The organism is Cupriavidus sp. P-10, from assembly GCF_003402535.2.
Taxonomy (GTDB): domain Bacteria; phylum Pseudomonadota; class Gammaproteobacteria; order Burkholderiales; family Burkholderiaceae; genus Cupriavidus.
Map to the genome: position 1 here is coordinate 2,885,711 of NZ_AP025170.1, position 455,985 is coordinate 3,341,695.

The following is a 455,985-nucleotide window of genomic DNA, read 5'->3' on the forward strand; positions in this document are numbered from 1 at the left end:
CAGCACCAGGTTCTGCTCGTGCGCCACGCGCAGTTCGCCGAAGCCGAACTGGTCGGCCAGGTCGGCCACGGTTTCCATCTGCGCGTCGGTGGCGTCGCCCGGGGGCGAGGCCAGGCCCGGCTTGGTCGACAGCGTCACCGCGGCGTAGCCCGGCACCTTGTGGCCGTGCACGCTGCGGCTGACCCAGCGTGCGAACGCCTTGTCTTCGAGCAGGTGATTTTCGTACGAGGCGTCGGTGTCGGCCAGCTTCTCATACGCGGGCGGCGTGAAGTACTGCGCCACGCGGTCGAACTCGACCTGCGTCAGCGTGGCCGGGCCGTCCTTGCTGTGCTGCCATTCTTCCTCGACTTCCTGCGCGAACTTCTCCACGCCGATGGCCTTCACCAGGATCTTGATGCGGGCCTTGTACTTGTTGTCGCGGCGGCCGTAGCGGTTGTACACGCGGATGGCCGATTCGACGTAGGTCAGCATGTGCTGCCACGGCAGGTCGTCCTTGATGATCGAGCCCAGGATCGGCGTGCGGCCCAGGCCGCCACCGGCCAGGATGCGCAGGCGCGTTTCGCCCTCGGCATTCTTGTAGGCGTAGATGCCGATATCGTGCATCTGCACCACGGCGCGGTCGTCTTTCGAGGCCGAGATCGCGATCTTGAACTTGCGCGGCAGGAAAGCGAACTCCGGCTGGAACGTGCTCCACTGGCGCAGCAGTTCGGCCAGCACGCGCGGATCGACCGACTCGTCCGGCGCGACGCCGGCGAAGTGGTCGGTGGTGATGTTGCGCACGCAGTTGCCCGAGGTCTGGATGCCGTGCATCTCGACGCTGGCGAGCTCGGCCAGCACGTCGGGCACGCGCTCCAGCTCCATCCAGTTGTACTGGATGTTCTGGCGGGTCGAGAAGTGGCCATAGCCGCGGTCGTACTCGCGCGCGATATGGGCCAGCTTGCGCAGCTGCGTCGCCGACAACAGGCCGTACGGGATCGCCACGCGCAGCATGTATGCGTGGCGCTGCATGTACAGGCCGTTCTGCAGGCGCAGCGGCAGGAATTCTTCCTCGGTCAGCTCGTCCGACAGGCGGCGACGCACCTGGTCACGGAACTGGGCGACGCGCTCGTTGACGATGCGCTGGTCATATTGGTCGTACTGATACATGGCGGGGTCCGTTCAGTATTCGTTGAATTCAGGAAACGAGCTTGATGGCGACCAGCGTCAGCGTGGTCGCCAGGGCGGCGCGCACCAGCCGCTCGGGCAGCGCCCGCGACAGTTGCGCGCCCAGCCAGATGCCGGGGATCGAACCCACCAGCAGTGCTAGCAGCAAATTCCAGTTGACGGTGCCGAGCCACACGTGGCCCAGACCTGCCAGCGCCGTCAGCGGGACGGCGTAGGCGATATCGGTGCCGGCGACTTCGGCCGGCTTCATATGGGGATACAGCAGCAGGATCAGCGTGGCGCCAACCGCGCCGGCGCCGATCGACGACACCGTCACCAGCACGCCGATCACTGCGCCCACCACGATGGTGGCGATGATTTGGGCACGGCCATGCAGCTGGAAGCGCGGGTTGCGTTCGAGCCAGGCCAGCATCTGCTTGCGGAACAGCAGCGACAATACGGTCAGCAGCACCGACACGCCGATGGTCACGCGGATCGCGTGCAGCCACTGCGCATTGAGTTCACCCGCGCTCTTGAGCACCAGGATGGCCACGACCGCCGCCGGCAGGCTGCCGATGCACAGGCGCCGCACCACCTGCCACTGCACATGGCCGTGGGCGCGGTGCGCGATGGTGCCGAAACCCTTGGTGATCGCAGCGAAAGCCAGGTCGGTGCCGACCGCGGTGGCCGGCGAGAAGCCGAACAGCAGCGTCAGCAGCGGCGTCATCAACGAGCCCCCACCCACGCCGGTCAGACCGACGAGGACGCCTACAAACAGACCGGAAACGGTATAGGCCAGCGACATGGGGGACTCGGTGGGCCCTGGCCCGTGAGGCTCGCATCACAATCCGGGGGCTGCGAGCGGACGCACTGAGGGCAGGACGTTCATTAACAAAGTTCGAGAATCGTAATAAACTGGCCTCATACCTCAAACTAATAAGAAGTTGTTTGTTTATACGACCCGAGTTATATGAACCTCCACCAGTTTCGCTTCGTGCGTGAGGCCGTCCGGCAGAACTACAACCTGACCGAAGCCGCCAAAGCGCTCTACACGTCACAACCTGGCGTGTCCAAGGCCATCATCGAGCTGGAGGAAGAGCTGGGTGTCGATATCTTCACGCGCCACGGCAAGCGGATTCGCAGCCTGACCGAACCGGGGCGGCGCATTCTCACCTCCGTTGAGAAGATCCTGCAGGAGGTCGAGAGCCTGAAGCGGGTCGGCATGGACTATGCCGCACAGGACCAGGGCAACTTCACCATTGCCACCACCCATACGCAGGCACGCTATGCGCTGCCACGGGTGATCGGCGAGTTCACCAAGCGCTACCCCAAGGTCCGGCTGTCGATCCAGCAAGGCAACCCGACGCAGATCGCCGACATGCTGCTGCATGACCAGGCCGATATCGGCATCGCCACGGAAGGCATCACCGACGACAAGAACCTGGTGTCGTTGCCGGGCTATCAGTGGACGCATATGGTGATTACGCCACCCGACCATCCGCTGCTGGACAAGAAGCACCTGGCGCTGGAAGACCTGATGGGCTACCCGCTGATCACCTACGACCCCAACTTTGCGGGCCGGCCCAAGATCGACAAGGCCTTCGAGCTGCGCCACCTGAAGCCGGACATCGTGCTAGAGGCGATCGACGCGGACGTGATCAAGACCTACGTGGAGATCGGCCTGGGCGTGGGCATCGTCGCCGGCGTGGCCTATGATGCCGAGCGCGACCGCAACCTGCGCGGGATTTCCGCCGGCCACCTGTTCGGCAGCAATGTGACGCACCTGGCGGTCAAGCAGGGCGCCTACCTGCGCAGCTTTGTCTACACCTTTATCGAGCTGTTCTCGCCGACACTGAACCGCAAGCTGGTCGAACAGGCCATGTCGGGCGAGCACGAAGCCTACGAACTCTGAGGGCGGCACCCCGCCGCCTCTCTCTATATAAGAAGCAAACCCAACATGCATTGCATTCCCGTCACGCCGCGCCGGCCGGAGGCGCTGTGAGCCAACCCATGAGCCAACCCATGAGCGAAGCCACCAGCGAACTGCCCCGCATCCACTGGACCGAGGACGGCACCGAGCGCAGCGCCGCCTGGCGCTCCGAGGCCGGCAACCCGCCGCCGCGCCGCGTGGTGGTCGCCGATGACACCACCAGCGCCGACACCGCCTACCGTCTCGCCTGCGAAGGCACTGCCCTGCTGTGGCGCGGCGACTTCCAGAACGCGCGCCAGCTGCTCAACGCCCTGGCGCGGCGCACCGAGCGCAAGCCCAAGAAGGCCAGCCGGCCGGGCCAGAAGGCCAAGGGCGCGCCCGGCTCCGCCACCGAGGCCTTCCACCTGCACCGGCTGGCGCAATCGCAGCGCGCCCGCACGCTGGGCATGCTGCTGCTGCCGTTCGAGGCCGACCACAGCGTGCCGCTGCGCCGCGCGCCCGATGTGCGCGAAGCCTGTGAACAGGCCTACGGCCCCGCAGGCGAACCCTATGTGGCGTCGCTGCGCGAGTTGCTGGGCATGATCGGCGCCTACGAATGGCGCAAGAAAGGCGTGGAGATCCCGGCGCTGGAAGACCGCATCCATCCCTGGTACGGCGTGTTCTCGCCGGTGCGGGGCGAGTACGTCGACCTGGTCGCCGCCGAGCCGCTGCCGTCGAAGGCGCTGGCCTTCGACATCGGCACCGGCACCGGCGTGCTGGCCGCGGTGCTGGCCCGGCGCGGCGTGAAGCGCATCGTCGCCACTGACCAGGACCCGCGTGCGCTGGCCTGCGCCCGCGAGAACATCGGCCAGCTCGGCTACGCCGGCCCGGTCGAGATCGTGCAGGCCGACCTGTTCCCGGAAGGCCGGGCGCCACTGGTGGTGTGCAACCCGCCGTGGGTGCCGGCCCGGCCGAGTTCGCCGGTCGAGCGTGCCGTCTATGACCCGGACAGCGCCATGCTGCGCGGCTTCCTCGACGGCCTGGCCGACCACCTGGAGCCCGGCGGCGAAGGCTGGCTGCTGCTGTCCGACCTGGCCGAGCACCTGGGCCTGCGCCCGCGCGCGCAGCTGGAAGGCTGGATCGAGGCCGCCGGGCTCAAGGTGCTGGGCCGCTCCGATATCCGCCCGCGCCATCCGCGCGCCGCCGACCCCACCGATCCGTTGCATGCGGCGCGGTCGGCCGAGGTGACCACGCTCTGGCGGCTGGGCGTGCGCTGACGCGCGTGCCCTTGCAGGCGGAGTTCGGCTATCCTTCCCGTCACAAATAAGACCGGAGGAGACAAGATGCCGAAGTTGCCCCGCGCGTTGCCCCGCGCGTTGCCCCGCCTGCTGCCCACCGCCCTACCCGCAACACTACTCGCCACCCTGCTCTGCGCCAGCGCCGCCGCGCTGGCCGATATCCGCGTTGGCATCGACGTGTCCACCACCGGGCCGGCGGCCTCGATCGGCATCCCCTCCAAGAACACCGTGCTGATGTGGCCGCAGACGCTGGGCGGCCAGAAGGCGCACTACGTGATCCTCGACGACGGCTCCGACCCGGCCGCGGCGGTGCGCAACGTGCGCAAGCTGATTTCCGAGGAAAAGGTCGACGTGATCGTCGGCCCCAATATCACGCCGACCGCACTGGCCGCGCTCGACGCCGTATCCGAGGGCGAGACGCCGATGGTGGCGCTGGCCGCGTCGGCGTCGATCGTCGAGCCGCAGACCGACGCCAAGCGCCGCTGGGCCTTCAAGATGCCGCAGAACGATTCGCACATGGCGACCGTGCTGACGGAGTACATGAGCGACCACGGTATCAAGACAGTCGGCTTCATCGGCTTTGCCGACGCCTATGGCGAAAGCTGGTGGCGCGAGTTCTCGAAGCTGGCCGAGGTGCGCAAGATCAAGGTGGTCGCCAACGAGCGCTTTTCGCGCAACGACACCTCGGTGACCGGCCAGGTGCTCAAACTGATGGCCGCCAACCCCGACGCCGTGCTGATCGCCGGCGCCGGCACGCCCTCGGTGCTGCCGCAGAAGACGCTGGGCGAGCGCGGCTACAAGGGCAAGGTCTACCAGACCCACGGCATCGCCACCTGGGAATTCCTGCGCATGGGTGGCAAGGACGTCGAAGGCACGCTGTTCCCGACCGGGCCGGTCGTGGTGGCGCGCCAGCTGCCCGAGAGCCACCCCGTGCGCAAGGTCGCGCTGGACTTCGTCAACCGCTACGAGGGCAAGTACGGCGCCGACAGCGTGACACAGTTTGCCGGCGACGCCTGGGGCGCGTGGCTGCTGCTGGACGACGCCGCGCGCCGCGCGCTCAAGACCGGCGCCCAGCCCGGCACGCGCGAATTCCGCGCCGCCATGCGCGACGCGCTCGAATCCACCACCAATCTCACCATCCCCAACGGCGTGCTGAACCTGAACGCGAAGGACCACCAGGGCTTCGACCAGCGTTCGCGCGTGATGGGGGTGATCCGCAACGGCAAGTTCGCCTATGCGGGCGACAAGTAGCCATCGCCCGCCGAACCCGGCCTTCTGAAAGGAAGCATCGCATCATGACCACTACTTCCACCCCTTCCGTCACTGTTGCCTTCATCGGCCTGGGCGCCATGGGCTCGCACATGGTCCGCCACCTGCTCGCCGCCGGGCACACCGTGCGCGCCTTCGTACGCCGCCCCGAAGCCGCAGAGGCCGCGCGCGGCCTGGGTGCGGAGCCGTTCTTCACGCCCGCCGAGGCGGCGCGCGGCGCCAGCGTCGTGTTCACCAACGTGACCTCGTCCGAGGACGTGCGCGAAGTCCTGCTGGGCGAGCAAGGCGTGATCCACGGCGCGGCGCCCGGCACGGTGTGCGTCGACCACAGCACGATCTCGCCGGTGGTCACGCGCGACATCGCCGCGGCACTGGCCGCGCGCGGCCTCGAGGCGCTCGACTGCCCGGTGTCGGGCGGCACCACGGCCGCCGCATCCGGCAAGCTGACCATCATGGTCGGCGGCAAGCTCGAGGTGCTGGAACGCGTGCTGCCGCTGCTGGAACTGCTGGGCACGACCATCACGCATATCGGCGACAACGGCGCCGGCCAGGTCGCCAAGCTGTGCAACCAGATCGCGCAGGTGGTCAATATCGAAGGCATCGCCGAGGCCATGCGCTTTGCCTCGGCGCAGAACGTCGATACCGGCCGCGTGCTGCAAGCCATGTCGACGGGCATGGCGGGCAGCCGCATGCTCGACCTGATGGGGCCCAAGATGGTGTCGCGCAACTTCGCCGCAGGCATCGAGGCGCGGCTGCACGACAAGGACTTCGGGCTGGCGCGCGATATCGCCGAGGAGATCGGCCTGGATCTGCCGGCGATGCAGGCCACCTCGGCGCAGCTGCGCACGCTGATGGCCAACGGCTGGGGCAAGGACGATACCTCGTCGCTGCTACGCGTGCTGGAGGGCTGAGCCCGACGCTCAGCTGCCCGTCAGGCGCAGGACGGCGCGCACCAGCGCGCTGTCGGCATCATTGAAGCCATCGAGCACGTTGAAGTGATGGCAGCCCGGCAGCACGAGATCGCTCGCGGCCGGACTGCCGACGTTGGCGGGCCACGCCGCCCGCATCAGCGCATGCTGGCGGTGGTACTCTGCCGCTTCCAGTTCGCCCACCGCGAGCGACAGCGGCGCGGCAGTGGCCGGCGTCATGTAGGCCGGCGAGAGCCTCGCCACGTCGTCGTCCGATAGCCGCAGGTCGCATTGCAGGAACGCGGCGCGGCGCAGCGGCTCCATGTCATACAACCCGCTGACCGACAGCCCGCCCCTGATCAGGTCGGCGGGCAGGTCTTGCGCCAGCTGCGGCCAGCGCGCCGCCATCAGCATTGCCACCAGGTGGCCGCCGACGGAATGCCCGGCGGCGAACAGCCGTTGCCGGTCATGCCCCAGCTCGCCGGATTGCCGGTACAGCCACGCCACGCTGCGCAGCACCTGCCGCACGATCTCAGGCACCGTTACCGACGGCACCAGCGAATAGTTGACCACCGCCACCGACACCCCCTGCGCCGGCAGCACGCTGGCGACGAAACTGTGGTCGCGCTTGTCCAGCGCGCGGTAGTAGCCGCCGTGGACAAACACCAGCAGCGGCGGCGCTGCCCCGCCATCCGCCGACGCCGGGAAATAATCCAGCGTCTCATCCTGCGGATGCCGCGAACCCGCATCGGCATAGCTCAGGTCCGCGATCAAGCCACCGCGCTCGCGCACCTGCGCCGACCACTCGCCCCAGCGCGCCATATGCGCCGGGTTATCTGGAACGTTGGCGCGGTTGTTGTATTCGCGCTCGTAGAAGCCGGGGTCTTGCGAGGGCAGGCTGGCGAGGCTCGCCAGCGAGGCATGGTCGGTCATGGCGGTCGGTGCGTGCGGAGTCTGGACAAGTTGGCGCGGCGTCGGTGGTGCGCGGTGACGGCGATGCTAACCGGCTTCGCCACGCAAAAGTTATCCGGGCCATTACCATGGCCCTCGCGGCCGGTTGTCGGTTGGGGGGAATTGCGGCATAATCGCCGGCTCAGCCCGGCATCGGTTCCGATGCCGTCACACCTGCCCGGGTGGTGAAACAGGTAGACGCAGGGGACTCAAAATCCCCCGCCGCAAGGCGTGTCGGTTCGAGTCCGACCCCGGGCACCAGATTCCCTTCCAAAGCAAGCCCGCATGTGGGGTGGCTCCGGCTCATCCTTAAACCTCGATTTCGTCGAGCTTGTGCGTCTTCAGCCAATCGCGAACCAATATATTGAGCCGCGTTTGCCAGCGCGGCCCGCTCGCCTTCAAAGCCTCAAGTACATCGTCATCGAGCCGCACGGTGGTGGCTGTCTTGGTGGTGCCGCGCGGACGGCCACGCCCCCGCTTGACGATCTTGTCGCCCTTCAGCAAGTCGGCCTGCCTGAAAAATTCGTCGGTTAGCTCCGGTGCGTCATCCGGATCAACCCAGGTGGTGGACGTAGCGCGCTTGCTCCCGCTCATTGGCTTTCCTCATGCTGATAATGCGGCGGGCCTCGCCACGCGTCGTCCACACCAGGACGACCATGCGGCCATCCATCGTTCCGACCGTGATGTAGCGGGGCTCGGGGTAGCTGTCACGGGCATCTTCGCCAGTGAAGTGGGTGCCTGCGAAAACCTCCGCCGCCCGCGCGAAATCGAGCCCGCGCTCGGTCAGAGTCCGGTCTCGCTTGGCGGGATCGAATTCAATGATCACGGCATTTAATTGTACTTACGAATATTCGGAACACAACCTATTTTTTGTACGTACTAAATTATCTCGGCACCACCGGCCTAACGCGTCACTTCGCTTATACCTGCGATTCCTTGCGGGCCAGAGTTTGAAGCTGTGTCGGACGTCGCCCACTGGTGCCGATGCGCCTGGCTTCCTATCCTTGGCATTGCCATCCTGTCACCGGAGCCACCATGAGCCGACTGCACCTTTCCGCCCTAGCCTGCGCCACCCTTCTGGCCGGCTGCGCCGGCGCCAATATGGAAAACCTGACCCAGGCCGGCGGCAGCCTGTTTACCGCGGCCACGCTGTCGGACACCAACGTCAAGACGCTGTCCGACCAGTCGTGCGCGGAAATGGACCAGAAGAACACCATTGCCGCGGCCGACAGCACCTACACCAAGCGGCTCGCGAACGTGATGAGCGGGCTGAGCAATACCGGGCTGCCGCTCAATGCCAAGGTCTACGTGACCAAGGACATCAACGCGTGGGCCATGGCCAATGGCTGCGTGCGCGTCTACAGCGGGCTGATGGACTTCCTCACCGACGACGAGGTGCGCGGCGTGCTCGGCCATGAGATCGGCCATGTGGCGCTGGGCCACACCAAGGCGGCGATGCAGGTGGCCTATACCACCGCGGCTGCGCGCGGCCTGCTGGGATCGACCAGTATCGCTACGCTGACGGCACTGTCGTCGTCCCAGATCGGCGAACTGGCCGAGACCTTCGTCAACGCGCAGTTTTCGCAGCGCCAGGAAACCGCTGCCGACGACTATTCCTTCGACCTGCTGACCAAGAACGGTGCCAACCGGCAGGCGCTGGCCTCCGCGTTCCGCAAGATGTCGCAGCTCGACGGCGGGCAGTCGAGCATGCTCAGCACACACCCCGGTTCACTGGATCGCGCGAAGCATATTGAAGCCCGCCTCGCCGGCGGGCGCTGAACGCGCCGCATCCTGCCGTGCCGCCGCACCCGTTCGGGTGAGGCGGTCTACGCTGCCTCTCCCCTCACGCTTGCCCCCTTCACGGGTATCGGGCAGACACGCGCGCGGAATGTCGACCGCGCTTAATTCAGCGGAGAAAGCTTTCAGTACGCCGGCCCGAAACGGGCGGGGATAATGCCTCACGCTGCATTTGCCGGTCGGTGTGGCATACGCAGTCATTGTCTTTCCCGCCCCGAGGACACGCCGCCGCGCCATGGAAATGCTCTCCGCCCTGCTCGCAGGACAGCCAGAAATCGCACTGTTCCTTGCGCTCGCGGTTGGCCATGCAATCGGTGCGATCCGCTTCGGCCCGTTCCAGCTCGGCGGCATCTGCGGCACGCTCATCGCCGCGCTGGTGATCGGGCAATCCGGCGCGCACCTCGATAACGACGTCAAGAACGTGGCCTTTGCCGTGTTCATCTTCGCGCTGGGCTTCACCGGCGGTCCGCAGTTCTTTGCCAATGTCGGGCGCGAATGGCGCATCGGCCTGCTGTCGCTGGTGGAAGCGTTCGTGCTGCTCGCGCTGCTGGCCATCGCCGTGCCGCTGCTGCGGCTCGACCAGGGCACGGCGGCGGGGTTGCTGGCCGGAGCCGCCACGGAGTCGGCGGTGATCGGCACCGCTTCCGAAGCGATCGCGCGGCTTGGCATCCCGGCCGAGCAGGTGCGCGTGCTGCAGACCAACATCGTCACGGCGTACAGCGTGACCTACCTGTTCGGGCTGGTGTCGATCGTCCTGCTCACCAGCCAGCTCGCGCCGTGGCTGCTGCGCGTGAACCTGCGCGAATCCGCCGCGCAATTGTGGCAGAAGCTCGGCGGCGAGAACGACATGGGCGCGGACCAGCGCAGCGCGTTGCCGCTGCTGGTGGGTCGCCTGCTGCGCGTCGAGCACCTCGCCGGCAAGACCGTCATCGAGGCCGAGCGGACCGTACAGCTTGGCGTCACCATCCGCCGCATCCGCCGCGGCGACAACACCTTCCGCCCGGCGCCCGAGGAAATCCTTCGCGTCGGCGACGTGATCCTGGCCGTGGGCCGCCGCGACGCGATGGTCGACTTCGCGCGCAATGTCGGCACCGAGCTGCCCGACGAACCCGGCATGGACGCCGTGCAGGCCGAGCAGGAAGTGCTGCTCACCCGCAAAGAAGTCGCGGGCCTGTCGCTTGCGCGGCTGCGGCAGGTGGCCGACGTGGGGCTGGCGCGCGGCGTTTACATCCAGCGCATCACGCGCATGGAGCATCGCATTCCAACGCTTGCCAGCACCGTGCTGCGCCGGGGCGACGTGCTGACGCTGAGCGGTCCGCAGGAAGCCGTGCAGCGCGTGGTGCCGGAGCTTGGCTACGTGGTCACGCCGACGGTCAAGACCGACTTTGTGTTCCTTGGCATCGGCGTGCTGCTGGGCATGCTGCTCGGCGGGTTCAGCGTCAAGGTGGGCCAGGCCGACCTGACGCTCGGCACCGGCGGCGGCTGCCTGGTCTCCGGACTGATCTTCGGCTGGCTGCGCGCACGCGCGCCGGTGGTGGGCTCGCTGCCGTCGCCGGCGGCGGAGATCCTCAAGGACTTCGGGCTGGCCACGTTCATTGCCGCGGTGGGCCTCTCGGCTGGCCCGGATGCGGTCAAGCTGGTGCGCGAATACGGCTTGATCCTGCCGGTGGCGGGCATCCTGGTGTCGATCGTGCCCGCGGCGGTTTCGCTGGCGATCGGCCACTGGTGGCTCAAGCTGGAAACCCCGATCCTGCTTGGCGCGGTCGCCGGCCAGCATTGCAGCACGCCGACCATCATGGCGCTCACCAATGCCGCCGGCAACGGCACGCCGGTGATCGGCTACACCATCACCTACGCCATTTCCAACGTGCTGCTGCCGCTGCTGGGCCCCATCGCGGTGGCAATGGCCGGCGCTCTGGCGCGCTAGCCGGACCGATGCCGCCGCGCACATCGATTACCCACCACCACCCCAAGACGATGCAACGCCTCCTCTCCCAATCCGCATCACTCGCTTCAGGAGCCTTCGATGGAATGGTTGCATGACATTTTCCAGAAGTCGCCCGAATCGGCGCTCTTCCTTTCCCTGGCGGTCGGCTACGCCATCGGCAAGCTTACTTTCGGGCGCTTCCAGCTCGGCGGCGTGGCGGGCTCGCTGCTCGCCGCGGTGGTGATCAGCCAGGTCGGCGTCGAGATCGACAATGGCGTCAAGGCCGTGATGTTCGCGGTCTTTATCTATGCGGTCGGCTATGAAAGCGGTCCGCAATTCTTCAACTCGCTGAACCGCAGCTCGCTGCGCGAGATCGCGATGGCGGTCTTCATGGCGTTGTGCGGCCTGGTCACGGTGGTGGTGCTGGCCAAGCTGTTCCATCTCGACAAGGGCCTGGCCGCGGGGCTGGCCGCCGGCGGCATGACGCAGTCGGCAATCATCGGCACGGCGGGCGATGCCATCACCAAGCTGGGCTTGCCCCCCGACCAGGTCAAGACGCTGCAGGCCAACGTGGCGATCGGCTATGCCGTGACCTACGTGTTCGGCTCGCTGGGTGCGATCATTGTCTGCGTGAACATCCTGCCGCGCTTCATGAAGTCGGACCTGAAGACTGACGCCAAGAAGGTCGAGGCGCAGCTGCACGGCGGCCTGCCGCAGTTCGGCCCGGGCCAGCGCGGCGCGCTGCCGCGCCTGGTGGGCCGGCTTTACCGCGTGAACGATGCTACCGGCAAGACCGTCTCGCAACTGGAGATCGGCGGCGAGGACCTGGTGACCGTGGAAAAGGTGCAGCGCGCCGGCAAGCAGCTCGAAGTCACGCAGGACCTCGTGCTGCAGCACGACGACCTGGTACTGCTGGTCGGCCGCCGCGATGCGATCGTGCCGACGGCCGCGCTGATCGGGGCAGAAGTGGCCGACGCCGACGGCATGGGCGCGGTCATGCAGTCGCGCAACGTGGTGTTCACCGCCAAGGGCATGAACAACAAGACCGTGGCGGAGATCGTCGACATGGTGGGGCGCGACATGCGCCATGGCGTCTATATCGAGCGCATCGAGCGCTATGACCACCCGCTGCCGCTGCTGCCCGAACTGAAGCTGCAGCATGGCGACATCATCACGCTGTATGGCACCCCCGCCGACACCAAGCGCGCGGCCGGGATGGCTGGCTACGAGCTGGTGCCCAGCGAGAAGACTGACTTCGTCTACTTCGGCGCCGGCGTGCTGGTAGGCCTGCTGATCGGCCTCCTGGTCTGGCGCGTCGGCTCGATCCCGCTGACGCTGGGCGCGGGCGGCGGCGCGCTGCTGTCGGGCCTGGTGTTCGGCTGGGCGCGTTCCAAGCACAAGATGTTCGGCGCCATGCCGACCGCCGCGTGCCAGCTGCTGAAGGACTTCGGGCTGGCCGCGTTCGTCGCCATCGTCGGCATCAATTCAGGCTTGCAGGCGGTGTCGACGCTGCGCCAGAGCGGGCTGACCATCTTCATCCTGGGCGCGGTGGTGACGCTGCTGCCGCTGTTCCTGACGATGCTGTTCGGCCGCTACGTGCTCAGGTATGACAACGCCGCGCTGCTGGCCGGCGCGCTGTCCGGCTCGCGCAGTGCCAACCCGGCCTTCGGCGGCATCCTCGACAAGGCCGAAAGCCCGGTGCCGACCGTTCCCTTCGCCATCACCTACGCCCTCGCCAACGTGCTGTTGACCCTGCTGGGGCCGCTGGTGGTGGGCCTCGTATAGCCCTTCCCTGCCTTTCACGCTGCGCGGGCCGCCACCTGACATTCCGGCCCGCCGGCCCAACCCGACAAGCGTCTACACAGGAGCAAGCCATGAGCAAACCCGATATCTCCAAGCTGGCCAGCCTTTCCCCGTTCGAGCTGAAGGATGAGCTGATCAAGCTTGCCAGCAGCGATGCGGAACGCCTGATGCTTAATGCGGGCCGCGGCAATCCCAACTTCCTCGCCACCGTGCCGCGCCACGGCTTCTGGCAGCTGGGCCTGTTCGCCATGCGTGAATCGGAGCGTTCGTTTTCTTACATGCCCGAAGGCGTGGGGGGCTTTCCGCGCCGCGATGGCATCGAGGAACGCTTCGACCTGTTCGCGCGCGAATTCGCCGACACCCCGGGCGTGAAGTTCCTGGCCGGTGCGGTGTCGTACGTGCGCGACCAGCTCGGCCTGAATGCCGGCGACTTCCTCTACGAGATGTGCGAAGGCATCCTCGCCTGCAACTACCCGGTGCCGGATCGCATGCTGAAGCTGTCCGAGACCATCGTCGGCCAGTACATCCGCAAGGAGATGATCGGCGACCATCCGTTCATCGGCGAGTTCGACCTGTTCGCGGTCGAGGGCGGCACCGCGGCGATGACGTACCTGTTCAACACTATCCGCGAGAACCACCTGCTCAAGGCCGGCGACACCATCGCGCTGGGCATGCCGATCTTCACGCCGTATATCGAGATCCCCGAACTGAACGACTACCAGCTGGAAGAGCTGTCCGTCGACGCCGATCCCGAATCGCGCTGGCAATATTCGAAGAAGGAACTGGACAAGCTGCGCGACCCCAAGGTCAAGGCCTTCTTCCTGGTCAACCCTAGCAATCCGCCGTCGGTGCGCATGAGCGACGAGAGCCTGGAATACCTGGCCTCGATCATTGAAGAGCGCCCCGACCTGATCATCCTGACCGACGACGTCTACGGCACCTTTGCCGACAACTTCGTCTCGCTGTTCGCGATGTGCCCGAAGAACACCATCCTGGTGTACTCGTTCTCCAAGTACTTCGGCGCGACCGGCTGGCGCCTGGGCGTGATCGCCACGCACCGCGACAATATCTTCGACCTGCAGATCGGCAAGCTGCCGCAGGCGCAGCGCGAGCAGTTGAACAAGCGCTACAGCTCGATCACCACCGAGCCGGAGAAGCTCAAGTTCATCGACCGCCTGGTCGCCGACAGCCGCACCGTGGCGCTGAACCACACGGCTGGCCTGTCCACGCCGCAGCAGGTGCAGATGGTTCTGTTCTCGCTGTTCTCGCTGATGGACACGCCGGACAACTACAAGAACGCGATGAAGCGGCTGATCCGCAGCCGCAAGGCCGCGCTGTACCGCGAGATCGGCATTGCGCCGGAGGGCGATGACCCGAACGCGGTCGACTACTACACGCTGCTCGATATCGAGCAGCTCGGCGGCAAGGCGATCGGGCCGGAGTTCGTCAAATGGGTGATGGAGGCGGTCGAGCCCAACGAGCTGCTGTTCGAGCTGGCCGACGAGGCGGGCGTGGTGTTGCTGCCGGGCCGCGGGTTCGGTACGCGGCATCCGTCTGGCCGGGTGTCACTGGCCAACCTCAATGAAGCTGATTACGCCAAGATCGGCCGCGCGATCCGCAAGCTGTTCGAGGAGTATGTGGAGAAGTACAACGCGGCGACGGGGAGCAAGGCGAACAAGAACGTCGTGAAGAAGTAAGCCTTCGTTGGCGTGCCTGAGAGCCCGGCCCTGAGCCGGGCTCTTTTTTTATGCCTTACGCGCCCCGCCAGTTGTCTTACCGCGATTCGACGAACGCGAGCACCGTGGCCAGCATGCCTTGCAGCGCCGGCTGCAGCCCCGCCGACCGCGCCTCGTCATAGGCGAACGGATATGTCTCGCTCATATACGCACACTGCGACAGCTCAAGCTGCACCGCGTGCACGCCATCCTGCGGCTTGCCGTACTGGCGCGTGATATAGCCGCCCTTGAAACGCCCGTTGAGCACCGCGGTATGGCCGGGCACAGCGCTCGCCAGTTCGAGCAGCTGGTTCGCCAGCCCCGCGTCGCAGCTCTCGCCATTGGCCGTGCCGAGATTGAAATCCGGCAGCTTGCCCTCGAAGAAGCGCGGCAGCGCCGAGCGGATCGAGTGCGCATCCCACAGCGCGACGGTGCCGTGCTCGGCCTTCAGGCGCGCCAGTTCCGCGGCCAGCGCTTCATGATACGGGCGCCAGATCGCGTCGCGGCGCGCGGCGATTTCCGCGTCGTCGGGGCCGTTGCTGCCATCGGCATAAAGCGCCGTCTTGTCGAAGGTGTCGACCGGGCACAGGCCGGTGGTGTCCTGGCCGGGATACAGGTTGGCGTTGTCGGGCGGACGGTTCAGGTCCACCACGTAGCGCGAATGCGTGGCGACCAGCACGGACGCGCCCAGCTCGCGGGCAAAGCCGTACAGGCGTTCCAGGTGCCAGTCGGTGTCGGGCACGGTGCGGGCCTCGGCGGTGAGGCGCTGCGAGACCGAAGCCGGCAGGTGCGTGCCGACGTGCGGCATCGATACGAGCAGCGGGCGCGTGCCGCGATGCAGGGTGAAGGCGGGGGTATCGGTGGAGAAGGACATGTTCTGGTGCAATGCGTTGGGCGGTGCCTGTAATCGTCGCGTATCAGTCGCGAATCAGTCGCGTTTCAGTCGGCCAGCAGGCCGGCGCGGGCGGCGACGAACTGCCGGGCCGCTTCGGCCTGCAGCGCATGCGCGCCATGCTGCACGCGGCTGCGGCCGGCGGTGCGGACATCCGCTAGTGTCTCATGACCGTGGTTGGCGAACACGTGGGTGGCCAGCGCCTGCGCGCCATCAAGGCCGGCCAGCGTCGGATGCGCACCGTCCAGCACCACGAAGTCCGCCTGCTGGCCAGGTTCCAGCCCGGCCACGTCGCGGCCACTGGCGCGTGCGCCGCCTGCCACGGCCTCCAGATAGAGTCGATCGGCCACCTGCAGGTGGGCATCCGAGGCCAGTACGTTGCGCTGCTGCAAGCCCAGCCGCTGGCCGTACTCGAACAGCCGCAGTTCCTCGGCCACGCTGACGCTGGCATGGCTGTCTGAGCCGATGCCCCATGCGCCGTGCTGCGCGAGGTAAGGCGCCGCCTCGAACACGCCGTCGCCGAGGTTCGCTTCGGTGGTCGCACAGATGCCGGCCACGGCGCCGCTGTGCGCGAGGCGGCGGCGTTCATCCCAGTCCATGTGCGTGGCGTGCACCAGGCACCAGCGCGCATCGACATCGACATGATCGAACAGCCATGTCACCGGGCGCGTGCCAGACCAGGCGATGCAGTCGTCGACTTCGCGCTGCTGCTCGGCAATGTGGATATGGACCGGCGCCTGCGCGTCGATCGCCTTCAGCCCCGACAGTGCATGCAGCAGGCTGTGTTCGGGCACCGCGCGCAGCGAATGCGGCGCCAGCCCGAGACGTGCGCCGGCTTGCGCGCACACCGGCGACAGGCGCTCCAGCAGCCGCAGCATGGCGTCGGTGTCATGCAGGAAGCGGCGCTGCTCGGCCAGCGGCGGCTTGCCGCCGAAGCCGGCGGTCTGGTACAGCACCGGCAGCAGCGTCATGCCGATGCCGGTGCGCTGCGCCGCACGCAGCAGCCGCAGCGACATCTCGGCGGCATCGGCGTAGGGCTTGCCGTTGGCGTCGTGGTGGACGTAGTGGAACTCGCACACGCTGGTGTAGCCCGCGCGCAGCATCTCGATGTAGAGCTGCGTGGCGATGGCTTCCAGCGTGTCGGGCGAGATCCGCTGCGCGAAACGGTACATCAGCGTGCGCCAGCTCCAGAACGAATCGGAACTGGCGGGGTTGTCGCCATGCGGGCGGCTGCGGCATTCGGTCAGCCCGGCAAAGCCGCGCTGGAATGCGTGCGAATGCAGGTTGGGCATGCCTGGCAGCACCGGGCCCGCTGCGCGCGGCACGCCGGCACTTGCAGTGGCGCCGGCTTGCACGCTGGTCAGGCGGCCCTGCTCGTCCCACGCGAGCAGCACGTCGCGCGCCCAGCCTTCGGGCAGCAGGGCCCAGTCTGCGAAGAGCTGTGATGCGCTCATGCCGATACGCCTCCCTGCGCCGGATAAACACGCCCTTGCCGCACGACCGCGGCAGCAGGATTGCGGCCGAACCAGTACGCCAGCTCCGCCGGCGAATCGACGCGCCACAGCACGAAGTCGGCCGTGCGCCCCGCTTCCAGCTTGCCGTGGCGATCCGACGCACCCAGCGCGCGCGCCGCATGCTGGGTCACGCCGGCCAGCGCTTCGGGCACCGTCAGGCGGAACAGCGTACAGGCCATATTCATCATCAGCAGCAGCGACGTCACCGGCGAAGTGCCAGGGTTGTGGTCGGTCGAGATCGCCATCGGCACGCCGTATTGGCGCAACAGCGCGATCGGCGGCAGGTTGGTGTCGCGCAGGAAATAGTACGCGCCGGGCAGCAGCACCGCGACCGTGCCGGCTTCGGCCATCGCGGCCACGCCGGCCTCATCGAGATGCTCGAGGTGGTCTGCCGACAGCGCGCGATGGCGTGCGGCCAGCGCCGCGCCGCCGAGGTTGCTGAGCTGCTCGGCGTGCAGCTTGACGCGCACGCCGTGGCGCGCTGCGGCATCGAAGACGCGTTCGGTCTGCGCGATCGAGAAACCGATCGATTCGCAGAAGGCATCGACGGCGTCGACCAGCCCTTCTTCGGCAAGCGCCGGCAGCATAGTGTTGCACACCAGGTCGATGTAGTCGTCGGCGCGGCCAGCGTACTCGGGCGGCAGCGCGTGCGCGCCTAGGAAGGTGGTGTGCACCGACACGCCGAACTGCTCGCCCAGCCGGCGGGCCACGCGCAGCTGCTTGCGCTCGGCTTCGAGGCTGAGGCCGTAGCCCGACTTGATTTCGATGGCGGTCACGCCCTCGGCCAGCAGCGGTTGCAACCGCGTGGCGGCCTGCGCGAACAGCGTGTCTTCGTCGGCGGCGCGGGTGGCGCGCACGGTCGAGACGATGCCGCCGCCGGCGCGCGCGATTTCCTCATAGCCCGCGCCGGCCAGGCGCATGGCGAACTCGTCGGCGCGCTGGCCGCCGTAGACCAGGTGCGTGTGGCAATCGACCAGTCCCGGCGTGATCCATGCGCCGTTGGCGTCGTGGCGCGGCAGGTCGCGGTAAGCCTGCGGCAAGTCGGCCGCGACGCCGAGCCAGGCAATGCGGCCATGCTCGACCACGAGCGCGGCATCGCGGATGGCGCGCACCGGATCGGCATCGGGCAGCAGGTGGCAGTTGTGCCAGACACCATCGGCACTGGCGGCGGTGGCAGCGGTGGCGGTGCCGGGTACGGAAGGCAGCGTCATTGGTCGGACTCCATTTCCAGCGTGACACACAGGCACAGCGCATCGTCGCCGCCCGGTGCAAAAGCTTGCCAGCCAGCGGATTCGCCGGCGGCATACAGCAGGCCCTGCCCCGCTTCCAGCGCGACGGCCGGCTGCGCCTCCTGTGCCAGCCAGGTGCCGGACACGGCAAGCAGGCATACGGTATCGTCACCGGTGCTGACGGCAAACCCGTGGCGGAACGCATCGACGCGCGCGCGGCAGCGGCCGCGCCGCGTCATCACGTTGAAGTCGCGCGTGGCGCCATCGAGCAGCGCCGCCTGCAGGCCGGTGTCACCCGAAAACGCAAACGGTGCGCCCGGCTGGACCAGCCGGTGGCTGAAGCTGCCGTCGTCGGCGCGCAGCATCACGCCGGCACCGTCGAGCAGCACGATCTGGCGGTCGATACCCGGGAATGCCGAGAACGGGCCATCGGCTTCGATATCGGCCACGCTCAGGCGCCAGACAAAGTCATCCATGCCGGCGCCCGGCGGCCACACCGCGATCTCGCGCGTGTTGCCGCCGCCGTTCTTCCAGCGCGTCGGGTCGATGCCCGCGAGCGAGAATTGCTGTGGCATCACGGTGCTCATGCGCGCTTCACCATCGGCAGGTTCAGGCCCTTCTCGTGCGCGCATTCGATGGCGATGTCGTAGCCCGCATCGGCATGGCGCATGACGCCGGTGGCCGGATCGTTCCACAGCACGCGTTCGATGCGCCTGGCAGCGGCGTCGGTGCCGTCGCAGACGATCACCACGCCGGAGTGTTGCGAGAAACCCATGCCCACGCCACCGCCATGGTGCAGGCTGACCCAGGTGGCGCCGCCGGCGGTATTGAGCAGCGCGTTCAGCAACGGCCAGTCGGACACGGCATCGGAGCCGTCGCGCATCGCTTCGGTCTCGCGGTTGGGCGACGCCACCGAGCCGCAGTCCAGGTGGTCGCGGCCGATCACCACCGGCGCCTTCAGCTCGCCCGACCTGACCATCTCGTTGAAGGCCAGGCCAGCGCGATGGCGCTCGTCCAGGCCCACCCAGCAGATGCGCGCAGGCAGGCCCTGGAAGGCGATGCGGTCGTGCGCCATGTCGAGCCAGCGGTGCAGGTGCTTGCCCTCGGGGAACAGCTCCTTCATCTTGGCATCGGTCTTGTAGATGTCCTCGGGATCGCCCGACAGCGCCACCCAGCGGAACGGGCCCTTGCCGCGGCAGAACAGCGGGCGGATATAGGCCGGCACGAAGCCCGGGAAATCGAAGGCATTCTGCACGCCTTCGTCGAACGCGACCTGTCGGATGTTGTTGCCGTAGTCCACCGTCGGCACGCCCATCTTCTGGAAGTCGAGCATGGCCTGCACATGCTTGACGATGGCGGGCCGCGCGGCGGCTTCCACCGACTTGGGATCGCGCTTGCGTGTGTCTTCCCACTGCTCGACGGTCCAGCCTTGCGGCAGGTAGCCGTTGACCAGGTCATGCGCCGAGGTCTGGTCGGTGACGATATGCGGACGCATGCCGCCGGCTTGCGCGCGCTTGGCCAGTTCCGGCACGATGTCCGCGGCGTTGCCGAGCAGGCCGACCGAGATCGCTTCCTTCTTCTGCGTGGCCTCGTCGATCATCGCCAGCGCCTCGTCCAGCGTGGTGGCCTTCTTGTCGAGGTAGCGCGTACGCAGGCGGAAGTCGATGCGCGATTCCTGGCATTCGATCGCCAGCACGCAGGCACCGGCCAGCACACCCGCCAGCGGCTGCGCACCGCCCATGCCGCCGAGGCCCGCGGTCAGGATCCACTTGCCCGACAAATCGCCGTTGTAGTGCTGGCGGCCAGCCTCGACAAAGGTCTCGTAGGTGCCCTGCACGATGCCCTGCGTGCCGATGTAGATCCACGAGCCCGCGGTCATCTGGCCGTACATCATCAGGCCAGCGCGATCGAGCTCGTTGAACTTGTCCCAGGTGGCCCAGTGCGGCACCAGGTTGGAATTGGCGATCAGCACGCGCGGCGCGTCCGGGTGCGTGCGGAACACGCCGACGGGCTTGCCCGACTGCACCAGCAACGATTCGTCCTCGCCCAGGCGGCGCAGGCTGTCGAGGATGGCATCGAAGCATTCCCAGTTGCGCGCAGCCTTGCCGATGCCGCCGTACACCACCAGGTCCTGCGGGCGCTCGGCCACATCGGGATCCAGGTTGTTCTGGATCATGCGGTAGGCGGCTTCGATCAGCCAGTTCTTGCAATGCAGGTGGGTGCCGTGCGGGGCGCGGATTTCACGCTGGCCACGCTGGATGAATTGGTTTTCGTTGGCGTTCATGTCTTTGTTCTCCGTCGAAGGCGCTTGTGGCGCGATCAATTCAGGCTGGTGCCACTTGGTACGTGATTGCAATCGGAAGCGCTGGCCCTCTCCCCCGCCCCTCTCCCGCTCGCGGGAGAGGGGCCGGGAGAGAGGGCAGGCGCATCAACCTGCGTTAGTCGGCAAAATTTCACGAACCGCCTGCGGCCAACCCGCGCCCGCATCGCCCTGCACCACCCACTGCTTCATCGCTTCGATATCCGGCGCGAGGTAGCGGTCGCCCTCCACAAAATCCACCCGGGCACGGATGCGGGCCAATTCCTGCTCCACCAGCGGCGACGACTTCAGCGGCCGATGGAACTCGATGCCCTGCGCCGCAGCCATCGCCTCGATGCCGACCACCACCGCGGTATTGGCCGCCATATCGCCCAGCCGGCGCGCGCCGTAGGTGGCCATCGACACATGGTCTTCCTGGTTGGCCGAAGTCGGCAGGCTGTCCACGCTGGACGGATGGGCCAGCGACTTGTTCTCGGAGGCCAGCGCCGCGGCAGTCACCTGCGCAATCATGAAGCCCGAGTTCAAACCGCCATCGCGCACCAGGAACGGTGGCAGGCCCGACAGTCCGGTATCGAGCAGCAGCGCCAGGCGGCGCTCGGAAATCGCGCCGATCTCCGCGATCGCCAGCGCAATGATGTCGGCGGCGAAGGCCACCGGCTCGGCGTGGAAGTTGCCACCGGAGATCACGTCGCCCTGCTCGGGGAACACCAGCGGGTTGTCCGATGCGGCATTGGCTTCGATCTGCAGGATGCGCGCGGCGTGCTGCAGGTTGTCCAGGCACGCGCCCATCACCTGCGGCTGGCAACGGATCGAGTACGGGTCCTGCACGCGGCCGCAGGCCTTGTGCGAATCGACGATCTCGCTGCCATCCAGCATCGTGCGCACGGCGCCGGCCACGGCTATCTGGCCGGCCTGGCCGCGGGCCTCATGGATGCGCGCGTCGAACGGCTTGACCGAGCCCTTGATGGCTTCCAGCGACAGCGCGCCCGCCACCAGGCCGGCGGCGAAGGTGTCCTCGGCGGCGAACAGGCCGGCCAGCGCCAGCGCGGTCGACACCTGGGTGCCATTGAGCAGCGCCAGGCCTTCCTTCGGGCCCAGTTCGAAAGCCTTCAGGCCAGCATGGGCCAGGCCCTCGGCTGCCGGCAAGCGCTTGCCGTCGACCAGCACGTCGCCCACGCCGATCAGCGTGCATGACATATGCGCCAGCGGCGCAAGGTCGCCCGAGGCGCCAACTGATCCCTTGGCCGGGATGCACGGCGTCACGCCGTGGTTGGCCAGCGCCAGCAGCGCCTCGACCAGTTCCGGGCGAATGCCCGAGCGGCCGCGCGCGAGGCTGACCGCCTTGATGGCAAGGATCAAACGCACGGTGTCCCCGGCCAGGTCCGGGCCGGTACCGACGCTGTGCGACAGCACCAGGTTGCGCTGCAGCTGCGCCAGCTTGTCGTTGGGGATGCGGGTCTGCGCCAGCTTGCCGAAGCCGGTATTGATGCCGTAGACGACGGCGTCGGCGTCGATGATGTCCTGCACGGTGGCCTGCGCCGCGCGCACGCCCGCCCAGGCGGAATCGGCCATGGCCAACCGCACTTCGCCGCGGTAGATGCGGCGCAGATCGGCCAGGGTAACTTGGCCCGGCTGCAAGGTCAGCAGCGGGCGGGAGGCTTGGTCGTGTTGGCTCGCAGTCATTTGTATGTTCCTGTCTATACAGCTTAGGATAAAAATTGAAGCAGTGGCTGACCCTCGCGGTTGGTAACGCGCGACTCAGCCGAAAGCGGGATTGCCGTCGGCGCGGAAGCGGCTGCCGAGGCGGTAGCGGTTGCCCGGATGCAGGCAACGGACGAACGTCACCGGCACACTGTTGGTCCAGGTACGGCGGGTCAGCATCAGGCAGGGCTGCGTCGGCGGCATTTCCAGCTGCGCGGCCTGCTCCGGCGTGGCGGCGATGGCATCGACCACATGCTCTACCTGATCGTAGGGCACGTGGCGCAACAGGTATTCGCCGGGCTGGGTCGCACTGAAGTCCTGGCCGATGAAATCCGGCGCCACGCGCGGGTTCACATAGCGGTCTTCCAGCTGCACCGGCACGCCGTCTTCACGATGCACGCAGACCGAATGGAACACCGACTCGCCGGTATGCAGCTCCAGCGCGGCCGCCACCTCGATCGACGCCGAGACCCGCTCGACCAGGATCACGTCGCAGGCGTAGTCATGCCCGCGCATGCGGATCTCGTCCTGCAGGTTGACCACGGACAGCAGCGTCGACTGCGGCTTGTGCTCGGCCACGAAGGTGCCGACGCCTGCGACACGCACCACCCGGCCCTGCTCCGACAGCTCGCGCAGGGCCCGGTTGACGGTCATGCGCGACACGCCGAAGCGGTTCACCAGTTCCTGCTCCGACGGCACCCGGTCGCCCGGCTGCCACGCGCCGCTCTGGATCTGGCGGGCGATGTACTCCTTCACCTGCTGGTAGAGCGCGGTGGGAGAGGAAGCAGGGGTGGCGGAGCCGACGGCGTGGTTCATGGCGTTTCAGTGCTCGGCCGCGGCAATCGCCTCGGCGCGGATTTCCTCGGTCAGCCGCGCCTTGAGCGCGGAAAACTCCGGGGAGGTCTTGATGGTGTAATGGCGCGGATGCGGGAAGTCGACCGCGATATCGCTCTTGATCCGACCCGGCCTGGCGGAAAACACCGCCACCCGGTTGGCCATGAAAATGGCCTCGTCGATATCATGGGTCACGAATAATACCGTCTTGCGCGCCGCTTCCCATATGCCGAGCAACAACTCCTGCATCAGCACGCGGGTCTGGTTGTCGAGCGCGCCGAAGGGCTCGTCGAGCAGCAGGATCTTGGGATCGTTGGCCAGCGCCCGCGCGATCGCGGTGCGCTGCTGCATGCCGCCCGAGAGCTGCTTGGGGAAATGGTGCTCGAAGCCGCGCAGGCCCACGCGCTGGATAAAGAAGTCGCTGCGCTCCTTCTGGTCGGCCGCGCTCATGCCGCGCTCGCGCAGGCCGAAGCGCACGTTCTGCTCGATCGTCAGCCACGGGAACAGCGTGTACGACTGGAACACCATGCCACGGTCCGCACCCGGAGCGGACACCGGCTGGCCGTCGAGCAGCACGCGGCCGGTGGACGGCGTATCCAGCCCGGCGACGATGCGCAGCAGCGTGGACTTGCCGCAGCCCGACGGACCCAGGATGGTGACGAAGTCGTTGTCGCGCACCTCGAAATCGACCGGCTGCAGCGCCAGCGTCTGCCCGCCACGCGGGTTGGCGAAGGTACGCGAGACCTGCTGGATGGACAGTGCGCTCATTGGATCGAACTCCACGGGAACAGGCGCTGGTTGGCGCGCTTGAAGACAAGGTCGGAGACCAGCCCGATGCAGCCGATCACGATGATGCCGAAGATGATCTGCCCGGTATTGAGCAGCGCCTGGCTGTCGGTGATCATGTGCCCGATACCGGACGACGAGCCGATCAGCTCGGCCACGATCACATAGGTCCAGGCCCAGCCCAGCACCAGCCGCAGGATTTCCGCGATTTCCGGCGCCGCGCCCGGGATCAGCACGCGGCGCACGATGCCGGCGCTGTTGGCGCCCAGCGTGTAGGCCGCCTCCACCAGGTCCTTGCGCGCCCCACCGACGGCCACCGCCACCATCAGCACGATCTGGAAGAACGAGCCGATGAAGATCACAAGCAGCTTCTGCGTCTCGCCGATGCCGGCCCACAGGATCAGCAGCGGGATGAAGGCCGACGCGGGCAGGTAGCGGCAGAACGAGACGAACGGCTCGAAGAACGCCTCGGCAGCCTTGTACGAGCCCATGAAGATGCCCAGCGGCACGGCCAGCACCGCGGCCAGCACGAAGCCGCCGAGCACGCGCCAGACGGTCATGCCGATGTCGCCGATGAAATTGTGCTCCGTGAAAAGGATGAAGCCCTCCTTGGCCATCGTCATCGGATCGGCCAGGAACGTGCGCGGCACGAAGCCGCCCAGCGTCACCGCGGCCCAGATGCCGAAGAACAGCACGAAGAAGGACAGCCCCAGCATCCAGCGCGCATTGGGCGCGACCGGAACCAGCGGCGACAGCCACGGATGGCGCCGCCGCGCGGGCGCTGCGCCGGGCGCGGCGCCCGCCGCCGCGGGGCGGGCCGAAGAACCTACATGGGCTTGCGTCATGACGTCACGCCTCCTTGCGACTGCTCTGCTTACTTGAGGAAACGCGCGTCATACAACGCCGTCACGTCGGGCACCTGGCGGATCACGCCGATGTCCATCAGCACGCCCGCCGCTTCCTTGCTGAAGCTGGCGAGCTCGCCGGCAAAGAACTTCTTGTTGGCCTCCCGGTCCTGCCAGCGCAGGTAGGCGGAAGACTTGGCGAACTGCTCGGCGGTCTGCTTGACCGCGGCGCCCATGATCTCGTTGGACTTCTCCGGCTCCTTGCGGATCATCTCCAGCGCCTCGAAATAGCTGTCGACCAGCGCCTGGGCCGCCTTGGGGTTCTCCTTGAGCCACTTGGGCGCGCAGCCCAGCGTGTCGGTCACCATCGGGTAGTCCAGCGTGGTCGCCAGGATCTTGCCCTTGTCCGGGTTCTGGCGGACGGTGGACAGGTACGGCTCGTAGGTCATGGCGCCGTCGTTCTGGCCGGCCACGAAGGCCTGCGCGGCCGCCTGCGGCGACAGCGTGGTGGTCTTGACGTCCTTGAGCGACATGCCGTTTTTCTTCAGCATCCAGGCCAGGCCGAAATACGGCGCGGTGCCCGGCGCATCGACGCCGATGGTCTTGCCCTTCAGGTCGGCAAAGCTTTTGACATCGCCGCGCACGGCCAGGCCGTCGGCGCCATAGGACTTGTCGAGCTGCACGATCTGGGTGATGGGCACGCCGTTGGCGTTCCAGGCCACATGGGTCTCGACGGTAGTGGCCGCGCACTGGATCGCACCGGAGGCCAGCGCCAGGTGACGGTCCTTCTGCGGGATCATCTTGATGTCGACCTCGACGCCGTTCTTCTTGAAGATGCCTGCCTTGTCGGCCAGCGTCAGCGGCGCGAAGCCGGTCCAGCCGCTCATGCCGAGCGTGACCTTGGTGGTCTGCGCATGGCCGGCGCCGGCCATGGTGACAGCCGCGGCAAATAGCGCGGCCTGCATTGCCTTGCGGCCACGAACCCTGCTTTGAATCCTGCCCTGCATGCGGCTTTCCATCCTCATCGGTACGCTCCTTTGGTGTGTCCGTCGACGGCAGGCCATGCTTGTGGCGTGCTCGTTTTCGGGCATTAAACAATGCCTGTATATACAAGTCAACGTAGGGCTTCCACGGAGGATCTGACAGTCACTTTTCCTTGGGAATCGCCATTTGACAGGGATTCATCAATGACGACGTTGATGCTGCCGCGCACTGTTGGTGCCGGCAGCACCACACCGAGGCATCAGATGTGTTGCTGTATAGACAGGGGTTAGGCGCGCTCGGAGCGAGCAAGGCGCGTGCCAAGGACAGGCGCGGTCAGGCGTCGAAGAAGGAAGCGACGGTGGGATAACGCAGCCGCAGGCGCAGTTCGCGTTTGAGCCGGCGATTGTCAAGCCGGCGCGATTCGCTCATGAAGCTCAGCAGCGTCGGCTCGATCACTTCGCGCGCCTGGCCGCGCGTGATGCGCGGCGGGCGTGGCAGGCCGCGGCGATCGGCTACCAGGTCGAAGTAGTCGGCCATGCGCAGCTCGGTATCGTCGCTGGCGTGGACCACGCGCTGCGGGCGGCCGCGGAACAGCGCGGCGACCATGATGCGGGCCAGGTCGTCGGCGTGGATATGGCTGGTGTAGACGTCGTCCTGCGGCACCAGCGCGGGCGTGCCCCGCTTGAGCCGTGCCACCGGCAGCCGCTCGGCGGCATAGATACCCGGGATGCGCACGATGCTGGTGCGCCAGCCGGCATCGCGGCCAAAGGCGCGCACCGTCCCCTCGGCGGCCACGCGGCGGCGCGCGCGCGCCGTCTGCGGTCGCACCGCATGGACTTCGGACACCCGTGCGCCCTGCCGGTCGCCGTAGACGCCGGAGGTGCTGGCGTAGACAAACGCAGCGCGGGGCGGGGCCTCGTCGGGTAGAATGGCGGGCTTGCCAGGCTGCCGCCAGGCCTTGCGGCGCAAGGCGGCGAGCAAGGCACGTGTGCGCGGATCGCCTTCGCCCTGACCGGGCGGCGGCGCCAGGTCCAGCACCTGCGTGGCCAGCCCCCGCAGCCGCGCCAGCGTTGCCGGCCGGTCCAGGTCCGCCACCAGCGGCACCGCGCCGGCGGCGCGCAGTTCGGCGCGGCGCGCCGGCTGCGACGTGACGGCAAACACGCGCATGCGCGACGACAGGATTCGCAGGCAGCGCGTCCCCACATCCCCGCACCCGACGATCAACAGGCGCGGACGGCCCAGCCGACGGCTGGGGACCGGCAGGACTGGGAGGCGCGAGGGCTGCAGCATCGACTGAATTTGGCTCATAGACCGATTATGGCTTATCAAGTAACCGTCATGCCCAGTGGCCACAAGTTCGAAGTGGCTACGGACGAAACCATCCTCGGCGCAGCCCTGCGCCACAGCATCGGCCTGCCCTACGGCTGCAAGAACGGCGCCTGCGGCTCGTGCAAGGGCCGCGTGCTGGAAGGCACCATCGTGCAGGGCGACCACGCCCCGGCGGCACTGACCGCGCAGGAAAAGACCGAGGGCCGCGCGCTGTTCTGCTGCGCCAACGCCGCCTCGGACATCACCATCGAATGCCGCGAAGTCCACGGCGCAGGCGACATCCCGATCAAGAAGGTGCCGTGCCGCGTGACCTCGCTGGAGCGCCTGGCCGACGACGTGATCGCCATCAAGCTGCAGCTGCCCGCTACCGAGCGCATGCAGTACCTGGCCGGCCAGTACGTGGAATTCCTGCTGCGCGACGGCAAGCGCCGCAGCTATTCGATCGCCACGCCGCCGCACGAGGACGGCCCGATCGAGCTGCATATCCGCCATATGCCGGGCGGCGCCTTCACCGACTACGTGTTCGGCGCCAAGGAAGGCCAGCCGGTCATGAAGGAGCGCGACATCCTGCGCTTCGAAGGGCCGCTGGGCAGCTTCTTCCTGCGCGAGGAATCGGAGGCTCCGATCATCCTGCTGGCTTCCGGCACCGGTTTCGCGCCGATCAAGGCCATCGTCGAGCATGCCGCCTACACCGGCATCACGCGCCCGATGACGCTGTACTGGGGCGGCCGCCGGCCCAAGGACCTGTACATGCACGCGCTCGCCGAGCAATGGGCGCGCGACCTGCCCAACTTCAAGTACGTGCCGGTGGTGTCCGACGCGCTGCCCGAAGACAACTGGGAGGGCCGCACCGGCTTCGTCCACCAGGCCGTGATCGCCGACCACCCCGACATGTCGGGGCACGAGGTCTACGCGTGCGGGGCGCCGGTGATGATCAACGCCGCGCGCGGCGACTTTACCCGTCAGTGCAAGCTGCACGAAGACGCGTTCTTCGCCGACTCGTTCACCTCCGAGGCCGACATGCACCCGGCGGGATCGGCTCCGGCCACTCCGGCGGCCTGACGCCCGCCAGCCGTTCCCTCAGCGCAACAATGCCCGGGCCTGCCAAAATTCGTTTTGACACCCGGGCACATGCGCCTTATATTTGCCCGCATGCATACGACCTTCAACCGACGCCGCAGCTTCCGTACGTCGCTCCCCACTGGGGTGCCGCGCGGCTGACCGTCGACTGCGTCTGTTCAGGTCAACGAGCCACGGGCAACCCCCGTGGCTTTTTGTTTTTCCGCGTTTTACCTGCTTGTCCGTCCATCGTTTAAAGCCGACCCCTGGAGTCCGCCATGGCATTTGCTGAGTTTCCCGTCCAATCCCTGATGTACATCACCAACCGGCCCGAGCTCGTCTTCACCGAGGGCAAGGGCTCCTGGCTGACGGACCACAACGGCAAGCGATACCTGGACTTCGTGCAGGGCTGGGCGGTCAACTGCCTGGGCCATTCCAACCAGGGCATGATCGACGCGCTGGTCGAGCAGTCGAAGAAGATCATCAACCCGAGCCCGGCCTTCTACAACGAGCCGATGCTGCGCCTGGCCAGGCAGCTGACCGACAACAGCTGCTTCGACAAGGTCTTCTTCGCCAACAGCGGCGCCGAGGCCAACGAAGGCGCGATCAAGCTGGCGCGCAAATGGGGCCGCAAGCACAAGAACGGCGCCTACGAGATCATCACCATGGACCACAGCTTCCATGGCCGCACGCTCGCCACCATGAGCGCGTCGGGCAAGGCCGGCTGGGACACCATCTTCGCGCCGCAGGTGCCGGGCTTCCCCAAGGCCGAGCTGAACGACCTGGCCTCGGTGGAGAAGCTGATCACCGACAAGACCGTCGGCATCATGCTGGAGCCGGTGCAGGGCGAAGGCGGCGTGATCCCCGCCACGCGCGAGTTCATGCAGGGCCTGCGCGCGCTGGCCGACAAGCACAAGCTGCTGTTTATCGTCGATGAAGTGCAGGCCGGCTGCGGCCGCTGCGGCACGCTGTTCGCGTACGAGCTGTCGGGCGTCGAGCCGGACATCATGACGCTGGGCAAGGGCATCGGCGGCGGCGTGCCGCTGTCGGCGCTGCTGTGCAAGGCCGAAGTCGCCAGCTTCGAGGCCGGCGACCAGGGCGGCACCTACAACGGCAACCCGCTGATGACCGCGGTCGGCAGCGCCGTGATCGAGCAGCTGACCGCGCCGGGTTTCCTGGACGACGTCAAGGCCAAGGGTGAATACCTGAAGGAACAATTGCTGGCGCTGTCGGCCGAATTCGGCCTGGGCGGCGAGCGCGGCGAAGGCCTGCTGCGCGCGCTGCTGCTGGAAAAGGACATCGGCCCGCAACTGGTGGAAGAAGCCCGCGACATGGCGCCGCAAGGCCTGCTGCTGAACGCGCCGCGCGCCAACCTGCTGCGCTTCATGCCGGCGCTGAACGTCACGCACGAAGAGATCGACCAGATGATCGGCATGCTGCGCACGCTGCTGAAGAAGCTGGCCTGATCGTTCCGCGATCGCCAGACGACAAAAAGCCTCGCTTGCGCGAGGCTTTTTTCTTTGCGGCAACCCATGGACGCCGCAGAGGAGTGAGGGAGAGGGCCAGCACCGCAGAACCCGCGCACACCGGCCAGAGCCGGCCCGCGCGGGGCCCCGCGGCAAGGGGAAAGGCCTTGCGCCTGCGAGCGCCCGCCCTCTCCCTCACCCCTCTTGCGGCAGCGGGGTGTCGGAGGTGAGCGGCGGAGCGCCGCTTACTCGCCCAGGTAGGCGGCCCGCACCTTGGGATCGTCCAGCATCTGGCTGGCATCCCCGCTCATGGTGATCAGGCCGGACTCCATTACGTAGCCGCGGTGCGCGGCCTGCAGCGCCAGGCGCGCGTTCTGCTCGACCAGCAGCACGGTCACGCCCTGCGCCGAGATATCGCGCACGACCTCGAAGATCTTGTCGACCATGATCGGCGACAGGCCCATCGAAGGCTCGTCCAGCAGCAGCACCTTGGGCTGGCTCATCAGCGCGCGCGCCATCGCCAGCATCTGCTGCTCGCCGCCGGACATGGTGCCCGCCAGCTGGTTGGCGCGTTCCTTCAGGCGCGGGAAGATGCCGAACATGCGGTCGACGTCGGCCTTGATGCCAGCCTCGTCGTTGCGCGTGTAGGCGCCCATCTGCAGGTTCTCGGTGATGGTCATGCGCGCGAACACGCCGCGGCCTTCCGGCACCATCGCCAGCCCCTGCTTGAGCAGCGCGTAGCTGGGCACACCCTTGATGGACTTGCCCATGTACTCCACGTCGCCGCCGGCCCAGCCCTGCAGGCCGGTGATGGCCTTCATGGTGGTGGTCTTGCCGGCGCCGTTGGCGCCGATCAGCGTCACCAGTTCGCCGTCCTGGATGTCCAGGTCGATGCCCTTGACGGCCTGGATGCCGCCGTACGCGACCTTCAGGCCGGAGATCTTCAGTACTGTCTGTTTCATTGCTGGCTGTGTCATTGCTTCTGCTCCCGCCATCAGTGCGCCGAGGTGCCGAGGTAGGCCTCGATCACCGCGGGGTTGTTCTGCACCTCGTGCGGCAGGCCCTGGGCAATCACCTTGCCGTAGTCCAGCACCGTCAGGCGGTTGCACAGCCCCATCACCAGCTTCACGTCGTGCTCGATCAGCAGGATGGTCCTGCCGTCGTTCTTGATCTTGTCGAGCAGGCCGCGCAGCTCGACCTTCTCGGTCGCGTTCATGCCCGCGGCCGGCTCGTCCAGCGCCAGCAGCTTGGGCTCGGTCGCCAGCGCACGGGCGATCTCCAGCCGGCGCTGGTGGCCGTACGACAGGTTGCGTGCGGTGAAGTTGGCGTACTTGCCGATGCCGACGTAGTCGAGCAGGTCATGCGCCATGTCCTCGATGCCCTCTTCCTCGCGGCGCACCGAAGGCGGCCGGAAGATCGCGCCGAACACGCCGGCCTTGGTGCGCACGTGGCGCCCCACCATCACGTTCTCCAGCGCGGTCATCTCGCCGAACAGGCGGATGTTCTGGAACGTACGCGCGATACCGGTCTTGGCCACCTCATGCACGGCGGTCGGCTGGTAGGGCTTGCCGCCCAGCACGAACTCGCCCGCATCCGGGGTGTACAGGCCGGTGATCACGTTGAAGAAGGTGGTCTTGCCGGCACCGTTCGGGCCGATCAGGCCATAGATCTCGCCGGTCTTGATCTGCAGGCCCACATCCGACAGTGCCTGCAGGCCGCCGAAACGCTTGTTGACCCCCTGTACCGACAGGAGGAAATCCTTGTTGCTCATGTTGTCCTCCTGGTCAGAAACGGCCCACGTTGCCCGCACGGCGAACCACCGGGCGGTCTTCCTTGCGCGGCGACGGCCAGATGCCTGCCGGGCGGTACAGCATCACGCCAACCAGGGCCAGGCCGAACAGCAGCTGGCGCAGGACCTCCGCGTCCACAACGACGTGGCCGAACAGACCATGCTGGACTGGCTCGGCCACCACGCGCAGCAACTCCTGGAAGCCCACCAGCAGCACGCCGCCCAGGATCACGCCCGGGATATGGCCCATGCCGCCCAGCACCACGATCGCCAGTACGTAGATCGATTCCCAAAGCGTGAACGATTCCGGCGACACGAAGCCCTGGAACGCACCGAACACCGCCCCAGAGGCACCGCCGAAGGACGCGCCCATGGCAAATGCCAGCAGCTTCATGTTGCGGGTGTTGATGCCCATGGCCTTGGCCGCGATTTCATCTTCACGGATGGCGACCCAGGCGCGGCCGATGCGCGAGGTCTGCAGGCGCAGGCACACGAACACGATCACGATGACCAGGAACACCAGCAGGTAGTAGTACATGAACACCGGCGTGAACTTCATCCCGAAAATCTCGTGCGATTTCGAGAAGTCGAAGCCGAAGATATGGACCGGGTCTACCGCCGTGATGCCCTTGGGACCGTTGGTGATGTTGACCGGGCGGTCCAGGTTGTTCATGAAGATCCGGATGATCTCGCCGAAGCCCAGCGTCACGATGGCGAGATAGTCGCCGCGCAGCTTGAGCGTTGGCGCCCCCAGCAATACGCCGAAGGTCGCGGCCACCAGGATCGCCAGCGGCAACACGAACCACATCGACAGGTGAATGCCGGTGGGGAACAGTTGCTGGATCCACTCGAACTGGTTCGCCAGGTGCGGCGAGCCCAGCAGTGCCATCATGTAGGCGCCCACCGCGTAGAACGCGATATAGCCCAGGTCAAGCAGGCCGGCAAAGCCCACCACGATGTTCAGGCCCAGCGCCAGCATGATGTACAGCAGCGCAAAGTCCAGCACGCGGACCCAGTAGTTGCCGCCCAGGGTCTGGACGATAAACGGCGCGCACAGCGCAATCACCAAAAAGCCAATCAGCGCGGCCAGGGTCTTGGTCGGAACCTTGGTCGGGGCCGCGACGGCGGCCGTGGATGGAATCGGGGTATTCATGGATTCGCTCTCCTCAGGCGCGGTCCGCCACGCGTTCGCCCATGATGCCGGACGGACGGAAGACGAGCACAGTGATCAGTACGATGAAAGCGAAGACGTCCTGGTAGTTCGAGCCGAACACACCACCGGTCAGGTCGCCGATATAGCCGGCACCCAGCGCCTCGATCAGGCCCAGCAGCATGCCGCCGACCATCGCGCCGGCAAGGTTGCCGATGCCGCCCAGCACTGCGGCGGTGAACGCCTTCAGGCCCGGGATAAAGCCCATGTAGAAGTGGGCGTTGCCGTAGTTGGTGGCCATCATCACGCCGGCCAGCGCGGCCAGCGTGGCGCCGATCATGAAGGTGGCGGAAATGACGAAGTTCGGGTTCACGCCCATCAGGCCGGCCACCTTCTGGTTCTCGGCGGTGGCGCGCATGGCGCGGCCGAGCTTGGTGCGGTTGACCAGCGCCAGCAGGCCGGACATGACCATCACGGCCAGGCCGATGATGACCATTTCCTTGCCGGTGATGGTGGCTCCGGTACCGCCGATATCGATCGGTTCCGACGGCAGCAGTTGCGGGAAGGTCAGCGGGTTGCGCGACCAGATCAGCATGCCCATCGTCTGCAGGATGATGGACACGCCGATCGCGGTAATCAGCGGGGCCAGCCGTGGCGCATTGCGCAAGGGCCGGTAAGCGATACGCTCAATCGAGTAAGACAGTACTGCACAGACCGGCATCGCAATCAATGTCGCGATCACCAGCGTCAGCCATTCGGGCAAGCCGGGGGCAAACTTCTGCAGACCAAGAATCGCTGACAGGGCGGTCAGCGCGCCGATCATCAGGACATCGCCGTGAGCGAAGTTGATGATCCCCAGAATGCCGTAGACCATGGTGTAGCCCAGTGCAATCAGCGCGTAGATACTGCCGAGCACCAGACCGTTCACGATCTGCTGGATAAAGATATCCATGAAAACTCCTGCTTCAGTCCCTTACCTGACGGCATGGTGTGGATGCCGGGGGGGACAATGATGTGGTGATGGGTAACGTTGCTGAGGTTGGATTGCTGGTAAGCGGCCCGCCATGCTCCATCCAGGGTAAGGATGCTTCTACATTAGGCGAGGCTAAAAAGAACGGCACCGCAAAATACTCACGGTGCCGTTCGGATGGGCCGGTAAGCCCAGATTACATCTTCACGACGTCGAGGACGGACTTCTTCTTGTCCTTGTACTCGTACAGCGTGATGGTGCCTTCCTTCATGTCGCCCTTCTCGTCAAAGGCGATGTTGCCGATCACGCCCTTGTAGTTGGTCTTGGGCATTTCGGCCAGGATGGCAGCCGGTTCGGTCGAGTTGGCGCGCTTCATGGCATCGACGACGACCATCACCGCGTCATACGTGAACGGTGCGTAGATCTGCACCGGCGCGTTGAAGCGAGCCTGGTAACGCTTGTCGAAGTCCGCGCCACTCTCCATCCGCGACAGGGCCAGGCCGGCCTCGGAGCAGATGATGTTGGTCACGGCATCGCCCGCCAGTTCGGCCACCTTGTCGGTACAGACGCCGTCGCCGCCGACGATCTTGGCAGGGATGCCCAGTTCACGGGCCTGCTTGGCGAACGGGCCACCGGTCGCGTCCATGCCGCCGTACATGATGACGTCCGGCTTCTTGCCCTTGATCTTGGTGAGAATGGCCTTGAAGTCGGTGGCCTTGTCGTTGGTGGCTTCACGCGCCACCACGTTCACGCCAGAAGCCTTGGCGGTCTTCTCGAACTCATCGGCCAGGCCCTTGCCGTAGGCAGTGGCGTCGTCGACGATCGCCACGCTCTTGGCATGCAGGGTCTTGGCAGCGTAGTTGGCCAATGCCGGGCCTTGCTGGGCGTCGGTAGCGACCACGCGGTAGGTCGTCTTGAAGCCTTGCTTGGTGTAGTCCGGGTTGGTCGACGACGGCGAAATCTGCACGATGCCGGCATCGCTGTAGATCTTGGAGGCAGGGATCGACACGCCCGAGTTCAGGTGGCCGACCACAGCCGCCACCTTGGCGTCGACCAGCTTCTGCGCCACGGCGGTGCCGGTCTTGGGATCGCCGGCATCGTCTTCGCCGACCAGTTCCAGCTTGATCTTCTTGCCACCGATTTCCAGGCCGGTCTTGTTGACTTCTTCCACGGCCAGGCGGGCGCCGTTTTCGTTGTCCTTGCCAAGGTGCGCGATACCGCCGGTCAGCGGGGCCGCGTGGCCGATCTTGACGACGACCTCGCCACCGCCCGCGGCAGGGGCTGCTGCGGCCGGCGCCGAAGAGGCCGCATCCGCCGGCTTCTCTTCCTTCTTGCCGCAAGCCGCTACCAGCGCCACAGCGGCCGCGATCGGCAGAATCTTGGCAAACGTGATTTGCATGAGTGATCTCCTAGGATTCACAAAAACAGGGATTTGCAACGCCTCCCGGACGTTTCCCTGGACCGCCTTTGTTTAGTTTCAATTTGAAACGCGCGCATTGTATCCCCTTTCTTTGCAGTTGCAATACGCGACGCAACAAGTCGACCGATTTACCCGTCAAATGAGCTAGGGAATTTCCCCAATGCACAGATTGGGGCAATTCCCGCTCACATGGCGGGACCGTCTCACATACTTACAAGAATCGTGCCCGCACCGCCCGCTGGCGGTATTAGGCGCGCGGTGCGCCACCCATAATGGACCCTAATTAATTAGGTATTTCATTTCAAATGCTATGCACCGATCTCTAATGTGCAGAATGTAGCGCCGCACCATAATAGGGAAAACCCCAGTTACGGGGATTACCCCTATTTGTCTGATTTGCCAAACACGCTGGTAATTCGTGCCGCAATAGTGCTGCACCGATAATGTGCATTGGAAGTCATAAGTTCGAATGATGGCGCGCCCGAAGACGCGCAAACAAAAAAGGGCGCCGCATTACGCGGCGCCCTTGCTCATGAGCGTGGGGAGATACGGGCCTGGTGCCCGCTGCCGCTCAGGCGGCGACGCTGGTCGGCATCAGACCCCGCGGCAGGGGGAACGCCATGTTTTCCTCGATGCCCTCCAGGGCACGCACCTGGCGCGCACCGAGCGCGCGCAGGCGGTCGACGATCGACTGCGCCAGCGCCTCGGGCGCCGAGGCACCGGCGGTCAGGCCGATGCGGCGCTTGCCGGCGATCCATTCCGGGCGCACCTGCTCCGGCGCGTCGACCATATAGGCCGGCACACCCAGGCGCTGCGCCAGCTCGCGCAGGCGGTTGGAGTTTGAGCTGTTGGGGCTGCCCACCACAATCACTACCTCGACCTGCGGCGCCATGAACTTGACCGCGTCCTGGCGGTTCTGCGTGGCATAGCAGATGTCCTGCTTCTTCGGCTCGCGGATCTGCGGGAAGCGCGCCTTCAGCGCGGCGACGATCTCGTGGGTCTCGTCCACCGACAACGTGGTCTGGGTTACGTAGGCAAGTCGCGTCGGATCGGCGATCTGCAGCGTGGCGACGTCGGCGACGGTCTCGACCAGCACCATGCCGCCGTTGGCCTGCCCCATGGTCCCTTCCACCTCGGGGTGGCCACGATGGCCGATCATCACGATCTCGCAACCTTCCGCGCGCATCTTGCTGACTTCGACATGCACCTTGGTCACCAGCGGGCAGGTTGCGTCGAACACGTGCAGGCCGCGCGCGGCGGCGTCCTCGCGCACCTCGCGCGACACGCCGTGGGCGCTGAAGATGACGGTGGCGCCGGCGGGCACCTCGTCGAGTTCGCGCACGAACACCGCGCCCTTGCTGCGCAGGTCGGCCACCACGTAGGCGTTGTGCACGATTTCATGGCGCACGTAGATCGGCGCGCCGAAGCGCGCCAGCGCACGCTCGACGATCTCGATGGCGCGATCCACGCCGGCACAGAAGCCGCGCGGCTGGGCCATCAGGATTTCGGCGTCGGGTGCGGTGGTCAGGTCAGGCATGCTGCGTATCTGGACGGGAGTCGGCACGTTGGCGCACTCAGAGGATGCCGATCAGCTGCACGTCGAACAGGATGGTCTGCCCGGCCAGCGGATGGTTGAAGTCGAACAGCGCCGCGGTCTCGCCGATTTCTTTCAGCACGCCCGCGTACTTGCCGCCGCCGGGCGCGTTGAATTCGACCAGGTCGCCCGGGGTGTAGTCTTCCTCGAACGAGCTGTTCTCGCGCAGCGTGGCCAGCGACACCCATTGCAGCAGTTCGGGATTGCGCGGCCCGAACGCGTGCTCCGGGGCGAGCCGGTAAGTCATGCGCTCGCCTTCCGGCATGCCCAGCAGCGCCTGCTCCAGCGTGGGCGCAAGCTGGCCCTGGCCGAGCAGCAGCGTGGCAGGCTTGTCGTCGAAGGTGCTCACGACCTCGGTGCCATTCTCGAGCGAGATGCTGTAGTGCAGGGTCAGGAAAGAGTCGGCCAGGACAGTCTTGCGGCCAGCCGTGCCGCCGTCGGCTTCCGACGCGAAAGTTTGCAAATTCATGGGTGATCAACCTGAGGAGGGTAGGAGCAAGCCATTGCTGGCCCACTCCCCCCTAAGAACCGTACGTGCGGGTTTCCCCGCATACGGCTCAAGCCTTCACAAAAATACCATCAAATCGATGGCACCGGCTTTACAACAGAAAGCCCGTGGTTATGCACTTGGACGTGACAGTTCGGATGCAACAGCACGCGGTTCCTCAGACCATCGGAGCCACCGCGTACGCGGTACTCGATGTGGTGGTCATGCCACCCAGTGTCCTTGGTCATCTTGCACTGACACAGAGCACACAAGCCCCGCTGGGACATGTACAGCTTGATCCACTGCTTTCGGTGCGCCATGCTGTCAAGCAGCCGCTCCTGTCGCAATGTTTCACCATACACCTCCTGCGCCGGATCAAAGGGGTTGTAATCCCCTCTGACCTTCTTGTGCCTTTGGATGGGCGTGCTCGCGAGCGAGTACAACTCAACCCATACCTCACTATCGACATCTTTCACTACTGTGGTGCCAAACACCCAGCTGCGCTGACCGACTGAGCCGAAGTACTTCTTCCGCACCCAATCCGCCTTCTTGCCTGGATGTCGCCGCTTGGCCCACCGCCATAGGGCACGAAATATGTCGTGCCCCAAACGGTTGAGGGCCGCCTTCGCCACTACGGCGCGGTGGTACTGCGCCCAACCTCTTAGCATCGGGTTCAGCAGTCGAATCAGCTCTGACTGCTTCACCGTCTTGTGGGCACTGATGACATCCTTCACCTTGCGGTAGAACGTCTGCACGTTCTTCCTGCTCGGCTTGATGAGCAGTGTTCCGGAGTACTTCCGGAAGTTCCACCCAAGAAAGTCAAAGCCGTCGGCTATGTTGACGATCCGCGTTTTCTCCGTTGATAGCGTCAGCCCTCGTACCGCCAGGAACTGCTCCACCCACGGCTTAACCTCGTTTTGTAGGATCTCTGGCGTAGTGCCCGTGATCACGAAGTCGTCCGCATAGCGCACAACATTCACCTTCAGCTTCCGCGTTTTGGCGACCCCCAGCTTCTTCTCGAAGGAAGCAACCAGTTGTCGTTCCAACCCGTTCAGCGCCACGTTTGCCAGAGTCGGGGAGATGATTCCTCCCTGCGGTGTTCCGGCTTCGGTCGCCTGAAACTGGCCCTGAAATACCACGCCAGCCTTCAGCCACTTGCGGAGGATGACTCTGTCCATCGGGACATTGCGCTCCAGCCAGTCGTGACTGATATGGTCAAAGCAACCTTTGATATCCGCCTCCAGTATCCATTGGGCTGAGTGCCCTCTGGACAGGTTGACGAACAGCTGTGACATGCCATCCGCCGTGGAGCGATTGATCCGGAACCCATAAGAATTCGGATCGCTCGTCCCTTCGGACACCGGCTCCAGCGCCAGCAGGTGCAAAGCCTGCATGGCTCGATCCAACATGGTCGGAATGCCTAGTGGGCGCTCCTTCCCGTTGGCCTTAGGAATAAAGACCCGCCGCAATGGCGATGGCCTGTACCCTCGGCGCTTCAACCGTCCGATGGCTTCCCACCGGACTTCAGGCGAGTCCCACAGTTCGCGATCGACGCCTGCCGTTCGCTTACCTTGGTTCTCCGTCACTCGCTTTACCGCCGATGCCTTGGCGGAAAACGAGCGGGTCAGAGACCGTTGCAAGGCTTTCACCCTGCGCCAGTCCCCTTCCTGTGTTGCCTTCGCAATTCGAATCTGCATTGCCCGGACGTTCCGCTCCACTTGGCGCCAATTGATGGCATCCCAGCGTTGCGGTGCGCCGGAGAGCGCAGATTTATCCTCACGGATAAATGCTTCCATGCTGCTCTCCTATCTTGAGGTCTTCCCCCAAAACGCAGAGACAACATGCCCCCTGAGGGGCATATTGCCCCTCAGGGTAAGAAATTTCGGTTTCAAGCGGGTTAGCCAGTCGTCCTGCGACGAAAGACCAGTTGGAAGTCTGCCCGCTTTCGCGTGAGGTGATGTTTCAACCCCTATCCGAATCATTACAACCCGGCGTTCGCTTTCTCCAACCTCCCATACCCGCACAGCCAACAGCGTTCCTTACGGTTCGCCTGCCTGAGCCGCACTGCGCTCGGGCAGCCATACGGGCTTACCACGTTCCCTGCACGCTACAAGACCGGGTTAGGGTCTGCCTCTTCGCCGATGGTCTAGTGACGACGTGCTCCGAATGTCCAGCGGAGCAACCGACCAAATACCGTTTTGGTTAGTGCCTGTCAGCAGCTTTGGCACCGCAATACTCACGACGTTTATCAGCAGTTCACTTCCGTTACCCATACCAGTCAGCCTAGCTCCTCGACCCCATGGCTGCTCGGAGTCTCTACCAGAAGACCTCACGGTCCTCTGGCACCCTTACGGGGGCTACATTGTCAGGAGAGCTTCATACCCCACCGTTGCCAGTGACGCATGTCTCCCTAGGCTACTGCTAGTCGCATAGCAGGTTCTCTATCAAAGCGCCCTCGCGGACGTGTCTGACCGAACCATAGCGTGCAGAGCTTTCGCTCCGCCTGAACCCTACCTGCCGGTCCGACTGGACCGGAAATGCAAATGCTCCGCCTTGTGGGCAGATGACATTCGCCCACTTGGCGTTTGGTGGCCAACGTGGCCACGTTCAAACTTGATGCCAAACTTCGGCATGTAAAGCCATTGTCCACTCTTAGAAAGTGGACAATGCCACGCCCGAGGGCGTGGTTCGCGCCTTTGGGCGGGCACTGGCTGGTAAGCCAGTACTGCAAGCAACGCTTCTCAGATAACTCTGAAAAGTGAGCAGGCGCTAGCGGCGTAAGCTATGGTGGGCTTCGTTTCACTAGCATGTGGGAGTACTCTCCCAGGGTCGATGCGTCTAACGCGACGCGGACGGACACGAGTGTGCGTGTCGCACGAACAACCCGTATTGTATTCGACTGGCCCATCGCCCGCCGCGCCGGAGCCGTATCCCCCTTCCAGCCCTCCGGGCGGCGGTCCAACCCCGAACGCCCATGACCATTGCCAATTGGCCCGCCTGCGAGCGGCCGCGCGAAAAACTGCTGGAATGCGGCGCCGCCGCCCTCTCCGACGCCGAACTGCTGGCGGTGTTCCTGCGCGTGGGCGCAGCGGGCAAAAGTGCCGTCGACCTCGCCCGCGAACTGTTGCACCGCTTTGGCTCCCTGACCGCCTTGTTCGCGTCCGAGCCGGGTGCATTGGCGGGCATCAAGGGCATGGGCGCAGCCAAATACGCGCAGTTGCAGGCCATTCCCGAGCTGGCGCGGCGTGCCCTGGCAGAATCGCTGCGGCTGCCGACCGGCTTCGACTCGCGCGCCGCGGTGCACAACTACCTGCGCCTGACGCTGGCATCGCTGCCGCATGAAGTCTTTCTGTGCCTGTTCCTCGATCCGCGCAACCGCATGATTGCCAGCGAAGAACTGTTCCGGGGCACGCTGACGCGCACTGCCGTGTATCCGCGCGAGGTCGCGCGCCAGGCACTGATGCATAATGCAGCCGGCGTGATCGTGGCGCACAACCACCCCTCCGGCACGACTGCCCCGAGTCGTAGCGACGTGCACCTGACGCACGAGCTGGCACGGACGCTTCAACTCCTGGATGTGCGCCTGCTCGACCATTTCATCGTTGCCGGGCAGGAAATCCGCTCATTGGCCGACTCCTGTGAATGCCTGCCTGGACTGTGACGCATGCAGCACAGTGCTGAACGGGACACAACACCCGCTTCCGGTGACGCACAGAAGGCATTGATTCACCGAGGGATTCCGGTCTATAATTTACGTTTCACTGAAGTCTCAACCGCTGCAGTCCGGGCCCGCGCGCCTTTTGTTGATCTGTTGCGAACATTGTCCACGAATAGAAGATTTAGGAGTGCTTCATGGCACGCGTCTGTCAAGTGACCGGGAAAGCGCCGATGGTCGGCAACAACGTTTCCCACGCAAACAACAAGACCAAGCGCCGTTTTCTGCCCAACCTGCAGAATCGTCGTTTCTTCGTTGAGTCCGAAAACCGCTGGGTGAGCCTGCGCGTCTCGAACGCCGGCCTGCGCCTGATCGACAAGAAAGGCATCGACTCCGTGCTCGCCGACCTGCGCGCACGTGGCGAAGTCTAATTAGGAGCACATCATGGCAAGCAAGGGCGGCCGCGACAAAATCAAGCTGGAATCGACCGCAGGTACCGGTCACTTCTACACCACGACCAAGAACAAGCGCACCATGCCGGAGAAGATGGAGATCATGAAGTTCGATCCCGTCGCTCGCAAGCACGTCGCTTACAAGGAAACCAAGATCAAGTAATTGATCCGGTATCCCGACGAAAAGCCCCGCCTTTGTGCGGGGCTTTTTGTTGCTCGCTCGTTTTTATTGCGAGCGCTGCGCGCGCGACGTTGGCACCCACAGACGGCAAGAAGCGCGCCGTTCGGCACAGCACTACGGGCACCGCACCCTTCCGGCGCGATCACCGCCCAGCCCGCCCCGGTGTACTGGTGCACGGTATGGCGCGCACGGTGTAGACTTTGCCGTTTCCCCCATCCGCCTGGCGCCCTCCGGCGCTCTCTCCGCACCATGAATTTCGACGTCGCCATCGTCGGCAGCGGTCTGGCCGGCCTTACGGTCGCGCTGCAACTGGCCGACACCCACCGGGTTGTCATCCTCAGCAAGCGCGCCATGACCCAGGGCGCCAGCGACTGGGCGCAGGGCGGCATCGCCGCCGTGCTGGATTCCGGCGACAGCCATGACGAGCATACGCAGGACACGCTCGTTGCCGGTGCGGGACTGTGCGACGAAGAGGCAACGCGCTTCATCGTCGAGCACGGGCGCGAGGCGATCCAGTGGCTGATCGACCGCGGCGTGCCCTTCACGCGCGACGAGCAGGCCGAACTGGGCTTCCACCTGACCCGCGAAGGCGGCCACAGCCGTCGGCGCATCATCCACGCCGCGGACGCCACCGGCCACGCGGTGGTCAGCACGCTGCTGCAGCAGGCCACGCAACACCCCAACATCACCATCCTGGAAGACCATTTCGCGATCGACCTGATCACGTCGCCCAAGATGGGACTGCCGGGCAACCGGTGCTATGGCCTTTACGTGCTCGACGACAACACCGGCGCGGTGCACACCCTCACCGCCACGCATACGGTGCTGGCCGCGGGCGGCGCGGGCAAGGTCTACCTGTACACCACCAACCCTGACACCGCCACCGGCGATGGCATCGCCATGGCGTGGCGCGCGGGCTGCCGGGTGTCGAACATGGAATTCATCCAGTTCCATCCGACCTGCCTGTACCACCCTTACGCCAAGTCGTTCCTGATTTCCGAAGCCGTGCGCGGCGAAGGTGGCCTGCTCAAGCTGCCCGACGGCACCCGTTTCATGCCCGAGCACGACGAGCGCGCCGAGCTGGCGCCGCGCGACGTGGTCGCGCGCGCGATCGACTTCGAGATGAAGAAGCGCGGCCTGGACTGCGTCTACCTGGACATCAGCCACCAGCCCGAAGCCTTCCTGAAGGAACACTTCCCGACGATCTACGCGCGCTGCCTGGAGCTGGGCATCGACATCACGCGCGAGCCGATCCCGGTAGTGCCGGCCGCGCACTATACCTGCGGCGGCGTGGTCACCGACACCGCGGGCCGCACCGATATCGGCAACCTGTACGCAGTGGGCGAATCCGCCTGCACCGGCCTGCACGGCGCCAACCGGCTGGCCTCCAACTCGCTGCTCGAATGCATGGTGATCGGCCGCGCAGCGGCGGAAGACATCGCCCTGAAGGACAAGGCCGGCGCCCCCAAACTCACGCTGCCGGCATGGGACGAGAGCCGCGTGTCCGATGCCGACGAAGAAGTGGTGGTGTCCCACAACTGGGATGAACTGCGCCGCATGATGTGGAACTACGTGGGCATCGTGCGCACCAGCAAGCGGCTGGAACGCGCGCAGCACCGCATCGGCCTGCTGCGCGAGGAAATCGCGGAGTACTACGCCAACTTCCGCGTGACGCGCGACCTGCTGGAGCTGCGCAACCTGGTGGAGGTGGCCTCGCTGATCGTTGACAGCGCGTACTCGCGGCATGAAAGCCGCGGACTGCATTTCAGCCGGGACTATCCGGATGCGCTGCCGAAGGCGCTGCCTACGGTGATGCAACCGCCAGCCGCTCGCAAGCGCTGAGCGCCGTGCAGCAACAAAACAAAAAACGGGGTGCGAGCCTGAGGGCTCCACCCCGTTTTGATCTTGCGCTGGCGATGCGTCAGCCGATGATACGCAGCGAGTAATCCGTCGCGCGCACGTCCTTGGTCAACGCGCCCACCGAGATACGGTCCACGCCAGTCTCGGCAAAGGTGCGGATGGTCTCGGCATTGACGCCACCCGACACTTCCAGCAGTGCCCTGCCCTGGTTGATCTTCACCGCGTCCTGCATCATCGGCACGGTGAAGTTATCAATCAGCACCGACTTCGCGCCGGCTGCCAGGGCTTCTTCCAGCTCAACCAGCGACTCCACCTCGACCTGCACCGACACATCGGTATCGAGCGCCAGCGCCGCCTGCATCGCCGCGGTGATGCAGCCGGCCGCGGCGATATGGTTTTCCTTGATCAGGATGCCGTCGTACAGCGCCAGCCGCTGGTTCTCGCCGCCACCGATGCGCACCGCGTACTTTTGCGCGAGGCGCAGGCCGGGCAACGTCTTGCGCGTATCCAGCACGCGCGCACGGGTGCCGGCGATCAGGTCGGCATAGCGGCGCGTCACGGTGGCCACGCCGGACATCATTTGCAGGAAGTTCAGCGACGGACGTTCGGCGGTCAGCAGCGAGCGCGCCGGGCCGGTGATCTCGCACACCACGGAATCCGGCGCCATCCGCGCGCCTTCTTCCTGCAGCCAGCGCACTTCCAGCGCCGGGTCGACCGCACGCATGCAGGCGTCGAACCACGGCTGTCCGCACAGCACGGCCGGCTCGCGCACGATCACGCGCGCGTGCGCGGACTTGCCCGCCGGCACCAGCAAGCCGGTCAGGTCGCCACTGCCGACATCCTCGGCAATGGCGGCCTGCACATTGGCTTGCAGCGCTTCCTGGAGCGCCGCGCCATAGCGGTCGAAAATCGGATTCACGCTCATGCCGGACCGATCCCCTGGAACAGCGCCTGTTCCTTCGCCAGGTCGGACGACGGACGCACGTTGCGCTTCTGCGCGGCAGCGAAGTCGAGCATCCGGTTGATGCACGTCACCGCCTTGGCGCCGATGACCGGGTCGACGTGGATCTCGTTGCGGCCGGTCTCCAGCACTTCTGCCAGATTGGTCAACGCGTTCATCGCCATCCACGGGCAGTGCGCGCAGCTCTTGCAGGTCGCACTGTTGCCGGCGGTCGGCGCTTCGATGAAATGCTTGCCGGGCGCGGCCATGCGCATCTTGTGCAGGATGCCGTTGTCGGTCGCGACGATAAACTCGGTTGCGTCCAGCTTCTGCGCGGCTTCGATCAGCTGCGAGGTGGAGCCGACCACATCGGCCTGCGACACCACGTTTTCCGGCGATTCCGGATGCACCAGGATCTTGGCGTTGGGGAATTCACGGCGCAGCAGGTCCAGCTCGATGCCCTTGAACTCGTCGTGCACCAGGCACGAGCCCTGCCACAACAGCATGTCGGCACCGGTCTGCTTCTGGATATAGCAGCCCAGGTGCTTGTCGGGTGCCCACAGGATCTTCTTGCCCTGCGCATGCAGGTGCTCGACGATCTTCAGCCCGATACTCGAGGTCACCATCCAGTCCGCGCGCGCTTTCACCGCGGCACTGGTGTTGGCGTACACCACCACGGTGCGATCCGGGTGCGCGTCGCAGAAGGCGGCAAATTCGTCGGCCGGGCAACCCAGGTCGAGCGAGCAGGTCGCATCCAGGTCCGGCATCAGCACGGTCTTCTCCGGGCTCAGGATCTTGGCGGTCTCGCCCATGAAGCGCACGCCGGCCACCACCAGGGTCTTGGCCTCGTGGTCGCGGCCGAAGCGGGCCATTTCAAGGGAGTCGGAGACGCACCCGCCGGTTTCTTCGGCGAGGTCCTGCAGGTCGGCGTCGACGTAGTAGTGCGCCACCAGCACCGCGTTGCGTTCCTTCAGCAAGCGGCGGATACGTTCCTTGAGCGACTGCCGCTCATCGGGCGTCAGCACCGGCGGCACCTTGGCCCAGGCATGGGCCACGCAGCTGCCGCCAGTGGCGTTTTCGGCATCCGCCAGGTTCGGCTTTTCGAACTCGACGGTCTTGATCGATTGTGGGGTCATCTCCTGGTACTCCTGGTACTCCTCTAGACCTCCGCCAACAGGGTGCGGCCGGCCAGAACATGGGGGAGTTTATCTAAAACAAAAGCCCCGCCATGGGCGGGGCTTTGTCAAACCATACGGCGCGGCCGAATTGTATCAGGCGTAGCGGCGCAGGCGCAGCGAGAAATCGTGCAGCGCCTGGATACCGCTGGCCTCGGCGCGGTGGCACCAGGCCTGCAGCTGCTGCAGCAGCTGCTCGCGCGTCAGGTTGGAACGGCCCCAGATGGCGGCCAGTTCACGGCGCATTTCGACGAAGGTCTGCAGCGCCTTGTTCTGCTCGACGATGCTCGCCAGCTGCTCGCGCTGCTGCGCTGCCAGCTTGGTTTCCTCGCGGTGGAACCACTTGCCGGCGGGCTTGAAGCTGCGGTACTCGGCGACACGGCCTTCCTTGAGCTTTTCCAGTTCCTGGCGGAACGCACCCTTGACGGCCTTGGCGTAGCGCGCCATCACGTCATAGCGGTTGGCGATGATGGCTTCCAGCGTGTTGTGGTCGACCGGACGGGCTTCCACCAGGCGCGCCTTGGGCGGGGTCTTCTTGACCTTGGCCAGGCCGACGGCCTGCATCGCGCGGATATAGCCCCAGCCCACGTCGAACTCATACCACTTGATCGAGAATTTGGCCGAAGTCGGATAGGTGTGGTGGTTGTTGTGCAGCTCTTCACCGCCGATGATCAGGCCCCACGGCGACACATTGGTCGACGCGTCTTCGCAATCGTAGTTGCGATAGCCCCACCAGTGGCCCAGGCCATTGATGATGCCGGCGGCATGGATCGGGATCCACAGCATCTGGACCGCCCACACCGACATGCCGATCACGCCGAACAGCGCCAGGTCGATGATCAGCATCAGGCCGACGCCCTGCCAGCCGAAGCGCGAATACACGTTACGCTCGATCCAGTCATTGGGGCAGCCATGGCCGAACTTGGCGATGGTTTCCTTGTTCTTGGCCTCGGCACGGTACAGCTCGGCGCCTTCCAGCAGCACCTTGCGGATGCCGCGGGTCTGCGGGCTGTGCGGATCGTCTTCCGTTTCGCACTTGGCGTGGTGCTTGCGGTGGATGGCAGTCCACTCGCGCGTGACCATGCCGGTGGTCAGCCACAGCCAGAAGCGGAAGAAATGCTGGGCGATCGGGTGCAGGTCCAGCGACCGGTGCGCCATGCAGCGGTGCAAGAAGATGGTGACGCCAGCGATGGTGATATGCGTCACCACCAGGGTGTAGATGACGATCTCCCACCAGGCCCAATTGGCAAGGCCGTTGGCGGCCCAGTCAAGAATAGTGTCGAACAAACTGTTCTCCGTCGGTTAAACAGGGACTTTCCCGTGCAGGCCGGCGGTGCCGGTGCACACAACGCGCAGAAAAAATAGCTGCGAATCTATTGATTGCGATAGCTGTATGGCGCTTGCCTCGGGACCCGAAGTCGTTCCGGGCTCCCTGGCAACGCGAGTCTGGCGCCGGCCGTGGCTGGCGGGACAAGGTACGAACCGCTGCAATCTGGCGGTTGTCTGATGTGGGAGCGGATTGTCTCAACCCGCGACAACCCGGCATTCTACCGGATTGGCGAAGGCGCAAGCATACGCTATTTCCCGGATTTGGACGGGGCGCAACGGTTTTCGTTCCGTGGGTGCCGAACTCGCCGCCCGCTTCAATCCTGCAAGACTTGTGACGCTCAGGTGACAGTCTAGGTGGCGTTGGCAGCTTCCGGCAAGGCACTTGCCTTCGGCGCGCCTGGCCCCGGCATGGGCGCCTCGTGCATCACACGCAGTTCCCGCTGCGGATACGGGATCGAGATGTCATGCTCGCGCAGCGTGCGCCAGATGGCGCGGTTCATCGCGGACTGCACCCCAAGCTTGCCATTTTGCGGATCGGCGACATAGACGGCGACCTCGTACTCGATGCCGCTGTCGGCGAACAACACCAGGAAGGCCGCCGGCTCCGGCTCCTGCAGCACGCGCGGCAGGTCGCGCACGCAGTCGGTCAGCAGCGCGATCACGGTCTCGGGATCGGCGCTGTAGTCGGCCTGGACGCGCGTCGCCACGCGCACATTGGTATTCGAGAACGAATGGTTCTGCACCGACTGCGCCACCAGTTGCTCGTTCGGCACCAGCGTTTCGCCGTCGCCGTTGCGGACCACGGTATAGCGGGTACGGATCTGCGACACGATGCCGGTGTACTTGTCCACCGTAATCTGGTCGCCCAGCTTGACCGAGCGGTCGAGCAGGATGATGAAGCCGGAGATGTAGTTGCTGGCGATCTTCTGCAAACCCAGGCCCAGGCCCACGCCCAGCGCACCGCCGAACACCGACAGCACGGTCAGGTCGATGCCGACCAGCGACAGGCTCAGCAGCAGCGACACCAGCAGCAGCAAGGCCTTGGAGATGCGGGTCAGCACCACCTTGAGGTTGACGTCGAGGTTGGCCGAGCGCATCAGCCGCTCTTCCAGCCAGGAGCCGAACCACATCGCCACCAGCACCGTCAGCAGGATCCAGACCACCGCCATCAGCGTGTCGGCGAGGCTGATCTTCTGCTTGCCGCCGATCGAGAAGCGCACATCCTGCATCCACCCGACCACGTCCGACAGCACGCCCACCACATAGAGCGCCATGCCGACCCACACCAGCGTGGTCAGCACCTTCTCCACCAGCAGCAGCATGCCGTGCAGCTGCCCGCTGCCTGACATGACCCGCCGCAGGATATAGAAGGCGACGTTCAGCGCGGTAATGCCGAACAGCGGCACCAGCGCCAGCCGCAGCACGCTGATGGGGATCAGCGGCTCCAGCGCAAAGCGCGCGATCATCACCAGCACCCACCCTGCCAGCGGGAACATGGCCCGCTCCAGGCTGGCGGCGGCAAAGCGCAGCGAGAAACTGGAGCTGGCGTAGCGCGCCTCGAGCCGGCGCACGACGTAGCGCCCCAGCGGCCACGCCACCGCGAGGCATCCTGCCAGCACCAGCAGTTGCCAGAAAAAGCCCGGGCCGCCGGCATCGCGGATCAGGTCGTCCAGCATCTTGCCGAACATCGAATGGGAGGCCTTCAGCTCGCCGCCCAGGCCGGACAAGGTTTCACCGTTCATCGGGGAGACTCGGGGTTGGACCGCCGGCCCGCTGCATGCACGGGCGGCGGCCGCAGGCGTCAGCTGGTGCGTTCCAGCACCGCGGCGAAGAAGCCGTCGGTCTGGTGCAGATGCGGATACAGCGCGAACATGCCGCTATCCGCGGCCAATGCGGGCACTTCGATCTTCTGGTCGGCCAGCACCTCGCTGGCCGGGACCAGGCGGAAGTTGGGATGCGCGGCGAGGAAATCGCGCACGATGGCTTCGTTTTCGGCTTCGAGCACGGAGCAGGTCGCGTAGACCACGCGGCCGCCGCCCTTGACCAGGCGCGCTGCCGAGTCAAGGATCGCGCTCTGCTTGGCGGTCAGCTCCAGCACCGCTTCCGGCGTCTGGCGCCATTTCAGGTCAGGGTTGCGCCGCAGCGTACCCAGCCCGCTGCACGGCGCATCCACCAGCACCCGGTCGACCTTGCCGGCCAGGCGCTTGATCTTGGCGTCGCGTTCGGAGTCGATCAGGACCGGATGGACATTGGACAGCCCGCTTCGCGCCAGCCGCGGCTTCAGGTTGGCCAGCCGCTTTTCCGACACGTCGAAGGCGTACAAGCGGCCGGTAGAACGCATCGCGGCGCCCAGCGCCAGCGTCTTGCCGCCCGCGCCGGCACAGAAGTCGACCACCATCTCGCCACGCTTCGGTGCCACCAGGTTGCACAGCAGCTGGCTGCCCTCGTCCTGCACCTCGACCAATCCGTTGACGAAGATCGGCAACTGGTTCAGCGCCGGCTTGCCGGCCATGCGGATGCCGGCGGGCGCCATCGGCGTCGGCTCGGCACCCAGGCCGGCGGTCTGCAGCTCGGCCAGCGCCGCGTCGCGGCTGGTCTTCCCGAGGTTGACGCGCAGGTCAAGCGGCGCCGGACGCAGCCAGGCATCGCCCAGCGCAGCGGTAAATTCTTCGCCGTGGCGGCGCACCAACTCGTCGTACAGCCATTCGGGCAGGTTGGTGCGCACGCGCGGAGCCAGGCTGGAGCGCTCGATCGTGGTCAGGCGGTCCAGCCATTCGGCCTCTTCGGGGTGCAGGAAGGGCGACAGAACATCGCGGCCCAGCGTGGCCGCCAGGCCCAGCAGCGCCAGGCGGCGCGAGCTCGCGCCCGTGCCGCTTTCGGCAAATTGCGCGAACTCGACGCGCCGGCGCAGCACCGCATAGATGGCCTCGGCGATGATGCCGCGCTCGCGATGGCCCAGCTTGCTGTTTTCGCGGAAGTAATAGCTCACCACGGCATCGGCCGGGCGCGCGAACAGCATGACCTTGCCAAGCAGGCGGTCGATATGCTGGATATGCGTGGCATGCAGCCCACCGTGCATGCGCGGCGCGCCGTCGCGGCCGGCATTGCCGTTGACGGGCTTGCGGATGGGGCTGCCCTTGCCCTTGCTCTTGCCGCGCGGTGCCGCATGGCCCTCGCTGCGGTTGGGACGGTTTCCTGCCTGGTTGCGGCTCATGCCTGGACTCCTGCCGCCGGGGTATGGGCGGAGATGGCCATCAGCAATTGCGGCTCGGCCGGGTTGATAACGTTGACTACGCCGTCCTGCAACTGCAGGCGGTTTTCGACAAACCAGCGAACGGCGCGGGGATAGATCTCGTGCTCGCAGGCGAGCAGGCGCTCGGCCAGGCTTTCAGGCGTGTCGGACCGCAGCACATCAAGTGCCGCCTGAATCACTATCGGGCCATGGTCGAGTTCCGGAGTGACGAAGTGCACGGTGGCGCCGTGCAGCTTGACGCCGGCGTCCAGCGCCTGCTTGTGGGTGTTCAGCCCGGGGAAGCACGGCAGCAGCGACGGGTGGATATTCAGCAACCGGCCCGCATAGCGGTCGACGAAGCCCGGCGTCAGGATGCGCATGAAGCCGGCCAGCACCACCAGATCGGGGGCGTGGGCATCGATCGCCTCGGCCATCGCGGCGTCAAACGAGGCACGGTCGGGGAACTGGCGATGGTCGACCACGCCGGTGGCAATGCCTTGCTGCTGCGCGAATTGCAGCCCGGCGGCATCGGGCCGGTTCGACAAAACCGCTGCCACGCGGGCGGGCCAGCCGCCCCCCGCGCAGGCACGGACGATGGCTTCCATGTTGGAGCCACGCCCGGAAATCAAGATGACAATTTTTTTCATCGCGCAATTCTACCAAGGCAAGGCACTAAACTCCGGTAAAGCGAACCCATTAGGCGCTTAATTCACCAGATCGGGACAAGCCGCAATGTCTCTAACATGTGACGGTGGGGCCGTATACCCCCGATTGATGGATTGTGACGCATCGCCCCCTCTGCTAGAGTGGGCGCTACGTCCACGCGCCAATCCTGTGCATGGTTTGATCGACACAGTGCTCGCAACGAGCGGGTGACAACAAGGACGAAACGGGAAATTAGACGGGAATTCGCATGTCGAACGCTGCACCGACGTTGTTGGTGGTCGATGATCATCCTATGGCCTTGTCAGGCACCACGGCTTTTCTTGCCGAAGTCATGCCGGATGTTGCGGTACACGCCGCCGGCAGTGCCCGCGAAGCGCTGACGAGCCTGCAGCAGGGGTTGCGCCCCGATATCGTGCTGCTCGATATCTGGCTGAACGACGGCACCGGCTTCGATGCCATGCAGTCGTTCAAGACCGTCATCCCGGGGGCGCGCTTTATCTTCATGTCTGCCGAAGCCACGCCTGAAATCGTCGGCCGCGCCCGCGCGCTGTCGGCATGCGGCTTTGTCGGCAAGCATCTCGATGCCAATGCCTTCACCGCCGCGGTGCGCAAGGTGCTGGCGGGCGATACCTCCTTCCCTACCGATGAAGCGCTGAACGGGCGGGCCCAGTCGTTCGGCCCGGCGCACGGCATTCCCGTCACGCCGGCCGAGCTGGGCCTGACGCCGCGCCAGGGATCCGTGCTGGCACTGGTGCTCGAAGGCCTGCCGAACAAGGTGATCGCGCGCCGGCTCGGGCTGACCGAGAACACGGTCAAGGAGCATGTCTCGGCGATCCTGCAGCGCCTGGGCGTGCGTACCCGCATGCAGGTGATGTCGCGGATGGAGCGTTTCCGGCTGCGCCAGTAAGGCGCCGCTCTGCAATTCTTCCCCGAACCAACCCTTCCCCAGTCTAAGCCGGACGCAGCCAGCGCCGCAGCAACATGCGCAGCGACGCCGGGTCGACCGGCTTGGGCAGCACGAAATACCCCGCCTCTTCCGCCGCCGCCAGCGCGGCCGATTTCAGGTCGCCGGTCAGCAGCGCGCTGCGCGCCTGCGGCTGCGTGTTCTGCCAGCGCTCCAGCAGGTCCAGCCCATTTTCGCTGCCCGGCAGCCGCAGGTCGCAGAAGATAATGTCCGGGCGCAGGCCCTTGGCGAACAGCTTGTCGGCCTCGGCGCCGTGCGCGGCGCAGGCCACCTCGATACCCCACGCTTCCATCAGCGCGATCCACGCCTTGCGGATCTGGCTGTCGTCGTCGACCACCAGCACCGTCCCCTGCAGCCGGTCGGGCTTGGCTTCCTCGGCCTGCGCCATGGCGCGCATCGCGCGCACGCTGGCGACGGTATCGGCCGGCACCGGGGCCAGGGCGAACCAGAACACCGAACCCTTTCCCGGCACCGAGCGCACGCCATAGGTGCCGCGCATCAGCCGCACGCACTCCTTGAAGATCGCCAGGCCAAGGCCGAGGCCCTGCGACGGGTCGCGCTGCGGGTTGTTGACCTGGTAGTACGGCGAGAAGATCTCCGGCAGGTGCTCGGGCGTGACGCCGGCGCCGGTATCCCACACCTCCAGCCGCACGTGCTTGCGGCGCTGGCGCGCGGTCACCAGCACGCCGCCGCGCTGGGTATAGCGCAGCGCGTTCTGCACCAGGTTGAACAGCGCGCGGCGCAGCAGCACCGGCTCGGCCATCGCGTACAGCTCATCGGGCACGCGCGGCGTCAGCATCAGGCCGCTTTCGCGGGCGTCGGCGGCGAACTGGCTCATGACATCGCTGATCAGCGCGCCCAGTTCGCACGGCTCCAGCGTCGGCAGGACCTTGCGGCCTTCCAGCTTGGACAGGTCCAGCAGCGAGCGGAACAGCAAGTCGATGGTCTGCGTGCCGGCCGCCACCTGCTCCACCAGTGGATGCAGCGACGACGACTGGTTGCGCGCGCGCAGCGCCTCCACCAGCATCACCAGCGCATGCACCGGCTGGCGCAGGTCATGGCTGGCGGCGGCAAGGAAACGCGATTTTTCTTCGCTGGCATGCAGGGCGCGCTCCTTTTCTTCCTGGAACTGCTTGGCCAGCCGCCGGCTGTCGCCTTCAAGCTGGATCGCGCGAACCAGCGTGCCCTGCAGGTTGAAGGCATGACGCGACAGCATCAGCGCGTAGATCACCAGCAGGCCCTGTACATAGGCGCCATGGCCGGGGAAGGCAAACTCCGCCATCAGGATGTTGGGCACCAGGATCGGCACGCCGGCGTACACCAGGTTGGACGGCACCGGCGCCTGCGATACCGCGCCACCGGCCAGCACGCCAAGCGTCAGCAGGTACAGCACGCTGGAAAACACCACCGAGCCTGTATACAAATGCAGCAGTGCCGAGCTGCCCCAGGTCACCCCGGTCAGCAGCGCCAGCACGCGCATGTTGTTCCACCACTTGCGCGTATGCGCGGAACGGCTCATCGACGCGCCGTCGCGCTGGTAGCCGAAATGGAACCACAGGCCGCCCGCTGTCAGCAGCAACATGATCGCGCACCAGCCCAGCAGCGCCGCGTGGCTGACCTCGTCCCAGAATCCCAGCGTGGTCAGGGCCGGCAGCAGCACGGAAGCGACGATGGCGGTCAGCGCATTCTTGTGCACGATGGCCATCAGCTTGGCGCGGGTCTCGACATCAAGCTCGCCGCTCGCTTGCGGCAGGATACGGGGGAGAAGCCGGGACAGGAACCGGTTGGGCAGCGCGTTCAAAAGTGGCTGGCTTGAAATGGCGGACTCAGCGGGGCGGTGCAACCAAGAAAGCGGTGAAAAATGGCGTGTCCCGGGCGATTTCAACATATGTGACGCCGGAGTGACACTCAAGTGGTGCATATCATGCCGCCTTTTGCCGCATCGCGCCATGCCGGGCGCGCCGGTTGCGGCACAAAAACAGCAGCTTAGTGCACACGGCGGCGCCGGCAGCAGCAAGCCGATCCATTCGCCTTATAATGTTCGCTTTACCCGAAACATTTCCCGCCGTCCCCGTGAAAGTCTTCCGCGGCCTGCCCAACGCCGAGAGCCGGGCGCCCTGCGCGCTCACCATCGGCAATTTCGACGGTGTGCATCGCGGCCACCAGTCGCTGCTCGCGCGTGCGCGCGCGGCGGCGGACGCGCGCGGCCTGCCGCTGTGCGTGATGACCTTCGAGCCGCATCCGCGCGAGTTCTTCACCCCGGACAAGGCGCCCACCCGCATCGCGCTGCTGCGCGACAAGCTGGAAAGCCTGCGCCGCAATGGCGTGGATCGGGTGGTGGTCGAGCACTTCAACGCCCATTTTGCCGGCCAGTCGCCGCAGGCCTTCGTCGAGAACGTGCTGTGGCATGGCCTGCACACGCGCTGGCTGCTGGTCGGCGACGACTTCCGCTTCGGCGCCAAACGCGCCGGCGACTTCGCCTACCTGCAGGACGCCGGTCGCCGCTACGGCTTCGATGTCGAGCAGATGGGCTCGGTCTCCGAAGGCGGCATCCGCATTTCCAGTTCGGCGGTGCGCCAGGCACTGGCCGATGGCGACCTTGAGCACGCACGGCGCCTGCTGGGCCACGGTTATGCCATCAGCGGCCACGTGATCCATGGCCGCAAGCTGGGCCGTGACCTGGGCTTCCCGACGCTGAACCTGCGCATCTCGCACAAGCGTCCTGCGGTCAATGGCATCTTCGTGGTGCAGGTGCACGGCATTGCCGACCACCCGCTGCCCGGCGTGGCCAGCATCGGCGTGCGCCCGACCATCGAGGACGCCGGCCGTGTGCTGCTGGAAGTCCACCTCTTTGACTTCAACGAAAGCCTGTACGGCAAGCTGGTACGGGTCGAGTTCATGAAGAAGCTGCGCGACGAAGCGCGCTTCGACAACCTGGAAGACCTGACCGCAGCGATCGCCAAGGACAGCGCCGATGCGCGCGGGTTCTTCGGCCTGACCGCGCCGGGAGCAGCTGAAGGCGCCGAGGGCGCCGGTGGCCGCGACTTCGCCACTTCCGCCACCGACCGAATTAGCTAGCGGCCGGTGCCCGCCTGTGTGCGCGGGTCCGGTTCGCCTGCCCTGTCCAGTCTTCCCGCGCGCCCCGCCCTGACGTCGGCCGCGCGCCCAACGAATTGCTTCGAGAATCAAAATGTCCGACGACAAACGCGCCAAGCCCGAGAAAAACAAGTACCCCGTCAACCTGCTCGACACGCCCTTCCCGATGCGTGGCGACCTGCCCAAGCGCGAGCCGCAGTGGGTCAAGCAGTGGCAGGACAAGCAGCTCTACAAGAAGATCCGCGCGGCGCGCAAGGGCGCAAAGAAGTTCGTGCTGCATGACGGCCCGCCGTATGCCAATGGCGATATCCACATCGGCCACGCCGTCAACAAAGTGCTCAAGGACATGATCATCAAGGCGCGCGGCCTGAGCGGGCTTGACGCCGTCTACGTGCCCGGCTGGGACTGCCACGGCATGCCGATCGAGATCCAGATCGAAAAGAAGTTCGGCAAGGGCCTGCCGGTGCAGGAAGTCCAGGCCAAGGCGCGCGCGTATGCCACCGAGCAGATCAAGCGCCAGATGGTGGACTTCGAGCGACTGGGCGTGCTGGGCGACTGGGACCATCCCTACCTGACCATGAACTACAGCAACGAGGCGGACGAACTGCGTGCGCTCGGCAAGATCATGGAAAAGGGCTATGTGTTCCGCGGCCTGAAGCCGGTGAACTGGTGCTTCGACTGCGGCTCGGCGCTGGCCGAGGCGGAAGTCGAGTACAAGGACAAGGTCGACCTGTCGATCGACGTGGGCTTCCCGTTTGCCGAGACCGACAAGCTGGCGCACGCCTTCAAGGTGCCGTTCGACCAGATCAACGCGAAGCCGGGCTGGATCGTGATCTGGACCACCACGCCATGGACCATCCCCAGCAACCAGGCGCTGAACGTGCACCCCGAGGTGGAATACGCACTGGTCGATACGCCGCGCGGCTACCTGGTCCTGGCCACCGAGCGCGTCGAGGAGCAGCTGAAGGTCTACGCGCTGGAAGGCAAGGTCGTCGCCACGGCCACCGGCGCCGCGCTGTCGGAAATCCGCTTCCACCACCCTCTGGCCAAGATGGACGCGGGCTATGACCGCCTTTCGCCGATCTATCTGGGCGACTATGTCACCACCGACACCGGCTCGGGCATCGTGCACTCGGCCCCCGCCTATGGCGTGGAAGACTTCCAGTCGTGCAAGGCGCACGGCATGCCCGACAGCGACATCATCAGCCCGGTGATGGGCAACGGCGTCTACGCCGGTACCCTGCCGCTGTTCGGCGGGCTGTCGATCTGGGATGCCAACCCCAAGATCGTCGACGCGCTGCAGGAATCGGGCAACCTGTTCAATTCGCACAAGTACACCCACAGCTACATGCACTGCTGGCGTCACAAGACGCCGATCATCTACCGCGCCACCTCGCAGTGGTTCGCGGGCATGGACGTGGATCCGGCCGACGAGAACGGCAAGCCCGTCCCGACCCTGCGCGAGACCGCGCTGGCCGGCATCGAGGCGACCGAGTTCTTCCCGTCGTGGGGCAAGCAGCGCCTGCACAACATGATCGCCCACCGGCCGGACTGGACCCTGTCGCGCCAGCGCCAGTGGGGCGTGCCGATGGCGTTCTTCGTGCACAAGGAAACCGGCGCGCTGCATCCGCGCACGCCCGAGTTGCTGGAAGCCATCGCCAAGCGCGTCGAGCAGCAAGGCATCGAGGCCTGGCAGACGCTGGACCCGGCCGAACTGCTGGGCGACGAAGCCAGCCAGTACGAGAAGAACCGCGACACGCTCGACGTCTGGTTCGACTCGGGCACCACGCACTGGTCCGTGATCCGCAGCTCGCACCGTGACGACCTGTACGACCCGGCCGCCGACCAGCCCGAAGGCCGCCTGGCCGACCTGTACCTGGAAGGCTCCGACCAGCACCGCGGCTGGTTCCACTCGTCGCTGCTGACCGCGTCGATGCTGTACGGCAAGCCGCCCTACAAGGCGCTGCTGACGCACGGCTTCACCGTCGACGGCGAGGGCCGCAAGATGTCCAAGTCGGTCGGCAACACCGTGTCGCCGCAGGACATCTCCAACAAGATGGGCGCCGAGATCATCCGCCTGTGGGTGGCCTCGACCGACTACTCGGGCGAGCTGTCGATCTCGGACGAGATCCTCAAGCGCGTGGTGGAGAGCTATCGCCGCATCCGCAACACGCTGCGCTTCCTGCTGTCGAACCTGTCCGACTACGACCACGCCAGGCACGCGCTGCCGCCGTCGGAATGGCTGGAGATCGACCGCTACGCCGTGGCGCTGACCGACCGGCTGCAGAAGGAGGTGCTGTCGCACTACGAAGCGTACGAATTCCACCCGGTGGTGGCCAAGCTGCAGACCTTCTGCTCGGAAGACCTGGGCGGCTTCTACCTGGACGTGCTGAAGGACCGCCTCTACACCGCCGCTGCGGACTCCAAGGCCCGCCGCGGGGCGCAGAACGCGCTGTACCACATCACCCAGGCGATGCTGCACTGGATGGCGCCGTTCCTGTCGTTCACCGCCGAGGAAGCGTGGCAGATCTTCGCCCACGGCACCGAACATACCGACACCATCTTTACCAGCACCTACTACGCGTTGCCCGAAGTGGACGACGGCGCTGACGACCTGCTGCAGAAGTGGCACACGCTGCGCGAAGTGCGCGCCGAAGTCACGAAGCAGCTCGAAGCGGTACGCGTGGAAGGCGAGATCGGCTCGTCGCTGCAGGCCGAGCTGACGATCCAGGCCGGCGGTCCGGTGCTGGAAGCGCTGCGCAGCCTGGGCGACGACCTGCGCTTCGTGCTGCTGACCTCGTCGGCCAAGGTCGCGCCGGCACCGGAAGCCGGCGACCTGCTGGTGACGGTAACGCCGTCGGCGCACGCGAAGTGCGAGCGCTGCTGGCACTACCGCGCCGATGTCGGCCACAACCCGGACCATCCCACCCTCTGCGGCCGCTGCGACAGTAACCTGTTCGGCGCCGGTGAACACAGGAGCCATGCCTGATGGCATCGTCCACGTCCCGTTCCGCTCGCCCGGCCCGCCGCGGCAGCAAGGCCGCCGGCAACACCACGCCGCTGCTGTGGCTGGCGTTTGCGCTGCTGGTGGTGCTGCTTGACCAGTTCTTCAAGATCGTCATCGTGCGCAGCTTCACCTACGGTGAGTCGCGCCCGGTCACCAGCTTCTTCAACCTGGTGCTGGTCTACAACAAGGGCGCGGCGTTCAGCTTCCTGGCAGACGCCGGCGGCTGGCAGCGCTGGTTCTTTACCGGCCTGGGCATCGTGGTCGGGGCGTTCATCGTGTGGCTGCTGTATCGCCATACCGGGCAGCGGCTGTTCTGCTTCGCGGTGTCGCTGATCCTGGGCGGCGCGGTCGGCAACGTGATCGACCGCGTGGTCTACGGTCACGTGGTCGACTTCCTGGATTTCTACGTGGGCAGGTATCACTGGCCGGCCTTCAATGTCGCCGACTGCGCGATCACGGTCGGTGCGGTGCTGCTAATCGTGGATGAGTTGCGGCGGGTACGGCGGCACTAAACGCCGCGACCGCACGCAGGTGACGCCGGGGCCGCGAAAGCGGCCCTGTTGCCATCCTTCGCGAGCGCCGGCAGCAGCCCTCGCGCCGTGCCGGTATCATGCCGGTTTCCACCCTGATCCCCACCCTTCGAGCCCACCATGGATTTGCGCGGCAAGCACATCGTTCTCGGCCTGACCGGCGGCATCGCCTGCTACAAGTCGGCCGAGCTGGTTCGCCTGCTGACCAAGGCCGGCGCCACCGTGCAGGTGGCCATGACCGAGGCGGCAACCCACTTCATTACCCCGGTGACGATGCAGGCGCTGTCCGGCCGCCCGGTGTTCCTGTCGCAGTGGGACGCCCGCATCGACAACAACATGGCGCATATCGACCTCTCGCGCGAGGCCGACGCCATCGTCATCGCCCCGGCTTCCACCGATTTCATGGCGCGCCTGGCCAATGGCCTGTGCGACGACCTGCTGAGCACGCTGTGCATCGCACGCGACTGCCCGCTGCTGGTGGCACCGGCGATGAACCGCCAGATGTGGGCCGCGCCGGCAACCCAGCGCAACGCCGCGCAACTGCGCGCCGACGGCGTGACCATCCTGGGGCCGGGCAGTGGCGACCAGGCCTGTGGCGAAGTCGGCGACGGCCGCATGCTCGAGCCGGAAGAACTACTCGACGACATCATCGCTTTCTTCCAGCCCAAGCCGCTGCAAGGCAGGCGCGTGCTGATCACCGCCGGCCCGACCTTCGAGGCGATCGACCCGGTGCGCGGCATCACCAACCTGTCGTCAGGCAAGATGGGCTTCTCGATCGCGCGCGCGGCGCGCGAGGCCGGCGCCGAGGTCCTGCTGGTGGCCGGACCAACCAGCCTGCCGACGCCGCGCGGCGTGGCGCGCACCGACGTGCGCAGCGCGCAGCAGATGCATGACGCGGTGCTGGCACAGCTGCCCGGCGCCGACGTCTTCGTCGCCGTGGCCGCGGTGGCCGACTGGCGCCCCGCCGAGGTGGCGCAGCAGAAGCTGAAGAAGGCCAACGACACCGACACGCCCACGCTGCAGTTCGTGCAGAACCCCGACATCCTCGCCACCGTGGCGGCGCGCACGGATGCGCCCTACTGTGTCGGCTTTGCCGCCGAGAGCGAGAACCTGGAGCAGTACGGCGAACAGAAGCGCCAGCGCAAGGGCGTGCCGCTGCTGGTCGGCAATATCGGGCACCATACCTTTGGCCTGGACGACAACGAGATCGTGCTGTTCGATGCCGCCGGCATGACACGGCTGCCGCGCGCCGACAAGCTCTCGCTGGCGCGCCAGCTGGTAGCCGCGATCGGCCAGCGGCTGCCGGGCCGCGCGCGGCCCTGAACGCGGAGCCGTCCAATGACCAAGCCACGCCTGCGCCTGTCCGTACTCGACCAGAGCCCCGTCATCGCCGGCCACACCGCGCGCGATGCGCTCGCCGCCACCGTGGAACTGGCGCAGATGGCCGACGCGCTGGGCTACACCCGCTACTGGTGCGCCGAGCACCATGGCCTGCACGGCGTCTGCAATCCCGCGCCCGAAGTGATGCTGGCCCGCATCGGCAGCGTCACGCAGCGCATCCGTCTCGGCTCGGGCGGCGTGATGCTGCCCTATTACAGCCCCTTCAAGGTGGCAGAGCAGTTCCGCATGCTCGAAGGCCTGTTCCCGAACCGGATCGATCTTGGCGTCGGCCGCGCGCCTGGCGGCGACCTGCGCACCGCGCAGGCGGTGGCGATGGGCCAATACGACCGGGGCGCGCAGTTCGAGGAGCAGGTGCGCGACCTGTCGGCGCTACTGCGCGGCGAAGTGCCGCCGGGCCACCTGGCCGAGGGGGTGCTGCTGCAGCCCGAGATCGATACCCGGCCCGAGCTGTGGGTGCTGGGCTCCAGCGACTACGGCGGCGCGCTGGCCGCGCGGCTGGGCCTGCGCTTTGCCTTTGCCCACTTCATCAACGCGCATGCCGGCCACCTGGTGGCACAGCAGTATCGCGAGGATTTCGCGCCCGGCTACGAAGCCAGGCCTTACAGCGCGGCCGCCATCTTCGTGATCTGCGCCGATACCGATGCCGAAGCCGCCGAACTGGAACGCGCCGTCGACCTGCGCCGCCTGCAGATGGCCTATGGCGTCAACGCGCCGATCCCGTCGCTGGCGCAGGCCGCGGAGTTTACGCCTACCGAACGCGATCAGTTCGTGATCGAGCGCGAGCGACCCCGCACCCTGTGCGGCACCCCCGAGCGTGTAGCCGCGCGCATGGAAGCGTTGCGCGAGCAGTTTGCCGCTGACGAACTGGTCGTGCTGAGCGTCACCGCCAGCTACGCCGCGCGGCTGCGCACCTACGAACTGCTGGCACAGGCGTTCGACCTCGGCGGCACGGCCTGAGCCCGTCCGTCCGGTATCATGCGCCGCTGCCACCCAACCCGTTGAACCGAATTCCCCAGGATTGCCCATGACCCAGCCCCTGAACCCCACCGTCGAAATCAAGGTGCTCGATGCCCGCCTGAACGAATGGGGCCTGCCCGCGTACCAGAGCGAAATGGCCGCCGCCATCGACCTGCACGCCTGCGTCGATGAACCGGTGACGATTGCGCCGGGTACCGCCGCGCAACTGGTGCCCGCCGGCATCGCCGTGCATATGGGCAACCCCTATATGGCCGCGACCATCGTGCCGCGCTCGGGCCTGGGCCACAAGAAGGGCCTGGTACTGGGCAACTCGATCGGCGTGATCGATGCCGACTACCAGGGCCAGATCATGGTCAGCGTGTGGAACCGCAACGCGCCGGGCACCGAGCCGATCGTGATCCAGCCAGGCGAGCGCATCGCGCAGATGATGTTCGTGCCGGTGCTGCGACCGGTGTTCACGACGGTCGACGAGTTCAGCGAAGACAGCGAACGCGGTGCGGGTGGCTTCGGCTCGACCGGTGTGCATCACGCCAAGGCCAGCGCCTGATCCCAGCGCCCCGACAAAGTAAAACTGGCGCCCTGCGGCGCCAGTTTGCATTTCAGCCCCGCTGCTCGAACAGCAACGCCACGCCACCCGCCGCCTCGGCCGGCACCAGCGTCTCGCGCGGGCCCAGATCGTGGGTGAGCACCCCGGCCGCACGCCACAGCGCACGCGCCGCAGCCAGGTCGCCGGTGCGCAAGCGAATCGCCGCGTAGCCTGGCACATCGCGCTGCACATAACCCGTTCCGGTCGCCGAGGCCAGCGCCTGCGGCGTGCTGACCACCAGCGTGGCGTCATCCAGCGCCAGGCTGCTGACATGCTCGCTCAGCTGCGTCAGCTCGCCGCCGGTCAGTTCCGCGTAGGCCCGCGCGGCGGCATCGACCAGCGCAGGCGCCACCACCAGGAACATGGTCGCGATGCTGTCGGCGCCGTTGGCGTGCGACATCCATTCCGGCCGCCACAGCAGTTCCGGCGTGCGGTGCTCGCAGACGAAGTAGCGTGCGCCCGGTGCATCGTCGAGTGCCGTCACGCGGAAGGTGGCCGGATGTTCGCTGCCATCGTCCAGCCGCACCGGGCGCGAGAACTCGATGGGATCCGAGGTGTACCAACCCGACCCACGCAGCCGCGCGGCCGTGCCGAAGGCGTCGGCGCTCTTGCACGACATCGCCGCGCAGCCGCCGCCGCGCGCCTGCGCGTCCCAGTAGTACTGGCGGCTTGAGCTGGGCGCGGTCACGTGCAGCAGTTCGACATAGTCGTGACGCAGCATGATGCAGTGGTTCTGCGAACCCAGCGTGTGGTAGCCGCGCGGCGTCAGCGTAAAGCCGAGCCGCTGCCAGGCCTGCACCCCCGCATCGAGGTCGGGACACACCACCACCGCATGGTCGAACATTTCTGCTTGGCTTGCCATCGACATCACCTCAGTCTGTGCGGCGGGCGCCCCTGCGCCCGGCCGCCGTCATTCGAACTGGATATTGGCCTTGCGCGCCACGGCCTGCCACTTGTCATGCTCCTGGCGCACCAGCTTGCCGAGGTCGGCCGGGCTGCCGCCGACGATCTCGAAGCCCTGCGCGGCCAGCGCATCGACCACGCGCGGCTGGCGCAGCGATTCGACCAGCGCATGGTGGATCCGCGTGACCGTTGCCGCGGGCAGGTTCGCGGGTCCGAACACGCCGATCCAGGAATAGGCTTCAAAGCCCTTGAGTCCCTGCTCGGCAACGGTCGGCACCTGCGGCAACTGACGCAGGCGACTGGTGCCGGTCACGCCCAGCACCTTGATGGTGCGGGCCGCCACATGCGCCTGTACCGCGGCATAGCTGCTGAAAAAAAGATCGACCTCATTGGCCAGCACCGCCTGCACGGCCGGGCCGCCGCCCTTGTAAGGCACGTGGAGCATATGCATGCCGGCTTCGGTCGCCAGCGCCTCGGCCGCAAGCTGGTTCAGGCTGCCGATGCCGGACGAGGCAAAGCGCACGCTATCGGGCTTGGCCCTGGCCAACGCCACCAGCTCGCGCACGTTGGAGGCTGGCAACGAGGGATTGGCCGCGATCACCAGCGGGAAGCGCACCAGCTGCGAGATCGGCGTGAAATCGTGGAAGGTGTCGTAGGGCAGCTGCTTGTAGGCAAACGGGTTGATGGCGTGCGTATCGAACGCCATCAGCAGCGTGCTGCCGTCCGGCCTGGCGCGCGCCACGGTGCTGGACGCGATCAGGCCGCCGGCACCCGGCTTGTTGTCGACCACCACGGCCTGCCCCAGCGCCGCCTTCAGCCCCGGCTGCAACTGCCGCGCGACGATATCGACGCTGCCGCCCGGCGGGAATGGCAGCACCAGCGCCAGTGGACGGTTGCCGGCCGGCGCCTCGGCGGCGGCGGCGCGCATCATCGGAACGGGCATGGCGCCCAGCGGCAGGATCTTGAGCAGCAGGCGGCGGCGCCGCGTGCGTTCGGCAGAGGACATCGGGTATTCGAGCGTTGGCGGCCACAAAGCCGGCGGCCGCCGGGACAAAAAAGAAGAGGCGGCACAAGCCGCCCCCTGTATTTTGCCCGATGATCGGCCACGTTGCAGGCAACCCCGGCCAGGCAGCGCCCGGATCGGCACGATCCGGTGCGATTTTCGGCCGGATCGGTTGCCGCTCAGGCCTCGGCGCGCTGCTCTTCCGGCGCCTCGGGCGGTTCCGGCTCGATCTCGGAGAAATCGAGCTTGATCTGGTCCTGCTCGTCCAGGTCGACCACCACCTTGCCGCCGGACACCAGCCTGCCGAACAGCAGCTCGTCGGCCAGCGCCTTGCGGATCATGTCCTGGATCAGGCGCTGCATCGGGCGCGCGCCCATCAGCGGATCGAACCCCTTGTGCGCCAGGAACTTGCGCAGCTTCTCGGTAAAGCTGGCTTCCACCTTCTTCTCGTGCAACTGCTCTTCCAGCTGCATCAGGAACTTGTCGACCACGCGCAGGATGATTTCCTCGTCCAGCGAGCGGAAGCTGATGGTGGAATCCAGCCGGTTGCGGAACTCCGGCGTGAACATGCGCTTGATGTCGGCCATCTCGTCGCCCTGCTCGCGCGAGCTGGTGAAGCCGATGGTGGCGCGGTTCATGGTTTCCGCCCCCGCATTGGTGGTCATGATGATGATCACGTTGCGGAAGTCGGCGCGCCGGCCGTTGTTGTCGGTCAGCGAACCATGGTCCATCACCTGCAACAGGATATTGAAGATATCCGGGTGCGCCTTCTCGATTTCGTCCAGCAGCAGCACGCAGTGCGGCTTCTTGGTGACGGCTTCGGTCAGCAGGCCGCCCTGGTCAAAGCCCACGTAGCCCGGGGGCGCGCCAATGAGCCGGCTCACCGCGTGGCGTTCCATGTACTCGGACATGTCGAAGCGCAGCAGCTCGATGCCCATGATGAAGGCGAGTTGCTTGGCGACCTCGGTCTTGCCCACGCCGGTGGGGCCCGAGAACAGGAACGAGCCGATCGGCTTGTCGGTCTTGCCCAGGCCGGCACGCGACATCTTGATCGCGGATGCCAGCGCCTCGATCGCGGGATCCTGGCCGAACACCACCGACTTCAGGTCGCGTTCCAGCGTCTGCAGCTTGCTGCGGTCGTCCTGGTTCACGCTCTGCGGCGGGATGCGCGCGATGCGCGAGACGATGTCCTCGATCTCGCCCTTGCCGATGGTCTTCTTCTGCTTGGACTTCGGCAGGATGCGCTGCGCCGCGCCGGCCTCGTCGATCACGTCGATCGCCTTGTCCGGCAGGTGGCGGTCGGTGATGAAGCGGGCCGACAGCTCGGCCGCGGCGGTCAGCGCAGAAGCCGCGTACTTGACGCCGTGGTGTTCCTCGAAGCGCGACTTCAGGCCGCGCAGGATCTGCACGGTCTGGTCGACCGAGGGCTCGACCACATCGATCTTCTGGAAGCGCCGCGACAGCGCCGCGTCCTTCTCGAAGATGCCGCGGTACTCCGTGAACGTGGTCGCGCCGATGCACTTGAGCTGGCCCGACGACAGCGCCGGCTTGAGCAGGTTGCTGGCGTCCAGCGTCCCGCCCGATGCGGCGCCCGCGCCGATCAGCGTGTGGATCTCGTCGATGAACAGGATCGCGTTGGGATTGTCCTTGAGCGACTTGAGCACGCCCTTCAGGCGCTGCTCGAAGTCACCGCGGTACTTGGTGCCGGCCAGCAGCGCGCCCATGTCGAGCGAGTAGACGGTGGCCTTTTCCAGGATGTCCGGGACTTCGTTCTTGGTGATGCGCCAGGCCAGGCCCTCCGCAATCGCGGTCTTGCCGACGCCGGCCTCGCCCACCAGCAGCGGGTTGTTCTTGCGCCGGCGGCACAGCACCTGCACCACGCGCTCGACTTCGCTTTCGCGGCCGATCAGCGGGTCGATCTTGCCGGCCTTGGCCAGCGCGTTCAGGTTCTGGGTGTATTGCTCGAGCGGGCTTTCCTTGCCATCGCCGCCTTCGCCTTCACCAGCCGCATCGCCATGCTTGGCAGGCTCGGACTGGTCCTTGCGGATGCCGTGGCTGATGAAGTTGACCACGTCCAGCCGCGTCACGCCCTGCTGCTGCAGGTAGTAGACCGCGTGCGAATCCTTCTCGCCGAAGATGGCGACGAGCACGTTGGCACCTGTCACTTCCTTCTTGCCGTTGGAAGTGGACTGGACGTGCATGATCGCGCGCTGGATCACGCGCTGGAAGCCGAGCGTAGGCTGGGTATCGACTTCGTCGGTCCCCGGCACCACCGGCGTGTTATCGGCGATGAAGTTCTTGAGGCTAGTGCGCAGGTCCTCGATATTGGCCGCGCACGCGCGCAAGACTTCAGCTGCCGTGGGATTGTCGAGCAATGCCAGCAGCAGATGCTCCACGGTTATGAACTCGTGGCGCGCCTGCCGGGCTTCGACAAAAGCCATGTGCAGGCTCACTTCCAATTCTTGCGCAATCATGCTTCCTCCATCACGCACTGCAGGGGGTGCCCCGCCTGCCGCGCGTGCGTTGACACCAGCTCGACCTTTGTCGCCGCGATATCCCTGGTGTAAATACCGCAGACGCCCTTTCCTTCCCGGTGCACGGTCAGCATGATCTGCGTCGCCGTTTCCCGGTCCCTGCTGAAATACTGCTGCAGGATCATCACGACAAACTCCATCGGAGTGTAGTCGTCGTTAAGCAGCACCACCTTGTACATGGCAGGCGGTTTAAGCGCCTGCTCTTTACGCTCCAGGATGGTGCCCGCTTCGCGTTGTGGGACATTCGCAAGCCGTGTAGCCATGGCTTTATTCTAACCCTTACTCGCAACTCTGCAATTTGGGGAAAAGGCGCCGGATTCAAGGGCCGGGTTACCTGTTTCCGGTTATGGAAAAGCGCGGAACCGCACGCCAGAGGCATTGCAATGCACGTGACGGGATCCGGCCGGACTGATCCGGACAATACCCGATGCTTGCCGCCAAGGTACCATCCCGCGCCGTCCGATTCCCACCACACCCTGCCCGCAGTGGGGATTCCGCCAGCTTGACAGTATGTATGTTTGACAGAAGAATCGATCGCACACCCGCCTGAGGCCAGCGAGTCAAAGCAAAAGGCCAATGGGCGGGTGATCCGTGAGCAGGGAGGCCCACGGCCCGGCGGCGGCGAGTCAGCATCGAGACTGGCCGCCAGCGATTGCACCTCGCCGCGCGTCATCGCTGGCCGCACCTCAGGATGCGGCCGGTCATGGCGTCGCAGTGCGTGCGCGGCAGTCCGTATCATCCGGCCGGCATCGGCTTCCCCGCTTTGAAATCTGCTATTTCGTTGGGGGAGTATATGGCAAGCGGTATCGTCAAATGGTTCAATGACGCCAAGGGTTTCGGTTTTATCAAGCCGGACGAGGGCGAAGAAGAACTGTTTGCGCACTTTTCGGCTATCCAGATGTCGGGCTTCAAGACGCTGAAGGAAGGTCAACGCGTCTCGTTCGAGGTGGTCCAGGGCCCCAAGGGCAAGCAAGCCACCAATATCCAGGACGCCGCCTAAGCTGCGCCGCGACCGTATCCCGGCCGACAGAGCCGTGGGACGGTCTACGAGGGTGCGGGGGGAACTCCCCCGGGACGGGATCGGTGCCAGTGCCCGCCCGGCCGTCTCAGGCGGCCGGGCGGGCACTGGCGCATATCAGCTGCACGCACCGCATCCGACGGAAAGCCCGGCCTCGTGCCGGGCTTTCTGCTTTCCCAAGCCGCCGTGGGCTGCCCAGCTCAGGCCCAGCCGTCGATCTTCAGCCCGCTGGCTTGCTCGGCCTCTTCCTTTGTGACCTGACGCACAGTCTGGCCGAATGTCCAGACATGACCTTCCGGGTCCCGCGCCGTGTAGGTGCGGTCGCCATAGAACTCATCCTGCGGCTCGCGCATGATCACGGCCCCGGCGGCGCGCGCCCGCTCGCAGTGCTGGTCAAGCCCATCCTGCAGGTGCACATGCACCGTCTGCGTATTCTTACCGCCGATCGACGCCGGGCTGGCGGTAAAGTCCGCCCACTCGCTGCCGACCATCAGGTAACTATTGCCGAAGCGCATTTCCGAGTGCACCAGCTGGTCCTGCTGGTCGCGGATCACCATCACCCGCTGGAAGCCGAAGGCGCGCTCCAGCCAGTCCAGCGCGGCCAGCGGGTCCTTGTAGAAGATGGCCGCGCCGAAGGCGGTGCGACGGAAAGGATCGTCCATGGCAGTCTCCCCGGGGCCACCGGCCCGTCCATTGCAATCCCTGACGTTCTAGGCAAGCTGGCGCGCGGGCGCAAGAAAAAACCCCGCAGCCGGGACACGGCAGCGGGGTTTTTCAAGCCAGGACGCCCGCAGCAGCGGGAGTCCGCGCTTACATATTGTCGATCATCACCTGGCCAAAGCCGGAGCACGAGACCTGGGTCGCGCCTTCCAGCAGGCGAGCGAAATCGTACGTGACCTTTTTGGACAGGATCGACTTTTCCATCGACGCGATGATCAGGTCCGCGGCCTCGGTCCAGCCCATGTGGCGCAACATCATTTCCGCCGACAGGATTTCCGAGCCCGGGTTGACGTAGTCCTTGCCGGCGTACTTGGGCGCGGTGCCGTGGGTGGCTTCGAACATGGCCACGGAGTCGGACATATTGGCACCCGGGGCAATGCCGATGCCGCCGACCTGTGCCGCCAGGGCGTCCGAAACGTAGTCGCCGTTCAGGTTCAGCGTGGCGATCACCGAGTATTCGGCCGGGCGCAGCAGGATCTGCTGCAGGAAGGCGTCGGCAATGGCGTCCTTGACGACGATGTCCTTGCCGGTCTTCGGGTTCTTGAACTTGCACCACGGGCCGCCATCGACCAGCTCGGCGCCGAATTCCTTCTGCGCCAGCTCGTAGCCCCAGTCACGGAAGCCACCCTCGGTGAACTTCATGATGTTGCCCTTGTGCACCAGCGTCACCGACGGCTTGTCGTTGTCGATGGCGTACTGGATTGCCTTGCGCACCAGGCGCTCGGTGCCCTCGCGGGAAACCGGCTTGACGCCGATGCCCGACGTGGCCGGGAAGCGGATCTTCTTCACGCCCATCTCGTCCTGCAGGAACTTGATGAGTTTTTTCGCCTGCTCGCTTTCCGCCGCCCATTCGATGCCGGCGTAGATGTCTTCCGAGTTCTCGCGGAAGATCACCATGTCGGTCTTCTCCGGCTCTCGCACCGGCGAAGGCACGCCCTTGAAGTAACGCACCGGGCGCAGGCAGACATACAGGTCCAGCTGCTGGCGCAGCGCCACGTTCAGCGAGCGGATGCCGCCGCCCACCGGCGTGGTCAGCGGGCCCTTGATCGAGACCACGTAGTCCTTGAGCACATCCAGGGTTTCGTCCGGCAGCCATACGTCCGGGCCGTAGACCTTGGTCGACTTCTCGCCCGCGTAGATCTCCATCCAGGCGATCTTGCGCTTGTCGCCATAGGCCTTGGCCACCGCAGCGTCAACCACCTTGATCATCACCGGCGTGATATCGACGCCCGTACCGTCGCCTTCGATATAGGGAATGATGGGGTTGTCCGGGACATTCAGCGAAAAATCCTGGTTGACCGTGATCTTTTCGCCGGCCGGAACCTTGATGTGTTGATACATGACGTCTCCAGTACGGAACGGTTTAGACGGCCGCCGGTGCATGGCCGACGGCGAGACTCGGGAGATGGCGCTGGCATTGTAGCGGGCATCGTCGCCCGCCTAGTACTGCATTGCACCACCCTGCCCTACATTCAGGCAAGTCTTGGTCTTATATAAGACACAAGACTGATTTCGTATTATGCAGCAATCTTTCATCATCCGCCAACCGCGGCGCGCGGCTGCGGCATACTTGCGCCCCATGACCCTGATCGCCCTGAACAAGCCGTACGGCACCATGAGCCAGTTCTCGGAACACCCCACGCGTCCCACGCTGGCCGCTTGCGTGGACGTGCCGGGCGTGTACCCTGCCGGCCGGCTCGATGCGGACAGTGAAGGTTTGCTGCTGCTGACTGACGACGGCGCACTCCAGGCGCGCATTGCCGATCCGCGCCACAAGCTGGAAAAGACTTACCTCGCCCAGGTCGAAGGTAGTCCCGATCCGGCCGCGCTGGCGCGGCTGCGCACAGGTGTCGACCTGGGCGACTTCGTCACGCAGCCGGCCCGGGTGCGTGAAATCGAGGAGCCGGCCTGGCTTTGGCCGCGCCACCCGCCGGTGCGCTATCGCGCCGCGATTCCGACGGCGTGGCTGGAGCTGAAGATCCGCGAGGGGAAGAACCGGCAGGTTCGGCGCATGACCGCGGCGGTCGGCTTTCCCACGCTGCGGCTGGTCCGCGTGGGCATCGGGCCGCTCGACCTGCGCACACTGGGCCTCGCACCCGGCGAGTCCTGCCAGGTCGAGCCCGGCGCGCTGGGCTTGCCGACGGCACGCTCGCCGGCGACCCATGTCTCAAAGACCAGACAGGCGAACGACGCCAAGCGACGTTCTCGTTACAAAAGCTAACAAATGGCGCGTCAACGCGCCCTCCAGGGGCCTCGTTCTTGTCGGTGACACGTCCAATCACGCGTCACAACTTCCGACTGTTCTTATCCTTCGAGGTAATCGCCATGAAAAAACTGATCGCTGCTCTGGTTGTCGGCCTGTTCGCCACCGGCGCCTTCGCCCAGGCTTCGGCACCTGCCGACGCTGCAGCGCCCGCGGCCACCAAGGAGGCCCCGAAGGCCGCCAAGAAGAAGACCAGCCACAAGAAGAGCACCCACAAGAAGGCCGCCACGGCTTCGGCCCCGGCCGCACAGTAAGCCGCCGGCGTTCCCTGCCGGCCATGCGCCGGCGGATGAAAGGCAGGCTGCCACCAGGCGCCTGCCTTTGTTGTTTTGGCCGTCGCCAATCCATCGGGGCGGCCCGTGCGCTATGCTTGCGGCTGCCGTCCGCGCCCTTCCCGACCTGAACACCATGTCCTTCCTGTCCAAGACGCCGTTGTCACGCTGCATCCGTACCGCCGCTGTGCTGGCCGCGCTGGCCGCCAGCCAGGCCCAGGCGCAAGCCGCGCTGCCGGTGGTGCCGCTGACCGCAGGCATGTACGCGATCCAGGCCGAGGTCGCCGCCACGCCGGCGGCGCGCGAACAGGGACTGATGTACCGCAAGAGCATGCCTGTCAACGGCGGCATGCTGTTCGTGTTCGAGCAGAAGGCCGGGCACTGCTTCTGGATGCGCAATACCGAGCTGCCGCTGTCGATCGCCTTCCTGGCCGACGACGGGACCATCGTCAATATCGAAGACATGGCGCCGCGCAGCGAGAACAACCACTGCCCGAAGGCGGCGATCCGCTATGCGCTGGAAATGAACCAGGGCTGGTTCGCTCAGAAGGGCATCCGCGCCGGCGCGAAGATCAGCGGGCTGCCGCAGGCGCGCTGAGCGCCGCGGCGGCAAGCGTGGCCGGCATGGGCGCCGGCCTGGATGGAATTCCCCTTGGGATTCCCCCTTGGGATTCCGCTCAGTCGCGGAAGTTGTTGAAGTCCAGCGGCGCTTCGGACACGTCCTTGCGCAGCAGGGCGATCACGTTCTGCAGGTCGTCGCGCTTGGTGCCCGACACGCGCACCGCGTCGCCCTGGATGCTGGCCTGCACCTTGATCTTGCTGTCCTTGATCATGCGCACGATCTTCTTGGCCAGGTCGCCGGTCACACCCTTCTTGATGGTGATGACCTGCTTGACCTTGTCGCCGCTGATCTTGTCGGTCTTGCCATAGTCCAGGAAGCGCACGTCGACATTGCGCTTGGCCATCTTGTTGATCAGCACGTCCTTCACCTGGTCCAGCTTGAAATCGTCGTCGGCAAAGGCGGTCAGTTCGTTTTCCTTGTGCTCGACCCGGGCGTCCGAGCCCTTGAAATCGAAGCGAGTCGAGATTTCCTTGTTGGATTGCTCGACGGCGTTCTTCACCTCGACCATGTTCGCTTCGCACACTACGTCAAACGACGGCATTGCATTCTCCTTGTGATCCATATGCCCGGAAGGCGCCGTTGGCGACGCCTTCCGTATAATTCAGGCCTACCTCGCAGCCAGGGGCCGCAACGCTCACCACCAGCGGCGGCCGCGTCACCTATCCCCTTGCATGGCAGATTTCCACGAATTTTATCCCCTGCGCCGCCACAATACATTCGGATTCGATGCGCGCGCGCGCTTCGCCGTCCATGTGCGCAGCGAAGCCGACCTGACCGAGGCTCTCGCGGACCCGCGCGCCAATGGCCTCCCGCTGGTGGTGCTGGGTGGCGGCAGCAATGTGGTGCTGACGCGCGACCTCGACGCGCTGGTGCTGCTGATGGAGGTTCCGGGCTACCAGGCCGAGGATGCCGATGACGCCTGGCTGGTCACCGCCGGCGCCGGCGAGAACTGGAATGCGCTGGTCAACCGCACCATTGCCGACGGCATGCCTGGGCTGGAAAACCTGGCGCTGATCCCCGGCACCACAGGCGCGGCGCCGATCCAGAATATCGGCGCCTACGGGGTGGAACTGCGCGACCGCTTCGAAGGCGTGCGCGCCTATGACCGCCATGCCGGCGTATTCGTCTGGCTGGACCTGCGCGCATGCGGCTTCGGCTACCGTGACAGCCTGTTCAAGCAGGCCGGCGCCGGCCGCTACATCATTACCTCGGTGACGCTGCGCTTGCCCAAACACTGGCAGCCGGTACTGTCTTACGGCGAACTGGCGCGCGAGCTGGCAGGCAAGCCAGCCCCGGATGCCGCGCCGGATGCCGCCATGGTGCGCGACGCGGTGGTGGCGATCCGCACGCGCAAGCTGCCCGACCCCGCGCAGATCGGCAATGCCGGCAGCTTCTTCAAGAACCCGCTGGTCAGCGCCGAGCAGCGCGATATGTTGCTGCAGGCCAATCCCGACCTGGTCAGCTATCCCCAGCCGGACGGCAGCTACAAGCTAGCCGCCGGCTGGCTGATCGACCGCTGCGGCTTCAAGGGTGTCAGCGACGGCCCGGTGGGCGTCTATGGCAAGCAGGCGCTGGTGCTGGTGCACCACGGCGGCGGCACCGGCGCGATGCTGCTGGCACTGGCCAACCGCATCGCGGATACCGTCGAAGCGCGCTTCGGTGTGCGGATCGAGCCCGAACCGGTGGTACTGTAGGCGGCTGCCTGCCGATGCCGGCGATCAGCCGAAGTGGCAGACGTAGTCCAGCGTCTCCAGCACCTCGATGTCGAAGCTGCTGTTGCCCGGCACGTTGAACTGCTGGCCCGCGCCGTAGGTCTGCCAGTCTTCTGCGCCAGCCAGGCGCACGCGGCAGCTGCCGCCATTGATTTCCATGATTTCCGGGGCGCCGGTGTTGAACGTCAGCGAAGCCGGGAAAATCACGCCCAGCGTCTTGCGGGTGCCGTCCGGGAACAGCACGGTGTGGCTCACGCACTTGCCGTCGAAATACAGGTTGGCTTTCTTGACGACCGATACGTTGTCGAACTGGCTCACTTCCATCTCCTTCACTGTCTTGAAAAGCACGTAAAAAGAGGGGCCATCGCGGCCCCTCCCCTGTTCACTCCGCGCGCGCTCAGTAGCGGCCGCAGAGCAGGAATTCCATCAGCGCCTTCTGCACGTGCAGGCGGTTTTCCGCCTCGTCCCAGACCACGCTCTTGGGGCCGTCGATCACGGCGGCCTCGACTTCCTCGCCGCGGTGCGCCGGCAGGCAGTGCATGAACAGCGCGTCGGGCTCGGCGCGGTCCATCATCGCGGTGGTCACCATCCAGTCCTTGAAGGCACGCTTGCGGGCTTCGTTCTCGGCCTCGAAGCCCATGCTGGTCCAGACGTCGGTGGTGACCAGGCTCGCGCCCTGGCAGGCGGTGAGGGGATCTTCGAAGACCTTGACCAGGCTGGCGGCGGACGCCGGCACCATGGCCGGATCGAGCTGGTATCCCGGCGGCGCCGAGAAATTGAAGGTGAAGCCCAGCCGTTCGGCTGCCTGGATCCAGGTGTAGGCCATGTTGTTGGCATCGCCGATCCACGCCACGGTCTTGCCGCGGATGCTGCCGCGCTGCTCGATGTAGGTGAAGATATCGGCCAGCACCTGGCACGGGTGGTATTCGTTGGTCAGCCCGTTGATCACCGGCACGCGCGAGTGCGCGGCAAAGCGGTCGATGATGTCCTGGCCAAAGGTGCGAATCATGATGATGTCGACCATGCGCGAGATCACCTGCGCCGCATCCTCGATCGGCTCGCCGCGGCCCAGCTGCGAGTCGCGGGTGTTCAGGAACACCGCATGGCCGCCGAGCTGGTGGATGCCAGCTTCGAACGACAGGCGCGTACGCGTGGAATTCTTCTCGAAGATCATGGCCAGCGTGCGGTCATGCAGCGGGTGCCAGGTCTCGTAGTTCTTGAACTTGGCCTTCAGGATCCGCGCGCGGTCCAGCAGGTACTCGTACTCGTCGGGAGTGAAGTCGCTGAACTGGAGGTAATGCTTGATCGGGGTTGGGCTCATAAAACAAAGAAGGCGGCTCGGTGGGGACGCGCCGTCACGAAGTGTTCATGACCTGAGCGCGCCGCGGAGCCGCCTTTCGCGTCGCATACGCAATTTAACTGCAAGAATCATAAGGGATTATTTCTGCTTTGCCCAGCCCGGGACAACCCGTGACAGGCGCCGTGCAAACCGCGTTGACAGGTTCCTGACAGGATTCGGCCCTTATGCGCAAGTCTTATATAAGATATAATACTGGCTGATTCACGCGGGGCCCCGGCATACCCATGCCGCTGCGCGCCGCCGGCATCAAAAGTGCCCCCGCAGACACCGACGCCCCGCCTTCCCGGCCGGAAAAAGCGCGAACCAAACGCGCCCCAGCCGCGTCAAACGGGCGCCCGTTTCCGCGGGTTTAACCGTCGAGTCGTCGCCTCACCCGCAGTGTCCAGCCTCATGAACCCCAACGTTCGCGAATACTTTATCCAAGGCATTACCAAGGAAGGCAAGACCTTCCGCCCGAGCGACTGGGCCGAACGACTGTGCGGCGTGATGGCGCAGTTCCGCCCCGAAGGCGACACCGGCGACCCCCGCCTGACCTATTCCCCTTACGTGCGTCCCATCTTCGCCGGCAACGTCAAATGCGTGGTGGTGGATGTGCGGCTGCGCGACATCGAACCCAAGGCGCTGGATTTCGTGCTGAACTTTGCGCGGGACAACAACCTGCAGTTGGTCGAGGCCTGCTCGCTCGAATGACATCGGCATGAGGCGCCGGAAAAGCTGGCGCCGGAAAAGCAAAAAGCTCGTCGGATGACGAGCTTTTTTGTCTGGCGGAACCTGGGTTCCGCCGCTGCCGGGCCGCCGAGGCGACCCACGCAACAATCAGGCGGCAGCCATGGCCTTGATGGCGGCCGACAGGCGAGACTTGTGACGTGCAGCCTTGTTCTTGTGCACGATCTTCTTGTCGGCGATGCTGTCGATCACAGCTTGCGAGTTCTTGAAGACCTCGGCTGCGGCAGCCTTGTCGCCGGCGTCGATAGCCTTGCGGACGGCCTTGACGGCGGTGCGCAGACGCGAGCGCAGGCTGGAGTTGTGAGCGTTCTGGGCAACGGCCTGGCGGGCGCGCTTGCGAGCTTGTGCGGAATTTGCCATTTCGAAATTATCCTGAATTCAGATGCGTGCCGCGGGGGACACAACAATTAAGTCATATCGAGCGACCCGGGATGCACTGACACACGAATCCGGAACGCAACTGTCCTTGTGAATCGGCGATTATACACAGAGACTGACTCGCCGCGCAAGGCTGCTGGGACTTTGCAGGCGCGTGCGGGGCCTGCGGCGGGCGATCCGTATAATATGCGCCACATCGCGCCGGTGCGCGTGGCGAGCCGGCAACTTTACCGCGTTGCCCACGTCTGATAGGCGTCCTGGGTGCCTCGCCCGGCGCACGCCGCCCGGCGGCACGCGCCCGCACCGATCCACCGTCCCGCTCCGATCCACACCTTGAACCTGCTCAAAGCGCTCGCCACTATCAGCAGCCTGACGATGCTGTCGCGCATCACCGGCCTTGTGCGCGAGATACTGATCGCTCGCGCCTTCGGCGCGTCGGAGATGACCGACGCGTTCAACGTCGCCTTCCGTATCCCCAACCTGCTGCGCCGCATCTTCGGCGAGGGCGCGTTCTCGCAGGCCTTCGTGCCGATCCTGGGTGAATACCACGGCAAGCGTGGCGAGGAGCAGACCAAGGCGCTGATCGACGCGGTCGCCACGGTGATGACCTGGGTGCTGATGGCAGTGTCGCTGCTCGGCGTGATCGGTGCGCCGCTGGTAATGACGGCGGTGGCCACGGGCTTCCGCGGACAGAGCGAGACCTATACCGCCGCGGTTTTCATGACGCGGGTGATGTTCCCGTACATCGGCCTGATTTCGCTGGTGGCGCTGGCCTCGGGCATTCTCAACACCTGGCGCAAGTTTGCCGTGCCGGCGTTCACGCCGGTGCTGCTGAACCTGTGCCTGATCGTGGCCGCCCTGTTCGTCGGCCCGCACATGGACCAGCCGATCTACGCGCAGGCGTGGGGCGTACTGGTCGGCGGCGTGCTGCAGCTGGCGATCCAGGTACCCGCGCTGCGCCGCCTGGGTATGATGCCGCGCCTGGGCTTCAATGTGCGCGCCGCCTGGTCCGATCCCGGCGTGCGCCGCATCCTGCGCCAGATGGGACCGGCGCTGCTGGCGGTATCGGTCGCGCAGGTCAGCCTGATCATCAATACCAATATTGCCTCGCACCTGGCCGCGGGCAGCGTCTCGTACCTGACCTATGCCGACCGCCTGATGGAATTCCCGACCGCGCTGCTGGGCGTGGCGCTGGGCACGATCCTGCTGCCCAGCCTGTCGAAGGCCAGTGCCACGGAAGACCACGCCGAGTACTCCGGCCTGCTCGACTGGGGCCTGCGGCTGACCTTCCTGCTGGCGGTCCCCTGCGCGGTGGGGCTGTTCGTGTTCGGCGCGCCGTTGACCGCGGTGCTGTTCCACTACGGCAAGTTCGATGCGCACGCCGTCGAGATGACGCGCCAGGCGCTGGTGTCGTACGGCACCGGCCTGCTCGGGCTGATCGCCATCAAGATCCTGGCCCCCGGCTTTTATGCGCGACAGGACATCCGCACTCCGGTCAAGATTGCGCTGCTGGTGCTGGTGATCACGCAGGCATGCAACGTCGCGTTCGTGCCGTGGCTCGGCCATGCCGGGCTGGCGCTGTCGATCAGTGCCGGCGCCACCATCAATGCGCTGCTGCTGTTCTTCGGCCTGCGCCGGCGCGGCCTGTACAAGCCGGCGCCGGGCTGGTGGCTGTTCCTGGCACAGTTGGGTACCTCGGTGCTGCTGTTGTCGGGCATGCTGCTGTGGTTTACGCGCAACTTCGACTGGATCGGCCTGGGCGCCACGCCGCTGCTGCGCATCGCGCTGCTCGCGTCGTGCCTGGTACTTGCAGCGGTGGTCTACTTCGGTACACTGTGGCTCATGGGACTGCGCTATTCCGCCTTCAAGCGGCGCGCCGCCTAGGCGTGGTGACCCACGCTACGCGCGGCGCCCCTGGCCGCACCGGGAATCCGATATGACATCCACCAAAGTCCTGGATTACTTCGCCAGCCTCGTGGCCGACGAAAACGGCATCCCGCTGACCGAGACCGCACTCTCCATCGCACAGGATGCCTATCCGGACCTGGACCTGCAGGCTGAGCTGGCCGCACTGGACGTTCTGGCGCTGCGCCTGAAGCGGCGGATCGCTGAAGGCACCCCGGCAATCCAGCGACTGCGCCTGCTGAACCATTTCTTCTATCGCGACCTCGGCTTCGGCCCGAACGCGAACGACTACTACGATCCGGACAACTCGTACCTGAATGTGGTGGTACGGCAGCGGCGCGGCATCCCGATCTCGCTGGCGGTGCTGTTCATGGAACTGGGCCAGCAGATCGGCTTGCCGCTCAAGGGGGTGTCGTTCCCCAATCATTTCCTGCTGCGCATGACCATCCCGGCGGGCGAGGTGATCCTGGACCCGCTGACCGGCGAAACCCTGTCGAAGGAGCAGCTGCAGGAAATGCTGGACCCGTACCTGGAGCGCGAAGGCATCACCGATTCCGGCCAGGTGCCGCTGGGCCTGTTCCTGCGCGCGGCCAGCCATCGCGAGATCATCGCGCGCATGCTGCGCAACCTGAAGGCGATCTACCTCCAGGAGTCACGCTGGCAGCGGCTGCTGGCCGTGCAGAACCGCCTGGTGATCCTGCTGCCGGGTTCGATCGAGGAAGTGCGCGACCGCGGGCTGGCGTATGCCAACCTGGAGTGCTTCCGGCCGGCGCTGGCCGACCTGGAAGCGTATGTGCTGGCGCGCCCCGATGCCGCCGATATCGGCCAGATCCGCGAGCGCATGCCGGCACTGCGCATGATGAGCCGCACCCTCAACTGACGAGGCTGCGTCCGAGACTACAGGCGGTTCAGCGCTCCACGCGCGTGGGCCGGCGGCGATTGCCGCGCACCAGTTTCCACAGCCCGCCCAGCACCAGCGGCACCACCGCGGCGCCGATCCCCGCCAGCACGATCAGGTTCAGGTACTGCTTGATGAACGGCAGGTTGCCGAAGAAGTAGCCGGCAAAGACCAGGCCGACCACCCAGGCGACCGCGCCGAGCACATTGAACAACTGGAAGCGTGCGAAGGTCATCTGCGACACGCCCGCGACGAACGGCGCGAAGGTACGCACGATGGGCACGAAGCGCGCCATCACCAGGGTCTTGCCGCCATGCCGCTCGTAGAAATCATGTGTGCGGCGCAGCGCATCCTGGTCCAGGAAGCGCCACTGGTGGTCGAACACCTTGGGTCCGATCCAGCTGCCCACCCAATAGTTGACGGTATTGCCGGTGATGGCCGCCACCAGCAGCAGGCCCACCAGCGCCCACTCGTTCATGGCGCCGGTCGCGCAGAAGGCGCCGGCGATAAACAGAAGCGAGTCGCCCGGCAGGAACGGCAGGACCACCAGCCCGGTTTCGGCGAACACGATCAGGAACAGGATGGCATAGACCCAGTGGCCATACTGCTCGATGACGGTGCCGAGGTATTTGTCGACATGAACCAGCATGTCGATGAGCTGCAAAGCGAATTCCAAGTCGTTCCCCGTTATGGTTTGGTTGACTGCACAGAAGTCCACGCGGCGCATGCCGCCTTTGCCTGAATCATACAAGAGCCGGCGCGCCCCTCCGCCACTTGTCACGGGCTGGTGGGCGCCGACTCTGCGTGGACGGCCACGTATAATCGCCGGATGCCTGATTCCGCCCGCCAAAGCCCCCTTCGCACTACCCAGCTGCCGCGCCCGATCCGTCCGTTGCCGGACCAGCTCATCAGCCAGATCGCCGCCGGCGAAGTGGTGGAGCGCCCGGCCTCGGTGGTCAAGGAGCTGCTGGAAAACGCGCTGGACGCCGGTGCCTCGCAGCTGGGCATCCGGCTGGAAGAAGGCGGCGTGCGGCGCATCGTCATCACCGACAACGGCTGCGGCATCCCTGCCGCCGAGTTGCCGGTGGCGCTGATGCGCCACGCCACCAGCAAGATTGCGTCGCTCGACGAACTGGAATCGGTACTGACACTGGGTTTCCGCGGCGAGGCGCTGGCCTCGATCGCTTCGGTATCCCAGCTTGCGCTGACCAGCCGCACCGCGGCCGATGCCCATGCCACGCAGGTCAGTGCCGATACCGGCACCGTACAGCCGTCGTCTGGCGGGGTCGGCACCTCGGTTGACGTGCAGCACCTCTACTTCAACACGCCAGCGCGCCGAAAGTTCCTGAAATCGGAACAAACCGAGCTGGGGCATTGCCTGGAGATGGTGCGCCGGGTGGCGCTGGCGCGGCCCGACGTGGCCATCTCGGTCCACCACAACGGCAAGCCGCTGGAGCACTGGAACGCCGGCGACGTCGCCACCCGCACCGCGCAGGTGCTGGGCGGCGACTTCGCGCGGGCGCGGCTGCCGCTGGACGAACAGGCCGATGCGCTGCACGTGTACGGCTTTGCCGGCCTGCCCACCGCGTCGCGCGGGCGGCCCGACCAGCAGTACTTCTTCGTCAACGGGCGCTTCGTGCGCGACAAGCTGCTCAACCACGCGGTGCGCAGCGCCTACCAGGACGTGCTGCACGGCGACCGCTTCCCGTCATACGTGCTGTGCCTGGACCTGCCGCCGGAGATGGTCGACGTCAACGTGCACCCGTCCAAGATCGAAGTGCGCTTCCGCGAATCGCGGGCGGTGCACCAGTTCATCTATCACGCGGTGCAGCGCAGCCTGGCACGCCAGGCCGGCGAGAAGGGCGACAGCCTGCATACCGATGACGACGGCGAGATCCGGCTGCCGGCCGCGGCAGCTTCTGGCGCGCGACCGCCGTTCGGCGGTGGTGGTGGCAGTGGCAGTGGCAGCGGTGGCCAGTGGGTCAATTACTCGGCGGCGCGGCAGACCGAGCTCGGCATCGCACAGCCACGCCAGGCCTACCTCGGCATGGTGCGCGACGCGACCGCGCCAGCGCCGCGTCCTTATGGCGTGGCCGGTGGCGGCTTTTCCGGTGGCGGCTTGCCCCGCGCTTCGGCTCAGCCGCCCGCCTGGCTGGCCGATGCGCAGGCCGCGCGCGCCGACGAGCCGCCCGGCCTGCTCGACCGCCTGCCACAGGCCTCCACCGACGCGGCAGACGCCACTGACGACCACCCGCTTGGCTACGCCATCGCCCAGCTGCACGGCATCTATGTGCTGGCGCAGAATGCGCGCGGACTGGTGCTGGTGGACATGCACGCCGCGCACGAACGGATCCTGTACGAGCAGATCAAGGCCGGCCTGGATGCGCGCGACCTGGCCGTGCAGCCACTGCTGATCCCGGTCACGCTGCCCGCCAGCCCGGTCGAGATCGGCGCGGCAGAGGAGCACCAGGAAACGCTGACGCTGCTCGGCTTCGACATCACGCCGGTATCGCCAACCACGCTGGCAGTGCGCGCCGTGCCCGCGCTGCTGCAACAGGCCGACGCCGAAGCACTGGCGCGCGACGTGCTGCGCGACCTGCACGCCTACGGCGGCTCGCGCGTGCTGGCCGAGCGCCGCAACGAACTGCTGGCCACGCTCGCCTGCCATAGCGCGGTGCGCGCCAACCGCAAGCTCACCATCGAGGAAATGAACGCGCTGCTGCGCCAGATGGAGCAGACCGAGCGCGCCGACCAGTGCAACCACGGCCGCCCGACCTGGGTGCAGCTGACCGTGACCGAGCTGGACCGGCTGTTCCTTCGCGGCCAGTAAGCTGCGCACTCCACCGATTCGCACCGATTTGCACCGACCTGCCGACGATGTCCGCCGTACCTGACGATTCCACCACGCTTCCGCCCGTGGTCTGCCTGCTCGGGCCCACCGCCTCGGGCAAGACCGCCGCCGCGCTGGCGCTGGCGGCCGACGCGCCGGTGGAGATCATCAGCCTGGACTCCGCGCTGGTGTACCGCGAGATGGACATCGGCACGGCCAAACCCACGCCTGAGGAACTGGCCGCTGCGCCGCACCACCTGGTCGACATCATCGACCCGGCCGACAGCTATTCCGCCGCGCAGTTCGTCACCGATGCCGAGCGCCTGATCGGCGAGATCCGCGCGCGCGGCAACGTGCCGCTGATCGTGGGTGGCACCATGCTCTACTACAAGGCGTTGACGCAGGGGCTGAACGACCTGCCGCAGGCCAACCCCGCCGTGCGCGCCGAACTCGACCAGCTTGCCGCGGAACAAGGCTGGCCGGCGCTGCACGCCATGCTGGCGCAAGTCGACCCCGTTACCGCGGCGCGCCTGGCGCCCAACGATGCGCAGCGCATCCAGCGCGCGCTGGAAATCCACCGGCTTTCCGGCCAGCCGATGTCGGCGCTGCTGGCCCGCCAGGCCGAGGGCCGCACCTTTGCCGGCGCCGCCGACCAGCGCTACCGCGTGATCGCGCTCGAGCCCTCGGACCGGCTGGCACTGCATGCGCGCATCGCGCAGCGCTACGACGCCATGCTGGCCAGCGGCTTTCTCGACGAAGTCCGCCGCCTGCGTATGCGTGACGACCTCCATCCGGGGCTGCCGTCGATCCGCTGCGTCGGCTACCGGCAGGTGTGGGAATACCTCGACGGCGAGTGCGACTACGACACCATGCGCGAGCGCGGCATCGCCGCCACGCGCCAGCTGTGCAAGCGCCAGCTGACCTGGCTGCGCAGCACGCCGGAGCGGCTGGTGGTGGACTGCCTGGCGCCAGGCTATGTCGACGAGGTGCGCAAGCTGGCGGAGTTCGGCCGCTGACGGCAATGTGATGCGCAGGCGATAATCGCGGATCCTGCTCTTCCCGATCGCCAGACATGTCCAGACCCGCCTTCACCCTGCGCCCCGCCACCGCTGCCGACAGCGAAACCCTGTTCAACCTGATCTTTGCGCTGGCCGAGTACGAGAAGCTGACGCATATCGTCGAAGCCACCCCGCAAAAGATCCAGGAAGCCCTGTTCGGCGCCACGCCGCACGCCGAGGCAGTGCTGGTCGAAGTGGAAACTGAAGTCGAAACCGGCGGCGCACCCAGGGCGGTCGGCTTCGCCCTCTTCTTCCATAATTTTTCCACCTTCCTCGCCAGGCCCGGCCTGTACCTGGAAGACCTGTACGTCGACCCGGCCTGGCGTGGCCACGGCCTGGGCAAGGCCTTGCTGCAGCACCTGGCCGCGCTGGCGGTCGAGCGCGGTTGCGGCCGTTTCGAGTGGTCGGTGCTGGACTGGAACCAGCCGTCGATCGATTTCTACCAGGCCATGGGCGCCGACGTGCTGCCCGACTGGCGCATTTGCCGCGTGACCGGCGACGCGCTGGCCAAGCTGGGCCAATCGAAGTAAATCCGCCGGCGCGGCAACCGGTCCACCACCGGTGTTATACACTTGACGGCAAGCCGCCATACAATGACGGCACCGAATGTCTTTTTTTCGGACCACCCGCGCCGACCCGCCATGCCACGAACCAAAACCGACCAGCCTGCCGCGCCCGCGCTGGGCAACGCCAATGAAGCCGATGCGGACAACGCGCGCGGTGCATCGGTAGAGGAAATCGCCGACCGCATCCTGACCGCGATCTGGGAACACCGGCTGCCGCCCGGCACCAAGCTGGTCGAGGAAAAACTGGGCGGCGTGTTCGGCGTCAGCCGCACCAAGGTGCGGCTGGCCTTTGGCAAGCTGGCCCACGAGGGTGTGCTGACCGTGCACCCGAACCGCGGCACCTTTGTATCGAGCCCGAGCGTGGCCGAAGCGCGGCAGGTGCTGCATTCGCGCCGCCTGCTCGAACCGGCGCTGGTGCGCGACCTCGCCGGCGCGATCGGTCCGGCGGGGCTGCAGGCGCTGCGCGCGACCACGCGCGAGGAAGCGCAGGCGCGCGACAGCAACGACCGGCGCGCCATCATCCGGCTGTCCGGCGAATTCCATTGCAGGCTGGCGGAACTGACCGGCAACCAGTATCTCGGCAAGTACATGCGCGAGCTGTGCTCGCTGACGTGCCTGATCATCGCGCTGTATGACGCCCCGGGCGTGCCCTCGTGCCCGCATCACGAGCACGACGATATCGTCGATGCGCTGGAAGCCGGCGATGGCGAGCGCGTGGCGCGGCTGATGGACGAGCACCTCGGGCATGTCGAGAGCACGCTGCGGCTGGAATTGCCGGCTGAAGAGAAAGTGGACCTGGAAGCGGTGTTCGCCGCGGTGTAAGGCCGGCGTCATTCCCGCGGCGCGCGGGAATGACGCGGTGGTGACAAGGTGGTGATAGCCCGCTCAGCGGTGCTCGATGCGCGCCGCCAGCGCCTGCGCCAGGCCGATCGTCGGCTTGGCACCCGGACGACGGAACGTTCCCGCCGTGGCCTTGCGCGGCTGCAGCGCAACCAGCGCCTCTGCCTGCTTGACCGCGGCGGCCATCTGGTCGACCACCGGCACCGGGATACGGTCGCGCACGCGCGCGGCAAGGCCCGCCAGCGGTGCGCCGGCCAGGATCACCACATCGGCCTCGTCTTCCACCACGGCGCGGTTGGCCAGCTCCACCAGCACGGCTTCCTTTTCTTCCTGCACGTCCGATACCGAGGCAAAGCTGCCGTCGAGCATGCGGATCCCGGCCAGCCGGCCGCGCAAGCCATGCATGTCCACGCACTCCTCGTACCACGGCCCGAGCGCGCGCGCGAAGGTAACGATCGAGAAGCGCCGGCCCAGCATGCAGGCCGACAGCATGGCCGCCTCGGCCATGCCCACCACCGGCAGGTCAAACAGTTCGCGCGCGCCCATCAGGCCGGGATCGCCAAAGGCGGCGATGATCGCTGCGTCGAATTCCGTGTGGCGCTCCGCCAGCATCTCCAGCGCGATGGCGCCGCCTATCTGCGCCTCGGCGCGCGTGGCGATATAGGGCACGCCACGGCTGGCGGTCAGCGGCACCAGCTCGGTGCCGGGCGCTGCCACCGGCGTGGCCGCGGCCATCAGCCGCGCGGTGATGCCTTCGCTGGTATTGGGATTGAGGACAAGGATTCGCATATCGTTGTTATCCGTGGTTCCGTAGTTTTCCGAAGTTAGCCATTGGCGACGCCGGGCCGCGCCGCGAGCACGCGTTCGGCAAGCCTGGCGGCGGCCAGCACGGTGCGGTCGGCGCCGCGCGGGCCCGCAATCTGCAGGCCCACCGGCAGGCCGTCGCGGCCGCTGCCGCAAGGCACCGAGATGGCCGGGGCCAGCGCATGGTTGAAGAAAGGGGTGAATACCGCATGGGCGCGCGGCTCGACGGCAACGCCGCCGATCCGTTCCGGGCCGAGCCGGTCGTTGCGCCACGCCACGCACGGCGTGGTCGGGCACAGCAGCAGGTCGTAGCGGGTAAAGAATTCCGCCATGGCCAGCGCGATCTGGTGGCTGGCTTCGCGCGCGCGCGCCACGTCGGCGCCGGTCCACGCCAGCCCACGCTCGATCTGGCGCGCGACGTCGGGATCGAACACGTCCGGATCGCGGCGCCAGGCTTCGCCGTAGAGATTGGCCAGCCCGACATGCTGCAGCGGCATCAGCGCTGCCTCGTCGGCGCCCTGCGGCCAGACCGGATCGGCCAGCTCGATGCCCAGGCCGGCAGCCTGCAGCCGCGCCACCGCGTTCGCGCAGGCCTCGGCGACGTCATCGTCGACCGGCGTATCGAAGCCCAGCCGCGGGCTCATAGCGATCCTGAGCGTATGCAGCGGGCGCTCGGCTGCCAGGCTGAAGCCGAGCGTATCGGGATCGCGCGCATCGGCGCCGGCCAATACCTCGAACATCAGCGCCGCATCGCTCACGGTACGCGTGATCGGCGCGATCACCTGGATGCCGTTGAAGGCGTGCGCAAAGCCGACCGCGTCGGGGATCGCGCCGTAGGACGGCTTGAAGCCGACCACGCCGGCGTGCGCGGGCGGGCGCCGGCTGGAGCCGCCGCCATCGGTGCCCAGCGCCAGCGGCGCCATGCCGGCGGCCACTGCCACTGCGCAGCCGCCGGACGACCCGCCAGCGGTCAGCGTGGCGTCGAGCGGATGGTGCGTCAGGCCGTAGACCTTGTTGGTGGTCAGGCCCTTGCAGGCGAATTCCGAAGTATTGCCCATGCCGAGCACGATCGCGCCCGCGCGGCGCAGGCGCTCGACGGCAATCGCATCGGCCGGGGCGATAAAGTCGCGGTACAGCTGCGAGCCCTGCGTGACGCGGCGGCCCTGGCTCCAGATCACGTCCTTGACGATCACCGGCACGCCCGCCAGCAGCGGGCGCTCGCCCTGCGCCAGCCGCGCGCGCAACTGCGCCAGGTCGGCATCGATGAGTTCCTGGCGTTGTTCGAAGACGGCGTTGAGCTGCTCGTTGCGCGCCGCGATGCGGGCCTGGAACGCGGCCACCACCTCGGCGGGATCGAGGCGGCCGGCGGCCACGCGGCCGGCGATGGCGGCGGCGTCCAGGCTGTTGGTCAGTTCCATATCGGCAGTGTCGGTCAAATCATCGGAAATGCCAGGCCGCACCGTCACAGGCTGCCGCCCGAGGTGCGGTAGCGTGGCCGCGCCATCTCCGGCAGCGCGCACGGCAGGAACTCGCCATGGCCGGCCTCGGCGCGCACTTCGCCCTCATGCGCGACGACCTTGCCGCGCACCAGCGTGGTCACCGGCCAACCGGTCACGCGCAGCCCTTCATACGGCGTGTAGTCGACCGCGTGGTGCAGGTCGGTGTTGCGGATCTGCACTTCGCGCTGCGGGTCCCACAGCACCAGGTCGGCGTCGGCGCCGATGGCGATGGTGCCCTTGCGCGGATGCAGGCCGTACAGCTTGGCGGGATTGGTCGAGGTCAGCGCCACAAACTGGTTCACCGAGATGCGCCCGCCGTTGACACCCGCCGAGAACAGCAGCGGCAGGCGGGTTTCCAGGCCCGGGATGCCGTTCGGGATGTACTGGAACGGCACCTCCTTGCCACCGGGCTTCTTGCCCTCGGGGTCTTCGTAGCGGAACGGCGCGTGGTCGGATGAGAAGATCGTGAACAGGCCGTCGGCCAGCCCGTCCCAGATCACCTCCTGGTTGCTGCGGTCGCGCGGCGGCGGGCTGCAGACGCACTTGGCGCCGTGGTAGCCGGGTTGATCCAGGTCCTCGGCGGTCAGGAACAGGTATTGCGGGCAGGTCTCGGCAAAGATCTTCATGCCGCGGTTGCGGGCCCAGCGGATCTGCTCCACCGCTTCCTTGCCGGAGACGTGGACGATCAGGATCGGCACGTCGACCAGCTCGGAGAACGTGATGGCGCGGTGCGTGGCCTCGCGTTCGATCGCCATCGGCCGGGCCAGCGCATGGAAGCGCGGCGCGGTGTTGCCGGCGGCCTCCAGCTTGTCGGTCAGCCACGCGATGCAGTCGGAATTCTCGGCGTGCACCATCACCAGCGCACCTTCCTGGCGCGCCACCGACAGCACCTCGAGGATCTCGCGGTCGTCGAGCTTGAGGTCGTCGTAGGTCATGTAGATCTTGAACGACGAATAACCCTCGCGGATCAGCCCCGGCAACTCGTCCTGCAGCACGGCATGGGTCGGGTCGGCAACGATCAGGTGGAAAGCGTAGTCCACCACCGACTTGCCGCCGGCGCGACGATGGTAGTCGTCCACCGCCGCGCGCAGCGAATGGCCCTTCTCCTGCGCGGCAAACGGGATCACGGTGGTGGTGCCGCCGCATGCGGCCGAGACTGAGCCGGTGCGGAAATCGTCGGCCATCCTGAGGCCCTCCGGCATGGGCTGGTCCAGGTGGCAGTGCGCATCGACGCCGCCGGGCAGCACCAGCTTGCCGCTGGCGTCGATGACCTGCGCGGCTTCGCCCAAGTCCAGGCCGAGCTGCACGATGCGGCCGCCGTTGACGGCGATGTCGCATTGCATGGTGTCGCTGGCGGTCACCACGGTGCCGTTGCGGATGATCAGGTCAAACTGTTTCACGATGTTCGTCACGTAAGGAAATTGGGGGGCGCGCGCGGCGCGCCCGGGGCTGTATTCAGCGGTCTGCGTCGGACAGGTGCATGCGCGCGGTTTCGCGTGCGGCGGCCGCGGCGACTGCGATCAGCGCGCACACCACCGCCAGGTAGATCGCCACCGGCGCCGTGCTGCCGTAGCGGTCGAGCAGGCCCACCGCGATCAGCGGGGCCAGTGCGCCGCCGAACACGCCGGCGAACTGGAAGCCGAGCGAGGCACCGGTGACGCGCACCCGGGTGGCAAACAGCTCGGGGAGGAACGAGGCCAGCGGCGAGAACATGAACGACACCAGCACCATGCCGACGAACGAGGCCAGCATGATCAGGGCCGGGCTGCCGGTCTTGATCATGGCGAAGAAGACAAAGGCCCACACCGCGCCGCCGATGCCGCCGATCATCAGCACCGGGCGGCGCCCGATGCGGTCAGCCAGCAGGCCGGCGACCGGGATGAACAGGATCTGCGCCACCGCGCCCAGCAGCACCGCATTGAGCGCGATGCTCTTGGGCAGGCCCAGCTTGGTCGGCACGAAGTACAGCAGGAACAGCGTGAATACGTAGAAGGCGATATCGCCGCCCAGCCGCGCACCGAACGCGATCAGCAGCTGCTTCTTGTAGTTGCGCAGCACTTCCATGATGGGTGCGCGCGCTTCGGCATGCGATTCCTCCAGCTTCTCGAACATGCCGGATTCCTGCACGTTGGAGCGGATGTAGAGCCCGACGCCGACCAGCAGCGCCGACATCAGGAACGGCACGCGCCAGCCCCAGCTGAGAAACGCTTCTTCCGATACCTGCCACGTCACCAGCGCGAACACGCCGTTGGCCAGCAGCAGGCCGATCGGCGCCGCCAACTGCACCAGGCTGCCGAGGATCCCGCGCCGCTTACCTTCGGGATCGAGCTCGTTGACCATGATCGCCGCCCCGCCCCACTCGCCGCCCAGCGCCAGGCCCTGCACCACGCGCAGCAGCACCAGCAGCAGCGGCGCCAGCGCGCCGGCCGCGGCGTAGGTCGGCAGCAGGCCGATGCCGAAGGTGGCCAGGCCCATCATCAGCAGCGTGATGATCAGGATCGACTTGCGGCCCATCTTGTCGCCGAAGTGGCCGAAGATCGCCGCGCCCAGCGGCCGCGCCACGAACGCCACGCCATAACTGGCGAACGACAGCAGGGTCGCGGTCAGCGGGTCGCTCTGCGGGAAAAACAGCTTCGGGAAGACCAGCGCTGCGGCCGATCCGTAAATGAAGTGGTCGTAGAACTCCAGCGTGGTGCCAGCAAGGCTGGCCCCGGCGACGCGCGCCACTGACTGTTTCTGGGCCGACGCGCCTTTTTCCGCGGCGTCGATGCTGACTGCTTGCATGGTGGTCCTCCAATGGTCCCTGGCCTTGCCCGCTGCGCAACCGTCTCCGGCTGCGCGCTGGGGTGTCTCCGGACGGGGCATGCGTGTGCCTCGCCTTTGCTCAGTACATTAGGCCATAAACCGCCATACAATCAAGCAAAATATTGTTTGTCAGGAATGGTGCATATGCATGCTGGATTTTGGTGCGATGCACGAACGCGGGGATCGGACAGCAGAAGAGCCGGCTCGTCGGTACTGACTGGGGTAAACACCTATGCGTCGCGCTAGGGACAAAAAAAACGGCGCATGCCCGAGGCATGCGCCGTTTTCCGTGTGAAACGCTGGGGTCGCGTCAGACCACGATGGTCTGGGCCTCGCCCTCGGCACGTTCGCGGATCTCACCGATCTGCCACACGGCTTCGCCGGCGGCCTGCAGGTGGCGGATGGCGCGTTCGGCGTCTTCCTTGGCCACGATCACGACCATGCCAATACCGCAGTTGAACACGCGATGCATTTCGTCGTCGGCCACGCGGCCCTGCGCCTGCAGCCACTGGAACAGCGGCGGCAGCGTCCAGGCATCGCGCTGCAGCACGGCGGTCACGTTCTGCGCCAGCACTCGCGGCACGTTCTCGGTCAGGCCGCCGCCGGTGATGTGGGCCATGCCCTTGACTGGCAGGGTCTCGATCAGCGACAGCAGCGGCTTCACGTAGATGCGCGTCGGCGCCATGATCGCGTCCTGCAGGCGCTGGCCGTGGAAGTCGGCATTGAGGTCCGGCTTGGCCACCTCGATGATCTTGCGCACCAGCGAGTAGCCGTTGGAATGCGCACCCGACGAAGCCAGGCCCAGCACCACGTCGCCCGGGGTGATCGTGCTGCCGTCGATGATCTTCTTCTTCTCGACCGCGCCGACGGCAAAGCCGGCCAGGTCGTATTCGCCGTCCGGGTACATGCTCGGCATTTCGGCGGTCTCGCCGCCAATCAGCGCGCAGCCAGCCAGTTCGCAGCCGCGGGCGATGCCCTGGATCACGGTGGCGGCGGTGTCGACGTCCAGCTTGCCGCAGGCGAAGTAGTCCAGGAAGAACAGCGGCTCGGCGCCCTGCACCAGGATGTCGTTGACGCTCATCGCGACCAGGTCCTGGCCGACGGTGTCATGCCGGTTCAGCTGGAATGCCAGCTTGAGCTTGGTGCCCACGCCGTCGGTGCCCGACACCAGCACGGGCTCCTGGTACTTTTTCGACAGTTCGAACAGTGCGCCGAACCCGCCGATGCCGGCCATCACGCCTTCGCGCATGGTGCGCTTGGCAAACGGCTTGATGCGGTCGACCAGCGCGTCGCCCGCATCGATGTCAACACCGGCGTCGCGGTAGGAAAGGCCGGCCTGGCCGTCGGTCGGGGATGCGCTCATGGGAACCTGCTTGTCCTGGAGGAATAAAGGGAGGAACTAAAGTAACGAATACGGCGCTCGCGTAGCCGGGGCTTCTGTCGCAGCTTCCGTCGCTTGGCATCGGAAGGCGGGCGCGAGTCCAGTAGAATCGCAATTTTAACGGATAGAGGCCCCCGGCTTCCAGTTTCCGGCCAACTATGCCGAAAACCCGCCACGCCGCCTCTTGCCCAGATTATTTGATGAACGCCCCGCTGCTGAACCACGAGACCAAACGCATCCTGCTCTGGATCGCCGTGGCCGCCGCGCTGTTCGCCGCGATCATCGCGCTGGCGCCCGTGCTGACGCCATTCCTGTTCGCGTTCATCTTTGCCTATATCCTGAACCCAGGTGTGGACTGGCTGCAACGGCGCCGGGTGCCGCGCGCGATCGGCGTGACGCTGATGATCCTGCTGCTGACGGTGATCTGCGTGATGCTGGTGCTGCTGCTGATCGCGGTGCTCCAGCGCGAGATCCCGCAAGTGCGCGAGCAGTTGCCGATCCTGCTCAAGAAGCTCAATGCCGTGGTGTCGCCGCGCCTGGCGGAGTTCGGCGTGCGCATCCGCTTTGACTTCCCGGGGCTGCGCAACATGCTCTCGGACCGCTTCTCGGCCAGCCCGGAAGACCTGCTGGTGGTGTTGCTGAACTACGTCAAGATGTCGGGTTCGGCGCTGATCGAGGTGGCCGGCATCATCTTTATCGTGCCCATCGTCATGTTCTACCTGATGATGGACTGGCACATGGTGATGCGCCGCATCGAGGGCGTGGTGCCGCGCCGCTGGGTGCCCAAGGTGCGCGAGCTGACCAACGAGACCGATGCCCTGCTGTCGCAATACCTGCGCGGCCAGATCCTGGTGATGGTGATCCTGGCGGCCATCTATTCAATCGGGCTGACCATTGCCGGCTTCGATATCGGCGTGCCGGTCGGGGTGTTCACCGGGCTGGCGGTCTTTATCCCGTATATCGGCTTCGGCGTCGGGCTGGTCATGGCGATCCTGGCGGCGATGCTGCAGTTCGGCAACTGGTACGGCCTGGGCGCGGTGGCGGTGGTGTACGGCTTCGGCCAGTTCATCGAGAGCTTCTACCTGACGCCGCGGCTGGTGGGCGAGCGCATCGGGCTGCACCCGCTGGTGGTGATCTTCGCGCTGCTCGCCTTCGGCCAGTTGTTCGGCTTCTTCGGCGTGCTGCTGGCGCTGCCGACCTGCGCCGTGCTGCTGGTCGGCGCGCGCCAGCTGCGCCGGGTTTACCTGGCCAGCGACCTGTACCGAAAATAACGGTTGCCAATACGGCACCATTGCCCCGACGCCACCCCGCAAGTTAGCCATACGTCATGTCTTCGCGTCCAAACAAGCAACTGTCGCTCGAACTGGGCAGCCCGCCGCCTTCGACCTTCGAGAATTTCGTGGTGGCGTCCAACCGCGAGCCGGTGCAGCGCCTGCACGAACTACCCGCCGCGGTCGCGCAGGAGCGCGCCACCGACCGGCTGGTCTACCTGTGGGGCGAGGTCGGCTGCGGCCGCACCCACCTGCTGCACGCGGTCTGCGAGGCCGCGCCGCAGCATGGCATCCGCTCGCGCTACCTGAGCCCGCACCACCCGTTGTCCGACTTCCTGTTCGACCCCTGGTGCCAGCTCTACACCGTCGACGACGTCGAACTGCTGGACGAAGCGCGCCAGATCGCGGTGTTCTCCCTGTATAACGAGGTGCGCGCCCACGTGCGCACCGCGCTGGTGGTCGCCGGCGGCCTGGCTCCGCGCGCCATGCCGGTACGCGAAGACCTGCGCACCCGCCTGGGCTGGGGCCTGGTGTACCAGGTCGCGCCGCTGTCCGATGACGACAAGAAAGCCGCAGTGCTGCAAGCGGCACGCGAGCGCGGCCTGCAGCTGTCGCCCGAGATCACGCACTGGCTGGTCACGCGCCACTATCGCGACATGCCCAGCCTGATGGCGCTGCTCGACGCACTCGATACTTACTCGCTGGAACGCAAGCGGCCGGTCACGCTGCCGCTGCTGCGCGAGATGTTCGCTGAATTCCGGGATTAGGCGCCGGCAACTTGCCGACCTGTTCCCGGTCCCCCCTCCTGCCTTAAGGTAAAATCGCGCCCCATGAATCTGGCACTCTTTGACCTCGACCACACCCTGATCCCGACCGACAGCGACCACGAATGGGGCCGCTTCCTGGTCCGCCTGGGCATCGTCGACGAGGAAATTTACCGGCAGAAGAACGACGAGTTCTACAACCACTACAAGGCGGGCACGCTGGATATCCAGGCGTTCCTGCGCTTCGCGCTGGGGCCGCTGGCGGCCAACCCGCGCGACAAGCTCGACGCCATGCGCGCGCGCTTCATGCATGAAGTGATCGACCCGGTCATCACGCCGCAGGCGCGCGCGCTGGTCTACAAGCACATCGAGGCCGGCGACCTGTGCGCGGTGGTGACCGCCACCAACAGCTTCGTCACGGCGCCGATCGCCGCCGCCTTCGGCATCAAGCACCTGATCGCGACCGAGCCCGCCACCATCGACGGCAAGCCGGAAAGCCAGTTCACCGGCGAGGTCTTCGGCGTGCCCAGCTTCCGCGAAGGCAAGATCACCCGCGTCGAAGCCTGGCTCAAGGCCCAGGGCGCGACCTGGGACAACTTCGAGACCACCACCTTCTACAGCGACTCGGCCAACGACCTGCCCCTGCTGGAAAAGGTCTCCGAACCGATCGCCACCAACCCGGACGATCGCCTGCGCCACCACGCCGCCGCAGCCGGCTGGCGCATCATGGATCTGTTCTGACGTGATCAAGAAGCTCATCACCCGGCTCCTGGGCAAACCCGGCCCCAAGCAGCGCCGCACCGGCCGCGCCCATACGCCGCGCATCGTCAACGTGGACGAACACCAGATCGACCCCACGCTGCTGTCGCGCAATGCCGTCAAGGTCACTTCCACGCTGCAGCAGGCCGGCTACCAGGCCTTTATCGTCGGTGGCGCCGTGCGCGACCTGCTGCTGGGCATCAAGCCCAAGGATTTCGACGTCGCGACCAACGCCACGCCCGAGCAGGTGCAGTCGCTGTTCCGCCGCTCGCGCATCATCGGCCGCCGCTTCCAGATCGTGCACGTGACCTTCTACGGCGGGCGCGAGCAAGAAATCATCGAGGTCTCGACCTTCCGCGCGCTGGTCGACGCCATCGCCAGCGAAACCCTGCCCGAAGGCCGCCGCCTGAAGCGCGCCGAGCTCGACAGCAAGACCCATGCGATCGACGCCTCGGGCCGCGTGCTGCGCGACAACGTGTGGGGCTCGCAGGCCGAAGACGCGGAACGCCGCGACTTCACCATCAACGCGATGTACTACGACCCGGCCGCGCAGACCGTGCATGACTACCATCACGGCATGGAAGACATCCGCGCGCGCACGCTGCGCATGATCGGCGACCCGGCCACGCGCTACCGCGAAGACCCGGTGCGGATGCTGCGCGTGGTGCGCTTCGCCGCCAAGACCAGCTTCGATATCGACGAGGCCACGCGCCACCCGGTCGCCGGCCTGGCCGAGCTGATCCACAACGTGCCGAGCGCGCGCCTGTTCGACGAGATGCTCAAGCTGCTGATGTCCGGCCACGCCTGGGCCTCGCTGCAGGAGTTGCGCAAGGCGGGCCTGCACAAGGGCCTGCTGCCGCTGCTGGACGTGGCGCTGGAGCAGCCCATGGGCCAGCGCTTCGTGCAGCTGGCGCTGGACAACACGGACCGCCGCGTGCAGGCCGGCAAGCCGGTTTCGCCCGGCTTCCTGTTCGCCGCGCTGCTGTGGCACCACGTGCTGCAGCGCTGGAACCAGCTGCGCGAGGAAGGCGAGCACGCCATCGCCGCGCTCAACAGCGCCATGGATTCGGTGCTGGAAAAGCAGACCGGCCAGCTCGCGATCCAGCGCCGCTTCGTCACCGACATGCGCGATATCTGGGGCATGCAGCCGCGCTTCGAGAAGCGTGTCGGCCGCATGCCGTTCCGCCTGCTGGAGTCGCCGCGCTTCCGCGCCGGCTACGATTTCCTGCATCTGCGCTGCCAGTCCGGCGAGCTGCCGGAAGAGCTGGCAGCCTGGTGGCAGGATTTCCAGAACGCCGAGCCGCATGAGCGCGAAGACCTGATCGACGCCGTGCGCGGTGCGCGGGGCCAGGGTGGCGGCCAGGGGGGCGGCCAGGGCAGTGGCCAGGGTGCGGAAGGCGAAGGCCCGGCGCGCAAGAAGCGCCGCCGACGCAGTCCGCGGAAATCGGATAAAGTTTCTTCCCGGAGCGACTCGGACGCGGGCCAGGCAGCACATGCCGGCCCCGGCCAGCCGGAGGAAACGTAAATGACTCTCGCCTTCATCGGCATCGGCGCAAATCTTGGCGATGCCCGCCAGGCCATCAAGGACGCCATCGTGTGCCTGGCCCAGCAGGTCGGCATCACGGTGCTGGCGCGTTCCTCGCTCTATCGCACCGCGCCTGTCGATGCCGGCGGCGACGACTACTACAACGCGGTGGTCAAGGTGCAGACCTCGTTCACCGCGCCGCAGCTGCTGCGCATCTGCCACCACATCGAGGACCAGTTCGGCCGCGAGCGCCCGTTCCGCAACGCGCCGCGCACGCTCGACCTGGACCTGCTTGTGTTCGGCAACGAACAATACGACGACGAGCACCTGACCGTGCCGCACCCGCGCGTCACCGAGCGCGCCTTCACGCTGGTGCCGCTGGTGGAACTGGACGCCGAGCTGTCGATCCCCGGGCGCGGCCGTGCCGCCGACTTCCTCGCCGACGTGGCGTCCCAGCGCATCGAGAAAGTCTCCACCTGCAAGTGCCTGCGCCTGCAGGCCGAGGGCGGGGCCGGCCGTACCGGCTGAGGCCACCCAGGCCATCCGCGCGAAGCGCCATGCTCGACCACCTGCGCCGCATCGTCGTCGAAGGCCCCGTCGGATCGGGAAAGACCTCGCTGGCCCAGCGCCTGGCGCGCACGCTGCAGGCGCAAGAGTTGCCTGACTGCGCGCGCCGCAGCCCCTTCCTGGAACCGTTCTACCGCGATCCCGCGCGCCACGCGCTGGCGATGCAGCTGTGGTGCCTGACCCAGCGCGCCGTGCAACTGCAGCAATGGCAGGCCGCGCTGCTGGCCGGCCAGCGCATGGTGAGCAATTTCCTGATGGCCAAGGACCGCCTGCACGCCTCGCTGACGCTCGCGCCGGACGAACTGGCGCTGTACGACGCCATTGCCGCGCGCTTCAGCCTGCCGCCACAGCGGGTCGACCTGGTCATCGTGCTGCAGGCCACGCCATCGCTGCTGCGCGAGCGCATCGTGCGCCGCGGCGAGCCGGGCGAGGCCGGTATCGACGAACACTACCTGCAGCGGCTGGCCGACGCCTACGGCGAACTGTTCCACCGCTACGACGAGGCCCCGGTGCTGGTCGTCGATACCGCCCACTTCAATCCGGTGGACAACGAGGACGATTTCCGTACACTACTGTCGCGCATTGAAAGCATGCGCGGCCGCAAGGCCTTTCTCAATCTCGCTGCGCCCTGACAGGCCCCGCCTGCCAGCCACAACACAATAACGACGGCAGCCGTTGCCCTGCGTGGTATCGCGGGTGGTCTAGCGGCACAACCCGCCGTCACCTTCGGGCACTGCCATGAGTTACCTCCTCGACCCCTCCCGCAAGACCATCACGATCCCCAAATTGCAGGCGATGCGCGACGCCGGCGAGAAAATCGCCATGCTGACCGCCTACGACTCCAGCTTCGCGGCGCTGCTCGATTACTGCGGCGTCGAGATGATCCTGGTCGGCGATTCGCTGGGCAATGTGATGCAGGGCCAGCAGACCACGCTGCCGGTCACGCTGGAACAGATGGCCTACCACACCGAATGCGTGGCGCGCGGCAACCAGACCGCCATGCTGGTGACCGACCTGCCGTTCGGCACCTACCCGACGCCGGAGACCGCATTCGCCAGCGCCGTCACGCTGATGAAGGCCGGCGCGCAGATGGTCAAGCTCGAAGGCGGCGACTGGCTCGCGCCCATCGTCAAGTTCCTGGTCGAGCGCAGCATCCCGGTGTGCGCGCATATCGGCCTGACGCCGCAGTCGGTGCATGCACTGGGCGGCTTCAAGGTGCAGGGCAAGACCGACGCGGGCGCCGCGCAGCTCAAGCGCGACGCGCTGGCGCTGCAGGAAGCGGGCGCGCAGGTGGTGCTGATGGAAGCGGTGCCGGCCAAGCTCGCCGGCGAGATCACGCAGCTGCTGAAGGTGCCGACCATCGGCATCGGCGCCGGCGTCGACTGCACCGGCCAGGTGCTGGTGCTGCAGGACATGATCAACGTCTACCCCGGCCGCAAGGCCAAGTTCGTGCGCAACTTCATGGAAGGCCAGACCTCGATCGAAGGCGCCGTGCGTGCCTACGTGGCCGCGGTCAAGGACGGCAGTTTCCCCGCTCCCGAGCACACCTTCTCCGCCTGACCCGGTGGAGATCGCTGCCGCCACCGCCGCCGCATTCCGCCTGCTCGGCAGCGGCGACGCGGGGCTGTGGTTCATCGTCTGGACCTCGCTGGCCATCGCGGTGCTGGGGCTGGCGATCGCCACCGTGCCCGCCATCGCCGCCGCCTGGCTGATCGCCACGCGGCAGTTCCCCGGGCGGCGCGCGGTGGTGGTGGTGGCGCAGGCCTTCCTCTCGTTCCCGACCGTGCTGGTCGGGCTGATCCTTTACCTCTTGCTGACGCGCCAGGGCCCGCTGGGCGGCCTGCACCTGCTGTTCACGCCGTCGGGCATGGTGCTGGGGCAGGCGGTGATCGGCTTCCCGGTGGTGCTGGCGTTTGCGCTGTCGACGCTGCAGGGCGCCGATGTGCGCCTGCGCGAGACCGCGTGGGTGCTGGGCGCCGGGCGCTGGCGCACCTTTTTCACGGTGCTGCGCGAGCTGCGCTTCGGGCTGATGGCTGCGGTGGTGGCGGGCTTCGGCCGCGTGATTGCCGAGGTCGGCTCGGCGCTGATGATCGGCGGCAATATCGAAGGCTCGACCCGCACCATCACCACCGCGATCGCGCTGGAAACCAGCAAGGGCGAATTCGCGCAGGGCATTGCGCTGGGCATCGTGCTGGTGGCGCTGGCGCTGCTGGTCAATATCGGCATGGCGTGGCTGCAGGGTGCGGGAGGGTTCCGGCGATGACAGCCTTATCCCAACCACCGGCATCCGCCTTGCTGACCGTGCGCGGGCTGGCCCGCACCATCGGCCTGCGCCGCCTGTTTGCCATCGACATGCTGGTGATCCCGCGCGCCGCCGCGATCGTGCTGACTGGCATGAATGGCGCCGGCAAGACCACGATGCTGCGCATGCTGGCCGGGCTGGAGCGCGCGCCGGGCGCCACCGTGCAATGGACCGATGCCAACGGCCAGCCCCACAGCGCGCCACTCGATCCGCTGCCGCCAGCGGTGCGCCAGCGCATTGCCTATCTGCACCAGCATCCCTACCTGTTCCGCACCTCGGTCAGGGCGAACATCGCCTACGGCCTGCATGCGCGCCGCCTGCCGCACGACGAGATCGCACGGCGCGTTGGCGAGGCGCTGGGCTGGGCCGGTGTGTCGCACCTGCAGGACACCGCGCCCGAGCACCTGTCGGGCGGCGAGATCCAGCGCGTGGCGCTGGCACGCGCCAAGGTGCTGGAGCCTGAACTGCTGTTGCTCGACGAGCCGACCTCAAGCCTGGACGGCCATGCGCGCGAGCAGGTGATTGCGCTGGTCGGCGATTTGGCCGCGGAAGGCCGCACCGTGATCATGATCTGCCACGACCGCGAGCTGATCAACCTGCCGGGCGTGGTGCGCTGGAAGCTGGGCGACGGCGTGCTGGACACGCATCACCCGTAGTCGTCAGGCAAGCGTTGCCGGCATCGCGCCGCGCAGTGCATTGGCTACCACGACCGCGTCGGCACGCGCCAGCATGGCTCGCGTGATGACGCCCTCCTCCACCGCTTCGCCGGGCGCGCCCAGCGCTGCCCCGCCCTGTTCCAGCACCACCGCGCGCATCACGCCGGGCAGGATGTCGGCCGACAGCGGCGGCGTCAGCCAGCGGCCATCGACGCGGACGAAGACCGAGCTGCGCCCGCCTTCCAGCAGCTCGTCGCGGGTATTGAAGAACAGGCGGTCGAAGCCGCCGGCCCGCTCGGCGGCCTGCCAGCCGGCGTCGAAGACCGCGCGGGCGCTGGTCTTGTGGCGGCGCAGCGGATCGGCATCGGGCAGCGGCTGCGGCGCCAGGTCGACCGTGACCGGCCCGGGCAGCGGCACTACTGCCCCGCTGGCGAAGGCAAGCGTGCCGGCCTTGTCCAGCGCCACCCGCAGGCGCCAGGTGCCGGCGCCAAGCTGCGCGGCCCGCGCGGCCACCTCCGCCTGCGCGGCCCCGGCGTCGAAGGCAAACCCGAACGCACGGGCCGAGGCCCCAAGGCGCGCCAGGTGGCGGTCCGCGTGCAGGCATTCGCCGTCCTGCACGCGCATGGTCTCGAACAGGGTAAAGCCGGGATCGAGCCGCGTCAGGAAGCGCGCCTTCCAGCCGCATTCCGCGAATTCCCCGGCGGCCACGCTGTCGTGGACGATGCCGCCGCCGACGCCCATTTCGCCGGGACGCAACCCGCTGGCCGCTGGCGGCGCCAGCACCAGCGTGCGGATCGCCACGGACAGTGCAAACGGCCCCATGGCGGCACCGGCTTGCGGGGCATCGATCCAGCCGATCGCGCCGGTGTACAGGCCGCGCGGCGTGCCTTCCAGCTCGGCGATGATTTCCATGGTGCGGCGCTTGGGTGCGCCGGTGATCGAGCCGCACGGGAACAGCGCCGCCATCAATGCACCGAAAGCGGTCCCGGCACGCGCCGTGGCAGTGACCGTGGAGGTCATCTGCAGCACCGCGCCGAACGGCTGCACGGCAAAGCGCTCGGGCACCGCCACGCTGCCCGGCTGCGCGATGCGGCCCAGGTCGTTGCGCAGCAGGTCGACGATCATCACGTTCTCGGCGCGGTTCTTGGCATCGGCGGCCAGAGCCGCCGCAGCCTGCGCGTCGCGCTGCGCATCCCCCGAGCGCGGCGCGGTACCCTTCATCGGACGCGTCAGCAGGTGCCCGCCGCCGTCGTGGCGCACGAACAGCTCAGGCGACAGCGACAGCACCCAGCCATCGCCCGGCAGCCGCGCCAGCGTGCCATAGGGCACCGGCTGGGCGGCGCGCAGCGCCGCGTACAGCGCTACCGGGTCGCCAAAGGCCTCAAAACGCAGGCGCTGGGTGTAGTTGACCTGGTAGGTGTCGCCGGCTTCGATCCACCGGTGGATGCGGGCGATGGCGTCGTCGAAGGCTTCGCGCGGGGTGTCGGAGGCGACGCCCATCAGGCCGGCCGGCGCTGGCGTGGCGTTGGCCTGGAGCCAGTCAGCCACGCCAGCGCCGTCGAGGCGGCGCAGTTGGCGGAACCAGAGCAGTCGCAGCGCGCCGTCGTGGTACGGCATCGTACCGCCGGTGTGAACCGGGGCGTCGACCAGCGCGCCGCCGAACTCATAGGGGGCGAACAGCGTGGCGTGCCAGCCCTGGCGCCAGCCGTCGGCAAGCATCGCGTCGAGCCGGGCGGTATCGCTGCCGGCGGACAGCACGTCTTCGCGGAGGAAGCCGGTGTAGAGGCGCGATGCTGACTGCGCCGCCGGGGCGGTGGCGTCATCGAGAAGGACGAAGACCTCTCCTTCCGCTGAGGGCGTGCTCCCCTCTCCCGCGTGCGGGTGAGGGGCCGGGGGAGAGGGCGGGGGCTGGATGCTTGCTACCACGGGAAATCGTCAGGGAAAACGGACTGCCGGCATGGCCGGCATATAGCACTAGGATGCATTATCGCGCGCGGCGGGATGGTGGGCGATGGAGGAGCCCGCCCTTTCCCCGCGGCCCCCTGAGGGACAGCATGCCAAAAACAAAACCGGCCACGCTCGCACGTGGCCGGTCTCATGCCGCCAGGCCAGATCAGCTGAAGAAGCTCTTCACCTTATCCAGCCAGGATTGCTCCTGCGGGCTATGCCGCGAACCGCCCTCGTGCACGGAGCGGTCGAACTGGCGCAGCAGTTCCCTCTGCGCGTCGGTCAGCTTGACCGGCGTCTCCACGTTCACATGCACGTAGAGATCGCCCGGATAGCCCGAACGCACGCCCTTGATGCCCTTGCCGCGCAGGCGGAAGGTCTTGCCCGATTGCGTCGCCTCGGGCACCGGGAAGGTAGCCTTGCCGCTCAGCGTCGGCACTTCCAGGTCGCCGCCCAGCGCCGCGGTGGCGAAGGAGATCGGCATCTGGCAGTGCAGGTCGTCGCCGTCACGCTCGAACATCGGGTGCGGCTTGATGTGGACTTCCACGTACAGGTCGCCCGGCGGCCCGCCATTGATGCCCGGCTCGCCGTTGCCCGACGAGCGGATGCGCATGCCTTCGTCGATGCCCGCCGGGATCTTCACTTCCAGCGTCTTCTGCGACTTCAGCTTGCCCTGGCCGTGGCACTTGGTGCACGGCTTGGGAATGAACTTGCCGCTGCCGTGGCACTTCGGGCAGGTCTGCTGCATGGTGAAGAAGCCCTGCGACACGCGCACCTGGCCGGCGCCGTGGCAGGTCGGGCAGGTCTCGACGCTGGAGCCTGGCTCCGCGCCCTTGCCGTGGCAGTGGTCGCAGTCGTCCCAGTGCGGCACGCGGATCTGCGCCTCGTGGCCGTGCGCGGCCTGCTCCAGGCTGATCTCCATGCTGTAGCGCAGGTCGGCGCCACGATAGGCCTGCGGGCCGCCGCCGCTGCGGCGACCGCCCTGCTGCTGGCCGAAGATGTCGCCAAAGATGTCGCCGAAGGCCTCGGCGAAACCGCCGTAGCCCTGCGCGCCGCCGAAGCCGCCGGCCATGTTGGGGTCGACGCCGGCGTGGCCATACTGGTCATACGCCGCCTTCTTCTCCGGGTCGGAAAGCATCTCGTAGGCCTCTTTGACCTCCTTGAATTTTTCCTCGGCGACCTTGCCGTCCTTGCCCTCCGGATTGCGGTCCGGGTGGTACTTCATCGCGAGCTTGCGATAAGCCTTCTTGATCTCGTCGTCGCTCGCGTTCTTGCCTACCCCGAGCACTTCGTAATAGTCACGTTTTGCCATGGTGGCTCAAACCCTTTTGGCCGGCACGCGCATGCGGCGCGACACCGGCGAATAGCAAAAAAGCCGAGCGAGGCATCCGACGGCGGTTTCCCGCTGGGTCCGATGGCCGCGCCCGGCGTCGGGGCGGGAGCGGTGCCGGCCAGTGCCTGCACCGCCGCCCGCGTGTCCCGATTACTTCTTGTCGTTGACTTCCTTGAATTCGGCGTCCACAACGTTGTCGTCCTGCGGCTGGGCCTGCTGCTGCGCGCCGGCTCCTGCCGCGCCCGCTGCGCCCTGCTCGCCGGCCTTGGCCTGCATGTCGGCGTAGACTTTTTCACCCAGCTTCTGGCTGACTTCGGACAGGGCGTTGACCTTGGCATCGATCTCGGCCTTGTCGCCGCCGCGGGCGGCGTCTTCCAGTTCCTTGATCGCGGCTTCGATCTTTTCCTTCTCGCCGGCTTCCAGCTTGTCACCGTATTCGGTGACTGCCTTCTTGGTCGAGTGGATCAGCGCGTCGGCCTGGTTGCGGGCATCAGCCAGCTCGCGGGCCTTCTTGTCTTCCTCGGCGTTAGCCTCGGCGTCCTTGACCATGCGCTGGATCTCGTCTTCCGACAGGCCCGAGTTCGCCTTGATGGTGATCCGGTTTTCCTTGCCGGTCGCCTTGTCCTTGGCGCCCACGTGCAGGATGCCGTTGGCGTCGATGTCGAACGAGACTTCGATCTGCGGCGTGCCGCGCGCTGCGGGCGGAATGCCTTCCAGGTTGAACTCGCCCAGCAGCTTGTTGCCCGAGGCCATTTCACGCTCGCCCTGGAACACCTTGATGGTCACCGCCGGCTGGTTGTCGTCGGCGGTCGAGAACACCTGCGCATGCTTGGTCGGGATGGTGGTGTTCTTGGTGATCATCTTGGTCATCACGCCACCCAGGGTCTCGATCCCCAGCGACAGCGGCGTCACGTCCAGCAGCAGCACGTCCTTGCGGTCGCCCGACAGCACCGAACCCTGGATCGCGGCACCGACGGCCACGGCTTCGTCCGGGTTCACGTCCTTGCGCGCTTCCTTGCCGAAGAACTCCTTGACCTGTTCCTGCACCTTGGGCATGCGGGTCATGCCGCCGACCAGGATCACGTCGTCGATATCGCTGACCTTGACGCCCGCGTCCTTGATCGCGGTGCGGCACGGCTCGATGGTGCGGGTGATCAGCTCTTCGACCAGCGATTCCAGCTTGGCGCGGGTGATCTTCAGGTTCAAGTGCTTCGGACCCGAGGCATCGGCCGTGATGTACGGCAGGTTGATCTCGGTCTGCTGCGAGCTCGACAGTTCGATCTTGGCCTTTTCAGCGGCTTCCTTCAGGCGCTGCAGCGCGAGCACGTCCTTGGACAGGTCGACGCCCTGGTCCTTCTTGAACTCGCCGATGATGTAGTCGATGATGCGCTGGTCGAAGTCTTCGCCGCCCAGGAAGGTATCGCCGTTGGTCGACAGCACTTCGAACTGCTTCTCGCCGTCAACGTCCGCGATCTCGATGATCGAGATGTCGAAGGTGCCGCCGCCGAGGTCATACACGGCGATCTTGCGGTCACCCTTCTCGTTCTTGTCCAGGCCGAAAGCCAGCGCGGCCGCGGTCGGCTCGTTGATGATGCGCTTGACGTCCAGGCCGGCGATGCGGCCGGCGTCCTTGGTTGCCTGGCGCTGCGAGTCATTGAAGTACGCCGGCACGGTGATCACGGCTTCGGTCACCGGCTCGCCGAGGTAGTCCTCGGCCGTCTTCTTCATCTTGCGCAGCACTTCGGCCGACACCTGCGGCGGGGCCAGCTTCTCGTCCCGCGCCGACACCCATGCGTCGCCGTTGTCGGCCTTGACGATGGAATACGGCATCAGGCCGATGTCCTTCTGGACTTCCTTCTCTTCGAACTTGCGGCCGATCAGGCGCTTGACCGCGTACAGCGTGTTACGCGGGTTGGTAACGGCCTGCCGCTTGGCCGGCGCGCCGACCAGGATTTCGCCGTCTTCCATGTAGGCGATGATCGACGGGGTGGTGCGGGCGCCTTCCGAGTTTTCGATGACCTTGGGGGTGTTGCCCTCCATGATCGCGACGCAGCTATTGGTGGTACCGAGGTCGATACCGATGATCTTACCCATTATTCTCTCCTCTTGAGCCTTCGCTATCCGCGCGGCTGCAATTCAACCTGAGGCCGAAATGTGGCCGTCCGGGGTCTTTTCAAGGGCAGAAGCGGCAAATCCGAGTAATTTTCTCGGATTCTGCGTTTCCTCAAGGGCATTTGCGGCCGGGGCTTGAGCCAAAGCCCTCGGCCGACGACAAAAAATGCAGCCTGATCAACTTCCGGCGAATCAGCTTCCCTGCCGGTCGCGCTGCCACAGCACGTCAGAGCCGCCGCCAGCCCGGTTCAGCACCCGCGCCAGCACGAACATCAGGTCCGACAGCCGGTTCAGGTACTGGCGCGGCGCCTCGTTCAGCGGCTCGGCCGCGCCCAGCGCCACCAGCGCGCGCTCGGCGCGCCGGCACACGGTGCGGCACACGTGGGCCTGCGCCGCGGCGCGGCTGCCGCCGGGCAGGATGAATTCGGCCAGCCGCGGCAGGTTGGCGTTGTAGTCGGCCAGCCAGGTGTCGAGCTGCGCCACCTGCCCGGGCTTGAGCAGGGTGTAGCCGGGGATGGAAAGCTCGCCGCCCAGGTCGAACAGGTCGTGCTGGATATGCAGCAGCGCGGCGCGCACGTCGTCGGGAAGCGTCTCGGTCAGCAGCACGCCGACATGGCAGTTCAGCTCGTCGACGTCGCCGATGGCGGCGATGCGCAGGCTGTCCTTGCCGGTGCGGGTGCCGTCGCCCAGGCCGGTGGTGCCGGCGTCGCCGGTGCGGGTGGCAATCTTGGACAGGCGGTTGCCCATGCCGGTCTCCTCTTGGCTGGTATGCGTGTGGGGGGAAATGGCGCATTATCGCGCCGGAGCGCATGGATCCGCCATGCGTGCGAGGGTCCGCCGCCCCCCTACTTCGGTGCGGGTCCCGCTTGTGCGACTTCCCTGGGCGCCTTGCCTGTGCGGCTATCGGCCAGCCCGGCGCCGGCCAAGGGTGCATGAGCCGCCGCGCGGCGTAGAATGCCGTTATTCGCTCATTCGACAACCGGGTCGCGCCCCGCCTGCCTTTCCGGACCACAGGGCCGGAACGCCAACGCCGGCAACACCGCCGGCAACCTCGCCGCGCCGACCCGCCGGAGACCCGCATGAACCACCCCACGCCGCCCGCCGCGCTCGACCGCCGTCCCCTGCCGCCCGCCTTCAGCGAAGCGCTCGCGGCGCGCTTCGGCGAGCGCTTCACCACGTCGGCCGGCGTGCGCGAGCACCATGGGCGCGATGAATCGCCATTTCCGCCGGCCGCGCCGGACGCGGTCGTGTTCGCCCACAGCACCGACGAAGTCGCCGAGGTGGCGCGCCTGTGCAACCATCACGGCGTACCGCTGATCCCCTACGGCGCCGGCTCGTCCCTGGAAGGCCACCTGCTGGCCGTGGCCGGCGGCGTCAGCCTCGACCTGTCGCAGATGAACCGCGTGCTGGCGGTGCAGCCCGAGGACCTGACCGTGACCGTGCAGCCCGGCGTCACGCGCAAGCAGCTGAACCAGGAAATCAAGGACACCGGCCTGTTCTTCCCGATCGACCCGGGCGCGGATGCATCGCTGGGCGGCATGTGCGCGACGCGCGCCTCCGGGACCAACGCGGTGCGCTACGGCACCATGCGCGAGAACGTGCTGGCGCTGACCGTGGTGACCGCCGACGGCCGCGTGATCCGCACCGGCACGCACGCGCGCAAGTCATCGGCCGGCTACGACCTGACCCGCCTCTTCATCGGCAGCGAAGGCACGCTCGGCATCATCACCGAGGTCACGGTGCGGCTCTACCCGCAGCCGGAAGCGATCTCGGCCGCGGTGTGCGCCTTCCCGAGCATGGGCAGCGCGGTGCAGGCCGTGATCCAGACCATCCAGCTGGGCGTGCCGGTGGCGCGCGTAGAGTTTGTGGATGCGCTGGCGATCCGCGCCATCAACCGCCACGACAACCTGAGGCTGCCGGAGACGCCGCACCTGTTCTTTGAATTCCACGGCACCGAGGCCGGCGTGCGCGAGCAGGCCGAGTCCGTGCAGCAGATCACCGCCGAGCACGGCGGCGAGGGCTTCGAGTGGGCCACGCGCCCCGAAGACCGCAGCCGGCTGTGGAACGCGCGCCATACCGCCTACTTTGCGATGCTGCAGCTCAAGCCCGGCTGCAAGTCGGTCACCACCGACGTGTGCGTGCCGATCTCGCGCCTGGCCGAGTGCGTGACCGAGACCGAGAAGGACCTGAACGCCTCCACCCTGCCCTGCCCGATCGTCGGCCACGTCGGCGACGGCAATTTCCACGTGGCGATCCTGGTCGACCCGGACAAGCCCGAGGAAATGGCCGAGGCCGAGGCCATCAACCAGCGCATCGTCGAACGCGCCCTGGCGATGGGCGGCACCTGCACCGGCGAGCACGGCGTGGGGCTGCACAAGCAGCGCTTCCTGGTGAAGGAGCACGGCGAGGATGCGCTCGACCTGATGCGCGTGATCAAGGATGCGCTCGATCCCAACCATGTCCTCAACCCGGGCAAGATCTTCAGTGCCACGCGCGGCGGCGTGCACTGAACCGGCCTGGCATGGCATCCATGTTCAACCGCGTCCCGCCGCTGCACCTGCTGATCGCCTTCGAGGCTGCTGCGCGCCTGGGCAGCTTCGCGCGCGCGGCCGAGGAGCTGTCGGTCACGCCCAGCGCCGTATCGCACCGCATCAAGAACCTTGAGGAGCTGTGGGGCGAAGACCTGTTCGTGCGCGCCAATGCCGCGCTGCGGCTGACCGCGGCCGGCACGCGCTACCTGCGCAACGTGCAGGACGCGCTCAAGTCGCTGAACGAGCTGGCGCGGCCCGAGTACAACAAGCTGCGCACGCGGCTGCGCGTGGCGATCCCGCCGACCTTCGGGCGCCAGCACCTGGTGCCGCGGCTGCCCGAGTTCGGTGCGCTGTACCCGCATATCGACCTGGAACTGCACCTGGCGATCCCATTCCTTGACGTCAAGGCCGAGGACACCGATGTCGAGATCCGCTACGGCACCGGCCGCTATCCCGACCTGAAGACCACGAAGCTGCTGGTCGAGCCGGTGTTCCCGGCATGCGGGCGCGAATACTACGAGCGCGTCAACGGCCGCGCCATCACCAAACCCGAGCACCTGCACGGCCTGGTGCTGCTGCGCAGCCCGCTGGAGCCGTGGAAGCCGTGGTTCGAGACCGCCGGGCTGGACTGGCCCGAGCCGCAGACCGGGCCCCAGTTCAACGACATCGGCCTGATGCTGGAAGCGATCGCGTCCAACCAGGGCGTGGCGCTGGTGCGCCAGCGCATGGCGCGGCACTGGCTGTCGCTGGGGCAGATGGTGCGGCTGCTCGATATCGAGTCGGTATCGCCGCATGGCTATTACATCGTCGAGCGCGAGCAGGCGCCGCTGAAGCCCGAGGCGCGCTATTTCGTCGACTGGCTGCTGAGCCTGGACTGGTAGGAGACCGCCCGAATGCAGAACCTGGAGATCCGGCTGCTGACCCCCGCCGATGCCGAGGCCTTCCACGCGTTGCGCCTGCAAGGCCTGGCCGAGACGCCGGAAGCCTTTGCCGCCAGCCTGGAAGAAGAACAGGACCTGCCGCCCGACGCCGTGGCGCAGCGCCTTGCGCCGAGCAAAGACAAGGTGGTGTTCGGCGCCTTCGACGGCACCGCGCTCGCCGGCGTGGTTGGCGTGATGCGTGAGCCGCGGCGCAAGCACTGGCACAAGGCGTCGATCTCCGGCATGTACGTGGCGCCGGGCTGGCGCGACCGCAAGCTCGGCCGCGCGCTGATGGAGCGCGCGCTGGAGCAGGCCGCCGCCATGGAGGGCGTGCGCCAGGTGCTCCTGTGCGTCAATGCCGGCAGCGCGGGCGCGGTGCGGCTGTACGAATCGCTCGGCTTCGAGCGCTTCGGGCTGGAGCCGGACGCGTTGTATGTCGCGCCGCACTTCTACGACAAGCTCGACATGGTGCTACGGCTGCCGGCCTCGCCGCGCTGAGGCGGGGCGCCGCCTTTCCTGCACTCGCCGGCCGGTGCTACGCTGAAAGCGGGGCCGGTGCCTGCCTGGCCATGATGAGCATTTTTGATCGGCTTGCCATGCGGAATTCACGTGCCTGGTGGTGCCCGGGGCAAGAGGCCTGCGCTATAGTCAGCCGTCCGTCAGCCGTCCCCACGGCGGGCCGCCCGCCCGGCCCGACCAGAGTCCAGGAGTCGCCATGAATGCCCCGCACGAAGCCCAAACGCTAGCCCCCGCCAGCGCCGGCACGCAGGCCACCGCCGAAGGCCGCCGCAGCGCGCTGCTCGCCGGCCTGGCGCAGATCCTGCCCGATGCCGCGCTGCTGTCGAAGCCCGAGGACACCGTGCCCTACGAGTGCGACGGCCTGGCCGCGTACCGCCAGGTGCCGATGGCCGTGGCGCTGCCCGACACCGAGGAACAGGTCTGCGCCATCCTGCGCCTGTGCCACAAGCTGGGCGTACCGGTGGTGCCGCGAGGCGCCGGCACCAGCCTGTCCGGCGGCGCCATGCCGATCGCCGAGGGCCTGGTGCTGTCGCTGGCCAAGTTCAAGCGCATCCTGTCGGTCGACCCGTATTCGCGCACCGCGGTGGTCCAGCCGGGCGTGCGCAACCTGGCCATCTCCGATGCCGCCGCGTCCCACAACCTTTACTACGCGCCCGATCCCTCGTCGCAGATCGCCTGCACCATCGGCGGCAATGTCAGCGAAAACTCCGGCGGCGTGCATTGCCTGAAGTACGGCCTGACCGTGCACAACGTGCTGCGCGTGCGCGCCGTGACCATGGAAGGCGAGGTGGTGGTGTTCGGCTCGGATGCGCCCGATTCGCCCGGCCTGGACCTGCTGGCGGTACTGATCGGCTCCGAAGGCATGCTGGCCGTGGTCACCGAAGTCACCGTGCGGCTGATCCCCAAGCCGCAGCTGGCGCAGGTGATCATGGCGTGCTTCGACGACGTCGAGAAAGGCGGCAATGCGGTCGCAGACGTGATTGCCGCCGGCATCATCCCCGCCGGGCTGGAGATGATGGACAAGCCCGCCACCGCCGCGGTGGAAGAGTTCGTGCACGCCGGCTATGACCTCGATGCCGCCGCCATCCTGCTGTGCGAATCCGATGGCACGCCCGAAGAAGTGGCGGAAGAAATCGAACGCATGAGCGCGGTGCTGAAGGCGTCGGGCTGCACCCGCATCGTGGTCTCGCAGAACGAAGCCGAGCGCCTGCGCTTCTGGAGCGGCCGCAAGAACGCCTTTCCGGCCGCGGGCCGCATCTCGCCGGACTATTACTGCATGGACGGCACCATCCCGCGCAAGCATATCGGCACGCTGCTGCGGCGCATCGAAGAGATGGAGCGCAAGTACCGCTTGCGCTGCATCAACGTGTTCCATGCCGGCGACGGCAACATGCACCCGCTGATCCTGTTCGATGGCTCGGACCAGGACGAATGGCACCGTGCCGAGCTGTTCGGCTCGGACATCCTGGAAGCGTGCGTCGAGCTGGGCGGCACCGTCACCGGCGAACACGGCGTGGGCGTGGAGAAGCTCAACTCGATGTGCGTGCAGTTCTCGCCCAGCGAACGCGAGGCGTTCTTCGGCGTCAAGGCGGCCTTCGATCCGGCGCGGCTGCTGAACCCGGACAAGGCCATCCCCACGCTGGCGCGCTGCGCGGAATACGGCAAGATGCACGTCAGGAAGGGACTGCTGCCGCATCCGGACCTGCCGCGCTTCTGAAGCCCGCGCCATGGCCAACGAACGCCGACGCCAGCATCAGGAAGCGGTGGTCCGCCAGCGCCTGGGCCAGCCCGAAACCGGCTGGCGCCAGCGCTGGTACACCATCATCTTCGAGGCCGACACCCGCCAGGGGCGCATTTTCGACGTCGCGCTGCTGATCGCCATCGTCGCCAGCGTAATGGTGGTGATGCTCGACAGCCTGCCCGCCGTCCATGACCGGCTCGGCACGCTGTTCACTGTGCTGGAGTGGGGCTTCACGCTGATCTTCACGGCCGAGTACGTGATGCGCGTCCTGGTGGTGCGCAGGCCGTGGCGTTATGTCTTCAGCTTCTACGGGATCATCGACTTCATCTCGATCATGCCGACGTGGCTGGCGTTCTTCGTGCCGGAGCTGCACTTCCTGATCGACGTGCGCCTGCTGCGGCTGCTGCGCGTGTTCCGGATCCTGAAGCTGACAGTGTATTTCGAGGAAGCGGAGATCCTGTACAACGCGCTGATCAACAGCCGGCGCAAGATCTTCGTGTTCCTCGGCGCGGTGTTCATCATCACCGTGATCCTGGGCACGGTGATGTACGTGGTCGAAGGCCCCGAGCACGGTTTCCACAGCATTCCGCTCGCCATGTACTGGGCAGTGGTGACGCTGACCACCACGGGCTTCGGCGACATGGTGCCGAAGACGCCGCTGGGCCAGTTCATCACCTCGCTGACGATCCTGCTGGGCTACGGCATCATCGCCTTCCCCACCGGCATCGTCGGCGCCGAGCTGGCCGCGAGCATCCTGAAGAAGCCGCTGACCACGCGCACCTGTACCCATTGCCTGACCGAGGGCCACGAGCCCGACGCGAAGTACTGCAAGCACTGCGGCAGCTCGCTGCCGGCATACCAGAACGACAGGCCTGAAGTCCCCGGCGGCCGCGACGGCCCGACCGGAACCTGAGCCGCGCCAGAACAACATCCTCCTCACCACCCACGCATATGCAAGCCATCATCGACGCCTTCCGCGACGCCGTCAGGCAAGCCACCGAAACCCGCACGCCGCTGCGGCTGCGCGGTGGCGGCAGCAAGGACTTCTACGGCCAGGCGCCTGAAGGGCAGGTGCTGGACACGCGCGCCTACGCCGGCATCGTCGACTACGACCCGGCCGAGCTGGTGATCACCGCGCGCTGCGGCACGCCGCTGGCGGAAATCGAAGCCGCGCTGGCCGAGAAGCGCCAGGTGCTGGCGTTCGAGCCGCCCCACTTCGCGCTGCCCGGCCAGGCCAGCACCGCGACGCTGGGCGGCGCGGTGGCCGCGGGACTGTCGGGCCCGCGCCGGCAGTCGGTAGGCGCGCTGCGCGACTTCGTGCTGGGCGCGCAGCTGATGGATGGCAGCGGCGAGGTGATGAACTTCGGCGGACAGGTGATGAAGAACGTGGCCGGCTACGATGTGTCGCGGCTGCTGGCGGGCTCGCTGGGTACGCTCGGGCTGGTGCTGGAAGTCTCGATCAAGGTACTGCCCGCGCCGTTCGACGAGGCCACGCTGCGCTTCGAGCTGGCGCAGGCCGATGCGATCCGGCAGCTGAACCAGTGGGGCGGCCAGCCGCTGCCGCTGGCCGCATCGGCCTGGCATGACGGCGTGCTGCACGTGCGCCTGGCAGGCGCCACCGCGGCGGTGCGCGCCGCGTGCGCAAAGCTCGGAGGCGAGCGTGTCGATGCCAGCGTGGCCACCGCGCTGTGGCAGTCGCTGCGCGAACAGACCCACGCCTTCTTCGCGCCGGCGCACGCGGGCCGCGCGCTGTGGCGCCTGGCGGTGCCGCCGGTGGCCGCGCCGCTGGAACTGCCGGGCCAGCAACTGGTGGAATGGGGCGGCGGCCAGCGCTGGTGGCTGCCGGCCGATGGCGCCACCAGGACCGATGCCGAAAGCGTGCGCGCCGTGGCCCAGGCCGCCGGCGGCCACGCCACGCTGTTCCGCAACGGCGACAAGTCGGTGGGCGTGTTCACGCCGCTGGCCTCGCCGCTGGCGGCAATCCACCGGCGCCTGAAAGCGACGTTCGACCCAGCTGGCATCTTCAATCCGCAGCGCATGTATCCCGGACTCTGATCCGGTCCACCCAAGCGTTCCCACGCCCAGGCAAAGACCTCCCCACACCATGCAAACGACCCTGGCCGATTTTCTCCGCGACACGCCCGAAGGCGAGGAAGCCAAATCCATCGTCGGCAAATGCGTGCATTGCGGCTTCTGCACCGCCACGTGCCCGACGTATCAACTGCTCGGCGACGAACTCGACGGGCCGCGCGGGCGCATCTACCTGATGAAGCAGGTGCTGGAAGGCAATGCCATCAGCGAAAGCACGCGCCTGCACCTGGACCGCTGCCTGACCTGCCGCAACTGCGAATCGACCTGCCCGTCGGGCGTGCGCTATGGCCGTCTGGTCGATATCGGCCGCAAGATCGTCGACGACAAGCTCGAAGCCGAAGGTATCCAGCGCCCGGCCGGCCAGCGCATCGCACGCTGGGCGCTGCGCGAGGGGCTGACGCGCCCGAAGCTGTTCAGCACCGCGCTGCGCCTTGGCCAGATGGTGCGGCCGATCCTGCCGGGCGCGCTGCGCAACAAGGTGCCGGCGCTGTCGCAAGCCGCCGAGCCCGGCACCTGGCCCCGCAATGTCCACGCACGCAAGATGTTGTTGCTCGACGGTTGCGTGCAGCCGGCAATGTCGCCCAACATCAATGCCGCGACCGCGCGCGTGTTCGACCGTGTCGGCGTACAACTGGTGATGGCGCGCGAGGCGGGCTGTTGCGGCGCAATCCGCTTCCACACCGGCGACCATGAAGGCGGCCTCGACAATATGCGCCGCAATATCGATGCATGGTGGCCACATATCGAGGCCGGCGCCGAGGCCATCGTGATGACGGCCTCCGGCTGCGGCGCGATGGTCAAGGACTATGGGCACCTGCTGCGCAACGATCCCAAATACGCGGAACGTGCGCGCCGTGTCTCCGCGCTGACGCGCGACCTGTCCGAGATCCTGCCGGACTTCGCCGATGACCTGCGTGCGCTGGCCGGCGCCGTGCCGCGCGACAGCCGGCGCGTGGCCTACCACCCGCCCTGCACACTGCAGCATGGCCAGCAGATCCGCGGCAAGGTGGAGGCGCTCTTGACCGGCCTCGGCGTGGAGGTCAAACTCTGCGCTGACAGCCACCTGTGCTGCGGCTCGGCGGGCACGTATTCAGTGCTGCAGCCGGAACTGGCCTACCGCCTGCGCGACGACAAGCTCGGCAAACTGCAGGCCACGCAGCCCGAAGCCATCGTGTCAGCCAATATCGGCTGCATCACGCACCTGCAGAGCGGTACCGATACGCCGGTGATGCACTGGGTCGAACTGGTCGACCGGATGCTGGGATAACCCCCCCGGCCAGAGCAAGGCCGTGGTTGTCGCCTCTCTCCCGCTTGCGGGAGAGAGGAGGAAATGCGCAACCACGACCGCCCCCATGCTCCAGACCTTTGCCATCCTGCTGGTTTTCCAATCCGTCGGCGAGGTGATCAGCTACGCGCTGCGCCTGCCCGTGCCCGGCCCCGTGCTCGGCATGATCCTGCTGTTCGGCTGGCTCGTCTTCGACGACCGCCTGCTGCCCATTATCCAGGGCACCACCAGCGAACTGCTCAAGCACCTGTCGCTGCTGTTCGTCCCCGCGGGGGTCGGCATCATGGTCCACGCCAACCGCATCGAAGGCGAATGGATGCCGATCCTGGTGGCGCTGGTGATCTCCACCTGGCTCGCCATCGCCACTACCGCGGTGGTCACGCGCATGCTGATGCGCAAGCGCACCGACGCACCTGGCGCCGACGCGAAGGGAGAACAGGCATGATGACCCCACGCCTCAATGAGATCTGGGTCTACCTGGCCGCGAGCCCGCTGGTCGGGCTGACCGCCACGCTGCTCGCCTACGTCTTTGCCTTCCGCATCTACGAGAAGTCGCGCTTCTCGCCGCTGGCCAACCCGGTGATGATCGCGGTGGCGCTGCTGGTCACGGTGCTGACCGTCACCGGCACGCCGTACAAGACCTACTTCGACGGCGCGCAGTTCGTGCACTTCCTGCTCGGCCCCGCGACCGTGGCGCTGGCGGTGCCGCTGTACATGCAGCTGCCCAAGCTGCGCACCCATGTGTTCCCGCTGCTGGCCGGCCTGGTGGCGGGTTCGGTGGTGGCGGTGGTGTCGGCGGTCGGCATCGCCTGGCTGCTGGGTGCCTCGCCCGAGACCGTGCGCTCGCTGGCGCCCAAGTCCGTGACCATCCCGATCGCCATGGGCGTGGCCGAAAAAATCGGCGGCCTGCCGTCGCTGACCGCGGTGCTGGTGATGGCCACCGGCATCATCGGCGCGGTCAGCGCCACCAGCCTGCTGAACCTGCTGCGCATCCGCGACTACAGCGTGCGCGGCTTTGCCACCGGCGTTGCCGCGCATGGCATCGGCACCGCGCGCGCGTTCCAGGTGAACCAGGAAGCCGGCGCCTTCGCGGCACTCGGCATGGGCCTGAACGGCGTGCTGACCGCGATCCTGGTGCCGGTGATGGCAGCCTGGATGCCGCACTGACAGCCTCCTGACAGCACGCTGTCAGCAGCCCCCGCGCATGATGCGAGCTCCTCACTCCCCATCAACCGGAACCAAGGAGCCCGTCATGAGCAACCGTCTGATCAACTGGCTGGAGATCCCCGTCGTCGACATGGGCCGCGCCATCGGCTTTTACGAACAGGTCTTCGACACCAGGCTGCGCCGCGAGACCATGAGCCAGGTCGACATGGCCGTGTTCCCGCACCCCGATCCCGGCGGCGCGCTGGTCGCCGGCGAAGGCTACCGTCCCAGCAACTACTACGGCACGGTGCCCTACCTGCACGCGCCCGAGCTGGACACGCTGCTGGATCGCGCCGCGCGCGCCGGCGGCAAGACCGTGTTCGGCCCGCTGCGCCTGCCGGGCGAGATCGGCCGCATCGCCCATATCACCGACAGCGAAGGCAACCGCATCGGGCTGCACGAGCCTTTTGCCGGGTAAGCAAAGCCGCCACGAATGAGCCGCCGCGCCGACCGCCTCTTCCAGATCGTCCAGGTCCTGCGCGGCCGCCGCCTGACTACGGCGGCACTGCTGGCGCAGCGGCTCGGCGTATCGGAACGCACCGTCTACCGTGATATCCAGGCGCTGTCGCTGTCAGGGGTGCCGGTCGAAGGCGAGGCCGGCATCGGCTATCGGCTGCGCGCCGATTTCGATGTACCGCCGCTGATGTTCAGTGCCATGGAAGTTGAAGCGCTGGTGGCCGGCCTGCGGCTGCTGAAGGCCTGGGGCGGCGGCGCACTCGCGGCCGCGGCCGATCCGGCGCTGGAAAAGCTGGTCGCCGCGTTGCCGCCGCCACGCCGGCTTGCGGCGCAGCAAAGCCGCGTGTTCGCGCCCGAATACGTCAACCAGTCGCACGTGCGCGAGGCCTTCGACGTCGTACACGGCGCGCTGGGAGAGCAGAAGCTGCTGCTGCTCGACTACTGCGACGCGCAGCAGCGCATCACCGAACGCGTGGTGATGCCGCTGGGCCTGTTTTTCTGGGGCAATGCGTGGCTGCTGGCGGCGTGGTGCACCACGCGCTCGGACTACCGCAGCTTCCGCCTCGACCGCTGCCGCGCCATCCGCATGCTGGACGACCATTTCCACGAAACCCCGGACCGCTCGCTCAATGGCTTCCTGCGCGCGGTGCGCGCCAGCGGCGTGTAGGCTCAGGCTGCCGGATCGGACAGCAGCGTCTCGATATCCTTGCGCAGCTCTTCCGGCTTGGTGGTCGGCGCGTAGCGTTCGTACACCGTGCCGTCGCGCCGCACCAGGAACTTGGTGAAATTCCACTTGATGCCCTGCGTGCCCAGCACGCCGCGCTTCTCGGTGGTCAGCCAGCGATACAGCGGATGCGCCTCTTCGCCATTGACGTCGATCTTGCCGAACATCGGGAAGCTCACGCTGAAGCGCGACTCGCAGAACTGGCCGATCTGCTGCGCATCGCCGGGCTCCTGCTTGCCGAACTGGTTGCACGGAAAGCCCAGCACTTCCAGCCCGCGCTCCCGGTATTCGTCATAGAGCTTCTGCATGCCGGCATACTGCGGCGTGAACCCGCATTCACTGGCGGTGTTGACGATCAGCAGCACCTTGCCCTGGAACCGCGACAGCGGCACCGGCTCGCCGGCCAGCGAACTGGCTTCAAACTGGTAGACATTGCTCATGGCTGGCTCCTGCGGAATCCTTGCACGTGGCCGAAGCATACGCCCATGCGCCGCCGCGTGCACGGCGTTCCGCCTCTATATGACGTTCAGGTGCTCGGTGCCTGCGCCGAGGTCGGTGTCCCTGGCGCGCGCGCTGTGCAGCTTGATCATCAGGCGCAGGTCATTGAGCGAATCTGCGTTGCGCAGCGCATCCTCATAGGTGATCTTGCCTTCCTCGTACAGGTCGAACAGCGCCTGGTCGAACGAGATCATGCCCTGCTCGCGCGACTTCTTGATGACTTCCTTCAGCTCGTGGATCTCGCCCTTGAAGATCAGGTCTGCCACCAGCGGCGTGCCGATCATGATTTCCACCGCCGGCACGCGGCCCTTGCGCCCGGCGCGCGGCAGCAGGCGCTGCGACACCATCGCCTTCAGGTTCAGCGACAGGTCGATCAGCAGCTGCTGGCGCTTTTCCTCGGGGAAGAAGTTGACCACGCGGTCGATCGCCTGGTTGGCATTGTTGGCGTGCAGCGTGGCCAGGCACAGGTGGCCGGTTTCGGCGTACTGCATCGCGTATTCCATGGTCTCGCGGTCGCGGATTTCGCCGATCAGGATCACGTCGGGCGCCTGGCGCAGCGTGTTCTTCAGCGCCACGTGCCAGGATTCCGTATCGATGCCGACCTCGCGCTGCGTGACGATGCAGTTCTGGTGCGCGTGCACGTATTCGATCGGATCCTCGATGGTGATGATGTGGCCATAGGACTGCGCATTGCGGTGGTCGAGCATCGCCGCCAGCGTGGTCGACTTGCCCGAGCCGGTCGCGCCGGTCACGATCACCAGCCCGCGCTTGGACATCACGATGTCGTGCAGCGTCGGGGGCAGGTCCAGGTCCGCCACGGACGGAATGCGCGTATTGATGGTCCGCACCACCATGCCGGCCTTGCCCTGCTGGATAAACGCCGACACGCGGAAGCGCCCGGCCTTGGGCGCGGTGATGGCGAAGTTGCATTCGCGGCTGGTATCGAAATCCTGCACCTGCCGCTCGTTCATCACCGAGCGCACCAGGCCCAGCGCCTGTGTCGGGTTCAGCGGCTGCTGCGACACCGGCGTGATCTTGCCGTCCACCTTGATCGCCGGCGGGAAGTCGGAAGTGATGAACAGGTCCGAGCCGCGGTTGCTGACCATCAGCTCCAGCAGGTCGTTGATGTACTTGGCGGCGGATTCGCGATCGAGCATGGCGGTGTCCTGCAGGAGTGCGGCCACCGGTTGCGTGCGGCGGCCTGGAGGCAAGGCGTAGGCGCGGGCGTCAGGGGCCTCGGGGGCCTCGGAGGCCTCAGCCCATGAACGCGTCGGGGTTCTTCGCGATGGCGCGCGCGTCGTTGTAGCTGATGGCGCTGCGCTTGATCAGGTCCGACAGGCACTGGTCTAGCGTCTGCATGCCCAGCCCGCTGCTGGTCTGCATCATCGAGTACATCTGCGCGATCTTGTTCTCGCGGATCAGGTGCCGGATCGCCGGCGTGGCGATCATGATCTCGTGCGCGGCGGTGCGGCCGTTGCCGTCGCGGGTCTTCAGCAGTGTCTGCGAGATCACCGCTTCCAGCGATTCCGACAGCATGGTGCGCACCATGTCCTTCTCTTCCGGCGGGAACACGTCGACCACGCGGTCGATGGTCTTGGCCGCCGAGCTGGTGTGCAGCGTGCCGAAGACCAGGTGGCCGGTCTCGGCTGCGGTCAGCGCCAGGCGGATGGTCTCCAGGTCGCGCAACTCGCCCACCAGGATGACGTCAGGATCTTCACGCAGCGCGGAGCGCAGCGCGTTGGCGAACGAATGCGTGTGCGGCCCCAGCTCGCGCTGGTTGATCAGACTCTTCTTGGAGTTGTGGACGAATTCGATCGGGTCTTCCACCGTCAGGATGTGACCCATGTCGTTTTCATTGCGATGGTCGACCATCGCCGCCAGCGTGGTTGACTTGCCCGAGCCGGTCGGCCCGGTCACCAGCACCAGCCCGCGCGGTTTCATGCACAGGTCGGCGAACACCGCCGGCGCGCGCAGCTCTTCCAGCGTCAGGACCTTGGAGGGAATGGTACGGAACACCGCGGCGGCGCCGCGCTGGGTGTTGTAGGCATTGACCCGGAAGCGCGACAGGCCGGCGATCTCGAACGAGAAGTCGATCTCCAGCCGTTCTTCGTAGATCTTGCGCTGGGTGTCGCTCATGATGTCGTACACCATGGCGTGGACATCCTTGTGCGCCATCGCCGCGACATTGATCCGGCGCATGTCGCCGTGGATCCGGACCATCGGCGGCATGTCCGATGACAGATGAAGATCGGACGCCTTGTTCTTGACGGCGAAAGCCAATAGCTGCGCGATGTCCATCTATAATGACCCCACCCTGAAATAGTTATCAGTACTTTAAGTACTTCTTTTATATGTTCGCCGGATTATGTCTGTGATTGCCGCCAACTTGCAAGCCGTGAACCAGCGCATTGCGGCGGCTGCACAACAGGCTGGCAGGCAACCTGGCGACATCGCCCTGCTGGCCGTTTCCAAGACCGTATCCGCTGACCGCGTACGCGCCGCCGCCGAGGCCGGACAGCTCGCCTTTGGCGAAAATTACGTCCAGGAAGGGGTGGAGAAGATCGCTGTGCTGGCCGATGTGCGCGACCGGTTGCAGTGGCATTTCATCGGTCCGCTGCAAAGCAACAAGACCCGGCTGGTGGCGGAGCATTTCGACTGGGTGCATGCCATCGACCGCCTCAAGATCGCCGAGCGGCTGTCGGCGCAGCGCCCAGCCGGAATGGCGCCGCTGCAGGTCTGCCTGCAGGTCAATATCAGTGGCGAAGCCAGCAAGAGCGGCGTGGCGCCGGCCGAAGTGCCGGCACTGGCGCAGGCTGTGGCCGCGCTGCCCGGCCTGCGGCTACGGGGCCTGATGGCGATTCCCGAACCCGAAGACGATCCCGCCGCGCAACGTCGGCCGTTTGCCGCGATGCGCGCGCTGCTGGGCACCCTGCGCGAAAACGGGCTGGACCTCGACACGCTGTCGATGGGCATGTCGGGCGACATGGAAGCCGCCATCGCCGAGGGCGCCACCATGGTGCGCATCGGCACCGCGATTTTCGGTGCGCGCGGCTGAGCCGGCGCCAATATCAATCCAGACACGGCAGAGACACCCATGCTCGATACCCTAACCTTCGGTTTTCTTGGCGGCGGCAATATGGCCTCGGCGCTGATTGGCGGCCTGATCGCCCGCGGCGTTCCCGCTGGTTCGATTCGCGTGGTCGATCCTTTTCCTGAGGCGCAGCAGCGCCTGGCGCGAGATCTCGGCGTCCATGCCGCGGGGGCGCCGGACGCGGCGTTCGGCGCCAGTGATGTGCTGGTGCTGGCGGTCAAGCCGCAGCAGTTCCGCGAAGCCGCGGCGCAGCTGCTGCCCCACCTGACGGCCGGCGATGGCAACCTGGTGATCAGCGTGGCGGCCGGTATCCGCTTGCAGGACATGCAGCGCTGGCTGGGCGGGCGCAGCCGGGTGGTGCGGGCAATGCCGAATACGCCGGCGCTGGCGGGGATGGGGATGACTGGGCTGGCGGCGCCGGCCGGGTTGTCGTCGGGTGACCGGGATGTCGCCAGCGCGGTGGCGCAGGCGGTCGGCAAGTGTGTGTGGGTCGAGAATGATGCCCAGATCGACGGCGTCACCGCTATTTCGGGCAGCGGGCCGGCTTATGTCTTCTATTTCATCGAGGCGATGCAGCGGGCTGCGACTGAGCTGGGCTTGAGCGCCGAGCAGGGGCGCGAGCTGGCGGTTGAGACTTTCCGCGGTGCTGCGGCGCTGGCTGGGCAGTCTTCGGAGGCGGTTTCGACGCTGCGTGAACGGGTGACTTCAAAGGGCGGCACGACTTATGCCGCGCTGACGGCAATGGAGGCGGCTGGGATTGCTGATGCTTTCGTGCGCGCGATGCATGCTGCCGCGGCTCGGGGGGCGGAGATGGGGGCGGAGTTTGGTAAGGACTAGTGCTCGGGGGCTTTCGCTGCTGATGACATGCTGTCGGCCGTTGAACCGCCTGGTTCCGCCTTCCTGGGCGGGGCGCTGTTGATGACATGCTGTCGGCCGTTGGACCGCCTGGTTCCGCCCTGCTGGGCGGGGCGCTGTTGGTGACATGCTGTCGGACGTTGAACCGCCTGGTTCCGCCCTCCTGGGCGGGGGCGCTGTTGATGACATGCTGTCGGCTGTTGAACCGCTTGGTTCCGCCCTCCTGGGCGGGTCACTTTTTGGCCGAGCGCCAAAAATAACCAAAAAGCGCGTCGCCTGCGGCTGGCTGAGCCAATTTGGCGCTTCCGGTCATATTGGCGATTTTGGTCTCAGTGAGGCGCGGTCGCGATTCCAACCTGCTACGCCAAGTGAGTGAGTGTGGATGCCTGACGAATACCCACTTTTGAACAATCCCCAAGACGGACGTAGGCCGCCTGCTACCTGCGGTATCGCATCATCGCCTACGGCTGCGCTACGCGCGGCTCAGTCTCGCGGGTGAGGTGCCCGGGCAAGAACCCGCATCGCTTCGCTCGCTAGGAGTGGGGGCAATGGCCAGGGCAAGATCGGACACGCTGCCACGTCAGGACCTGCGCGCAACGCAGCCGAAGGCGTCCCACCGATATGGCATGCAGCAGGCGGCCTACGCCCGGCATGGGGATCGTTCAATAACCGGTTAACGCCAGGCACAGGCCCTGAATCACCTGGCGTTAGCAGGTTCGAACGGGCACTCAAGCCAAACGGAAATCACCACCGCCCGAACCACCCACACCGCCAAATTGATAGCCAGCCGCTCAGGCGACGCGCTTTTTGGTTACTTTTTGGCGCTCGGCCAAAAAGTGACCCGCCCAGGAGGGCGGAACCCGGCGGTTCAACGGCCGACAGCATGTCATCAACAGCGAACCGCCCAGCAGGGCGGAACCAGGCGCCTCAACGGCCGACAGCATGTCACCAACAGCACGAGCCGTCAGCCATCCAAAGGAAATCACCCAACCACATAGGCCAAAGCCGTCCCCACAAACACACACGCCCCCAACCAATTGTTATGCCGGAAGGCAGCAAAACACCTCATCCGATCCCGCCCCCGGATAAGTGTGTAGTGATACCCCGCGCAAACACCCGCCGCAGCCAGCCCAACCCAATACGGCCATCCCAACCCCAGCAGCACCCCCGCCCAAGCCATCAGCAGCAAGAACGCCGCATAGCAGATCATGATCGCGACAACGTCAAACCGCCCAAACGTAATCGCCGAAGTCTTCATCCCGATCAGCAAATCATCATCCCGATCCACCATCGCATACGCCGTGTCATAGGCCACCGCCCAGAACACATTGGCCAATAGCATCAGCCAGGCCACCAATGGCACCTGGTCCTGGATCGCGGCAAACGCCATCGGGATACCAAACCCAAACGCAATCCCGAGATAAGCCTGCGGAATCGCAAAGAACCGCTTGAAGAACGGATAAGTCCCCGCCACCACCGCCGCCACAACCGCTAGCCACTTGGTCAGGGCATTAAGCGGCAACACCAGCGCAAACGCCACCAGCGCCAGCACGGCAGCAACAGCCAATGCCTCCCACGCAGCAATCTTGCCTGCGGTCAGCGGCCGTTCCCTGGTCCGCTTCACATGCTTGTCAAAATCCCGATCCGCCCAGTCATTGATCGCGCATCCGGCCGAGCGCATCAGGAACGTCCCCGCCACGAAGATCCAGAACAACCCCCACGACGGCGGCCCGCCGGCAGCCATCCACATTGCCCACAGCGTTGGCCACAGCAGCAGCAGCGTGCCGATCGGCTTGTCGATGCGCACCAGGCGCGCGTAGAGGGAAAGGCGTTCAAGCATGGGAGCGGGAGGCAACGGCGACAGGGACTGCACAGCGGGGATCCGGGAAGGAAGATTCAATGAAAACGCGCCGCAGCCCGGATGGCTGCAGCGCGCAATGCCGGCCGCTGCGTGGCAGCGGCCGGAAGTCGCACAGAGGCGTCAGGCGAGCATCGCGCGCAGCATCCACGCGGTCTTCTCGTGCGTTTGCATGCGCTGGGTCAGCAGGTCGGCCGACGGCTCGTCGCCGGCGGCGTCGATCACAGGGAAGAGCGAGCGCGCGGTGCGCACCACGGCTTCCTGGCCTTCGACCAGCTTGCGGATCATCTCGGTTGCCTCGGGCACGCCCTCTTCTTCGGCGATCGACGACAGGCGGGCGTATTCCTTGTACGTGCCCGGTGCCGGGTAGCCCAGCGCGCGGATGCGCTCGGCGATCGAATCCACGGCCAGCGCCAGTTCGGTGTACTGCGTCTCGAACATCAGATGCAGCGTATTGAACATGGGACCCGTCACGTTCCAGTGGAAGTTATGGGTCTTGAGGTAGAGGGTGTAGGTGTCTGCCAGCAGCTTGGACAGGCCTTCCGCGATCTTCTTGCGGTCCTTGTCGGAAATACCGATGTTCACGCTCATCTCATTCTTCTTTGCCATGGTAGGTACGCTCCGTTCTGGTAAAGCCACGAGGAGCGCCGCCGGAATTTCGGCCTTTGATGCTCCGGTCGGCGCGTTACCCGCATTATTGCATTAGCCGGCGATCCCGGCCAAACCCCGGGCTATCTCGACAAACATCACCGCAGCGCCGATCAGGATCACGGCGACGCCAACTTCCTTGCGCCACAGCTTGTGGCGCAACCGCGCGGCATCGGCGCGCTCGGGCTTGTCATGCCCGTCGTGCCACAGTTGCCGCCACTCGTCGATAAAGAACCGGATCATCGCCATGGTGATTCTCCCGGGCGCGGCAGCTATCGCGGGCCGCCGCGCCAGACTGGTTACTTCTGGTCAAGCGCGCGCTTCACGCCCTTGCCATAGGCCGGGTCGGCCTTGGTGAAGTGCTCGATCTGCTTGCGCACGATCTCTTCCGGCACGCCCTGCATTGCCGCCGCGATATTGGCGAACAACCGCTGGCGCTGGCCTTCGTCAAACAGCCGGAACAGCGCGCCGGGCTGGCTGTAATAGTCCGTGTCGACGCGGTGGTCCCAGCGGTCGGCCGCGCCGTCGAGCGCCAGCGGCGGCTCGATCGCGCGTTCGCTGGCGCCATAGGCGCTCTCGCGGTTCGGCTCGTAGTTCAGCTTGCCGCCCTGGTTGCCGTCCACGCGCATCGCGCCGTCGCGGTGGAAGGTGTTGTGGAACGGGCATTTCGGCGCGTTCACCGGGATCTGGTGGTGGTTGATGCCCAGCCGGTAGCGCTGCGTGTCGCCGTACGAGAACAGGCGCCCCTGCAGCATCTTGTCGGGAGAGAAGCCAATGCCCGGCACGATATTGGCTGGATTCATCGCCACCTGCTCGACCTCGGCAAAATAATTGTCCGGGTTGCGGTTCAGTTCCAGCACGCCCACGTCGATCAGCGGGTAGTCCTGGTGCGGCCAGACCTTGGTCAGGTCGAACGGGTGGATGTGGTACCTGGCCGCATCCGCTTCCGGCATGACCTGCACGCGCAGGTTCCAGCGCGGGAAGTTGCCCTGCTCGATGTTCCCGAACAGGTCGCGCTGCGCGCTCTCGCGGTCGCTCGCCACCACCTTGGCCGCCTCTTCATTGGTCCAGTTGGCAATGCCCTGCTGCGACTTGAAATGGAACTTGACGTAGAAGCGTTCGTTATTGGCGTTGATGAATGAATACGTATGCGAGCCAAAGCCATGGATCTGGCGATAGTTCTGCGGCAGGCCGCGGTCGCTCATCAGGATGGTGACCTGGTGCAGCGATTCAGGATGGCGCGACCAGAAATCCCACACCGCGACCGGATCGCGCAGGTTGGTGCGCGGGTTGCGCTTCTGCGTATGGATAAAGTCAGGGAACTTGAGCGGATCGCGCACGAAGAACACTGGCGTGTTGTTGCCGACCACGTCCCAGTTGCCTTCATCGGTATAGAACTTGACAGAGAAGCCGCGCACGTCGCGCTCGGCATCGGCCGCCCCGCGCTCGCCGGCGACGGTCGAGAAGCGGATGAACAGCGGCGTTTCCTTACCGACTTCGGCAAAGATCGAGGCCTTGGTGTATTTCGTGATGTCGTGCGTGACGCGGAACGTGCCATAGGCGCCGGAGCCTTTGGCGTGCACGCGCCGCTCGGGAATGACTTCACGGTCGAAGTGGGCCAGTTTTTCGAGGAACCAGACATCCTGCAACAGCATCGGGCCGCGCGGGCCGGCGGTCTGCGAGTTCTGGTTGTCGGCAACGGGTGCGCCGGCTGCAGTGGTGAGAGTGTCCTTCTTGCTCATCTATTCCTCTTGTTGTGGGTAGGCTGGAAGAGATCGCCGCGTCAGTTCGCGGCGGCATAGCAGGCAAGGCAATCGAGCAGGCAGCGCTTCATGCGGACAGAAAAGGGGTGCGCTTTGTTATTGCTTGTCGTGGAATGGGCGCTGGTGCTCATGATCGGCTCCTTGCCTGGTTCGATGCAGTTTGCATCGACCAAACCCAGTCTACAAATAAACTATTACATTGAGAATTTAATTATTTATACCTATGTATTAGGTCAAATCTATTCGACTTTTGTCGAGCTTATGCCGGCTAAATGTGACGAACCGAAGACAAGTTCCTGAAAGGCCGTATTGCAGCGGCGGAAAAAAGGCCGCAGCGGAAATCCCCGCTGCGGCCTTGTCTTGTGCCTAGTGGTGACTCAGGCGGCTTCCGCCAGCTCCTTGGCATCGAGCTTGCGCACGCCGGGCAAGTCGCAGGCGGCCACGGCAGTGGCCAGGGCTTCCATCGCCGGCAGGCGGGTGAAGCTCTTGCGCCAGGCCAGCACCACGCGGCGGTCGGGCACCGGGTCGGCAAACGGCACGTACGAAAGCATGTCGCCCTTGGCCTTCAGGTCGGGAACCGAGGTACGCGGCAGCACGGTAATGCCAACCCCGCTGGCCACCATATGGCGAATGGTTTCCAGCGACGAGCCCTCAAACGTCTTCTGGATACCGTCCGCGGCCTGCGAGAAGCGCGACAGCTCCGGGCACACGCCCAGCACGTGGTCGCGGAAACAGTGGCCGCTGCCCAGCAGCAACATGGTCTGCCGCTTCAGCTCGTCCGGGTCGATCGAGCGTGCTTCGGCGAGCTGGTGGCCGCGCGGCACGGCGACCACGAAGGGCTCGTCGTAGAGCGGGCGCACGGTCAGGCCGGAATCGGGGAACGGCTCGGCCATCACCGCGCAATCGATCTCGCCCTGCTTGAGCAGTTCGATAAGCTTGTGCGTGTAGTTCTCCTGCAGCATCAGCGGCATCTGCGGCACGGTCCCGATCATCTGCTTGACCAGCGACGGCAGCAGGTACGGCCCGATGGTGTAGATCACGCCCACGCGCAGCGGCCCGGCCAGCGGGTCCTTGCCCTGCTTGGCGATCTCGCGGATGGCCATGGTCTGTTCGAGCACGCGCTGGGCCTGCGCCACGATCTGTTCGCCAATATTAGTCACCGACACCTCGGAGGTGCCGCGCTCGAAGATCTGCACGTTGAGTTCGTCTTCCAGCTTCTTGATGGCGACCGACAGCGTCGGCTGCGACACGAAGCAGGCTTCGGCGGCCCGGCCGAAATGGCGCTCGCGCGCCACGGCGACGATGTACTTGAGTTCGGTGAGCGTCATGACTTATCAATTCCGGGTAGGCGATAGATTTTACCTTCGATTGCCGGTTCTGTCAGAGCGCCCCTGCGATTCGTGCGGTATGCGTACGATGCCGCACAGGGGAACCGCTGTCAGGCCTTCAGGTAGTGCTCGCGCCCGCCCAGCCAGCGCGACAGATGGGCTTCGACCGCCTCGGGGAACTGCGCCAGCATCAGCTCGGCCGCCTCCTGTGCATACTCGACCAGCCACGCGTCCGTCTCAAGATCGGCAAAACGCAACATGGCTTCGCCTGACTGGCGCGCCCCAAGGAATTCACCCGGGCCGCGGATTTCCAGGTCGCGGCGCGCGATCTCGAAACCGTCGGTGGTCTCGCGCATGGTCGCCAGCCGCTCGCGCGCGGTAGGCGACAGCGGCGCCTGGTACATCAGCAGGCACACCGATTCGGCGCTGCCCCGCCCTACCCGGCCGCGCAGCTGGTGCAATTGCGCCAGGCCGAAGCGCTCGGCATGCTCGATCACCATCAGCGAGGCATTGGGCACGTCCACGCCCACCTCGATCACTGTGGTGGCGACCAGCACCTGCATGCGGTTGGCGCTGAAGTCATCCATCACCGAGGCCTTTTCGGCCGGCGGCAGGCGGCCGTGTACCAGCCCGACGCGCAGGTCGGGCAGCGCGGCGATCAGCGTCTCATAGGTCTCGACCGCGGTCTGCAGCTGCAATGCCTCGCTTTCCTCGATCAGCGGACAAACCCAGTAGACCTGGCGTCCCTCGGCAGCGGCGTGATGGATGCGCGCGATCACTTCGTCGCGCCGCTCGTCGTTGACGAGGCGCGTGACGATCGGCGTGCGGCCCGGCGGCAGTTCGTCGATCACGGATACGTCGAGATCCGCGTAATACGTCATGGCAAGCGTGCGCGGGATCGGCGTGGCCGACATCATCAACTGGTGCGGCACGGTGTCGGGCGCCGGCACATCGGTCGCGCCGGCCTTGCCGCGCAATGCCAGCCGCTGGGCCACGCCAAAGCGGTGCTGTTCGTCGACCACCGACAGGCCGAGCCTGGCGAAGCGCACCGTGTCCTGGATCAGCGCGTGCGTGCCGATCACCAGTTGCGCCTCGCCCGATTCCACGCGCGCCGCGGCCTCGCGCTTCTCGCGCGCCTTCAGGCTGCCGGCCAGCCAGACCACCGGAACGCCGAGCGGCTCCAGCCACGCCGACAGCTTGCGGAAGTGCTGCTCGGCCAGGATTTCGGTCGGCGCCATCAGCGCGGCCTGGTAGCCGGCGTCGATCGCCTGGCACGCCGCCAGCGCGGCAACGATGGTCTTGCCGCTGCCCACGTCGCCCTGCAACAGCCGGTGCATCGGGTGCGGGCGTGCCATGTCGGCGGCGATCTCGGCCACCACGCGTTCCTGCGCACCGGTCAGGCGGAACGGGAGCGCCGCCAGGAAGCGCGTCAGCAGGCCACCTTCACGGGGCGGCATGGTCGGCGCGGTCTTTTCGCGCCGCGCGGCGTGCGCGCGCCGCAGCGAGATCTGCTGCGCCAGCAGTTCGTCGAACTTGATGCGCTGCCAGGCCGGGTGCGAACGGTCGGCCAGCGCTGCTTCGCTTTCTTCAGGAGGCGGCGCATGCAGCAGGCGCAGGCAGTCGGCCAGCGGGCGCAGCTGCAGGCGCGCCAGCGGGCCCTGCAGCACCGGCCGCGGCAGCGTTTCGGGCATCGGCGTGCGCGACAGCGCGCCGCCGATCGCCTTGCGCAGGTAGGCCTGCGCGATGCCGGCGGTGGACGGATACACCGGCGTCAGCCGGTCCGGCAGGGCTTCGCCCTCCACCACCGGGCGCACCGTCGGGTGGACCATCTCGGCGCCGAAGAAGCCGCCGCGGATCTCGCCGCGCACGCGCAACCGCACGCCTTCGGCCATCTGCTTGGTCTGGCTGCCGTAGAAGTTGAGGAAACGCAGCGTCAGCTCGCCGGACTCGTCGGCGATCTTGACCACCAGCTGGCGGCGCGGGCGGAACGTGACTTCGTTGGAGATGACCTCGCCTTCCACCTGCGCCGGCTGGCCGAGCCCCGCGCGGCGGACCGCGTCGGCAATCGGCGCCAGGGTGGTCTCGTCCTCGTAGCGCATCGGCAGGTGCAGCACCAGATCGACCGGGCGGCGCAGGCCGAGCTTGGCGAGGCGGGCTGCCGCGGAGGAAGTGGCGGATGACGTGGCGGAGGAGGTGGCGGATGCCGCGGGCTTGCCCTTGCCCTCCCCGGCCTTGCCGCGCGCGGGTGCGCTCGCCTCCTTGGCGGCATCGGCGGACAGGTCGGTCGTTTCGGTGGCGGTTCCGGGCATCGGCAGCGAAGACTGGTGGCAACGGACGGCTGGCATGGGGCGGGAGCGCAGGCAAATAGCCGTTATCACGCCCGGCCCGGCGGCAAGCACGCCCGTGGCCTTACAATATCGGATTCGCCGATTGTACCCATGCCGGCTGCCACCACGGGCGGCGAGTGCCGCTTTGTGCCTCGCTTTCCGACCCGTCGCAGGCCCCGCGCGCCGTTTCCACGATGTTGACGCTTTCCGATTTCGATTTTCCGCTGCCGCCAGAACTGATCGCCCAGAGCGCGCTGCCTGACCGCAGCGCCAGCCGGCTGCTGGTGGTGGAACGGGTCGCACCCGCCGATACCGCCGATGCGGTGCGCCTGGTCGACCGTGCCTTCAGTGACATCGTCGACTACCTCCGCCCCGAAGACCTGCTGGTCTTCAACGACACGCGCGTGATCAAGGCACGCTTCTTCGGCCACAAGCCCAGCGGCGGCAAGGTCGAGGTGCTGGTCGAGCGCGTGCTGGACGCGCATACCGTGCTGGCCCAGGTACGCGCCTCCAAGACGCCCGCCGAGGGCAGCGCGCTGCACCTGGCCGAAGACGCCTTCGCGGTGACGGTTGGGCCGCGCGTGGACCAGTTCTTCACGCTGCGCTTCCCCGAGCCGGCGCTCGACCTGATCGAGCGCTTTGGCCGCCTGCCGCTGCCGCCTTACATCACGCACGATCCCGACGCCTACGACGAAACCCGCTACCAGACTGTCTACGCGCGCAATCCGGGCGCCGTGGCGGCGCCGACCGCTGGCCTGCATTTCGACGACGCGCTATTCGCCCGCCTCGATGCCGCCGGCGTTCGCCGCGCCTTCCTGACGCTGCACGTGGGTGCCGGCACCTTCCAGCCGGTGCGCACCGAGAACCTGGCCGAGCACAAGATGCACTCGGAGTGGTACGCCGTCTCCGAGGCACTGGCCCAGGCCGTGCGCGAGACCCGCGCCCGCGGGGGCCGCGTGATCGCGGTCGGCACCACGTCGCTGCGCGCACTGGAATCGGCCGCGCAGCCTGACGGCACGCTGGCCGCCGGCAGCGGCGACACCGATATCTTCATCACCCCGGGCTACCGTTTCCGGCTGGTCGATGCCCTGATCACCAACTTCCACCTGCCCAAGTCGACGCTGCTGATGCTGGTGTCGGCGCTGGCCGGCGTGGAAGCCATCCGCGCCACCTACCGCCATGCGGTCGAGCAGCGCTACCGCTTCTTCAGCTACGGCGACGCGATGCTGCTGACGCGCCGGAATGATGCCGATACCGCAGATACCGCGGCCTGAACCCTGACACAAGCCATGCTCAACTTCGAACTCCTCACCACCGACGGCAATGCCCGCCGCGGCCGCGTCACGCTGAACCACGGCGTGGTCGAGACCCCGATCTTCATGCCGGTGGGCACGTATGGCTCGGTCAAGGCGATGTCGCCGCTGGAACTCAAAGAGATCGACGCGCATATCATCCTGGGCAATACCTTCCACCTTTGGCTGCGCCCGGGCCTGGAAGTGGTCAACGCCCATCAGGGCCTGCACAAGTTTATCGGCTGGGATAAGCCAATCCTGACCGATTCCGGCGGTTTCCAGGTATTTTCACTGGGCGATCTACGCAAGATCACCGAGGATGGCGTCACGTTCGCGTCGCCGGTGAATGGTGACAAGCTCTTCCTGTCGCCCGAGATCTCGATGCAGATCCAGCGCACGCTGAACTCGGACATCGTGATGCAGTTCGACGAGTGCACGCCGTACGAGATCGACGGCCGCCCCGCCACGCACGAGGAAGCGGCCAAGTCGATGCGCATGAGCCTGCGCTGGGCCAAGCGCTCGCGCGACGAATTCGAGCGGCTGGCCAATCCCAATGCGCTGTTCGGCATCGTCCAGGGCGGCATGTACGAGGACCTGCGCGACGAATCGCTGGCAGGCCTGTCGGAGCTGGATTTCCACGGCTTTGCCATCGGCGGCCTGTCTGTCGGCGAGCCCAAGGAAGACATGATGCGCGTGCTCGAGCACGTGGCGCCCCGCCTGCCGGCCAACAAGCCGCACTACCTGATGGGCGTGGGCACGCCCGAGGACCTGGTCGCGGGCGTCGCCGCCGGCGTCGACATGTTCGACTGCGTGATGCCGACCCGCAACGCGCGCAACGGCTGGCTGTTTACCCGCTTCGGCGACGTCAAGATCAAGAACGCCGTGCACCGCAACGACCCGCGCCCGCTCGACGAAAGCTGCGCCTGCTACACCTGCCGCAATTTCTCGCGCGCCTACCTGCACCACCTGCACCGGGTCGGCGAGATCCTGGGCGCGCGGCTGAACACGATCCACAACCTGCACTATTACCTGCAGTTGATGCGCGAGGTGCGCGAGTCGATCGAGCAGCACCGCTTTGCCGACTTCCGCCGCCAGTTTGCGTCCGACCGCGCCCGCGGCACGCAGTGAAATCGATGCAGCGGCGCGAACTTTCGCGCCGCCGCCGGTCGAATACCGGGGTTGCCTGCGGACGGCTTGCGTTACCCGGCGCACTGCCCGCCGGCACGTGCCGCGAGTCGCCCTGAAAGCACCCCGAAGAAACCCGCATTCCGCCCTAGAATGCCAAAGGGGGCAAGATGCGAATGGTAGAATGATCGATTACTTGACTGACTTTGTGACGGAGAATCAACGTGCTGATTTCTAACGCATTTGCCCAGACCGCCGGTTCCGGCGGCGCGGCTGGCGGCCTGATGAGCTTCCTGCCCATCATCCTGATGTTTGGTGTGCTGTGGTTCATCATGATCCGCCCCCAAATGAAGCGCCAGAAAGAATCGAAGGCAATGCTCGAAGCACTGGCCAAGAACGACGAAGTCGTCACCGCCGGCGGCATCCTGGGCCGTGTGACCAAGGTCACCGACCAGTACGTCAGCCTGGAAATCGCGGAAGGCACCGAAATCACCGTCCAGAAGAACGCCGTGACCACGGTGCTGCCGAAGGGTTCGCTGAAGGCGCTCTGATCCGCCGATCGCCCCGATCGACTAAGCGACTCCCGCCTTTGTCTTTTCCGGCATGCCCGTTCGCGCATGCCCCGGCAGCCGCCTGATCCAGCCCACCAGAGCCTCCGTGGCTCCGTTGAGTGGCTGCCAGGCGGCTGTTTGCCAAACCGGTTCGGCCCCGCCGACGTGGCGCGCCACGCCTGCGCCGGCCCCGCCAACCGCTGAATGACTGGCCCGAGATGAATCGTTATCCGCTTTGGAAATACCTCGTGATCCTGGTGGCGCTGACCATCGGCATCCTTTACACCTTGCCGAACTTCTTCGGCGAGGCACCCGCCGTGCAGGTGTCCTCGGGCAAGGCCACGGTCAAGGTCGACCTGTCCATGCAGAAGCAGGTCGAAGAGATCCTGGCGCAGAACCAGCTGCAGCCTGATGGCGTGTTCTTTGACATTTCCGGCCAGTCCGGCTCGGTCAAGGCACGCTTCCGCACCACCGACGAGCAGCTCAAGGCCAAGGACGTACTGTCGCGCACGCTCAACCCCGACGCCGCCGACCCCGCCTACGTGGTCGCGCTGAACCTGCTGTCGGGTTCGCCGCGCTGGCTGACCTCGCTGCACGCGCTGCCGATGTACCTGGGCCTGGACCTGCGCGGCGGCGTGCACTTCCTGCTGCAGGTCGACATGAAGGGCGCCGTCGACAAAAAGCTCGACAGCCTGGCCGGCGACGCGCGCACGCTGCTGCGCGACAAGAATATCCGCCATGGCGGCATCGACCGCGACGGCGAGCGCCTGACGGTGCGCTTCAACAACGCCGAAGATGCCAACCGCGCGCGGCCCATCCTGGCCGACAACCTGCGCGAAGTGGCCTTCGCCATGGACGGCAACAATATCGTCGGCACCTTCACCGAAGCCGCCCGCAAGGCGGTTCAGGACGCTGCCGTCAAGCAGAACATCACCACGCTGCACAACCGCGTCAACGAACTGGGCGTGGCCGAGCCGGTGATCCAGCAGCAAGGCGCCGACCGTATCGTGGTGCAGCTGCCGGGCGTGCAGGACACCGCCAAGGCCAAGGACATCATCGGCCGCACCGCCACGCTGGAAGCGCGCCTGGTGGACAACGACGCGCCGCGCAGCCCGCGCCCGGGCGACCCGGTCCCGTTCGGCAGCGAGCTGTTCACGCAAGGCAATGGCGCCCCGGTCGTGCTGAAGAAGCAGGTCATCTTCACCGGCGACCGCATCGAAAGCGCCTCGGCCGGCTTCGACCAGAACCAGCAGCCTTCGGTCAACATCAAGCTCGACGCCCAGGGCGGCCGGGTCCTGCGCGACGTCTCGCGCGAGAACCTGAAGAAGCCGATGGCGATCGTGCTGTTCGAGAAGGGCAAGGGCGAAGTGCTGACGGTGGCGACGATCCAGTCCGAACTGGGTTCGAGCTTCCAGATCACCGGCTCCTACTCCACCGAAGCCGCCAACGACCTGGCCCTGCTGCTGCGCGCCGGCTCGCTGGCCGCGCCGATGGAGATCATCGAAGAGCGCACCATCGGCCCGTCGCTGGGTGCCGACAACATCCAGAAGGGTTTTGACTCGGTCGCCTACGGCTTTGCCGCCATCGCCGTGTTCATGATCCTGTACTACATGCTGTTCGGCGTGTTCTCGGTGGTGGCGCTGGGCGTGAACCTGCTGCTGCTGATCGCGGTGCTGTCGATGCTGCAGGCCACGCTGACGCTGCCGGGCATTGCCGCTATCGCGCTGGTGCTGGGCATGGCCATCGACGCCAACGTGCTGATCAACGAGCGTATCCGCGAGGAGTTGCGCGCCGGGGCATCGCCGCAGATGGCAATCGCGGTCGGCTTCGAGCGCGCCTGGGCCACCATCCTGGACTCGAACGTGACCACGCTGATCGCCGGCCTGGCGCTGCTGGCCTTCGGCTCGGGCCCGGTGCGCGGCTTTGCCGTGGTGCACTGCCTGGGCATCCTGACCTCGATGTTCTCGGCGGTGTTCTTCAACCGCGGCCTGGTCAACCTCTGGTACGGCCGCAAGAAGAAGCTGCAGAGCGTGGCCATCGGCCAGATCTGGAAGCCGGGCAACGCCACTGACACGCCGGTCGCCAAGTAAGCGACCCGCACCGTCGATCAGCAACAACCAGCAGTACTGAACAGGATTCAACATGGAATTCTTCCGCATCCGGCGCGACATTCCGTTCATGAAGCACGCGTTGGTCTTCAACGTGATCTCCTTCGTGACGTTTGCCGCGGCCGTGTTCTTCCTCTGGCAAAAGGGCCTGCACCTGTCGATCGAATTCACCGGCGGCACGGTGATGGAGGTCAGCTACCAGCAGGCGGCCGACCTGGAAAAGATCCGCGGCCAGGTGGGCAAGCTGGGCTATACCGACGTGCAGGTGCAGAACTTCGGCACCTCGCGCGACGTGATGATCCGCCTGCCGCTGCAGAAGGGCCCGGACGGCAAGCCAGTCACCTCGGCCCAGCAGAGCGAGCAGGTGATGGGCGCGCTGCAGGCCGCCTCGCCCGACGTCAAGCTGCAACGGGTCGAGTTCGTCGGCCCGCAGGTGGGCAAGGAGCTGGCCACCGACGGCCTGCTGGCGCTGCTGTGCGTGGTGGCGGGTATCGTGATCTACCTGTCGTTCCGCTTTGAATGGAAGTTCGCGGTGGCGGGCATCATCGCCAACCTGCACGACATCGTCATCATCCTGGGCTTCTTCGCCTACTTCCAGTGGGAGTTCTCGCTGTCGGTGCTGGCGGCGATCCTGGCGGTGCTGGGTTACTCGGTCAACGAATCGGTCGTTATCTTCGACCGGATCCGCGAGGCCTTCCGCAAGTACCGCAAGATGACCACCCACGAGGTCATCGACCACGCGATCACCAGCACCATGTCGCGGACCATCATCACCCACGGCTCGACCGAGATGATGGTGCTGTCGATGTTCTTCTTCGGCGGCCCGACGCTGCACTACTTCGCGCTGGCGCTGACGGTGGGTATCCTGTTCGGTATCTATTCGTCGGTGTTCGTGGCCGCGGCGCTGGCCATGTGGCTGGGCGTGAAGCGCGAGGACCTGGTCAAGGGCGAAAAGAAGGGAGAGTCGACCGACCGGAACGATCCGAACTTCGGGGCGCAGGCCTGACGGTCCGCTGCTACGACAAATAAAATGGCGCCCGGGGCGCCATTTTTATTGGGGCGGATGCAACCGTATCAGGCCTGCTCCGAGAACCGCTCGATCCACGCCGCCAGCCGGTCGGCCGCGAACGTCTCCGTGCGCGGTGCTGCCCGGCACAGGATGGTGTTCCCATCGCGCGCGAACTGCAGCGCGCCGCCGGCCTCGTCCAGCCACAGCAGGCTGGCCAGCCAGGCCGCGTGATGGGGCGACACCGGCGTGCCCACCGGCTGCGCCAGGAACTCGGCCAGCGCAGCCGGCGTGGTCCACACCACGGCATCGCCGTCGCGGCGCACCACGTCGCTGCCCAGCGCGTCGGCAATGACCACGACCGCGTCAGCCGCGCCCTTGCCCGCGTTGGCACTGCGCAGCGCCGCCAGCCGGATGCCCACGGCATGGCCAAAGCTGCCGCTGCGCTCGGACTCGGCGCGCACCAGGTCGGCATAGTCCATGCGCTGCCAGTCCGGGTCGGCGTTTTTGGCGCCGGCCAGGTCGGCCGCCGCCAGGTAGGTTTCGACCGGCTGGAAGCGGCCCGGGCCGATCAGGCTGGCGCACAGCGCATGCAGCATGCCGATCCGGGTGGCCACGGTCTGTGTCTGCAGCACCGCCAGTTTCTCGCGCACCAGCTGGTCGCGCTCCTTGCGCAGGCCCGCCAGCTCCAGCGCCTGCTTCAGTTCCATGCGCAGCGCGGTGATGTCCCACGGCTTCTTGATATAGCGGTGGATCTGGCCCTGGTTGACCGCCTCTACGGTCTGGTCCAGCTCGGAATAGGCCGTGGTCAGTATGCGCACGATATGCGGGTAGCGTTCGCGCGCATAGCGCAGCAGTTCGTTCCCGTATTCGCCGGGCATGCGCTGGTCGGACACCAGCACCGCGAGGCTGTCGGCATGGGCGTCAAGCAGCGCCTTGCCCTCCTCCACCGAGCCGCCGGTCACCACCGGAGCCAGCGCCCCGATGGCGCGCTGGAAATACTTCACGGCGGTTGCTTCGTCATCGACGAACAGAATCGCCGGGGGTGGTGCCTGGGTGGCATTCGGTTCGCTCATCGGTCACTCCTAATCATTCGATTCTTGAAACTTGGAAAGTCCAGCGTCACGGTCGTGCCGGCGCCGGACGCGGATGCGATCCGGATGCCGCCGCCAAAGGACTGCATGACGCGGTTGCAAAAAATCATGCCCAGGCCGCTGCCGCCGGCACCGGCATGGGTGGTCACGGGATCGACCAGCAGGCGCTCCATCACCTCGGGCGGGATGCCGGGGCCGTTGTCGCTGATGTGGATTTCCTGGTGCGGCTGGGCCACCACCACGAAGCGCAGCGCCGGCGACGGCGTGCCGGCGAGCGCGCGCAGCGCGTTGCTCATCACAGACGACAGCACCAGCGCCACGCAGTTGGGCAGCGTCTGCACCGGGAAATCGCCGTGCATCTCGACCTGCACCCACTGGCGCTGGCCGCCGGAGAACGGGTAGGTATCGAGCAGCGACGCCACCAGCGCACCCGCGCTGACTTCGGCGCCGGGCTCGGGCCGCGCCGGCTTGCTGCCGGCACTGTTGCGCACCGACTGCAGGAATGACGACAGCACCGCCAGGCAATATTGCGCGTTGTCGTGCATGGCGCTGGCGGCCTGGCCGATCTCGCCCTGGCGCTGCTCGCTGTATTCGCCCGCGACCCGGCTTTCGATGCCTCGCGCGAAGTTGGCGATGGCCGCCAGCGGCGTGTTCAGCTCGTGCGCCAGGAAGGCCAGGGTCTCGTCGATCGCCATCAGCCGGTGCTGGCGCAGCGCGCGTTCGCGGTGGCGCTCGCCGGCCAGGCGCAGCACTTCGCGCACGTGGGCCACGCTCAGCGGCTTTTCAAGGATGCGGAAAACCTCGCCACTGTTGACCGTCTGCAGCAGCATGTCCTTGTCGGCATACGCCGTCACCAGGATGCGCACGATCTGCGGGTAAAGCTGCGCCACTTCGCGCAGCAGTTCGCCGCCATCGCGGCCGGGCATGCGGAAGTCGGTCACCAGGACGGCGATGCGCTGGCCATCGGTGGCGAGCGTGGCGATCGCCTCGTCGGCACTGGCAGCCAGCAGTACCTCATACTCCGAGCCCACTGCGCGCGCGAAATACTTGCGCGCCATATCCTCGTCGTCGACGTAAAGCAGGGTCGGCCGCGCTTGCTGCACCTCGGTCAGGGCACTCATGACGGCTTACTCCGCGCGCGGCAGGTCGAAGCTGAACGCGGCCCACTGCCCCAGCTCGCTCTCGGCGAAGAGCTGGCCGCCATGGCGCTCGATCACGGCGTAGCTGATCGACAGTCCCAGCCCCAGGCCCTGCCCCACGTCGCGCGTGGTGAAGAAGGGCTCGAACACGCGCGCCAGGTTTTCCTCGGCGATGCCGGGGCCGTTGTCGCGCACCGTGACGTGGAGCCGGCTGTCGGCCCAGCGCACCGTGGTATGGATCGCCGGCGCGGCCGTGCCGGCCTTGCGCATGGCCAGCGCGGCGTTGGAGAAGAGGTTGATCAGCACGCCGATGACCGCGGCCTCGTCGCCCAGCACCAGGGTGTCGCCCGGCAACTCGCGCGTCACCTTGACGCCGCGCAGTTCGTGCGCGGTCAGGCGGATCGACGAATCGAGCGCCTTCTCGAACAGGAACGGCGTGCCCTCCACCTCCGCACCCGGCTTGCGGTAGGCGAAGGTCTTCAGGTCGGACACGATATGCTGGATGCGCTGCATGCCCTGCTTGGCATCGACCAGGCATTCGGTCAGCGATTCGCTCTCCTTGGCCTGCGGCTCTTCCATCGCCACCTCGATCGCCATCAGGCAGAAGTTGACGGGGTTGTTGACCTCATGCAGCAGCCCGGCCGCCAGCGTACCGATCGCGGCCATCTTTTCCTGCTGCAGCATCTGGCCCTTGATGTCGACCAGCTTGCGGTTGATCACTTCCAGCTCGGCGTTCTTCTCGGCCACTTCCGCTTTCAGGCGGAACAGGATGAAACGCGCGCGCTCGTTAAAGAAGGTATAGACCCCGCTGGCCGCCGCCGCGAACAACAGGAACAGCGAGTTGACGATGAAGGTACCCATCGGCTCGATGCCCCCGGCGTGGAACAGGCACGCCAGCACGTACAGCAGGTACGAAAGCAGGCCAAAGACCAGGTTCTGCCACAGCCCGAACGGCAGCGCGATGCCCGAGGCGAAGATCGCCAGGTTCAGGCCGACGTAGTAAGGCGACTGCACCCCTTCGGTCTGCGAGATCATCCACGCGATCATGATCTGCGGCAGCAGCAGCCAGGTCAGCGTCAGCCAGGGCGCGAACCGGCGCCCGATGGCGCTGTACAGCATCACCACCACGCCCGCGATCAGCAGCGACACCACCACGCGCGCCACCGCGAATGCCAGCTGCTGCTGCGGATACTGGCCGTAGTCGAGCCCGACGCCGAGCAGGACCAGCACGATCGCGGTATAGGCGCCGCCGCGGCTGAACGCCAGGCGGAAGTCGGCCAGCTCGGACTGGTAGCCGGCGTAGAGTTGGTTGGTGCTCATGGGGTGGTCCGTCCGGACAGCCTCATTCAATGGTGGCTTCGGCAAAGACGTTGACGCCGGTGGGGTCGACGTAGATGCGGTGCGAATGCGAGTTCTCCGGCAGCAGCTGGGCCATGCCAGCGTCGTCGCGGTAAATCAGGTACCACTCGAGCAGGTGCTCCATGCCAAATTTCTCTGGATTGTTGGCATGCACGTTGGTGACCAGTACCTGGCCGCCCGAACGCGAACGCGAAGCGAAATACGCCAGCAGCCTCGTGCAGACCTTGTCCGACAGGTAATCGAACAGCCCCGCGCAGTAGACCGAGTCAAACTCCCGCGCACTGATATCGTCAGGCGAGATGCGGCGCTTGAGCAGTTCGTGCACCGACTGGTGCACCATTTCCACCGACACCTTGCGCCCGGCACCGGCGGCCGCGCTTTCGATCGAGCTGCGGGTGTAGTCCAGCGTCTCTTCGCTGAAGTCGACCAGCTGGAACGACAGCAGCTCGGGGTTGGGATACTCGCGCACGAAACGCTGGATCTCGAAGGCCGGCCCGCAGCCTACGTTGAGCACGCGGAACGGGCGGCCGGCGGCACGTGCACGCTCCGCCTGGCGCGTCAGGAAGTCGACCAGCAGGTCGATGCGGTTGCGGTGCGCGGTCGCCACCGCCGCCTTCAGGAAGGCGGTATTGACGATCTGGAAGTAGGTGGTCGGGCCCTGCTGCGGATCGCTCAGGATCTGGTTGACCATCTCGTAGTCGCCGGCGTAGCCCAGCGGCTTGGTGAAGGTCCGGTACACGAACGGCGCGCGCAGCAGCAGCGGGTGCAGCGCGGACTGGGCGTAGGTGCGGTGCACCGGCGCGATTTCCGGGTCCACGCGCTCGGCCTCGCCCTCGAGCCAGTCGAGGTAGGTCTTGGTCTTGACCATGATCGGCGTGGCCAGCTCGTAGAACACGTCATCACGCAGCTTGCCGTCTTTCTTCGGCAGCGATTCGGTCAGGTCGACCTGCTCGACCCAGCGCGACACCTCGGACAGGAACGCGCGCATCTCGTTGACCACGATCTGGTAGTCGCGCCGGATATTGAAGCGCGTATCCCAGTCCTGCACGAACAGCTCGGCTTCGCGCGCGACCGACTTGGGCTCGTTGTTCAGGTCGGTCAGCTCGCGCCATTCGTCGATCAGCGTCAGCGATACCACCGCGGTCAGGCCGGTGTTCACCAGACTCATCACCACGGCCTTGCCTTGATAGGCGTTCTTGGCGCCCATGCGGACGCTGAGCTCGCTCAGCACCTCGCTGACCTGCACGATCGAATACGGATTGTAGATTTCCATCACCAGAGACTTTCTCTGGAGATTGATGATCGTGCCCCGCACCTGCTCGCCCTGCGAGTTGCGGAAACTAACTACCGGATCGATTTGCGTTTTGGAATACACGGTATTGCGCCAGGGAAATCCGAGAAACGCTGCGGGCCATACTGCATGGGCGGGACGGCCGGGTACAGCAGGAGGGGCGAGGGGATCGCGCGGAAGGCTACCGGTATCGGGATGTGCAGCGAATGCTCATAAGGATGCGCTATAGCCTGTTTGGCGGGTGGCGGCCTCGCCCTGTGCGGGAGAGCACCGACAAGCCCGGATCGTCTGGAATTGCCGCGGCCCATTGTACTGTGGCAATTGGGCGGCGTACAACAAAGTGCCTTTACCGTCCCCTCTTGAGACGGGGTCGGCTACAGGATACCTAAAACCATGAAAAAAGGCCGGCGATTGCCGGCCTTGTGTCGTTTTATGCGAGCGGCCCATCGCGGGCCAACCCACGGCGCACTTACTCCGCGCGCACGCCTTCCACCTGGATGGCAAGCTTGACCTCAGGCTTGAAGCCCATCTTCACGCCGTAGTCCAGGCCGAAATCGGCGCGGTTGAACTCACCCACGGCATCGGCGCCGCAAGCTTCGCGCTTGAGCATCGGGTGCTGGATGCACTTGAATTCGCGGATTTCCAGCTTGACCGGCTTGGACACGCCACGCAGCGTCAGCACGCCTTCCACTTCGGTCGGCACGTCGCCCTTGAACTTGCTGAACTTGCCCTTGTAGGTCGCCTCGGGGAAGGCTTCCACGTTGAACATGTCCGGGCCCTTGGCGTGCTGGTTCAGCTTGGCATTGCCGAAATCGATCGAAGCCGGATCGATCTTGACCTCGATGGTACCGGCCCTGGCGGCACGGTCCAGCGTGACGGTGCCGCTGGACTTGTCGAACTTGCCGCGCCACGTCGACAGGCCACCCAGGTGGTCGGCCTCGAAGCTCGGGTAGGTATGGGTCGGATCGAGGTTGTACGTCACGGTATTGGCCGAAGCCACGCCGAAGGCGGCGGTTGCGGAAATGGCCGCGACGGCGGCAACGACGGAACGCAGTTTCATGGGATCTCCCGACAAAAGCAGGTTAAACAGGTTAGCGGAACGTTCTTGGTATTAACGTCCTGGTACGTCAGCGGATTGCCGGCCTTACTTCTTGGCCTGCACGATACGGAATTTGATCTGAACGTCGTCGGCCACCACCGATGTGTCCTTCCACTCGCCGTCGCCGATATTGAAGACGGTGCGCTTGATCGGCAGCGCGCCCTCGAATACCTGGCTGGCGCCTTCCTGGCGGTAGGTGGCCGGCACCACCACGTCGACGGTCTTGCCCTTGATGGTCAGCTTGCCGGCGACGTCATACTTGCCCGGCGTGCCGTTCTTGATGCTGGTGGACTGGAACACGGCCTTGGGGTACTTGGCCGCGTCGAACCACTCCTTGCCCTTCACTTCCTTGGTGGTCTCGGCGTCGCCGATCTCGAAGCTGGCGACGTCGATCTCGACCTTGGCCGACGAGGTGGCAAGCTTGGCGGGGTCGAAATCGACCTGAGCGTCGAACTTCCTGAACTTGCCTTCCATTGGCACGCCAATCTGGCGCGCCACGGCGGTCACCGAGCTCTTGGCCGCGTCGACCTGGGCCCAGGCCAGGTTGGCGGCGATGCCGGCGGCTGCCAGCACGGCTGCCACGGTGGCGTTGATGGCCAGCGAGCCGCGGCGGGAATGGCGATTCATCTTCAATGACTCCTGTCAGGTTCGAGTTTCGGCGCACGGCGCCGCGGTACGGAGAAATTCGGCACAGTCAGCGCAGGAACGGCAGCATGCGGCCCAGCGTGCCGTCGCGGTCGACGAACTGGTGCTTCACCGCCGCCGCCGCATGGACAACGACCACGGCGGCCATCAGGTAGTTCAGCCAGACATGCGCAAACTTGAGCACTTCCTTCAGTTCGTCGCTCTTCTCGATCAGCGCCGGCATCTTCCACAGGCCCAGGTAGACCACCGGCACGCCAGCCGCCGAACTGTAGAGATAGCCGCTGATGGGAACGATCACGATCAGCAGGTACAGCAAATGGTGCGCCCCGGCGGCGGCCCTGGCCTGCCAGGCCGGCGTGCCGGGCGCAACCGGCGGCGCCTGGTGCGTGGCGCGCCACAGCACCCGCAGCAGCGCCACGGCGAAGATCGTCACGCCCAGCCACTTGTGCCACGAATAGAGCTTCAGCTTGGTCGGCGTCAGCCCCGGAATGCCGGTCATGTACAGGCCGAGCCCGAACGCGCCGAAGATCGCCAGGGCGATGACCCAGTGCAGCGCGATGGCGGTGGGACCGTAGCCGGCCGGGGCATTGGCGGTAGAACGCATCTGTTTCCTCTCGCCCGCGTCATGGGCATTCACAAATTTGGGGACTCACCCTGGGATTGGATCCGCTGGAGCGCTGAAGATTCTCGCATTATTGCGGCGGGAAGTGCGCTCATGCAGGACAGTCCTTCATTAAGTTATTCAAATGCTTTGAAGCGACATTCTGCCGCAAGCGCCACAACGCCGCAGAGCGGGCTGCCAGTTGGCGCAACCAGGTGCCACCAAAGCAAAAAAGCCATCCTGGCGGATGGCTTTTTCTGGGCTGTGCCGGCGTCTGTGGCCGGCGGATGTGACGTCAGATGCGCTCAGCGAGCGAAACTGCCTTGCCGATGTAGCTGCCCGGCGTCATGTCGAGCAGCAGCTTCTTGGCATCGTCAGGGATGGCCAGGCCGTTGATGAAGGTCTGCAGCGCCTCGCGCGAGATGCCCTTGCCGCGGGTCAGCTCCTTGAGCTGCTCGTACGGGTTGGGCACGCCAAAGCGGCGCATCACGGTCTGCACCGGCTCGGCCAGCACTTCCCAGCAGTTGTCGAGGTCTTCGTCGAGGCGCTCGGGATTGGTTTCCAGCTTGCCCAGGCCGCGCAGGCAGGCCTCGTAGGCCAGCAGGCTGTAGCCGAAGGCCACGCCGATATTGCGCAGCACGGTCGAATCGGTCAGGTCACGCTGCCAGCGCGACACCGGCAGCTTTTCCGACAGGTGACGCAGCACTGCGTTGGCCAGGCCGACATTGCCTTCCGAATTCTCGAAATCGATCGGGTTGACCTTGTGCGGCATGGTCGACGAGCCGATTTCGCCGGCCTTGGTCTTCTGCTTGAAGTAGCCCACCGAGATATAGCCCCAGATGTCGCGGTTCAGGTCGAGCAGGATGGTGTTGGCACGGGCCACCGCGTCGAACAGCTCGGCCATGTAGTCGTGCGGCTCGATCTGGATGGTGTACGGGTTGAAGGTCAGGCCCAGGCGGGTCTCGATCACTTGCTTCGAGAAGGCTTCCCAGTCAAAGGTCGGGTACGCCGACAGGTGCGCGTTGTAGTTGCCCACCGCGCCGTTCATCTTGCCCAGCAGTTCGACTTGCTCGATGCGCTGGATCGCGCGCGCCAGGCGCGCGGCCACGTTGGCCATTTCCTTGCCCAGCGTGGTCGGGCTGGCCGGCTGGCCGTGGGTCCGCGACAGCATCGACTGCGTGGCGTTGAGCTTGGCCAGTTCCACCAGGCGCGCATGCACGCGCTTGAGCGCCGGCACGATGACGCCGTCGCGGGCGCCCTTGAGCATCATGCCGTGCGAGGTGTTGTTGATGTCTTCCGAGGTGCAGGCGAAGTGGATGAACTCGCTGGCAGCTTCCAGCTCGGCATTGCCCTTGACCTGTTCCTTGAGCCAGTACTCGACGGCCTTTACGTCATGGTTGGTGACCGCTTCGATTTCCTTGATGCGGCCGGCATCGGCTTCGGAAAACTTGTCGACCAGGCCCAGCAGCGCGGCTTCGGAGGCGGCGGAGAACTTCGGCATGTCCGGCAGGCCGGTCTGGGCCAGCGCGATCAGCCAGTGCACCTCGACCTTGACGCGGTTGCGCATGAAGGCCGCCTCGGACAGCCATTCGCGCAGCGCGTCGGCCTTGGCGGCGTAGCGGCCATCGATCGGGGAAAGAGCGGTGAGCGGCGAAAGCGAAGAGGTGGTCATGCTGGAAACCGGGGAAAGGAAGGAAATTAGGGGGACGTACGGTGCGCGCCGCGGGGGCTGGCGCGTGTCAGCGTCGGATCGGCGGAAGCATCCGCCGGAAACAGGGGCGAAGCGCCCGATGCGCCGCACCGGCGGGTTCGCCCGCACGCGCGGCACCGGCGTCCGGCGCTGCGCAACGCGGGATTTTACCACCCCTGCCCCGGCTCGGGGGCAGCGGTCAAGTGCGCGCGCGGGCATCGGTGCGCGACCCCGCATTCGTCCGGCACCGCAGGTATACTCGCGCACGCCGTTCCAGTAGCCTGTTATGAAGTGCATCGGGCAGCAGCGCACCCCGGCGCCGCTGCCACGCAGCAGACGATGCACTTCATAACAAGCTCAAGGGGAGAACATGAAGCTGTATGCGTCCCATACCAGTCCCTACGCGCGCAAGGTGCGCGTGGTGATGGCGGAAAAGAAGATCGACTACCAGCTAATTGAAGAGGACGTCTGGTCGCCGGAATCCAAAATCGGCCAGTACAACCCGCTTGGCAAGGTGCCTTGCCTGGTGATGGAAGACGGCGGCGCCATCTTCGATTCGCGCGTGATCGTCGAGTATGTCGACACGCTGACTCCGGTCAGCCGGATGATCCCTCAGGGCGGGCGCGAGCGGCTGGAAGTACGCTGCTGGGAAGCGCTGGCCGACGGCCTGCTCGACGCGGCCCTGCTGGCGCGCCTGGAAGTCACGCAGCGCGAGCCGCAGGAGCGCAGCGAGCGCTGGGTCAAGCGCCAGCTCGGCAAGATCGATGCGGCGCTGGCCGCCATGGCCAACGGCCTGGCCGACCGCCCCTTCTGCACCGGCACGCACTACTCGCTGGCAGATGTCGCGGTGGGCTGTGCGCTGTCCTACCTGGATTTCCGTTTCCCCGACATCGCCTGGCGCGAGCGCCATCCCAACCTGGCAGGCCTGGAAGAAAAACTGTCGAAACGGCAGTCGTTTATCGATACCGCGCCGCCGCGCGGCTGAAGCCCGCCTGCCCCAATGAAAAACACCCGCACGCAGCGGGTGTTTTTCATTCGGCCGACGGCAGCGCTTACTGGATGATGCCGCCACCCAGGCACACGTCGCCGTCATACAGCACCGCCGACTGCCCCGGCGTGACGGCCCACTGCGCCTCGGCAAACCCCAGCTGCAGCGTGTCGCCGTCAGCGGCCTGCACGGTGCAGGCCGCGTCGCTCTGGCGATAGCGGGTCTTGGCCGCCATCGTGGCGCCCGCGGTCGGCGCCTCGCCGGCCACCCACGACAAATCCGACGCGGTCAGCACCGGCGTCAGCAGCCACGGGTGGTCGTGGCCCTGCACCACGTACAGCGTGTTGTTCTCCATATCCTTGCGCGCCACATACCAGGCATCGCCGTTGCCGTCGCGGCTGCCGCCCAGGCCGATGCCCTTGCGCTGGCCAAGCGTGTAGAACGCCAGCCCGATGTGCTCGCCCACGACCTTGCCCTCGGGCGTCTTCATCGGTCCCGGCCTGGTCGGCAGGTAGCGGTTCAGGAAATCGCGGAATGGCCGCTCGCCGATAAAGCAGATGCCGGTCGAATCCTTCTTCTTCGCGTTCGGCAGGCCGATCCCGGCGGCGATCTCGCGCACGCGGGTCTTGGGCATCTCGCCCAGCGGGAACAGCGTGCGCGACAGCTGCGCCTGGTTCAGCCGGTGCAGGAAATAGCTCTGGTCCTTGGTATGGTCGAGCGCCTTGAGCAGCTCGAAGCGCCCTGCCGCGTTCTGGCGCACGCGCGCATAGTGGCCGGTGGCGATAGTCTCGGCACCCAGCGACATGGCGTGGTCGAGGAAGGCCTTGAACTTGATCTCGGCATTGCACAGCACATCCGGGTTGGGCGTGCGTCCGGCCGAGTACTCGCGCAGGAAATCGGCGAAGACGCGGTCCTTGTACTCGGCGGCGAAGTTGACCGCCTCGACGTCGACGCCGATCAGGTCGGCCACCGACACCACGTCCAGCCAGTCCTGGCGCGTGGAACAATACTCGCTGTCGTCATCGTCTTCCCAGTTCTTCATGAACAGGCCGATGACCTCGTAGCCCTGCTGCTTGAGCAGCCATGCGGTGACCGACGAATCGACTCCGCCCGACATGCCGACCACGACGCGCTTTCCGTTCCCCTGGCTGCTCACAACCTGACTCCCACGGACAACACCGACGGGTGCGTGTACAGCGCGTCCAGCGCGAAACGCTTGCCGGCCAGGTAATCGTCGACGCAGGCCATCACCAGCGGCGAGCGGTGGCGTTCCGGGCACGCGCGGATCTCGTCGGCGCCCATCCAGACGGTGCGCACGATGCCGGTGTCGAGCTGGCGGCCCGCGTCGAGCGAGCCCAGGTCGCCGGTAAAGGCAAAGCGCACGTATGTGACATCCGTACCGGTGCGCGAAGACAGCGAGCGGCCCATGTAGCAGCCCAGCAACGCGCGCGGCTCGAAGGTGTGCGCGGTTTCTTCCAGGGTTTCGCGGATGACGGCGCGGATCAGGCTCTCGCCCGGGTCCAGGTGGCCGGCGGGCTGGTTCAGCCGCAGCCCTTCCGCGGTTTCCTCTTCGACCAGCAGGAAGCGTCCGCCGCGCTCGATCACGGCGGCAACGGTCACACTGGCATTCCAATCACGTGACATGATGCTCAATTTTTAGGCAATCCCGCATTCTACCGGTTGCCGGCGCATCGCGCAGCGGCATGCGCTTGCCGGTCGCCGGAGCGCCAACTGTTCGGAACTGTCCGGAAATTCTGTTGCCGCACCGCATCAATAACCGACCGACCGGTCACACCATTGCGCGTCAGATTCCTGTAAGCTGCGAAAAAATTGTGCGCTGCGGCCAAGCCGGTCACGGCGAGCAACGGACCAGACGTCGGTCCGCCCAACCAGATTACGACGCCAGCTAAAGGAGAAATCGACGATGTACATCGGCATCCCGCAGGAGACGCGGGCAGGCGAGACTCGCGTCGCCGCCACCCCCGAGACGATCAAGAAGTACGTCGCCCAGGGCCACAAGGTGGTCGTCCAGGCCGGCGCCGGCGTTCGCGCCAGCCAGCCCGACGGCGCATACGAGGCGGTCGGCGCCACCATTGGCACTGCCGCCGAAGCGCTGGGCGCACAGATGGTACTCAAGGTGCGCGCCCCGGACGACGCGGAACTGGCACAGATGAAGCCGGGGTCCGTGCTGGTGGGCATGCTCAACCCCTTCGATGCCGAGAACAACGCGCGCATGGCGGCGGCCAACGTGACCGCCTTCGCGCTCGAGGCCGCGCCGCGCACCACGCGCGCGCAGAGCATGGACGTGCTCTCGTCGCAGGCCAATATCGCCGGCTACAAGGCCGTGCTGGTGGCCGCGCACCACTACCAGCGCTTCATGCCGATGCTGATGACCGCCGCCGGCACCGTCAAGGCCGCGCGCGTGCTGATCCTCGGCGCCGGCGTGGCCGGCCTGCAGGCGATCGCCACCGCCAAGCGCCTGGGCGCGGTGATCGAAGCGTCCGACGTGCGCCCCGCGGTCAAGGAACAGATCGAATCGCTCGGCGGCAAGTTCCTCGACGTGCCGTTCCTGACCGACGAAGAGCGCGAGATCGCGCAAGGCGTGGGCGGCTATGCGCGCCCGATGCCGCCGGACTGGATGAAGCGCCAGGCCGAGCTGGTGCACCAGCGCGCGATCCAGGCCGACATCGTCATCACCACCGCGCTGATCCCGGGCCGCAAGGCCCCGGTGCTGCTGCAGGAAGCGACCGTGCAGCAGATGAAGCCGGGCTCGGTGGTGGTCGACCTGGCCGCCGCGCAGGGCGGCAACTGCCCGCTGACGGTGGCCGACGAAGTGGTCGAGCGCCACGGGGTCATCCTCATCGGCCATACCAACCTGGCCAGCATGGTGGCGGCCGACGCCTCGGCGCTCTACGCCCGCAACGTGCTGGATTTCCTCAAGCTGGTCGTCGACAAGGATGGCCAGTTCACGCTCAACCTTGAAGACGACATCGTCGCCGCCTGCCTGATGTGCCGTGACGGCCAGGTCGTGCGCGAGGCGGCGTAATACCCGGGGCGCCCCGCGCGCCCGGTAGCTTTCGTCTCCCGCACGCGGGAGAGGGAGCACGCAATTGGTCATTCAGAGCCACTGGCCATTTGGTGCGCCGTAGTCAGCAATAAGAATCCAGTAGAAAACACGCTGCATCCCGGTTTCAAAGCAACGGAGGAGAAGTCGATGGAGATGGTGAACCACACGGTGATCAATTTGATCATCTTCGTGCTGGCGATCTACGTGGGCTACCACGTGGTCTGGACGGTCACGCCGGCCCTGCATACGCCCCTGATGGCGGTAACCAACGCGATCTCGGCCATCATCATCGTTGGCGCGATGCTCGCCGCGGGCCTGACCGAAGGCGCCACGGGCCGCATCATGGGCACGCTGGCGGTGGCATTGGCCGCGGTCAACGTGTTCGGCGGTTTCCTGGTCACCCAGCGCATGCTGGAGATGTTCAAGAAGAAAGAGCCGAAGGCCAAGGCGCCCGAAGCCAAGCAGGCACTGGCCAGGGAGGGCGCGTAATGGCAGCCGGCCTCGTCAGCATGAACCTCGTCACCCTGCTCTACCTGGTGGCTTCGGTCTGTTTCATCCAGGCGCTCAAGGGCCTGTCGCACCCGGCCTCGGCGCGCAAGGGCAATGCCTTCGGCATGATCGGCATGGCGATCGCGGTGGTCACCACGCTGGCCCTGATCATCAAGCTCAAGAATGAATTCCTGGCGGCCGGCACGGCGCAGTCGTCGGTGGGCTCCGGCCTGGCGCTGATCTTCGGCGCGCTGGTGGTGGGCGGCGGCATCGGCGCCTACGTGGCGCGCAAGGTGCAGATGACCAAGATGCCCGAGCTGGTCGCGGCAATGCACTCGCTGATCGGTCTTGCGGCGGTGTTCATCGCCGTGGCCGCGGTGGCCGAGCCGGCCGCGTTCGGCATCACGCCGGCGGGCTCGCACCTGATCCCGCTGGGCAACCGGATCGAGCTGTTCATCGGCTGCTTCGTCGGTGCCATCACCTTCTCCGGTTCGGTGATCGCCTTCGGCAAGCTGGCCGGGCGCTACAAGTTCCGCCTGTTCCAGGGCGCGCCGGTGGTGTTTGCCGGCCAGCACTGGCTGAACCTGCTGCTGGCGGTGGCGATGTTGGGCTTCGGCGTGATCTTCTTCATGTCGCAGGACTGGCTGCCGTTCCTGATCATGCTGGCCATTGCCTTCGTGCTGGGCGTGCTGATCATCATCCCGATCGGCGGTGCCGACATGCCGGTGGTGGTGTCGATGCTGAACTCGTACTCGGGCTGGGCGGCGGCGGGCATCGGCTTCTCGCTGAACAACCCGATGCTGATCATCGCCGGCTCGCTGGTGGGATCGTCCGGTGCCATCCTCTCGTACATCATGTGCAAGGCGATGAACCGCTCGTTCTTCAACGTGATCCTGGGCGGTTTCGGCGGCGCGACGGCGGCGGCGGCAGCGGGCGACCAGCAGCAGCGCCCGGTCAAGTCGGGCTCCGCCGACGATGCCGCCTTCCTGATGGGCAACGCCGAGACCGTGATCATCGTGCCGGGCTACGGCCTGGCCGTGGCGCGCGCCCAGCACGCCCTGAAGGAACTGACCGAGAAGCTGGCCGAAAAGGGCGTGACCGTGAAGTACGCGATCCACCCGGTGGCGGGCCGTATGCCGGGCCACATGAACGTGCTGCTGGCCGAAGCCGAGGTGCCGTACGACCAGGTCTTCGAGATGGAAGACATCAACAGCGAGTTCGGCCAGGCCGACGTGGTGCTGGTGCTGGGCGCCAACGACGTGGTCAACCCGGCGGCCAAGACCGACCCCCAGTCGCCGATCGCCGGCATGCCGATCCTGGAGGCGTACAAGGCCAAGACCATCATCGTCAACAAGCGCTCGATGGCCGCCGGCTATGCCGGCCTGGACAACGAGCTGTTCTACATGGACAAGACCATGATGGTGTTCGGCGACGCCAAGAAGGTGGTCGAGGACATGTTCAAGGCAGTCGACTAAGACGGCCATGCCGGCAGGCGACCGGGCCTTCCCGGCCGCCTGCGGCGCCGTGCCTTGCAAGGCAGCCACGGCGCGCTATACTGGCCTGCGAATGCGCACGCCGGCTTGCCGAATGCGCCGAACCCCTGCCGGCCCCGACGCCAACGCATCATGACCTTCAACCCGCATGACCGGAACCTGTCGGTCTTCCATCACCCGGTCCTGACCGTCCTCGTCGACGACAGCAAATCGTTTATCGACAGCCTGGCGTTCCAGATGGATGCCTCGCGCGCGGTCATCACCTTCACCGACCCGCGTGAAGCGCTGCAATGGATCCGCGAGGCCTATGCCACCCGCTTCCCCGGCTTCCTGCCGGTGCGGGTCACGCATGACGACCTGACCTTCCTGACCGAGCGCCGTACCGTCCAGCTCGATATCGACCGGATCTATCGCCAGATCCACGATATCAACCGCTTCCTGCAGCCGGGCGTGATCGTGGTGGACTACTCGATGCCGCAGATGGACGGGCTGGAGTTCTGCCAGGCGCTGCAGGACCTGCCGTGCAAGACCATCCTGCTGACCGGTACCGCGGACGAAAGCATCGCCGTGCAGGGCTTCAACCACGGGCTGATCGACCGCTACGTCAAGAAGCACGACAGCAATATGGTGGAGCGGCTGGACCAGGAAATCGAAGCCATGCAGCACGCGTACTTCGCTACGCTGTCGCGCACGCTGCGCGAGCTGCTGACGCGGCATTCGTTCTCGTTCCTGTCCGACCCGGCCATGACCGAGCGGGTGCGCCAGCTCACGGCGCGCTACGGCTTTGTCGAGTACTACCTGTACCCCAACCCGGCCGGCATCCTGCTGTTGACTGCGCAAGGCCACGCCACGCTGATGGTGATCGAGACCCGCGCCGGCCTGATGAGCCAGGTGGAATCGGCCGAAGCCTACGACGCCCCCGCCGCGCTGATCGAAGGCCTGCGCGAGGGCCGCCTGATACCGTTCTTCTGGCCGGGCAACGGCATGTACACGCCGGCCTGCATCGACTGGGAACAATACTGCCTGCCGGCCGAGCGCTGTGAAGGCAACGAAGAGTTCTTCTACGCCCTGTTCGACCTGCCGCGCCACCTGCTGCAGGAGCCGGTGGTCAGCCTGCAGGGCTTCCTGGCGGATTTTTCCCGCAACTCCGAATCCTTGACCGGGCGCAAGCGCACCTGAACCCGGCCGGGCCGGCCGGGCCTGCCGGGCCCAGAAAGGCGCTCAGTCCGCCTGCGGCGCCCGGTTGGTGCCGCGCACCATCTCGAACCGGAACAGCCGGCATTCGATATTGCCGTTGTAGAGCGGCGTGCGGCGCGATTCCTTCAGCCGCAGCCGGCGCGGGAAGCCCAGGTCGCCGGTAAAGACCCACGCCTGCCAGCCCGCGAAGTTCTGCTTGAGCGTCGTGGCGAAGGCATTGGCGAACTGGTTGGCGGCCGCCTCTTCCACCTCGTCGCGCGGCATTTCTTCCTCCGGCGAGCGCCGCTGCCCGCGCACCGCAATGCGCTCGCCGTACGGCGGGTTCATCAGCAACAGGCCCGCCTCGTCGTACGGCGGCTGGATGAAACGCGCATCGACCTGCTTGGTGCGCGCCTCCCCCGGCAGGCCAGCACGCTGCCAGTTGGCCTGCGTGATCGCCAGCATGTCGGTCGAGATGTCCGATCCCACTACCTGCAGTTCATCCGCCGAGGCCAGCATGCGCACGCGCTGGGCGTCGTCCTTGAGCTTCTGCCACGCCTTGCGGTCGACGCCCTTGAGCCATTCGAAGGCAAAGCTGCGGCTGCCGCCCGGGGCGATGCCCAGTGCCACCTGGGCGGCCTCGATCAGGAACGTGCCGCTGCCGCACATCGGATCGTAGAACGGCTGGAAGGTCTGCCCCGGCACCCAGCCCGCCAGGCGCAGGATGCCGGCGGCCAGGTTTTCCTTCAGTGGCGCCTCGCCCTTCTCGGTACGCCAGCCGCGCTTGAACAGGGGCTCGCCGGTGGTGTCGAGGTACAGCGTGCAGTCGCGCTCGGTCAGGTGGGCATAAATACGCACATCCGGGCTGACCGTGTCCACGCTCGGGCGCGCGCCGAGCCGATCGCGCATGGCATCGCACACGCCGTCCTTGACGCGCAGCGCGGTGAAATTGAGGCTGCGCAGCGGTGATTTGTGCGAAGTGATATCGACGCGCAGCGACTCGTCCGGCGAGAACCACTGCTCCCAGTGCACGCCGAGCGCCAGGTTGTAGATGTCGTCCTCGTGCCGGTAGCCGCGCGCGGCCACGCGCATCAGCACCCGGCTGGCGATGCGCGAATGCAGGTTGACCGCATAGGCGGCGGCCATTTCGCCGGAGAAATTGACCCCGCCCGGCACCTCCTGGTGCACCGTGAACGGAGCCAGCGCGGCCATGCCCGGCCGGGCGGCGATCTCGCGCAGTTCTTCGGCGAGGGCGCTCTCCAGGCCGCGCGGGCAAGGGGCAAAGAAGGCTTGGGTCATGGGTCAGGTTTCCTGCAAACAAAAACGTCCGCCGTAGCGGACGGGAGATATCCGATAGCTTAGTTCAAGCGGCGGCGAGCGCGCGCTCGAGGAATTCGAGCCGGTCCTGGCCCCAGAAGGGCTGGCCGTCAAAGACATACCATGGCGCACCGAACACGCCGGCCGAGACCGCGTCCTGCGTGTTCTGCGCGTAGGCTGCCTGCACCGACTGGGCCTCGCTGGCCTTGACCAGGCCGGCGCCATCCAGTCCGGTCTCGTCGGCGATCTGCGCGAGCGTGGCGGCATCGGCAATGTTGCGCTGCTGCGCCCACACCGCCGCGCCGATCGCGCCGGTCAGCTGCAGCGCCCGCGCGGTGCCGTGCGCCAGTTGCGCGGCGATGACCAGCTTGCTGGCCGCATCGCCCGATACCGGGAAGAAGGTCGGCTCCGGGTTCAGCGGCAGGTCCAGGAATGCGCTCCAGCGCTTCAACTCAACCATCCGGTAGGCCTGGCGCTGCGGCGGGCGCTGCGCCAGCGGCAGTCCGCCGGAAACGGAGAACACCTTGCCCATGTCGCACGGCTTCAGGTTCACCTGCACGCCGTGGCGCTCGGCGATGGCGGTGAAGCGGGCATGGCCCATGTAGACGAACGGCGACTGCGGCGTCAGGTAGTAATCAACCAGCTTGCTCATCTCGATCTCGCAATTTGTGGAACGGCGCCCGGCTCAGAACGGCTTGACGACCACCAGGATCACCACCGCCAGCAGCACCAGCACCGGCAGTTCGTTGAACCAGCGATAAAACTTGTGCGAGCGCGCATTGCGCCCGCCTTCGAACTTGCGCAGCAGCACGCCGCAGCCATGGTGGTAGCCGATCAGTACCAGCACCAGTGCCAGCTTGGCATGCATCCAGCCCTGCCCGGTGCCGCGGCCGATGCCGTACCCCAGGTACAGCCACAGCCCGAACACCACCGCCGGCACCGCCAGCATGGTCATGAAGCGGAACAGCTTGCGCGCCATCAGCAGCAGGCGCTGGGTGCTGGTGGCGTCGGTCTCCATCGCCAGGTTGACGAAGATGCGCGGCAGGTAGAACAGGCCGGCGAACCACGAAACGACGAAGACGATATGCAGCGCTTTGACCCAGAGCATCGGCGGACAGACGTTGGCTTGCGGTTGTTATTGTTGTTGGCGGGCCGGCTTGAGGTCCGGCCTCAGGTCCGGATCTCGCCGTGGCCGAACACCACGTACTTCAGCGAGGTCAGCCCTTCCAGGCCCACCGGGCCGCGCGCGTGCAGCTTGTCGTTGGAAATGCCGATCTCCGCGCCCAGGCCGTATTCGAAACCGTCGGCGAAGCGGGTCGAGGCGTTGATCATCACGCTTGCCGAATCGACCTCGCGGATAAAGCGCATGCCCGCCGAGTAGTCCTCGGTGATGATCGAATCGGTGTGGTGCGAGCCGTATTCGTTGATATGCGCGATGGCGTCATCCAGGCCGGCGACGGTCTTGATGGCGAGGATCGGGGCCAGGTATTCCAGGCGCCAGTCTTCCTCGGCGGCATCGACCAGGCCGCTGAAGCCAGCGGCTTCCAGCGTGGCGCGGGTAGCCGGGCAGACGCGCAGCTCGACGCCCTTCTCCTGGTAGATGCGGCACAGCGGCGGCAGCGCGGTGGCGGCGATGTCGCGCGACACCAGCAGCGTTTCCATGGTGTTGCACGGCGCGTAGCGCTGGGTCTTGGCGTTGTCGCAGACGCGCACGGCCTTGTCCAGGTCCGCGGCGGCGTCGATGTAGACGTGGCAGATGCCGTCCAGGTGCTTGATCATCGGCACGCGCGCTTCTTCCATCAGGCGCGCGATCAGGCTCTTGCCGCCGCGCGGCACGATCACGTCGACAAATTCGGTCATGGTGATCAGGCGGCCGACCGCGGCGCGGTCGGTCGTCTCGATCACCTGCACGGCCTCGGGCGGCAGGCCGGCGGCGGCCAGGCCTTCGGCCACCAGCGCGGCCAGCGCGGTGTTGGATTCAATGGCTTCGGACCCACCGCGCAAGATGGTGGCGTTGCCCGACTTCAGGCACAGCGCCGCGGCATCGATGGTCACGTTCGGGCGCGACTCATAGATGATGCCGATCACGCCCAGCGGCACGCGCATCTGGCCAACCTGGATGCCGGTCGGGCGGAACTTCATGTTCGAGATCTCGCCGATCGGGTCGGCCAGCGCGCCGATCTGCTCCAGGCCGGCAGCCATGGTGGCGATGGCCTTGTCCGACAGCGTCAGGCGGTCGACGAAGGCGGCGTCCTGGCCGTTGGCGCGGGCACGCTCCACGTCGCGCGCATTGACGGCCTTGAGCTTGTCGGCATCGCGGCGGATGGCGGCGGCAATGGTCAGCAGCGCCTGGTTCTTGGCCGCCGTGGAGGCACGCGTCATCGCGCGCGACGCCGCGCGGGCCTGGCGGCCGACGCGGTCCATGTATTGGTTGAGGTCGAGCTCGTTCATGTCAGTGGCCGGGGGAAGGCCGTCAGTGTGTATGTCCGGGAGCAAACCCGGGGCGCTGCGGGATCAGCGCGCAATCATCAGCGCCAGTTGCTGCAAGCCGTCCCATGGCTCGGCCGGCAGTGGCGCGCCGCCCGGTGGCGGCAGGTCGTACAAGCCCTTGACCTGGCGGTCCAGCCGCGCGGCCAGCGCCAGCGCCGCTTCCAGCCGTGGCAGCTGCAGCCGCTGCGCGGCCTGCGGCACCAGGCGTTCGCGCGGGCCCCAGACGCGCAGTTCACGCATCAGCACACCCGCCGGCTTGCCGGCCGCAAGGCCTTGCCGGACCTTGGATAATACGCGAATTTCCTCGGTCAGCGCCCACAGCACCAGCACCGTGGCCTCGCCCTCGCCGCGCAGCCCTTCAAGCATGCGCACCAGGCGCGGCACGTCGCCCGACAGCATCGCCTCGGACAACTTGAAGACGTCATAGCGGGCCACGTTCAGCACCGCGTCGTGGACCTGGTCGAAGCTCAGCTCGCCCGGCGGGTACAGCAGGCCCAGCTTCTGGATTTCCTGGTGCGCCGCCAGCAGGTTGCCTTCGACCTTGTCGGCGATGAACTGCAGCGCGCGCCGGCCAGCCTCGCCGCCCTCGACGCGCTGCTGCTGCAGCGCCAGCCGCTCGCCGACCCAGGCCGGCAGCCGCGTACGGTCCACCGTGTCGACCTTGATCGACACGCCGGCGCCTTCCAGCGCCTGGAACCACGCCGACTTGGAGGTGGCGAAATCGAGCCGCGGCAGCGTGACGATCAGCACCACGTCGGGCGACGGCTGCGCCGCCACCGCGCGCAGCGCCTCGCCGCCGTCCTTGCCGGGCTTGCCCGAAGGGATGCGCAGCTCAACGATCTTGCGGTCGCCGAACAGCGACATCGACTGCTGCGCCTCGACCAGCTGGCTCCAGTGGAAGCCGCGTTCGGCCACCAGCACCTCGCGCTCGGAGAACCCCGCGTCGCGCGCTGAGGCGCGCAGGCGGTCGACTGCCTCCAGCACCAGCAAGTGCTCGTCGCCATGCACCACGTACAGCGGCGCCAAACCCTTGGCCTTCGCCTGCTTCAGGTGCGCGTCGAGCCCGTCGAGCTTGAGTTGCATGCCGTAACTCTGCCCCGAGCTCAGATGGCCTTGACCGCGGCCAGCCGGCGCATCAGCTGCTGCACGATGTCGCGCTGCATGTCGCGGTACAGCTGCTGCTCTTCGTAGTCCTTGGCCAGCGTGTTGGCTTCGTTGTAGGTCAGGTCGCGCGTCAGCACCAGCTGCGACGGCGCGATCAGTTCCTTGCCGGCGGCATCGCGCAGGCGGAAGGTAAAGCGCTGCGTCAGGCGGTATTCGCGCACCACGCCCTCGGTCGTGATCGACAGGATGGACTTGGTGCGGGTGTCCTGCAGCACGTCCAGCAGCGCGTCAGCCTCTTTCTGGTCGGCCACCACCTGGGTGTCGGAGCCGCCTCGGATGGCGCGGCGCAGGTCCGCGCCCATCAGCGAATTGGGCGGAATCCCGATATAGAGCCGCTTGAACGCGAAGTCCGAATTGCCGCGCATATGGAAGCCGCAGCCGGCCAGCAGGCCCGTTGCGGGCACCGCCAGCATCGCCGCGAGCGCCTTGCGGCGGCCCATGTTCAGTCGCTTCATTCTTGGCGAATCCTCAGTCAGGTTCCGGGCCGCTGACCCGTTACAGCACCACGTTCACCAGGCGGCCCGGCACCACCACGATCTTCTTGGGCGCCTTGCCTTCGGCAAACTTGGCCACGGTCTCGCTGCCGGCGGCAGCCGCCTCGATAGCGGCGCGGTCGGCGCTGGCCGGTACGGTGATGCTGCCGCGCACCTTGCCGTTGATCTGCAGCACCAGTTCGATCTCGCTGCGCACCAGCGCGGCTTCGTCGACCTGCGGCCACGGGGCGTCGAGCAGGTCGCCGGATTCGGCGGCGAAACCCAGTTGGTCCCAGAGGCCATGAGTGATGTGTGGCACCACCGGGTACAGCACGCGCAGCAGGATGCCGAAGCACTCGCGGCGCGCGGCCGGCGAAGCGGTCTTGGCGTCTTCCAGCGCGTTGAGCATCTTCATCGTGGCCGAGACCACGGTGTTGTACTGGATGCGCTGGTAGTCATAGTTGGCCTGCTTGAGCACGCCGTGGATCTCGCGGCGCAGCTCGGCGTCATCGGCCGTGATGGCACTGCCGGCGCCATCGCGCAGCGCGGCGGCGTTGGCGTAGCCGTAGTTCCACACGCGGCGCAGGAAGCGCGAGGCGCCCTCCACGCCCGAGCCGCTCCACTCCAGCTGCTGCTCGGGCGGCGCGGCGAACATCACGAACAGGCGCGCGGTATCGGCGCCGTACTGGTCGATCAGCGCCTGCGGGTCGATGCCGTTGTTCTTGGACTTCGACATCTTCTCGATGCCGCCGATCACCACCGGCTGGCCATCGGCCTTCAGCGTGGCGCCCACCGGGCGGCCGCGCTCGTCGGTCTGCACGTCGACGTCGGCCGGGTTGTACCAGTGCTTCTTGCCCGAGGGGTCTTCACGGTAGAAGGTCTCGTTCAGCACCATGCCCTGCGTCAGCAGGTTGGTGAACGGCTCGTCGAACTTGACCAGGCCCAGGTCGCGCATGACCTTGGTCCAGAAACGCGCGTACAGCAGGTGCAGGATCGCGTGCTCGATGCCGCCGATGTACTGGTCCATCGGCATCCAGTAGTCGTTGCGGGCATCGACCATGGTGGCCGCGTCCGGGCAGGTATAGCGCATGTAGTACCAGCACGAATCGATAAACGTATCCATCGTGTCGGTCTCGCGGCGCGCCGGCTTGCCGCACGACGGGCAGGTGCACTGCAGGAAGCGCGGATCCTTGGCCAGCGGGTTGCCGGTGCCGTCCGGCACCAGGTCTTCGGGCAGCACCACCGGCAGGTCCTTCTCGGGGACCGGCACCACGCCGCAGCTGTCGCAGTGGATCAGCGGGATCGGCGTGCCCCAGTAGCGCTGGCGCGAGATGCCCCAGTCGCGCAGGCGCCAGGTGGTCTTCTTCTCGCCCAGGCCCATCCCGCCCAGGTCGGCGGCGATGGCTTCCACCGCGGCCTGGTAGCCCAGGCCGTCATACTTGCCGCTGTGGATGCAGGTGCCGTTTTCCTTGTCGCCGTACCATTCCTGCCAGGCTTCGGTCGAGTACGGCTGGCCCTTCACGTCGATCACTTGCTTGATCGGCAGGTTGTACTTGTTGGCGAAGGCGAAGTCGCGCTCGTCGTGCGCGGGCACGCCCATCACGGCGCCGTCGCCGTAGGTCATCAGCACGTAGTTGCCGACCCACACGTCGACCTTTTCGCCGGTCAGCGGGTGCACGACCTGCAGGCCGGTCGGCATGCCCTTCTTCTCCATGGTCGCCATGTCGGCTTCCATGACCGAGCCGTGCTTGCATTCGTCGATGAAGGCAGCCAGTTCGGGGTTGTTCAGCGCGGCGTGCGTGGCCAGCGGGTGCTCGGCGGCAACCGCGCAGAAGGTCACGCCCATGATGGTGTCGGCGCGCGTGGTGAAGACGTAGAGCTTGCCGTCGTTGATCGGCTTGCCGTCCTCGCCCGGGATGCCATGGGTGAAGGCAAAGCGCACGCCCACGCTCTTGCCGATCCAGTTCTGCTGCATCACCTTGACGCGCTCGGGCCAGCCCAGGCCGTCGAGGTCGCCCAGCAGCTCCTCCGCATATTCGGTGATGCGCAGGTAGTACATCGGGATCTCGCGCTTTTCCACCACCGCGCCCGAGCGCCAGCCGCGGCCGTCGATGACCTGCTCGTTGGCCAGCACGGTCTGGTCGACCGGGTCCCAGTTGACGGTACCGGTCTTGCGGTAGGCGACGCCCTTTTCCAGCATCTTCAGGAACAGCCACTGGTTCCAGCGGTAATAGTCCGGGCTGCAGGTGGCGACCTCGCGCGACCAGTCGATCGCCAGGCCCATCGACTGCATCTGCTTCTTCATGTAAGCGATGTTGTCGTAGGTCCAGGCGGCCGGCGCCACGCCATTGTTCAGCGCCGCGTTTTCCGCCGGCATGCCGAAGGCGTCCCAGCCCATCGGCATCAGCACGTTGTTGCCGTTCATGCGCAGGTAGCGCGCCATCACGTCATTGATGGTGTAGTTGCGCACGTGGCCCATGTGCAGCTTGCCCGACGGGTACGGCAGCATCGAGCAGGCGTAGAACTTGGGCTTTTCCTTGCCGTCCGGGCCCGCTGCATGCTCCGACACGCGGTAGGCGTCGATGGCTTGCCAGTGCTGCTGGGCGGCTTGTTCTACGGCGGAAGGAAGATATTTGTCTTGCATGGTCGAGACAGCAGTCAGGTGCAACAATCAGGCAGCGTCTGCGCGGCAACTGGCCTGCCGGCATCCGGGAAGAATCGTTGGAAGGTAAGCGGCGGGCGCCTGTCTGGGCGCCCGCCCGGCGTGCAATGCTAAAGCAATCGATTATAACCGTGGCGGCACCCCTGGCCGCCCGGCGCGGCGCTTACTTCAGGCCCAGCACGTCCTGCATGTCGAACAGGCCGTTAGGCTTGTCGGCCAGGAAACGGGCCGAGCGCACGGCACCGTCGGCATACGACTGGCGGCTGGACGACTTGTGGCTGATCTCGATGCGCTCGCCGATGCCGGCGAACATCACGGTATGGTCGCCAACGATATCGCCGCCGCGGATGGTGGCGAAGCCGATCGAATTGGGGTCGCGCTCGCCGGTATGGCCTTCGCGGGCGTAGACGGCGCAGGTCTTCAGGTCGCGGCCGAGCGCATCAGCGATCACTTCGCCCATCTTCAGCGCAGTGCCCGACGGGGCGTCGACCTTGAAGCGGTGGTGGGCCTCGATCACCTCGATGTCATAGCCGGTCGACAGCAGCCTGGCGGCCACTTCCAGCAACTTGAAGGTGGCATTGACGCCAACGCTGAAGTTGGCGGCAAAGACGATGCCGATGGACTTGGCGGCTTCGGCCAGCGCGGCTTTGCCGGCATCGTCGAAGCCGGTGGTGCCGACCACCATCTTGACGCCCAGCTTCTTCGCCGCGGCCAGGTGAGCCAGCGTGCCTTCCGGACGGGTGAAATCGATCAGGCAGTCCGCGCCAGCCAGTCCGGCTTCGAGGTCCGCCGTGATCGCCACGCCGGTATTGCGGCCCAGGAACAGGCCCGCATCCTGGCCCAGCGCCGGCGAGCCCGGCAGATCCAGCGCGCCCGACAGTTTCACGCCCTCGGTGTTCAGCACTTGTTCGATCAGCATGCGGCCCATGCGGCCGGATGCGCCTGCGATGGCGATGTTCATGGTGTCTGGCTCAGTGGAATGTGCGCAATACGCGAAAAGTGAATGGGCCGGTCATGGCTGACCGGCCCGGAACAGATGGCAACCCGCGGACGGCGGCTCAGTTCGATTTGGAGGCGTCGGCGGGCGCGGTGGCCTGTGCCGGGGCTGCGGCCGGCGGCGCTTCGGTCACGGGGGCCGCGGCGGCTGCGGGCGCGGGCGTCGCCGCGGGAGCGGCGGCCGGCTCGGTCGCCTGGCGCGGCACGAAATTTTCCACGGTGGTCTGCGGCTCGGCCTGGGCAGCGGCCGTGCTCGTGCTGCTGGTGGATACCTTGCCCGGGGTCTGGTCCTTCAGCGCCTTCTTCATGCCGTCAATCTCGGCGATCAGTTCGTATTCCGACGGCAGTTCGTCGCCGCCAAACTTGACCAGGCGGTCGCCATCGAAAACGACCGTATAGCGGCGCTGCTGCACCACGGGGGTATTGCCGCGGCGGAACGAGAACACGTAGTCCCAGCGGTTGGCGTGGAACACATCGGTCAGCAGCGGCGTGCCGAGCAGGAACTTGACCTGCTCGCGCGTCATGCCTTCGCGCAGTTGGGAAGCGGCCTCGCGGGACACGAAGTTGCCCTGCACGATATTGATCCGGTACGGCGTGATGGCGTTGGCTACCTTGCGCGAAGTGGAATCGTAGGCCGAGCAGGCGCCGGCCAGCAAAGCCGCGGCCAGCAGGGAGACAACCAGCGTCGGGCGCATGGCGGACGAACGGGTATAACGCATGTATCTCGCTTCCGGGAGGGAAAGGGAAAGTACGGAAAGTACCGCGGAAGTCCGGCGCAGCCAGCGCTGCAAGAGCCGGATAAACCACACGCGCACGGGGCGCCTGCCGCGGCAACCACACGGGGCCGACTGCAAATGCCTGAGGCGCGTTGCCCACATGGGACATGGCACCGCGAGCGACTTTTGCTGTCAAAACCCTTATGATTCAACTATCCAGACATTGTACTCTAGGGAGTCACGCCCATGCCGAGTCCGGCGGACCTCAAGAATATCGGCCTGAAGGCGACGGTGCCCAGGCTGAAGATTCTTGAAATTTTTCAGACCAGCGAACAGCGGCACCTGAGCGCGGAAGACGTCTACCGTATCCTGCTGAACGAGCATATGGATATCGGCCTTGCCACCGTCTACCGCGTGCTGACCCAGTTCGAACAGGCAGGCTTGCTGTCGCGCAACAATTTTGAATCTGGCAAGGCCATTTTCGAACTCAACGAAGGCAAGCACCACGACCACCTGGTGTGCCTCGATTGCGGCCGCGTCGAAGAATTCTTCGATTCCGAAATCGAGCAGCGCCAGCAAAGCATTGCGCGCGAGCGCGGCTTTACCTTGCAGGAACACGCACTGTCGCTCTACGGCAACTGCACTAAAACCAACTGTCCCCACAGACCCAAACGATAAGCCGGCGCACGCACCGCGTAGCGCCTCCGGCAAAACAAAAACCGGCGCCAGGCGCCGGTTTTTTTATGGGCTTGCGCCGGGCTCAGGGCTCGCGCAGCGTTTGCAGGTCTTGCTCGGCAACCACGCGCGACGGGCGCGACGGCGGCAGGCCGACGAACTCGCCCACCACCTGGCGGAACAGGTTGCGCGCCCATACCAGCATCGGATGGGTGTTGCGGCTGCGGTGCCAGAACATGTTCAGGCCGACCGTGGTGTTGAGTTCCGCCGGCAGCGGGAACGCCTTCAGGCCGTAGGTTTCGCAGGCCATGTCCTTGGTCAGCGCATTGACGGTGAAGATCATGTCGGTCTGCGCGGCCATCTCGGCCTGGGCGCGCCACGAATGCACCGTCAGCGTCGCATTGCGCTTGAGGCCGCGCTGCTGCAGCGCGTAGTCGAGCGGGATCAGCGACGGCGCCGGGCGGCCTGCGCCACCCGAATGCGCCATGAAGATATGGCCGCAGTCCAGGTATTGCTCGAGCGTGCAGTGGTTCTTCAGCACCGGGTGGTTCTTGCGCGCGCAAACCCACAGGTTCAGCGATGTCACCATTTCCTCGACGATTTCCGGATGCCGGGTCGGGAACGGCGAGAATGCCACGTCCAGCTCATTGGCGCGCATCGACGACACGTCGGCTTCCCAGGAATGGGATTCGACCAGCTTGATATGCAGGTCCGGCGCCAGCTGCTTGATGCGCAGCACGAAGCGGTTGAACACCGTGTCGCCCAGCTCCGCGGCAAAACCGATGCTCAGCGTGCCAGTGGCCACCGCGGGATCGAAATTATCGGCGTCGCCTTCGTTGATCGACGACCACAGGTCCAGCATGTCGCGGATCTTGGGGCCCAGCTCCAGCGCGCGCGGCGTGGGCGTGAGACCGTGCGGAACGCGGATGAAGAGTGGATCGTCAAAGATCTCGCGCAACCGGCCCAGTGAATGCGACACCGCCGGCGCGGTCATATGCATCTTCTCCGCGACGTAAGTGGCGTTTCGCTTACTCAGCAGCTCGGTGAAGATCACTAGAAGCTTTGTGTCCACGTTCACCATGATCAGGCCCAGGTCAGATTTTTCTTAGCAAAGATGGCCCCACCACTTGCACTGGCTGCACATCAGATTTCAACGGCGTCTCGGTAGTGTAAGAGGAAAAAACAAGCTCGGAAAGCAAATTCGGCATTTTTGGAGCGCCGAGCCCTGTCATATTTCCGCAAAATAGTGCCATTTTTATGAAGTTGATCTCATATACGCTCATTTTCAGTGCGGCGGCAGACCCTCGCGCATCGGCGTATATTGGGTCGCCGTCCCATTTTTGTCATTCTTTTCCTAGGATGCGGATGCGTCCGCCATCATGCCTGACTCCCGAACCGACCATTCCCGCCTTCCTGTCGAACTGCCCAAGGCTTACCGGCTGCTCAACCACGGCCCTACCGTGCTGGTCAGCGCGGCCGCCGGCGGCAAGCGCAACATCATGGCCGCCGCATGGGCCATGCCGCTGGATTTCGCGCCGCCCAAGGTCGCGGTGGTGCTGGACAAGAGCACCTGGACGCGGCGCCTGCTGGAACAAAGCGGTGAATTCGTGCTGCAGGTGCCTACCGTCAGCCAGGTCGACCTGACCGAGGCGCTTGGCTCGAGCTCAGGGCTGGCGCTGCTGGAACAGGAAGGGACCGACAAGTTCGATGCCTACGGGCTGGGCACCTTTGCGGGGAACGTCGTCGGCGCCCCACTGCTGGAAGGCTGCGCGGCCTGGCTCGAGTGCCGGCTGTTGCCGGAACCGGCGACGCAGCAGACCTATGACCTGTTTCTCGGTGAGGTCGTAGCCGCGCATGCGGATTCGCGCGTGTTCAGCAACGGGCGTTGGCATTTCGAAGGCCACGACGCGCTGCGCACCATCCATCATGTCGCCGGCGGCCATTTCCTGGTAGACGGCGCCGCCGTCGACGCGCGGCCGCTGACATCACGCCCGGCTGGCTGAGTGGCCATCGCGCCCAAATAAAAAACGCGCCCGAAGGCGCGTTTTTTTTTACTGCAAGACTGCCGGATTACTTGGCCACCACGCGCGCCATTTCCAGGCACTTGTTCGAGTAGCCCCACTCGTTGTCGTACCAACTCACGACCTTGATGAAGGTACCGTCCAGTGCGATGCCGGCTTCAGCGTCGAAGATCGAGGTGCGTGCATCGCCGCGGAAATCCGTGGCGACAACCTTGTCTTCGGTATAGCCCAGCACGCCCTTCAGCGCGCCCTGGCTCTGGGCCTTCATCTCGGCGCAGATTTCTTCGTACGATGCCGACTTTTCCAGTTCGACGGTCAGGTCGACCACGGACACGTCCGAGGTCGGCACGCGGAACGACATGCCGGTCAGCTTCTTGTTCAGCTGCGGAATCACCACGCCCACGGCCTTGGCAGCGCCGGTCGACGACGGGATGATGTTTTCCAGGATGCCGCGGCCGCCGCGCCAGTCCTTGTTGGACGGGCCGTCAACGGTCTTCTGCGTGGCGGTGGCAGCGTGCACGGTGGTCATCAGGCCGCGCTTGATGCCCCACTTGTCGTTCAGCACCTTGGCCACCGGTGCCAGGCAGTTGGTGGTGCAGCTGGCGTTCGAGACGATCGCTTCGCCCTTGTACGTTTCGTGGTTCACGCCGTACACGAACATCGGGGTGTCGTCCTTGGACGGGGCCGACATGATCACCTTCTTGGCGCCCGCGTCGATGTGCTTCTGTGCGCCTTCCTTGGTCAGGAAGATGCCGGTCGACTCGATCACCACGTCGGCGCCGACTTCGCCCCACTTCAGCTCGGCCGGATCCTTGACGGCGGTCAGGCGGATCTTCTTGCCGTTGACGACCAGGGTGTTGCCGTCGACCGACACTTCGCCGTCAAAGCGGCCGTGCACCGAGTCGTACTTCAGCATGTAGGCGAGGTAGTCGGGCTCGAGCAGGTCGTTGATGGCAACGACTTCGATGTCCTTGAAGTTGGCGGCGGCGGCGCGGAACACCATGCGTCCGATGCGGCCGAAGCCGTTGATGCCGATCTTGATGGTCATGACTGTCTCTCCTGAGGATCGATGAAAACCGGTGGGCGCCGCTGCTGCCGCGCGGCGCACCGCGCGACTCCAGCGCCCGGATGCTTAGATAAGGGTGTCTTTCACCGTACGCACGACGTTGTCGACGGTAAAGCCGAAGTGCTTGAACAGCACGCCGGCCGGCGCCGATTCGCCGAAGGTGTCGATGCCCACTACCGCTTGGACCTGGTACTTCCACCAGAAGTCCGTCACGCCCGCCTCGACCGCCACGCGCGGCACGCCGGCCGGCAGCACGCTGGCCTTGTAGGCGGTGTCCTGCTTGTCGAACACGGTGGTCGCCGGAACCGACACCACGCGCACGTGCACGCCTTCCGCAGCCAGGTGCTCGGCCGCGCCCACGGCCAGGCCTACTTCCGAGCCGGTCGCCAGGATCACGGCATCCGGGTTGCCGGTCTGCGGGTTGACGCCGTCGCGCAGCACGTAGCCGCCACGCGCGATATTGGCGCGGGTGGCGTCGTCGCGTTGCTGGAACGGCAGGTTCTGGCGGCTGAAGATCAGGCAGCTCGGGCCGTTCTCGCGGCGGATCGCCTCGGCCCAGGCCACGGCGGTCTCGGTGGTGTCGGCGGTACGCCAGACGTCCATGTTGGGGATCAGGCGCAGGCTGGCGACGTGCTCGATCGACTGGTGCGTCGGGCCGTCTTCGCCCAGGCCGATCGAATCATGGGTGAACACGAACAGCGAGCGGATCTTCATCAGCGCCGCCATGCGCAGGGCGTTGCGGCTGTAGTCCGAGAAGGTCAGGAAGGTGGCGCCGTAGGGGATGTAGCCACCATGCAGCGTGATGCCGTTCATGATGGCGCTCATGCCGAACTCGCGCACGCCGTAGTTGATGTGGTTGCCCCAGGCATCCACGCGCACCGCCTTGCTGCCGGACCAGTTGGTCAGGTTCGAGCCGGTCAGGTCGGCCGAGCCGCCGAGGAACTCGGGCAGCACCGGGCCGAAGGCCTCGATGGTGTTCTGGCTGGCCTTGCGGGTGGCGATGGTCTCGGACTTTTCCTCGCACTTGGCGATAAAGGCTTCGACGGCGGCATCGAACGAACCAGGCAGCTCGCCCTTCATGCGTCGGGTGAATTCGCCGGCTTCATACGGGTGGCGCTCGGCATAGGCGTCGAACAGTGCGGTCCAGGCCCGCTCCAGGGCCTGGCCGTTGGCCTTGGCGTCCCACGCGCCATAGACGTCGCCCGGCACTTCGAACGGGGCGTGGGCCCAGCCCAGCGCCTCGCGCGTGGCCAGCACTTCGGCGCCGCCCAGCGGGGCGCCGTGCACGTCATGGCCGCCTTCCTTGTTGGGCGCGCCCTTGCCGATCTTGGTGCGGCAGCAGATCAGGGTCGGCTTGTCGCTGGCCTTGGCCTGCGAGATCGCGAGGTCGACGGCGGTGACGTCATGGCCGTCGATGCCGCGGATCACGTTCCAGCCGTAGGCTTCGAAGCGCTTCGGGGTGTCGTCGTTGAACCAGTGCACGACGTCGCCGTCGATCGAGATGCCGTTGTCGTCCCACAGCGCAATCAGCTTGTTCAGCTTGAGCGTGCCGGCCAGCGAGCTGGCCTCGTGCGAGATGCCTTCCATCAGGCAGCCGTCGCCCAGGAAGACATAGGTGTGGTGGTTGACGATATCGAAGCCGGGGCGGTTGAATTCTTCGCCCAGCAGGCGTTCGGCCAGCGCCATGCCGACCGCGTTGGTGATGCCCTGGCCGAGCGGGCCGGTGGTGGTTTCCACGCCGGGGGTGATGCCATATTCCGGGTGGCCGGCGGTTTTGCTGTGCAGCTGGCGGAAGTTCTTCAGCTCTTCAACCGGCAGGTCGTACCCGCTCAGGTGCAGCAGCGCATAGATCAGCATCGAGCCATGGCCATTGGACAGCACGAAGCGGTCGCGGTCGGCCCAGTGCGGGTTGGCCGGGTTGTGCTTCAGGTGCCGGCCCCACAGCGCCACGGCGATATCCGCCATGCCCATCGGCGCACCGGGGTGGCCGGAGTTGGCCTGCTGGACGGCGTCCATGGCAAGCACGCGGATGGCATCGGCCATCAGCTTGGCGGGCTGGGAAGCAAAGGGACTCGTGGCGGGATGGGCTAGGGCGGACATTCGGGCGGTCTTGGACGTGAGCTTGGACGCGGCGGGCGTGAGCCTGTCGGCGGGAAAACCGCAATTTTAGCAGAAGCTAAGGGGTTTTCCGGACTCCCGGACACCGGTGGCGGGCATGCCTCGGGGATCACCCGCGGGCCGGGCGCGGGCCGCTGCACTGCACTTCGACAGCGCCGCGCCACGCGCGTAAGATGCACACTCGCACCGCGCGGCCCCGCTTAGTGACGGACAGCGACTGACCGCGCCGGGTTTCCCGCATGACAGGAGACGATCATGAGCAGACCGGCCAACACCCCCTGGCTCACCCCCTACCTGACCGTCGCCAACGGGCGCGACGCACTGGATTTCTACAGCCGCGCCTTCGGCTTTGCCGCCGGCAATGTGGTCGATGAAAACGGCGTCCCGACCCACGCCGAAATGCACTACCAGGGCGAACTGGTGGTGATGTTCGCACCCGAGGGCGCCTGGGGCAGCACCGCCCGCACGCCCCGCTCGCTGGGCGTGGAGTGCCCGCAAACCTTCTATGTCTACTGCGACGATGTCGACGCGATGCACCAGCGCGCGGTCGATGCCGGCGCCGTCAGCCTGATGGCCCCCGCCGACCAGTTCTGGGGCGACCGCTACTGCATGGTCGAAGATCCGGACGGCTACCGCTGGGGCTTCGGCAAGTCACTGGATCAGGACGGAGGCCAGGCAAGCTGATGGCCCCGCGTTTCTTTGTCGGCGGCGCGGAAGCAATCCTGGCCGCCGAAGCCGATTTCCCCCTGCCCGAACCGGTGGTACGCCACGCCCAGGTGTTGCGCCTGGCGCCCGGCGACGCCATCACGCTGTTCGACGGACGCGGCGGCAGCCACGCCGCCACCCTGCTTGAACTGGGCAAGCGCCATGCCGTGGCGCGCATCGGCGCGCACGACGCGGCCGAGGCCGAGCCGCCCTTCCGTGTCACGCTGGCGCAAGGTCTGGCCGGCGGCGACAAGATGGACTGGCTGATCGAGAAGGCAGTCGAACTCGGCGTTGCCGCGATCCAGCCGCTGCAGGCCAACCGCTCGGTGGTGCGCCTCACCGGCGAACGCGCGCAAAAGCGCCAGGCGCACTGGCAGGCGCTGGTGCAGGCCGCATGCGAACAATGCGGGCGCAATCGCTTGCCGGCAGTGGCCGCGGTCGCTAACTTTGAGACATGGCTGGCGCAGTCCGGCAGCGGCGCCGGGTCACGCCTGCTGGTGTCGCCGCGTGCGGAGCAATCGCTGCCGGTGTACGTGGCTGAGCGCCGCGAGGCATTGCTTGCCGATGGCGTCACGCTGCTGATCGGCCCGGAAGGCGGGCTGTCACCCGATGAGGAACAAGCAGCGCGGCAAGACGGCTTTACCGGCGTGTCGCTCGGCCCGCGCATCCTGCGTACCGAAACCGCCGGGCTGGCCTGCCTGGCGACGCTCAACGCCGTGCTTGGCGGTTTCTGACGGCGGCGGCCATCCGGCCAGCGCCAACCTTGACTGAAGGAGTCGACCATGGGACTACTCGATAGCGTGCTGGGCGGCGTGCTTGGGCAACTGGGCAATACCCGCGGCGAAGACGGCAGCGCCGGCGGCGGCGGGCTCAACCCGAAGCTGATGATGGCGCTCGGGCTGCTGGCGATGTTGGCAATGCGCAACCGTGGCCAGGAAAGCGGCACCGCAGCGCCGGTCGACGATGGGCTGGGCGGCCTTGGCAGCCTCGGCGGCTTGCTGGGTGGCGTGCTCGGCGGCAATGCCAGCGCGCCCGGCGCCACCGGCGGGCTCGACCTGGGTTCCTTGCTGGGTGGTCTGCTTGGCGGCCAGGGCGGCGCCCCGGCCAACAGCCAGGCACTGGGCGCTGCCGCAGGCGGCATCGGCGCGCTGCACCAGATCCTGGCGCAAGCCGGGCTGGGCGAGCAGGTGGATTCGTGGATCGGTACCGGCGCCAACCAGCCGGTTACGCCGTCGGCGCTGAGTGACGCGCTGGGCGGAACCGGTGCGCTGGACACGCTGGCGCAATCGACCGGGATGTCGCAGGACGACGTGGCGGCGCAACTGAGCGAAGGGCTGCCCGAGCTGATCGACCGCCTGACACCGCACGGGCATGTCCCTGCACAAGAACAGCCATGAAAAGGGCCAACGGTGGGTGCACCCAACCGCCCAGCTAACCTAAGCGGGAGGGAGAGCAAACCCGCAGTACGCAGAGCCTTCAAATGCAAAAAGCCCGCATTCGCGGGCTTTTTGCTTGGTCAGGCCGGTCAGGCGAACGAGTAGAACACTCGGAACTGCACCTTGCGCTCGCCCCAGAACTCGGCCGCGTCGCGAAACACGTCCAGTAGCACCTCGCGCGCCTCTTTGTCGAACTTCTGCGCGATCGGCAGGCCTTCCAGCACGATCACGAAACCCGGCTGCGGCCCGGCCTTGTAGATCAGGTCGGTCAGGCAATCCGCCAGCGCATCGAAATTCTTGCCAAAATGCTTGGGGAAGATAAACGACGTTGCGATCGTTTCCAGGATTTCGGCCTTGCTGGCGCAATGCGCGCAGTTGGCATACAGGAAATGCTGGCCGAGATCCGCGGCCGCCTGGGCAAGCTCCGGCACGCGGAAGGCGCGGATTGACTGGACGATGTTCGGACGCACCGTCTTGAACAGGTTCATGGCCCCCTCGCTGGTGCCGTCAGCCCAGCCCTCACCGGCCGGCATGGCTACGGGCGCGTTCGCGGGCGGGAGTTTGTGCGTGAGCTCTTGGCGCTGCGGAATCATCAGCACGTTGTCGTATAGGTTCTGGGCCTGCTGCTGAGCCCGCTGCCAGCCATCTCCGGCGCCGCGCTCCTCGCGGGCGGCAAGGGCGTCGCCCAATCCGAAAATGTCAGTCATCATTTGAGTATCCGTTTGAAGCTGTTGTAGTGGTCTTCCGTGTAGTAACAATCGTTGGCAGCGCGCTGTTCCCCGCCGCATACGATCCGCCTGGCTCCCCGGTTCCGGCTTCTGGCGCTCTTTACCGTGTACTCGCGGTAGTACCCGCGATCTTTTTGCGGCAGGAGGCGTTCGTAGTTGCCGAACCTGGTTCCGTCCTTGTCATACGGGAACGGGCCGCCGGATTCGATGCGCTCCAGGGTCTGCCGTGCTTCGTTGGGCAACTGCTGCACTGCAATGGTTCCCATGCCTTCGGTCTGCGCCTGGCGCGCCAGCGCCGGCTGTGCCAGGGCCAGCACCAGCGCCGCGCCGGTCATCGACCGGGCCAGCATCCGCACTGCCTGCCGCATCAAAGGTACTTGGGAAACCACGTTGCTTGTCTTGTTGAACCGGAAATCGAGCCTGCCGCTGTTTGGGTAGACGATCTGTCCGGGCCACCCTGGCCGGCAACCTCGCGCGCCTTGTCATGCACGCGCCGGATGCCAACCGCACCGGGGCGCTCATGGCGAGCGCCTGTATCAAAGGCGTAAGGTTACGCGCATGCACGCAATTAAGCAATCCCGGCCCCGTCGCAGCGGGAATTCCTCAATTGTTTCAATATGTTAAGCGAATGTGTGCGCATACTAACCATTATCATCCAGTGACAAAAAAGCCGGGCGAACCCGGCTTTTCCGCAACCTTGCAAGGCAGGTTGGCTTAGCGCTTGGCAGCAGCGTCCACCACCACCAGCGAGGTCATGTTGACGATGCGGCGCACCGTTGCCGACGGCGTCAGGATGTGCACCGGCGCCTTCACACCCAGCAGGATCGGGCCGATCGCCACGTTGTTGCCCGCGGCAACCTTGAGCAGGTTGTACGAGATATTGGCGGCGTCGATGTTCGGGCACACCAGCAGGTTGGCTTCGCCCTGCAGCGTGCTGTCCGGCACCAGCTGGTCGCGCAGCTTCTGGTCGAGCGCGCTGTCGCCGTGCATTTCACCGTCGACTTCGAGTTCCGGCGCGCGCTCGCGCAGGATGGCGAGCGTATCGCGCATCTTGCGGGCCGAAGGCGCCTCGGAGGAGCCGAAGTTGGAGTGCGACAGCAGGCCAACCTTGGGCTCGATACCGAAGCGCTTCAGTTCTTCGGCAGCCATCAGCGTGATCTCGGCCAGTTCCTCGGCGGTCGGGTCCACGTTGACGTGGGTGTCGACCAGGAAGATCTGGCGGCCCGGCAGCACCAGGCCGTTCATGGCCGCGTAGACCTTGCCGCTGCCGCCCAGCACCTGGTCGATGTAGCGAAGGTGCGCCGCGGTGGTGCTGACGGTGCCGCAGATCATGCCGTCGGCCTCGCCCTGCTTGACCAGCATGGCGCCGATCAGCGTGGTGCGGCGGCGCAGTTCCAGCTTGGCGTACTGGGGCGTGATGCCCTGGCGCGCCATCATGCGGTAATACGCGTCGGAGTAGTCGCGGAAACGCTCGTCGTGCTCGGGATTGACCACGGTGAAGTCCACGCCGGCGCGCAGGCGCAGGCCGAAACGCTCGATGCGGTGCTGCAGCACGGCCGGGCGGCCGATCAGGATCGGGTTGGCCAGCTTTTCATCGACGATCACCTGCACGGCGCGCAGCACGCGCTCTTCTTCGCCCTCGGCGAAGACGATGCGCTTCTTCTCCATTTCGACCTTGCGCGCAGCGGCGTAGATCGGCTTCATCAGCGTGCCCGAGTGGTACACGAACTGCTGCAGCTGCAGGCGGTAGGCGTCCATGTCTTCGATCGGACGGGCGGCCACGCCGGACTTCATCGCGGCTTCCGCCACGGCCGGCGCCACCTTGACAATCAGGCGCGGATCGAACGGCTTCGGGATCAGGTATTCCGGGCCGAACGACAGGTCCTGGATGCCATAGGCGGTGGCAACGATGTCGCTCTGCTCCTGGCGCGCCAGCTCGGCCAGCGCGTTGGCGGCGGCGATCTCCATCTCGCGCGTGATGGTGGTGGCGCCGCAATCCAGTGCACCACGGAAGATGAACGGGAAGCACAGGACGTTGTTGACCTGGTTCGGGTAGTCGGTACGGCCGGTGGCCATCACGGCGTCCGGGCGCACTTCCTTGACCAGCTCCGGCGCGATTTCCGGGTTCGGGTTGGCCAGTGCCAGCACCAGCGGCTTGTCGGCCATGCGCTGCACCATGTCCTGCTTGAGCACGCCTGCGGCGGACAGGCCCAGGAAAATGTCGGCGCCGTCGATGACTTCGCCCAGCTTGCGCTTGTCGGTCTTCTGCGAGAAACGGGCCTTTTCCGGGTCCATCAGCTCGGTACGGCCTTCATAGACCACGCCGGCCAGGTCGGTCACCCAGATGTTTTCGATCGGCAGGCCGATGTCGACCAGCAGGTCCAGGCAGGCCAGCGCGGCCGCGCCGGCGCCCGAGGCCACCAGCTTGACCTTCTTGATGTCCTTGCCGACCACCTTCAGGCCGTTGATGATGGCCGCGGCCACCACAATGGCGGTGCCGTGCTGATCATCATGGAAGACGGGGATCTTCATCTTCTCGCGCAGCTTGCGCTCGACGTAGAAGCACTCCGGTGCCTTGATGTCTTCCAGGTTGATGCCCCCGAAGGTCGGCTCCAGCGCGGCGATGATCTGGACCAGCTTCTCCGGGTCCTTCTCGTCGACTTCGATATCGAACACGTCGATACCAGCAAACTTCTTGAACAGGCCGGCCTTGCCTTCCATCACCGGCTTGGAGGCCGCGGCGCCGATGTCGCCCAGGCCCAGCACGGCGGTGCCGTTGGTAATCACGGCGACGAGGTTGCCGCGCGCGGTGTAGCGGAACGAGTTGGCCTGATCGACAACGATTTCTTCACAAGCGGCGGCCACGCCCGGCGAGTAGGCCAGGGCCAGGTCGCGCTGGTTCGACAGCGGCTTGGTCGGGGTGACGGAAATCTTGCCGGGGGTCGGAAACTCGTGATACTCGAGCGCCGCTTTGCGCAGCGCCTCACGCTGCTGCTGTTTCAGATCGTCTTGGGACGGGGACTGCTGAGGGCTGGTCATCGGCGCATTTTCCAATCGGTGGAGCCGTCATTGAACGTGGCGGGGACGATCGGCGGACCGGCTCCACGTGTCCGCCCTTCTCTTCCTTTGGAACCCAGCATTTTATATAGTGAAATACTATTTCACAATAAGCCTTTTGCTTGGGGCACCTTTGCGATTCGGTACAATATGCCCCATCCCACGGGGCAATACCAGCAAGCGTAGCGCCGCACGGCCCATGGCTGGTAACTCGCTGCGGTCACGGCTGTCATGCGCGGCAGTATCTTGCTGAAACGATGCCGGCTCCGCAACCTGATGCGCCCTTCCGAGTCCTTCCGTCCCTCCGGTGCCTGCCGGCCGGGCAAACCTCTGTCCACTGCCAGCTCGCCGCGATGTCCGACGCCCAGACCGCTCCGCCCGCCCCGCCCGCCCCGCTTTCCGAGTTCGACCTGATCCGCCGCTATTTCACGCGACCGGTGCATAAAGCCGCACTCGGCGTGGGCGACGACTGCGCCCTGATCGAAGGCCGCCCGGGCCACCACCTCGCCATCAGCACCGACATGCTGGTCAGCGGCCGCCATTTCTTCCCGGACGTTGCGCCGCGCGCGCTCGGCCACAAGGCGCTGGCGGTCAACCTGTCCGACCTTGCCGCGATGGGAGCCGAGCCGCGCGCGTTTACGCTGGCGCTGGCCCTGCCCGAGGCCGACCCCGCATGGCTGGCCGACCTGGCCGACGGCATGCTGGCGCTGGCCGACGCCCACGGCTGCGAACTGGTCGGCGGCGACACCACGCGCGGCCCGCTGACGTTGTCGCTGACGGTCTTTGGCGACGTCCCGCTTCGAACCGCGCTGCGCCGCGACGCGGCACGCCCGGGCGACGATATCTGGATTTCCGGCACGCTTGGCGACGCGCGCCTGGCGCTGGGCGACTGCCGTGGCGAATGGCTGCTGCCAGAGCCCGACTTCACCCGGGTACGCCCGCGCATGGACACGCCGACCCCGCGCGTGGCGCTGGGCATGGCGCTGCGCGGCGTGGCACATGCCGCACTCGATATCTCCGACGGCCTGATTGGCGACCTGGGCCATATCCTGGCCCGCTCGCAGGTCGGCGCGCTCGTCGATGTCGACGCCTTGCCGCGCTCGGCGGTGCTGGCCAGCCAGCCCGAAGCGATCCAGCGCGCATGCACGCTGGCTGGCGGCGACGACTACGAGCTGTGCTTCACCGCGCCGGCCGGCAACCGTGACGCCATCGCCGCGATCAGCGAGCGGCTTGCCCTGCCGCTGACCCGCATCGGCGCGATCACGCCGGAGCCGGGCCTGCGCCTGGTCGACAGTGCCGGCAACCCGACCCGCTACACCGGCGCCAGCTTCGACCACTTCGCCTCCTCCTGACACGGGGGCACAGGCGTGTCATGATGCCGGCATCGGCGCGTGCCGGGCGGGAACGGGAGTCCCGCCTCCGGCAGCAGTAACAGCAGCAAGCCGGCCATAACCATAAGCAGCATCCGCATCACACGAGCCAACCTTGATGTCCACCACCCCCTCCGGAGCCGCCACGCGCGACCCCGCCATGACCCTGGAAGCCGGCCCGACCGTCAAGGTCACGCGCCCGACAGCGCGCTTCATGCTGGCCCATCCAGCCCACCTGATCGCCTTCGGCTTCGGCTCGGGCCTGTCGCCGGTCAGCCCCGGCACGGTCGGCACGCTTTACGCGTGGCTGTCGTTCGTGGTGGTGTCGCTGTGGATCGAGCCGACCACCTGGCTGTGGATCATCGGCGGCGGCTTCCTGGTGGGCCTGTGGGCCTGCGCCAGGACCGCCCGCGACATGGGCGTGCATGACCACGGCAGCATGGTGTGGGACGAAATCATCGCCTTCTGGCTGGTGCTGTCCTTTGTCACGCCGACCGGGTTCTGGGGGCAGTTTGCCGCCTTCCTGTGGTTCCGGCTGTTCGATATCGCCAAGCCGGCTCCGATCGGATACTACGACCGCACGCTCAAGGGCCCCGGCCTGCGCGGCGGGTTCGGCGTGATGTTCGACGACATCTTCGCGGCCTTCTATACCCTGCTGGTGTTCGCACTGTGGCGCTCGTTCTGAGCCCGGCCCATTCCAACAAACCCCTGAATTCATCATGTCAGTCAGCCGCCTGCTCGACCAGCTTGCCGTCCAGTCCGGCGTCGCCCTTGCCGAAAAATCCCTGATGCTGGCCACGGCCGAGTCCTGTACCGGTGGCCTGGTCGCCGCCGCCATCACGGATGTTTCGGGATCGTCCGGCTGGTTCGAGCGCGGCTTCGTCACCTATTCCAACGAAGCCAAGTCCACCATGCTGGGCGTGCCGGTCAAGCTGATCCGCGACCACGGCGCCGTCAGCGAAGAGGTCGCGCGCGCGATGGCGGAAGGGGCGCTGCTGAACAGCCGCGCGCAAGTCTCGCTGGCGATCACCGGCGTGGCCGGCCCCAATGGCGGCACGCCGGAAAAGCCGGTGGGCATGGTGTGCTTCGGCTGGAGCAACCGCATCACTACCCACACCGAGACCCAGCGCTTCCGCGGCGACCGGGGCCAGATCCGGCGCCAGGCGGCGGAGCACGCGATGCGGGGACTGGTGGAATTGCTGCGCAACGAGGCCTGAGGGCGCTGCCGCTTCCTCTGGCGCCTCACGCGCCCAACAAAAAACCGCGCCAGCCCCGCGCGGTTTTTTGTTGCTGCATTGTTGCCGTGATCAGCAGTTCAGCCGTGCCGATACCGGTTGATGGTCTCCCGCGTCTGCAGCGCGACATTCCGCGCCGCCGTCGCGAAATCCTTCTCGCGGCTGGCATACAGGATTGCCCGCGACGAGTTGATCATCATGCCGGTGCCATCCGCGGTCCGCCCCGCCTTCACCGTAGCCTCGATATCGCCGCCCTGTGCGCCGATGCCCGGGATCAGCAGCGGCATGTCGCCGACGATCTGGCGCACGCGCGCGATCTCGTTGGGGAAGGTGGCGCCGACCACCAGGCCCATCTGGCCGGTGGTGTTCCAGCGCTCGCGCGCGGCCTCGGCCACCAGCTGGTACAGCGGCTTGCCCTCGATTTGCAGGAACTGCACGTCGGAGCCGCCGGGGTTGGAAGTGCGGCACAGCACGATCACGCCGCGATCCGGGTAGGCCAGGTACGGCTGCATCGAATCGAAGCCCATGTACGGGCTGACCGTGACCGCGTCGGCCTGGTAGCGCTCGAATGCTTCCAGCGCATAGTGCTCGGCGGTCGAGCCGATATCGCCGCGCTTGGCGTCCAGGATCACCGGGATGCCAGGGTGGGCATCGTGGATGTAGTGGATCAACTGCTCGAGCTGGTCTTCGGCGCGCTGCGAGTGGAAATACGCGATCTGCGGCTTGAACGCGCAAACCAGGTCGGCGGTGGCATCGACGATCTCGCGGCAGAACGAGAAGATGGCGCCGCCTGCGCCGGTCAGGGACAGCGGCAGCTTCTGCGGGTCAGGATCGAGCCCGACGCAGAGAAGGGAGTCGTTGCGCTGCCAGGCGGCAGCAAGCTGCTCGATGAATGTCATGGGTACTCGAAAATATCCTGGTGGCGCCGGCGTCTCTTGGAACCCAAGGCAGGAACACAAGGCAGGAACCCAGGGCAAAGTCCCAGGCCGGCACGGTTGGCCGCAGCGGCGTGAAAACCTTTCATCCCTGCAGCATATGTCGTTTCCGGCAATTTTACCCGCTGCGTGCTATCGTTTTGCGCTTCCTCTCAAAACAAAGAGCGGCATCACGCACAGCCGCCACCCCTCCTGCATGTCTCTCGATCGCCGCGGTATTTTCCTGCTTGTCGTCCTGACCCTCGCCTGGGGCATCAACTGGCCCATCATGAAGGTCGGGGTGGCGCACTTTCCGCCCATGGGCTTCCGCCTGTTGTGCATGGCCGGCGGCGTGATCGCGCTGGGCCTGGCGCTGCGCCTGCGCGGCGATTCGCTGGCAGTGCCGCGGCGCGAATGGGGCACGGTGTTCCGGCTGGCGCTGCCCAACATGGTGGTTTGGCACCTGTTCGCGATCTGCGCCGTGAAGATGCTGTCGTCCGGGCGTGCCGCCATCCTCGGCTACACCATGCCGATCTGGGCCGTGGTGTGGGGGCTGGTCTTCTTCCGCGAGCGCATCAGCGGCTTTGCCTGGGTCGGCATCGGCTGCGCGCTGGCGGGCACCGTGCTGCTGCTTTCAGGCGAGATCGGCGCGCTGACCGGCAGTCCCGCCGGCACGCTGCTGATGCTGCTGGCCGCGGCCGGCTGGGGCTTCGGCACCCAGCTGATGAAGCGCACCCAGACCGACGTGCCGATCGGCGCGATGACCTTCTGGATGCTGCTGGCGACCCTGCCCTTCCTGCTCGCCGGCACGCTGCTGCTGGAGCACGGCTGGCGCATGCCGACCGCCGTCGAATGGGGCGCGATCGCCTACAACGCGGTGGTGGTCTTCGCCTTCTGCCACCTGGTCTGGTTCGGGCTGGCGCGCAGCCTGCCGCCGGTGGTGTCGAGCCTGTCGATCATGTTCATCCCCGTGGTCGGCGTCTTCTCGGGCATGTGGCTGCTGGGCGAGCAGCCGCACTGGCAGGACTACGCCGCCATCGTGCTGATGTTCATGGCCTTGTCTTCGGTGATGCTGGCGCCGCTGTTGTGGCGCCGGCTGCGCGGTACCCTGGGCTGAGGCCGCCGGCCCGGGGGCGGCGCGCGACGGCCGCGCCGGCTTCGCGGAGATTTCACTTAACAAGCGCCCCTTCGTTGGGCTACACTCGCGGCCATCACAATCCCGGAGAAATTACGTGGGCAGTAGCATCGGGTGTTCGAGTTGGCGCAGTCATGCGGCCACTGCGAATGCCATGTCACTGCGGGCTGCGTAACGACGACCCGCCCGGAGCAACCCGGCTCCGCGCTTCGTCGGCCTTGCCCGCAGTCAGAACTGCGGGCGAGTGTCTTTCCGTGCCACCGGCGGCGCCTCCATGCGCGCCCTGCCGTGGCGGATCTTCCCTCTCCCGGCTAGCCAGCCAACCCAGGCAAACGCCATCGTCTTGTCCGCCCTGCCCCGCGCAGCCGCGGGACAGCGCGATCACGCTTGCCCGTGGCCCGGCCTTTCGCGGCTTGCCGCTGGGCCATGACGGGGCATGCGTAATACCTGGGATGCGGCGAGCCGCCTGCGCTTGTCTTCGCGCTTGTCATCGTTTTTCGTCGCAAATCAGCAATAAGGAATCCCGGGGATGATCAACCTGTTCGTCCTGCAGAAAGGCCGGCTTGCCCAGGAGCAAGTCGACGAGCGCAATGAGCTGCTGCAGCACAAGCCGATCTGGATCGATGTCGTCAATCCTGACGACGAAGAGCTGAACTGGATCAAGGAAGCCTACGGCGTCGCCCTTCCCGAACTGGAAGACCTGGGCGACCTGGAGGCGTCGGCGCGCTATTTCGAGGGCGAGGACGAGAATATCCATATCCGCACCGACTTCCTGCTCGACGAGGAAGAGGTCTCGCGCAACGTGCGCGTGGCCTTCGTGCTGACCAAGGACGTGCTGTTCTCCATCCACGACGAAGACCTGCCGGTGTTCCGGCTGGTGCGGCTGCGCGCGCGCATGCGTCCCGGCTCGGTGCGCAACGCCAAGGACGTGCTGATGGACCTCTACGCGACCGATGCGGAATACTCGGCCGACTCGATCGAGGAAGTCTACGAACGCCTGGAAGAAGCCAGCCGCCGCGTGCTGGCCGAGAACGTGACCGATGCCGCCGCGGCCGACGTGCTGGAAACCATCGCCCGCGAGGAAGACTTGAACGGCCGCATCCGCCGCAACGTGATGGACACGCGCCGCGCGGTGTCCTTCCTGATGCGCAGCCAGCTGCTGTCGGCCGAGCAGCAGGACGAGGCGCGCCAGATCCTGCGCGATATCGACTCGATCGAGAACCACACCGCGTTCCTGTTCGACAAGATCAACTTCCTGATGGATGCGACCGTCGGTTTCATCAACATCAACCAGAACAAGATCATCAAACTGTTCTCGGTGGTGTCGGTGGCATTGATGCCGCCCACGCTGATCGCGAGCATCTACGGCATGAACTTCAAGATCATGCCGGAACTGGACTGGGCCGCGGGCTATCCGTGGGCGATCGCGCTGATGGCGGTGTCGGCGGCGATTCCGCTGGTGTATTTCCGCCGCAAGGGCTGGCTGAGCTGAGGCACTGAGGCCCGTCGGGCCTCAGTCCGGCAATGTCGCCGCGCCCATCCGGCGCGCGATGATCCCCGCCTTGGCGCGGAAATTCACCCGCACGTTGGCGCAGTACTCTTTCTTGTCGAAGCACTTGGGCGCCGGCAGCGCCGCCGCCAGCCGCGCGGACTGGCCGACGCTGAGCTTGTCGGCACTGGTGCGGAAGTAGTGCTGCGCCGCGGCCTGCGCGCCGAACACGCCCTCGCCCCACTCCACCGAGTTCAGGTAGATCTCGTAGATGCGCTGCTTGTCGAGCCAGAACTCAAGCATCCACGTGATCGCCAGCTCCTGCCCCTTGCGCAGGTAATGCTGCTCGGACGACAGGAACAGGTTCTTGGCCAGCTGCTGCGTGATGGTCGATGCGCCGCGCACGATGCGGCCGCGCTTCTTGTTGCGCTCCCAGGCATCGAGCATGGCATCGAGCTCGTAGCCGGGATGATTGACGAAGCCGGAATCCTCGCTGGCGATCACCGCGCGCTTGAGGTTGCGCGAGATGCGCTCATACGGCATCCACTCGCGTTCCAGCCCGCAGCTCCACAGGTTGAAACCGCACAGCCGCCAGCGCTCGGCACGCATGAAGGTTGTGCTGGACGGGTTGACGTATTGCCAGCTGGCAATCTGCACGAAGAAATACAACTGCATCGCCAGCACGCCCGCGACCACGCAGCCCAGCAAATAGCCGAGCCAGCGCAGCGGGTTCAGCACCGAGCCGGCGGAGGCAGCGCTGGCCGCGCGGTTGCGATTGGCCACGGCAGGCGACGCCCCGCTCAGCCCTTGCGTTCGGCCTGCAGCGCGTCGCGCAGCTCGGCCAGCACGGGAGCGGTGCGGGGGCGTACGCCGCGCCAGATGTAGAAGGCTTCGGCAGCCTGCTCGACCAGCATGCCCAGGCCGTCGCTGGTGCGCGCGCCGCAGCGCGCGGCGAACTGCAGGAACACGGTCGGCTCGGCGCCGTACATCATGTCGTAGGCCAGCACGCCTTCGCCCAGCAGGAACTCGGGCAGCGGCGGCACTTCGCCGTGCAGGCTGCTCGACGAGGCGTTGATCACGATGTCGCAGGCCTCGTCCTCGGACAGGCCTTCCAGCGCATCGAGACCGCCGCCCCACAGCTCCACGCCGAACTGGTCGGCCGCTTCGACAAACTCTTCCAGCATGTCTGCGGCACGCGACGCGGTACGGTTGGCCACCACGATGCGCGACGGACGCGCTTCGATCAGCGGCAGCATCGCGCCCATGGCCGCGCCGCCCGCGCCCAGCAGCAGCACGCGCTTGCCTTCGACCAGCGTGTCGAGGTTGTCCTGGATATCGCGCACTAGGCCCACGCCGTCGGTGTTGTCGCCATGGATCAGGCCATCCTCGATCCACAGGGTGTTGACCGCGCCGGCGGCTTCGGCACGCTCGGTCAGGCGGTCGGCCAGGTCATAGGCCTCCAGCTTGAACGGCACCGTCACGTTGCAGCCGTAGCCGCCGTCGGCGAAGAACTTGCGCACGGTATCGGCAAACCCGTCCAGCGGTGCTTCAAGGCGGTCGTATTGCACGGCCTCGCCGGTCTGCAGCGCAAAGGCGGCGTGGATCGCGGGAGAGCGGCTGTGCGAGATCGGATTGCCGATCACCACATACTGGTCCGGCGTGTCCTGCTTGGTATCTGGCGTAGTGTCTGGAGTCATCATCAGCGTGCCTGCAGCCGGGTTTCCAGCCCGCTGCGCGAAAACTTGAAGGTGGAAATGACTTCCAGGATGTCCTGGCGCGCCGCCATTTCCGCGGTGAAGGCGCCGAACGGCGCAGCTGCGCGCACGATCGCCACGGCCTGGCGGTCCAGTGCGGGATCGCCCGAGCTCTTGACCACGTCGATGGCATCGATGTTGTAGCCGTCGCGGTTGTAGCCGAGCTTGCCGAGCCGGTTGACGTTGATCACCAGGATCAACTGGCCATACAGCGGCTTGCCGTTGCGTTGCGGGAAGTCAGTGGTGCCGCGCGCCTCGATCTTGCGGCGCAGCCGGTCGTAGTACTGCGCGTAGTCGACCGCCTGCGCGCTGGTGGCGGTCAGCTGGAAACGCTTGGGCCGCTTGGCGTAGTGCTCGAGGTTGCGGCCGATCTCGGCTTCGAGCTTGGCCATCTCGTCGGTTGAGGTGCGCTCGTCCTGGCCGCGCTGGGGATTGTCCTGGCGCTTCTCGCCGGGCTTGAGCGGCTGGCTGCGCACCGCCGGAGCGGGCTCGCGCGCTTGCGTCAGCAGGCGCTGCTGCTCCAGTTCGAGCTGGTCGACGCGGCGCTGCACCTGGCGCACCAGGTCGCCCTCCTGCGTCACGGTCTGCGCCGGCAGCGGCGTGGTGGCGCGCTGCAGGTCGTGGTCGCCGCCACCGTCCAGGTTGGCCTGCGCCAGCGCGGTAGGGTTGCGCGGCTTCTGCGCCGACTTGGCGTTGACCAGCACCACGTCCAGCGGCGAATCGGTGCGCTTGATCTCGAACACCTCGGGCGCTGCCACCCGCACCATCAGCAGCAGGGCATGCACGGCCACGGAAATGGCCAGCGCCTTGGCCAGCGTACTGCTGTTGTGCCACCTGGCGTGCCACCAGTGGCGGGGAGCGGCGAGTGCGGCGTTCACGATGGCGGGAATTTGGCTCGGAAGGTGCGAAGCGACAGGTGGACCAGCATTCCCGGCAAGCCGGGAATGCCGCTAGGCATTGTAAGTGAGCCCCGCCGATTTCCGAAGGCTTCAGCCGGCGGCGGTGCCGCCGGTGTCGCGCTCAGCCGACGGCTGCGCCGGCGCGTCGCCACCGGCGTCTGCGGCGGCCTCGTCCGAGACCCCTGCGGCCTGCTGGGCGGCCTGCTCTGCGGCGTCTTCCGCGGCGGCCTCGGCAGCGGCTTCGGCCGACACTTCAGCGGCTTCTTCGTCGCTTTCCAGCTCTTCTTCAGGCAACACGCCCTCGCCCGCAAAGATCTCCAGCACGCGGCAGGAGACTTCCAGCGTGATCTCGTCGGTCTCGCCGATCTCCAGCAGCACTTGGGTGCCACGCTGCGCCTGCACCAGTTCGGGCACGCGCGTGACCAGCGGGATCTCGGTAAAGCGCACCGCGCCTTCCTTGAGCACCGCGGCGACCAGGCGCTCGCGGTTCTCCTGCTTGAGCCAGCGCAGGCACCAGTAGCGCTCCATGGTCGACTGGTGGTCGGCATAGGCGGCATAAGTGCCTTCGAAGTCAGCCACGGCTGCCAGCAGGTCGGCGTCCTTGGGCTTGAATGGCGCCACCAGCTTGGCGGTCACGCCATGCTGCGCCACCGCCAGGATCTGCCACTGGTTGACCAGGTCGACGTAGCGGCGCAGCGGCGAGGTGCTCCACGCGTACTGGGCTACCCCCAAACCTTCATGCGGTGCCGGGTAGGTCTGCATGCGGGTGCGATGCATGCCCCACGCCTTCTGCGTGCGGTAGATGCCGGGCACGCCGTTGTCCGCCAGCAGCTTGCCCCACGTGCTGTTGGCCAGGATCATCAGCTCGGCCACGATCTTGTCCAGCGGCGACCCACGCTTGCGCTGCTCGATGCGCACGCGCTGGCTGCCGTCGGGCTGGTCGTCGAGGTAGAAGTTGAAGTCGGCGCGGTTGTGCGTCTCCGGGCGCAGGCCGCTGGCCAGGCGCGCCTTCTGGCGCTCGTCGTAGAGGTAGCCGGCGAAATGCCACAGCTGGGTCAGCGCCTCGCGGAACGGGTAGTCGCCGCTGCCGTCGGCGAGCGAGGCTTCGGTGATGACGTCGTCAAGCAGGTTATGGCGCAGGTTGGCGGCAATCGGCACCATCTCGGCGCGGGTCTCGCTGCCGGTGATCAGCCACACCGTCGGGTCCACCGTCACGTACAGCGACAGCGCCGGGCACACCCGGCCTTCCTGCAGCGTATAGCGCTCTACCACCGGGTCAGGCAGCATGGTGATCTTGTCGCCCGGGAAGTACACCGTTGACAGGCGCTGGCGTGCGATCACGTCGAGCGGCTCGCCGCGGCGGATGCCGAGCGCGGGCGCGGCGATATGGATGCCGATGCGCAGCTTGCCGTCGGGCAGCTTCGTCACCGACAGCGCATCGTCGATCTCGGTGGTGGTGACGTCGTCGATCGAGAACGCCTCGACCTCGGCCAGCGGCAGGTCGGCGGACGGCTCGGGCACGTCGGTATCGGGAAAGCCGGTGCCCTTGGGGAAGCACTCGGCGAGGAACTTGGCCTCGTGCAGCGCACGCGCGCTGGCGACGCCGCCGGCGGCCACCATCAGCCGCATCGGCGACATGCCGAGCGCGGTGCAGGCCGCGTCCATGGCCTTGTATTCCAGGCTGTTCTTGTCCGGCTTGAACAGCAGCTGCAGCACCTTGTTGCGGAACGATTCCGGCAGCGTCAGCGCCTTGAGCTGGTCTTCATATTCGGCCTGCACCAATGCCTGCTGGCGCTTGCGCTCGAGCGCGGCCAGCGCGGCCTTGAGCTGGTCCTCGGGCGCGCGCTGGTAGCGGCCACGCCCCTTGCGGCGGAAGTACACCGGGTTGCCGTGCAGCGCCATCGCAAGCGCCGCCTGCTGCACCGCGCCGGGCTCGGCGCCGTAGTACTCGGCGGCCAGCTCGGCGAAGCCGAACTCGGCCTCAGGGGCACATTCCCACAGGAAGTCCAGGTCGATCTCGGAAACCATGTCGCCGGTCTGGCGGACCAGCTCGATTGCCGACGGCTGCGCAAACTGCAGCAGCACGTCGCGCGACTTGACCTTGGTGCGCTTGCCGGCCGGCAGCTCCACCTGGTAAGCCTCGCCCTGCTGGTTCAGCACGGTGCCGGCGCGGATCTCGCCGCCTTCTTCGAACAGCAACTGCATCGATCGGTACTTTCAGAAATGCGCGGAACCGCATCGGGGCGCCAGGGTGGGCGCAACGGCGGATCCTGTGGGAGAAATGGTGCGAACGGCATCGGCCGGCGGCGCGCTGCACGCCGCGCCGCGCCGTGGCCACAAGGCCAGGCCGCAGACCCGGAATGATACCGCACCGCCGCTGCGGACCCCGGCGGGCGCCCCGGCGCGGTGCACGCCGCAGGCGCCGGGGACCGGGCCAGGAACGGTCAGAGCGACATGCCGCCGCTGGCCTCGATGGTTACGCCGTTGACGTAGCTGGCGTCGTCGCTGGCCAGGAAGGCGTAGATGCTGGCGATCTCGGCCGGCTCGGCCAGCCGGCGCAGCCAGCACGACGACTTCATGCCGTCGAGCACCTTGTCGGGCACGGTCTGCAGGATCTCTGTATTGACGAAGCCAGGGCACACGGCATTGACGCGCACGCCCTTGGGGCCGAGCTCGCGCGCCCAGGTCTTGGTGAAGCCGATCACGCCGAACTTGCTGGCGGCGTAGTTGGTCTGGCCGAAGTTGCCGTACAGGCCGACCACGCTCGAAGCGTTCAGGATCACGCCCTTGCCCTGCTCCATCATGATCGTGGCGACTGCCTGGGCGCAGTTGAAGACGCCTTTCAGGTTGACGTCGATCACGGCGTCGAACTGCGCCTCGGTCATCTTGGCCAGGCGCGCGTCCTTGGTGATGCCGGCGTTGTTGATCAGGATGTCGATGCGGCCGTGCGCGGCCAGCACCGCCGCCACCATGGCATCGACTTCCTCGCGGCGGGTCACGTCGACCCGGTACGCCGACACGCCGGTGCCGGTGCCGGCGAGCTGGCCGGCGGCTTCGCGCACGCGCTCTTCGTTGAGGTCGCACAGCACGACGATGGCGCCCTCGGCAGCGAAGCGCTGCGCGGTGGCAAAGCCAATGCCAGCGGCGGCACCGGTGATGATGGCAACCCGACCCTGCAGTTTCATCTTGTTATCTCTTTGATTTCGGTAGTGTGTGAAGCGATGGGGCCGCGGTCTGTGGTGCGCCGGAACATTGGTAGCGCAATCGCCTTGGTCCCCGGGGCTGGCCGTGCCAGCAGGTCTGGCAGGAAGACTTCTGTCACGAGCATCACGCCGTCGCCGCGCCTGAATACCGAGCGGCGCGCCGGCAGCATGGGCAGCGGCGCCATCGCCGGCAGCACGCGCTGCAGCGCCTGGCGCAATGGATGGTGCGGCACCAGCCGCGCGAACTGGAACGGGTCGCGCGTCACTGCCGGATCGATGAACAGCCGCCCGCCCAGCGGACGCGCGCCCAGACCGCGCAGGAACGGCCAGTCGCGCCGCGCGTGGCGCAGGCGCACCACGGTGTGGGCAAAGACGGCGGGAATATCGTCGCAGATCAGCAGCACTTCGCGCGTCAGCGCCGGAACGCGGTCGTGCTGGCCCAGCACCTGCCACTCATCGGCCAGCGGCCGCAATGGGCGCTGCAGCAACTGCGCCACGCGGAAGCGCTCGGACGCGGCCACCAGCCGCGCGGTCAGCGAACCGTCGTCGCCGGTCACCCAGCGCCGCAGGTTGGGCGTGATTGCCGCATCGAAAGCCAGGTGCGAACTCCAGCCGCAGCGGCGCGCGGACTGCGCGCTCATGCCGCGCCTGCGCTTGCAGGCACCTTGCCGCCCGGGCCGTAGCCGCAGAAGGCGAGCACTTCGTCGACGTAGTCGGCAAATTCGCTGATGCCGTGGTCGCTGCCCTCGATCACGCGAATATTCGCGCCGGGACAGGCGGCCACCATTTCACGGTAGTCCAGCACCTCGTCGCCGGTGGCGGCGAGCAGGCAGTAGCGCTCGGGGCGGCTGATGTTTTCCACGCGCAGGTCGAGCAGTTCCTGCAGGTGGCGGCGCTCGACCGTGATCGCGCCACCGCCGTGCCACAGCGGCTGCTCACCCAGATATTGCTCCAGGTCGGTCCACGGATGGATCGCCGGGTTCAGCAGCACAGTCTTGCAGCCATGGCGCTCGCCGAGCCAGCGGGCATAGAACCCGCCCAGCGACGAGCCGACGATGGCAACTTCCTGGTCGCCGCCAGCCTGGGCGGCGCGGATGGCAGCCTCGGCCTGGGCGATCGCCAGCGCCGGCGAAACATTGAGCTCGGGGCAGGCGTAGTAGCGGCCCACGCCCCACTGGCGCATGCGCTCCTGCACCAGCCGGGCCTTGAACGACTGCGGCGAGGAGCGGAATCCGTGCAGGTACAGCAGCATGGCGGTCCCCTGCGGCTCAGGCCGCCGCGGCCAGCGCGGCCAGCAGCTTCTGGTGCACGCCGCCGAAGCCGCCGTTGCTCATCACCAGCACGTGGTCGCCCGGCTGCGCCACGGCGCGCACGGACTGCACCAGCGCGCCCAGGTCCTGGAACGCGGCAGCCTTGTCGCCCAGCGGCGCCAGTGACTCGGCCAGGTCCCAGCCCAGCGCGTCCTTGCCAGGGGGGGCGCCGTAGCCGAACACCAGGTCGGCCTGCTCCAGGCTGGCCGGCAGCTGGGCTTTCATCACGCCCAGCTTCATGGTGTTCGAGCGCGGCTCCAGCACAGCCAGGATGCGGGCACTGCCGACGCGGCGGCGCAGCCCTTCCAGGGTGGTCTGGATCGCGGTCGGGTGGTGGGCGAAGTCGTCGTAGACAGTCACGCCACCTACCTCGCCGCGCACCTCCATGCGGCGCTTGACGTTGGCGAAGCGCGACAGCGAAGCGATCGCCTGCTCCGCCGGCACGCCCACGTGACGTGCCGCGGCGATCGCCGCCAGCGCATTCATGCGGTTGTGCGTGCCCTGCAGGTCCCACACCACGGTGCCGGCCACGGCGTTGCCGAACCAGACGTCGAAGGCATCCTTGCCCGTCTGTGCGGAGTGCGCGGTGTGGGCGGCATCGCTCTCGCGCCAGTCGCCTACGCCGAACTGTTCGACCTCGCTCCAGCAGCCGCGCTCGAGCACGCGCGCCAGGCTTTCCTCGACGCCGTTGACGACCAGCCGGCCCTGCCCCGGCACGGTGCGCACCAGGTGGTGGAACTGCGTCTCGATCGCCGTGAGATCCGGGAAGATGTCGGCGTGATCGTATTCCAGGTTGTTCAGGATCGCGGTGCGCGGGCGGTAATGCACGAACTTGCTGCGCTTGTCGAAGAATGCGGTGTCGTACTCGTCGGCCTCGATCACGAAGAAATCGGATTCGGTCACTCGCGCCGAGATGCCGAAGTTCTGCGGCACGCCGCCTACCAGGAAGCCCGGGTTGTAGCCGGCATCCTCCAGGATCCAGGCCAGCATCGACGTGGTGGTGGTCTTGCCGTGCGTGCCGGCCACCGCCAGCACCCATTTGCGCGCCAGCACGTGCTCGCCCAGCCATTGCGGGCCAGACACATAAGGCAGGTTGCGGTCGAGGATGGCTTCCATCAGCGGATTGCCGCGCGAGACCACGTTGCCGATCACGAACAGATCGGGCTCCAGCGCCAGCTGGGCGGGGTCGAAGCCTTCGATCAGCTCGATGCCCTGCGCTTCCAGCTGGGTGCTCATCGGAGGATAGACATTGGCATCGCAGCCGGTGACGCGATGGCCGGCCTGCTTGGCCAGCACCGCCAGGCCGCCCATGAAGGTGCCGCAGATGCCAAGGATATGAATATGCATGGGTTCCCGGGAAGACATGAAGCCCGCAGGCTTGGGGACTCGGCACCCGGCGCTCGCGCGGCGGCAGCGTGGCCGCATGGTGATGGCAGGCCGGGCAGGAAGCCCTCGATTGTACCCGAGCGCGGGCGGCCTTCGCTGCACCGCGGCGCCCGGCTACGGTCCCGTGCAGCGCCCGGCGCGCGCTCCGGTATCATGGGGTAATGAGCCGACGTACCCCGCCCGACCCCACCCGCCTGCGCGAGGAGATCGCCCAGGCCGCCGCCCGCATGATCGCCGAGGACGGCGCCGACTACGCCACCGCCAAACGCAAGGCCGCGCGCCAGGTGCTGGGCGAGCAGCGCGTGCCCGGCGAGTGGCTGCCCGACAACGACCAGGTCGAGGCCGAAGTCCGCGCCTACCAGGCCCTGTTCCACGCCGACACCCAGCCGCGCGTGCTGGCCCTGATGCGCCGGGTGGCGCTGCTGGCCATGGAGGACCTGGCGCCGTTCCGGCCCTACCTGGTGGGTGCCGTGCTGAACGGCACCGCCACCGAGCACTCGGACATCTACCTGCAGTGCTTCTGCGACAGCGCCAAGGACGCCACGCTGCACCTGCTGAACGCCGGGGTCGACTTCGAAACCAGCGAAAGCCGTCACTTCGGCGGCCGCGCCGATGTCGAGACGCTCAGCTTCCTGTGGAAGGGCCAATGGCCTGACCGGCGCGAAGCGCGCCAGCTGGCCGGCGAGGTGCGCGCGGAACTTGGTGTGCCGGTCGGCATCCATATTGCACTGTATGATGCCATCGACGAACGCGGCGCCGTGCGCGCCGACGCCTCCGGACGGCCGGCCCGCGCGGACCTGCAGGCCGTACGCGCGCTGATCGGCGAAGATGCGGGCACCGGCCCGGCCGGAAGCCCGGCCTGAAACGCCGGCCGGCTAAGCTCGCCTACTAATACTCACCAGTCCAGCTTGCCCATGACTGACACCGTCTCCTCGCCCGTCCGCCGCTCCCGCCTCTGGCTGTGGATCGGCGTTGCCGTCGTCGCCTGCGTCGCGGGTGCCCTTGCCGGCCACTTCGTGTTCTCGCCCAAGCCGGCGAACGACCAGGCGGTGGAGGCGTTCTTCCAGGCGCGGCTGCCAGACCCTGCCGGCACCGAGCTGGACCTGGGCAAGCTGCGCGGCAAGACGCTGGTGGTGAACTTCTGGGCACCGTGGTGCGGCCCCTGCGTGGAAGAAATGCCCGAACTGACCGCGCTGCACGAGGAATACAAGAGCCGGCAAGTCGAGTTTGTCGGCATCGGTATTGATTCGGCCAGCAATATTCAGCAGTTCACCAAGAAGGTACCGGTCGCCTATCCGCTCGCGGTTGCCGGCTTCGCCGGCACGGAGCTGTCGCGCAACTTTGGCAACAGCGCCGGCGGCCTGCCCTATACCGTGGTCATCAACCCGGACGGCAGCGTAAAGTACCGCAAGATGGGCCGCGTTACCGCGGAAGAACTGCGCGCGGTGCTGCCGCGCACCTGAGTAAGTTCTTTCGGTATCTCCGGTCAATTTCGGATTTCTCTCGCGATTTGTTCCGTAATCGTACTTAGCGACCGCGAAAGTGCTGAAAGCGTCGCCGAATGGGGCCCAGCGTCGCCAAGCCTTGTATCCCGCGCTAGACAAATCCCTCTAAGCTACGGTAATCTCCGCGCAATTTCGTTGATCTGGTCGAGCCGCCGTGACTGCAACCCGCTCCATCCGTCGCTCTGCCCGCTACCGCAAGGTGCTGGTCCTGCATGGGCCCAACCTGAACCTGCTGGGCACGCGGGAACCGGAGACCTACGGGTACACCACCCTCGCCGATATCGACGCAGCGCTGGCCGACCAAGCGGCAAAGGCCGGCATTTCCCTGGCTTCGTTCCAGTCCAACCATGAGGGGGCACTGGTCGACCGCATCCACGCCGCGCGCGAGGAAGCCGTCGATTTCATCATCATCAACCCCGCTGCCTACACGCACACCAGCGTGGCCCTGCGTGACGCGCTGGCCGGCGTGGCGATCCCTTTCGTGGAGGTCCACCTGTCCAACGTGCATCGCCGCGAGAGCTTCCGTCACCATTCCTATTTCTCCGACGTGGCTGTCGGGGTGGTCTGTGGGCTGGGATGGCAGGGATACCTGCTGGCACTCGACTATGCGCTTGCCCAGGAACAGCCGCCGCCAGGGAGCCCGGGGCGCTGACCCCTGCCACAATTTTTTGACGAACCTGCGCGCGCCGCCCGGCGGTCCGCGCCCGTTGCGCGTGCTTCGGCACGGCGGGCGCGGCTCTGTGGTGGCCGCCATAACGATTTCTTCCGCCGCAGCCCAGCGGGCAGCGGACCGGACAACCTGATTCAGGAGGATAAGAAGATGGACCTGCGCAAGCTGAAGACGCTCATCGACCTGGTGGCCGAATCCGGCATCTCCGAGCTGGAAGTCACCGAAGGCGACGGCAAGGTACGCATCGTCAAGCAACCGCCGCAAATCGTCGCCGCGCCGATGGCCATGCCCCAGCTGCAGGCACTGCCGGTCGCGCCGGCCGCTGCCCCGGTCGGCACGGCCGCCCCGGCAGCCGACCCGGTTGCGCAGCTGCCCGCCGGCCACATTGTGACCTCGCCGATGGTGGGCACGTTCTACCGTGCGCCGTCGCCGGGTGCCGCCGCGTTCGTCAATGTCGGCGATTCGGTCAAGGAAGGCCAGACCGTCTGCATCATCGAAGCCATGAAGCTGCTCAACGAGATCGAGTGCGACAAGGCCGGCGTCATCAAGGAAATCCTGGTCGAGAACGGCCAGGCGGTGGAATACGGCCAGCCCCTGTTCGTCATCGGCTAAGCCTGAAAGGCATGCCGCGCACAGCGCCGCCAACGGCCGCCCATGCGGCCGCAAGCACAGCACCGGCGCCGCCCTCCAAGGCGTTTCGTGACGCCTGGGACGTTGTGGGCATCGCGGCCCGTTCCGTGCAGTTCCATGCAGTTCCGCGCTTTAGTGCGGCCCGGCGGCCCGCCTGATGGCCGCGCGCCCGATGTGCCGTAGCGGCACGCAGCGGGACCGCTCCCGTTCTCGCAGAGAGAGACCATGTTTGAAAAAATTCTGATCGCGAACCGCGGCGAAATCGCTCTTCGCATCCAGCGCGCCTGCCGCGAACTGGGCATCAAGACGGTGGTGGTGTACTCCGAGGCCGACAAGGAGGCCAAGTATGTGCGCCTGGCCGACGAAGCCGTCTGTATCGGCCCGGCCCCGTCGCCGCAGTCGTACCTGAACATGCCTGCCATCATCTCGGCCGCCGAAGTGACCGACGCGCAGGCCATCCACCCAGGCTACGGCTTCCTGTCGGAGAATTCCGACTTCGCCGAGCGCGTGGAGAAGTCCGGCTTCGTCTTCATCGGCCCGACCGCCGACAGCATCCGCCTGATGGGTGACAAGGTCTCGGCCAAGCAGGCCATGATCAAGGCCGGCGTGCCGTGCGTGCCGGGCTCGGACGGCGCCCTGCCCAGCGACCCGCAGGAGATCCTGGCGACCGCGCGTCGCGTGGGCTACCCGGTGATCATCAAGGCCGCCGGCGGCGGCGGTGGGCGCGGCATGCGCGTGGTGCACACCGAAGCCGCGCTGATCAACGCCGTCAACATGACGCGTGAAGAAGCCGGCCGTGCCTTCGGCAACCCCGAGGTCTACATGGAGAAGTTCCTGGAGAATCCGCGCCACGTGGAGATCCAGATCCTTGCCGACCAGCACAAGCAAGCCATCTGGCTGGGCGAGCGCGACTGCTCGATGCAGCGCCGCCACCAGAAGGTGATCGAGGAAGCCCCGGCGCCGCATATCCCGCGCCGCCTGATCGAGCGCATCGGCGATCGTTGCGCCGAGGCCTGCAAGAAGATGGGCTACCGCGGCGCCGGCACCTTCGAGTTCCTGTACGAGAACAACGAGTTCTACTTCATCGAGATGAACACGCGCGTGCAGGTCGAACACCCGGTCACCGAGATGATCACCGGCATCGACATCGTGCAGGAGCAGATCCGCATCGCCTTCGGCGAGAAGCTGCGTTTCCGCCAGAAGGACGTGCAGTTCCGCGGCCACTCGATCGAATGCCGCGTGAATGCCGAGGACCCGTTCAAGTTCACCCCGTCGCCGGGCCGCATCACCGCCTGGCACATGCCGGGCGGCCCCGGTGTACGCGTGGACTCGCACGCGTATGATGGCTACTTCGTGCCGCCCAACTACGACTCGATGATCGGCAAGATCATCACTTACGGCGCCACGCGCGAGCAGGCCATCGCCCGCATGCGCATCGCGCTGTCCGAAATGGTCGTGGACGGCATCCAGACCAATGTGCCGCTGCACCGAGAGCTGATGATGGACGCCAACTTCGTGGAAGGCGGCACCAGCATCCACTATCTGGAGCATCGGCTGGCGCAGCGCGAGAAGGCCGGCGGGGTCTGAGCGAACGCGCGCCGAACCAACCCGCAGTCAGCAAGGAAGCCCGTGGCATTTCAGGAATGTGTGATCGAAGTGGCGCAGGACCAGGCCGAAGCCTGGTCTGAAGCCCTGTTCGACCTCGGCGCGCTGTCGGTCTCGGTGGAAGACGCCGATGCCGATACGCCCGATGAGCAACCGCTTTTCGGCGAGCCCGGGCTCGAACCCAAGCAACTCGCGTGGAACCGCTCGCGCGTGGTGGCCCTGTTCGGCGACGATGCCGACCCCGCCGTGGTGGTGGCCGCAGCCGCCAACCAGCTTGGCATCGATCCGGTGCCGGCCTACGAACTGCGCGCGGTGGAAGACCAGGACTGGGTGCGCCTGACGCAATCGCAGTTCGAACCGATCCGCATAGGCGAGCGCATCTGGGTGGTGCCGTCGTGGCACGACGCGCCCGAGCCCGATGCGGTGGTGCTGGAACTGGATCCCGGCCTGGCCTTCGGCACCGGCAGCCATCCGACCACGCGGCTGTGCATGCAGTGGCTGGAGCAACACGTGGTGCCGGGCGAAACCGTGCTCGACTATGGCTGCGGCTCCGGCATCCTGGCGATCGTCGCACGCAAGCTCGGTGCAGGCGATACCGTCGGCATCGACATCGATCCCAACGCCGTGGAAGCGTCGCGCTACAACGCCGAGCGCAATCAGGTCGAGGCGTCGTTCGCGCTGCCTGAGTCGGTGTCCGAGGCCACTTATGACCTGGTGGTCGCCAATATCCTGTCCAATCCGCTCAAGCTGATGGCCGCGATGCTCAGCGCCCGCGTGCGCCAGGGCGGCCGGCTGGTGCTGTCCGGCGTGCTGGAGCGCCAGGCGGAAGAAGTTGCCGCCGCCTATGCGCCTTGGCTGCCGCTGACGGTATGGCGCGCCGAGGAAGGCTGGGTGTGCCTGCACGGCACCCGTCCCTGATCTGCGCCGATGGCCGCCGTCAAGCTTGTCACGCGCTGTCCGGCCTGCCGCACCGCCTTCCGGCTGGTCGCCGACCAGCTGCGCCTGCGCCAGGGCCTGGTGCGTTGCGGCCACTGCGAAACGGTGTTCGATGCGCGTGAGCACCTGATCGAGATTCCGTTGCCTGCGGGCAGCATCACGCCGCCGGCGCCCGCCGTAGCGCCGGCAACCACACCGCTTGCAGCCGCGCCAGCGTCCCCGCTGATAGCAGAGCCTTCCGGCCCAGGCGAGACCACCCCGGCACCGCAGCCGACACCGCAGCCGGCACCAACACCCTTCACTCCCACCATCGATCCCGGCTATGACGTGCCGGCGCTGGACGCGCCGACCATGCTCATGACCTCGCCCGAAGACCTGGACGTCCCTGCACCGGCAGAGATGGGCGAAGACGAGATCGAGCGTGCACTGCGCGAGGCCAACGAGGCCGTCGCCCAGCGCGATGCCCGCGAGGCGGAGCGGCAGGTCGATGTCGAGCCCGTGTCACAGCAGGCTGCGGCAGAGGCCGGACCAGAAGCGGAAACTGAGGCGGAAACTGAGGCGGAAGCTGAGGAGAAAGCTGAGGCGGAAGCTGAAGCAGAGCCTGCGGGGGAACCTGCAGCGCAACTTGAAGTGCAGCCCGAGCCCGCGGCCGAACCGGAAGCGCACCGGGAGGCGCAGCCGCCGGAACATGAGCCGGAACGCGAAGCGACGCCCGCCAGTGCAACCACTACGCCTGCGCCACCGCAGCCGGCCACGCCGGAAGCCGCTGCGCCGGCATGGCCCGCGCTGAACCACAACGCACTCGATCATCCCGCGCTCGACGAGTCGGCAGCGATCGGCAAGACCACGGAAGCAGCAACGCCAGCGTCCCAGCCAGCCGCCGTGCCCGCGCCCGCGGCCATCCCGAGCGCCAGCGAATTCCTGCGCGCGGCGTCAGCGGATATCGGCCCGCCACCGCAGGCCCAGCCGCCCAAGGCAGACGCGCCCATCGCCGAGTTGTCGGACAGCGAAGCAGCCGAGCGCACCGACACCCGCGATACCGGCTCCGCCCGCGACGCCGGGCCCGCCCCCGACACCAGCCTGCCCATCAGCACGACCGGCGAAGCCGTCGCACGCGAGCAGACCACGCGCCGCTGGACCCGCACCGAAGCCCCGGCCGGCCCGGTCTTCGCTCCCGACTTCCTGCGCCACACCCGCGAACGCGAAAGCGAGCGTGCCCCAGCGCGCAGCCGCGGGCCGGCCCCGCGCACGCTCTGGTACGTCGCGGCAGCGGTGCTCGCGCTGGGCGCCGCGGTGCAAGCGGTATATCTCGCGCGCAGCCCACTCGCCGGACAGTTCCCGATGCTCCGCCCGGCACTGGAAGCCGCATGCGCGCCGTTCGGCTGCGACGTGCCGCCGTGGCGCGACATCGACGCGCTGCGCATCGAGACCTCGCAGCTGCAGCGGCTCGACGAAGGCGGCGACGCCTACCTGCTCGCCGTCACGCTGCGCAACCTGGGCCGCGCCACCACCGCGCTGCCTGCGATCGAGCTGGTGATGACAGACCTGCAGGACCAACTGCTGCTGCGACGTGTGCTGCAACCGGCGGATTACCTGGACCCTTCGCAAAAGGCCTTCGCCACGGAGGGTCTTCGCGCCGGCATGGAGCTGCCGGTTCGGGTACGATTCCGGACGCAGCAGGCGCCGTCCAACTACCGCGTGCTGATTTTTTATCCCTGAATTCCGCAGCCTGCTGCCGAACCGAATCCGAGTCCGGCGGCAAGCGGCGCCCCCCACCGGGGCATTGGCCGGCCAGGCGCCGGAAACTGAACCGGAAACCATCAGACATCAAGGAGTAGACATGAGCAACGTCACCCTCGGCGGTAACCCGATCGAAGTCGCAGGCAAGTTCCCGCAGGCTGGCGACAAGGCGCCCGCCTTCTCGCTGGTCGGCAAGGACCTGAAGGATGTCACGCTTGCCGACTTCGCCGGCAAGCGCAAGGTGCTGAACATCGTCCCGAGCCTGGACACGCCGGTGTGCCAGGCTTCGACCCGCAAGTTCAATGAAGCCGCCAGCGGCCTCGCCAACACCGTGGTGCTGACCATCTCGGCTGACCTGCCGTTCGCGATGGGCCGCTTCTGCACCACCGAAGGCCTGGCCAACGTGGTAACGCTGTCGACGATGCGCGGTGCCGACTTCAAGGGCAACTACGGCGTGGACATCAAGAGCGGCCCGCTGGCCGGCGTGACCGCGCGCGCGGTGGTGGTGCTCGACGAGAACGACACCGTCAAGTACGCCCAGCTGGTCCCGGAAATCAAGACCGAGCCGGACTACGAAGCCGCCCTGGCCGCGCTGAAGTAATCCGCGCTGCCTGAGGACAGCGGCCGCCCGCGCAACCGGGGCGGCCGTTTTCGCTTCATGCCTGACCGATCAGAATCGTCCCGCAAGGGATCCACACAACTAACGACCTACCACCTGGAGAGAGCATGGCCAGCCTGATCTGCGGCTCCGTCGCCTACGACACCATCATGACGTTCGACGGACGCTTCCGCGAACACATCCTGCCGGACCAGATCCATATGCTGAACGTCTCGTTCCTGGTGCCCGGCATGCGCCGCGAGTTCGGCGGCTGCGCCGGCAACATCGCCTACACGCTGAAAATGCTCGGCGGCGACCCGGTGGTGATGGCCACCGTCGGCACCGATGCCGAGCCCTACCTGGAATACCTGCGCAAGCTGGAGATCCCCACCAGCCACATCCGCGTGCTGCCTGAGACCTTCACGGCGCAGGCCATGATCACCACCGACCTGGACAACAACCAGATCACCGCCTTCCACCCTGGCGCAATGAGCCAGTCGCAGCTGAACAACGTCAAGGACGCACTCGGCGGTGGCAAGGCGCCGGCGCTGGGCATCGTCGCGCCGGACAGCCGCGAAGGCATGCTGCACCACGCGCGCCAGTTCGCCGAGGCCGGTGTTCCGTTCATCTTTGACCTGGGTCAGGCCATGCCGCTGTTCAACGGCGAAGACCTGCGGGAGTTCGTTGAACTCGCCAGTTACGTGACAGTCAACGACTACGAGGCGCAAGTCCTGCTGTCCCGCACCGCATGGACCAGCGCCGAGGTCGCCGCAAAGGTCCGTGCCTTCATCGTCACGCACGGCGAGCGCGGCGCCAGCATCTATGCCGATGGCCAGCAGTACGCGATCCCGGCGGTACAGGCCGAGCGCATCGTGGACCCGACCGGCTGTGGCGACGCCTTCCGAGGCGGCCTGCTCTACGGCATTGAAAACGGTTTAGACTGGGAAACGACCGGCCGCCTGGCATCGCTGATGGGGTCGATCAAGATCGCGCAGCAGGGTCCGCAGAATCACTGGTTGTCGCGCGAAGACATTGGCAACCGGTTCCAGTCTGCATTCGGGTACCGCTACGCCTGACCTGCGGCCAGCGCGTGGCATTCTTCGGGATCTGACATGAACCAAATGCTCCGTGGCGGCGCCGTTGCCGTCATTGTCATCGCCGCCCTGGTCGCAGGATGTGCGACGGAATCCAATTCCAACAGCATCTACAGCACCGGCCAGGCGCAGCGCGAGCAGACCGTGCGCTACGGCGTGGTCGAGGGCGTACGCGAAGTCGCCATCCAGCGCAGCCAGACCGGCGCGGGCACGCTCGCCGGCGGAGCCATCGGCGGTATCGCGGCCGGCAGCACCATCGGCGGCGGCAACGGTGCAGTGGCGGCGGGCATCCTCGGCGCGATACTGGGCGGCATCGCCGGCAGCGCTGCCGAGAACAAGATCAACGAGCGGCGGGGCCTGGAGATCACCGTGCGCCTCGAAAACGGTGAGATGCGCGCAATCACGCAGGAGGCCGACGAAGTCTTTCGTCCGGGCGAGCGTGTGCGCCTGCTGTCCTCGGGCGGCGTCACCCGCGTCACGCACTGAACCGCTGCGCCCGGCCGGGCGCCAGCATGCAGCGCATACAGGCGCCGCACCCGAAAGGGCCGCGGCGCCTTTTTTTTTGATCAGGCACCAATGAAAAGACCCGCCGGGCCCGGGGCCATCGGCGGGTCTGCAAGACTGGCGTCTTGCTGACCGGATACGCGGTATCCGGTCATGCTGGCACGCACTGCGTGCCGTTGTGGTTCCGTACGGAACGCGTAAGGCCCACGCCGTGCGGCGCAGCTTACGGACGGTTGCCCGTCGGGAACGGCCAGGCAGCGGCCGGGTTCAACGCGGTCTTGGCAGCCGAAGCGGGAGCAACGGCAGGAGCAGCGGCAGGCTTCGCGGCAGCCTTCTTGGCAGCCGACTTCTTCGCAGCAGCCTTCTTTGCCGGAGCCTTCTTGGCAGCCGGCTTCTTGGCAGCTGCCTTCTTGGCCGGAGCCTTCTTGGCGGCGACCTTCTTGGTTGCAGCCTTCTTGGCCGGCGCGGCCTTCTTGGCGGCGACCTTCTTCACTGCGGCCTTCTTGGCCGGTGCTGCCTTCTTGGCGGCAACCTTCTTGGTTGCAACCTTCTTGGCGGCGACCTTCTTCACCGCGGCCTTCTTGGCAGGGGCCTTCTTGGCCGCAGCCTTCTTGGCCGGCGCTGCCTTCTTGGCGGCTACCTTCTTCACAGCGGCCTTCTTGGCCGGTGCCTTCTTGGCGGCCGGCGCCTTCTTGGCGGCTACCTTCTTGGCGGCTACCTTCTTGGTTGCGGCCTTCTTGGCCGGAGCGGCCTTCTTGGCGGCCGGCTTGGCGGCCTTCTTAGCCGCCGGCTTTTTCTTTGCAGCAGTTGCCATGGATAACTCCTTCACTAGAGAGTGAATATCGAATGACCTAAGTCTCAGGCGACCCGACCGACCCGAGACGCGATGCTACAGCGCAGCCCCAGTCGAGCGAGCGATTCATCGGCGCGCGGCCCGACTGCGGCTGCACGCTAATGAATTCGGTTGCAGGCGCACCGCCCATGGCGGTGACTTCGCGGCAGTTGCGGATCCGCAAGCGGGACCGGGGCACTTGCCGCGCCCTGGAATATTCGATCGGCCCGCACCGCCCGTTGGGTCGGCGCGCGGCCAGAAAAGAGGAGATATCGGACAGCAGGCCTGCGGTGCGGGCATGGCCTCGCGCACGGCAAGCGGCATTCATTCGGTGGTAGCTGGTCCAACCCGTCCATGGACCAAGGGAGACTGCACGCGTTCTAATAAGCCGGCTCGGCCAGGTCTGCGTCAAAGTTCTCGTGCTCCTCAGCTACAACCTCCATCACTGCATCGAAGCGCGCATCGCGCTCGTCGTTCCAATCTTGCTTCCTGCTTCTCTGCAATGAAGTGAGACTCTTGTCAAGGCGAATCATAATTCGTTTGCACGATGATGTTAAGAAAAAAGTGCAAAAAAACTTGCCTGCATGCAGCGCTCAAACTAGTTCTCTCGCACGTCGTCACGAAGACGTTGCCGATGGCATCGCGATGCATCGCTCGCACACTGGTTCGAAGGCGCGCTTCGCGTGTTCGCGCACGCGTCGCGACTCCCCTTCTCGGCCCACACACGCGCAGCTTTTACACACCCGCACGACACCCGGTTACAACCGCGCAGCGCGCATCGCACGAGCACGCGCGCGCTGCTGCGCGCGTCATCGCGCTTTCCGATAACGCGCATGGACAAAGGCTTTCCGGGCGATGCCCCGATACGCGCGCGCCCTGCGCGTCGTTGCGCGCGCGCGTGAGCGCGCGCCTTGGCAACGCCTGGCGCGCCTCGTCGCCTGCATGCGTTACACGGTCGTCAGCGCGCACGCGTGACGCGCGTCCGGCTGACTGCGACGGCTTGCGTCACCGACGTCGCGCGAGCACGCCGGACAAGCCGCCGAAGAGTGATGCGCGAACGCAACGGTTTGCATCGAAGCAACAGCGCGCGGACCGCAAAGCGTTGCGATTGAGCAAAGCGGCGATGCGCGCGAAGCATCGAGGCAACACTCCGAGCGCATGTCGGACACAGCTGCGCCGACATCATCGCCACCGCTGCGCTCATCCATTCGGATGACATTCTTCACGCACCATCGATCGCTGCGCGCATCGCGCGATGCCGACTGTCCTGCCACGCTGCGCAGCGCTTGCCACTGGCTTGCCGATCGCTTGCCGATCTCGCCGCGAGAGTCCGGCAGTGTGCCGCATGCCCGCTTAGAGGAATGCTTCGGCGACGCGCCCGGCAGCCCGAATTGCTGCAACACAAAAACCCGCAAACGACGGCTGCATGCGGCTTCGCGAGCAGCACGCCAGCCGTGCGCCGGGGCTGTCAGCGAGACCGGCGCGGCATGCCGTGCGATTGCGGCGCGGCGGCTACGACAGTAGATTGGCGTGCGCGCCCGCCGCCCGGACTGCGCTGCTTCGACGCAAGCGGCAGCACCGCGCGGCGCATCGCACCGGCACCTGCCGGTGGCAACGAACCTCAAAGGAGACATCATGCGCAACTCATCCCACCTGGCCGCTGTCCGTTCGCTGGTTCATCCGGCATTGCGTGCCGCGGTGCTCGCCGCCGCCCTGCTCGGCAGCGCCGCCGCGATGGCGCAGGCCACGCCCAGCGGCATGTGGAAGACCATCGACGACAGCACCGGCAAGCCGCGCGGGCTGGTAGAGATCAGCGAGAAGAACGGCGTCTACAGCGGACGCCTGGTGAAGACCTTCGTCGAAGGCGATGGCAAGCCCAGGATCTGCGACAAGTGCACCGATGCGCGCAAGGACCAGCCCCTGATCGGCATGACCATCCTGACCGGCCTGCGCAAGACCGGCGACAACGAGTGGAGCGGCGGCGAGATTCTCGACCCGGAGAACGGCAAGGTCTACAAGAGCAAGCTGTCGCTCGCCGAGGATGGCAACAAGCTCAACGTGCGCGGCTTCATCGGCATCAGCCTGATCGGCCGCACCCAGACCTGGGAACGCGACCACTGACCGGCGGCGGCTCATGTGACTCAGGGTTTCTCCGCGGTCGCCGGCAACGCGCAGCGACGCGGCCGGAAAAAAAAACCGGGCGGTTCTCACCGCCCGGTTTTTTTGTCCTCGATACTGCGCTTTACATCCGGTACCGCAGCGTCGCCATCACGCTGCGCGGGGCACCGGGCATGTTCAGGTTGGGACTGGTGCCGTGCGCCGACACGATGTAGCCCTTGTCGAACAGGTTGTAGACGTTCAGCTGCGCCTCGAACGCGCCGCGGCGGTACCAGGCCATGGCGTCGGCAGTGACGTAGCCGGGCAGGGTCACGGTGTTGAGCGGATCGGCATAACGCGCGCCCACCAGGTTGACGCCGGCGCCCACGCCGAAGCCGTGGCCCAGGTCCTTGGTCACCCAAGCGTTGCCCGAGTGGCGCGGCGTAATGGTGGCACGCTTGCCTTGCAGCGCGGCGGTGGACTTGGTGATGGTGGCATCCAGGTAGGCGTAGCCTGCCAGCATGCGCCAACCACCGCCCAGTTCGGCCGCGCCGGAGAGTTCGATGCCGTCGGTGCGCTGCTCGCCGATCGGCAGCAGTGCCGTGTTGGTGGCGTTGGCCACCTTGATATTGCTGCGCTCCAGTCGGAACACCGAGATCGTGGTGCTGGCCTTGCCGTTCAGCCAGTCATACTTGGCGCCGACTTCGGTGTTGTTGGTGGTCTCCGGCGCCAGGTCGGCGTTGTTGGCCGCCAGCGCAAAGGCCTCGCCCGACGGCTGGAACGACTTGCTCCACGACACGTAGTACGACTGCGTTTTCGACGGCTGCCACACCAGGCCGGCGCGCGGGCTCCAGGCGGTATCGGTGCGCGACAGGTCGCGCTGGCCGGCGATCCGGTTCTTGGTCTCCTGCTGGAAATTGTCGTAGCGCACCCCGATCAGCGCCTTCCACTGCTCGCTGAACTTGATCATGTCCTGGGTATAGAACGCCAGGGTGTCGAAGACGCCCAGGTTCGAGGTCGTCGGGTTGCCCGGCGCCAGGCGCGGCAGAGTCGGCAGCACCGGATTGAACAGGTCGAAAGTGCCCGGGACCGGCTTGGTGTTGTTGACCTGGTCCTTGTTCTGTTGCCCGATCTCCATGCCGTACAGGATCTCGTGCTCCATGCCCAGGAAGGTGGCCTTCTGGATCAGGTCGGTCTGGTTGAACCAGCCATGTTCCTCGCGGCGGACATTGCCGTGGTTCATGGTCAGCGTGCGTGCCGCTTCGTTGACCGCAGCGGTCAGCGTGTTATTGCGGTCCAGCGAGTAGTGGTAGTAGCGCGTGGCGTTGCGGATCGACCAGTTCTCATTGAAGCGATGGTTGATCGTGGCGGTGCCGGAGAACACGCGCGATTGCGAGTAGTCGGCATCGCGCGCGTTGGCCGCGCCGTAGTAGCGCGAGGCCGGCACGTCGACCGGGCGGCCCTGGTAGGCCGGGATGCCGAAGTCGGTGACGCGACGGTCTTCCAGGTAGTCGGCCTGGAACAGCACGGTGGTCTCGGGCGCCACGCGCAGCTCGAGCGACGGCGCAATCGCCTTGCGGTCCAGGAACTGCTGCGAGCGGTAGCTGTTGGCCTTCTCCACGGCGCCGGTGATGCGGAACGCGGCGGCGCCATCGGCGAACACGCGGCCGACGTCGGCCTCGGCGCGGCGATCGGCCCACATGCCGTAGCTCAGCGCGAAATCGGTGACGTCGAGGCCAGGCTTCTTGGTCACGCGGTTGATCAGGCCACCGGCCGAGCCGCGGCCGTACAGCACCGCCGCCGGGCCCTTGACCACTTCGACGCGGTCCACATTGGACAGGTCGCGGAAGTACAGCGCGTCGTCGCGGATGCCATCGACGAACTGGTCGGCGATCGCGGTGAAGCCGCGGATCGAGACCTGGTCGCGCTGGCCGTCGCCGTGCGAGAACGACACGCCCGGCACGTTCTTCAGCGCATCCTGCATCGACGTGGCGTGCTGGTCGCGCATCACCTCCGCGGTGACCACGTTGACGGTCTGCGGAACGTCGCGCAGCGGCGCTTCGGTCTTGGTCGCGCTGACCGCGTTGGGCGGGTTATAGCCGGCGCCCAGCTCGCGGCTGACGTCGGCCTTGACGGTGACCTCGGGCAACTGCGCCGCTGCCGGCGGCGTGGCCTGGGCCCATGCCGCCATCGGTTGCAACACGAAGCTCCCTGCCACTGCGGCGCAGATCGGGTGAAGTTTTATTCTCATTTCCCTGTGATCGACTGTAATAATTTTTAAAAATGCGACGCATTATCGATTACACGGAATGGAGGGGTCAACGAGATTGCGAATTATTCCTATTCACTTCGGTGCAGCGTTGTTTTGCGGTACGCGTTGACCGTGGGCAGTACGCTGGCGTTTGACTTGTGGGCTGACTCAGGCCAACTGCTCTACCAGCGCGTCGCGGGCTTCCGCAATGAACGGCGATTCGCTGCGGCGGGCGGGCAGCAGGAAGAACTCAGCTTCGGGAAGGCGCGGCAACCGGAGCCGAGCGACTGTGCCGCTGTCCAGCGGCGCGACGCCAGGCCCGATCGCCGACGCGTTCAGGCAGGACAACCCCAGTCCGGCTGCGAGCGCGAGATGCAAACCCGCCACGCCCGAGGCCGAGTGCGCGATCTCGAACGGCAGGCGCTTGCGCAGCAGCAGCTGCACCACGAACTGGTGCAGCGAGCAGGTGTCGGGCAGCAGCACCAGCGGTAGCGTGGCGGGCAAGGCGTCGGACTCGCCGGATGCCGCCACCCAGGCCAGCGGTTCGCGCCGCAACACGGTACCCCGCGTGCTCTTGCCCTGCGTGTCGCGGGCGCGCGGAAGGCGCATGCTCAGGCCGATATCGAAGGCATCCATCTCGGCGGCGGCATCAATCGCCGCGCTCTTCATCACCGTCACGTGCAGCCTCAGGTAGGGATAGCGTTCGCGCAGGCGCCGCAACATGCCGGCGATCTCGCCCGGACGGAAGTAGTCGGTGACGGCAAGCCGCAGCTCGCCCTCCAGCGCGTGCCCGCGCAGCTCCTGCAACGCCAGCTCGTTCAGCGCGAGGATGCGGCGCGCGTGCTCCAGCAGCCGCGCACCGGCCGGCGTCGGCACCGCGCCGTGCCGCCCGCGCGACAGCAGCGGCACGCCGGCGCGCTCTTCCAGCTTGCGCAACTGCTCGCTGACCGACGACTGCGACAGGAACAGCCGGGGCGCGGCGGCGGACAGGCTGCCGCTGTCGGCGACGGTGACGAAGGTGCGCAACTGGTCGGTTTCGAATCCACGCATGAGGGGGCTCCGGCAAGGGATGCAAAGGCAGCGAAGGTGCCATTGTTACTTCGGCAGATCCGATGGATCACATCGGATATTCCCGCTTTTCCGATATTACTCCGACTCCTAACATGGCATCACCTGCCCACGAAACAAGGAGTCCGCCATGCCCCACATCGTCCTGCATCTCTCTGGCGAGCCCGACGCCGCCCTCACCCGCCGCAGCGCCGCTGCCATCGCCGACCTGACCGCGAGCGTGCTCGGCAAGAAGCGCGACGTGATTGCCATCACCGTCCACTACGTGCCGCACGACAGCTGGATCATCGCCGGCGTGCCGCTGTCAGAGCAGGGCCGCAATGCCTTCCATCTCGATATCAGCGTCACCGATGAGACCAACACCAAGGCCGAGAAGGCACAGTTCATCCAGGCTGTGTTCGAGACCATGGCGGGCCTGCTCGGCAACCTGCATCCCGTCTCTTATGTGCACGTGATCGATGCCCGCGCGGCGGCGTACGGCTATGGCGGCCGCACGCAGGAGTATCGACACCAGCACGGATGAAGCGCGCGTCGGCTTCAGGCCTGCGCTATCGGCGCTGAAATCGGGCTGTATTTTGTGACCGGACTGGCCTGAAGCAATCGCGCGGCCCGCGGCTTGTACATTTAGTGCGTTGTTAACTAGTGTGGTTGGGTGCCGCCGGCACCCAACCCGGCCACCCTGGAATCCGACGCATGAAACACATCACCCTGCCCGACGGCGAGCGCATCCCCGCGCTCGGCATGGGAACGTGGAACATGGGCGAGACGCCCGCGGCGCGCGCCGAAGAGATCGCCACGCTGAGGCTGGGCCTGGACCTTGGCCTGCGGCTGGTCGATACCGCCGAGATGTACGGCGAGGGCCAGTCCGAGGAAATGACCGGCGAGGCCCTGGCCGGGCGGCGCGATGAAGCCTTCCTGGTCAGCAAGGTCTATCCGTTCAACGCCAGCCGCCGCGGCACCGTGCAGGCGTGCGAGCGCAGCCTGCACCGGCTGCGCACCGACCGCATCGACCTGTATCTGTTGCACTGGCGCGGCGGGGTGCCGCTGGAGGAGACCGTCGCCGCCATGCAAACGCTGCAGCGCGACGGCAAGATCCGCCACTGGGGCGTCAGCAACCTGGACCTGGCGGACCTGCAGGAGTTGTGGGACGCGCCCGGCGGCGAAGGCATGGCCACCAACCAGCTGCTATACAACCTGAGCCGGCGCGGCATCGAATGGGACCTGCTGCCGTGGCTGCGCCAGCGTGGCATCCCGGTGATGGCCTACTCGCCGATCGAGCAGTCACGGCTGCTGGGCAACCCGGGGCTGAAGCGCTTCGCGCGCGACCACGGCATGACCGCGGCGCAGGCGGCGCTGGCCTGGCTGCTGGCGCAGGACGGCGTCATCGCCATTCCCAAGACCGGCCAGCGCGAGCGCCTGCAGGAGAATATCGGCGCGCTGTCGCACCCGCTGTCGGCGGCCCAGCTGGCCGAACTCGACCGCATCTTCCCGCCGCCGGACGGGCCGGGGGCACTGGAGATGCTGTAAGCGCGCCCGCGGCGCGGCGTCAGTTCAGGCGCGACGCGTAGCGTTCGCGCTCGACGTAGCGCACCAGGTAGTTGCGCGCCTTGTCGCGAGTATCGGCAGTGACGCGCGCCGCTGCCTGGCGGGCGCTGCTCTTGCCGTGCGACGACGACATCTGACCGTCCAGGTAAGTGCGGAAAGCGTCGTGCATGGCGTTCAGGTCGGACTGGCATGCGGCCAGCGCCGCATTCGCCACGTCCTTCGACTGGCCCTTGGACGACAGGTTGTCGTCGGCCTTCTCCTTGACGCAGTCCATATATTTGGCGCGCAGCGCCTGCCAGCCGCTGCTGTCGGCGGTGGCGGCAGCGCTGGTGCTGTCGGCGGTGGGGCCGGGCGAGGGCGGGGAAGCGCACGCGGCGAGCAAGGCCAGCGGCAGGGCGGTAAGTAATTTTTTCATGCCTTGATGGTTCGATGCGGCGGTGCCGCATGGATGCGTGGTCGTTTCGGAAGCCGTCAAACTGCCACGAATGCCACGGTGAGGCTACCTCCGTCACAAATGGAAACGACTCGTCACCACGTGATCTTTTGTCCGAGTGCCTCTGGCGCCTATGCTTCAGAGACGACAACAACACCCAAGGAGAAAAGATGAAACGTCGAAACTTCCTGACCGCCGGTGCGGGCCTGGCCCTGGGCAGCCTGGCACTGGGTGCCTGCACCACCACGCCGCCCGACGCGCCGACCGACAAGGCGGCACGGCGGCGCGAGCTCGACTCCGGCACCGAGGCCACGCTGTCGCGCCTGTATGGCTCGGTCAACGGCTCGCGTGAACTTGCCAGCCGCGCCCGCGGCATCCTGGTCTTTCCCAAGACGCTGTCGGCGGGCTTTATCGTCGGCGGCGAATATGGCGACGGCACGCTGCGCTCGGGCGGCGCCACGCGCGGCTATTACCGCCTGGTCTCCGGCTCGGTCGGCTGGCAGATCGGCGCGCAATCCAAGTCCGTGATCCTGATGTTCATGACGCAGGACGCGTACGACAAGTTCGTGCGCAGTGCAGGCTGGACCGCCGGCGTCGATGCCACCGTCGCGCTGGCGACAATTGGCGCCAATGGCGTGCTCGACACCAATACCGCGCAGCAGCCGATCGTCGGTTTCGTGATGACCAACGCCGGGCTGATGGCAGGCCTGAGCCTCGAAGGCAGCAAGATCACCCGGCTCGACCTGTAAGCGTCTGTCGCGGACTTGCGCCGCACGGCAGGACCGCCGTGCGGCAGCAGTTTTCGCGGCCGCGCGCCGCGAAGGGATAGAATTCGTCCCTTTGGCCGAATTCTCATGTGGTTCAAGAACCTGCAGGTCCATCGTTTCTCCGCTCCGTGGACGTCCGGCGCCGACGAGGTCGAAGCCAGCCTGGCAAAGCACGCCTTCTACTCCGGCACCAGCCTCGAAATGCAGACGCAAGGCTGGGCCTCGCCCCGTGACAACGGTCAGCTGGTCCATACCGTTGGCCGCCAGATGCTGCTGACGCTGCGCACCGAGAAAAAGCTGCTGCCGACCACCGTGGTCAACCAGGTCACGCGCGCACGCGCCGCGGAGATCGAGGAACAGCAAGGCTACAAGCCGGGCCGCAAGCAGATGAAGGAACTGAAGGAGCAGGTCACCGAGGAACTGCTGCCGCGCGCCTTCAGCATCAGCCGCGACACGCGCGTGTGGATCGACCCGGACAACGGCTGGCTGGCGATCGATGCCGCCGCCGCGGCCAAGGCCGATGAAGTGCGCGGCATGCTCTTCAAGGCACTGGACCCGCTGCCGCTGGTCAACCTGCATGTCAACCAGTCGCCCGTGGCGGCCATGACCGAATGGCTGGCCGGCGACGCCGCGCCGGGCGGTTTCACCGTCGACCAGGAAATCGAGCTGCAGTCCGGCAGCGAAAGCAAGGCCACGGTGCGCTACGTGCGCCATCCGCTCGATCCCGAAGATCTGCGCCGCCATATTGCCGCCGGCAAGCGCTGCACGCGCCTGGCGATGACCTGGAACGACCGCGTTTCGTTCGTGCTGACCGACGGGCTGGTGGTGAAGAAGGTGGCGCCGCTGGACGTGATCAAGGAACAGGCCGACGGCACCACGCATGACGAAGACGAGCGCTTCGATGCCGATTTCGCCATGATGGCCGGCGAGCTGTCCGGCCTGCTGGGCGACCTGACCGAAGCGCTGGGTGGCGAGCGCAAGAGCTAAGGCAGGCGGGGCGCACGTACTGAAGCAGTCGCGCGCCCTTCCCCGTCATTCCATCCAGTTGACCTTGGGGAAGCGGCCGGCAAACCCGTCCGGCATCGCCACCACCTGCTTGTTCACATAGTCGAAGAAGACAAAGCCCGACTTGGCCATCGCGATCAGGGCGCCGTCGGCCGGCCGCGTGATGCGGAAGATGATGTCGCCGCCGTACTTGTTGAAGTCCATCACGCCGACTTCGAACTGCAGCTGGTCGCGCGCATGCGCCTCGTTGCGGTACATGGTGGCGAGGTCGGTGACGATGATGCCTACGCCTTCCTGCCGCACGTCCTCGCTGCCGAATTCGTACAGGAAGCGCGCCCTCGCCTCGGAGATCATCGAGATCATCGAGTCATTGGCGAGATGGTTGGCCGAGTTGATGTCGGTCACGCGCACGGTGAGGTGCGTGGCGTAGCAGAACTGGTCGGCGGGCAGGTCGAGTTTGAGGCGGGCCATGGCAGAACTTGCAAGGATGGATCGGACGCCACCCGGCCGGGGCCGGCGGCGAGGCGCCCATCATAAGGCAAGCGCGGGTTCGGATTCCTGTGCCGCGGCGCTCAGGGATTGAGCGGCGGCAGCGCGTGGGCCGCGAGGCGCTGCGGATGTGGCGCGGCCGTGGTGGCATGGCGGCGCACGGCTTCGGCCAGCGCCGAGCCGTCCCAGCGCCGCGAGGCGGCGTCCGCAGGGCCGTACAGGCGACGCTCCAGCCCGGCCACGGCGCCGGCCAGTGCCGCATCCCCGCAGGCTTCGGCCCATGCCGCCGGCGCCGTGCCATGTGTGGTCCGTACCCACGCTCCCAGCGCCCGGTAAGCCTCGACCGGGTCGCCGGCCTGGCAGGCCCCCAGCAACGCCTCCAGACGCGCACGGGCGCCTTCGGCGCGTGCCTGCCGGAGCGCGGCCAGCCGCTGCCGCCAGCGGTCCATGACGGGCCGCAGCCGGCGCCATGACACCGCCGCGGCCAGCATCCCGAGCAGCACTACCCCGGCCCACCCCAGCATGCGCCACGGCATGCCGCCCTCGCCCGGCAGCGCGCCGGCGGAAGGACCACCCGGCGCGAGTGCGCCGCCGCCGCGCGCTGCGGCGACCACCACCCTGATCGCCGGCACCTCGGAATGCGCAGGCTGCCGCGTGGCTGCATCGAACCAGTCCACCGTCACCGGCGGCAGCGTGTAGGTGCCGCTGCGCTCAAACACATAGGTGAAGGTATCCACCCGCGTGCCGCCCGGCCCGGTGGCATCGCTGGCACCGCCGGCGTGGTCGGACAGCCGCGGATCGGCGCTGAACAGGCGCACCCCACGCAACGCCGGCACATGCGGCGGGCGGATCATCATGGCCTGCGTCTGCGGCGCGAAAGTGGTTACGGTGCGCACCAGCGCGTCGCCCGCATGCAGGTACACGGCGCCATCCCTGGTGGCATGGTCGAGCGCCTGCGTCACCGTCAGCCGGGCCACGGGCAGCAGCGGCCGGGCAGCCCCGGCGCCCTGCCCCGCAGTGCCAATCGCCCCACCGGCACCGGCGCGGATCCGCGTGGCGGGGAAGGTCACGCTGCCCTGGCGCGGCGCGCCATCTTCGCCTGCATAGGTCAAACGCACGGTAGCCGCCGGCAGCTCGAAATCGCCGTCCTGCTCGGCCGTGAACGCATAGCGCTTGCGGATGCCGGCATAGGTGATGCCGTCGATGGTCTCGGTCGAGTTCTGCGCGCGCTCATCGGGCATGGTGATCACCGCGCCCGGCACCTGCAGCACCGGGAACGCCGGTGCCGACATGAAGAAATTCGGCGCCAGGATCGTCACGTCGATGGCGACCTGCTGGCCCACCAGCACCGGCTGCCTGGCGCCGACTTCAACCCGCACGCGCGGCTCCGCCGCGGCGTGCGCCAACCACGGCAGCAGCAGAGCGCAAAGCAGCAGCCACCTCGCCAGCCGGGCCGTCATGGCTGCCCCTTCGATGCCGGCTGTGCCGGCGGTGCGTGCTGCAGCGCGAACTTGCGTTGCAGCAGGTCGGTCGGCGAGGTCCGGATCGCGCGCATCCACATCTCGGCGTCCTGCGTGCGGCCGACCTGCATGGTCTGTCCGCCCTGCTGGGGCGGCCTGCCGGCGTCGTACTTGATCTCGTCCGGGGGCACGTCCGGCGGCTCCTCCTGATCGTCCGGATCCTTCTCCTTCGCCGGCTTTTGCCGGGCCAGCAGCTTCTCCATCAGCGCCAGGTTGGCGGCCGCCGCCGGCCATTGCGGCTGCCGCTTCAGCGCCTGCCGGTAGCGCGCCGCGGCCTGCGTGTACTGGCCCTGCCGCGCCAGCGCATTGCCCTGGTTGTAGTCCGACTGCGGCGAATCGACCAGCGCGAAGCTCTGCACCGCCTGTGCATACTGGCTGGCGCGGTATTGCGCGATACCGCGCCACATCGGATCGTCGAACAGCACGGCGGCCCGGGCAAAGTCGCCTTGCCCGAAGGCACGCCGGCCTTGCTGGTCATGGGTCAGCCACAGGTCGGCAAAACGCCACGGCCGCGTGCTGTCCGATGGCTGCGCTGGCTGCGCCTGCACGCCTGGCGGCGCCGCCAGCGCCACTGCCACCAGCAGGCTGGCGATCCAGCGCACCGTCCAGCCCTTGCGGAACCACAACGCGGCCAGCACGGCTATCGGCAGCGTCAGCCACCAGCCCTCGTCCTGCCAGCGGGTGCGGTCGGTGGCCTGCATCCGCTCCAGGTGGGCCTGCACATGGCGCTGCACCCAGGCAACGTCGTCGTCGCTGCCCGGCGTGAAGGTGGCGACCGGCACGCCGCTGTCGTCGCCGAAGCGCCTGAGTGCCGCCACATCCAGGCGGGCGAACATGCGTGCGCCGTCCTGCTCGACGAAACCGCCTTCGGCGTTGCGCAGCGGCCCGCCCTGCTCCGTGCCGATGGCAAGCACTACTGGCTGGCTGCGGCCGCTGGCGGCCTGCGCGCGGAAGGCGGCGGAGGCGGCAGGCTCGACCGCATCGGTGATGAACAGGATGGTGCCGGGCACCGGTTCGCGGGCCAGGTCTTTGTCGATGGTGCGCAGCGCCAGCGCCATGTCGCGGCCCGGCACCGGCATGATGCGGGTCTGCAGCGCGTCGACAAAGGTCTGCAGCAGTTCGTTGTCGTCGGTCAGGGGCAGCACCAGGTGCGTCGACCCGGCGTACGCATAGATCGCGGTACGCCCGCCGTCGCGGCGCGCCAGCAGCGCCTTGACCTTGAGCTTCGCGCGCTCCAGCCGCGTCGGCGTGACATCGACCGCATCCATGCTGCGCGACAGGTCGATCGCGATGGCCAGCGGCGCCTTGTCGTCCAGGAACGGCGGCCGTTCCTGGCGCCAGGCCGGGCCCGCCAGCGCGATCGCGCCCAGCGCCAGCAGCAGCGCGGTCAGGTGCACGGGCCGCAGCGCCAGGTGGCGGCGCTCGCCCAGCATCAGCGCATCAAGCAGGTGCGGCGCGATGGCCTGGCGCCAGCGCCGGCGCACGTCGCCGCGGCGGCGCACCAGCCACACCAGCAGCACGGCGGGCAGCAGCACCAGCAGCCAGGCCGGCCGCAGGAAATGAAAATGGACGAGGCTGTCGGCCAGCGGCTGCATCAGCTGGCCTCCCCGGCATTGCCAGTCGGCCCGGCGGCGGCGGCATGGCGCGCGCGCGACAGCCACGCCACGTACGCCAGCATCAGCAGCTGATACCCCAGCACGATCGCCACGGCAGCGCCCAGCGGCCACATGAACAGCTCGCGCCGGGGTCGCCACGACAAGGTCTTGTGCTGGTGCGGGGTGATCCGGTCCAGCGTCGCGTAGATGCCTTCCAGCCCCGCCTGGTCGGCGCCGAAGAAATAGCGCCCGCCGGTCTGCGCGGCAATGCGCTGCAGCACGCCCAGGTCTACCTTCTCCTCGCCGGCGGCATTGGGGTCGCCAATGCCAATGGTATGCACCTTGACACCCCGTTCCCGGGCGATGCCCGCGGCGCGCTCGGGCGGCATGCGGCTGGCGGTGTCGTTGCCATCGGTCAGCACGATCAGCACCTTGTCGGCCGCTTCGCTGTGGTCGAACAGCTTGATGCCGAGGCCAATGGCATCACCCAGCGCGGTGCTCGGCCCGGCCTCGCCCGGCAGCATCCCATCGATCAGCGTCTGCACCAGCCGATGGTCGAGCGTGAACGGCGCCAGCGGATACGGCGCGTCACCGAACACGATCAGGCCGATGCGGTCGCCCGGTCGCTTCGCGACGAAACCGCTGACCACCTGCCGCACCGCCTGCACGCGCGGGATCAGCGTGCCGGACGGATCGCGGAAGTCGCGCGTGTCCATCGACTGCGACAGGTCCAGCGCGATCAGCAGGTCGCGCACCGGCTGCACCTTCTGCAACGGCGCTTCCAGGAACTGCGGCCTGGCCATGGCCGTCACCACCAGCGCCCAGGCCAGCGGCGCCAGCACGCGCTGCAGCCGGTTGCGGCGCGGCACCACGGCGCCCGGGGCAGGCGTCAGCCCGGCCGCGCTGGCGACCTCGCCAAAAAAGGGCAGGCGCACCGAGGCGCTTTCCTCGCGGTACGGCGGCAGCCACCACCACAGCAGCAGCGGCAATGGCAGCAGCACGAAAAGCCAGGGATATTCAAACTGGTACATGATGCCCGGCGATCCAGCGCCGGCACGCGCCGGCAACGGCCTCGACCTGCGTGTCGGGCCACTGCGCCAGCGCCGCATCGCCGCGGTACTCGGCGTCCTGCACCAGCGCGGCCAGCAGTGGCGCTGTGTCCTGCGCACGGCCCGCGTGCGCCTGCAGGAAGGCGGCCCACTCGGCACCGGCGAGGCTGGCCACCTGCGTTCGCGGCCACGCGGCCAGCGCGGTGCGCTTGAGCAGCGCCGCCATCGCCTGCAGTGCCGCGGCACGGCTCACCACGTCTTTGCCGGCGTCGGCGCGCAGGCGAGCCAGCTCGGCCAGCGCCTCGCGCCGGTAGCGGTTGGCCCGATGGCGCCGCCATGCGCGCCATCCGGCCCACGCGAGCGCCGCCAGCAGCACCGCGCCGAGGATCGGCCAACCAATCGTCTGTGGTGCCCATGACGGCGGCGGCGGCATGGCCAGGTCGGCCAACTGGTGCAAGGTGGCAGCGCTGCCGGTATCACCCGGCGCAGTGCTGTGGGTCAGGCTCATGGCGCAGCCCCCGCGCGCTGGCGCACCGGCGCCTGCTGCAACGGCCGGCCCAGCAGCCGGCGCAGCTGCAGCGCCGTGTCCTCGGCCGCCGACAGCGGCAGCAGGGGCACGCCAATCGCATGGTGCCAGTCCAGCAGCTCACGGCCATGGGTATCGGCAAATTCGGCGATGCTGCGCCGCACCGCCGCCTGCCCGAACCCCAGTTCGACCTGTAGTTCGCCATCGCTGACCACCAGCTGCCCGGATGCCGGCAGCTCGCTCAGGAAGGGGTCGTGGACCAGCATGGTCAGCACGTCATTGCGCGCGGCCAGCGACAGCATCAGGTCGCGGGTGCGTGCATCGTGACCGTCGAAGTCGCTGATGACGATGACCAGGCAGTCATGGCTCCCCAGCCGCACGGCGCGGTCCAGCGCCGCGTTGAGCTGGCCGGCGGCGCGCCGCGCGGGTGCGTCGGGGCGCAACGCCTGGTTCAGGGTCGCGATGCCGCCCAGCAGCTGCTGCACCGCCTGGCGGCTGCGGCGCGGCCGGAATTCAGCGATCTGCGTGTCGCCAAACACCACGCCGCCGACGCGGTCGCCCTCGGCCAGCACGCGCCACGCCGCCAGCGCTGCGGCCTCGGCAGCACTGACGGACTTCATCGCGCGCCGGCTGCCAAAGAACATATTGATGCGCTGGTCCACCACCAGCAGCACCGGACGGTCTTTCTCCTCGCTATAGACGCGCACATGCGGCTTGCCGGTGCGCGCGGTCACGCGCCAGTCCATGCTGCGGATATCGTCGCCCGGCAGGTACAGGCGCAGCTCTTCGAAACTTAGCCCGCGCCCGCGCACGCGCGAGGCATGGCGACCGGCCAGAACGCTGTGCACCGGCTGGCGCGGCAGGAAATGGAAGTCGCGCGCGGCCACTTCCAGCGCGGCCAGCGCTGCCGCATCGACGCTGACGCCGGGCGTAGCTTGTGACGACGGCGCCTGTACTTCAGCCGGCGCGGCACGGGCCAGGGCTCGGAATGGCAGTCGCATCGCTGGGATCCTCGCGGCGCTCAGGCCACCGCGACCTGCTGCACAAGGCGGTCGATCGCTGCGTCAGCGCCGATTCCGGCCGCATGCGCCTCATACGACAGGATCAGGCGATGGCGGAAGACATCATGCACCACCGCCTGCACGTCTTCCGGCGTGACAAAGTCACGGCCGTGCAGCCACGCGTGCGCGCGCGCCACCTTGTCCAGCCCGATCGAGCCGCGCGGGCTGACGCCGATCTGGATCCACTCCGCCAGGTCATCGTCCACCGCCTTGGGTGCGCGCGTGGCCTGCACCAGCGCCACCACGTAGCGTGCCACCGCATCGCTGACATGGATGCCGTGGATTTCGGCGCGGGCGTTGAAGATCGACGCCGGTGCAAGCCGGATGGCATGGGCGGCGGCTGAGGCACCCGCGGCACCGCCCTCTTCCTCGCGCGCCAGCCGCACGATGTCGGCCTCGGCATCCGCCTCGGGGTAGCCCACGCTGACATGCATCAGGAAACGGTCCATCTGCGCCTCGGGCAGCGGATAGGTGCCCTCCTGCTCGATCGGGTTCTGCGTGGCCATCACCAGGAACAGCGGCTCAAGCTTGTGCGTGGTGCCGCCGACGGTGACCTGGCGTTCTTCCATGGCCTCAAGCAAGGCCGCCTGCACCTTGGCGGGCGAACGGTTGACCTCGTCGGCCAGCACCAGGTTGGCGAAAACCGGGCCTGGCTGGAAGCGGAACTCACCCTTGCCGCCCTCGGTGAAATACAGCTCCGAACCCGTGATATCCGCGGGCAGCAGGTCCGGCGTGAACTGGATGCGCGACAGCCGCGCGTCGAGGTTGCGCGCCAGCATCTTGATGGCGCGGGTCTTGGCCAGCCCCGGCAGCCCTTCCACCAGCAGGTGGCCATCGGCGAGCAGGCCCAGCAGCAGGCGTTCGATCATGCGCTGCTGCCCGACAATGGATTCGCCCATGCGCTGCTGCAGGGCCAGTACGTCGTCGCGGGCGCTCATGGCACGGTCCTCGGCGCTGCCGGCGCGCCGCGAGTGGCGCCGCCACCGACGAACCAGGCGTAGTAGGGGTTGTCCGGGTCGGCGCGCATCACCTGCGCGATATGGCTGGCCCAGCCTTCGCGGTCGCCGCGGTAGGCGTCGAGCCCGGCGCGGTAGAAGGTATGCAGGATCCGGCGCTCGCGTTGCACGTCTTGCCACAGCGCCTCGTCGGCGCCGGTCAGCGGTGGTTCGCTCTGCAGCGAAAGCAGCTTCGCCAGCGTTTCCGGGAAGGCCTCGCGCCGCACCCAGCCGGCGTATTCGATGCGGGGCCGGTCGTCGGTCACGGCCGGCGCATCGGCGGCGTACCAGTCCAGTCCGGTGCGGTCTGTGACCCAGGTCGCCAGCAGCGCCGCCGGCGAGCGCACGCCCACGGCCTGCAGCGCGGCGGCCACCTCGGGCTGGGCAAAGCCGGCGCGGATGCGGGCCGCGTCCAGCGTCAGCGGCGACAGCGACCCGACCAGCATCATCTCGTGCAGCTCGGTGGTCCACAGCATCGCGTGCGGGAACACGTCGAGGAAGCTGCGCACCAGCATGCGTGTGTCCTCGTCGTTCTGCGTCGGCAGCGGCAGCCATTGCGCGACCAGCCCGCCGGGCTGCAGGCGCGCGGCCGCGAGCCGGTAGAAGTCGGTCGAGTACAGGCTGGCTACGCCCGCGGCGGACGGCGGCGGCGGCTCCAGCGTGATCAGGTCGTAGCGCTGCGGGCTCTGCAGCAGCTCGCGCCTGCCGTCGCGCAGGCGGACCTCCACGCGCCGGTCAGTCGCAACGCCGAAGTTGCCGGTGAACTTCGGCACTGCACGCGCCACCGGCGGCAGCAGCTCCGCCACCACGCGCCGCTCCAGCCCCGGCCAGGCCAGCGTCGCGCCTGCGGTGATGCCCGTGCCCAGCCCGATCACCAGCGTGGCCCTGGGCGTGCCGCCATGCACGATCAGCGGCAGCAGCGCCTGCAGCCGCATATAGCGCAGCGAAGTCATGGTATCGCCCGAATTGGAAACGCCCTGGATGTAGAGGCGCCGGAAGCGGTGGTGGGGCGAACTCTGCTCCACCACCGCCACAGTCGCGCCGCGCCCTTCCTCGTAGAACACCAGTTCGCCACCGCGCGCCCGTGCCAGCAGCGTGGCGAGCCGGTCCGCCGGCGCCAGCGCGGCGGCGATCACCGCCAGCACGCCGAGCATCGGCACGGCCCAGCGCGCCGCCGGCCGGACCCCGCTGCCAAGCGCCACGGCGATCACGCCGACCACGCCGGCGGCCACCGCCAGCATCGCCAGCGTATGCACCAGCCCGATAAAGGGGACCAGCACAAACCCGGCCAGCGCCGAGCCGGCAATGCCGCCCAGCGTATTTAGCGCCACCACGCTGCCCACGCCAGCGCCGACATGGCGGCTGTCGACGCCCACGCGCAACACGAACGGGAAGGCGGCGCCGAGCAGCAGCGTCGGCAAGAACACCACGCATAGCGAAGCCAGCGCAAAGGTGGCGCAGGCGGCGGCGAGCGGACTGGCGGTCTGCGCCTGCACCCATGCCGACAGCACGCCCTGCGCGCGCAGCAGCCATTCGCCCAGCAGCACCACTTCCAGCAGCGCCACCAGCCCGGCACCGGCCACCAGCAACCCGAATGCACCCCAGGGATCGCGAACCCGGTCGGCATACCGCGCGGCGAGCGCACTGCCAATGGCCAGCCCCGCCAGGTAAGTCGCAAGCACGACCGTGAAGGCGAAGCTGCGCGTGCTGATGAACTGCACGATCGCCTGCGACCACACCACTTCATAGCCGAGCGCGATGCCGCCGGCGGCTGCGTACAGCACCAGCGCCAGCCTGCCGTTGACAACGTCTCCCGCGACAGCGACGTCCCTCGGCCTGGCGGCTTGATCCGCTAGTGCAGCCGGCGTGCGCGAGGCCAGCCACCATGCCACCAGCGCAGCGGCACCGTTGAGCGCGCCCGCCACCATCGCGCTGCCCAGCATGCCAAGCAACGGGCCCAGCACGAAGCCCGCCAGCAACGTGCCGACGATGGCGCCCGCGGTATTGGCCGCATACAGGCGCCCGCCCTGCACCCCAACACGCCCCATCACCGGCGCCAGCGCGCGCATCAGCACCGGCAGTGTCCCGCCCATGGCGGCGGCCGGCAGCATCACCAGCACTAGCGGCAGCGCCCAAGCCAGCAAGCCAGCGCGCTGCTCCAGCCACGCGAACGGCGCCGCCGCATGGGCCAGCGCCACCGTCGCGCCGATGCCAAGCACCAGCACCGCCAGCTCCAGCCAGGCATACAAGCGCAGCGCATTGCCGTGGCGGTCCGCGATGCGGCCGAACAGCCAGCCGCCCAGCGCCAGCCCGGCAAAGAAAGCACTGACCGCAGTGGTGACCGCGTGTACGTCCACGCCCACCACCAGCGACAGCTGCCGGATCCAGACGATCTGGTAGATCAGCCCCGCGATGCCAGAGGCAAACAGCAAAACGGCCGCCCAGAGCCAGGTCTGTTCGGCCGCGCCGGATTGCCGCGGCATCGATGCGGCAGGCGTTCCGGTACCGGCGGCATTGTTGCCATGTCGCCGGTTGCCGCCCTGTGCGGCGTGTAGTCTGTCCATGCATTGCACCGGTGGAGCCAGCGCCACGTGGCAAGGGGCGCCGGCTTATCCCAATCCCGGGCGCAAGGCGCCCGGCGCCTACTTCTTCTGTTCGCGCTGCCGGAAGGACTCGTCGATCTTCTTGTCGACCCGCTCGCGCACCTGGTCAATGCTGAAGCTGGCAGGCCGCTGGCTGGGCGGATAGTTGACGAAGGTCTCCAGAAACACCGATGCCTTCATCGTACCGATCTCGGTCAGGTACGCGTTCTTGGTCAGCCAGTCGTTGTACTGGTCAGAGACTATGTCGGCGCGCTCGTACGGATCCATGCGCAGGTTGAAGACCTTCGGCACGCGCAGGCATTTGAACGGATCCTGCCAGACCTGAAAGCCTCCCGGCGACGTCTGCTCGCAGAAGACGATCTTCCAGTCGCCATAGCGCATGGCAACCAGCGCACCGTCATCGTTGAAGTAATAGAACTCGTTGCGCGCGCTCTTGTTGGTCTGCCCGGTCAGCAACGGCAATTGGTTGAAGCCGTCCAGGTGCACCTTGAAGTTCTTGCCGCCGAGCGATGCACCCTTGAGCAGCCGGTCCTTGACGTCGCCGTCACCGGCGGCCGCCATCAGCGTCGGGAACCAGTCCATCCCGGAGAACATCTCGTTGGTCACCGTGCCCGGCCTGACCTTGCCCGGCCACCGGATCATCGCCGGCACGCGGAACGCGCCTTCCCAGTTGGTGTCCTTCTCGCTGCGGAACGGCGTGGTTGCCGCGTCCGGCCAGGACCACTGGTTGGGGCCGTTGTCGGTCGTGTAGATCACGATGGTGTTGTCGGCCACCTTCAGGTCATCGAGCGTCTTGAGCAGCTTGCCGACGTCGCCGTCGTGCTCGATCATGCCGTCGGCATATTCGTTGCCGGGCATGCCGCTCTGCCCTTGCATGGAAGGCCGCACGTGCGTATAGGCGTGCATGCGCGTGGTGTTCATCCACACGAAAAAAGGCTTGCCCGCCTCGACCTGCTTGGTGATGAACTTCTGCGCGGCATCGGTGGTTTCGTCGTCGATGGTCTCCATGCGCTTGGTCGTAAGCGGACCGGTGTCCTCGATCTTGCCGTCGGCGGTGCTGTGCAACACCCCGCGCGGCGAGAAGTTCTTCACGAACGGGTCGTTCTTGTCCTTGGGCCAGTACGGGCGCTGCGGTTCCTCCTCGGCATTCAGGTGGTACAGGTTGCCGTAGAACTCGTCGAAGCCGTGCTTGGTCGGCAGGTATTCGTCGCGGTCGCCAAGGTGGTTCTTGCCGAACTGGCCGGTGGCGTAGCCCAGCGGCTTGAGCGCCTCGGCCAGCGTCACGTCGCGTGCCTGCAGGCCCACGGTTGCGCCCGGCGCGCCTACCTTGGACAAGCCAGTGCGCAAGGGCGTCTGTCCCGTGATAAATGACGAGCGCCCCGCCGTGCAGCTGTTCTCCGCGTAGTAGTCGGTGAACATCATCCCTTCACGCGCGATGCGGTCGATGTTGGGCGTGCGGTAGCCCAACACGCCCATGCTGTAGGCGCTGATATTGGTCTGCCCGACATCGTCGCCGAAGATGACCAGGATATTGGGCTTCTTGTCTGAAGTGCCACCAGTCGCGGCCACCGGTGCCGAGGCGGTGCCGACGGGTGCCGACGCATCCGCAGGGGCCGGCAGGTGCGATTCGGCGGTCGGCTGTGCCGGCGTGGCGGGCGGTGCAGTTGCCGTGGCTGGCGCCTGCGGCGCTGGCTGCTGCGTGGCCGGCGCCTGCTGCGTGGGCTCGTCCGCCTTCTTGCACCCGGCGATGGCGGCGATTGCCACCGCCACCGCCGCCATGGCAAAGCGCGCGCCGCGCCTTGCCGGTGCTGAGTCTCTCATTCGCTGCATTGAAGCCTCCGATCGTCAAAACCAGTGGATTGCCGCCTTACTTCCCGGCGCCCGCCGCCGGATAGATCTGCTGCCAGTCCTGCTTCATGCTGACCACCGTCCAGCCCCTCGCCTGCGCCGCGTCGAGCGCCTTGTCCAGCTTGCCGACCTTGGACTGGCGGTCGTAGGCGAACTCGCGCTCGGCGTCGTCATGGCGCACCAGCACCGCCATGCGCGGGCCGTCGCCGCCGGTGGTGTACTCGAGCATCTGCAGGTCGCCGTCGGAATTGCCGACAGCGAGGATTGGCCGGCGGCCGATATGGCGGTAGATGCCGACCGGCTTGCCGGGGCCGTCATCGATAAAGTCGAGTTTGGGATCGCGCATCAGCATGGGCTTGCCGTCGCGCACCATGTAGCGCACCGCCTGGGACGACCCGATTACCTGCTCGGGCGGGATGCCGTAGATCTGCTGGCTCCACGGCCGCATGAAATCGATGGTGCCGCCGGACACGATGTAGGTCTTGAAGCCGTTTGCGCGCAGGTAGGACAGCAGTTCGAGCTGCGGCTGGTAGACCAGCTCGGTATAGGGCCGGTTGAACTTGGGATGGCGCGCCTTGGACAACCAGTCGCGGATGGTGCGGTCGTACTCGTCCACGCTCATGCCGCTGTTGGCCGTGGCAATCAGCCCGAGCAGCTGCTTCTGGTTTGCCATCAGCGCGTCCATGTCGTTGGCCATCAGCGCCTTGAACGCGGCATTGCTGCGCCATTCCGGATGCTGAGGCGCGGCGGCCCGGACCTGGTCGAGCAGGAAGTAGAACTGGAAGTACAGCGGCTGCTCGCTCCACAGCGTGCCGTCGTTGTCGAACACGGCCACGCGCGCCTCGGGCGGCACGAAGCTGGGCGAGCCCGGGCTTGTCACGTCGGCCACGAACTTGAGCAGCGCCTGACGCGCAGCGCCATCGCGCCACGATGGCAAGGCCTGTTCGGCGGGCCGCGCCGCCTGAGTGGCAGTGGCCTGCGCCGTGGGTGCGGCCGGCGTGGCGGGCGTGGCGGGCGTGGTACACCCGGTAAGCTGCAGGCTGCCGAACGCCAGCGCGGCGCACAGTACGGCAATCGCCTTGCGCGAAGCGCCGGCGCCCGGCGCGGTATTAGCGGGCATGCTCATGATGCTTGCTCCTGTCTCGTGTCGCACCGGCCCGGCATCAGCGTGCCGCCGTCTGCGGCTGTCCGCCCATCGCCACCGGCGTCTCGCGGCGCATCTCGGCCCAGCGGCTGTCGTCCATCACCAGCCGGAAGCCAAGGTGCGACATGCTGTTGAAGGGATCCGTCCCGCGCCGGGCGCTGGGGCGGTAGCTCAAACAGAAGTCTTCGTTGCAGAGAAACGATCCCCCGCGCGTCACGCGCTTGGGGGCGTTGACAGGTACGCCGGGCTCGCTGGGATCCCACGAGGCCAGGGGGCCGACCGGGTTCTCGATCGGCTGCGCCTTGCCGGCTTCGCGCCGGAACTGGTCGGCGCGGTACCAGTCCGCGACCCATTGCCAGGCATTGCCGGTCATGTCGGACAGCCCGTAGCCGTTGGGTGGGAACGTGCCGACCGGGCTGGTGCCCAGCGCGCCGCCAGCCTTCGGGCTGACCACCTGGCTTACTACAGGGAACGGCTGGTTCTGCTGGCCCTGCCAGACGTTGGCCATCTGCTTGCCGGCGGGCGCGAACTGGTCGCCCCATGCGTAGGTGGCCTGCTCCAGCCCGCCACGCGCGGCAAATTCCCATTCCGCCTCGGTGGGCAGGCGCTTGCCCACCCATTTGGCGTAGGCCTGAGCGTCTTCGTACGACACCTGTACCACCGGATGATTGTCCTTGCCTTCGATCGAAGTACCGGGACCGGCCGGATGACGCCAGTCGGCGCCAGGCACGTAGCGCCACCAGCGCGAATAGTCCTGCAGCGGCACCGGACGCGGCGTGCCGACAAAGACCATGCCGCCGGCCACCATCGCGCTGTCGGGCGGACGCGGCGTACCGGGAGGCAGCTGTACCTTCAGGGTTTCCCAGTCCGGCACCCGCTCCGCCGTGGTGACGTAGCCCGTGGTCTCGATGAATCTGCGGAACTCGGCATTGGTGACGTGGTGCTTGTCCATCCAGAAGGCATGCACGCGCACCTTGTGCGCCGGCTTCTCGTTGGCCTGCGCCATCTTGCTGTCGCTGCCCATCAGGAATTCGCCGCCGGGTACATGGACCATGCCAGGCGGGCCGCTCTTGCCGTCGCCTTCCACCACCCCGGGTGCCTTGCCGGAGCGCGACTGCGCGTACCACCAGCTGCCGCCCGCACCCGCCGCGATACCGGCACAGGCGAGCACGGCAACCAGGAATCTGCGGCGTCGCTGCGGCGCCGCAGCAGGCGCAGGCAGCGCTTGCGCCGCGCCGTGCGCCGGGGCCTGAGAGTGCAGCCCGTTGCGCTTGCCGGTTGCCATAGGACGTCCTCCGCCAAAGACAAAAAGGTGCAATCGTGCACCTGCGGGTATCGTCACAGAATGGGTATTGAAAAGGAATTTAGATTTCTCGCCGCGCGAGTTGAAAGATTTCACTGCGGCGATGTCATCAGTGTTTGCTCCTCGGGGTAAATACCGTCCCACTGTCTCGTCCATAGCGCCGATGTGCCGCGCCGGCAGCGGCCCGTACGCTGCCGTTTGCCATGCGCGCGAGGCGCGACAAGACAACCAGGACGTCACAACCAGGAGGAAACACCATGCAAGCTGACCGACGCAAAGCCCTGCAATGGCTGGGTGCCGGCTCCATCGCCGCCACGGCTTCGGCACTTGGCCTTGGCCATGCCCGGGCCCAGTCAGCCCAGTCCGCCATGCCGAACTATCCGTCGAAGCCGGTTCGGCTGGTCGTGCCCTACCCCCCGGGGGGCGCCACCGACGTGCTGGCACGCGCGCTCGGCGATCCGTTGAGCAAGCTGTGGCAACGTCCCGTGATCGTCGAGAACCGCCCGGGCGTCGGCGGCATGATCGGCGCCGACGTGGTGGCCAAGGCGGCGCCGGACGGCTACACCCTGCTGCTGGCGCTGCCCAGCCTGGTGCAGACGCCGTACATGGTGGCCAAGCCCCCGTTCGATCCGTTGCGCGACCTGACCGCCATCGGCCAGCTGTGCACCTCCAGCCTGGTGCTGACGGCCAACAGCGCCATGCCTCGCACGCTGCCCGAGGTGATCAGCCTGGCCAAGGCGCAGCCGAACAAGGTTTCCTACGGCACTTATGGCATCGGCACCGGCGCCCATCTCTATATGCAGGTGTTCACAACCGGTGCCGGGGCCGAGCTGCTGCACGTCCCGTACAAGGGCGAAGCACCGATCGCCACCGACCTGATCGGCGGCCAGATCTCGCTGGGCACGCTGTCGCCGATGACCGTGCGCCAGCACGCGCGCAGCGGCAAGCTGCAACCGCTGGCCGTGACCGGCAACGCGCGCGCGCCGATGCTGCCCGACGTGCCCACCTTCCAGGAACTCGGCTACAAGGGGCTGGACGGCCCGGCCTGGCTGGGCCTGTTCACCACGGCCGGGACGCCGCAACCCATCGTCGAGAAGATTTCCGCGGATGTAGAGACGGTGATGGCTGCGGCCGATATCCGACAACGCATGGCCGACCTCGGGCTGATCGTCAGGACTTCGCGCCCGGCCGCGTTTGCAGCGGTGGCGAAGGCCGACCAGGCTTACTGGGGGAATGTGATCAAGGAGTACAACATCCGGCTGGATTGAGCCGGTACTGCCTCAGACGCCGGAGTCGCGCCACCAGCGTATGAGGGTGCCGACCTGCCATCAATCGTCTTTTTCGTCGCCCGTGGGGAAATGCACGCCGGCGCGCCGGGCCGCCAGCATGATGTGGCGTTCCATGGCGCGCTGGGCCTGTTCCGGCCGGCGCGCGGCGAGGGCTTCGATGATGGCGCTGTGCTCGGTGAAGGTGGCGTTGCGCGCGCCGCGCCGGTAGTACGGCAGGCGCTGGCTCTCGCGCATTACCTCGGCGCTTTCGCGCAGGATCTCGCGAATCACCTGGTTGCCGGATACCGTCACGATCAGCGTATGGAATTCGTAATCGAGTTGCGACGCTTCGTCGTACGCATCGGCTTCGATCGCGCGCTGCATGGTGGCGGCGTTCTGGCGCAGTTCCTCGATTTCATCGGTGGAGATGGCCAACGCTGCAAGGCGAGCCGTCAGGCCTTCCAGCGCAAAGCGCAGCTGATAGATGTCAATCAGCGAATGCGTGGCCGCGAAACGCCAGGGCGGCGTCGCCTGCGCTTCCGCAGTGGGCGATACGGCGGTCACGTACACGCCCTTGCCCGGCCGCGCCATCACCACGCCCATCCCTTGCAGCGTGGAAATGGCTTCGCGCAACGATGCGCGGCTGATGCCGACCTTTGCCGCCAGCTCCCGCTGCGCGGGCAGCAGCGTGCCCACCGGGAAGATGCCGTCGCGCACCCATTGCTGGATGAGGCTGACGGCCTGGTTGGCAACGGAAGAGGAAGATCCGGTCATACGTAACGTGGTGGCAAATCGGCGGCGCGGGAGCGGTTGCCGGGAATTCTAGCCGACAAACCTGCCCCGTCCGCCGCTCGCCACGCGTGCGGCCGCGGCCTTTATTTGTTGACCAGCTTGGCCGGCACGGAATACGTCAGCAGCGCCCCGCAAAGCAGCACCCCGGCCAGCACGAACATGGCTGCGTCGGTGCTCTGCGTCGCATCCTTGATCAGGCCGATCATGAAGGGGCTGAGAAAGCCGGCCAGGTTGGCAAAGGAATTGATCAGCGCGATCCCCGCCGCCGCGCCCACGCCGGACAGGATCGACGTGGGCAGGCTCCAGAACAGCGGCGACGTCGCCAGGCTGCCGCCCGCGGCCAGCGCCAGTGCAGCCAGCGACAGCGCGGTGTTGTGGCTGAACACTGCGCTCAGCACCAGACCCGTGGCGGCGCAGCAGAACGGCACGATCAGGTGCCAGCGGCGCTCGCGCATGCGGTCGGAACTGCGGCTGACCAGGATCATCGATACCACCGCGACGCCGAACGGAATCGCGGTCAGCAGGCCCACGTCGAGCACGCTCTTCACGCCAGTTTGCTTGATCAGCGTCGGCAGCCAGAAAGTCAGGCCGTACTGGCCCATCACCGTGCAGAAGCAGATCAGCGTCATCTTCAGCACGCGCGCGTCAGTCACCAGGGTGCGCAGCGACATATGGGCGGACTTCTGCGCGTTCTCGGCGGCGATATTGCGCGCCAGCAGCGCCTTCTCGTCCTCGGTCAGCCAGCGTGCCGACTGGATGTTGTTGTCGAGATACCAGAGCACCGCCACGCCGACCAGCATCGATGGCACCGCTTCGATCAGGAACATCCACTGCCACCCTCGCAGGCCGTTGACGCCGTGCATGGCCTCCATGACCCAACCGGACAACGGCCCGCCGAAGATGCCGGAAATGGGGATCGCCGCCATGAACAACGCCACCATGCGCGCGCGCCGGTGCGACGGGAACCAGTACGTCAGGTACAGGATCATGCCCGGATAGAAGCCTGCCTCCGCCGCGCCCAGCAGGAAGCGCAGCACGTAGAACTGCGTGGCGGTCTGCACGAACATCATGGCGGCGGAGATCAGGCTCCACAGGATCATGATGCGCGAGATGGTGGCCTTGGCGCCGATGCGGTGCATCAGCAGGTTGCTCGGCACCTCGAAGAAGAAGTAGCCGATGAAGAAGAGCCCCGCGCCCAGGCCATAGACGGCCTCGCTGAACTGCAGGTCAGCCAGCATGTTGAGCTTGGCAAAGCCGACATTTACGCGGTCCAGGTAGGCGACCACGTAGCACAGCATCAGGAACGGCAGCAGCCGCCAGGCCACCTTGCGGTACACCGCGTCCTCGCGGGCCTGCGCGTGGCCCTGCGGCAGGGCGAGCGCATCCGGCCCGGCCTGGGCGGTTTCGGTTGGGGTCATTGAGGGTCTCCTTGATTTATTGGGGTCGGCGTGGGGCACAGGGCTGGCCGGCCGGGATGGCTTCCCACCTAGTCATACCGGTCTGACCAGTGATGGCGGAATGGTAGGGAGCGGAGATATGGCTGTCAAGGCAAGAACGCGTTGGGGAAATCCCTTTGGCTGATTGAAAATTCCGCAAACGCTTCTGTGATGCCTGGCTCGGCAACGACGACGCCAAAAAATTGGGGGCGAAGGGCACAGCCCTTGCGCACGCAGACATCTTTCGCCACAATGCCTCAACTGGTCTGACCAGTCGCGGCACCGTACCGACGAGCCGCCACGCAAGGAGACTCATGCCATCCCAAAGCCCGCCCTCGATCGACCCGCCCGCGTTGGTACGTTTGCGCCCGGAGCCCCTCAGCGCGGATGCGTTCGCGCCGTTCGGCGACGTCATCGCACCGCGCCCCGCCGGAGATCCCGCCGCATTCCCGATCAACGGCGGCATGGTCACGCGCCATCACAACCTCGCCACGGTGGAACTGGGCGGCGGCCGTGCCCTGATCAACCTGTTCGAGGCGCGCCCCTACACCTTCCCGATGGAGATCTCGATGATGGAGCGCCATCCGCGGGGTAGCCAGGCGTTCATCCCGCTGTCGGAGCGTCCTTTTGTAGTCGTGGTGGCGCCGCCCGGCGACGCGCTGGAGCCGTCGTCATTGCGGGCCTTCATCACCAACGGGCGACAAGGCGTGAACTATCGCACCGGGGTGTGGCACCACATGCTGCTGGCGCTTGGGGAGCCGTCGCTCTTTGCCGTGGTGGACCGTGGCGGTGACGGCAACAATTGCGATGAACTGCGGTTGGCGCAGCCACTGCTGCTTGAATTGCCAAGGTCAGCGCAAGACGGCTGACCGGAACTGCGCACCAGCAAGATACGAAGCGCTTCAGATAACGCCCGCTTCCCGCAGTGCGCGCAACTCGTTTGCGTCCAGTCCCAACGTTCCATAGACCAGCGCATTGTGCTCGCCCACGGCCGGACCGCAGCGCGGCGCGGCCGGTGCGTAGCCGGAGAACCGCGGCACCACGCACGGTGCCGGCACTGACCCAAGTTCGGCGTCCGGCAGGCGCACGATCGCCTCGCGCGCCTGCATCTGCGGATCTTCGACAATGTCGGCGATGCTGAACACCTTGCTGAACGGCACCTGGCAAGCCTCAAGCGCCAAAGCCGCGTCCGCGTACGGCCTGGCAGCAAACCAGGCCGCGATCTGCGCGTCGAGCGCGTCGAGATTGCGCACGCGGCCGGCGTTGGTGGCGTAGTCGGCCGCGCGCGCGAGCTGCGGCGCAGCCATCGCCTCTGCCAGGCGGCGGAAGGTGGCATCGGACGAGGCCACCACCGAGACCCAGACGTCATCCGAGGTCCGGTACATATTGGACGGTGCCGCATAGGTAGTTCGATTGCCCGCGCGCTGGCGCACGCGGCCCAGTTGCTCGTACTCCACGGCCAGAGGCTCCAGCAGCCGGAACAGTGCTTCAGTGGCCGCTAGGTCGATCTCGCGGCCGGGCAGGTCCGGCCGCGCGCGCCGCTCCGCCACTGCGGTGGCGATGGCAAAGGCGCCGAACAAGCCAGCGACCATGTCGCCTACCGGGTAGTTCATGTGCATCGGCCCGCTCTCCGGCGAACCTGCCAGGTTGGTGAACCCGCTCATCGCCTCAAAGATCCGCGCAAACCCGGGCCGCTGCGCATAGGGTCCGGTCTGGCCGAAGCCGGTCAGCCGCAATACCACAAGGCCGGGGTTGGCCGCGCGCAGGGTCTCGATATCCAGTCCCCAGCGCGCCAGCGTGCCGGTGCGGAAGTTCTCGACCAGTACATCGAACTGCGGCAGCAGTTTCAGGAATATCTCCTTGCCGCGCGGTGTGCGCACGTCCAGCGAGATGCCGCGCTTGCCGCGGTTGGTCACTTTCCAGTACAGCGCGTGCGCGTCGGTGACGGGCTCGAGCGAGCGCAGCGGATCACTGCCATCGGGCAGTTCCAGCTTGACGACTTCGGCGCCCATGTCGCCGCACAGCGTGGCCGAGAACGGTGCCGCCACCACGGTGGCCATGTCCAGGATGTGCACGCCTGACAGCGGGCCGGCGCCGGCATCGGTGTGGGGGTTGCAAGGCGTTGCCGTCGGGGCGGCGTGGTCGGGTGACGCGTTCGGCATGGGATCTGTCTCTTCGTTTCGGGTTGGGCGCAGGTTGCTGCGATCCAAACTGACAGCCCCGCGCGCCAGGCGCAAGCACGGTTTCGCTGTGCGGAACCGTCGTGCTACAACATTGACGCACCCCCCTTACGGATCCGAGCATGAATGCCAACAGACCGCCGCCAGACATGGAACGCCCTCCACTGCCCGGCCTTGCCAGCGCCGACGAACTCTCTACCGATCGCCAGTTCGCCACCAACCTGGCACGCGGACTGGATGTGCTGCGGGCGTTCACGCCGGGCAGCCCGGTCCTGGGCAATCAGGACATCGTGGCGCGGACCGGACTGCCCAAGGCGACGGTGTCACGCCTGACGTACACGCTCAGCCTGCTTGGCTTCCTGAGCCGGGTGCCGGGCAACCAGAAGTACCGGCTCGGCGCGGGCGTGCTGGCGCTGGCATATCCGATGCTTGCCGGGCTGGCCATCCGCCAGATCGCGCGGCCATATATGGAAGCCATCGCCCGCGAAACCGGGTGCACGGTGAACCTGGGAATGCGCGAGCGGCTGACGGTGGTGTACGTGGACAGCTGCCGTGTCGATCCGGGCAACGTGTACCAGCCCGACATCGGCAGTACGCGGCCCTTGCTGTCCACGTCGATCGGCCGCGCCGTGCTGCTGGCGTGCGGGGCGGAAGAACGCGCCGCGGTGCTGAACCGGCTGCGCGTGGAAGATGCCGAGCGCTTTGCGCGGGAGAAGCCGATGTGGACCGCGGAGCAGGCGCACTTTGCGGCGCATGGCTATTGCCTGAGCCGCGGCGAATGGCGGACGGACATCCATGCGATTGCCGTGCCGATCCGGCAGTCGCTGCATGAAGACCCGTTCGCGCTGAATTGCACCGTCGCCGCCGCGCGCGACCGTGACGACATGCTTGCGCGCACGGTCGCGCAGAAGTTGCGCGAAGGCGTCAGGCAGATCGAGCTGGCGTGCGCGCGTTGAGGTGACGACAAGCGGTGACGACAAGCGATGACGACAAGCGGGTATCGAACGAGACAGTAGCGTTGACGACGCCGCGGCAGTTGTAGCAAGGAGGCACCAAGCGATCCGGCGAGACCGCGGCCTTATCGGGACTATCGGGGACATCCCCCAGACCAGGAGACAAGATGCAACCCACTCAAACAGCGCGCCGGCGCCTGCTGGCCGCCATGTTCGGCTGCGCCGCGCTCGCGCCGGCCGTGGCCTTTGGCGCCGCCGACAGCGCCGACAGGTTCCCCGGCCACCCTATTCGCATCATCGTGCCGTTCTCGGCCGGCGGCGTGGTCGACACCGTCACCCGCGTCACCGCCGAGCGCATGGCCCAGGTGCTGCGCCAGCCTGTCATCGTCGAGAACCGCACCGGCGCGGGCGGCGCCATCGGCACCGACGTCGCCGCCAAGGCCGCACCGGACGGCTATACGCTGCTCGCCGTCAGTCCCAGCCACGTGGTCGGGCCGCTGCTCAACGGCGCGACCGCCTGGAAAGGCGCACGCGACTTTCGCGCGGTTGCCGGCTTTGGCGTGGTGCCCAACGTGATCGTGGTCCCGGCATCGTCGCGCCTGCGCAGCCTGCCCGAATTGCTTGACGCCGCGCGCAGCCAGCCCGGTGTGCTGACCTACGCCAGCGCCGGCGTCGGTACCTCCAACCACCTCTCCGGCGAACTGCTCGCGCAAATGACCGAGGTCAAGCTGACCCATGTGCCATACAAGGGCCAGCCCGAGGCGCTGACGGACGTGCTGGGTGCGCGCGTGTCGATGATGGCGCTGACTGCGGCAATCGCCCGCCAGCAGGTCCAGAGCGGCAAGCTGCGTGCACTCGCCGTGACTTCCGCCAAACGGTCCGCAGCGTTGCCAGACGTTCCGACGGTTGCCGAAGTTGCGCGCCTGCCCGGCTATGAAGTAGGCGCGTGGTTCGGACTGGTCGCGCCTCACGCCACGCCCGATGCCGTCGTGCGCAAGCTGGCCGACGCCGCGGCGCAGGCCGCCAGCGATCCCGCCGTGGTCAGGCGCCTGGCCGACCTAGGCATGGACGTGGCCCCGCAATCCGCACCTGCCTTCGACCGCTATCTGGACAGCGAGTCGCAGAAGTGGACCCGCGTGCTGAAAACCGCCGGCATCACCGGCCAATAGCACCTGTCGCACCTGTCGCACCTGTCGCACCTGTCGCACCTGTCGCACCTGTCGCACCTGTCGTCCACAAGGCAAGACACATCCCGCTCCTTCCCAGACACCTACCCACCTGACGCTCCCATGATCCGCGACGCCGCCCGCATGCAAGCCCTGCTTGCCGACCTCCGCCAGTTCGTCCTCGACACCTGCATCCCGCTCGAATCCGACATCGACCGCGACGACGTCATCCCTGAAACAGTGGTCGACGCCATGCGACAACTCGGATTGTTCGGACACAGCATCCCCGAAGCCTACGGCGGCGCGGGGCTGACGTCCGAAGAACTGACGCTCATCAACATCGAAGTCTCGCAGGCCGCCACCGTCTTCCGAGCGCGCTTCGGTGGCAACACCGGCATCGCTTCCGAGTCGCTGGTCGTTGACGGCACCGAAGCGCAGAAGACGCGCTACCTGCCACGGCTTGCATCGGGCGAGCTGACCGGCTGCTTCGCGCTGACCGAGCCCGAGGCCGGATCCGACGCTACCGCGCTGCAGACGTCGGCCCGGCGCGACGGTGACCATTACGTGCTGAACGGCAGCAAATGCTTCATCACCAACGCACCGATCGCCGACCTGTTCACCGTGTTCGCCCGCACCGACTCCGATACCCCCGGCGCGCACGGCATCAGCGCCTTCCTGATCGAACGCGGCACGCCCGGCATCAGCACCGGCGAGCCGGAACGCAAGATGGGCCAGCACGGTTCCCCGGTGGGCGACGTCTACCTGCATGACTGTCGCGTGCCGGCTACCGCCATTGTCGGCGGCCAGCCTGGCGTCGGCTTCAAGACCGCGATGAAGGCGCTCAACAAGCAGCGCATCAACCTGGCTGGCCTGTGCATCGGCCCCGCTATCCGCCTGGTGGACGAGATGGTGCGCTACGCCAGCCAGCGGCGGCAGTTCGGCAAGCCGATCGCCGATTACCAGCTGGTTCAGCAAATGATTGCCGACAGCAACACCGACATCCACGCCGCGCGGGCGCTGGTACTGGAGACCGCCCGCCGCCGCGACAACGGCGAGGACGTGACCATGGAGGCATCGATGTGCAAGCTGTTCGCTTCTGAAATGTGCGGACGCGTGGCGGATCGCGCGGTGCAGATCTTTGGCGGGAGCGGCTATATGGCGCGTACCGTGGCGGAGCGGTTCTATCGCGACGTGCGGTTGTTCCGCTTGTATGAGGGAACCACGCAGATCCACCAGCTGAACATTGCCAAGCGGACGATGCAGGCGCGGGAGGGGGTGCTGGGACAGTGACTTTGCTTGCGGGCGACGCGCCTGATGGCTGGGTTGGACTCGGCGCTTTAGGTCATTACATGAAACGCACGGATCCGGCCTTCTCGCCCAAGGTGCCTGGCCACGCCAATCTTTCGGACATGATCCGTACCTATCCGGACCTGGTCCTGAACCAATTGAACGGTACGGGCTTCTGGGTCAGCCTGAGGTCGAAGCCTGATGGTCAGGAAGGCTAGACGGCAAACGAGCTGGCATGACAACTACAGGAACAATCTCGCAGGGGTCGCATGAAGACAATTTTCGTTCTGGCATTCATCGTCGCAATTCTTCTGATTGCGCTTCAAATATTGAGGGCAAGAGGCAACGACAGCTCCGCAAAGGGTTTCGCCTTTGCGCGCCGCTCGCCGTTCATGCGTCAAGACGAAATCCAGCTCTACGTGCGCTTGTCCACGGCATTGAAGGACGCCCATGTCTTTCCGCAGGTGGCAATGTCGGCCTTCGTGCAGCATCGTGGCAAGGAACGGGCGGGGAATATGTTCGCCCAAAAGTCAAGCGATACGACTCCAAGGATGTCGATTTCACCGTGGTCTTGCGGGACTATATGTCCGTGCTTGCAACGCCCTCTTCGGCACAAGGCAAGGCACAGGCGGAGAATTCGGGTGGCGTTGCTCGAGCCGGCAAGCTTGAGGCGTGACCCGAATTACCGTTGACCGCCGAAGTCCGGCGACAGCGCGATCATGATTGCCTCGTCTGCCGAATACAGATCAGGAATCACAGCCTTCGTTACCGCGCCCAACGTCGACGCATAGATCCGTTGCGCCACATTGTCCGTCCGCGTCGTGACCATCACGCCTTTGATCCTTGCTCCGCGCTTCTCAAGCTCACGAGCGACCTGTGGCAATGACTGCCCGATAAGCGCGTGCGCAATGCCCCTGCCTCTGTTCTCGGGAAGCACCGCCATTTGTTCCAGCTCGAGGACAACTTCCTCCCGGAAGCCGCTTTCTCAGTCCACTGGATGTAGCCGACGAGCCTCCCGTCTTCAACTGCGACAAAGTAACGGATACGTGGATAGGCGGCAGCGTTGCAGGATATCCAGAGCAGTGATTCCAGTTGCCGCGGAAATGCGGCTTGATGAATCGCTGCGACATGCTCGATATCGCTGGCGACCAAAGGACGGATGGAAGGGACGTGGCTCATAAGGCTTGGGATTGCGCCCTGGATGCACCAACGGCTTTCTCGATGGCTGCATAGGTGACGGTCCGATTGGAAATCGCTGTCGGCCAGCGACATCATGCCACCGCGCATCGCCGGCGTACACCGGCCGAACGGATTCCTGTGCGCAATAATGAAGGTGCCTGCCCCCTACCGAGACCGCCATGTCCGCACCATTGATCCACTCGGCACGCCTCGCGTTGATCCCCTTCTCCGGCGCCGATGCCGACGAAGCTTGGCGTTGCATCACGCCAACCCTGGCCCGCTATATGGAATGGGAACCCTCCCCATCTCCGGCAGCATTCCGCGACGTCTGGCAAGCGTGGCTGCCGGCCATGGACGACGGATCGGATTTTGTCTTTACCATCCGCCGCGCGAGTGACAGCCAATTCCTCGGACTGGCCGGGCTGCATCATGCTGATACCCCCGCGCCGGAATTCGGCATCTGGATCCGGGAAGACGCCCACGGCCACGGCTATGGAATGGAGGCCGTGCTGGCGGTGAAGGACTGGGCGATGGCTGCCCTGCAGCCGTCGCGGTTCATCTATCCGGTGGCGGAAGAGAATTGGGCAAGCCGGCGAATTCCGGAGGCGATGGGCGGCGTGGTAGTGGACAGCCAGCCTGCCCCGAAATATGTGCGGCTGATTTATGAAGTGCCAGTGCGGTAAAGCACACGCACAGCCGGATGCTGCCGAGGCCATGGAAGCCGCTTGATGGCAAACGACAATGGCCCGGTGCGAATCATTATTCGCACCGGGCCAGCCAGCACATTTAGCGCCCCTTCCAGTCCGGCTGGCGCCGGCCTACAAATGCCTCCACCCCTTCCCGGAAGTCTGCGCTCCCGTAGCACAAGCGCACAAGATCATCGGTATCGGCCACCGCCTCCACGGTCTGCCGCCGCAGTGCTTCCTTGACAACCGTTTGCGTAACAGGCGCCAGCGCGGCGAGCCGGTTGCATAGCGCAGCGACCTCGCTCTCCAGCGACTCGACAGCATAGACGCCTTCCAGGAATCCGCACGCCAACGCCGCATCGGCATCCAGGATCTGCGCCAGCAGCAGCATGCGCCGCACCGGTTGCAAGCCCCACGCCGCGCGCAGCTTGGCGAGGTTCAGCGCCGACAGCGTATTGCCGAGCGTCCTGGCAATCGGCACGCCGAACCGGGCCTTCGGCGTCGCCACGCGGAAATCACAGGCGGTCGCGATGGCCAGTCCGCCGCCCACCGCCCAGCCCTCGATGACGGCCACGGTCGGCATCGGCAGCTGTTCGACCAGGCGGATGCCTTCGTCGATGCGCGCTTCGTAGGCCACCCCGTCATCGCCACTCGAGAATTGCCGGAACTGCGCGATGTCAGTGCCCGCGACAAAGGCCTCCCCGCCTTCGCCGCGCAACACCACCACGCGCACGCCCGCGCTGCCATCGGCTGCGAGCGCGCGGCAGTGCGTGGCGAGTTGCTCGTACATCGCCCACGTCATCGCATTGCGCGCGGCCGGGCGGTCGAACGTCAGCGTCGCGACCTGCCCCTGCACCGTGAGTCGGACTTGCCCGTCACTGCCAGCGCCGTCTTCCCGCTGGCTCGACCCGGATTGACCGCCTCCCGGCGGCTGCGCGGCACTCATGCGCCGAACGCGCCGGCCGCGGCCAGCGACTGCTGTTCGTCCTTCGACAGGCCCAGCTCGGCCAGGATCTCTTCCGTATGCTGGCCCAGCAACGGCGGCGGACGGCGTACCTGCTGCGGCGTGCCGCCCATCTTCACCGCGAAGCCGATATTGGGCACCTTGCCCTCGATCGGATGATCGATCTCGATACGCATCTGGCGGTGACGGCCATGCTCGCTGTCGAAGGCCTGCGGATAGGTCAGGATGGGACCAGCCGGGATACCGACTTCGAGCAGCTGTTCAATCCAGTAGTCTGCGGTCTGCATCGCGAAACTCTCTTCCAGCGTGGCAATCAATGGCTGCCGGTTGGCCAGCCGCAGCGCCACGGTGGCAAAGCGCTCATCCGCCAGCAGGTCTTGCCGGTCGAGCGTGTTGCACAACAGCTGCCACAGCTTCTGGTTGGTGGCGCCCATCACAAAGTAGCCGTCGGCGGCCTTCATCGCCTGGTAAGGCGCGCTCATGCGGTTGGCCGTGCCCAGCGGCTCGGGCTCGCGGCCGGTGCCCCAGTACTCGCAGGTGTCCCATACCGAGAACGCCAGCGCGGAATCGAACAGCGAAGCATCGACATACTGCCCCTTCCCTGTCTCCTTGGCACCGATATAGGCCGACAGCATGCCGTAGGTCGCGAACAGCGCGCAGCCGATATCGGCCACCGGCACGCCAGCCTTCACCGGCGCGCCGCCGGGGTAGCCGGTGACGCTCATCACGCCCGACATCGCCTGCGCCATCAGGTCGAAGCCCGGCCGCCCGGCCCACGGCCCGCTCTGGCCGAAGCCCGAGATGCTGCAGTAGACCAGCTTCGGATTGATCTTGGCGAGCGTCTCGTAGTCGATCCCCAGGCGCTTCATCACGCCGGGGCGGTAGTTCTCCACCAGGATGTCAGCCGTTTCCGCCATGCGATAGAGCACCTGCCGGCCGGACTCGGTCTTCAGGTCCAGCGTGACGCTGCGCTTGTTGCGGTTCATGTTGAGGAAGCCCATGCTGTCCGGGCCCTTCATCTTGAACCCCATCGAGCCACGCGTCTGGTCGCCGCCCTGGGGCGGTTCGATCTTGATCACGTCGGCGCCGAGGTCGGCCAGCAACATGCAGGCATAGGGCCCGGCCATGACCTGGCTGACGTCGAGCACGCGCACGCCGGACAGCGGCAGTTTGGTGGCAGGCGCTTGCGCGCGGGAATCGGTGAAATCGGTCATCGGGTGCTTCCTGGGAAATTCGATAATTCAGCGTACGTGGGCGCGACGGCTCTGCGCCATCAGCTCTCGGCCTTCACGCCGGCGTCCTTCACGACCTTGGCCCACTTGGTGGACTCGGACGCGATGAAGGCGCCGAACTGCTGGTTCGTGCCGCCGGAATCCTCGGCGCCAAAGCTCTTGAGCCGCTCGGCCACGTCGGGCATCGCCAGCACGCGGTTGACGTCCGCGTTCATGCGCTGCACCAGCGCCGGCGGCATGCCCTTGGGCCCCACCAGGCCGTACCACGACGCGGCGTCCAGGCCGGGGAAGCCCGACTCCGCCAGCGTCGGCACATTGGGATGGCTGGCCGCGCGCTTGAGCCGCGTCTGCGCGATCGCGATCACCTTGCCCTGCTGGATAAAGGGCGTGGCGGCCGTCATGGTGTCGAACGCATAGTCGATCTGGCCGCCGATCAGGTCCGCCACCAGCGGACCCGAGCCCTTGTACGGGACGTGCACCACATCGATCTTGGCCTGCATCCGGAACATCTCCAGCGCCAGGTGCTGCGCCGAGCCGATGCCGGACGAACCGAAGGAAATCTTCCCGGGCTTCTGCCGGCACAGGGCCACGATGTCCGAAACGGTCCGCACCTTCTGTTCCGGACGGCAGGTGAGCATATTGGGCGTGACGCCCACCATCGAAATCGGGGTGAAATCTGTGCGCGGGTCGTACTTGACGTCCAGCAGCGCCGGGGCGATCGCATGGCTGTTGACGTGCGCCATCAGCAATGTGGTGCCGTCAGCCGGCTGCTTGGCCACATACGCGGCGGCGATCGCGCCGGTCGCGCCGGGCTTGTTTTCCACCAGCACGCTGGTATTCCACATGACCCCGAGCTTCTGCCCGATCACGCGCGCCAGCACGTCAGTGCCGCCACCGGGGGCAAAACCCACCACGATGCGCACCGGCCCATGCACGTCAGCGGCGGCGCGCGCCAGGCCGGGCATCGCCAGTCCGGCCGCTGCGGCCAGGATGAATTGTCTGCGCTGCATTGCGTGTCTCCGTAGTACTAATCGTTATGGAGCCATCATCCGCAATGCGCCCGCCGCGGGCTATCGCTATTTTTGGGATTCTGGTTTCGCGTTTTGCGCAAGCACTTGCAGAACGCTGAGCGCGGCGGAGGAAAGTGCGCCATGGGGCCGGTGGCACAGGACGAATTGGCGTTGCGCCCAGTCTTCCGCAATCGGTAGCCGCACGAAGCGGCTGCCCCCTGCCACCTCGCGCGCAATCGCCTCCGGCATCACGCCGCCGCCCAGGTTCTGGGCCACCAGCGCGGCGATGCTGTCGAAGCCGCCGACGCGCATGCGCATATGCAGCACGCGGCCGGCTTCCTCGGCCAGACGTTCAAGGCCGATGGAAATGGCCGAACTTTCGCCGAGGACGATCAGGTCGCAGTCGAGCACGTCTTCCGAGGTGACCTGCTTGCGTTTGGCCAGCGCATGGCCGCGCGCAACCACCAGCACCAGCTTGTCGGTCCGGTAGGGCTTGGTCGGCAGGTCGACTACGCCGAGGCTGCCTTCGTAGATGCCGATATCCACGGTGCCGCGGCGCAGCGATTGCTGGACTTCCAGGCTGTTCATTTCCTGCAGGTCGATGCGGACGCCGGGGCAGTCGGTGGCACAGCGTTGGATGTCGAAGGGGAGAAACTGGATGACGGCGGATTTGGGGGCGGCTACGCGGACTACGCCGAGATCGCCGCCGATGAAGGAGGCGGCGTCGTCCTGCATGCGCTGGACGGTGTGGGTGATGCCGCGGGCATGGGCTAACAGTGCGCGGCCGGCTTCGGTCAGGGCCATGCCGTGAGGGAGGCGTTCGAACAGGGAGACACCAAGTTGCGATTCCAGTTCGAGGATCCGGCGCGATGCCGCTGCCGCAGCCAGATGCAGGCGCTCCGCCCCTCGGGTAATGCTGCCCTGGTCAGCTACGGCGATGAAGAGTTGGATGGTGGTCAGGTCGAAGTGGAGGCGGGGTGTGCGCAAAGGGGCGGTGGACGTCACGATGGTCGGCGCTCAGGTGAGCGCGTTGCGGGGGCGATGCCGATTCTCCGACTATCGAATGGCGCAGACAATATAAATCTCCCACGTAGCCTCGCAAGCGTCGATGGCAATCAGATCGATGCCCCGCCTGCCCTTACAGCCATAGGGGTCCTGCGGCGCGATGAAAGCGGTTTGCGCAATCCTCGGCAGACACAGTCGCCTCGACCGCGGCGCCCAATTGCGACTTGCCGTTGCCACCATCTTCTGGAATTCGGCCATGACCAAGCTGGCAAACTGGGAGACGGCTGTCGAACTCTTCCGGCAGGAATACCGGGTGCCACTGGTACCGCCGGAACTGGCCGCCTACCTGTCAGTGTCCATCGAACTGGTGGCGCCTGTCCTGCTGGTGCTGGGCCTGGCAACCCGGCCCGTGGCGCTGATACTGCTCGGCATGACGACGGTGATCGAGATATTCGTCTATCCGCAGGCATGGCCCACGCATCTCCAGTGGGCGGCAATGCTGCTGGTCCTGCTGGCGCGCAGCGCGGGCAGGTTCTCGATTGACTGGCTGATTCGGCGGCGTGTCATGGGCTTGTCGGATCGTTGATCGGCGCGGGCCACACTCTCGGGCAACCCGGCTGCCTTTCGGCGGGGATACGCGATGCGCGACGTCAGCCTCGAATCCGTCCTGAGCTGCCCGCAGTGCTCAAAAGTCTGTCAGATGCACATCCATCCCACGGTGCCTGATCTGTGCCGCCGCTGCTGCAGGACTTGCGGCCAGCCTGACTGGCGCACCAACCCGGACAGGGCGCTTGATGCCGGGTGAACCGGCGCGGCCCAGTGCCACGCTCGCGCCGCGCCCGGACGTGCGGTACCAACGGCTTCAGAGCAGTTTGCATGCCTCGTCGAATTCCAGGCGGGGGCTGCGCGGAAACAGTTTGGCAGGGTCGCCATAACCCAGATTGCACAGAAAGTTCGATTTCACATGGCTGTCCGGGAAATATTCGAGCTGGAAGGCATTCTCCTTGGGGTCCGCGGGAAAGAATTCATGATCGACTTTGGTGCTGTCGAAGCCGGACATCGGCCCGCAGTCGAGCCCCAGCGAGCGGGCCGCAATCATAAAGTACGCGCCCTGCAGGGAACTGTTCCGCCTTGCGGTGGTGAGCGCGAGTTCCGGCGTGTCGGTGAACCATGAGCGTGCGTCCGCATGCGGAAACAGCTTCGGCAGGAGTTCGTAGAACTTGATGTCATAGGCGATGATGGCGGTGACAGGCGCGGCCATGGTCTTTTCCACATTGCCCGGCGCCAGCGCAGGCAGCAGGCGCTGCTTGGCCTCGGGGGTACGCAGGAACAGAATGCGTGCGGGACAGCAGTTGGCGCTGGTCGGCCCCCATTTCATCAAGTCATAGAGCTGCCGCAGGGTCTCGTCGCTCACGGGCTTGTTCAGCCACGCGCTGTGCGTGCGAGCCTCCCGAAAGATCAGATCCATGCCTTCTTCACTCAAGCGCTTGTCCACGGTTGTCTCCTTGAAGTGGGATGGAACCACGCGGCTGCCCGACCGGATCGCCGCTTCTGTCCAGCATAGGTAACGCCTCGCGCCGCTGCGATGTCGCGGCGCCGGATGCTGCATAGACCCGAAGGACTTGCGGTAAGCGCCGGCTGGCGCAGGGCTCCGGTGTCTGAGGCGCCACTCCCGGGCAAGACCCGCCGCGATCCGCTCCAGGTGGCGATTGCCGGCCCTGATACGCAGGGCGATACTGGCGAACAGTTGGCGTCCCTGTGCCACGACAGATTGGGGGAGCAAATGGGCGAGAACGCAAAAGCACCAGCCGCCAGCCCCGCGCATGCTGGGAGCGCCGTTCGCGGAACTACCGGGCCAGGTCGTGCTGGTACTGCAAGGCGGTGGCGCACTCGGCGCCTACCAGGTGGGCGTCTATCAGGCCCTGCATGAGGCGGGTCTCGAGCCGGAATGGGTGATCGGCACCTCGATCGGGGCAATCAACGGGGCCATCATCGCCGGCAATCCGCCGGAGCAGCGGCTCTCCCGGCTCAAGCAATTCTGGGACGGCGTTGCCTATCGCGGCGCTGCCGAAGGGAGCGCCGGCTTTCGACAGATCGAGGACTGGCTGCGGGTGCTGTCGGTCACAACCCGGGGCATTCCCTCGTTCTTCACCCCAAGCCCCGATGCGTGGTGGCTCGGCGTACGCGCCACTGTCGGCCTCGGCAGGGCGGCGTTCTACTCGACTTCGCCACTGCGCGCAACCTTGGCGCGGCTGATCGACTTTGACTACCTGAATGCCAGGCAGACAAGGCTGACGGTCGGCACGGTCAGTGTCCGCAGCGGTCGCATGCGCTACTTCACCAACCGCGACACGCCGCTGAATATTGATCACGTGATGGCTTCGGCGGCATTCCCTCCCGGCTTCCCTTCCGTACAGGTCGAGGGCGAACACTGGGACGGCGGCATCTATTCGAACACGCCGCTGGAAGCGATTCTCGATGACCGCCCGCGCCACAGCTCGCTGATCTTCGCCGTGCAGCTTTGGCCCGCCAGCGGCCCGGAGCCCGACTCCATCTGGCAGGTGATGAGCCGGCTGCGGGATATCCAGTATTCCAGCCGGGCGGAATCCCACCTGGAGCGGCAGCGGCAGATCCACCGCCTGCGGCATGTGAGCCGCGAACTGGGCAAGCACATCCCCGAAAGCGAACGCATGCATGCCGACGTGCAGGAACTGCTCGGCTGGGGGTGTGGAACGACCATGCATGTGGTCGAGCTCGACGCGCCGCAACTTGACGGCAATGACATGCACCGCGATATCGACTTCTCCACTTGCGGGATCGAGCGCCGCTGGATGGCCGGATACCAGGACACGCAACGCGCACTGGAGCGTGCCCCATGGCGCGAGCCGCTGGATCCGATCGAGGGGATTGCCGTGCATCGGGTCAGCACGGAGATGCCGGATGGGTGTGGTTGAACAGCATCGCGCCGGCCAGCCCGCAGACGAACGCCGCGAACATCAGGACGTAGCCGAGCGTGGCAGCGCGGCTCGCTGCTGCCGCCGTCTGCGCCGACACGGCCGCAGTGTCCGCTGCGATCAGGCGCGCGGCTTCCTCCAGCAGGCGCGCTGGCTCCCGGTCGCCTGCGGCCGGATCGAAATCTGCCACCTTGAACGCCTCGAAACCGTTTGTACCGTTCTGTATCGCGCCGCGGCGATGACACTTGACCCGACAAACCGGGCAGGCAAGCTTTACAGGCGAGATACACCAGTTTCCTTTAATGCTTTCCAAGGCCAGGCGGCGAGTTGCAACTCCGCCGGACCTCAAACCTACTCATTGCTAAAGGAAATCGATCATGACTACCAACATCACCAAGCGCTTTGTTCTCGCTATCGCCCTGGTTGCCGCTGCCGCCGGTGCACAAGCCGCAGGCCTGTCGCACATCGGCGCACGCGACCCGTTCACCGATGGCGCCCGTTCGGTCAGCGATGCACGTGACCCGTACACAGAAGGTGCCCGTTCGGTGCAGGAGCCGCGCAGCCCGTATGTCGACGGTGCGCGCAATGTGGATCCGTATTACGACGGCGCCCGCTTTGTGGCTGGCCTGGACCAGAAGTGGCCTTCGGACGCGCCTGCTCGCAACGTCGATCCCTATCTTGATGGCGCGCTGGTGTAACGCGCTGCTCATCAGTCGGATCACAATGATGCCCGCCTCCAGCAGTACGGCGGGCATCAAGGTTTTGCCGCAGGCGTGCCCCCGTCGCTACGCGCAGCACAACGTAACGCCTGCTGCGGATCGACGGGTCTCGAATCAACGCCCCTTGCTGGCCCCCCGCGATACCTCGTTCATCAAAAGCAACTCCATCCTCGCAGCATCAAAGCGCGCACACTCCGCCTTGAGCCACGTCGAGAATATGGCCGTGCGCCGATCCTCAGGATTACGAGAAAGCAGCATGTACCGCGCCGGCGCGCGTACGCGCTGGCCGAAGACATTCACCAGCCGTCCGCTCCTGATCTCGTCATAGACCAGCGCCGTACGCCCCATTGCCACCCCCTGGTGGTTCAACGCCGCGCTGATGGCAAGGCTCGACAGATTGAACTGCGGCCCCTCCAGATGCGCAATCCATGCCGGGTGAAACGCTTCAAGCCATGTGCGCCATTCCACGAACTCGGCTGCGCCGACCCATGGTGATGCGTCATGCAGCAACACGACGCCGTCGAGCGAAGCGCCATCAGATAACCCAGGATGCCGGGCGAGGTACTCGGGCGTGGCTACAGGAATCAGGTACTCATCCAGCAAGACGTCAGCGTGCAACTGGCTGTAGCGGACCGGGTCGTAACGCACTGCCACGTCAATGTCTTCCGCGTCCATTGATTGCCTGTCCAGCGACTGGAACTCGGCTTTCAGGCGCACGGACACATCCGGCTGCTCGCGGTGAAAGTCGGTCAGGCGCGGCATCAGCCATTGCAGCGCAAACGACGGCAGGCAATTGACCTGCAAAGGCGCGTTTGGCAGGCCGAGTCGCTGGATCGTCTGCTGGATCTCATGCAGCGCACGTGTCGTCGTCTCGAACAGCGCCTCGCCCTTTGGCGTCAGTTTCAGGTTGCGCGGCTGGCGCACGAAAAGAACGTAGCCGAGACGGTCTTCCAGATGGCGGATCTGCTGGCTCACCGCGCTTTGGGTGAGGCTCAGCGATTCGGCGGCCTTGGTGAAGCTCAGCAGGCGCCCCGCGGCTTCGAAACACCGCAGCGCCCCGAGAACAGAGGAATCGAGCTGCATACGTATTAGCCTGACTAATGCATGCGTTAGAAACGATCGCTATTTTTGCACGACTGCCGCGGCTACGATCACTGTCCATAGAGAAACTCCTTGGAGAAGGACGTGATGGCCTCCACGCCGTTCAACTGCGATCTATTAGCAAGACTTCAATCGAGACAGGCGCTGCTTTGGCTGAATCCGGGGTTGGGGCAACCCCTGCCGGCTTCCGCCCCATCGACGGATCTCATTGCATCGGCCGAGGCGCGTCTTGCGCGCTGTGCGCCGCTCATGGCGACGCTGTTTCCAGAACTGGCGCCAGGTGATGGCCAGGTGGAATCGCAACTGATGCCCGCCACCGCACTTCAAGACGCGATTGCCGGCAACGATGGCGCAGAGGGCGCATGGTTCATCAAGCGTGACGACGAGTTGCCGATTGCCGGCTCCATCAAGGCGCGCGGCGGCTTCCATGAAGTGCTGGCAATAGCCGAATCAATCGCGATCGAACACGGCATCCTCGAACCCGACGGTGATCGCCGTGTGCTGGCGACGGGGGCGGCGCGCGCGCTGTTCTCGCAATACTCGGTGACGGTCGGCAGCACCGGCAACCTAGGCCTGAGCATCGGCGTGATGGCGGCTGCGCTCGGGTTCGATGCGGTTGTGCATATGTCCGCGGACGCCAAGGCGTGGAAGAAGGACCGCCTGCGCAAACGCGGCGTGCGCGTGGTGGAACATGAAGGCGACTACGCGCAAGCCGTGGCAGCGGGCCGAGAGCAGGCGCTGGCGGCGCCACGCTGCCATTTTGTGGATGACGAGCGCTCCGCCATGCTCTTCTTCGGATATGCCGCCGCAGCACGCCACCTGGCGCGCCAACTTGCCGAAGCCGGCCGCCCCGTCGATGCCGCGCATCCGCTCTTCGTCTATCTGCCCTGCGGTGTCGGCGGCGCACCCGGTGGTATCACTTACGGGCTCAAGGCATTGTTCGGCGAACATGTGCACTGCTTCTTCGCCGAGCCCGTGGCCTCGCCGTGCGTACTGGTGCAGTTGGCCTCAGGTGCGCAAACACCCGTATCCGTCTACGACATCGGCCTGGATAACCGGACCGACGCCGATGGCCTCGCCGTCGGCCAGGCGTCCCATCTGGTCAGCCCGTTGATGGCCTCCCAACTCGCCGGCGTGTTCACCGTCCCCGACGATCGACTCTACGTTCAGTTGCTCGCGCTCAAGACGTCGATGGGCGTGGAAGTCGAACCTTCAGCGGCGGCCGGCATCGGAGGCCCGGGCTGGCTGCGTGGCTCACCCGAAGGCCAAGCATATGTGCGGGATCACGGATTGGACATGCGCGACGCCACGCATGTGATCTGGGCCACCGGTGGCTCGCTTGTCCCGCCCGAGGAGCTTCGCCGGTTCCAGGATTACGCCGCAGCGCTGGCCGGACATGCTTCTGGCGCAATGCAACAGGCAGCCTGACCCTCTTGTCGTCGCCCCCAACAATAAAAGGAGACACTTCCATGGACCAGCACGCCATGCTATCGCCCGATGTTCGGGGGCAGACTGAGACTTACGCATTTGAAGACGCCACCTACCGCAAGGTCGCCATGCGCTTCATCCCGTTCCTGATGCTGTGCTACGTCGTCGCGTATCTCGATCGCGTGAATATCGGCATCGCCAAGCTCAACATGCTGGCCGACCTGCAATTCAGCGAGGCAGCTTATGGGCTCGGCGCGGGGCTGTTCTTTATCGGCTACATGCTGTTCGAGGTGCCGAGCAACCTCATCATGCATCGTGTCGGGGCCCGACTCTGGATTGCCCGCATCATGATCTCCTGGGGCTTGCTCTCCGGACTCATGGCATTTGTCGCTACACCGTGGCAGTTCTACACGGTTCGCTTCCTGCTCGGCGTCGCCGAAGCCGGCTTCTACCCAGGCGTGATCCTCTATCTGACGTACTGGTTTCCGAATCGCCGCCGCGCCAAGGTCACGGCCATATTCCAGGCGGGCATTCCAATCGCCGGCTTGCTCGGCAGCCCTTTGTCGGGCTGGATCCTGGAGCGCTTTCACCTGGTCGGTGGTCACGCCGGCTGGCAATGGGTGTTTGTGCTCGAAGCCCTGCCGACGATCCCGCTGGCCATCGGCGTGCTGTGGATCCTGACGGATCGCGTCAAGGACGCCAAATGGCTGACACCCGCGCAACGGCAGTTGATCGAGAACGATATCGCGCAGGATGATCATGGCCGGGAACACATGCCACTGACCGGCATCCTGCGCGACATGCGGATCTGCAAGATCATCCTGATGACGTTTCCCGCGATGATGGCGTTGTACACACTCGGCTTCTACCTGCCCACGCTGATCAAGGATGCAGGGGCGGTCAGTGGCGTGCAGATCGGCCTGCTCAGCGCGATTCCGTATTGCGTGGCCGTGGTGGCCATGGTGCTGGTGGGGCGGAGTTCGGATCGGCATGGAGAGCGTCGCTGGCACCTTGCCGGCATCATGCTGGTGGGCGCTTTCGGGCTCGTGGCAAGCGTTTTCGCGGGGCAGAATCTCGTACTCGCCGTGATCTCGCTGTCGATCGCGGCGGCAGGGATCATCAGCTTCTCGCCGATCATGTGGACCTTGCCGACGGCATTCCTCGGCGGGGCAACGGCAGCGGCGTGCATCGGCGCGATCAACAGCCTGGCGAACCTTGGCGGCTTCGTCAGCCCGTACCTGATCGGCTGGATCCGCGACACATACCACAGCACCGCGCCGGCCATCTTTATCATCGCCGGCGCGCTTGTAGTCAGCGCCCTGATCGCCCTAAGCTTTGATCCAAAGAAGGTCAATCGCTGAGCGCACGCAAAACAATCTTTCCGGAGGCATTCCCGTGACTTCAGACCAATTGCCCGTCCGCCTGGCCGTTGCCGGACTCATCCACGAGACCAACACTTACGCCGCCGAATTCGCGGGCATGACGCCGCTGCGCGCGTTCGAGCAGTATCGGGGCGACGAAATCCTGGCGGCGTTCGACAAATCGAATCATCAGGTGGGCGGCTTTATCGAAGGCGCGCGCAGGACCGGCGCCACGCTCATTCCCACCTATGTCGGGCAGGCGACGCCCTCGGGCACGATCGAAGCCGGCGCGTATGCCGCCATAAAGCAAGACATCCTCGAAGGCATTCGCGCTGCGCTGCCGGTTGATGGCGTGCTGCTGGCCCTGCATGGCGCCGGTGTCGCCGACGGCACTGAAGACGTCGAAGGCGATCTGGCGCTTGCCGTTCGTGCGCTGGTCGGGCCGGGTGTCCCGATTGCCGCGATCTACGATTTGCACGGCAACATGACGGACGCGATGCGCGACGCTTGCGACCTGACGTTGCCGTGCAAGCTGTATCCGCATACCGACTTCCATGACCGGGGCGTCGAAGCCGTCGAGCTGCTGCTTGAGATGATTCGGGGCGGGCTCACACCGGTCACCGCAATGCGACGCCTGCCGATGCTGCCGTACATCGTGACGACACAAGACGGGTTCATCCCGGCGGAAGTCAACGACGTTTGCCGGAAGCTGGCCGCACAGCCCGGCGTCATCGACTGCTCGTGGTTCCACGGTTTCCCCTACGCGGATATCGCGGCCCCCTGCCCGGCGGTCGTGTGCACCACAACCGGAGACGCCGCGCTTGCGCAGCGTTGCGTCGACGAAGTCGCGCAATGGATCTGGTCGCATCGCGAGGCATTCCGTCCGATGTTTCCGACCCCCGCACAGGGCGTCGCCCTTGCCTTGTCGGCGGCAGAGGGGCCCGTCGTTGTCAACGAGTACGCAGACAACCCGGGCGGCGGCACACCCGGAGACGGCACACATCTGCTGCGCGCGTTACTGGACGCCAATCCGCCCGCCGGCACGTGCTGCTTCGCGTCGATCAACGACGCTGCCGTGGTCGCACAAGCACAGCGCGCGGGTGTCGGGGCCACGATCAGGGTCTCACTGGGCGGCAAGCAAGGCCGCTTCCAGGGCGCGCCGATCGAGGCCGATGCCTATGTGAAATGCATCACGGACGGTCGGTTCGTGAATCGCGCCGGCGCGATGTTCGAAGGCCTTCGCTTCGACCTGGGCGCGATGTGTCGCCTGATCATCAATGGTGTCGATGTCATCGTGGCTTCGCGTGCGGAGCAGATCTTTGATGTCGAGCCGTTTGCACTGCATGGGGTGGATGTCACGGGGTACAAGATCGTTGCGATCAAGGGGGCCAACCACTTCCGTGCTGGATATCGGACGGTGGCTAAGCAAATCATTTCTGTCGACAGCGAGGGCTTGAGTACGGCTGCGATTGCGTCGTTTCCGCGTGAAAGGCTCGTCGGGGAATTCTGGCCTTTGTCGGACGAGGTTCAGTTCGATATCGGTGCCGATGTCGCATGAAAGAAGCAGGACGTCATCAACGAGTTGGGCGCCACCCCTGCGCAGCTGCTGCGGCTGCAGCGACGATCCGATGAGCAGGGCCACGCGCATGTGCGGCACGCGCCCGGCCTCCTCCGCCAGCCGACTGCGTAATCCTTCCGTGGATGTTTGACGTCTTGGCGTCCTAGCCGATGGAGCAGGCCATAGCGGTCGCGTATGGCGTGTCCTTATAGGTGATTGCCAGCGACAACGGTCCTGAGTAGCCTATTTCATCGTCAAGTGCTGAACACACTCTCGCAGCGGCCTTACCGCACCCGGACAGCTTGCGGTCATCCTCTCAGGAGCCGCCATGAAAATCAGATCCGCTGGCACACACGTTCGGACTATCAAGATTAGTCGGACACAATTCCCGGTTGTTCCAGGTAAAAGCAATAACTTCACTGGTCTACGGACGATCCCTTGGATTCGATTGCGAGGTGTTTGGTTGGAGCGGGCAGGATTCAGCGTCGGCCAATCCCTGAAGGTTAGAGTTCAGCGTCAGCGCATAGTTATTTGGGTGGGGTAATGTAGACAGTCAAATTGGTGGGCGCCGGCGACGGCCCCTACCCTTAGTCGCCATTTTTGAATCGCCGCGATCGACATCGCTCATACGCCGGGCCGCTACGTCCAGCAAAGAAAGTATCGTTATCGGAGAGGGGCGATGGCGGGATCTATCTTGCCGAAGCGGATCTCGACCCAATCGTCATTATCCTCCTCGTCCGTCTTGATTACCTCAATCGACTCTGGCAGGCGCCCTTCCATAAGATTGCGCAACACAACGGCCTGCAAGTGGTTCGGCTCCTGAGGCAATTTCCGCGCGGCTTCGATATGCTTGGCGCCGTTGTCCTGAAGTGACCGCAGACCCGCGAAGATCTCCGTAAATTCGCGCAGGCCGAGGCGCACTACATTTGATCCAGACATAGAATAGCCCCCGTGATGGCCTAAATCGTAACTATCTTCGCGAGCTCGACGCGCTCCGTTGACGGGCATCATCGCGGGCGTCGGGAAGTGCTTGATCATCTCCTGGAACAGACTAGTCAACTCGGGCTGGACGCCGCAGCCCTCGCGAACAAACAGGCTCGCGTCATTCTGCCGCACCGGCGGTGGGTAGGGTATAACGCCGTGCCGACTTTCATTGACGCTCAGGAGCAGCACGAAATCGACGGAAGAAAATTGCCGGAAGAACTCGGCGACGATCTGTTCGGTCGACACTCTGTCCCAGTTCGCCGATCGACTCGAGAGCGAGACGCAATCTCCGTCGCCGACGATGACTCCAGTGATACCGTCTGCGCCACGGAGCTGCACGGCCTTAGCCTTGAGCGCGCTATAGAGCGGATTCCGATCCTTGATCTTGGGCACATCATAGGTGGCAAAGCCGGCCGAGCTATAGGGCGACTTGGTCGGATCGATGGTGATGTCGAGACCGACATCGTCATCGTCGATCGAAATGCGCAGCGGATACTTCCCAGCGGTCATCTGCTCGCGAAGCTGCGGCACGATCGTCTGACTGACGAACTCCTGCAATTTCCCCCGAGGCGGAAGCAGCAGCACTGTGCGGACTCCGCGCTGCGTGCTCTCGTGCTTGGATCGAACGCGCAAATCGAGCCCCCCAATGGGCAACTTGAGTTTGTTCTTGGCGGCTTCGATCAGTTGACTTAGTTCATCATAGGGGTTGTCCTTGTCAAGACCTTCGTCCGAAGCCGCCGTCACATCGGCGATCATCCGCAGCGTGCCCCGTTTGAACAGGATGTCCGGCCGCCGTTGGGACGCCAGAGCCACCTCATTCTGGAGGTGACCGCATTTCGACAGGCCATGAAGCACTACCAACTCCCACATAGCCGCCACCCGATCCTTGCCGGCCCGGTTGAGACGCTCCGCCAGTTTATCGACCGCTTCACCATCCAGCACCCCGCGAATCTCATCGAGGCGGCGCTGAAGAGCCCGTCTCCGGTAGATCATGTCGACGGTCCCGATCCGAACGCGTAGCGATCGGCCAGTTCCCCCACGATCCGCTCCGCCTCCTGTGGATTTGCGTAGATGACCTGCTGCTCCAGCGGGCGAAGCCGTTGGTCCAGGATGACCCAACGGGATTGCTCCATGGATTGCTGCGTCAGGATCTCGGAGATGGAAGCGATGGCCGCGAGGGGCACAAGCGCGGTGACAAAAGCCCCATTCATGATGTCGCGCGTGCGGCGGTTCTGCAGGAAGTAATCGAGCGCCCATTGGAGCTTGCCGCGCTCGGGTTGCGTCGGATCATAGACGAAGGCCAGGATAGCGCGATTGCGGCGGCCGGCTTCCTCCGCAGCCGCTTCGAGCGATCCGAATGGCCTGTTCTCGCGGAAGATGTCTGCCTCAGGTGGCAGCGCATTGGGGTCGGTGAGCACTGTGCGGAGCCGCGCTGCCAGCCAAGTCAGGACCGCGTTCTGGAAATCATCACCATAGACCGGCTCGGCAAGTTCGGTACGATAGACGGTCTCCCCCGACAAGCGCAGGAGAAGCTCGTCTCCAGCGGGCACGATCTCATAGGTGACCGACAAGAGACGATCGGTGGACCCTGGGAGCGACCAGTACAGCGTGTTTTGACCGCCTTCGCCGGTGACGGCCCAGCCGGTCTGACTAATCGCCAGATTTCCGCCGACGGATTGCCGCACCTGATTGAAGACCTGCTGCACCTTACCGAGTGCGTCACTGAGCTTCGCGATCGTTGCCGTCAAGCGGCGGTTGGCGTTGGTGTCGAGCACTTCGCGGAGCGCGGCCAGGTCCTCGTCCGCTGATGAGCCGGGTGGTTGATCTTGCATCATCCTTTCCATTCGTTCGCGCATTGCTTGCACGCTGGCGAAGCGGTTCACCATGCGGGTGGCAAATGCATCATCGAAGAGAGCGAGGAGCCAAGCCAGTCGGGGTGATGCGCAGTGCTGGAGCTTTACCATCGCGCCCGTTCGCTGGTGCGGTAATCGGCCCTCGCTATCTTCAAGTACATCAGGATGGTCGCCGGTCAGCAAATAGAAGAGGATGCCCGCAGCAAAGCAGATGTCCGACCTGGGATCTTGTTTCGATACGCTGCCGGCCGACAACTCGGGAAGGCGCAGGAACCGGTTGCCGACCTCTTGCCAGTGCTCGGTCTGGAAGTCGATGTCGGCAAGATTGTGATAGCTGATCCCGAAATCGAGCAACCAGACGCGCGCCGAAGTACCGCCCTCGAGGATGATGTTGTCGGGCTTTACGTCGCGATGGACGCACCCCTGCGCATGGCAGGCCTGAAGGATATCGAGAAGGCGCGATGTGATCGTCACCGCCGTCTCGATTGATACCGACGCCTGCGACTCGCGCCACGATCGTAGCGTCGTTCCCACGATAAACTCGGTCACGATGAAAGGTGTGACGCTGTCATCTGCGTGTCGATGCGCGTTGCTCTCTATGAGCCTCGGGATGCGGTCGATGCCGAAGCTGTCATAGGCGGTCGCCTCACGGAAGAAACGAGCCCGACGCTCAGCAACATTCTTCGATTTGATGATCTTGAGAAAGCCGATTTTTCCGTCGGACCGACGTCGCGCGCGATAGGCTTCGCCTTGACCTCCGCCATCGAGCTCCTCAATCTTCTCCCAACGAGTTTTCCACGTTTGGTCATCGACCCACGATGATTGTTTCTCGATCATGCTCTGCCGCTACTTTCAGCTACGTTGGTAACTCGACCGATTCTGATGCATTTCCAAGCCAGTGACCAGTCTCTAGCGGGCTTCGTCTTGTGCTTCAACTCCAGCCTCGGTGAGATCAGATTGGACTTCGAAATTCAGAAATACAGAGCGCCGGGAGATAGCACCCATTCAGGGCAGGAGTAAGTCGCGACTGGTCGATACGCGTTGCTTACCATACCCCCAGATCGAGGGCAACCACGATGACCGTTCGTAAGCAGGTGTGGGACATTCGCCGAGTGCTGCCTTAACGTCCGCAAAGACCGACGGCCCGACGTTGGTCCCCTACGAAAGGATGACTGCTTGCTGAGTCGAACGTGCGTCTCACTGTCCGAACGAAGGGCCGGGAAAAGGTCGCTTGCTGGCCGATTGCAGCCACTTTTTATCTGGGTCGAGGCCATAAAAAATGGGAGCCATCAGCTCCCATTTTGCATCATTAGAAAAACTCAATCCCAGCTCAAAGCCCCGCCCGTCTGATACTCAATAACCCGAGTCTCAAAGAAGTTCCTCTCCTTCTTCAGATCGATCATCTCAGACATCCACGGGAACGGATTCTCCTCATTCGGGAACAGCTGATCCAGCCCAATCTGCTGGCAACGACGATTGCAGATGAACCGCAGATACGACTTGAACATCGGAGCATTCAGACCCAGCACGCCGCGCGGCATGGTGTCCTCCGCATAGCGATACTCCAGATCCACCGCCTTCTTGAACAGCTCCGTGATTTCGGCCTTGAATTCCGCCGTCCAAAGATGCGGATTCTCCAGCTTGATCTGATTAATCAAATCAATCCCAAAATTGCAGTGCAGTGACTCATCCCGCAGGATGTACTGATACTGCTCCGCAGCCCCAGTCATCTTGTTCTGCCGCCCCATCGCCAGGATCTGCGTGAAGCCCACATAGAAGAACAGCCCTTCCATGATGCAGGCAAACACGATCAGCGACTTCAGCAGCTTCTGGTCGTTTTCCGGCGTGCCGGTCTTGAACGACGGGTCGGTCAGCGTGTCGATGAACGGGATCAGGAACTCGTCCTTGTCGCGGATCGACTGCACTTCGTGGTACGCGTTGAAGATCTCGGCTTCGTTCAGGCCCAGCGATTCAACGATGTACTGGTAGGCGTGCGTGTGGATGGCCTCTTCAAAGGCCTGGCGCAGCAGGTACTGGCGGCATTCCGGCGCGGTGATCTGGCGGTAGGTGCCCAGCACGATGTTGTTGGCGGCCAGCGAGTCGGCCGTCACGAAGAAGCCCAGGTTGCGCTTGATGATGCGGCGCTCGTCTTCGGTCAGGCCGTTGGGGTCTTTCCACGTCGCAATATCGCGCGACATGTTGATTTCCTGCGGCATCCAGTGGTTGGCGCAGCCGGCCAGGTACTTTTCCCACGCCCACTTGTACTTGAACGGGACGAGCTGGTTGACGTCGGTCGAGCCGTTGATCACGCGCTTGTCGGCGGCGTTGACGCGGCGGTTGCTTTGCGCGGCGGCGGCGTTGGGATTGTTGCCCAGGATGCCGGCTTGCGTGGCGCTCGACGGCAGCACGCCTTGCTGGTCAGCGGTGGCAGCCGATGCAGCGGGTTGCAGGGCAGGCTGCGGTGCGGCCTGCGGGGTGGCTTGAACATCGTCGTCCCAGCTCAGCATGATGTGGTTCTCCGTGATTCGATTGGGGGCGCGGTGGTCAGAAATGACGGCTCACGTTGTGGTGGCGCCGGCCCTCTCCCCCGGCCCCTCTCCCGCTGGCGGGAGAGGGGTGCAAACCCCGGGGGTGGTTGGTTACTGCGTTAAGTCTCTACTGCCTGATTACTGGCAGGCTTCGCACTCTTCAAACCCAGGGTCACCCGGGCGCATCGTGCAGACCGCGCCTTCGGCTTCCGGCATGGCCGGGGCCGATGCAGCTGCGGCGTCCAGGCCGGAGCCGCTGTCGCTGCCCGACGACACCGCGTTCAGCGAACCGCGCGACACGGTGGACTTCTCCACGTGCGTGGCAGCCATGGTGCGCAGGTAGTACGTGGTCTTCAGGCCGCGCACCCATGCCAGCTTGTAGGTGTCGTCCAGCTTCTTGCCCGACGCGCCGGCCATGTAGATGTTCAGCGACTGGGCCTGGTCGATCCACTTCTGGCGGCGGCTGGCAGCTTCCACCAGCCAGGTCGGCTCGACTTCAAACGCCGTGGCGTAGATGTCGCGCAGGTCTTGCGGGATGCGGTCGATGCGCGACAGGGAGCCGTCGAAGTACTTCAGGTCGGCAACCATCACCTCGTCCCACAGGCCGCGTTCCTTCAGGTCGCGCACCAGGTAGTCGTTGACCACGGTGAACTCGCCCGACAGGTTGGATTTGACGTACAGGTTCTGGAAGGTCGGCTCGATGCAAGCGGACACGCCGATGATGTTCGAAATGGTCGCGGTCGGGGCGATCGCGATGCAGTTCGAGTTGCGCATGCCGTGCTGCTTGATGCGGGCGCGCAGGCTGTCCCAGTCCATGGTGCTGGACATGTCGACTTCCAGGTAGCCGCCGCGCTCTTCGGCCAGCAGCTTGAGCGAGTCCTGCGGCAGGATGCCGCGATCCCACAGCGAGCCGGTGTAGGTCTCGTAGCGGCCACGCTCTTCGGCCAGTTCGGTGGAGGCCTGGTAGGCGTAGTAGCACACGGCTTCCATCGAGGTGTCGGCGAACTTCACCGCGGCGTCGCTGGAGTACGGCGTGCGCAGCACGTGCAGGCAGTCCTGGAAGCCCATGATGCCCATGCCGACCGGACGGTGGCGCAGGTTGGAGTTGCGGGCCTTCTCGACAGCGTAGTAGTTGATGTCGATGACGTTGTCGAGCATGCGCATCGCGGTGCGCACGGTCTTCTGCAGCTTGGCGTGATCCAGCGCGTAGGTGCCGTCGGCCTGCCTGGCCAGGTGGGCGACCAGGTTGACCGAGCCCAGGTTGCAGACGGCGATCTCGCTCTCGTTGGTGTTGAGCGTGATTTCCGTGCACAGGTTGGAGCTGTGGACGACGCCGACGTGCTGCTGCGGGCTGCGGATGTTGCACGGATCCTTGAAGGTGATCCACGGGTGGCCGGTTTCGAACAGCATGCCCAGCATCTTGCGCCACAGTTGCAGCGCCGGAACCTTTTTGAACAGCTTCAGTTCGCCATTGGCAGCCTTGGCTTCATAGCCCAGGTAGGCGCGCTCGAATTCCTTGCCGACCTTGTCGTGCAGGTCCGGGCAGGTGGCGGGCGAGAACAGCGTCCATTCGCCGGCTTCCATCACGCGCTTCATGAACAGGTCCGGGATCCAGTTGGCCGTGTTCATGTCGTGGGTGCGGCGGCGGTCGTCGCCCGTGTTCTTGCGCAGCTCCAGGAATTCTTCGATGTCCAGGTGCCACGTTTCCAGGTAGGCGCAGACGGCGCCCTTGCGCTTGCCGCCCTGGTTCACGGCGACAGCGGTGTCGTTCACTACCTTCAGGAACGGGACCACGCCTTGCGACTTGCCGTTGGTGCCCTTGATGTGCGAGCCGAGTGCGCGCACGTTGGTCCAGTCATTGCCCAGTCCGCCCGCGAACTTGGACAGCAGCGCGTTTTCCTTCAGCGCTTCATAGATGCCTTCCAGGTCGTCCGACACGGTGGTCAGGTAGCACGACGACAGCTGCGAGCGGCGGGTGCCCGAGTTGAACAGGGTCGGCGTGGACGACATGAAGTCGAACGACGACAGCAGCTGGTAGAACTCGATGGCGCGCGCTTCGCGGTCCTTCTCGTTCAGCGCCAGGCCCATGGCCACGCGCATGAAGAAGGCCTGCGGCATTTCGATGCGGGCTTCATCGATATGCAGGAAGTAGCGGTCGTACAGGGTCTGCAGGCCCAGGTAGTTGAACTGGAAGTCGCGGCCGGCGTCCAGCGCGGCGCCCAGGCGGGCCAGGTCATAGGTGGCCAGCTTTTCGTCCAGCAGCTCGGCTTCGATGCCGCGGGCGATGAACTTCGGGAAGTACTCGGCGTAGCGGGCCGACATCTCCGTCTGGGTCACTTCGGCGCCCAGGATTTCCTTGCGGATGGTGTGCAGCAGGATACGGGCGGTGACCTGGCTGTAGGCCGGGTCCTTTTCGATCAAGGTACGCGCGGCCAGGATGGCGGAGTCGTACACCTGCGTCATCGGCACGCCTTCGTACAGGTTCTTCAGCGTTTCCTTCAGGATCGGCTCGGCGCTGACGGAATCGCCAAGGCCGGAGCAGGCGTTGTCGATCAGTGCATGCAGCGCGCCAATGTCCAGCGGCTTGGTCACGCCGGCATCGGTCACGTTGACCGAGAAGCCGCCTTCCTGCACGCGGGCCACGGCCTGGGCGCTGGCGCTGGCACGCTCCTGGGCGCGCTTCTCGCGGTACAGCACGTAGGCACGGGCCACTTCATGCTCGCCCGAGCGCATCAGGGCCAGCTCGACGTGGTCCTGCACGTCTTCGATATGGATGGCGCCACCGCTCGGGCGGCTGCGCACGAGGGCGCGCACCACGCTGTCGGTCAGCTGCTCGACGATCTCGCGCACGCGCGCGCTGGCAGCGCCCTGCCCGCCGTTGACGGCGAGGAAGGCCTTGGTCATGGCGACGTTGATCTTGGACGGCTCGAACGCCACCACGGCGCCATTACGACGGATGATCTTGTGATCCGGGTAGCTGGTGGAAGCGGCGCTGGAGGTCTGCTGTGCGTTCGATGCCTGGCTGGCAGCGCCGGCGGCGGCGCCACCCGTGGTGAGTTCGTTCTGGGCCGTTTGCATGTGAAGTCCTGTTTTTAGCCTGGATATAAGAGACAAAAGAGTCCCTGGCGAAATGCTGCGGAAAGAAGGATCCGTTTCGGTGTGACCGCGCACGGACAAACTGCCTTTGCGAGAACATTTCGCCAGGGACTCTCTGTGATTCGCCAGCCTTGCGGAGGTTTCCGGACGGGTTGCACACACTGTGCAACCGCCACCTCACACTTGGGCCAGCCCCCGGTTTGACTACTAGATATAGTGGGTGCTGCTGAAAACTGGGCTAAGTATAGTGAAACGAATCCGAATGACCAGTCTTGACAACCGCTATTTCGGGGTCGATCCGCGGTCGGGCTGGCGGGTGCGGCAGCGCCACATGCCCGGGAGCCTAGAACACACAAGGGTTTCAGAGAAACCGTTCGCAACTGCACATTTCACAAAAATTTTTTTGATTGTTGCGAGCATGCGATAGCCCCTTACCCGCTTGGGGTATGTGTGCCCAAAAAGGGGCGCACGACCACTGGGAACGACGTTACGAATTCATCACCCTGTGGTATGCCGATAGGGCAACATGCCTGGCGGCACGGCTGCACCGGCGGCGAAGCGGTCCCAGTCGAAATGCGGGCCGGGATCGGTCTTGCGTCCCGGGGCGATGTCGCTGTGGCCGGCGATCGCCCGCACCGGATAGGTTGCCATCAGAGCCGGCACCAGCGCGGCCACGGTGTCGTACTGGGCGGGGGTGAATGGCAGGTCGTCGCAGCCCTCGATCTCGATGCCGATCGAAAAGTCGTTGCAGCGCGTGCGGCCGAAGAAGTCGGACTGGCCGGCATGCCAGGCGCGCTGCGTGCACGGCACGAACTGCACCAGTTCGCCCTGCCGCGTCACCAGGAAGTGCGCGGACACCTGGACCTGGTGGATGGTGGCGAAGAACGGGTGCTTGTCCGGGTCGAGCCGGTTCTGGAAGAACGCCTCGATGTCGCCGCTGCCGAACTGGCCGGGCGGCAGGCTGATGTTGTGCAGCACCACCAGGTCCACCGGCATGCCGGGCGGGCGCTGGTCGAAATTGGGCGATGGCACGCGGCGGGCGGCGGGCACCCAGCCGTCTGCGTCGGGCAGGAAGGCTCGCGAGGGCGCGGGCGGGTTGGGCTGGCTCGGCCTGATCATGGCGTGCCCTCGCCCGCGCCGTCACCGGCGTTCTCTGCCACGCCGCGGTCGGCGGCGTCCATGGCTTCGCGGATGCCCAGCTGCTGGATGCGGTAGCGCAGCTGGCGCAGGTTCAGGCCCAGCAGCGGCGCGGCGGCGGTGCGGTTGAAATTGGTCTGCGCCAGCGCCTGCAGGATCAGTTCGCGCTCCACGGCTTCGAGCCGGGCGGTCAGGTCGATCGGGAAGACGATGCCGCGGCAGGCGCGCTCGGTGGCGTCGCCCGCGGGTTCGGGCTGGGCGGTGGACGGTGCGGCGGCCTGTGGTGCGGCAGCGGGTTCGGCCACCACTGCGGGCGTGGGCGCCGCCGCGGGCGGCATCGGCGCCCACATGCCCGGCGCGCCCCAGGGCGCGTACTGGGTCGCAGGCACCGGGGACGCCATCGTGGGCGCGGGCGCCATCAGCCCGGCGCCGGGCGCGCCGGCATCCAGCGGGCCGAGGTCGGCCACTTCGATCTGATCGCTCTCGGCAAAGGCGTAGGCGCGCTCGAGCAGGTTCTCCAGTTCGCGGACATTGCCCGGGAAGCGGTACGCGGCCAATTGCTCCAGCGCCGCGGGCGCCAGGCGCTTGGGATGCGGGTCGCCGTAGCGCACTGCCAGATGGTCCAGGATGGCGCGCGCCAGCACCGGGATGTCTTCGCCGCGCTCGCGCAGCGTGGGCATGCGCAGCGCCAGCACGTTCAGGCGGTAATACAAGTCCTGGCGGAACTGGCCGGCGGCGACCATTGCGGCCAGGTCCTTGTGGCTGGCGCACATCACGCGCACGTCGACGGCGTCTTCACGGCTGGCGCCGATCTTGCGCACGCGACGCTCCTGCAGCGCGCGCAGCAGCTTGACCTGCATCGCCAGCGGCAGGTCGGCCACCTCGTCGAGCAGCAGCGTGCCGCCGTTGGCGGCGTGAAAGAAGCCGCCGCGCTCGCCGTCGGCGCCGGTGAAGGCGCCTTTGACGTGGCCGAAGAACTCCGACTCCATCAGCGTCTCAGGGATGGCGCCGCAGTTGACCGCGATAAACGGGTGCGAGGCGCGCGCGCTGATTGCGTGGATGGCGCGCGCGGCGCGCTCCTTGCCGCTGCCGGATTCGCCGCTGATGACCACCGGCGCCATGCTGCGCGCCAGCCGCGACAGCGAGCGGCGCACCTCCTGCATGGCGGCGGAGTGGCCGGGCAGCAAGGCCGCGGCACGGTCGGCGGCGGCGTCCGCGCCGGCGCTGCCGCCGGCATCGGCTTCGGTGCTGTCGCGCTGCTGGCGGCCGAGCGCGTTGAGCACCAGGCTGCGCAGCTGCTCCAGCGAGACCGGCTTGGCGATGTAGTCGAAAGCGCCGGCCTTGAGCGCCTCGACGGCGTTGTCGGCGCTGCCGTAGGCGGTGATGACCGCCACCGGGATGCGCTCGGGCGCGGCCGACAGCTGCCGCACGATCTCGATGCCCAGGCCGTCGCCCAGCCGCATGTCGGTCAGCACCAGGCTGTAGCGGCCCTGCTCCAGCTTCTGCCGCGCCTCGGCCAGCGATCCGGCCAGCACCACGTCATGGCCCATGCGCCGGATGGAGATGTCGAGCAACTCGCGCAGGTCGGCCTCGTCGTCGATGACGAGGATGGGATCGGGCGTTCGGGATGGCATGGCGGTGGGTGTGGATGGACGGACGCCGCTCATGCGACGGCCGCGTCGGCGGTCTCGATGCGCAGCGTCAGCACGAAGGCCTTGGCCGGCAGTGTATCGCGCGCGGCCGCTGCCAGCACGCCGGTGCGCTCCACCAGCGCCGGTACCGAAACGGCGCCGTAGCGCACCTGCGCGTCGTTGGCGCCGCACAGCTCGCGCGCCATGAACAGGCCGAGGCCGGTGCCCTGCGCGTTGCTGGTGAAGAAAGGTTCGAACAGGCTGCGCTGGTGCTCGCGCGAGACCTCGGCGCCGTCGTTCCAGACGATCAGCTCGGCGTGGTGCTGGTCCAGCGCGTGCGCCAGCAGCCGGATCGAGCCGGGCAGCCGGCTGCAGTAGCGCCAGGCATTGTCGAGCAGGTTGCCCAGCACCTGTTGCAGCTGTGCGGCGTCGAACACCACTGGCTGGGCCACGTCCACGGTCAGGCGGATGGCGTTGGCATTGACGTCGGCGCGGCCGGCCGGGCGGGTCTCGCCGGCGCGCGGGCGGCGCGAACGCATTTCCAGGCGCCAGCGCTCGACGATCTCGGGCAGCGCCTGCGCCAGGTGCACGGTGCTGCGGCCGGTGCGCGGACGGCGCGACATCTGCAGCACGTCGGACACCACCTGGTCGAGCCGGCGCACGTTGTCGTTGATGATGCGCAGCAGGCGGGCGTCGATATCGACGTCGGCGCCGCCGGTGTTATCTGACCGCTCCGTGGCAACAGGCTCCTGCCGCGCGGAGTCGGCCAGCAGCTCGCTGGCCTGGCTGATGGCCGCCAGCGGGTTGCGGATCTGGTGTGCGATGCTGGCCACCAGGCGGCCCATCGCGGCCAGCTTTTCCTGCTGCACCTGTTCCGCGATGCGTTCCCAGCTTTCAATATGGACCAGCACGGTATCGCGCATCTCGCTGCGCAGCAGGGCTTCGTCTTCCTGCGACCAGGCCATGGCCTCGTTCTGCGCGATCGCCAGGCGCAGGCGGGCGGCGGCCTCGGGCGAGAGCTCGTTCCAGGCGGCGGTATCGAGTTGCGACGGCACCGTGCGCCCGTGCGCCAGCGTCGAGCGCAAACCCGCCAGCCCCGGCAGCACAAAGCGCAGCCGCAGCCGGGTGTGCTGCATGGTGCCGTCGGCCAGCGCGGCGCCGGTCGCCATCGGCAGCAGTTGCAGGATGCGCGGCACGTCGTCATTCCTGCGCAGCCAGTCGCGCAGCATTTCCATCAGCGGCTGCAGGCGCGGGATGCGGCGCAGGTCGAACAGCACGGCATCGCTGCCGCCGCCGCTGCCCTGCTCCGCCGACGCCCCAAGCCGGCGCGAATAGATCCGCTCATGCGCCTGCACGCCCAGCAGCACCACCGCCGCCGGGTTGGCCGCCACCACCGAGCCGTTGGCGCGCACCAGCATCACGCCATCCTGCATGTCATTGACCATCAGCCGGTTGACCAGCTGCTGCATGCGCAATTCCTGCTCGCGCGCCAGCGCCAGCCGCTCCTGCGCGATCTGGCGGTTGGCCAGCATATACATCAGCAGCGCCGCGATCATAAACACCAGGCCGAACAGGCCCGAGCCGAGCAGCCCGGCATCGGCCTGGCGCAGCAGGATGGTGTGCATGAAAGGGCCACCCATCACCACCAGCGCGGAGATCGACGCGGCAAAGAGCGCGAACGGCAGGCTGGTGAGCGCGCCAGCTTGGAGGGCGGGCAGCAGGAAGATCATGGCGAGCCCGTCGGCCTGGCCCTGGCTGGCGGGGTGGCCGATGGCGTGGAAGACCAGCGCCAGCAACGCCAGGTCGGCCAGCACCTGCACGCGCACCCGCAGGTGGAAATGGCGGCGCCACAGCGTGCCGGCGAGCATCGCCAGCGCAATGCCGAGGTAAGGCACGGCGACGGTCATGGCCGCCGCATGCTCGATGCCGGCCAACCCGAAGGACAGATCCGGCAGCAGCGAAGGCGGCAATGACGTGGGGGCAGGTTCGCCGCGCCGCATCAGCGCGTAGCCGAGCAGCAGCAGGCCCACGGCCACGCGGGTCCAGCAGAAATAGCGCAGCAGGCGCCAGTGGAATTCGGGCGGTTCGTCCTGGCGCCACAGGTGGGCCAGGCCGCGCCAGGCGTTCAGCCGCTGCCAGCCTGACAGCGCCGGTTCGGTCATGGACGCGCGCCGCCGTCGTCGGTGTGGCTGGCCTCGTCAGGCAGGTGGCTGCGGCGGCAGTAGTGCAAGCCGCGCCAGGCGATGGCGTCACCCATCGGCAGGTGTACGCCGCACTGGGCGCACTGGACCATCGGTTCGGCGTCGGCGGGCTGGCCGGCATTGGCATTGGCGTTGGCGCGGGCTGCGGCTTCGCTGGCTTGCTGCCGGGCCCGTTGCTGCGCCAGCCGCGCTTCGGCGCGGGCGCGCAGCCACCAGAAGACGCCCAGCACCACGGCCAGCAGGATCAGGATACGTGCCATGGGGTCTCAGAGACGGTGCAGGACCACTTCAATCACAAAGCGGCTGCCGACATAGGCCAGCAGCAGGATGCCGAACGAGGCGATGACCCAGCGCAGCGCCACCTTGCCGCGCCAGCCGCGGAAGATGCGCCCGGCCAGGATGCCGCCGAACATGGCCCACGAGATCAGCGCGAACACGGTCTTGTGGTCCATCCGGAAGGCGCGGCCGAACAGCTCTTCGGAGAACAGCAGGCCCGAGCCGATCGTCAGCGTCAGCAGCACGAAGCCGGCGCCGATCAGGCGGAACAGCAGCTTCTCCAGCGTCAGCAGCGGCGGCAGCAAATCCAGCCAGCGGCCCAGCCACTGGCTGGGTTGCGTGGCCTTGCCATCGGCCGGGCGCGCCGGCGCGTGGCGGAAACCGTGCAGCCGGCGCTCGGCCAGCAGCATCAGGAAGGCATGGAACGCCGCCAGTGTGAACAGCCCGTACGCCACGTTGGCGATGACGAAGTGCAGCTTGAACAGCGGCTGCGCCGCATAGCCCAGGATCTGCGAGCCGGGGAAGGCCAGCGGCATCAGGCTGGCGACCAGCGCGACGGGGATCACGATCAGCCCCAGCCCGGCCAGCGAGAAGAAGAAGCTCTCGATCCAGTAGATGCCCACGCCCAGCCACAGCATGGCCGACAGCGCGAAGGCAAAGCCGAACACCATGCGCTCGGCCGGGAAGATGGTTTCGTGCAGCAGCATGCCGTGGCTGGCCAGCGCCGCCAGCATCAGCACGTGCCACCACGCGGGCCGGCCCTCGCCGTGCGCGCCGCCCGCCGGTGGCAGGGCGTTGCCGGGGCCGCCGGCGACCAGCACGGCCGAGGCCGCGCCACCGGCTGGGCCGGCCTTGGCGGCAGTGGAGGCAACGCCGGCATGGCGCGTGGCCCAGCCGTGCCAGGCCAGGCCGCAATAGAGAAGTGCCGTCAGGGCATACAGTACAATGACCATTTGCGCAGTTTACCTTAGTGCCCACGGACGGTGGCGGCCGGTTGAACCGGTGCTCCAGCCCTGCAACAGGCACGGGCCTGCCCCGATTTCAGACCGAGCTCCTGCTCCGATATCTCCCCCGATTCCTGCCATGCTGGACAATCTCACTCAACGCCTGGCGCGTGTGGTCAAGACCATGCGCGGCGAGGCGCGCCTGACCGAGGCCAACACCGCCGAGATGCTGCGCGAAGTGCGCCTTGCCATGCTCGAAGCCGACGTGGCGCTGCCGGTCGTGCGCGAATTCATCGCCCGCGTCAAGGAAAAGGCGCTGGGCGAGGATGTGATCACCAGCCTGACGCCGGGCCAGGCGCTGGTCGGCGTGGTCCAGCGCGAGCTGACCTCGGTCATCGGCGGCGCCGAGGCCGCCGGCGGCAACAATAAGGAAGCCGAGCTGAACCTGGCCGTGCAGCCACCCGCCATCATCCTGATGGCCGGCCTGCAAGGTGCCGGCAAGACCACAACCGTCGGCAAGCTGGCCAAGTGGCTCAAGGAAAACAAGAAGAAGAAGGTGCTGACGGTCTCTTGCGACGTCTACCGCCCCGCCGCTATCGCCCAGCTGAAGACCGTTTCCGAGCAGGTCGGCGCTGATTTCTTCCCGTCGCAGCCGGACCAGAAGCCGGTCGATATCGCCCGCGCGGCGGTGGACTGGGCGCGCAAGCACTACCACGACGTGCTGATCGTCGATACGGCCGGCCGTCTGGGTATCGACGAGTTGATGATGCAGGAAATCGCCGCCCTGCACGCCGAGCTGAAGCCGGCCGAGACCCTGTTCGTGGTCGACGCCATGCTCGGCCAGGACGCGGTCAATACCGCCAAGGCCTTCAACGATACCCTGCCGCTGACCGGCGTGGTGCTGACCAAGCTGGACGGCGATGCGCGCGGCGGTGCCGCGCTGTCGGTGCGCCATATCACCGGCCGCCCGATCAAGTTCGTCGGCGTCGGCGAAAAGCTGGACGGGCTGGAGCCGTTCTACCCGGACCGCATGGCCCAGCGCATCCTGGGCATGGGCGACATCATGGCGCTGGTCGAGGAAGCCCAGCGCGGTGTCGACATGGAAGCGGCCGAGAAGCTGGCCAAGAAGATCAAGAAGACCGGCGATTTCGACCTGGAAGACTTCAAGGCGCAGATCGGCCAGATGAAGAAGATGGGCGGCATGGCCAGCCTGGTCGACAAGCTGCCGGCGCAGTTCGCCCAGCAGGCGCAGGGCGCCAACATGGACCAGGCCGAGAAACAGGTGGCCCGCATGGAAGGCATCATCAACAGCATGACGCCGGCCGAGCGCGCCAAGCCCGACCTGATCAAGGCCAGCCGCAAGCGCCGCATTGCCGCGGGCGCCGGCGTGCCGGTACAGGAGGTCAACCGCCTGCTGAACCAGTTCGACCAGATGCAATCCATGATGAAAAAGCTCAAGGGCGGCGGCATGATGAAGATGATGCGCCAGATGGGCGCGATGAAGGGCGGCATGAAGGGCCTCTTCAATCGTTGAGCCCGGGCTGCACTGCGATCCGCCTACCCCGCAAAGAACAGGAAAGACATCATGATGAGCGCCGTACAGGCCCGCGAACTGTGGGCCAACTCCGAAGAAATCGTCTCGGCCGAGGAAGTCCAGGCATCGCTGGACCGCATGGCCGCCGAGATCACCGCCAAGATGGGCGATGCCTTCCCGCTGGTGCTGTCCGTGATGGGCGGCGCGGTGGTGTTCACCGGCATGCTGCTGCCCAAGCTGGCGTTCCCGCTGGAGTTCGACTACATCCACCTCTCGCGCTACAACAACAAGACCGTTGGCGGCGAGATGCAGTGGCGCGTGGCCCCGCGCGAATCGGTCAAGGACCGCGTGGTGCTGGTGCTGGACGACATCCTGGATGAAGGCGAAACCATGGCCGCAATCCGGCAGCGCATCATGGACATGGGCGCCAGGGAATTCCACGCCGCGGTGCTGTGCGAGAAGACGCTGACCAAGCTCAAGCCGATGCACCCGGACTTCTGTGGTTTTACCGTGCCGGATCGCTATGTGTTCGGGTGCGGGATGGATGCCAAGGGATACTGGCGGAACCTGGGCGCGATTCGGGCGATGATCTGATCTTGCTGCACTGACGATTGCTCCCCTCTCCCGCGCGCGGGAGAGGGGTTGGGGGAGAGGGCCGGCGCTTGCAAGAGCGACGGCCCTCGCTTCGTGGAGAATCCCGCCCTCTCCCCCTGCCCCTCTCCCGCAAGCGGGCCGCAAGCGGGCGAGGGGAGCAAAGCCATCGGTCAGCTTTGGTGCGACGCCAGGATCGGCCACAGGGAAGCCAGCAACAACACCGCCATCCCGATATTGAACGCCCGCAGCACCTTCGGCCGCGCCAGCCAGCGCCGCAGCGCCGAGCCACACAACGCCCACATCGCCACGCTGGGCAGGTTCACCACCCCGAAGATCCCGGCCAGCAGCAGCACGTTGAGCCACAGGTTGCCGTGCAGCACATAGGTGCTGCACGCGCCCACGGCCATCACCCACGCCTTGGGATTGACCCACTGGAACGCCGCCGCGGCCCAGAAGCCCATCGGCCGTGCCACCTGCTGGTCCTGCACGCCGCCAGCCGTGGCGAGCTTCCATGCCAGCCAGACCAGGTAGACAGTGGCCACCACGCGCAGCATCTGCCAGGTCCACGGGAAGGCGTGGAACAGCGACCCCAGCCCCAGCCCGACCAGCGCCACCATCAGCGCAAAGCCAATGCTGACGCCGAGCAGGTGCGGCACCGTGCGCAAGAACCCGAAGTTCACGCCGGAAGCCAGCAGCATCGTGTTATTCGGACCGGGGGTGATCGACGATACCAGCGCAAAGCCGGCAAAAGCGGCAAAGACACCGGTGCCGGCGGCGAGTTGGGATACTTCCATGACTGACTCCAGGGCGTTCAGGGAATCAGTCTACGGTCAGTCAGCGGTACAGTACCGGTACACTTTTTCAGCAAATTGCCAATACAGGATCGGCTGGGCATTCCACCGGCAAGGTCCCGATCGACGCGGTCATGCCTCGCTGCGATACGGCCGCTCGCGCAGCCACTTGGTCGCAATCCACTTTTCGCCTTCCGCGACCGGCAGGCCGGCGTGCAGCGTGCGCCCGTCCAGTGCGCCGTCGGGCAGCAGGTAGCTGAAGTAGACCGCGTTGCCCTTTACCGGCGCCACTTCCAGCCCGACGCGCGGGAACGCAGTGGCGCCGCCAGCCTCGGGCGTGTTCAGGTAGATCACAAGCGTGGCGATACGCTGGCCGCCTACGGTCAGCTGGCGGGCCTCGCCCGGCCGCTGCGGGTTGAAGTAGTCGAAGTGCGGCTGGTATTCGCCGCCGGGCTTGTAGTTGAGGATCTGCAGGCCTTCGCCGTGCTCGGCAGGCACGCCGGTGACCGCCGCGATGCGCGCCTCGATACGTTCGATCAGCGCATGCTCGCCCACCTGGAACATGGCGCCCATGCTGGTGCGGGCGTCGATCAGGTTCTCGTCGCCGGTGTCGGGATTGACCACCGGCGAGCGTGCCAGCCGGCCGCGCGACAGCGCCACCAGCGCGTCGCATTCGTCGGCGCTCAGCAATTGCTGGTACAGCCGGATCTGGGGCGAGGCGAGCCGGAACAGGATCGGCACCTGGCGATCGCCGCCGTCGGCCACGTAAGCCGTCGGGCGTGCAGCGGGGCCGGACGCGGCGCTTGCCACGGGCTTGGCCTGCGGGGCCGCAGCGCGTGCCGGCGCCTGCTTGTCCGGGTTGGCCGGCGCGATGTCGCCACCGAACGCCGCCGCCACGGCCCGGCGGGCAAAGGCGTCGTCATAGCCCGAACGCAGCATCGACAGCACCAGCGCATCGGCGCCGAAGCCCTGCGCGATATGCCGCGCCAGCCATTGCTCCAGCTCGGGCGAGGATTCGGTATAGCCGGTCTTGCCGGCCTTGCCGCCGGCAGCGGCTGCTTCGCGGATCATGACGGGTTGGCGACGCGGCGCGGCGAAAAAGGATTGCGCTCCGGTGGATCGGAGGGCAGCGCACGGGGGGCGCGCGCCGGCGCATTCTCCGGTTCGCCTGCGACAGTGACGGAAGCTTCGGAATACTGCCAGCGCTTCCACGCCGCCAGTACCGCATTGGGATATTCGGGGCGGCCGCGGCTGCCGTTGTAGCGGCCCAGCGCCAGATACAGATCGCCCTGCTCACGGTCCAGGTAGTGGCGCAGGATGGTGCAGCCGTAGCGCAGGTTGCTCTGCAGATGGAACAGCTTGCGCGGGTCGTTGTCGCCGATGGTGCGGACCCAGAACGGCATCACCTGCATCAGCCCGCGCGCGCCGGCCGAGCTGATCGCGTACTTGCGGAAATTGCTCTCGACCTGGACCAGGCCCAGCACCAGCGCTGGCTCCAGCCCGGCGCGCTTGGCCTCGTAGTAGGCGGTCTCGATCAATTCCACGCGCATATGCGGCTCAGGGATGCGCGAGGCCAGGCGCGAGGACATTTCGCCCAGCCATTTCAGGTAAGCCAGGCGCTCGCCGCCGGAAGCAAAGACCGGCCGCGTGGGCCGGTCGTCGGCAATCGCGGCGGCCAGCGCGCCGCGCACGGAATCGGCCAGGTCTTCTTCCTTCTGCGCGCCGGCATGCGCGGCCGCCGCGGCCAGCGCCAGCAGCAACCCGCCGGCAAGGCGGCGGGCGGCGGGCAGTGCGCGTGCGGCGCGCATCGGGCTCAGTTCGCCAGCTGGCTGCGCACGTGGCTGACCACGTCGGCCACACTGACGGGGGTGGCCTGTGCGTCACGCCGGGCCTGGTACTCGACCTTGCCTTCCTTCAGGCCGCGGTCGCCCACCACCACGCGGTGCGGCACGCCGATCAGTTCCCAGTCGGCGAACATCACGCCCGGGCGCTCGCCGCGGTTGTCGATGATGACGTCAACGCCGGCGGCCAGCAGTTCGGCGTGGATGCGGTCGGCCTCGGCCTTCACGGCTTCGGAGCGGTCGTAGCCCACCGGGCAGATCACCACCTCGAACGGCGCGATCGCGGCCGGCCAGATGATGCCGCGCTCGTCGAAATTCTGCTCGATCGCGGCGCCCAGGATGCGGGTGACGCCAATGCCGTAGCAGCCCATCTGCATCGGCTGGGTCTTGCCGTTCTCGTCCAGGAAGGTGGCGTTCATTGATTCCGAGTAACGCGTTCCCAGCATGAACACGTGGCCCACCTCGATGCCGCGGCAGATTTCCAGCTTGCCCTGGCCGTCCGGCGAGGCATCGCCCGCGACCACGTTGCGCAGGTCGGCGACGATCGGCTCGGGCAGGTCGCGGCCCCAGTTGACGCCGGTGAAGTGGTAGTCGCGGTAGTTGGCGCCGCAGACAAAGTCGCTCATGTTGGCGACGGTGCGGTCGGCCACCACCTTGACCGGCTTCTTCATGTCGATCGGACCGAGGTAGCCCGGGGGCGAGCCGAAGGCGTCGACGATCTCGTTCTCGGTGGCAAAGCGGAACTCGGCCAGCCCCGGCACCTTGGACGCCTTGACCTCGTTCAGCTCATGGTCGGCGCGGATCAGCAGCAGCCAGATCTGGGCGCCGGCTTCAGTGTCCGTGGCCAGCACGATCGACTTGACGTTGCGCTCCAGCGGAATGTTCAGGAATTCCGCCACCTGCTCGCACTTGACCTTCTCAGGCGTGAAGGTCTTGACCAGGTCTTCCTTCGGTGCGGCGCGCTCGGCCACCAGCGGCAGCGCCTCGGCGGCCTCCATGTTGGCGGCGTAGTCCGAGGTCGGGCAGTAGACGATGGCGTCTTCGCCGGTGTCGGCGATCACGTGGAATTCATGCGAGCCCGAGCCGCCGATGGCGCCGTTGTCGGCGGCCACGGCGCGGAATTCCAGCCCGAAGCGGCGGAAGATGCGCACATAGGCGTCGTACATGTTCTCGTACGACTTGCGCAGGCCGTCGGTGTCGCGGTCGAAGGAGTAGGCGTCCTTCATGGTGAACTCGCGCCCGCGCATGATGCCGAAGCGCGGCCGGCGCTCGTCGCGGAACTTGGTCTGGATCTGGTAGAAATTGAGCGGCAGCTGCTTGTAGCTGCGGATCTCGCTGCGGGCGATGTCGGTCACCACCTCTTCCGAGGTGGGCTGCACGGCGAAGTCGCGTTCGTGGCGATCCTTCAGGCGCAGCAGTTCGGGGCCCATCTTGTCCCAGCGGCCGGTCTCCTGCCACAGCTCGGCCGGCTGGATCACCGGCATGGCCAGCTCCACCGCGCCGGCGCGGTTCATTTCCTCGCGCACAATGTTCTCTACCTTGCGGATCACGCGCAGCCCGATCGGCATGTAGCTGTAGATGCCTGCGCCCAGCTTCTTGATCATGCCGGCGCGCATCATCAGTTTGTGCGACACGATTTCCGCGTCGGCGGGCGCTTCCTTGAGGGTGGAAATGAAGAATTGCGAGGCTTTCATCCGTAGCTTTCTCTCGAGGCCGCAACGCCGGCCCGGCCAATTCCGGGAGCGGCGGCACTGATTTGTCGCGCACGCGCCTGAAACTGCCCTTCTGCTCGGGGAAAACCACCATCCCCCCACAAGAGCCCAGCTGCGCGCTTCCTTTATAATCAGCGTAATTCTAAAGGATTCGAGGTGCAGTCATGCTCGATCGTGAAGGCTTTCGCCCGAACGTCGGCATCATCCTCCTCAACGCACGCAACGAGGTTTTCTGGGGCAAGCGAATCGGCGAACACTCCTGGCAGTTTCCGCAGGGTGGCATCAAGTACGGCGAGACGCCGGAACAGGCCATGTACCGCGAACTGCATGAGGAAACCGGCCTGCTTCCGGAGCACGTCAGGATCGTAGGTCGCACACGCGACTGGCTGCGTTACGAGGTGCCGGACAAGTTCATCCGCCGCGAAATCCGCGGCCATTACAGGGGCCAGAAACAAATCTGGTTCCTGCTCCGCATGGCGGGCAGGGACTGCGACATTCATCTTCGGGCAACCGACCATCCGGAGTTCGACGCCTGGCGCTGGAGCCACTACTGGGTGCCGCTGGATGCGGTGATCGAGTTCAAGCGCGATGTCTACCAGATGGCGCTGACGGAGTTGTCGCGCTTCCTGAACCGGCATCCGCGCGTGCCGCTCAGCCCCTATGGCACGCATGCGCACGGCCGCCATGGCGGCGTACATCGCGGCATTCCACCCGTGGTCGCCGGCCAGCCGGCAAATACTGCCGGTGCCGAAGTCGGCAACGCGGCAGCGCAAGAGACTGTTTCGCCGGCTGCGCCGGTTACCAACTCACGGAGTACTGATGACTAGTTGCACCGGCCCGGGCCGCCGCGGCGGCCTGACCGCTGCCGGATTGCTGCTTGCCGCCGCCACGCTGGCGCTGGCGGGCTGCAAGACCACCGGCAAGGAAATGGCGGAAGAAGAAAGTACCTGGCTCAATCCCTTCGCGCCCAAGACCTTCGAGGAAGCCAAGGCGATGCTGCCGGCGCCGCCGCAGGATGCCAACCTGGTGCCGTTCTCGGTATCCGGCACCGGAACGTTGTCGTTTGCTGTGGACAGCAAGTCGGTCTCGGTCGGCAAGGACAACGTGGTGCGCTACACCGTGGTCACCACCAGCCAGAGCGGCGCCCGCAACGTGACTTTCGAAGGCATGCGCTGCGATGCCTTCGAGCGCAAGCTCTACGCCACGCTGCCCAAGGGGGCCACCGAGTGGGTGCCCAACACCAGCGGCTACGGCGAGACCTGGCACCGCATGGAAGCCGGCGTGCGCAACGCCTATGCGGCCACGCTGGCCATCGAGTTCTTCTGCGAAGGCCGCACGGTGGCCGGCAAGCCGGAAGACATGGTGCGCGAACTGCAATCGCGGGCGCCCAGCCGGCGCTGAAGCGGGCGGCATCGGGATAAAAAAACGGCGGGACTGCCTGGCAGTTCCGCCGTTTTTCTTTGGCCGTTCCCGTAGCCGATCAGACCAGCACGAGGTTGTCGCGGTGGATCAGCTCGGGCTCGTTCAGGTGGCCGAGCACCGATTCGATCTCGGACGAAGGCTTGCGCGCGATCAGTCGCGCTTCCGCGCTGGAATAGTTGGTGATGCCGCGCGCCACTTCCTTGCCCTTCGGGTCGACGCAGGCGATCACCTCGCCGCGGGCGAATTCGCCCTGCACTTCCACCACGCCGATCGGCAGCAGCGACTTGCCGCCGCCGGTCAGCTTTTCGACCGCGCCGTTGTCGATCACCACGCGCCCGCGCAGCTGCAGGTGGTCGGCCATCCATTGCTTGCGCGCGGTCAGGCGGCCAGTCGGCGCCAGCAGCTGGGTGCCGATGCCCTCGCCCGCTGCCAGGCGCTCCAGCACGTTGGCCTCGCGCCCGGAGGCGATGGTGGTGTGCGCGCCGGACTTGGCGGCGCGCTTGGCCGCCAGGATCTTGGTCAGCATGCCGCCGCGCCCGATCGACGTGCCAGCGCCGCCGGCCATCGCTTCCAGCTCGGGCGTACCGGCCATGGCCTCGTCGACGAACTGAGCCGCCGGGTTCTTGCGCGGATCGGCGGTGTACAGGCCGCGCTGGTCGGTCAGGATCACCAGCGCGTCGCCCTCGATCAGGTTCGTCACCAGTGCGCCGAGCGTGTCGTTGTCGCCGAACTTGATTTCGTCGGTGACCACGGTGTCGTTCTCGTTGATGATCGGCACCACGCCGAGCGACAGCAGCGTCAGCAGCGTGGAACGCGCGTTCAGGTAGCGCTCGCGGTCGGCCAGGTCGGCGTGGGTCAGCAGCACTTGCGCGGTGCGGATGCCGTAGCGCGTGAACTGGCTCTCGTAGACCTGCGCCAGGCCCATCTGGCCGACGGCCGCAGCCGCCTGCAACTCGTGGATTTCCTTCGGCCGGCGCACCCAGCCCAGGCGCTGCATGCCTTCGGCGATGGCGCCGGAGCTGACCAGCACCACTTCCTTGCCCGCCACGCGCAGCCTGGCGATCTGCGATGCCCAGCGGGCGATGGCGTCGTAATCCAGTCCCTTGCCATCGTTGGTGACCAGGCTGGAGCCGACTTTGACGACGATGCGCTTTGCCTGCGCGATGACCGATTGCATGGCGGAATCCTGTCTCCGGAATTCGTTTCAGACCGTTGGTTTTGTTTATGCCTCGCGCTCGTCCTGGTCGACGTTATGCAGCCGATCGTCGAGCCGGATGTCCGGTTCGGCCAGCGCCGCGGCCTCTTCGGCCTTGATCGCCGCCAGATGGTCCTTGATCGCGTAGATCAGCTCGCGGCAACCTTCGCCGGTCAGCGCCGAGATCTGGAACACCGGACCCTTCCACTTGTAGCGCTTGAGGAAGTCCTTCACCTTCGTGGCGCGCTCTTCATCGGGCACCACGTCGAGCTTGTTCAGCACCAGCCAGCGCGGCTTGTCGTACAAGGTCTCGTCGTACTTCTTCAGCTCGTTGACGATGGCCTTGGCCTCGGCGACCGGGTCGACCGCCTCGTCGAACGGCGCCAGGTCGACAATATGCAGCAGCAGGCCGGTGCGCTGCAGGTGGCGCAGGAACTGGTGGCCCAGGCCCGCACCCTCGGCGGCGCCTTCGATCAGGCCGGGAATGTCGGCGACCACGAACGACTGCTCATGGTCCACGCGCACCACGCCCAGGTTGGGATGCAGCGTGGTGAACGGATAGTCCGCCACCTTGGGGCGCGCGTTGGAAATATGCGAAATAAACGTCGACTTGCCGGCATTGGGCATGCCCAGCAGACCGACGTCGGCCAGCACCTTCAGCTCGAGCCTGAGCATGCGGCGCTCGCCCGGCCTGCCGTCCACCTGCTGGCGCGGCGCGCGGTTGGTACTGGACTTGAAATGCAGGTTGCCCCAGCCGCCCATGCCGCCTTCGGCCAGGCACACGCGCTGGCCGTGCTCGGTCAGGTCGGCGATGACCTCGCCGCTGTCCATGTCGGTGATCAGCGTGCCGACCGGCATGCGCAGCGTGATGTCTTCGCCGGCCGCGCCGTAGCAGTCGGAGCCACGGCCGTTTTCGCCGTTCCTGGCCACGTGCTTTTTGGCGTAGCGGAAGTCGATCAGGGTATTGATATTGCGGTCCGCCTGCGCGAACACGCTGCCGCCCCGACCGCCGTCGCCACCATCCGGGCCGCCGAAGGGCACAAACTTCTCGCGCCGGAACGAGGCGCTGCCATTGCCGCCGTTGCCGGCGATGGCTTCGATTCGGGCTTCGTCGATGAACTTCATGATGGGTTTTCCGTGATGGATTGGCGGGTCCGCGGGACCGGCAGGCTCAGCGCGACGTGCGGCAAGACGCCGCATCATCCTGACTGGCCAAATGTTATTGTCGCCAGAAAAGAAAAAGCCCCGCAAGCGTTGCGGGGCCTTTCATCCTGCAAAGGCTGTTATCAGGCCGCCGGAACGACGCTGACTTGCTGCTTCTTGGCAGGGCCCTTGACGGCGAACTGCACGTGGCCGTCAACCAGGGCGAACAGCGTGTGGTCCTTGCCCACGCCGACGTTGTCGCCGGCATGCACGCGGGTACCGCGTTGGCGGATGATGATGCCGCCGGCGTTGATGGCCTGGCCACCAAACACCTTCACGCCCAGACGCTTCGATTCGGAATCACGGCCGTTCCGCGTGGAACCGCCGCCTTTTTTCTGTGCCATGTCTTACTCCTGTCGCTTTACCGGGTTACGCTCGATCGATCAGGCAACGATCGCTTCGATGCGCAGTTCGGTGTAATTCTGACGATGGCCCTGACGCTTCTGGTAGTGCTTGCGACGGCGCATCTTGAAGATCTTCACCTTGTCGTGACGACCTTGGGAGATAACGGTAGCTTTGACGGAAGCCCCGCTAACCAGCGGCGTACCAAACTTGATTTGGTCGCCGGCGCCCACTGCGAGCACCTGGTCGAGCGTGATTTCTGCGCCAATGTCTGCCGGTATCTGTTCTACTTTCAGTTTTTCGCCAGCAGCAACCTTGTATTGCTTGCCGCCGGTTTTTACGACCGCGTACATTGTCGAACCTCTCGGATGTGAATAAAACGCCGAATCCGCGCGATGCGGCCCCGGTTATCTCCCGCCGGCACTGACCCGCAAGGCGAGCGACTACCGGAGGAAACCGGGAATTGTAAACGAGATCAGGGAAAACCGCAAAGAAAACAGGCACATAGCCTGTGAGCGGCGCCACCGGCACAATCCGGCTGTCGCTGCGTCAGGTGAGATCGGCGAGGAGGAATCCCGCCAGTGCGGCAAACGCCACCCACCACGCGGTGCGGCGCAGCTGACGACGGGATACGGGCTTGTCCATGTCCGCATTATAGTGACGCCGGTCGCCGACGGGCTGCGCGCATACCCTGAGCCGCCGCCCGGCAAGAATGCGGGGCATGCGTAGAACGCCGCGTGCATCGCATATAATCGTCCGGTTTTGCGTAACGGTGATCATCTTGTCCCAGCCTTCCGCCACTGCCTTGCTTGCCCCGGTCGCTGCAGACATGCGCGCGGTTGATGCTGTCATCCGCCAGCGGCTGTCTTCAGAAGTCCCCCTGATCGAACAGATCGGTGAATACATCATCGGTGCCGGCGGCAAGCGCCTGCGCCCGGTGATCCTGCTGCTGACGGCGCGCGCGCTGGGCTATGACGGCAACCGGCACCACGAGCTGGCCGCCGTCGTGGAGTTCATCCACACCGCCACGCTGCTGCACGACGACGTCGTCGACGAATCCGAGCTGCGCCGCGGCCGCGACACCGCCAACGCGGTGTTCGGCAATGCCGCCAGCGTGCTGGTCGGCGACTTCCTCTACTCGCGCGCGTTCCAGATGATGGTCGATGCCGGCAGCATGCGCATCATGGAAATCCTGTCCAACGCGACCAACGTGATCGCCGAGGGCGAGGTGCTGCAACTGCTGAACATGCACGACCCCGAAGTCACCGTCGAGCGCTACCTGCAGGTGATCCGCTACAAGACCGCCAAGCTGTTCGAGGCCGCCGCCCAACTGGGCGCGGTGCTGGCCGGCGCCGAAGCACAGATGGAAGAAGCCGCCGCCGAATACGGCCGCCGCATCGGCACCGCCTTCCAGCTGATCGACGACATGCTGGACTACACCGCCAGCGCGGAGCAGATGGGCAAGAACGCCGGCGACGACCTGCGCGAAGGCAAACCCACCCTGCCGCTGCTGCACCTGCTGGAGCACGGCACCGCGGAGCAGCGCCAGCTGGCGCGCGACGCCATCGTGCAGGGCGGCACCGAGCACTTCGACGCGGTCTTCGCGGCGATCCACGCCAGCGGCGCGCTCGAGGTCACCTTCGAGGCCGCGCGCCAGGAAGCGGAAGCCGCCGAGCGGGCCGCACAGCAGTTCCCGGATTCCTCACTGAAGGAAACGCTGATCCAGCTCTGCGCGTTCTCGCTGCAACGGCAGTCTTAAGGGATTCTCCACCCCTCTTCCATTTCAGCAAAAACGCTGTTATAGTTATCTTCTTTGCTGCTGACGCCCAGCGCCGGTAGGCAAAAACAAATCGGGGTGTAGCTTAGCCTGGTAGAGCGCTACGTTCGGGACGTAGAGGCCGGAGGTTCGAATCCTCTCACCCCGACCAGATTTAAAAAGCCGAATCAACGAAAGTTGATTCGGCTTTTTGTCTTTCAGATCAGCAATTCCTCACGGCTATCCTGCCCCCGCGCAAGTAGGGTTGCGCCCGTGTCGCGCAAACGCCAACACGTCCCGCCGTCGCCTTTACAAAAAGTGACCCCAGCGGCAAACTGGCCCGATCCCAAGACGTGGAACCGTCTCGTCCATCCCTGGCGGGCGGCCACTGCCCAACCACTGCGCACCTGTCATGACACTCGGTCTTGCCCTGACCCAGAGCCGGCGTATCGCGCCCGCCCTGCTTGCTCAGCTGGAGCAGGCCGCCCGTGAAAAGCAGTCCCAGTTGATCGACGAGATCGTCGGCAGCGGCACCATGAGCGCGCACGACCTCGCGCTGTTCGCGGCGGACAAATACCAGCTGCCGCTGCTGGACCTGAACCAGTACAACCTGACCAAGGTGCCGCCGGGCCTGGCGGGCAACCGGGAATTCCATGCGCACCGCCTGCTGCCGCTGGGCCGGCGCGAGAACCGGCTGGTGCTGGCGATGTCCGATCCGTCCAACCAGGCCGGGCTGGACGCGATCAAGGAAAAGTACAAGCTGCCGGTCGAAGCGGTGGTGGTCGAGCACGACAAGCTGATGAAGCACGTGCGCTCCGCCGGCGAGGCGCTGGGCACACTGAAGAACATCTCGCCGGTGCAGACCGAGCGCAAGATGATCGAGTACGACCCGGTGGCGGCCGCCAGCGCGCAGCGCAACCGCACTGCCGCCGATGCCATCGATGACGCCCCCGTGGTGCGCTTCCTGCAGAAGCTGCTGACCGAAGCCTTCCACCGCGGCGCGTCCGACCTGCATTTCGAGCCGTTCGAGACCTTCTACCGGATCCGCTTCCGCGTGGACGGCGTGCTGCAGGAGGTGGCAAGGCCGCCGCTGGATATCCGCGACAAGATCGCCACGCGCATCAAGGTGCTGTCCCGGCTGGATATTTCTGAAAAGCGCGTGCCGCAGGACGGGCGCATGAAGCTGCTGATCGCGCTGCCCAAGGACAACAAGGACAGCAAGGACGCGAAGGATTCCAAGGACAAGGACGTCAAGGAAACGGTCGAGAAGGCCGTCGATTTCCGCGTCTCGACGCTGCCGACGCTGTTCGGCGAGAAGATCGTGATGCGGATCCTGGAATCGTCGAGCGACAAGCTCGACATCGACCAGCTCGGCTACGAACCGCAGCAGAAGGCGCTGCTGCTGGACGTGATCAAGCGCCCGTACGGCATGGTACTGGTGACAGGCCCCACCGGCAGCGGCAAGACGGTGTCGCTGTACACCTTCCTGAACCTGCTGAACCAGGGCGACATCAATATCTCGACCGCCGAGGATCCGGCTGAAATCCAGCTGCCCGGCATCAACCAGGTCAACGTCAACGACAAGGCCGGCCTCACCTTCGCCGCGGCGCTGCGCTCGTTCCTGCGGCAGGATCCGGACATCATCATGGTCGGCGAAATCCGTGACCTGGAAACCGCCGATATCTCGATCAAGGCCGCGCAGACCGGCCACCTGGTGCTGTCGACGCTGCACACCAACGACGCGCCCACCACGCTGACGCGGCTGATGAACATGGGCGTGGCGCCGTTCAACATCGCCTCCAGCGTGCTGATGATCACCGCGCAGCGGCTGGCGCGGCGGCTGTGCACCTGCAAGCGCCCCGGCGAGCTGCCGCGCGAGACGCTGCGGGATGCGGGCTTCCGCGAACAGGACCTGGACGGCAGCTGGCAGCCCTACCACCCGGTCGGTTGCGAGCGCTGCAACGGCAGCGGCTACAAAGGCCGCTGCGGCATTTACCAGGTCATGCCGATCACCGAGGCGATGCAGCAGATCATCCTGTCGCACGGCACCGCCCTGCAGATCGCCGAGCAGGCGCGCAAGGACGGCGTGCTATCGTTGCGCGAGGCTGGGCTGCTGAAGGTCAGGCAGGGCGTCACGTCACTCGAAGAGGTGCTGGCGACCACGAATACGTAGCAAGGCAGTCCAGTCACGACGCAAAACAACGTAAATACAAGACGTACCAGAAACGTCATTTACACCGGGGGTCAACAACATGGCGACGCGCGCACCAGCGGCGGGCGCCCGGACGGCAACACCGTCGCGGGCGAAATCAGGTAAGGGGCGCAAGGCCCCCACCCAGTACATCTTCGAATGGGAAGGCAAGGACCGCAAAGGCAAGACCTTCACCGGCGAGCTGCGCGCGGAGAGCCAGGCCGAGGTCACCGCCACGCTGCGCAAGCAGGGCCTGACCATCGTCAAGCTCAAGAAGCGCAAGGCCGCGCGCGGGCGCAAGATCACCGAGAAGGACATCGCCTATTTCACCCGGCAGCTGTCGACCATGCTGAAGGCGGGGATTCCGCTGCTGCAGTCGATCGACATCATCGCGCGCGGGCACGCCAATCCCAACTTCACCCAGCTACTCTCCGAGATCCGCTTCGATATCGAATCGGGCAGCAGCATGGCGGCGGCGTTCCGGCGACAGCCCAAGTACTTCGACACGCTCTACTGCAACCTGATCGATGCCGGCGAACAGGGCGGTATCCTGGATGCGCTGCTGGAGCGCCTGTCGCTCTACATGGAAAAGACCATCGCGCTGAAGGGCCAGATCAAGTCGGCGATGATCTACCCGATCGCGGTGCTGACCGTGGCCTTCGCCGTCACCGTGATCCTGATGCTGTTCGTGATCCCGGCGTTCAAGGGCGTGTTCTCCAGCTTCGGCGCCAACCTGCCCGCGCCGACGCTGCTGGTAATCGCCATCTCGGACTTTTTCGTGCAGTACTGGTACCTGGTCATCGGTGCGCCGGTGGCCGGCATCACGTTCTACCTGCGGGCGCGCAAGAAGTCAGAGAAAGTGCAGCGCTGGTCCGACCGCGCACTGCTGAAGCTGCCGATTTTCGGCAGCCTGTTCCGCAAGGCGGTGATCGCGCGCTGGACGCGTACGCTGGCGACCATGTTCGCCGCCGGTACGCCGCTGGTGGAATCGATGGAGTCGGTGGCGGGCGCCGCCGGCAACTGGGTCTACTACGACGCCACGCGCGAGATCGAACAATCGGTGCGCATCGGTACCAGCCTGACCAACGCCATGCAGGCCACCCACGTGTTCGACAACATGGTGCTGCAGATGACGCAGATCGGTGAAGAGTCCGGCGCGCTCGACAACATGCTGCTGAAGGTGGCCGAGTTCTACGAGCGCGAGGTCGACGACGCCGTGGCCGCCATCTCCAGCCTGATCGAGCCGATCATCATCGTGGTGCTGGGCGTGCTGATCGGCGGCATGGTGGTGGCGATGTACCTGCCGATCTTCAAGCTGGGACAGGTGGTGTAAGCGATGGCGCTGGCGTATTCCGTTTCGCCGTTTCCCGCCGGTAGCGGGCAATTGCTGCAGGCGCTGGCGGCGCTGCCGCCTGCCTTCATGGTGGCGGTGACGGCCGTGCTGGGCCTGGTGGTGGGCAGTTTCCTCAATGTGGTGATCCACCGGCTGCCGCGCATGATGGAGCGCGACGAAGCCAACTATATCGCCGAGCTGCGCGGCGACCCGCTGCCCTACCCCGCCCGCTACAACCTGATGGTGCCGCGCTCGGCCTGTCCGCATTGCGGCCACGCGATCGCGCCCTGGGAAAACGTGCCGGTGCTGAGCTGGCTGGCGCTGCGCGGGCGCTGCTCGGCCTGCAAGACACGGATCAGCGTGCGCTATCCGCTGGTGGAACTGGCCTGCGGCGTGCTGAGCGCGCTGGTGGCGTGGCGCTTCGGCCCTGGCGCGCAGGCGTTGGCGGCGCTGGTGCTGGTCTGGGCACTGCTGGCGCTGACCCTGATCGATGCCGACACCCAGTTGCTGCCGGACCAGATCACGCTGCCGCTGCTGTGGCTGGGACTGGTGCTGAACCTGGGCGGGTGGTTCGTGCCACTGGCCGACGCTGTCATCGGCGCCGCCGCCGGCTACCTGGTGCTGTGGACGGCGTACTGGCTGTTCCGGCTGGTGCGCGGCAAGGAAGGCATGGGTTTCGGCGATTTCAAGCTGATGGCGGCCCTTGGAGCGTGGTTCGGCTGGCAGGCACTGCCGGCGCTGGTGCTGCTGTCGTCGGTGGCCGGCGTGGCGTTCGGGCTGGCCAGCATCGCGCTGCGCCGGCAGGATCGCGACACGCCCTTCCCCTTCGGCCCCTTCATCGCGCTGGCGGGGCTGGTGGTGCTGGTGTTCGGTCCCGGCGTGCTGCCGCTGACCTTGCTGCCTTGAAGCTGGTATCGTGACGGCAACATCGACAACTGGCCTTCACGGCATCCCCACATGCTGGAAATCGGACTGACCGGCGGCATCGGCAGCGGCAAGACCCGCGTGGCCGACATGTTCGCCGCGCGCGGCGCCGCGATCGTCGACACCGACCTGCTCGCCCACCAGATCACAGCCCCGGGCGGGCGCGCCATCCCGGCGCTGGTCGAAGCCTTTGGGCCTGAATGCCTGCGCGCTGACGGCGCCATGGATCGCGACGCGATGCGCGCGCTGGTGTTCGCCGACCCGGCCGCCAAGGCGCGCCTCGAAGGCATCACCCATCCGCTGATCCGCGCGCTGACCAACGAGCATGCCCAGGCAGTCCGCGACGCCGGCGAACATCCTTACCTGATCTATGTGGTGCCGCTGCTGGTCGAGTCCGGCTCATGGCGCGAGCGCGTGGGCCGCGTGCTGGTGGTCGACTGCACCGAAGCCACCCAGGTGGCGCGAGTGATGGCGCGCAACGGCTTCAGCCGCGAACAGGTGCAGGCGATCATGGCCAGGCAGGCCACGCGGCGCGCGCGGCTGGCATGTGCCGACGACGTCATCGACAACGACGGCCCGGTGGATGCGCTGGTTGCGCAGGTGGACCGGCTCGACCGCTATTACCGCGAACTGTCGGCGTCCGGAAAGGTCCATCCCGAAGCCGGCGCATGATGCGCAGGCCCGGCACGGCGGCACGCGGCGAACGCGCGTCCGACATTGTCCTCGGCCCGGGTCTCGCATAGAATGCGCTGGAACATGCCGGGAAATCGCCGCATACTGCGGGCATTGGACACCGCGGATCACTCCGACACGGTCCACCCAGCCCCTTCCGGCGTTCCCCGGGCCACATTCCGCACCGGGCCTGCTCATCTCACGGGGCCCGCCCGGCGCCCTGCACGGACATAGCTCTTGATTCTGTACGAATACCCTTTCAACGAACGCATCAGGACACTCCTGCGCCTGGAGGACCTGTTCGATCGGCTGGAATACTTCCTCGGCCAGGATCATCCCCAGCAGCACCATGTCGCGCTGACTACGCTGTTCGAGATCATTGAGGTGGCCGGCCGTGCCGACCTCAAGACCGACCTGATCAAGGAACTGGAACGCCAGCGCCAGGCGCTGGCGCCGCTGCGCGCCAACCCCCAGATCGACCAGGAAGCGCTGGACAGCGTGATCGGCGAAATCGAGCAGGGCATCGCCCTGCTCAACCAGACCGTGGGCAAGGCCGGGCAGCTGCTGACCGACAACGAGTGGCTGACCAGCATCCGCAGCCGCGCCATCATTCCCGGCGGCACCTGCGAGTTCGACCTGCCGGCCTACTACGCGTGGCAGCATCGTCCCGCGGAGGAGCGCCGCGCCGATATCCTGAAGTGGGCGCGCCCGCTGGTGTCGCTGCGCATGGGCACCACCATCGTGCTGCGCCTGCTGCGCGAAGCCGGCCAGAGCGGCAAGGTGATCGCCACCGGCGGCAGCTACCAGCAGATGCTGTCGGGCCGCAGCTACCAGCTGATGCAGGTGTGGCTGGATGATTCGCTGCTGGCCTTCATCCCTGAAATGAGCGCCAACAAGTACATGCTGTGGGTGCGCTTCACCCAGCAGGATGGTGACCTGCGGCCCCGTTCGGTCGACGCGGATATCCCGTTCTTGCTGAAACTCTGTAATTTCTGAAGCCTGCGTCTTAAGCCATGCCCGCTGTCGTCAAATGTCCCACCTGTGGCACCGATGTGCCTTGGGTGACCGACAACAAATTCCGCCCGTTCTGTTCCGAGCGTTGCAAGCAAATCGATCTCGGTGCCTGGGCGTCCGAAAAGTACGTGATTGGCGGCAAGCCAGGCGAGACCCCCTCGCCTGACCTGCCTGGCGACGAGGACGACTGAGCCCCGCCTCGCCGTTGTATTCAGTGCGCCGCCGCCAGCACGCGGCGGTAGAACCCCAGGCACACCAGCACGAAGACCACCAGGCCCAGCCACTGCGCCGTCGCTTCAAAACCTGCGCCCACCAACGCCAGCAACGGTGTCCACGGCAAGCACGGCGGACGTCGTGAAGATGGCCAGCGCGATGGCGGACTTGCCGCCTTCCGGCGTATCCAGCAGGCCGTCCGCGGTGCCGAGCGCCAGGATCAGCAGCGAGACCAGGATCACCGCAATGATGCCGATGCCCGAGATCGGGCTGGCCGACGAACCGACCAGTCCTGCCAGGTGCCGGCCCAGGGTCTGAGCCCTAGGCTTCCTCGCCCAGCCATTGGACCACCGGAATGGTGGCCGGCAACAGCGGCGCGACCGTCACGGGCACCGTCTGCCAGGAAAAGGCCTGGCCTTCGCGGCCGACCGGGTCACCGCGCCAGGCAGTGACCTTGCAGAAATGCAGCCGCACATAGGCGTGCGGGTAGTCGTGCTCGAGCACATGCCAGCGCTCGCACGCGGTGATATCCAGTCCCAGCTCCTCATGCAGCTCGCGGGCGAGCGCGGCTTCCACGGTCTCGCCTGGCTCGAGCTTGCCGCCGGGGAATTCCCAGTAGCCTTCGTACGGCTTGCCCGCCGGGCGCTGCGCCAGCAGGAAGCGGCCATCCGGCTGCACCAGCACGCCGACCGCGACTTCGGTGACCTTGCGCGGCGGGTTGCCGGCGGTCCCTGCAGGCTTGTCCATCGGCGCGCTCATGCCTTTTCGTTGCCCGGCACGTCAGCGATATAGGGCTGGCCATGCTTGCCGCCCCAGTCGCGCGCGAACTGCCACGCCACCCGGCCCGAGCGCGAGCCGCGCTCCAGCGCCCACACCAGCGCGTCGCCGCGCGCCGCCGCGATGTCCTCTTCCGTGCAGCCGAAGTGCCTGAGCCAGTGGCCCACGATCGCCAGGTACTCATCCTGCTTGGGCGGGTAGAACGACAGCCACAGGCCGAAGCGCTCGGACAGCGAGATCTTCTCCTCGACCACTTCACCAGGATGGATTTCGCCGTCGTCGGTGTGGCGATAGGTCTCGTTGTCCTTCATGTACTCCGGCAGCAGGTGCCGGCGGTTGGACGTGGCGTAGATCAGCACATTGTCCGACTGCGCCGCGACCGAGCCGTCCAGCGCCGACTTCAGCGACTTGTAGCCCGATTCGCCCTCCTCGAACGACAGGTCGTCGCAGAAGATGACGAAGCGCTCGGGGCGCTGCGAGACCAGTTCGACGATATCGCCGAGGTCGCCCAGGTCATCCTTGTCGACTTCCACCAACCGCAGCCCGTCCTTGACGAAGGCATTCAGGCAAGCCTTGATCAGCGACGACTTGCCGGTGCCGCGCGCTCCGGTCAGCAGCACGTTGTTGGCCGGCAGCTTGCTCACGAACTGGCGCGTATTGGCAACGATGGCGTCTTTCTGGCGCTCGATGTTCTTCAGGTCGTCCAGGTGGATCGGCGGCAGCTGGCGCACCGGCTGCAGGTAGCCGATATTGCCGAACAGGCTCTGGCGCTTGCGCCAGCGGAACGCTACCGCCTCCTGCCAGTCCGCATCGTTCAGTTGCGGCGGCAGCCATTGTTCGAGGCGGGAGAGGAAGTTGTCGAGGCGGGCGGCGAGGTCGGACATGGCGAGGGCGTGGAATGTTTCATGCGCCCTGCCCGCGGTCGCGGGCAGGAGAGTTGCAGCTCAGGAACGATAATCGGCGTTGATCGACACGTAGTCGTGCGACAGGTCGCAGGTCCACACCGTGGCTTCGGCATTGCCACGGCCCAGCGCGATGCGCACCGTGATCTCGGCCTGCTTCATCACGCGCTGGCCGTCTTCCTCGCGGTAGTCGGGGTTGCGGCCGCCGTCGCGGGCGACCCAGACATCGTCCAGCCACAGGTTGACGCGGCCGACGTCCAGGTCATTGACGCCGGCGTAGCCCACTGCGGCCAGGATACGGCCCAGGTTGGGGTCCGAGGCATAGAACGCGGTCTTGACCAGCGGCGAATGCGCGACCGCATAGGCGATCTGGCGGCATTCGGCCACGTCCTTGCCGCCTTCCACGCGGATGGTCATCAGCTTGGTCGCGCCTTCGCCGTCGCGCACGATCATCTGCGCCAGTTCCTGGGCCAGGCCCGTCACCGCGTCGCGCAGCGCTTCAAAGGCCTGGCCTTCGGCACGGTCGACCGCGGCACCGGACTTGCCCGACGCGATCAGCACGAACGAATCGTTGGTCGAGGTATCGCCATCGATGGTGATGCTGTTGAACGAGTGGTCGGCCGCGTGCGCCACCAGCCCCTGCAGCACCGGCTGCGCCACCGCGGCGTCCATGGCGATAAAGCCCAGCATGGTCGCCATGTTCGGGCGGATCATGCCGGCGCCCTTGCTGATACCCGACAGCGTCACGGTCTTGCCGTCGATCTGCACGGTGCGCGACGCGACCTTGGGCTGCGTGTCAGTGGTCATGATCGCTTCCGCCGCACCCAGCCAGTTGTCAGCCTTGGCATTGGCGATGGCGGCGGGCAGCCCGGCCAACAGGCGGTCCATCGGCAACTGCTCGAGGATCACGCCGGTCGAGAACGGCAGCACCTGGTCGGCATCGATGCCCAGCTGCGCAGCCAGCGCATCGCAGGTGGCGCGGGCGTTGGTCAGACCCTGCTCGCCGGTACCGGCGTTGGCATTGCCGGTGTTGACCACCAGCGCGCGGATGCCCTTGCCCGACTTGTTCACGGCAGCAAGATGCTCCCGGCAGACCTGCACCGGCGCGGCGCAGAAGCGGTTGCTGGTGAAGACGCCGGCCACAGTGCTGCCTTCGGCCACGCGCACCACCAGCACGTCCTTGCGGTTGGGCTTGCGGATGCCCGCCTCGGCCCAGCCGAGCTCCACGCCGGCGACGGATTTCAGGTTCTCTGCCTGGGGCAGCGGAAGATTGACGGGCATGTAGGACTCCTCGATGTTCCTGCTCGCGACTTGCTTGTCTCAGACGAACATGCCCGCGAAGGGCGGGCATGTTCGTTTCCTCTTGCGCCACTCCCCGTGCTGCGGAAGCGGCGTCATACCGGGTACCCGGCGCGGCTCAGCTCAGCTGAGCTTGCCGTGGCACTGCTTGAACTTCTTGCCCGAGCCGCACGGGCACGGATCGTTGCGGCCGACCTTGGGCATGCCAGCCAGCGCCAGCTCGGCGGCGGCCATCGCGGCACCGGTGCGCGGCGACGGCGCTTCCTCGACCGGCTCGCGGCCTTCGGCGAACTCGTCGTGCTTGTACTGCACGTTCTCCAGGTGCGACAGGCCTTCCTCGATCTGCTCGGAAGCCTGTTCCAGTTCTTCCGGCGACTGGATCTGCACGTTGAAGGTGACGCGGGTGACTTCGTCCTTGATCACGTCCAGCAGGCGCGCGAACAGCTCGAACGACTCGCGCTTGTACTCCTGCTTGGGATCCTTCTGCGCATAGCCGCGCAGGTGGATGCCCTGGCGCAGGTGGTCCAGCGCGGCCAGGTGCTCGCGCCAGTGCGTGTCGATGCTCTGCAGCATGACCGAGCGCTCGAAGCCGGCGAACGACTCGCGGCCGACCATCGCGACCTTGCCGTCGTAGCGCTCGGTTGCCGCCTTCATGATCTGGTCGAGCAGCTCTTCATCCTCGATGCTCTGCGCGCCCTCGATGGTCTGCGCCAGCGGCACTTCCATGCCCCAGTCCTCGCGCAGGCGCGTTTCCAGGCCGGCAATGTTCCACTGCTCTTCCATGGTGTCGGCCGGCACGTGATCGCGGAACAGCTCGATCAGCACGCCCTCGCGCAGGTTGGTGACCATCTCGCCGACGTCGTTGGCCTCAAGCACGTCGTTGCGCAGCTTGTAGATTTCCTTGCGCTGGTCGTTGGCAACGTCGTCGTATTGCAGCAGCTGCTTGCGGATGTCGAAGTTGCGGCCTTCCACCTTGCGCTGCGCCGATTCGATCGAGCGCGTGACAATGCCGGCTTCGATCGGCTCGCCTTCGGGCATCTTCAGGCGCTCCATGATCGCGCGCACGCGGTCGCCGGCGAAGATGCGCAGCAGCTGGTCGTCCAGCGACAGGTAGAAGCGCGACGAACCCGGGTCGCCCTGGCGGCCGGCGCGGCCGCGCAGCTGGTTGTCGATACGTCGCGACTCGTGGCGCTCGGTGCCGACGATATGCAGGCCGCCGGCAGCCTTGACCTGCTCGTGCAGCGACTGCCATTCATCCTTGAGCTGCTGGATGCGCGCGGCCTTGTCGGCGTCGGACAGGTTCGGGTCCGCGTCGATAAAGCCCGACTGCTTCTCCACGTTGCCGCCCAGCACGATGTCGGTACCGCGGCCCGCCATGTTGGTGGCGATGGTGATCATCTTGGGACGACCGGCCTGCGCCACGATCTCGGCTTCACGCGCGTGCTGCTTGGCGTTAAGCACCTGGTGCGGCAACTGTTCGCGGTCGAGCAGGCCCGACAGGTATTCCGAGGTCTCGATGGAGGTAGTGCCCACCAGCACCGGCTGGCCACGCTCGTAGCAGTCGCGGATATCGCGCACCACGGCGTCGTAGCGCTCCTTGCCGGTCTTGTAGATCTGGTCCTGCTGATCCTTGCGCTGGGCCGGGCGGTTGGTCGGGATCACCACCACTTCCAGGCCGTAGATTTCCTGGAATTCGTACGCTTCGGTGTCAGCCGTACCGGTCATGCCGGCCAGCTTGGTGTACATGCGGAAGTAGTTCTGGAAGGTGATGGTCGCCAGCGTCTGGTTCTCTTGCTGGACGGTCACGCCTTCCTTGGCTTCGACGGCCTGGTGCAGGCCATCGGACCAGCGGCGGCCGGTCATCAGGCGGCCGGTGAATTCGTCGACGATCACGACTTCGTCGTTCTGCACCACGTAGTGCTGGTCACGGTGGAACAGGCTGTGCGCGCGCAGGGCGGCGTACAGGTGGTGCATCAGCGTGATGTTCTGCGGCGCGTACAGCGACTCGCCTTCACCGATCAGGCCCTGCTGCGACAGGATCTCTTCGGCCTTCTCGTGGCCGGCTTCGGTCAGGTAGACCTGGTGGCCCTTCTCGTCGACGTAGTAATCGCCCGGCTTCTCGACGCCGGTGCCGTCGGCCTTTTCCTCGCCGATCTGGCGCTCGAGCAGCTTGGGGATGCCGTTCATGCGCTGGTACAGGTCGGTCTGGTTCTCGGCTTGACCGGAGATGATCAGCGGGGTGCGAGCCTCGTCGATCAGGATCGAATCCACTTCATCGACGATGGCGTAGTTCAGCGGCCGCTGCACCCGTTGCGACGGGTCGTAGACCATGTTGTCGCGCAGGTAGTCGAAGCCGAACTCGTTGTTGGTGCCGTAGGTGATGTCGGAGTTGTACGCCGCCTGCTTCTCGTCATGCGCCATCTGCGACAGGTTCACACCCACCGACAGACCCAGGAAGTTGTACAGCCGGCCCATCCACTCGGCATCGCGCTGGGCGAGGTAGTCGTTCACCGTCACCACGTGCACGCCCTTGCCGGTGATGGCGTTCAGGTACACGGCCAGCGTCGCGGTCAGCGTCTTGCCTTCGCCGGTGCGCATTTCGGCGATCTTGTTGTCGTTCAGCACCATGCCGCCGATCAGCTGCACGTCGAAGTGGCGCATCTTCATGACGCGCTTGCTGGCCTCGCGGCACACGGCAAAGGCCTCTGGCAGCAGGGCATCAAGCGACTCGCCGCCGGCGTGGCGCTGCCGGAAGGTCTCGGTCATGCCACGCAGCTCGTCGTCCGAGAGTTGCTCGAACTTCGGCTCCAGCGCATTGATCTGCGCCACCGTGCGGCGATATTGTTTGATCAGCCGCTCATTGCGGCTGCCGAAGACTTTCTTGAGAAGGCCCGTGATCATCGATTGCTTTCACCTGCGCGGGTCCGGGCTGACGCCCCTGGTAAGCGGGCTGCACCGGCGGCCGGGCGAGGAATGGATAGATTGGCGCAAAACGCCGAGTTTATCATGTGCCGGGGTCACGGCCGGAACGCGCCGGGCCTTGCCGTGCAAGGCTGCCAATGCCAGACACAGGCCAACGCAGGCCGACCCCGGCCCTCTGCTTGCAACAGTTTGGGGCAGGAGCGCCAGCTTCAATCCGCACCCGCCCCGGGCAGCCCCGCCGCCCCTTGCTAGAATGCAGCCATGCGCCGCTTCACCCACCACGCCCTGCAGACTGCTGCCGCCAAGCCGCTCAATGACTGGCTGGCCAAGTCCGGCCCGGTTTCCGGGCTGATGCAGACCGCGCGCCAGCTGGCCGTACTGGAGGCAGAAGTGCTGTCGCTGCTCCCGCCCGGCATGCGCGCCGGCATTGCCGTGGCCGGGGTCAAGCGCGACGCCGTCGACGCGAACGGCCAGGTGCTGCTGTTGCTGGCGGCACATGGCGCGGCCGCGGCGCGGGTGCGGCAGGTAGTGCCGACGCTGCTGGGACGGCTGCAGCAGCGCGGCTCGCAGATCACCTCCATCAGGGTGCGCGTACAGCCCGAGGTGCAGCGCCATGCGGACTGGGACACCGGTCCGGTCGAGCGCAAGCGCACCTGCGGACAGATGACGCCGACCGGACTCGCCAGCCTGGACCAGCTCGCCCGTAACCTGCCCGATTCGCCGCTGCGCGACGCGCTCAAGACACTGCTCTCGCATCACCGCTGAGCGTCCGACAGCAATTCCCGGACAAACAAGAAAGCCGACCCTCGGGTCGGCTTTTCGTTGCGTGGCGGGCAGGCAGCGCGGCTCAGGCAAGCGGCTCAGGCAAAGGCCGGCTGTGCCTGCGGCAGGAAGGCGGCGGGCGCTTCCTCGACGCGATCGAACGTGACCAGTTCGTAGGCCTCCTGATCCGCCAGCAGCGCGCGCAGCAGCTGGTTGTTCAATCCATGCCCCGACTTGTGCGCCACATAGGCCCCGATCAGCGGGTGCCCGACCACATACAGGTCGCCGATGGCATCGAGGATCTTGTGGCGCACGAATTCGTCGCCGTAGCGCAGTTCCTCGTTGTTCAGCATGCGGTGCTCGTCCAGCACGATGGCATTGTCCAGGCTGCCGCCGCGCGCCAGGCCCATCTCGCGCAGCGCCTCCACCTCATGGGCAAAGCCGAAGGTGCGGGCCCGGGCGATCTCGCGCACGTAGCTGGTATCGCCAAAATCGATCGAGAAGGTCTGGCCGGTCTTGTCGACCGCCGGATGACGGAAGTCGATGGTGAACGCCAGCTTGAAGCCGAAAAACGGCTCCAGCCGCGCGAACTTGTCGCCCTCGCGCACTTCCACCGGCTTCTTGACGCGGATGAAGGTCTTCAGCGCGTTCTGCTCTTCGATGCCGGCCGATTGCAGCAGGAACACGAAGGACGCGGCGCTGCCGTCCATGATCGGGATTTCCTCTGCGTCGACATCGACATAGAGGTTGTCGATGCCCAGGCCGGCGCAGGCCGACATCAGGTGCTCGACGGTCGAAACGCGCGCGCCATCCTTCTGCAGCACCGACGCCAGGCGCGTGTCGCCGATGGCCGACGCGGCCACGGGAATCTCGACGGCCTCGGGCAGGTCGACGCGGGTAAAGACGATGCCGGTGTCGGCCGCCGCGGGACGCAGGGTCAGCGTGACCTTGCGGCCCGAGTGCAGCCCGATGCCAACCGTCTTCACCAGGGATTTGATCGTGCGCTGTTTGAGCATGACAGCCTCAACTATTATAAAAATCTATCGTGGTGCTTTTTCTGATTAAGCGATTTTACCACCGCCGGGAAAGTGGTGCAGCCGGGTTTTGTTTCCGGCTGTTAACGCCGCGCCAAGATGTTGCGAATTATCCACGTTTACCCAGGCGACTGTATCAGCCGCGCAACGCAGCCAGCACGGCCTCGGCGCTGCTGACGCGGAATTCGCCGGGCGCTTCCACATCGAGCCGGGTCACAACACCATCGTCGATCACCATGGCGTAGCGCTTGGAGCGCACACCCATGCCGCGCGCCCCCAGGTCCTGGTCCAGACCCAGCGCACGCGTCCATTCCGCGCTGCCGTCAGCCATCATGCGCACTGTGCCGGCGACCTGCTGTTCGCGGCCCCACGCGCCCATGACAAAGGCGTCGTTGACCGACACGCACCACACTTCATCGACGCCCGCGGCACGCAGGTCCGCGGCGTGCGTCACGAAGCCCGGCACATGCTTGGCCGAGCAGGTCGGCGTGAACGCGCCGGGCAGCCCGAACACCACGATCTTGCGCCCGCGCACCAGGTCGGCGACGCGGAAGGCGTTGGGGCCGAGCGCACAGCCATTGCTCTCGGTATCAAAGAATTCCTGCAGGGTGGCGTCCGGGACGCGGGAACCGACGGTAATCATGGGGCGTGGTCTTCCTGGGTTTTCTGAAGGATAGGACGGATGCGAATCGGCTGCCCTGACGATTGTTGCATCGCACAGTCAGCAGGCAATCCCAAGATCATAGGCGCGGCGCCGGCGATGCAAAAGCCGGGTCACATCCGGTCGCATTCGATACACCTTGCTACAAAGACGTCCGCGCGACGCACCTTGTGGGTGCGCCGCGCGGACGGCGAGACATCCCGACCGGGGAGGCGGGAAACCAGTCCGGGGAGGCGGCCAGCGGCACGCCCTGCCCGGCGACGGGATGCGGGTTGTGGCGAACGATACGCCGATGCGGCAGGCGGCGCGGCGCCGCCGGCTGCCTGCCGGGTCACGTCAGTCCATGCAAGGCACGCGCGGATAGGGAGCGCGCGTGCATCGCGACAAGGCGACGCGATCCGTCAGGCGGCCGGTGGAGGCACCGATGCCGCGCCGTCCGGCGCTCAGTCTGCCTGCTTGCGCAGGAAGGCCGGAATATCGTACGTGTCCACACCCTTCTCCTGCAGCGCCGCCACGTGGGCAGACGCCGACTCGCGCGAGCTGCGCCACACCGCCGGCGTGTCCAGGTTGCTGTAGTCCGGCGAGCTGTGCTGCGCGGCAGTGGCGGCCATGTTGGCCATCATCTGCACCGGCATGTTGTCCGTGCCAGTCTTCAGCAGCGTCATCGGCTGCTGCTTCTTGGCCGAGCGGCCCAGGCCGGTCGCGACCACGGTCACGCGCAGCGCATCGCTCATCGAATCGTCGTACACCGTACCGAAGATCACGGTCGCATCTTCCGCGGCATAGCTGCGGATGGTGTTCATGACTTCCTTGGTTTCCGACAGCTTCAGCGAACGGCTGGCAGTGATGTTGACCAGCACGCCGCGCGCGCCGGACAGGTCCACGCCTTCCAGCAGCGGACTGGCAACGGCCTGCTCGGCCGCCAGGCGGGCGCGGTCCACGCCCGACACGGTAGCCGTCCCCATCATGGCCTTGCCCTGCTCGCCCATCACCGTCTTCACGTCTTCGAAGTCGACGTTCACCAGGCCGTCAACGTTGATGATCTCGGCAATGCCGGCCACCGCGTTGTGCAGCACGTCGTCGGCGCACTGGAAGCATGCGTCCATCTCGGCGTCGTCGCCCATCACTTCGAACAGCTTTTCGTTGAGCACCACGATCAGCGAGTCGACGCTCGACTCCAGCTCGCTGGAGCCATGTTCGGCCACCTTGGCGCGGCGCGCTCCTTCGAACTCGAACGGCTTGCTGACCACGCCCACGGTCAGGATGCCCATCTCCTTGGCCACCTGCGCCACGATCGGCGCGGCACCGGTACCGGTACCGCCGCCCATGCCGGCAGTGATGAAGACCATGTGCGCGCCGCGCAGCGAGTCGGCGATCTGATCACGGGCCTGCTCGGCGCAGTTGCGGCCGACTTCCGGCTTGGCGCCAGCGCCCAGGCCCGTATTGCCGAGTTGCAGCACGCGCGAAGCGCTGGAACGCTTGAGCGCCTGGGCGTCGGTGTTCATGCAGATGAATTCGACGCCTTGCACGCCGCGGCTGATCATGTGCTGCACGGCGTTACCGCCCGCGCCGCCCACGCCAACCACTTTGATGACGGTGCCGTCCTGCACTTCCGTTTCGATCATGTCAAAGTCCATCACTGCCTCCGAGAAGAATCAGTCCCCATACGCTGCAGCCTCCCCGCCGCAACCCATGGTTCCTGAACAAAAAACCGTTAAGAAAAGAACCAGGAAACTTCACTCAACGCGCCAGCGCATGTCCGGTAGACAAAGCCACCAGCGCGTCGTTGCAACTTCAGCCGACAATTTCCGCATTCATCAGAAATTGCCGACGAACCATTCCTTCATGCGGGTCCACACTTGCTTGACCGACCCGCTCTGCACCGCCACCTTGCGCCCGCGCATCCGTTGCACGCGGCCTTCCAGCAGCAGGCCCATCACCGTTGCGTAGCGCGGGCTCTTCACCACCTCGTGCAGGTTGCCGCGATACTCCGGCACGCCTACGCGCACGGGCTTGAGGAAGATGTCCTCGCCCAGCTCGACCATGCCCGGCATCATCGCGGTACCGCCCGTGATGACCACGCCGGACGACAACAGTTCTTCATAGCCCGACTCGCGCACCACCTGGTGCACCAGCGAGTACAGCTCTTCGATGCGCGGCTCGATCACCGCGGCCAGCGCCTGGCGGCTGAGCGTGCGGGTGCCGCGGTCGCCTACGCCTGGCACCTCGATCATGTCTTCCGGGTCGGCGATGGCCTGCTTGGCGATGCCGTACTGCATCTTGATGTCCTCGGCATCGGGCGTCGGCGTACGCAGCGCCATGGCGATGTCGTTGGTGATCTGGTCGCCGGCGATGGGAATCACGGCCGTATGGCGGATCGCGCCTTCGCTGAAGATGGCGATGTCGGTGGTGCCGCCGCCGATGTCGACCAGCACCACGCCCAGTTCTTTCTCGTCCTCGGTCAGCACCGCCAGGCTTGACGCCAGCGGCTGCAGGATCAGGTCGTGCACTTCCAGGCCGCAGCGGCGCACGCACTTGACGATGTTTTGCGCGGCGCTGACGGCGCCGGTGACAATATGCACCTTCACTTCCAGGCGGATGCCGCTCATGCCGATGGGCTCGCGCACGTCTTCCTGGCCGTCGATGATGAATTCCTGCGTCAGGATGTGCAGGATCTGCTGGTCGGTCGGGATATTGACCGCCTTGGCGGTCTCGATCACGCGCGCCACGTCGGTCTGGGTGACCTCCTTGTCCTTGATCGCCACCATGCCGCTGGAGTTGAAGCTGCGGATATGGCTGCCGGCAATGCCGGTAAAGACCTCCGAGATCTTGCAGTCGGCCATCAGCTCAGCCTCTTCCAGTGCTTTCTGGATCGACTGCACGGTGGCCTCGATATTGACCACGACCCCTTTCTTCAGACCCTTGGACTCCGACTGGCCCATCCCGATCACCTCGTAGCTGCCGTCGGGGCGCAGTTCTGCAACCACCGCCGCCACCTTCGAGGTGCCGATATCGAGACCGACCAACAGGTCCTTGTATTCCTTGCTCATCGGGTTTTCTCCGCGTTCTTGCTCTTCAGTCGCGTCGGATTGTTGTTGGAAGTGCCGGAAACCGCTGCGCCTGCCTGCGTAGCCCGGGCCGCCTTCGCTGCCCGCTCCGCCTTCTCGGCCCGCACCGCCGCGGCGATCTGCGCCTCGGTCAGGAAGCGGGCGTTGGCGGCGCGGATGGCAAAACCGTTGGGATAACGCAGGTCGGCGTAGTCGATCTGCTTGCCCCACTGCTCGGTGACCTGCGGCCACGCAGCGACGAAACGCCTGACCCGCTGGTCCATCGCAGCGCGGTCCTCATCGTTCTGCTCGCGGCCAAGCTCGACCACCATGCCGTTGGACAGCTTGGCTCGCCAGGCATAGCGGCCCGACAGCGTCACTGCCAGCGGCTCGGTCTGCAGCGGCTTGAACCACTGGCGCATGACTTCGAGCTTCTCGATCACGTCGCCCTCGCTGTCCGGCGGCCCGTCCAGCGCCAGCAGCTGTGCGTCTTCTTCCGCCTCGGCGGTGTTGGCCACGAAGATCTCGCCGTAGGTATTGAGCAGGCGCCCGCTCTCCGCCGAACCCCAGGTCCCGAGCGCCTCGTGTTCTTCGACCTCCACGGCCAGGCCGTTAGGCCACTCGCGCCGGACGCTGGCGCGCCGCACCCACGGCACCGACTCGAACGCCTGCCGTGCCGCGTTCAGGTCCAGCGTGAAGAAGTTGCCCGACAGCTTGCCCAACGCGCTGGAGCGCACGCTGGGGGCGTTCACGTGGCGCAGCGCGCCGCCGTCCATCGGCGCGATCTCGACATGGGTGATGGCAAACACCGGCCGCTGCGCCAGCCATAGCAGGCCGGCCGCGAGCGCCATCAGCGCCACCACGGCGTACAGCGTGGTGGCGATCAGGTTGAGCAGGCGTGCGTTATGCCACATGGTTCAGGCGGGTTCCGGTCAGTTGCTGTGCTTGATTGCAGCGTTAATTTCGTTATTCAGGCTTCCAGTGCTCGTTCGGGTGCAGGTCCAGCGTCGCGGCGGCCACCACCTGCAGCACGAAATCCTCGTAGCTGATGCCGACCGCGCGCGCCGCCATCGGCACCAGCGAATGGCCGGTCATGCCGGGCGAGGTATTCATCTCGAGCAGGAAAGGCTTGCCGTCGGCGCGCAGCATCACGTCGGCACGCGCCCACCCACGACAGCCCAGTACGCGGTAAGACTGCACCGCCAGCGCCTGGACTTCTTTCTCGACTTCGGGGTCCAGCCCTGACGGACACAAGTATTGGGTATCGTCAGTAAAGTACTTATTTTGATAGTCGTAGTTGGCTTCGGGCGCGACGATGCGGATCACCGGCAGCGCTTCGGCGGTGTCGCCCTCGCCCACGATCGGGCAGGTCAGCTCGGCGCCATCGACGAAAGTCTCGGCAATGACGTCGTTGTCCAGCGCCTCGGCCTTCTCGAACGCCTCCCGCATCTGGTCGGCCGCCGTCACCTTGGTCAGGCCGATCGACGAGCCTTCGCGCGCCGGCTTGACGATCAGCGGCAGGCCCAGCTCGGCAACCACGGCGTCGAAATCCGTATCGGCATGCAGCATGGCAAAGCGCGGCGTGGGCAGGTCATGCGTGGTCCACAGGCGCTTGGTGGCCTGCTTGTCCATCGCCAGCGCCGAGGCCAGCACGCCGCTGCCGGTGTAGGGCACGCCCAGTTGTTCCAGCAGGCCCTGGATGGTGCCGTCTTCGCCGTAGCGGCCGTGCAGCGCGATAAAGACGCGGTCGAATTTGGCCGCGGCCAGCTCGGCCACGCCTTGCAGGCCGGGGTCGAAGCCGTGCGCGTCGACGCCGCGCGACTTCAGCGCGGCCAGCACGCCGTTGCCGGACATCAGCGAGACCTCGCGCTCGGCCGAGCGGCCGCCGAACAGCACGCCGACTTTGCCCAGCGACCTGGGATCGATATTGGGATGGGCGACGAAGCTCATTGCTGGCCTCCCGCCTGTTGCGTCTGCTGGTGCGACACCAGTTGCCCCGGCACGCCGCCGATCGAACCGGCGCCCATTGTCACGACCACATCGCCGGGCCGGACAGCATTCAGGATGGCCTGCGGCATCTCTTCCATCTGCTCCACGAAAACAGGTTCTACCTTGCCGGCCACGCGCAACGCGCGGGTCAGCGCACGGCCGTCGGCGGCCACGATCGGGGTCTCGCCGGCGGCATAGACCTCGGACAGCAGCAGGGCATCGACAGTGCCCAGCACTTTGACGAAGTCTTCAAAACAATCCCGCGTGCGGGTGAAACGGTGCGGCTGGAACGCCAGCACCAGGCGGCGGCCGGGGAACGCGCCGCGCGCGGCAGCCAGCGTGGCGGCCATTTCCACCGGGTGGTGGCCGTAGTCGTCCACCAGCGTGAAGGTGCCGGCACCGTCGGTGGTCGCCACTTCGCCATAGCGCTGGAAGCGGCGGCCCACGCCGTGGAACTCGCGCAACGCCTTCACGATGGCGGCGTCGGGCACTTCCAGCTCGGTGGCGATGGCGATCGCGGCCAGCGCGTTCTGCACGTTGTGCATGCCGGGCAGGTTCAGCACGATTTCCAGCGGCGGCTCGGTATGGCCGTTGAGCTGGCGCAGCACGGTGAAGTGCATCTGGCCGTCGACGGCGCGGGCATCCACCGCGCGGATCTGCGCGTCTTCGGCAAACCCGTAGCGCACCACCGGCTTGGACACCAGCGGCAGGATCTCGCGCACATTGGGGTCGTCCACGCAAAGCACGGCGATGCCGTAGAACGGCAGGCGCTGCGTGAATTCGATGAACGCCTGCTTGAGCCGGGCAAAATCGTGCCCGTAGGTGTCCATGTGGTCGGCATCGATATTGGTGATGACCTCGATGACCGGGAACAGGTTCAGGAACGACGCGTCGGACTCATCCGCCTCGGCCACGATAAAGTCGCCGGTGCCCAAACGCGCGTTGGCGCCGGCGGAGTTGAGCCGGCCGCCGATGACGAAGGTGGGATCCAGCCCGCCTTCGGCCAGCACCGATGCCACCAGGCTGGTGGTGGTGGTCTTGCCATGCGTGCCGGCGATGGCCACGCCCTGCTTCAGGCGCATCAGCTCGGCCAGCATCACCGCGCGCGGCACCACCGGGATGCGCTTGCTGCGCGCGGCCAGCACCTCGGGGTTGTCGCCGCTGACCGCGGTCGACACCACCACGGCATTGGCGCCGGTCACGTTGGCCGCGTCATGCCCGTGCATGACCGTGGCACCCAGCGAGGCCAGGCGCCGCGTGGCGGCATTGCTGCCCACGTCGGAACCCGACACCTTGTAGCCCAGGTTCAGCAGGACCTCGGCGATGCCGCTCATGCCGGCCCCGCCGATGCCCACGAAGTGGATGTTTTTGACGATATGCTTCATTAGATTGCTGCTTCGCTCACTTCAGTCCCTGGCCAGCTGGCTGCACACCTCGGCGACGCGCCGGGTTGCCTCAGGCTTGGCCAGTCCGCGCGCCAGGCGCGCCATGTCTTTCAGCTGCGGCCGGGTCAGGCTGGCGATGGTTTGCGCCAGGCCCTCGGCCGTCAGGTCTTGCTGCTGCACCAGCAGGGCCGCACCCTGGCTGGACAAAAACTTTGCGTTGGTGGTCTGGTGGTCGTCCACCGCGTGCGGGAACGGCACGAACAGCGCCGCCACGCCCGCCGCGGCCACTTCCGAAACCGTCATCGCGCCGGCGCGGCAGATCACCAGGTCGGCATCGGCATAGGCCCGCGCCATGTCGTCGATGAACGGCAGCGTCTGCGCCGGCACCTGCGCCGCCGCGTAGTTGGCGCGCAGCGTGTCGATCTGCTTGGCGCCCGCCTGGTGCGTCACCACCGGACGGTCGCTTTGCGGCAACAGCGCGATCGCCTTCGGCACCACCTCGTTCAGCGCCGCGGCACCCAGGCTGCCGCCCACCACCAGGATGCGCAGCGGGCCGGTGCGCTGGTCGTAGCGCGACTCGGGCGCATCCAGGTGGGCCAGTTCCTCGCGCACCGGGTTGCCGGTCCATTCACCGCCGGGCAGCGTGTCCGGGAACGCGCACAGCACGCGGTCGGCCACCTTGGCCAGCACCTTGTTGGCCAGCCCGGCGATCGAGTTCTGCTCGTGCAGCACCAGCGGCCGTCCCAGCAGCGAGGCCATCATCCCGGCCGGGAAGGTGATATACCCGCCCATGCCCAGCACCACGTTCGGCCGCACCCGGCGCAGCGCGACGATGCTCTGCCAGAACGCGCGCAGCAGGTTCAGCGGCAGCAGGAACTTGGTCACGAGCCCCTTGCCACGCAGCCCGCCGAACTGGATGAATTCCATCGGGATGTCGTGCTTGGGCACCAGCGTGGCTTCCATTCCGCTGCGGTTGCCCAGCCAGACGATGTTCCAGCCCTGCTCGCGCAACGCATGCGCGACCGCCAGCCCCGGGAACACGTGTCCCCCGGTGCCGCCGGCCATCACGAGCAGGGTGCGCGGTGCGGTCATGCCTTGCCTCCGCGCGCCAGCACGCGATTGTGGCCGCGCTCGCCGCGCGTGGCTTCACCCACTTGCGGCATATTGTTTGTGAATCGCTGCGCGATGGTCATACCTTCCCTCCACGCATCAGCACGCGATTTTGGCTTCGGCCGCTGCGCTTAACTTCCTGCTGACGCAGGAAGTTAGCCTTCGCCGAAACCGTGTATTGCTGCGCTCCGGTCATACCTTCCCTCCGCGCATCAATACACGGTTTTCATAATCAATGCGCAGCAGGATCGCCAACGCCACGCAGTTCATCAAAATCCCCGAGCCGCCATAGCTCACCAGCGGCAGCGTCAGCCCCTTGGTCGGCAACAGGCCCAGGTTCACGCCCATGTTGATAAAGGTCTGCCAGCCGACCCACACGCCGATGCCCTTGGCCACCAGCCCGGCAAAGGTGCGGTCGAGTTGCAGCGCGGTGCGGCCGATATTGAAGGCACGGCGCACCAGCCAGTAGAACAGCACGATCACTACCAGCACACCGATAAAGCCGAATTCCTCGCCGATCACGGCGAGGATGAAGTCGGTATGCGCTTCGGGCAGGTAGTGCAGCTTCTCGATGCTGCCGCCCAGCCCCACCCCGGTCCACTCGCCGCGGCCGAAGGCAATCAGCGAGTGCGTCAGCTGGTAAGCCTTGCCCAGCGCATTGCTCTCTTCCCAGGGGTTCAGGTAGGCGAAGATCCGCTCTCGCCGCCACGGCGACGCCGTGATCAGCAGCGCGAACGCGCCCACCGCCACGCCGACCAGCCCGGCAAACAGCTTGCCGTTGATGCCGCCCAGGAACAGGATGCCCATCGCCACCGCCGCGATCACCAGGAAAGCGCCCATGTCGGGCTCCAGCAGCAGCAGCATGCCCACCACCACCACCGCCACGCCCATCGGCAGGAAGCCCTTGGCCACGGTCTGCATCCACTCCTGCTTGCGCACCGTATAGTTGGCCGCGTACAGCACCACCGCCAGCTTCATCAGCTCGGACGGCTGGAAATTCATCACGCCCAGCGGGATCCATCGGCGCGCGCCATTCACGCCCTTGCCGACAAAAGGCACCAGCACGATCACCAGCAGGATCAGCGCGACGATAAAAAGCTTGGGCGCATAGCGGTCCCACACCTTGACTGGAATCTGGAACGCCGCCAGCCCGACCGACAAGCCGATAAACAGCGCAAACGCATGCCGCATGAGGAAGTGGCTTTCGCGGTAATTGGCGTAGCGCGGCGAGTCCGGCAGCGCGATCGAGGCCGAAAAGACCATCACCAGGCCGAGCGCGAGCAGTACGATCGACACCCACAGCAGGGGCTGGTCGTACTCCATCATGCGCGAGCGCGTGGGCTTGACGCCCGATACCGCGTCACGCAGGCCACCCCAGGCATTGCCGATGGTGGCGCCGATAAAACCGCTGCGCTTGACCTGTGCGTCGCTCATGGCAGGATCCCCCGGGACAGGGCCAGTTCTTCCACCGCGGCGCGGAATACTTCGGCGCGGTGCACGTAGTTGCGGAACATATCCAGGCTGGCGCACGCGGGCGAGAGCAGCACCACGTCGCCGGATTCAGCCAGTTCAGCGGCCTTCGTTACCGCCTCTTCCAGCGTGGCGGCATCGACCAGGCTGGCGCCGCTGCCCTGCAGCGCATCGCGCAGCTCGGCGGCGGCGCGGCCGATCAGCACGACCGCGCGCGCGTACTGCGCCACCGGCGCGGCCAGCGGCGAGAAATCCTGGCCCTTGCCTTCACCGCCGGCGATCAGCACCACGCGCTTGTCCAGCCCCGACAGCGCGGCCACGGTCGCGCCGACGTTGGTGCCCTTGCTGTCGTCGAAGTACTCGACGTCGTCGATGGTGGCGACCCACTCCACCCGGTGCGGCTCGCCGCGGTACTCGCGCAGGCCGTGCAGCAATGCGTTCAGCGGCAGCTCGATGGCACGGCACAGCGCCAGCGCCGCCATGGCGTTGGTGGCGTTGTGCATGCCGCGGATATGCAGCGCGTCGGCCGGCATCAGGCGCTTGTGGCGCACGGGCACGGCTTCGTCGGTCGCTTCGACGGCCTTGCGGCGGCGCGGCTTGCCCTCCCCTTCCGCTTCCGAATCGGGCTCTGCCAGCACCAGCCAGGGCATGCCGCCCTCGCGCAGGATGCCGAAGCTGCCCGGCACTTCCGGCAGGTCGACGCCGAAGGTCACCGGCTTGCGGCCCGGGCGCGCCATGTCCAGCGTCAGGCGGTCATTGCGGTTCAGCACCTGCACGCACTGGCTGTCGGCCGGCCCGAAGATGCGCGCCTTGGACGCGGCGTAGGCTTCCATCGAACCGTGCCAGTCCAGGTGGTCCTGGGTCACGTTGAGTACGGTGGCCGCATGCGGCGCCAGGGTATGCGTGGTTTCCAGCTGGAAGCTCGACAGCTCCAGCACCCAGACGTCCGGCAGCGTGGCCGAGGCGATGCACGCCGACAGCTTGTCCAGCGCCGACGGGCTGATATTTCCCGCCACCGCCACGGTCTTGCCCGCGCGTTCGATCAGCCGGCCGGTCAGCGCGGTCGTGGTGGTCTTGCCATTGGTGCCGGTGATCGCCAGGAGCTTCGGGGCGTAGCCCGACCCGGCTTCCAGGTGCTTCAGCGCGCGCGCAAACAGCTCGATCTCGCCCCACACCGGGATGCCGCGCGCCTGCGCGGCGGCCAGCAATGCGCCGTTTCCGGCCTCCAGCGGCGACAGGCCCGGGCTGATCGCCACCAGTCCGATATCGTCGAGCAGCCCTTCGGTGAACGGGCCGCCCACGAACTCGGCCGAAGTCAGCTCGGCCTGCAGGAAGACAAGGTTGGCGGGCGCCTCGCGTGTGTCGGCCACGCGCACCGCGCAGCCGTTCAGGCCACACCAGCGCGCCATGGCCAGCCCCGACTCGCCGAGGCCCAGTACCAGCACATGAGGTTTTTGCAGCTCGCCAAACACTTCGATTCCTGCCTTTGAATTCCTGTATCTATATAGAGAGCGCCGCGGCCATCGCCATCGGCGCAACCATTAGCGCAACTTCAGCGTCGACAACCCGATCAGCACCAGCAGCATGGTGATGATCCAGAAGCGCACCGTGACCTGCGTTTCCTTCCAGCCGCTCAGCTCGAAATGGTGGTGCAGCGGCGCCATCCGGAACAGCCGCCTGCCCTCGCCGTAACGGCGCTTGGTGATCTTGAACCACGTCACCTGCGCCATCACCGACAGCGTTTCCACCACGAAGATGCCGCCCATCACGAACAGCACGATCTCCTGGCGCACGATCACCGCCACCGTGCCCAGCGCGCCGCCCAGTGCCAGCGCGCCCACGTCGCCCATGAACACCTGCGCCGGGTGCGCGTTGAACCAGAGGAAGGCCAGCCCCGCGCCGGCCAGCGCCGAGCAGAAGATCAGCAGTTCGCCCGCGCCCGGGATGTGCGGGAACAGCAGGTACTTGCTGTAGACCGAGCTGCCCATCACGTAGGCAAATACGCCCAGGCCGCCGCCGACCAGCACCACCGGCATGATCACCAGCCCGTCCAGCCCGTCGGTCAGGTTCACGGCGTTGCTCGAGCCCACGATCACCAGGTAGGTCAGCACGATGAAACCGGCCACGCCCAGCGGGTAGCTGATCTCCTTGAAGAAAGGCACGATCAGGTTGGACTTGTACGGCATGTCCAGCGACAGCCCGCCCTCGACCCAGTTCAGGAACAGCTCCCACACCCGCACGTTGCTGCTTTCCGACACCGAGAACGCCAGGTAGACGGCGGCCACCAGGCCGATCAGCGTCTGCCAGAAAAACTTTTCGCGGCTCGACATGCCGCGCGGGTCGCGATAGACCACCTTGCGGTAGTCGTCGACCCAGCCGATGGCGCCGTAGCCGAAGGTGACCAGCATCACCACCCAGATAAAGCGGTTGCCCCAGTCGCACCACAGCAGCGTCGAGACGGCGATCGATACGAGCACCAGCACGCCACCCATGGTCGGCGTGCCGGACTTGACCAGGTGCGTCTGCGGACCGATGGTGCGCACCGCCTGGCCGACCTTGAGTTCGGTCAGCTTGCGGATCACCCACGGGCCGAACGCGAGGCCGATCAGCAGCGCGGTGAGGTTGGCCATCACCGCGCGGAAAGTCAGGTAGTTGACGACCCGGAGGAAGCTGTAGTCGTTTTGCAGCCACTGGGCCAGAGCCAATAACATCGTGTTGTCTTCGTTAATGTGCGGAAGTGTCTGCGACCAGCGCGGCGACCATCCGTTCCATGCGCATGAAGCGCGATCCCTTCACCAGCACGGCGCCGGCTTGCGCCACCATGCCCCCGCTGTCTTCCTCCAAGGCCTTTGCCAGGTCTTCCGCGCTGCCGAAATGGCGTCCGTTGGCGCCGAACGCCCGCACCGCGTGCACGGCCAGTTCGCCGGTGGCCCACAGCGTGTCGATGCCGCGTGCCTGCGCGTAGGCGCCGATCTCTTCGTGGAAAGCCGGCCCCTGGTCGCCGACCTCGCCCATGTCGCCCAGCACCAGCACGCGCGGCGCGGCAAAGCCGGCCAGCACGTCGATGGCGGCGCGCATGGAATCTGGGTTGGCGTTGTAGGTGTCATCGATGACCACCGTGCCGCCCGGCGTGTACTTCACCTGCAGCCGGCCCTTGACCGCCTGGAAGCCGGCCAGGCCCGCCTGGATCGCCGGCACGCGTACGCCAGCGGCCAGCGCGCAGGCGATCGCCGCGAGCGCATTGCGCACGTTGTGCTCGCCCAGCAGTGCAAGCCTGACTTCAAACGCATGACCGGGCGCACGCACCTGCATCACCTGCGCGCCGTCGACCAGTGCCATGGTGGCGTGCACATCCGCACGCTGCGAGGTGCCGAACGACAGCGCACGGCGCGCACCGGCGGCCTCGCGCCACACCGGCGCATAGGCACCGCCGCTTTCCTCGTCGAGCGGGAACACCGCCACGCCGTCCGCCGGCAAAGCAGCGATCGCGGCCGCGTGCTCTTGCGCCACGGCTTCCACGCTGACCATGAATTCCTGGTGCTCGCGCTGCGCGTTGGTGATGACCGCCACGGTGGGCTGGGCGATGCCGGCCAGGTAGACGGTCTCGCCCGGATGGTTCATGCCGAGCTCCAGCACCGCCAGCTTGTGGGTGGCGCGCAGGCGCAGAACCGTCAGCGGCAGGCCGATGTCGTTGTTCAGGTTGCCGCCGGTGGCCAGGCGATGGCCCTCGCCCACCGCCGCGGCGAAGATCGCCGCGATCATTTCCTTGACCGTGGTCTTGCCGTTGCTGCCGGTCACCGCCACCGCGGGCAGCGTGAACCGGCGGCGCCAGCCGGCGCCCAGTTCACCCAGCGCGATGCGGGTGTCGGGGGCGATGATGGCCGGAACGTGGGCGTAGTTGCCGGCATCCGCTTCGCGGCTGACCAGCACGGCGGCGGCGCCCCTGGCCACCACGTCGGCGATGAAATCATGCGCGTCGAAGCGCTCACCCCTGAGCGCGACGAACAGGTCGCCGGGCTCGACGGTACGGCTGTCGGTCTGCACGCGCGAGAACGCAACGGCGCCGTCGCCGGAAACGCGCGCGCCGGCGATCCAGCCGGCGGCGTCCTGCAAGGTGGTCATGGTGGTCTGGCTCATGCCGATACTCCACGGGTGGCAAGGGCCAGGCGGACATGCTCGCGGTCGGAGAACGGGCGCTTGCGCCCCTGGATTTCCTGGGTGGCCTCGTGGCCCTTGCCCGCCACCAGCACCACGTCGGCCGGAGCCGCGTGCCGGATGGCGTAAAGGATGGCAGCGGCGCGATCCTCGATCTGGCGGCCGCGCGCGCGGTCGGCCATGCCGTCGGCGATGGCGTCCAGGATCTCCTGCGGATCCTCGCCGCGCGGGTTGTCGCTGGTCAGGATGACGTCGTCGGCCAGGCGCTCGGCCACCGCGCCCATCAGCGGGCGCTTGATCGGGTCGCGGTCGCCGCCGCAGCCGAACACGCACCACAGGCGGCCATGGCGCGCCTGCGCCACCGGGCGCAGCGCGGCCAGCGTCTGTTCCAGCGCGTCGGGGGTGTGGGCGTAGTCGACCACGGCAAGCGGAGCCAGCGCGGCATCGCCACCATTGGCACCGAACAGTTCCATGCGGCCCTCGACCGGCGTCAGCGCGCGCAGCGCGGCCAGCGCCGCATCCCACGCCACGCCGTTGGCGAGCGCCGCGCCCAGCACCGCCAGCAGGTTGCTGACGTTGAAGGCGCCGATCATGGGCGTGGCCATCTCGGCGCTGCCGAAGCTGCCATCGATATGGAAAGCGGTGCCGTTGGGCGTGGCGCGCACGTTGGTGGCCCGCAGCCATTCGCCGCGCGGGCGGCGCACCGTGGCGGCGCCGGGGCCGTCGATGCCGTATTCGATCACGTGCGGCGCGGCGATCGCGGCCGCATTCGCCGCCAGCAGGCGCTGGCCCATGCCGTCGTCGCGGTTGACCACCGCGGTGCGCAGGCCGTCCCACTGGAACAGGCGCTGCTTTGCCGCCTCGTACTCGGCCATCGAGCCGTGGTAGTCGAGGTGGTCCTGCGTCAGGTTGGTCAGCACCGTTACCGAGAAATGCGTGCCGGCCACGCGCTCCTGCTCCAGGCCGTGCGAGGACACTTCCATCGCCACGGCACGGGCGCCGGCATCGTGCAGCCCCGCCAGGCTGGCCTGCAGCTGCACCGCGTCGGGCGTGGTAAAGCCGGTCGCCTGCAGTGCGCCGGGGAAGCCGGTACCGAGCGTGCCGACGGTCGCGCAAGGCGTGCCCGCGGCTTGCAGCACACGCGCCAGCCACTGGCTGCACGAGGTCTTGCCGTTGGTGCCGGTGATGCCGGTCACGGCCAGGCCGCGCACCGGGTTGCCGTGCCAGCCGGCGGCGATCGGGCCGGCGAGCTGGTGCAGGTTGCTGACCGCCAGGTGCGGCACGGTGTCGCCAAACGGCCAGTCGAAGCCGTCGGCCTCATAGACGATGGCGCCGGCACCGGCGGCGATGGCTTGCTGGATGTAGGGCCGGCCATCAGTAGCCAGGCGCTCGTTGCCGAGTACGTAGGCGAAGAACACATCGCCACGCGCCAGCCGCCGGGTATCGCCGGTCAGCTGCGCCGAAGCGGCCACATTGGTACGCAGCCAGGCCAGCGCGTTGCTGGCCTGGGTTGTTACCTCGAGCGGGAGCAAAGGCTTGGCCGTCATTGGGTCGCGCTCCACGGTTCGCTTTCCGGCACCTTGTCGCTGACCACCAGCTGGCGGATCGGCGAATCGGGCTGGACATTCAGTGCGCGCAGCGTGCCGCCGGTGATGGCGGCGAACGCCGGGCCGGCCACCAGGCCGCCGTAGTGGCTGCCGGCGGTGGGCTCGTCGACGCTGACGGCGACGATGATGCGCGGGTTGGACATCGGCGCCAGGCCGATGAACGAGGCGCGGTACTTGCTGCGGTTGTAGCCGCGGCCTTCATGCTTGTAGGCGGTGCCGGTCTTGCCACCGACGCGGTAGCCCATCACCTGGGCCTCGGGCGCGGTGCCGCCGGGCGCGGTCACGGTCTCCATCATGGCGCGCACATCGCGCGCCACCTGCGGCGTCAGGATGCGCTCGCCGGTGGCCGGTCCGTTGGTGCGGAACATGGTGACCGGGATCAGCTCGCCGTCATGCGCGAAGATGGTGTATGCATGCGCCATCTGGAACAACGACACCGACAGGCCGTAGCCGTACGACATGGTGGCCTGCTCGATCGGACGCCAGCTCTTGTACGGGCGCACGCGCCCCGCCACCGCTCCGGGAAAGCCGATCTTGGGCGCCTGGCCTAGGCCGATGCTGGTGTACATGTCCCACATCTCCTGCGGCTTCATCATCATCGCGATCTTGGTCGTGCCGATGTTGGACGACTTCTGGATCACGCCGCTGACGGTGAGGGCACCATAGTTGTGGGTATCGCTGATGGTGGCGCCTTCGAACTGGTACTTGCCGGTGGTGGTGATCACCGTAGACGGCGTCACGCGCTTGAGCTGCAGCGCCAGCCCTACCGTGATCGGCTTCATCATCGAGCCGGGCTCGAAGGTGTCGGTCAGCACGCGGTTGCGCAGCTGCTCGCCCGACAGCCGGGTGCGGTCGTTGGGGTTGTAGGTGGGCCAGTTGGCCAGCGCCAGCACCTCGCCGGTCTGGGCATCAAGCACCACCGCGCTGGCGGCCTTGGCCTTGTGCTTGTCGACCACGGCCTTGAGTTCGTTGTAGGCCAGGTACTGGATCTTGGCGTCGATCGACAGCTGGATATCCTCGCCGTCGCGCGGGGTCTTCAGGATGCCGATGTCCTCGACCACGCGGCCCAGGCGGTCCTTGATCACCTGGCGCGCGCCGGGGCGGCCGGCCAGGCCGGTCTCGCGCGCCAGTTCCACGCCTTCCTGGCCGCGGTCCTCGACGTTGGTGAAGCCGACGATATGCGCCATCGCCTCCCCTTCCGGGTAGAAGCGCTTGTACTCGCGGGTCTGGTGGATGCCCTCGATCTTGAGCGCGGCGATCTTGTCGGCGACATCGGGCAGCACCTGGCGCTTCAGGTAGACAAAGCCCTTGTCCTCCGACAGCTTCTTGCCGAGGTCCTTCTCGGACATCCCGAGCAGCTTGGCCAACTGGCGGATCTTGGCCAGCTCGACCTGGTTGGGAACGTCCTCGGGCACCGCCCAGATCGCCTTGACCGGCAGGCTGGTGGCCAGCACCAGGCCGTTGCGGTCGAGGATCTTGCCGCGCGTCGCCGGCAGCTCCAGCGTGCGCTGGAAGCGCTTCTTGCCCTCGGCCTCGTAGAACTGGTTGCCCGGACCCTGGATCCATGCGGCGCGCACCGCCAGCGCGGCAAAGGCCGCGAACATCAGGAACACCACCAGCTTGGAGCGCCACATCGGCAGGCGCAGCCCCAGCACCGGGCTGGCCGAGAACTGGCCGCTGCGCGGGCGCGACGGGGTGCCGTTGCCATTGCGGTTGCGGCCGGGCGGGTTGGGGCGGGCCATGCTCATCGGCGCGCCTCCGCGTCACTGGCCGCGGCCGGGGATTGCGCCGTGGCCGGTGGCAGCACGATGCCGGACAGGTACTGGGTCTTGCCGGGGTTGACCGGCGCCATCTTCAGTTGCGCGCGGGCCGCGTCGGCAATGCGCGCGCTCTTGCCCAGCGCGCTCTGCTGGTACTGCAGGCGCGACCAGTCGACGTCGAGCTGGCGCTCCTCGGACTGCGCCCGCTCCAGCGCCACGAACAGCGTGCGCGCCTGGTGCTGCGCGCTGACCAGCGACAGCGCGCACAGGATCAGCGCGGCCAGCAGGAAGAAGGTCAGGCGGTTCATGCAGCCCCGCCCTTGCCGGCGGCGGGCGCCAGCTTCTCTGCCACGCGCATCACGGCCGAGCGCGCGCGCGGGTTGGCGGCAACTTCCTCGGTGCCGGGCTTGAAACGGCCAAGCAGGCGCAGCGTGGGTTGCGGCAGGTCGGCCGCGCGCAGCGGCGCGCGGCGCAGGGCCGGGTCGGCATCCTGCTGGGGACGGGCGTGCGCCGCCATGAACCGCTTGACGATGCGGTCCTCCAGCGAATGGAAGCTGATCACCACCAGGCGTCCCCCTACCTGCAACAGGTCATAAGCCGCCTTCAGCCCTCTTTCGAGGTCCTCAAGCTCTTGATTGACGTGAATCCGTAGAGCCTGAAAGGTGCGGGTCGCAGGGTCCTGGCCCTTCTCGCGTGTTTTGACGGCTTTCGCCACGAGCGCGGCAAGGTCGGCAGTAGTGGCGATAGGTCCGCCATCGCCGGGTTCGCGCCGGCGAGCAACAATCGCCTTTGCAATCTGTACAGCAAACCGTTCTTCCCCATAGTCTCGTATCACCCTGGCAATGTCCTGCTCATCCGCCTGCGCCAGCCACTGCGCGGCGGTGATGCCGCGCGTGGTGTCCATGCGCATGTCCAGCGGGCCCTCGAAACGAAAGGAAAACCCCCTCGCCGCCTCATCGATCTGGGGCGAGCTGATCCCCAGGTCGAGCAGCACGCCAGCCACGTGGCCGCGCCCGGCAAGGCGCTCTGCCATGTCCGCAAAGCTGGCGTGCTCAATGGAGAAGCGGGCATCCCCGATGGTGCCCGCTTCTGCGATTGCTGCTGGGTCCTTGTCGAACGCGACCAGGGCCCCTTCTGGCCCCAGCCGGGCCAGTACCGCCCGGCTGTGCCCTCCCCTGCCGAAGGTGCCGTCCACGTAGACGCCGTCCGGGCGCCAGACCAGGGCGTCGACGGCCTCGTCCAGCAGCACGGTGCGATGGCGCAAGGCGGGGGTTGCCGGCGTTCCGGTAGGACTCATGACCTCTTCAGAAAGAGAAATTTTTCAATGCTTCGGGCATGCCTTGCGCCATCGCCTGCTGTTCCTTGGCGGCGTATGTCGCGGCATCCCATACTTCGAAATGGCTGCCCATGCCGAGCAGCATGACTTCTTTGTCGAGCATGGCGGCACTGCGCAGCTCCGGTGCGATCAGCACCCGGCCTGCGCCGTCCATTTCCACGTCGGCGGCGTTGCCCAGGAAGATGCGCTTCCACCAGTGCGCATCCATCGGCAGCGCTGCAATGCGCGTGCGGAAGGTTTCCCACTCGGGCCTCGGAAACAGCAGCAGGCAGCCATCCGGGTGCTTGGTCAGCGTCACCCGGCCCTCGGCCTGCTGTTGCAGCGCCTCGCGGTGCCTGGACGGAATGGACATCCGCCCCTTGGCATCCAGCGACAGCGCCGATGCTCCCTGAAACACGCTCGCTCCCGGTCCCTGCCCCCCGCCGATGACCCCTGGCAGATGGCAATCGCGTGAATCCCTCTGTTTCCGACTGTGACGAAATGATCCCACGGTCGGTTCGCAATTTCACACAAAAATACACTTCCTCACACTATTTCCCACTTTAGAGGAAGCGATTTGGGCGGTCAAGGCTGGTTGCAGGGCAGCAAAAGAGATTTTTTGAATCAGAACAATGACTTAGCGCGCACAGCTCACGCACCGTGCAAGTGAATCCTTAATGAAATGAAGATCTTAGGGAGGAAAGCAGAGAAACCACCTGAGAACTGCGGGAGGAGGACTGCCGGCGGGGGCGGGAAAGACTATCCCGCCGCCCGAGGGAAGGATACAACAATCGCCCGCCAGCGCCGGAAAATCAAGGGGCGGCAGGCAACCGCGAGCGCGGGGCGATGAGGCCGGGCGCGCAGACGCCGCGCTTCAGATGCGGTAGGCCGCGGTGGTCATCACGCGCGAGGCGCCGCGCATCAGCGCGCGCACCGGTGCGGGCAGCGGGATGCCGCCGGCATCGCGGGCGGCATCCCCATGGCGGATCTCGTCGTCGCGCATCTGCTGGAGGATGGCGCGCGAGCGGCCGTCCGTTGCAGGTAATCGATCCAGGTGGCCGCCGAGATGGTGCTCGACCTGGCGCTCGGTCTCGGCGACAAAGCCGAGGCTGACCTTGTCGCCGGCGCGGCCAGCGACCCAGCCGATCGCGAACGCTCCGGCATACCACAGCGGGTTGAGCAGGCTCGGGCGCGAGCCCAGTTCGCGCAGCCGCTCGGCGCACCACGCCAGATGGTCTTCTTCCTCGCGCGCGGCGGCGTCCATCTGCGCGCGCACGGTCGCGTTGCGCGCGGTCAGTTTCTGCGCCTGGTACAGGGCCTGGGCGCAAACCTCGCCGACATGGTTGATGCGCATCAGTCCGGCCACGTGGCGGCGCTCGTCGGCGCTCATCTGCTCGGTGTCCGGCACCAGTTGGTCGGCCGGGTTGGCGCGCGCGGAGCGGGTTGCCCCGGCAATGGCGCGCAGTGCCACGTCGAATTCTTTGATCAGGGTGTCCATGTCGCGGATGCGGATTGATCTTCTGGCTCCCGAGGCCCTGCCATGGCGGGGTACGCGCTGGCGGCGCGGCCCGCTACGACCGCCATCGGGATTACCCGCATTGTAGCTTGCCTCTAATTCGCGCCATCCCGCGCCACGCCTTGCATTGATGCGGCCCGCTAGTCAGAAACCCTGAGTTGTTAAAACCAGACAAGGGGGTTGCGCCCGAATGGTGAACGAAAAGTTGTTTGTTACAGTACTTCGCAACTTCTAAGGAAGTTTGACGCATGGGGGATGGAGACCAACAGGAGGTTCCCCCGGCCCGTCACCAATAATTCTTACAGTGGAGAACAACGAGCATGAAGAAATCGCTTCTGGCGCTGGCAGCGCTTGGCGCATTTACCGGGGCGGCGCAGGCCCAATCGAGCGTCACGCTCTACGGTGTGGTGGATGCCAACATCGAGTACGTGAGCAATATGTCGAGCGTCATCCCGTCGTCCGCCAACGGCTTTGCCACCGGCCCGGCTGAGAACCTCTTCCGCATGTCGTCGGGCGGCCTGTCCGGTTCGCGTTGGGGCCTGCGCGGCGTGGAAGACCTCGGCAGCGGCCTGAAGGCGCTGTTCGTGCTGGAAAGCGGTTTCGGCCTCGACAATGGCGGTCTGCAGCAAGGCGGCCGCCTCTTCGGCCGTCAGGCATATGTCGGCCTGGAAAGCGACCAGGTCGGCCGCTTCACCTTCGGTCGCCAGTACACCTCGCTGTTCGACATGATGGCCAATTTCTCGCCGGCCGGCTATGCCACCCAGTACGAACCGGTGGTCGCGCAGCTGGGCCTGAACTTCCGTTCGGACAACACCGCCAAGTACACCGGCAAGTTCGGCCCGGTGACCGCGGTCGCGCATTGGTCGTTCGGCAATGGCATCACCGCAGCGAACACTGGCGAAGTCCCCGGCCAGTTCCGCCGCGACACCGGCTACGGTGCCGGCGTGGCGTGGGCAGCCGGCCCGTTCGGCATCAGCGGCGCCTATGACCAGTACAACCCGACCCTGAACGCCGCCGGCGGCACCGGCGAAGTCAAGAAGGCCGCGGTCGCTGCCAGCTATTCCTTTGGCCCGGCCAAGCTGATGGCCGGCTATCGCTGGGGCATGAGCAAGGCGCCGAACGACAATACGATTCTGAAGGACAACTACTACTGGGTCGGCGGCAACTACCAGGTCACCCCGGCACTGGGCCTGACGCTCGCGTACTACTACGACGACGTCAAGAACTTCAACCCGGCCGCCACCGGTGCCACCAACAACATCAAGAACCCCTGGCAGATCTCGTTCATCGCCGACTACAACCTGTCCAAGCGCACCGACGTGTACCTGACCACGGCCTTCTCGAAAAACGCCGGCCTGAACTTCGACACCTCGGCGATCAGCTTCGCCAACGGTTACTTCCTGGGTACCGGCGAAGACAAGATGATTGGCGCCGCCGTAGGTATCCGCCACAAGTTCTAAGCAAATCCCGCTTGAACTGGGAAGGCACCTCCGGGTGCCTTTTTTCATTGGCGGCCCCGCACCTACCCCATAGGGCATCACCTCATCGGCACCGCCGCGGGTGCCGACTAGAATGCACTGACCCACGCCGGCGCAAGGCGCGGCGCACAACACCAGGAGACCACGCATGCAACCCAATCGCCGGCGCGTCGTCGCGCTGCTGCTGTCTGCCAGCCTCGGCGCCATCGCCGCGCCGGCGGCGCTGGCCGCGGATCCGTATCCGTCCAAGCCGATCCGCCTGGTCGTGCCATTCGCCGCCGGCGGCACCACCGACATCCTGGCTCGCGCCGTCGCCGCGGAGCTGGCCAAGCTGCCGGGATGGAACGTGGTGGTGGACAACAAGCCCGGCGCGGGCGGCAATATCGGTGCCGATATCGTCGCCAAGGCGGCGCCGGACGGCTATACGCTGCTGATGGGCACGGTCGGTACCCACGGCATCAACCAGTCGCTGTACGGCAAGCTGCCATTCGACCCCATCAAGGACTTTGCGCCCATCACCGAAGTGGCGGCAGTGCCAAACGTGCTGGTGGTCAACCCGGCGTTCGCGCAGCAGAACAAGATCGACAGCGTCAAGGACCTGATCGCCTACGCGCGTGCCCACCCCGGCAAGCTGAACATGGCCTCCAGCGGCAACGGCACGTCGATCCACCTGGCGGGCGAGCTGTTCAAGACGCAGACCAAGACCTTCATGGTCCATTTCCCGTACAAGGGCAGCGGGCCGGCGCTGACCGACCTGACCGGCGGCACCATGCAGGTGATGTTCGACAACCTGCCCTCGTCGATGGCGCTGATCAAGGCCGGCAAGCTCAAGGCGCTGGCCGTGACCAGCGCCAAGCCCTCGCCGGCGCTGCCGGGCGTGCCGACCATCGCGCAGGCGGCGGGCCTGCCGCAGTACGAGGCCAGCTCCTGGTTCGGCATGCTGGCGCCCGCCGGCACGCCGCCGGAGATCGTGCACCGCATCCAGCAGGAAGTGGCCAAGGCGCTCGGCGCGCCCGCGGTGCGCGAACGCCTGCAGGCACAGGGTGCCGAACCGGTCGGCAACACACCCGAGCAGTTCGCCGCGCTGATCCGCGCCGAGACCACCAAATGGGCCAAGGTGGTCAAGGATTCCGGCGCCAAGGTGGATTGACGCCGATTTGATCGCCGGCAGGGCGACCGTCCGCATCGCGCATATACTTGAGGCATCAAATGTTGGCTGCCGGCCCGATCCGGCAACCGCTGGCGGCGTTCGCCGCACACCTGCGCACCGTTGCACTGAAGATGCCAAACCTGTCTCCTGCCACCGGCGCCGAGAGCGCGCCGGTCGACCTTGAAACCCGTGCCGACCAGACCGAGCACGAAGACCTGCGCCTGTGGCTGCGGCTGCTGACCTGCACCAACCTGATCGAGGGCGACATCCGCTCGCGGCTGCGGCAGGAATTCGCCTGCACGCTGCCGCGCTTCGACCTGATGGCCCAGCTCGACCGCCACCCCGAAGGGCTGAAGATGGGTGAGCTGTCGCGCCGCATGATGGTCACGGGCGGCAACGTCACAGGCATTACCGACCAGCTGCAGCAGGAGGGGCTGGTTTCCCGCGAGGCGCTGCCCACCGACCGCCGCGCCTACCTGATCCGCCTGACGCCGGCCGGACGCGCGGCGTTCTCGCGCATGGCGCGCGCGCACGAGGCATGGATCGGGCAATTGTTCTCGGGGCTGGCCGAAACCGACCGGCGCGCGCTGTTCCGACTACTCGGCAGGCTCAAGAACGGCCTGATCTCGCCATGAAGACGCTACGCTACCTCACGCTGTGTGGCCTGCTGCCGCTCCTGGCTGCATGCAGCAGCACGCCGCAATCGCCGCAGGTGACCCCGGTGAATGCCACCATCAAGCTCGGCCGCGTGACCGAGCGGACCTTCCTGACACGGATGGACGTCGCGCAGGCGCCTGCCTACTATGGCAGCGGCACCAGTGTCGGCGTGGGTGCCGCGGGCGGTGGCGGTGGCGGCGGAGTGGGCGTGGGCTTTGCCTTCGACCTGAGCCGGCTGTTCAACCGCCCGGCGCCGGTGCAGCAGATCGACCTGTTCCAGTACAAGGTGCGGACCATGGATGGCGCGATGGTGTCGGCCAATGCGCCGGCGGCTCCGGGACTGGAGCCCGGCGCGTGCGTGCGGGTGATCTACCTGGACGGCAGTACGGATCCAAGGCTGGCGCCGTCGAACGAGTGCTGAGGCGCTGAAGCGGCAAAACAAACGGCCTCCGTTGCGGAGGCCGTTGTTGTTTGCGCAGGGACTGGCGCTCAGGCCGCCTTGCGGCTGTCGCGCAGTTCGCGGCGCAGGATCTTGCCGACGTTGGTCTTGGGCAGCTCGGTGCGGAACTCCACGTACTTCGGCCGCTTGTAGCCGGTCAGCCGCTCCTTGCAGAACTCGATCACGTCGGCTTCGGTCAGCGCCGGATCCTGCTTCACCACGAACAGCTTGACCACCTCGCCCGAGTGCGTGTCGGGCACGCCCACCGCGGCCACTTCCAGCACGCCCGGGCATTCGGCCACCACGCCTTCGACTTCGTTCGGGTACACGTTGAAGCCCGACACCAGGATCATGTCCTTCTTGCGGTCGACGATCTTGGTGTAGCCGCGCTCGTCCATCACGCCGATATCGCCGGTCTTGAAGAAGCCGTCCGGGGCCATGACCTTGGCGGTCTCGTCCGGACGGTTCCAGTAGCCTGCCATCACTTGCGGGCCGCGGATGCAGATCTCGCCCGGCTGGCCCAGCGGCAGGTCCTTGCCGTCGTCGTCGCGGATCACCACTTCGGTGGAAGGCAGCGGCATACCGATGGTGCCGGAGAAGGCGTTGCTGTCGGTCGGGTTGCAGGTAGCCGACGGCGAGGTCTCGGACAGGCCGTAGCCCTCGATGATCGGGCAGCCGGTCTTGTCCAGCCACTTCTTTGCCACCGCTTCCTGCACCGCCATGCCGCCGCCGTTGGCCACGCGCAGGCCGGAGAAGTCAACCTTGGCGATCTCCGGGTTGTTGATCAGCGCGTTGTACAGCGTGTTCACCGCCGGGAACATGTGGAACTTGTACTTCTGCAGTTCCTTGATAAAGCCGGGGATATCGCGCGGATTGGGGATCAGCACGCTCATGCCGCCGCTGCGCATGCCCAGCAGGCAGCAGACCGTCAGCGCAAAGATGTGGTACAGCGGCAGCGCGGTAATGGTGACGACCTGGTCGATATGGCCGCCCTTGGCCAGCGCCGGCTGCATCCAGGCTTCGGACTGCAGCACGTTGGCGACCACGTTACGGTGCAGCAGCACGGCGCCCTTGCTCACGCCGGTGGTGCCGCCGGTGTATTGCAGGAAGGCGACATCGTCAGGTCCGGTGGTCGCCGGCTGCAACGTCAGCTTGCTGCCTTCGGCCAGCACGCTGTTGAAGCGCACGCAGTTGGGCAGCTCCCACTCCGGCACCATCTTCTTGACGTTGCGCACGACAAAATTGACGATCGCGCCTTTCAGCCCGCCCAGCATGTCGCCCATGCTCGCGACCACGACGTGCTTGACCGGCGTGCGGCCCAGCACCTGCTGCAGCGTGGCGGCGAAGTTCTCCAGGATGACGATGGCCTCGGCGCCGCTGTCCTTGAGCTGGTGCTCCAGCTCGCGCGGGGTGTACAGCGGGTTGACGTTGACCACGACAAAGCCGGCACGCAGCACCGCGGCCAGCACCACCGGGTATTGCAGCACATTGGGCATCATGATCGCCACGCGCGCGCCGGGGCGCAGCCCGCGCGACTGCAGCCACGCGGCAAAGCGCGACGACATCTGGTCGAGCTCGCCGTAGGTGATGGCCTTGTCCATGCAGACGAAGGCCTTGCGGTCGGCGTAGGTGCGGAAAGACGCTTCGAGCAGCTGGGCAAGCGTGCGGAACTGGCTGGCATCGATCTCGGCAGGGACGCCGGCCGGGTAGTGTTTCAGCCAAATTCTTTCCATAGCGCCGTCTCCTGATTTTCTGAATGGTCGTTCGATTTTTCCGAGATGCTAAACGGGCGCCCCGGTTAAAACAACAACTTAGACGAAGTCCTCGGGGCCATCGCACGACGCAATGCGCCCCTGACGGGCATTATGCGCCACCGGTGTCCCAGCGGCAGCGGGATAACCCCTAGGCCCGTGGGCTCATCTGCCTCAGGGCAAGACCAGTTTCATCATGTTGGTGGCGAGCTCGTGCGCAAGCGCCTCGTCATCCATGCGGCCTGGCTGGTGCCACGTGTACATGAAGCCGACCACGCTGCCGATCGCATGCGCCGTCACGCGCGCATCGCCAAAGGCAAAGACGCCTTCGCGCTTGCCTTCTTCCAGCAGCGCGTAAAGGTCGCGGTAGAAGCCGCGCGCCATGCTGTCGAGCCAGGCCACGGTATCCGGGCGCAGGTACTGGTTGTCGCGGAAGCTGAGCGTCGCGGGCACGTGGCAGGCAACGCAACGGCGCGCCATTTCCAGCAGGCAGGCATGCAGCCGCTCCCGCACCGGCAGCGCCGGGTCGGCGGTCTCGCGGATCACGGGCAGGCAGGTCTGCGCCGACTCGCGGCACAGGATATCGAAGATCTCGTACTTGTCGGTGAAGTAGTAGTAGACCGCCGGCTTGGTCACGCCCAACGCGCGGCACAGGTCGTTCATGGTCATGCCGGGATAGCCCTTCGTATAGAAGAGCTGCGCGGCGGTATCGAGGATCTGGCGGCGGCGCGCCTCCTGGCGTTCGGCGATTTGCATGCGCGCCGGCACGGGCTCGGGCGTATCTTCAGGTGGGGCGGGGCTCTGTACGGTCGACATGATCGCAATTCTCGCATGGCGCAATGGACCGGAATGGGCCAGCTATCCGGCGCATTGGCGCCAGCGTGGGTCGCCATAGCATCATACCCATCGGTATATAAAGCAACGGGTACATACCCGGGCGGCGGCCGGGCGCGCCGGCATCGATCACTGCGAGAAGATCCTCACGCATGGACCGCAACGCATGCCGCTGCCCGCGGGCGTGCACCTCCGCGCCGACCTCCCAGGCTGACGATCTTGCAAGCAGGATCTGGGTGGCTCAGTTGGTCTCGGCCGCCTTGCCGCTCGCGGTCAGCGTATCGACGCGGGTCGCGGGCGGCGCCAGCCGGCGCAGCGCGGCCTCGCGCTCGGCGGCGGGCAGCGCGCCGATGCGGCCGGCTTCGGCATAGAAGCGGCGCCAGTCGCCATCGCACTGCACCAGCAGCGCGGTAAAGGCCGGCACCCATTGCTGGTAGGTCGCCACCGCCGCCAGGTGGGCATTGGTCAGCGACTGGTCGAACCAGCGGTCATAGCCGCTGTAGTTGCCCCACTCCACCTTGAGCCGCGCGTATTGGTCACGCATGTCGGCGAAGATCCTGGCCTTGCCCTCGCGCTTGGCTTCGTCGTCCAGCGGCGTCTGGTACAGCGCCGCCAGCCGGTCGCGCGTGCCGAGCAGCAGCGCGCGGAACTGCTGGCGGCGTGCGTCGTACTGGCGATAGCTGGCGCGCGCGTCCTCCGAGGCATCCTCGGCCAGCCAGCGCTCCACGCCGGCGGCTTCGACCGCGGTGGCAAAGGACTCGTTGAAGGCGGTGTCGTTGCGCACGTAGACCACCTGGTGCGCCAGCTCGTGGAAGATCAGCCGCGCCAGCTCGCCCTCCGGCAGGTAGACGAAGGTATTGAGCAGCGGGTCGTCGAAATAGCCCAGCGTCGAATAGGCGGGAATGCCCGCCACGTAGGCTTCCAGGCCGTCGCGGCGCAGGGCCTGCGCGTACTGCTCGGCATCGGCCTGCGCGTAGTAGCCCCGGTAGCTGATGCAGCCGACGATCGGGAAGCACCACTTGCGCAGCTCCATCGACAACTCGGGCGTGGCAAACACGCTCCACACCACGTAGGGCCGATGCAGGTTGGCGTAGCGGCGGTAGCTGCCGTTGTCGGGCAGCTGCAACTCGCGCGACGCATAGTCGCGGATGCGGCCGGCCAGCGCCAGCCGCTGCGCCAGGCGCGCGTCGTTGGCGTCGCGCGCGCTGGCAATGGCATCGTTGAGCGGCTGCGCCTGCGCCATCACGCCGAGGTGGCCACCGATCGACTGCGCGTAATATCCGACCGTGTCGCACCCGGCCGTCAGCAGAGCCAGTGCCGCCAGGCCCGTCGCCGCCAGGATTGCCGCCCCGCGCCGGCGGCCGGGCCGCTGCTTCATGCGGGAGCGACCGCCCCTTCGGCGCAGGCTTCCACCTGCACCAGGCAGTCGTAGAACACCGGCGCGCGGCCCAGGTCGGTCAGGCGCTGGCTGGTCAGCTCGTTGGCGTTCTTGCCGTCCGAGGCCAGCTTCTTCCACCAGATCGACAGTCCCACCACCAGTCCGCGCCGCGCGCGCTCGGTGACGCGGGCGCGCGCCACCATGCTGCCGCGGTCATTGAAGACGCGCACCATCGTGCCGTGCACGATGCCGCGCTCGGCGGCGTCGGCCGGATGGATGTCGAGGTGCGGCTCGCCTTCGGTGGCGCGCAGGCTGTCGACGTTGACGAAAGAGCTGTTGAGGAAATTGCGCGCCGGCGGCGAGATCATCGCCAGCGGATAGCGCGCCGCCAGTTCCGGCGCGGTCGACGGCGACTCGTACTGCGGCACGTAGGCAGGCAGCGGGTCGAAACCGTCGCGCGCCATCGGCTCGGAATAGAACTGGCATTTGCCGGATGCAGTCGGGAAGCCGCCGTCGGCAAACGGCGCCGGAGCCAGTGGCAGCTTCTGCCAGCCCTGCTCCTTCAGCGTGGCCCAGCTGATGCCGGCGGCGCGCGCATCGCCCGGCAGGATCGCCTGCGCGGCGATGTCCTCGTCGCTGTCCGTAAAGCACGGCTCGGTGAAGCCCATGCGCTGCGCCAGGCGGCGGAAGATCTCGGTATTGGGCAGCGCCTCGCCCATCGGGGCGATCGCGGCGTTGTTGGCGAGGAAATAGGTGTGGCCGTAGGCCTTGTGCACATCGGTGTGCTCAAGCTGCGTGGTGGCTGGCAGCAGGATGTCGGCATAGTCGGCGGTGTCGGTGCGGAAGTGCTCCAGCACGACGGTGAACAGGTCCTCGCGCGCAAAACCGGCCGCGACCCTGGACGACTCCGGCGCCACCGCGACCGGGTTGCTGTTGTAGACCATGACCGCCTCGATGCGCGGCGCGCCGGGCGCGGGGTCGGCCAACAGGGCATCGCCGATGGTGCTCATGTTGACCATGCGAGGCAACGTTTCCGGCCAGCCCGGCAGCAGGTCTGGCCGCTGCAGCGCAGCGTCGTCGATCGGGAAAAAGCCCGAGGTCGACAACTGCAGCCCGCCGGCCGCATGGCGCCACGCGCCCACCAGCGACGGCAGGCACGCCACCGCTCGCACCGCCTGGCCGCCGCCGTGCACGCGCTGCATGCCGTAGTTGAGGCGGATCGCCACCGGCTGGCGCTCGCGCACCGCCAGCTGGCCGTAGAGGCCTGCCAGCCACTCGATGTCTTCCACCGGGGTGCCGCAGATCTCGGCCACACGCGCCGGCGGATAGGCCTGGGCGCGCTCGCGCAGCGCCTCGAAGCCCACCGTGTGGCGTTCGATGTAGTCATGGTCGAGCAGCCCATCGCGGACCAGAATATGGATCATCCCCAGTGCCAGCGCGCCGTCGGTACCGGGCATCGGCGCGATATGGCGATGGCATTTCTCGGCACTCAGCGATCGGTAGGGATCAATCGCCACCAGGGTCGCGCCGCGCCGCTTGGCTTCCTGCGCACGCGTCCAGAAATGCAGGTTGGAAGCAATCGGGTTGCCGCCCCAGATGATCACCAGCTTCGCATCGACCACGTGCTCCATGTCCATGCCGACGCTGGCGCCATAGGTGTAGCGCAACGCGGTGGCACCGGCGCTGGCGCAGATGGTGCGGTCCAGCCGCGACGCGCCCAGCTTGTGGAAGAAGCGCGCCGCCATGCTCTCGCCCTGCACCAGACCCATGGTGCCGGCATAGCTGTACGGGACGATGGCCTGCGGATCGCGCGCGGCGATGGCCTGCAGGCGCGTGGCGATGGTGTCGAGCGCTTCGTCCCAGGAGATCGGCGCGAACTTGCCCTGGCCCTTCCTGCCGATGCGCTTCATCGGCGTCAGCAGCCGGTCGGGGTGGTAGGTGCGTTCGGTGTAGCGCGATACCTTGGTGCACAGCACGCCCTGCGTGCCGGGGTGGTCCGGGTCGCCGGCCACCTTGATGGCGCGGCCGTCCTCTACGGTGACGAGCAAGGCACAGGTGTCGGGGCAGTCATGCGGGCAGGCGGCGCGGACGATGCGGGAAGCCATGGGATCTCCGGGGGCTGGCGGTCTGTCGTTATCTTTCGTTCGTTCGGAACGTGAGGTTTATGGCGCAGGCGCCCGGGTCGCGGGCCGGCGCCGCGCCGGCGCTGCGGCGCGTCCCCTCCGTGCGGGCGTGCGGGGCCAGGGCGGGGAGTATCTCGATCGGATTGTATTCGATATGATGTGCCGGCGCGCGGCCGGCACCACGCTGGCGGCGCGCTTGCCGCCCAATGCCGGCGCAGACCGGCCCATGGCGGCGAACGGGTAACCGAACCACTTTTTGCGGGGGTTTATGTTTTTCCGATCCGGGGTCAATGGCCGGCTTGCCGGCCTGCTGGTGGCGTGCGCCATCGGCACGGGCGGCGCATCCGGCGCTGCCATCGCCAACACCGCGGCAAGCGCCGCCACATCCGAGCACGGCGTCACCGCCGACTCCATCCTGCTGGGGCAGTCGGCCGCGCTGACCGGCCCCGCCGCGTCGCTTGGCAAGCAGATGAACGCGGGTGCACGGCTGTATTTCGACCACATCAACCAGCAGGGCGGCATTTATGGCCGCAAGATCCGGCTCGAGGCGCTGGACGACTACTACGAGCCCGAGCCGGCCGCCAAGAATACCCGGAAGCTGATCGAGGAAGACCGCGTCTTCGCGCTGTTCGGCTATGTCGGCACGCCCACCAGCCAGGCCGCGCTGCCGCTGGCGATCCAGGCCAGGGTGCCGTTCTTCGGCCCGTACACCGGCGCGCGCTCGGTGCGCGAGCCGCGCAGCCGCTACGTCTTCCACGTTCGCGCCGGCTACGGCGACGAAGCCATGGCGATCCTGCGCCAGATCCAGACCACCGGCCTGAAGCGCGTGGCCGTGGTCTACAACGACGATGCCTACGGCAAGGCCGAGCTGGAGGAGCTGGAACGCGCACTGAAGAGCGCCGCCGACAGCGGCGTGCAGCTGGTCGCGCGCGAAGCCGTGGTCCGCAATACGATGGAAATCGGTGACGCCATGCAGGGCGTGCTCAAGGCCAGCCCTGACACCGTGGTGATGATCAGCGCGTATCGCACCGCCGGCGCCTTCGTCAAGGAAGCGCTGCGCCGCGGCTACAACGGGCAGTTCTATAACGTCTCGTTCGTCGGCACGCAGGCGCTGGCCAACGAGGTCGGCGCGAAAGGCAGCGGTGTGATCATCTCGCAGGTGATGCCGCATCCGGGCAACGCGACGCTGCCGGTGGTGCGCGAATACCTGCGCCTGCTGCAGGCCGCGGGCAAGCCGAATGAGTTCGACTACGCCAGCATCGAGGGCTACATCGCCGCCAAGGCCTTTACCGACGGGCTGCGCCGCGCGGGCAAGGACCTGACGCGCGAGAAGCTGGTGACGGCGCTGGAATCGATGCGCAGCGTTGACCTGGGCGGGTTCGTCGTCAACTTCACGCCGGAGAACCATGTGGGATCGCGGTTCGTGGAGATGACGGTGATTAATTCGAAGGGGCAGGTGATCCGGTGAGGTGAGTTGTCCGGGCGCCTTGGTGTTCTCCCCTCTCCAGCAAGAGTAGCAAGAGGGAGAGGGGAGAAAAGCAACGGGATCGCACGTTCCCTCGCCCTACTTCATGTCATTCAAATGACAAGCCGAAAACCGCAGCGGCGCAATCTCCTTCAATACCGGCTGCTCCTCCTTGCAACGTGGCATCGCATACGGACAGCGCGGATGAAAGTGGCACCCCGGCGGCGGATTCAACGGTGATGGAATCTCGCCCTTGATCGCCACATAAGTCTTCTTGCCGACCTCCAGCTTCGGCGCTTCCGCCAGCAGTGCCTGCGTGTACGGATGGTTCGGCGCGGCGAACACATCCTCGGTCGGGGCCGACTCCACCACCCGTCCCAGGTACATGATCACCACGCGGTCGCTGATGTGCTTGACCACGCCAAGGTCGTGGCTGATGAACAGGTAGGTCAGGTTCAGCTCTTCGCGCAGCCGCATGAACAGGTTCAGCACCTGCGCCTGGATCGATACATCGAGCGCAGCCACCGATTCATCGCAGACCAGGAACTCCGGCTTCACCGCCAGCGCGCGCGCAATGCCGATGCGCGCGCGCTGCCCGCCCGAGAACTGGTGCGGGAAGCGGCGCAGCACGGTCGGGTCCATACCCACGCGCACCAGCATGTCCTCGACATAGCCTTTCTGCCTGCCACGGTCGACCATGCCGTGGACCACCGGCGCCTCGCCGACGATATCCAGCACGCGCAGCCGCGGATTGAGCGAGGCGTACGGGTCCTGGAAGATCATCTGGATCGCCAGCTGCTTCTCGCGGCGCTTGTCCGGCGGCAGGTGGTCGAGGTTGGTGCCGCGCCACAGCCGCTCGCCCTCGGTCAGCGTATGCAGCCCCACGGCCATGCGGCCCAGCGTGGACTTGCCGCAGCCGGATTCGCCGACCAGGCCCACGACTTCACCGGTGCGGATGCTCAGGTCAACCCGGTCGACCGCATGCACCACCTCTTCGCGGGCATGAGCGCCGAACAGGTTGGCGATGCGCGCCGCGGTGTCGAGCGACTTGACGAAGCGCTTGGACACGCCGCGCAACTCCAGCAGCGGAGCCGCCGGCGTCGGGTCGGCCGCGGCGTTCGCCATCGGTCGGGATTGCAGTTCAGTCGTGGTCATGCCGCCTCCTGGTTGGCCAGCACCGGATGGAAGCAGCGCAAGCGGCGGCCGTCGGCGGCAGTCTCCAGCGGCGGCTCGGTCTTGCACGCGGCGGTCGCGTACGGGCAGCGCTCGCGGAACGCGCAGCCGCCCGGCAGGTTCAGCAGCGATGGCGTCATCCCCGGGATCTGCCGCAGCGGCGCGCCGCGCGGGTTGCGCGACGGCGCCGAACCGATCAGGCCATGCGTGTACGGATGCTCGGGATGCTCCAGCACCTGGCGCACATCGCCGGCCTCCACGATCCTGCCGGCGTACATCACGCACACGGTGTCGGCCAGCCCGGCAACCACCGACAGGTCGTGCGTGATCCAGATCAGCGCCGTGCCGGATTCGCGGCACAGGGTCTGCATCTCGTACAGGATCTGGCCCTGGATGGTGACGTCGAGCGCCGTGGTCGGTTCGTCGGCAATGATCAGGTCGGGCTTGTTCAGCAGCGCGATCGCGATCGCCACGCGCTGGCGCATGCCGCCCGAGAACTGGTGCGGATAAGCCAGCAGGCGTTCGTCCGGCGAAGGGATGCCGACCCGCGCCAGCGCATTGCGCGCGCGCTCGCGCGCCACCGCCTTGCCGACGTTTTCGTGCGCCAGCACCGCCTCGATCATCTGCGTGTCGATGCGCAAGACCGGGTTGAGCGTCATCATCGGATCCTGGAAGATCATCGCGATGCGGTTGCCGCGCACGTCGCGCTGCTGCGCCGGCGTGAGCGCGCGCAGGTCGCGCGTGATGCCGTCGCGGCTCGTCAGTGCGATGCGTCCGTCGACGACCTTCCCGGGCGGGTCGATCAGGCCCATGATCGAGTAGCCGGTCATCGACTTGCCCGAACCGGACTCGCCCACCAGCCCCATGATCTCGCCGCGGCCCACGGAAAAGGACACGTCGTCGACGGCCTTGGCAATGCCGCCGCGCGTGTAGAAATGCGTCTTCAGGTTCTCTACGACCAGCGTAGGTTGTGCCATGTCGGTCTCCCGCGGGTTATTGCGTCTGCAGGCGCGGGTTGAGCACGTCGCGCAACTGGTCGGCGACCAGGTTCATCGCCACGATGGTGACCACCAGCGCGATGCCCGGGAAGAAGCTGATCCAGTACTTGCCCGACAGCATGTACTGCTGGCCGTTGGAGATCAGCGAGCCCAGCGACGGCTCGGTGACCGGCACGCCCAGTCCGAGGAATGACAGCGTCGCCTCCAGCGTGATCGCCGACGCCACCTGCAGCGCCGCGATCACGATCAGCGGCGGCAGGCAGTTGGGCAGCAGGTGGCGGAACATGATGCGGCGCGGCGGCAGGCCCAGGCAGGTGGCCGCCTCGATATACTCCTTGCGGCGCTCCACCAGCGCGGCGCTGCGCGTGGTGCGCGCGTAGTAGGCCCACTGCACGGCCACCAGCGCGATCACGATATTGCCGAGGCCCGGGCGCAGGAACGCCAGCAGGATCAGTGCCAGCAGGATCGGCGGGAACGACAGCTGCAGGTCGGCCACGCGCATGATGAAGGCCTCGGTGCGCCCGCCCAGGAAGCCTGCCAGCAGCCCCAGCGTGGCGCCCAGCAACAGCGCGATCACGGTGCTGACCACGCCCACGCCAATGCTGATGCGCAGCCCGTACATCACCGCGGACAGGATGTCGCGCCCCTGCTCGTCGGAGCCGAGCAGGAAGGTCATGCCGGTGCCGGCCTTCTCGCCCGGCGCCAGGCGCGCATCGAGCACGTCGAGCGTGGCCAGGTCATACGGGTTTTGCGGCGCCAGCCACGGCGCGAGGATCGCGATCAGGATGATGATGACCAGCGTGGCCAGCCCCGCCACCGCGATCTTGCTGGAGAAGAACTCCGCGGCAAAGCGGCGCCACGGCGACTGTTCGCGCGCAGCCGGCGGCGTGCCCGGCGGCGTCTTGTCTTGGGGTTCGGCGGTTACGGCACTCATGGCTCAGCCCTTGTTGTCGGCAATACGCACGCGCGGATCGAGCATGCTGTAGACGATGTCCACCAACAGGTTGATCAGGATGAACAGCGTCACGATCACCATCAGGTAGGCCACGATCACCGGCCGGTCCAGCAGCTGGATCGAGTCGATGATCAGCTTGCCCATGCCGGGCCAGGCAAAGATCGATTCAGTCACGATCGCGAACGCGATGATCGAGCCGAACTGCAGCGCGATCACCGTGACGATCGGGATGAGGATGTTCTTCAGCACATGCACGCCGACGATGCGCGTGTTGGACAGGCCCTTGGCGCGCGCGAACTTGACGTAGTCCTGCAGCATCGCCTCCTGCGTCCCGGCGCGCGTGAGCCGGATCACCATGGCGATATTCAGCAGCGACAGCGTCACCGCGGGCAGCACCAGGTGGCGGATGCCGTCGACGGTCAGGAAGCTGAGCGGGATGCCGAGCACGCGCACGGTCTCGCCGCGCCCGTTGGAAGGCAGCCAGCCGAGCTGCACCGCGAACACCATGATCAGCATCAGGCCGACCCAGAAGGTGGGCAGCGAGAAGCCCAGGATCGACACCGTCATGATCGACTTGCCCGCCACGCCGTTGGGCCGCAACCCGGCCCACAGCCCCAGCGGAATGCCCAGCACGATCGCCAGCAGGATCGCGCACACGGCCAGCTCCATGGTGGCCGGCATGCGCTCGAAGATCAGCTTGAGCGCCGGCGTGCCATGCGCGAACGAGGTACCCAGGTTGCCTTGCAACGCGTTCTGCAGGAACACCCAGTATTGCTCCCACAGCGGCTTGTCCAGGCCAAGCGCCGCGATGGTGCGCTTGATGTCCTCCTGGTCGGCCTGCGGGTTGATCAGGATGTCGACGGGATTGCCGATGGCAAAGACGCCGAGGAAAACCAGCAGCGACATGACGAAGAGCACCACTACGCTCTGCATCAGGCGCCGGATGATGAAGACCAGCATATTCAGACCACTATCCTTTCGCGCGTGAATGCGCACGCCGCCCGGGAGCGCCATGCGCTTCCAGGCGGCGCGGCAGCCATGCGCGGCACCGCGAACTCAGCAGCAGGCAGCCTGCTTGCCGGGGCTTGACTTACTGGGGCTTGAAGTTATGCGCGTAGGTGCGCTCGTCGGTACGCGGCGTGTAGACGATGCCCTTCTGCGTGGCCCAGGTGGTGACCTGCTGGTGGATCGGGATGATACCGCCATCGTTGATCGCGATCGCGGTCGCCTCCTGCAGCATCTTGGAACGTTCGCCGTCATTGACGGTGGACAGGGCCTCCTCCAGCACTACGTCCATCTTCGGATTGCAGTACTCGCCCCAGTTGGTGGTGCCGAAGCCCTTCTTGCTGTCCTCGCACGCCAGCAGCGCACGCAACGGCGAGCTGACCTCGCCGGTCTGCGCACCCCAGCCGAGCAGGCCGAACGACCACTCATGCTTGATGCCCTTGGACGAATACGTCGCCATCGGCATGCCTTCCACCTTGGTGGCGATGCCGATGCGGGTCAGGTTCTGGGCGATGGTCTGCGCGATCTTCTCGTCGTTGACGTAGCGGTTGTTGGGCGTGTGCAGCGTCACGCCGAAGCCGTTCGGGTAGCCCGCCTGGGCCAGCAGCTTCTTGGCGCCCTCGGGGTCGTACTTGACCGTCTTCAGGTTGGGGTTGTAGCCGAACAGTGTGGGCGGCACCAGGTTGTTGGTCGGCTCGGACAGGCCTTCCATCAGCCGGTCCTTGATGCCCTGCCGGTTGATCGCCATGCTGATGGCGTTGCGCACGCGCGCATCCTTCAGCGGGTTCTTGTCCAGCGGCGCGCCTTCCTTGGTGGTGACGTAAGGCGACTTGTCGCGCTTGGTATCGAAGTACAGGTAGATCACGCGGTGCGAGATCTTGGAGAAGAACGACAGCTTGGGATCCTGCCGAACCTTGGGCAGGTCAGGCGTGGGCACGTTCTCGATCGCCTGCACGTCGCCCGACAGCAGCGCGGCCAGGCGCGTGGCCGGGTTGGGGATGAAGCGCAGCGTGGCCTTGTCCCATGCCGGCTTGGCGCCCCAATAGCTGTCATTGCGCACCAGTTCGACCCGGTCGTCACGCGCATAGCTGACGAACTTGAACGGGCCGGTGCCGATCATGCCCTTGCCCTGCGCGAAGTCATCCGAACCGAGCCCCTGCGTCGCCTTCTTCTGCACGATGAAGATCGACGTCAGGTCGTTCAGCATCAGCGGGTACGGCTTGTTCGTGGTCAGCTGGATCGTGTACTTGTCGATCACCTTCTTGTTGATGATCGCCTTGGTGTAGACGTCGAACTTGCCCGGGCTGTTCTGGATCGTCGCCGGGCGGTCCAGCGACCAGACGATGTCGTCCGTGGTCAGTTCGCTGCCATCATGGAACTTCACGCCCTTGCGGATGTTGAATTCCCAGGTCAGGTTGTTGACCAGCTTCCATGACTCGGCCAGGCCCGGGATGATGCGGCTGTCCGGGTCCATCTTCACCAGCGAGTCGAAGATGTGCTCCGATACGTTTATATTCGAGAACAGGTTGTAGAAGTGCGGATCCATCGAGGTCGGCGGCGAACTCATGGCCAGTTTGAGGTCCGCGGCCTGGGCGCTGCCGGACCATGCCAGGCCAAGGGCCCCGGCTACGGCGACAACACCGATTGCCTTCTTGAAAGTGCGAAGGGACATCGCGCAATTCTCCCTGTAGGAAGTGAAGCAGACGTTTAGGATCGGCAATGCGCGCGCGCCGCGGGTCACGCGGTCAGTCGCGCGCCGGCGCTGCTTTTTGGTGCGCTTGTTGGTCAGGTTACGCAGCGGAAAGCGGCAAATTGCCGGCCGGGCACTTCAAGCATGAACTGTTCCAGCAGTCGACATACGTCGGCAATGCGGGGAAACCCACAGCGTTTGGCATATTGCACCGCGCCATTCGCTCGATGGGGCACGAACCGGCGCATTTTGGCGCTTTTCCGATAGGCATCGTATGATCGGGGGTATCCGACGCCTACCCGGCTCGCCACGCCCAGACTCCGGCACCATGAAGCTCATCCCCGAAATCCTGCAGGCACAAGCCGAAATCCGCGAGATCCGCCGCGATATCCATGCCCATCCGGAACTCTGCTTCGAAGAACAGCGCACCGCCGATGTGGTTGCGCGCAACCTGGAATCGTGGGGCATCGAAGTGCATCGCGGCCTTGGCACCACCGGCCTGGTCGGCGTGATCCGCAACGGCAGCAGCGCGCGCACCATCGGCCTGCGCGCCGACATGGACGCCCTGCCGCTGCAAGAGGCCAACACCTTCGGCCACCGTTCGCAGCATGCCGGCAAGATGCATGCGTGCGGCCACGATGGCCATACCGCGATGCTGTTGGGTGCGGCACGTTACCTGGCGCAGCACAAGCCCTTCGATGGCACCGTGCATCTGATCTTCCAGCCGGCAGAGGAAGGCGGCGGCGGTGCGCGCGAGATGATCAAGGACGGATTGTTCTCGCGTTTCCCGTGCGATGCGGTATTCGGCGTGCACAACTGGCCGGGCATGCCAGTCGGCGCTTTCGGCACGCGCGCAGGCCCGCTGATGGCATCCAGCAATGAATTCCGCATCGTCGTGCGCGGCAAGGGCGCGCATGCGGCCATGCCGCACAATGGCAACGACCCGGTCTTCACCGCCGCGCAGATCGTCTCGGCGCTGCAAGGGATCATCACCCGCAACAAGCGCCCCATCGATACCGCTGTGATCTCGGTCACGCAGTTCCATGCCGGCGATGCGACCAATATCGTGCCGAACGAAGCCTGGATCGGCGGCACGGTGCGCACGTTCACCGTGCCGGTGCTCGACCTGATCGAGCGCCGCATGGAGGAAGTCTCCCGCGCCGTCGCGAGCGCGTTCGACTGCACCATCGACTACGAATTCCACCGCAACTATCCGCCCACGATCAACACCGAAGCCGAGACCGGCTTCGCCACCAAGGTGGCGGCCGAACTGGTGGGTGAGGCAAATGTCGACAGCAACGTCGAGCCGACCATGGGCGCCGAGGATTTTTCCTTCATGCTGCAGGAAAAGCCGGGCTGCTACCTGTTCCTCGGCAACGGCGACGGCGCGCACCGCGAAAGCGGGCATGGCATGGGGCCGTGCATGCTGCATAACCCCAGCTACGATTTCAACGACGAACTGCTGCCGGTCGGCTCGACCTTCTTCGTACGGCTGGTGGAGAAGTGGCTGGCACCTGCGTAAGAACAAGATCTCAAGGCGCAGCCTGCAGGCAAAATCGGTAACAGCGCATTCGCGCAAGACAGGGGGAGCATCTGCAATGGGCCGCTCGGCGCTCGATCGGGGGACGGCGCGCAGCTTTGCGCGCGTGGCGCTGGACAATATCCTGCGCCGCTATCCGTACAAGGTCGATCACATGATGTCCGCCGCCGGTGACGTGGCCGAGCCGGCGACCTGGCACCCGGCCTTCTGCGGCAGCTACGACTGGCATTCGAGCGTGCACATGCACTGGCTGCTGGTGCGGCTGCTGGCGCAGTACCCGGACCTGGAGGATGCAGCCGAGGTCTGCGATACCCTCGACGCACAACTGCGGCCGCAGCATATCGCGGTCGAACTGGACTATTTCCATCGGCCCGGTTCCCGGACCTTCGAACGCCCATATGGCTGGGGCTGGGTGCTGAAGCTGCAGGCCGAATTGCTGGCGCTGGCGCAGCAGGATCCGCGCGCCGCAGCATGGGCCGAGGCCTGCGCCCCGCTCGCCGCGCACCTGTCACGGCAACTGGCCGAGTTTCTCGACGCGGCCGATTTCCCGGTGCGTACCGGCACCCACTTCAACAGCGCCTTTGCCTGCGTGATGGCGCTGGCCTACGCTCGCGCGGCGCAGGACACAAACTTGCGCCGCGCCATCGTGCGGCGCGCGCACCGCTGGTTCGGCCATGACCGCAGCTATCCGGCGCGCTATGAACCCGGAGGCGACGAATTCCTGTCTGGCGGGATGACCGAAGCCGTGCTGATGCATGCCGTCATGGACGACGGCGCGTTTGGGCAGTGGTGGGAGATGTTCGTACCAGGTCCGGCCGAACTGGCCAACTGGCTGACGCCGGTGGAAGTCGGCAACCGCAGCGACCCCAAGACATCACACCTGGACGGACTCAACCTGTCGCGCGCATGGTGCTGGCGCTTGCTTGAGCCAGTATTGCCGGCCCCGCTGCGGCCGCAGGCCGTACGGGCGTGGTCAGACCATATCGAGGCGTCGTTGCCATATGCCATTGGCGGTGAGTACGTTTCTACGCACTGGCTGGCCTCGTTCGCGGTGCTGGCGATGGCCGAGCCGGTCGGCGGCTGACGCCGCCGGCGTTGGCGTCAGTCCAGCGCAATATCCCCGTACCAGGATTCCGCCTTGCTCTTGGTGTTGTCGGTATCAGTCATGATGCCTACCGCGACCACCCGCCCGGGGTCGGTGCCGAATGCCTTGCGATAGTCGGCACGCAGGTCGCGCTCATGGCATCGCCACTCATTAGCGTGCTTAGTGCCGCTATCTACCACGATCATGCGCACACGGTCGGTATGCGGATTGGCCACCACCGCGCCCTCCGGACGCTTGCCGCCCCAGATGTACATCAGCGTGGCGTATGGCATTTCGCGGCCTGTGGTGAGCCGCGCCATCTCGTACATCAGCTGGTCTTTCAGCGGCAGGCTGCCCTTGTCGCCATCGAAGGCGACGAACAAGCGCAGCGGAGCGTCCTCCCTCGGACCGTGGCTGTTGTCAGCATTGCGGATGATGCCGCTGGTCTTCCAGCTCCACCGTACCATGCCGGGATCACGGTCGTGCAGCGGCACATAGAGGCCAGACGCCGAACTCTCGGCCTGCGCATGGACAACGACGCGCTGGTCGATTTCGGCCATCGCATAGCGGGTGGGAATCTTGTTGCGGTTGATGGTCCACGGCTGCCAGCCGACTGGCAGCTGGCCCGCGCGTTGCGCCGCTGAGAATAGCGGCAGCGTGGCGAGGGTCGGCGGCACGGCGTCGGTCTCTTCGCCGTCTTCGCCTGCATCTGCTTCGGCGGCTCGGGCCTTGGCCGCTGCAAGGGGATCTGCCGGCGTGGCCGCAGCCAGCGCGCGCTGCTCGGTAGCGCGCTGCGCCTCGGCGTACGACGCCATGCGCTTGGCAAAAGCCTGGCAATCGACCGCCGAGATGCCGGCAGCCCGGGCCGAATCAGTTTCGGCAGTGGCCAAGCCTGTGGAACCAGGGGGATTGGATGCGCATCCTGCCAGCATCAGCGCGCTGGCGGCGCCAGTAAAAACCAGCCGAAACACCTTGGCCGTCATGTAACCCCTCGAATCCCGGAACCGGCCCTGCTTCCTGGGCAAGGACCTGTCAATTGCTCACTGCTTGCTGCTTGCTGCAAACGACTTCATGCCGTATGTGGGCACTTGGGAATCGAACATAGCAGAAGGCGTGTGGAGCAGGAATGCTGGGGTACCCGCGATGAAGCGGGAAAACAACGGGTATTTTTGCGCGGGTGCTGCTGCAGACATGTTGTCACCGGCAGCACTCGTTGCAAAACTCAAAACCCCCAAAGCAAAAACCCCTCGCAGCACACGCTGTCGAGGGGTTTTGCATTGTAAGAGCCTGGCGATGACCTACTTTCACACGGGTAATCCGCACTATCATCGGCGCGGAGTCGTTTCACGGACCTGTTCGGGATGGGAAGGGGTGGTTCCAACTCGCTATGGTCACCAGGCATAAGGGGGTGCAGCGCTGAGGTTGAGGCCAACGCTGCGAATCGGGATGTAGTCTTGGGTTGTGCGTATTGTGCCAACCGAGGGCACAGACACGATCACACACACCAGGTGAAACACACTGGTTATAGGATCAAGCCTTACGGGCAATTAGTACTGGTTAGCTTAACGCATTACTGCGCTTCCACACCCAGCCTATCAACGTCCTGGTCTCGAACGACCCTTCAAGGAGGTCAAGCCTCCAGGGAATCCTCATCTTCAGGCGAGTTTCCCGCTTAGATGCTTTCAGCGGTTATCTCTTCCGTACATAGCTACCCTGCGATGCCTCTGGCGAGACAACAGGTACACCAGCGGTACGTCCACTCCGGTCCTCTCGTACTAGGAGCAGCCCCCGTCAAGATTCCAACGCCCACGGCAGATAGGGACCAAACTGTCTCACGACGTTTTAAACCCAGCTCACGTACCTCTTTAAATGGCGAACAGCCATACCCTTGGGACCGGCTACAGCCCCAGGATGAGATGAGCCGACATCGAGGTGCCAAACACCGCCGTCGATATGAACTCTTGGGCGGTATCAGCCTGTTATCCCCAGAGTACCTTTTATCCGTTGAGCGATGGCCCTTCCATTCAGAACCACCGGATCACTATGTCCTGCTTTCGCACCTGCTCGACTTGTCGGTCTCGCAGTTAAGCACGCTTTTGCCATTGCACTTTAGGTACGATGTCCGACCGTACCAAGCGTACCTTCGAACTCCTCCGTTACACTTTGGGAGGAGACCGCCCCAGTCAAACTGCCTACCATGCACTGTCCCCGACCCGGATTCACGGGCCAAGGTTAGAACCTCAAACAAACCAGGGTGGTATTTCAAGGACGGCTCCACGTGAACTAGCGTCCACGCTTCAAAGCCTCCCACCTATCCTACACAGATCGGTTCAAAGTCCAATGCAAAGCTACAGTAAAGGTTCATGGGGTCTTTCCGTCTAGCCGCGGGGAGATTGCATCATCACAAACACTTCAACTTCGCTGAGTCTCGGGAGGAGACAGTGTGGCCATCGTTACGCCATTCGTGCAGGTCGGAACTTACCCGACAAGGAATTTCGCTACCTTAGGACCGTTATAGTTACGGCCGCCGTTTACCGGGACTTCAATCAAGAGCTTGCACCCCATCATTTAATCTTCCGGCACCGGGCAGGCGTCACACCCTATACGTCCACTTTCGTGTTTGCAGAGTGCTGTGTTTTTATTAAACAGTCGCAGCCACCATTTTATTGCAACCCCTTCACCCTTCTGGCGCAGGCCAGTCAAGCTACCAGGGCGTACCTTATCCCGAAGTTACGGTACCAATTTGCCGAGTTCCTTCTCCCGAGTTCTCTCAAGCGCCTTAGAATACTCATCTCGCCCACCTGTGTCGGTTTGCGGTACGGTCTCGTATGACTGAAGCTTAGAGGCTTTTCTTGGAACCACTTCCAATTGCTTCGCAGCACTAGGCCGCTCGCCCCACATCCTTGAATTCCGCGCCCGGATTTGCCTAAGCGCCTTCTCCAATGCAGGGACCGGGACTTCCAACACCCGGACAACCTTCCGCGATCCGTCCCCCCATCGCATCATACGACGGTGCAGGAATATTAACCTGCTTCCCATCAGCTACGCATCTCTGCCTCGCCTTAGGGGCCGACTCACCCTACGCCGATGAACGTTGCGTAGGAAACCTTGGGCTTACGGCGAGGGGGCCTTTCACCCCCTTTATCGCTACTCATGTCAGCATTCGCACTTCTGATACCTCCAGCATCCTTTACAAGACACCTTCACAGGCTTACAGAACGCTCTCCTACCACGCACATTGCTGTGCGTCCGCAGCTTCGGTGACTGGCTTAGCCCCGTTACATCTTCCGCGCAGGACGACTCGATCAGTGAGCTATTACGCTTTCTTTAAAGGGTGGCTGCTTCTAAGCCAACCTCCTGACTGTTTTAGCCTTCCCACTTCGTTTCCCACTTAGCCAATCTTGGGGACCTTAGCTGGCGGTCTGGGTTGTTTCCCTCTTGACACCGGACGTTAGCACCCGATGTCTGTCTCCCGTGATTGCACTCTTCGGTATTCGGAGTTTGCTATGGCGGGGTAATCAGCAATAGACCCCCCAACCATGACAGTGCTCTACCCCCGAAGGTGACACACGAGGCACTACCTAAATAGTTTTCGGAGAGAACCAGCTATTTCCAGATTTGTTTAGCCTTTCACCCCTATCCACAGCTCATCCCCTAACTTTTCAACGTTAGTGGGTTCGGTCCTCCAGTACGTGTTACCGCACCTTCAACCTGGCCATGGATAGATCATCTGGTTTCGGGTCTACACCCAGCGACTCAACGCCCTGTTCGGACTCGCTTTCGCTACGCCTGCCCTAATCGGTTAAGCTTGCCACTGAATGTAAGTCGCTGACCCATTATACAAAAGGTACGCCGTCACCCGTTGCCAGGCTCCGACTGTTTGTATGCATGCGGTTTCAGGATCTATTTCACTCCCCTCCCGGGGTTCTTTTCGCCTTTCCCTCACGGTACTGGTTCACTATCGGTCGATCACGAGTATTTAGCCTTGGAGGATGGTCCCCCCATCTTCAGACAGGATTTCACGTGTCCCGCCCTACTTGTCGTACACCTAGTTCCACAACGCTGTTTTCGCATACAGGGCTATCACCTGCTACGGCCGGGCTTTCCATCCCGTTCTGCTAACAATGCTGCTAAAGAGTACAAGGCTGTTCCCATTTCGTTCGCCACTACTCTGGGAATCTCGGTTGATTTCTGTTCCTGCAGCTACTTAGATGTTTCAGTTCGCCGCGTTCGCTTCCCACACCTATGAATTCAGTGTGGGATGACCCATTCGGGCCGGGTTTCCCCATTCGGACATCTCCGGATCAAAGCTTGTTTGCCAGCTCCCCGAAGCTTTTCGCAGGCTACCGCGTCCTTCATCGCCTGTGATCGCCAAGGCATCCACCACATGCACTTGTTCGCTTGACCCTATAACAAGTGTGTCTCAAGCTTGCGCTCTATGACACCGCTCACTACAGGTTGAGTTCTCGCATTTGTGCCGTATTCCAAGTCATCTTTCGATCACTTAAATACATTTTGGTTGATACAATCACAACCCGGTATCGCGTTGGTACTGCAGCGTCTCATCAACGCTCGCGCGACACCTTTACTACATCCCATATTGTTAAAGAACAGCCGATCGTTCCGATCGCTTGGCAATGCCAAATGCAAACGCTCAATCCTAAGCGCTTGCATTTGACCACCAATCCAAGGTAACCAGGCCCATCGAAGCGATGGTGGAGGATGACGGGATCGAACCGACGACCCCCTGCTTGCAAAGCAGGTGCTCTCCCAGCTGAGCTAATCCCCCGCATGGATAACTTGGTGGGTCTGGTAGGACTTGAACCTACGACCCCCGCCTTATCAAGACGGTGCTCTAACCACCTGAGCTACAGACCCTTGGCTGTAACAGCAAACAAACCGATAAGTGTGAACGCTAGGCTTGAGACACAAGCCTCTAGAAAGGAGGTGATCCAGCCGCACCTTCCGATACGGCTACCTTGTTACGACTTCACCCCAGTCATGAACCCTGCCGTGGTAATCGCCCTCCTTGCGGTTAGGCTAACTACTTCTGGCAAAACCCACTCCCATGGTGTGACGGGCGGTGTGTACAAGACCCGGGAACGTATTCACCGCGGCATGCTGATCCGCGATTACTAGCGATTCCAGCTTCACGTAGTCGAGTTGCAGACTACGATCCGGACTACGATGCGTTTTCTGGGATTAGCTCCCCCTCGCGGGTTGGCAACCCTCTGTACGCACCATTGTATGACGTGTGAAGCCCTACCCATAAGGGCCATGAGGACTTGACGTCATCCCCACCTTCCTCCGGTTTGTCACCGGCAGTCTCTCTAGAGTGCTCTTGCGTAGCAACTAGAGACAAGGGTTGCGCTCGTTGCGGGACTTAACCCAACATCTCACGACACGAGCTGACGACAGCCATGCAGCACCTGTGTCCACTTTCCCTTTCGGGCACCTGATGCATCTCTGCTTCGTTAGTGGCATGTCAAGGGTAGGTAAGGTTTTTCGCGTTGCATCGAATTAATCCACATCATCCACCGCTTGTGCGGGTCCCCGTCAATTCCTTTGAGTTTTAATCTTGCGACCGTACTCCCCAGGCGGTCAACTTCACGCGTTAGCTACGTTACTGAAGAAATGAATCCCCAACAACTAGTTGACATCGTTTAGGGCGTGGACTACCAGGGTATCTAATCCTGTTTGCTCCCCACGCTTTCGTGCATGAGCGTCAGTGACGTCCCAGGGGGCTGCCTTCGCCATCGGTATTCCTCCACATCTCTACGCATTTCACTGCTACACGTGGAATTCTACCCCCCTCTGACATACTCTAGCCTGACAGTCACAAGCGCCATTCCCAAGTTAAGCTCGGGGATTTCACGCCTGTCTTATCAAACCGCCTGCGCACGCTTTACGCCCAGTAATTCCGATTAACGCTCGCACCCTACGTATTACCGCGGCTGCTGGCACGTAGTTAGCCGGTGCTTATTCTTCCGGTACCGTCATCGACCCCGGGTATTAACCAGAGCCATTTCTTTCCGGACAAAAGTGCTTTACAACCCGAAGGCCTTCTTCACACACGCGGCATTGCTGGATCAGGGTTGCCCCCATTGTCCAAAATTCCCCACTGCTGCCTCCCGTAGGAGTCTGGGCCGTGTCTCAGTCCCAGTGTGGCTGATCGTCCTCTCAGACCAGCTACTGATCGTCGCCTTGGTAGGCTCTTACCCCACCAACTAGCTAATCAGACATCGGCCGCTCCTGTCGCGCGAGGCCGTTACCGGTCCCCCGCTTTCACCCTCAGGTCGTATGCGGTATTAGCTAATCTTTCGACTAGTTATCCCCCACGACAGGGCACGTTCCGATGTATTACTCACCCGTTCGCCACTCGCCACCAGGCCGAAGCCCGTGCTGCCGTTCGACTTGCATGTGTAAGGCATGCCGCCAGCGTTCAATCTGAGCCAGGATCAAACTCTTCAGTTCAATCTCTGTGTGGAAGCCTCGCGGCTCCCTCGCTCTTTCGAGCGGTCGCTCACTCTCAGAAAACTGACTGACCAGATCCGAAGACCCAGTCACGTTTTGCTGTGCGAGCACTGTATAACTTGTGAAGCAGCACCGTCCGAAGACAGTGGCGTCCGCTACCCAGCGCCCACACTTATCGGTTGTTTGTTTGTTAAAGAACTTCGCTCACCGGCTTTGCCGTTCAGCGCGCTGCGTTGTCTGCAGCAGAGAAACGAGATTATGCAGAGCTTTCTTCGTTTCGTCAACCGTTTCAGCAAGCTTTTTTTGCTGCGGTCAGCGCTGCAAACTTCGCTGCGCCAACCTCCCGGTCGACCCCGCAACCCTTGCCAGTGCTGCCTTGCAGCGCCGCGTTGTGTGTTGCGAGGGGGCGAATATTAGGCCGGTTTCGTGGAGCTTGCAACCTCTTTGTCACAGCACTCAGCTAGGGGTTCGCGTGATTATGTCGTAACCCCTTGAGCGACAAAGGAAAACCTCAAAATGGCCAGCGCGGCGGCGCTTGAATACCCCCGCGCGGCCGTCGGGTATTCCCCTATCAAGTTTTCAGCGATGCTGGAAATTGGGGGCGCGCTTCTCTACGAAAGCTGCCATGCCTTCCTTTTGGTCTTCACTGGCAAAGGTGGCATGGAACAGCCTGCGCTCGAAGTGCACGCCTTCGGCCAGCGTGGTCTCGTAGGCGGCGTTGACCGACTCCTTGATCATCATGACCACCGGCAAGGAGAACCCGGCGATGGTTTCGGCGGCGGCCAGCACTTCATCCAGCAGCTTGTCGGCCGGCACCACTCGCGACACCAGGCCCGAGCGCTCGGCTTCGGCGGCGTCCATCATGCGCGAGGTCAGGCACAGGTCCATGGCCTTGGCCTTGGACACCGCGCGCGGCAGCCGCTGGGTGCCGCCGGCGCCGGGCATGGTGCCGAGCTTCACTTCCGGCTGGCCGAACTTGGCCGAGTCCGCCGCGATGATGATGTCGCACATCATCGCCAGTTCGCAGCCGCCGCCCAGCGCGTAGCCGGCCACGCCGGCGATCACCGGCTTGCGGATCTTGCGGATGGTTTCCCAGTTGCGGGTGATGTAGTCGCCTTTGTAGACATCCATGAAGGAGTACTTGGCCATCATGCCGATATCGGCGCCGGCGGCGAAGGCGCGGTCGCTGCCGGTAATGACGATGGCGCCGATGCCCTCGTCCTGGTCGAATGCCGTCAGCGCGGCACCCAGTTCATCCATCAGCGCGTCGTTGAGCGCGTTCAGCGCCTTGGGGCGGTTCAGCGTAACCAGACCAACGCGGCCGCGCGTCTCGACCAGGATGTTTTCGTACGGCATGTCTTCTCCTATGTATTGGCAATCAAATGGCAGCGTCGCCACCGGCTGCGGGCTATTCTGCCACCTGTCGTGGCGTGGCGGCGCCAGGCCCGGCTTAAAGCATGTGCGCCAGGAATTCCCGGGTACGCGCATGGCCAGGCGCGCCGAACACCTCGGCGGGCGCGCCTTCCTCGAGGATCCTGCCCTCGTCCATGAACACGACGTGGTTGGCCACTTCGCGCGCAAACCCCATCTCATGCGTGACGACGAGCATGGTCATATGCTCTTCCGCCAGTTGCCGCATGGTGCGCAGGACTTCCCCGGTCAGTTCCGGATCGAGCGCGGAGGTCGGCTCGTCGAACAGCATGATGTCGGGCTCCATCGCCAGCGCGCGCGCAATCGCCACGCGCTGCTTCTGGCCGCCGGACAGGCGCGCCGGATAGTTGTCACGCTTGGCCAGCAGGCCGACCTTGCGCAGCAGTTCCTCGGCCTTGGGCACCGCCGCATCGCGCGACAGCCCCTTGACGGTCATGGGCGCCTCGATGATGTTCTGCAGCACCGTCATGTGCGGAAAAAGGTTGAACGACTGGAACACCATGCCCATCTTCCGGCAGATGCGGCGGACTTCCGTCTCCGGCACATATTTGGAGGCACCGTCGGGGCCAGCGGCCGCCAGCGACTCGCCTTCAATCTCGATGGTGCCGCGGTCGATCACCTCGAGATGGTTCAGGCAACGCAGCAATGTGCTCTTGCCCGAACCCGAGGGCCCGATCACCGCGGTGACATCGCCCTTGCGCAGCGTCAGCGAGACACCGCGCAGGACCTGCAGCGATCCGAACGACTTGAAGATGTCCCGCGCCGCGATCATGTTGCCGGGCGCGTGGTCAGGGATGGCGCCGTTCGGGCTAGTCATCATGTTTGGCATAGCGTTTTTCGAGATTCTGGAAGAACCAGGTCAGAATCAGCGTCATCACCAGGTAAAACAGCGCGGCGACCAGGAAAGGCGTGGTCGTGAAATCGCGCTGCACGATGCCACGCGCGGTGCGCAGGATATCGTTGAGGGCCAGCACGTAGATCAGCGACGTGTCCTTGATCAGCGTAATGGTTTCGTTGCTGACCGGCGGCAGGACGCGGCTGACCATCTGCGGCAGCACGACCCGCCGCATGGTCTGGAAGTACGTCATGCCCAGCGCCTTGCTGGCTTCATACTGGCCACGGTCGACGGATTTGATCCCGGCGCGGAAGATTTCCGCGAAGTACGCGGCGTAGTTGAGCGCAAACGCCACCACGGCGGCGGGAAAATCGGGCAGCCTCACGCCGATGACCGGCACGAACGGCAGCGCGAAATAGATAAACAGCATCTGCAGCATCAGCGGCGTACCGCGCATCAGCCAGATGTAGCCATTGACCGCACCGCTCAGCAGCGGCCAGGACGAGATGCGCGCCAGCGCCAGCGCAAGCCCCAGCGGCACCGAGAGGGCGAGCGTGATGACAAACAGGGTGAGCGTGACTTTCGCACCCTGCGCCAATGGCCCCAGAAGAGATAAGACGTAATCCATGTTCGCGCGAACAGAAGGAGGAAGGATTCGAGGCAGCGGACCGTCGCGCGGCCAGCGCCCGAGTCCGGAAAGAAGCCGGCGCCCTGCCTGAACCGCGCGGGGCGCCGCGCAGCGCCTGGATTACTTGGTGATATCGGCGCCGAACCACTGGGTGGCGATGCGGGCGGCCGTGCCGTCCTGCTTCATCGAGGCTAGGGTCTTGTCCAGCTTGCCGAGCAGATCGGCGTCATCCTTGCGGACGCCGACGCCGTAGTCCTCGGTACCGAAGTTTTCTTCCAGCACGCGGTATTCGCCGGCACGCTTGCTGATCAGGTAGCGGCCCACCACTTCATCGACCACGATCGCGTCGAGGCGGCCGGCGGACAGGTCCATCAGCGCCGTCACGTTGTCGCCGAAGGTCTTGAGCTCCTTGAGGCTGGCGGCGATCTGGCTTTCCTTCTTGATGGCATCCACCGCGCTGCTGCCGTCCTGCGCGCCGACGATGCGGCCGGCCAGGTCCGCCTTGGCCTTCACTGGCGAATTGTTGCCGACGATGACGATCTGGTGGTTGGTCATATAGGGCGCGGTGAAGCTGATGTTCTTCTTGCGCTCGTCGGTGATGGTCAGCCCGTTCCACAGCACGTCCACGCGCTTGCCGTTCAGCTCGGCTTCCTTGGCGCTCCAGTCGATCGGCTTGAATTCGACGGTCATGCCGAGACGGCGGCTGGCCTCTTTCGCCATATCGATATCGAAGCCGACGAGCTCGTTATTGGTATCGCGGAAGCCCATGGGGGGGAAATTGTCATCCAGGCCGACGATGATCCTGGTGGCGGCGGCGCTGCCCGTGCTGGCGGCGGCCGGCGCGGATTCGTTCTTGCCGCACGCGGCGAACAGCGCCACGGACGAGACCAAAAGGAGTGCTGCGAACTTCTTCATAGGGAGATCCAGTGCGGAAATGAGGGAATCAGTGAAACAGTCTTGCGTGCCGGCGCGCAGACGGGCACCAGCGATGCTGCAATTGTTGTCGGCAGCGCGATTATAGAGCGACACGGGGTGCCGGCATTGCGGTCGCCATCCCGATTGCGGCCTTCGATCGCGGGTTAGTACTAATAAGGCACCCCGGTCCGCCGCCCTTACGCTGAGCGCATGGCTCACGCAGCCGGTAATTAGTGCTACCATTTGCCGACCGACTGGTCGGTTTATTTTAGCGGCGCCAGCCCCGCGCCGACCGCAAAGAACACCAGGCAGGAGACAAACATGCCCCCGATGTCCACGCCCGCTGGCCAGCCGGTCAGCCTCGATGCCGGCCCCATCCTGCTCCAATGGCAGGGGCCCGTCGCGGTGATCACGCTGAACCGCCCCGACAAGCTCAACAGCTTTACCCGCGAGATGCACAAGGCGCTGCAGCAGGCGCTCGACCATGTCGAGGCAGGCGGCGCGCGGGCGCTGCTGCTGACCGGCGCCGGCCGTGGCTTCTGCGCCGGGCAGGACCTGGCCGACCTGGATTTCACGCCCGGACAGATGACCGACCTGGGCGAACTGATCGATACCTGGTTCAACCCGCTGATCCGCCGGCTGCAGGCGCTGCCGCTGCCGGTGGTGGCGGCGGTCAACGGCACCGCCGCCGGCGCCGGCGCCAACCTGGCGCTGGCCTGCGACATGGTGCTGGCCGCCCGTTCGGCCAACTTTATCCAGGCCTTCGTCAAGATCGGGCTGGTGCCGGATTCAGGCGGCACCTGGCTGCTGCCCAAGCGCATCGGCATGGCGCGCGCGCTGGGGCTGGCGATGACCGGCGAGCGCCTGTCCGCCGAGGAAGCCGAGAAATGGGGCCTGATCTGGGAAGCCATGGACGACCCGCTGCTGCCCGAGCAGGCGCTGGCGCTGGCCACGCACCTGGCCGCGCAGCCGACCCGGGCGCTGGCCGCGATCAAGCGCGCCATGTACGCCAGCGGCACCGCCACCCTCGATGCCCAGCTCGACCTGGAACGCGACCTGCAGCGTGACCTCGGCCAGTCCGCGGACTATGCGGAGGGCGTCAACGCCTTCCTGGAAAAGCGCGCCGCCCGCTTCACCGGCAAGTAGGCATTCCAGGCGCCCGCCGGCGCCACCCCGCCCCAAGGAGACAACGTTGCACAAGGACCCCCAGGCCCTCGCCGAAGCGGCCGCGGCCGCCATGTATGAAGCCGATACCTGCAGCCGCTGGCTCGGGATCACCGTCGAAGCGGTCCGCCCCGGCTATGCCCGGCTGACCATGCCGGTTCGCAACGAATTCCTGAACGGCCATGGCATCTGCCACGGCGGCCTGATGTTCACGCTGGCCGATTCGACCTTCGCGTTCGCCTGCAACAGCCATAACATCAATACCGTGGCAGCCGGCTGCAGCATCGAGTTCCTCAAACCCGTGCACGGCGGCGACGTGCTGACGGCCGAAGGCATCGAGCAGACCCTGTCGGGACGGCACGGCATCTACGACATCCGCGTGACCAATGCCGCGGGCGAGGTGGTAGCGATGTTCCGCGGCAAGTCGGCGCAGATCAAGGGACATGTCGTGCCGCCGGATGCCGTAGCCTGAACGCCGCCGCCCCCCAAGATAAAACGCCCCCCGCGCAGGAGACGACATGAGCACGCGCCTGACCGATCTGCCCCTGGATCCGATCGAGACCGCCAGCCGCGCCGAGCTGCAGGCCCTGCAGCTGGAGCGGCTGAAGTGGTCGCTCCACCATGCCTACGCCAACTCGCCGGTGTACCGCCGCAAATTCGACGAGGCCGGCGTCCATCCCGACCAGCTGCAATCGCTGGCCGACCTGGCACGCTTTCCGTTCACCAGCAAGCAGGACCTGCGCGACAACTACCCGTTCGGCATGTTCGCCGTGCCGCAGGACCGGGTGGCGCGGGTGCATGCCTCGTCCGGTACCACCGGCAAGCCCACGGTGGTCGGCTACACGCTCCAGGACATTGATAACTGGGCGACGGTGATGGCGCGCTCGATCCGCGCCTCGGGCGCGCGCCGGGGCGACAAGGTACATATCAGCTATGGCTACGGCCTGTTCACCGGCGGGCTGGGCGCGCACTACGGCGTCGAGAAAGCTGGCCTGACGGCGATCCCGTTCGGCGGCGGCCAGACCGAGCGCCAGGTCCAGCTGATCCTGGACTTCAAGCCCGAGATCATCATGGTCACGCCCAGCTACATGCTGGCGATCGCCGATGAGTTCGAGCGCCAGGGCATCGACCCGGCCAGCAGCTCGCTGCGCGTGGGCATCTTCGGCGCCGAGCCCTGGACGCCGGAAATGCGGCTGGCGATCGAGAAGCGCATGGGCATCTCGGCAGTCGATATCTATGGACTGTCCGAGGTGATGGGCCCGGGCGTGGCCAACGAATGCGCCGAGACCAAGGACGGCCCGACCATCTGGGAAGACCACTTCTACCCGGAAATCATCGACCCGAATACCGGCGCGGTGCTGCCCGACGGCGAATTCGGCGAGCTGGTCTTTACCTCGCTGACCAAGGAAGCGATGCCGGTAGTGCGCTACCGGACCCGCGACCTGACCCGCTTGCTGCCAGGCACGGCGCGGCCCGCCTTCCGCCGCATGGAGAAGGTCACCGGCCGGACCGACGACATGATGATCGTGCGCGGCGTCAACGTGTTCCCGTCACAGATCGAGGAACTCATCCTGAAGCAGGCCGAACTGGCCCCGCACTACCAGTGCGTGCTGGGCAAGGACGGCCATATGGATACGCTGACGGTCCGTGTGGAATGCGCCCATGGCAGCGAGCCGGCGCGCGCGCAGGCCGCGCGAGAGCGGCTGGCGCACGAGATCAAGTCGTATATCGGGGTCACCGCCACGATCGAGGTGCTGCAGGAGGGCGGGATCGAGCGTTCGGTGGGGAAGGCGAAGCGGATCGTGGACCAGCGGCCACGGTGATTGCCACGGGATCAAAAAGGGACGCCGAGGCGTCCCTTTTGTTTGCCTGGGCGGCCAGTGACCTCAGCTGCGCGGCATCAGCACCCACATCCTGCCGCCCTGCTTCATCCGCCCCGCGGTCTCGCCCGCCGCATCGCCAGCGCCCCAGAAGAAGTCGGCGCGCACGCCGCCCTTGATGGCGCTGCCCGTGTCCTGCGCGAACATCAGCCGCTGGATCGGCTCGGTCGACAGCGGGCGCGTGGTCGACAGGAACACCGGCACCCCCAGCGGAATGGTGGCGGGATCGACCGCGATCGAGCGCTCGGCCGTCAGCGGCACGCCCAGCGCGCCCACCGGGCCGTCGTTGTTCGGCGGTAGTTCGCGGAAGAACACAAAGCGCGGGTTGACGTTCAGCATCTCGTCGACACGCCCGGGGTTGGCCCGCGCCCACGCCTTGATGCCTTGCATGGTGGCCTGCGCCGGCGTGATCTCGCCGCGGTCCAGCAGCCATTTGCCGAACGAGCGGAACGGCTGGTCGTTGGTGCCGCCGAAGCCGACCCGCATCAGGCTCCCGTCAGGCAGCCGGACCCGGCCCGAGCCCTGGATCTGCAGGAAGGCCGCCTCGACCGCGTCATCCACCCACACCAGCTCGTTGCCGCGCATGGCGGGGTTCTGCAGCAGTTCGGCGCGGGCCGGCATCGGGCGGTTGCCGAATTGCGCCGGCTTGCGGTACAGCGGCACCTGGAAGCGCCCCTGGCGCGTGCGCGAGCCGTGCAGGATGGGCTCGTAGTAGCCGGTGATCAGGCCGCTGTCGGTGCCGTCACCGTTAACCACCCGGAAGGGCTGGAAGTTGGTTTCGAAATAGGTGCGCATGGCGTTGAGGTCGCCCGCGTCGACCATCATGCCGGCGGCGCAGGCGCGGCTCCATTCGGCGCGCTTCTTCAGCGCCTGGCAGCTGGCCTGCAGCGCGGGCCAGGCGGCGCGCACGTCGTCCTGGCTCCAGCCGCCGATCTCGTTCCAGCTGGCGGCCTGCAGCTGGCCCTTCTGGGTCGACGAAGTGGGCGGCGTGGTGCCGGACGGGCCGGTCTCGATGCGCGGCGGGGGGCCGCTCATGCAGCCTGCCAGCAGCACGCCGGCGCCGGCCAGCGCCATCCAGGCGCGGGCACGGGCGCCGACGCGCGAGGTGAAACCAGGGAGAGAAATCGAAAGGGAATCCGCGTATGCCATCTTGCTTGTTGTTCAGTGTCCCGCGACCGGTGCCGGCCCGGCAGGGATCGCACCGGGCACTTGCTGCAGTTGCCCTACAATCCCACCGTCATCTGTCATTGCCACTGCCGCATCCGCCATGAGCAAGTTCTTCGAAGCCCATCCCATGCTGCTGTTCGCCCTGGAGGCCGGCGTGGCGCTGTTCCTGCTGATCTTTATCGTGGTCTGGACCATGGGCACAGCCAGAAAGAACCCACGCCCGACCCGCGCGCCCGACGACCACCCTTCGCGCCAGCCGGAGCCGTCGACGCAAGGCCAGCAAACGCCGTCGCAGGAACAGGACAGCGCGAAGCGCCCGTAGGTTCCCGGCTTCCCGGGCTGGACGCGCGCGCTCAGTGCAGCATGCGCGGCAGCACCAGCGCAAATTCGGGGATCGGCACCTCGAAGCGGTGACCGTCCTCGGCCACGCAGAAATATTCGCCCTTCATCGACCCGACCGGCGTCGAGATGGTGGCCCAGCTGGTGTACTCGAAATGCTCGCCCGGCTTCAGCAGCGGCTGGTGGCCCACCACGCCCAGGCCGGCGACTTCCTGCGTGCCGTTGTCGCTGTCGGTGATGATCCAGTGGCGCGAGATCAGCTGCGCCGCCACCTCGCCGGTGTTGTGGATGGTGATGGTGTAGGCGAAGGCATGGCGCCCGCGCTCGGGGTCGGACTGGTCCGGCAGGTACTGGGTGCGCACCGACACGGAGAAGGCGTACTCGCTCATCTTGGGCAGGGCCGGCGGCGGGAGCGGCCGGCAGGGAAATGGGTAGCCGCATTGTGCGGGATGGGCGCGGGACGGGCAAGAGCGCAGGCCGGGCGCCGGCCCGACGCGATCCCGTCCGGGCGGGCGTAGAATAGCGGTCTTTCAACGCCGTGCCGCCCGCCGTGCGCCCCGGCCGCCCCTAGCGGCGCCCCCGGCTCCGGCCCGCCGCAGCGGCGATAACAGCATTCCCTGCCTTCACCGCGCGCCATCCGCAGCTACCATGACCCAGCCCACCTTCCGCATCGCCCCGTCCATCCTGTCCGCCGACTTCGCCCGCCTGGGCGAGGAAGTCCGCCGCGTGACCGAGGCCGGCGCCGACTGGATCCACTTCGACGTGATGGACAACCATTACGTGCCCAACCTGACCGTGGGCCCGCTGGTGTGCGAGGCGATCCGTCCCCATGTGACCGCCCCCATCGACGTGCACCTGATGGTGCGCCCGGTGGACCGGATCATCCCGGACTTTGCCAAGGCCGGCGCCAATATCATCACCTTCCACCCGGAAGCCAGCGAACACGTCGACCGCTCGCTCGCGCTGATCCGCGATCACGGCTGCCAGGCCGGCCTGGTGTTCAACCCGGCCACGCCGCTGCACCACCTGGATCACGTGATGGACCGCCTGGACGTGATCCTGCTGATGTCGGTCAACCCGGGCTTCGGCGGCCAGTCGTTCATCCCCGAGACGCTGAACAAGCTGCGCGCCGTGCGCCAGCGCATCGACGAATACACGGCCCGCACCGGCCGCACCATCCTGCTGGAAGTGGACGGCGGCGTGAAGGTCGACAATATCGCCGAGATCGCCGCGGCCGGTGCCGACACTTTCGTGGCCGGTTCCGCCGTGTTCGGCAAGCCGGATGCGGACGGCGGCTACCGCGGCATCATCTCGGCACTGCGCGGCGAACTGGCCAAGGCCGGGCAATGACCGAAGGCCTGGCACTGCGCCGCACCGACTGGAGCGGCATCGAAGGGGTGATCGTCGACCTCGACGGCACCATGGTCGATACGGCGGGCGACTTCCACGCCTCGATCAACGCCATGCTGCTGTCGCTGGGCCGCCAGCACCCCAACCTGGGACCGGTGGCGCCGATGTCCGGGCAGGAGATCGTCAGCTACGTCGGCAAGGGCTCGGAAAACCTGATCCGGCGCGTGCTGGACGCGCGCTTCTCGCCGCTGCACGCCAACAGCCTCTTTGCCGATGCCTACGCGCTGTATGACCGCGAGTACATCCGCATCAACGGGCAGTTCTCGCAGGTCTATCCCGGCGTGCGCGAAGGCCTGGCGGCGATGAAGGCGGCCGGGCTGCGGCTGGCCTGCGTGACCAACAAGCCCCACAGCTTCACCGAGCCGCTGCTGGCCAAGACCGGGCTGGCGCCGTATTTCGAGCTGGTCTACGGCGGCGACGCGTTCCAGCTGCGCAAGCCCGACCCGTTCCCGCTGCTCAAGGTGGCGGAGGTGTTCAGGCTGGATCCGTCGGCAATGGCGGCCCTTGGCGACTCGGAAAACGACGCCCAGGCAGCCCGCGCGGCGGGCATGGGCGTGCTGCTGGTGCCCTATGGCTACAACCATGGCAATCCTGTACAAGCCGTCGAAGCCGATGGTATAGTCGACACCATTGCCCACGCCGCAGCGCTGTTTGCGGCACACCGGGCAGGTCATCGCTGAGATCGGTCCAATACGGTCGATCTCAATACGGTCGATCTCAAGATCGATCGCGACTGAAATCCCTGAACATTCAATGTTTCTCAACCGCAAACGCATCTCTTCTGGCAGTGATCGGCAGGCTTGGCCCTGGCGTCGCTGGCGCGCCTCCCAACAGGCGTAAAGTGCGTTCGCGAGTCTGCTGACGCGCCCTCTACCCGAGGGCGTCGTTACAACCGGCTGAGGGTTCAACCCCGTGCCGGGCATCCCACCCAAACCCGCCAAAAGCCAGCGCAGCGGAAATTCTCTGCTACGTTTAGCTCAAGAACGCGCCGCACGCCCTTCCCCGGCCGTGTGCAGTCTTGTCCGCAACTTGCCTGCACCACGGCCCGCCAAACGGGGCGGGTATCCATTCGCTCCAGCCTGATTGCCGAAATGCGGCGCCGCGCCCAACCTCACCCGCGCAGCGACGCCGCACAAAAGGACCGCAAGAGGACCGACATGACCGAACTGGAATTCAAATCGCTGGCCGACCAGGGCTACAACCGCATCCCGCTGATCGCCGAGGCCTTTGCCGACCTGGAAACGCCGCTGTCGCTGTACCTGAAGCTGGCCCAGTCGCAGACGCGCGGCGTCAACACCTTCCTGCTGGAATCGGTGGTCGGCGGCGAGCGCTTCGGGCGCTTTTCCTTCATCGGCCTGCATGCCCGCACGCTGCTGCGCGCCTTTGGCGAGCGCACCGAGGTGGTGACCGACGGCAAGGTGGTGGAAACGCATGAAGGCAATCCGCTCGACTTCATCGCCGAGTTCGAAAGCCGCTTCAAGGTGGCGCTGCGCCCGGGCCTGCCCCGCTTCTGCGGCGGCCTGGCCGGCTACTTCGGCTATGACGCGGTGCGCTATATCGAGAAGAAGCTCGCGGGCACGCAGAAGCCCGACGACCTGAACCTGCCCGATATCCAGTTGCTGCTATGCGAAGAGCTGGCGGTAATCGACAACCTGTCGGGCAAGCTCTACCTGATCGTCTACGCCGACTCGACCACGCCCGAAGCGTATTCCCGTGCCCGCCAGCGCCTGCGCGAGTTGCGCATGAAGCTGCGCCAGCCGGTCGACGTACCGGTGACCAGCCCGTCGGTGCAGACCGAGGTCTACCGCGAATTCGCCAAGGCGGACTACCTGAACGCCGTGCACAAGGCCAAGGAATACATCATGGCCGGCGACATGATGCAGGTGCAGGTCGGCCAGCGGCTGATGAAGCCCTACCGCGACTCGCCGCTGTCGCTGTACCGCGCGCTGCGTTCGCTGAACCCGTCGCCGTACATGTATTTCTATAACTTCGGCGATTTCCAGGTGGTGGGCGCCTCGCCGGAAATCCTGGTGCGCCAGGAAGAACGCAAGGTCGGCACCAATGGCGACACCCGCAGCGAACACATCGTCACCATCCGCCCGCTGGCCGGCACCCGCCCGCGCGGCAATACACCGGAGAAGGACGCCCAGCTCGCCACCGAGCTGCTGAACGATCCCAAGGAGATCGCCGAGCACGTGATGCTGATCGACCTGGCGCGCAACGATATCGGCCGCATCGCCGAGACCGGCTCGGTCAAGGTCACCGACAAGATGGTGATCGAGAAGTACTCGCACGTGCAGCACATCGTTAGCTCGGTCGAAGGCACCCTGCGTGAAGGCATGAGCAACCTGGACGTGCTGCGCGCGACCTTCCCGGCCGGCACGCTGTCGGGCGCGCCCAAGGTCCATGCGATGGAGATCATCGACGAACTGGAGCCGCGCAAGCGCGGCATCTACGGCGGCGCGGTGGGCTACCTGTCGTTCGGCGGCGAGATGGACCTCGCCATTGCCATCCGCACCGGCATCATCAAGGACGGCAACCTCTACGTGCAGGCCGCCGCCGGCATCGTTGCAGATTCGGATCCCGAAGCCGAATGGAGGGAAACCGAAGCCAAGGCGCGCGCCGTGATCCGCGCCGCCGAGCAGGTCCAGGATGGCCTGGACTCCGACATCTGAGAGAACAGGAGACAGACGCCATGCTGCTGATGATCGACAACTACGATTCGTTTACCTACAACCTGGTCCAATACTTTGGCGAACTGGGCGTGGACGTGCGCACCTACCGCAACGACGAGATCACCATTGAAGAGATCGAGTCGATGAAGCCCGACCATATCTGTGTCTCGCCCGGCCCGTGCAGCCCGAAGGAAGCCGGCATCTCGGTGGCGGCGCTGCAGCACTTTGCCGGCAAGGTGCCGATGCTGGGCGTGTGCCTGGGCCACCAGGCCATCGGCGAAGCCTTTGGCGGCAAGGTGATCCGCGCCAAGCAGGTCATGCACGGCAAGGTCAGCACCATCGAAACCACGCAGCAAGGCGTGTTCAGCGGGCTGCCCAAGCACTTCGACGTGACGCGCTATCATTCCCTCGCGATCGAGCGCGAGACCCTGCCCGATTGCCTGGAGATCACCGCCTGGACCCCGGACGGCGAAATCATGGGCGTGCGCCACAAGACGCTCGCCATCGAAGGCGTGCAGTTCCACCCCGAGTCGATCCTGTCCGAGCATGGCCATGCGATGCTGGCCAACTTCGTCAAGGCGCCGCGATGAGACTGCTAGATTCCGCGCCTGCCACCAGTCACCACGACCCGCACCACGCCATCCAGACCGTCAACGAGAACGCCATGATCACGCCGCAAGAAGCCCTGACGCGCTGCATCGAGCACCGCGAAATCTTCCATGACGAGATGCTGCACCTGATGCGGCAGATCATGCAGGGGCAGATCTCGCCGGTGATGGCCGCCGCGATCCTGACCGGCCTGCGCGTCAAGAAGGAAACCATCGGCGAGATCTCGGCCGCCGCGCAGGTGATGCGCGAGTTCGCCAACAAGGTCGTGGTGAAGGACCGCGAGAACTTCGTCGACATCGTCGGCACCGGCGGCGACGGCTCGCATACCTTCAATATCTCGACCGCTTCGATGTTCGTCGCGGCGGCGGCCGGCGCAAAGATCGCCAAGCACGGCAACCGTGGCGTCAGCTCCAAGTCGGGTAGCGCCGACGTGCTGGAAGCGCTGGGCGTCAACATCATGCTGACGCCCGGGCAGGTCGGCCAGTGCATCGAGCAGACCGGCATCGGCTTCATGTTTGCGCCCACGCACCACCCGGCGATGAAGAATGTCGCGCCGATCCGCAAGGAAATGGGCGTGCGCACCATCTTCAATATCCTGGGCCCGCTGACCAACCCGGCCGATGCGCCCAATATCCTGATGGGCGTGTTCCACCCTGACCTGGTGGGCATCCAGGTGCGCGTGATGCAGCGCCTGGGCGCCAAACACGCCATCGTCGTCTACGGCAAGGACGGCATGGACGAGGTCTCGCTGGGTGCCGCCACGCTGGTCGGCGAACTGAAGGACGGCGAGGTGCGCGAGTACGAGATCCACCCCGAGGACTTCGGCCTGTCGATGATCTCCAACCGCGGCCTGAAGGTGGCCGATGCGGGGGAATCGAAGGAGATGTTGCTCGAAGCACTGTCCAACGTGCCTGGCACGCCGCGCGAGATCGTGTCCCTGAACGCCGGCACCGCGCTGTACGCCGCCAATGTGGCCGATTCGGTCGAGGACGGCATCCGCCGCGCGCGCGAGGCCATCGCCAGCGGCGCGGCGCGCGAGAAGCTCGACCAGTTCGTCCACGCCACGCAGCAGTTCAAATAAGAGGCGCTGATATGTCCGATATCCTGGAAAAAATCCTGGCCGTGAAGGCCGACGAAGTGGCCGCCGCGCGCAAGAAGCGCGACCTGCCCAGCCTGCGCGCCGAGGCCGAGAGCCTGCGCAACGAAGCGGGTCTGGCGCCGCGCGGTTTCGAGCGCGCGCTGCGCGACAAGATCGCGGCCGGCCATGCCGGTGTGATCGCGGAGGTGAAGAAGGCTTCGCCGTCGAAGGGCGTGCTGCGCGAGAACTTCGTGCCCGAAGCCATCGCCGAGAGCTACGCCACGCACGGCGCGGCGTGCCTGTCGGTGCTGACTGACGTGAACTTCTTCCAGGGCCATGCCGATTACCTGAAACGCGCCCGCGGCGCCTGCCCGCTGCCTGCGCTGCGCAAGGACTTCATGGTCGACCTGTACCAGGTCTACGAGGCCCGCACCTGGGGCGCCGACTGCATCCTGCTGATCGTCGCCGCGCTGGATCCGGGCCTGATGGCCGAGCTGGAAGCCTGCGCGCTGGAACTCGGCATGGACGTGCTGGTGGAAGTCCATGGCGACGACGAGCTGGATGCCGCGCTGCGGCTGAAGACGCCGCTGCTGGGCGTGAACAACCGCAACCTGCGCACGTTCGAGGTGTCGCTGGACAACACGCTGGACCTGCTGCCGCATATGCAGGATGGCAAGCTGGTGGTGACCGAATCGGGCATCCTCGGGCCGGCCGACGTGAAGCGCATGCGCGATGCCAATGTGCATGCGTTCCTGGTGGGCGAGGCGTTCATGCGCGCACCGGATCCGGGCGTGGAGCTGGCGCGGTTGTTTGCCTGAGGGCCATTTTCCGGCGGTGCATTTAGCGCCGCCGCAGGTTTGCTCCCCTCTCCCGCGTGCGGGAGAGGGGACCGGCTGGTGGTGATTGAACAGACATCGCGCCAGCCACTCCAAACATTCCCCCCATGCCCCAGGAAATCGAACTCAAGCTCGCCGTCCCCGACGACGCCCTCGCCCCACTGGCCGCATGGCTCGACGCCAACGGCCAGCCACAGGGTGAAGCCACCCTGCTCAACGTCTACCTCGACACACCGGCGCGCGACCTGGCCCAGGCCCGCGCCGCGCTGCGACTGCGCCGCAAGGGCGCGCAATGGCTGCAGACGCTGAAGACCGCCGGCAGCAGCCAGGGCGGACTGGCCACGCGCCATGAATGGGAAACCGGGATCGCCGGCGAGGCCATCGAGCTGCAGACCTTTCCCGCTGAAGCGCAAACCGTGCTCGCGCCACTGGCCGGCAAGCTGGCACCGGTGTTCCGCACCGACTTCGTCCGCCGCACCTGGATAGTCACGCAGGACGACGCGCGTATCGAAGCGGCGCTGGACACCGGCACCATCACCGCCCCGGCCAGCGCCGTGCAGGAACGCATCCAGGAACTCGAACTGGAATGGCTCGACGGCGACGCCGCGCACGCGACCGATGCCCTGCGCGCCTTCGCCGCTCGGCTTGCCGCCGTGGCCGCGCTGCTCCCTTCCGACCTCAGCAAAGCCGCGCGCGGCTACCGCCTGGCCGGAATCGCCGAAGGCAAGGCGTCATAATCGCGGCTTTGCCGCCAAGCATTCCTCACGCATGCAAGCTGATCTCTTCGCCGCCGAAGCGCCCCGCGCGTCCGGCGAGCCATCCCCCGCTGCCGGCCTGCAGGCCCAGGCCGATGCCCTCCCCGCCGCCTGGCGAGCGCTGCTGGCGCCCTGCACCACCGTGCCGGCCTGGCAGGAGCTGGCTGCCTTTGTCGACGGCGAACGCGCCGCCGGCAAGCCGGTGTTCCCGCACCACGTCTTCCATGCGCTGCACCTGACTCCGCCCGACGCGGTCAAGGTGGTGATCCTGGGCCAGGACCCGTATCACGGCACCGGCACGGTCGGCGGCATGGAGTTGCCGCAGGCGCATGGGCTGGCTTTCTCGGTGCCGGAAGGCATCAAGGTGCCGCCGAGCCTGCGCAACATCTTCAAGGAAATCGCCGCCGAGTTCGGCACGGATGGCACCTCTTCGCCCACCCCGCCGCGCACCTCGGGCAACCTGGAAGGCTGGGCGCGCCAGGGCGTGCTGCTGCTCAACACCGTGCTGACGGTCGAGCAGGGCCAGGCCGCAAGCCACGCGCGCCGCGGCTGGGAAGCGGTCACCGACTGCCTGATCCACGCGCTGGCGGCGAGCCGCCCGAACCTGGTGTTCATGCTGTGGGGCAGCCACGCCCAGGCCAAGAAGCCGCTGCTGGGCGACGGCCACCGCGTGCTGGAAGCGCCGCATCCCTCGCCGCTGTCGGCGCATCGCGGCTTCCTGGGCTGCGGCCACTTTCGCGAGGCCAACCACTGGCTGGAAGCGCACGGCCGCACCCCGGTCGACTGGACCGCCGCCTGATCCACTAGACCGTCGGCCGGAACTCGAAGCCGGCAAACTCCCCTTCCCCGGGCCCGACGTCGACAAACGTCACTTGCGCCGCCGGCGGGCCCGTTTCCATCCACGCCTGCAGCGCTTCCAGCTGCTTGACCGTGCCGTGCGCCATCACCTCGACGGTGCCGTCGACCCGGTTGCGCACCCAGCCGCCCAGCCCGAGTTCGTCCGCCGCGTCGGCGCAGGCGGCGCGATAGCCCACGCCCTGCACGCGCCCATGCGCGACCAGGCGCCAGGTTGCTTTCTTCATGGCCGTTTCCCCGTGAGCGCACGCGAGGGGTGCGCGATGTGTCATCGACACCAAGTAAACTAGACCGCCATGCCGGGCGTTACAAAGGGATGCGCGCCGCCCGGCGTGATCAGCGTGAAGCCGGCGGCATGCGGGCATTGCCGTTGTCCGCCGGGGCCGCGAACCAGGGGCAGGCCACAAGCCTGTGCCTCCAAGCTCGATACAGCCCGAGAAGCGCCATGATGCCACCCGCCAACCGCCGCGCGGACCCGCCCGCGCCTGGCTTCGACAGCCAGCTGCTGCGCGCGCCGCCCAACCGCTTCGACCTGGCACTGCTGCCGATCATCCTGGCCGTGATCGTGATGGTCGCGTTCGCCGCGCAGCAGATGAATGCCCCGTTCCACCCCGACCGGCAACTGGCGGTGCACCTGGACGTGGCCTACCTGCCGTACTACCTGATGCGCACCAGCATCCGCATGCTGGCGGCGCTGGCGGCGTCGCTGCTGTTCTCGCTGGCGTTCGCCGCGCTGGCGTCGAAGAGCCGCACCGCCGAGAAGGTACTGGTGCCGGCGCTGGATATCCTGCAGTCGATCCCGGTGCTGGGCTTCCTGTCGATCACGGTGACGGGCTTTATCGCACTGTTCCCCGGCAATATCGCCGGCGTGGAATGCGCGGCGATCTTCGCCATCTTCACCTCGCAGGCGTGGAACATGGCGTTCAGCCTGTACCAGTCGTTCCGCACCATCCCGGGCGACCTGCTGGAGGCCGCTGCCATGTTCCGGCTCTCGCCATGGCAGCGTTTCTGGCGGCTGGAAGTGCCGTTCGCGATGCCGGGCCTGCTGTGGAACATGATGATGTCGATGTCGGGCGGCTGGTTCTTCGTGGTCGCGGCCGAGGCGATCTCGGTGTCGGGCCACGATATCCGCCTGCCCGGTATCGGCTCCTATATCGCGCTGGCGATCCAGCAGCAGGACCTGGCCGCGATCGGCTGGGCGATCCTGGCCATGCTGGTCGGCATCCTGCTGTACGACCAGCTGCTGTTCCGCCCGCTGGTAGCCTGGGCCGACCGCTTCCGCTTCGAAACGCTGGCGCAGGACAAGCTGCCGCAGTCATGGCTGCTGGACCTGCTGCGGCGCTCGGCGTGGGTCGGCGCACTGCTGGCGCAGGCCGCGGCGCTGGCCTCGCGCACGCTGGCGTGGGGCGCGCGCGGGCGCTCACATGCCCCCGCACAGCCTGCCGATCCGCGCCGCGCGCAGTGGTGGGGACGCGCGCGTGACGCGCTGATCGTGCTGGTGGCGCTGGCGGCGCTGGTGCGCATCGGCTATTTCGTCCACAGCGAAGTCGGCTGGGCCGAAGTGGCGCACGTGCTGTGGCTGGGCACTATCACCATGGTGCGCGTGGTGGTGCTGATCGCGCTGGCGGCGCTGGTGTGGGTGCCGATCGGCATCCGCATCGGCCTGAACCCCGACCTCGCGCGAGTCGCGCAGCCGGTGGCGCAGTTCCTGGCCGCGTTTCCGGCCAACCTGATGTTCCCGCTGGCGGTGATGCTGATTGCGCGCTTCGGGCTGAACCCCGAGATCTGGCTGAGCCCGCTGCTGATCTTCGGCACGCAGTGGTACATCCTGTTCAACGTGGTGGCTGGCGCTTCAGGCATCCCCACCGAGCTGAAGCTGGCGGCACGCAACTTCGGGCTGCGCGGCTGGCTGTTGTGGAAGCGCTTCCTGATCCCGGCGGTATTCCCCAGCCTGCTGACCGGGCTGGTCACTGCCGCCGGCGGCTCGTGGAATGCCAGCATCGTGTCCGAGTACGTGACCTGGGGCGACCGCACCATCGTCGCCACCGGGCTCGGCAGCTATATCGCCGAGACCACCGCGCGCGGCGACTTCCCGCGCATCGCGCTGGGCATCGGCGTGATGGCGTTGTTCGTGGTCGGCTTCAACCGGCTGCTGTGGAACCGCCTGTACCAACTCGCGCAAGAGCGCACCCGCTTGTAAGGCAACGATGGCAGAGAACACCCAACCCACCACCGCGGCTGCCGTGATCGAGTTGCGCGGCGTCGGCAAGATCTTCCGCACCGCCAGCCAGAGCGACCGCGCCGTGCTCGAAGGCGTCGACCTGACGCTGCGCGAGGGCGAGATCGTCGCCATGCTGGGCAAGTCGGGCTCGGGCAAGTCGACGCTGCTGCGCATCATGGCCGGGCTGGTCGGCGCCGACCGGGGCGAGGTGCGCTTCCGCGGCGAACGCCTTGCAGGCACCGCCGAGGGCATCGCCATGGTGTTCCAGTCGTTCGCGCTGTTCCCGTGGCTGACGGTGCAGCAGAACGTCGAGCTGGGCCTGGAAGCGCAAGGCGTGCCCAGGGCCGAGCGTGAGCGCCGCGCCGAGGCCGCGATCGACATGATCGGGCTGGCCGGCTTCAACAGCGCGCTGCCGCGCGAGCTGTCGGGCGGCATGCGCCAACGCGTGGGCATTGCGCGCGCGCTCGTGACCGAGCCCGACCTGCTGCTGATGGACGAAGCCTTCTCCGCGCTGGACGTGCTGACCGGCGAGACACTGCGCGACGAGATGCTGGCGCTGTGGGAAAGCGGCCGCGCCAATATCCGCAGCATCCTGATCGTGTCGCACAACATCGAAGAGGCGGTGATGATGGCCGACCGCATCGTGATCCTGTCGAGCGATCCCGGCCGGATCCGCGCCGAGGTCCCGGTCACGCTGCCGCGCCCGCGCAACCGCGACAGCGTGCAGGTGCGCGCGCTGGTCGACGAGATCTACGCGCTGATGACCGCGCCCGCCGCCGAGGCGCGCCTGCCGGCGCAGGCACCCGCGCGCCAGATCGGCTACCGGCTGCCGGACGCCGATATCAGCCAGATGGAAGCCATCCTCGACCTGCTGTGCGAGGCGCCCTTCCACTGCCGCGCCGACCTGCCGCACCTGGCCGACGAAGCCGGCCTGACCGACGACGACCTGCTGCCCGCGTGCGAGGCATTGCAGCTGGTCCGGCTGGTGTCGATCGAGGCCGGCGATATCGCCGCCACCGAGGCAGGCCGCGCTTACTATGCGGCCGAACCGCAGCAGCGCAAGGCGATCTTTGGCCGGCAGTTGCTCGCCAACGTCGCGCTGGCCGCGCATATCCGGCGCGAGCTGGTGGCGAGCGAAGCGGGCGAGATCGGCGAGGAACAGGTGCTCAATGAGCTGGAGCAGTTCCTGAAGCCGGCCGAGGCCGAGCGCGTGCTGAGCGTGGCGATTGGGTGGGGGCGGTACGGGGAGATCTTTGAGTACAGTTATAACAGCGGGATGCTGACCTTACCTGAGGACGAGATGCCGGCAGAAGGCGCCGCCGGCTGAACCCGGTTCAGTCGCGCGCCCGCATCGCGCGGCCGATCGCCCCCGTACGCAGCGCGATCTTGGCCGCATCCTCGCGCAGCGCGCGCAGCCGGCGCTCCAGCACCGCGTTGGCGGGACGGCCCGTGGAACTGGAAGTCGGTCCGGCATGCTCGCTCGACTCACCCGCAGCGGCAGCCTGCACCAGCGTGTCGGTGCGGCGCTTGTCCGCCGAGTCCGCCAGGCGCGCGCGCCGCTCGGCCGCCGCATCCTCCGCGGCTTCGGTGGCATCGGTGGCATCGGTGGCATCGGTGGCATCGGTGGCATCGGCCAGCACCGGCCCTGCCGCTACCGCCAGCGGTGCCTGCGCTTCGGCCACGACCGGGGCGCGCTCGCGGCGGACAAAGCCCGCTCCGCGCCCGCCGCCCCGCTCATCGGCATGCAGCTGCTCGCTGGCGAGCTGGAGGCTGTTGCGAGCCGCTTCGGTTGCCTGCTCGATGGCCGCCTCGGCGGCGGGGATATCCAGCTCATCGTAGTGCTGCCGCACCTGGATCCGCGCCGCCGCCACGTGCGCTGCCACCAGGTAGTTCTGCACGATAAAGCGGTTCAGGTTGTCCACCGCGCGATGCCGGCTCTTGGGCTCGTCCAGCATGCGCTGGAACGACCCGATCAGCGCGGACAGGGCATCCATGAATTGCTTGCGCTGCACGCGGTAGGCAAAGTCGTCCTTGGCCCGGCGCAGCAGCAGGTCGCGCGTGGCGGCGATATAGCGGCGGTTGGCCTGCAGCACGTTCTCCACCAGCTTGGGGATGGCGCGGTATTCCCAGCTCGGCAGCACAAAGCTGAACAGCGAGGCGATGATGCCGCCGATCACCGTATCGACCAGCCGCTCGCCCGCCACCGTCGGGCTGCCCGGCATCAGCAGGTTGATCTGGATGAGCACCTGGATGCAGGCCGCAATCGCGGTGTAGCGGTACTTGATGGTCACGAACGCGGCGCTCGCCACCAGCGACAGGAACAGCACGCCCAGCAGCACCAGCGGTTCGTCTACCACTTTCAGGATTCCCACCGCCACCACGCAGCCGATCAGCGTGCCGATCACGCGGTCGTTGTAGCGCTGCTTGGTCATGCTGAAGTTGGGCTTCAGGATGACGATGATGGTCAGCAGGATCCAGTAGCTGTGCGACACATACGGCAGGTGGTTGGTGATCCACAGCCCCAGCGCCACCGCCATCGACATGCGCAGGGCAAAGCGGAACGCCGGCGAGCGCCAGTGCAGGTTGTCGCGCAGCACGCCAAACTCATACTTCTGGCGCGTCAGGAACGGCGTCATGTCGCTGCCCGGCAGCACCTTGGCCGGCTCCACCGGCGTGCGCGAAGCCTCATGCAGCTGGCCGATCAGCGTGATCGCGCCGCGGATCATGTCGAGCGTCTCGGCCAGCGCGGTCATTGCGGCCGGATTGATGTGGTGGTGGCGCAGCTGCGCGATCTCGGCCTCGACCGCGCGCAGGCCTTCGCGGTATTCCACCGTCGCGTAGGAGCCGCGCCCGCGCGTGACCTCGTAGGCGATCTCTTCCACGTCCTTGCACATCAGCACCACCAGCCCGCGCAGGTGGTCCAGCACCGGCGTGCCGCCGAAGGTCTGGCGCAGCAGCGGGTAGTCGGTGTTGGTGGACAGCACGTACTCGTACAGGTCGAGCATGCGCAGGTGCACCTGCACCAGCAGCCCGTCATGCGGCGTGCGGTTGCCGCGCAGCACCAGGTCGCGCGCCGCCTGCTGGCGCTCGGCCACCACGATCTGCTGGCGCACCAGCTGGTTGAACCGGGCTTCGTAGTCGTTGCCGGCATCGTAGAAGCCGGCCTTGATCTCGAGGTAGCCGGCCAGCTCGTACAGCGACTCGGCCAGCACCTGCTGCCTGGTGCGGCGCTCGGTCAGCCAGCTCACCAGCATCGCGTAGCCGAGATAGGCCACCGCGCCGGCACTGAACTGCGCCGCATGCACCATCGCGCGCTCGACCACGAAGTCCTCGTTGATCGTGAGCGTCATCACGAACAGCGCGGCGAACTGCAGCGGCAAGGTCTTGTTGCCATACACCGTCATCATGGCGGCGAGGAACGTCACCAGCACCAGCACGAACGGCATCACCCGCGGGAACGGCGTGGTCAGCGCCACCACCAGCGTCACCGCGCTGCACAGCAGCACGCTCGCCAGCATCTCGTTGAACTTGTGACTCAGCGGGCTGGGCAGGTCCATCAGGCTGGTGCACAGCGCGCCCATCGACACCACCATCGCGGTGGGCAGGTCGGAGAAATGCAGCGCGATCAGCGTCGCGCCGATCACCCCGGTGGCCGAGCGCAGCCCCCGGTACACGTAGTGCGAATACAGGAAGGTGCGGGGGTCGTGCGCGTATTGCATGCGGCGGAGCGGCCGGGGCTGTGGCCAGGCTGTGGCTTAGGTTATGGGGATGGCTGCGCTACGTCACTGGCCCAGCCAGCGCGAACGCGCCGCATGCCGCCCGTCCGCCAGCTTGACCTTGAACTGCGCCGCGGGCTCGCGCGCCAGCGTGACCGGCAGCACCTGCAGCTCGTCGCGGCGGAAGGCGTGCAGGTCGATGCGGTCGCCGGTGCGGTAGCGTCCCAGCAGCTTGTCGACCTGGCCGGGCGCCACGCGCAGGCCGTCGATGGCTACCAGCAGGTCGCCGGCCGACAGGCCCGCGGCCTGCGCCGCGCCGCCGTCCAGCACCTGCGTGACGCGTACCCAGCCGTCGTCGGTCTTGACCTTGATGCCCAGCGCCGCGGTGCGCGACGGCTTCTGCGCCTCGGCCTTGACGCCGAAGTCCCTGAACAGCGCCGCCAGCGGCAGTTCGCCCGTGCCCTCGGTCAGCGAGCGCAGCAGGCCGCCCAGCTTCAGGCCGGTCACTTCGTCGAACAGCGCATAGACCTCGGGCTCGGTCACGCCGCGCTGCATCGCCCCGGGCGCATAGAAGCCGCGCCCGTAGCGGCGCCACAGCGCGCGCATGACATCGTCGAGCGAGCGGCGTCCGCGCGACTTGGCGCGGATGGTCAGGTCCAGCGCCAGCGCCACCAGCGAGCCCTTGGTGTAGTAGCTGACGATGGCGTTGGGCGCGTTCTCGTCCTGGCGGTAGTACTTGGTCCAGGCGTCGAACGAGCTTTCGGCCACGCTCTGCTTGGTGCGGCCGTTGCCGCGCAGCACGCCGTTCCAGGTCTTGCCCAGCATCTCCACGTACTGCGCCTCGGTCACGCAGCCCGAGCGCACCAGCACCAGGTCGTCGTAGTAGCTGGTGAAGCCCTCGAACAGCCACAGCAGCGGCGTGTAGGTTTCCTCGGCCAGCCGGTATGGCACGAACGCGGCGGGCTTGATGCGCTTGACGTTCCAGGTGTGGAAATATTCGTGGCTGCACAGGCCCAGGAAGGTGCGGTAACCCTCGCTGGTGTCGCTGTCGCCGCGCGCCGGCAGGTCGTTGCGCCCGCACATCAGCGCGGTGCTGGCGCGGTGCTCGAGGCCGCCATAGCCGTCGGTGGTCACCATCGTCATGAAGACGTAGCGGCGGTTGCTGTCCAGGAACGGCGCCTCGGCGCCGCGGGGTTCGAACAGGCGGATCTGGGTTTCGCAGATGCGCTTGAGGTCGCGGCACACGCGCTCGATATCGAGGTTGGGCACGCGGCCAGTGAAGACCACGTCGTGCTGCGCGCCGCAGGCGCGGAAGCTGGCGAGCTGGAAATTGCCCATTTCCACCGGGTGGTCGACCAGCTCGTCGTAGTCGGAAACCTGGTAGCGGCCAAAGCCGTAGCGCTTCGCGCCGTCGCGGCCCGGCGCTTCCGGCATTGCGGTGGCAACGCGCCAGCCGCGGTAAGCCTCGCCTTCCGGGGCGTGGATATCGACGGTGCAAGGCCGCTCGGCCTGGCCTTCGACGCACAGGAACACCGAACTGCCGTTGAAGAAGCCATGGGTGGCGTCCAGGTGCGCGGCGCGCACCGACAGGTCCCAGGCATAGACTTCGTAGCTCAGTGTCAGCGGGCCATCCGACAGGCTCACCGGCGCGGCCTGCCAGCCCTGCTTGTCGAGTTTGGTCAGCGGGACTTCGCGGCCGCCGGCATCGGCGCGGATGCGCACGATATGGCGGGCGAAGTCGCGGATCATGTAGCTGCCCGGGATCCACGCGGGCAGCGTAAAGCGCTGCCCGGCGGGATCGGGCTCGCTCACCGTGACGGTGACGGCAAACAGGTGCGCCTCAGGCGCAAGCGGGGCGATGGCGTAGCGGATCGGCGTCATGGGCAGGATTGTAACGTCGGCGCCCGCTGGCAACGCCGGCGCCCGGGACAGCAATACCGCTGCAAGGCGCCGGTCAGGCGCGATTGACGTCGACCACCACGCGACCGCGCATGCCGCCTTCCACGATCCTGCGGCCCGCTTCGATCGCCTCGGCCAGGCCGATCTCGCGCGTGATCGCGTTCAGGCGATCCGGCTCCAGGTCGCTCGCCAGCCGCTGCCAGGCGCGCTCGCGCAGCGGCATCGCCGCCATCACGCTGTCGATGCCGTGCAGCGTCACGCCGCGCAGGATGAACGGCGCCACCGAGGCCGGGAAGTCCATCCCCTGCGCCAGCCCGCATGCCGTCACCACGCCGCCGTAGCGCACCTGCGCACACGCATTGACCAGGGTATGCGAGCCGACCGAATCCACCACCGCGGCCCAGCGTTCCTTCTGCAGCGGCTTGCCGGGCACGCCCAGCTCGGCGCGATCGATGACCTCGGCGGCGCCCAGTGCCTTCAGGAAATCCGCCTCGCTGGTCTTGCCGGTCGACGCCACCACCTTGTAGCCCAGCTTGCTCAGCACCGAGATCGCGACCGAGCCCACCCCGCCGGAGGCGCCGGTCACCAGCACCTCGCCATCGCCCGGCCGCACCGGGCCGTTGACGCCGCCGCGCTCCAGCGCCAGCACCGACAGCATCGCGGTATAGCCGGCGGTGCCGATTGCCATGGCCTGGCGCGTGGTAAAGGCATCGGGCAGGCGCACCAGCCAGTCGCCCTTCAGCCGCGCGCGCTGCGCCAGGCAGCCCCAGTGGGTCTCGCCCACGCCGTAGCCGTTCAGCACCACCTTGTCGCCGGCGTGCCAGCGCGGGTTGGTCGATTCCAGCACCGTACCGGCGCCGTCGATGCCCGCCACCATCGGCCACTTGCGCACCACCGGCGAGCGGCCCGTGATCGCCAGGCCGTCCTTGAAGTTGATGGTGGAATAGTCCACCGCCACCAGCACATTGCCCCCGGCGGGCAGCTGCGCTTCGTCAAGCGTGGCCAGATTGGCCTGGGTGGCGCCGTCGGCCTGGGTCAGCAGCAATGCCTGGAACGTCATGGTGTCTCCTTGTCGCCTGGCGGCGATCGCCTGGAAATGATGGAAAGCGAAAAGCAGGACGGCCGGACAAGTCCGGCCGTCGATCGAGCCGGGTCAGGTCCGGCGCGCGCTTATTTCTTGATGCTGGCGAGCTTCTTCTCCAGCGTGGCCACATCGGCCGCGCCCGGGATGCGGGTGCCGTCCATGAAGAACACCGCCGGCGTGCCGGTGACATTCATGCTCTGGCCCAGCGCCAGGTTCTCCTGCAGCGGCGTCTGGCAGCTGCCGTTGCCGGTCAACGCCACATGCTTGAGCATCCAGTCGCGCCACGCCTTGGTACGGTCGGCCGCGCACCAGACCTGCTTGGCCTTGGTCTCTGAGTCCGGCGACAGCACCGGGTACAGGAAGGTGTACACGGTGATGTTGTCCATCTGCTGGAAGGTCTGCTCGATGCGCTTGCAGTAGCCGCAGTTGGGATCGGAGAACACCGCGATCTGGCGGCTGCCGTCGCCCTTGCTCCACTTGATCGCGCGCGCCAGCGGCAGGTCCGACCACTTGATGCGGTTGATCTCGGCCATCCGCTCCTCGGTCAGGTTAGTGCCGGTGCGGGTGTCGATCATCTCGCCGTTGAGGATGTAGCGGCCGGTGCTGTCGGTATAGACCACCTGCCCGCCGATATTGGCCTCGAACAGGCCCGGCACCGGGGTCTTGGTGATGCTCTTTACCTCGGCACGGCCGCCCAGCACCTTCTGCAGCGACTCCTTGATGCGGTCGGTACCGGGTTCGCCAGCCGCCATGGCATGCAGGGCAAAGCCGGCCGCGGCCAGTCCGCCAACGACAGCGGTGACGGCGGCGCTGCGGACAGGGTGGCGGCGCAGAAATGGAAACATGTGGACTCCAGGGGGTATTCGATGTTCGTTCGGGGCGCGGCGGCGTCAGCCGAGCGCGCGCCCGATCAGGAAACGTTTGAGCAGCGGCTGGCCACCCACCGCGCGCATGCCGGTGTTGCGCACCACGCGGGCCACGCCGCCGGGCAGCGAGAACAGCCGGTGCAGCCCGTCGGTGGCCGCGGTCAGCGACAGCAGGTCGGTAGCGCGCGCGCGCTCGTAGCGGCGCAGCAGGCGCAGGTCGCCCTCGCTGCGGAAAGGTTCTTTGTCGGCCATCACGCGGCCAAGTTCCGCGACATCGCGCAGGCCCAGGTTCATGCCCTGCCCCGCCAGCGGGTGCACCACGTGCGCGGCGTCGCCGACCAGCGCCACGTGCGGCTGCACGAACTGGTCGGCGCGCTGCAGCACCAGCGGGAAGCCCTGCGCCGGTGTCACGCAGCGCAGCGTGCCGAACTGGCTGCCGACCGCGCCGGCGGCGCCCTGCATCACGGTGGCGGCGAGCGCCTCGGGCGACAGCCCCAGCAGGTCGCGCGCGTGCGCTTCGTCGGCCGACCAGACCATCGACACATGGTTGCCAGGAAGCGGCAGCAGCGCCAGCACCTCGCCATTGGCGGGCTCCTCGTCGGCCATCAGCTTTTCCGGCGCACCCAGGAACCACTGCCAGGCGGTCTCGTGGTGCGGACGCTCGCAGGCAAAGTTGGCGACCACGCCAAGCTGGCGGTACTTGCGCGTGCTGACGCCGATATGGCACTGCTGGCGCAGCCACGAGCGCGCGCCGTCGGCGCCGATCGCCAGCGCCGTGCGCAGCTTGCTGCCGTTGTCCAGCGTCAGCGTGATGCCTTCGGGATCGCGCTCGCATACGCTGGCGGTGCCGTCGTGCCAGGTCACCTGGTGCTGGAAGCCGAGCGCGGTGTCGAGCGCACGCTCGACATGGCTGGATTCGATGATCCATGCCAGTTGCGGCACCGCGGCGGCGTAGGCGGAGAAATGGAGGTCGCCGTCCACGCTGGGCGTGGTCTCGGCGGCGCTGACGTCGCCAAAGACACGCATGTCGCGCACCGGCTGGATACGCGACGGATCCAGCGCCTCCCACACGCGCATCTGTTCCAGCAGCGCGTGCGAGCTGGCGGAAAACGCATAGATACGGCTGTCCCAGTCCTGCGGCCCGGCGGCCGGCACGCGGCCGACGCCGCGGGGCGGCTTCGGCGCCACCAGCGCCACGTCCATGCCCTGCTGGGCCAGCAACAAGGCGCAGGACTTGCCGACGATGCCGCCACCGACGACGGCAACCTGGAAAGCGGAGGAATTGCGCGCAGAGCTGCGCGCGGACGCGTGGGATCGGGTCATGGCTGGATTATAGCCACGTCACTCCGGGGGCCTCCGGGCGGGACGTACGGGCGTTCATTATTTCTTCAGGTCATTAGGCTTATGACAAATCAATCGGTGCATAGAACCGAGTTCGGAAACACACAGCCTATATTGAAACGAAATGTTTCTGACCCGGGGACGAACCACCTGAAGGGAGGTGGAACAATGAAGAAGGCGCTTTGGATTGCCGCGGTGGGTTTCGCGGTTGCAGGGGGATCGGCTTTTGGAGGCACGACTGGCCCGCGGGACGTTTATTCCGATGGCGCCAAGATCTCCAAGTTCGATGTGTATTCGGATGGAGCACGCGTAACTGACCGGCGGGACGTGTTCCTGGATGGCGACAGGGTAATCGACAGGCGCGACATGTTTACGGACGGCGCCAAGGCCACGGATAAGCGGGATCAGTTCACGGACGGCGCATGAACGTCGTGAATCTCGATTGAGCGCAAGCGGCGCTCACGCAACGGCCAGGATGACTTCCTGGCCGTCTTGTTTTTGCATACGGTGCAAATCGCCCGCAAATCGCCCGCAAATCGCCCACCCCGCCAGCAACCCGCAGTCCCGATAGGGTTACAATTGCCGTTTTTCGTGGCAGACCCCGTACAGCCGTCGAGCGGCGCTCGATGTGACGTGTTTGTCTCGTCCGATGCAGTCCCGCGACTGGCGCGCCCAGTGCCCGTCGCCAGCCCGACCGGCTCCGGACCGCATCCTGCAAACCCTTGATTTTCCTAAGACAAGACCATGAGCCTCAAATGCGGCATCGTCGGCCTGCCCAACGTCGGCAAGTCCACGCTGTTCAATGCCCTGACCAAGGCCGGCATCGCCGCCGAAAACTATCCGTTCTGCACGATCGAGCCCAATGTCGGCGTGGTCGAAGTGCCGGATTCGAGGCTCGGCAAGCTGGCCGAGATCGTCAAGCCTGAGCGCATCCTGCCGGCCACCGTCGAGTTCGTCGACATCGCCGGCCTGGTGGCGGGCGCCTCCAAGGGCGAAGGCCTGGGCAACCAGTTCCTGGCCAACATCCGTGAAACCGACGCCATCACCCACGTGGTGCGCTGCTTCGAAGACGACAACGTGATCCACGTGGTCGGCAAGGTCGACCCGCTGTCGGACATCGAGGTCATCAACACCGAACTCGCGCTGGCCGACCTGGCCACCGTGGAAAAGGCCCTGGCCCGCTACATCAAGCCGGCCCGCGCTGGCGACAAGGAAGCGCTGCGGCTGGTTGGCGTGCTGGAAAAGGCGCAAGCCGTGCTCGACCAGGCCAAGGCCGTGCGCACGCTCGACCTGGCCCCGGAAGAATGGGATGCCATCCGCCCGTTCTGCCTGATCACGGCCAAGCCGACCATGTACGTCGCCAACGTGCGTGAAGACGGCTTCGAGAACAACCCGCACCTGGACGCGGTGCGCGAGTACGCCAAGCAGACCAATTCGCCGGTGGTGGCCGTGTGCGCCGCCATCGAAGCCGAGATTGCCGACCTGGACGACGCCGACAAGGCCGAATTCCTGGCCGACCTGGGCATGGAAGAACCGGGCCTGGACCGCGTGATCCGCGCCGGCTTCAAGCTGCTGGGCCTGCAGACCTACTTCACCGCGGGCGTGAAGGAAGTGCGCGCCTGGACCATCCACGTCGGCGACACCGCGCCCAAGGCGGCCGGCGTGATCCACACCGACTTCGAGCGCGGCTTTATCCGTGCGCAGACCATCGCCTTCGACGACTACATCACGTTCAAGGGCGAGACCGGCGCCAAGGAAGCCGGCAAGATGCGCGCGGAAGGCAAGGAATACGTGGTGAAAGATGGGGATGTGCTGAACTTCCTGTTCAACGTCTGAGCCTGCCCCCGACGACAAGAAACCCGGCGGTCTCGCGGGTTTCTTGTTTTCTGGCGTGCGCTGGGAAACAATCGCCGCCTCACAGCTTCTCCATCTCCTTCCCCCGCAGCCCCACCAGCAGCGCCTGGCCATCCGCCCCCACGCGGAACTCTCCAAACATGGCCCGGGCGAAGCGCTCGCCCTGCCCTTCCTGGAAGAAATACGCATCGGTCGACACCTGCACCTGCGCCCCGCCCCAGCGCGATCGCGCCGCCTGGAAGCGCAGCAACTGCTCGCCCACGCCCAGCTGGCCGCCGTCATGCAGCCGCACGAAGCTGGCCACGCCCTGTGCGTCGCGCCGGATCACGGCCACGCCGTCGCGCGGCGGGCGCTCCGCCGGCCCCTGTGCCGTGCGGATCTGGTTGCCGATGTCGAAATTCAGCGCCATGTAGTCGCCCTGCATCAGAGAGCGCGGATCGACCGGCGCGAGCCGCAGCAAGACGGTGTCGCCGCGTGCCAGCAGCGTTTCCTTGCCGGCGATGCCAACGGCGGCCAGCGTCAGGGTCAGTGCCCACGCGATCAGGATCCAGCGTTTCATGCGAACTCCTTGCCAGTGCGGCCGTGCAGCAGCCAGTATCGCCCGGCCAGCAACAGCACCCCCGCCGCGGCCAGCGTGACCGACTTGGCCAGCAGCGTCCAGTGAAGCGCGCTGTAGTACCAGATAAAGCCGATGGCAATGGCGGCGACGCCCAGGCCCATCCAGGCCAGGGAGGCCCGGCGCAGGGCCAGCCCCAGCGCGAGCGCACCGGCCACGACGGCGGGCGCCGCGGCCATCAGCGCGCCAAAGGCGAGCGTGCCGGCCAGCACGGCCGCCTGCATGGCGGGACCGACCGCGAGCCGGCGGCCTTCCGCCAGGGCAAAGCCGGCCAGCACCAGCGTCAGCAGCGCGCCCCCGACCCAGTGCGCGACCGACAGGTGGCCCGCCTCCGGATCGAACAGCCAGGCCATCGGATGGCTCATCCCGGTCACTACCAGCGCCATGGCGAGCGCGGCCAGCAGCGTGGCATCGGCGAGCGGCTCCAGCAGTGCATGCCGCCCTGCCGCGCACACGCGCGCTTCGGCCAGCGTGAAGCCGGTCACCAACGCGCAGCCCAGCGGCGCCAGCCAGCCGAACGACCACGTCAGCGCCAGCCAGTCATTGGCGGCCTCGTGCGGCAGTCCGAGATGCACGGCGCCCGCCAGCCCGATCCAGATGCCAAGCCCTGACAGCAGCCGGTGCAGCCGGTTGGGCACCAGCAAGACCAGCGCGCCTTCGAACAGCGCGATGCCGGCCCAGAACCCGGCGGTCTCGGTCACGCGCGTAAAGCCGAGCGCCTCGACCAATCCATACACCGCCATCCCCTGCCCGCACAAGCTGACCGCCAGCGCGAACTGGCTCGTTGCGATGCCGCCGCCACGCCAGAACAGCAAGGCGGCCAGCGCGATCATGGCAAGGCCGGTCACGGCCATGGCGACACCGTTCTCGCGCGCGGCCACGAACACCGTTCCGACCAGGAACATCTGGAAAAACAAGGCGCCAAGCCAGCCGGCCGCGCCCATCAGGCAGCGCACCGCCCACGGCGCATGGCTGTGTTCCGGGCATTCGCCCTGCACCGCTCCGCGCGCGGCCAGTTCCCGCCAGAGCCGTTGTTCGGTCTGCAAGGTGGTGCTCATGCCTGCTCCAGTTGGGAACGATAGGCGCGCATCAGCCACGCCGCCGCGCCAGCGGCAAGCCCGATGGTGACCAGCCCGAGCAGCAGGAATGCGCCGAAGTCGCCCTTGCCCTCGAACAGCAGCTTGCCGAGTCCGGCCACCACCAGCAAGATACCCGTCAGGCAGGTCAGGCTCAGCACGACGATGTCGAAGGCGCGTTGCCGGTACCACCACGCCAGCCCGGCCAGCACGGCCACCGCAAGCACGAATGACGCGCCATCGAAGCGTTTGTCCAGCAAGCTGGTCAGACCCAGCGAGCCGGCCAGCACGCACGCCAGCGCCGCCAGCAAGCGGCTGCCGGTCTGTCCCCGGAAGCCCAGCCCGGGCGCGCGGGCCACCAGCAAGTGCCACAGCGCCAGTTGCAGCAGCACCGCCCCCAGCAAGGCCAGCGTGGCGGTGCGCAGGTAGCGGCTGTCGAACAGCAGCGCGAACAGGCCATCCATGCCGAAGCGGATGCTGAAGTAGCGCAGCAGCGCCACGTTGCCGACCACCAGCACCAGCCACCAGTGCGGCGCCGCGCGCGCCGCCAGTGCCCACGGCCCCGCCAGCAGCGCCCACAGCGCGAACAGCTGCCAGGCGTCGGCGCCGGTCTGATAGGTCTGGCCGATCACTGCCAGCAGCACGCCGGACAGGGCCTGCGCGCCGCCCAGCGCGGCGCGGCCGGCCATGTCGCCGGGCGCGCGAAACCAGGCAAAGGCCGCCAGCAGCGTCACCGCGGCGGCCAGCAGGCCGAATTTGCTGAACTTGTGCAGCTCTTGCCAGTTGAAGGCAAAGAACACGACCACGCCCGCACATAGCAGCACGGTGCCGAGTGCGAGCAAGGCGCGGTCGAGCCAGCGCAGCCAGTCGGCCGGATGAGGCTCGGTAGCGCGCCAGGCCGGCGCTGCCGCGCCGGCGTCTAGCCGGCATTGGTCGCGCCACGCCGCCAGCGCCTGGCGCTGCGCGCGGCGTTCCGGCAGCGCGCCGGCGATCGGGGAGGGTTGCATGCGGTCGGGTCGCCACGCAGCCGGCGACGGAGTTGCGATCCGCTCACTCTAGCAAAGGCGCTGCGCCATTGCATCGGGGCGCATGCCGCAAGCGCCGCATCAGCGTGCGGGTTCCGAGCCGGCGCCGTGCGGCAGCGCACGCCGCTGCGACAGCCATCCCGAAAGCCACGCCGCCAGCATCGTGCCAGCGAGGAAGCCTGCCATGTCGATGCCGACATCGAGCCAGCGCGGATGACGGTTGATGGCAAACACCTGCAGCCCTTCGGTCAACAACGCCAGCCCCAGCAATACAGCACCGATGCGCCGCGCCGGCCACGCGATCAGGCGCGATGCCAGCAGCCATGCCATCGCTGTGAACAGCAGAAAATGCGCCAGCGACGACAGCGGGAACGGCGCGTGCAGGCTGCGCTCCAGCGTGTCGCGCATGCGGCCGGGGATCTGGGTGCCGACCAGCAGCACCGCCGCCAGCAAGCAGGTGGCGCACCACGCCAGCCGATGTCTCATGGACGCCCTCCTCCCAGCGCCGCGACCCGCGGGCGCTTTTTCATGTTGTGTTGCATGCCGCCGTGCATGCGCGCCTTGCTGTCTTTCGTGCTGTCTTTGTCCTGCGGGCTCTCTTGCCACGCGGGCAGCGCCGGCAAGGGCACGCGGCCCGCGCTGCCGCGCAGCAAGGCGCGCGTATCGGCCACGCGCGCCTTGTCATGGCGCGGCGACACGCCGTTGACGACGCCACCGACCACCACCGCGCCGCAGCGCCCGAGCTGGCTCAGCGCCTGCGCGGCGACCGACTGCGGGGTTTCCAGCGCGCGCATCAGCAGCAGCGTCGCGCCGGCGAGGTGGCAGACCAGCATGGCGTCGGCCACGGCCAGCACCGGCGGCGTGTCGACCAGCACCAGGTCGAAGCGCGACTCGGCCTCGGCCAGGATCCCGCGCAGGCGCGGCTGGCTGAGCAGCTCAGACGGGTTGGCGGGCAGCGTGCCGGCGCCAAGCAGCCACAGGCCGGATACCGCGGTGCGACATGTCGCCTCGCACAGGGTGGCGTTGCCGGCCAGCACATCGGCAAGGCCCACACCGCAATCTGCGCCATCCATGCCGAACCAGCCGGCCAACGAACCACGCCGCAGGTCGGCGTCGATGAGCAGCACGCGCAGCCCCGCGTCGGCGGCCAGTACGGCCAGGTTCGCCGCGGTGAAGGTCTTGCCTTCGCCGGCGCGGGCGCTGGTCAGCGCGACCACGCGCCGGCCATGGGGCGCCAGGCCCAGCTGCAGGGCCCCGCGCAGCATGCGCAGCCCTTCCACCGCCAGCACGTCCGGATGCTGGCAGGCCAGCAGGAACCGGTCGTGGCCGGCATGGCCGGCTTCGGCGCCGCCGCGCAGCGGCGCCACGACCGTGACCTCGCCGGCGGGCCTTGCCCCCGCTGCCGCCGTCCCACCCGTGCCCTCCGCTGAGCGCGCGCGCTGCCCGAGCCGGCGCTGCTCGTCGCTGAACATCACCTCGCAGATCACCGGCAGCGCCAGCCCGGCCTCGATGGTGCCGGCGGACGCCAGCTGCGCGGCGCGGCGCTGGCGCAGCATGGCCACGGCCAGTGCCAGCAACAGGCCCGCCGCGCCCGCCGCCGCGGCGACCAGCGCACGCGGCGGGCCAGCGGGAGCCACCGACGGTGTCGCCGCATCGAGCAGCAGCGCTTCGCTGCCGCCGTCGGCACGCGCCAGCGCCAGGCGCTGCGCCTGCCCGCGCAGCGACATGTAGGCGTCCTCGGCGACCTTGACATCGCGCGTCAGCGAGACCTGGTCGCGCTCGGCTTCGGACAGCCCTTGCAGGCGGCCGTCGAGGCTGCGGCGGTCGTTGCGCAACTGCTCGATCTGGTCGTCGATGGCACGCACCTCCTGGTTCTCCGGCGTGTAGTTCCGCAACAGCCGCGCGCGCTGGAGCCGCAATGCCGAGATCTGCCGCTGGTATTCGATGCTGCCGTGCAGGTAGGACTGCGCATCCTGGCTGGGCAGCAGTGTGCCGGCGCGCGCGCGGTGGCGCGCCAGCGCGCCTTCGGCCTGCTCCAGCTCGGCCCGCACGCGCGGCAGTTCTGTGGTGATGAAATCCAGCATGCGCCCTGCCTGTTCCTGGCGCTGATGCGCGAGCACGTGGGCGTACGAAGCGGCGATCGCATTCACTACTGCGCTGGCGCGCTGCGGATCGGTGTCGCGCCATGCGATCCGGACGGCTTCGCCGGATGGCTCGATGCGCAATGCCTCGGCCAGCGCGGCAGCCGCCGCGGCGCCATCGCGCCGCACCAGCGTGAACTGCGTGCCGGCGCGCGCCACCAGCACGGACAACTGCAGCGAGACCGCGCCGCGATGCGCCGGCGTACCCGACTGGCCTTCCAGCAACGTCTGCCCGTCGGGCGCCTCAAGGCGATAACGCTGTCCGCCCAGCGCAACCAGGCGCAAGGGCCGGTCGACCAGCGCCTCAGGCACCGTCAGCGCGGCCACCGACACGCGCTCGCCACCCCAGCCGTATGACGCCAATGCCGGCAGTGGCGCCGGCAACATTCCGTCGCCGGCGGGCTGCGCCAGCCACGACCACAGCGTGGCCAGCAGCGGAAGGCGCCGCGGCGCCGCTTCGATGTCGAGCCCGTGATCGTGCACCACCGGCGCCAGCACCGTGCGGCTGGCCAGCATGCCGGTGTCGAGCCCCGCACCGTTCTGCGCGCCAGGCCGCTGCGCCTGCCAGGGCATGGCCTCGCCGCGCGGCGCGCCGATGAGTACGTCGGCCCGGTAGCGCGGTGGCAACGACGCTGCATAGAGCGCACCCGCCAGCACGGCCGCCACCGTGGCGGCCGTGATCCAGCCAGCCTGCGCGCGCAGCGGCATCGCGCCGCGTACCGCCGCCATGCCGGCATGCGCGTCATGGACATGGGCATTCATACGCAGCTCCCCAGCGTGACAGCGTGGTCGGCATGGACTGACTGGTGGCCGTGCGCCGCCTCGATGGCAGCGGTATGCCCCGCCGGCGGCGGCAGCAAGCGGGCGTACTCCTGCCGGATCACGCGGTAGCATTCGCATCCCATCGCTTCCAGCCGGGCGCGGTCGAGCACGACAATGCGGCCCCGGCTGGTGGCAAGCAGGCCAAGCTCCTGCATGCGGCCGACCGCGGCGGCCACGCCTTCGCGGCGCACGCCAAGCCGGTCGGCGATACCCTGCTGGGTACTCAGCAACTCGCGCGAATGCATGCGCTCCAGCGTGAGCAGCAGCCAGCGGCACACCTGGTCGCTCAGCGGATGGTGGCGATTGCAGACCGCGACCTGCGCCACCTGCGTCAGCAGCGCCTGCACGTAAAGCAGGCTGGCACGGCGCATGGCGGCCGATTGCATGAAGGCATGCCGCATCAGCGCGGCCGGGATACGGTAGGCCAGCCCGGTGCAGCGTACTTCCACCCGATACGGCATCGAGTCGCCACCGGTCAGGATCGGCATGCCCACCAGCCCTTCCTTGCCGACCACCGCCACTTCAATCCCCGCGCCCGACTCGGACACGGCCAGCATCGACACCACCGCGGTCGTCGGGAAATGCACGTGGTGGATGCGCTGCCCCGCCTCGCTCAGCATCTGGCCGGCGCGCAGCTTGACCAGCTCCAGTTGTGCCGCCAGCGGATGGCAGCCCTCCTGCAACAGCGCGGCCAGCACATAGTTGCACTCCGGCCGTGAAAATTGGCTCTCCATGTCAACTCCCCGTTCTGCCTTGACGATGATTTCCTCGGTCCGCGGTGCTGCGCGCCGTTGGCGCGCGCCCGCGGTATGTTTTGCAATGCTGCGTATGGGCTCAGCGCGACAGCTCCTTGGTGAAGAACAGCGTCTGGATCGTCGGCGTGATCTGCTCAAGCACGCGGTTGAAGCGCACCGCATCCGAGGTCCCGACGTAGACCACATCGAGCGGTTCGAGCCGGAACTGCGTCGACAGCAGCAGCGCATCGACCTGGCTCATGTCGAGGCGGAACACCTCGGGCGTGGTGGGGCTGTCGCGCATGCCGCGGATGATGAAGATCTGGCGCGGGTCGGCGTAGCGCACGTCGATGCTGTTGACGCCGGCCAGCGCATCGGCCAGCGTCAGGCGGCCGCGGTTCATCAGCATCGAGGTGGGCTTGGCCACTTCGCCGAGGATGAAGATGCGGCTGCCCAGCCGGTCGGGAACGTTGACGATGTCGCCCGCCTGCAGCAGGAAGTCGCTGAAGCCGTTGCGGCGGTCAATCAGCGCTTCCAGGTCCAGTTCATAGACCTCGCTGCCTCGCGTCAGGCGCACCTTCTGCACGTCAGCCTCGGGCATGGTGCCGCCGGTGCGCGCCACCGCGTTGATCATCGTCAGTGGCACATCGGTAACCGGGATCGAGCCCGGATTGCGCACCAGGCCGGTCACGTCGACACGGCCGTGGCGATAGGCGATCACGCGTACGTCGACACGGGGATCGCGCAGGTCGCGCTCCAGCCCGCGCGTGATCATCCTGCGCACTTCCTCGATGGTGCGCCCGCCGACCCTGAGCACGCCCACCGGCGGATAGAACAGCTCGCCGCTGCGCGAGACGCGGAACCCGTTCTGGTCCAGCGGCAGCTGCGGCTGCGCTGCCTCGGTCGGCATCATCTGGGCGGCAGCGGGCGCGGCCGGCGCGGTCGAGCTGAGCTGCGGGTTGAACAGCACGGTCACGCCCAGCACGTCCTGCGGGCCAACCAGGTACTCGTAGCGTTCGATGCTGGTGCGCAGGTCCGTGCCGCGCGCCGGCGATACCTGGCTGTTCGACGCGAGCACGGCGTCGATCTGCGCGCGGATCACGTCGGCAGTGATCAATTGCACCGGGTAGGTCTGCGTGCCGGTCTTGGCGCGCAGGTTGTCATCCAGCCGGCTCCCGTCCAGCGCCGGTCCGGGCGCCCACGAGCACGCCGCCAGCGCACTCGCAAACAGGCCTGCGATCACGATCCGATAGCTCATGAGGGTTCTCCTTCCAGTGCGTCCGGTGCCGCCAGCGCATGCGCTTCACCCTGGGCCGGCGTGCCGGCCGCCGGCGCCACGCCGGCGGCGCGCGCCGTGTCGCCGAGGGTGCGCGCCAGGTGTTCGCTCAGCCGCAGCGCCAGCGCCGCGATAGTGATGGTGGGAAAGTTGGCGCCCACGGTCGGGAACACGGAACTGCCGGCCACATACAGGTTGCCGATGCCGTGCACGCGGCAGTTGCGGTCGACCACGCCCTGCCTGGGCGAGTCATGCATGCGGGTGGTGCCCATGTGGTGCCAGGTCCCTTCCAGCGACGCCGGCCACGGCTGGCCCTCGGTGGGCGGATCGAGCGTGACGCGGGCCACGCCGGTGCGCTCCAACTCGTCCGCCAGCAGCCCGAAGGTGCGGTCGAAGGTGCGCTGCACCAGGCTGCCGACGCGCCAGTTCACGCGTACGCGCGGCATGCCCAGCCGATCACGCTGCTGCGACAGCGTCACGCGGCTCTCGGGATCGGGCGCAGCCTCGACGATGGCCTGCATGCGCACACCCGAGATCAGCGCACGCGGCTGCAGCAGCCGCGTCAGGCCAAAACCAACGGTATCCAACGGGTGCCTGGCCATGGTGAGCAGGTCGCGGCCGACGCGGTAGCCAGGCTGGTCCTTGCGCAGCAGCGCCTGCTTGGCGCGGATCAGCGCCTCGGCGCCGGCGCTGCCCTCGCCATAGAACATCGAGAAGAACCAGACCCGCGCATTGAGCAGCCGCTCGCGCGCGAGCACCTCCGGGCGCAGCGCGAACTGCGACGAGATCCGGGTGCCATGCGCGCTGACCGCCGGGTTCTGGTAGTGGTACTTGATGTCGTAGAGCTTGTTGCGCGACCACGCCTTGCTGAAATGCACCCAGCCCGACATCAGCCGCGGATGGTCCATGAAGTAGCGTCCGACCAGGTCATTGGCATTGCCCAGGCCCGCCGGGCTGGCGCGGTTCGAGGCCAGCATCAGGCGCGCGTTCTCGATGCCGCCTGCGGCCAGCACGAAGCGCTGCGCCACCACGCGGAAGCGCTTGCCGCTGAGCGTGGCGACCGACAGGTGGGTCACCGCGCCGGCGTTCGCATCGGTTTCGATGGCGGTCACGTTGGCGTAGAGGAGCACCTTGACGCGGCCGGCGGCGGCAAGCGTGTCGCGGTACAGCTTGCCCAGGCGCGCCGGCGGGCTGAACTGCGAGATGGTGTCGCGGATGTTGGCGCCGCTCAGCGGCAGCCGCCGCACGTCGGCGCGGCCGATGGCCTGTTCCCACCACGCGGGCTCGAAGTTGTCAGGCCCCAGCCGCAGCAGCTCATGGGTGCGCGCGTAGTAGGGCCTGAGTTCATCGAGCCCGAACGGCCAGCCGCTGTGCGGCACCCACTCGCGGCGCTCCAGGTCCCACGGGTCCAGCGGCCTGCACCAGCCACCCCAGCAGTTGCTGCTGCCCCCGAGGTAGCGGCTGCGACTGCCGTCCGCGAAGGTGTAGGGCAGCCCGGCGTTTTCACCCCGGTACAAATCCCGGGTGTCTTCGTCCGGCTTGTAGCCGCCGCTTTCCAGCACGCAGGCATCGATACCCATGCGCTGCATCTGCAGCGCCAGCGTGATGCCCGCGACTCCCGCGCCCACGATGCACACGGTAGTGCGTATTGTCGTGTTCTGTTCGATTTGCCTTGCATCGACAAACATAGCGTCGCTCCCCTTTTTGCCCTTGCCTTGCACACCCGAAGCGGACGTGCGCGAGCCCCCGTCAAGACCATCACTTGCTGCGCCTGCCCTCCTTATCTTTTTTCTTCAACGCCTGTCGCCTGCACCACCCGAAGCAGGTCCGCCGCCATCGCTTCCACGGTGAAATGCCGCGCAAATACCGCGTGCGCGCGGGCCCGCATACGCGCATGCTGGGCCGGTGCCAGGGCGAACCAGGCTCGCAGCATCCCCGCCGTGCCATCCACGGTGTCTGGCGCTCCCATGCCCGCGCCGCCCTGTGCCACCTCGCGCCAGATGTTCACCTGCGTCGACAGCAGCGCCGGCAGGCCGCAACCGAGCGCCTCGGCGACAGCGATGCCAAAGTTCTCCTGGTGCGAGGGCAGCACGAACACCTCGCTGGCGCGAAAGGCGCCCCACTTCATCTCGTCACGCAACATGCCCGGCCAGGTGATGCGGTCCGCGATGCCGCGCGCGGCGGCCTGTTCGCGCAGTGCGGCGGCCCAGCCCGCGCTGTCGGGCCCGGCCATCACCAGGTGCGCGGCCGGCACTTGCGCGGCTTCGCATGCGAACGCGTCGATCAGCAGGTCGCAGCCCTTCTTCGGGTGCAGGCGGCCCAGGAAGAGAACCAGGCGCTTGCCGCGCAGCGACGGGTACGCCGTGAGGAAGCGCTCGGCCAGGCTGCCGCCGTCGGCCGCATGCGCCGGCGGCGGCACGCTGGTGCCGAAGCTGACCACGCGTTCGTTGGCGCGATACAGCCAGAAGGATTCGCGCGCGCGCCGGCGCTCTTCCTCCGCGGTGAACAGCACCGCGCGCGCGTCGCGCAGGACGCGGTATTCCGCCCACGGCCAGTACAGCCACTTCTTCAGGTGCTTGAGCGGATACGCGCGGCGAAACCACGGATCTAGCATCCCGTGCGGAAAGACGAAGTACGGCACCCCGCTGTCGCGCAGCGCCTGCCATGTCGCGAAGCCGTGGTGCTGCCAGAGCCCGTTGACGATGACCGCGGCGAAGCCCCGCGCATGCGCACGCAGCCAGGGCACCAGCGCCGGGCAATAGCGGTAGCCGCCACGCGCCGGCCCCAACGCATGGACGGCGAGGCCGGTTTGTAGCAGCCACGGCGCATCGGGCGCATCGAGCGTCAGGATCTCGACGCGATGGCCCTGCGCGGCCAGCGCGGCGGCGCTCTGGCGCACGCACTCGGCAGGCCCGCCCTGGCGCGGATCGAGCGATGGCAGCAGTTGCAGGATCTTCATGGACGGGGTCCTTGCAGGGTGAGGCGCGGCGCCGACGGGGCGGCCGCGCGGGCGGGTGGCAAGACCGGCAGCGAGACCGGCAGCCGGGGCGGCCGGGGTGGCTGCGGCGTGGCCGGCTGCGTCGCCGGTGCGCGGGCAGCCGCCGGCGTCCCGCGACGCACCCCCAGGCGCTGCAGCCGCATGCACGAGCCCACCAGCAGGCCCAGCGCCACGCCGTACACCAGGCCGGAGTAGCGCGGGCCCAGCGGGTTGCCGCCGATCGAGGTGGCCGGCAATGCCGCCAGCACCATCAGCGCGCGCCCCAGCACCGGCAGGTAGGGCGCATCCGGGGCATGACGGCGCCAGCGCCGGTAGATCACCGCCCCGCGCCACAGTGCGAACAGCACCGCGAACGGCAGCGCCAGCCCGAACACCACGCCGCCGGCGAAGAGCTGGTAGACCCAGAAGTTGTGGCCGGCGGCCCATTCGTTGATGGCGTAGAACTCCTTCTCGCTCATCTGGCCCGACAGGGCCGTCAGGTAGTCGGGCGAGTAGCGGTAGTTGTGGCCGAAGCCCTTGCCAAGCAGCAGCGAGACCGTGCTGGCGGTGACCTGGTCCATCTGGTCCTTGATCTCTGCCAGCCGCGTCGCGGTGGTGGGATCGATGCCCGAGGCCGTTGCCTTGGCGGCCGAGATGCGCTGCTCCCAGTGCGCGGCCACGCTCGGGAACAATGCCGAGCCGATCACCACGGTGCCGCCGATCAGCGCGACCGTGATCACCATCGCGCGCGCCACCGACTTGAGCAACTGGCGCAGCGACGGCGCCCCCAGCCACGTCGCCAGGCAGAACAGCATGGCGGTGCCGACCAGCAGGCTGCGCGTCACGCTGAGCAGCTCGATCGCCACCGACAGCAGGAACAGCAGCAGCGTCAGCTTCGAAAAGCGCCGCGCGATCACGAACTCGTGCAGCAGCAGGCCCTGCAGCGCCAGGAACACCACCGACACGATGCGGAAGCGCACCGTTTCCAGCCCGCCGCCGATGGCCATGCCATAGCCGAAGCTGAACAGCAGCGAGATCACCATGCCGGTGAACATGGCCTTCTCGACCTGCACCAGCCGGTCCGTCTGCCACGGCCGGCAGGCGGCCAGGTAGCCGAACAGCATCAGCATGAACGGCAGCAGCACGCGCAAATAGTTGCCGAAATCATTGCCCTGCAGCAGCTGCGGCACCAGGCTGCCGGGCACCGTCAGCATCAGCGCGATGGTGACGGCGCTGCGCAACTGGCTGCCGCCGGCAAAGCGGGGCGCGGTCATCACCAGCACGATGGTGCCGGCGATGGCCGGCAGCGTCAGCAGGATCTGCGTGATGCGGCTGCCGTTCTCGTCGACGCTCTTGAAATCGACCGCCAGCGGGCACAGTGCCAGCCAGATCCAGAGGGTGATGAAGCGGTTGCGCATGCCCGCCTCCTAGCCCCGTACCGCGCTGGCCGGCAGCGCCCCACCGGCAGGCTCCGACAAAACGGGCGCCAGGCGCCGGCGCAGCCAGCGGCGCATCGGTTCCTCGTACCAGAGGAAGACCAGCACGCTCAGCGCCACCACGGCCGCCAGCACCAGCCACCCGTACGCCCGCGGCCAGCCGGCCAGCCACGCCAGCCGGCCCAGCGGCACATGGAGCAGGTACAGCGAGAAGCTGGCTTCGCCCAGCCGCACCAGCCAGCGCCGGTGCAGCAGGCCGAGCACGGGCCGCTGCAGCAGCGCCAGGCCCAGGATCAGCGCACCGAATGCCGGCGCCCGCAGGTAGAAGGCCGGCCAGCGACCCGGCGGCGAGAGCGCCGTCACCGCCAGCACCGCGACCAGTGCGAGCGCGGCGGCCACCAGCAAGATGCCGAGGCGATGGCGGGTATCCGCCGCGCGCGGCATGCGCGCATGCCATTGCGCGGCGCATACGCCCAGCACGAATTCGAACAGGTGCGTCAGCGGGAACTGCGCGACCAGGAAGCCCGAGCGCGATGGCGGCATGGCGGCTTCCACCAGCGCGATCCACGCGCCCTGCAGCAGCCACAGCAGGGCGCACCAGCGCAGCAGCGCACGGCTGTCGCGCGCGGCGGCCCAGGCCAGCAGCGCCGGGAACACGGCATAGAAGAAGGCTTCGCACGAGATGCTCCAGGCTGGCCCGTTCCAGGGCTGGTTCAGCCCGGCGAACGGCAACCACGCGGTCAGCGCCAGCACCTGGCATAGCAGGCTTGCCGCCAGCATGGGCAGGTCCGGCCGCGCCAGCCCGTACCATTCGCGCAGCAGCACGGCGTCGCCACTGCGCAGCAGCCACGCGGTGACGGCCAGCGCCGGCAGCAGCGACAGCAGCAGCACCGGCCAGATGCGCGCGACGCGGGCCGCATAGAAGGCGCGTGTGCCGCGGCCGCCCAGGCTGTCGCGATAGTTGTAGGCGAGCACGAAGCCCGACAGCACGAAGAACAGCGATACCGCCGGGCGCCCGCCGTCGGCAGCCGCCACGAACCACGCCGGCACCGCGAGCAGGCCGATCTGGCCGAAATGGCACAGCACCACCGTCAGCGCCGCCAGGAAGCGGATGCTGGCCAGTGCCGGCAGGTTGCCGGCTGACGTCAGGGCACGCGCACGCGGCGCGGCCGGCTCGATGGCTGGCATGAGCGCTCTCCTCCCGACGAAAACAGGCAGCCGGCCGGCGCGCGGCGCTGGCACCGGGGCCATGGCATGTAGGGCTCGCAGCCACCCGGGCAGCGGTGGCGGCGGCGTTCGGCGCGCGGACGTAGCTTGGACATGGCTTACTCCGCTTCCTCGGCGCGCAGCGCCGGCTGCGGCAACTCGGCGCCGGTCGCCGGCGCGGCCTCTCCAGCCGTACCGCCCGCAACCAGCGCGCGCAGCCGCGCCTCCAGCCGGCCCAGCACCACCGGCGCCGCCAGCGCGCTGACCGCGTAGGCGCGTGCCGCGGCGCCCAGTTCGGCGCGTTGCCCGGCGTCGTTTGCCAGCCGGCGGATGGCGTGCGCCAGCGCATCGGCATCCTCGGGCGGCACGGTCAGGCCGCGTCCGCCGAGCGCGGCGAACAGCTCGGTCCCGCCCTCGGCCATGGCGACGATGGCGCGCCCGCTGGCCAGCATGCCGGTCAGCTTGGACGGCATCACCAGGTCGGCGGCGCCGCCGCGCTGCGGCAGCACGTGGATGTCCGCCAGGTTCAGCAGTTCATTGAGGCGTTCGGCCGGCTGCAGCGGCAGGAAGCGGCAGTGCTCCAGGCCGGCGCAGTGCAGCTCCAGCTCGGCGCGGGCCGGGCCGTTGCCGCAGAACACGAAGACAATGTCGGGCTGGCCGGCCAGGGCCGCTGCCGCGCACATCAGCACGTCCAGGCCCTGCTTGGCGCCCATATTGCCCGCGTACAGCACCACCTTCTGGTTCGGCGCGATGCCAAGCGCCTCGCGATACGCGCTGGGCCGGTCCAGCGGATGGATCGCATCGGCATCGACCCAGTTGGGCAGCAGCACCACGCGCGCCGCCGGTACGCCCTTGCGCACCGCCGCCTGGGTCATTTTTTCCGAGATGGTCGAGACCACGTCGAAGCCGCGCAGCAGCGCGCGCTCCACCGCCAGCGCCGCGCGGCGCGCGCGCGCACCGCGCAGCAGGCCAAGCTCGAACGCGGCATCGACTTCGTAGTCCTGCAGGTGCAGCCAGCCGATGGCACCGGTAAGCCGGGCCAGCAGCCAGCCGCCGGGCGCGCTCATCAGTCCCGGGGCAATCACCATCACCACATCCGGGCGCCACCAGCATTGCCCCAGCAGCGCCGGCAGCGCGGCCAGCGCGAAGCTGCCGAGGTGCAGCAGTCGATTGAGCCCGCCAGGGCGCCGCGGCACCCACAGCGGCACGCGCTGCACGCGCACGCCGGCGCGCTGCTCGCGCTGGTAGCGCCAGGCCGTGTAGCCCTCTTCGACCCGCCACGCCGGGTAGTACGGCGGGCCGCACACCACCCGCACCTCGTGACCGGCCGCGTCAAGCGACTCGGCCATCTCGGCGGTGTACTTGCCGGTGCCGGTCAGTTCGGGCGCGTAGTTCTGCCCGCAGATGAGGATTTTCATTGGCTGCTCCGGTGGGCTTCGGCCTCGGCGACGGGATGCGGCGCGGCGCGCGTCCTGCCGCGCAGCAGGCTGGCGCAGCCGCGGTCGATATGGGTGGCGGCGGCCGCCGGGTCGAAGCGGCGGATCAGCTCGATGCAGTGCAGCGCGGTGGCGCGGGTATCGGCGAACAGGCGTACCGCCTGGTCCAGCGCGGCTGCCAGCGCGGGCACATCGCGCGGCGGCACCACCAGGCCGGTCTCGCCCTCGCGCACCAGCTCGGGCACGCAGCCGCAGTTGTCGCTGACCACCGCGGGGCAGCCGTGCGCCAGCGCCTCGTTGACCACCAGGCCCCAGGGCTCGCTGTAGCTGGGCAGCACCAGGCAGGTGGCGCGGTCGTACTCGGCCTCGAGCGCGGCACCGTTGACGCTGCCCAGCAGCATCACGGCGCCATCCAGCCGCAGAGCACCGACGCGCTCGCGCAGGCGCTCGTCCATCGGGCCGCTGCCGGCCAGCCGCAGCGTGGCGGATGGCATCGACGGCAACAGGCTGGCAAAGGCCTGAAGCAGCGTATCCAGCCCCTTCTCTTCGGACAGGCGCCCAACGTAGAGGAACACCGGCGGCAGCGGTTCAGGTGCCGGGGCGTCCGGGGCGTCCGGCGCGTCCGGGGCGTCCGGTGCTGCGGCCTTCGGCGCACGCGCCAGCAAGCGCCGCGCCAGCGCCTGCTCGGGTGTGTAGCCGGCCGGCAGCGCCGCGGCCTGGCACGGGATGAAGATGCGGTCGCGCCGCGCCCCGAGCGACTCCAGGTATTCGCGGCTGCGCTCGCCGAAGCCGAAGTAGCCCTGGCACAGCGCGAAGAACAGCCGCTTGGGCAGCGACGTCAGCAGGCGCCGCGGGCGATCGCGTCCGGTGGAATCGCAGAACACCGCGCGCCGCTTGCCGGTGACGATGCAGGCCAGCAGCATCGCCCAGAATTCCGGCAGGTGGTAGCCGGGAAGCACCACCACGCGGCTGTCCGAGCACAGCACCTCGCCCACCAGCCGCAACGTCATCTTCCAGCGCGGCACGTCCTCGTAGCAGCCCTCGAAGAGCTGGCGCATCGGGTACTGGTGCACGCTGTAGTCGACCTCGGAAAAGCCCAGCCGCATGTGCTCGGTCTCCGCGATCTGCACGACGGTGTAGCGGATCGACCCCTGCCCGTGCAGCCGGTGCAGCGCCGAGAAGACCTGGCCCTTGTGGCGCGACCAGACAACGTTGTGGAAGATGGTGACTGAGCCCGACATGACGACTACCCCCTTGGTTTCGTACTGCCCGTTGCTTGCCCCGCCGCCCGTGGTGGGGCGCCTCTGGGCCTTTGCGGCCCTTTCGAATCTGTCTGCTCCCTCGTCACGCCACCGCGCCGGCCTGCGCCGCCTGTGTCGCGACAAACTCGCGCCAGGTACGGGCGATGCCCGCCTCCAGCCCGATCGATGCCTGCCACCCCATGCCGGCCATGCGCGACACGTCGAGCAGCTTGCGCGGCGTGCCGTCCGGCTTGCTGGTGTCGAACACCAGTTCGCCGCGGAACCCGGCGATGCGGCACACCATCGCGGCAAGCTCGCCGATCGGGACGTCCTTGCCCGTGCCGACGTTGAACACGCCGCCATCCGGGTCTTGCCGCAGCAGGAACAGCGTCGCCGCGGCCAGGTCGTCGACATGCAGGAACTCGCGCCGCGGCGTGCCGGTGCCCCATACCGACAGCGTGGCGGCGCCCTCGCTGACGGCGGCATGCGCCTTGCGGATCAGTGCCGGCAGCACGTGGCTGTTGGTCAGGTCGTAGTTGTCGTTGGGCCCGTACAGGTTGGTCGGCATCACCGACAGGTAGCGGGTGCCGTATTGCCGGTTGTAGGCCTCGCACAGCTTCAGCCCCGCGATCTTGGCGATGGCATAGGCTTCGTTGGTCGGCTCCAGCGGGCCGCTGAGCAGGTAGTCCTCGCGGATCGGCTGCGCGCAGTCACGCGGATAGATGCAGGACGAGCCGAAGAACACCAGCCGCCGCACGCCGGCCTCGAACGCGGCTTGGATCACGTTGATCTCGATCGCCAGGTTCTCGTACAGGAATGACGCCGGCCGCGAGGCATTGGCGACGATGCCGCCGACGCGCGCCGCCGCCAGCAGCACCACATCGACGGGCTGGCGCGCGAAGAAGCGGCGCACCGCGCCCTGGTCGGTCAGGTCCAGCTCGGCGCGCGCCGGCGTCAGCAACTGCGCGTAGCCCGCGGCGCGCAGCTGGCGTACCAGCGCCGAACCCACCATGCCGCGATGGCCGGCGACGTAGATCCTTGTCTGCTTGTCCATGGTCAGCGCCGCCCCCTCATTCGTGGTGTTCCAGCGTCTTGAAGCCGGCCAGCGTCACCAGCGCGTCGCGCCGCGCGATCTGGAAGTCCGCGCGCACCATTTCCTTGACCAGCGAGGAGAACGGTGTAGTCGGCTTCCAGCCCAGCTGCTCGCGCGCGCGGGTGGGATCGCCGAGCAGTGTCTCGACCTCGGTAGGCCGGAAATAGGCCGGGTCGACGCGCACGATCACCTTGCCGGGGGCCAGCTTCGTTTCCTTGCCTTGCACCCGTTCGACAATCCCCACCTCGTCGGCGCCCGTGCCCTCGAAGCGGATCGTCACACCCAGCTCGGCGGCGGCGTACTGCACGAACTCGCGCACGCTGTACTGCTCGCCGGTGGCGATGACGAAGTCCTCGGGCTGCTCCTGCTGCAGCATCAGCCACTGCATCTCCACGTAGTCACGCGCGTGGCCCCAGTCGCGCAGCGACGACAGGTTGCCGAGATAGAGCTCGTCCTGCAGCCCCACCGCGATACGCGCGATGGCGCGGGTGATCTTGCGCGTGACGAAGGTCTCGCCGCGCACCGGCGACTCGTGGTTGAACAGGATGCCGTTGCAGGCGTAGATGCCGTACGCCTCGCGGTAGTTGACGGTGATCCAGTACGCGTAGAGCTTGGCCACCGCGTACGGGCTGCGCGGATAGAACGGCGTGGTCTCCTTCTGCGGCACCTCCTGCACCAGCCCGTAAAGCTCGGAAGTGGAGGCCTGGTAGAAGCGCGTCTTGCGCTCCAGGCCGAGGATGCGGATCGCCTCCAGGATGCGCAAGGCGCCCAGGCCGTCGGCATTGGCGGTGTACTCCGGCTCCTCGAACGACACCGCGACGTGGCTCTGCGCGGCCAGGTTGTAGATCTCGTCCGGCTCCACGCGCTGGATCACGCGCAGCACACTGGTGGCGTCGGTCAGGTCGCCGTAGTGCAGGAAAAAGCGCAGGTCCTGCTCATGCCGCTCGCGATACAGGTGGTCGATGCGGTCCGTGTTGAACAGCGACGTGCGGCGCTTGATGCCGTGCACCTCATAGCCCTTGTCGAGCAGCAACTCGGCCAGGTAGGAGCCATCCTGTCCGGTGATGCCAGTGATCAGTGCGACCTTGCGTTTCATTCCCGTTCTCCCTGCCGTGTTGAACTGCCTTGGATGCGTGTGATGGTCGGCATGCGCGCCGCGGGTTATTGCGTCATTTGCGTCATTTGCGTCATCACCTCATTTGATGCCCCCGACGCCGGCGTCGTTGCTGTAGTAGCCGGCATAGCCCGTGCCGAGCCGCAGCGGCGGCTTGGGCACGTCGGTCAGCAGCACGCCGCGCAGCGCTACGCCGCCGCTGGCCAGGCGCCGCACGGTCTCGCCGATCTCGCCGGCCGGATGCCGGCCGTGGCGCACCACCAGCAGCGTGGTGCCGGCGTAGCGGCCCAGCAGCGCGGCATCGGTGACTTCGAGCACCGGCGGGGTGTCGATGATCACCATGTCGTAACGGTGCGAAAAATGGTCGAGCAGCATGCCGAAGCGCTCGCTCATCAGCAGCTCGGCCGGATCCGGCGGCACGGTGCCGCGCGGCATCACGTCGAGCCCGGGAAGCACGTCGCGCGCCACCACGGCATCGAAGTCCTCGCCCATCAGCGCGTCGGCCAGGCCCGGCTGGTGGCGCAGCCCGAAGTGCGCATGCACGGCGCCGCGGCGCATGTCGCCGTCGATCATCAGCACGCGCCGCTGCCCCGCCGCCACCAGCGCGGCCAGGTTGACCGACAGGAACGACTTGCCGGCGTCCTGGCGCGAGCCGGTCAGCATCACTACGTTGTTGCTGGCGTCGCGCAGCGCGTACTGCAGCGTGGTGCGCAGGCTGCGCACGCCTTCCACGGCGATGTCGTCGGGCGCGCGCGCCGCCAGCAGGCGCGGGCCGCGGCCGGCGCGGCCGTGGCTCAGTTCGCGCTGCAGGCGCAGCTGCATGCGGCTGCGCGGCACCACCGCGCACACCGGCACGCCGATGAGGCGCTCGATATCCTCGGGATGCTCCACGCCGCCGTACAGGGCCTTCTTCAGCAGCGCGAGCACGATCGCCGCGAGCATGCCAAGCCCGGCGCTGATCAGCACCAGCATGGCGCGCTGCGGGCGCACCGGCTCGTCGGCGGGCGCGGCGAAATCGACCACGCGCACGCTGCCGACCTGGCCCGCCTTGACGACGCGCAGCTGCTGCGCGTTGTTGAGCAGGCTGGTGTAGAGCTCGGTATCGACGCGCACATCGCGCATCAGCCGCAGCGCGGTCTGCTCGGTGTCGGGCAGCAGCGACACGCTGCGCCGCAGCGCGTTCTGCTGCGCCGTCAGCGTGGCAATCTGCGCCTTGAGCGACACCACCGCCGGGTTGTTCTCGGTGTAGCGCGTGTTGTACTCGGCAAGCTGCGCCTCCATGGTGAGCAGCCGGCTCTTGTTGTCGACGATCTGCTGCAGCAGCAGGCGGCTTTCCTCGCCCAGGTTGACGGTGCCGAGCTTGTTGCGGAACGAGTTGTAGCGCTCTTCCGCCTGGTCCAGCTCCTTGCGCAGCACCGGCAGCTGCTGCTCCAGGAAGGCCAGCGTGTGCTCGGCTTCGGCCGAACGCCGACCGATGTCCTGCTGCACGAACTGGCGCGCAATGGTGTTGACGATCTCGGCGGTCAGCTTGGCGTCGGGCCCCTCCAGGCTGGCGCGGATGATGCCGGACTGCAGCGTGGTCTCGCCCACCGCCAGCGCGCGCTGGACCGACTCCACCGTGGCCAGCGTGGACGCGCGCGTCAGTTCGAACTGCGTGCCCGGGCGCCCGACCAGGTGGTCGATGCGCACGCGCACCGGCCCCAGGGTGCTGGCGCCGCCAGTCTCTTCGCCGACGCGGCCGTTGAGCACGAGCGCGCCGTCGGGATCGCGCAGGCTGTAGGTGCGCTCGGCCTCCACGGTCAGCACGAACGGCTTCCTGTAGTACTTGGCCGGGGTCTCGAACAGCGACATCTTGATCGACTCGCCGCCCCAGGCGTACTGCGGCATCCCGAAGCGCGCCGGCGCGGGGGTCTTGCCGGTATGGCGGCCTGCCAGCCAGCCGCCGATCACGGGCAGGTAGCGCGGCCGCGCCCCGATATCCAGGTGCAGCGTACGCACCGCGTCTTCCACCACCAGGCGCGAGCGGATCAGTTCGATCTCGGCGGCCGTGGACGACTTGGAATCGAAGATCGACGACAGCGACTGCAGCGCGTTCTGGTTGTTGGCATTGGCGTCGCCCTTGCTGTCCTCCACCTGGATCAGCGCGTCGGCACGATAGACCGGTTTGGCGATCATCGCGTAGACCGCGCCGCCGGCCAGCGCCAGCAGCGTGATCGCGGCGATCATGCGCCAGTTTTCCAGCAGCGTGACCAGGTAGTCGGACAGCCGCAGCTCGGGCGCCGGCGGCGCCTCGACGTATTGGGTCTCTAGCAGGTTTGGCATGGTGTCACGCATCCCCTTCCGCCGGCGGCGGGCGCCGGCGAATCCCCTCGGTTCAGTACGCGTTGCTGTGGAACAGGCCCTTGAAGATGGTGGCCGCGATGATCCGCATGTCCAGCCCGAAGGACCAGTTGACGAGGTAGTACAGGTCGTAGGCGATGCGCCCTTCCATCTTCTCGATGCGATCGGTCTCGCCGCGGTAGCCGTTCACCTGCGCCCAGCCAGTGATGCCCGGCTTGATGCGGTAGCGCTGGATATAGCCCGAGACCAGCTTGCCGTAGTGGTCGTCATGCTCCAGCGCGTGCGGGCGCGGGCCGACCACCGACATGTCGCCGCGCAGCACGTTGAAGAACTGCGGCAGCTCGTCCAGGCTGGTGCGGCGCAGGAAGGCGCCGACGCGGGTAATGCGCGGATCGCCGCGCGTGGCCTGTGTCAGTTGCCCGGCATGCTCGGCATGCACGCGCATCGAGCGGAACTTGTAGATGCGGAACACGCGCCCGTCCGCGCCCTTGCGCAGCTGCGAGAACAGCACCGGCCCGCGCGAAGACAGCTTGACCGCAACGGCGATCGCAGCCAGCAGCGGCGCCAGGCCCAGCAGCGCCAGCGCGGCGAAGAGCCGGTCGAAGACCTCCTTCTGCGCCAGCGCGGCGGGCGACATCGGCGACGCCGCCAGGTTGATCGCATGCATGCCGATCAGGTCGATCATGCCGCCATCGAACAACGCCACCGTGCGCAGGTCTGGCACGAAGCGGATATTGATCAGCTCGTCGCGAAAGGCCGCGACGAACTCCAGGATCTCGCGCTCCTGCGACAGCGGCAGCGCCAGCCACAGCTCATGGATCTTCTGGGTGCGCACGTAGCGGGCAAAGGCGGCGCGGTCCTCGAATACCGGTACGCGCGCGCTCAGGCCGCCGGCGCCTGGCATAACGTTGAATGCCGCCGCCACGCGGAAGCCCGACGCCGGCGACGCCGCCACGCGCCGCATCACGGCGTTGCAATGCGCGCCGCTGCCGACCACCGCCACCTGGTGCAGGTTCATGCCGGCGCTGCGCATATGGCCCAGCACCATGTGAGCAAGGAGCCGCGACACGATCATCATGGCGCCGGTGCTGGCGGTCCAGTAAGCGAACCATAGCCGCGACACCAGGTCGAGCCGATGCACCGAGAACATCACCATCACGCCAAACAGCTGCACCAGCAGCCACGCCAGCGCGACCTGTCCGGCCAGCCCCAGCTTGGAGCGCCCGCGCCAGGACTCATAGATGCCAAAGGTGGGGAACAACGCGAGCGTGAACGCCGCGGACAGCGCGATGAACAGTTCGAACAGCGCACCCGGCTCGATCGCGTCAAAGCGAAACTGCGCGGCCATCAGCGCGCCCGCCAGTACCAGCGCCACGTCGAGCATGCGCGCCAGCAATCCTTCCAGCTTGACCATTTCCCGTCCTCCTGCCCGTCTGCCTGAGCACCTGCCCTGCCTGCTGCCCCGGCGGGTCCGCTCCCCGCTGCCCGCCGCTGCGTTGCTGCCACCTTGCCAACGCCTATCCGCAACGCCCGTAGTTGTCCTCGATGCGCACGATGTCGTCTTCGCCCAGGTAGCCGCCGGACTGGATCTCGATGATTTCCAGCGGCAGCTTCCCGGGGTTCTCCAGACGGTGCGCCACGCCGAGCGGGATATAGGTCGACTGGTTCTCCGCCAGCAGGAAGCTCTCGTCGCCGCGCGTGACACGCGCGGTGCCACTGACCACGACCCAGTGCTCGGCGCGGTGGTGATGCAGCTGCAGCGACAGCTGCGCGCCGGGCGCCACCACGATGCGCTTGACCTGGAAGCGCTCGCCGTGGTCGATCGAGTCATAGAAGCCCCACGGGCGGCGCACCTTGCGGTGGTCCGCGGCCTCGGGCGCGCGCTGTGCCTTGATCCGCTCGACCAGGCTCTTGACGTCCTGCACATGCGAGCGATCGGCCACCAGGACCGCATCCGCGGTCTCGACCACGACGATGTTGCTGGTGCCCACGCAGGCCACCAGGCGCCCGTCGGAGTAGGCATAGCTGGCACTGGCACCCTCGAACATCACGCGGCCGCGGGCGGCGTTGCCGTCGACATCCTTCTCGGTGGCGTCCCACACTGCTTCCCACGAACCCAGGTCCGACCAGCCCGCGGCGAGCGGCACCACTACGCCGCGGCAAGGCGCGTCAGGCTGGTCGAGGCGCTCCATCACCGCATAGTCGATCGAGTCCGACGGGCACTGCATGAAGGACTGGCCCTCGGGCCTGAAGTACGGCGCCTGCAGCTTGCCGCCGATCACCGCGGTCATGCAGGCTTCGTAGATCGCCGGCTGCAGCGCCTGCAGCGCCCGCAGCCAGACCGTGGCGCGGACCACGAAGATGCCGCTGTTCCACCAGTACTGGCCGCTCTGCACATACTGCGCCGCCAGCTCCTGCGCGGGCTTCTCGACGAAGCGCGCGATGCCGTGGGCACCGTCGCCGAGCGCCTCGCCCAGCCGGATGTAGCCGTAGCCGGTCTCGGGCCGCGTCGGCGGCACGCCCAGCGTCACCATCGCACCGCGCTCGGCGTGCTCTGCGGCGACGGCGATGGCGTGATGGAAAGCGGCGCCGTCGAGAATGGCGTGGTCGGCAGGCATCACCACCAGGATCACGTCTTCGCCCTTGCCCTGTGCCAGCCACGCGGCCACGGTCAGCGCGGGTGCCGTATTGCGCCGCGCGGGCTCGACCACCAGGCGCGCCTCGACGCCGGCTTTGGCCAGTTGCTCGGCGGTGGTGAAGCGGTGCTCCTCGCCGCAGGCGATGATGGCTTCGGGCACCACCTCGCGCTGCGCGCCGAAGCCGGACAGCCGGCGCAAGGTCGCCTGCAGCAGCGAGTCGGTGCCGACCAGGTCGATCAGTTGCTTGGGATAGTGCTCGCGCGACAGCGGCCACAGCCGCGTGCCGGCGCCGCCGGCCAGCACCACCGGCGCCAGGCGCAGCCGCTGCGCGCGTGGATGCGCGCCGCCGTCATCATCCTGGCCTTCGGGCTGCGCGGCTGCCACCGTGTCCGTCTCCACTTGCGTCGTCTTCAGCATGGTCAAGCCCTCCAATCTTCGACAAACTGGCGCGGCGCCGCGGGCGAGCTGCGCCCGCCGCGATGCTTCGCGGAACGTTTCACTGCCATGGGGTCAGGGTGCTGCGTGTGGCGGCGTGCGCCTCAGCTGTCGGTGGCGGCCTTGTGCGCCTTGTTTACCTTGTCTGCCTTGCTGTCTGCCTTGCTGTCTGCCTTGCTGTCTGCCTTGCTGTCTGCCTTGCTGTCTGCCTTGCTGTCTGCCTTGCTGTCTGCCTTGCCGTCTGCCTTGTGGCGCTGGCGGAATTCGGTCGGTGACAGCGACAGCCGCTTGCGGAAGATCTTGGCCAGGCGGTCCCCGTTGCCCATGCCGGAGCGGCGCGCCACCTTGTCCACCGGCAACTCGGTCTCGGCCAGCAGCCCGCACGCGGTCTCGAGGCGGGCCTGCAGCAGGAAGTCGGACGGGGTGGCCCCCATCTCCAGCTTGAAGCGGCGCAGGAAGTTGCGCTCGCTCATGGTCGCCACCTCGGCGGCGTCGGCGATCGAGACATCGTGTTCGCAGTTCTGCTGCAGCCAGCGCGCGGCCGCGCGGATCTTGTCGGCGGCGCTGGTCAGGCCGGCATCGGCCAGGCGCGGCAGGAGCTGGTCGGTCCAGGCCGGCAGCACGCGCTCGACCACCGCGCGGGCCACGTCCACGCCCAGGTCGCGCCGGATCACGGCGAGCGCGCCTTTCATCGATTCCAGGCGCATTTCGGTGTCATCGTTCGACGCCATCAGCGGCAGGTGCGGGCGCCGCGGCACTGCGGCGGGATCGATCACGCCGGCGGCAACGAGCACCGCCCTGCCTTCGGCAATCGGGCGCACGCTGTCGGTGGTGGCGCAGGCGGCGCGCAGCCAGCACAGCAGGCGCGTGTCGCTGGCCGCGGCGCGGGCGCCCTCGCCGCCGGCAATGAAGAGCATGTCGAGGCCGGCGGGGCGGCGCGGGTCCAGACTGTCGGTCCAGACGCGCACCGCCGCGGAGCATGTCACGCTGCCACCCTCGACCGACAGGAAGCGCACGTCGTAGGTAATGCGGCGGCTGCCGCCGGCGGGTGCACCAATTTCGTTGGCGGTCTGGAACAGCTCCGCAACCAGTCCCGCACCAAGGAGCGAAAAACCCTCATAAAGCAGGATGCCGATGTGCCGCGCGTTGCCGCGGGTTGGGTTCAGAAAGGGTGTCGTGGAAAAAACACTGGCTGCGGGCGGCTCGACGTGGGCGTACGGCATGATTTCCCCCAAATACCTCGTTGGTTTCTTTCTGGCGCGAAACCCTTTGTATTGCACCGCATCATAGACATCAACATTTCGGTTATTCCCGGACTGTCCGATTTTCGCGATGTCTTGGCGGAAGGCCTTGAACGCCTTCGCGCATTTTGCGCAACCCACTGTCGTTACAGGGGTTTTTTCATGCAATACGCGACTCCCTCATTCGCATTCTCAGCGTTGTCGCGCCTTAGAAATCAATATAGTCGCTTCGTTGCAACGCAACATAAACGCACCAATTCGAACGTGAATAAAATCACACTAATACGTGATCTGGTGCATACTTAATTCACCAAGTGAGGCAAGGCGCTCATGGCTTTGGCGGGAAAGCAACGCTGCTCCGCACATGCCCCAAATCAAGGAAGCCGATTGAATCTGGTGCATCCGTGCCGGTTGTACCACTTGGCCGCGCTCACACCACGCCCAGCACTTCGTGTGCAATCGCCTGGTAGCGCCGCGCCGTATCCTGCAGCGTCAGTCCATCCAGTGGCCGCACGGCCCGCGGCTGCGCCAGTGCGCGCGCCAGCGCCTGCGCGTAAGCCCCGGCATCCGCGCAATCGACCAGTTGCACCGCATCGTGTCCGCGCGCGAACACAAACGCGGGAATCGCGCTGGCGACAACCGGGATGCCACTGGCCAGCGCCTCAAGAAAGGCGATGCTGTGCGCTTCCGATGCCGAGGGCATCGCGAATACCGATGCCTGCGCCAGCAGCCCGGGCACGTTGTCAGACGGACCGTTGATGCTGACCTTGCTGGCCAGGCCGAGCTGCGCGACCAGCGTCCGCACCTTGCCGTAGTACGCGGCGTCTTCGAACACCCCGTACAGCGCCAGCCGCGCCTGCGGCACCTGCTGCAGCAGCGCATGGAAGGCGCGCACGGTATGGAGCTGGTTCTTGACCGCGTCGTAGCGGCCTACCTGCAGCAGCAGGGGCGCGCCTTCCGGCGGCGCGATCGCCGGCAACCCGAAGCGGCTGATATCGACGCCATTGGGAATCACCGTCAGGCGCGGATGCGGGCCGACCTCGGCCAGGTAGTCGCGCACGTTGCTCTGGGCCACGCCCACCACCGCGCGGGCGCGCCGCGACAGCAGGCGCTCGGTCCAGCGGAACAGGTCGCGCTGGAAGTCATTGACCGCGGAGTGCATCACGTACACGACCGGCACGCGCGTGGGCAAGGCGCGCGCATAGAATGCCGGGATGGTGGCGTGGGCAAAGACGATGTCCGGCCGCCAGCGGCGCATCACGCCGTGCAGGGTCCACAGCCGCGCCAGCGGGCGCTGCGCGCGCGGCGGGAAGCTGCACGCCACGCCGGCCGCGGCGAGCTGCGCCCGCAGCGGCGCGAAGTCATCGTGGGCAGGCATCAGCGCCGCCACGGCCACGGTCTCGCCGCCGCGCTGCTGGTAAAGCGCGAGGTCACGCACCAGGATCTCCGCGCCCGACATGCGCGGCGACAGCACCAGATGAAGTATGCGCATTACTTGCTCCTCAAAGCGGCGGCCAGCATCCATGCCATGGCGCTGGCCAGTCCCAGGGTCATGGACCACGCGATCCCGGTGGCGCCCCACCAGTGCGTGGCCGGCGGCACGCAGACCAGCAGCACGCCCACCTGCACCACCGAGGCATGCGTGGCCACGCGTGGCGCGCCAATGGCGCGCAGGTATGCCACCAGCAGCGCGATCAGCGCGCCGATGGCCATGTTCAGCGTGAACACCCGGAACAGCGGCACTGCCTCCAGCCAGCCGGGGCCGAGCAGCAGAAGGAACAGCGGTGCCGCCACCAGGTTGAGCGCCACCACCGCCAGGGCCAGCGCAAGCGCGCCCAGGCCCAGCAGCCGGCGCAGCAGGCGCGGCGCGCTGCCGTCCTGCTGGCGGTGGCGCGCGGCAAAGGTGGGAAACAGGTATTGCGACATGGCGATGCCGGCGTCGGCCAGCAGCATCTGCGCCAGCTTGGATGACATCTGGTACGCGCCCAGCTGCGCCGGCCCCAGCAGCTTGCCGACCATCACCTTGTCGAACTGGTTGAGCAGCAGGTTGACCACGCTGGCTGCCCAGATCCAGCGGCTGAAGCCCAGGTAATGGCCGATGCCGGTCCAGCGCAGCCGCAGTGGCGGGCGCGGGCGCATGGTGGCCCAGGTCAGCACGCTCTTCAGCGTCTCGGCCGCAAGCAGGCCGATCACCACGCTGTAGGCACCGGCGCCGCCGAGCGCACAGCCGACGCTGATGGCGCAATCGGCCACCGCCACCGTGATCTCCAGCGCAGCGACCTGCCGGAAATTGCGCTCGCGGGTCACCACGTAATAGGCAGGCGAGGCCATGCCCCGCAGCAAGGGCAGCGCGGCGGCGAGCTGCAGCAACAGCAGCGCGCCGGCCAGGTGGAACTGCGCTTCCAGCAGCGGCGCCAGTCCGAGCAGCAGCAAGGCCACCAGCGCACCGCGGCAAACCAGCGCCGACCACACCGCGCCCAGCTCGGCCGGCGCCGGCGCGCGCTGGGCCTGGATGACCGCCTGCGGCAGGCCGGTGTCGCTGAGCGCCTCGGCAATCGCCACCGCCAGCAGCGCCACGCCGGCCACCCCCAGCGTCTCTGGCCCCAGCAACCGTCCCACTACCAGGAACTTGACCGCGACCATGCCGCGCACCAGTGCCTGCTGCGCCAGCACCCATACGGCCGAACTGGCGCCGGGCCGCCGGCGCGGCAGCGCCGCCACGAATTTCAGCGTCTTGATCATGGAGCCTCGTCCCTGCCATGTACCGGACTCCACTAGAACGCGTCGCGGCCGCGGGCTTCCGCCATCGTCTAGCGCCTATCGGCCAGCCGCGCGTTGCAGGCTTGGGTCCGCCGGCGGGCGCTCTGCAGAATGGCGCTTGCCGACGCCAGCGCGCTGCTACGGTTGCCTCCATGGATAGCGATTCACAGCGATTCATAGCCATTCACAGCGATCCGCGCACGCCGACATCCACGAACGGCATCGGGCAACGCAGCGCCCGCAGCCGGCCACCAGGGAATGACCATGCCCGATGCCAGCCTCTTCATCATCGAACCTGACTTCTCCGGCCACCGCTGGCGCTACGTGGAGTGGGCGCTGCAGGCCTATGCCGAGGCGGGCCGGCATTGCGTGATGGTGACCGACGCCGCCAACCTCGGGCATCCGCTGGCACAGGCGCTGCAGTCCGGCCGCCATCCCGGCTGCACGCTGCTGGCACTGCCGCTGCCGCCCGACGCCGGACGCGGCGCCGGGCGCATCGCCTACGTCCGCTACTGGCGCATCTTCCGGCACCTGTACCGGCAGGCCTGCGCCGCGCACCGCGCAGGGCTGGTGCTGGTTCCCTATGCGGACTATTTCCTGTGGGCGCTGCCGCTGCTGGGGTCGCCGTTCGGCGCCACGCCGTGGCTCGGCATCACCATGCGCGCCGGCTTCCACCATCATCGCGTGGGCGTGCGCGCGCCGCGCCAGCCGCTGGTCAATGCGGTCAAGACCCTGCTCTTTCGCCGCGCGCTGCGCACGCCGGGGCTGAAGACGCTGCTGTCGATCGATCCCACCCTGCCCGCCTGGCATGGCGACCGCAGCGGCGCGGCGCTGACCTACCTCGCCGACCCGAGTCCCGACATGACGCCGGCCACGCGGGCGGCGGGACGAGCCCGGCTCGGGCTGACCCCGGGCAGCGGCCCGGTGCTGCTGGTCTACGGTGCCATCACCGCGCGCAAGGGCATACGCGAACTGGTCTGCGCCCTTGCCACCCACCGCGCCGCGCCGCGGCTGGTGGTGGCCGGTGCCCAGGACGACGAGATCCGGGCGTGGCTGCCTGCCGCGGCCGCAGGCCTGTCGCCGCCGCCGCTGGTGCTGGACCGCTTCATCCCGGAGCCAGAGGAAGCGGACCTGTTCTCCGCCTGCGACGCGGTGTGGCTCGGCTACCAGGGCCACTACGGCATGAGCGGCGTGCTGGTGCAGGCCTACCGCTTCGGCAAGCCAGTGCTGGCCACGGCGGACGGCCTGATCGGCTGGTTCTGCGGCGGCCGCGACCTGGGCCCGGTGATGGACGACCTGTCGCCCGTGGCCATCCATCGCGCGCTGGACCAGCTCATGCAACCGCCCTCGCCTTTACCCTCTCCCCGGCCGGCAGGCACCGGCTCGCATGCGCACCTGCTGGCGCGCCACACCGTCACCGAATTCAAACTGACGCTGCGCCGCGCGGCGGCATAGCCGCGGCGGCCCCGCGCGGGCCGCCCAGACCCGAGGAGCTGACCATGCCACTTCCACCTGCGGCGGGAACACCCGAGCCCGCACGCCTGCGCGAACTCGATTTCATTCGCGGCCTGGCCATCATTGCCGTGATGGGCATCCACTTCCATACGGTCAACACCGGCAGCACGCTGGTGTGGCTGCTGGAATATCCGCTGAAGAACTTCGGCCGCGAAGGCGTCACGCTGTTCTTCACGCTCAGCGGCTTCCTGGTCGGCGGCCTGCTGATGCGCGAGCTGTCCGAGCGCGGCACCATCGACGCGCGCCGCTTCATCATCCGCCGCATGTTCAAGATCTGGCCCGCCTACTACGCGCTGATCCTGTTCCACGCCATCGTCGGCCGTCACCCGCGCGACAGCTTCCTGCTGCAGAACGTGGTGCACCTGCAGAACTACATGGGCTCAAGCATTGCGCAGACCTGGAGCCTGGCGGTGGAGGAGCACTTTTACCTGCTGCTGCCGCCGGCCCTGCTGCTGGCGGCGCGCCTGCGCCTGGGGCCGCGCACGCTCCTGTGCCTGCTCGGCGCCGCCTGCGTGGCGGTGCTGGCCGGACGCACCGTGGCGGTCGGCGCCGGCGAGATCCAGGCGGCCTACGTCTACACGCACTACCGCGTCGACAGCCTGCTGTTCGGCGTGATGCTGGCGATCCTGTACTGGCTCCTTCCCGGCCACTACCGCAAGCTGGCCACGCGGCGCGCCTGGCTGATGCTCGCGGTGGCCACGCTGCTGGTATGGCTGGTGTTCCTGCAGGACGAGATCACGGTCGAAGAAAGCATCGGCTTCACCATCCAGTCGATCGGCTTCAGCGCGCTGATCGTGCTGGTGCTGGAACATTCGGGCCGGCTGCGCGACACGCTCCCTTACCGCTGGGTGGCGTGGGTGGGGCTGTATTCCTACGGCATCTACCTGTGGCATACCGTCGCGCGCGCGCCCGGCAAGATCTTCATCGACACCGCGCTCGCGCACGGCGCGCCGCCGGTGGCAACGTGGGCGCTGGCCGTGGTGCTGCAGTTCGTCATCGCCATCTGCGCCGGCTACCTGACCACGCGCGCGGTGGAGTTCCCGTTCCTGCGGCTGCGCGACGCGATCTTCCCCGACCGTCGCGCGGGCACCGAGCCAACGCCGCCGCGCGGCATGCAGCATCCGCTGCCCTAGTGAACATCGCGAACGTAGCAGCCGTGCATCGCCCGCCGGCATGGCACTAGTGCGCTGCCGCCAAAAGCTACGCCACGCGTGCCAATCACGCCGCGAGGTGCGTTGCGCCGCGAATGCCGGTCAATAATTTTCTGACGGGAACACAAGACTCGGCACCGAGACGGCCGCACGCCGGACAGCTCGATCCGGCGGCATATGAACGGGAGATCGAACATGGAAGGCGATGCAATCGCGCACCGGCCGGACGGCGCCACCCTGGCGCCTCCGGGCGGCAGCCGCATCATTGCGCTGGACCAGGCCGGCAAGGGCAACTACGAGCGCCGGCGCGGCCGGCTGGTCGAGGCACTGTGGTTCGTGCTGGAGGCAGCGGTCATCAACAACAAGCTGGTGCCCTTCTCCGCGGTGCGCGCGGGGCTGTTGCGCCTGTTCGGCGCGCGCATCGGCCGCGGCTGCCGTCTGATGCATCCGATCCGCGTCAAATATCCCTGGAACCTGGAAGTCGGCGATGCCTGCTGGTTCGGCGTCGATGTCTGGCTGTACAACCAGGACCGCATCCGCATCGGCTCGCACGTCTGCATCTCGCAGGGCAGCTTCCTCACCACCGGCTCGCACGCGGTCGACGGCAACATGGACCTGCTGGTCGCGCCGATCGCGATCGAGGACGGCGCGTGGATCACCTCGCGCTGCATCGTGCAGAAAGGCGTCACCATCGGGCGCTCGGCGGTGGTCACGCCGATGTCCGTGGTGCACCGCTCGCTCGCGCCCGCGGGCATCTACGGCGGCAATCCCTGCCGCTTCATCCGCAACCGCTTCGACGGCACCGGCCCCGAACGCAACGCACCCGACGCAGGCAACGCGTCCTGAGGAGACTGTCATGCGCGACTTGGCACATACGATCAGCGCCGAGCGCGGCCGCTCGATCGAGCTCGATTTCGTGCGCGGCGTGGCGATCATCATGGTGATGGGCATGCATTTCCACACCGTCACTACCGGCTACCCGCTGCTGGCCATGATCGAGTTCCCGCTCAAGCAGTACGGCCGCGAAGGCGTGAACCTGTTCTTCACGCTGAGCGGCTTCCTGGTCGGTGGCCTGCTGCTGCGGCAGTATGCGCAAGGCGGGCAGGTTGACGCGGGCCGCTTCATCATCCGCCGCATCTTCAAGATCTGGCCGGCGTATTACGCGCTGATCCTGTTCCACGTGCTGGTGGGCCGCCATCCGCCCGGCACCTTCCTCTACCAGAACCTGACGCACCTGCAGAACTACCTGGGCTCGTCGATCGCGCAGACCTGGAGCCTGGCGGTGGAGGAGCATTTCTACCTGCTGCTGCCCGCGCTGCTGTTGTTGCTCGGCCGCTGGCACGCCAGCGCCCGCGCCATCCTTTGGACGCTGGGCACGCTGTGCGCGGCGGTGCTGCTGGCGCGCTGCGCGGTAGCGGCAGGCAACCCGCATGCGGCCGCGTTCTACACGCAATACCGCATCGACAGCCTGCTGATCGGTGTGATGCTGGCCACGGTCTACTGGATGCTGCCCGACGCCTACCAGCGCCTGGCGCGCAACAAGGCGCTGCTGCTGGCGCTGGTGCTGGGGCTGGTGGCGTGGCTGGGCTGGTTGCAAAAGGCGCTGGCTGCCGAGGAAAGCGTCGGCTATACGATCCAGGCGATCGGCTTTGTCGCGCTGATCGTGCTGGTGCTGGAATACTCGGCGTCGCTGCGCAATGCGCGCCTCTATCGCGTGGTGGCATGGACCGGCGTCTACTCGTATGGCATCTACCTGTGGCATTCGCTGGCGCTTGCGCCCGGTGACTTCTTTATCCGCAAGGCGCTGGCCTTCGGCGCGCCGGTGCCGCTGGTGTGGGCCGCGGCGCTGGTGCTGCAGTTCGGGCTGGCCATCGGCATCGGCTTCGTGACCACGCGGGCGATCGAGTTTCCGTTCCTGCGGTTGCGCGATGCGCTGTTCCCGCCGCGGCAGCGCCGCGCGCCGGAAGCGGATGGCGGGACGGTGGAAGGGGCGGCTGCGATGCCGGGCAAGCGGCCGGCTGCCTGAGCAAATCGATCGAGCCAGCCGGTACGAGGGAAAAGACGGGATGGAGGTGGCGCCGGCCGGGCAGCGATTCGTGCGAGCCGGCGCCGAAGGTGGGCTACTGCGGCACGTAGCCTTCCGGAGCGGTGGTGCGAGACTGGATCACGGAAGCGTTGGCGGACACCACGTAGAGCGGTGTTCCGGTCAGCTGCAGGTTGACCGTGCCATCGGTGTAGGGCACCGAGATTGCGTTGCCCATCATGTCGAGCACCGACACCTGGCCACTGGTGCCGGGCGCATCGACCCGCAGGCTGTACGGGATGCCGTAGGTGGTGCTGAAGCCCGCCGTCGCGTTCCAGTCCGCATTGTTGTGCGCCCACAGCGCGGTCACGACCTTGCCGCCACCCAGGCGCTGGAAGGCATAGCCGTAGGCGCCGGCAGGCAGGTCGGTCAGCGGGCCCAGCGTATTGGTGCCGTCGATCAGGCGCGTCATGGCCGCGACTGCCATGGCCGCCGGCTTGGGGCTGATCTGCGCCGGGCCGTAGCCGCCATGCGCGTTCTCCAGGTCGAAGAACACGCCATAGCCGGCCTGGCCGCCGGCCTCGGGCGTGTCGCTGGCGTAGAAAACAAAGGTCACGTCGGCGCCCTCGCCCAGCAGGATCAGGTGCGTGCGCGCCACCACCGCGCCATGCCCGTACAGCACGTTGGGCGTGGGATAGGCCGGCCCGTAACGGGTGCCGATGTCATAGCTGATGCCAGTCTCGGTGACAAACAGGCGCGCGCCGCGCTTGAGCTGGCTGGCGACCGCGTGGCGCAGCTCGCGCATCGACGCCGGCAGCGCATTGGCGGCAGCGGCCGCGTCGCTGTCGCCCACCAGCCGTTCCGGCGGGTGCGACGGCGAAGTGCCGATGTCGTAGTAGCCGTGCACGCTGACGCCGTCCAGGTAGGACGCCAGCCCCTGCGGCACCAGCCGGTTCAGCCACTTGCTGTTCTCGCGCACCATCGCATTGGTGACACCCATCACGACTGCCGACGGGTCGGTCCCGTGGATGCCCTGCCAGGTGGCCCGGTACATCGCCACCAGGTTGGCATCGGTATCCAGCCACGGCAGGCCGCCGGCGTAGTCAGGCTCCCAGGTCACCTGGTAGTAGTTGGCCGACTGCGCCGGGAAGTACTGCCTGCGGATCCGGTCCGACTCCTGGCCCACGCGGCCCATGTAGTTCTGGTAATCCGCCAGCGACCTGGGCGCATAGCTGTGGGTCGCGGCGCCGGTCGGGCTGGCCCAGCCCGGGATGCCGTCGAGCTGGATCAGCCGCATCAGCTCGCCGGGCTTGAAGAACCCGGCGAGCTGGTCCGCCTGCGCGGAAAACGTGTTGGGCCCATTCGGCTCCATCTTGTACCAGTTGCGGTTGTCATTGACCCAACTAAGCCCCAGCGTGGTGTAGAGCGGCCGGTAGCCGTCGCCGGTGCAGCAGGCCTGTCCCGGCAGCAGGTAGGCCGCGCCTTGCCCGCCGAACCGGTGCAGGTCCTGGCGTGCGAACGTGGCGGCGGGCAGCACCGGCGACAGGTCGGGCAGCACGCCGAAGGTGGCGATGCCGTCGGGCCGCGTGCCGCGCGCGCGCAACCCGGTTTGTCCCGACCCCAGCGTGGCCGAGATGGCGAAATAGCCGGCCAGCGCCGACACGCATTCCAGCGTGGTGGTGCGCGCCCCGGCCGCTGCCGGGAAGCTGCCTTGCGCGCGCACGGTGCCCCAGGTGTCGGCGACCTGCCAGTTCACCACGTCGTCAGCGCCGGTGCGGGTAGTGATGTGCAGCTGGAAGGCTGCGCCCGCCGCCGCCATGCGGGTGCCGTCGCCGCCGGCGAAGTCGGCCTCGATGGCGTCGCCCGTGCCGCCCGCCGCCACGCTCGCGCCGGGCTTGTTGCAGCTGAGCACGGCGCGCGTGGGGCTGCCTGCGCTTGGCGTCGGCGCGGCGGGTTCGACGGTGTTGTTCGCATACCAGCAGCCCTTGGCGGCGCCGGGCGCGGGGTCGCCAAACACGCCGTTGTTGCAGCCCACGCCGTCGGAGAAAGTCTTGGTCACGTACTGGGTGGTAGTGCCGTACTTGACCACGCGCGTGCCGGCGAAGCTGCAGAAACTGTTCTCGTTGCCGCAGGAGATCCAGCTGTTGTCCGTTGCCGCCGACGCCGCGGTCGCGTCATACCAGCAACTCTTGGCAGCGCCCGGTGCGGGGTCGCCGAAGACACCGTTGTCGCAGGGCGTGCCGCCGGTGAAGGACTTGATCACGTACTGGGTCTCGGTACCGTACTTGACCTGGTGGGTGCCGCTGAAGACGCAGGTCTTGTTCTCGGTCGCGCACAACGTCCACGCGTCTGTGGCTTCCACGGCCAGGCGCGCGCCGCCGCCCCCCTCGCCACCACCGCTGCCGCACCCGGACGGCACAAGCAGCAGCGAACACCACAGGAACAGGCTGGCGAACAGTGTGCGCAGGCGCGGCACAACTGCCGCGCTTGCGTTGGGGCTGGAACAGATCGTCATGGCTTCTCCATCGTTGGTCCCTGAGGTGATCGCTGAGCCGGTGCGTGGCGGGTGCGGTGGCAGCGCCGGCGCGTGCCAGCGGCGATGGATGCCGGGATGGTCGGGATGCCGCCGTGGCACCGGCAAGGTGTGCCGGGGTCCGGCCGGACAGGGGAAGGTCGCGCGGGCGCGGATCGGCGGCGTGCACGGTCGCCGCTCCGGCACTGTCCGGCCGGTCTCCGAAGCTTAGGCAGGGGCTGCCGGATCGATCGGCCAAAACCCTACCTCCAGCCGACGCACCGGCCAATGCGCTCCCGGTGGCCGAAATTGGCGAACAGTTGGCAGAACGCCACCCACCGCGCGCCATACGCTGCAATGACCGGCGCGTTGTTCACCCCGCGGGGGCGCCGGTGCCCAGCGTTCCAATCAAGAACAGGACAACGTCATGCACAAGGTCAAGAAAGCCGTGTTCCCGGTTGCCGGTCTCGGCACGCGATTCCTGCCGGCCACCAAGGCCAGCCCGAAAGAAATGCTGACAGTGGTGGACAAGCCGCTGATCCAGTACGCCGTGGAAGAGGCGATCGCCGCGGGCATCACCGAGCTGATTTTTGTCACCGGACGCAGCAAGCGCGCCATCGAAGACCATTTCGACAAGTCGTGCGAGATCGAGGCCGAACTGATGGCGCGCGGCAAGCAGCAGCTGCTGGACGTCGTGCGCAATATCAAGCCGTCGCATGTCGACTGCTTCTATGTGCGCCAGGCCGAGCCGCTCGGGCTGGGCCATGCCGTGCGCTGCGCCAGCAAGCTGGTCGGCGGCGAACCGTTCGCGGTGATCCTGGCCGACGACCTGCTCGATGCGCCCACGCCGGTGCTCAGCCAGATGATCCGGGTGTTCGACCACTACCACAGCTCCGTGGTGGGCGTGGAGGAGATCGCGCCGGAAGACTCGCGCGCCTATGGCGTGGTAGCGGGCAAGCCCTGGGACGAGCGCGTTGTGAAGATGTCCGGCATCGTCGAAAAGCCCGCGCCGGAGCAAGCGCCGTCGCGCCTCGGCGTGGTCGGCCGCTACGTGTTCACAGCGCGCATCCTTGAATACCTGCAGACGCTGACGCCGGGTGCCGGCGGCGAACTGCAGTTGACAGATGCGATCCAGGCATTGCTGGCCGAAGAACAGGTACTGGCTTACCGCTACCACGGCCGCCGTTTCGATTGCGGCAGCAAGCTGGGCTACCTGATGGCGACGGTGGAGTTCGCGCTGCGCCACGCCGAGGTGGCCGAGCCGTTCCGGCAATACCTGCATGACGAACACGCGCTGGCCTTGCCGGCCCACCTGGCCGAGCTGCCAGTTGCCGAAGGCGCCGCCATGGCGCAACCCGAGCCCGAATCCGCACGTGCCGGGGCGTCAAAGGCGGCGATCGCCGATGCCGCGCTTGCCGCCGCGGATGCCTAGTGTGCCGTGCGGCCGGACCCCCGCCGGCTGCCGCGGCGTGCAGGGCACTTGAGCCCGCCTTTGCGCGGGCGTCTTTTTTTGGCTGGCTTCGCGCGTTGCGTGGTGCTGATCCACTAGCGAAAATACGCGCGCGCGTTGTCGTGGACCGCTTCGTCCGCGAGGATCTGCGCCGGCGTCATCCAGCGGTATTCGCTGTGCTGGTCCGGCGGTGCGGCCAGCGCCATGCCGGGCACCTGCAAGGCATACGCCAGCACCACGTAATGCGTGCCGATGCCGGGCGCCCCGGCAAAGTTGTCGGGGTAGAAATGCTCGAAAGCGCCAAGCAGGCGCGCCGCGGCGCGCGGCATGTCGAGCCCCAGTTCATCCACCGCCACGCGCCGGAAGGCGTCGTCCAGGCGCTCGTCCTTGCGGATGCGGCCGCCCGGCACGAACCACGTGTCTTGCGCCGGCCGGTTCCTGCGGCGGCCCAGCAGGATGCGGCCGCCCGGCTCGGCCACCACCAGGTCGATGGCGACCAGCGGCGCGGTCCGCACTACGGAAAGGAAGTCGTCCTGGTTCAGCATGGCAGTGCAATCGCGGGGTGGTCACCACGGCAGTGTAAGTGGCAGTGCGCCCGCCGGGTGCGGTGGCAGGCGCCAGGATCCGGTCCGCGTCCGACAAAATTTGCGCAGGGCGGACGCCGCATGGCGCTAAGCTATCGGCTTTGCCACCGCCCCGCTGCAACCATGACCCTGGGAATCCTTGCCGCCATCCACGATGAAGTCGATGGCCTGGTGGCCGCCATGCGCCACGACGACAGCCGCGCCACGGTGCACACCATCGGCATGCGCGACTACTACGTCGGCAACCTGTACGGCCAGCCGTGCGTGCTGGTGCTGGCGCGCATGGGCAAGGTGGCGGCCTCGGCAACCACGGTCACGCTGATCCGGGAGTTCGGCGCCACCCAGGTGGTCTTCACCGGGCTGGCCGGCGGCGTCGGCGCCGATACCAGCGTGGGCGACATCGTCATCGCCGACCGCACCATCCAGCACGACCTCGACGCACGCCCGTTCTTCGGCCGCCATGAAGTGCCGCTGCTGGACCGCGCTGAATTCCCGGCCGACCCGGCGCTGACCGCGGAACTGGAAGGCGCGGCGGCGGATTTCCTGCGGCTCGACCTGGCCGCCGAGGTGCCGCCCGAGGTGCTGGCGCGCTTCGGCGTGGCTTCGCCGGCGCTGCACAAGGGCATGATCGCCAGCGGCGACCAGTTTATCGGCGCCCCGGCCGCGGTGGCGGAACTGCGCGGGCGCCTGCCCGGGCTGCTGGCGGTGGAGATGGAAGGCGCCGCGGTGGCGCAGGTTTGCCATGAATACGGCGTGCCGTACGCGGTCATGCGCACGGTTTCGGACCGGGCCGACGATACCGCCCATGTGGATTTCGCGGCATTCCTGAAGGAAGTGGCCAGCCACTATTCCAACGGCGTGCTGCGCCGGCTGCTGGCCGCGCGGGCCGAAGCGGATCCCGTGCGGACCTGACCTGGATCAAGCCGCGCGCAGATTCCCGACCGTCGCGTCAGTTCTGTTTTTACCGTCCGCGCGGCCGGACGGCGCCCCAGACGCCCACCACGATCGCTGCGCCGGCGATCACAGCCAGCCAGCTGCCGAGCTGCCCGTCGATGAACAAGTGCAGTGCGCGGCCGCCGTAGAAAGCGGCTGCCGCACCCGCCGCGCCCAGCACCAGCGCGGCCGGCAGGGTCACGACGGGCCCTGCCGGATGCAGCCGGCGCGCCGCCAGTCCCACCAGCAAACCCACGATCAAGGTGCCCAGCATCCGCTTCTCCTGTGTAGCCTGAATCACAGCGGCGACCGGCCGCGCCGTAACAATACTTCAAACCTGCGCGCCTGCGACGCATACTGGGTATGCGCCTGCAATCTGTGGTGCCGGCGGTATAATGGCAACCGGTCCGGCCACGCTCCGGATCGTACCTGTCCCCAACAAATGCAACTGCTCGCGATCGGCATCAACCACACGACGGCACCTGTCTCGCTGCGCGAGCGGGTGGCGTTTCCGCTCGAGCAGATCAAGCCGGCTCTGGGCGCGTTGCGCGAGCACCTGTCCGGCCGCAGCGGCACCGAAGCCGCCATCCTCTCCACCTGCAACCGCACCGAGATCTACTGCGCCACCGACGTCCTGAAACCGGGCCAGGAAGGTTTCGAGCACACCCTGCGGTGGCTGTCGCAGCACCACAACGTGCCGGCCGGCGACCTGGCCCCGCACCTGTACGCGCTGCCGCAGTCCGAAGCGGTGCGCCATGCCTTCCGCGTGGCCAGCGGGCTGGATTCGATGGTGCTGGGCGAAACCCAGATCCTGGGCCAGCTCAAGGATGCCGTGCGCACCGCCGGCGAGGCGGGCTCGCTGGGGACGTACCTGAACCAGCTGTTCCAGCGCACCTTCGCGGTGGCCAAGGAAGTGCGCGGCCAGACCGAGATCGGCGCGCATTCCGTATCGATGGCCGCGGCCGCGGTGCGGCTGGCACAGCGGATTTTTGAAAGCGTCTCGACCCAGCGCGTGCTGTTTATCGGCGCGGGCGAGATGATCGAACTGTGCGCGACGCACTTTGCCGCGCAACAGCCGCGACAGATCGTGGTGGCCAACCGCACCGTCGAGCGCGGCGAGAAGCTGGCCGAGCAACTGTCCGGCCAGGGCCTGACCGCGCAGGCGATCCGCCTGACCGACCTGGGCGAACGGCTGCATGAGTTCGACATCGTGGTGTCCTGCACCGCCAGCTCGCTGCCGATCATCGGCCTGGGCGCGGTGGAGCGCGCGGTCAAGCGCCGCAAGCACCGCCCGATCATGATGGTCGACCTGGCCGTGCCGCGCGACGTGGAACCGGAAGTCGCGCGCCTGGACGACGTCTTCCTGTACACCGTCGATGACCTCGGCGCGATCGTGCGCGAGGGCAACGCACTGCGCCAGGCCGCTGTCGCACAAGCCGAAGCCATCATCGAAAGCCGCGTGCAGAACTTCATGCACTGGCTGGAAACGCGCAGCGTGGTGCCGGTCATCCGCGAGCTGCAGACCAGCGGCGAGGCCATCCGCCAGGCCGAGCTGGAGCGCGCGCGCCGCATGCTGGCACGCGGCGACGACCCCGAGGCGGTGCTTGAAGCGCTGTCCGGCGCGCTGACCCGCAAGTTCCTGCACGGCCCGACCCACGCGCTGAACCACACCCAGGGCGAGGACCGCGAGGCGCTGCTGCGCCTGGTGCCGGGCCTGTTCCGCCACAGCAGCCACTCCGAGCGCTAGCCGCGCTCCCGTTGTGCCGCGCGCCGACCACGCCGGCACGCAGCCGCCGCCGGCATCCCGTCATCCGGCAGCCCCGGCCCTCCGTCCTACCCCAATTCCCCCGCATCCCGATGAAAGCCAGCATGCTTGCCAAGCTCGACCAACTGGCCGAGCGACTCGATGAAGTCAACGCCCTGCTCGCGCGCGAAGACGCGACCGCCAACATCGACCAGTACCGCAAGCTCAGCCGCGAGCATGCCGAGCTGTCGCCGGTGGCCGAGCAGTACGGGCAATATCGCCAGGCACAGGACGACCTGGGCACCGCGCAGGCGCTGCTGGACGATCCGGAGATGAAGGACTTCGCCGCCGACGAGATCGCCAGCGCGCGCGAGCGGCTGGAAGCGCTGGAACAGAGCCTGCAGCGCCTGCTGCTGCCCAAGGATCCCAACGACGACCGCAACCTGCTGCTCGAAATCCGCGCCGGCACCGGCGGCGAGGAAAGTGCGCTGTTCGCCGCCGACCTGCTGCGGATGTACACGCGTTATGCCGAGCGCCAGCGCTGGCAGGTCGAGATCATGAGCGAGTCCGAGTCTGACCTGGGCGGCTTCAGGGAAGTCATTGTGCGGATCGCCGGCGATGCCGCCTTTTCGAAGCTGAAGTTCGAATCCGGCGGCCATCGCGTGCAACGCGTGCCCGCCACCGAGGCGCAGGGGCGCATCCACACTTCCGCCTGCACGGTGGCGGTAATGCCGGAAGCCGACGAGGTCGGCGAGGTCGAGATCAACCCGGCCGACCTGCGCATCGACACCTTCCGCGCCTCGGGCGCCGGCGGCCAGCACGTGAACAAGACCGATTCAGCCGTGCGCCTGACGCACCTGCCCACCGGCATCGTGGTCGAGTGCCAGGACGACCGGTCGCAGCACCGCAACAAGGACAAGGCCATGAAGGTGCTGGCCGCGCGCATCAAGGACATGCAGACCCGCGCCGCCCAGGCAAAGGAAGCCAGCACGCGGCGCAACCTGATCGGCTCGGGCGACCGCAGCGACCGCATCCGCACCTACAACTTCCCGCAAGGCCGCGTGACCGACCACCGCATCAACCTGACGCTCTACAAGATCGACATGATCATGGACGGCGACATGAACGAACTGCTGTCGTCGCTGGCCGCGGAACACCAGGCAGACCAGCTGGCAGCGCTCGGCGAAGAGACCTGAGCGGCGCCCCGGCCGCTTCCTGCACGAACAGCGCGTAACGTCACACAAGACTTTGTATTTCTTGTAAATGCTTGAAACAGCACTGGTAGGGGTAAACGCGCTGTCTATAATCGATTTCGACCGGCAAACGGAGAATGGTGCCGGGTAAGTCTCTCCCAAAACACTTCCTAGGACGAAATCATGAAAAAACTGCTCGCGCTGTTGATGATCACCGCGGCCATGGCCGCTTGCAGCAAGAAGGAAGAAGCCCCCGCAGCTTCCAGCGCCGACAGCGCCATGCAAAGCGCCGCTGAATCGGCCAAGGCCGCCGCCAGCGACGCCGCGGCAGCAGCCAGCAGCGCTGCCGACGCCGCCAAGGCTGCCGCCAGCGATGCCGCTTCGAGCGCGCAGGTTGCCGCCGAGAAGGCCAAGGAAGAAGCCGGTAACGCCATGGCCAATGCCAAGCAGGCAGCCAAGGATGCCGTCAATGCCGGCGCCGACAAGGCCAAGGACAGCGTCAATAAGTAATCGCCCCGGCGGGGGCTTTATGCCGCCCGCCTCGGATGGGCGGTACACTTGGCGAAACGCCGGAAGTCCCGCCTCAAAGCCCCGCCAGGCCCTGCGCCGGTGGGGTTTTTTGTGGCCGGCAACAGAACCGTCCCTACCCGATGTCTTCCCCCGATACTGCCGCGCTGCCGGCCACGCCAACGCTGCGCGAAGCCCAGACCCTCGCTGCCATGGTGGGCCTGCCCACGCTGGAAGCGCGCATGCTGCTGACGCACGTCACCGGGCTCAGCCGCACGCAACTGATCACGCGCGATACCGATACGCTCACGCTGGCCCAGCGCGATGCCTTTGCCACGCTGCTGGCGCGGCGGCTGGCGGGCGAGCCGATGGCCTACCTGATCGGCGAGCGCGAATTCTTCGGCCGCAAGTTCCGCGTCACGCCCGATGTACTGATCCCGCGCCCGGACACCGAGATCGCCGCCGAAGCCTCGCTGGCCCGGCTGGCCGACGTGCCCCGCCCGCTGGTGCTGGACCTGGGCACCGGCTCGGGCATACTGGCGGTGACGCTGGCGCGCGAACGCACCGATGCGCAGGTGTGGGCCACCGATATCTCGGCCGGCGCGCTGATGGTGGCGCAGGACAACGCCAGCGCACTCGGCGCCGACCGCATCCACTTCCTGGTATCCGACTGGTACGCGGCGCTGCCGCCGGCGCTGCGCTTCCACCTGATCGTTAGCAACCCGCCCTATATCGCCGCGGGCGACCCGCACCTGGCCGAGGGCGACCTGCGCTTCGAGCCCATCGACGCGCTGACCGATCATCAGGACGGCCTGTCCGACCTGCGCAAGATTGTCGACGGTGCGGCGGAACGCTTGCTGCCGGGCGGCTGGCTGCTGATGGAGCACGGCTTCGACCAGGCGCAGGCCACGCGCGCGCTGCTGCAGGATGCCGGCTTCACCGACGTCTTCACCGCGCGCGACCTGGCTGGCCAGGAACGCTGCACCGGCGGACGCCGGTCCGGAGCGCAACCCTGAAGCCCGCCGGCGATTCCGGTAAAATCGCTGGCAGATTCCCGCCGTGCGCCTGGCCGCGCGGCATCCCTTCTCCCAGGCGGCGCCAGTTCGGCGGCGCCACCCAACCGAAAAGCAGACCATGAGCGACGTGCAGCAAAAGATCGACCAGATCGTCAAGGGCAACCCGGTAGTCCTGTTCATGAAGGGCACCGCGCAGTTCCCGATGTGCGGCTTCTCGGGCCGCGCCATCCAGATCCTGAAGGCCTGCGGCGTCGACGCGCCGACCACGGTCAACGTGCTGGACGACGACGGCATCCGCCAGGGCATCAAGGAATACGCCAACTGGCCGACCATCCCGCAGCTCTACGTGAACGGCGAGTTCGTCGGCGGCTCGGACATCATGATGGAGATGTACCAGAACGGCGAACTGCAAACCCTGCTGAAGGGCTGAGCCCGCCATGCCCGTGAGCGCCGCCCCGCCGGCAACGGCGGGGACCGTACCGCCGCGGCGGCTGATTGTCGCGATCACGGGCGCCACCGGCGCCATCTACGGCGTACGCCTGCTGCAGGTGCTGCGCGCGGCGCCCGGTGTGGAAACCCACCTGCTGATCTCGCCGGCCGGCGTGATGAACCTGCAGCACGAGCTGGACATAGGCCGTGCCGAGGTGGAAGCGCTGGCGCACGTCGTGCACAACGTGCGCGACATCGGCGCCACCATTGCCAGCGGCTCGTTCCGCGCGCACGCGATGGTGGTGGCGCCCTGCTCCATGCGCACGCTCGCAGCGATTGCGCATGGCCTGTCCGATAACCTGATCACGCGCGCCGCCGACGTCACGCTGAAAGAGCGGCGCAAGCTGGTCTTGATGGTGCGGGAAACGCCGCTGAACCTTGCGCACCTGCGCAATATGACGGCGGTGACGGAAATGGGCGGGATCGTGTTCCCGCCGGTGCCGGGCTTCTACCAGAAGCCGCAAAGCATTGCCGAGCTGGTGGACCATACCGTCGGCCGGGTGCTGGACCTGGTCGACCTGCCTGAGATCGGCCAGACGCTCACGCCCAGCTGGGGCGGGCTCAACGCCCGGCCCGGTGACGCGGCGAGCGGCAACTGAACGCTGCTGCCGGGCTCCCCGCCGTTGCTTCAATCCTGTCTACTTTGCCGCAACCTCCGGCAATCGCGGCCTTACCGTTGTCATTACCAGCGACGATAGCCACGGCCGTAGTAGCCGTAGCCGCCGTAGTAGTACGGCCGCGGCGCGACCACGACCGGCGCGGGGGCTACATAGACCGGCGCGGGTCCCAGGGCGGGGCCAGCGGGGGTGGGATAGACGGCGCAGCCGCCCAGCAGGGTGACCGAGGCCGCCGCGGCAGCCATTCCAATCGTCAGCAGTTTCATGGTGTGTTCCTAGGGGACCTCGCGGCCGGAAGCGGGCATGTGCCTGCCCTGCTGACGTTATACGGGCAGCTTGCGTAATACGGCGTCAAAGGCGTGTAAGGCTTGTTACCGTTCCCTACGGCGCCGGTGCCATCCCCCTCTCAGATCTCGAACTTTATCCCCTGCGCCAGCGGCAACGAGTCGCCGTAGTTGATGGTGTTGGTCGCCCGGCGCATATACCCCTTCCACGCATCCGATCCCGACTCGCGCCCGCCGCCGGTCGCCTTCTCGCCGCCAAAGGCGCCGCCGATCTCGGCGCCGCTGGTGCCGATATTGACGTTGGCGATGCCGCAGTCGCTGCCCGCCGATGACAGGAAGCGCTCGGCCTCGCGCATCGACTCGGTGAAGATGCACGACGACAGCCCGTGCGCGGCGGCATTGTTCAGCGCGATCGCTTCGTCGAAGCTGGTGTACGGCATCAGGTACAGGATCGGCGCGAAGGTCTCGGTCAGCATGGTGTCGTGCTGCACGTCGGTCATCACCAGCGCCGGCCGCACGTAGCAGGCGTGCGGGAAGCGCTCGGCCAGCAGCCGTTCGCCGCCGGTGACGATATTGCCTTGCGCGCGGCACGCGGCGAGCGCGTTGGCCATGGCATCGCCCGCGGCGTTGTCGATCAGCGGTCCGATCAGCGTGCCATCGTCAAGCGGGTCGCCGACCGGCAACCGGTCGAACACCGTGACCAGCCGGCTGGCCATGGTATCCATCAGGTCGGCATGGACGAAGCAGCGGCGCAGCGTGGTGCAGCGCTGGCCCGCCGTGCCCGCCGCGGCGAAGGTAATGGCCCGCACCGCCAGCTCGATATCGGCCGAAGGCGCGACGATGGCCGCGTTGTTGCCGCCCAGCTCCAGGATGCTGCGCTTGAACTGCCCGGCGCAGGCGATGCCGACCTCGCGGCCCATGCGGGTCGAGCCGGTCGCGCTGACCAGCCGCACCGCCGGGTGTTGCACCAGGTGGTTGCCGAGCATGCGCCCGCCCGGCATGACCGCGGTGATGCCGGCATGCTGCGGCGCGGCCGCGGCCAGCACGCGCTCAAGCAGCCCGTGCGCGGCGAGCGCGCACAGCGACGCCTTCTCCGACGGCTTCCACAGCACGCCGTTGCCGCACACCAGCGCCAGCGCCGCGTTCCACGCCCACACCGCCACCGGGAAATTGAAGGCCGAGATCACGCCGCACAGGCCGTACGGGTGCCAGGTCTCGCGCATCGCGTGTTGCGGGCGCTCGGAGGCGATGGTCAGGCCGTGCAGCTGGCGCGACAGGCCCACGGCGAAGTCGCAGATATCGATCATCTCCTGCACCTCGCCCAGCCCTTCCTGCAGGATCTTGCCGGTTTCCAGCGACACCAGCCGGCCGAGCGCGGGCTTGTGCTCGCGCAGCACTTCGCCGTAGCGCCGCACGATCTCGCCGCGCGCCGGTGCCGGCTGCAGCGCCCAGGTGCTCTGCGCCGCGTGCGCGCGTGCAACCAGCGCGTCGGCCTGCGCCGGCGTGCAGGCAGGCACATGGCCGATGGCCTCGCCGTCCACCGGCGAGCGCACCGTCACCGTGCCGGCCGGCGTGCCGTCCTGCCAGGGACGCGGCAGCCCCAGCGAATCCCAGCAGGCAGCAAACTCTTGCGCTTTCATACGAGGGTCTCCTGCAGCGGATGCTGCGTGTAGTGGCGGCCGAAGCGGTTGTTGAGGAAGGCGTCGAGCGGCATCGCCTCCTGGCGCACGAAGCCAGCCTGCGGCAGCGCGCCGGTGGCCACCATGTCCAGCGCGGTGCAGATGCCCGCCGCGGTGGTCAGCTGGATCGCGTTGACATGCCCGCCCTTGCCATCGACCCCGCCGATGCGCGTCGAGAACGATGCCTGCGTCAGCGGCCCGCGCCCGCGCTCGCCGCCGGCGGGGTAGCCGGTGGCCGTGGCGAACACGATCACCACGTCCTGCTCGGTCACCGGGATGGCGCGGTCGAAGATATCGCGCAGCCAGTCGCGCCGCTCGCGCAGGCGCAGGTCGTTGAGCAGCAGTTTCATCAGCGCGCAATGGCCGGGATAGCGGATGGACTTGTAGTCGACGTGGCGCGCACGCCCGGCCAGCGTCTCGGGCAGCGTGCCGAGGCCGCCAGATGTATTAAAGGCTTCGTACTCGATACCGTCCAGCGCGAAGCTCTCCAGCCCTTCCAGCGCCGGCAGTTCCACGCGGCGGCCGTCGACGATGGCTTCGCACGGGTTGCAGTACTCGTTGATCAGTCCCTCGGTGCTCCAGGTCAGGTTGTACTTGAGCGCGTTGCTGGGATAGCGCGGCAGCGCGCCGACCCGCATCTGCAGGTCCAGCAGCTCGCCTCCGCCACGCAGGAAGCGCCGCGCCAGGTCATGCCCGACCACGCCGATAAAGCCCGGCGCCAGCCCGCACTGCGGCATCAGTACCGAGCGCGCGTTCTGCGCCAGCTGGCGGATGGCGTGGGTAGCGGCCACGTCCTCGGTCAGGTCGAAGTAATGCACGCCCAGGCGGGCCGCGACCGAAGCCACGGCGATGGCGGCGTGGAACGGCAGCGCATTGAGCACCGCGTCGGCGCCGGCCAGCAGCGCGGCGCAGGTGCCCGGCTCGGTGGGATCGCCGGCGCGCGCCAGCACGCCGCGCGGCAGGCCGTCGAGGCGGCGCGCGTCGTGGTCGACCACGCTGACGCGGTAGTCGCCGCTGTCATGCAGCATCGCGGCAATGGTGCGCCCGATCTTGCCCGCGCCCAGCACCGCCACATGCAGCGGGCGGTTTGCCTTGGGCAGGTCTGGCGGGGCCTGCCGGCCCAGGTTCGAGGGTTGCATGGTGTCTCCGTCCACAAGAAAGGTTGTCCCGTGACTGGAGTATGGATATCGGCCGCGACGGAATGAAGGCACAAGAACGACGAAAACCCGCCATAATCGAACGAAACGACGAACCTGCCTGACGTTATGACCGAACTCGACGTGACCGACCGCCACCTGCTGTCGTTGCTGCAGGCCAACGCGCGCGAAAGTGCCGCCAACCTCGCCCGGCAGCTCGGGATCGCCCGCACCACCGTGGTCGCCCGTATTGCCCGGCTGGAGCGCAGCGGCGTGATCGCCGGCTATGGCGTGCGCCTGGGGCAGAAGATGGAAGACAACGTGATCCTGGCCTACTGCGGCCTGTCAGTGCAGCCCAAGGCCGCGCCGGCGATCCTGCGCGCGCTGCAGCGGCTGCCCGAGATCGAAGAGGTCAACTCGGTCAGCGGGCCGGTCGATTACCTGGTAGCGATCCGCTGCGACACGCACGACCGGCTCGACCGGTTGCTGGACGAGATCGGCATGCTCGACGGCGTCAACCACACCACCACCTCGATCGTGCTGGCGCGCAAGCTCGACCGCCGGCGCGCTGCCGGCTGACGCGGTATGCTCGCAGACCGAACAAGCCAAAGCGGAGATATCCAATGAGCAATACGATCCGTGTCGCCGTGGGCGGCGTGACCGGCTGGGCCGGCGGTGAACTGGCGCGCGGCGTGGCGCATGCCCCCGACATGGCACTGGTGGCAGGCCTGTCGCGCGGCGCCGCCGGCCAGCCGCTGGCGCAACTGACCGGCCATGCCGATACGCCGGGCGTGGCCGCCGCCAGCATCGACGCGCTGGGGCAGACACCCTATGACGTCTATGTCGAGTACACCAAGCCAGCCGTCGCCAAGCACAACATCCTTCAGGCGCTGGCGCATGGCGCGCACGTGGTGGTGGGCACCTCGGGGCTGACCAACGAGGACTACGCCGAGATCGACGCGGCCGCGCGCAAGGCCGAGCGCGGCGTGCTGGCTTGCGGCAATTTCGCCATCACCGTGGTGCTGCTGCAGAAGTTCGCCGAGATGGCGGCGCGCCACCTGGAACATTGGGAGATCATCGACTACGCCAAGGCCGGCAAGGTTGATGTGCCGTCCGGCACGGTCCGCGAGCTGGCATACCGGCTCGGCCAGGTCAAGACCGCCGCGCAGGCGGTGCCGGTGGACCAGGTCAACGGCCCGAAGGAAACCCGCGGCGCCACCATGTCGGGCACGCAAGTGCATGCGGTGCGGCTGCCGGGCTACCAGCTCGGCGTGGAGGTGATCTTCGGCGCCGACGGCCAGCGCCTGCACCTCAAGCACGAGGCCGGCGACGGCTCCAAGCCCTATGTCGCCGGCGCGCTGCTGGCGATCCGCAAGGTCCACACCGTGCGCGGCGTGGTGCGGGGGCTGGACAAGGTGATGGAAGGGCTGTGACGGCCAGAGACGGTCACAGCCTCGCCTGGCTTACCAGCTGCCGGGATTGACCGGCTTGGCAGGCGGCTTGGCGGCCGCCTTTTCGGTCTTTTCAGGCTTTTCAGACTTATCAGCCTTGCCCTTCGCCGCCGGCGCCGACGCGGGGTTCAGCTTGCCGGCCACCTCGGCATCCTTTTCGGCCATCAGCTCGCGCGCCTGCGGCAGCAGCATCTCGATGGTGCCGGTGGCGGGGTCTTCCGGCATCGCGTACAGCTCAACGGTCAGCGGCCGCTTCATCCAGCCGGCATGGATCGTCTTGACGGTCTTGCCGGCCTTGTCGCGCATCTCTTCCTGTTCCTGGCGGAACGGCTTGCCATACAGCAAGTTGAGGCTGTCGACGGCGGCCTGCTGCGAATTGGCGCCGGCGGTCGGCACTACCAGGCCGACCAGCGCATTGCGGTCGACAAAGGCCAGCACGTGCTGGCCGTCCATGAAGCCCGGGCGCTTGTCGCGCGGCACGCCCACCTGGCGCATCAGGCCGTCGCCCTTCAGCTCCACGCAGAAGGCGGTCACGTCGCGGCCGTCGGGCGAGCGCTTGTCGGCGCAATCGGGCAGCGCGGGCAGCGGGTTGCCGATCTCGAGCATGCCCAGCAGCGGCGACAGTGCGCTGTTCTCGGTGCTGTTGGCTGCCTTGGCGGCCTTGGGTTCTGCAGGCGCGGCAGCGGGCTTGGCGGCGGGAGCGGCAATGGCGCCGGCGGCGCCCAGCAGGCCGGCAAGCGCCAGCCCGGCAACGGAAAATTTCAAATCAGACTCCTGGAAAACGGCTCCGGGTTGGAGCGCGCCCCGGCCGGGATGTTCCTCGGGTGCGGGTGCGGCGCCAGTCACGCATGACAACGGGGCCGGTGGCATGGGTGCCGCGCAAGCCACCCGTAAGCCACCGGATGCCTGCGGATCGGGGCGAGCGCTAGCTTAACCGATCGCCCCGGCGGCTCCTGCACATGCGGCGATAATGCGGCGACAGGCTGCGGCGCCAGGATGCCGCCCCGTCAAGCCGGCGCCTTGCGCACCAGTGCCAGCGCTTCGCGCCGGAACGCGTGGCCGGCCTGGTGGTAGAACGGATGCGGCGAGAACTGCCGCGAGATAAACGAGGCCAGCAGCGATGCCGCAAGCAGGTACACGGTCAGGTCCTGCGTGCGCGTCATCTCCATCACGATCACACTGGCGGTGATCGGCGCCTGCGTGGCCGCGGCCAGGAACGCCGCCATCGACACCAGCGCCAGCACGCGCGGTTCGGCCATGCCGGTGACGAACTGCGCCACGTTCTGGCCGATGCCCGCGCCGATGGCCAGCGCCGGGGTGAAGATCCCGCCCGGGATGCCAGCAAAGTACGACGCCACCGTCGCCACCAGCTTGGCGATGCCAAACCACAGCGTGGCATGCGATTCGCCGTTGATCAGCGCCGCGGCCTGCTCGTAGCCGGTGCCGAAGGTGGCGCCAGCGGTCGCCACGCCGAGGACGGCCACCACCAGTCCGCAGCCGAACGCGACCCACACCGGATGCTGCGTCGCCCAGTCACCCCAGCGTGCGGGCAGCAGCCCGGGCACGCCGCCCGCCAGCGCCTTGGCGAAGAAGCCGCCCAGCACGCCATTGAGCAGCGCGCACACCAGCACCGGGCCCCACGCGTTGCTCAACACCAGCATCGGCACCTTGACCACGAAATACGGGTTGTTGCCCAGTACCGCCAGCGACAGGAAGCCCGCGGTCAGCACGCCCGACAGCACCAGCCGGTCCCAGCGCACCGCGGTGCCGCGCCCCAGTTCCTCGATGGCGAAGACCACGCCGGCCAGCGGCGTATTGAATGCGGCCGCCAGCCCGCCAGCCGCGCCCGCGGCGATCAGCGCATTGGGATGGAAGCCGATGCGAAAGCGCAGCTTCTCCTGGCACCAGCGGCCCCACGCCAGCATGCCGGCGGCGCCGACCTGCACCGATGGCCCCTCGCGGCCCACCGAGGCGCCGGCCAGCAACGCCAGCGTGGTCAGCAACACCTTCCACATCGATTGCCGCAATGACACCAGCAGCGTCTGCGCCGGGCCATTCGGGGGCAGCGTGACCGCCGCGATCACCTGCGGGATGCCGCTGCCGCGAGCCTGCGGCGCCAGGCGGATGGTCAGCCAGCGCAACGCGGCCAGGCCGAACGGCAGCATCACGAAAGCCAGCCACGGCGTGGCCTGGGTCAGATGGTGGTTCCAGCGCAGCGCCACCTCGGCGATCCACGCGAACACCAGCGAGAACAAGCCGACGCAGCCGGCACCGAACATGAACACCGTGTAGCGCAGCGTGGTGCGCGATATGCGGCCGGCCTGGCGCGACTTGCGCCGCGCGGCGACGCGGGCGCGGCGGCTGAGTTCATTGATGAGGCGGGGATCGGGGGGCGGCGCGGCAGGGTCAGGCCGGGCCGGGGCGCCCGGCCGCTGCGCCGGCTCCGTGGACGACGGATCGGCGGAATCGGGATCTTTGGGATCGGTGGGCTCGCGCTCGGTCATGACACTGGGGCGTTGCTGGGCCATCCGGCGCGGGCGTTGCTGGCGCGGCCGGCATCAGCGATGAACTATACGCCCAACGTTGCGGCGTGGGCCAAGGGTGGGCGGTGGCATGAGCGCTCCGCTCTCCCGCGAAGTGGGAGAGGGGTTGGGGGAGAGGGCCAGCGTGTCAACGAAGTGGAGCGGCATCGTGCTTGCCATGCGCCCTCCCTCTCCCCCGGCCCCTCTCCCGCAAGCAGGAGAGGGGAGCAAACCTTCTGAAAGCCAGCGTATTCAATCCAGCGAAATATTATTCGCCCGGATCACCTTCCCCCAATGCTCGCGGTCCGCCTCGATATACCGGTCGATCTCCGCCTGCGTGCGCGGCGGCTGCACGATCAGCCCGAGCGCGCTGAAGGTCGCGCGGAACTGCGGGTCCTTCAGCACGTGCGCAGCGGCGGCCTGCAGCCTGGCGACAGCATCAGGCGGCGTCTGCGCCGGCACCGCCAGCCCGAACCACGTCGCCGCCTGGAAATTGGGATAGCCGCTCTCAGCCACCGTCGGCACGTTGGGCAGCACCTCCAGCCGGGTGCGGCCGGTCACCGCCAGCGCCTTGAGCTTGCCAGCCTTGATATGCGGCAGCGAGGTGCTGACCACATCGACCATCAGCTGCACATCATTGGCCAGCAGCGCCGCCAGCGCAGGCGCGCTGCCGTTGTATGGCACGTGCGTGACGTTGATGCCCAGCTCGGTCTTGAGCATCTCGGTGGCAAGCTGCAGCGCATTGCCCAGCCCCACCGATGCATAGTTGAGCTTGCCGCCTGAGGTCTTGGCGTAGGCCGCGAACTCCTTGATGTTGTTGGCCGGCACCTGGGTGTTGGTCACCACCACCAGCGGCGCCTCCGCGCCAATCGTGAAGATCTTGAAGTCCTTGGGCGGATCGTAGGTGATCTTCTTGTACAGCATCGGGTTCAGCACCATGCTGCCGTTGGTGGCCAGCACCATGGTGTAGCCGTCGGCGGGCGCACGGGCCACGCTGTTGGTGCCGATCATGGTGGCGGCGCCGGGGCGGTTTTCCACCACCACGGTCTGGCCAAGCTGGCGCGACATGCCGTCGGCCAGCGCGCGCCCGAACTGGTCGGTCGAGCCGCCCGGCGTGTACGGCACCACCAGCTTGAGCGGCCGGTCCGGATAGGCGGCCAGCGCGGCGCCGCCCCACAATGCCAGCGCGCATCCGGCGCCGGCTGCCATCGCGGCGAGCCAGGCCCGCCGTCCTCTTTTGTCCTTGTGCATCGCGTCTCCTCGTGTGGTTATCTCTGTATTGCCGCGCTGCCCGGTGGACTCAGACGCGCCGCTGGCGGCCTTCCCAGTATCGGTCACGCAGCCGGCGCTTGGCGAGCTTGCCGGTCTCGTCGCGCGGCAGCTGCGGCTCGATCACGATGCTGCGCGGCACCTTGAAGCCCGACAGCCGCTGGCGCAGCCATTCGATCACCTCGGCTTCGCGGATTTCCACGCCGGGCATCGGCTGCACCATGCCGAGCAGGCGCTCGCCGTACTCGTCGTCGGGCACGCCGAACACCACGCAGTCGGCCACGCCGGGATAGCGCACCAGTTCGTGCTCGATCTCGGCCGGGTAGATGTTGACACCGCCGGAGATCACCATGTCCGAGGCGCGGTCGCAGATAAACAGGTAGCCGTCGGCATCGACGTAGCCCATGTCGCCCAGCGTTACCAGTCCGCCGCGGTCGATCGCGCGGCGCGCGGCGTCGTTGTTGCGGTAGCTGAAGTCGGGATAAGCGGGCTGGCGCACGTAGACCAGGCCGATCTCGCCCGGCGCGCACTCGCGGCCGTCTTCATCCAGGATGCGCAGTTGCGCGTCATCGACCGGGCGGCCGGCGGTGCCGGGGCGCGCGGCGGCGTCTGCCGGCGTGGCCACGGTGATCATGCCGGCCTCGCTGGAGGCATAGGTCTCGTGGATGATCGGGCCGAACCAGTCGAGCATGGCGCGCTTGACCTCCGGCGCGCACGGCGATCCGGTCGAGGCCACGAAGCGCAGCGACGACAGGTCGTACTTCGCGCGCACCTCGGGCGGCAGCTTGAGCAGGCGCACGTACATGATCGGCACCAGGTAGATCACGTCGATGCGATGCTTTTCGACCAGCGCCAGCACCTGCTCGGCATCGAAGCGCGGTGTGATCACCAGGCGCTCGGCCATCTGCAGCGCGTTCTGGATAAACGAGCTTGGCGCGCTGTGGTACAGCGGCGCCGACATCAGCGCGCGGCAGCCCGGCTCGAGGCCGTAGGTCTGCCGCACCAGCGAGCGCGCGCGCTCCTGCTGCGCTTCCAGCTGGTCCAGCGGGACCGGAGCGCGTATCACGCCCTTGGGCCGGCCGGTGGTGCCTGAGGTGTAGGCCATATGGCCGCGCGGTGCCACGCGCGGACCATCGTAAGCGGGCTGCTGCGCCAGCCAGCCTTCATATTCGATCGCGCCCTCGGCGCTGCCGCCGACCGACAGTACGGTCATGCCCGCGGGCACCGCGTCACGCACCGCGGGCAGCAGGTCGGACTGGACCAGCAGCACCTTGGCGCCGCTGTCGGCCAGCAGGAAGCGCACTTCCTCGGCGGTGAAGTGCCAGTTGATCGGGCAGTAGTAGCAGCCGGCGGTGCGGCACGCGTTGACCACGTCGGCGTAGGCGGGATCGTTGCGCAGCAGCACCGCGACCACGTCGCCCTGCTGAACGCCCAGCCGGCGCAGGCCGCCGGCGAGTTGCGCGCCGCGCGCCACCAGTTCGTCGGCGGTGCGGTGCATGTCTTCAAACCAGAGGTCCGTGGCCATCCGTTGTCTCCCTTTCTCGCTGAGCTGACTGACAGCTTGCCACTGTATCGGCGCGGCCCTGCATCGACAATCACGCGCAGCGGAATCACAATGTTGCGCCAGACTCGACAATCCCACAGGCAATCCCGGATGGACCTCAACCTGATCCAGGCCTTCGTCGACATCGTCGATGCCGGCAATCTTGCCGAAGCGGGCCGGCGGCGCGGCGTCACGCGTTCGCAGGTCAGCCGCCAGTTGCGCGAGCTGGAGCACCAGGCCGGCGCCCAGTTGCTGCGCCGGACCACACGGCGGCTGGAGCTGACCGAGCCCGGCCATGCGCTGTACCAGCACGGCGTACGCATCCTGCAGGAGGTGACTTCGGCGCAGGCGGAGATCGACAGCCTGGGCAAGACATTGCGCGGCCATGTGCGCGTGAGCGTGCCGACCGGGCTGGGTGACGCCTATATCGCGCCATTGCTGCTGCGGTTCGCCAAGCTGCATCCCGGGATCACCCTGCGGGTGTTCTTTGCCAACCGGGTCAACGACCTGATCGCGGCCGAGATCGATGTGGCGCTGAAGGTCACTTCAACCCCGCCGCTGGACCACGTGGCACGGGAAATCTGCGACATACGCTGGCAACTGTACGCATCGCCAGAGTACCTCGCGACCATCCCGCCGGTCCGGGCGCCGCCGGACCTGGCCGGTTGCAGCTTCCTTTGCCCGCCCTATACGCCGCGCCAGTTCGCGCTGTCGCTGTACCGCGAAGGCCAGCGCGTCGACGTGGCGCTGACGCCGACGCTGCAATCCGAGCACTTCCTGTTCCTGGCACGCGCGGTGCGGGAGGGGCATGGCATCGGCCTGCTGCCGGCCTATATCGGGTGGGAAGAAGTGCGCGCTGGCGAACTGGTGCCGGTACTGCCGGACTGGCGCCCTGAGGGCCTGGGCAACCGGCTCTTCATCATCACCACGCCCAACCTCCATCCGTCGATGGCAACGCGGGCGCTGATCGAATTCATGCGCGACGAACTGGGCAAGCTCGAAGTCTTCGCCGCCCCCTGAAGGCCGACCTAGACGTGCAGCCGGCCCCACGCCGGGAGCGGAATGGCCGATGATCGAACGAAATTGCGCGAGGTCCCGGCTAACTGGTGAACGAACTTTCATTCTGCAAGCTATGCTTCAGAACACTTGCAAATTGAAAGTAAGGCCGAACCCGCCATGCCCACCCCAACCGATTTCACTTCGATGCCCTGCCCGGTCGCCCGCTCCATGGCGGTGCTGGGCGAGCGCTGGGCCATCCTGGTGCTGCGCGAGGCCTTCTACGGCAGCACGCGCTTCGACGAGTTCGAACGCAACCTGGGCATCGCCCCCAACATCCTCAGCGCCCGGCTCAAGACGCTCGTGTCGCATGGCCTGCTGGCCCGCGTCACGCCAGACGGTGGTGGCCGCCACGTCTACCAGCTGACCGACAAGGGCCGTGACTTCTTCCCCGCCTATGTAGCGCTCAAGGCCTGGGCCGACCGCTGGATGACCGATGAAAAAGGTCCGCTGACGCTGCTGCAGGACCGTCGCACCGGCGAGGAAATCGCCGAGCCGGAGCTGGCACGCGCGGACGGTACGCCGATCACGCTGGACGACGTGCGCGTGCTGCCCGGCCCGGGCGCCGGCCGCTTCCTGCGGCGCCGCTTCGGCGAACCCGAGACCATCGGCCACGACGCGGAGCACGGCCATGAGTGAAACCCGTGCCTTGCCTGCCGGCACTGTCCCCACCGAGACCGTCCCCGCCACCGAACTCGCCCGGCGCATCGGCCGCCTGGCTGGCCCGACCGCGCTGATCGCGGTGCTGCAGGCCGTGGGCCAGCTGATCGAAACCTGGCTGGCCGCGCGCCAGGGCACCGCTGCGCTGGCCGGCTGGGCGGTGGTGCTGCCGTTTGCGCTGCTGCTGCAACAGATGTCGACCGGCGCCATGGGCGGCGGCGTGGTCGCGGCGATCGCGCGGGCGCTGGGCGCCAACAAGCGCGACGAAGCTTCGGAGCTGGTGATGCATGCGCTGCTGATTGCGGTCACGGCGGGGCTGGCCTTTGCCGTAGTGCTGGCCGGCTTTCCGCGCGGCGTGCTCGGTGCCGTGGCCGGCGCCACCGCCGCCGAAGCCGCTGCCACCTATGCGATCTGGCTGTTCGGCGCGGGGGCGATCCCGGCATGGCTGGCCAATACGCTGGCCTCGGTGCTGCGCGGCGGCGGCCGCCATGCGCTGGCGGCGCGTGTGCTGGCGCTGATGTGGGTGGCCTTCCCGGTGCTGGCGTGGCTGCTGGCCGAACCCGCCGGGATGGGGCTGGCCGGCATCGGCGCGGCGCTGGCGGCGGTCTCGTGGGCAGCGGCGCTGGCGATGGCGATCGTGGTCGCGCGCGGCGGCGCGGGTTTCGTGCCGGTGTTGCGGGTGCGGCCATCGTGGGCGCTGTTCTCGCGCATCCTGTCGGTGGGGCTGGTGGCGTGCGCGCTGGCTTCGGTGGCCAACCTGACCACCATCCTCGTCACCGCGCAACTGCGCCACCATGGCACCGCGGCGGTGGCCGCCTACGGGATCTCGGCGCGGCTGGAATTCCTGATGATTCCGCTCGCGTTCGGCGTGGGCTCGGCGCTGACGGCACTGGTCGGGCGTGCGGTCGGTGCCGGCGACTGGCATACGGCGCGCCGCACCGCCTGGGTGGGTGCCTTCCTCGCGTTGCTGATCGCGGGGACGGCGGGCGCAGCGGTGGGGCTTGCGCCAATGCAATTTGCCAGCCTGTTCAGCAGCGATGCCGAGGTGATCGCCATTGCCGCGCGCGCGCTGTCATGGGTGGGGCCGGCGTTTGGCGGCTTCGGGCTGGGCATGGCACTGTACTTTGCCTCGATGGGTGCCGGGCGCATGCGCTGGCCGGTTGCGGCGGGGCTGTGCCGGATCGCGCTGGCCGCCGGCGGAGGCTGGGTGCTGGCCAATGTGTTCGGGATGGGGCTGGACGGGCATTTCCTGGGGGTCGCGCTGGGCATTACCGCCTATGGCGTGGTGACGGCACTGGGCGTCAGGCAGGGGGAGTGGTCGGCGCGGTAGCGATGCCTTGCGCATACCACCGCTTTGCTCCCCTCTCCCGCCTGCGAGAGGGGCCGGGGGAGAGGGCGGGACTGTCAAAAGCTGACGTCCCGTGGGTTAAAACCGAAGGCCTTGCCTGGGGTGGTGCCTGGCTAGACCACCCCTCTCCCCAACCCTCTCCCCTGAGGGGCCTGAGGGGAGAGGGAGAACACCTTGCCTGGGCTAGCTCGGGCGGCTTGGGAGCACCCAAAACCGTCGGCTTCGGCTCTGGTTTTCACCTCGCCAACACCTTCGCATCCCCCTGCATCCCCGCCTCGCGCACGGCCTGCGGCACCGACGGCCAGCCGCCGCCCAGCGACTTGTACAGCGCCGCCGTGCTGGTAAGCACCTCGACCTGGCCCTGGATCGCCGCCAGTTGCGCATCGAACAGCTTCTCGCGCGCATTGGTGACCTCCAGGTAGCTCGAATACCCGCCCTCATACCGGGCAAATGCCTGGTCGGCATAGATAAACAGGCTCTGCTCCTGCCGGCGCAGGCTGCCCAGCCGCGTGCGGGTCTCGACGCCATTGGCCAGCGCGCTGTTCACATCCGCCAGCGCTGCGAGCACCGTGCCCTGGTAAGCAAACATGGCTTGGCTGCGCTGCGCGGACGCGGTCTGCACCTGCCCGCGGATGGCGCCGCCCTGGAAGATCGGCTGGGTCAGCCCCGCGCCGATCGCCCATACCCGCGACGCGCTGTCCCACAACGCGCCCGGCGACGCCGCCACGGCGCCGAACAGGCCGCTCAGGTTGACCGCTGGCAGGTAAAGCGCCTGCGCCGCGCCCAGCTGCGCATTGGCGGCGATGGCGATCTGCTCGGCCTGCAGCACATCGGGCCGGCGCGAAAGCAAGGCGGCCGGCAGGTCGGCCCCGACCGGCGGCGCCTGCAGCTCGTTGATCGGCTTGCCACGCTCGATCGGGCCCGGCGGCCGGCCCAGCAGCACCGACAGCGCGTTCTCGGTCTGCGCAATGCTGGCACGCAGCGGCGGGATCGAGCCCTCGGCCACGTAGTAGTCATTCTCGGCCTGCGCCAGTTCAAGCTGCGAAATCACGCCGCCTTCGTAGCGCTGGCGGAAGATATCCAGGCCACTCGCGCGCGACGCCAGCGTCTGCTGCGCGACGTCGAGCTGCGCATCGAGCCCGCGCAGCGTGGCATACCCCTGCACCACGGAAGCCGCCAGCGCCAGCACCACGCCGCGGCGCGCGTACTCGGCATTCCACAGGCTGGCCTCGGCCGCCTCGGCCTGCCGGCGGATGCGGCCCCACAGGTCGATTTCCCAGTTGGCGTTGGCCAGCAGCTGGTAGGTGTTGCCGGTGCCACTGCCGAACTGCGTGCTGTTCAGGCTGCCGATGCTCTGGCGCGCGGCCAACGCGGAAAGATTGAGCTGCGGGAAAAAGCCGGCGCGCGCCACCATCAGCTGGCCACGGAATTCGTCGATGCGCGCGGCAGCGATGCGGATATCGTAGTTGCCGGCCAGCGCCGCATCCACCAGCGCATTCAGCACCGGATCGTTGAACTGGTTCCACCAGTCGCTGTCGGCGGCGATCGCCAGCGCGCCGGTGTCGAGGCGGTACTGCGCCACCTCCGGGGTTTCCGGGCGCTGATAGTTGGGGCCGATGGCACAGCCGCCCAGCGCTGCCGCCGCGCTGGCCGCCAGCATCCACGCGCGCGGTCTCATAGCGTTTCTCCGGCAGACGGCGCGGTGGGTGGAGTGGTAGGTGGCTGCGGCGCATCGCCGGCCTTGGCGGCCTTTTTGGGCTTGCCTTCGGACATGCGCTCCAGGCCCCAGAAGAACATCGGGATAAAGAACAGCGCGATCACCGTCGCCCCGAGCATGCCGCCGATCACGCCCGTGCCGAGCGATTGCCGGCTGGCCGCCGAGGCGCCGCTGGCGATGGCCAGCGGCACGCAGCCCAGGATAAAGGCCAGCGAGGTCATGATGATCGGCCGCAGCCGCAGCTTGGACGCGTGGATGGCAGCATCGTAGGCGCTGAGCCCTTCCTTCTCGCGCATTTCCACCGCGAACTCGAAGATCAGGATCGCGTTCTTCGCCGCCAGCGCAATCAGCACGGTCAGGCCGATCTGGAAGTAGACGTCGTTCTCCATGCCGCGCATCAGGATGCCGAGCAGCGCGCCGAACAGCGCGAACGGCACGGCCAGCAGCACGCCGAGCGGCAGCGACCACTTCTCGTACTGCGCCGCCAGGATCAGGAACACCATCAGCAAGGCAAAGGCGAAGACGTAGACCGCGGTGGAGCCGGCGGTCTTTTCTTCATAAGCCTGGCCGCTCCAGGCATAGGCGTAGCCCGCCCCCAGCACCTCTTGCGCCACCTCCTCCATGGCCGAGATGGCCTGCCCCGAGCTGTAGCCCGGCGCGGCGTCGCCCATGACCTTGGCGGCCGGGAAGTTGTTGAAGCGTGTGACGATGTCCGCCCCCGGCACATACTTGGTGGAGGTCACCGCCTTGATCGGCACCATGTCGCCGTTATGGTTGCGCACGTAGACCTTGTCGAGGTCTTCCGGGCGCGAGCGGAACTCGGGCTCGGCCTGCAGGATCACCTGGAACAAGCGGCTGTTCTTCGGGAACTGGCTCACGTAGAGCGAGCCGAACATAGTCTGCAGCGCCGAATAGACGTTCTCGACCGGCACGCCCTGGGTCTCGGAGCGCTCCCGGTCGACTTCGACCAGGAACTGGCGCGAGCGCGAATTGATGGTGGAGTTCACGCCGGTCAGCTCCGGCCGCTGGCGGGCCTTGGCGATGAACTCGTGGACCTTCTGCTCCAGCTGCTGGTAAGTCCCGTCCGCGGTGCTCTGCAGCCAGAACTCGAAGCCGCCGGTGGTGCCCAGGCCCGGGATCGAAGGTGGATTCAGCGGGATCACGACGCCGTCCTGGTAGCGCGAGAATTCCCGCATCGACTTCTGGATCAGGTCGGCGGCGGACTCGCCCGCGCCACGTTCATGGAAGCCCTTGAGCGTGATGAACAGCGTGCCGGCATTGGCCTTGTTCTGCGAGTCGATCAGGCTGTAGCCATCGACCGTGGCCACCGATGACACGCCGGGCTGCTTGGACAGCCAGGATTCGGCCCGGCTCGACAGCGTCTGGGTGCGATCCAGGCTGGCCGCGTCCGGCATGACCACCGCGCCGAACAGATAGCCCTGGTCCTCCACTGGCAGGAACGAGGTCGGGATGCGCATGAACATGACCACGCTGACCGCCACCATCGCCAGGATGATGGCGATCGACATCACCGTGCGCCGGATCACGATCTGCAGCGACCTGTCATAGCCGGCAATGAGCCGGTCGAAGGAATTGTTGAACCAGGTGAAGAAGCGGTTCTTCTTGTGCTGGCCGGGCTTGAGCAGGATCGCCGCCATCGCTGGCGACAGCGTCAGTGCCACCACGCCGGACAGCACCACCGACACCGCGATGGTGATGGCGAACTGCTTGTACAACTGTCCGGTGATGCCCGACAGGAACGCCACCGGGATGAACACCGCCAGCAGCACCAGCACGATCGCGACCACCGGGCCGCTGACCTCGTCCATCGCCTTCTTGGCCGCCTCCTTGGGCGGCAGGTTGAACTCCGTCATGTTCCGCTCGACGTTTTCGATCACCACGATCGCGTCGTCGACCACGATGCCGATGGCCAGCACCATGCCGAACAAGGTCAGCATGTTGACCGAGAAGCCAAATGCGCTCATGCCAACGAAGGCGCCGATGATCGACACGGGCACGGCCAGGATCGGCACCAGCGTGGCGCGCAGGCTCTGCAGGAACAGGAACACCACCAGGATCACCAGGATCACCGCGTCGCGCAGCGTGTGCACCACCTCGTCGATCGACTCCTGCACGAACTCGGTGGTGTCGAGCGCGACCTCGTACTCCAGCCCCGGCGGAAAGCTCTTCTTCAGCTCCACCAGCGTGGACCGCACCTGCTTGGCCACATCCAGCGCATTGGCCCCCGGCTGCTGGTACACCGCCAGCAGCGTGGCGGTCTTGCCGTTGTAGCGGCTGCGCAGCGAGTAGTCCTTGGACCCGAGCTCGGCGCGGCCGATGTCCTTCAGACGCACCAGCGCGGCGTCGCCGGACTGCGCGCGCAGGATCATGTTGTCGAATTCGGCCGGCTCGGTCATGCGGCCCTTGGTGGCGATCGGGAAGGTCTGCTGCACCGGCCCGGTGGTCGGCGACTGGCCAATGCGTCCCGCGGAGAACTGCTGGTTCTGGTTGGCGACCGCGTTCTTGACGTCCTCGGTGGTGATGCCCAGCGACGCCATGCGGTCCGGCCGCAGCCAGATGCGCATGGCGTAGTCCGGGCTGCCGAAGATGGACGACTGGTTGGCGCCCGGAATGCGCTTGAGCGCATCCAGCACGTAGATATTGGCGTAGTTGCCGACGAAGGTCTGGTTGTAGCTGTTGTCGGGCGAATAGATGGCAATCACCATCATGAACGCCGACGACCGCTTCTGCACGGAGACGCCCTGTGCCGTCACGGCATCGGGCAGCGTGGGCAGCGCCAGGTTGACGCGGTTCTGCACATCCACCTGCGCGAGCTCGGGGTCGGTGCCGATCTCGAAATAGGTGGTCAGCGTCAGGTCGCCGGTCGAGGAACTCGTCGAGTTCATGTACATCATGCGATCCGCGCCGTTCACCTGCTGTTCGATCGGCGCGGCCACGTTCTGCGCCACCACCTCGGCGCTGGCCCCCGGGTACCGGGTCGTGACCGTGATGGACGGGGGCGTGATATCCGGGAACTGGGCGATCGGCAGCTTTGTCAGGGCCACCAGGCCGCCCACCGTGATGATGATGGACAGCACCGATGCGAAGATCGGCCGGTCGATAAAGAAATGGGCAAGCTTCATGGCTTGCTCCCGGTGGAGCCCGCTGCCTGCTGCGCGCCTGCTCCTGATGCAGCCGATGCAGCCGATGCGGCCGATGCAGCGGCAGGAGGCTCGCCAGCCGCGGGGTGGACACCGCTGGCCGCGCCGTGCGCGGCCAGCTCGGTCGCCGGCACGGCCTTGACCGGCGCGCCCGGCATCAGGCGCAGCAGACCGCTCACCGCCACGCGTTCACCGGCCTTCAGGCCCGAGCGCACCACCCAGTTGGAGCCGGTCCATTCGCCCACGTCGACCACGCGCTGCTGCGCCTTGTTGTCCGGGCCGATCACCCAGACCGTCTGCCCGCGCGGGCCTTGCACGATGGCTTCCTGCGGCACGGCAATGGCCTGCGTGCGCATCGCGCCATGCACCTTGACCCGCACAAACTGGCCCGGCCTCAGCGTGCCCTGCGGATTGGCGACCTCGGCGCGGACCAGGTAGGTGCCGGTTTCCTGGCTGAACGAGGCGTCGGCGAAAGCGATCTTGCCGTGGTGCGGAAACTCGGTCCCATCGGCCAGCACGATGACGATGTCGAAGGCTTCCTGCGCCGGGTACCGGATGGCCCCCGACTTCTCCGACGAACGGATCGACAGCACCTCGTTCTCGGACAGGCTGAAGTTGACCCACATCGGACTCAGCTTGGCGACATAGGTCAACAGGCTGTTGGTGGTATCGATATAGGAACCCACCTGCCGCTTGGCAAAGCTCGACAGGCCCGCCACCGGCGACTTGATCGTCGTGTAGCTCAGGTTCAGTTTGGCATTGATCACATTGGCGCGCGCCTGCTCCACCGCGGCTGCGGCCTCCTGCTCCTTGCCGGTGGCGTCATCCAGGTCGCGCTGGCTGAGGGCATTGCGCGCCGCCAGCGGGCGCACGCGGTTCAGGTCGGCGCGCGCGGTGTTCAGCCGCGCCTGCTGCTGCGCAAGTTCGGCCTCGGCCGCCTTCAGCGTGGCCTCGAAGGGCTTGGGATCCATCAGGAACAGGGTCTCGCCCGCCTTGACCAAAGCGCCTTCCGTATAGACCCGCTTCTCCAGGAAGCCATTGACCCGCGAGCGTATCTCCACCTGCTGCGAACTCTGGGTCTGGCCGACGAAGTCAAATATGAGCGGCACGTCTCGCAGCGCCACGGTGATGACGCCCACCTCGGCTGCCGGCGGCGCCACCGCTTCCTGTTTTTCCTTGCCGCATCCCGCCACCAGCAGCAGGGCCAGCAGGCCCGCCACGCCGCGCCCGTTGAGCATTGTCCTCACAAAACCTCCTCCGCTAGCAACCATGGCCGCCCCCGATGCCGGACGCAGCGGCGCGCGCCGCCGATCCTGTGCCTGTTCAGGCAGGTTAAGGCGCGCTCATGGACGCGCCAATTCAATCTTTCTTGTGCCCGTGTTTACTCATTTCGACAGCCGGGACGGGGCTGGTGGCTATGGTCCGAGCACCCGCCTCAGCGTCGGAATCCGCCATGGAAGCCACCCCCGCCCCGGAAGCCACCGCCCCCGCCACCGCCAAAGCGCCCCGCGCCCTGCCAATGCTGCGCCATGCCCTGCCAGCGCTGCTGGCCGACCTCGCGTGCCTGGCGCTGCGACTCCAGCCGGCTGGTGGCGTCGCTGTTCGGCTGCACCGGTTCCCAGCCGCCGGCGGTGTGCTTCTGCCAGCCGTCGTCGGTGTGCTGGTACACGGAGCCGTCGTGGCCGGCATAAACGTTGCCGTTGTTCCACACTACGGCGTTGTCCTTGCCCGGGTTGGCAACAAAGCCTCGGCTGGCGGCGCTGTGCTCGCCGGTCTGGGTGTTGCCGGCAATGCCGGCCTCGCCCGCGCCGATGCGGCCGGTCTGCGCGTTGTAGCCCGCCGCCTGGCGTCCGGCCGCGTAGTTGCCGGTATAGGTGTTGCCGGCCACGCCGCCACGCGCGGCCCCTTCGCTGCCGGTCGACGGATTGGCGAACGAGCCCTGGCGGCCGGCCGCGTAGTTGCCGGAATACGGGTTGAACGCCGCGCCGCGGCTGCCCTGGTAGCGCGCACCGGTCGCCGGGTTGAAGCCCGAGGCCGCGCTGCCGCGCCATTCGGTGCCGGTCCACGCGTTCCAGCCCTGCGCATGCGTCACCGTGCCCTGGCCCCAGCGGCCATAGAAGTTGGCCTGGTTCACGTTGACGTAGTTCCAGTTATACGGGGCGCCCCACCAGTACGGCCCCCAGTACGGCGACGCCGCGCCCCAGAACGCGCCCGCGGCGAAGCCGAAGGCAAACCCTTCGGCCATGCCGACGCCGAAGCCGGCGCCGTAGCCGTAGGTGACCGGGTAGCCGTAATAGACCGCGCCGACATAGGGCGGATACACATAGCCGGTGCCGTACACCACCGTGCCGTCGGGGCTGACCACCACGCCCATGTAGCCCGGCGTGTAGCCGACCACGACGGTTTCCGGCGTGACCGAGTAGATCCGCACATAGGTCACGTAGTAGAGCGGCGAGGTCGGCGGGATGGTGTAGATCGCCGACGGCACCTCTGTGGCGACGCGCCACGGTCCCGACGGTGCGGGCGCCGTGAACCAGACGCCATTGGCAACCGCGTAATAGTGGCTGGCATCGACCTCGATCACCGGCGTGCCGGTGTTGGCGGCATAGCTGAGCGAGGTGCCGGTGATCGGCGTGAAACGCGGCGTGCCGTCGTAGGCCACGGTCAGGCTGGCCTTGCTGCGCGAGACCGTGGCGGTCTGCGGGATGGTGGCGGCGATCTCGGCTTCGCGCGCCTGCGGCGTGCCCGGCACCGACACCAGCACGTTGGCCTTGGGATCGGTGGGCGGGATCCTGGCAAAGTCGGCCGGCAGCTCGCGGCCGGGCACGTATTCCCACGGCCCGGTCAGCATCGGCGCGCGGAACCAGCGGCCCGACAGCAGCACGTAATACTGGTTGGTGGCCGGGTCGACGAAGATGGCGTGATCGGCATTGGAGACCGTCAGCAGGCCCACGCCACTGACCGGCATCATCTGCGGCGCGCCGCTGGTGATGACCAGCTCGGTGGGCCGGGTGGCGAAAACGATAGCCGGCGCCCGCGCCGGACGCTTGCCGTCGGCGGGCAGCATCGCGTCCGGCTTCATGCCGGCGGCGGCCTTGGCGGCGGCATTCTCCAGCGCCTTCGGCACGGCGGTGATGGCCTCCCATGTGCCGCCTGCGGATTCGGAGCGGTACCAGTAGCCGGCGGCCTTCAGGTACAGCTCGCCGCCCGACTCGCGCAGCAACAGCGCACGGCTGTTGAGCGCGCGTTCATATTGCGTGCCGGGAACGGCGCGCCAGACCGGGTCGCCGTCGACCAGCACCAGCAGCGTCGGCGTGGTTGCAAACAGGATCTGCGGCCCATCGTTGCGGACCGGCACGCGGCCGGCTCGGGCGAGTTGCTGCGACACGGCATAGCTGGCCTGCAACTGGTCCAGCGGCACGGTCAGGCCGTTGGCCGGCAGCCGGGACACCAGCGCCTGGCGCACGCGGTCGACGGCGTCGGGCCTGGTCGGGACTTCCACGCTGTCGATGCGCAGCGCACTCAGCTGCACCAGCCCGGATGGCTTGTCGATATCGGCGGCGGCCGAAAAATGCACCACGCCATAGGTGGGCGAGCCGCCCTTCTCCCCTACGGCCACGGCGGCACGGCCCGACAGGCGGTTGCCATCCCAGGTCTCGACCTGCGGCTGGTACAGCTCGACATGGTCGTTGGCGGCGTCGAAATTGCGAGGCCAGGCCAGCGCTGCGGCCGAAGCCTGCGGCGGCGTAGCGGCCTGCGGCCCGAGTGGCGCAAGCGCGAGCCATGCCGCCACGATCAGGGCGCTGGTCTGCTTGAGGCGAAAAGGCATGGATCTCTCCGACGTGGAGGGCACGATGCTGCACAGCAATCGGCCCATGCTGCGAATCTAAATTAGGCCGGACAGGCGAACAATTGCATTTGAAAACATTCAGGGCGCTTGCAAAAAAGGACAGATCAGACCGTCACCGGGGCCGCCTGCATGCCTGATCCACCACGCCCTGCGGCGCCTGTTGGTTAGAAGACACTGAGCCCGCAGTGACGCGGCGCCTCAAGACGCAATGCGTCGTTGCGTCCGCCGGCAGCGGCCCGGTGTGCATCTTGCTTGGCTTGCCGGACGCCTTACACAGGCCACCGCCCTTGAAGCGACCGCGTCACGGCCTCATCTCCAATGTCTCCCTGGCTACCGCCGCGCCCCCATGCCCCCTCGCACCACGATCCTGACCGCCGCGCTGATCACGGCCCTGCTGCACGCCTACATCGGGCTGCGGCTGTTGCCGGCGATGCCCGTGCCGATGCTGGTCAAGACGTTTGCTGTCATCTGGCTCGCCCTGTCTTGCGCACTGCTGCCCGCCGGGCTGCTGGCGCGGCGCTTCAGCCAGCCGTGGGGGGACCGCATCTCCTGGATCGGCATGCTGGCAATGGGATTCTTCTCATCCCTGCTGGTGCTGACGCTGGCGCGTGACATCGCGCTGGCCGCCGCCTGGCTGGCCGGCAAGCTGCTCGGCTGGCAGGCCCCCGGACTGGTATCGGGCAGCGCGCTCGCCGTGCCGCTGCTGGCGCTGCTGGTCACGCTGGCCGGCTATATCAACGCCCGCCGCGTGGCGCGCGTGGTCGAGGTCGACGTGCCGGTGGCCGGCCTGCCCGAGGCACTGCACGGTTTCACCATCGCCCAGATCAGCGACATCCACGTCGGCCCCACCATCAAGCGGCCCTACCTCGACCGCATCGTCGACCGCGTCAACAGCCTGCAGCCCGACGCCGTGGCCATCACCGGCGACCTGGTCGACGGCACCGTGCGCGAACTGTCCGCGCACACCGCGCCGCTGGCGCGGCTGCAGGCGCGGCACGGCAGCTACTTCGTCACCGGCAACCATGAGTATTACGCCGGCGCACAGCCGTGGATCGACGAACTGCGCCGGCTCGGCCTGCGCGTGCTGATGAACGAGCACGTGGTGCTGCAGCACGGCGGTCACCCGCTGGTGCTGGCGGGCGTGACCGATTACTCCGCCGGCCGCTTCCATGAAAGCCACCGCAGCGACCCGCACCGTGCCATCGCCGGCGCTCCCGCGCAGGCTGGCGTGCGCGTGCTTTTAGCGCATCAGCCGCGCACGGCAGTGGCCGCGGCCGAGGCAGGGTTCGACCTGCAACTCTCCGGGCATACCCACGGCGGGCAGTTCTGGCCCTGGAACCTGTTCGTGCCAATGCAACAGCCGTACACCGCGGGGCTGGTGCGGCATGGGGCGATGTGGATTTATGTGAGCCGGGGGACGGGGTACTGGGGGCCGCCAAAGCGGTTCGGGGCGCCGTCGGAGATTACGCGGTTGCGGTTGGTGCGGGCGCAGGACTAACCCGCGCGAGCGGTTTGCACCCCTCTCTCACTGCGCTGGGGAGGGGAGAGTTCACGCGTGGCGGCAGCGTGCCGGTGCGCTCGCGAGCGTTACGGCCATAAAAAAACCAGGCCCGCAGACCTGGTTTCCTTTCACACTCAGCAGAACCTCACCGCGCGATCGGCTTATACCGGATCCGCTTCGGCTTGGCTCCTTCCTCGCCCAGCCGCTTCTTCTTGTCTGCTTCATACTCCTGGTAGTTGCCCGGGAAGAACTCCACATGCGAGTCGCCCTCGAACGCCAGGATGTGCGTCGCGATCCGATCCAGGAACCAGCGATCGTGCGAGATCACCATCACGCAGCCGGCGAACTCCAGCAGCGCGTCTTCCAGCGCGCGTAGCGTTTCCACGTCGAGGTCGTTCGACGGCTCATCCAGCAGCAGCACGTTGCCGCCGGCGATCAGCGTCTTGGCCATGTGCAGGCGGCCGCGTTCACCGCCCGACAGCGTGCCGACCTGCTTCTGCTGGTCGCCGCCCTTGAAGTTGAAGCGGCCGATATAGGCGCGCGACGGGGTTTCGTAACGGCCAACCGTCAGCACGTCGGCGCCGCCCGAGATCTCTTCGAACACGGTCTTGGTGCCGTCCAGCGCATCGCGGCTCTGGTCGACAAAGGCCATCTTCACGGTCGGCCCGATCTTGATCTCGCCGCTGTCCGGCTGTTCCTTGCCCGTGAGCATTTTGAAGAACGTCGACTTGCCGGCGCCGTTCGGGCCGATGATGCCGACGATGGCGCCCGGCGGCACCTTGAAGCTCAGGTTTTCGATCAGCATGCGGTCGCCGAAACCCTTGCTGACGTTGTCGAACTCGATCACTTCATTACCCAGGCGCTCGCCCACCGGGATGAAGATTTCCTGGGTTTCGTTGCGCTTCTGGTAGTCCTGGCTGTTCAGCTCGTCAAAGCGGGCCAGGCGCGCCTTGGACTTGGCCTGGCGGCCCTTGGGATTCTGGCGCACCCACTCCAGTTCCTTGTGCAGTGCCTTCTGGCGCGCCGATTCGCTGGCCTCTTCCTGCTTCAGGCGCGCTTCCTTCTGGTCCAGCCACGAGCTGTAGTTGCCCTTCCAGGGGATGCCCTGGCCGCGGTCCAGTTCAAGGATCCACTCGGCGGCGTTGTCGAGGAAGTAGCGGTCGTGGGTCACGGCCACCACGGTGCCCGGGAAGCGCGTCAGGAACTGCTCCAGCCAGTCCACCGATTCGGCATCCAGGTGGTTGGTCGGTTCGTCGAGCAGCAGCATGTCGGGGCGCGACAGCAGCAGGCGGCACAGCGCCACGCGGCGCTTTTCACCACCGGAGAGATGTTCGATCTTCGCGTCCCATGCCGGCAGGCGCAGCGCGTCGGCGGCGATCTCCAGCTGCAGCTCGGCGTTGTTGCCGTCGCTCGCGGCCAGGATAGCTTCGTACTTGGCCTGGTCGGCCGCCAGCGCGTCGAAGTCGGCGTCCGGCTCGGCATAGGCCGCATAGATCTCGTCGAGCTTCTTGCGCGCCTCGAACACGCCGCCCAGGGCTTCTTCCACCGACTCGCGCACGGTCTGCTCGGGGTTGAGCTGCGGTTCCTGCGGCAGGTAGCCGATGTTCAGGTTGGGCATCGGCGTGGCTTCGCCCTCGATCTCCTTGTCGAGGCCAGCCATGATCTTGAGCAGCGTGGACTTGCCCGAGCCGTTCAGGCCCAGCACGCCGATCTTGGCGCCGGGGAAGAACGACAGCGAGATGTCCTTCAGGATGTGACGCTTGGGCGGAACGATCTTGCCCACGCGATTCATGGTGAAAACGTACTGTGCCATGGGTGCGTGTTGGTGTTGGTGCGGGAATGGCGGGAGTGTATCAGGCACGCCGGGGCACGCAGCCGGCCCCAGCCAGCTTTGGCCCCCGCCGGTACAATGGCAGGTTCGATTTCCTGCTGACTTTCCAAGCCATCGCCATGAGCAAACCCGCCTTGACCCTGAAGTTCAAGTGCAAAAAGTGCACGAAACCCGTCACGCTGTACCTGCAGAAGACGTCGGCGTGCTCGCACATCACCCCGTACCAGGGCTTCTGCAAGTGCGGCGAGATGATGCGCCATGCCACCGGCGACAAGGACGCGGTCGAGTCCTTCGTCAATTCGCTGGACAACAGCTGGATGCATCACCATCACCACCACCACTAAGCAGTGGCTGCAGTGACCGAAACCTGGCGCCCCGCCGGCAAGGACCCGATGCGCTTCCTGGGCGGCTATCCGCCCGAAGTGCTCGACCAGGTGCGCGAGCTCGCCGCCGCTGGCCGCCTGGGCGACCATCTGTCGCGTCGCTATTCGCAGCGCCACGCCGTGCAGACCGATCGCGCGCTGTACGACTACGCCACCGAACTGAAGCAGGAATATCTGCGCAGCGCGCCGCCGCTGCACAAGGTCGGCTTCGATGCCACGCTCGACTCGGCCCACAAGGCCTTGGGCCTGCACACTGCCATCTCGCGCGTACAGGGCGGCAAGCTGAAGGCCAAGAAGGAAATCCGCGTGGCCTCGCTGTTCAAGGAAGCGCCGCCGGAATTCTTGCGCATGATCGTCGTGCACGAACTCTCGCACCTGAAAGAGAGCGACCACAACAAGGCCTTCTACCGGCTCTGCGAACACATGGAGCCGCGCTACCACCAGCTGGAGTTCGACACGCGCCTCTGGCTGGCGTGGCGCGAACTGGAGCGCGCGCAGAAGTTGTAGCGGCACGCGCTTCGTGCAGCGCAGCACACAAGATTCTTGACGACCCCGCGCGCGCCTATGTATAACGAGCGCGTGGGTAGAAGCGGTCGATTGGACAGCAGCGGTGCAATGCCGTGAGGTCCAACTGGAGATTGCTCACTGACGGAGTGTTTTCGTCGGTGGCGCAGTGGTCCAACGCTCCCCTGACAAAGACTCCCGAAAGCAGCATGCGATAACGATCCGGCCCGGAAGCCGCATGGTGTTGCGCGCGCCTTTCCGCCCCGATCCCCGCATGCGTGTCCAACCTAGTCATTGTTAGGGGATCTCCCATGATCATCGACACCAGCTGTTATCCGACGAACCTCGTCGACCTGGCCTGGCGCCACGACGGCGACCCGTTCACCGGCGAGCGCCTGATCCAGATGATGGACGGCCCGTTCACCATCAACGGCAAGCCGCGCCGCATCGACAAAGCCTTTATCCAGCCCCCGCAGGGCAACACCATCTACACCTACACCGACGGCGTGAAGTCCGGCAGCGAATCGATCGATGCCTACATGGCCTACACGGTCGAAATGGTGCAGAAGTACCCCGACCGCTTTATCGGCTGCTTCGTCTACAACCCGCGCTGCGGCGTGGAGCACGGCGTCAATGCGATCGAGCATTACGTGAAGAGGCTGGGCTTCAAGATGGTCCAGTTCCAGGCCAACATGCACGCCTACCGCCCGGACCGCGCGCTCGACTGGCTGCGCCCGGCGCTGCAGAAATGCGCCGAGCTGGGCGTGATGGTCAAGCTGCATACCGGCGACGGCCCCTACAGCATCCCGACCGAATGGGTGCCGATGATCAAGGAGTTCCCGACAGTGAATTTCATCATGGCCCACTTCGGCGTGCAGACCGGCGGCGTGTACTGCTTCGAGCCGTTCCAGATGGCGATGGACATGCCCAACGTGTACTGCGAATCGGGCTGGTGCCTGCAGTCGCGCATCGTCGAGTTCGCCAAGGTGCTGCCGAAACACAAGATCCTGTTCGGTTCCGACACGCCGCCCAACGAGCCCGGCATGTGGCTGCGCCTGCTGGAAGTGCTGTGCTTCGAGCCGCCGCAGGGCCTGAACCTGGATGAAGACACGCTGGAGGACTACCTGGGCAACAACGTCGCCCGGATGATCGGCCTGGAGCCGACGCCGGTCCCGCGCACGCTGGAAGAAGCGAAGGCGCGCCTGGCCGCCTGACCACGTCAGCGCCAACGACAACGGACTCCGGAGACAAGACATGATCATCGACACCCACCTGCACCCCACCAACCTCGTCGACGAAGCCTGGCGCCACACCGGCGAGCCCTTCACCGGCGAGCGCCTGCTCAAGATGATGGACGGCCCCTACATGATCAACGGCAAGCCGCGCCGCATCGACATGGGCTTTATCCAGCCGCCGCCGGGCAACACCGGCTACCGCGACGGCAACCGGCGCGGCCGCGAAGGCATCCGCGACTACATGGCCTACGTGGCCAGCCTGTGCCAGAAGTACCCCGACCGCTTTATCGGCAACTTCACCTTCAACCCGCGCTGGGGCCCGGAAGAAGGCGCGCAGGAGCTGGAATTCCATATCAGGGAATACGGCTTCAAGATGCTCAAGCTGCATGCCAACATGCACGGCTACCGCCCCGACCGCGCGCTCGACTGGCTGCGCCCGGCGATGAAGGTCTGCGCCAAATACAACATCGTGGTGCTGATCCATACCGGCGACGGCCCGTACACGATCCCGACGATGTTCTACCCGGTGATCCGTGAATTCCCGATGGTCAATTTCATCATCGGACACTTCGGCATCCAGACCGGCGGCAACTATTCGTTCGAGGCGTTCTGGATGGCGATGGATACGCCCAACGTGTATTGCGAATCGGGCTGGTGCTTCCAGTCGCGCATCGTCGAGTTCGCGCGCCAGTTACCGCGCGACAAGATCGTGTTCGGCACCGACACGCCGCCGAACGAGCCCGGCATGTGGCTGCGCGAGCTGGAGATGCTGTGCGGCCCGGCGCCGCAGGGCATGGACCTGGACGAAGACGGGCTGGAAGACTACATGGGCAACAACATCGCCCGGCTGGTTGGCATCGAGCCTACCGCACCGCCCAGGACGCAGGCAGAGGCGCAGGCGCGGCTGAAGGATAGCTACGCCAGCACGCGTTAAGACCTAGCTGTTCCGCAGGCAGGCATGGCACGGCGGCCGGGGAATCCCAATTTCCCGGCCGCCGGGGCAGCCTTCGCCCTGGCCGACCCTGACCACAGGAGCCATTCATGAACTCGCCTTCAGCGCCCTTCGTTCCCACGTCGGGGCGCAAGCCTTTCCACGACACCTCGCAGGATTTCCACCAGTTCCTGGCCGCCTACCGCGAGGCCTTTCCCGAAGACGTATTGCATATCCGCGAACCGGTGGGCGCGGACCAGGACGCCACCGCACTGGTGTGGGCGCTGGCCGCGCAAGGGCGCCATCCGGCGCTGCTGCTCGACCATGTCGATGGTCTCGGCGTCCCGCTCGTCACCAACCTGTTCGCCTCGCGCGAGCGCGTGGGCCGGATGCTTGGCGGCGTGCCGCCCGCCGGCATCCATGCCGAATACCAGGCACGCAGCCGCCGCATGGTGGCGCCGCGCGTGCAGGACAGCGGCGCGGTGACCGGGCATGTCGAGACCCGCAACATCGACCTGCGCACCATTCCCGCGATCAGGCACTTCGCCAGCGACCGCGGGCCCTACATCACCAATGCGATCCTGATCGCCGAGGATCCCGATACCGGCATCGGCAACGCCAGCTTCCATCGCTCGATGCTGCATTCGCCGACCGGGATCGCCACCAGCCTGCATTCGCGCGGCCACCTGTGGCGCATGCAGCAGCGCGCGGCGCAGCTGGGCAAGCCGCTGCCGGTGGCGATGGTGATCGGTGCGCATCCGCTGTTCATGCTCGCGGGCGCGGCACGCCTGCCATTCGGCGTGGATGAGCGCCATGTTGCCGGCGGATTATTCGGCACGCCGCTTGAGGTGGTGCGCACGCCGCGCTACGGCATCCTCGTGCCGGCGCACGCAGAGATCGTGCTGGAAGGCGTGATCGACCCCGAGGCGCGCGTCGACGAAGGGCCGTTCGGAGAGTTCACCGGCTATTCGTCGGACCGTTCCACCAACAACCTGCTGCACGTGGAAAGCGTGATGCGCCGTACCGACGCGTGGCTGGTCGACGTGGTCGGCGGCAACTCGGCCGAGCACCTGAACCTGGGCCGCATTCCGCGCGAATCAGAGATGGTGGAGAAGCTGAAGGAGCGCTTTCCCAGCGTCACCGCCGTGCATTACCCGAGTTCGGGCACGCACTTCCACGCCTACGTCGCGCTACGCCAGAGCCGGCCCGGCGAAGCGCGGCAGGTCATGCTCGGGCTGCTCGGCTGGGACCCGTACCTGAAGACGGTGGTCGCGGTGGACGAGGACGTCGATATCACCCGTGACGAGGAAGTGTTGTGGGCGATGGCGACGCACCTGCAGCCGCATCTCGATGTGGTGGTGGTCGACGGGCTGCCGGGCAGCGCGCTCGATCCTTCCGCGTCCGGCGCAGGCACCACGTCGCGCATGGGACTGGATGCCACGCGCGGCCCGAGCTTCGACGGCGTGCGTGCGCGCATCGACGACGCAGCGATGGCGCGCGCGACTGCGCTGCTGGCCCGCCTCGATGTTCCGTAAGGGAAAACCCCGTTGAACACGCGGATTCATCGTTAAACCCGATCGATAAATCCGCCTCATCAGTTGTACCCTCGCGCCGCGGCTGCCATGCTGGACACATATCCAGGACAGGCGCGGGCATCGCACGAGAAGGATGGCAACTGACCATCCCGCACAGGAAACTGCCGGCGACCTTGGCGACACGTAAGCGTCTCGGGCGCGACCGGCGTGCTACCGACCAAAGGAGACAGCATGACCCCCACCCTGCCTGCGCATGGGGCTGCCCCCGTGCATCCCGTCGACGAAGTCCTGCCCGCGCCCCGCCTGCTTGCCCTGGGCCTGCAACACGTGCTGGTCATGTATGCCGGCGCCATCGCCGTGCCGATGATTATCGGCGGCGCGCTCAAGCTGCCCAAGGACCAGGTCGCCTTCCTGATCGCCGCCGACCTGTTCTGTTGCGGCCTGGTGACGATGATCCAGAGCATCGGCATCTGGAAGGTCGGCATCCGGCTGCCAGTGATGATGGGCGTGACCTTCACCGCGATCGCGCCGATCATCGCCACCGGCTCCAACCCGTCGCTCGGCCTGCCCGCCGTGTTCGGCGCGGTGATGGTGGCGGGCGTCTTCACCTGCTTTGCCGCGCCCTATGTCGGCAAGATGGTGCGCTGGTTCCCGCCGGTGGTGACCGGTACCGTGGTGCTGGTGATCGGCATCTCGCTGATGCGCGTGGGCATCAACTGGGCGGCGGGTGGCAATCCGACCATCAACACGGCTGCGGGTCCGGTGCCCAATCCCAACTTCGGTGTACCGGTGAATATCGCCATCGCCACCGCGGTGTTGTGCACGGTGCTGGCGCTGGTCGCCTTTGCGCGCGGCTTCCTGTGCAACGTGGCGGTGCTGATCGGCATCGCGGTCGGCTTCCTGATCGCGCTGGCGCTGGGCAAGGTCAGTTTCGACGGGCTGCACAACGCGCACTGGGTCGAGTTCATCACGCCCTTCCATTTCGGCTGGCCGACCTTCGACGCGATGACCGCGATCACGCTGTGCGTGGTGATGATGGTGATCATGATCGAGGGCGTGGGCCAGTTCCTGGCGCTGGGCGAGATCGTCGGCCGGCCGGTCGGGTCAGAGGACATCGCGCGCGGCCTGCGTGCCGATGGCGTCGGCGCGCTGGTGGGCGCGGTGTTCAACACCTTCACCTACACCTCCTACGCGCAGAACGTGGGGCTGGTGCAGGTGACGGGCGTGCGCAGCCGCTGGGTCTGCGCCACCGCGGGCGGCATCCTGATCGTGCTGGGCTGCCTGCCCAAGCTGTCGTTCTTCGCCGCGTCGATCCCGCAGTACGTGCTGGGCGGTGCGGCGCTGGTGATGTTCGGCATGGTCGCCGCGACCGGCGTGCGCATCCTCGGCCATGTGGATTTTGTCGAGAACAAGAAGAACGCCTATATCGTCGCGGTCAGCGTGGCGCTGGGGATGATCCCGCTGGTGTCGGACAAGTTCTTCTCGCAGATGCCGGAGTTGCTGGCCAAGTTCTGCCAGAACGGCATCCTGCTCGGCACGCTGACGGCGGTACTGCTGAACCTGCTGTTCAACGCGCGCTCGCCGGCCCCCCAGGCCCACGGGCTGGCGAAGGAACCGGCGTGAACATGTAGGCCGGCCTAGCCCAGCTTGCCGCGCTGCCGCATCAGCAGGTCGCGGAAGGCCTGCGCCGGCGGCGACAACGACCGGTCCGCGTGCACCAGCAGCGATATCTCGCGGTGGATCACCGGATCGGTCGGCATTACGGTGGCAAGGCCAAGCGCCGAAGTCAGGCGCGTGACTGCCGCACTCATTACCGCGATCCCCAATCCGGCATCGACCATTCCCACCATCGTCAGCGGCAGCAGGACTTCGTGCAGCCGTTGCAGCGCGATGCCGCGCGCAGCCAGCGCGGTGTCCAGGCAATCGCGGATCGGGTTGCCCTTGTGCGGCCCGATCACCGGGATGCTGGCCACGTCTTCCCAGCGCAGCGTCTTGCGCCGCCGCAGCGGATGGTCGGCCTGCATCACGATCACGAACGGGTCTTCCATCAGCCGGTGCGCACTCAGGTCTGGCTGGCCCTCGGGAATGGTGCCGATGCCGAAATCGACCTCGCCCGAGCTGACCATCTTGGGCACCTCATGCTCCGACACATCGTGCAGTTCCACCTTCACGCCCGGATGTCCGACGCAGAACTCGCGGATAAAGCGCGGCAGCATCAGCGCCGCCTGGATCGACGACGCCGCGATCGACACGCGCCCGCGTCCGAGCGTGCGCAGCTCGCTGGAGTTCTCGATCACGCTGTCGATATCCGCCACCGCCTTCTTGACCAGCGGCAGCAGCTCGGCGCCGGCCTGCGTGATGTGGAGCTGGCGTGTATGGCGGTCAAACAGTTTCAGGCCGAGATTGCCTTCCAGTTCATGGATCAGCGCGCTGACCGACGACTGCGACAGGTCCAGCTTCTCCGCGGCGCGCGTGAAATGGCGCTCCTGCGCCACGGCAATGAACGCGCGCAGCTGGCGCAGCGACACGTTCATGTTGCTGATGTTGGGCACGTTGTCTACCTCCGGGTTCCTGGCGTGCGCGCTCTTGTCGTTGAAACGGCGGCGCATCGAATTCAGAGGGTAACACGATCAATTAATCCATTTCGCTACCTTTACCGATGGAGCCCGTCCGCCCATCATGACCGCAACGGTTCGCGCCGCGTGCTGCATGCGGACGCCACCGGTGGCAAAGACCAGGAGGAGCGATGAGAGCGTTTGAATACTTCGAACCGGCCACGCTGGCGGAAGCCTCGGCCCTGCTGCACCGCTGCGGGGGCAAGGCCAGCGTGCTGGCCGGCGGCACGGACCTGCTCGTGCAGATCAAGGAGTCGGTGCGCAAGCCCGAGCAGGTCATCAACATCAAGAAGATCCCGGGCATGGACGTGCTGACGTTCGACCCGGTCAACGGCCTGCGCATCGGCGCGCTGGTGACGACGCGCGCGGTGGAAACTTCCAGCTTCGTGCAGCGCCACTACGCCAGCCTGGCCAAGGCGGTGACGGACTTCGCCTCGATCCAGGTGCGGCATCGCGCTACCGTGGTCGGCAATGTGTGCCGCGCGTCGCCGTCGGCGGATTCGATCGCGCCGCTGGTGGCGGATCGCGCTTCAGTGCACCTGTACGGCATGTCCGGTTCGCGCGAAGTGCGCGTGGAAGACTTCATCACCGGCGTCGGCAAGACCGCGATCGCACCCGACGAGATCGTCACGCGCATCACCGTGCCGGCGCCGCGTAGCAACACTGCCAAGGTCTACCTTAAGCATGGTCGCCGCGTGCAAATGGAACTGGCCACGGTGGGTGTGGCGGTGTCGCTGACGGTCGAAGGCGGCCGCTGCACCGACGTCGGCATCGTGCTCGCCGCCGTGGGACCGACGCCGGTACGCGCGGTACACGCCGAGAACCTGCTGCGCGAGCACCGCATCACCGACGCGCTGATCCTGCAGGCCGCCCATGCCGCCATGCGCGACGCGCGCCCGATCAGCGACGTGCGCGCCAGCGAAGCCTACCGCCGCCAGATGGTCTGCGTGCTGACGCGCCGCGCCCTGGAACAAGCCCTGCAGCAAGCCCTGGAGGCCGCAACATGCGAAAAATAATCGAACTCGTCATCAACGGCGAGCCGCGCGAACTGGCGGTGGAACCGCACGGCACGCTGCTCGACGCGCTGCGCAACGACGCCGGCCTGACCGGCACCAAGAAGGGCTGCGACGTCGGCGAATGCGGCTCCTGCACCGTCATCATCGATGGGCAGCCGATGAACGCGTGCCTGCTGCTGGCGCCCGAAGCGCACGGCTGCAGCATCACCACCATCGAAGGCGTCCAGCCTTCCCCTGACGTCGTGCATCCGATCCAGGAGCAGTTCATGCAGTGCGGCGCCGCGCAGTGCGGCTTCTGCACGCCGGGCTTTGTGGTGATGGCCAAGGCGCTGCTCGACGCGAACCCGCACCCCACGCGCGACGAGATCCGCTTTGCCATCGCCGGCAATATCTGCCGCTGCACCGGCTACACCAAGATCATCGAGGCCATCGAAAAGACTGCCGAGGCCATGGACCCGGACCACAACGCCTGCTGCAAGGCACGCGCCAGCGAGGAGGCATGATGACCCACGCCGTGATCGGACACAGCGTCAAGCGCACCGACCTGCTCGACAAGGTGACCGGCAATGCGAAGTACGTTGCCGACATGCCGTTCGCCGGGTTGCTGTTCGGAAAGCTCAAGCGTTGCGATGTCGCCCACGCCAGGATCCGCCGCATCGACACCACGCGCGCGCTGGCGCTGCCGGGCGTGAAGGCGGTGCTGACGCACGAGAACGTGCCGCGCGTGCTGCATGCCGGCTCGCCCCACCCGCGCTCCGCGTCGGTGACGTGCGACCAGTACATCCTCGACGATAAAGTGCGCTACTGGGGCGAAGGCGTCGCCGCGGTGGCCGCGATCAGCGAAGAGATCGCCGCGCGCGCGGTGGAATTGATCGAGGTGGAGTACGAGACGCTGCCAGCAGTCTTCACCACCGAGGATGCGCAACGCTCCGACGCGCCGCGTATTCACGACCGTGAGCCCGGCGGCAACCTGGTGCTGCCACCGGTGATCATCAAGCGCGGTGATGTGGAAGCGGGCTTTGCCGACGCCGACTTCATCCTCGAAGGCATCTACGAAGGCGGCCGCCCCACTCCCGCCTACATGGAGCCGAACGTCTGCACCTGCAGTTGGGACGGCAACGGCAACCTGACGGTATGGATCTCGACGCAGACCGCCTTCATGGTGCGCGGCATCATGGCCGAGGTGCTGGGCCTGCCGCTGCACAAGGTGCGCGTGCTGGTCGACCATATGGGCGGCGGCTTCGGTGCCAAGCAGGACCTGTTCCAGCATGAGTTCCTGTGCGCACTGCTGGCACGCGAGACGCGCCGGCCGGTGCGGATGGAATACACGCGCGAGGAAACCTTCCTTGGTGGCCGCACGCGGCATCCCGCGAAGATCTGGCTGAAGCAGGGTTTCCGCAACGATGGCACGATCACCGCGCGCCAGGCAAAGGTGGTGTTCAACTCCGGTGCGTATGGCTCGCATGGCCCGGGCGTGACCAATGTCGGCACCGCGGCAATGGTGTCCCTGTACCGCTGCGACCACGTGCTGCTCGAAGGCCGCTGCGTCTACACCAACAGCCCGATCGCCGGCGCCTTTCGCGGCTATGGCGTGGTGCAGACCTACTACGCGCTCGACGTGCAGATGGACGAAGCGGCCGAGCACCTCGGCCTCGACCCCGCCGAACTGAAGCTGAAGAATGCCGTGCGCGAAGGCGATATCGCGCCGTCGAACCATCCGCTGATCGGGCACGGGCTGGAAGCCTGCATCGAGAAAGGAATGGAGATCGTCGACTGGCCGGCACTGCGGAACCGCGCACGCGATACCAGCGGGCCGATCCGCACCGGCTGGGGCGTGGGTTGCGAAATGCACGGCAGCAGCGCTTATCCCGGCATCAAGGAACAGGGCAACGCCATCATCAAGATGAACGAGGATGGCACGGTGGTACTGCTGACCGGCGCCGCTGGCCTGGGCACCGGCGCGCACACGGCGCTCGCGCAGATCGTTGCGGAGGAACTGACGGTGCCGTTCGAAGCGGTAGCAGTCGTGCACGGCGATACCGACGTGGTGCCGTGGGACATCGGCGCGTTTGCCAGCCACACCACCTACATGGTCGGCAAGGCGGCACAGATGGCGGCGGGCGAGATCAAGCGACAGTTGTTCGAGCGCGCGGCAAGGCTGCTCGAATGCGAGCCCGACGCGCTGACGCTGACCGCCGGCGTGATCGCCGTGCGCGACCGCGACGGCCCCACGCTGACGGTGCGAGAGGCCGTGATGCCGCGCAAGGGCATCCCCGCCGCGCAGCTGGTCGGCACCGCGACCTACCACCCGACCAAGTCGTACTCGTTCGCCGCGCACTTTGTTGAAGTCGCGGTCGACACCGAGACCGGCTTCATCACCGTGCAGCAGGTGGTGCCGGTGCATGACGTCGGCAAGGTGATCCATCCGGTGGCGGCAGCTGGACAGATCGAAGGCGGTATCCAGCAGGGCATCGGCCATACGCTGTACGAGGACTACCAGATCGACATGCGCACGGGCCGCTCGCTCAACGCCAACTTCGTCGACTACAAGATGCCGCTGGCGATGGACATGCCGGAGATCCGCACGGTGATCCTGGAAGCCGCGCCCGACCCCGGCGGCCCGTTCGGCGCCAAGGGCGTCGGCGAAGACCCGATCGTCGCGATCGGGCCCGCCATCGCCAATGCGGTGTTCGATGCCATCGGCGTGCGCTTCCGCCACTATCCGATCAAGCCCGAGCAAGTCTTGCAGGCACTGGCGGAGAAAGCCGCGAAGGAAGGCGTCACGCCATGACCCGCACGCAACGGCTGGTGGTCGCGATCACCGGCGCCAGCGGCGCGGTCTATGGCGTGCGCCTGCTCCAGGCTTTAAAGGCACTGGACGCCTGGGAGACCCACCTGGTCTGCTCGCCGTCCGGCCTGCTCACCGCGCACCATGAACTGGGCCTGCAGCGCCCGCAGATCGAAGCCATGGCCGACGTCGTGCACAACGTGCGCGATATCGGCGCCACCATCGCCAGCGGCTCGTTCCGCTGCGATGGCATGGTGGTTGCGCCGTGCTCGATGCGCACGCTCGCCGCGATCGCCACCGGCCTTGCCGACAACCTCGTCACCCGCGCCGCCGACGTGATGCTCAAGGAGCGCCGCCGGCTGGTGCTGCTGGCGCGCGAGACGCCCTTCCACCTCGTGCACCTGCGCAACATGACCACGGTGACCGAGATGGGCGCCATCGTGCTGCCGCCGGTGCCGGCGTTCTATGCGCACCCGCAATCGGTCGACGACATCGTCAACCACACCGTGGGGCGCGTGCTGGATCTGTTCGATGTGCCGCATGACGGACTGGTGGAACGGTGGGAGGGCATGCGCCCCAACGTCGCCACCGGCTGAGCACAAGATTCGCCCCGCCGCTCGCGGGGAACGCAGTACCCGACCCGGATTCAACCAGGAGACAACATGAACGCACCTGCCGTCGCACCACAGCCCCCCGTCCCGGTGACGATCCTGACCGGCTTCCTCGGCTCGGGCAAGACGACGCTGCTCAACCACATCCTGACGCAGAAGCACGGCCACCGCATCGCCGTGATCGAGAACGAGTTCGGCGAGGTCGATGTTGATTCGGACCTGGTGATGACGTCGGACGAGGAGATCTACCAGATGACCAATGGCTGCATCTGCTGCGTGGTCGATGTGCGCACGGACCTCGTGCGCATCCTGCAGAAGCTGCTGGAACGGCCCGAGCGCTTTGATCACATCCTGGTGGAGACCAGCGGGCTGGCGGACCCGACGCCGGTCGCCGCGACCTTCTTCATGGATAACGAAGTTGCGAAGCAGGTCACGCTGGACGGCATCCTGACGCTGGTCGATGCGGTGCATATCGAAGACCATCTGGACGACCCGCAACTGACCGGCTTCGACAACCAGGCCGTCGACCAGATCGTGGCGGCGGACCGCGTGATCCTCAACAAGACCGATCTCGTCAACGCGGCGCGGCTCGATGCACTGGAATCACGCATCCACAAGCTGAACGAAGGCGCGCAGATCCTGCGCTCCAACTTTGCACAGGTGGATCTGACCAGGATCCTCGGCATCGGTGGCTTCACGCCGGGCACGGCGCAAATGGAGATGCACGATGACCATCACGATCATCATGACCATGTTTGCGACGCGCATTGCGACCATGCGCACGATGACGACGCGCCGCATGGCCACCGCCACGACCCGTCGGTGACTTCCGTGTCGCTGGTGTTCGAACAGCCCTTCGACCGCCAGCGGCTGGAGCACGGGTTAAAGGCACTGCTCGCCGCGCAGGGAGACGATGTGTTCCGGATGAAGGGGATCGTCGCGGTCGATGGCGACGCGCGACGCTATGTGCTGCAGGCCGTCCACCGGCTGATGGATTTCCATCCGTCGGAGCCGTGGGACAACGAAGCGCCACAGAGCAAGTTCGTCTTCATCGGCCGCCACCTCGACAAGCTGCGGCTGCAAACCCTGCTCAAGGTCTGCCTGCCCGTCGCGCAGGCGGCCTGACGCACCTCCGGACGCACCTCAGGCGCGCTGCGGGTCCTGCGATGCAGCCCGCAGCGTCTGCGACGGCAACTCGCCGAACTGGCGCCGGTACTCGCGCGAGAACAGGCTCAGGTGCGTGAAGCCGTGCCGTAGCGCGATCGCGCTGACCGTCCCCTTCCCTTGCCTTGCCTGCTGCAGGTCCGCGCGCGCGCCGTGCAGGCGCAGCAGCCGCAGGTATTCCATTGGCGTGGTGTTCTTGCTCTTGCGGAAACCCAGCTGCAACGTGCGCGCCGACACCCCGCAATGCGCCGCGATCTGCTCCAGCGTCAGCGGCTGGTCGAGGTGCGAGCGCAGGTACGCGATCGCGCAGCGCACATAGTCCGGCAGCACCGCCTCGAAGCGGCGCGGCAGCATGTTGCCGTCCGCGGCAAAGCGGTCGAGCAGCAGCGTCGACAGCACGATGCGCTCGATGCTGCCGTCCACCGCCGGCACCGCCCCGCCCTCGCGCCGCACCCGCGTTTCCGCACGCAGGTAGCTGACCAACGCCTGCCAGCGTTCGGCACGGCCATCGTTGGCTACCGGCTGCATGTCGAATTCGATCGGCGCGGGCGGATCGAAGCTGAACTGCTGGCGGAACGCCTCTTCGATCAGCTGGCGGCGCATCACCACGCTGAAGCGCTCGCAGCCGGGGTCGAGCGACAGCGTGGTCGGCACGGTGGGCGAGAACACGAAGGTCGCGCCAGGCGGCATCTCGGTCGCACCGCGCGGCGTTTCCACGCGGCACGTGCCGGCCAGCACGGTCTGGATCACGAATTCGTCCTTGTTGGGCTGGGGCTCGATCTGGACGGCCTGGTTGTAGGCGATCGTGACCAGCGTCAGGCGGCCAATGGTGCAGGTGTCGATGCGGGCATCGAGTGCGGCATCGTTCTCTGCGGCACGCAGGCGCGTGGGGCCGAACACGCGGCCGGAGAGCGACTGGATGCGATCGAGATCGCCGCTAGGTGACATGTGATGGAAGACCGGGACATTAGGGGTTCTTGCCTGCGGCCGCGGCGGGCTCACGCCACAAGGCATGCCAATCCTATTTCCCGCACTCGCAACAAGCAACCGGGAAACCCCTGATGCCTTACCCGCGCCTTTTGCGCACCCCATTGCGGCCGGATGCCACCGTCTTCGCAATAACGCTATAACCGCATGCCGCGCCCCGCTACTGTGCAACCATGCGCTGGCCAATGCGTCGCGCATGGCACCGTGACGGATCGAGCCCGGCGACAAGAGACCGGGCCAGCCGCCGCCGGCATGGCGCAACTCCCACACGCGGCAGGAGACACCCATCATGCAACCTGCGGTTCACCCAGTCGACCAGGTCCTGCCCGCGCGCGCCATGGCCTCGCTCGGCTTCCAGCACATGCTGGTCAGTTATCTCGGCGCCATCGCTGTGCCGATGATTGTGGCTGGCGCGCTCAAGATGACGCCGGCGCAAACCACCATGCTGATCAGCACCGCGCTGTTCACGTCAGGCATCGCCACGCTGCTGCAGACCATCGGCTTCTGGAAGTTCGGCGTGCGGCTGCCGCTGATGCAGGGCGTGGCGTTCAGTTCGGTCGGGCCCGTGATCGCCATCGGCACCGATCCGTCGCTGGGCTTCAACGGCGTGTGCGGCGCGATCATCGCCGCGGGCGTGATCGCGATGTTCCTCGCACCGATCATCGGCAAGCTCAAGCGCTTTTTCCCGCCCGTGGTCAGCGGCTGCACCATCACCGCGGTGGGACTGTCCTTGTTCCCGGTTTCGTTTCACTGGTTTGGAGGCGGAAGGGGAGCGCCGGAATTCGGTGCTCCCGTCTTTTTCCTGGTCGCCTTCGGCGTGGTGGCACTGATCCTGTTCATCAATCGCCATGGCGGCGAGCTGGTGCGCAACCTGTCCGTGGTGATCGGCCTGCTGGTCGGCGGCGCGGTGGCCTGGATGCTGGGCATGGGCAACTTTGACGAAGTCGCGCGCGCGCCATGGTTCACCATGGTGACGCCGTTTGCCTTCGGCATGCCGGTCTTCGACATTGGCGCCATCGTCACCATGGTGATCGTGATGGTGGTGCAGATGGTGGAGTCGATGGGCCTGTTCGTCGCCGTGGGCGATATCGTCAAGCGCCCGCTGACCGAGCGCGATGCGACCAAGGGCCTGCGCGCCAACGGCCTGGCCAGTGCCATCGGCGGCATGTTCGCGGCGTTCCCGTACATCGCCTTCATGGAGAACGTGGGCCTGGTCATCGTCACCGGCGTGCGCAGCCGCTGGGTGGTGGCCACCTGCGGCGTGATGCTGTGCGCGGTCGCGCTGGTGCCCAAGATCGGCGCGCTGTTCGCATCGATCCCGTCGGCGGCGCTGGGCGGTGCGACCATGGTGATGTTCGGGGTGGTGGTCGCGGCCGGCATCAAGACGCTGGGCGAGGTGGAGTACGAGCGCAACCCCAACAACCTTTCCATCGTCGCCATCACGCTCGGCTGCGCGATGATGCCGGTAATGCTGCCTAATATGCTGGAGAAGCTGCCAGGCTTCCTGCAGCCGTTCGTCCACAGCAGTGTGATCATCGCCTGCGTGGTGTCCGTGCTGCTCAACCTGATTCTCAACGGCGTGCCCGCCCGTGAAGCCGACGAGCTGCCCGCCAATGCCGACAACGCCCAGGGGGTCTGAAAACATGGTGCAGAACACCACTTCCGTCTCGCCAGCCGGCGCGCTGCTGATCCGCAATGCCGCCGCCGTGATGACCGGCCGCGCGGGCGACGCCGCCCGCGCCGGCGCCGCCGACATCCGCATCCGCGACGGACGCATCGCCGAAATCGGCGCCGCGCTGCCACGCCACGACGGCGAGGATCTGATCGACGCGACCGGCTGCGTGGTCTACCCGGGCTGGGTCAACACGCACCACCATCTGTTCCAGAACCTGCTGAAGGCCGTGCCGAGCGGGATGAACGCGGGACTGGAGCAATGGCTGGCATCGGTCGCTTATCCGCGGCTGGCGCGGTTCACGCCCGAGATCTTCCGCACCGCGGTGCGCCTCGGCATGGCCGAGCTGCTGCTGTCCGGCACCACCACCTGCGCCGACCACCACTACCTGTACCACCACGGCCACGGCGCGGAGACCGGCGACGTGCTGTTCGAGGTCGCGGAGGAACTCGGCATGCGCCTGGTGCTGTGCCGCGGCGGCGCGATCCAGTCCGCCTCCGACCATCCCGGCATGCGCGCCACCGCGCTGGTGCCGGAGACGCTGGACGAGATGCTCACCGATATCGAGCGGCTGAAGGCGCGCTATCACGATGCCTCGGGCGATGGCCTGCGCCGCGTGGTGGTCGCACCGACCACGCCGACCTTCTCGCTGCCGCCGGTATTGCTGCGCGAGCTGGCGTCGTTCGCACGCGGGCTGGACCTGCGGCTGCATTCGCACCTGTCGGAAACGGACAACTATGTGCGTTTCTGCCGCGAGAAGTATCAATGCACGCCGGTGCAGTTTGTCGCCGATCATGACTGGCTCGGGCCCGACGTGTGGTTCGCGCACCTGGTCACGGTGAATCCGGAAGAGATCCGCATGCTGGCGGTGACCAATACCGGCATGGCGCACTGCCCGGTGAGCAATGCGCGGCTGGGCAGCGGCATCGCGCCGGTGCGGGCGATGGCGGATGCGGGGGTGCCGATCTCGCTGGGCGTGGATGGGGTGGCGTCGAATGAATCCGGCAGCATGGTGCACGAAGCCAACTTTGCGTGGCTGGTGCACCGGGCGCTGGGTGGGGCGGCGCAAACCCGCGTGGAGGAGGTCATCCACTGGGGCACCGCCGGCGGTGCGCGGGTGCTGGGATTGCCCGGGATCGGCACGCTGGCGCCAGGGCAATCGGCCGACCTGGCGATCTATGACGTCAGCGGGCTGCGCTTCCATGGCTTCCATGACATCGGCACGGCGCCGGTGGCGGCGGGCGAGCCGACGCCGGTGCGCGACGTGCTGGTGCGGGGGCGGCAGGTGGTGCGCGATGGTGCGGTCGTCGGGCTGGATCTGGAGAAGCTGCGGCGGGAGGCGCGGGAAGCGCTGGCGACGCTGGTGGATTAGGCGTCCGGCTATTTCCTGATGGGCGGCGTTGCTGCACCATGCGCCGTCCACATGGGAATGCGAACTGTCCTATCGAAATGCGAACGGCGACACGCGAGACTGACACGGTCATCGAACAACGGTGGCCGGGCGTGGAAGCCCGATTGCATTTCTGCTCGGCGGCGTCATCGGCGCCGCCGATTCGCGTACGCGCTTGCTCCATGGCGGGCCGACACGAGGCAGCCGCAAGGCTGGCCGGCTTGGGAATGCACCGGTTCTTCCACCCTCGTCGTCAGGCCCGCCGCCCTCCCCTCGCATCGCGCGGCAGGCCTTCATCCAACGATCGGAGGTCATATGTCGGGAAACACGTTATCCACAGCGGCACGGCTGAATCTTGAATCATTGGCGGCGGGCATTGAAGGCGTGCTTGGCATGCTCGACCAGCTATGCGACACATCGGAAGGCTGCTTCAGTGCGCTTTGCCTGCTTCGTCTTCTGAGGGCGCAGCTGGAAGGCATATTGGCGGAAGAGCTTGCCACCTGACGGCAGGGGCCGCTGAAGGCTTGCCAGCCGGACTGGCAAGCCCCTGCCCCCGCAAACTTACAGGAATCCGATCGAAAACCACGGCACCAGCGTCAGCAGCAACAGCGCAATGCACAACGCCGCCATATGTGGCCAGACACGCGGCATGGCAACGTCCGGCGATACACGACCGATGGCGCAGGCGGCATAGAAGCCCACGCCAAACGGCGGCGCGAACAGGCCCAGCCCCATGGCGAAGATCACCACCATGGCGTAGTGCACCTCATGCACGCCGACCAGCCTGGCAATCGGGAACAGCAACGGCCCGAACAGCACGATGGCCGGGATGCCTTCCAGCAAGCTGCCCAGGATCACAAAAGCCAGCGCCGACACCAGCAGGAAGCCGGTCTTCCCACCCGGCACACCGGACATGACGCTGACCAGGTCCTGCGCAAAACCCGACTGCGTCAGCGCCCACGCCATGGTGGTGGCGCAACCCACGATCAGCAGGATCGCGCCGGACAACGCCGCCGTATCGATCAGGATCGGATAGATGCGCCGGAAGTCGAACTGCCGGTACATCAGCACGCCGGCCAGCACCGCATAGAAGATGCCGATGGTCGACACCTCGGTGGCGGTGGCCACGCCCTCCACCACGGCGGTGCGGATGATGACCGGCAGCGCCAGCGCCGGCAGTGCCACCAGCAGCAGCCTCAGCAACGCGCGGCCCGATGGCCGCACCGTGCCACGCATGTCCTCCTTGCGCGTCTGCCACCAGACCACCAGCGCCATCATCGCCAGGCCGACCAGTGCCGGCATCAGCCCGCCGATGAACAGCGAGGTGATCGACACGCCCGTGACCGACCCGACCGTGATCAGCACGATGCTGGGCGGGATCGTCTCCGACATCGCGCCGGAGGCCGACAACAGGCCGATCAGGTCGCCATCCTTTGCGCCACGCTGCTTCATCTCAGGGAACAGCGCCGGCGCGACCGCCGCCATATCGGCAGTCTTCGAACCGGAAATCCCCGAGACGATATACATCGCGCCAAGCAGCACGTATTGCAGGCCACCGCGCAGATGGCCGAGCAGCCCGGCCAGGAACTGGATCATCGCGCGCGCCAGGCCCGTCATTTCGATCAGCCCGCCCAGGAAGATGAACAGCGGCACCGCCAGCAGGATCAGGTGCGACATGCCCTCCTGCATGCGGTTCGGGATGATGGACAGCGGGGTGGCCGTGGACAACGCCAGATAGCAGAGCGTGGAGAGCCCGAAGGCAAAGGCGATGGGCACGCCCAGGGCGACGCAGCCAACCAGCATCAGCAGGAAGAAGATCACCAGGTTGGCATTGCCCAGCCCCATCAGCACCGGCGAGAGCAGCCACAACACGCCGGCACCGAGCCCGACCAGCAAGCCGCTGACGGCTGCCTGCCTGCGGCTGGCGCGCTCCAGCAGGCGGATCACGGCGGTCACGAGCATCAGCACGGTGCCGGCAAGCACCGCCCCCGCGCGCCAGGCTTCGCTGACCTCCAGGGTCGGCGTCAGCACGTCCACGTGTTCGATGAGGTGTTCCCACGCGGGCTGCACCAGCAGCAACAGGAACGCCACCACCATCCACATGCCACAGGCATCCACCCACGCGCGCCGGTGCGGCGGCAGCTTGCTGATGAAGGTGGTGAGCTGCATATGCGCGCTGCGCTGCAAGGCAATGATGGCGCCGAGCATCGCCAGCCACAGGAACAGGATGCCGGCCAGTTCCTCCGTCCACGGCAGCGGCGCATGCAGGGCGTAGCGTGCAAAGGCGCCGCCCCCGAGGATCAGGGTCTCGGCCACGACGATCAGCGCGGCCGGCAGTTCAACCAGGCAGGCCAGGATGCGGCCCCAGCGCGCGCCGGCGGGCGGTGGTGCATGGGCGGCGTGGGCAGGCGGTGCCAGGGTCTCGGTAGCGTGCTCCATCATGAGCTCCTCTTTCTCTTTCATGTCGGCTTGATGGCGCCCGCATCAGACCAGCGGCCCGGTGTATTTTTCCAGCGTCTCCCAGGCCTCATCGCCAAACTTCTTGCGCCACTCGGCGTAGAAGCCCGCGTCCCGCAGCAGCTTGCGGAACGGCGCCGGATCCGGCCGGTTGAACGTGATGCCAAGCCGGGTCATCTCCGCCTGCGCTGCGACGTCGAGCCGCGCGATATCCTCGCGCTGCTTCAGCGCCGCGGTGGCGAAGCGCGTCGTCAGCGAAGCCTGCACCTCGCGCGGCAGTGCCTGGAATTTCCTGGCATTGCCGAAGATAAAGTGGCCGTCCCAGGTATGCGCGGTCATCGAGCAGAACTTCTGCACTTCATACAGCTTGCCGCTGCGGATCAGCGACAGCGGCGTCTCCTGGCCGTCCACCACGCGTGTCTGCAGCGCCGAATAGAGATCGGCGAACGGTATGACCGTCGGCGCAGCGCCCAGCATCCTGAACATCGAGACCCACAGAGGGATCGCCGGGACGCGTATCTTGAACCCCTTCAGGTCCGCTGGCGTATTCACCGGCCGGGTGGCGGAAGTGATATTGCGATAGCCGTTGTCGAGGCACTTCTCGAACACGTGCAGGTTCACCTTGCCCAGCGCGCTCCGGACATAGGCGCCCAGTCCGCCGTCCATCGCGGCCCACACCATGGCGTAGTCCTTGAAGGCAAAGGCCACGCCATTGATGCTCGCGGCTGGCACACGCGTCTGCAAGTTGGTGCTGGCCGTCGACATGAAGTCAATGGCGCCGGCGAGGATCTGGGAGACCATGTCTGGCTCGCTGCCCAGTTGGCTATTGGGATAGACCTGCAGGTCGACCTTGCCGCCGGTGTCCTGGCGAATGGCGTCGGCGGCCTCCTTGATGCGCAGCGTGCCCGGATGGTCGGCCGGGAAGGCCGTGCCGTACTTCAGCCTGATGGTGGCGCTCTGCGCGAACGCGTTGCGTCCGGGCAATGCCAGCGCCAGTCCGCCGGCGGCGAGTGCGCCGAACTGCCGGCGAGTGAACCGATGGGTCATGATGTGGATGTCTCCTGTTTTTCAAGTTGTGGCCGGGAAGGACAGCAGTGCTGCCGCGCCGCGCTCGCGCAATACCGTCAGGTGTGCGGCAAGCCGGCGCCGGAACGGCTTCGGCCACGGGACGTCGCCAAATACGGCACCGTGCGCCAGGGCACGACGCACGGCGTCCATATCGCTGTCCGCGCCGCGCAGCGCTGCGGCAAGTGGCGGCGCACCGGGATCGCTCGCGACAAGCGGCTCGCCGTGCTCATTGGCGTCACAGCGCAAATAGTGGAGCCACACCGCCAGCGCACGCTCCAGGCATGGCCGCTCGATGTCCGCGGCCAGGTTTTCGCGCAACGCCGGCAGCCAGCGCACCGGGACCTTCTGCGTGCCATCCATCGCGATCTGCGCGGTGTGATGCGCGATCGCGGCGTTGCGCAGCCGACTCAGCAGCGCGTTGCCGTAGCGGCCGACGTCGTACCCTGCCGGCGCAGCGAGGGTGGCATGAAGGTCCTTCATCACCCCGCGCGCGAAGGCACCGAGGACCGGATCGGCCATCGCCCCGGCCACAGTCCCGATGCCGCACAACTGCGCGGCATAGGCGATCGCCGAATGCGTGCCGTTCAGCATCCGCAGCTTCATGGCCTGGAACGGCCGGACATCGCCCGTCATCAGCGCGCCGCTCGCCTCCCACGCGGGCCGCGGCCCGGCGAAGCGGTCTTCAATCACCCATTGCGTGAACCGCTCACAGACAATGGCAGCCTCATCGCGTAGTCCGAGGCGCTGCTGCGCCCAGTTCAGCGACGTAGGCGTCGCGGCGGGCACAATGCGGTCGACCATGGTGTTCGGCAGCGCCACCTCATCGTGGATACGCCGGGCCAGCGCCGGATCGACCTGCGACGCGTACTGCGTCAGCAGCTTGCGCAGCGTGTCGCCGTTGTCGGCCATGTTGTCGCAGCAGACAATGCTCAGCGGCGCGCCGGACGGCCGCCGGCGTATCCCCGCCGCCAGCACGCCGAGCGTGCTGCGCGGCGCCTCGGGATGGGCCAGGTCGTGGCGGATATCCGGGTCGCTGGTGTCGAGGTCGGATGTCGACGGATGCCTGTTGTAGCCCTTTTCCGTGACGGTACAGGTCACGACCGAAGCGGCGGGATCGGCGATGGCGCCAATCACCTGCTCCAGTGCATGCGGTGCATACAAGGCCTGCACCAGGGCGCCCACGATGCGCGCCGTGGCCGCGGCACCGTCTCGCTCGATGACCGCGTACAGGCAATCCTGCGCAGTCAGCGCGCGTGCCATGCGCGGCTCCCGCAAGCTGACGCCGACGATGCCCCAGCGCGTGTCGCCATCATCGATTGCTGCCTCCGTGTACAGCGCCTGGTGCGCGCGGTGGAAAGCGCCAAGGCCGATATGCACCACGCCGCGCGACAAGCGGCTGCGGTCGTAGCCGGGCCCTTGCACGGCGGCGTCGGCGCTGCAGACGGTACGCTGCGCCAGCCTCATGCCCTACCCCTCGATCGTTTGTATTGCGGCATCGTGCGTGACATCCGTGCTGTGGACGATGGCAAAACGTACCATTGGTAAATGCTGCAGACGTGCAGCCGTTTCGCAAGATTTGTGCAGCGCATGCGCTTTCCCGCTGCAGAATCCGCTCGTATCCGTCCCTGTTTTCGCAAGGTAACCTGCTTCGCATCCCCTTCCATGCCGTCAGAGCCATGGCACCCCGCATGGAAGCACGCAACCGCCGGAGCACGTCTTGAAGATCGAACGGATACAAACCATCGTCACCTGTCCGGGCCGCAACTTCGTCACGGTCAAGGTGATGACGGACCAGGGCGTCTACGGACTTGGCGATGCCACGCTCAACGGCCGCGAGCTTGCGGTCAGCGCTTACCTCGACGCGCATGTCATTCCCTGCCTCATCGGTCGCGACCCGCGTTGCATCGAAGACATCTGGCAGTACCTGTATCGCGGCGCCTACTGGCGGCGCGGGCCCGTCACGATGACAGCGATCGCCGCGATCGACATGGCGCTATGGGATATCCTCGGCAAGCTGGCGAACATGCCGGTGTACCAGCTTCTGGGCGGCAAGAGCCGGCAACGGCTGCTGGTCTACGGGCACGCCAACGGCCGCGACCACGAAGAAGCCGTCGATGCCGTCCACCGGCACATCGCGGAGGGCTTCAAGGCAATCCGTGTGCAGTCCGGCGTACCGGGACTCTCAAAGGTGTATGGCGTCGGCAAGCAGCCCGGCCACTATGAACCCGCGGAGAAGGGGCTCCCGACGGAAGAGCCGTGGGACACCGCCCTCTACCTGCATCACACGCCGGAACTGTTCCGCAAGGTGCGCGATGCCGTCGGCTTCGGGCCACACCTGCTGCATGATGCGCACCACCGGCTGACGCCGATCGAAGCGGCCCGTCTTGGCAAGGCACTCGAACCGTTCAGCCTGTTCTGGCTGGAAGACGCCACGCCGGCCGAGAACCAGGACACCTTCCGCCTGATCCGCCAGCACACCACCACGCCGCTGGCGGTGGGAGAAGTCTTCAATTCGATCTGGGATTGCAAGGACCTCATCGGCAACCAGCTGATCGACTTCATCCGCACCACCATCGTCCATGCCGGCGGCATCACCCATGTGCGGCGCATTGCGGACTTCGCCGCGATGCACCAGGTGCGCACGGGTTTCCACGGCGCCACCGACCTGTCGCCGGTGTGCATGGCGGCGGCGGTCAACTTCGGGCTGTGGGCGCCGAACTTCGGCATCCAGGAACTGATGCCGCACAACGCGCTGACCGACGAGGTGTTTCCGCACAACTATCGCTTTGAGGACGGCTATCTGGCCATGGACGAGGTGCCTGGGCTTGGCGTCGACATCGACGAAGCACTGGCCGCCAGGTACCCCTATGAGCGTGCCTACCTGCCGGTGGCAAGGCTGCCCGACGGAGGGATGTGGAACTGGTAGCCCGGCACGCGACAGATCGCGCTCACTTCCTCCACACATGGCGCCCTTCATGCCACCAGAACCCAACATGTTGAGCATCGTCGTCGACCAACCCCACAGCCTGGCCTTGTGCACGAGGCCCATCCCCACCCCTGCTCCCGGAGAAGTGCGCCTGCGCGTGCGCTATGCCGGCATCTGCGGCTCCGACCTGCATATCTTCCACGGCAAGAATCCGTTTGCCGCGTACCCTCGCGTGATCGGCCATGAATTCATGGGTCATATCGACGCCGTCGGCGCGGGCGTCAGCGCTCAGCGCATCGGCGAGCGCGTGGTGGTGGACCCGGTCATCAGCTGCGGCCAATGCCACGCCTGCCGCATTGGCCGGCGCAACGTCTGCAGCCGCATGCAGGTAATCGGCGTGCACCGCGATGGAGGCTTCAGCGAATACGCCTGCGTGCCGGCGTGCAATGCCTACACGGTGCCCGCTGGCATGGCGGCGACGAGCGCGGCAGTGATCGAGCCCTTCGCCGTCGCGGCAAATATTACCCACCGCACTGGCGTGCTGTGCGAAGACATCGCGTTGATCTATGGCGCTGGTCCTATCGGGCTGAATCTGCTGCAGGTACTTAAACGCGTCTACGGTGTACGAGTGCTTATCGCCGACCACCTCGACGAACGCCTGGCCTTGGCCCGCCATTGCGGCGCCGAGGCGGAAGAGGTCGTCAACACCTCGGATGAAGCCATCGAACAGGCCCTTGCAAAGCGCGGCGTGGCTGAGGGCCCGACACTGATCTACGACGCGGTCTGCCACCCATCGATCCTGGAAGAAGCCGTGCGCATTGCCGCCCCGGCAGGACGCATCGGCGTACTGGGCTTTTCCGCGACACCATCGGCCGTTCCGCAGATGGAACTGACCCGGAAGGAACTCACGCTCTATGCCTCGCGCCTGAACTGCGACATGTTCCCCACGGTGGTCGACTGGATCTCCCAGGGGCTGGTCGACCCCGGCTGCATCGTCACGCACCAGATCGATTTCCACGAAGTCACCCATGCCCTGGACCTTGCCGAACACAACCCGCGCGAGAGCTGCAAGATACTGCTCGACTTTGGCGAGCCTGCCTGACATGCCGCCAATCTTCGATCGCCGGCCTTACCCACATAATGTGCGCGATGACATTCGCGCCAGGACGTCAGCCATTTGCGAACGATATCCGTCGATTCAGCCCATGGCACTGGTACTGCCCTTTCCGGTCGCATATACCTTACGCATGACAACGACCCCATGCCGAGGTATCCCATGCGCCACGAGATGCACCAACCCTACCCGCCCAACGACCCGAATGCCATGGCCTACTGGCGTGCCCGCCGGATGGTCCGTGCCTTGCGCGGCTGGTACATCCACCTGCTGGTCTATGTCGTGGTCAATGCGTGGCTGTGGTTCCGCTTCTTCTACTTTGGCAGCCCGTCGTGGTCGCACTACGCCACGACCGGCTGGCCGTGGCCGCTGACCACCACGCTCGCCTGGGGCCTTGGGCTGGGCGTGCACGGATTGCTGGTCTGGATGCGGCTGTCGCGCCGCGGGCGGGACTGGGAGCAGCGCAAGATCCAGGAATTCATGGATCGTCAGTGAAGCGCGCAGGCCGCGGCAGCACGCTGCGCTGCCGCCGCATTACATCTGCCGGAACTTGTGCATATAGGCGCGCGATACCGCCAACTCCGTCTCGCTATTCCGCATCCGCACAAACAGCCGCCCGGATTCATCGCGGCGCGTGCCGGCCACGTATTCCATGTTGACGATCGACGAGCGGTGGATCTGCCAGAACACCTCGGGATCCAGGCCGGCGATCAACTCCGCCAGCGGCGTGCGGATCAGGTGCTCGCCCTCGCGGGTATGTACGACCACGTATTTGTCGTCGCTCTGGAAATACATCACGTCCTGAATCGGCACATGGCTGGTGGTGTTGCCGCGACTGGCACGGACCCAGCGCAGCAGGCCGGCGTTCTCGGGGCGCGGCTGCTGCCCCCGAGTCAGCTGGCTCAGCAGTTGCGCCAGTTCAGGCAACGGCGCCGCGTCCTGCAGTGCCTTGCGCAAGCGCTCGATGGTCCGGCCGAGCCGCTCGTCGCTGACTGGCTTGACCAGGTAATCCACCGCGGCGCGTTCAAAGGCATCCAGCGCGAATTCGTCATAGGCGGTGACGAACACCAGCCGCGTATCGGCTTCAATGCCCTGCGCCACTTCCAGCCCTGACAACCCTGGCATCTTGATATCGAGGAAGGCAACGCTGGGCGACAGCCGCGCAATGGCTTCGGCCGCTTCAATACCGTTGGTGGCCTCGGCGACGATCTGCAGTTCCGGCCACAAGCGTTCCAGTTTTGCGCGCAGATGGGCGCGCAGGTGCTCTTCGTCGTCGGCAATCAATGCGGTCAGCGTCATGGAGCATCTCCGGTTCGAACGGACTGCGGCATGGGAATATCGATCAGCACCGCAGTGCCGGGCGAGCGCTCTTCGATGCGCACGTGCGCGTCGCCGTCATACAGCACGGCCAGCCGCTCGCGCAGGTTGGCAAGGCCCACGCCCGAGCCCGCCGTCGGACGAAAGCCCATGCCATCGTCCTCGATGGTGGCGAGCATGCGAGCGCCCTGCCGCTCCAACCGGACCAGCAGCCGCCCGCCTTCGATCTTCGGCTCCAGGCCATGCTTGATCGCGTTCTCGACCACTGGCTGCAACAGCATCGGTGCCAGCGGCACCGGCTCAAGTTCGGGGTCGACATGGATCGAATAATGCAGCCGGTCTCCCATCCGGATGCGTATCAGGGCCAGATAATCGCGCAGCAGTTTCGCCTCCTGCGCCACCGTGCCCTGCGTGGCGCGGCTCGCCGCCAGCGAGGCACGCAGGTAGGCAATGAAATGCTCCAGCATCAGCGTGGCCTTGTGCGGCGCCGGTTCGATCAGGCTGACCACGTTGGCGAGCGTATTGAACAGGAAATGCGGCTCGATCTGGGCCTGCAGCAACTTCATTCGCGCTTCGACCAGCTGCTTCTCGGTCGACAGCGTGCGCACCTGCTCGCGCGCCATGTATTCAGCGATCTTGCGCTCTTCCCAGTCGCGGCCAAGCAGCCCGACCCGGGCCCAGGTCATGACACCATGCATCGCCAGGCCGACGCCCCAACCAATCAGCATCCCGCCAGACCAGGGGCGATGCGGCGATCCAAACAGATGGAAGGCGATCATCAATCCGTTGACCACCACATAGACCATGGCGTGCATATAGAAGAAGCGCAGCGCGCGGACGCGGCGGCGGGCGTCTTCATAGGCGCGCTGCTCGGGGGCGGATCGCCAGATGCGGGAGTCGGAGGGGTGCACGGGCGGAGCGGCTGGGGCTGAGACCTGGCAAGGTTACCACCGCCCTCCGGGCACTCATATCGCCTTGGCGGGAGCAGCCAGAATGACGGCGCGAGTTGCACAAGGAATGGCGCCAACTACAGGGGCTCGAAATGGGCTCGAAACGCGCTGCGAAGCGATCCTGCTAAGATCCCACGCTCGGCACGCGCCCAAGCGGCGCTCTGTCCATGTCTCCATGACGGGCGCGCTCAGGCGCGTCGTCTCGCTGTCTCATGCATTCAATACGCAAGCGTCCAGCCATCGACGGCGACCTCGGCTGGTATGAAACTTCGCCGTCCCGTCATTTGCCACTCGGTACTCGCCTGAAAGGGGACCATCGTTTCGACGTCGCCATCGTCGGCGCGGGTTTCACCGGGGTCTCGCTGGCTCGGCGCCTGGCTGAGCTTCGCCCCGAGGCAAGGATCGCACTGATCGATGCGCTCGAGGTGGGCCAGGGCGCGTCCGGGCGCAACGCGGGCTTCATCATCGATGTCCCGCACAACGTCGATGGCGGTGCAGCCGATATCGATCACGATCGCCAACTCTTCGCCCTGAACAACTTCGCGATCGCGCAATTGCGAAGCCTGAAGGATCGCTACCGAATCGATTGCGCGTGGGACGACGCAGGCAAATACATGTCCGCGCGCGAAGACGGCAATCTGGCGGCTCTCGAACACTTCGAGGCATCCCTGAAGGCGGCAGGCTTTCCATGCGAACAACTGCAAGGCCAGGCGCTTGCGCGGCGGCTGGGCACCGACTACTACCAGGCGGCGGTGTACACGCCGGGCAATGTGCTGGTCAATCCGGCGTCGCTGGTGCGAGGCCTGGCCGCGGCGCTACCGAAGTCCGTCACGCTGTTCGAAGCGAGCCCGGTCCTCGCCAGGGAAGACGGCCCGGTTCATACGCTGAGGTTTCTGGGCGGTACCGTGCGCGCCGATGCCCTGGCCCTGACGGTGGGCAGCTTCTCCGCGGGCTTTGGCGGTGCGAGGAATCGGATTGCGCCGGTATTCACCTACGCGAGCCTTACCGCGCCCCTGTCCGAGAAGGAGGTTGCTACCTGCTTCAACGGCGTACGGCCATGGGGCACCACTTCAGCGCATCCGGGCGGCACTACCGTGCGCTACACACCTGACCGGCGCATCTTCGTCCGCAACACCTTCGCGCTGCGGCCTGCCCTGCGCAGCAGCGACGCGGACTTGCATGCTGCCTGGATACAGCACCGACGGTCGTTTGCAGCCCGTTTTCCCTTTCTGGCTGAAAAGGTTCTCGAATACACCTGGGGCGGCATGATCACCGTGACATCCAACCACCAATCGGTGTTTCGCCGGGAGGCTGACAATCTCTACTGCGTCGTCGGATGCAACGGTGTCGGCGTGGCCAAGGGCACCTACCTTGGCCACTTCATGGCGGAATACATGAACGGCATGCGCAGCCCGGAGCTGGACTTCATCCTGGCGAACAGCAATCCTGGCTGGATACCGGGGGAACCGTTCAAGCGGATCGGCGCGGCCTATCGGCTCAGGCAGGCGCTTGCGGGCGCCGGCGGGGACATCTAGTCCAAAACCGGGTGCGGTGCAAAACAAAACGGGCTACGCGTATCGCGT

Annotated in this window: 402 protein-coding genes, 4 tRNA genes, 3 rRNA genes and 1 pseudogene (1 of these 410 running past the window's edge); 178 read left to right on the forward strand and 232 right to left on the reverse strand. The window is 66.7% G+C overall.

The window, feature by feature from the left end:
- On the reverse strand, positions 1-1,146 hold the 5' portion of the coding sequence (locus tag CTP10_RS13280; protein WP_116317996.1) for a nitrite/sulfite reductase. 537 nt of this gene lie to the left of the window's left edge; the window shows 1,146 of its 1,683 coding nt (coding positions 1-1,146); the start codon lies at positions 1,144-1,146; the stop codon falls past the left edge of the window.
- Positions 1,147-1,174: 28 nt separating this feature from the next.
- Positions 1,175-1,948: a sulfite exporter TauE/SafE family protein gene (locus CTP10_RS13285; RefSeq protein ID WP_116317997.1), complete on the reverse strand. Its 774-nt coding sequence runs from the start codon at positions 1,946-1,948 to the stop codon at positions 1,175-1,177.
- Between the two features lie 165 nt (positions 1,949-2,113).
- Here CTP10_RS13285 and CTP10_RS13290 point away from each other — a divergent pair, with 165 nt between their 5' ends.
- The 4 genes from CTP10_RS13290 to CTP10_RS13305 all read left to right on the forward strand — a co-directional run bounded on the left by CTP10_RS13290 (position 2,114) and on the right by CTP10_RS13305 (position 6,530).
- On the forward strand, positions 2,114-3,055 hold the full coding sequence (locus CTP10_RS13290) for a CysB family HTH-type transcriptional regulator (RefSeq protein ID WP_063240158.1): 942 nt from the start codon (positions 2,114-2,116) through the stop codon (positions 3,053-3,055).
- A 110-nt stretch (positions 3,056-3,165) separates the two neighbouring features.
- Positions 3,166-4,329 carry a methyltransferase gene (locus CTP10_RS13295; RefSeq protein WP_116317998.1) on the forward strand — a complete coding sequence of 388 codons (1,164 nt, stop codon included), beginning with the start codon at positions 3,166-3,168 and terminating at the stop codon, positions 4,327-4,329.
- A 75-nt stretch (positions 4,330-4,404) separates the two neighbouring features.
- A complete protein-coding gene (locus tag CTP10_RS13300; protein ID WP_233527989.1) occupies positions 4,405-5,601 on the forward strand; it encodes an ABC transporter substrate-binding protein in 1,197 nt (398 codons plus the stop codon).
- A gap of 44 nt (positions 5,602-5,645) precedes the next feature.
- Entirely contained in the window at positions 5,646-6,530 is an 885-nt protein-coding gene (locus CTP10_RS13305) for an NAD(P)-dependent oxidoreductase (protein ID WP_116317999.1), read from the forward strand.
- A 9-nt stretch (positions 6,531-6,539) separates the two neighbouring features.
- Here CTP10_RS13305 and CTP10_RS13310 read toward each other — a convergent pair whose 3' ends face one another.
- Positions 6,540-7,460, reverse strand: a complete 921-nt coding sequence (locus tag CTP10_RS13310; protein WP_116318000.1) for an alpha/beta hydrolase — start codon at positions 7,458-7,460, stop codon at positions 6,540-6,542.
- A 194-nt stretch (positions 7,461-7,654) separates the two neighbouring features.
- On the opposite strand from CTP10_RS13310, the gene CTP10_RS13315 reads away from it, so the two are divergent.
- Positions 7,655-7,739: transfer RNA gene (locus CTP10_RS13315), tRNA-Leu, on the forward strand.
- A gap of 48 nt (positions 7,740-7,787) precedes the next feature.
- Here the strand turns inward: CTP10_RS13315 and CTP10_RS13320 are convergent.
- Together CTP10_RS13320 and CTP10_RS13325 are read right to left on the reverse strand one after the other, a co-directional pair.
- Positions 7,788-8,072, reverse strand: a complete 285-nt coding sequence (locus CTP10_RS13320; protein WP_116318001.1) for a BrnA antitoxin family protein — start codon at positions 8,070-8,072, stop codon at positions 7,788-7,790.
- Positions 8,032-8,304, reverse strand: coding sequence for a BrnT family toxin (locus tag CTP10_RS13325; protein WP_116318002.1), 273 nt, complete (start codon positions 8,302-8,304; stop codon positions 8,032-8,034). The genes CTP10_RS13320 and CTP10_RS13325 overlap by 41 nt, the downstream gene beginning before the upstream one ends.
- A 209-nt stretch (positions 8,305-8,513) precedes the next feature.
- On the opposite strand from CTP10_RS13325, the gene CTP10_RS13330 reads away from it, so the two are divergent.
- From CTP10_RS13330 to CTP10_RS13345, 4 genes are all read left to right on the forward strand, one after another.
- Positions 8,514-9,257 carry a M48 family metallopeptidase gene (locus CTP10_RS13330; RefSeq protein ID WP_116318003.1) on the forward strand — a complete coding sequence of 248 codons (744 nt, stop codon included), beginning with the start codon at positions 8,514-8,516 and terminating at the stop codon, positions 9,255-9,257.
- Positions 9,258-9,516: 259 nt separating this feature from the next.
- Complete coding sequence (gene aspT / locus CTP10_RS13335) at positions 9,517-11,202, forward strand: aspartate-alanine antiporter (RefSeq protein WP_116318265.1); 1,686 nt, start codon at positions 9,517-9,519, stop codon at positions 11,200-11,202.
- A 99-nt stretch (positions 11,203-11,301) separates the two neighbouring features.
- Entirely contained in the window at positions 11,302-12,987 is a 1,686-nt protein-coding gene (gene aspT, locus CTP10_RS13340; protein WP_116318004.1) for an aspartate-alanine antiporter, read from the forward strand.
- Positions 12,988-13,076: 89 nt separating this feature from the next.
- Complete coding sequence (locus CTP10_RS13345; RefSeq protein WP_116318005.1) at positions 13,077-14,702, forward strand: bifunctional aspartate transaminase/aspartate 4-decarboxylase; 1,626 nt, start codon at positions 13,077-13,079, stop codon at positions 14,700-14,702.
- Between the two features lie 76 nt (positions 14,703-14,778).
- Here CTP10_RS13345 and hutG read toward each other — a convergent pair whose 3' ends face one another.
- From hutG to CTP10_RS13400, 11 genes are all read right to left on the reverse strand, one after another.
- Complete coding sequence (gene hutG, locus CTP10_RS13350) at positions 14,779-15,594, reverse strand: N-formylglutamate deformylase (protein ID WP_116318006.1); 816 nt, start codon at positions 15,592-15,594, stop codon at positions 14,779-14,781.
- Positions 15,595-15,659: 65 nt separating this feature from the next.
- On the reverse strand, positions 15,660-17,066 hold the full coding sequence (locus CTP10_RS13355; RefSeq protein WP_116318007.1) for a formimidoylglutamate deiminase: 1,407 nt from the start codon (positions 17,064-17,066) through the stop codon (positions 15,660-15,662).
- Positions 17,063-18,337, reverse strand: coding sequence for an imidazolonepropionase (gene hutI, locus CTP10_RS13360; RefSeq protein ID WP_116318008.1), 1,275 nt, complete (start codon positions 18,335-18,337; stop codon positions 17,063-17,065). The genes CTP10_RS13355 and hutI overlap by 4 nt, the downstream gene beginning before the upstream one ends.
- Positions 18,334-18,942, reverse strand: coding sequence for a HutD/Ves family protein (locus CTP10_RS13365; RefSeq protein WP_116318009.1), 609 nt, complete (start codon positions 18,940-18,942; stop codon positions 18,334-18,336). Before CTP10_RS13365 ends, hutI begins: the two co-directional genes overlap by 4 nt.
- Positions 18,939-20,639 carry a urocanate hydratase gene (hutU, locus tag CTP10_RS13370; RefSeq protein ID WP_116318010.1) on the reverse strand — a complete coding sequence of 567 codons (1,701 nt, stop codon included), beginning with the start codon at positions 20,637-20,639 and terminating at the stop codon, positions 18,939-18,941. The genes CTP10_RS13365 and hutU overlap by 4 nt, the downstream gene beginning before the upstream one ends.
- Positions 20,640-20,783: 144 nt before the next feature.
- Complete coding sequence (hutH, locus tag CTP10_RS13375) at positions 20,784-22,358, reverse strand: histidine ammonia-lyase (protein WP_116318011.1); 1,575 nt, start codon at positions 22,356-22,358, stop codon at positions 20,784-20,786.
- Between the two features lie 75 nt (positions 22,359-22,433).
- Entirely contained in the window at positions 22,434-23,192 is a 759-nt protein-coding gene (hutC, locus tag CTP10_RS13380; RefSeq protein WP_116318012.1) for a histidine utilization repressor, read from the reverse strand.
- 6 nt (positions 23,193-23,198) lie between these two features.
- Complete coding sequence (locus CTP10_RS13385) at positions 23,199-23,978, reverse strand: ABC transporter ATP-binding protein (protein ID WP_116318013.1); 780 nt, start codon at positions 23,976-23,978, stop codon at positions 23,199-23,201.
- Positions 23,975-24,841 carry an ABC transporter permease gene (locus CTP10_RS13390; protein ID WP_116318014.1) on the reverse strand — a complete coding sequence of 289 codons (867 nt, stop codon included), beginning with the start codon at positions 24,839-24,841 and terminating at the stop codon, positions 23,975-23,977. Before CTP10_RS13390 ends, CTP10_RS13385 begins: the two co-directional genes overlap by 4 nt.
- Positions 24,842-24,870: 29 nt before the next feature.
- On the reverse strand, positions 24,871-25,806 hold the full coding sequence (locus CTP10_RS13395) for an ABC transporter substrate-binding protein (protein WP_442875126.1): 936 nt from the start codon (positions 25,804-25,806) through the stop codon (positions 24,871-24,873).
- A gap of 352 nt (positions 25,807-26,158) precedes the next feature.
- A complete protein-coding gene (locus CTP10_RS13400; RefSeq protein WP_116318016.1) occupies positions 26,159-27,133 on the reverse strand; it encodes an NAD-dependent epimerase/dehydratase family protein in 975 nt (324 codons plus the stop codon).
- Positions 27,134-27,142: 9 nt separating this feature from the next.
- Here CTP10_RS13400 and CTP10_RS13405 point away from each other — a divergent pair, with 9 nt between their 5' ends.
- Positions 27,143-28,216: a CDP-6-deoxy-delta-3,4-glucoseen reductase gene (locus CTP10_RS13405; protein WP_116318017.1), complete on the forward strand. Its 1,074-nt coding sequence runs from the start codon at positions 27,143-27,145 to the stop codon at positions 28,214-28,216.
- A gap of 275 nt (positions 28,217-28,491) precedes the next feature.
- A complete protein-coding gene (locus CTP10_RS13410) occupies positions 28,492-29,679 on the forward strand; it encodes an acetylornithine transaminase (RefSeq protein WP_116318018.1) in 1,188 nt (395 codons plus the stop codon).
- A 245-nt stretch (positions 29,680-29,924) separates the two neighbouring features.
- On the opposite strand, the gene CTP10_RS13415 is transcribed toward CTP10_RS13410, so the two are convergent.
- The 8 genes from CTP10_RS13415 to ltrA all read right to left on the reverse strand — a co-directional run bounded on the left by CTP10_RS13415 (position 29,925) and on the right by ltrA (position 38,885).
- Complete coding sequence (locus tag CTP10_RS13415; protein ID WP_116318019.1) at positions 29,925-30,641, reverse strand: ABC transporter ATP-binding protein; 717 nt, start codon at positions 30,639-30,641, stop codon at positions 29,925-29,927.
- A 32-nt stretch (positions 30,642-30,673) separates the two neighbouring features.
- On the reverse strand, positions 30,674-31,450 hold the full coding sequence (locus CTP10_RS13420; RefSeq protein WP_116318020.1) for an ABC transporter ATP-binding protein: 777 nt from the start codon (positions 31,448-31,450) through the stop codon (positions 30,674-30,676).
- Between the two features lie 13 nt (positions 31,451-31,463).
- Positions 31,464-32,621, reverse strand: a complete 1,158-nt coding sequence (locus CTP10_RS13425; protein WP_116318021.1) for an ABC transporter permease subunit — start codon at positions 32,619-32,621, stop codon at positions 31,464-31,466.
- A gap of 13 nt (positions 32,622-32,634) precedes the next feature.
- Complete coding sequence (locus CTP10_RS13430; protein WP_116318022.1) at positions 32,635-33,570, reverse strand: branched-chain amino acid ABC transporter permease; 936 nt, start codon at positions 33,568-33,570, stop codon at positions 32,635-32,637.
- Positions 33,571-33,784: 214 nt separating this feature from the next.
- The gene (locus tag CTP10_RS13435) at positions 33,785-34,987 is read right to left on the reverse strand and encodes a branched-chain amino acid ABC transporter substrate-binding protein (RefSeq protein WP_116318023.1); all 1,203 of its coding nucleotides are present in this window, start codon (positions 34,985-34,987) and stop codon (positions 33,785-33,787) included.
- A gap of 592 nt (positions 34,988-35,579) precedes the next feature.
- Positions 35,580-36,545: a 4-hydroxy-3-methylbut-2-enyl diphosphate reductase gene (gene ispH / locus CTP10_RS13440; RefSeq protein WP_116318024.1), complete on the reverse strand. Its 966-nt coding sequence runs from the start codon at positions 36,543-36,545 to the stop codon at positions 35,580-35,582.
- Between the two features lie 37 nt (positions 36,546-36,582).
- A complete protein-coding gene (locus CTP10_RS13445) occupies positions 36,583-37,071 on the reverse strand; it encodes an FKBP-type peptidyl-prolyl cis-trans isomerase (protein ID WP_116318025.1) in 489 nt (162 codons plus the stop codon).
- A gap of 110 nt (positions 37,072-37,181) precedes the next feature.
- Positions 37,182-38,885, reverse strand: a complete 1,704-nt coding sequence (ltrA, locus tag CTP10_RS13450) for a group II intron reverse transcriptase/maturase (protein ID WP_116318026.1) — start codon at positions 38,883-38,885, stop codon at positions 37,182-37,184.
- 1,178 nt (positions 38,886-40,063) lie between these two features.
- Between ltrA and radC the strand changes: the two genes are divergently transcribed.
- From radC to nadB, 4 genes are all read left to right on the forward strand, one after another.
- A complete protein-coding gene (gene radC / locus CTP10_RS13455; protein ID WP_116318027.1) occupies positions 40,064-40,750 on the forward strand; it encodes a RadC family protein in 687 nt (228 codons plus the stop codon).
- 191 nt (positions 40,751-40,941) lie between these two features.
- Positions 40,942-41,175: a 50S ribosomal protein L28 gene (rpmB, locus tag CTP10_RS13460; RefSeq protein WP_006575661.1), complete on the forward strand. Its 234-nt coding sequence runs from the start codon at positions 40,942-40,944 to the stop codon at positions 41,173-41,175.
- A gap of 13 nt (positions 41,176-41,188) precedes the next feature.
- Positions 41,189-41,359, forward strand: a complete 171-nt coding sequence (gene rpmG / locus CTP10_RS13465) for a 50S ribosomal protein L33 (protein WP_010814980.1) — start codon at positions 41,189-41,191, stop codon at positions 41,357-41,359.
- A 267-nt stretch (positions 41,360-41,626) separates the two neighbouring features.
- Positions 41,627-43,219 carry an L-aspartate oxidase gene (nadB, locus tag CTP10_RS13470; protein WP_116318028.1) on the forward strand — a complete coding sequence of 531 codons (1,593 nt, stop codon included), beginning with the start codon at positions 41,627-41,629 and terminating at the stop codon, positions 43,217-43,219.
- Between the two features lie 79 nt (positions 43,220-43,298).
- On the opposite strand, the gene nadC is transcribed toward nadB, so the two are convergent.
- The 6 genes from nadC to purN all read right to left on the reverse strand — a co-directional run bounded on the left by nadC (position 43,299) and on the right by purN (position 50,560).
- Positions 43,299-44,162: a carboxylating nicotinate-nucleotide diphosphorylase gene (gene nadC, locus CTP10_RS13475; RefSeq protein WP_116318029.1), complete on the reverse strand. Its 864-nt coding sequence runs from the start codon at positions 44,160-44,162 to the stop codon at positions 43,299-43,301.
- Positions 44,159-45,313, reverse strand: a complete 1,155-nt coding sequence (gene nadA / locus CTP10_RS13480) for a quinolinate synthase NadA (RefSeq protein WP_116318030.1) — start codon at positions 45,311-45,313, stop codon at positions 44,159-44,161. The genes nadC and nadA overlap by 4 nt, the downstream gene beginning before the upstream one ends.
- A 135-nt stretch (positions 45,314-45,448) precedes the next feature.
- Entirely contained in the window at positions 45,449-46,639 is a 1,191-nt protein-coding gene (locus CTP10_RS13485; protein ID WP_116318031.1) for a DesA family fatty acid desaturase, read from the reverse strand.
- 392 nt (positions 46,640-47,031) lie between these two features.
- Complete coding sequence (locus CTP10_RS13490) at positions 47,032-48,423, reverse strand: mechanosensitive ion channel family protein (RefSeq protein WP_116318032.1); 1,392 nt, start codon at positions 48,421-48,423, stop codon at positions 47,032-47,034.
- A 59-nt stretch (positions 48,424-48,482) separates the two neighbouring features.
- Positions 48,483-49,895 carry an RsmB/NOP family class I SAM-dependent RNA methyltransferase gene (locus tag CTP10_RS13495; RefSeq protein WP_116318033.1) on the reverse strand — a complete coding sequence of 471 codons (1,413 nt, stop codon included), beginning with the start codon at positions 49,893-49,895 and terminating at the stop codon, positions 48,483-48,485.
- Positions 49,892-50,560 carry a phosphoribosylglycinamide formyltransferase gene (gene purN / locus CTP10_RS13500; protein ID WP_116318034.1) on the reverse strand — a complete coding sequence of 223 codons (669 nt, stop codon included), beginning with the start codon at positions 50,558-50,560 and terminating at the stop codon, positions 49,892-49,894. The genes CTP10_RS13495 and purN overlap by 4 nt, the downstream gene beginning before the upstream one ends.
- 266 nt (positions 50,561-50,826) lie before the next feature.
- Between purN and CTP10_RS13505 the strand changes: the two genes are divergently transcribed.
- Positions 50,827-51,486 (forward strand): response regulator, encoded by a 660-nt coding sequence (locus CTP10_RS13505; protein ID WP_011615962.1) that lies wholly within the window; start codon positions 50,827-50,829, stop codon positions 51,484-51,486.
- A gap of 43 nt (positions 51,487-51,529) precedes the next feature.
- Here CTP10_RS13505 and CTP10_RS13510 read toward each other — a convergent pair whose 3' ends face one another.
- On the reverse strand, positions 51,530-53,344 hold the full coding sequence (locus CTP10_RS13510) for a hybrid sensor histidine kinase/response regulator (protein ID WP_116318035.1): 1,815 nt from the start codon (positions 53,342-53,344) through the stop codon (positions 51,530-51,532).
- A 272-nt stretch (positions 53,345-53,616) separates the two neighbouring features.
- Between CTP10_RS13510 and CTP10_RS13515 the strand changes: the two genes are divergently transcribed.
- The 6 genes from CTP10_RS13515 (at position 53,617) to dut (ending at position 61,102) form a co-directional block, all read left to right on the forward strand.
- Positions 53,617-54,621, forward strand: coding sequence for a bifunctional riboflavin kinase/FAD synthetase (locus tag CTP10_RS13515; RefSeq protein ID WP_116318036.1), 1,005 nt, complete (start codon positions 53,617-53,619; stop codon positions 54,619-54,621).
- 112 nt (positions 54,622-54,733) lie between these two features.
- Positions 54,734-57,628: an isoleucine--tRNA ligase gene (gene ileS / locus CTP10_RS13520; RefSeq protein ID WP_116318037.1), complete on the forward strand. Its 2,895-nt coding sequence runs from the start codon at positions 54,734-54,736 to the stop codon at positions 57,626-57,628.
- Positions 57,628-58,158, forward strand: coding sequence for a signal peptidase II (gene lspA / locus CTP10_RS13525; RefSeq protein WP_116318038.1), 531 nt, complete (start codon positions 57,628-57,630; stop codon positions 58,156-58,158). Before ileS ends, lspA begins: the two co-directional genes overlap by 1 nt.
- A gap of 138 nt (positions 58,159-58,296) precedes the next feature.
- A complete protein-coding gene (gene coaBC / locus CTP10_RS13530) occupies positions 58,297-59,499 on the forward strand; it encodes a bifunctional phosphopantothenoylcysteine decarboxylase/phosphopantothenate--cysteine ligase CoaBC (RefSeq protein ID WP_116318039.1) in 1,203 nt (400 codons plus the stop codon).
- A 15-nt stretch (positions 59,500-59,514) separates the two neighbouring features.
- A complete protein-coding gene (locus CTP10_RS13535) occupies positions 59,515-60,534 on the forward strand; it encodes an LLM class flavin-dependent oxidoreductase (protein ID WP_116318040.1) in 1,020 nt (339 codons plus the stop codon).
- 67 nt (positions 60,535-60,601) lie between these two features.
- The gene (gene dut, locus CTP10_RS13540; protein ID WP_116318041.1) at positions 60,602-61,102 is read left to right on the forward strand and encodes a dUTP diphosphatase; all 501 of its coding nucleotides are present in this window, start codon (positions 60,602-60,604) and stop codon (positions 61,100-61,102) included.
- Between the two features lie 52 nt (positions 61,103-61,154).
- Here the strand turns inward: dut and CTP10_RS13545 are convergent, their stop codons facing one another.
- The 4 genes from CTP10_RS13545 to clpS all read right to left on the reverse strand — a co-directional run bounded on the left by CTP10_RS13545 (position 61,155) and on the right by clpS (position 65,844).
- The gene (locus tag CTP10_RS13545; RefSeq protein ID WP_116318042.1) at positions 61,155-62,003 is read right to left on the reverse strand and encodes a VOC family protein; all 849 of its coding nucleotides are present in this window, start codon (positions 62,001-62,003) and stop codon (positions 61,155-61,157) included.
- Positions 62,004-62,051: 48 nt separating this feature from the next.
- Positions 62,052-63,050 carry a tripartite tricarboxylate transporter substrate binding protein gene (locus tag CTP10_RS13550; RefSeq protein WP_116318043.1) on the reverse strand — a complete coding sequence of 333 codons (999 nt, stop codon included), beginning with the start codon at positions 63,048-63,050 and terminating at the stop codon, positions 62,052-62,054.
- Between the two features lie 176 nt (positions 63,051-63,226).
- On the reverse strand, positions 63,227-65,521 hold the full coding sequence (gene clpA / locus CTP10_RS13555) for an ATP-dependent Clp protease ATP-binding subunit ClpA (protein ID WP_116318044.1): 2,295 nt from the start codon (positions 65,519-65,521) through the stop codon (positions 63,227-63,229).
- Positions 65,518-65,844, reverse strand: coding sequence for an ATP-dependent Clp protease adapter ClpS (gene clpS, locus CTP10_RS13560; protein WP_116318045.1), 327 nt, complete (start codon positions 65,842-65,844; stop codon positions 65,518-65,520). The genes clpA and clpS overlap by 4 nt, the downstream gene beginning before the upstream one ends.
- Positions 65,845-66,374: 530 nt before the next feature.
- Between clpS and CTP10_RS13565 the strand changes: the two genes are divergently transcribed.
- Positions 66,375-66,581 carry a cold-shock protein gene (locus tag CTP10_RS13565; RefSeq protein ID WP_116318046.1) on the forward strand — a complete coding sequence of 69 codons (207 nt, stop codon included), beginning with the start codon at positions 66,375-66,377 and terminating at the stop codon, positions 66,579-66,581.
- Between the two features lie 218 nt (positions 66,582-66,799).
- Here CTP10_RS13565 and CTP10_RS13570 read toward each other — a convergent pair whose 3' ends face one another.
- Positions 66,800-67,261 carry a VOC family protein gene (locus CTP10_RS13570; RefSeq protein WP_063240200.1) on the reverse strand — a complete coding sequence of 154 codons (462 nt, stop codon included), beginning with the start codon at positions 67,259-67,261 and terminating at the stop codon, positions 66,800-66,802.
- Between the two features lie 148 nt (positions 67,262-67,409).
- Positions 67,410-68,660 (reverse strand): NADP-dependent isocitrate dehydrogenase, encoded by a 1,251-nt coding sequence (gene icd / locus CTP10_RS13575; protein ID WP_116318047.1) that lies wholly within the window; start codon positions 68,658-68,660, stop codon positions 67,410-67,412.
- Between the two features lie 238 nt (positions 68,661-68,898).
- On the opposite strand from icd, the gene CTP10_RS13580 reads away from it, so the two are divergent.
- The 3 genes from CTP10_RS13580 to CTP10_RS13590 all read left to right on the forward strand — a co-directional run bounded on the left by CTP10_RS13580 (position 68,899) and on the right by CTP10_RS13590 (position 70,452).
- Entirely contained in the window at positions 68,899-69,540 is a 642-nt protein-coding gene (locus CTP10_RS13580; RefSeq protein ID WP_116318266.1) for a pseudouridine synthase, read from the forward strand.
- 104 nt (positions 69,541-69,644) lie between these two features.
- Positions 69,645-69,836 (forward strand): hypothetical protein, encoded by a 192-nt coding sequence (locus tag CTP10_RS13585; RefSeq protein WP_116318048.1) that lies wholly within the window; start codon positions 69,645-69,647, stop codon positions 69,834-69,836.
- Between the two features lie 154 nt (positions 69,837-69,990).
- On the forward strand, positions 69,991-70,452 hold the full coding sequence (locus tag CTP10_RS13590; RefSeq protein WP_116318267.1) for a DUF192 domain-containing protein: 462 nt from the start codon (positions 69,991-69,993) through the stop codon (positions 70,450-70,452).
- A 79-nt stretch (positions 70,453-70,531) separates the two neighbouring features.
- Here CTP10_RS13590 and CTP10_RS13595 read toward each other — a convergent pair whose 3' ends face one another.
- Positions 70,532-71,017: a YajQ family cyclic di-GMP-binding protein gene (locus tag CTP10_RS13595; protein ID WP_116318049.1), complete on the reverse strand. Its 486-nt coding sequence runs from the start codon at positions 71,015-71,017 to the stop codon at positions 70,532-70,534.
- A 130-nt stretch (positions 71,018-71,147) separates the two neighbouring features.
- On the opposite strand from CTP10_RS13595, the gene murB reads away from it, so the two are divergent.
- Positions 71,148-72,170 (forward strand): UDP-N-acetylmuramate dehydrogenase, encoded by a 1,023-nt coding sequence (gene murB / locus CTP10_RS13600; RefSeq protein WP_116318050.1) that lies wholly within the window; start codon positions 71,148-71,150, stop codon positions 72,168-72,170.
- A 24-nt stretch (positions 72,171-72,194) separates the two neighbouring features.
- Here the strand turns inward: murB and ppnP are convergent, their stop codons facing one another.
- The gene (gene ppnP, locus CTP10_RS13605; protein ID WP_116318051.1) at positions 72,195-72,506 is read right to left on the reverse strand and encodes a pyrimidine/purine nucleoside phosphorylase; all 312 of its coding nucleotides are present in this window, start codon (positions 72,504-72,506) and stop codon (positions 72,195-72,197) included.
- A gap of 79 nt (positions 72,507-72,585) precedes the next feature.
- Positions 72,586-73,509, reverse strand: a complete 924-nt coding sequence (gene argF, locus CTP10_RS13610) for an ornithine carbamoyltransferase (RefSeq protein WP_116318052.1) — start codon at positions 73,507-73,509, stop codon at positions 72,586-72,588.
- A 429-nt stretch (positions 73,510-73,938) separates the two neighbouring features.
- Here argF and CTP10_RS13615 point away from each other — a divergent pair, with 429 nt between their 5' ends.
- Complete coding sequence (locus CTP10_RS13615; protein ID WP_063240208.1) at positions 73,939-74,238, forward strand: DUF3579 domain-containing protein; 300 nt, start codon at positions 73,939-73,941, stop codon at positions 74,236-74,238.
- 126 nt (positions 74,239-74,364) lie between these two features.
- Here the strand turns inward: CTP10_RS13615 and rpsT are convergent, their stop codons facing one another.
- Positions 74,365-74,634 (reverse strand): 30S ribosomal protein S20, encoded by a 270-nt coding sequence (gene rpsT / locus CTP10_RS13620; RefSeq protein ID WP_063240209.1) that lies wholly within the window; start codon positions 74,632-74,634, stop codon positions 74,365-74,367.
- A gap of 351 nt (positions 74,635-74,985) precedes the next feature.
- Between rpsT and murJ the strand changes: the two genes are divergently transcribed.
- Positions 74,986-76,536, forward strand: a complete 1,551-nt coding sequence (murJ, locus tag CTP10_RS13625) for a murein biosynthesis integral membrane protein MurJ (RefSeq protein ID WP_116318053.1) — start codon at positions 74,986-74,988, stop codon at positions 76,534-76,536.
- A 52-nt stretch (positions 76,537-76,588) separates the two neighbouring features.
- The gene (locus CTP10_RS13630; protein WP_116318054.1) at positions 76,589-77,437 is read left to right on the forward strand and encodes a SirB1 family protein; all 849 of its coding nucleotides are present in this window, start codon (positions 76,589-76,591) and stop codon (positions 77,435-77,437) included.
- Positions 77,438-77,465: 28 nt separating this feature from the next.
- Here the strand turns inward: CTP10_RS13630 and CTP10_RS13635 are convergent, their stop codons facing one another.
- On the reverse strand, positions 77,466-78,119 hold the full coding sequence (locus CTP10_RS13635) for a VTT domain-containing protein (protein ID WP_116318268.1): 654 nt from the start codon (positions 78,117-78,119) through the stop codon (positions 77,466-77,468).
- 165 nt (positions 78,120-78,284) lie between these two features.
- On the opposite strand from CTP10_RS13635, the gene mutL reads away from it, so the two are divergent.
- From mutL to CTP10_RS13655, 4 genes are all read left to right on the forward strand, one after another.
- Entirely contained in the window at positions 78,285-80,285 is a 2,001-nt protein-coding gene (gene mutL, locus CTP10_RS13640; RefSeq protein ID WP_116318055.1) for a DNA mismatch repair endonuclease MutL, read from the forward strand.
- Positions 80,286-80,332: 47 nt separating this feature from the next.
- Entirely contained in the window at positions 80,333-81,301 is a 969-nt protein-coding gene (gene miaA / locus CTP10_RS13645; protein ID WP_116318056.1) for a tRNA (adenosine(37)-N6)-dimethylallyltransferase MiaA, read from the forward strand.
- Positions 81,302-81,357: 56 nt separating this feature from the next.
- The gene (locus tag CTP10_RS13650) at positions 81,358-81,873 is read left to right on the forward strand and encodes a GNAT family N-acetyltransferase (RefSeq protein WP_116318057.1); all 516 of its coding nucleotides are present in this window, start codon (positions 81,358-81,360) and stop codon (positions 81,871-81,873) included.
- 111 nt (positions 81,874-81,984) lie between these two features.
- On the forward strand, positions 81,985-82,731 hold the full coding sequence (locus tag CTP10_RS13655; RefSeq protein WP_116318058.1) for a GntR family transcriptional regulator: 747 nt from the start codon (positions 81,985-81,987) through the stop codon (positions 82,729-82,731).
- A 63-nt stretch (positions 82,732-82,794) separates the two neighbouring features.
- On the opposite strand, the gene CTP10_RS13660 is transcribed toward CTP10_RS13655, so the two are convergent.
- From CTP10_RS13660 to purM, 5 genes are all read right to left on the reverse strand, one after another.
- Entirely contained in the window at positions 82,795-83,538 is a 744-nt protein-coding gene (locus CTP10_RS13660; RefSeq protein ID WP_116318059.1) for an aspartate/glutamate racemase family protein, read from the reverse strand.
- 35 nt (positions 83,539-83,573) lie between these two features.
- Positions 83,574-84,971, reverse strand: coding sequence for an amidase (locus CTP10_RS13665; protein ID WP_116318269.1), 1,398 nt, complete (start codon positions 84,969-84,971; stop codon positions 83,574-83,576).
- A 44-nt stretch (positions 84,972-85,015) separates the two neighbouring features.
- A complete protein-coding gene (gene hydA / locus CTP10_RS13670) occupies positions 85,016-86,452 on the reverse strand; it encodes a dihydropyrimidinase (protein ID WP_116318270.1) in 1,437 nt (478 codons plus the stop codon).
- 55 nt (positions 86,453-86,507) lie between these two features.
- Complete coding sequence (locus tag CTP10_RS13675; protein WP_116318060.1) at positions 86,508-87,836, reverse strand: MFS transporter; 1,329 nt, start codon at positions 87,834-87,836, stop codon at positions 86,508-86,510.
- A gap of 331 nt (positions 87,837-88,167) precedes the next feature.
- Entirely contained in the window at positions 88,168-89,220 is a 1,053-nt protein-coding gene (purM, locus tag CTP10_RS13680; RefSeq protein WP_116318061.1) for a phosphoribosylformylglycinamidine cyclo-ligase, read from the reverse strand.
- Positions 89,221-89,438: 218 nt separating this feature from the next.
- Between purM and CTP10_RS13685 the strand changes: the two genes are divergently transcribed.
- The 9 genes from CTP10_RS13685 to CTP10_RS13725 all read left to right on the forward strand — a co-directional run bounded on the left by CTP10_RS13685 (position 89,439) and on the right by CTP10_RS13725 (position 97,082).
- Positions 89,439-90,509, forward strand: coding sequence for an AI-2E family transporter (locus CTP10_RS13685; RefSeq protein ID WP_116318062.1), 1,071 nt, complete (start codon positions 89,439-89,441; stop codon positions 90,507-90,509).
- A 56-nt stretch (positions 90,510-90,565) separates the two neighbouring features.
- Positions 90,566-91,276, forward strand: coding sequence for a DnaA regulatory inactivator Hda (gene hda, locus CTP10_RS13690; protein WP_116318063.1), 711 nt, complete (start codon positions 90,566-90,568; stop codon positions 91,274-91,276).
- Positions 91,277-91,339: 63 nt separating this feature from the next.
- Positions 91,340-92,014, forward strand: a complete 675-nt coding sequence (locus CTP10_RS13695; RefSeq protein WP_116318064.1) for an HAD family hydrolase — start codon at positions 91,340-91,342, stop codon at positions 92,012-92,014.
- A gap of 1 nt (position 92,015) precedes the next feature.
- Positions 92,016-93,557: a polynucleotide adenylyltransferase PcnB gene (gene pcnB, locus CTP10_RS13700; RefSeq protein WP_116318065.1), complete on the forward strand. Its 1,542-nt coding sequence runs from the start codon at positions 92,016-92,018 to the stop codon at positions 93,555-93,557.
- Positions 93,558-94,085, forward strand: a complete 528-nt coding sequence (gene folK, locus CTP10_RS13705; protein WP_116318066.1) for a 2-amino-4-hydroxy-6-hydroxymethyldihydropteridine diphosphokinase — start codon at positions 93,558-93,560, stop codon at positions 94,083-94,085.
- A gap of 29 nt (positions 94,086-94,114) precedes the next feature.
- On the forward strand, positions 94,115-94,756 hold the full coding sequence (locus CTP10_RS13710; protein ID WP_116318067.1) for a deoxynucleoside kinase: 642 nt from the start codon (positions 94,115-94,117) through the stop codon (positions 94,754-94,756).
- A gap of 106 nt (positions 94,757-94,862) precedes the next feature.
- Positions 94,863-95,684 carry a 3-methyl-2-oxobutanoate hydroxymethyltransferase gene (gene panB / locus CTP10_RS13715; RefSeq protein WP_116318068.1) on the forward strand — a complete coding sequence of 274 codons (822 nt, stop codon included), beginning with the start codon at positions 94,863-94,865 and terminating at the stop codon, positions 95,682-95,684.
- Between the two features lie 4 nt (positions 95,685-95,688).
- On the forward strand, positions 95,689-96,387 hold the full coding sequence (locus CTP10_RS13720; RefSeq protein ID WP_116318069.1) for an ABC transporter permease: 699 nt from the start codon (positions 95,689-95,691) through the stop codon (positions 96,385-96,387).
- Positions 96,384-97,082, forward strand: a complete 699-nt coding sequence (locus tag CTP10_RS13725) for an ATP-binding cassette domain-containing protein (protein ID WP_116318070.1) — start codon at positions 96,384-96,386, stop codon at positions 97,080-97,082. Before CTP10_RS13720 ends, CTP10_RS13725 begins: the two co-directional genes overlap by 4 nt.
- A gap of 3 nt (positions 97,083-97,085) precedes the next feature.
- Here the strand turns inward: CTP10_RS13725 and CTP10_RS13730 are convergent, their stop codons facing one another.
- The 4 genes from CTP10_RS13730 to CTP10_RS13745 all read right to left on the reverse strand — a co-directional run bounded on the left by CTP10_RS13730 (position 97,086) and on the right by CTP10_RS13745 (position 103,221).
- Positions 97,086-99,008 carry a chorismate-binding protein gene (locus tag CTP10_RS13730; RefSeq protein ID WP_116318071.1) on the reverse strand — a complete coding sequence of 641 codons (1,923 nt, stop codon included), beginning with the start codon at positions 99,006-99,008 and terminating at the stop codon, positions 97,086-97,088.
- Between the two features lie 187 nt (positions 99,009-99,195).
- On the reverse strand, positions 99,196-100,341 hold the full coding sequence (gene dnaJ, locus CTP10_RS13735) for a molecular chaperone DnaJ (RefSeq protein WP_116318072.1): 1,146 nt from the start codon (positions 100,339-100,341) through the stop codon (positions 99,196-99,198).
- Between the two features lie 171 nt (positions 100,342-100,512).
- Positions 100,513-102,456: a molecular chaperone DnaK gene (gene dnaK / locus CTP10_RS13740; protein ID WP_116318073.1), complete on the reverse strand. Its 1,944-nt coding sequence runs from the start codon at positions 102,454-102,456 to the stop codon at positions 100,513-100,515.
- Positions 102,457-102,666: 210 nt separating this feature from the next.
- A complete protein-coding gene (locus tag CTP10_RS13745; RefSeq protein WP_116318074.1) occupies positions 102,667-103,221 on the reverse strand; it encodes a cob(I)yrinic acid a,c-diamide adenosyltransferase in 555 nt (184 codons plus the stop codon).
- Between the two features lie 332 nt (positions 103,222-103,553).
- Here CTP10_RS13745 and CTP10_RS13750 point away from each other — a divergent pair, with 332 nt between their 5' ends.
- The 11 genes from CTP10_RS13750 to CTP10_RS13800 all read left to right on the forward strand — a co-directional run bounded on the left by CTP10_RS13750 (position 103,554) and on the right by CTP10_RS13800 (position 113,890).
- The gene (locus tag CTP10_RS13750; protein WP_116318075.1) at positions 103,554-104,984 is read left to right on the forward strand and encodes an FAD-binding oxidoreductase; all 1,431 of its coding nucleotides are present in this window, start codon (positions 103,554-103,556) and stop codon (positions 104,982-104,984) included.
- 11 nt (positions 104,985-104,995) lie between these two features.
- Positions 104,996-105,886, forward strand: coding sequence for a LysR substrate-binding domain-containing protein (locus CTP10_RS13755; protein ID WP_022536516.1), 891 nt, complete (start codon positions 104,996-104,998; stop codon positions 105,884-105,886).
- A 21-nt stretch (positions 105,887-105,907) separates the two neighbouring features.
- Complete coding sequence (locus CTP10_RS13760; RefSeq protein WP_116318271.1) at positions 105,908-106,423, forward strand: GNAT family N-acetyltransferase; 516 nt, start codon at positions 105,908-105,910, stop codon at positions 106,421-106,423.
- A gap of 217 nt (positions 106,424-106,640) precedes the next feature.
- Entirely contained in the window at positions 106,641-108,161 is a 1,521-nt protein-coding gene (locus tag CTP10_RS13765) for an FAD-linked oxidase C-terminal domain-containing protein (RefSeq protein WP_116318076.1), read from the forward strand.
- Between the two features lie 10 nt (positions 108,162-108,171).
- The gene (locus CTP10_RS13770) at positions 108,172-109,098 is read left to right on the forward strand and encodes an ion transporter (RefSeq protein ID WP_116318077.1); all 927 of its coding nucleotides are present in this window, start codon (positions 108,172-108,174) and stop codon (positions 109,096-109,098) included.
- A gap of 38 nt (positions 109,099-109,136) precedes the next feature.
- Complete coding sequence (gene glcE, locus CTP10_RS13775) at positions 109,137-110,240, forward strand: glycolate oxidase subunit GlcE (protein WP_116318078.1); 1,104 nt, start codon at positions 109,137-109,139, stop codon at positions 110,238-110,240.
- 49 nt (positions 110,241-110,289) lie between these two features.
- Positions 110,290-111,543, forward strand: coding sequence for a glycolate oxidase subunit GlcF (gene glcF / locus CTP10_RS13780; protein WP_116318079.1), 1,254 nt, complete (start codon positions 110,290-110,292; stop codon positions 111,541-111,543).
- Between the two features lie 85 nt (positions 111,544-111,628).
- Positions 111,629-112,006, forward strand: coding sequence for a CidA/LrgA family protein (locus CTP10_RS13785; protein WP_116318080.1), 378 nt, complete (start codon positions 111,629-111,631; stop codon positions 112,004-112,006).
- Positions 112,003-112,728, forward strand: a complete 726-nt coding sequence (locus tag CTP10_RS13790) for an LrgB family protein (protein ID WP_116318081.1) — start codon at positions 112,003-112,005, stop codon at positions 112,726-112,728. The genes CTP10_RS13785 and CTP10_RS13790 overlap by 4 nt, the downstream gene beginning before the upstream one ends.
- Positions 112,729-112,813: 85 nt before the next feature.
- A complete protein-coding gene (locus CTP10_RS13795) occupies positions 112,814-113,185 on the forward strand; it encodes a VOC family protein (RefSeq protein ID WP_199414524.1) in 372 nt (123 codons plus the stop codon).
- 15 nt (positions 113,186-113,200) lie between these two features.
- Positions 113,201-113,890, forward strand: coding sequence for a helix-turn-helix transcriptional regulator (locus tag CTP10_RS13800; RefSeq protein WP_116318083.1), 690 nt, complete (start codon positions 113,201-113,203; stop codon positions 113,888-113,890).
- Between the two features lie 2 nt (positions 113,891-113,892).
- Here the strand turns inward: CTP10_RS13800 and CTP10_RS13805 are convergent, their stop codons facing one another.
- From CTP10_RS13805 to CTP10_RS13815, 3 genes are all read right to left on the reverse strand, one after another.
- Positions 113,893-114,387 carry a glutathione peroxidase gene (locus CTP10_RS13805; protein ID WP_116318084.1) on the reverse strand — a complete coding sequence of 165 codons (495 nt, stop codon included), beginning with the start codon at positions 114,385-114,387 and terminating at the stop codon, positions 113,893-113,895.
- A gap of 75 nt (positions 114,388-114,462) precedes the next feature.
- Positions 114,463-115,602 (reverse strand): PilT/PilU family type 4a pilus ATPase, encoded by a 1,140-nt coding sequence (locus CTP10_RS13810; protein ID WP_116318085.1) that lies wholly within the window; start codon positions 115,600-115,602, stop codon positions 114,463-114,465.
- Positions 115,603-115,699: 97 nt separating this feature from the next.
- Positions 115,700-116,743 (reverse strand): type IV pilus twitching motility protein PilT, encoded by a 1,044-nt coding sequence (locus CTP10_RS13815; RefSeq protein WP_116318086.1) that lies wholly within the window; start codon positions 116,741-116,743, stop codon positions 115,700-115,702.
- 67 nt (positions 116,744-116,810) lie between these two features.
- Between CTP10_RS13815 and CTP10_RS13820 the strand changes: the two genes are divergently transcribed.
- Positions 116,811-117,500: a YggS family pyridoxal phosphate-dependent enzyme gene (locus CTP10_RS13820; RefSeq protein WP_116318087.1), complete on the forward strand. Its 690-nt coding sequence runs from the start codon at positions 116,811-116,813 to the stop codon at positions 117,498-117,500.
- A gap of 39 nt (positions 117,501-117,539) precedes the next feature.
- The gene (proC, locus tag CTP10_RS13825; protein ID WP_116318088.1) at positions 117,540-118,373 is read left to right on the forward strand and encodes a pyrroline-5-carboxylate reductase; all 834 of its coding nucleotides are present in this window, start codon (positions 117,540-117,542) and stop codon (positions 118,371-118,373) included.
- A 1,000-nt stretch (positions 118,374-119,373) separates the two neighbouring features.
- On the opposite strand, the gene ubiA is transcribed toward proC, so the two are convergent.
- From ubiA to recG, 6 genes are all read right to left on the reverse strand, one after another.
- Positions 119,374-120,231: a 4-hydroxybenzoate octaprenyltransferase gene (ubiA, locus tag CTP10_RS13830; RefSeq protein ID WP_116318089.1), complete on the reverse strand. Its 858-nt coding sequence runs from the start codon at positions 120,229-120,231 to the stop codon at positions 119,374-119,376.
- 141 nt (positions 120,232-120,372) lie between these two features.
- Positions 120,373-120,858: a Dps family protein gene (locus tag CTP10_RS13835; protein WP_010815054.1), complete on the reverse strand. Its 486-nt coding sequence runs from the start codon at positions 120,856-120,858 to the stop codon at positions 120,373-120,375.
- Between the two features lie 93 nt (positions 120,859-120,951).
- Complete coding sequence (locus CTP10_RS13840) at positions 120,952-121,146, reverse strand: hypothetical protein (protein ID WP_116318090.1); 195 nt, start codon at positions 121,144-121,146, stop codon at positions 120,952-120,954.
- Between the two features lie 50 nt (positions 121,147-121,196).
- Positions 121,197-122,639, reverse strand: coding sequence for a catalase (locus CTP10_RS13845; protein ID WP_116318091.1), 1,443 nt, complete (start codon positions 122,637-122,639; stop codon positions 121,197-121,199).
- A gap of 398 nt (positions 122,640-123,037) precedes the next feature.
- Positions 123,038-123,988: a LysR substrate-binding domain-containing protein gene (locus tag CTP10_RS13850; RefSeq protein WP_116318092.1), complete on the reverse strand. Its 951-nt coding sequence runs from the start codon at positions 123,986-123,988 to the stop codon at positions 123,038-123,040.
- Positions 123,989-124,098: 110 nt separating this feature from the next.
- A complete protein-coding gene (gene recG / locus CTP10_RS13855; protein WP_116318093.1) occupies positions 124,099-126,297 on the reverse strand; it encodes an ATP-dependent DNA helicase RecG in 2,199 nt (732 codons plus the stop codon).
- A 212-nt stretch (positions 126,298-126,509) separates the two neighbouring features.
- Between recG and queA the strand changes: the two genes are divergently transcribed.
- The 5 genes from queA to secF all read left to right on the forward strand — a co-directional run bounded on the left by queA (position 126,510) and on the right by secF (position 132,397).
- Positions 126,510-127,589, forward strand: coding sequence for a tRNA preQ1(34) S-adenosylmethionine ribosyltransferase-isomerase QueA (gene queA / locus CTP10_RS13860; protein ID WP_116318094.1), 1,080 nt, complete (start codon positions 126,510-126,512; stop codon positions 127,587-127,589).
- 15 nt (positions 127,590-127,604) lie between these two features.
- Positions 127,605-128,735 (forward strand): tRNA guanosine(34) transglycosylase Tgt, encoded by a 1,131-nt coding sequence (gene tgt / locus CTP10_RS13865; RefSeq protein WP_116318095.1) that lies wholly within the window; start codon positions 127,605-127,607, stop codon positions 128,733-128,735.
- A 221-nt stretch (positions 128,736-128,956) separates the two neighbouring features.
- Complete coding sequence (gene yajC, locus CTP10_RS13870) at positions 128,957-129,283, forward strand: preprotein translocase subunit YajC (RefSeq protein ID WP_116318096.1); 327 nt, start codon at positions 128,957-128,959, stop codon at positions 129,281-129,283.
- A gap of 218 nt (positions 129,284-129,501) precedes the next feature.
- Complete coding sequence (gene secD, locus CTP10_RS13875; protein WP_116318097.1) at positions 129,502-131,373, forward strand: protein translocase subunit SecD; 1,872 nt, start codon at positions 129,502-129,504, stop codon at positions 131,371-131,373.
- A gap of 52 nt (positions 131,374-131,425) precedes the next feature.
- Positions 131,426-132,397 carry a protein translocase subunit SecF gene (gene secF, locus CTP10_RS13880; RefSeq protein WP_116318098.1) on the forward strand — a complete coding sequence of 324 codons (972 nt, stop codon included), beginning with the start codon at positions 131,426-131,428 and terminating at the stop codon, positions 132,395-132,397.
- Between the two features lie 68 nt (positions 132,398-132,465).
- On the opposite strand, the gene CTP10_RS13885 is transcribed toward secF, so the two are convergent.
- The 8 genes from CTP10_RS13885 to purB all read right to left on the reverse strand — a co-directional run bounded on the left by CTP10_RS13885 (position 132,466) and on the right by purB (position 141,297).
- Positions 132,466-133,473, reverse strand: a complete 1,008-nt coding sequence (locus CTP10_RS13885) for a response regulator (protein ID WP_116318099.1) — start codon at positions 133,471-133,473, stop codon at positions 132,466-132,468.
- Positions 133,470-134,603 carry a hybrid sensor histidine kinase/response regulator gene (locus CTP10_RS13890; RefSeq protein WP_199414535.1) on the reverse strand — a complete coding sequence of 378 codons (1,134 nt, stop codon included), beginning with the start codon at positions 134,601-134,603 and terminating at the stop codon, positions 133,470-133,472. The genes CTP10_RS13885 and CTP10_RS13890 overlap by 4 nt, the downstream gene beginning before the upstream one ends.
- 15 nt (positions 134,604-134,618) lie before the next feature.
- The gene (locus tag CTP10_RS13895; RefSeq protein WP_116318101.1) at positions 134,619-135,950 is read right to left on the reverse strand and encodes a sensor histidine kinase; all 1,332 of its coding nucleotides are present in this window, start codon (positions 135,948-135,950) and stop codon (positions 134,619-134,621) included.
- A 22-nt stretch (positions 135,951-135,972) separates the two neighbouring features.
- Positions 135,973-137,364 carry a class I SAM-dependent methyltransferase gene (locus CTP10_RS13900; RefSeq protein ID WP_116318102.1) on the reverse strand — a complete coding sequence of 464 codons (1,392 nt, stop codon included), beginning with the start codon at positions 137,362-137,364 and terminating at the stop codon, positions 135,973-135,975.
- Between the two features lie 385 nt (positions 137,365-137,749).
- Positions 137,750-138,340: a YceI family protein gene (locus tag CTP10_RS13905; protein ID WP_116318103.1), complete on the reverse strand. Its 591-nt coding sequence runs from the start codon at positions 138,338-138,340 to the stop codon at positions 137,750-137,752.
- Positions 138,341-138,424: 84 nt separating this feature from the next.
- Positions 138,425-139,006, reverse strand: coding sequence for a YceI family protein (locus CTP10_RS13910; protein WP_116318104.1), 582 nt, complete (start codon positions 139,004-139,006; stop codon positions 138,425-138,427).
- A gap of 67 nt (positions 139,007-139,073) precedes the next feature.
- Entirely contained in the window at positions 139,074-139,628 is a 555-nt protein-coding gene (locus CTP10_RS13915) for a cytochrome b (RefSeq protein WP_116318105.1), read from the reverse strand.
- Between the two features lie 292 nt (positions 139,629-139,920).
- A complete protein-coding gene (gene purB, locus CTP10_RS13920) occupies positions 139,921-141,297 on the reverse strand; it encodes an adenylosuccinate lyase (RefSeq protein ID WP_116318106.1) in 1,377 nt (458 codons plus the stop codon).
- Positions 141,298-141,685: 388 nt separating this feature from the next.
- Here purB and CTP10_RS13925 point away from each other — a divergent pair, with 388 nt between their 5' ends.
- Positions 141,686-142,300: a glutathione S-transferase family protein gene (locus CTP10_RS13925; RefSeq protein WP_116318107.1), complete on the forward strand. Its 615-nt coding sequence runs from the start codon at positions 141,686-141,688 to the stop codon at positions 142,298-142,300.
- 67 nt (positions 142,301-142,367) lie between these two features.
- Here CTP10_RS13925 and mnmA read toward each other — a convergent pair whose 3' ends face one another.
- Both mnmA and CTP10_RS13935 read right to left on the reverse strand, forming a co-directional pair.
- On the reverse strand, positions 142,368-143,459 hold the full coding sequence (gene mnmA, locus CTP10_RS13930) for a tRNA 2-thiouridine(34) synthase MnmA (RefSeq protein ID WP_271815252.1): 1,092 nt from the start codon (positions 143,457-143,459) through the stop codon (positions 142,368-142,370).
- Positions 143,456-143,947 (reverse strand): NUDIX hydrolase, encoded by a 492-nt coding sequence (locus tag CTP10_RS13935; RefSeq protein ID WP_116318273.1) that lies wholly within the window; start codon positions 143,945-143,947, stop codon positions 143,456-143,458. Before CTP10_RS13935 ends, mnmA begins: the two co-directional genes overlap by 4 nt.
- Positions 143,948-144,227: 280 nt before the next feature.
- On the opposite strand from CTP10_RS13935, the gene CTP10_RS13940 reads away from it, so the two are divergent.
- The 4 genes from CTP10_RS13940 (at position 144,228) to CTP10_RS13955 (ending at position 148,531) form a co-directional block, all read left to right on the forward strand.
- Positions 144,228-145,349, forward strand: coding sequence for a Re/Si-specific NAD(P)(+) transhydrogenase subunit alpha (locus CTP10_RS13940; RefSeq protein ID WP_116318108.1), 1,122 nt, complete (start codon positions 144,228-144,230; stop codon positions 145,347-145,349).
- 168 nt (positions 145,350-145,517) lie between these two features.
- Positions 145,518-145,859 carry an NAD(P) transhydrogenase subunit alpha gene (locus tag CTP10_RS13945; protein WP_116318109.1) on the forward strand — a complete coding sequence of 114 codons (342 nt, stop codon included), beginning with the start codon at positions 145,518-145,520 and terminating at the stop codon, positions 145,857-145,859.
- Entirely contained in the window at positions 145,859-147,334 is a 1,476-nt protein-coding gene (locus CTP10_RS13950; protein WP_116318110.1) for an NAD(P)(+) transhydrogenase (Re/Si-specific) subunit beta, read from the forward strand. Before CTP10_RS13945 ends, CTP10_RS13950 begins: the two co-directional genes overlap by 1 nt.
- A gap of 150 nt (positions 147,335-147,484) precedes the next feature.
- Positions 147,485-148,531, forward strand: coding sequence for a response regulator (locus CTP10_RS13955; protein WP_116318111.1), 1,047 nt, complete (start codon positions 147,485-147,487; stop codon positions 148,529-148,531).
- Positions 148,532-148,573: 42 nt separating this feature from the next.
- On the opposite strand, the gene CTP10_RS13960 is transcribed toward CTP10_RS13955, so the two are convergent.
- From CTP10_RS13960 to CTP10_RS14000, 9 genes are all read right to left on the reverse strand, one after another.
- Positions 148,574-149,827, reverse strand: coding sequence for a THUMP domain-containing class I SAM-dependent RNA methyltransferase (locus CTP10_RS13960; protein ID WP_116318112.1), 1,254 nt, complete (start codon positions 149,825-149,827; stop codon positions 148,574-148,576).
- A gap of 64 nt (positions 149,828-149,891) precedes the next feature.
- On the reverse strand, positions 149,892-150,497 hold the full coding sequence (locus CTP10_RS13965) for a 2-hydroxychromene-2-carboxylate isomerase (protein WP_116318113.1): 606 nt from the start codon (positions 150,495-150,497) through the stop codon (positions 149,892-149,894).
- A gap of 33 nt (positions 150,498-150,530) precedes the next feature.
- Positions 150,531-150,953 (reverse strand): CopD family protein, encoded by a 423-nt coding sequence (locus CTP10_RS13970; RefSeq protein ID WP_116318114.1) that lies wholly within the window; start codon positions 150,951-150,953, stop codon positions 150,531-150,533.
- 62 nt (positions 150,954-151,015) lie between these two features.
- On the reverse strand, positions 151,016-152,296 hold the full coding sequence (locus tag CTP10_RS13975) for a glutamate-5-semialdehyde dehydrogenase (protein ID WP_116318115.1): 1,281 nt from the start codon (positions 152,294-152,296) through the stop codon (positions 151,016-151,018).
- Between the two features lie 63 nt (positions 152,297-152,359).
- Entirely contained in the window at positions 152,360-153,418 is a 1,059-nt protein-coding gene (holA, locus tag CTP10_RS13980) for a DNA polymerase III subunit delta (protein ID WP_116318116.1), read from the reverse strand.
- A gap of 20 nt (positions 153,419-153,438) precedes the next feature.
- Complete coding sequence (locus CTP10_RS13985) at positions 153,439-153,954, reverse strand: LPS-assembly lipoprotein LptE (RefSeq protein WP_116318117.1); 516 nt, start codon at positions 153,952-153,954, stop codon at positions 153,439-153,441.
- A 40-nt stretch (positions 153,955-153,994) separates the two neighbouring features.
- A complete protein-coding gene (gene leuS / locus CTP10_RS13990; protein ID WP_116318118.1) occupies positions 153,995-156,616 on the reverse strand; it encodes a leucine--tRNA ligase in 2,622 nt (873 codons plus the stop codon).
- A 181-nt stretch (positions 156,617-156,797) separates the two neighbouring features.
- Positions 156,798-157,595: a 4-hydroxy-tetrahydrodipicolinate reductase gene (gene dapB, locus CTP10_RS13995; protein WP_116318119.1), complete on the reverse strand. Its 798-nt coding sequence runs from the start codon at positions 157,593-157,595 to the stop codon at positions 156,798-156,800.
- Between the two features lie 97 nt (positions 157,596-157,692).
- On the reverse strand, positions 157,693-158,349 hold the full coding sequence (locus CTP10_RS14000; protein ID WP_116318120.1) for an outer membrane protein assembly factor BamE: 657 nt from the start codon (positions 158,347-158,349) through the stop codon (positions 157,693-157,695).
- Positions 158,350-158,592: 243 nt separating this feature from the next.
- Here CTP10_RS14000 and fur point away from each other — a divergent pair, with 243 nt between their 5' ends.
- The gene (fur, locus tag CTP10_RS14005) at positions 158,593-159,024 is read left to right on the forward strand and encodes a ferric iron uptake transcriptional regulator (protein WP_012353845.1); all 432 of its coding nucleotides are present in this window, start codon (positions 158,593-158,595) and stop codon (positions 159,022-159,024) included.
- An 82-nt stretch (positions 159,025-159,106) separates the two neighbouring features.
- On the opposite strand, the gene CTP10_RS14010 is transcribed toward fur, so the two are convergent.
- Positions 159,107-160,102, reverse strand: coding sequence for a LysR family transcriptional regulator (locus tag CTP10_RS14010; RefSeq protein WP_116318121.1), 996 nt, complete (start codon positions 160,100-160,102; stop codon positions 159,107-159,109).
- A gap of 298 nt (positions 160,103-160,400) precedes the next feature.
- Between CTP10_RS14010 and CTP10_RS14015 the strand changes: the two genes are divergently transcribed.
- Positions 160,401-161,024, forward strand: coding sequence for a flavin reductase family protein (locus tag CTP10_RS14015; RefSeq protein WP_116318122.1), 624 nt, complete (start codon positions 160,401-160,403; stop codon positions 161,022-161,024).
- A 67-nt stretch (positions 161,025-161,091) separates the two neighbouring features.
- Here CTP10_RS14015 and gap read toward each other — a convergent pair whose 3' ends face one another.
- Positions 161,092-162,090, reverse strand: a complete 999-nt coding sequence (gene gap, locus CTP10_RS14020; protein ID WP_116318123.1) for a type I glyceraldehyde-3-phosphate dehydrogenase — start codon at positions 162,088-162,090, stop codon at positions 161,092-161,094.
- 84 nt (positions 162,091-162,174) lie between these two features.
- A complete protein-coding gene (tkt, locus tag CTP10_RS14025) occupies positions 162,175-164,208 on the reverse strand; it encodes a transketolase (protein ID WP_199414525.1) in 2,034 nt (677 codons plus the stop codon).
- 273 nt (positions 164,209-164,481) lie between these two features.
- Here tkt and CTP10_RS14030 point away from each other — a divergent pair, with 273 nt between their 5' ends.
- Genes CTP10_RS14030 through CTP10_RS14040 form a run of 3 tightly spaced genes read left to right on the forward strand, consistent with a single transcriptional unit; the run spans position 164,482 to position 166,328 of the window.
- A complete protein-coding gene (locus CTP10_RS14030) occupies positions 164,482-164,910 on the forward strand; it encodes a VOC family protein (protein WP_116318125.1) in 429 nt (142 codons plus the stop codon).
- Positions 164,910-165,665 carry a 16S rRNA (uracil(1498)-N(3))-methyltransferase gene (locus tag CTP10_RS14035; protein ID WP_116318126.1) on the forward strand — a complete coding sequence of 252 codons (756 nt, stop codon included), beginning with the start codon at positions 164,910-164,912 and terminating at the stop codon, positions 165,663-165,665. The genes CTP10_RS14030 and CTP10_RS14035 overlap by 1 nt, the downstream gene beginning before the upstream one ends.
- Positions 165,666-165,713: 48 nt before the next feature.
- Positions 165,714-166,328, forward strand: coding sequence for a YidB family protein (locus CTP10_RS14040; RefSeq protein WP_116318127.1), 615 nt, complete (start codon positions 165,714-165,716; stop codon positions 166,326-166,328).
- Positions 166,329-166,456: 128 nt separating this feature from the next.
- Here CTP10_RS14040 and CTP10_RS14045 read toward each other — a convergent pair whose 3' ends face one another.
- The 3 genes from CTP10_RS14045 to CTP10_RS14055 form a co-directional block, all read right to left on the reverse strand.
- Positions 166,457-167,077: a barstar family protein gene (locus CTP10_RS14045; RefSeq protein ID WP_116318128.1), complete on the reverse strand. Its 621-nt coding sequence runs from the start codon at positions 167,075-167,077 to the stop codon at positions 166,457-166,459.
- The gene (locus CTP10_RS14050) at positions 167,074-167,445 is read right to left on the reverse strand and encodes a ribonuclease domain-containing protein (RefSeq protein ID WP_116318129.1); all 372 of its coding nucleotides are present in this window, start codon (positions 167,443-167,445) and stop codon (positions 167,074-167,076) included. The genes CTP10_RS14045 and CTP10_RS14050 overlap by 4 nt, the downstream gene beginning before the upstream one ends.
- Positions 167,446-167,809: 364 nt before the next feature.
- Entirely contained in the window at positions 167,810-170,134 is a 2,325-nt protein-coding gene (locus CTP10_RS14055) for an NADP-dependent malic enzyme (RefSeq protein WP_116318130.1), read from the reverse strand.
- 371 nt (positions 170,135-170,505) lie between these two features.
- On the opposite strand from CTP10_RS14055, the gene thiL reads away from it, so the two are divergent.
- From thiL to CTP10_RS14070, 3 genes are all read left to right on the forward strand, one after another.
- A complete protein-coding gene (thiL, locus tag CTP10_RS14060; protein ID WP_116318131.1) occupies positions 170,506-171,504 on the forward strand; it encodes a thiamine-phosphate kinase in 999 nt (332 codons plus the stop codon).
- 136 nt (positions 171,505-171,640) lie between these two features.
- A complete protein-coding gene (locus CTP10_RS14065) occupies positions 171,641-172,207 on the forward strand; it encodes a phosphatidylglycerophosphatase A family protein (RefSeq protein WP_116318132.1) in 567 nt (188 codons plus the stop codon).
- A 34-nt stretch (positions 172,208-172,241) separates the two neighbouring features.
- Positions 172,242-172,739, forward strand: a complete 498-nt coding sequence (locus tag CTP10_RS14070) for a CinA family protein (RefSeq protein ID WP_116318133.1) — start codon at positions 172,242-172,244, stop codon at positions 172,737-172,739.
- A 98-nt stretch (positions 172,740-172,837) separates the two neighbouring features.
- Here the strand turns inward: CTP10_RS14070 and pyrF are convergent, their stop codons facing one another.
- A complete protein-coding gene (gene pyrF / locus CTP10_RS14075) occupies positions 172,838-173,656 on the reverse strand; it encodes an orotidine-5'-phosphate decarboxylase (RefSeq protein WP_116318134.1) in 819 nt (272 codons plus the stop codon).
- A 232-nt stretch (positions 173,657-173,888) separates the two neighbouring features.
- On the opposite strand from pyrF, the gene CTP10_RS14080 reads away from it, so the two are divergent.
- Positions 173,889-174,788 carry a DMT family transporter gene (locus tag CTP10_RS14080; RefSeq protein WP_116318135.1) on the forward strand — a complete coding sequence of 300 codons (900 nt, stop codon included), beginning with the start codon at positions 173,889-173,891 and terminating at the stop codon, positions 174,786-174,788.
- Between the two features lie 547 nt (positions 174,789-175,335).
- On the forward strand, positions 175,336-176,298 hold the full coding sequence (gene corA / locus CTP10_RS14085; RefSeq protein WP_116318136.1) for a magnesium/cobalt transporter CorA: 963 nt from the start codon (positions 175,336-175,338) through the stop codon (positions 176,296-176,298).
- Positions 176,299-176,319: 21 nt separating this feature from the next.
- Here the strand turns inward: corA and mtgA are convergent, their stop codons facing one another.
- The 8 genes from mtgA to mpl all read right to left on the reverse strand — a co-directional run bounded on the left by mtgA (position 176,320) and on the right by mpl (position 184,808).
- Positions 176,320-177,021, reverse strand: coding sequence for a monofunctional biosynthetic peptidoglycan transglycosylase (mtgA, locus tag CTP10_RS14090; RefSeq protein ID WP_116318275.1), 702 nt, complete (start codon positions 177,019-177,021; stop codon positions 176,320-176,322).
- Between the two features lie 74 nt (positions 177,022-177,095).
- Positions 177,096-177,995, reverse strand: coding sequence for a shikimate dehydrogenase (aroE, locus tag CTP10_RS14095; protein ID WP_442875090.1), 900 nt, complete (start codon positions 177,993-177,995; stop codon positions 177,096-177,098).
- Positions 177,995-178,927, reverse strand: a complete 933-nt coding sequence (locus CTP10_RS14100) for an energy transducer TonB (protein ID WP_116318137.1) — start codon at positions 178,925-178,927, stop codon at positions 177,995-177,997. Before CTP10_RS14100 ends, aroE begins: the two co-directional genes overlap by 1 nt.
- 111 nt (positions 178,928-179,038) lie before the next feature.
- A complete protein-coding gene (locus CTP10_RS14105; protein WP_116318138.1) occupies positions 179,039-181,153 on the reverse strand; it encodes a ribonuclease catalytic domain-containing protein in 2,115 nt (704 codons plus the stop codon).
- Between the two features lie 239 nt (positions 181,154-181,392).
- A complete protein-coding gene (gene fabG / locus CTP10_RS14110; RefSeq protein WP_116318139.1) occupies positions 181,393-182,133 on the reverse strand; it encodes a 3-oxoacyl-ACP reductase FabG in 741 nt (246 codons plus the stop codon).
- Positions 182,130-182,792, reverse strand: coding sequence for a chorismate--pyruvate lyase family protein (locus CTP10_RS14115; RefSeq protein ID WP_116318140.1), 663 nt, complete (start codon positions 182,790-182,792; stop codon positions 182,130-182,132). The genes fabG and CTP10_RS14115 overlap by 4 nt, the downstream gene beginning before the upstream one ends.
- Positions 182,789-183,403, reverse strand: coding sequence for a YqiA/YcfP family alpha/beta fold hydrolase (locus tag CTP10_RS14120; protein WP_116318141.1), 615 nt, complete (start codon positions 183,401-183,403; stop codon positions 182,789-182,791). Before CTP10_RS14120 ends, CTP10_RS14115 begins: the two co-directional genes overlap by 4 nt.
- Before the next feature lie 16 nt (positions 183,404-183,419).
- Positions 183,420-184,808, reverse strand: a complete 1,389-nt coding sequence (mpl, locus tag CTP10_RS14125) for a UDP-N-acetylmuramate:L-alanyl-gamma-D-glutamyl-meso-diaminopimelate ligase (protein ID WP_116318142.1) — start codon at positions 184,806-184,808, stop codon at positions 183,420-183,422.
- Between the two features lie 200 nt (positions 184,809-185,008).
- Between mpl and CTP10_RS14130 the strand changes: the two genes are divergently transcribed.
- The 10 genes from CTP10_RS14130 (at position 185,009) to CTP10_RS14175 (ending at position 194,111) form a co-directional block, all read left to right on the forward strand.
- A complete protein-coding gene (locus tag CTP10_RS14130) occupies positions 185,009-185,710 on the forward strand; it encodes a UDP-N-acetylmuramate--alanine ligase (RefSeq protein WP_116318143.1) in 702 nt (233 codons plus the stop codon).
- 51 nt (positions 185,711-185,761) lie between these two features.
- Positions 185,762-186,310 carry a TlpA family protein disulfide reductase gene (locus tag CTP10_RS14135; RefSeq protein WP_116318144.1) on the forward strand — a complete coding sequence of 183 codons (549 nt, stop codon included), beginning with the start codon at positions 185,762-185,764 and terminating at the stop codon, positions 186,308-186,310.
- A 196-nt stretch (positions 186,311-186,506) separates the two neighbouring features.
- Complete coding sequence (aroQ, locus tag CTP10_RS14140) at positions 186,507-187,004, forward strand: type II 3-dehydroquinate dehydratase (protein WP_116318145.1); 498 nt, start codon at positions 186,507-186,509, stop codon at positions 187,002-187,004.
- Between the two features lie 168 nt (positions 187,005-187,172).
- Positions 187,173-187,634: an acetyl-CoA carboxylase biotin carboxyl carrier protein gene (accB, locus tag CTP10_RS14145; RefSeq protein WP_116318146.1), complete on the forward strand. Its 462-nt coding sequence runs from the start codon at positions 187,173-187,175 to the stop codon at positions 187,632-187,634.
- A gap of 243 nt (positions 187,635-187,877) precedes the next feature.
- Positions 187,878-189,239, forward strand: a complete 1,362-nt coding sequence (gene accC, locus CTP10_RS14150; RefSeq protein ID WP_116318147.1) for an acetyl-CoA carboxylase biotin carboxylase subunit — start codon at positions 187,878-187,880, stop codon at positions 189,237-189,239.
- A 42-nt stretch (positions 189,240-189,281) separates the two neighbouring features.
- The gene (gene prmA, locus CTP10_RS14155) at positions 189,282-190,175 is read left to right on the forward strand and encodes a 50S ribosomal protein L11 methyltransferase (RefSeq protein ID WP_116318148.1); all 894 of its coding nucleotides are present in this window, start codon (positions 189,282-189,284) and stop codon (positions 190,173-190,175) included.
- 9 nt (positions 190,176-190,184) lie between these two features.
- A complete protein-coding gene (locus CTP10_RS14160; RefSeq protein ID WP_116318149.1) occupies positions 190,185-191,912 on the forward strand; it encodes a zinc-ribbon and DUF3426 domain-containing protein in 1,728 nt (575 codons plus the stop codon).
- A 121-nt stretch (positions 191,913-192,033) separates the two neighbouring features.
- Positions 192,034-192,534, forward strand: a complete 501-nt coding sequence (gene tpx / locus CTP10_RS14165) for a thiol peroxidase (RefSeq protein WP_116318150.1) — start codon at positions 192,034-192,036, stop codon at positions 192,532-192,534.
- Positions 192,535-192,659: 125 nt separating this feature from the next.
- Positions 192,660-193,607: a carbohydrate kinase family protein gene (locus tag CTP10_RS14170; protein ID WP_116318151.1), complete on the forward strand. Its 948-nt coding sequence runs from the start codon at positions 192,660-192,662 to the stop codon at positions 193,605-193,607.
- A gap of 36 nt (positions 193,608-193,643) precedes the next feature.
- Complete coding sequence (locus tag CTP10_RS14175; protein ID WP_116318152.1) at positions 193,644-194,111, forward strand: hypothetical protein; 468 nt, start codon at positions 193,644-193,646, stop codon at positions 194,109-194,111.
- A 241-nt stretch (positions 194,112-194,352) separates the two neighbouring features.
- Here CTP10_RS14175 and CTP10_RS14180 read toward each other — a convergent pair whose 3' ends face one another.
- On the reverse strand, positions 194,353-194,943 hold the full coding sequence (locus CTP10_RS14180) for a histone H1-like DNA-binding protein (protein ID WP_116318153.1): 591 nt from the start codon (positions 194,941-194,943) through the stop codon (positions 194,353-194,355).
- Positions 194,944-196,596: 1,653 nt separating this feature from the next.
- Between CTP10_RS14180 and CTP10_RS14185 the strand changes: the two genes are divergently transcribed.
- The gene (locus CTP10_RS14185) at positions 196,597-197,082 is read left to right on the forward strand and encodes a DUF2147 domain-containing protein (RefSeq protein ID WP_116318156.1); all 486 of its coding nucleotides are present in this window, start codon (positions 196,597-196,599) and stop codon (positions 197,080-197,082) included.
- Positions 197,083-197,203: 121 nt separating this feature from the next.
- On the opposite strand, the gene CTP10_RS14190 is transcribed toward CTP10_RS14185, so the two are convergent.
- Together CTP10_RS14190 and CTP10_RS14195 are read right to left on the reverse strand one after the other, a co-directional pair.
- On the reverse strand, positions 197,204-199,309 hold the full coding sequence (locus CTP10_RS14190; protein WP_116318157.1) for a TonB-dependent receptor: 2,106 nt from the start codon (positions 199,307-199,309) through the stop codon (positions 197,204-197,206).
- Positions 199,310-199,477: 168 nt separating this feature from the next.
- A complete protein-coding gene (locus CTP10_RS14195; RefSeq protein WP_116318158.1) occupies positions 199,478-200,359 on the reverse strand; it encodes a LysR family transcriptional regulator in 882 nt (293 codons plus the stop codon).
- 148 nt (positions 200,360-200,507) lie between these two features.
- Between CTP10_RS14195 and CTP10_RS14200 the strand changes: the two genes are divergently transcribed.
- Positions 200,508-200,900 carry a tautomerase family protein gene (locus CTP10_RS14200; protein ID WP_116318159.1) on the forward strand — a complete coding sequence of 131 codons (393 nt, stop codon included), beginning with the start codon at positions 200,508-200,510 and terminating at the stop codon, positions 200,898-200,900.
- 170 nt (positions 200,901-201,070) lie between these two features.
- A complete protein-coding gene (locus CTP10_RS14205) occupies positions 201,071-201,904 on the forward strand; it encodes an aldo/keto reductase (protein ID WP_116318160.1) in 834 nt (277 codons plus the stop codon).
- A 19-nt stretch (positions 201,905-201,923) separates the two neighbouring features.
- Here the strand turns inward: CTP10_RS14205 and CTP10_RS14210 are convergent, their stop codons facing one another.
- A complete protein-coding gene (locus tag CTP10_RS14210; protein ID WP_116318276.1) occupies positions 201,924-202,337 on the reverse strand; it encodes a hypothetical protein in 414 nt (137 codons plus the stop codon).
- Between the two features lie 188 nt (positions 202,338-202,525).
- Between CTP10_RS14210 and CTP10_RS14215 the strand changes: the two genes are divergently transcribed.
- Entirely contained in the window at positions 202,526-203,104 is a 579-nt protein-coding gene (locus CTP10_RS14215) for a BPSL1445 family SYLF domain-containing lipoprotein (RefSeq protein ID WP_116318161.1), read from the forward strand.
- Between the two features lie 105 nt (positions 203,105-203,209).
- Positions 203,210-204,109, forward strand: coding sequence for a recombination-associated protein RdgC (locus tag CTP10_RS14220; protein ID WP_116318162.1), 900 nt, complete (start codon positions 203,210-203,212; stop codon positions 204,107-204,109).
- A gap of 45 nt (positions 204,110-204,154) precedes the next feature.
- Here the strand turns inward: CTP10_RS14220 and CTP10_RS14225 are convergent, their stop codons facing one another.
- The 11 genes from CTP10_RS14225 to CTP10_RS14275 form a co-directional block, all read right to left on the reverse strand.
- Complete coding sequence (locus CTP10_RS14225) at positions 204,155-204,598, reverse strand: thioesterase family protein (RefSeq protein ID WP_116318163.1); 444 nt, start codon at positions 204,596-204,598, stop codon at positions 204,155-204,157.
- A gap of 101 nt (positions 204,599-204,699) precedes the next feature.
- Positions 204,700-206,076 carry a BatD family protein gene (locus CTP10_RS14230; RefSeq protein WP_116318164.1) on the reverse strand — a complete coding sequence of 459 codons (1,377 nt, stop codon included), beginning with the start codon at positions 206,074-206,076 and terminating at the stop codon, positions 204,700-204,702.
- Positions 206,073-207,731: a VWA domain-containing protein gene (locus tag CTP10_RS14235; RefSeq protein WP_116318165.1), complete on the reverse strand. Its 1,659-nt coding sequence runs from the start codon at positions 207,729-207,731 to the stop codon at positions 206,073-206,075. Before CTP10_RS14235 ends, CTP10_RS14230 begins: the two co-directional genes overlap by 4 nt.
- On the reverse strand, positions 207,731-208,762 hold the full coding sequence (locus CTP10_RS14240; RefSeq protein ID WP_116318166.1) for a vWA domain-containing protein: 1,032 nt from the start codon (positions 208,760-208,762) through the stop codon (positions 207,731-207,733). Before CTP10_RS14240 ends, CTP10_RS14235 begins: the two co-directional genes overlap by 1 nt.
- The gene (locus CTP10_RS14245) at positions 208,749-209,288 is read right to left on the reverse strand and encodes a DUF4381 domain-containing protein (protein WP_116318167.1); all 540 of its coding nucleotides are present in this window, start codon (positions 209,286-209,288) and stop codon (positions 208,749-208,751) included. The genes CTP10_RS14240 and CTP10_RS14245 overlap by 14 nt, the downstream gene beginning before the upstream one ends.
- A complete protein-coding gene (locus CTP10_RS14250; protein ID WP_116318168.1) occupies positions 209,285-210,307 on the reverse strand; it encodes a DUF58 domain-containing protein in 1,023 nt (340 codons plus the stop codon). Before CTP10_RS14250 ends, CTP10_RS14245 begins: the two co-directional genes overlap by 4 nt.
- A gap of 20 nt (positions 210,308-210,327) precedes the next feature.
- Entirely contained in the window at positions 210,328-211,305 is a 978-nt protein-coding gene (locus CTP10_RS14255) for an AAA family ATPase (RefSeq protein ID WP_116318169.1), read from the reverse strand.
- Entirely contained in the window at positions 211,302-213,926 is a 2,625-nt protein-coding gene (locus tag CTP10_RS14260; RefSeq protein ID WP_116318170.1) for a fused MFS/spermidine synthase, read from the reverse strand. The genes CTP10_RS14255 and CTP10_RS14260 overlap by 4 nt, the downstream gene beginning before the upstream one ends.
- A gap of 78 nt (positions 213,927-214,004) precedes the next feature.
- Positions 214,005-215,795, reverse strand: a complete 1,791-nt coding sequence (locus tag CTP10_RS14265) for an arylsulfatase (protein ID WP_199414526.1) — start codon at positions 215,793-215,795, stop codon at positions 214,005-214,007.
- 37 nt (positions 215,796-215,832) lie between these two features.
- Positions 215,833-216,939 carry an HAD family hydrolase gene (locus tag CTP10_RS14270; RefSeq protein WP_116318171.1) on the reverse strand — a complete coding sequence of 369 codons (1,107 nt, stop codon included), beginning with the start codon at positions 216,937-216,939 and terminating at the stop codon, positions 215,833-215,835.
- Positions 216,940-216,976: 37 nt separating this feature from the next.
- Entirely contained in the window at positions 216,977-218,242 is a 1,266-nt protein-coding gene (locus CTP10_RS14275) for a formylglycine-generating enzyme family protein (protein WP_116318172.1), read from the reverse strand.
- A 275-nt stretch (positions 218,243-218,517) separates the two neighbouring features.
- On the opposite strand from CTP10_RS14275, the gene CTP10_RS14280 reads away from it, so the two are divergent.
- Positions 218,518-219,528, forward strand: a complete 1,011-nt coding sequence (locus CTP10_RS14280) for a Bug family tripartite tricarboxylate transporter substrate binding protein (protein WP_116318173.1) — start codon at positions 218,518-218,520, stop codon at positions 219,526-219,528.
- 60 nt (positions 219,529-219,588) lie between these two features.
- Here CTP10_RS14280 and CTP10_RS14285 read toward each other — a convergent pair whose 3' ends face one another.
- The gene (locus CTP10_RS14285) at positions 219,589-220,302 is read right to left on the reverse strand and encodes a FadR/GntR family transcriptional regulator (RefSeq protein WP_116318174.1); all 714 of its coding nucleotides are present in this window, start codon (positions 220,300-220,302) and stop codon (positions 219,589-219,591) included.
- A gap of 101 nt (positions 220,303-220,403) precedes the next feature.
- Positions 220,404-221,738, reverse strand: a complete 1,335-nt coding sequence (locus tag CTP10_RS14290) for an MFS transporter (protein WP_116318175.1) — start codon at positions 221,736-221,738, stop codon at positions 220,404-220,406.
- Positions 221,739-222,070: 332 nt separating this feature from the next.
- Between CTP10_RS14290 and CTP10_RS14295 the strand changes: the two genes are divergently transcribed.
- The gene (locus CTP10_RS14295; protein ID WP_116318176.1) at positions 222,071-222,625 is read left to right on the forward strand and encodes an ureidoglycolate lyase; all 555 of its coding nucleotides are present in this window, start codon (positions 222,071-222,073) and stop codon (positions 222,623-222,625) included.
- A gap of 33 nt (positions 222,626-222,658) precedes the next feature.
- Here the strand turns inward: CTP10_RS14295 and CTP10_RS14300 are convergent, their stop codons facing one another.
- Positions 222,659-223,816: a CaiB/BaiF CoA transferase family protein gene (locus tag CTP10_RS14300; protein ID WP_233527991.1), complete on the reverse strand. Its 1,158-nt coding sequence runs from the start codon at positions 223,814-223,816 to the stop codon at positions 222,659-222,661.
- Between the two features lie 242 nt (positions 223,817-224,058).
- Here CTP10_RS14300 and CTP10_RS14305 point away from each other — a divergent pair, with 242 nt between their 5' ends.
- From CTP10_RS14305 to CTP10_RS14325, 5 genes are all read left to right on the forward strand, one after another.
- The gene (locus tag CTP10_RS14305) at positions 224,059-224,892 is read left to right on the forward strand and encodes an IclR family transcriptional regulator (RefSeq protein ID WP_199414527.1); all 834 of its coding nucleotides are present in this window, start codon (positions 224,059-224,061) and stop codon (positions 224,890-224,892) included.
- A gap of 164 nt (positions 224,893-225,056) precedes the next feature.
- On the forward strand, positions 225,057-226,058 hold the full coding sequence (locus CTP10_RS14310; protein WP_116318179.1) for a Bug family tripartite tricarboxylate transporter substrate binding protein: 1,002 nt from the start codon (positions 225,057-225,059) through the stop codon (positions 226,056-226,058).
- A 120-nt stretch (positions 226,059-226,178) separates the two neighbouring features.
- Positions 226,179-227,345 (forward strand): acyl-CoA dehydrogenase family protein, encoded by a 1,167-nt coding sequence (locus tag CTP10_RS14315; protein ID WP_116318180.1) that lies wholly within the window; start codon positions 226,179-226,181, stop codon positions 227,343-227,345.
- Positions 227,342-227,560 carry an OST-HTH/LOTUS domain-containing protein gene (locus CTP10_RS14320; RefSeq protein WP_271815285.1) on the forward strand — a complete coding sequence of 73 codons (219 nt, stop codon included), beginning with the start codon at positions 227,342-227,344 and terminating at the stop codon, positions 227,558-227,560. Before CTP10_RS14315 ends, CTP10_RS14320 begins: the two co-directional genes overlap by 4 nt.
- A 17-nt stretch (positions 227,561-227,577) precedes the next feature.
- Complete coding sequence (locus tag CTP10_RS14325; protein ID WP_147316190.1) at positions 227,578-228,018, forward strand: hypothetical protein; 441 nt, start codon at positions 227,578-227,580, stop codon at positions 228,016-228,018.
- 6 nt (positions 228,019-228,024) lie between these two features.
- Here CTP10_RS14325 and CTP10_RS14330 read toward each other — a convergent pair whose 3' ends face one another.
- Entirely contained in the window at positions 228,025-228,294 is a 270-nt protein-coding gene (locus CTP10_RS14330; RefSeq protein WP_334223308.1) for a GNAT family N-acetyltransferase, read from the reverse strand.
- A gap of 406 nt (positions 228,295-228,700) precedes the next feature.
- Here CTP10_RS14330 and CTP10_RS14335 point away from each other — a divergent pair, with 406 nt between their 5' ends.
- Positions 228,701-229,204 carry a GNAT family N-acetyltransferase gene (locus tag CTP10_RS14335; protein ID WP_116318182.1) on the forward strand — a complete coding sequence of 168 codons (504 nt, stop codon included), beginning with the start codon at positions 228,701-228,703 and terminating at the stop codon, positions 229,202-229,204.
- Between the two features lie 103 nt (positions 229,205-229,307).
- On the opposite strand, the gene CTP10_RS14340 is transcribed toward CTP10_RS14335, so the two are convergent.
- The 4 genes from CTP10_RS14340 to CTP10_RS14355 form a co-directional block, all read right to left on the reverse strand.
- A complete protein-coding gene (locus CTP10_RS14340) occupies positions 229,308-230,153 on the reverse strand; it encodes an enoyl-CoA hydratase/isomerase family protein (RefSeq protein WP_116318183.1) in 846 nt (281 codons plus the stop codon).
- Complete coding sequence (locus tag CTP10_RS14345; protein WP_116318184.1) at positions 230,150-231,385, reverse strand: CaiB/BaiF CoA transferase family protein; 1,236 nt, start codon at positions 231,383-231,385, stop codon at positions 230,150-230,152. Before CTP10_RS14345 ends, CTP10_RS14340 begins: the two co-directional genes overlap by 4 nt.
- A gap of 59 nt (positions 231,386-231,444) precedes the next feature.
- Entirely contained in the window at positions 231,445-232,413 is a 969-nt protein-coding gene (locus CTP10_RS14350; protein WP_116318185.1) for a Bug family tripartite tricarboxylate transporter substrate binding protein, read from the reverse strand.
- A gap of 66 nt (positions 232,414-232,479) precedes the next feature.
- A complete protein-coding gene (locus CTP10_RS14355) occupies positions 232,480-233,418 on the reverse strand; it encodes a LysR family transcriptional regulator (protein WP_116318186.1) in 939 nt (312 codons plus the stop codon).
- Between the two features lie 160 nt (positions 233,419-233,578).
- Between CTP10_RS14355 and CTP10_RS14360 the strand changes: the two genes are divergently transcribed.
- Entirely contained in the window at positions 233,579-234,004 is a 426-nt protein-coding gene (locus CTP10_RS14360; protein ID WP_116318187.1) for a DoxX family protein, read from the forward strand.
- Positions 234,005-234,280: 276 nt separating this feature from the next.
- On the opposite strand, the gene CTP10_RS14365 is transcribed toward CTP10_RS14360, so the two are convergent.
- On the reverse strand, positions 234,281-234,913 hold the full coding sequence (locus tag CTP10_RS14365; RefSeq protein ID WP_116318188.1) for a malonic semialdehyde reductase: 633 nt from the start codon (positions 234,911-234,913) through the stop codon (positions 234,281-234,283).
- A gap of 328 nt (positions 234,914-235,241) precedes the next feature.
- Here CTP10_RS14365 and CTP10_RS14370 point away from each other — a divergent pair, with 328 nt between their 5' ends.
- Complete coding sequence (locus CTP10_RS14370) at positions 235,242-236,372, forward strand: patatin-like phospholipase family protein (RefSeq protein WP_116318189.1); 1,131 nt, start codon at positions 235,242-235,244, stop codon at positions 236,370-236,372.
- Here CTP10_RS14370 and CTP10_RS14375 read toward each other — a convergent pair.
- Positions 236,341-236,562 carry a hypothetical protein gene (locus CTP10_RS14375; RefSeq protein ID WP_199414529.1) on the reverse strand — a complete coding sequence of 74 codons (222 nt, stop codon included), beginning with the start codon at positions 236,560-236,562 and terminating at the stop codon, positions 236,341-236,343. The two genes, CTP10_RS14370 and CTP10_RS14375, sit on opposite strands and share 32 nt — an antisense overlap.
- Positions 236,563-236,749: 187 nt before the next feature.
- Between CTP10_RS14375 and CTP10_RS14380 the strand changes: the two genes are divergently transcribed.
- On the forward strand, positions 236,750-237,070 hold the full coding sequence (locus CTP10_RS14380) for a hydroxyquinol 1,2-dioxygenase (RefSeq protein WP_116318190.1): 321 nt from the start codon (positions 236,750-236,752) through the stop codon (positions 237,068-237,070).
- Positions 237,071-237,205: 135 nt separating this feature from the next.
- Here the strand turns inward: CTP10_RS14380 and CTP10_RS14385 are convergent, their stop codons facing one another.
- Complete coding sequence (locus CTP10_RS14385; RefSeq protein ID WP_116318191.1) at positions 237,206-238,174, reverse strand: LysR substrate-binding domain-containing protein; 969 nt, start codon at positions 238,172-238,174, stop codon at positions 237,206-237,208.
- Between the two features lie 105 nt (positions 238,175-238,279).
- Between CTP10_RS14385 and CTP10_RS14390 the strand changes: the two genes are divergently transcribed.
- The 4 genes from CTP10_RS14390 to CTP10_RS41265 all read left to right on the forward strand — a co-directional run bounded on the left by CTP10_RS14390 (position 238,280) and on the right by CTP10_RS41265 (position 243,083).
- On the forward strand, positions 238,280-239,620 hold the full coding sequence (locus CTP10_RS14390; protein WP_116318192.1) for a D-serine ammonia-lyase: 1,341 nt from the start codon (positions 238,280-238,282) through the stop codon (positions 239,618-239,620).
- Between the two features lie 41 nt (positions 239,621-239,661).
- The gene (locus tag CTP10_RS14395) at positions 239,662-240,981 is read left to right on the forward strand and encodes an MFS transporter (RefSeq protein WP_233527986.1); all 1,320 of its coding nucleotides are present in this window, start codon (positions 239,662-239,664) and stop codon (positions 240,979-240,981) included.
- Positions 240,982-241,015: 34 nt separating this feature from the next.
- Entirely contained in the window at positions 241,016-242,539 is a 1,524-nt protein-coding gene (locus CTP10_RS14400; RefSeq protein ID WP_116318193.1) for a M81 family metallopeptidase, read from the forward strand.
- Positions 242,540-242,867: 328 nt separating this feature from the next.
- Positions 242,868-243,083 (forward strand): SymE family type I addiction module toxin, encoded by a 216-nt coding sequence (locus CTP10_RS41265; protein ID WP_233527987.1) that lies wholly within the window; start codon positions 242,868-242,870, stop codon positions 243,081-243,083.
- Positions 243,084-243,202: 119 nt separating this feature from the next.
- Here CTP10_RS41265 and CTP10_RS14410 read toward each other — a convergent pair whose 3' ends face one another.
- The 9 genes from CTP10_RS14410 to CTP10_RS14450 all read right to left on the reverse strand — a co-directional run bounded on the left by CTP10_RS14410 (position 243,203) and on the right by CTP10_RS14450 (position 257,198).
- Positions 243,203-244,516, reverse strand: coding sequence for a hypothetical protein (locus CTP10_RS14410; RefSeq protein WP_116318194.1), 1,314 nt, complete (start codon positions 244,514-244,516; stop codon positions 243,203-243,205).
- Positions 244,513-246,213, reverse strand: coding sequence for a serine/threonine protein kinase (locus CTP10_RS14415; RefSeq protein WP_116318195.1), 1,701 nt, complete (start codon positions 246,211-246,213; stop codon positions 244,513-244,515). Before CTP10_RS14415 ends, CTP10_RS14410 begins: the two co-directional genes overlap by 4 nt.
- Before the next feature lie 482 nt (positions 246,214-246,695).
- Positions 246,696-247,883: a ribonucleotide-diphosphate reductase subunit beta gene (locus CTP10_RS14420; protein WP_116318196.1), complete on the reverse strand. Its 1,188-nt coding sequence runs from the start codon at positions 247,881-247,883 to the stop codon at positions 246,696-246,698.
- A gap of 159 nt (positions 247,884-248,042) precedes the next feature.
- Complete coding sequence (locus tag CTP10_RS14425) at positions 248,043-250,982, reverse strand: ribonucleoside-diphosphate reductase subunit alpha (RefSeq protein WP_116318197.1); 2,940 nt, start codon at positions 250,980-250,982, stop codon at positions 248,043-248,045.
- 516 nt (positions 250,983-251,498) lie between these two features.
- Entirely contained in the window at positions 251,499-252,119 is a 621-nt protein-coding gene (gene ampD / locus CTP10_RS14430) for a 1,6-anhydro-N-acetylmuramyl-L-alanine amidase AmpD (RefSeq protein WP_116318198.1), read from the reverse strand.
- Positions 252,116-253,771: a sigma-54-dependent transcriptional regulator gene (locus tag CTP10_RS14435; RefSeq protein ID WP_116318199.1), complete on the reverse strand. Its 1,656-nt coding sequence runs from the start codon at positions 253,769-253,771 to the stop codon at positions 252,116-252,118. The genes ampD and CTP10_RS14435 overlap by 4 nt, the downstream gene beginning before the upstream one ends.
- A gap of 29 nt (positions 253,772-253,800) precedes the next feature.
- Positions 253,801-255,930 (reverse strand): sensor histidine kinase, encoded by a 2,130-nt coding sequence (locus CTP10_RS14440; RefSeq protein ID WP_116318200.1) that lies wholly within the window; start codon positions 255,928-255,930, stop codon positions 253,801-253,803.
- A complete protein-coding gene (locus CTP10_RS14445) occupies positions 255,927-256,229 on the reverse strand; it encodes a PP0621 family protein (protein ID WP_116318201.1) in 303 nt (100 codons plus the stop codon). Before CTP10_RS14445 ends, CTP10_RS14440 begins: the two co-directional genes overlap by 4 nt.
- A 6-nt stretch (positions 256,230-256,235) precedes the next feature.
- A complete protein-coding gene (locus CTP10_RS14450) occupies positions 256,236-257,198 on the reverse strand; it encodes a cytochrome C assembly family protein (RefSeq protein ID WP_116318202.1) in 963 nt (320 codons plus the stop codon).
- Between the two features lie 130 nt (positions 257,199-257,328).
- Between CTP10_RS14450 and ffh the strand changes: the two genes are divergently transcribed.
- Both ffh and CTP10_RS14460 read left to right on the forward strand, forming a co-directional pair.
- A complete protein-coding gene (ffh, locus tag CTP10_RS14455; RefSeq protein ID WP_116318203.1) occupies positions 257,329-258,723 on the forward strand; it encodes a signal recognition particle protein in 1,395 nt (464 codons plus the stop codon).
- A gap of 51 nt (positions 258,724-258,774) precedes the next feature.
- On the forward strand, positions 258,775-259,317 hold the full coding sequence (locus CTP10_RS14460; protein ID WP_116318204.1) for a hypoxanthine-guanine phosphoribosyltransferase: 543 nt from the start codon (positions 258,775-258,777) through the stop codon (positions 259,315-259,317).
- Positions 259,318-259,487: 170 nt separating this feature from the next.
- Here CTP10_RS14460 and CTP10_RS14465 read toward each other — a convergent pair whose 3' ends face one another.
- From CTP10_RS14465 to CTP10_RS14480, 4 genes are all read right to left on the reverse strand, one after another.
- Positions 259,488-260,111 (reverse strand): LysE family translocator, encoded by a 624-nt coding sequence (locus tag CTP10_RS14465; RefSeq protein ID WP_116318205.1) that lies wholly within the window; start codon positions 260,109-260,111, stop codon positions 259,488-259,490.
- A gap of 129 nt (positions 260,112-260,240) precedes the next feature.
- Positions 260,241-261,179, reverse strand: coding sequence for a 2OG-Fe(II) oxygenase (locus tag CTP10_RS14470; RefSeq protein WP_116318206.1), 939 nt, complete (start codon positions 261,177-261,179; stop codon positions 260,241-260,243).
- Positions 261,176-261,916, reverse strand: coding sequence for a lytic transglycosylase domain-containing protein (locus CTP10_RS14475; protein ID WP_116318207.1), 741 nt, complete (start codon positions 261,914-261,916; stop codon positions 261,176-261,178). Before CTP10_RS14475 ends, CTP10_RS14470 begins: the two co-directional genes overlap by 4 nt.
- Before the next feature lie 5 nt (positions 261,917-261,921).
- Positions 261,922-263,643, reverse strand: a complete 1,722-nt coding sequence (locus CTP10_RS14480) for a proline--tRNA ligase (protein WP_116318208.1) — start codon at positions 263,641-263,643, stop codon at positions 261,922-261,924.
- Between the two features lie 182 nt (positions 263,644-263,825).
- On the opposite strand from CTP10_RS14480, the gene CTP10_RS14485 reads away from it, so the two are divergent.
- Both CTP10_RS14485 and CTP10_RS14490 read left to right on the forward strand, forming a co-directional pair.
- Positions 263,826-264,488, forward strand: coding sequence for an RNA pyrophosphohydrolase (locus tag CTP10_RS14485; RefSeq protein WP_116318209.1), 663 nt, complete (start codon positions 263,826-263,828; stop codon positions 264,486-264,488).
- Positions 264,481-265,062 carry a CNP1-like family protein gene (locus tag CTP10_RS14490; RefSeq protein WP_116318210.1) on the forward strand — a complete coding sequence of 194 codons (582 nt, stop codon included), beginning with the start codon at positions 264,481-264,483 and terminating at the stop codon, positions 265,060-265,062. Before CTP10_RS14485 ends, CTP10_RS14490 begins: the two co-directional genes overlap by 8 nt.
- 79 nt (positions 265,063-265,141) lie before the next feature.
- Here CTP10_RS14490 and proB read toward each other — a convergent pair whose 3' ends face one another.
- From proB to CTP10_RS14515, 5 genes are all read right to left on the reverse strand, one after another.
- Entirely contained in the window at positions 265,142-266,260 is a 1,119-nt protein-coding gene (gene proB / locus CTP10_RS14495) for a glutamate 5-kinase (protein WP_116318211.1), read from the reverse strand.
- A 45-nt stretch (positions 266,261-266,305) separates the two neighbouring features.
- Complete coding sequence (obgE, locus tag CTP10_RS14500; protein WP_116318212.1) at positions 266,306-267,403, reverse strand: GTPase ObgE; 1,098 nt, start codon at positions 267,401-267,403, stop codon at positions 266,306-266,308.
- Positions 267,404-267,564: 161 nt separating this feature from the next.
- Complete coding sequence (gene rpmA, locus CTP10_RS14505) at positions 267,565-267,825, reverse strand: 50S ribosomal protein L27 (protein ID WP_010814747.1); 261 nt, start codon at positions 267,823-267,825, stop codon at positions 267,565-267,567.
- Positions 267,826-267,864: 39 nt separating this feature from the next.
- A complete protein-coding gene (rplU, locus tag CTP10_RS14510) occupies positions 267,865-268,176 on the reverse strand; it encodes a 50S ribosomal protein L21 (RefSeq protein ID WP_006576525.1) in 312 nt (103 codons plus the stop codon).
- Positions 268,177-268,372: 196 nt separating this feature from the next.
- Positions 268,373-268,603, reverse strand: coding sequence for a hypothetical protein (locus CTP10_RS14515; RefSeq protein ID WP_147316191.1), 231 nt, complete (start codon positions 268,601-268,603; stop codon positions 268,373-268,375).
- Between the two features lie 49 nt (positions 268,604-268,652).
- Here CTP10_RS14515 and ispB point away from each other — a divergent pair, with 49 nt between their 5' ends.
- The 8 genes from ispB to CTP10_RS14555 all read left to right on the forward strand — a co-directional run bounded on the left by ispB (position 268,653) and on the right by CTP10_RS14555 (position 275,904).
- Entirely contained in the window at positions 268,653-269,582 is a 930-nt protein-coding gene (ispB, locus tag CTP10_RS14520; protein ID WP_116318214.1) for an octaprenyl diphosphate synthase, read from the forward strand.
- 92 nt (positions 269,583-269,674) lie between these two features.
- Positions 269,675-269,751, forward strand: a tRNA-Pro gene (locus CTP10_RS14525).
- Between the two features lie 240 nt (positions 269,752-269,991).
- Entirely contained in the window at positions 269,992-271,752 is a 1,761-nt protein-coding gene (pilB, locus tag CTP10_RS14530; RefSeq protein WP_116318215.1) for a type IV-A pilus assembly ATPase PilB, read from the forward strand.
- Positions 271,753-271,831: 79 nt separating this feature from the next.
- Positions 271,832-273,103, forward strand: coding sequence for a type II secretion system F family protein (locus tag CTP10_RS14535; RefSeq protein WP_116318216.1), 1,272 nt, complete (start codon positions 271,832-271,834; stop codon positions 273,101-273,103).
- A 3-nt stretch (positions 273,104-273,106) separates the two neighbouring features.
- Positions 273,107-274,009, forward strand: coding sequence for a prepilin peptidase (locus CTP10_RS14540; RefSeq protein WP_116318217.1), 903 nt, complete (start codon positions 273,107-273,109; stop codon positions 274,007-274,009).
- 51 nt (positions 274,010-274,060) lie between these two features.
- Positions 274,061-274,699, forward strand: coding sequence for a dephospho-CoA kinase (coaE, locus tag CTP10_RS14545; RefSeq protein WP_116318218.1), 639 nt, complete (start codon positions 274,061-274,063; stop codon positions 274,697-274,699).
- A 237-nt stretch (positions 274,700-274,936) separates the two neighbouring features.
- Complete coding sequence (gene zapD, locus CTP10_RS14550; RefSeq protein ID WP_116318219.1) at positions 274,937-275,695, forward strand: cell division protein ZapD; 759 nt, start codon at positions 274,937-274,939, stop codon at positions 275,693-275,695.
- Between the two features lie 17 nt (positions 275,696-275,712).
- Positions 275,713-275,904, forward strand: coding sequence for a DNA gyrase inhibitor YacG (locus CTP10_RS14555; RefSeq protein WP_116318220.1), 192 nt, complete (start codon positions 275,713-275,715; stop codon positions 275,902-275,904).
- 129 nt (positions 275,905-276,033) lie between these two features.
- Here CTP10_RS14555 and CTP10_RS14560 read toward each other — a convergent pair.
- The 5 genes and pseudogenes from CTP10_RS14560 to secA all read right to left on the reverse strand — a co-directional run.
- A pseudogene (locus CTP10_RS14560) lies at positions 276,034-276,228 on the reverse strand (hypothetical protein); the annotation flags it as partial.
- A gap of 19 nt (positions 276,229-276,247) precedes the next feature.
- Positions 276,248-276,685: an NUDIX domain-containing protein gene (locus CTP10_RS14565; RefSeq protein ID WP_116318221.1), complete on the reverse strand. Its 438-nt coding sequence runs from the start codon at positions 276,683-276,685 to the stop codon at positions 276,248-276,250.
- On the reverse strand, positions 276,682-277,587 hold the full coding sequence (locus CTP10_RS14570; RefSeq protein ID WP_116318222.1) for an ATP-binding protein: 906 nt from the start codon (positions 277,585-277,587) through the stop codon (positions 276,682-276,684). Before CTP10_RS14570 ends, CTP10_RS14565 begins: the two co-directional genes overlap by 4 nt.
- A 60-nt stretch (positions 277,588-277,647) precedes the next feature.
- Complete coding sequence (argJ, locus tag CTP10_RS14575) at positions 277,648-278,886, reverse strand: bifunctional glutamate N-acetyltransferase/amino-acid acetyltransferase ArgJ (protein ID WP_116318223.1); 1,239 nt, start codon at positions 278,884-278,886, stop codon at positions 277,648-277,650.
- 141 nt (positions 278,887-279,027) lie between these two features.
- Positions 279,028-281,805 carry a preprotein translocase subunit SecA gene (gene secA / locus CTP10_RS14580; RefSeq protein ID WP_116318224.1) on the reverse strand — a complete coding sequence of 926 codons (2,778 nt, stop codon included), beginning with the start codon at positions 281,803-281,805 and terminating at the stop codon, positions 279,028-279,030.
- A gap of 282 nt (positions 281,806-282,087) precedes the next feature.
- Between secA and CTP10_RS14585 the strand changes: the two genes are divergently transcribed.
- A complete protein-coding gene (locus CTP10_RS14585) occupies positions 282,088-282,591 on the forward strand; it encodes a DciA family protein (protein ID WP_116318225.1) in 504 nt (167 codons plus the stop codon).
- A 95-nt stretch (positions 282,592-282,686) separates the two neighbouring features.
- Here the strand turns inward: CTP10_RS14585 and lpxC are convergent, their stop codons facing one another.
- From lpxC to coq7, 18 genes are all read right to left on the reverse strand, one after another.
- A complete protein-coding gene (gene lpxC / locus CTP10_RS14590; protein ID WP_116318226.1) occupies positions 282,687-283,604 on the reverse strand; it encodes a UDP-3-O-acyl-N-acetylglucosamine deacetylase in 918 nt (305 codons plus the stop codon).
- A gap of 154 nt (positions 283,605-283,758) precedes the next feature.
- Positions 283,759-284,265, reverse strand: a complete 507-nt coding sequence (locus CTP10_RS14595; RefSeq protein ID WP_116318227.1) for a peroxiredoxin — start codon at positions 284,263-284,265, stop codon at positions 283,759-283,761.
- A gap of 461 nt (positions 284,266-284,726) precedes the next feature.
- On the reverse strand, positions 284,727-285,920 hold the full coding sequence (gene ftsZ, locus CTP10_RS14600; RefSeq protein ID WP_116318228.1) for a cell division protein FtsZ: 1,194 nt from the start codon (positions 285,918-285,920) through the stop codon (positions 284,727-284,729).
- A gap of 180 nt (positions 285,921-286,100) precedes the next feature.
- Positions 286,101-287,333 (reverse strand): cell division protein FtsA, encoded by a 1,233-nt coding sequence (gene ftsA, locus CTP10_RS14605; RefSeq protein WP_078197976.1) that lies wholly within the window; start codon positions 287,331-287,333, stop codon positions 286,101-286,103.
- Positions 287,330-288,244, reverse strand: coding sequence for a cell division protein FtsQ/DivIB (locus tag CTP10_RS14610; protein ID WP_116318229.1), 915 nt, complete (start codon positions 288,242-288,244; stop codon positions 287,330-287,332). Before CTP10_RS14610 ends, ftsA begins: the two co-directional genes overlap by 4 nt.
- A gap of 52 nt (positions 288,245-288,296) precedes the next feature.
- Positions 288,297-289,280 (reverse strand): D-alanine--D-alanine ligase, encoded by a 984-nt coding sequence (locus CTP10_RS14615; RefSeq protein WP_116318230.1) that lies wholly within the window; start codon positions 289,278-289,280, stop codon positions 288,297-288,299.
- On the reverse strand, positions 289,277-290,704 hold the full coding sequence (murC, locus tag CTP10_RS14620) for a UDP-N-acetylmuramate--L-alanine ligase (RefSeq protein WP_116318231.1): 1,428 nt from the start codon (positions 290,702-290,704) through the stop codon (positions 289,277-289,279). Before murC ends, CTP10_RS14615 begins: the two co-directional genes overlap by 4 nt.
- A gap of 21 nt (positions 290,705-290,725) precedes the next feature.
- Positions 290,726-291,796: an undecaprenyldiphospho-muramoylpentapeptide beta-N-acetylglucosaminyltransferase gene (gene murG / locus CTP10_RS14625; protein ID WP_116318232.1), complete on the reverse strand. Its 1,071-nt coding sequence runs from the start codon at positions 291,794-291,796 to the stop codon at positions 290,726-290,728.
- A 210-nt stretch (positions 291,797-292,006) separates the two neighbouring features.
- Positions 292,007-293,248: a putative lipid II flippase FtsW gene (gene ftsW / locus CTP10_RS14630; RefSeq protein WP_116318233.1), complete on the reverse strand. Its 1,242-nt coding sequence runs from the start codon at positions 293,246-293,248 to the stop codon at positions 292,007-292,009.
- Entirely contained in the window at positions 293,245-294,756 is a 1,512-nt protein-coding gene (gene murD / locus CTP10_RS14635; RefSeq protein WP_116318234.1) for a UDP-N-acetylmuramoyl-L-alanine--D-glutamate ligase, read from the reverse strand. Before murD ends, ftsW begins: the two co-directional genes overlap by 4 nt.
- Positions 294,757-294,825: 69 nt before the next feature.
- Complete coding sequence (gene mraY, locus CTP10_RS14640; protein ID WP_116318235.1) at positions 294,826-295,995, reverse strand: phospho-N-acetylmuramoyl-pentapeptide-transferase; 1,170 nt, start codon at positions 295,993-295,995, stop codon at positions 294,826-294,828.
- 13 nt (positions 295,996-296,008) lie between these two features.
- Positions 296,009-297,421: a UDP-N-acetylmuramoyl-tripeptide--D-alanyl-D-alanine ligase gene (locus tag CTP10_RS14645; RefSeq protein WP_116318236.1), complete on the reverse strand. Its 1,413-nt coding sequence runs from the start codon at positions 297,419-297,421 to the stop codon at positions 296,009-296,011.
- Positions 297,418-298,986, reverse strand: a complete 1,569-nt coding sequence (locus CTP10_RS14650) for a UDP-N-acetylmuramoyl-L-alanyl-D-glutamate--2,6-diaminopimelate ligase (protein ID WP_116318237.1) — start codon at positions 298,984-298,986, stop codon at positions 297,418-297,420. Before CTP10_RS14650 ends, CTP10_RS14645 begins: the two co-directional genes overlap by 4 nt.
- Positions 298,983-300,794: a peptidoglycan D,D-transpeptidase FtsI family protein gene (locus CTP10_RS14655; RefSeq protein WP_116318238.1), complete on the reverse strand. Its 1,812-nt coding sequence runs from the start codon at positions 300,792-300,794 to the stop codon at positions 298,983-298,985. The genes CTP10_RS14650 and CTP10_RS14655 overlap by 4 nt, the downstream gene beginning before the upstream one ends.
- Complete coding sequence (gene ftsL / locus CTP10_RS14660) at positions 300,791-301,114, reverse strand: cell division protein FtsL (protein ID WP_116318239.1); 324 nt, start codon at positions 301,112-301,114, stop codon at positions 300,791-300,793. Before ftsL ends, CTP10_RS14655 begins: the two co-directional genes overlap by 4 nt.
- Entirely contained in the window at positions 301,111-302,103 is a 993-nt protein-coding gene (gene rsmH, locus CTP10_RS14665; protein ID WP_116318240.1) for a 16S rRNA (cytosine(1402)-N(4))-methyltransferase RsmH, read from the reverse strand. The genes ftsL and rsmH overlap by 4 nt, the downstream gene beginning before the upstream one ends.
- 7 nt (positions 302,104-302,110) lie before the next feature.
- Positions 302,111-302,539 carry a division/cell wall cluster transcriptional repressor MraZ gene (gene mraZ, locus CTP10_RS14670; RefSeq protein WP_010814778.1) on the reverse strand — a complete coding sequence of 143 codons (429 nt, stop codon included), beginning with the start codon at positions 302,537-302,539 and terminating at the stop codon, positions 302,111-302,113.
- A 456-nt stretch (positions 302,540-302,995) separates the two neighbouring features.
- Positions 302,996-303,619 (reverse strand): 2-polyprenyl-3-methyl-6-methoxy-1,4-benzoquinone monooxygenase, encoded by a 624-nt coding sequence (gene coq7 / locus CTP10_RS14675; protein WP_116318241.1) that lies wholly within the window; start codon positions 303,617-303,619, stop codon positions 302,996-302,998.
- Positions 303,620-303,957: 338 nt separating this feature from the next.
- Here coq7 and CTP10_RS14680 point away from each other — a divergent pair, with 338 nt between their 5' ends.
- The 4 genes from CTP10_RS14680 to CTP10_RS14695 all read left to right on the forward strand — a co-directional run bounded on the left by CTP10_RS14680 (position 303,958) and on the right by CTP10_RS14695 (position 307,343).
- A complete protein-coding gene (locus CTP10_RS14680) occupies positions 303,958-305,097 on the forward strand; it encodes a porin (RefSeq protein WP_116318242.1) in 1,140 nt (379 codons plus the stop codon).
- Positions 305,098-305,263: 166 nt separating this feature from the next.
- Positions 305,264-306,265 carry a Bug family tripartite tricarboxylate transporter substrate binding protein gene (locus tag CTP10_RS14685; RefSeq protein ID WP_116318243.1) on the forward strand — a complete coding sequence of 334 codons (1,002 nt, stop codon included), beginning with the start codon at positions 305,264-305,266 and terminating at the stop codon, positions 306,263-306,265.
- A gap of 131 nt (positions 306,266-306,396) precedes the next feature.
- Positions 306,397-306,900: a MarR family winged helix-turn-helix transcriptional regulator gene (locus CTP10_RS14690; protein WP_116318279.1), complete on the forward strand. Its 504-nt coding sequence runs from the start codon at positions 306,397-306,399 to the stop codon at positions 306,898-306,900.
- Positions 306,897-307,343, forward strand: coding sequence for a hypothetical protein (locus CTP10_RS14695; RefSeq protein WP_116318244.1), 447 nt, complete (start codon positions 306,897-306,899; stop codon positions 307,341-307,343). The genes CTP10_RS14690 and CTP10_RS14695 overlap by 4 nt, the downstream gene beginning before the upstream one ends.
- Positions 307,344-307,411: 68 nt before the next feature.
- On the opposite strand, the gene CTP10_RS14700 is transcribed toward CTP10_RS14695, so the two are convergent.
- The 4 genes from CTP10_RS14700 to CTP10_RS14715 form a co-directional block, all read right to left on the reverse strand.
- Entirely contained in the window at positions 307,412-309,094 is a 1,683-nt protein-coding gene (locus tag CTP10_RS14700) for a long-chain fatty acid--CoA ligase (RefSeq protein WP_116318245.1), read from the reverse strand.
- Between the two features lie 192 nt (positions 309,095-309,286).
- On the reverse strand, positions 309,287-309,928 hold the full coding sequence (locus tag CTP10_RS14705; RefSeq protein ID WP_116318246.1) for a TetR/AcrR family transcriptional regulator: 642 nt from the start codon (positions 309,926-309,928) through the stop codon (positions 309,287-309,289).
- Positions 309,929-310,187: 259 nt separating this feature from the next.
- Entirely contained in the window at positions 310,188-311,324 is a 1,137-nt protein-coding gene (locus tag CTP10_RS14710) for an aminopeptidase (protein ID WP_116318247.1), read from the reverse strand.
- Positions 311,321-313,429, reverse strand: coding sequence for a molybdopterin-containing oxidoreductase family protein (locus CTP10_RS14715; RefSeq protein WP_116318248.1), 2,109 nt, complete (start codon positions 313,427-313,429; stop codon positions 311,321-311,323). The genes CTP10_RS14710 and CTP10_RS14715 overlap by 4 nt, the downstream gene beginning before the upstream one ends.
- Before the next feature lie 286 nt (positions 313,430-313,715).
- On the opposite strand from CTP10_RS14715, the gene CTP10_RS14720 reads away from it, so the two are divergent.
- On the forward strand, positions 313,716-314,915 hold the full coding sequence (locus CTP10_RS14720; protein ID WP_116318249.1) for an ABC transporter substrate-binding protein: 1,200 nt from the start codon (positions 313,716-313,718) through the stop codon (positions 314,913-314,915).
- A gap of 96 nt (positions 314,916-315,011) precedes the next feature.
- On the opposite strand, the gene CTP10_RS14725 is transcribed toward CTP10_RS14720, so the two are convergent.
- The 5 genes from CTP10_RS14725 to CTP10_RS14745 all read right to left on the reverse strand — a co-directional run bounded on the left by CTP10_RS14725 (position 315,012) and on the right by CTP10_RS14745 (position 320,715).
- Positions 315,012-316,067 carry an ABC transporter ATP-binding protein gene (locus tag CTP10_RS14725; protein ID WP_116318250.1) on the reverse strand — a complete coding sequence of 352 codons (1,056 nt, stop codon included), beginning with the start codon at positions 316,065-316,067 and terminating at the stop codon, positions 315,012-315,014.
- Positions 316,064-317,062, reverse strand: coding sequence for an ABC transporter ATP-binding protein (locus CTP10_RS14730; RefSeq protein ID WP_116318251.1), 999 nt, complete (start codon positions 317,060-317,062; stop codon positions 316,064-316,066). The genes CTP10_RS14725 and CTP10_RS14730 overlap by 4 nt, the downstream gene beginning before the upstream one ends.
- 16 nt (positions 317,063-317,078) lie before the next feature.
- Positions 317,079-318,017, reverse strand: coding sequence for an ABC transporter permease (locus tag CTP10_RS14735; RefSeq protein ID WP_116318252.1), 939 nt, complete (start codon positions 318,015-318,017; stop codon positions 317,079-317,081).
- 3 nt (positions 318,018-318,020) lie between these two features.
- Positions 318,021-318,998 carry an ABC transporter permease gene (locus CTP10_RS14740; RefSeq protein WP_116318253.1) on the reverse strand — a complete coding sequence of 326 codons (978 nt, stop codon included), beginning with the start codon at positions 318,996-318,998 and terminating at the stop codon, positions 318,021-318,023.
- Between the two features lie 130 nt (positions 318,999-319,128).
- On the reverse strand, positions 319,129-320,715 hold the full coding sequence (locus tag CTP10_RS14745; RefSeq protein WP_116318254.1) for an ABC transporter substrate-binding protein: 1,587 nt from the start codon (positions 320,713-320,715) through the stop codon (positions 319,129-319,131).
- Between the two features lie 346 nt (positions 320,716-321,061).
- Here CTP10_RS14745 and CTP10_RS14750 point away from each other — a divergent pair, with 346 nt between their 5' ends.
- Both CTP10_RS14750 and CTP10_RS14755 read left to right on the forward strand, forming a co-directional pair.
- A complete protein-coding gene (locus CTP10_RS14750) occupies positions 321,062-322,255 on the forward strand; it encodes a M20 aminoacylase family protein (protein ID WP_116318255.1) in 1,194 nt (397 codons plus the stop codon).
- Between the two features lie 76 nt (positions 322,256-322,331).
- Positions 322,332-323,357 carry a DUF2891 domain-containing protein gene (locus CTP10_RS14755; RefSeq protein ID WP_116318256.1) on the forward strand — a complete coding sequence of 342 codons (1,026 nt, stop codon included), beginning with the start codon at positions 322,332-322,334 and terminating at the stop codon, positions 323,355-323,357.
- 17 nt (positions 323,358-323,374) lie between these two features.
- On the opposite strand, the gene CTP10_RS14760 is transcribed toward CTP10_RS14755, so the two are convergent.
- The 11 genes from CTP10_RS14760 to CTP10_RS14810 form a co-directional block, all read right to left on the reverse strand.
- On the reverse strand, positions 323,375-324,340 hold the full coding sequence (locus tag CTP10_RS14760; RefSeq protein ID WP_116318257.1) for a DUF3047 domain-containing protein: 966 nt from the start codon (positions 324,338-324,340) through the stop codon (positions 323,375-323,377).
- 57 nt (positions 324,341-324,397) lie between these two features.
- Positions 324,398-324,550: a hypothetical protein gene (locus CTP10_RS14765; protein ID WP_158577638.1), complete on the reverse strand. Its 153-nt coding sequence runs from the start codon at positions 324,548-324,550 to the stop codon at positions 324,398-324,400.
- Positions 324,551-324,642: 92 nt separating this feature from the next.
- Positions 324,643-324,756, reverse strand: a 5S ribosomal RNA gene (gene rrf / locus CTP10_RS14770).
- 127 nt (positions 324,757-324,883) lie between these two features.
- Positions 324,884-327,764, reverse strand: a 23S ribosomal RNA gene (locus CTP10_RS14775).
- A gap of 306 nt (positions 327,765-328,070) precedes the next feature.
- Positions 328,071-328,146 (reverse strand) — tRNA-Ala (locus CTP10_RS14780).
- A 12-nt stretch (positions 328,147-328,158) separates the two neighbouring features.
- Positions 328,159-328,235: transfer RNA gene (locus CTP10_RS14785), tRNA-Ile, on the reverse strand.
- Positions 328,236-328,297: 62 nt separating this feature from the next.
- Positions 328,298-329,831, reverse strand: a 16S ribosomal RNA gene (locus tag CTP10_RS14790).
- The 16S, 23S and 5S rRNA genes sit together here with 2 tRNA genes alongside, the layout of an rRNA operon.
- A gap of 579 nt (positions 329,832-330,410) precedes the next feature.
- Entirely contained in the window at positions 330,411-331,187 is a 777-nt protein-coding gene (locus tag CTP10_RS14795; RefSeq protein ID WP_116320166.1) for an enoyl-CoA hydratase, read from the reverse strand.
- Between the two features lie 94 nt (positions 331,188-331,281).
- On the reverse strand, positions 331,282-332,034 hold the full coding sequence (locus tag CTP10_RS14800; protein ID WP_116320357.1) for an amino acid ABC transporter ATP-binding protein: 753 nt from the start codon (positions 332,032-332,034) through the stop codon (positions 331,282-331,284).
- Between the two features lie 37 nt (positions 332,035-332,071).
- The gene (locus tag CTP10_RS14805) at positions 332,072-332,725 is read right to left on the reverse strand and encodes an amino acid ABC transporter permease (protein WP_029048313.1); all 654 of its coding nucleotides are present in this window, start codon (positions 332,723-332,725) and stop codon (positions 332,072-332,074) included.
- A 120-nt stretch (positions 332,726-332,845) separates the two neighbouring features.
- On the reverse strand, positions 332,846-333,640 hold the full coding sequence (locus CTP10_RS14810; protein ID WP_116320168.1) for an amino acid ABC transporter substrate-binding protein: 795 nt from the start codon (positions 333,638-333,640) through the stop codon (positions 332,846-332,848).
- Between the two features lie 321 nt (positions 333,641-333,961).
- On the opposite strand from CTP10_RS14810, the gene paaG reads away from it, so the two are divergent.
- The 3 genes from paaG to paaK are packed head-to-tail and all read left to right on the forward strand — an operon-like array spanning position 333,962 to position 336,627.
- Positions 333,962-334,786 carry a 2-(1,2-epoxy-1,2-dihydrophenyl)acetyl-CoA isomerase PaaG gene (paaG, locus tag CTP10_RS14815; RefSeq protein ID WP_116320169.1) on the forward strand — a complete coding sequence of 275 codons (825 nt, stop codon included), beginning with the start codon at positions 333,962-333,964 and terminating at the stop codon, positions 334,784-334,786.
- A gap of 46 nt (positions 334,787-334,832) precedes the next feature.
- Positions 334,833-335,276, forward strand: a complete 444-nt coding sequence (gene paaI / locus CTP10_RS14820) for a hydroxyphenylacetyl-CoA thioesterase PaaI (protein ID WP_116320171.1) — start codon at positions 334,833-334,835, stop codon at positions 335,274-335,276.
- Positions 335,277-335,322: 46 nt separating this feature from the next.
- Positions 335,323-336,627, forward strand: a complete 1,305-nt coding sequence (paaK, locus tag CTP10_RS14825; protein WP_116320172.1) for a phenylacetate--CoA ligase PaaK — start codon at positions 335,323-335,325, stop codon at positions 336,625-336,627.
- A 63-nt stretch (positions 336,628-336,690) separates the two neighbouring features.
- Here the strand turns inward: paaK and mltA are convergent, their stop codons facing one another.
- Positions 336,691-337,833: a murein transglycosylase A gene (gene mltA / locus CTP10_RS14830; protein ID WP_116320174.1), complete on the reverse strand. Its 1,143-nt coding sequence runs from the start codon at positions 337,831-337,833 to the stop codon at positions 336,691-336,693.
- 118 nt (positions 337,834-337,951) lie between these two features.
- Between mltA and CTP10_RS14835 the strand changes: the two genes are divergently transcribed.
- Positions 337,952-338,173, forward strand: a complete 222-nt coding sequence (locus tag CTP10_RS14835; RefSeq protein WP_116320176.1) for a hypothetical protein — start codon at positions 337,952-337,954, stop codon at positions 338,171-338,173.
- Positions 338,174-338,204: 31 nt separating this feature from the next.
- Here CTP10_RS14835 and apaG read toward each other — a convergent pair whose 3' ends face one another.
- Positions 338,205-338,579, reverse strand: a complete 375-nt coding sequence (gene apaG / locus CTP10_RS14840; protein ID WP_012353991.1) for a Co2+/Mg2+ efflux protein ApaG — start codon at positions 338,577-338,579, stop codon at positions 338,205-338,207.
- Between the two features lie 259 nt (positions 338,580-338,838).
- Here apaG and rpe point away from each other — a divergent pair, with 259 nt between their 5' ends.
- The 8 genes from rpe to CTP10_RS14880 all read left to right on the forward strand — a co-directional run bounded on the left by rpe (position 338,839) and on the right by CTP10_RS14880 (position 346,352).
- Positions 338,839-339,540: a ribulose-phosphate 3-epimerase gene (rpe, locus tag CTP10_RS14845; RefSeq protein ID WP_116320179.1), complete on the forward strand. Its 702-nt coding sequence runs from the start codon at positions 338,839-338,841 to the stop codon at positions 339,538-339,540.
- Positions 339,537-340,280: a phosphoglycolate phosphatase gene (gene gph, locus CTP10_RS14850; protein WP_116320181.1), complete on the forward strand. Its 744-nt coding sequence runs from the start codon at positions 339,537-339,539 to the stop codon at positions 340,278-340,280. Before rpe ends, gph begins: the two co-directional genes overlap by 4 nt.
- A gap of 477 nt (positions 340,281-340,757) precedes the next feature.
- Positions 340,758-342,275, forward strand: a complete 1,518-nt coding sequence (gene trpE / locus CTP10_RS14855) for an anthranilate synthase component I (protein ID WP_116320358.1) — start codon at positions 340,758-340,760, stop codon at positions 342,273-342,275.
- Positions 342,276-342,295: 20 nt separating this feature from the next.
- Positions 342,296-342,865 (forward strand): aminodeoxychorismate/anthranilate synthase component II, encoded by a 570-nt coding sequence (locus CTP10_RS14860; RefSeq protein WP_116320183.1) that lies wholly within the window; start codon positions 342,296-342,298, stop codon positions 342,863-342,865.
- 74 nt (positions 342,866-342,939) lie between these two features.
- Positions 342,940-343,965 (forward strand): anthranilate phosphoribosyltransferase, encoded by a 1,026-nt coding sequence (trpD, locus tag CTP10_RS14865; RefSeq protein WP_116320359.1) that lies wholly within the window; start codon positions 342,940-342,942, stop codon positions 343,963-343,965.
- A gap of 11 nt (positions 343,966-343,976) precedes the next feature.
- Positions 343,977-344,780: an indole-3-glycerol phosphate synthase TrpC gene (gene trpC / locus CTP10_RS14870; RefSeq protein WP_116320184.1), complete on the forward strand. Its 804-nt coding sequence runs from the start codon at positions 343,977-343,979 to the stop codon at positions 344,778-344,780.
- A 125-nt stretch (positions 344,781-344,905) separates the two neighbouring features.
- A complete protein-coding gene (locus CTP10_RS14875) occupies positions 344,906-345,535 on the forward strand; it encodes a CYTH domain-containing protein (protein ID WP_116320186.1) in 630 nt (209 codons plus the stop codon).
- Between the two features lie 31 nt (positions 345,536-345,566).
- The gene (locus tag CTP10_RS14880; RefSeq protein ID WP_116320187.1) at positions 345,567-346,352 is read left to right on the forward strand and encodes a uracil-DNA glycosylase; all 786 of its coding nucleotides are present in this window, start codon (positions 345,567-345,569) and stop codon (positions 346,350-346,352) included.
- A 4-nt stretch (positions 346,353-346,356) separates the two neighbouring features.
- Here CTP10_RS14880 and CTP10_RS14885 read toward each other — a convergent pair whose 3' ends face one another.
- Entirely contained in the window at positions 346,357-346,635 is a 279-nt protein-coding gene (locus CTP10_RS14885) for an acylphosphatase (protein WP_116320189.1), read from the reverse strand.
- A 218-nt stretch (positions 346,636-346,853) separates the two neighbouring features.
- Between CTP10_RS14885 and CTP10_RS14890 the strand changes: the two genes are divergently transcribed.
- Positions 346,854-348,608 (forward strand): ABC transporter permease, encoded by a 1,755-nt coding sequence (locus CTP10_RS14890; protein ID WP_199414604.1) that lies wholly within the window; start codon positions 346,854-346,856, stop codon positions 348,606-348,608.
- Between the two features lie 7 nt (positions 348,609-348,615).
- Entirely contained in the window at positions 348,616-349,956 is a 1,341-nt protein-coding gene (locus tag CTP10_RS14895; protein WP_116320190.1) for an ABC transporter ATP-binding protein, read from the forward strand.
- A 7-nt stretch (positions 349,957-349,963) separates the two neighbouring features.
- On the opposite strand, the gene CTP10_RS14900 is transcribed toward CTP10_RS14895, so the two are convergent.
- From CTP10_RS14900 to CTP10_RS14920, 5 genes are all read right to left on the reverse strand, one after another.
- A complete protein-coding gene (locus tag CTP10_RS14900; RefSeq protein ID WP_116320192.1) occupies positions 349,964-352,348 on the reverse strand; it encodes an FUSC family protein in 2,385 nt (794 codons plus the stop codon).
- Between the two features lie 63 nt (positions 352,349-352,411).
- The gene (locus CTP10_RS14905) at positions 352,412-354,226 is read right to left on the reverse strand and encodes a M61 family metallopeptidase (RefSeq protein WP_116320194.1); all 1,815 of its coding nucleotides are present in this window, start codon (positions 354,224-354,226) and stop codon (positions 352,412-352,414) included.
- A 73-nt stretch (positions 354,227-354,299) separates the two neighbouring features.
- Positions 354,300-355,304, reverse strand: a complete 1,005-nt coding sequence (gene acuI / locus CTP10_RS14910) for an acrylyl-CoA reductase (NADPH) (RefSeq protein ID WP_116320195.1) — start codon at positions 355,302-355,304, stop codon at positions 354,300-354,302.
- A 110-nt stretch (positions 355,305-355,414) separates the two neighbouring features.
- Positions 355,415-356,173, reverse strand: coding sequence for a DsbC family protein (locus CTP10_RS14915; RefSeq protein ID WP_116320197.1), 759 nt, complete (start codon positions 356,171-356,173; stop codon positions 355,415-355,417).
- Positions 356,174-356,218: 45 nt separating this feature from the next.
- A complete protein-coding gene (locus CTP10_RS14920) occupies positions 356,219-357,517 on the reverse strand; it encodes a UbiH/UbiF family hydroxylase (protein ID WP_116320199.1) in 1,299 nt (432 codons plus the stop codon).
- 186 nt (positions 357,518-357,703) lie between these two features.
- On the opposite strand from CTP10_RS14920, the gene CTP10_RS14925 reads away from it, so the two are divergent.
- Entirely contained in the window at positions 357,704-357,961 is a 258-nt protein-coding gene (locus CTP10_RS14925) for a hypothetical protein (RefSeq protein ID WP_116320200.1), read from the forward strand.
- A gap of 318 nt (positions 357,962-358,279) precedes the next feature.
- The gene (ychF, locus tag CTP10_RS14930) at positions 358,280-359,371 is read left to right on the forward strand and encodes a redox-regulated ATPase YchF (protein WP_116320202.1); all 1,092 of its coding nucleotides are present in this window, start codon (positions 358,280-358,282) and stop codon (positions 359,369-359,371) included.
- A gap of 79 nt (positions 359,372-359,450) precedes the next feature.
- Here the strand turns inward: ychF and CTP10_RS14935 are convergent, their stop codons facing one another.
- The 21 genes from CTP10_RS14935 to CTP10_RS15035 all read right to left on the reverse strand — a co-directional run bounded on the left by CTP10_RS14935 (position 359,451) and on the right by CTP10_RS15035 (position 386,979).
- A complete protein-coding gene (locus CTP10_RS14935) occupies positions 359,451-359,948 on the reverse strand; it encodes a GDYXXLXY domain-containing protein (protein WP_116320204.1) in 498 nt (165 codons plus the stop codon).
- Positions 359,945-361,063 (reverse strand): DUF4401 domain-containing protein, encoded by a 1,119-nt coding sequence (locus CTP10_RS14940; protein ID WP_116320206.1) that lies wholly within the window; start codon positions 361,061-361,063, stop codon positions 359,945-359,947. Before CTP10_RS14940 ends, CTP10_RS14935 begins: the two co-directional genes overlap by 4 nt.
- Positions 361,060-362,088: a DUF2157 domain-containing protein gene (locus CTP10_RS14945; protein ID WP_116320207.1), complete on the reverse strand. Its 1,029-nt coding sequence runs from the start codon at positions 362,086-362,088 to the stop codon at positions 361,060-361,062. The genes CTP10_RS14940 and CTP10_RS14945 overlap by 4 nt, the downstream gene beginning before the upstream one ends.
- A gap of 99 nt (positions 362,089-362,187) precedes the next feature.
- Entirely contained in the window at positions 362,188-362,592 is a 405-nt protein-coding gene (locus CTP10_RS14950) for a VanZ family protein (RefSeq protein WP_147316214.1), read from the reverse strand.
- Positions 362,589-365,009: a polysaccharide biosynthesis tyrosine autokinase gene (locus CTP10_RS14955; protein ID WP_158577672.1), complete on the reverse strand. Its 2,421-nt coding sequence runs from the start codon at positions 365,007-365,009 to the stop codon at positions 362,589-362,591. Before CTP10_RS14955 ends, CTP10_RS14950 begins: the two co-directional genes overlap by 4 nt.
- Positions 365,006-365,803 carry a Crp/Fnr family transcriptional regulator gene (locus CTP10_RS14960; protein WP_116320212.1) on the reverse strand — a complete coding sequence of 266 codons (798 nt, stop codon included), beginning with the start codon at positions 365,801-365,803 and terminating at the stop codon, positions 365,006-365,008. Before CTP10_RS14960 ends, CTP10_RS14955 begins: the two co-directional genes overlap by 4 nt.
- Positions 365,804-365,903: 100 nt before the next feature.
- On the reverse strand, positions 365,904-367,061 hold the full coding sequence (locus tag CTP10_RS14965; protein WP_116320213.1) for a polysaccharide biosynthesis/export family protein: 1,158 nt from the start codon (positions 367,059-367,061) through the stop codon (positions 365,904-365,906).
- Positions 367,058-368,767, reverse strand: a complete 1,710-nt coding sequence (locus CTP10_RS14970) for an FAD-dependent oxidoreductase (RefSeq protein ID WP_116320215.1) — start codon at positions 368,765-368,767, stop codon at positions 367,058-367,060. The genes CTP10_RS14965 and CTP10_RS14970 overlap by 4 nt, the downstream gene beginning before the upstream one ends.
- Positions 368,768-368,859: 92 nt before the next feature.
- Positions 368,860-370,038, reverse strand: a complete 1,179-nt coding sequence (locus CTP10_RS14975) for a glycosyltransferase (RefSeq protein WP_116320217.1) — start codon at positions 370,036-370,038, stop codon at positions 368,860-368,862.
- Entirely contained in the window at positions 370,035-371,474 is a 1,440-nt protein-coding gene (locus CTP10_RS14980) for a hypothetical protein (protein ID WP_116320218.1), read from the reverse strand. The genes CTP10_RS14975 and CTP10_RS14980 overlap by 4 nt, the downstream gene beginning before the upstream one ends.
- A 9-nt stretch (positions 371,475-371,483) precedes the next feature.
- Complete coding sequence (locus CTP10_RS14985) at positions 371,484-372,680, reverse strand: acyltransferase family protein (protein ID WP_116320220.1); 1,197 nt, start codon at positions 372,678-372,680, stop codon at positions 371,484-371,486.
- A gap of 137 nt (positions 372,681-372,817) precedes the next feature.
- Positions 372,818-374,116 (reverse strand): glycosyltransferase WbuB, encoded by a 1,299-nt coding sequence (locus CTP10_RS14990; protein ID WP_116320221.1) that lies wholly within the window; start codon positions 374,114-374,116, stop codon positions 372,818-372,820.
- Positions 374,113-375,375 carry a glycosyltransferase gene (locus CTP10_RS14995; RefSeq protein WP_116320223.1) on the reverse strand — a complete coding sequence of 421 codons (1,263 nt, stop codon included), beginning with the start codon at positions 375,373-375,375 and terminating at the stop codon, positions 374,113-374,115. Before CTP10_RS14995 ends, CTP10_RS14990 begins: the two co-directional genes overlap by 4 nt.
- A 103-nt stretch (positions 375,376-375,478) precedes the next feature.
- Complete coding sequence (locus CTP10_RS15000; protein WP_116320224.1) at positions 375,479-376,429, reverse strand: GDP-L-fucose synthase family protein; 951 nt, start codon at positions 376,427-376,429, stop codon at positions 375,479-375,481.
- A 16-nt stretch (positions 376,430-376,445) separates the two neighbouring features.
- Positions 376,446-377,564 (reverse strand): GDP-mannose 4,6-dehydratase, encoded by a 1,119-nt coding sequence (gmd, locus tag CTP10_RS15005; RefSeq protein ID WP_116320226.1) that lies wholly within the window; start codon positions 377,562-377,564, stop codon positions 376,446-376,448.
- Between the two features lie 99 nt (positions 377,565-377,663).
- On the reverse strand, positions 377,664-379,904 hold the full coding sequence (locus CTP10_RS15010) for a polysaccharide biosynthesis tyrosine autokinase (RefSeq protein WP_116320361.1): 2,241 nt from the start codon (positions 379,902-379,904) through the stop codon (positions 377,664-377,666).
- Between the two features lie 52 nt (positions 379,905-379,956).
- Positions 379,957-381,336 (reverse strand): undecaprenyl-phosphate glucose phosphotransferase, encoded by a 1,380-nt coding sequence (locus CTP10_RS15015; protein ID WP_116320228.1) that lies wholly within the window; start codon positions 381,334-381,336, stop codon positions 379,957-379,959.
- Positions 381,337-381,439: 103 nt separating this feature from the next.
- Complete coding sequence (locus tag CTP10_RS15020; RefSeq protein ID WP_233528166.1) at positions 381,440-382,978, reverse strand: mannose-1-phosphate guanylyltransferase/mannose-6-phosphate isomerase; 1,539 nt, start codon at positions 382,976-382,978, stop codon at positions 381,440-381,442.
- Between the two features lie 122 nt (positions 382,979-383,100).
- Positions 383,101-384,219 (reverse strand): GlxA family transcriptional regulator, encoded by a 1,119-nt coding sequence (locus tag CTP10_RS15025; protein WP_116320229.1) that lies wholly within the window; start codon positions 384,217-384,219, stop codon positions 383,101-383,103.
- Between the two features lie 448 nt (positions 384,220-384,667).
- Entirely contained in the window at positions 384,668-385,729 is a 1,062-nt protein-coding gene (locus CTP10_RS15030) for a glycosyltransferase family 4 protein (protein WP_116320230.1), read from the reverse strand.
- A complete protein-coding gene (locus tag CTP10_RS15035; protein WP_116320231.1) occupies positions 385,729-386,979 on the reverse strand; it encodes an oligosaccharide flippase family protein in 1,251 nt (416 codons plus the stop codon). Before CTP10_RS15035 ends, CTP10_RS15030 begins: the two co-directional genes overlap by 1 nt.
- A gap of 282 nt (positions 386,980-387,261) precedes the next feature.
- Here CTP10_RS15035 and CTP10_RS15040 point away from each other — a divergent pair, with 282 nt between their 5' ends.
- The 4 genes from CTP10_RS15040 (at position 387,262) to CTP10_RS15055 (ending at position 391,689) form a co-directional block, all read left to right on the forward strand.
- Complete coding sequence (locus CTP10_RS15040) at positions 387,262-388,452, forward strand: glycosyltransferase (RefSeq protein WP_233528167.1); 1,191 nt, start codon at positions 387,262-387,264, stop codon at positions 388,450-388,452.
- A 44-nt stretch (positions 388,453-388,496) separates the two neighbouring features.
- Positions 388,497-389,645: an acyltransferase family protein gene (locus CTP10_RS15045; protein ID WP_116320233.1), complete on the forward strand. Its 1,149-nt coding sequence runs from the start codon at positions 388,497-388,499 to the stop codon at positions 389,643-389,645.
- A 213-nt stretch (positions 389,646-389,858) separates the two neighbouring features.
- The gene (locus CTP10_RS15050; RefSeq protein WP_116320234.1) at positions 389,859-390,509 is read left to right on the forward strand and encodes a putative colanic acid biosynthesis acetyltransferase; all 651 of its coding nucleotides are present in this window, start codon (positions 389,859-389,861) and stop codon (positions 390,507-390,509) included.
- A 10-nt stretch (positions 390,510-390,519) separates the two neighbouring features.
- Positions 390,520-391,689: an acyltransferase family protein gene (locus CTP10_RS15055; protein ID WP_116320235.1), complete on the forward strand. Its 1,170-nt coding sequence runs from the start codon at positions 390,520-390,522 to the stop codon at positions 391,687-391,689.
- Between the two features lie 94 nt (positions 391,690-391,783).
- Here CTP10_RS15055 and CTP10_RS15060 read toward each other — a convergent pair whose 3' ends face one another.
- Positions 391,784-394,201, reverse strand: coding sequence for a hypothetical protein (locus CTP10_RS15060; protein ID WP_116320236.1), 2,418 nt, complete (start codon positions 394,199-394,201; stop codon positions 391,784-391,786).
- A 424-nt stretch (positions 394,202-394,625) separates the two neighbouring features.
- On the opposite strand from CTP10_RS15060, the gene galU reads away from it, so the two are divergent.
- Complete coding sequence (galU, locus tag CTP10_RS15065) at positions 394,626-395,630, forward strand: UTP--glucose-1-phosphate uridylyltransferase GalU (RefSeq protein ID WP_116320237.1); 1,005 nt, start codon at positions 394,626-394,628, stop codon at positions 395,628-395,630.
- A gap of 113 nt (positions 395,631-395,743) precedes the next feature.
- Here the strand turns inward: galU and CTP10_RS15070 are convergent, their stop codons facing one another.
- Positions 395,744-396,193 (reverse strand): GDP-mannose mannosyl hydrolase, encoded by a 450-nt coding sequence (locus tag CTP10_RS15070; protein ID WP_116320238.1) that lies wholly within the window; start codon positions 396,191-396,193, stop codon positions 395,744-395,746.
- A 162-nt stretch (positions 396,194-396,355) separates the two neighbouring features.
- Between CTP10_RS15070 and CTP10_RS15075 the strand changes: the two genes are divergently transcribed.
- Positions 396,356-397,144, forward strand: a complete 789-nt coding sequence (locus tag CTP10_RS15075; protein WP_116320239.1) for a 5'-methylthioadenosine/adenosylhomocysteine nucleosidase — start codon at positions 396,356-396,358, stop codon at positions 397,142-397,144.
- Positions 397,145-397,193: 49 nt separating this feature from the next.
- Here the strand turns inward: CTP10_RS15075 and CTP10_RS15080 are convergent, their stop codons facing one another.
- Positions 397,194-397,439, reverse strand: coding sequence for a hypothetical protein (locus tag CTP10_RS15080; protein ID WP_116320240.1), 246 nt, complete (start codon positions 397,437-397,439; stop codon positions 397,194-397,196).
- A 168-nt stretch (positions 397,440-397,607) separates the two neighbouring features.
- On the opposite strand from CTP10_RS15080, the gene hemA reads away from it, so the two are divergent.
- From hemA to CTP10_RS15110, 6 genes are all read left to right on the forward strand, one after another.
- Positions 397,608-398,912 carry a glutamyl-tRNA reductase gene (gene hemA, locus CTP10_RS15085; protein WP_116320241.1) on the forward strand — a complete coding sequence of 435 codons (1,305 nt, stop codon included), beginning with the start codon at positions 397,608-397,610 and terminating at the stop codon, positions 398,910-398,912.
- 110 nt (positions 398,913-399,022) lie between these two features.
- Positions 399,023-400,105 carry a peptide chain release factor 1 gene (gene prfA, locus CTP10_RS15090; RefSeq protein ID WP_116320242.1) on the forward strand — a complete coding sequence of 361 codons (1,083 nt, stop codon included), beginning with the start codon at positions 399,023-399,025 and terminating at the stop codon, positions 400,103-400,105.
- Positions 400,106-400,285: 180 nt separating this feature from the next.
- Complete coding sequence (locus CTP10_RS15095) at positions 400,286-400,612, forward strand: hypothetical protein (RefSeq protein ID WP_116320243.1); 327 nt, start codon at positions 400,286-400,288, stop codon at positions 400,610-400,612.
- A 140-nt stretch (positions 400,613-400,752) separates the two neighbouring features.
- Positions 400,753-401,625, forward strand: coding sequence for a peptide chain release factor N(5)-glutamine methyltransferase (gene prmC, locus CTP10_RS15100; RefSeq protein ID WP_233528168.1), 873 nt, complete (start codon positions 400,753-400,755; stop codon positions 401,623-401,625).
- A gap of 118 nt (positions 401,626-401,743) precedes the next feature.
- Positions 401,744-402,055, forward strand: coding sequence for a Grx4 family monothiol glutaredoxin (grxD, locus tag CTP10_RS15105; RefSeq protein ID WP_116320245.1), 312 nt, complete (start codon positions 401,744-401,746; stop codon positions 402,053-402,055).
- A gap of 7 nt (positions 402,056-402,062) precedes the next feature.
- Complete coding sequence (locus tag CTP10_RS15110) at positions 402,063-402,713, forward strand: UbiX family flavin prenyltransferase (RefSeq protein WP_116320246.1); 651 nt, start codon at positions 402,063-402,065, stop codon at positions 402,711-402,713.
- Positions 402,714-402,796: 83 nt separating this feature from the next.
- Here CTP10_RS15110 and CTP10_RS15115 read toward each other — a convergent pair whose 3' ends face one another.
- The 3 genes from CTP10_RS15115 to CTP10_RS15125 all read right to left on the reverse strand — a co-directional run bounded on the left by CTP10_RS15115 (position 402,797) and on the right by CTP10_RS15125 (position 405,833).
- Entirely contained in the window at positions 402,797-402,991 is a 195-nt protein-coding gene (locus CTP10_RS15115) for a hypothetical protein (RefSeq protein ID WP_116320363.1), read from the reverse strand.
- Between the two features lie 146 nt (positions 402,992-403,137).
- Positions 403,138-404,655: an L-piperidine-6-carboxylate dehydrogenase gene (gene amaB / locus CTP10_RS15120; RefSeq protein WP_116320247.1), complete on the reverse strand. Its 1,518-nt coding sequence runs from the start codon at positions 404,653-404,655 to the stop codon at positions 403,138-403,140.
- On the reverse strand, positions 404,652-405,833 hold the full coding sequence (locus CTP10_RS15125) for a saccharopine dehydrogenase C-terminal domain-containing protein (RefSeq protein WP_116320248.1): 1,182 nt from the start codon (positions 405,831-405,833) through the stop codon (positions 404,652-404,654). The genes amaB and CTP10_RS15125 overlap by 4 nt, the downstream gene beginning before the upstream one ends.
- Before the next feature lie 126 nt (positions 405,834-405,959).
- On the opposite strand from CTP10_RS15125, the gene CTP10_RS15130 reads away from it, so the two are divergent.
- Together CTP10_RS15130 and dapB (CTP10_RS15135) are read left to right on the forward strand one after the other, a co-directional pair.
- A complete protein-coding gene (locus tag CTP10_RS15130; RefSeq protein WP_029048352.1) occupies positions 405,960-406,409 on the forward strand; it encodes an Lrp/AsnC family transcriptional regulator in 450 nt (149 codons plus the stop codon).
- A 44-nt stretch (positions 406,410-406,453) separates the two neighbouring features.
- Positions 406,454-407,263 (forward strand): 4-hydroxy-tetrahydrodipicolinate reductase, encoded by an 810-nt coding sequence (dapB, locus tag CTP10_RS15135; protein ID WP_116320249.1) that lies wholly within the window; start codon positions 406,454-406,456, stop codon positions 407,261-407,263.
- Between the two features lie 30 nt (positions 407,264-407,293).
- Here dapB (CTP10_RS15135) and CTP10_RS15140 read toward each other — a convergent pair whose 3' ends face one another.
- The 4 genes from CTP10_RS15140 to CTP10_RS15155 form a co-directional block, all read right to left on the reverse strand.
- Positions 407,294-408,046: a hypothetical protein gene (locus tag CTP10_RS15140; protein ID WP_116320250.1), complete on the reverse strand. Its 753-nt coding sequence runs from the start codon at positions 408,044-408,046 to the stop codon at positions 407,294-407,296.
- A 242-nt stretch (positions 408,047-408,288) separates the two neighbouring features.
- A complete protein-coding gene (locus tag CTP10_RS15145; protein WP_116320251.1) occupies positions 408,289-409,785 on the reverse strand; it encodes a chloride channel protein in 1,497 nt (498 codons plus the stop codon).
- A 270-nt stretch (positions 409,786-410,055) separates the two neighbouring features.
- Positions 410,056-411,054, reverse strand: a complete 999-nt coding sequence (locus CTP10_RS15150) for a Bug family tripartite tricarboxylate transporter substrate binding protein (protein WP_199414606.1) — start codon at positions 411,052-411,054, stop codon at positions 410,056-410,058.
- 49 nt (positions 411,055-411,103) lie between these two features.
- Entirely contained in the window at positions 411,104-412,597 is a 1,494-nt protein-coding gene (locus CTP10_RS15155) for an acyl-CoA synthetase (RefSeq protein WP_116320252.1), read from the reverse strand.
- Between the two features lie 129 nt (positions 412,598-412,726).
- Between CTP10_RS15155 and CTP10_RS15160 the strand changes: the two genes are divergently transcribed.
- The 3 genes from CTP10_RS15160 (at position 412,727) to CTP10_RS15170 (ending at position 415,661) form a co-directional block, all read left to right on the forward strand.
- Positions 412,727-413,635 (forward strand): LysR family transcriptional regulator, encoded by a 909-nt coding sequence (locus CTP10_RS15160; protein ID WP_116320253.1) that lies wholly within the window; start codon positions 412,727-412,729, stop codon positions 413,633-413,635.
- A 156-nt stretch (positions 413,636-413,791) separates the two neighbouring features.
- Positions 413,792-414,310, forward strand: a complete 519-nt coding sequence (locus CTP10_RS15165; RefSeq protein WP_116320254.1) for a winged helix-turn-helix transcriptional regulator — start codon at positions 413,792-413,794, stop codon at positions 414,308-414,310.
- Positions 414,303-415,661, forward strand: coding sequence for an MATE family efflux transporter (locus CTP10_RS15170; RefSeq protein ID WP_116320255.1), 1,359 nt, complete (start codon positions 414,303-414,305; stop codon positions 415,659-415,661). Before CTP10_RS15165 ends, CTP10_RS15170 begins: the two co-directional genes overlap by 8 nt.
- A gap of 253 nt (positions 415,662-415,914) precedes the next feature.
- Here the strand turns inward: CTP10_RS15170 and CTP10_RS15175 are convergent, their stop codons facing one another.
- The 4 genes from CTP10_RS15175 to CTP10_RS15190 form a co-directional block, all read right to left on the reverse strand.
- The gene (locus CTP10_RS15175; protein WP_116320256.1) at positions 415,915-417,357 is read right to left on the reverse strand and encodes an efflux transporter outer membrane subunit; all 1,443 of its coding nucleotides are present in this window, start codon (positions 417,355-417,357) and stop codon (positions 415,915-415,917) included.
- Positions 417,354-420,539: an efflux RND transporter permease subunit gene (locus CTP10_RS15180; protein WP_116320257.1), complete on the reverse strand. Its 3,186-nt coding sequence runs from the start codon at positions 420,537-420,539 to the stop codon at positions 417,354-417,356. Before CTP10_RS15180 ends, CTP10_RS15175 begins: the two co-directional genes overlap by 4 nt.
- The gene (locus CTP10_RS15185) at positions 420,536-421,795 is read right to left on the reverse strand and encodes an efflux RND transporter periplasmic adaptor subunit (RefSeq protein WP_116320258.1); all 1,260 of its coding nucleotides are present in this window, start codon (positions 421,793-421,795) and stop codon (positions 420,536-420,538) included. The genes CTP10_RS15180 and CTP10_RS15185 overlap by 4 nt, the downstream gene beginning before the upstream one ends.
- Positions 421,796-421,992: 197 nt before the next feature.
- A complete protein-coding gene (locus CTP10_RS15190) occupies positions 421,993-424,386 on the reverse strand; it encodes a carbohydrate-binding family V/XII (RefSeq protein WP_116320259.1) in 2,394 nt (797 codons plus the stop codon).
- 367 nt (positions 424,387-424,753) lie between these two features.
- Here CTP10_RS15190 and CTP10_RS15195 point away from each other — a divergent pair, with 367 nt between their 5' ends.
- Complete coding sequence (locus CTP10_RS15195; RefSeq protein ID WP_116320260.1) at positions 424,754-425,905, forward strand: metallophosphoesterase; 1,152 nt, start codon at positions 424,754-424,756, stop codon at positions 425,903-425,905.
- 148 nt (positions 425,906-426,053) lie between these two features.
- Here the strand turns inward: CTP10_RS15195 and ettA are convergent, their stop codons facing one another.
- On the reverse strand, positions 426,054-427,721 hold the full coding sequence (ettA, locus tag CTP10_RS15200) for an energy-dependent translational throttle protein EttA (protein ID WP_116320261.1): 1,668 nt from the start codon (positions 427,719-427,721) through the stop codon (positions 426,054-426,056).
- Positions 427,722-427,858: 137 nt separating this feature from the next.
- Between ettA and CTP10_RS15205 the strand changes: the two genes are divergently transcribed.
- The 6 genes from CTP10_RS15205 (at position 427,859) to CTP10_RS15230 (ending at position 433,950) form a co-directional block, all read left to right on the forward strand.
- Positions 427,859-428,083: a hypothetical protein gene (locus CTP10_RS15205; protein WP_010812270.1), complete on the forward strand. Its 225-nt coding sequence runs from the start codon at positions 427,859-427,861 to the stop codon at positions 428,081-428,083.
- A 48-nt stretch (positions 428,084-428,131) separates the two neighbouring features.
- Positions 428,132-428,629, forward strand: a complete 498-nt coding sequence (locus tag CTP10_RS15210; RefSeq protein WP_116320365.1) for a M48 metallopeptidase family protein — start codon at positions 428,132-428,134, stop codon at positions 428,627-428,629.
- A gap of 308 nt (positions 428,630-428,937) precedes the next feature.
- Positions 428,938-429,840 carry an amidohydrolase family protein gene (locus CTP10_RS15215; protein ID WP_116320262.1) on the forward strand — a complete coding sequence of 301 codons (903 nt, stop codon included), beginning with the start codon at positions 428,938-428,940 and terminating at the stop codon, positions 429,838-429,840.
- A 40-nt stretch (positions 429,841-429,880) separates the two neighbouring features.
- A complete protein-coding gene (locus CTP10_RS15220) occupies positions 429,881-430,795 on the forward strand; it encodes an amidohydrolase family protein (RefSeq protein ID WP_116320263.1) in 915 nt (304 codons plus the stop codon).
- A 107-nt stretch (positions 430,796-430,902) separates the two neighbouring features.
- On the forward strand, positions 430,903-432,327 hold the full coding sequence (locus CTP10_RS15225) for a UbiD family decarboxylase (protein WP_116320264.1): 1,425 nt from the start codon (positions 430,903-430,905) through the stop codon (positions 432,325-432,327).
- Between the two features lie 231 nt (positions 432,328-432,558).
- Positions 432,559-433,950 (forward strand): nucleobase:cation symporter-2 family protein, encoded by a 1,392-nt coding sequence (locus tag CTP10_RS15230; protein WP_116320265.1) that lies wholly within the window; start codon positions 432,559-432,561, stop codon positions 433,948-433,950.
- A 14-nt stretch (positions 433,951-433,964) separates the two neighbouring features.
- Here CTP10_RS15230 and CTP10_RS15235 read toward each other — a convergent pair whose 3' ends face one another.
- Entirely contained in the window at positions 433,965-434,861 is an 897-nt protein-coding gene (locus CTP10_RS15235; RefSeq protein ID WP_116320366.1) for a LysR family transcriptional regulator, read from the reverse strand.
- A gap of 212 nt (positions 434,862-435,073) precedes the next feature.
- On the opposite strand from CTP10_RS15235, the gene CTP10_RS15240 reads away from it, so the two are divergent.
- The 5 genes from CTP10_RS15240 to CTP10_RS15260 all read left to right on the forward strand — a co-directional run bounded on the left by CTP10_RS15240 (position 435,074) and on the right by CTP10_RS15260 (position 440,482).
- A complete protein-coding gene (locus tag CTP10_RS15240) occupies positions 435,074-435,958 on the forward strand; it encodes an FAD binding domain-containing protein (RefSeq protein ID WP_116320266.1) in 885 nt (294 codons plus the stop codon).
- A complete protein-coding gene (locus CTP10_RS15245) occupies positions 435,946-436,461 on the forward strand; it encodes a (2Fe-2S)-binding protein (protein WP_116320267.1) in 516 nt (171 codons plus the stop codon). Before CTP10_RS15240 ends, CTP10_RS15245 begins: the two co-directional genes overlap by 13 nt.
- On the forward strand, positions 436,461-438,749 hold the full coding sequence (locus CTP10_RS15250) for a xanthine dehydrogenase family protein molybdopterin-binding subunit (protein WP_116320268.1): 2,289 nt from the start codon (positions 436,461-436,463) through the stop codon (positions 438,747-438,749). Before CTP10_RS15245 ends, CTP10_RS15250 begins: the two co-directional genes overlap by 1 nt.
- Positions 438,746-439,342 (forward strand): UbiX family flavin prenyltransferase, encoded by a 597-nt coding sequence (locus CTP10_RS15255; RefSeq protein ID WP_116320269.1) that lies wholly within the window; start codon positions 438,746-438,748, stop codon positions 439,340-439,342. The genes CTP10_RS15250 and CTP10_RS15255 overlap by 4 nt, the downstream gene beginning before the upstream one ends.
- A gap of 66 nt (positions 439,343-439,408) precedes the next feature.
- Positions 439,409-440,482, forward strand: coding sequence for a CobW family GTP-binding protein (locus CTP10_RS15260; RefSeq protein ID WP_116320270.1), 1,074 nt, complete (start codon positions 439,409-439,411; stop codon positions 440,480-440,482).
- A gap of 18 nt (positions 440,483-440,500) precedes the next feature.
- Here the strand turns inward: CTP10_RS15260 and CTP10_RS15265 are convergent, their stop codons facing one another.
- Complete coding sequence (locus CTP10_RS15265; RefSeq protein WP_116320271.1) at positions 440,501-441,469, reverse strand: AraC family transcriptional regulator; 969 nt, start codon at positions 441,467-441,469, stop codon at positions 440,501-440,503.
- Between the two features lie 328 nt (positions 441,470-441,797).
- On the opposite strand from CTP10_RS15265, the gene CTP10_RS15270 reads away from it, so the two are divergent.
- From CTP10_RS15270 to CTP10_RS15280, 3 genes are all read left to right on the forward strand, one after another.
- Complete coding sequence (locus CTP10_RS15270; RefSeq protein ID WP_116320272.1) at positions 441,798-443,147, forward strand: nucleobase:cation symporter-2 family protein; 1,350 nt, start codon at positions 441,798-441,800, stop codon at positions 443,145-443,147.
- Positions 443,148-443,151: 4 nt separating this feature from the next.
- Entirely contained in the window at positions 443,152-444,552 is a 1,401-nt protein-coding gene (locus CTP10_RS15275; RefSeq protein WP_116320273.1) for an amidohydrolase family protein, read from the forward strand.
- A 333-nt stretch (positions 444,553-444,885) separates the two neighbouring features.
- Positions 444,886-445,074: a hypothetical protein gene (locus tag CTP10_RS15280; RefSeq protein ID WP_116320274.1), complete on the forward strand. Its 189-nt coding sequence runs from the start codon at positions 444,886-444,888 to the stop codon at positions 445,072-445,074.
- A 57-nt stretch (positions 445,075-445,131) separates the two neighbouring features.
- On the opposite strand, the gene CTP10_RS15285 is transcribed toward CTP10_RS15280, so the two are convergent.
- Genes CTP10_RS15285 through CTP10_RS15295 form a run of 3 tightly spaced genes read right to left on the reverse strand, consistent with a single transcriptional unit; the run spans position 445,132 to position 449,559 of the window.
- On the reverse strand, positions 445,132-447,009 hold the full coding sequence (locus tag CTP10_RS15285) for a TRAP transporter large permease (RefSeq protein WP_116320275.1): 1,878 nt from the start codon (positions 447,007-447,009) through the stop codon (positions 445,132-445,134).
- 45 nt (positions 447,010-447,054) lie between these two features.
- The gene (locus CTP10_RS15290) at positions 447,055-448,074 is read right to left on the reverse strand and encodes a TRAP transporter substrate-binding protein (RefSeq protein ID WP_116320276.1); all 1,020 of its coding nucleotides are present in this window, start codon (positions 448,072-448,074) and stop codon (positions 447,055-447,057) included.
- Between the two features lie 21 nt (positions 448,075-448,095).
- Entirely contained in the window at positions 448,096-449,559 is a 1,464-nt protein-coding gene (locus CTP10_RS15295) for a mannitol dehydrogenase family protein (RefSeq protein ID WP_116320277.1), read from the reverse strand.
- Between the two features lie 253 nt (positions 449,560-449,812).
- On the opposite strand from CTP10_RS15295, the gene manD reads away from it, so the two are divergent.
- From manD to CTP10_RS15310, 3 genes are all read left to right on the forward strand, one after another.
- Positions 449,813-451,021, forward strand: a complete 1,209-nt coding sequence (manD, locus tag CTP10_RS15300) for a D-mannonate dehydratase ManD (RefSeq protein WP_116320278.1) — start codon at positions 449,813-449,815, stop codon at positions 451,019-451,021.
- A gap of 67 nt (positions 451,022-451,088) precedes the next feature.
- On the forward strand, positions 451,089-452,123 hold the full coding sequence (locus CTP10_RS15305) for a Zn-dependent oxidoreductase (RefSeq protein WP_116320367.1): 1,035 nt from the start codon (positions 451,089-451,091) through the stop codon (positions 452,121-452,123).
- A gap of 186 nt (positions 452,124-452,309) precedes the next feature.
- On the forward strand, positions 452,310-452,630 hold the full coding sequence (locus CTP10_RS15310) for a 2TM domain-containing protein (protein ID WP_029048376.1): 321 nt from the start codon (positions 452,310-452,312) through the stop codon (positions 452,628-452,630).
- 39 nt (positions 452,631-452,669) lie between these two features.
- On the opposite strand, the gene CTP10_RS15315 is transcribed toward CTP10_RS15310, so the two are convergent.
- The gene (locus CTP10_RS15315) at positions 452,670-453,434 is read right to left on the reverse strand and encodes a LytR/AlgR family response regulator transcription factor (protein ID WP_116320279.1); all 765 of its coding nucleotides are present in this window, start codon (positions 453,432-453,434) and stop codon (positions 452,670-452,672) included.
- Entirely contained in the window at positions 453,431-454,363 is a 933-nt protein-coding gene (locus tag CTP10_RS15320) for a sensor histidine kinase (protein ID WP_116320280.1), read from the reverse strand. The genes CTP10_RS15315 and CTP10_RS15320 overlap by 4 nt, the downstream gene beginning before the upstream one ends.
- A gap of 251 nt (positions 454,364-454,614) precedes the next feature.
- On the opposite strand from CTP10_RS15320, the gene CTP10_RS15325 reads away from it, so the two are divergent.
- A complete protein-coding gene (locus CTP10_RS15325; RefSeq protein WP_116320281.1) occupies positions 454,615-455,937 on the forward strand; it encodes an NAD(P)/FAD-dependent oxidoreductase in 1,323 nt (440 codons plus the stop codon).
- The last annotated feature ends 48 nt before the right edge of the window (positions 455,938-455,985 follow it).

Coding starts and splice junctions, on each gene's coding strand:
- CTP10_RS13815 (WP_116318086.1), bottom strand. CDS start 116,743: ATGGACATCGCGCAGCTATTGGCTTTCGCCGTCAAGAACAAGGCGTCC.
- CTP10_RS13935 (WP_116318273.1), bottom strand. CDS start 143,947: ATGTCACGTGATTGGAATGCCAGTGTGACCGTTGCCGCCGTGATCGAG.
- CTP10_RS13390 (WP_116318014.1), bottom strand. CDS start 24,841: ATGACGCAAGCCCATGTAGGTTCTTCGGCCCGCCCCGCGGCGGCGGGC.
- CTP10_RS14135 (WP_116318144.1), top strand. CDS start 185,762: ATGACTGACACCGTCTCCTCGCCCGTCCGCCGCTCCCGCCTCTGGCTG.
- CTP10_RS13355 (WP_116318007.1), bottom strand. CDS start 17,066: ATGAGCGCATCACAGCTCTTCGCAGACTGGGCCCTGCTGCCCGAAGGC.
- CTP10_RS13580 (WP_116318266.1), top strand. CDS start 68,899: ATGACCCTGATCGCCCTGAACAAGCCGTACGGCACCATGAGCCAGTTC.
- ychF (WP_116320202.1), top strand. CDS start 358,280: ATGAGCCTCAAATGCGGCATCGTCGGCCTGCCCAACGTCGGCAAGTCC.
- CTP10_RS13655 (WP_116318058.1), top strand. CDS start 81,985: ATGCCACGAACCAAAACCGACCAGCCTGCCGCGCCCGCGCTGGGCAAC.
- CTP10_RS13950 (WP_116318110.1), top strand. CDS start 145,859: ATGGCAGCCGGCCTCGTCAGCATGAACCTCGTCACCCTGCTCTACCTG.
- ileS (WP_116318037.1), top strand. CDS start 54,734: ATGTCCGACGACAAACGCGCCAAGCCCGAGAAAAACAAGTACCCCGTC.
- CTP10_RS15315 (WP_116320279.1), bottom strand. CDS start 453,434: ATGACGCTGACCGCATTGATTGCCGACGACGAAGAGCACCTGCGCGCC.
- CTP10_RS13765 (WP_116318076.1), top strand. CDS start 106,641: ATGAATGCCCCGCACGAAGCCCAAACGCTAGCCCCCGCCAGCGCCGGC.
- CTP10_RS14335 (WP_116318182.1), top strand. CDS start 228,701: ATGTCCGCACCATTGATCCACTCGGCACGCCTCGCGTTGATCCCCTTC.
- CTP10_RS14890 (WP_199414604.1), top strand. CDS start 346,854: ATGATGCCACCCGCCAACCGCCGCGCGGACCCGCCCGCGCCTGGCTTC.
- tgt (WP_116318095.1), top strand. CDS start 127,605: ATGCTCAACTTCGAACTCCTCACCACCGACGGCAATGCCCGCCGCGGC.
- CTP10_RS13545 (WP_116318042.1), bottom strand. CDS start 62,003: ATGGCAAGCCAAGCAGAAATGTTCGACCATGCGGTGGTGGTGTGTCCC.
- CTP10_RS14195 (WP_116318158.1), bottom strand. CDS start 200,359: ATGCGTGGATTCGAAACCGACCAGTTGCGCACCTTCGTCACCGTCGCC.
- rpe (WP_116320179.1), top strand. CDS start 338,839: ATGACCCAGCCCACCTTCCGCATCGCCCCGTCCATCCTGTCCGCCGAC.
- secA (WP_116318224.1), bottom strand. CDS start 281,805: ATGATCACGGGCCTTCTCAAGAAAGTCTTCGGCAGCCGCAATGAGCGG.
- CTP10_RS14390 (WP_116318192.1), top strand. CDS start 238,280: ATGGCCTCCACGCCGTTCAACTGCGATCTATTAGCAAGACTTCAATCG.
- CTP10_RS14410 (WP_116318194.1), bottom strand. CDS start 244,516: ATGATCTACCGGAGACGGGCTCTTCAGCGCCGCCTCGATGAGATTCGC.
- CTP10_RS15310 (WP_029048376.1), top strand. CDS start 452,310: ATGCACCAACCCTACCCGCCCAACGACCCGAATGCCATGGCCTACTGG.
- CTP10_RS14250 (WP_116318168.1), bottom strand. CDS start 210,307: ATGCGACTGCCATTCCGAGCCCTGGCCCGTGCCGCGCCGGCTGAAGTA.
- CTP10_RS13590 (WP_116318267.1), top strand. CDS start 69,991: ATGTCCTTCCTGTCCAAGACGCCGTTGTCACGCTGCATCCGTACCGCC.
- accB (WP_116318146.1), top strand. CDS start 187,173: ATGGACCTGCGCAAGCTGAAGACGCTCATCGACCTGGTGGCCGAATCC.
- acuI (WP_116320195.1), bottom strand. CDS start 355,304: ATGACGTTCCAGGCATTGCTGCTGACCCAGGCCGACGGCGCCACCCAG.
- CTP10_RS14210 (WP_116318276.1), bottom strand. CDS start 202,337: ATGAAAAAATTACTTACCGCCCTGCCGCTGGCCTTGCTCGCCGCGTGC.
- CTP10_RS13795 (WP_199414524.1), top strand. CDS start 112,814: ATGAGCAACCGTCTGATCAACTGGCTGGAGATCCCCGTCGTCGACATG.
- CTP10_RS15000 (WP_116320224.1), bottom strand. CDS start 376,429: ATGGACAAGCAGACAAGGATCTACGTCGCCGGCCATCGCGGCATGGTG.
- CTP10_RS15275 (WP_116320273.1), top strand. CDS start 443,152: ATGGTGCAGAACACCACTTCCGTCTCGCCAGCCGGCGCGCTGCTGATC.
- CTP10_RS13630 (WP_116318054.1), top strand. CDS start 76,589: ATGACATCCACCAAAGTCCTGGATTACTTCGCCAGCCTCGTGGCCGAC.
- clpA (WP_116318044.1), bottom strand. CDS start 65,521: ATGATTGCGCAAGAATTGGAAGTGAGCCTGCACATGGCTTTTGTCGAA.
- amaB (WP_116320247.1), bottom strand. CDS start 404,655: ATGAAAGCGCAAGAGTTTGCTGCCTGCTGGGATTCGCTGGGGCTGCCG.
- coaE (WP_116318218.1), top strand. CDS start 274,061: ATGCTGGAAATCGGACTGACCGGCGGCATCGGCAGCGGCAAGACCCGC.
- CTP10_RS14895 (WP_116320190.1), top strand. CDS start 348,616: ATGGCAGAGAACACCCAACCCACCACCGCGGCTGCCGTGATCGAGTTG.
- CTP10_RS15045 (WP_116320233.1), top strand. CDS start 388,497: ATGCCACTTCCACCTGCGGCGGGAACACCCGAGCCCGCACGCCTGCGC.
- CTP10_RS14700 (WP_116318245.1), bottom strand. CDS start 309,094: ATGGAAAGAATTTGGCTGAAACACTACCCGGCCGGCGTCCCTGCCGAG.
- CTP10_RS13965 (WP_116318113.1), bottom strand. CDS start 150,497: ATGAGCAAGCTGGTTGATTACTACCTGACGCCGCAGTCGCCGTTCGTC.
- glcF (WP_116318079.1), top strand. CDS start 110,290: ATGCAAACGACCCTGGCCGATTTTCTCCGCGACACGCCCGAAGGCGAG.
- hutH (WP_116318011.1), bottom strand. CDS start 22,358: ATGACTGCGAGCCAACACGACCAAGCCTCCCGCCCGCTGCTGACCTTG.
- rpsT (WP_063240209.1), bottom strand. CDS start 74,634: ATGGCAAATTCCGCACAAGCTCGCAAGCGCGCCCGCCAGGCCGTTGCC.
- ettA (WP_116320261.1), bottom strand. CDS start 427,721: ATGGCACAGTACGTTTTCACCATGAATCGCGTGGGCAAGATCGTTCCG.
- CTP10_RS14925 (WP_116320200.1), top strand. CDS start 357,704: ATGAAGAAGGCGCTTTGGATTGCCGCGGTGGGTTTCGCGGTTGCAGGG.
- CTP10_RS14555 (WP_116318220.1), top strand. CDS start 275,713: ATGCCCGCTGTCGTCAAATGTCCCACCTGTGGCACCGATGTGCCTTGG.
- CTP10_RS15150 (WP_199414606.1), bottom strand. CDS start 411,054: ATGCACAAGGACAAAAGAGGACGGCGGGCCTGGCTCGCCGCGATGGCA.
- aspT (WP_116318265.1), top strand. CDS start 9,517: ATGCTCTCCGCCCTGCTCGCAGGACAGCCAGAAATCGCACTGTTCCTT.
- CTP10_RS14275 (WP_116318172.1), bottom strand. CDS start 218,242: ATGGCAACCGGCAAGCGCAACGGGCTGCACTCTCAGGCCCCGGCGCAC.
- CTP10_RS15250 (WP_116320268.1), top strand. CDS start 436,461: ATGACCCACGCCGTGATCGGACACAGCGTCAAGCGCACCGACCTGCTC.
- CTP10_RS14295 (WP_116318176.1), top strand. CDS start 222,071: ATGCCATCCCAAAGCCCGCCCTCGATCGACCCGCCCGCGTTGGTACGT.
- CTP10_RS14225 (WP_116318163.1), bottom strand. CDS start 204,598: ATGGCCCGCCTCAAACTCGACCTGCCCGCCGACCAGTTCTGCTACGCC.
- CTP10_RS14395 (WP_233527986.1), top strand. CDS start 239,662: ATGGACCAGCACGCCATGCTATCGCCCGATGTTCGGGGGCAGACTGAG.
- CTP10_RS14905 (WP_116320194.1), bottom strand. CDS start 354,226: ATGACGCCGATCCGCTACGCCATCGCCCCGCTTGCGCCTGAGGCGCAC.
- gap (WP_116318123.1), bottom strand. CDS start 162,090: ATGACCATCAAGATCGGCATCAACGGCTTCGGCCGCATCGGACGCATG.
- CTP10_RS14935 (WP_116320204.1), bottom strand. CDS start 359,948: ATGAAACGCTGGATCCTGATCGCGTGGGCACTGACCCTGACGCTGGCC.
- CTP10_RS15285 (WP_116320275.1), bottom strand. CDS start 447,009: ATGGAGCACGCTACCGAGACCCTGGCACCGCCTGCCCACGCCGCCCAT.
- CTP10_RS13490 (WP_116318032.1), bottom strand. CDS start 48,423: ATGAACGGTGAAACCTTGTCCGGCCTGGGCGGCGAGCTGAAGGCCTCC.
- CTP10_RS15075 (WP_116320239.1), top strand. CDS start 396,356: ATGACCCTGGGAATCCTTGCCGCCATCCACGATGAAGTCGATGGCCTG.
- CTP10_RS14315 (WP_116318180.1), top strand. CDS start 226,179: ATGATCCGCGACGCCGCCCGCATGCAAGCCCTGCTTGCCGACCTCCGC.
- CTP10_RS14645 (WP_116318236.1), bottom strand. CDS start 297,421: ATGAGCCAGACCACCATGACCACCTTGCAGGACGCCGCCGGCTGGATC.
- CTP10_RS15240 (WP_116320266.1), top strand. CDS start 435,074: ATGAGAGCGTTTGAATACTTCGAACCGGCCACGCTGGCGGAAGCCTCG.
- CTP10_RS13570 (WP_063240200.1), bottom strand. CDS start 67,261: ATGGACGATCCTTTCCGTCGCACCGCCTTCGGCGCGGCCATCTTCTAC.
- CTP10_RS15110 (WP_116320246.1), top strand. CDS start 402,063: ATGCCCGTGAGCGCCGCCCCGCCGGCAACGGCGGGGACCGTACCGCCG.
- CTP10_RS14465 (WP_116318205.1), bottom strand. CDS start 260,111: ATGGAAGTATCCCAACTCGCCGCCGGCACCGGTGTCTTTGCCGCTTTT.
- CTP10_RS14175 (WP_116318152.1), top strand. CDS start 193,644: ATGAACCAAATGCTCCGTGGCGGCGCCGTTGCCGTCATTGTCATCGCC.
- corA (WP_116318136.1), top strand. CDS start 175,336: ATGATCAACCTGTTCGTCCTGCAGAAAGGCCGGCTTGCCCAGGAGCAA.
- CTP10_RS13810 (WP_116318085.1), bottom strand. CDS start 115,602: ATGCTCGATCGCGAATCCGCCGCCAAGTACATCAACGACCTGCTGGAG.
- CTP10_RS13985 (WP_116318117.1), bottom strand. CDS start 153,954: ATGAAGCGACTGAACATGGGCCGCCGCAAGGCGCTCGCGGCGATGCTG.
- CTP10_RS13940 (WP_116318108.1), top strand. CDS start 144,228: ATGTACATCGGCATCCCGCAGGAGACGCGGGCAGGCGAGACTCGCGTC.
- argF (WP_116318052.1), bottom strand. CDS start 73,509: ATGAGCCCAACCCCGATCAAGCATTACCTCCAGTTCAGCGACTTCACT.
- CTP10_RS14680 (WP_116318242.1), top strand. CDS start 303,958: ATGAAGAAATCGCTTCTGGCGCTGGCAGCGCTTGGCGCATTTACCGGG.
- ampD (WP_116318198.1), bottom strand. CDS start 252,119: ATGATCAGGCCGAGCCAGCCCAACCCGCCCGCGCCCTCGCGAGCCTTC.
- CTP10_RS15230 (WP_116320265.1), top strand. CDS start 432,559: ATGACCCCCACCCTGCCTGCGCATGGGGCTGCCCCCGTGCATCCCGTC.
- ubiA (WP_116318089.1), bottom strand. CDS start 120,231: ATGCTTGAACGCCTTTCCCTCTACGCGCGCCTGGTGCGCATCGACAAG.
- mutL (WP_116318055.1), top strand. CDS start 78,285: ATGCCTGATTCCGCCCGCCAAAGCCCCCTTCGCACTACCCAGCTGCCG.
- dnaK (WP_116318073.1), bottom strand. CDS start 102,456: ATGGGTAAGATCATCGGTATCGACCTCGGTACCACCAATAGCTGCGTC.
- aroE (WP_442875090.1), bottom strand. CDS start 177,995: ATGATGACTCCAGACACTACGCCAGATACCAAGCAGGACACGCCGGAC.
- miaA (WP_116318056.1), top strand. CDS start 80,333: ATGTCCGCCGTACCTGACGATTCCACCACGCTTCCGCCCGTGGTCTGC.
- CTP10_RS13310 (WP_116318000.1), bottom strand. CDS start 7,460: ATGACCGACCATGCCTCGCTGGCGAGCCTCGCCAGCCTGCCCTCGCAA.
- CTP10_RS15020 (WP_233528166.1), bottom strand. CDS start 382,978: ATGCTGAAGACGACGCAAGTGGAGACGGACACGGTGGCAGCCGCGCAG.
- CTP10_RS14420 (WP_116318196.1), bottom strand. CDS start 247,883: ATGCTGAGCTGGGACGACGATGTTCAAGCCACCCCGCAGGCCGCACCG.
- ispH (WP_116318024.1), bottom strand. CDS start 36,545: ATGCCTGACCTGACCACCGCACCCGACGCCGAAATCCTGATGGCCCAG.
- CTP10_RS15295 (WP_116320277.1), bottom strand. CDS start 449,559: ATGAGGCTGGCGCAGCGTACCGTCTGCAGCGCCGACGCCGCCGTGCAA.
- pilB (WP_116318215.1), top strand. CDS start 269,992: ATGACACTCGGTCTTGCCCTGACCCAGAGCCGGCGTATCGCGCCCGCC.
- CTP10_RS15195 (WP_116320260.1), top strand. CDS start 424,754: ATGCCCCCTCGCACCACGATCCTGACCGCCGCGCTGATCACGGCCCTG.
- proC (WP_116318088.1), top strand. CDS start 117,540: ATGCTCGATACCCTAACCTTCGGTTTTCTTGGCGGCGGCAATATGGCC.
- CTP10_RS14960 (WP_116320212.1), bottom strand. CDS start 365,803: ATGGAGAGCCAATTTTCACGGCCGGAGTGCAACTATGTGCTGGCCGCG.
- CTP10_RS13420 (WP_116318020.1), bottom strand. CDS start 31,450: ATGAGCAACAAGGATTTCCTCCTGTCGGTACAGGGGGTCAACAAGCGT.
- icd (WP_116318047.1), bottom strand. CDS start 68,660: ATGTATCAACACATCAAGGTTCCGGCCGGCGAAAAGATCACGGTCAAC.
- CTP10_RS13410 (WP_116318018.1), top strand. CDS start 28,492: ATGGCATTTGCTGAGTTTCCCGTCCAATCCCTGATGTACATCACCAAC.
- CTP10_RS15215 (WP_116320262.1), top strand. CDS start 428,938: ATGATCATCGACACCAGCTGTTATCCGACGAACCTCGTCGACCTGGCC.
- CTP10_RS13550 (WP_116318043.1), bottom strand. CDS start 63,050: ATGTCCTCTGCCGAACGCACGCGGCGCCGCCGCCTGCTGCTCAAGATC.
- CTP10_RS14450 (WP_116318202.1), bottom strand. CDS start 257,198: ATGGTCATTGTACTGTATGCCCTGACGGCACTTCTCTATTGCGGCCTG.
- lspA (WP_116318038.1), top strand. CDS start 57,628: ATGGCATCGTCCACGTCCCGTTCCGCTCGCCCGGCCCGCCGCGGCAGC.
- accC (WP_116318147.1), top strand. CDS start 187,878: ATGTTTGAAAAAATTCTGATCGCGAACCGCGGCGAAATCGCTCTTCGC.
- CTP10_RS14995 (WP_116320223.1), bottom strand. CDS start 375,375: ATGTCGGGCTCAGTCACCATCTTCCACAACGTTGTCTGGTCGCGCCAC.
- CTP10_RS14515 (WP_147316191.1), bottom strand. CDS start 268,603: ATGATCACCGTTACGCAAAACCGGACGATTATATGCGATGCACGCGGC.
- glcE (WP_116318078.1), top strand. CDS start 109,137: ATGCAAGCCATCATCGACGCCTTCCGCGACGCCGTCAGGCAAGCCACC.
- CTP10_RS14810 (WP_116320168.1), bottom strand. CDS start 333,640: ATGAAGAAGTTCGCAGCACTCCTTTTGGTCTCGTCCGTGGCGCTGTTC.
- hemA (WP_116320241.1), top strand. CDS start 397,608: ATGCAACTGCTCGCGATCGGCATCAACCACACGACGGCACCTGTCTCG.
- CTP10_RS13685 (WP_116318062.1), top strand. CDS start 89,439: ATGAACGCCCCGCTGCTGAACCACGAGACCAAACGCATCCTGCTCTGG.
- ffh (WP_116318203.1), top strand. CDS start 257,329: ATGCTGGACAATCTCACTCAACGCCTGGCGCGTGTGGTCAAGACCATG.
- CTP10_RS14045 (WP_116318128.1), bottom strand. CDS start 167,077: ATGATGACTGACATTTTCGGATTGGGCGACGCCCTTGCCGCCCGCGAG.
- CTP10_RS14470 (WP_116318206.1), bottom strand. CDS start 261,179: ATGATCCGCGAAGCAGCCGCTGCCGGCGGCAAGGCCGGCAAGACCGGC.
- CTP10_RS15165 (WP_116320254.1), top strand. CDS start 413,792: ATGCCCACCCCAACCGATTTCACTTCGATGCCCTGCCCGGTCGCCCGC.
- CTP10_RS13565 (WP_116318046.1), top strand. CDS start 66,375: ATGGCAAGCGGTATCGTCAAATGGTTCAATGACGCCAAGGGTTTCGGT.
- CTP10_RS13425 (WP_116318021.1), bottom strand. CDS start 32,621: ATGAATACCCCGATTCCATCCACGGCCGCCGTCGCGGCCCCGACCAAG.
- hutI (WP_116318008.1), bottom strand. CDS start 18,337: ATGACGCTGCCTTCCGTACCCGGCACCGCCACCGCTGCCACCGCCGCC.
- CTP10_RS13695 (WP_116318064.1), top strand. CDS start 91,340: ATGAATCTGGCACTCTTTGACCTCGACCACACCCTGATCCCGACCGAC.
- CTP10_RS14190 (WP_116318157.1), bottom strand. CDS start 199,309: ATGAGAATAAAACTTCACCCGATCTGCGCCGCAGTGGCAGGGAGCTTC.
- CTP10_RS14885 (WP_116320189.1), bottom strand. CDS start 346,635: ATGAAGAAAGCAACCTGGCGCCTGGTCGCGCATGGGCGCGTGCAGGGC.
- CTP10_RS13615 (WP_063240208.1), top strand. CDS start 73,939: ATGAACCCCAACGTTCGCGAATACTTTATCCAAGGCATTACCAAGGAA.
- CTP10_RS14200 (WP_116318159.1), top strand. CDS start 200,508: ATGCCCCACATCGTCCTGCATCTCTCTGGCGAGCCCGACGCCGCCCTC.
- CTP10_RS14965 (WP_116320213.1), bottom strand. CDS start 367,061: ATGAGCTATCGGATCGTGATCGCAGGCCTGTTTGCGAGTGCGCTGGCG.
- CTP10_RS13845 (WP_116318091.1), bottom strand. CDS start 122,639: ATGAGCAAGAAGGACACTCTCACCACTGCAGCCGGCGCACCCGTTGCC.
- ltrA (WP_116318026.1), bottom strand. CDS start 38,885: ATGGAAGCATTTATCCGTGAGGATAAATCTGCGCTCTCCGGCGCACCG.
- CTP10_RS14055 (WP_116318130.1), bottom strand. CDS start 170,134: ATGACCAGCCCTCAGCAGTCCCCGTCCCAAGACGATCTGAAACAGCAG.
- radC (WP_116318027.1), top strand. CDS start 40,064: ATGACCATTGCCAATTGGCCCGCCTGCGAGCGGCCGCGCGAAAAACTG.
- CTP10_RS14220 (WP_116318162.1), top strand. CDS start 203,210: ATGTGGTTCAAGAACCTGCAGGTCCATCGTTTCTCCGCTCCGTGGACG.
- CTP10_RS14000 (WP_116318120.1), bottom strand. CDS start 158,349: ATGCGTTATACCCGTTCGTCCGCCATGCGCCCGACGCTGGTTGTCTCC.
- CTP10_RS13285 (WP_116317997.1), bottom strand. CDS start 1,948: ATGTCGCTGGCCTATACCGTTTCCGGTCTGTTTGTAGGCGTCCTCGTC.
- CTP10_RS14030 (WP_116318125.1), top strand. CDS start 164,482: ATGAGCAGACCGGCCAACACCCCCTGGCTCACCCCCTACCTGACCGTC.
- CTP10_RS14305 (WP_199414527.1), top strand. CDS start 224,059: ATGAATGCCAACAGACCGCCGCCAGACATGGAACGCCCTCCACTGCCC.
- CTP10_RS14950 (WP_147316214.1), bottom strand. CDS start 362,592: ATGAGACATCGGCTGGCGTGGTGCGCCACCTGCTTGCTGGCGGCGGTG.
- murB (WP_116318050.1), top strand. CDS start 71,148: ATGGCAGATTTCCACGAATTTTATCCCCTGCGCCGCCACAATACATTC.
- aspT (WP_116318004.1), top strand. CDS start 11,302: ATGGAATGGTTGCATGACATTTTCCAGAAGTCGCCCGAATCGGCGCTC.
- CTP10_RS14415 (WP_116318195.1), bottom strand. CDS start 246,213: ATGATCGAGAAACAATCATCGTGGGTCGATGACCAAACGTGGAAAACT.
- CTP10_RS14010 (WP_116318121.1), bottom strand. CDS start 160,102: ATGGTGAACGTGGACACAAAGCTTCTAGTGATCTTCACCGAGCTGCTG.
- CTP10_RS14755 (WP_116318256.1), top strand. CDS start 322,332: ATGGGCCGCTCGGCGCTCGATCGGGGGACGGCGCGCAGCTTTGCGCGC.
- CTP10_RS14070 (WP_116318133.1), top strand. CDS start 172,242: ATGTCAGTCAGCCGCCTGCTCGACCAGCTTGCCGTCCAGTCCGGCGTC.
- obgE (WP_116318212.1), bottom strand. CDS start 267,403: ATGAAGTTCATCGACGAAGCCCGAATCGAAGCCATCGCCGGCAACGGC.
- CTP10_RS14370 (WP_116318189.1), top strand. CDS start 235,242: ATGCTGGGAGCGCCGTTCGCGGAACTACCGGGCCAGGTCGTGCTGGTA.
- apaG (WP_012353991.1), bottom strand. CDS start 338,579: ATGAGCGAGTACGCCTTCTCCGTGTCGGTGCGCACCCAGTACCTGCCG.
- CTP10_RS14795 (WP_116320166.1), bottom strand. CDS start 331,187: ATGCCGTACGAAAACATCCTGGTCGAGACGCGCGGCCGCGTTGGTCTG.
- CTP10_RS15130 (WP_029048352.1), top strand. CDS start 405,960: ATGACCGAACTCGACGTGACCGACCGCCACCTGCTGTCGTTGCTGCAG.
- secF (WP_116318098.1), top strand. CDS start 131,426: ATGGAATTCTTCCGCATCCGGCGCGACATTCCGTTCATGAAGCACGCG.
- CTP10_RS14385 (WP_116318191.1), bottom strand. CDS start 238,174: ATGCAGCTCGATTCCTCTGTTCTCGGGGCGCTGCGGTGTTTCGAAGCC.
- CTP10_RS14170 (WP_116318151.1), top strand. CDS start 192,660: ATGGCCAGCCTGATCTGCGGCTCCGTCGCCTACGACACCATCATGACG.
- CTP10_RS14535 (WP_116318216.1), top strand. CDS start 271,832: ATGGCGACGCGCGCACCAGCGGCGGGCGCCCGGACGGCAACACCGTCG.
- CTP10_RS15025 (WP_116320229.1), bottom strand. CDS start 384,219: ATGCCGTACGCCCACGTCGAGCCGCCCGCAGCCAGTGTTTTTTCCACG.
- CTP10_RS14990 (WP_116320221.1), bottom strand. CDS start 374,116: ATGAAAATCCTCATCTGCGGGCAGAACTACGCGCCCGAACTGACCGGC.
- CTP10_RS14805 (WP_029048313.1), bottom strand. CDS start 332,725: ATGGATTACGTCTTATCTCTTCTGGGGCCATTGGCGCAGGGTGCGAAA.
- mraY (WP_116318235.1), bottom strand. CDS start 295,995: ATGTTATTGGCTCTGGCCCAGTGGCTGCAAAACGACTACAGCTTCCTC.
- CTP10_RS13345 (WP_116318005.1), top strand. CDS start 13,077: ATGAGCAAACCCGATATCTCCAAGCTGGCCAGCCTTTCCCCGTTCGAG.
- CTP10_RS13385 (WP_116318013.1), bottom strand. CDS start 23,978: ATGAGCGCACTGTCCATCCAGCAGGTCTCGCGTACCTTCGCCAACCCG.
- dapB (WP_116318119.1), bottom strand. CDS start 157,595: ATGAACATCGCCATCGCAGGCGCATCCGGCCGCATGGGCCGCATGCTG.
- CTP10_RS15015 (WP_116320228.1), bottom strand. CDS start 381,336: ATGGTCAAGCTGGAAGGATTGCTGGCGCGCATGCTCGACGTGGCGCTG.
- CTP10_RS14235 (WP_116318165.1), bottom strand. CDS start 207,731: ATGCAGCCGCTGGCCGACAGCCTCGTCCATTTTCATTTCCTGCGGCCG.
- CTP10_RS14230 (WP_116318164.1), bottom strand. CDS start 206,076: ATGACGGCCCGGCTGGCGAGGTGGCTGCTGCTTTGCGCTCTGCTGCTG.
- CTP10_RS14860 (WP_116320183.1), top strand. CDS start 342,296: ATGCTGCTGATGATCGACAACTACGATTCGTTTACCTACAACCTGGTC.
- paaG (WP_116320169.1), top strand. CDS start 333,962: ATGCCCCCGATGTCCACGCCCGCTGGCCAGCCGGTCAGCCTCGATGCC.
- CTP10_RS14290 (WP_116318175.1), bottom strand. CDS start 221,738: ATGACCCCAACCGAAACCGCCCAGGCCGGGCCGGATGCGCTCGCCCTG.
- CTP10_RS13790 (WP_116318081.1), top strand. CDS start 112,003: ATGATGACCCCACGCCTCAATGAGATCTGGGTCTACCTGGCCGCGAGC.
- prmC (WP_233528168.1), top strand. CDS start 400,753: ATGTCTTCCCCCGATACTGCCGCGCTGCCGGCCACGCCAACGCTGCGC.
- CTP10_RS14435 (WP_116318199.1), bottom strand. CDS start 253,771: ATGCCATCCCGAACGCCCGATCCCATCCTCGTCATCGACGACGAGGCC.
- CTP10_RS14260 (WP_116318170.1), bottom strand. CDS start 213,926: ATGGACAGACTACACGCCGCACAGGGCGGCAACCGGCGACATGGCAAC.
- fabG (WP_116318139.1), bottom strand. CDS start 182,133: ATGAAACTGCAGGGTCGGGTTGCCATCATCACCGGTGCCGCCGCTGGC.
- dapB (WP_116320249.1), top strand. CDS start 406,454: ATGAGCAATACGATCCGTGTCGCCGTGGGCGGCGTGACCGGCTGGGCC.
- CTP10_RS15185 (WP_116320258.1), bottom strand. CDS start 421,795: ATGCTCAACGGGCGCGGCGTGGCGGGCCTGCTGGCCCTGCTGCTGGTG.
- CTP10_RS14490 (WP_116318210.1), top strand. CDS start 264,481: ATGACTAGTTGCACCGGCCCGGGCCGCCGCGGCGGCCTGACCGCTGCC.
- CTP10_RS14480 (WP_116318208.1), bottom strand. CDS start 263,643: ATGAAAGCCTCGCAATTCTTCATTTCCACCCTCAAGGAAGCGCCCGCC.
- CTP10_RS13770 (WP_116318077.1), top strand. CDS start 108,172: ATGGCCAACGAACGCCGACGCCAGCATCAGGAAGCGGTGGTCCGCCAG.
- CTP10_RS15270 (WP_116320272.1), top strand. CDS start 441,798: ATGCAACCTGCGGTTCACCCAGTCGACCAGGTCCTGCCCGCGCGCGCC.
- CTP10_RS14655 (WP_116318238.1), bottom strand. CDS start 300,794: ATGAGCATGGCCCGCCCCAACCCGCCCGGCCGCAACCGCAATGGCAAC.
- CTP10_RS13295 (WP_116317998.1), top strand. CDS start 3,166: ATGAGCGAAGCCACCAGCGAACTGCCCCGCATCCACTGGACCGAGGAC.
- nadA (WP_116318030.1), bottom strand. CDS start 45,313: ATGACCCCACAATCGATCAAGACCGTCGAGTTCGAAAAGCCGAACCTG.
- trpC (WP_116320184.1), top strand. CDS start 343,977: ATGTCCGATATCCTGGAAAAAATCCTGGCCGTGAAGGCCGACGAAGTG.
- mpl (WP_116318142.1), bottom strand. CDS start 184,808: ATGCATATTCATATCCTTGGCATCTGCGGCACCTTCATGGGCGGCCTG.
- CTP10_RS13835 (WP_010815054.1), bottom strand. CDS start 120,858: ATGGCAAAGAAGAATGAGATGAGCGTGAACATCGGTATTTCCGACAAG.
- CTP10_RS15080 (WP_116320240.1), bottom strand. CDS start 397,439: ATGCTGGGCACCTTGATCGTGGGTTTGCTGGTGGGACTGGCGGCGCGC.
- CTP10_RS13785 (WP_116318080.1), top strand. CDS start 111,629: ATGCTCCAGACCTTTGCCATCCTGCTGGTTTTCCAATCCGTCGGCGAG.
- CTP10_RS14130 (WP_116318143.1), top strand. CDS start 185,009: ATGAGCCGACGTACCCCGCCCGACCCCACCCGCCTGCGCGAGGAGATC.
- prfA (WP_116320242.1), top strand. CDS start 399,023: ATGAAAGCCAGCATGCTTGCCAAGCTCGACCAACTGGCCGAGCGACTC.
- CTP10_RS14900 (WP_116320192.1), bottom strand. CDS start 352,348: ATGCAATACGCGCACGACCCCCGCACCTTCCTGTATTCGCACTACGTG.
- CTP10_RS14955 (WP_158577672.1), bottom strand. CDS start 365,009: ATGAATGCCCATGTCCATGACGCGCATGCCGGCATGGCGGCGGTACGC.
- purB (WP_116318106.1), bottom strand. CDS start 141,297: ATGACCACCTCTTCGCTTTCGCCGCTCACCGCTCTTTCCCCGATCGAT.
- CTP10_RS14750 (WP_116318255.1), top strand. CDS start 321,062: ATGAAGCTCATCCCCGAAATCCTGCAGGCACAAGCCGAAATCCGCGAG.
- CTP10_RS14035 (WP_116318126.1), top strand. CDS start 164,910: ATGGCCCCGCGTTTCTTTGTCGGCGGCGCGGAAGCAATCCTGGCCGCC.
- CTP10_RS14240 (WP_116318166.1), bottom strand. CDS start 208,762: ATGTACCAGTTTGAATATCCCTGGCTTTTCGTGCTGCTGCCATTGCCG.
- hutU (WP_116318010.1), bottom strand. CDS start 20,639: ATGAACGCCAACGAAAACCAATTCATCCAGCGTGGCCAGCGTGAAATC.
- CTP10_RS13505 (WP_011615962.1), top strand. CDS start 50,827: ATGTCGAACGCTGCACCGACGTTGTTGGTGGTCGATGATCATCCTATG.
- CTP10_RS14800 (WP_116320357.1), bottom strand. CDS start 332,034: ATGATCGCGGCGCGGGACATCTTCAAGTCGTTCGGATCGCTGCAGGTC.
- CTP10_RS41265 (WP_233527987.1), top strand. CDS start 242,868: ATGAAAATCAGATCCGCTGGCACACACGTTCGGACTATCAAGATTAGT.
- CTP10_RS13435 (WP_116318023.1), bottom strand. CDS start 34,987: ATGCAAATCACGTTTGCCAAGATTCTGCCGATCGCGGCCGCTGTGGCG.
- CTP10_RS13895 (WP_116318101.1), bottom strand. CDS start 135,950: ATGAGCACCAACCAACTCTACGCCGGCTACCAGTCCGAGCTGGCCGAC.
- CTP10_RS13710 (WP_116318067.1), top strand. CDS start 94,115: ATGCTCGACCACCTGCGCCGCATCGTCGTCGAAGGCCCCGTCGGATCG.
- CTP10_RS14440 (WP_116318200.1), bottom strand. CDS start 255,930: ATGACCGAACCGGCGCTGTCAGGCTGGCAGCGGCTGAACGCCTGGCGC.
- CTP10_RS14065 (WP_116318132.1), top strand. CDS start 171,641: ATGTCCACCACCCCCTCCGGAGCCGCCACGCGCGACCCCGCCATGACC.
- hutC (WP_116318012.1), bottom strand. CDS start 23,192: ATGAACCACGCCGTCGGCTCCGCCACCCCTGCTTCCTCTCCCACCGCG.
- CTP10_RS13650 (WP_116318057.1), top strand. CDS start 81,358: ATGTCCAGACCCGCCTTCACCCTGCGCCCCGCCACCGCTGCCGACAGC.
- CTP10_RS15070 (WP_116320238.1), bottom strand. CDS start 396,193: ATGCTGAACCAGGACGACTTCCTTTCCGTAGTGCGGACCGCGCCGCTG.
- CTP10_RS14650 (WP_116318237.1), bottom strand. CDS start 298,986: ATGACGGCCAAGCCTTTGCTCCCGCTCGAGGTAACAACCCAGGCCAGC.
- lpxC (WP_116318226.1), bottom strand. CDS start 283,604: ATGCTCAAACAGCGCACGATCAAATCCCTGGTGAAGACGGTTGGCATC.
- CTP10_RS13415 (WP_116318019.1), bottom strand. CDS start 30,641: ATGAAACAGACAGTACTGAAGATCTCCGGCCTGAAGGTCGCGTACGGC.
- trpD (WP_116320359.1), top strand. CDS start 342,940: ATGATCACGCCGCAAGAAGCCCTGACGCGCTGCATCGAGCACCGCGAA.
- ftsL (WP_116318239.1), bottom strand. CDS start 301,114: ATGAACCGCCTGACCTTCTTCCTGCTGGCCGCGCTGATCCTGTGCGCG.
- CTP10_RS15160 (WP_116320253.1), top strand. CDS start 412,727: ATGGACCTCAACCTGATCCAGGCCTTCGTCGACATCGTCGATGCCGGC.
- CTP10_RS15145 (WP_116320251.1), bottom strand. CDS start 409,785: ATGACCGAGCGCGAGCCCACCGATCCCAAAGATCCCGATTCCGCCGAT.
- tpx (WP_116318150.1), top strand. CDS start 192,034: ATGAGCAACGTCACCCTCGGCGGTAACCCGATCGAAGTCGCAGGCAAG.
- CTP10_RS13750 (WP_116318075.1), top strand. CDS start 103,554: ATGAACCACCCCACGCCGCCCGCCGCGCTCGACCGCCGTCCCCTGCCG.
- argJ (WP_116318223.1), bottom strand. CDS start 278,886: ATGCCCGTCAATCTTCCGCTGCCCCAGGCAGAGAACCTGAAATCCGTC.
- CTP10_RS14345 (WP_116318184.1), bottom strand. CDS start 231,385: ATGACCGATTTCACCGATTCCCGCGCGCAAGCGCCTGCCACCAAACTG.
- CTP10_RS14300 (WP_233527991.1), bottom strand. CDS start 223,816: ATGGCCACCGTGGTGGCGGCACCGTTCTCGGCCACGCTGTGCGGCGAC.
- CTP10_RS14690 (WP_116318279.1), top strand. CDS start 306,397: ATGCCAAACCTGTCTCCTGCCACCGGCGCCGAGAGCGCGCCGGTCGAC.
- rpmG (WP_010814980.1), top strand. CDS start 41,189: ATGGCAAGCAAGGGCGGCCGCGACAAAATCAAGCTGGAATCGACCGCA.
- CTP10_RS14270 (WP_116318171.1), bottom strand. CDS start 216,939: ATGAGCATGCCCGCTAATACCGCGCCGGGCGCCGGCGCTTCGCGCAAG.
- CTP10_RS14915 (WP_116320197.1), bottom strand. CDS start 356,173: ATGTTTCCATTTCTGCGCCGCCACCCTGTCCGCAGCGCCGCCGTCACC.
- CTP10_RS14940 (WP_116320206.1), bottom strand. CDS start 361,063: ATGAGCACCACCTTGCAGACCGAACAACGGCTCTGGCGGGAACTGGCC.
- CTP10_RS15210 (WP_116320365.1), top strand. CDS start 428,132: ATGCGCTTCCTGGGCGGCTATCCGCCCGAAGTGCTCGACCAGGTGCGC.
- coq7 (WP_116318241.1), bottom strand. CDS start 303,619: ATGGACACCCTGATCAAAGAATTCGACGTGGCACTGCGCGCCATTGCC.
- CTP10_RS15170 (WP_116320255.1), top strand. CDS start 414,303: ATGAGTGAAACCCGTGCCTTGCCTGCCGGCACTGTCCCCACCGAGACC.
- CTP10_RS14975 (WP_116320217.1), bottom strand. CDS start 370,038: ATGAAGATCCTGCAACTGCTGCCATCGCTCGATCCGCGCCAGGGCGGG.
- CTP10_RS14745 (WP_116318254.1), bottom strand. CDS start 320,715: ATGTCCCTTCGCACTTTCAAGAAGGCAATCGGTGTTGTCGCCGTAGCC.
- CTP10_RS13885 (WP_116318099.1), bottom strand. CDS start 133,473: ATGAGCGAACCGAATGCCACCCAGGCACCACCCCCGGCGATTCTGTTC.
- CTP10_RS14730 (WP_116318251.1), bottom strand. CDS start 317,062: ATGGCACAACCTACGCTGGTCGTAGAGAACCTGAAGACGCATTTCTAC.
- CTP10_RS14360 (WP_116318187.1), top strand. CDS start 233,579: ATGAAAGCGGTTTGCGCAATCCTCGGCAGACACAGTCGCCTCGACCGC.
- clpS (WP_116318045.1), bottom strand. CDS start 65,844: ATGGCTACACGGCTTGCGAATGTCCCACAACGCGAAGCGGGCACCATC.
- CTP10_RS15175 (WP_116320256.1), bottom strand. CDS start 417,357: ATGAGACCGCGCGCGTGGATGCTGGCGGCCAGCGCGGCGGCAGCGCTG.
- CTP10_RS13960 (WP_116318112.1), bottom strand. CDS start 149,827: ATGACCCAAGCCTTCTTTGCCCCTTGCCCGCGCGGCCTGGAGAGCGCC.
- CTP10_RS15260 (WP_116320270.1), top strand. CDS start 439,409: ATGAACGCACCTGCCGTCGCACCACAGCCCCCCGTCCCGGTGACGATC.
- CTP10_RS15095 (WP_116320243.1), top strand. CDS start 400,286: ATGAAAAAACTGCTCGCGCTGTTGATGATCACCGCGGCCATGGCCGCT.
- dnaJ (WP_116318072.1), bottom strand. CDS start 100,341: ATGGCAAAACGTGACTATTACGAAGTGCTCGGGGTAGGCAAGAACGCG.
- CTP10_RS14970 (WP_116320215.1), bottom strand. CDS start 368,767: ATGTTTGTCGATGCAAGGCAAATCGAACAGAACACGACAATACGCACT.
- CTP10_RS14015 (WP_116318122.1), top strand. CDS start 160,401: ATGCCTGACTCCCGAACCGACCATTCCCGCCTTCCTGTCGAACTGCCC.
- CTP10_RS15245 (WP_116320267.1), top strand. CDS start 435,946: ATGCGAAAAATAATCGAACTCGTCATCAACGGCGAGCCGCGCGAACTG.
- rpmB (WP_006575661.1), top strand. CDS start 40,942: ATGGCACGCGTCTGTCAAGTGACCGGGAAAGCGCCGATGGTCGGCAAC.
- CTP10_RS14945 (WP_116320207.1), bottom strand. CDS start 362,088: ATGCAACCCTCCCCGATCGCCGGCGCGCTGCCGGAACGCCGCGCGCAG.
- CTP10_RS14685 (WP_116318243.1), top strand. CDS start 305,264: ATGCAACCCAATCGCCGGCGCGTCGTCGCGCTGCTGCTGTCTGCCAGC.
- CTP10_RS14565 (WP_116318221.1), bottom strand. CDS start 276,685: ATGAGCGCGCCGATGGACAAGCCTGCAGGGACCGCCGGCAACCCGCCG.
- CTP10_RS13675 (WP_116318060.1), bottom strand. CDS start 87,836: ATGCAAGCAGTCAGCATCGACGCCGCGGAAAAAGGCGCGTCGGCCCAG.
- ispB (WP_116318214.1), top strand. CDS start 268,653: ATGCGCGCGGTTGATGCTGTCATCCGCCAGCGGCTGTCTTCAGAAGTC.
- queA (WP_116318094.1), top strand. CDS start 126,510: ATGTTGACGCTTTCCGATTTCGATTTTCCGCTGCCGCCAGAACTGATC.
- CTP10_RS14285 (WP_116318174.1), bottom strand. CDS start 220,302: ATGACCGGATCTTCCTCTTCCGTTGCCAACCAGGCCGTCAGCCTCATC.
- CTP10_RS14715 (WP_116318248.1), bottom strand. CDS start 313,429: ATGGCTTCCCGCATCGTCCGCGCCGCCTGCCCGCATGACTGCCCCGAC.
- CTP10_RS13745 (WP_116318074.1), bottom strand. CDS start 103,221: ATGGGCAACCGCCTGTCCAAGATTGCCACCCGCACCGGCGACGCCGGC.
- CTP10_RS14615 (WP_116318230.1), bottom strand. CDS start 289,280: ATGAGCTTCGTCGCCCATCCCAATATCGATCCCAGGTCGCTGGGCAAA.
- CTP10_RS14425 (WP_116318197.1), bottom strand. CDS start 250,982: ATGCAAACGGCCCAGAACGAACTCACCACGGGTGGCGCCGCCGCCGGC.
- CTP10_RS13925 (WP_116318107.1), top strand. CDS start 141,686: ATGAAGCTGTATGCGTCCCATACCAGTCCCTACGCGCGCAAGGTGCGC.
- secD (WP_116318097.1), top strand. CDS start 129,502: ATGAATCGTTATCCGCTTTGGAAATACCTCGTGATCCTGGTGGCGCTG.
- CTP10_RS13945 (WP_116318109.1), top strand. CDS start 145,518: ATGGAGATGGTGAACCACACGGTGATCAATTTGATCATCTTCGTGCTG.
- CTP10_RS15030 (WP_116320230.1), bottom strand. CDS start 385,729: ATGCGCATACTTCATCTGGTGCTGTCGCCGCGCATGTCGGGCGCGGAG.
- CTP10_RS15155 (WP_116320252.1), bottom strand. CDS start 412,597: ATGGCCACGGACCTCTGGTTTGAAGACATGCACCGCACCGCCGACGAA.
- CTP10_RS14120 (WP_116318141.1), bottom strand. CDS start 183,403: ATGCTGCTGTACCTGCACGGATTCCGCTCCTCGCCGCAGTCGTTCAAG.
- CTP10_RS14310 (WP_116318179.1), top strand. CDS start 225,057: ATGCAACCCACTCAAACAGCGCGCCGGCGCCTGCTGGCCGCCATGTTC.
- CTP10_RS14340 (WP_116318183.1), bottom strand. CDS start 230,153: ATGAGTGCCGCGCAGCCGCCGGGAGGCGGTCAATCCGGGTCGAGCCAG.
- leuS (WP_116318118.1), bottom strand. CDS start 156,616: ATGCAAGACAAATATCTTCCTTCCGCCGTAGAACAAGCCGCCCAGCAG.
- CTP10_RS14325 (WP_147316190.1), top strand. CDS start 227,578: ATGACAACTACAGGAACAATCTCGCAGGGGTCGCATGAAGACAATTTT.
- CTP10_RS15190 (WP_116320259.1), bottom strand. CDS start 424,386: ATGCCTTTTCGCCTCAAGCAGACCAGCGCCCTGATCGTGGCGGCATGG.
- nadB (WP_116318028.1), top strand. CDS start 41,627: ATGAATTTCGACGTCGCCATCGTCGGCAGCGGTCTGGCCGGCCTTACG.
- tkt (WP_199414525.1), bottom strand. CDS start 164,208: ATGTCCGCCCTAGCCCATCCCGCCACGAGTCCCTTTGCTTCCCAGCCC.
- CTP10_RS14160 (WP_116318149.1), top strand. CDS start 190,185: ATGGCCGCCGTCAAGCTTGTCACGCGCTGTCCGGCCTGCCGCACCGCC.
- CTP10_RS13805 (WP_116318084.1), bottom strand. CDS start 114,387: ATGAGCAATGTCTACCAGTTTGAAGCCAGTTCGCTGGCCGGCGAGCCG.
- CTP10_RS13660 (WP_116318059.1), bottom strand. CDS start 83,538: ATGCGAATCCTTGTCCTCAATCCCAATACCAGCGAAGGCATCACCGCG.
- CTP10_RS13665 (WP_116318269.1), bottom strand. CDS start 84,971: ATGGAACTGACCAACAGCCTGGACGCCGCCGCCATCGCCGGCCGCGTG.
- CTP10_RS13800 (WP_116318083.1), top strand. CDS start 113,201: ATGAGCCGCCGCGCCGACCGCCTCTTCCAGATCGTCCAGGTCCTGCGC.
- purN (WP_116318034.1), bottom strand. CDS start 50,560: ATGAAAAAAATTGTCATCTTGATTTCCGGGCGTGGCTCCAACATGGAA.
- CTP10_RS14720 (WP_116318249.1), top strand. CDS start 313,716: ATGTTTTTCCGATCCGGGGTCAATGGCCGGCTTGCCGGCCTGCTGGTG.
- CTP10_RS15060 (WP_116320236.1), bottom strand. CDS start 394,201: ATGACGATCTGTTCCAGCCCCAACGCAAGCGCGGCAGTTGTGCCGCGC.
- CTP10_RS15220 (WP_116320263.1), top strand. CDS start 429,881: ATGATCATCGACACCCACCTGCACCCCACCAACCTCGTCGACGAAGCC.
- CTP10_RS14180 (WP_116318153.1), bottom strand. CDS start 194,943: ATGGCAACTGCTGCAAAGAAAAAGCCGGCGGCTAAGAAGGCCGCCAAG.
- CTP10_RS14460 (WP_116318204.1), top strand. CDS start 258,775: ATGATGAGCGCCGTACAGGCCCGCGAACTGTGGGCCAACTCCGAAGAA.
- CTP10_RS14705 (WP_116318246.1), bottom strand. CDS start 309,928: ATGTCGACCGTACAGAGCCCCGCCCCACCTGAAGATACGCCCGAGCCC.
- CTP10_RS13755 (WP_022536516.1), top strand. CDS start 104,996: ATGGCATCCATGTTCAACCGCGTCCCGCCGCTGCACCTGCTGATCGCC.
- CTP10_RS13850 (WP_116318092.1), bottom strand. CDS start 123,988: ATGACGCTCACCGAACTCAAGTACATCGTCGCCGTGGCGCGCGAGCGC.
- CTP10_RS15010 (WP_116320361.1), bottom strand. CDS start 379,904: ATGCCAAACCTGCTAGAGACCCAATACGTCGAGGCGCCGCCGGCGCCC.
- CTP10_RS13905 (WP_116318103.1), bottom strand. CDS start 138,340: ATGAAACTGCGTTCCGTCGTTGCCGCCGTCGCGGCCATTTCCGCAACC.
- CTP10_RS13400 (WP_116318016.1), bottom strand. CDS start 27,133: ATGAGCCAAATTCAGTCGATGCTGCAGCCCTCGCGCCTCCCAGTCCTG.
- CTP10_RS14380 (WP_116318190.1), top strand. CDS start 236,750: ATGACTACCAACATCACCAAGCGCTTTGTTCTCGCTATCGCCCTGGTT.
- murG (WP_116318232.1), bottom strand. CDS start 291,796: ATGACCGCACCGCGCACCCTGCTCGTGATGGCCGGCGGCACCGGGGGA.
- grxD (WP_116320245.1), top strand. CDS start 401,744: ATGAGCGACGTGCAGCAAAAGATCGACCAGATCGTCAAGGGCAACCCG.
- CTP10_RS13290 (WP_063240158.1), top strand. CDS start 2,114: ATGAACCTCCACCAGTTTCGCTTCGTGCGTGAGGCCGTCCGGCAGAAC.
- CTP10_RS13395 (WP_442875126.1), bottom strand. CDS start 25,806: ATGCAGGCCGCGCTATTTGCCGCGGCTGTCACCATGGCCGGCGCCGGC.
- nadC (WP_116318029.1), bottom strand. CDS start 44,162: ATGAGCGTGAATCCGATTTTCGACCGCTATGGCGCGGCGCTCCAGGAA.
- rplU (WP_006576525.1), bottom strand. CDS start 268,176: ATGTACGCGGTCGTAAAAACCGGCGGCAAGCAATACAAGGTTGCTGCT.
- murC (WP_116318231.1), bottom strand. CDS start 290,704: ATGAAGCATATCGTCAAAAACATCCACTTCGTGGGCATCGGCGGGGCC.
- CTP10_RS13915 (WP_116318105.1), bottom strand. CDS start 139,628: ATGCGTTCTACCGCCAATGCCCCGGCCGGCTACGGTCCCACCGCCATC.
- purM (WP_116318061.1), bottom strand. CDS start 89,220: ATGAGCGCATCCCCGACCGACGGCCAGGCCGGCCTTTCCTACCGCGAC.
- CTP10_RS14445 (WP_116318201.1), bottom strand. CDS start 256,229: ATGGCACGTATCCTGATCCTGCTGGCCGTGGTGCTGGGCGTCTTCTGG.
- CTP10_RS15280 (WP_116320274.1), top strand. CDS start 444,886: ATGTCGGGAAACACGTTATCCACAGCGGCACGGCTGAATCTTGAATCA.
- CTP10_RS14080 (WP_116318135.1), top strand. CDS start 173,889: ATGTCTCTCGATCGCCGCGGTATTTTCCTGCTTGTCGTCCTGACCCTC.
- CTP10_RS13535 (WP_116318040.1), top strand. CDS start 59,515: ATGACCAAGCCACGCCTGCGCCTGTCCGTACTCGACCAGAGCCCCGTC.
- CTP10_RS14205 (WP_116318160.1), top strand. CDS start 201,071: ATGAAACACATCACCCTGCCCGACGGCGAGCGCATCCCCGCGCTCGGC.
- CTP10_RS14735 (WP_116318252.1), bottom strand. CDS start 318,017: ATGAGTGCCGTAACCGCCGAACCCCAAGACAAGACGCCGCCGGGCACG.
- CTP10_RS14255 (WP_116318169.1), bottom strand. CDS start 211,305: ATGAGCGCCCGCGACGACGTACTGGCCCTGCAGCAGCGCATGGGCGAA.
- CTP10_RS14475 (WP_116318207.1), bottom strand. CDS start 261,916: ATGCGCGCCGCACGCGCACTGCCCGCCGCCCGCCGCCTTGCCGGCGGG.
- fur (WP_012353845.1), top strand. CDS start 158,593: ATGCCGAGTCCGGCGGACCTCAAGAATATCGGCCTGAAGGCGACGGTG.
- CTP10_RS13430 (WP_116318022.1), bottom strand. CDS start 33,570: ATGGATATCTTTATCCAGCAGATCGTGAACGGTCTGGTGCTCGGCAGT.
- CTP10_RS14740 (WP_116318253.1), bottom strand. CDS start 318,998: ATGCTGGTCTTCATCATCCGGCGCCTGATGCAGAGCGTAGTGGTGCTC.
- CTP10_RS14185 (WP_116318156.1), top strand. CDS start 196,597: ATGCGCAACTCATCCCACCTGGCCGCTGTCCGTTCGCTGGTTCATCCG.
- CTP10_RS14695 (WP_116318244.1), top strand. CDS start 306,897: ATGAAGACGCTACGCTACCTCACGCTGTGTGGCCTGCTGCCGCTCCTG.
- ftsW (WP_116318233.1), bottom strand. CDS start 293,248: ATGAGCGACGCACAGGTCAAGCGCAGCGGTTTTATCGGCGCCACCATC.
- CTP10_RS13910 (WP_116318104.1), bottom strand. CDS start 139,006: ATGAATCGCCATTCCCGCCGCGGCTCGCTGGCCATCAACGCCACCGTG.
- CTP10_RS15055 (WP_116320235.1), top strand. CDS start 390,520: ATGCGCGACTTGGCACATACGATCAGCGCCGAGCGCGGCCGCTCGATC.
- CTP10_RS13365 (WP_116318009.1), bottom strand. CDS start 18,942: ATGAGCACCGTGATGCCACAGCAATTCTCGCTCGCGGGCATCGACCCG.
- CTP10_RS14040 (WP_116318127.1), top strand. CDS start 165,714: ATGGGACTACTCGATAGCGTGCTGGGCGGCGTGCTTGGGCAACTGGGC.
- CTP10_RS15035 (WP_116320231.1), bottom strand. CDS start 386,979: ATGATCAAGACGCTGAAATTCGTGGCGGCGCTGCCGCGCCGGCGGCCC.
- CTP10_RS13840 (WP_116318090.1), bottom strand. CDS start 121,146: ATGGCGATGATCCGGTTCTTTATCGACGAGTGGCGGCAACTGTGGCAC.
- gph (WP_116320181.1), top strand. CDS start 339,537: ATGACCGAAGGCCTGGCACTGCGCCGCACCGACTGGAGCGGCATCGAA.
- CTP10_RS14570 (WP_116318222.1), bottom strand. CDS start 277,587: ATGTCCGACCTCGCCGCCCGCCTCGACAACTTCCTCTCCCGCCTCGAA.
- CTP10_RS14215 (WP_116318161.1), top strand. CDS start 202,526: ATGAAACGTCGAAACTTCCTGACCGCCGGTGCGGGCCTGGCCCTGGGC.
- CTP10_RS14835 (WP_116320176.1), top strand. CDS start 337,952: ATGAGCAAGTTCTTCGAAGCCCATCCCATGCTGCTGTTCGCCCTGGAG.
- CTP10_RS14585 (WP_116318225.1), top strand. CDS start 282,088: ATGCGCCGCTTCACCCACCACGCCCTGCAGACTGCTGCCGCCAAGCCG.
- CTP10_RS14115 (WP_116318140.1), bottom strand. CDS start 182,792: ATGAGCGCGCAGTCCGCGCGCCGCTGCGGCTGGAGTTCGCACCTGGCT.
- CTP10_RS13320 (WP_116318001.1), bottom strand. CDS start 8,072: ATGAGCGGGAGCAAGCGCGCTACGTCCACCACCTGGGTTGATCCGGAT.
- CTP10_RS13445 (WP_116318025.1), bottom strand. CDS start 37,071: ATGAATTTGCAAACTTTCGCGTCGGAAGCCGACGGCGGCACGGCTGGC.
- CTP10_RS15225 (WP_116320264.1), top strand. CDS start 430,903: ATGAACTCGCCTTCAGCGCCCTTCGTTCCCACGTCGGGGCGCAAGCCT.
- folK (WP_116318066.1), top strand. CDS start 93,558: ATGACTCTCGCCTTCATCGGCATCGGCGCAAATCTTGGCGATGCCCGC.
- CTP10_RS15040 (WP_233528167.1), top strand. CDS start 387,262: ATGCCCGATGCCAGCCTCTTCATCATCGAACCTGACTTCTCCGGCCAC.
- mltA (WP_116320174.1), bottom strand. CDS start 337,833: ATGGCATACGCGGATTCCCTTTCGATTTCTCTCCCTGGTTTCACCTCG.
- CTP10_RS13405 (WP_116318017.1), top strand. CDS start 27,143: ATGGCTTATCAAGTAACCGTCATGCCCAGTGGCCACAAGTTCGAAGTG.
- paaK (WP_116320172.1), top strand. CDS start 335,323: ATGAGCACGCGCCTGACCGATCTGCCCCTGGATCCGATCGAGACCGCC.
- CTP10_RS13955 (WP_116318111.1), top strand. CDS start 147,485: ATGACCTTCAACCCGCATGACCGGAACCTGTCGGTCTTCCATCACCCG.
- dut (WP_116318041.1), top strand. CDS start 60,602: ATGACCCAGCCCCTGAACCCCACCGTCGAAATCAAGGTGCTCGATGCC.
- CTP10_RS13975 (WP_116318115.1), bottom strand. CDS start 152,296: ATGAACGAGCTCGACCTCAACCAATACATGGACCGCGTCGGCCGCCAG.
- CTP10_RS14985 (WP_116320220.1), bottom strand. CDS start 372,680: ATGCCAGCCATCGAGCCGGCCGCGCCGCGTGCGCGTGCCCTGACGTCA.
- CTP10_RS14880 (WP_116320187.1), top strand. CDS start 345,567: ATGCAAGCTGATCTCTTCGCCGCCGAAGCGCCCCGCGCGTCCGGCGAG.
- CTP10_RS14980 (WP_116320218.1), bottom strand. CDS start 371,474: ATGCGCAACCGCTTCATCACCCTCTGGATCTGGCTGGCACTGTGCCCG.
- CTP10_RS13585 (WP_116318048.1), top strand. CDS start 69,645: ATGAAAAAACTGATCGCTGCTCTGGTTGTCGGCCTGTTCGCCACCGGC.
- gmd (WP_116320226.1), bottom strand. CDS start 377,564: ATGAAACGCAAGGTCGCACTGATCACTGGCATCACCGGACAGGATGGC.
- CTP10_RS14280 (WP_116318173.1), top strand. CDS start 218,518: ATGCAAGCTGACCGACGCAAAGCCCTGCAATGGCTGGGTGCCGGCTCC.
- CTP10_RS14105 (WP_116318138.1), bottom strand. CDS start 181,153: ATGCAGTTGCTGTTCGAAGAAGGCGGCGAGATCCGCGCCGGCACCGTG.
- CTP10_RS15235 (WP_116320366.1), bottom strand. CDS start 434,861: ATGAACGTGTCGCTGCGCCAGCTGCGCGCGTTCATTGCCGTGGCGCAG.
- CTP10_RS15050 (WP_116320234.1), top strand. CDS start 389,859: ATGGAAGGCGATGCAATCGCGCACCGGCCGGACGGCGCCACCCTGGCG.
- recG (WP_116318093.1), bottom strand. CDS start 126,297: ATGCCCGGAACCGCCACCGAAACGACCGACCTGTCCGCCGATGCCGCC.
- CTP10_RS15290 (WP_116320276.1), bottom strand. CDS start 448,074: ATGACCCATCGGTTCACTCGCCGGCAGTTCGGCGCACTCGCCGCCGGC.
- CTP10_RS14725 (WP_116318250.1), bottom strand. CDS start 316,067: ATGACCACGACTGAACTGCAATCCCGACCGATGGCGAACGCCGCGGCC.
- CTP10_RS14245 (WP_116318167.1), bottom strand. CDS start 209,288: ATGAGCCTGACCCACAGCACTGCGCCGGGTGATACCGGCAGCGCTGCC.
- pyrF (WP_116318134.1), bottom strand. CDS start 173,656: ATGACATTCATCGAGCAGCTTGCTGCCGCCTGGCAGCGCAACGACTCC.
- CTP10_RS13330 (WP_116318003.1), top strand. CDS start 8,514: ATGAGCCGACTGCACCTTTCCGCCCTAGCCTGCGCCACCCTTCTGGCC.
- ftsZ (WP_116318228.1), bottom strand. CDS start 285,920: ATGGACTTTGACATGATCGAAACGGAAGTGCAGGACGGCACCGTCATC.
- panB (WP_116318068.1), top strand. CDS start 94,863: ATGAGTTACCTCCTCGACCCCTCCCGCAAGACCATCACGATCCCCAAA.
- thiL (WP_116318131.1), top strand. CDS start 170,506: ATGTCCGACGCCCAGACCGCTCCGCCCGCCCCGCCCGCCCCGCTTTCC.
- CTP10_RS14050 (WP_116318129.1), bottom strand. CDS start 167,445: ATGCTGGCCCGGTCGATGACCGGCGCGGCGCTGGTGCTGGCCCTGGCA.
- CTP10_RS15205 (WP_010812270.1), top strand. CDS start 427,859: ATGAGCAAACCCGCCTTGACCCTGAAGTTCAAGTGCAAAAAGTGCACG.
- galU (WP_116320237.1), top strand. CDS start 394,626: ATGCACAAGGTCAAGAAAGCCGTGTTCCCGGTTGCCGGTCTCGGCACG.
- rsmH (WP_116318240.1), bottom strand. CDS start 302,103: ATGAGTCCTACCGGAACGCCGGCAACCCCCGCCTTGCGCCATCGCACC.
- holA (WP_116318116.1), bottom strand. CDS start 153,418: ATGCAACTCAAGCTCGACGGGCTCGACGCGCACCTGAAGCAGGCGAAG.
- CTP10_RS14760 (WP_116318257.1), bottom strand. CDS start 324,340: ATGACGGCCAAGGTGTTTCGGCTGGTTTTTACTGGCGCCGCCAGCGCG.
- CTP10_RS15255 (WP_116320269.1), top strand. CDS start 438,746: ATGACCCGCACGCAACGGCTGGTGGTCGCGATCACCGGCGCCAGCGGC.
- CTP10_RS13305 (WP_116317999.1), top strand. CDS start 5,646: ATGACCACTACTTCCACCCCTTCCGTCACTGTTGCCTTCATCGGCCTG.
- CTP10_RS14595 (WP_116318227.1), bottom strand. CDS start 284,265: ATGATTACCGTCGGTTCCCGCGTCCCGGACGCCACCCTGCAGGAATTC.
- CTP10_RS13595 (WP_116318049.1), bottom strand. CDS start 71,017: ATGCCGTCGTTTGACGTAGTGTGCGAAGCGAACATGGTCGAGGTGAAG.
- CTP10_RS14485 (WP_116318209.1), top strand. CDS start 263,826: ATGCTCGATCGTGAAGGCTTTCGCCCGAACGTCGGCATCATCCTCCTC.
- CTP10_RS13820 (WP_116318087.1), top strand. CDS start 116,811: ATGTCTGTGATTGCCGCCAACTTGCAAGCCGTGAACCAGCGCATTGCG.
- CTP10_RS14610 (WP_116318229.1), bottom strand. CDS start 288,244: ATGTGGCATAACGCACGCCTGCTCAACCTGATCGCCACCACGCTGTAC.
- rpmA (WP_010814747.1), bottom strand. CDS start 267,825: ATGGCACAGAAAAAAGGCGGCGGTTCCACGCGGAACGGCCGTGATTCC.
- CTP10_RS13970 (WP_116318114.1), bottom strand. CDS start 150,953: ATGCTCTGGGTCAAAGCGCTGCATATCGTCTTCGTCGTTTCGTGGTTC.
- CTP10_RS13495 (WP_116318033.1), bottom strand. CDS start 49,895: ATGAGCCGCAACCAGGCAGGAAACCGTCCCAACCGCAGCGAGGGCCAT.
- CTP10_RS14350 (WP_116318185.1), bottom strand. CDS start 232,413: ATGCAGCGCAGACAATTCATCCTGGCCGCAGCGGCCGGACTGGCGATG.
- hda (WP_116318063.1), top strand. CDS start 90,566: ATGTCTTCGCGTCCAAACAAGCAACTGTCGCTCGAACTGGGCAGCCCG.
- CTP10_RS15305 (WP_116320367.1), top strand. CDS start 451,089: ATGTTGAGCATCGTCGTCGACCAACCCCACAGCCTGGCCTTGTGCACG.
- CTP10_RS14765 (WP_158577638.1), bottom strand. CDS start 324,550: ATGTCTGCAGCAGCACCCGCGCAAAAATACCCGTTGTTTTCCCGCTTC.
- CTP10_RS14710 (WP_116318247.1), bottom strand. CDS start 311,324: ATGAAGCAGCGGCCCGGCCGCCGGCGCGGGGCGGCAATCCTGGCGGCG.
- coaBC (WP_116318039.1), top strand. CDS start 58,297: ATGGATTTGCGCGGCAAGCACATCGTTCTCGGCCTGACCGGCGGCATC.
- CTP10_RS14540 (WP_116318217.1), top strand. CDS start 273,107: ATGGCGCTGGCGTATTCCGTTTCGCCGTTTCCCGCCGGTAGCGGGCAA.
- ftsA (WP_078197976.1), bottom strand. CDS start 287,333: ATGAGCAAGGAATACAAGGACCTGTTGGTCGGTCTCGATATCGGCACC.
- CTP10_RS13725 (WP_116318070.1), top strand. CDS start 96,384: ATGACAGCCTTATCCCAACCACCGGCATCCGCCTTGCTGACCGTGCGC.
- hutG (WP_116318006.1), bottom strand. CDS start 15,594: ATGTCCTTCTCCACCGATACCCCCGCCTTCACCCTGCATCGCGGCACG.
- CTP10_RS14265 (WP_199414526.1), bottom strand. CDS start 215,795: ATGCAGCGAATGAGAGACTCAGCACCGGCAAGGCGCGGCGCGCGCTTT.
- trpE (WP_116320358.1), top strand. CDS start 340,758: ATGACCGAACTGGAATTCAAATCGCTGGCCGACCAGGGCTACAACCGC.
- CTP10_RS15325 (WP_116320281.1), top strand. CDS start 454,615: ATGCATTCAATACGCAAGCGTCCAGCCATCGACGGCGACCTCGGCTGG.
- CTP10_RS14920 (WP_116320199.1), bottom strand. CDS start 357,517: ATGACCCGATCCCACGCGTCCGCGCGCAGCTCTGCGCGCAATTCCTCC.
- CTP10_RS15265 (WP_116320271.1), bottom strand. CDS start 441,469: ATGTCACCTAGCGGCGATCTCGATCGCATCCAGTCGCTCTCCGGCCGC.
- CTP10_RS15125 (WP_116320248.1), bottom strand. CDS start 405,833: ATGCAACCCTCGAACCTGGGCCGGCAGGCCCCGCCAGACCTGCCCAAG.
- CTP10_RS14875 (WP_116320186.1), top strand. CDS start 344,906: ATGCCCCAGGAAATCGAACTCAAGCTCGCCGTCCCCGACGACGCCCTC.
- proB (WP_116318211.1), bottom strand. CDS start 266,260: ATGCAATCGGTCATCGCGCAGGCAAAGCGCATCGTCGTCAAAGTCGGC.
- CTP10_RS15180 (WP_116320257.1), bottom strand. CDS start 420,539: ATGAAGCTTGCCCATTTCTTTATCGACCGGCCGATCTTCGCATCGGTG.